Consider the following 453664-nt stretch of genomic DNA (forward strand, 5'->3'; position numbering starts at 1 on the left):
GTTACCGTTCTGGATCCCCACGTTTCCACCCGGGGCGAAATGGGCCATGTGATCCTGACCGTGCTCGGCATGGTTGCACAAATGGAGCGTCGTTTCATTAAGGAGCGTCAGCGTGAGGGCATCGAACGCGCCAGGGCGAACGGCACCTATAAGGGCGGCAAGCGCCGTATCAACCGTACTAAAGTGCTGAAGCTACACGAAGCCGGCGAACAGGTGTCAGCAATCGCTCGCCATGTTGGCTGTTCGCGAATGCAGGTCTACCGCATCATAAATGACAACAGCACCTAAGCTTACGCGAAGGATGCAGACGAAACAGCATTTTTTGGCCGGAAGCGGACAGGCGGCTTAGGGCCTTTCCGGTTCCGATCCAACGATCGCCTTTTCGGATCGCAAGTGGGAGGCCTAGAAGCTGCCGTAGTGAAAGAAACCGGTAGGCGCTATAAGTTAGGATAACGATTCGATCCTGTGCGTCGGTTTTCAGCGAAGCTTTCTGGTGTTTGATCTGAACACGCTAATTCCCCTCCGCCTCGCGTGGCACGCTTTATAAGCTTTCCTCAGTACTCATATGCTTCTTTTCACATCCGCTTGAACTACAAAATCTATCGGTCACCTCGACGGTGCCTTGTCATTATAAGCGCTACTTTCCTACTGCGCCATTTCCACAAGTCTACAATTGGTTCGATGAACGGCCGCGCCGTACATTTACGTCCCGTTGAGGCCGCACCTAAGGGCGGAGGGAGCCAAAGGCTTGCAAGTTTGGTGACGGATAAGCTTACGCATGCAGGCCGCTCGCAGGATCGCCTTAGCAGGCTTACCTTCATCCGTAAGAAAATGGTAGCCTGCGCCTCATGACCGAAACAGTTCGCAAACCTATCGAAGAAAGCCAAAGGCAGCGTTGGCGGCGCTTCTTTTTAGCTCTGTCGTGGTCGATTGGCCTCTCCGCCTGTGCCGCTCCTGGCGCGGTCCATCACATCGTCAAGTCGGATGCAGCACAACATCACGAGGTTACAACCGATCGAGGCGTCATACGAGGCACGTCTGCACCAGAGGGCAGCGCCTTTCTTGGCATTCCATTCTCGGCACCGCCCGTCGGGCCATTACGCTTCGCCCCGCCGCAACCTGCCGCTGCATGGGCGGGTGTGCGTGATGCGACCAAGCTTCGTGCATCCTGTCCGCAGTTGGTGCCCGCGCGAGAGAAGTCGGAAGATTGTCTTTATCTCAATGTCTACACTCCGGCCGACATCAAGGCAGGAGACAGGTTGCCAGTACTGGTCTGGCTTTACGGCGGCGGCCTCAGTTTCGGATCAAACGAGCAGTATGACGGGAGCCGTCTCGCCCAGCGGCGGAATGTCGTGGTGGTTGTGCCGAATTACCGTCTCGGTGCGCTGGGTTTCTTCGCACACCCCTTACTGCGCGGACCGGACGAAGGAAATTACGGGCTACTCGATCAGCGCGCGGCGCTGGAATGGGTGCAGCGCAATATCGAACCGTTCGGCGGTGATCCAAGCCGCGTCACCCTGTTTGGCGAATCCGCCGGCGCGACCAGCGCCTGCACGCATATGGTCTCGCCCGGAAGCCGCGGTTTGTTCCACCGCATCATCCTGCAATCCGATACTTGCATCTTTCCCGAACAATGGATTTCGCGCGCTGGCGCTGAAGCAGGCGGCATTGCGATGGCGCGCGATCTTGGCTGCAATGGAGCCGATGCGCTGACCTGTCTGCGCGATCTGCCGGTTGGCGAGCTTGTAAAGGCCAAAAGCCACCGCTGGGGCAATGTCGGACGCGACAGCTGGTCGCCCATGGTGGGTGGCGAGGTGTTGCCGGACAAGCCACGCACTCTTTTCGCGCGCGGCCAGGATGCGCCGGTACCGCTGCTGATGGGCAGCAATAGGGATGAGGGGCGATTGTTCGCCAACCTTCTCTCGTTGACGCTCGCCTGGACGAGCCGCAAAGGCTACGAACGTGAGGTGGGCCGGGCCATCCGGTCCGATATTCTGGACGAGGTGCTCGGCGAATACGCCGATGAGGCGGAGCGATCCTATTATCACGCCTACGCCGATATCATCACAGACTCTCGTTTCGCCTGCCCAATGCTGTCGATGCACCGGCTGCGAGCGGGACGCGCGGCGGATTACGTTTACGAGTTCGACGACCCGAACGCACGTAGTGCAGCGCCGCGCGTCCCGTTCACCCCGTCGCAGGGTTCATATCACGCAGCCGAGCTGCCTTATGTGTTCGGACACCGGTTCCTGTTCGCAAGCCCCGACGACTGGTCTGCCGAGCAGGCCGAATTGTCGGATCGTATTCAGCGCTACTGGACGGCTTTCGCCGCAAGCGGTCAACCTGATGTGGATGGCTTAGCGGACTGGCCCACCTTCGACAGCGAAAATCCGCTACGCCTGTCCCCGGAAGGCGAAAGCCTAATTATTGACTTCGCCGCCCGCCACCGGTGCGAATTCTGGAACAGTATGGGATACTGAGGGCCGTCTCAGAATTGCCGAGGGCCGCGGTATCTAACCATCCGTGCATTCGTTACGCTGAATCTTGGCCGATAGCAGAAGGTCGGCTTTTGGATGTCACCGGCGGGAAACTGCCATTCCGGTTCGGATTCTCCTGAGCCATTTCCCAACCATCGCCGCGGCTCTATGATAATGCCGACTACTTCCGCACCCATTGAAGACTGAGACGCCTCGTGGAAAGATGAAGCGCGTCCTTAGCAGTGAGCCGTAGAGAGACCTCTCGCCGGAATGGCCAGTGCGTCGCCTGACGACAAGTCAGTCGGTTCTGCGTTATATTCAAAGCCATGTCTGCCGATCCCGAACGCGTTCAGTTTCTTATCCGCCAAGCGGCGACTTTCGCCAGGGAGGCCGGCCCGGTTCATCGCGCGATCGATGCCGAAGTGCTGAAGGCCATCGGTTTGGCCGATGATCCGGTTCTTGCGCGTCGGATCCGGCACGGCAACCGCATGAATCTTGAGCAATGGTTGACGCAGACGATCCTGGAGCCCGATCGCATTCCACTATACGAGCCGACACCCGAGATTCTCCGTGCCATACGCGAGAATGCGCGCACGGGATGGGGCGAAGTTGCGCTCGAAGCCTTTCGCGCAGGTGCCGCCTTCGCCTGGTCGGAATGGATGACCATCGTTTTCGGCCTGACGGATGACAGCGAAGAGATCCGCGCTGTCCTGGAGTTCTCGCATCGATCGATGACGAGCTTTGTCGCCGACGCTGCAACGGCGATCAGGGCGGAGAACACGAGGGGCCTTGCGGAAACGGCGGAAGGCTCATCATCCGAGCGCCGTCGGCTCGTGCAACGCGTCCTATCCGGCGATCCGGTCGATCCGATGCTGGATGGTCGCAGACTCGGCTACCGATTTGATCGTACGCATCAGGCCATCATCCTCTGGTCTGTCGCGCCAAATATCGAACCGGCCCAACTGGACCTGGTGGTCGACGAGTTGGGACGATCGAATCCCGAAGCGGCAATCCTGGCAATCATCGAGGATCGTCATCGGCGCTGGATTTGGATGACCCAGCCGATCTCAACGGATCGGGCCGCAGCGATCTGCCCGGAAGATTGCCGTATGGTTCTAGGCGAGCCGCGGCGGGGGCTGGATGGATTCCGACGCACACATGAGGATGCGAAGATCGCACAACGCATGTTGGCCGGTGCGGCCGCGTCTCGAAGGGTCACGCGATACGCAGATGTGCGGATGATCGCGATGCTCTCCGCCGATGATGAGAAATCTCAAAGCTTCGTGACCGAAGTCTTGGGATCGTTCCGCTTTGCGCCCGAAAACCTGCAGGAAACGTTACGTGTTCATCTTCACGAGGGTGAGAACGCGAGCCGGACGGCCCAATTGCTTTCGATCCACCGAAACACGGTTATACGCCATCTCGCCGTGGCCGAGGACCAGTTGCCACGAAAGCTCTCAGAGGCGAGGATCGAGATTGCCGCTGCCCTTGAAATGCTGCTCTGGCTGCCCGACGCCGCAAAGAACGACAAGCGGTAGCGGGTTGAGAACTGGAGGTCGCCAGGCGCTGAACAGCTCGATCAGATCGTGACGCCACCACATACGAACAGGGTCTGTCCCGTCACGAAACTCGTTCGATCGTCGCAGAAGAAGCTGACGGCGTTGGCAACGTCTTCAGGCGTTCCCATGCGCCCAATTGGTATGCCCTCGATCATGTCGCGCGTTTGCGGAGCTTCCGGCCTGTTGTTTTCCCAGAAGGCCGTGGTCCCGATCGGACCGGGCGCGACGCAGTTCACAGTGATTCTCGCCGGCGCGAGTTCGAGCGCCCATCCTCTTGCCATTGCTTCCGCCGCACCCTTCGTCGCCGCATAGAGCGTTCGGGCCTTTTTGCCGAGGACGACGCGGCTGGTGTTGAAGACGATGCGGCCATTGCCGTACCGTTTCAATGCCGGCAGAGCGGCGCGCGCGGCGACAATTGATGATCGTAGATTGAGATGAAACAGGCGGTCGAAATCATCGAGGTCGACGTCCTCAAGAAGTGCCGGCTTGACAATACCGACATTGTTCACCAGCGCACCGAGACCGTGTCTATCGGCAATGCGAGACACCTCGTTTCGGGTGGCGGCGGTGTCGGAGAGATCGATCTTCGTCGCGTCGGAGCGTAGCGAAACGTCCTCAGGAACCTCCGTGTCGAGAACGAAAACGCGCCAGCCATCGGCTTGAAGGCGCGTCGCGATCGCCTGACCGATATTTCGCGCACCGCCCGTCACGATCGCGCAGCGGTTCGGCGACGTATCATCTACGGTTATCATCGACGGTGGTCCTTCGGATACCGCAGCGACGCGATCAACAGGAAGAGCCCCGTGCCGAGCGACAGCGCCGGTATCATGAACAGGGAGCCGTGGAGACCGATGGCGCGGAACGCTTCGGTCATTTCCGGCGCGTTCGCGGCCAACTGCGCACGTTCCGCCAGATGATCCGAAAGCATGCCAGAGGCGACGGATCCGTAAGCCGCACCGAAGATATAGAAAAGGAAGAAGAAGATGGCGACGCCGGTCGCCCGTAAAGACGGCGGCAGGACATCGTGGATCGTCGGGTTGGCCGTGGAATAGAAAGCATATTGAAGGAACCAGCCGATAGCGAAAAGTGCGACAAAGCTGATGACAGCGTCGGAAGGTTGCGACATCGCCGCGAAAGTCAGGCCTGCCGAGACGATCATGCAGCCGACGCCGAAGAGCAGCCGTCCACGTATGAAGGCCATATGCAAGCGGTCCGCGAGCCAGCCGCAGATTGGTAATCCGATAAGACCGGAAACGCCGATGATGACACCGACCGAGATGCCGGCCATGGTTAGCGACAGGCCGAAATAGCGCTGCAGGTTCGGCACCATGAATGTGGTGACCGCGTAGCTGGAGAAATTGAAGGTGATACCCGCAGCGCTCAGCCACCACATCGTCGGGACCGACAGAACGGCGCGGATCGGTTTGTCGGTGGTCTGAATCGCCAGCTCCGGCGTATCGGAGTAGCCGCGTGCCGGCTCACGCATCCTGAGCACCCAAACCGCGACAAGAATGCCTGGCACCATGGCGATGAAGAACGCGGCGCGCCAGGTTCCGAAGAAGGCCACGATGGCGCCGGTCGAGAAGAATGCAACGATGATTCCCGCAGGCAGACCCATCATGAAGAGACTGGTGGCCTTTGAACGACCTTCGGAGGGATAGCAGTCTGCGATCAGAGCGTTTGCCGCCGGCGCGAAGGCGGCCTCGCCGATGCCGACACCGATCCGGACGGCCATCAATGTCGCGAAGCTGCCCGCGAGGCCGGTCGCGCCGGTCATCAGTGACCAGATGGCAAGACCGATGGCAATAATCCATTTTCTCGAGAGGCGATCGGCAAGACGGCCGAGAGGCAATCCGGCAATAGCGTAGACGACGGTGAAGGCGGAGCCGACCAACCCGATCTGTGTATCGCTCAGACCGAATTCCAAGCGGATCGGCTCAGCGAGAACGGCGGGCAGCGCTCTGTCGAAGAAGTTGAGAAAATTCGCGGTGAACAGCAAAGCGAGGACGCCACCCGCTCCCTCCGCCACCCGGGTCGTTCGCGTCGATTGCATGCGCTCGATCGTGGTCATGACATCCTCCCAGTGCCTGCCCCATGCACCGCACTCCCGAAGCGGCCATGAGGTTACGTTTAGGCGCCCCCTTTGGCCGAAGCGGCTACCCGAAAACCTCGCGAAGTTTCTTCGTAACGATGGGAATGTAGCCAGAGGGCATCAGCCGGACGAGATAATCGAGGCGTTTTGCCTTCGAGGTCAGGATGATCCGCCTTCTGCCGCGCTCCATTCCGTCCAAAATTTCTGCTGCCGCCTTTTCCGGCGGCATCGTCAGAAGTTTTTCCTGATAGACCTTCAAACGCCGTCTCGCAGCAGCCTGTTTATCGGCCGGTAGTTGGTCGATCTCCGAAGCTTTCCGCGACGCGATATTGGTCGCAACACCGCCGGGGTGAACCACCGTCACTTCTACCGGGTGGCCATCATAAAGCATCTCCTGGCGGATCGCTTCGGTCAGGCCGCGCACGGCGAACTTTGACGTGACGTAGGGTGACATGTGCGGCTGAGCCATAAAGCCATTCAGGCTCGAAATCGTGACCAGATGGCCCTCGCCGCTGGCGATGAGATGGGGCAGGAAAACGCGGGTGCCGTTCACCACGCCATCCAGATTGACCGATATGACCCTGTCGAACTGCTCTGCCGGCATCTCGACGAAAGGGTCGTTGCGAGAGGCGATGCCCGCATTGTTGAAGAGTTGATTGACCCTTCCGAAAGCGGCGACTACGCGTTCCGAATAGGCCGAAAAGGCTGCACGGTCGGTGACATCGAGACGATCGGCAATAACGTCCGCGCCATTGTCACGAGCCATATTCGCCGTCGCTTCGACCGGCCCTTCCTCTATATCGCTGATCGCGAGCTTGGCGCCACGCTGGGCAAGGCCGAGAGATAACGCGCGACCAATGCCACTACCGGCACCGGTGACGACCGCAACGCGGTCGCGAAAGATATTGCTCATGGCTGCTCCGCCTTGCAGGATTTGACGTGGGATAGGATGAGTTCGGCCAATCTTGGTGCAACCGCTGGCGGGAGTTCATGGCCCATGCCCTCGATTGTAACGTGCCGCGCATTCGGGATCGCCGCAGCCGTGGCCCTGCCACCTGACGGGTGCACGAGAGAGTCGCGGTCGCCATGGATCACCAGCGTCGGCGCATCAATGGTCTTCAGTTCCCTCGTCCGGTCGCCGGAAGCGAAGATGGCCGCCAATTGCCGCGCCGTGCCGCGATATTGCGTCGGACCGCCCCGTTCCCAAGCATCGGAAATGAGTTTTCGTCTGGCCGCCGGCTCGGCCGGGAAACCCTTGCCGCCGATCAGATCCGACATGGTCACGCGGTGCTCGATGAAGGTGTCGCGGTCACGTGCCGCCTTCTTGGACATCTGCCAAGCCACGCGAAAGGAGGGCTGGCCGACGCGCCGTGCGCCGGTCGTCGAGAAGATCGATGTTAATGACAACACCCGTTCAGGCGCCTTTACCGCAGTGACCTGCGCGATCATGCCGCCGAGCGACATGCCGACGAAATGCGCCCTGTCGATCCCCATATGGTCCATCAGGGCCAGCATATCGTCGGACATATCGTCCAGCGTGTAAGCGTCTTTAGGCGCTTTTCGAAAGATCATTTCCCGCAGGTTCGGGCCGCGGCCGGTCACGTAGGACGAGCGACCTGAATCGCGATTGTCGAAGGTGATGACGCGATGGCCGCCGGCGATCAGCGCGGAGATCAATTCGCGCGGCCAGTGTATCAGCTGGAAACTTAGGCCGATGATAAGGACGATCGGCTCGCCGCTGCCTTCATCGCGATAGCAGATATCGATGCCGTTCGGTAGTTTCGCGAATTCATCCCTATCTGCATTCATTGCGCAGCATCCGAAAATGGTGCCGGCGACGGTTCGAGATGCAGTTCCGGCCCGATGACCGCGCCACGCTTCATCATCTTGGCGTCTTCGCGATAGTTAAACGTCATCTCCCAGGGATAGGTGTCGCCCTGCCGCGGCAGGATGTCGATCGAACGCTGCACGTAGCCTGCCTGGAAGTCGAGCAGCGGCCGCGTTTTCATTTGCCTGTCGGGACGTTCGGGATAACAGATACCCATGCCGCGCTCGTCCATCTCGGCGAGGAGACGGCAGAAATATTCGCAAAGAAGGCCGACTTTCAGCGTCCACGACGAATTCGTATAGCCGATCGAGAACGCGAAGTTTGGAATGTTGTCGAGCATCATTCCCTTGTAGATGAGATGGTCAGGCCAATGCACAGCCTTGCCGTCGACGGCATATTCCGCGCCGCCCATCAGTTTCAGGTTGAGGCCTGTTGCCGTGACGATGATGTCGGCATCGACATGGCTGCCGTCCTCCATCGCAATTCCAGACTCATCGAAACGGGCGATCTTGCCCGTCACGATCGAGCAGCTTCCATCTTCAAGCCGTTTGAAGAGGTCAGCACCCGGGACGAAGCAAAGTCGCTGATCCCAAGGATCGTAAGGCGGATTGAAGTGGGTATCGATCGGGTAGTCTTCCGGAAGATATTTGACATTTAACTTGCGCACGAAATTTCGCATCCAGTTCGGAAACCGCCGCGAAATGCGCCAGAAGACCGACTGGCGCATAATATTCTTTGTGCGAAGCGTGCGGTGGATCCGGTCGGCCGAAAGGAAAGGACGCAACCACCTCAGCCAAGGGTCTTGCGTGGGCAGCGGCAGGACGTAGGTGGGCGTGCGCTGCACCTGCGTGACATGCGCGGCCTTTTCCGAAAGCGCCGGCAGAAGCGTCACTGCTGTCGCGCCCGAACCGATCACAGCTATGCGCTTGTCGGTATAATCCAGATCGTCCGGCCAGGACTGCGGATGGATGATTGGTCCGTCGAAGCTACCTTCCTGGGCGAATTCTGGACGGTAACCCTGGTCGTAATCGTAATAGCCCGTCGCCGAAAATATCCAGCGCGCCCGCCAGGTCTCGCGTTCGCCCGTACCGGTCCGTTCCGTCGTGACCGTCCACAATGCTTCTTCGGACGACCAGTCGCAGGCGATGACCTTTCGCCCGAAGCGGATACGCTCGCGAACATCGTATTCGTCGGCGGTCTCCGCGATGTAGGACTTGATCTCTTCCGCTGGTGCTATCGACTTGTCGCTCTTCCACGGCTTGAATTCGTAGCTGAACGTGTAGAGATCCGAATCCGACCGGATGCCCGGATAGCGAAAAAGGTCCCACGTGCCGCCCAGATCGTCGCGCATCTCCAGGATCTGATAGGATTTGCCGGGAAGCTTCCGGTGCAGATACGCGGCACAACCAATGCCGGACAACCCGGCACCGAAAATGACGACGTCCGTGACCTCGTACTGCAAATCCGTCGTGCGCATCATTCGAACATCCTCCCAAGCGGAGTATGGCGAATGACGAACGCGATCGAAGATGCAGTTTGAACAATTTTTACTTTGTTATGCGACTTACTGCATCACCTCCCGGTCGGGAATTCGGTTCTTTCGTCCGTTTATAGAGCTCTCAACAACATCGCTGATCGACGATCAAGGGCTCATTCTGTCCAGTTGGACCAACAATTTCACTTTCTGGGTAACCTAGAGCAGCAAGAACTAGCAGATCGGAACCTCTCGTTCAGGCACCAGCGCTAGGCCATTCCTTCGAAGTGGCTGAACGATCGAAGGCTTAATCCACTTGTCACCCCGAAGCGGAATAACCGGATCGTCCGAACGTACCCTAATTCGCACTTGAAAAGCCAATGTCCGCTTTTAGGCGTTTGGGAATTACCATCTAACGACCGGGATGGGCGCATTGCCGACGAAATGTCGAGGCTACCTAGGCGTCTGCTGACCAGCATCGCTACTCAGAGGCCGTTGGGCATATATCCACCCCATTTCAGTCGTTCGCAGAGGGTTACGCAGGCCATCGAACGACCGCCTGCGTAAGATATGATCATTCACGGAATAGCGAGATTGAAGGCGCACTGCGGTCACTGATGGCAGGTCCAAGCCTCCGCAAGAGCTAATCCTATCAATGCGGCGGCCGGACGATGTCGTTCCGCAGGATTGTCCGCGAGCCAGGACATCGTGATGTCGAAGACTTGCGCCATGGTTGAGGTTGATGGACGGCAAATATTCGTCAGGTGCGGCGCAACCATTTCCAATGCATCCGCAACGCCCGTCACATACGCTAGGCAGGTGGGATCTTCGATTGTGCAGTGGGGGTGCAGATCGTTGCCATGAACGCTGGCAAGAACCGTTGCCGCGCCTGCACCCTCCACCGACACAAGCGTAGCCAAGGCGAATATGGTTGCTCGCAATGAGTATTTCTCCTGTATCCCCTAAAGGCGACCGATGTGCACGGAAGCTGAATGTTCATTAAGCTTTTAACGACGGCATTTTGGACCTTCAATCGTTAAAGGTAGGAATGGGCCGCACAGTGGACATTTGCAAGTTCACCTCACGCTCTCATGAGGTCTGCTTTCAGTTGCGTATATTCCTGATCGCTGATCGCGCCTTTGGCTTTTAGCTCAAGCAGGCGTTCGATCTGGTGTGCGAGGCCGGCCTGTGATGCGAATGCTGCCGCGTAAGTTCTAGCTGGAACTCTAGGCTGTGCCGAACGAGCATCGTGGAAAAGCGCTGATCCAACCACATGGGTGTCGTTGCCGAACAGGTTGAGGCCGGATTCGCCGCCATCTCGAAGCGGTCCTTCGCTTCGGTGGAAGCCATGCAGCGACCAGATTAGAGCAATCAGCCAGCCAAGAAGCGTAAAGCCAAACACGACCGTTATGATGAAGATCGCCCAGCGATTGGGGTGCCTGCGGATAAAGGCGATGACGATGGGCGTCACTACAATCATCAACAGGATCACCCCGCCAATCATCATGTCCAGCATGAAGGCGGCATCGTCGCTCAAGCGGGATTTCCCGTTCCGAGCGCTCTTGCCTTCATCGCCGCATATTCGTCTTCGCTGATCGCGCCGCGCTCTTTGAGGCTGGAAAGCCGCTCGAGCTCCGCAACGATATCCGCGCCTCCTCCCCCCTGAGGGTGTCCGTGCGCTGCGGCCGGCATGACGCTTCCCTCGCCATGTGGGTCCACGCCATAGCGGTTCGGCCCTTCCGTGCCGCGGATCAATGCGAAGATGAGCAGAATGAAGATGCCAATACCGGTGAGATAGAGAAGCATCCACCACGCCGAATGATCGGTATCGTGAAGCCGCCGGCTCAAGACGGCGAAGCCGGGAAGAATATGAGCAATAACGAAGAGGATGGTCAGTGGGCCGGGATCTTCGCCAACGGCATCGAACAGCAAAGCGTCCAGAAAGACGGCGACCGCTCCGAAGATGAAATAGAACAGCGCAAAGAGCCAATATTCCGTTCGCGACGCACGTCCGGAAAAGGTGGCGTATTTGCGAATGGCATTGAGGTAAGAACGCATCGGGGTTCTCCAGTTCATCGAGATAGGGAATGGGAAACTCTGGAAGGGCTATCGGCCAGGTCGCTTACCACCGGGCATTGACGTAGAGCTGGTCGTCGAGCGTGGTCTCGACGCTGTAGACGACTTCGCCGGATAGGTTCGAGAAACCGACCAGTCCGATGATTTCTTTGCCCTCGGGATTGTCAGATCCGACCAGATCCATGCTTCCGCTGTAGGTCGCTGCGCATTGCAGGATCGACTGATCGTCGTATCCACGATCACGAATGCCACTGAGCGAGAAGTCGAAGACGAGTTCTCCGCCGTAGATGGCGGGGAAGGCCGCGAAGCGCTGTACGCGCTGGTTCTGCGTGTTAAGCCAGTTCTCTTCCAGAATGTTCAGGACCAGCCGCTCGACGTCTGCGTCGTTGCATTGCGCGGCCCATGCTGCGCCTGAGCTCACCCCGAATGCCATGGCGGCGATCATAAGTCGTCGTTTCAATGGTTCTCCCCTCGCTTCCATGCGGCGTGTCGTTGTTCGATAGTAATACGGGACAGACAGTCCGTCGATACTGAAGCCGCAGAATGATGATCTGCGTGCATGGATGTACGCGCAACAATCGGCTGGAACATGCGGCGGCTACGGGTGGCAAAAGGTCTCAGCCAAGAGCGGCTGGCCCTCGAGGCCGGCATTGACCGGTCATATGTCGGCCGCATCGAGCGCGGTTCGGAGAATGTTACCGTGTCGACGCTCGAGGCGGTCGCCAAACTATTGGAAGTCGAGGTCGCAGACCTGTTCACCACTGTGACCGATGCCGGTAATGAGCAGCCAAGGCTTCCATCGGGCCGTAAGCCAAAGGTGAAGCGGGGCGCGTAGCGGGCCCGCTGGGGCATTTGTGCGCCGCTCGGTCGGCCAAGGGGGGGCGGCACGCCGTCGATGGCGCTGTATGGGCCTGCCAGGCGACGTTGGGCCGATCAGTATTCATCGGCCCGCATGATGGTCAGCACATGCATCGTGAAGGCTGGATCGGCCGGATCCTTCGAGCGATGACGAAGGTCGAGATCGTAGTAGTCGATCTTCCAGAAGTAGCGGGTGCCGTCATGGTCGAACGCGCCGAAATCGTGCTCTTCGAACGGATCATTCTCCGGGTGGAAATCGTCAAACCGCTGCACGGCACGAATGATCGCCACTTGATCGGCATCTGATAATTCCCGCACGCCGACCGTGGTCAGAACCGTGCCGCCGACAAACGTTTGTCTGAACTGATCGTTGAGGCGGCGGATCGCATCGGCCTGTTTCATCACCGCACGATCCGTTTCAGCGTCGTTCGCCATCACCATCTGGTCCATGGCCTCAGGCTGCCTTGCCGGTGATCGGCTGGTCGTGCTTCGGGTGGAGCAGTGCGATATGGCTACGCTTGCGAACCGCCCTGGGTTCGTCGGGATAGTCGCACCATTGCAGGGTCACGAGATCGTTTGGGTGAATGGTGGTGATGACCGCTTCCCACCAGCCGGCATCCTTGCCCTCCCATGCGAGGACCAATCCGCCGATGGAGAGCTTGTCCCAGGATTCGATCAGGACCGTTTCACCGTCGAACGGTTCGGGCGGCTCGTGGGGCTTCAGCAGCTCACGCTCGGCTTCCGGCAAATGGCCGGCCAATTGCTCGAACAGATCGGCCTTCACGAACGGCACGAACGCCTTGCCACTGGCAAAGACCTTGCCCTGCGGCAGCCGCCTGCTTAGCCCTTCGAGTTCTTCACCGGATACCGTAAGGGTCGCCATGCCCATCAGACCGGCAGCCTTCCTGGCTATCTCTTCCTCGCTGGCCCCGAACCATGAGGCATGCGGCTTGGCCTTGTCGTCTCGGCCGAGCACGATGATGCTGGCCAGCCCGTTCGGTTGATTGGCGGAGGTTGCGGCTGGTTTGGCGGATTTATTTGTCATGTCGGTCTCCCAAAGAAAAAGGGCCCGGATGGGGCCCTGTTCGGATCGTTTGAAGATGAGGTCGCACGTGGCGGTGGCGGTCTAACTGACGTCGATGTTGCGATGGTTCGATCATGCCTTTGCCTGCAAGGTTTGCCTGTCGTGCGCCCCGTTCATAGCAAAACACACGCAAAAACGCAATAAGACTCTGATTTCAATGGCTTTTATCGATATTCGACCGACGCAGAGGCCGTCGTTCGCAGAGATCGAAAACCGGGCAGGTTTCGTTGCCGCATCTCCGCGTATCATCGATCCTGTTGCCGTTGCAGATGTCGAAACCGGACTGAGCGCAGAACGACCAGATCGCCTTCTGCACATGGCGCGGGAAAAGCGTCTCTTCGCCGCTGAACGCGTCCGGGTCTCGTTCGCTTAGACGATCCGTCAGATGATCGATGGCGGTCGCGCATCCCCGCTCATCATAGCAACCGGCACCATAGGGATGTTCGAAGCCGAATTGCCGAAGAATGCCCGTGCGGATTAGGAAATTATGAACCAGCGTATCCACGACGATGAGCGACGCGCCGGCTCTGACCCGCATCGCATGTCTCTGATCGGCCAGAAGGACATCGGACAGTGCGAGCGACAGAACCTTATCGGAGACGCCGAACACATGGCTGAGCGGGCGAATCATCGCTTCTTTTGCCTGCTGTCGGTCCGAGAGGTCCGGGCAGGACACGCTGAGACGCTTGTCGATCCAGCCGAGAAGATCATCGTCGCAGACATCACGAACGAAGAGGAAGAAACTGGCGGCCCCCTGACAAAGACGGCCATTGCGAAGATCCATATTCGGAACCGCGCATCCGTCTAGGAGATGCGGATTGCGGCATATCCCTTCGGTCTTCCGGTATCCGCATCCCTCAAAATGCCAATGGCTGGTCAGAAGGTCGCAATCGGAGCCGGATCGAAGAGCCCATGCAATCTCCGCGGTACCCGGCACCGGCGTTTGCTCCAGCAAGGCCGAGACGTTTGCATCCGTCATGCCCTGATACTGAAACGCCGTCAGCAGGTAGCGAAAGAGCGGATCATTGTCGCCATCGGCATGCGCCCTGAGAACCGGCTGCAGCCGTCGACGAAGAGCGATCAACCAGTCGAAAGACTGTAGACCGACGATGCTCTCGACCAGCGTGATCGCGGAGTTGTTCAGCGTCTCTGCGTGTTCGGTCTGCATGGAAACCGAACGATAGCCGGACAGCGATAGCGCTGGTCAAGACCCGTCCCGGCGCTGCGAACGCCACTCCTCCCAAATGCCAATTACCCGCGAAGCGCGAAAACCACCGCGACCGGAACGGTCGGACCCCTCGGTAAAGGGGGGGTGGCAAACGCCGCGACAATCGATGGTTGGAACATCAATGGGAAAGCCCGGATGCAAAAATCACCGTCCAGAAGAAGTACCATGCAGAGGTTTTGAAGACCCCGGCATTTGGCTTCGCCATGTCAAATGAGAGTGTTTGGGATGGATTTAAACAATGGGTTTTGAACCTGAAACAATGAAAACAATGGATACCGATCACATGAAGAACGAACACAATTCACATCAACGACCTCAGCAACAGATTACCCGTTCCTATGGAGAATGGTTGGAATCATATGTCGCAGCTGGGTATGAACCCACTCTCCTGACCTTCATGTTCAGAGAAATTGCCGGTAGCAGAAGCAGGCAGATGCAAGAGATGGAGTCCATTATCACCAAGGTCTACGCTAGTTTCACAACACGTGTTCACCGGCACCCGCCTAAGGATTTAACCAAACGCGCTCTTTGGATCGGCTGCGCGGATTGGCCGGTCCCCAAATCCCTCAGCAAGAAGGACCATTTCCGTAACATTCTTTCAAATGACGGACTTCATTACCATGTCGTCTCGTTGACACCGATGCGGCGCCGCTTTCCTAAGGCGACTGTTGAAGAGCACCTCTTCGATAACCAGGGAGTATACGCACCGCCGAATGAACCGCTGCTTCAGCTTCATGCACGATCCATTGAAGAAGAGGACGTAGCGAAGGCTACGCGATATGCCATGAAATCGCTTGATCGAAACCGGGTGGAATCAGGATACACTCTCGTGCTCCCTCTATCATCGAGCGAGGTCTCCTACTGGAACGAGAAACTGACCATGAAGCCCGGAATGATGAACCGGAAGCAGGCGAGGATTGTTCGGCGCGAAGACCTCAAGGAACAGAGCCGATTGGGGCGGCCGGTAAGATCGAATTAAAGGCGTGAAAAGCCACCGCCGGACGTATTGTCCGGCGGTGGCCGAGTTCTCAAAAATGTCTGTGTCCTAAATCGGATAATCCGATTTTAGACTATCACCTTTTCATAGCTGTGCACCAACAGATGAGCCGTTCCTGCTTCGATATTTTCGAGCGTAACAGTCAATTTCAGGTCCGCGCCTATCTGCTCTGCCTTCAGATCCTCCGCCTCTCTGGCCAATTCCAATTTACATGGCCAGATTAAAGGATGAAACATCTTCTTAACCCTCTCTTCAGCCTCAGCCTGTCGTTTCGCCTCCTTCTTCTGCGCAGCGGCCTCGTCGGCCAACTTTCGGACGCCTCCATTATTCTTGATCCAGTCGGCGATACCTTCTGCCGAATTCCTAGCCTCCAATCGCAATTCGACGGCTCGCCAATAAAGACTCGCTTTATCGCCATGGATGCTATCCCTGAAGATCCATAGCAAAACGAAGCGGACTGCGTCGGGTTGATCGGCAATTTTTGGGCGCCCTCGCTCCATCCCAGCCCAGTAGTTGTCCTCCGTGAAATCACGCCACAACTTGGTATGTTGGGCTAAACGGAGACCTATCGCACAAGCCGCTTCGACTTCTCGGTAGATGCTTTCTCGGAATCCGTTTACAAGACCATCAACTTCAGTCCTGATATTTTCGATGTCACTCCGCACGTCGGAGTATCTCTCGCCAGAAGGAGCAGAGTTGATCCGCCTTTTGAGATGTTTGGGAACGATGATCTGCAGATTACCCATTGTAGTCCTCCTGGTAGGTCTCAATGACAATGTAACCCGCGCCGAGGCAGTAGCTGGCTCTATGCCGACCGCTTCGATGGCCAGACTGTGATCTAGTTTGATAGTCAGACATTCATACTCTCCTTTTTGTCTGCAGGAGAGAGATCGGCACCATACGGCGATATTCGAAGGTCTGTACACTTGCAGACAATGAATATCTGAAGTGAGAACAACGACCTATGATATTTAAGTAATTACTAAATAAAAGTTGCTGGCAGCTCTATTTCGGTCACTGGGATCGGTTCGATGCAATTTGGAAAGATAGGAAGATTTCGCTGAAGATGGGCACGCGGATGCAATCGCAGTTCCAGCTGTTCAGCAGTCCATCTGCTTTTGCTCAAGAAGTCCCGGATAGCTTGATGATCTTCGATGAGGTCGTCCACGAAATCGGCAAAGTCTACGTCCGTAGGATCTAAACGCCACTCTAACTTGGAGTGCCGCTGCTCGACGAAAAGGAAGGGCATTGTAACACCCCTCCGCCTCAGCATCTCGTTGAAAGATGACTTAGAGATCTTCCATCGACCAGATAGTGCGCCACTCGCCAGTGCTTTCCGTCCGAGGGTGAGGCTCGCAAATTTCCTATAATTATTGTCAATTTTCGAGGTCATAAGGTACCAACAGAGATCAACTAGATAATCGCGATGTGTGAAATTGTCACCGATCTCATAACGGTCGGCCTTACTCATGTAAGGCTGCGGCGCGATAGTAGGTTCTGGCTCTATGAATGAAGATGTCGTCAGCCTTAATCCGAAATCGAAGGCCTTCGCAGAAATCGATCTCGTGATAAGATCTAAGTCTTCCTTCGGTATGTCGCTTAGTCTTTTAACGTTAGACTTCTTTAGGTAATATTGTATTATTAAAGATGACGCCATAGGCATGTAAGCCTGTGGTGAAGTAGGTGCTGCCATCCATATCGACATCTCGAGAATAGTCATGACCGTCTGATAGTGATTGGACTGATCTCGATTCCATAAGCGATAAAGCCGCTTTGTCAGCCAATTCTGTTGAGCATCTGCAAGAACGAGCCTGCCAGCCTCGATCTGCTCCTGTTCGCGTCGCCAGCGATAGACTGAGTCATTGCTAAAACCTATCTGAGCGGCCGCCTCGGCTATGGTCATTCCAGAGGCGCGATAGCTTTCAATTCGTTCGAGTAGCTGATCGCGGTCTTCATACTTAGTTTTCGATGGTCGGCGACGCGGTTTCTTCGATTTTCTCATCATCGAATGTCCGTGCTCGCTTCAGAAATACCCAACACTTGAACGCCCATCCTGATCGCAAAACCGCATCTGGTGGCCCGACCATACCCGCGCCGCTTCACCGGTATCTCCGATTGCAATAGTCTTCGGCGACGTTTTCAGATCTAATAGACCAGACGAGCAGCAGCTTGCAAAGTGCTACAATCTAGTGATACAAACCACTCCAGTGGAGTTGCCTCAAGTTATTGAATCATAGTGTCTTTAAGCTGACAGTGCCCGATCCTCTCCTGGGCACCATTTCCATTTGTTTGCCGTAACGCAGCCGGCCACAGCCGGCCTTACTTCGGGTCTCACCTGCTGATGAAGCCCACCGACCGTCTCGGTCGCCGAAAGGGTTGCCTCCGAATCACAAATGATACAGGCCCAGCTTGTGGCCCTCGATCTCATGCACCCTTATCGGCGTGTCATAGATCGCCTCAAGCGTCTCTTCGCGCATCAGATCGTCCGCTGTGCCGTCGAGAACGATGCTTCCATCGCGCATGGCGATGATGCGGTCGGCATAAACGGCGGCGAAGTTGATGTCGTGGATGACGATGATGACGGACTTCTTCCATTCGTCGGCGGTTCGTCTGAGACGCTTCATCATCGCCCGTGCGTGCTTCATGTCGAGGCTGTTCAGCGGCTCGTCGAGCAGCACATATTTCGTATCCTGAGCCAGAACCATCGCCACGAAGGCCCGCTGACGCTGGCCGCCCGACAATTCATCGATGAAACGATCCTGCAGTGCGCCGAGACCGAGATAGTCGATGGCGGAGTGGATATGCCGCTTGTCCTCTTCGTTGAGCCGTCCCTGAGAATGCGGAAAGCGTCCGAAGGCGACCAGTTCGCCGACAGTCAGCCGCATGGCGACGTCGTTGTTCTGCCGAAGGATGGCGAGCCGTTTGGCGAGGTCCGCGCTCGGTGTCTTGCGAACGTCCATGCCATCGACCCGGACGCTTCCGGCGCTCATCGGCAAAAGGCGCGCAATGATCGAAAGCAAGGTCGATTTGCCGGCGCCATTCGGGCCGATGATCGCGGTAATGCCGTTTTCCGGCAGTTGCAGGCTGATATCCCGAAGGACGGTGAGTTCGTCGTAGGTTTTGGTGACCCGGTCGAGTTCGATCATCGTGAGACATTTCGGTAGAGGAGAATGATGAAGGCGAGGCCGCCCACGAATTCGATGATGATGCTGAGTGCCGTATCGAACCCGAACAGCCGCTCCAGAATGGTCTGGCCTCCGACCAGCGCGATGATGGCGACAAGGACCGCAGCGGGCAGCGTGTAACGATGCCGGTCCGTGTCGACGGCCTGATAGGCCAGATTGGCCACCAGCAGGCCGAAGAAGGTTACCGGCCCAACGAGGGCCGTCGAAATGGAGACCAGCACCGCGATCATGACGAAGACCCGCATGACGAGGCGCTGGTAATCGATGCCGAGATTGATCGCGACATCGCGCCCCAGGCCGAGCACGTCCAGTTTGGGCAGGAGGCCGATGCTGATGCCGGCGATGAGCACGACCATGGCGGCGGAAACGGCCAGAAGTTGATGGTCGATCGTGTTGAAGCTGGCAAACAGCATGTCCTGCAATGCCACGAATTCGTTGGGGTCCAGAATACGCTGCATCAGATGCGCCAGGCTGCGAAAGAAGATGCCGAAGACGAGCCCTGCCAGTACGACGAGATGCAGGCTGCGGCGCCCGCCAAGAAAGAGCCAGCGGAAAAGCAGAAGCGAAAGCCCGACCATCAGCGTCGCTTCGAGCATGAAGCGCAGCCGGGGATCGACGCCTGAGAGAAGGTGCGACCCCAAAAAGAAAATCATGGCAGTCTGGGTCGCCACATATAACGAATCGAACCCCATCACCGCCGGGGTCAGGATTCGGTTCTGCGTGATCGTCTGAAAGAGCACGGTAGCGATGGCGATTGCCGTGGCGACGATGACGAGCCCCGCCAGTTTCGTTCCGCGGAAGGGCAGGACGAAGTCCCAATGGCCCTTGGCGCCAAGCGTCATGAATAGAATCGCCGCAACGATCGCGATCGCCGCAAGGGATGCGACCACGAAATGAGGTCGTTGCCATGAACCCGGGTTATAGCTCTCGATGCTAGCCAAGGCGGGCTCGCTGGCTCAGAAGCAAATAAAGGAAGACACCGGAACCCAGCACACCGGCAACGGTGCCGACCGGGATCTCGTAGGGAAAACGGATCGTTCTTGCAGCGATGTCGCAGGCGAGCAGGAAGCCCGCGCCGGACAGCGCCACCCAGGGCAGGGCCTTGCGCAGATTGTCGCCGGCAAGAAGGCGGACGATATTGGCGACGATCAGTCCAAGAAAGGGCACCGCCCCCGCCGTAACCACGGATGTGGCCGTGACCAGTGCGACCACGATCAGACCGAGGGTGACAATGTGGTTATAATCGAGACCGAGATTGCGCGTGAAATCCTCGCCGAGTCCGGCGACCGTGAAGCGGTCGGCCGCGATGTAGCATAGGACGGCCAGCGCTCCCGCAATCCACAGGAGCTCATAGCGTCCCCGCAGGACGCTGGAGAAGTCGCCATTCATCCATAGCGCCAGTGATTGCAGGAGATCGTAGCGGTAGGCGAAGAACGTCGTGACGGCGTTGATGACGCCGCCGAACATCAGCCCGAGAAGAGGGACGATCAGACCGCCACTGGAGGGAATGCGGCTGACCAGCCGCAGGAAAAGGAAGCTGGCGGCAAGCGCAAAAAGCGCCGCCACAATCATCCGCGAAAAGATTGCCATATCCGGTGCGAGAAGAGCGGTGACAAGAAGGCCGAGGCTTGCCGCTTCCACGGTCCCGGTGGTGCCCGGCTCGACGAAGCGGTTGCGAAACAGCATCTGCATGATGAGCGCCACAACGCCGATCGAAACGCCGGACAGAAGGAGCGCCAGTGTGCGGGGGATGCGGCTGACGAGGAGCAGTTGGGTCGCTCTGGCGTCGCCATCGCCTCCAAAAAGCGCAGCAACGGACAGATCGGCGACACCGATGAAGAGGCTGATCGCGGCAAGTGTCAGCACGAGGGCAAATGCGAGTGCAAGCGGCCAGACAGGTCGTACCGTCTCTTTCATGGTTTCCGGCCGCCCGCTCGTTGTCTAGCGCTGCTTGGCGTTGAGGGCGGCTCCGACATTCTCGACAATCGTCTGCGCAGCCGAGATCCCGCTATTGGTCAAGTACCAGCGCACGGCATCGGCGTAGACGATGCGATCATTCTGCGCCGCCGACATGGCCGCGACCAGTTCATTGTCCATCAGTTTGCGCGCCGATTGGCCGGCCTGGCCGATGGCAGAATCCCGATCGATCACGAACAGCCAGTCAGGGTTGGTCTTCAGCAGAAACTCAAAGGAGATAGCTTCCCCATGGGTGGCTGCATCGAGATCCTCAACCACAGGGACGAAGCCAAGGTCACGGTAGAGCCAGCCGAAACGGGAGCCGGGCCCGTATGCCGAAAGCTTGCCGCCATTGGCCAGAATGACCAGCGCATTGCCGGCCTCGGCCGCCTTGCGCCTCACATCCGTCACGGAGCGCTCAAGTTCGTCGATCAGCTCGCCGGCCTTCTCTTCCTTGTCGAAGATCCGGCCGAGCAGGGCGGCATTGCGTTCCACCCCTTCCAGATACTCGTCGGCGCCGATGGTGAGGTCGATCGTCGGTGCCAGTTTTGAAAGGGCTTCGTACTGGGGTGCGGACCGGCTTGCGACCACGATCAGGTCGGGCTCGGCTGCATTGACCGCCTCGAAATCCGGCTCGAAAAGCGAGCCGATTTTCAGATAGGATGGCTCGCGATAATGCTTGAGATAATCCGGGACGAAGGCGGTCGGCACGCCCGTTACATCGACGCCGAGAGCGTCGAGCGTATCAAGAACGCCGAGATCGTAGACCAGAACCTTTTCCGGTTTTGCAGGAAGCGTCGTTTGTCCCTGCGCATGGTCGATCACGATTTCGTCGGCTCTGAGCGACGCCGGCAGGGCGAGAAAGCCGAGCATGCAGATAAGAGGCAAAACCAGCTTGCCGGCAAAAAACGCTTTCGATCCCATTGAATGCTCCAAAAAGGTTGGAAGAGGCGACTTCCCATTGGATCGCCGTCGATTGGCGATGGGCTAACAAATAGGATTGAAGTTATCAACTTATTCCTTCGCCTCTCCACGCAGAGGCTTCGCTCGCTGCGGTCACCTCTGAAGAAGGGGTGCAGCGTCGCGTTTTACGACCGGCGAACACCCTTTGGCGTCATGCCGAACTCGCGCTTGAAGGCCGTGGCGAAATTGGCGGCGCTGTTATAGCCGGCCGCATGCGCCGCCTCCGCCACGCTCACACCGTCCCGTTCCAGCATAATCCGCGCCTTTTGCAGGGCGCGGCTTCGCAGATATTCCCTAACCCCGGTTCCGTAGACGGAGTGGAAGAGCCGGCTGAGTGTGCTGACGCTCACGCCGTTTTCGTGGGCGATGTCGTCCAACGACAATTTTTTGTGGTCGTGGGCTTCGATATAGGCTTCGATGAGATCGAGACGCCGGCGGTCGTTTTGTCGGAGCTTTCCTTCGCGGGGTATGCCCTCATGGCGGTTGAAGGCGGCGAACGCTTCGGCGACCAGATCGAGAGCACGGCTCTCCAGATAGAGGTTCCGCAATAGACCTGGCGGGTAAGGCGGATGCAGCATCTGCTCCGCAATCGCGATCATGGTGCTGTCGGCCCGCCAACGGAAATGCGCAAGGTGCCGCTCGCTGAAGCGTCGCAGCGCTTCCTGTTCCTGACGCGAGCCGAACCGGCAGTCGTGCAGCCATTCCGGCGTCAGGGTGACATTGACCTTCCGCACGCGCTCGCTCTTGGATGCGCGGCGCGTGAAATGGTCTGGCCTGGCCCGTGAGACGATAACACCGTGAACAGGCTCGTCTGCTCGCCGGCCGAGATCCAGATCCACATCGCCAAGCGTGGCCTCCACCTGACCTTCCAGAAACAGATAGATCGTCAGTCCCGGCTGTTGCTCCACCATAGTCGTGAAATCGCGCGTCGCGACGGCGTCGGTGGCGTGCACCTTCAAGCCGGTTCGCAACTCGGCCATCGTGAAGGCGCCTTTCAGCGGCGATCGCTGCTGCTTGCGTGCCGTCTCCAGCAGCGCGAAACCCGTGCCGGAAATGCGGGATAGATCGGTGAGATCCTCCACCGAGATATCCGTTCCGCTTCTATCTGCTGATCGGTTCGACAAGCCTCATCCATTCAAAGCGACTGTTGCAGATTCTCCACAATGGCCAGAGCGCAGCATCGTCAAAGGAGTTTGACCGGCGCGCAAAGAAACCGCAGTGGCGCGTTCCCGCTCCCCCTTCTAATAACAGGACATAAGCAGTCAACTTAAAAGGCTGGCTGTCACATTCAGTTTGAGGGATCGTTATGGGGCAACGGAAATCAGTGATCGGATCGGGACGTCATACAGCTATTCTGTTGGCGACCACCGCAATTGGCGGGGTGCTCGCCACGGTCGCTCTGGCGCAGGATGACGCAACGCCGACAGTCTTGACGGAAATCGTGGTCGAAGGCGCCAGCTACGAGACCGAAGGGTCTGAGAGCTATACGACAGACCTTGTCAGCGTCGGGGAAAAAGACGTCCGCTCTGTCCGCGAAATCCCGCAATCGACGACGGTCCTGACGAGGGAGCGTCTGGAAGATGCCGGTTACACCTCTCTCGATACGGCGATGCGTGAAACGCCCGGGATCGTGGTGCTGAACAATGATGATGGCCGGTCCAGCATCTTCTCCCGCGGCTTCGAGTTCGACAATCTTTATTACAATGGTCTGCCCGCGCCCGTTTCCAGCATTTACGGAACCCAGCCCGACATGTCGATCATTGACCATGTCGAGATCCTCAGGGGGCCGGCGGGCCTCTTCGGCGGAACGGGCGAGCCTGCCGGCGCGATCAATATGCGTTTGAAGCAGGCGCAGGATCAGTTCGGAGCAAGTCTGAGCGGCGAATATGGCGCATGGGAGCATGCGCGCGGTGAGATGGACGTAACGGGGCCGCTCAATCGGTCAGGGACGATAAGAGGCCGCTTTGTTGGCACGCTGCAGAATGCCGATGGCTGGGTGGATGAGGTCGAAAACGATGTCGGCGTCGCTTACGGCACGTTGCAGGCCGATTTGACGCCCGACACAACGGCGACGCTTTCGATCAGCCATTTGGAGCGCGATATCACGCCCTTCAACGGATTGCCGACTTACGAGGACGGCTCGCTGATCGATCTGGATCGCTCCACCTTTACCGGCGCTTCCTGGAACGGATTCGACAATTCGGTCACCGACTACATCGCGGAGCTGGAGCATCGCTTCGACGATGGCGGTCACGCCAAGATCTCCGGTCGCTATCAGGCGACCGATGTCGACTTCCTCTATTCCTATGCGGCCGGCTATGCGGCTCCCAACGGCGATATCATTTCGAGGGGCGCAGATACCAATGACTCGGCTTGGCTGGCGCGCGATTATGAGGCCGACGCTCTGTCGCTCGACGCGCATGTCAGCAAGCCGTTCTATGTCGGTGGTCTGGAGCAGAACGTTCTTCTGGGCGTCGACTATCAGAATCAGGAGATGACGACCCTCCAGGGCCGCGGATCGATTGCGGTATCGCAAAATATCTACGACTGGACGACCGATATCAGCAGGCCGGATGTCGACTATACGAGCCAGGTTGAGACGGACCCGGAACAATTCGGTGTTTATGGCCAGTTGCGGGTGAAGCCGTTCGACCAGCTTACGCTGATCGGCGGTGGCCGTTTTACATGGTACGAGGCGACGTCCCGCGACCTGCTGACAGGCACCGAAACGGACAGCGTGAGCGAGAATGGCTATTTCGTGCCTTACGCGGGCGTCGTCTTCGATCTGACGGATTGGGTTTCGGCTTATGCGAGCTACACCTCGATCTTTCAGCCGCAGGCGGATACCGATGCCTCCGGGGCGGTTCTCGACCCGCGTGAAGGCGAGCAATACGAAGTGGGCTTCAAGGCCGAACTCTTCGACAGCGGCATGAATGCTTCGATCGCCTATTTCAATCTCAGCGATACCAACCGCGCCGTGGCGGACATCGACAATCCCGGTTTCAACATCGCGCAAGGCGAGGTGGAGGTGCAGGGGCTGGAGATCGAAGCGACAGGTTCGCCATTGATGGGCCTCGAGGTCGCCGCCGGATACACCTTCACGGACACCGAGTTCGCGCAGGTCTCGGGCGAGCGGTTTCAGATCTATACGCCGGAGCACATGTTCCACCTTTGGGCGACGTACGATTTCGACGAGCGCCACGGCTGGCTCGACGGATTTTCCATCGGCGGCGGCGTCAAGGCGTTCAGTTCCGTGACTGTCGAGCAGAGCGGATATTCCATCGATGCGCCTGGCTACACGGTCGTCGATCTGACGGCGGGCTATGAGTTCAACGAACACGTCGAGGCCACGCTGATCGTCAACAATCTGTTCGATGAGAAGTATTATTCGCGGGTCGGCAGCAACTCGGTCTTCAATTTCTATGGCGAACCGCTGAACGCGAAATTCAAGCTGACCGCGAGTTTCTGAGGGGAGAGGACATGCCGAGCACCACTGCCAATGTCAGCACGCCCAAGGCCTCGCGCTACATGCAACAGCTTTGCAAGCATTTCGCTCACAAGGTGCCTGTGACCTTTGATACCGAAACGGCCTCTGTAAACTTCCCTTTCGGCGACTGCCGCATGTGGGCGGACGAAACGTCGCTTCGTATCGAGTGCTCTTCGGCCGACAATCCCGCATTGCAGCGAACACGGGCTGTCGTTCAGGAGCATTTCGAGCGCTTCGCATGGCGCGAGGAGCCCGCCTTCAACTGGTCGCCGGCATGTTGAGCGTCTGGTGGGTGAAATGGCGTAAGGGATTGGGGGCGGGCGTCGCGGCGCTCGCCTTTCTCGCTTTGGGCCACGCATCGGCAGCACAGGATCAGGTCACCATCGCAGGCAGCACCACCCTCTCCATCGGCTCGACGGAGACAGGCCGCGCGATGCGGCTCTTTATCTGGACGCCCGAGGGAGCACCCCCGCAAGGCGGTTATCCGGTGCTCTATGCCTTCGACGGCGAAACGAGTTTCGGCATGCTGACCGATTTGGCTCGCGACTTGAATGCCGCTGGCCAGCGTGCGGGGTTCGATCCGGTCATGATCGTGGCGATGGCCTATCCCGAGAGTGATCGCTCGGTGGAGAGCCGGGTCTACGACATGACACCCGCGGCCGATCATTACGACATGCCGACCCGTCCGAACGGCAAGCCTTGGCCACCGCTTGGCGGGGGCGATGCATTCCTTGCCATGATCGAAAAGGAGATCAAGCCGGCAATCGAGAGCCGTTTCCCGGTGGACCCCGCACGACAGACCCTGTTCGGCCATTCCCTCGGCGGGTTGATGGTGCTGCATCGAATGGTGACGAAGCCGGAGGCCTTTGTCTGCTACTATGCCAGCAGCCCATCGCTCTGGTTCAACGGCAGAAGCATGATCCGCGATGTCGAACGATTTCTGGCGGAACGACCCTCCGAGGCGAAGCCTCTGACGCTGCAACTGTCCGTCGGGACGGCCGAGCAGACGTTGACCGATTGGGACCGTCTCGCCACGAACGACCCGAGCCGCCGAAAAGCCTGGCTCGAAGGCAATGCGATGCTGAGTAATGCGCGGGATCTCGCGGCAAGGATCGGCAACCGTACAACCGGGAGCATGCGTTTCGATTATCGCGAATGGGCGGGCCGTGATCATTTATCGGCGAGGGCGGCGGCAAGCGCCGCGGCGATCCGAATGGCAATTGAATGTGAGGCTGGGCCGGTGAAGCCGCCCCAACCCAAGGAGGACGCCGAATGAGCCGTCCTCCGATGCGCCTCGACACAGGCGCTGTAAAGCTGACCGGAAGAGCGACTTCCGGTCAGGCCCTTTTGGCTTACTGGCCGCCCCAGGCTTCGGGGTAGCTTTCCATCTCGTCGCAGCCGCACATCGCATAGTGCAGCGGCGGCATGGCAGGATTGACGTATTCGTCCAGATTGTCCTGCGTGATGGCCGGCTGCGGGAGGACCCATTCCGGACCCGGACCCGGACCCGGACCCGCTTCACCCTCGATCACGTGAGCCGCCGCGATTCGGCCATGGCCCGATGCGCCTCAGCTCCGTACTCGATTTCGCTTTGCGTCGGCCCTTCACCGGTAAAATGCGCCATCGGCGCGTGATAGGGACCGCCTACCGTTTCCGGCCCCAGCGCCTCTGCGCAATCCTGTATCCAGGAAAGATGCTCCAGCCCGCGCTACCTGATGGCGGGATCGCGGGACAGCGGGTTGCAGTCTTCGGAAGGGATAATCGAGGTTTGCGCTCGCCCGAGGCCAAACGCAGCCAGACGCTCGCCGAGCCACGCATAATGCTCCGGCTCGCCATGCATCACTGGCACCTCGACGTGATCGTAGCCGATCTCCGCGATGCGCTCGAGATGCGGAAGCGCCGCTTCGTCAATATGCCCGCCGATGCAAAGAAGGTTGATGCCGAGTTTCATGGCGTCACCCATTCGCCATTGGCATCGGACGATCGGACACAGGCCGCGACGAAGCGCATGCCGTCGAGCCCTTCCTGGATGCCGGGAAGTGCCGTGGCGGCTTGCCCGGATCTCAAAGCCTCGGCCACCTCGACATACAGATTGGCGAAGGCTTCCAGATAGCCTTCGGGATGGCCGCCCGGAATGCGCGAGACGGCATTGGCGGCCTCGCCCGCCCCCGCGCCGTTCCGCGTGATGCGCCGGGTCGCCTCGCCATGCGGCGTGAACCACAATTCGTTCGGCTTTTCCTGATGCCAGACGAGGCCGCCTTTGCTTCCGAATAGGCGGAGGGTCAGGCCGTTTTCCTGGCCCGGCGCGATCTGACTGCAGATCAGCGTGCCGCGAACGCCTTCCTCATAGCGAAGCATGATATGTGCGTTATCATCGAGGAGCCGGCCTTCGACGAAGCGGTGGACGTCCGCCGAGAGGCTTTCGACCTTCAGGCCACTGACGAAGCAGGCGAGATGGTGCGCATGTGTGCCGATATCGCCAAGCGCGCCGCCGGCGCCCGCGCGCTCAGGGTCGGTCCGCCATTCCGCCTGCTTGGACCCTTCCTTTTCGACCGGGTCGGTCAGCCAGTCCTGCAGGTATTCGACGTGAATCAGCCGCAAGGTGCCAAGGTCGCCCTTCGTGACCAGTTCGCGGGCCTGCCGGATCATCGGATAGCCGGAATAATTATGCGTCAGGATGAAGCGCGCCGTGCTCTGCCGCGCGATGTCGGCGAGGCTCTCGGCTTCCTCCCGCGTTGCGGTCATCGGCTTGTCGCAGATCACGTGAATGCCGCGTGACAGAAAGGCTTTTGCCGCAGTCGCGTGAAGATGGTTCGGCGTGACGATCGATACGGCTTCGATGCCATCGTCGCGCGCGGCCTCCGCCTCGGCCATATTTTCGAAACTGTCATAGCTGCGGGACGGATCGAGGCCGAGAGCTTCGGCGCTGCGCCGCGCCCGCTCGGGATCGGACGACAGGGCACCGGCAACAAGGACGAAGCGGCCGTCCAGCCGCGCCGCCATGCGGTGCACGTCGCCGATGAACGCCCCTTCGCCACCGCCCACCATGCCCAGCCTGATCCGTTCCATGATCAAATCCCCAGCATCTTGCGGTTGGTCGCCTCATCGGCCTCGCCGCCGGCGAAATCATCGAAAGCCTTTTCGGTGACGCGGATGATGTGATCGCGGACGAAAGCCGCGCCTTCACGCGCGCCGTTTTCGGGATGCTTCAGCGCGCACTCCCATTCCACCCCAGCCCATCCGTCAAAGCCATGCGTGGTCAGCTTTGAAAAGACTGCGCCGAAATCCACCTGGCCATCGCCCGGATTGAGGAAGCGCCCGGCCCGGTTCACCCAAGACTGATATCCGCCATAGACACCTTGCTTCGGCGACGGATTGAACTCGGCATCCTTGACATGGAACATGCCGATCCGCTCGGCATAGACGTCTATGTTTCCGAGATAATCGAGGCATTGGAGCACGTAGTGCGACGGGTCGTACAGCATCTTGGCGCGCTCATGGCCGCCGACACGCTCCAGAAACATCTCGAAAGTGATGCCGTCATGCAGGTCTTCGCCTGGATGGATCTCGTAGCAAAGATCGATCCCCCTTTCCGCCGCGTGATCCAGAATCGGGCGCCATCGCCGCGCCAGTTCGTCGAAGGCGGTCTCGACAAGGCCCGCCGGGCGCTGCGGCCAGGGATAGAGAAACGGCCAGGCCAAGGCGCCCGAAAAAGTGCTGAGCGCCGACAAACCCATATTGTGGGACGCATCGAGCGCCATGCGGAGCTGCGAGACGGCCCATGCCTGCCGGGCTTGCGGATCGCCACGGACGCCGCTTGCTGCAAAACCATCGAAGGCGATGTCATAAGCCGGGTGGACCGCGACGAGTTGTCCCTGGAGATGGGCGCAGAGTTCGGTGACGACGACGCCGTTCTCACCCGCAACCCCGGCAATCTCGTCGCAATAATCCTTGGAAGACGCCGCCTTTCCGAGGTCGAACAGACGCCCTTCCCACGACGGTAGTTGAACGCCCTCATAGCCACAATCGGCAGCCCAGCGCGTAATATTGTGCCAGTCGTTGAATGGTGCTTCGTCGCTCGCAAACTGGGCGAGAAAGAGCGCAGGGCCCTTGATCGTCTTCATATGTCCTCCACGGCGGCGCGGTCTCCTCCCAGCGCCTCGTAATCGATTACATTTTATTCTCCTCTTGAACGCAAGTGAAATGTAATCGATTACGAGGCCGTTGTTTCGTGGAGCATTGCATGAACAAGAGAGCGCGTATTGCCGATGTTGCGGCGCTGGCGGGTGTTTCGACGGCCACCGTCAGCCGTACGCTCTCGGCTCCCGAAAAAGTGGGCGAAAGCACCCGCAAGAAGGTACTGGATGCCGTAAAGGAAACCGGCTACCGGATCAATGGTGCTGCCCGCGACCTGCGACAGAAGCGTGCCCGCTCGATCCTTATTCTTGCGCCGAATCTCGCCAACACCTTTTTCAGCCGAATATTCGCCGCCATTCAGGATGAGGCGGCTGCTGCAGGGCTGACGGTTCAGATATCCGATAGCCGCATCGGGCGCGATAAGCTGGCGACGCTCGGTCATGACGGACGGGCGGACGGCATCATGCTGCTGGACGCCAGCCTGGATCCCGCCCTGGTCAATGGCTGGCGCCTGCCGGTCGCCCAACTGTGCGAATGGAACGATCTTTATCAGGCACCTGGTATCGTTATCGACAATCCGGCAGCGGTGCATCTCGCCGTCGCTCATTTGGCGGGTCTGAAACACACGCATCTTGGCCATGTCGAAGGGCCGCCGGACAATGTCCTCGCGATCTCCCGCCGCGAGGCCTTTCATGCCGCATCGGCAGAACGGTCCATCCGGACAAGCATATTGAAGGGTGATTTCACGATGCGGTCGGGCGCGGATGCGGCGCGTCGGTGGGCGGAACTTGAGGACCGGCCGAGTGGGGTCTTCTGCGCCTCCGACGAATGCGCCCTCGGCTTCATCTCCGAATGCATCCGCCTCGGTTTCGACGTGCCTTCGGATGTGAGTGTCGTGGGTTTCGACGATATCGAATTTGCAGACCGCTTCATTCCCGCGCTCACGACCATTCGTCAGCCTCGGGAGGCTATCGGCCGGGAGGGCGCCGAACTTCTCATCGGGATGTTGAGAAATGACAACCCTCAGCAGGGATCGCTCCGCAAGATCGATGCCGATCTGGTGGTTCGTGCTTCGAGCGGACCGGCGCCGACGGCCCGACCGGATTTTGTCTGAACAAGATTCCGGCTCGCCTCATGCTCACCAGGCCGTTGTGACGCCACCCAAAAGCAATCCGATAGCAACCCGGCAATCCATCGGCACGCGCTGTATGTGCCTCCGACAGAACGAACGACTGCTCCGAATATGTGACGGGCTGTTGACAACGAGATAAACGGGAATAATATCATCCATGTGATTTCTACCGTTTATGGGCTCGCAGGGAACTTTGGAGGCGGGCTGGCTAAAGCGATCGGAAGCGCAACGAGAGCGGTCTGGCGGCAATGCCGGGTCGTCATGGCGGCAATGCAATCGGCTTCGGCCGATCGTCGCCTGCATTGTTATCAGGCCGCGGGAGGCGCGGCTCACGGGAGGTACTCATGAAGAGACTGATTCGATCTTTTGCCATGGCCGCATGCGTGGCAGCTGCCGCCATCGGGCCGGCGCAGGCACAAAGCAGTGAAGACACGCCGGAACTGAAAAGCGAGTATCGCTTCGTGATGATTCCGATTCTTGCCCAGGCCTGGTTCGATATCGTTCACAATGCGGCCGCATCGTCTGCCGAAAAGCTCTCCAAGCAGCTCGGCACCAACATCACGATCGACTACCAGGCACCGGCTCAGGCCGATCTTGGCGAGCAGAATACTCTGCTCGAAAGAGCGATCGCCACCAACCCGGACGGCATCGCGATCGATGCGATCGACGTCAATGCCAGCATGCCGATCATCAAGGAAGCGCAGGACCGCGGCATTCCGATCGTCCTTTTCGTGTCGACCGCGCCGCAGGGCTCGCAGCTCACCTACATTTCCAACGATTTCTACGATCAGGGTCGCATTCTCGGCGAAGAACTGCTGAAGCGGATCGACAATAAGGGCAAGGTCGCCATCATGCATGGCGTGCCGACCAACTCCGCCCATGCGGACCGGTACAAGGCTCTGACGGATCTTTTCGAAAAGAACGCCGACATCGAAGTCGTCGACACTGCCTACGATATGGATGATGTCCAGAAGGCGCAGACGGAAGCGTCTCGTATTCTCGCCGCCAACCCCGATCTCGACGCGATCGCTGTCGTCGATGCGGCAGGCCCGGTCGGTGTTGGACTTGCGCTCCGTGAGGCCGACCGTGTCGGCGAAGTGGCCTATGTCGGAATCGATGATGTTCCGCAGTTGCAGCAGCTGATGCGTGAAGGCGTCCTCGATCTTTCGATCGCGACGCGGCCGCGCATGATCGGTGAATGGTCCACGATTACGCTGCTTCTGCAGAATCTTGGCATCGATACGCCAAGCTGGATCGATACGGGCATCGGCTACATGACGCCGGACATGGTCGCTGAAGGCAATATCGACGGCTTCTGAGCCGACGGTCCCAGCGACCGGGAGAGTGCTTGGGGCAGGCACTCTCCCGTTCACCTCAAGCAAAATCTATCCGCAGCCGTCGGACAGACGTTCCGAAAACCTTGCTCAAGGTCGACGGGAAAGGACCGAGTATGACGCTCCTTCGTGCCGAGAACATCACCAAGCGCTATCCCGGCGTAACCGCTCTGGACAACGTGACGATTGAGGTCGAACCCGGTCACATCCATTGCATTGTCGGTGAGAACGGCGCCGGAAAATCAACGCTCGTCAAAATCCTCACCGGACTGGAGCGTCCTGATCGCGGCAATCTCTATATCGAGGACGAGGACCGCACCGGTCAAATGTCGAAGGCCATCGCCTATGTTCCTCAGGAACTGAATCTCTTCGACAATATGACTGTTGCGGAAAATATATTCCTTCCCTTCGACAATACCGGTTCGGGCTCTTTGCTCTTCGATCGCAGGCGCTGCGAGAGGGAAGCCGCGCCCATCATGGAAAAGCTCAAGATGGAGTCGTCGCCCTCCGACCTGGCGTCCGAAATTTCCGTCGCGGAACGACAGCTTCTGCAGATCGCCCGCGCCCTTGTTGGGTCAGAGTTCCGGGTCCTCATCCTTGATGAGCCGACCGCCTCACTCACCAAGATGGAGATCGAGCGGCTATTCGCTGTTCTCGAAGACCTGAAGAGCCAAGGCCGTTCTGCGATCTTCATCACGCACCGTCTCGATGAGGTCATGCGCCTGCACGACATCGTGACTGTCCTGCGCAACGGTGAAGTGGTCGGCAATTCCAGCGGCGAAGACATTGACGAGGACTGGATCGTCAGGATGATGACCGGCAAGGGCATTGATCTCAACTTCCTCTACCGCCCACGCAAGCCGCTGGGCGACCGCCTGCTGGAGGTCGAGGGCCTCGCAGGCGACGGATTCAGCGACATCTCCTTTACCCTTCGAGAAGGTGAAATTCTCGGTTTTGCTGGATTGGTCGGGGCAGGGCGCTCCGAGATCATGCAGACGATCTTCGGCTATCGGAAGCATACGGCCGGTTCGGCCCGTTTCCTCGGTGAGGAATGGACGTTCGGCAATACCGGTAAGGCCATCGAGCGCGGGCTGATCTACCTCTCCGAGGAACGGAAGAGCCACGGCATCTTTCCCAATCTTTCGATCCGTCAGAACGTGGCTGCGGGTCTTCTGAAGACGATCTCTACGATGGGTGTGGTCAGTGACCGCCGCCAGCGTGAGGCCACGAGCCGCATCATTTCCGACTACAAGGTCAAGACGGCGTCCGACAAGACGGCCATCCGCAATCTCAGTGGCGGCAACCAGCAGAAGGTGCTGATCGGCCGGAGCCTGCTGGCCAATCCGCGCGTCCTCTTCATGGACGAGCCGACCCGTGGAATCGACGTCAATGCCAAGGAAGAGATCTACACGCTGATGCAGCGCATCGCCGAAGAGAACCGGATGGGTATCGTCCTGATCTCCTCGGAGCTGGAAGAGCTGCTGCGGTGCTGCAATCGCGTCATCACGATTTACGAAGGCCGGATGAATTCGGAAATTCCCGAAGACCAGCTGGATATGGAAACCATTCTCGGTGCGATCATCGGATCAGGCGGGTCGCGACCGGCCACGGATGCGGCCGCTTAGTAAGGAAGGACACTATGAGTACAAGTTCAACCGATGCTCGGCAGTCGCGCGGGTTCAGACTGAAACTGCCCGGTCAGCTTTCCGGGATCATTGGCGCGTTTCTGATTATGGTCGGCATTGCCGCGTTCGTTTCGCCGCAATTCCTGACCGAATACAACATGACCATCATGGCGCGCGAACTGGCCTTCATCGGCATCGTCGCGATTGCCCAGGGCCTCTTGCTGCTTCTCGGCGATATCGATGTTTCCATCGGCGCAATTGCCGGCCTTGCCGGCATCGTCTGCGCCAAGCTGCTGGTTGATTTCGAGTTCAACCCGGTACTGGCGATCGGCCTGTCGATCCTGGCTGCTGCCCTCGCCGGCGCAATCAATGGCATCATTATCACGACGTTCAACCTCAATTCGCTGGTTGTGACGATCGGTATGTTGAGCGTCTATTCCGGACTCAACCTCTTCATCACGCAGGGGCGGACGATCGTCGGCCTGCCTGAGGAAGTGACCTTTCTGGGCAGTAGCCGTTTTCTCGGCCTGCCGGCTCCTTTGTGGATCATGCTCGGCCTCTTCGTTCTGGTCGCACTGCTGACGACGGTGACGGTTTATGGCCGCAAGCTCTACGCGGTCGGCAATAGCCGTGAAGCCGCCCGCATTGTCGGCATCAGCGCGCAGAAGGTCCGCATCGTGGCGTACAGCCTGGCGGGTGCGCTTGCCGGCACCGCCGGCATCCTGATGGCGTTCCGCCTTCTTTCGGCCCAGGCGACACTCGGTCAGAACTGGCTTCTGCCATCGATCGCGGCGCCCGTGATTGGCGGCATCGCGACGACCGGCGGCATCGGCACCATCTGGGGAGCGCTCATCGGCGCGGCCATCATGGTGGTCATCGGCAACATCATCGTCCTTGGCGGTGTCGGCATCTACCTGCAACAGGTCGTTACCGGCCTCATCGTGGTCGTTGCAGTCGTCATCGACGCGGTCACACGGCGCTTCGGCGGCAAGTAGGTAATCCAAGTAGAAAACTGGGAGGAAATCCATGAGTGAACAAACGCAAATTTCGCAGATCGGTGTGGTCTGCCGCGATCTCGACAAGACGATGAAGGCCTATACCGACCTTCTCGGCTGGGGGCCCTGGAACGTGTACGACCATGTAGAGCCGAGCCTTCATCACACCCATCTGCATGGCGAGGAATCGAAATTTTCGATGCGCTGCGCGGAAACGATGGTTGGCGATATGTGCTTCGAGCTGATTCAGCCGCTGGAAGGCGACAATATCTACAGCGAATGGCTCGAAGAGCATGGCGAAGGCTTTCATCACATGGCCGTCATGAAGCACACGCCTGAAGAATCCGATGCCTTCAAGAAGCGCATGCAGGACGAGGGCGCCAAGATCATGATGGGCGGACGCATCGGCGAAACGATCGAGTTCTACTATCTCGACACCCAGCCCATGCTGAAGATCATCGTGGAATCCGGCACCGGGCATGCCATCGATCTGAAGCCTGTCCGCACCTATCCGTAAATGTTTTTGGCGGGCGGCCCGCGCCGCCTGCCACCCAATCGCTCCCACCTGTCCTAATCAGGCTCAGCGCGCGGACGCACATCCAGAATCGGGATTTTTCCCGCTGTAGAAACAACGATATGGGAGAGTCCCCAATATGGAATCTTTGAAAGTCGCGGCCATCGGCGACCAGTTCATTCGCGCGAGTGTATTCGAGGACGCGATCCGCGCCCAGATCGATCGGCCGATCGAGGTCGTCACCAAGGATCTGGAATGGCCCGATGTTCCGTTCTTTCAGGGTGACGGACCTGCCGGCAGCGAGATCAAAGAATATAGTGGAAGCCCCGATGACATCCGTTCCATCCTGAGTTCCGCTGATGCGCTGATCACCCATCTGGCTCCGGTGACGGAAGGCCTGCTCGACAGCTGTGAAAAGCTGCGTTTCATTGGCGTCTCGCGTGGCGGCCCGACCAATATCAACATGAAGGCTGCGAAGGCCCACAATGTCGTTGTCTGCAACGTTCCGGGCCGCAATGCCTCCGCTGTCGCGGAGTTTACGGTGGGCGCCATCCTGGCGAATATCCGGCGTATCACCGCCGGTCACGCCAGCCTGTCGCGCGGCATCTGGCGCGGCGATCTCTATCGTTATGAACTGACCGGCGATGAGCTGAGCGACCTCACTGTCGGTATTCTCGGATATAGCCATATCGGCCAGCGTGTGGTTCGGCTGCTCAAGCCGTTCGGCTGCCGCATCGTCATTTGCGATCCCTATGCGAGCCTCACGCTGACCGACGAGATGGATGGCGTGGAGCAGGTCGATCTCGACACGCTCATCGCGCAGTCGGACATTCTCAGCCTGCATGCGCGCGTGACAAAAGAAACGACAGGCATGCTTTCCGCCGAACGTATCGCGGCCATGAAGCAGGGTGCCGTTGTGATCAACACGGCGCGTGGCTCCTTGATCGATCAGGAGGCCTTGGTCGATGCGCTCAAGAGTGGCAAGCTCGGCGGTGCAGCACTCGATACGTTCGAGGTCGAACCGCCCAAGCAGGATGATGATCTGCTGAGCCTGCCCAATGTAACGCTGACACCGCATATCGCCGGGTCGTCCCGTCGGGTTGCTACATTTGCCGCAGAGATGATCGCCAAGGATTTCAGGCGCTATCTCGAGGGGCAACCCCTCGAGAACGCCTGCACCTGAGCGGCAGGTTTTCACCCTCAGACAAGAGGAGGCCGGACATGACGAAACGCTATGTCATCGCCATCGATGCCGGGACCGGTAGTGGGCGCGCGATCGTCTACGATATGGATGGAAACGTCGCCGGCATGGCCCAGGAAGAATGGGTCCATCCCACGGTCGACGGCGTGCCAGGCGGGCTAGATTTTGCCACGGGGCCGAACGGCGAACTGATCGATCGCGTCATCGGGGCGGCGCTTCAGAAGGCCGGCCTCAAAGGTGACGATATTGCCGCGGTGGCGGCGACGTCGATGCGTGAGGGCTTCGTCCTTTACGACAAATCGGGTCAGCCGATCTGGGCCTGTCCCAACGTCGATTCCAGAGCGTCGACGCAGGCGGATCTTCTGGCGGAAAGCGGTGATGCGGACCGCATTTACAGGACGGCCGGCGATTGGGTTTCGATCACGGCGCCGGCGCGTCTCCTTTGGATCAAGGAGAATCGGCCCGAAATCTACCGGCGGGCATCCAGGATGGGTATGCTGTCGGACTGGATCGCGACGCGCCTGAGCGGCGTTTATGCGACCGAGCCGACCGCTGGCTCCTCCAGTGCGCTTTTCGATCTGGCAAAGCGCGACTGGTCCGAAGAGCTGCTCTCAATCGTCGATTTCGACCCTTCCATGGTGCCTGCGGTATCCGAACCCGGCACGACTATCGGCTCCGTCACGCAAGAGGCCGCCAAGCGAACCGGCCTTGCGCAAGGCACACCGGTCGTCACCGGTGGCGGCGACACGCAGCTGGCTTTGCTCGGTCTTGGACAGCGGGGAGGGGATGCGACGCTTGTCGGCGGCAGCTTCTGGCAGATGACGATCCTGTCGGACCGGCCGCTGATCGATCCGGACTTTGCGCCGCGCACGCTTTGCCATGCCCGCCCGGATGAGTGGATGACCGAAGGGATCGGTTTTTTGAGCGGCTTCACCCTCCGCTGGCTGCGTGACGCATTCTTCGAGCCGCTGCGTAGCGCGTTTGGCGGGACAGCCAGTGCCTTCGACATCATGGAAGAATTTGCGGCAAGGCAGCCACCGGGCGCAAATGGCGTCATCGCCACCACGGCCAACCCCATGCAGTCGGACGCCTGGAAGCATCCGGCACTCGGCTTTGCCGGATTCGATATAAACCAGCCCGATATGGCGCTTGGCAGCGCCGTCCGGTCGGTGATGGAATCGGCGGCTTATCTCGCCAGTACTCATCTCGGCGTGCTCGAGAAGCTGTCCGGTAAAAGCTACGAAAAGCTGCATTTCACCGGAGGGTCGAGCCAGAGCCCGGTCTGGTCCCAGATCGTTGCGGACGTCACGGGGCGGCCCGTCGATATCCCGAGCGTGAAGGAGACCACGGCTCTCGGAGCGGCGATGCTGGCAGCCACGGGTGCAGGGCTCTTCGCTTCCCTTGATGAGGCGGTGGCCGCGATGTCCAGCCCGATCGAGCGCAGTCTCGAACCGAACAAGGAAAACCATGAATTCTACCGTGGTGAACAGGAGCGGTGGCGTGCCGTCTCGGCAGCGAGCTTCGATCTCGCCGAGAACGGCACATTGGCGCCGCTCTGGACCCCCGCGGGCGCAAGAAAGGACTGAAAGATGAAATCGTATTGGAATGACACGGAAGCCGAACGGATCGAAAGCGCGGCGGGCGATAATCCGGCCGACCGGGCGCTCGCGCTGCGCGTTTATACGTCGCAGCTTATCGGCCGTGAGGTCGACCTCGTTCTGCACGGCGGCGGCAACACCTCCGTCAAGGTGAAGCGTCCCGATGGCTCGGGCGTCGACCGCGACGTCATTCACGTCAAAGGGTCGGGATGGGACCTTGCGACCATCGAGGCGCCGGGCCTGCCGGGAATGCGGCTGGAGCCGCTTCTGGAGGCACGGAACATTCCCGACATGAAGGATGAGGAGATGGTCGCACTTCTGCGGACCAACATGCTGGACGATAGCGGACCGACCCCGTCCGTCGAAGCGCTCCTGCACGCTTTCCTTCCCTATGATTATGTCGATCATACGCATTCGGCGGCCGCTCTGGCCATCGCCAACCAGCCCAATGCCGCAGAGCTTTCACGGCAGATCTTCGGCGAGAAGCTGTGCGTGGTGCCCTACGTCATGCCGGGCTTCAAGCTATCCCATGCGGCCGACGAGATATTCCGCCGTGAGGGCAGGGACTGCGAAGGCATGTTCCTTGTCAATCATGGTCTTTTCAGCTTCAGCGATGACGCCCGCATCTCGTATGAACGGATCATCGATTTCACCTCGGCCTGTGAAGATTACCTCGCGGACAATGGAGCTGCGCTCACGCCTCCCGAAGAAAACACGAAGGTGGAGACTCAGCCGCGTGTCGTCGAAAACCTCGGTGCGGCGCTGTCGGAATGGGCTTTTTTCGGAGGCGGCGTGACGCTCGATCTTCGCGACAGCCCGGCCATTCGACGCTATCTCGCCATGGACAATCTGCAGGACGTGGCGACGCGCGGCACGGCGACACCGGATCACGTCATCCGCATCAAGCCTCGACCCGTTATCGGTGCATCTGATTTCTCCAGCGAGGACTGGAAGGGCAAAGTCGATGATTTCGCGCAGTGGTATGAAAGCTACTTCCAGCGCAATGTACCCAATGCCGACGAGCCGAAGACGATGCTCGATCCCCTGCCGCGCGTCGCGCTGATCCCTGGAACGGGAATTGTCGGCATCGGGCGAAATGCAAAGGAAGCCGGCATAGCGGCCGATCTTGCCGAACAGACCGCGCGGATTGTCTGGAGCGCCGAGCAGATCGGCCGGTTCACGCCACTCGACGAAGGCAAGCTGTTCCAGATGGAATACTGGTCACTAGAACAGGCGAAACTGCAGAAGGCGGCCTGAGCCGCCTTGCGCGGGGTCATCAGGCCGGCTCCGCCAGAAGGCGTTTGGCCAGCGACTGCGACGTGATGAAACCGTTGAGGCAGCCCGAGCGCAGCGCGCTTCGGGCTGCGCGCCATTTTTCCGTTCCAGAACAGATCACGATGGTTTCGCTCTCGCGCAGCACGGAGCGCTGCAAGCCCAGCATGCGGCTTGCGATTCCGTTCTCGACGAACCTGCCCTCTTCGTCGATCGGGTTCCCCACGAGGTCGGCAACGGCGCCCTGCCCGTTGAGCTCGGCCATTTCGGCCTCCGTCAGAAGGCCGAAAGAGCTGAAAAATGATCCCGGTCCTATATGGCCGATTCCGGCGAAGATGAAATCGGCCTCGGCCAGCTTTTCTCTGGATTTGCAGACGCTGCGCTGCCGCAGAAACAGCTCCCTGTCCTCTGGCGTGTCGACAATGAGCGGCGCGGTGAAGGCATATCCACCGCCACCGGTCTTTTCCATCAATATGTTGATCACCTCGAACGGGTTCGCCGCGCTCAGCGCCGCGAAATCGCCGGTCGTGGAAATGAACTCGACCTTGGGACGGCGTATCGAAGGCAATTGCCGAACGACCTCCGCCATCGTCCTGCCCGAGCCGATGCCGATGATCTTGGGTTCCGTATTCTCCAGCCGGCCATAAAGGTAGAACGCGCCGGCACTGGCAACCACCGGCATGGTCCCGGCCATGGAATGGGTAAGGCCGGTGTCGGGCGCCACGATACAGCTCGAAAGGCCGTAGCGTTTCATCAGCTTCGTTTCCAGTTCCACGCAATCGGAACTGACCTGATTGACGAAGATACGGACGATTCCCTGGTCCAGGGCGGCCTGAACGAGCCGGTGCACCTTCATCCGGCTCAGGCCACGACGCTTTGCAATCTCCGCTTGGGTCAGGCCGGCCACATAATGCATCCAGGCGACGTCGCGAACCTGATCCTGGGTTTCTGTTATTCTCGACATGAAATGTCTTTCGGCAGACAGACGTTCGATCCCTTTATCGGTCGGAAACGTCGAAGAGACCTTGTAAATGACAATAGTCTCATAGGGTTCGAATTCGGGCGATGCAATCGATCCGTGACGTTCCCGATCCGTCATGCCCACGAATGACCCCTGAATGGTCGTGGAACCATCACATTCTCGCCCGATCCGCAAAAGAAAAGCGCCTCATCGACGGTGCTGGAAAGCGCAGCGGTTGAAGACCTAGGGATGTGGGTCTCGTGTCGCGCAGACGGTGCCATAGCGTCCTCCCAGACGACGATGAGGGATTTGAAAAATGAAAAAGACGTTCTTTGCCGCCGCGGCTGCTGCCGCGCTTGCGTTCTCTGTCGCTGCGCCGGCTCAGGCAGCCTGCGGCAAGGCCTCCTGGTACGGGCCGGGTTTCCACGGCAAGAAGACCGCCTCGGGTGAAGCCTTCAATCAGAACGCCATGACCGCAGCGCACAAGACGCTGCCGCTCGGCTCCAAGGTTCGCGTAACCAATGAGCGCAACGGCCGTTCGATCGTCGTGCGCATCAACGACCGCGGCCCTTACGCTCATGGCCGGGTCCTCGATCTGTCCAAGGGCGCAGCCGCCAAGCTCGGCTTTATCCGCGCCGGCCATACGTCGGTTTGCTACAGCAAGGCCTGAGTTGGACACTCTCGAAGATACATGACGAAACGGCGGCCTTGAGCCGCCGTTTTCTTTTAGGAGGCGAGCCGCATGGAATGATGTGCGACGCCCTTCTTCTCGCTGGAAAGTGTTCTTCGGACGCGTGCCAGCGTCAGATTGTGATCGGCAGCCTTGCCGAAGTAATAGCCCTGCCCACCGCGACAGCCCATCGCCTTCAGTTTCGCGGCCTGCTGCTGCGTTTCGATACCTTCCGCCACGACATCGAGGTGAAGGCCATCGCATAGCGACAGGATTGCCTTGACGATATGTTCGCTGGGTCGGTCGTCGAGGAGCGCGGACACGAAGCTGCGATCGATCTTCAGCTTGTCGAAGGGAAACTCCCGCAACCGCCCGAGCGAGGATTGCCCCGTCCCGAAATCGTCGAGCGAAATCCGAATACCGACGTCGCGCAGCTGCGAGACGATCTCTTTGGCTGAAGCCGGGTCGGACATCATCCCGGTCTCGGTGATCTCGATCTCCAAACGGCGTGGATCGAAATGGGTGTCGGCAATCGTCGACAGCACCAGCATGGTGGTATGTGAATCGATCAGCTGCGTTGGTGAGAGATTGAAGGACAGAAACATCTCGCGCGGCCATTCCCGGGCCGCCAGACATGCTTTTTTCAGGAGCAACTGTGTCAGGGGGCCGATGATGCCGCGTTCCTCGGCAAGAGGAATGAAGACGCTTGGGGGTACCGAGCCAAGGTCCCGATCGGTCCAGCGGGCAAGGCACTCGAAGCCGATCAGCTTGCCGGAGCGCAACTCGACGATCGGCTGAAAATGGGGCTCGACCTGGCCCTCGGATACCGCGCTGCGCAGGGCCTGTTCCAGGCGGGTCAGACGGCGGATCGTCTCGTCCATCTCCTTGTTGTGAACGATAACCGAGCCACAGCCTTGCCGCTTGGCGGTGTAGAGCGCGCTCTCAGCCTTGGCGAAAAAGGCTTCCGGACTATCGTCCTGATTGTCGTAGACCGCCGCCCCGACGGAGCAGGATACCCGGATATTCCGTCTTCCTATATCGTAGGGGGCAGAAACCAGCTCCAGAAGAAGCTCCGCCTCCTCCCTGACGCTCTCCTCCGTGGAGATGGACGGGTGCAGAACAGCGAATTCATCGCCCCCGACACGGCAGACCAGAGCATTGTCATCCACCGCGCTATGCAGGCGCAAGGCAATCTGCGCCAGAACCGTATCGCCCGCCTCGCGACCGAAAAGGTCTGCGATCGGCTTGAAACCATCAATATTGAAGATCAGGACTGCAAAAGGCGAAAGCCTGCGTGGACCAGCCTCGATATAAAGGGACAGTTTCTTGAAGAAGCGCTGTCGGTTACCCAGACCGGTGAGGCTGTCGGTCGAGACGAGTTCTGCCGTTGTCGGGTTATCGAAGCGAGTGTGGGCGGGCATTTCGCAACTTTTCCTGATCGTGATTATCATCCTATCGCCCCTAGCTTGCCAAAGCGTTGACAAATCCCGCCAATTCCTGCCTCGAGGCGCCTCTTTCTCGAACGGCGGCAAAGCGTTATGTCCGTCATAGAGAGAAAAGCGGTTGCGGGAGTAAGTCATGGCACTGCGGGTCGCGATCCAGATGGATCATGTTTCCGGTCTTCACATTGCGGGCGATACAACTTTCGCGCTCGGCCTCGCCGCCCAGGAGCGGGGATACGAACTTTACCACTACGTTCCCGACGCGATGAGCCTGGACGAGGGACGGCTGATGGCCCGGGCCCAGCCGATGATCCTTCGCGATGAGGAGGGAAACCACTTCGATCTCGGCGAAGAAGAACGGATCGATCTGTCGACGATGGACGTCATCCTGCTTCGGCAGGATCCTCCCTTCGACATGAACTACATCACCACGACGCATTTGCTGGAGAGCATTCACCCGCAGACGCTCGTCGTGAACGACCCGGCATGGGTGCGCAATTCGCCCGAAAAGATCTTCGTCACCGAATTTCCCGATCTCATGCCCGAGACGCTGATTACGCGCGACAGACAGGCTGTGCTCGATTTCCGCAGGCGGCACGGCGACATCATCCTGAAACCGCTCTACGGAAACGGCGGAGCCGGCATTTTCCACCTGCGGCAGGACGATCGCAATCTCACATCGCTGATCGAGCTTTTCGAACAGATGAGCCGGGAGCCCTACATCGTTCAGCGCTACCTGCCGGCGGTTCGCCAGGGCGACAAGCGTATCATCCTGATAGAGGGCGAACCCGTCGGTGCCATCAACCGCATCCCCTCGGAGACGGATTCACGTTCGAACATGCATGTCGGTGGGCGTGCCGAAGCCGTCGGCATGACCGACCGCGACCAGGAGATCTGCGAACGCATCGGGCCCGCCCTGCGCGAGCGGGGTTTCACCCTCGTCGGGATCGACGTGATCGGTGACCGGCTGACCGAGATCAATGTGACGAGCCCGACCGGCATTCGTGAGGTCAAGCGTTTCGGCGGTCAGGACATTGGCGGCCTTTTCTGGGATGCGGTGGAGAAGCGGCTGGCTGGGTGAGGTGCCTCTGCTAACCGTCGAGCTCCACGGGCTCGCTTCGTTCCGACGGTGCAACTTCTTACAACCCGAAGACGGAACGGCCGCTAAAAAGTTCTTGAAACGTTCTTGATTTGTATGAGCGTGCGTGCTTTCCTCCGCGTCAATAGGGCGTAGAGGATTGGGCTATGGTCGCCACCGTTCATACCGTCTCGTTTCAAGGCATCGAGGCCGTCCCCGTTAGCGTTCAGGTCATGGTCGCGCCGGGAAAGATGAACACGCAGATCGTCGGACTGCCGGATAAGGCGGTGGCGGAAAGTCGTGAACGTGTCCAGGCCGCTCTCCACGCGTCCGGCCTGTCCATGCCGGTCAAGCGTGTGACGGTTAATCTGGCCCCGGCCGACCTTCCCAAGGAGGGGAGCCATTACGATCTCCCGATCGCGCTTGGACTGATGGCGGCAATGGGCGCCATCCCTGCCGATGCGCTCGATGGCTTTACAGTATTGGGCGAATTGTCCCTGGATGGCTCGATCGCGCCGGTCGCGGGGGCTCTGCCGGCAGCCATCGGCGCCAATGCACAGGGTCGGGGACTGATCTGTCCGGCGGCAAGCGGGGCGGAAGCGGCCTGGGCGGGAGAGGGCGTCGAGATTCTCGCCCCGCGCAGTCTGATCGCCATCGCCAATCATTTTCGGGGTACCCAGGTTCTCTCTCGTCCGACGCCGACACGCCGTCAGATGGCGGGCTCTTTACCTGATCTTGCGGATGTCCGCGGTCAGGAAACCGCCAAGCGCGCATTGGAAATCGCGGCGGCGGGCGGGCACAACCTGCTCATGGTCGGGCCGCCCGGCTCCGGCAAGTCCATGCTCGCGGCACGCCTTCCTTCCATTCTTCCATCGCTTTCTCCCCGGGAATTGCTGGAGGTATCCATGGTAGCCTCCATCGCCGGAGAACTGGCCGGCGGTCAGCTCAGCGAGCGGCGGCCTTTCCGTGCGCCGCATCATTCCGCCTCCATGGCCGCGATGGTGGGAGGTGGCACACGCGCGCGTCCGGGAGAAGTTTCGCTGGCGCATAATGGCGTGCTTTTTCTCGACGAGTTGCCGGAATTTCATCCGACCGTTCTCGATAGTCTGCGCCAGCCTCTGGAGAATGGCGAATGCGTGATCGCACGCGCCAATCACAGGGTCACCTATCCTGCGCGGATTCAGCTTGTCACGGCGATGAACCCGTGCCGCTGCGGCATGGCGGGTGAGCCGGGCCATCGCTGCGCCCGCGGTCCCCGATGCGTGAGCGATTATCAGGCGCGACTATCCGGCCCGTTTCTGGACAGGATCGACATGCGGATTGAGGTTCCGGCTGTTACCGCGGCCGATCTCATCGCGCCGGGCAGGGCGGAGCCATCCGCAGCCATCGCCGCACGCGTGGCCGAAGCGCGGGCCATTCAGGATGCACGCTTCTCCGCCATGGGACTGCGCTCTGCGACAACCAATGCCGTGTGCCCGTCATCCCTCATGGAAGAAGCTGCGCACTGCGATGGCGGCGCCATGTCGCTATTGCGGGAGGCAGCGGAAAAAATGGCTCTGTCCGCTCGCGGCTACCACCGCGTCCTGAAGATCGCCCGGACGCTGGCCGACCTCGACGGCGCCGACAGCGTCGGTCGCATTCACCTGGCGGAGGCGCTGTCCTATCGAATGGCCGGTGATCGACTGGCGCAAGCGGCCTGATCTGCGCGAAATGCGCGAAATGGCGCGCTGCTGAACTAGACCATGCTAGCGCCGAGCGAGCTATGACACCAAATGGCGCGTGTGGCGGCTAGCGCGCGCTTTCGACCGAGCCGACGACGACCTCATTGCCGCTACGCAGGCTGACCCAGCGCCCGGAATCGGTGCTCGATTGCCGCTTGAGAAAGCGATAGGGCGTCTGCGCCCATGACAGGACATCGTCGTTGAGATTATCGAGGATGAAATCGCCATGATCCGTGCGGAATGTCAGAACCGCATGGCCTTCTCCGTCCGGCTTCCTGACCACCGTGATGAGGAGATCGGAATAGGGCACGCCGGCAGCGGCGAGCGAGCGTTGCTTCTCGAGCACGTAATCTTCGCAGTCGCCCGCTCCCTGGGGGAACGTCCATAGCTCTTCGCGGCCGTAGAGGTCGGAATCGTTGATCGGCTCGATGGCGTTGTTGACCTGGCGATTGATCGTATCGACGCGCTGCCACATGGAGTTGGTCAGAACGAAGGGGCCGTTGTCACGGCCCCTTATGTCGCACTCGGCAGGATTGACGAGACAGAACTCGTAATGACCGATTGGCTGCGAGGTTGTCTGCCCGGTCCACATGTTGGAACTGGCGGCGGCTCCCATTCCGCCGGTCACGGTGATCGCAAGCGCTGCGGCCAGTCCGGCGAGAAGTCCTGTACCCTTACCCATTCGCATCGAAAGCGTCCCTGCGTCCCATCCTTAACAGAATGTTAAGAAACAGAAGGGGTCGCGGTCAATCCGCAGGCGGAGAATGACGTAAGTTTTGGTTAAGGTTAAACATGGCGACGAAAACCGCTAGCCGAGGGGCTGACAAGAAAATCCTTGCCAGCCTTGTACTTAGGCGGCTTTCGCCTGTCCCTTGCTGGCATGGGTATTCGCAAATTCCACAATGCGCGGCACAATGTTGGCGCGGAAGCGCGATCCGTTAAAGACACCGTAGTGACCCACATTGGGCTGGGTGTAGTGAACCTTCATCGAATCCGGCAGCGCCTTGCACCAGTCCAGCACGGCCCTGGTCTGGCCATGGCCGGTAATATCGTCCTTTTCGCCCTCGATCGTCAGGATCGCGGTTTGCGTGATGGCATTCGCATCGACTGTCCAATCGCGATACTTGAACTTGCCGAGCGGCAAATCGTGGCGAATGAACACGCTTTCGACGGTCTGGAGGTAGAATTCCGCCGTCATGTCCATCACGGCCAGATATTCATCATAGAAGTCGCGGTGTTTTTCGGCGCTATCGCCATCGTTCTGCACGAGGTGCAGGAAATAGTCCTTATGAGCGATCACATGGCGGTCGAGATTCATGCTCATGAAGCCGGAAAGCTGCATGAAACCCGGATAGACCTTTCGCCCGACACCCGGATGCGGCCATGGCACGGTCATGATCACATTGTCCCGGAACCAGGCGATACCTTTCTGCGCGGCCAGGTCATTGACTGCGGTTGGCGAGAGCCGCGTATCCATCGGCCCCCCCATCAGGATCATCGTCGCTGGCGCCGCCGGATCGTTGTCGGCGTTCATCTTGGCAACCGCCGCATAGACCGGCACCGACGGCTGGCAGACCGCAATGACATGAGTGTTCGGTCCAAGGTGCTGCAGCATTTCGACGACATAGTCGATGTAGCTATCGAGATCGAACGCTCCTTGCGACAAGGGAACGTCACGCGCGTCTACCCAGTCCGTAATGAAGACATCGCCATGCGGAAGCATCGCCTCAACCGTGCCGCGCAGCAGCGTGGCGTAGTGGCCGCTCATCGGCGCAACAAGCAGATAGCGCGCCCCCTCGCTCCTGCCCTTAGGTAAATCCCGGCGGAAATGAAGAAGGTTGCAAAAGGGATGGCGCCAGACGATTTCCTCGGAGACCGCGACGGTTTTTCCGTCGATCTCGGTTTCGCTCAGGCCAAAGGCGGGTTTTTCGTAGCGCCGCGTCATCCGCTCGAAAAGCTCTGCCGAGGCGGCAATCGAGCGCCCTATCGCGTTTCGGGAGAATGGGTTGAGCGGATTGGAAAACGTCATTCGCGTGGCGTCGGCCAAGGCTCTGGCGGGCTCCAGAGCTGCCCTCTGCCACTCATAGACGTGATATAGCATGCCCATCTCCCACTCCTCTTCTGAGGGGTTTTCAAAGAAAACGAACTTAACGGGCATTTGTTGCAATACAACAGTTTCAACGCACCGCAGTGTGTATGAGGCACAATATGGGGGGTGTGGCTTGCCCGAAACTCATCTTTCGCGTGACGAAACGGGGCATTAGGGTAGGAGGTGTATTTCCACAAGCGCGGAGTATGTCGCGCTGCATCGCAGCGAAAACTACCCAGACAGAGTTTCGTCGATCGCTTTCACAATCGTTGAAGCCGCTTTGCGTCGGTCATTGGCCTGAAGGATCGGGCGTCCCACCACGAGATGGCTTGCGCCGGCGCCGATGGCTTCGGCAGGGGTCATCACTCGCTTCTGGTCGCCCGCCTCCGCGCCTGGCGGCCTGATGCCGGGCGTCACGATGGCGAGATCCGGTCCCACGAGGTTCCGAACCAGCGCGGCTTCCTGTCCAGAGCAGACGAGCCCGCCCATTCCCGCCTCGCGCGCTTGTGAGGCTCGGCGGCCGACAAGCTGCTCCGATGTTTCGGAATAGCCGGCCGCGACCAGATCGTCGTCATCCATGGATGTCAGCACCGTGACCCCGAGAAGGGTCATGTCCGAACCTTTCGCGGCCCGCACAGCAGCCTCCATCGCCTTGGGATAGGCGTGGATGGTGAGCATGGAAACGCCAAGCGATGCGACCGACGCGACGCCCTTCTCGATCGTATTGTCGATATCGAGAAGCTTTAGATCCAGAAAGATCTTCTGGCCCTGGGCGATCAGGTCCTTCGCCAGTTCGAGGCCGCCCGTAAAGGCCAGCTGGTGGCCGATTTTATAGAAGCCCACGCCGCCCATGGTTTCTTCGGCGATGGCGCGCGCTTCATCGACGGTCGGTACGTCGAGGGCGAGAATGAGGCGCTCACGCGCCTTGTCATCTGTCGAAGCGGACATCACGGACGGTCCAGGGTCGGAGCGATGATGCGTCAGGCCGGGCGGCGATAGACGAAGAGGTTGGCCGGTGGCACGTTACGCAGAACGTAATCATAGTGCACCACCTCGAAATTGCCGCTGCCCTGCGGGACGGGCGATTTCGGCGCGTAGGTGATCTGGATGACCGGTCGGCCCGGCTTCACGCGATCGAGAAGATTTTCGACGAGACTGGCTCGCTGCGCGACTGGAATATAGATCAGCGGAACCGCGCAGATCACGGAATCGAACAGCATGTCCTTCTTGTCGCCCAGCGTCTTATCCAGGTTGAAGGCGTCGCCGTGGATGATGTTGACGTCCGGAAACTCGATCTTGAGATGATCGGCGAAATCCTTGGAGTATTCGATACTGTAGAGCTGATCGGCCGGAACACCGCGGTCGAGAATGGCTTTGGTGATGACGCCGGTGCCAGGTCCGAGTTCGAGCACTGGAAGGCCGCTGGACGTGTCGATGACGGAGGCCATGACACGGGCGGTGATGGACGAGGTCGGCAAGATCGCGCCGACGGCTTTCACATCGGCCAGCCAGCCCTTGAAAAAACGGATTTCCTCGTTGAAACGAGCCCGCTTCTGCGGTTTTCGTTCAGCTTGTGACATGTTCTGTGCGTCCCTTGATCGCTCGTCTCTGACGGCGGAATAGCGTCCTGTCTACCCCAGCGGTTCCATTCGTGAAAGTTGCCAGGGCCGCCTTTGTCAATGGTCGGCCTGCCTCACTCGCCGAATGACTCGAAGAAATCCTTCATACGATTGAAGAAACCGGTGCTCTGCGGAGAGTTCTCGGCCTCCGATATTTCGGCAAACTCTTCCAGAAGTTCACGCTGGCGCTTGTTGAGCTTCTGAGGCGTCTCCACCGCAACCTGAATGTAGAGGTCGCCCACTGCTGTTTCACGCAGGATGGGCATGCCCTTGCCCTTCAGCCGAAACTGCTTGCCGTTCTGCGTGCCTTCCGGAACTTTGACACGCGCCTGACTGCCGTCGAGCGTGCCGACGTCGAACTGGCCGCCGAGGGCCGCCGTCGCCATGGAGATCGGGACCCTGCAAAAGAGATCGGCCCCGTCGCGCTGAAAGAATTCGTGCGGTGCCAGAGAGACGAAAATATAAAGATCGCCGGGTGGTCCGCCGCGCACGCCCGCTTCGCCTTCGCTCGCCAGGCGGATACGGGTCCCATCCTCGATACCTGAGGGAATATTGACGGAAAGGGAGCGTTCTTCCTCGATCCGTCCGTCCCCGCCGCATTTCTTGCAGGGATCGCTGACGACCGTTCCACGGCCCTGACATTGCGGGCAGGTGCGTTGGATGGAGAAGAAGCCCTGCGCGGCCCGAACCTGACCCATGCCGTTACACATCGGGCAGGTGATTGGCTGGCTGCCCGGCGCGGCGCCACTTCCCTCGCACTCCTCGCAACTGCGTGAGGTGGGGACGTGAATCTGCGCGGTCTTGCCGGTGAACGCTTCTTCCAGCGTGATTTCCATATTGTAGCGCAGATCGGCGCCGCGTTCGCGACCGCCGCTCCGGCGGGCCCGGCCGCCCATCATGTCGCCGAATATGTCTTCGAAAATATCCGAGAAGCCGCCGCCGCCAAAGCCTCCGGCGCCGCGTCCGCCGCCCATGCCACCGTCGAAAGCGGCGTGCCCGAACCGGTCGTAGGCCGCGCGCTTCTGCGGGTCGCGCAAGACGTCGTAGGCTTCGTTGAGTTCCTTGAACTTCTGCTCTGCGGCCGCATCCCCGGGGTTTCGATCGGGGTGCCACTTCATGGCGGCTTTGCGGAACGCGCTTTTGAGCGACTTCTCGTCGGCGTCGCGGCTGACACCGAGGAGTTCGTAATAATCGGTCTTGGTGGCCATTCTCGGCGATGGATCCCTGAATTGGCAAAGACGGTTTCCGCCAATCGGCCGGGCGGAAGCTGCGCTGCCTATGTAATGGGGCTTGGGAAAGGATGAAAGGGGCGTTTTCCAATCGATTCGCCGGTCTTCGGCACGAACGGCTTCATGACAGGTGGTGGCACCGAATTTTTCCGTGCCTGCACGGTCATTGCGTGGGTGTTCGCAGATGGATTTCGTTCTTTCGCGCCGCTATAAGCACCACTATGAGACGCCGAACGCGAACCGCGCCGAGAACCCGGGCATTTCTGGCCGCATGCCTTGCGGCCGTCATGGTGCTTGCGCTTGGCATGGGATCGGTCGTTCGCGCTGCCAGCCTCGAGGCGGCTCTTTACGGACCAGACCGGCTGACAGCCGACTATAGGCTTCCGGATGGCAGTTGGCCCGTTCTGTGCGATGGCGACGCCGAGCACAGCCCCGACCACGGCAAGACGGTCGAGCACTGTTTTCTGTGTACCTTCGCCAAGATCGCCGGGCTTCCGCCGCTGCCGTCGGACGTCGCCGAACCGTGTTTCCGCCCGCTCGCAGAGCGCGCGATCACGGCGTCCGCGCCTGTTCTTCCACCCTCGCCGTCTCTCTTTCTTGCGCGCGCCCCGCCTTCGTTCGTCTAGCCGGTCTTCCGGCCATTCATTCTATTCATGACGAAACGCTCTTTGATGAGCGCAGGAAAGATTGACGATTATGCGAAAGAAAATTCTGGCCGCGACGGCGGCAATTGTACTGCTTCCCATGACCATCGCCGCGATTGCCGGCGATATGAAGCACGGCGAACACGCCGCCAATGGGCACCAGACGACAGCTTCGTTCACGGCGGGGAAACTCGAAATCACCGACGCGCGTCTGCGGGCGACGCCGCCCAACGCGAAGGTGGCTGCGGGCTATCTGACCGTCCGCAACGAAGGCGACGAGGCCGATCGTATCATTGGCGGATCCGCCCCCTTTGCCGAGAAAGTCGAGATTCACGAAATGACGGTCGAGGACGGCGTCATGAAAATGCGCCCGCTCGTCGACGGACTGCCGATCGCGCCGGGTGAAACGGTCGAACTGAAGCCGGGGAGCTATCACATCATGCTGATGGACCTGGAGGGCGCGCTGAAGGAGGGCGAAACCAGACCTCTGACGATCGAGTTCGAAAAGGCCGGTGCCGTGTCGCTCGAACTGCCGGTCGCGCCATTTCGCCCAAGCCACCAGATGGGGCATTCGGACAAGGAGGGATAAGCCATGCTGAAGACCATCCGCGTTCTAGCCTGGGCAGCGGTTGCACTGCTGGTCGTCGCGATTGTGGGCACACTTGCCTATCAATCCTTTTATGGCGGGTCGGACCGGTCCATGATCGCCGATACGAAGATGGGCGCGCCCTTCCGTCTGGTCGATCACAATGGCGATCCGATCACCGAGGAGGCAATCGAGGGCCAGCCCGCAGCGGTGTTCTTCGGTTTTACGCACTGTCCGGAAGTCTGCCCCACGACGCTCTACGAACTGGCGGGCTGGCTCGACCAGCTTGGCGAGGACGGAGAGAATATCCAGGCCTTCTTCATCTCCGTCGATCCGGAGCGCGACACGCCCGAAGCGATGAAGTCCTATGTCGAGAATTTCACCGATCGGATCACCGGCATCACCGGCGATCCGAAAGAGATTCATGAATTGGAGAAGGCGTGGAGGGTGTATGCCAAGAAGGTGCCGCTGGAAGATGGCGACTACACGATGGATCACACCGCCTCTGTGATGCTGGTCGACAGCGAGGGCCGCTTCAAAGGCACGATCGCCTATGGCGAATCGTCCGACACGGCCTTGGAAAAGCTGCGGCGGCTGGCGAAGGGATAAGCTGTTTTCACATCAAAAAGACGGAGCGCTCTCCTCGGGCGCGCCATCATCGGTGTGGATCGATAGCTTTTTTGGAGCACTGCGATTATCGACAGGAAACAAAAAGCCCCGGCTGTCTCCAGCCGGGGCTTTCGCTTACAAAGCTTTGTAAGGACGATCAGGCGCTCTTCTTCTCGTCGCCGTCTTCGTCGATTTCCTCATATTCGGCATCGACGACGTCTTCATCGGCGCTGCCTTCCGAAGCGGCGTCTGCCTGAGCGTCGGCCGAAGCGGCCTCCGACTGGCTGGCTTCATACATGGCCTGGCCAAGCTTCATGGAAGCTTCGGCAAGGGCCTGGGTCTTCGCCGTGATCGTCTCAGGATCGGCATCGTCATTGTCGAGTTCGGCCTGCAGATCGGACTTGGCAGCCTCGATGGCAGCCTTGTCGTCATCGGAGACCTTGTCGCCATAGTCCTTCAGGCTCTGCTCGGTCGAGTGGATCAGAGCTTCGGCCTGGTTGCGGGCTTCGACGGAGGCGCGACGCTTCTTGTCCGCTTCCGCGTTGGCTTCCGCGTCCTGAACCATCTTTTCGATGTCGGAATCGGAGAGACCGCCCGAGGCCTGGATCCGGATCTGCTGTTCCTTGCCGGTGCCCTTGTCCTTGGCCGAGACCTGCACGATGCCGTTGGCATCGATGTCGAAGGTGACTTCGATCTGCGGCACGCCGCGCGGTGCCGGCGGAATGCCGACGAGATCGAACTGTCCGAGGATCTTGTTGTCCGCGGCCATCTCACGTTCGCCCTGGAAGACGCGGATCGTCACCGCGTTCTGGCTGTCTTCGGCGGTCGAGAAAGTCTGGCTCTTCTTGGTCGGGATCGTGGTGTTGCGTTCGATCAGCCGGGTGAAGACGCCGCCCAGCGTTTCGATGCCGAGCGACAGGGGCGTCACGTCGAGCAGCAGCACATCCTTGACGTCGCCCTGCAGGACACCGCCCTGAATGGCCGCGCCCATGGCGACGACCTCGTCAGGGTTCACGCCCTTGTGCGATTCCTTGCCGAAGAACTGCTTCACGGTCTCCTGCACTTTCGGCATGCGGGTCATGCCGCCCACCAGAACGACTTCATCGATCTCGTTGGCGGAAAGGCCTGCATCCTTCAAAGCCGCCTTCATGGGGTCGACGGTACGCTTGACGAGGCCTTCGACCAGGCTCTCGAACTTGGCGCGCGTCAGCTTCATGGTCAGGTGCTTCGGACCCGACTGATCGGCGGTGATGAAGGGCAGGTTGATTTCGGTCTGCGAAGAGGAGGACAGCTCGATCTTGGCCTTCTCGGCAGCTTCCTTCAGGCGCTGCAGAGCAAGCTTGTCGTTGCGCAGGTCGATTCCCTGATCCTTCTTGAACTCGTCGGCGAGATATTCGACCAGCTTCATGTCGAAATCTTCACCGCCGAGGAAGGTGTCGCCATTGGTCGACTTCACCTCGAAGACGCCGTCGCCGATCTCGAGGATCGAGACGTCGAACGTGCCGCCGCCAAGATCGTAAACGGCGATCGTCTTGCCGTCATTCTTGTCGAGACCATAGGCGAGCGCAGCCGCCGTCGGCTCGTTGATGATGCGCAGAACCTCGAGGCCCGCGATCTTGCCGGCATCCTTGGTCGCCTGGCGCTGGGCGTCGTTGAAATAGGCCGGAACGGTGATGACGGCCTGTTCGACCTTTTCACCGAGATAGGATTCGGCCGTTTCCTTCATCTTCTGAAGGATCATCGCGGAAATCTGCGAAGGCGACTGTTCCTTATCGCCGCCCTTGACCCATGCATCGCCATTGCTGCCTTCGACGATGGCATAAGGGACGAGCTTCTTGTCCTTCTCGACCGTCGGGTCGGAATAGCGGCGGCCGATCAGGCGCTTCACCGCAAAGAGTGTGCCTTCCGGGTTCGTGACCGCCTGGCGCTTGGCCGGCTGGCCTACGAGGCGCTCGCCATCTTCCGTGAAAGCCACCATGGAAGGCGTGGTGCGTGCGCCTTCGGAATTCTCGATGACCTTGGCTTCCTTGCCGTCCATGACAGCGACACAGGAATTGGTGGTGCCGAGGTCGATACCAATAACTTTAGCCATGCTTCTCTCCGTTCAGCAGACTGCTGGGACCCGTTATGGCGTTCCGTCGCAGTCCCCATTGAGGTTGAAAATGCGGCGAAAACCGTTTGCACGAAGCGATTTGCGCCGTTCGCAGCGCATATAAGGAGAGGTTCGCGCGGTCGCAAGGCAAAGGCGCATGTGAAGATCGCGGAAATGCGAAGTTGGCGGAAAGCCGTCCTTCCGCCAGACGTCCGAGAAGAGAGACCTTCGGCTGTCAGACCTCCACCCAGCCGCCATCCTCGCCCGCGCGATAGATCGCATCGATCAGGCGTTGGTTCTTGACGGAGCTCTCCAGGCTGAAGAGGGATGAATGATCGCCGTCGATGGTCGCCTTGGCGAAGGCTTCGACCTGGAGCCGGTATTGATTGACCCCGGTAAAGCGGAACACCTCCATCGTCTTGTGGCCCGCGTCGTGAAGGCGCACTTCGTCACCCTCGTAGAGATTGGAGTTCCATGGCGCGTTCAGTTCGATGAATCCCTTGTCACCATGGAAAGCGATGGTCTGGCGGTGCGCCAACTGTGTGGACAGATAGAAGCGTAGTTCAAAATCGCCGAAATCGGCGAGGACCGACGCATAGCGATCGGTGCCGAAATCCGGGTCCCGTTCGATCGTCGCAAAGGCGCGCTTCGGCTCCTTGCCTGTTGCAAATCGGGTCGTGACGGTCGGATAGACCCCGATATCCGGCAGCGCGCCGCCGCCGAGATCGGGCACATTGCGCATATTGCCGGGATCGCGATTGAAATATGTAAAGGCGGCATCGACCTGCCGCAGCGTGCCGATGGCCCCGTCGGAAATCAGATCGCGCACCTTGTGCCACTGGGGATGATAGGTGACCATGAAGGCTTCGGAGACGATCATTCCGGTCTCATCGCGCGCGGCGATCAGGCTTTCGATCTCTCCGGCGTTCAGCGCGATCGGCTTCTCACAAAGAACGTGCTTGCCTGCGCGTGCGGCCTTCTCCGCCCATTCGACATGCATGGACGTCGGCAGCGGGATATAGACGCCGTCGATCGTCTCGCTCTCCAGCATCGCTTCGTATGAGCCGAACACGTGGCTGGCACCGAAGCGTTCCGCCAGTCGTCGGGCGTCTTCCTCTTTGCGACTGGCGATGGCCGACAAAGACCCGTTCGTCGATTGGCAGATCGCCGGAATGACGTGCTCACGCCCGATCTTGGCGGTGGAAAGAATACCCCAGCGAAACATGTCATCCTCCATCCTCCATCCTCCATCCTCCATCCTCGTGCTTCAGCGTGTTTTCCGCAGCCGGCACGGTCAGGCGGTAAATGGCCCAGCCGGTTTCGATGTCACATTCTGTTACGTAAGGTTGGCTTTACTATGCGATTAAGTGACTGGTGTGAAATGAGAAAATGAAAGGAGCATTTACCTGCTCTTATCGTTCGGCGGCTAGCGTCCCGCTGCGGTCTCAACCTTGAGGGGGTTACCATGACCAAGTCGCGGACGTCTCTGTCCCATGACGATGCAGGGGAGGTTGTCTGGACCGTTGACGGTTTTCTGGCGCGCGCCTGGCATAGTCTCGAAATGGCTCTGCAGCCGATTGCCCTGATGAAGAGCGGGACGGTCTACGGTTATGAAGCGCTCATGCGTGGCTATCAGGCGATGGGCCTCTCCTCCATCGCCGAGGTGCTCGACATGGCTCACGAACTGGGTGAGGCCGATACGCTCCACCTCCTCCTTCTGGAAAAGTCGCTCAAGAAGTTGACCTCGATCGAGGGCAGCAACGAGGTCAAGCTGTTCTTCAATCTGGATGGCCGCGCTCTCGAAGGGCAAAAGCATCTCGCCCGCCAGACTGGGCAGCTCTTGGAAAAATACGGCTTTCCGCCATCAGCGCTCTGCCTGGAATTTTCCGAAACCTATGATTACGCGAAGGCAAAGATGGTCGAGCAGATGGTCACCGATCATCGCAGCCAGGGTATCCGCTTTGCCATCGACGATTTCGGACGGGGCTGTTCGGAGCTGAAGGTCCTCTATGAATACCACCCCGAATTCATCAAGATCGATCGATTCTTCGTGACCGGCATGGTGGCAGACAGCCGCAAGCGGCTTTTCATCTCCACCCTCATCAATTTTGCCCATGTGCTTGGCAGTCGCATCGTCGTAGAGGGCGTTGAGACGCAGGAAGAGTATCGCCAGTGCTGGCGGCTGGGGGCCGATCTGGTTCAGGGATATTTCGTCTGCCCGCCGCGTCTCGATTTCGAGGATGGCGCTCTCCAACTCCCCCACCTGCGGCTTTCACTCCAAAGCGAAAACACGCGCCATTCCAGCACGTCCACCATTGTTCATGACCGCCTGGAAACGCTCAATACGGTCAGCGAGATGGCCTCGATGAGCGAAGTCTTCGAGGCGTTCCGTTTTTCACGCGAGCAGGCGATCTTTCCCGTTCTCGACGCCGCCGGCGAGCCCAAGGGGCTGGTGCGGGAATCGGATCTGAAGGAATTTACCTATTCACCTTATGGCCGGGACCTGCTGGTCAACAGTTCTTGCCGCCGCAGGCTTTCGGATTTCATTCGCGACTGTCCAATTGCCGAAATCCATACTTCGGCCGATGCGATCCTCGACATCTTCGCCTATTGCGATGGTGCCGACGGCATCATCATGACCGACAATGCGAAATATGCGGGCTTTCTGTCGGCCCGGTCGCTGCTCGAAATCATCAACGACAAGAGGCTGGAACGCGCGAGAGATCAGAATCCGCTCTCCAACCTGCCGGGCAACGTCACGGTGACCGAATATTGTGAGCGGCTGGCCCTGAAGGATGAGAAGCTGCGGCACTTTTGCTATTTCGACTTCGATCACTTCAAGCCGTTCAACGACAATTACTCCTTCCGCGAGGGTGATCGTGCCATCACCATCTTTGCCGATCTGTTGAAGCGGCAGTTTCACGATTCGCGCTATATGATCGGCCATGTGGGTGGCGATGATTTTTTCCTGGGCGCGGAAGATGTCTCTCCCGACGAACTGCTTCACCAGCTTCAGAGATTGCGGGAGCGCTTTGCGACAAGTGCGGCAAGCCTCTACCGCCCGGACGATCGGGAGCGGGGACACATTCTGGGGATGGATCGCTACGGGCACAGTCGGGAGTTCCCGCTGCTGCAGTGCTCCATCGCCATGCTGACGCTTACAGGCGGCGTAAAGGTCGAGAACATCGACCCCATCATGTTCGAGATCACGAGACTGAAACGCGAAGCGAAACGATCACCATCCGGCATCGCACAAAATGCGTGCCGGCTCGCTATCGAGGAGAGTGGATCAACCGTCTGCTGCCCCGTCTCGCTACGAACATTGCGAAGCGGCGAGAACTCGCAAGACGTTCCAGCCGTCCTGTCAGACCAGGAGGGTCCCGATCATCCAAAGGCCCATCACGACCATCACCAGGTCCTCTGTTAGCGAAATCAAGCCGAGCGGCACGCTGGAGCCGCCGCCAACGCAGGCGCATTTCAGTTCCCGTTTGTCGATATAGACGGCCTTGAAGACCGAAATCGATCCGACAATGCCGATAAAGAGGGCGACGAGCCCGACCGGCCAGATCAGGGGACTGCCCGAGCCGATCAGGGCAATCATGCCGATGCCCGCGAAAGCCTCGGCATAGGGGTAGATATAGGCATAAGGCACCCAGCGCCGGGCCAGAAGATCGTAGCCGAGAAACCCGTTGGTGAACCCTTCGACATCCTGCAATTTCTGGATCGCGAGCGCGCACATGGAAAAGGCGAGAAACCATTGGATGGCGCTTGCGAAAAGTCCCCAGCCTTCACCGGGCATATAGCCGGTGGAGAGATTGTAGATGAGAGCCAGCGCCATGAGCGCCGTCATGCTGAAGATGGCGATCACCGGCTCATAGGTCGTTTCGCCGCTTTCCGTGACGGCTTTTCCGAAAAAGCGGCGCAGATCGTCGTGACCACCGATGCGCTCGCCATCGATGAAGGTCTGCGGAGTCGTCGCGACGTCATGCGTCCTCTGGAATGTGTCGGTTTCCTCACGGGTCGTAAGGTGGTGATCCTCGACCGTGTAGCCGTTCGATTTCAGGAGATGACGCGATTTCAGTCCGAAAGGGCACAGATGGTTTTCCATCACCATCCGGTAGAGGACGGCTTTCTTCTCCGATGACGCTTCGTACGGATAGCGTTCGGTCTCGATCGTGCTCATGGTATGCCTTTTCCCGGAAATGTGCGGTCAAAGACTCATCTATTTCGGCAGCGCCATGCTTCAAGCGCTCCGAACGTTCGGCCGGGAAAGCCTACGCTTCGTTCGATCAGAAGTGGACCCTGACGCCGAAGACGTTGGCGTTGGTCGTATCGCCCATATCGCCAAGGGCGGGAAGGAAGAAGATGTTCTTGCCGCCCGACCGGTGCTGTGCCCTGTAGACGAAATCCACATTGGGGTGCGATTTCAGCGAAAGGGCGATTTCCGGCGCCATGAAGTACAGTAGCGTGGCATCGCCATCTTCCTCGATCTCCCGCTGGCGCTCCAACCCGTAGGAATTGGTGACCGCCGACAGGCCGAAGGTGAAGGCCGGCTTTACGAGAACCGGTCCGATGGGGATGCCGCTATGGCGGATGGTCGGCCCGGCCCAAACCTCGCCTGATGTCCCGTCGGGACCGAAATCGTCATTGTCGATGCGCACTGACGCCCCGACCTCGGCGCCGACGACGAAGCCGAGCGGCAGTTGATAGGGCGTATGAGCCAAGGCTGCGCCAATCTGGAACTGACCGCCATAATCGGCCACGAAGGGGAGCGAATCCGCTTGCCAGACATGACCTTCGATCGAGCGGCCCGCGAAGACCAGAATAGAGGTGTCCGAGATGGCTTGCGGCATCGCTCCGGTATCGAGACTTGGCTCCAGAATATCGGCGGCCTGAACGGAATCGATCGTCACGCTGCCGATCAGCATGGCCATTCCAAGAGCGATTCCGCGCATCATAGTCCTGTCCTTCGGCTTCTTTTGCGCCCATTAACCGACAACAATCTTAACGTTGCGTAGCGGTTATGGCTGTCACCCGCGTAACACACCACCCGTCTGTTTGGCGACATTTGTGACGACAGCCGACGAAAGCGCCTCGAAATCGTCCTCGGTGAGGGTTCTCTCGATGGGCTGAATCGTGACCGCGACCGCAACGGATTTCTTGTTCTCTCCAAGCGAAGGGCCTTCGAAAACATCGAAAACCACCACGTCAGAAATCAGGCCGCGATCCGCGGCCGCCGTCGCCTTGACGATTTCGCCAGCCGGAACGTCGCGGTCGACGATGAAGGCAAAGTCGCGTGACACGGCCTGGAACGGCGACAGTTCCAGCTTAGGCTTGGTTCGCGTGGGCTTCTTTTTCGGCGCAGGCAGCGCGTCGATATAGACTTCGAAGCCGCAGGTCGGTCCGCTCACATCGAGCTCTTCCAGAATGCGCGGGTGGAACTCGCCGAAACTGGCGAGAATGTTCTTCGGCCCGAGACGCAAGGTTCCCGAGCGACCGGGATGATACCAGTCCGCTGCGCCGGTCATCACCATCAGCTTTTCAACGGGCGCACCGACAGCTTCGAGCACGGCAAGGGCATCGGATTTGGCGTCGAAAACGCCGACGGAGTCCATCGCGCCGGACCAGTGGCGTCCCGATCCACCCATATGGGCGGTACCGCTGCGAACGCCGCCGGCGACACGGCGCTGTCCTTTCGGCGTATCGTCTTCATAGGTTCCGGATACTTCGAAAAGCGCCACATCGCCGTAGCCGCGCTTGGCATTGCGGCCTGCGGCCGCCAACAGGCCCGGCAGGAGGGAGGGGCGCATGTCGCTCATATCCGCCGCGATCGGATTGGCCAGTTTCAGGGAGTCGCTTCCGCCGCCGAAGAGCGCCGCGTGCTCGGCCGGAATGAACGACCATGACACCGCTTCCATCATTCCTCGCGCCGCGAGAGAACGCTTGGCGGCGCGGGTGCGGTTCTGGAGCGGCGTCAAGATCGCGCCGCTCACCGCATCGTGTGCGCGCATCGGCTGCGGCTCGATTTCATCCACGCCATGGATGCGCATGACCTCTTCGACCAGATCGGCCTTGCCCTCCACATCGGGACGCCAGGACGGAATGGAGACGACAATCGCGTCGCCCTCTCCATCTTCTGCCGCAAAACCGAGGCGTGAAAGGATCGAGCGGCTTTCATCGGCCTTGATCTCAATGCCGGTGAGTCGCTTCACTTCGGCCGGCGGGAAGGTGATCTTTCGGCTCTCGGGCTCGGCGTAACCTTCGACGACCTTTTCGGTCGGTGTGCCGCCGCAAATATCCAGCACCATCTGCGTTGCCAGATCGAGCCCTGGTACCATGAAGGCTGGGTCCACGCCGCGCTCGAAGCGGTAGCGAGCGTCTGTGATGATCCCGAGATCGCGACCAGTTCGGGCGATATTGGCGGGGTCCCAAAGCGCCGATTCGATGAGAACATCGGTGGTCGTTTCATCGCAGCCCGAGGCCTGGCCGCCCATGATGCCCGCAAGGCTTTCGACACCGTTCGCATCGGCAATGACACAGGTCTCCTCGTTGAGTTCATAGCTGCGTTCATCGAGCGCATCGATCGTTTCGCCGTCATTCGCCCGGCGGACGACGAGATCACCCTGCACCTTGGCCGCATCGAAGACGTGAAGCGGGCGGCCCCGATCGAAGGTGATATAGTTGGTGACGTCGACCAGCGCATTGATCGGACGAAGGCCAATGGCCGACAGGCGCCGTTGCATCCAGTCGGGAGAGGTGCCGTTTTTGACATTTCGGACGAGCCGTAGCGCGAAGCCAGGGCAAAGGTCCGGCGCTTCGATCGTCACCGAGGTCGGGCACGCACCGTCGCCGGCAATGACCGGGACATCGGGTGTTTTCAGGGTGCCGAGGCCGGCTGCCGCCAGGTCGCGGGCGATACCGTAGACGCCGGTGCAGTCCGGCCTGTTCGGCGTGAGATTGATCTCGATGACAGGATCGGCAAGCCCCGCCCATTCGGCATAGCTCCGGCCGACCGGAGCATCTTCCGGCAATTCGATGATGCCCTCGTGAGCGTCGGAAAGTTCCAGTTCCCGCTCGGAGCACATCATGCCGAAGCTTTCAACTCCACGGATATTGCCCTTGCCGATAGTGGTATCGAGGCCGGGAATGTAGCTGCCGGGCTGTGCGAGAACGCCGATCATGCCGGCCCGTGCATTGGGCGCACCGCAGACGACCTGCAGCGGCTCTCCCCCACCGGCGTCGACTTTCAGCACTTGGAGCTTGTTGGCGTCGGGGTGGCGCGATGCCTCCATAACACGGGCGATGGCGAATGGCTTCAGTGCCGATCTGTCATCGATATCCTCGACCTCGAGGCCGATCATGGTCAGCCGCTCGCAGATGGTCGGCAGGTCCGCATCCGTCTCAAGATGATCTTTCAGCCAGGACAGGGTGAATTTCATAGCGCGCTGTCGCTCCACTCATGCATTGCCAACCAAGCGTCGATGCGCCGGGCAGCGAAAATCCGATCGGTCGGCTGCATACGCTTTTTGTGGCTAAGGGAAAACCCGCCTGCTCGCGGTTGTCGCAATCTGTGCCGCTCGCCCCTTGCAAAAGGACGGCAGAAAGAAAGCTTATTGTAACAAAACAACCTGGCCCGCCGTTATCGGGGCGAGAATACAAGAAGGATCAATCATGCAGTCAGTCAGACAGGAACGGTCGGTGCGGGTCCTTATCAATGAGAGCGTGCTCGAAGGCCTTTCCGCCACCAGACAAAATACAGGCTACCAACCTGCAAAACCGGCACTTCACGCGCCAATTCGCTGCGGCGCATATATTGAATGGACTTAATCTTAAGTGTTCCGAATAGCAGAGGCAGACTTGTGTGCATTGCAGAAATCCTTGCCGTTCATCAGAGGATCATGTCACGCAAAAAATAAAAATTAGTTCGCAAGCTCAGGGAAGATGAAATATCTCATGATTGTAAAGAAATATTGTCGAATTGCCTCGTTTGTCTTCGTGGGCGTGCTGGCGACGATAGGCTCTGCTTTCGCCCAAAATAAGGCCCCCGCTGTTTCCGAGTGGGAAGCCGTGGAAGCGGCGGCAAAAGGGCAGACGGTTCAATGGAATGCGTGGGGCGGCGCAGAGAATATCAACGCTTACATTGACTGGGTCGGCGAGCGCATGGAGGAGCTTTACGGGGTTTCGGTCAATCATGTCCGCCTGTCCGACACGGCAGAGGCGGTTTCACGCGTGGTGGCCGAGAAAGCGGCGGGCCGAACCGAGGATGGCTCAGTCGACCTCATCTGGATCAATGGCGAAAACTTTGTCGCCATGAAGGAGCGAGGCTTGCTGGAGACGCCGGGCTGGGCGACCGACTTGCCCAACTGGCAATATGTCGATGTGGAGAACAAGCCGACGGTCGTGACCGATTTTACGGTGTCGACCGAAGGGCTCGAATCCCCGTGGGGCATGGCCAAGCTGACATTCTGGCACGATACCGCGCGCACCGATGAAGCAAGCCTTCCTCATTCGGCAAAGGAGATTGCCGCATGGCTGAAGGACAATCCAGGCCGGTTCACCTATCCCGCCCCGCCTGACTTTATCGGCTCAACCTTTCTGAAACAGCTTCTCGTTGAAACGGCTCCCGACGACATCGACCTTTCGCAGCCGGTCACGGATGAGAGTTTCGAGGCGGCGACGAAAACCATGTTCGCCATGCTGGATGAAATGCGCCCCAATCTCTGGCGCTCCGGACAACGCCATCCGGAAAATTACTCCGCAATGAAGTCGCTCCTGGCCGATGGTGAAGTCGATATTCTGTTCGCCTTCAACCCGGCCGAGGCATCCTCCGGGATCGCGGCAGGCGAATTGCCCGAGAGTGTACGGCCGCTCACCTTTCCGGCCGGGACGCTCGGCAATAGTCACTTCGTCGCAATCCCCTTCAATGCCGCCAATCGGGAGGGCGCGCTTTTGCTCGCCAATTTCCTGATCTCGCCCGAAGCTCAAATCCGCAAGGAAAACCCCGATATTTGGGGTGACCCGACAGTACTGGATGTCGCCAGACTTCCGGAAGAGGACAGAGCCTCGTTCGAGGCACTCCCGCTCGGACCAGCAACGCCGTCGCCTGCCGAAACAGGCCCGGTCATTGCCGAGCCGCATGCCACTTGGCAGGAGCGGCTTGAGGAGGAATGGGAAGAGCGCTATGTGGTCGGCGGCTGATCGAGCTTGACCGGGCGATTGCGGGTTCTTCGCTCTCTCTCTTGGCTTGCACTTAGGCTCGTGGCCCTGCCGGTTGTCGGCGGGGTCATCGGCACCGTGATGCCCGCCTTCGGCTTCATGCCGGTGCTCGGCGGCGAAACGGTCACCATCGATCCATTCCGACGCTTATTGGCAACGCCCGGCCTTGGCTGGAGCGCCGCACTGTCGCTGATCACGGGTCTTGCTTCCGCGACGATCGCGCTCGGCCTCGCGGCAGGTTTCACGGCAGCGGCTTCAGGCACGGCGGCCTTTGGCAGGATGCGCCGTCTGCTGGCGCCGCTACTTGCCGTTCCCCATGCTGCAGCGGCCTTTGCCTTTGCCTTTCTCGTAGCCCCGTCGGGCTTCATTTTGCGTCTGCTCTCGCCCTGGGCGACGGGAATAGAGCGCCCGCCCGACATCCTCGTGATCGGCGATGCGGCTGGCCTTTCGCTGATTGCGGGACTGGTTCTCAAGGAAACACCGTTTCTGATTCTGCTTATCCTGGCCGCCCTGCCACAATTACCGGTGGTGCAAAGTCGCCGCCTTGCCGCCTCGCTCGGCTATGGGCGCATGGCCGGATTCTTCTTTTTGCAATGGCAGCCGCTCTATCGTCAGGTCCGTCTCGGCGTTCTTGCCGTCATCGCTTTTTCCTCGTCGGTGATCGATGTCGCCCTTATTCTGGGTCCCAACCTTCCGGCACCCCTCGCCGTGCGGCTGGCGCAGTGGATGGCCGATCCCGATCTGTCGCTCCGCTTCGTCGCCAGCGCCGGCGCGCTCCTGCAACTTGGCGTCACGCTCGGCGCGATCCTTCTCTGGTTGGGTCTCGAAAGAGTGGCTGCGGCTCTTTTGTCTCTGCTTCGCGACCGCGGGATGCGGCTGAGGCGCGACGGTCTTTTCCGATTGCTGGCGGTCGCTCTTCCCTTGGGTGCCGCTTTTCTCCTGATCGGAGGCATCCTGGCGCTGTTTCTCTGGTCTTTGGCCGGGTTCTGGCCGTTCCCAGACGTGCTGCCCGGTGACTGGACCTTGAGGTCCTGGCGGCAGTCCTGGAAGGGGATCACCGACCCCGCCTTGACGACACTTTATGTCGCTTTTGCTTCGGCTGCACTGGGCCTGGCTCTGGCGGTCTTGCGCCTGGCGACAAGACCATCGCGCGCGCCAGCCGGCAAACTTGCAAGGGCGATTCTCTGGTTGCCGCTCCTTCTGCCGCAGGTCGGCTTTCTCTTCGGTTTGCAATTCCTTGCGATCCGGACCGGCACGGATGGAAGTTACTTCGCCCTGACCTTCGCTCATCTGATCTTCGTGCTGCCCTACGTTATGATCGCTATGCAGGATGCGTGGGCGGCCATGGACCCGCGATATGAACAGGTCGCGGTCGCCCTTGGGCGGTCTCCGCTGGCGGTCTTCATCCGGATAAGGATGCCCATGATGGCTAATGCTCTCCTTGGAGCCTTCGCTATCGGCTTCGCTGTGTCCGTTGGACAATATCTGTCGACGGTTCTGATCGGCGGTGGCCGTTTGCCGACGCTGACGACGGAAGCGGTGGCGCTCGCGGCGGGTGGCAATCGCCGTATCATATCGACCTATGCTCTCTTTCAGTCGGCGCCTCCGCTCATCCTGTTCGCCATTGCCGCCATGCTGCCCGCCTTGTTATGGCGAAATCGCCGGGCCATGGCGGGTTAGGAGATCAGGGTGCTGAAGATGAGGTCGGAGACCAGCGGGAAGGATGCTGACCTCGTGTTTCGCGCCGTTCGCATTGCTCTGGCTGGCAAGACACTGCTCAATCTCGACCGGTCGGTGCCTCCGGGAGAAATTCTGACCGTGATGGGCCCGTCGGGCACCGGCAAATCCAGCCTTCTGGCTTACATCGGTGGATTTCTCGATCCGGCCTTCGACGCAGAGGGCGAGGTTTGGCTGGGTGACAGGCGGCTGGATACGGTCCCGGCCGCAGAGCGGCGTTGCGGGCTGCTTTTTCAGGATGCGCTTCTCTTTCCGCATATGAATGTCGGACAGAATCTGGCTTTTGCCCTGCCGAATGCGATCAAGGGGCGTCAAGCGCGCCGCGAAAGGGTAGCGGAAGCTCTGGCCCAGATCGCCCTTCCTGGACTGGAGAGCCGCGACCCGGCGACGTTGTCGGGCGGGCAGAAGGCGCGGGTCGCGCTGGCGCGGACACTCCTTTCTCAGCCGGAAGCCATGCTGCTGGACGAGCCGTTCTCCAGCCTCGACGCCGATCTGAGAGCGGCGATGCGTGAACTGACATTCACGGCGATCCGGAACGCGCACATTCCAGCCATTCTCGTCACCCACGACCTGGCGGATGCGGAGGCGGCCGGCGGGCCGATCGTCGTGATCGGTGAAACCACATGAGAGTCACGCCCCGGCCGACGATGGCCGATTTGCCTGCCCTTCCTGCGCGGGAAGCGCTGCCCCCGCTGCTTGCAGCGCTGCAGGCGGAAAAGCGCGCCGTCCTCGTCGCGTCTCCGGGCGCCGGCAAGACCACGCTTGTGCCGCTTGCCCTTCTCGGTGCCGATTGGCGCGGCGAGGGTACCATCATCCTGCTGGAGCCCCGGCGACTCGCCGCGCGTGCCGCGGCGCGGCGCATGGCGGCAATTCTCGAAGAGGAGGTCGGGCAGACCGTCGGATACGCGATGCGCATGGACAATCGCACGAGCCCCGATACGAAGATTCTCGTCGTCACCGAAGGGGTCTTCGCCGCAATGGTTCTGGACGATCCGGAGCTTTCCGGTGTCGCCGCGGTGCTGTTCGACGAATTTCACGAGCGAAGTCTGGATGCCGATTTTGGCCTGGCGCTGGCGCTCGACGTGGCCGGCGCTCTACGCCCCAACCTTCGTCTGCTGGTCATGAGTGCTACGCTGGACGCGGCTCGCGTCGCCACCCTCCTCGGCGATGCGCCTGTCGTCGAGACCGAAGGCCGGACCTTTCCCGTTGATATCCGGCATCGTCCACGTAAGCCGGATGAGCGGATCGAGGCCGCGACCGTGTCGGCCATCCGCGCCGCCCTGAGGGACGAAGAGGGCTCCATTCTGGCCTTCCTGCCGGGGCAGGCCGAGATCCGGCGCGTCGAAACAGTTCTGCATGAAGCCATCCCCTCGTCCCTTGCCGAGCACGTCCTGATTTTGCCTCTCCATGGCGGTCTTGACGGCCGCGCGCAGGATACCGCGATCCGTCCCGCCGAAAGCGGGCAGCGCAAGATCGTGCTGGCAACGCCGATCGCTGAGACGTCTGTGACCATCGATGGCGTCCGCGTGGTCATTGATTCCGGGCTTGCCCGTGTGCCGAAATACGAGCCCGATACGGGCGTGACACGGCTGGAGACGGTGCGGACGTCGCGCGCCAGTATCGATCAGCGTGCGGGCCGGGCGGGCCGCACCGAACCGGGCATCGCAATCCGTCTCTGGTCCGAGCCGCAAACAGCCGCTCTGCCGGCCCACGGCGCTCCGGAGATCATCGAAGCCGACCTGTCGAACCTGCTGCTCGATAGCGCCGCTTTCGGTGTGACGGACCCGCGCACATTGCCTTTTCTCGATCCGCCGCCCGGACCGGCCTTGAGCGAAGCAAGGAAACTGCTTGTGATGCTTGGAGCGCTGGACGACCTCAGCGGCGGCCTCACGCCGACAGGCAAGGCCATGCGAGAACTGGCATTGCCTGTCCGGCTGGCTTTCATGCTCGTGAAGGCAGGGGAGGAGGGGAACGCAAAGATCGCAGCGCGGCTCGCCGTCCTTCTGACGGAAAGGGGGCTTGGCGGCATGGCGGCCGACATCGAGCGACGCCTCTCTGCATTCGATCGGGACGCATCGCCGCGCGCCAAAGCCGCGCGCAATCTTGCCGATCGGCTCTCCCGGCGCTTCGTCTCGAAAGAAAGAGCCAACGGTGAGGTCAGCGTCGGGGCGCTTCTTCTGCTCGCCTTCCCGGATCGTCTCGCGCGCCGGCGCGGCGGTCATGGCCGTTATCTCCTCGCCAATGGCCGCGGTGCCATGCTGGAGGAGACCGATCCACTTGCCGGCGAGGAGTGGCTGGTCGTGGCGGATATGACGGGGCAGGCGGCGCAAGCGCGCATCCTTGCCGCCGCGCCCCTTGACGAAGAGATGGTCCGCCGGACCATGGCGGAACAGATCGAAACCAGCACCACGGCCTCGTTCGACCCCGACAGCGGTCGGCTCCGCGGCAGGGAGCGGATTGCAATCGGCGCGATCACTCTCGCCGAAAAACCGATGCGCATTGCGCAAGGGCCCACGGCCGATGCGGCTCTCCTATCGGCAGTCCGGCAGGCGGGTTTGCATGTTCTTCCCTTTACGGAAAAGACCAAGGGGCTATTGGAGCGTCTCCGTTGGCTTCACCACAATGATGGCGATAGCTGGCCGGCCATGAATGACGAGACCCTGCTCGATACGCTTGAAGAATGGCTCGGCCCGTTTCTCGACGGCTCCGGGAGGCTCGACGGCCTGCGGCCGAAACTGGCCGATGCGCTGCGCAGCCGTCTGCCGTACGAACTGCACCGCAAGATAGACGAAAACGCGCCGACGCATTTCGGCGCTCCGACGGGAAACGCCATTCCCATCCGCTATGATGATGAACGAGGGCCGGTCGTTTCCATTCGCGTGCAGGAGCTTTTCGGGCTGCAATCGCACCCGACCATCGGCAATCGCGTGCCGCTGACGCTGGAATTGCTCTCGCCTGCCCACCGACCGATCCAGACGACAGCCGACCTGCCGGGCTTCTGGGCCGGTTCATGGGCGGATGTTCGCAGTGATATGAGAGGCCGCTACCCGAAGCATGTGTGGCCGGACGATCCCGCCAATGCTGAACCGACCGCGCGGGCCAAGCGGCGGACGTGACGCTATTGGCCGTCAAGCTCGTCCAACCCTAGTCCGGGCACATCGATCCCGGCCATTTCGGCCATCATCAGCCGGTTTGCCGCCAGTCTTGCGAAGCGTTGCAGAAGGGATTTGCGGGTTGCGCTTGCCAGCTTGTGGCAGGGCGCATCGCGCAGAACTTCTGCGCCATGGCCGTCGGAAAGGATGAAACCCGCGTCTTCGGGAAAGATATCGGCCGGCACGGCGGGATGAGTGGCAAAAAACAGCCGGTCGCAATGAGCTCTATAATCGGGCCATTTATGATCGGATCGCAGATCCTCCACGCTCGTCTTGATCTCGACGATCCAGAACTCCTGCTTTGCCGTCAGGATCAGAAGATCGGCCCGCCGCCCGCCGCGCAGCATGACCTCCGGCAAAGCGGCCGCGCCGAGATCGACGCAAAGCCGCTGCACACCGCGTCTGACGAGCATAGCGCGATCGGACTGGCGTCTGTCAGCCAGAGGATGGGCGAATCGAAGAGGAGAAACGACACTCATGGAAAGAACATGCCATGAACGTTCGAGAAGGAAAAGTTCCGGCCGCTCATCCTCCGTTTCAAAACACGTTGCATCGATGCAACGTTGTTGCGCGCAAGGAGTGGGCTCGGCAGCTCACCTACCGTTAACCTGTTGCTAACCATATGCGCGTCAGAGATAGGTTGTGACAGAAATGTGGCGTTCGGATCTGCGATCGCCTTGATTCCAAGAGGATGCCCATGCCGCGAATGCGCGTTCTGCTCGGCGCTGGTCTTGCGCTTGCCATGCTGGCGGGCTGCACCACCGGCACGATCCGTACCTACAGCATGTCCTACCACGCTGTGGAAGATGCCTCCTACACGGTGCCGCGCGTTCCGCCCGGGAAGGTCGCCCGGAAATATCACCGCGCTCTGGTCCGTTATGAAACCACGGAAAAGCCGGGCACCATCATTGTCGATACCGCCGCGAAATATCTCTACTTCGTGATGGAAGGCGGTAAGGCCATGCGCTACGGCATTGGCGTTGGCCGCGAAGGCTTTACCTGGAGCGGCGAGGCTCGGATCGGCGCGAAGCGGAAATGGCCGACCTGGACGCCACCTCCCGAAATGATCAAGCGCGATCCGCGCACCGCCAAATGGCGCAATGGCCAGCCGCCCGGTCTGAAGAACCCGCTCGGTGCGCGCGCGCTTTACCTTTATAACAAGCGCGGCGACACGGGGTACAGGCTGCACGGCTCGCCGGAATACTGGTCGATCGGCGGCAATGTGTCGTCCGGCTGTATCCGCATGATCAACCAGGATGTGATCGATCTCTACGAGCGCGCAGAGGTCGGGGCGAAGGTTATCGTCATGTAATCCCCAAGAGAGGGGAAGGCGCGCCTTTTCAGGCGGCGCCCGAAAGGCCGGGGTCGGGGGACACCCGGCCTTTTGCTTTTTCGGCGCGAGCATTGCGACATCGACGCATACAGGCCAGTAAGGTCTTAGGGAGGCACCGGAAGCATCATTTCGAGCCAATAGGGAATTCAGACATGCCGCCGCTTGCCACAGCCTATTTCTGGCTCATCATCGCTATCGGATTTGAAGTGTTCGCCACGACCATGCTCAAACAGTCGGAACAGTTCACCCGGCTATGGCCGACGATCATGATGGGGCTCGGCTATCTGGCGACCTTTTATTTCATGTCCTTGTCCTTCCGGCTTCTGCCGGTCGGAATCGCCTACGCCATATGGAGCGGTCTGGGGATCGTCCTGATCGCCCTGATCGGCTGGTTCCGTTTCGGCGAAAAGCTGGATGCGCCGGCGCTCCTCGGCGTCGCCCTCATTCTTGCCGGCGTGCTCGTTCTCAACCTTTTTTCGTCCAGCGTCCGGCACTAAAAAACCGGCCTTCCCTGCGAAAGGCCGGTTTCAGCGTTCGGGTGCCGAAATCGTTTCAGACGACGACCTGTTCGACCTGCTCCACTTCGGGGACGAAATGGCGGAGCAGGTTTTGAATGCCGTGCTTCAGCGTGGCGGTGGAGGAAGGGCAGCCCGCGCAGGCGCCCTTCATGTTGAGATAGACGACGCCGTCGCGAAAGCCGCGAAAGGTGATGTCGCCGCCATCCTGCGCAACGGCGGGCCGCACACGTGTATCGAGCAGTTCCTTGATCTGCTCGACGAGCGGTGCATCGGCCTTATCGAAGAACTCCTCGCCATCGACCGCTGAAGGAGCCTGACCGGCAGAAGCCGCCATAACCGGCTCGTTGGACATGAAGTGTTCCATGATCGCGCCGAGAATGGCCGGCTTGATGTGCTGCCAGGCCGTCGCTTCGTCCTTCGTAACGGTGACGAAGTCATAACCGAAGAAGACGCCTGTAACGCCGGGCACGTCGAACAGGCGAGCGGCCAGCGGCGAGCGGTCTGCCGCATCCTGCGCATCCTTGAACTCCTCGGTCCCATCGCCCACGACGACTTCGCCGGGAAGGAACTTGAGGGTGGCAGGATTGGGTGTGGTTTCGGTCTGGATAAACATGGTCGCGCTCTTTCTCCGGTCAGCCCGGATGGCTATCTTAGAATTATTCTAAATGTAGGCCCTGCGGTCTGAGCCTTCAAGCAAATTCGGTCGGCCCTTTCGGGGCCGATGCTAAGCAAGTGTTTCGATATCCTCGTCAGACAGGTTGCCTGGTACGACTGTCACCGGAATGGGAAAGGCTGCGCTGCGCCCCGCGATCGAGGCGACGAGGGGGCCAGGTCCTTCCGACGATGCGGATGTCGCCAGAACCAGAATCACGATCTCGGGGTCGTCACGGATCAGTTCGTGGATCTGCTCGGAATGCTTGCCTTCGCGGATCTCGATCTCGGGGGCGACGCCAAGGCGGCGGACAAGCGCTTCGCGAAAGCCCGCCAGTCGGCGTTCGCCTTCTTCCCACGCCTCTTCGCGCATCTTTTCTTCTACGCCGAGCCAATGCGAGAATTCACCCGGCTCCGGCTCGATCACGTAGAGAAGCTTCAAAGTCCCCGATGTCGCTTGCGCCCGATGGGCCGCATAGGTCACCGCCCGCTCGCATTCGGGTGTGTCGTCGATGATGGCGAGGAACTTTCGCTTGCGGCCGGCCTTCCGGCTGAGTCGCTCCGGTATCTCTTCCATTCGCGTCCCTTTCGCCCGACCGGCCGCAGGGCCGGAGGCTATATCCTAATCACGCCCCGCCCGATTGCGGCAAGCATTTTGCACCTCTACACGAACCCGACGATCTCCCGGACATCGGCCATCGTTTTTTCCGCCAACGCATTGGCCCGCTCGGCGCCATCGAGCAGGATCGCGTCGAGAGCGCCGGGGTCGGCCATCAGGCGCCGCATCTCGTCGCCGATGGGTGAGAGGACGGTGACGGACAGGTCGGCGAGAGCCGGCTTGAATTCCGAAAACTGCCTTCCGCCGAATTCGCTCAGGACATCGGCTTTCGTCCGGTCCGAGAGCGCCGCGAAGATTCCAACCAGATTGTCGGCTTCGGGTCGACCCTTCAGGCCCTCAACGTCTCCCGGCAGGGCGTCGGGGTCGGTCTTGGCCTTGCGGATCTTCTTGGCGATCGTATCGGCATCGTCGGTCATGTTGATGCGTGAATTGTCCGACGGATCGGATTTGCTCATCTTCTTGGTGCCGTCGCGCAGGCTCATCACGCGCGGAGCGGGACCGTCGATCAGCGGCTCGACCACCGGGAAATAGGCGTTCACCTTTTCCTCGCCCATGGTGAGCGGAACGGCGAGGCCGGCTTCCTCGATCCGGCTCGAAAAATCATTGTTGAACTTGATCGCGATATCGCGCGCCAGTTCCAGGTGCTGCTTCTGGTCATCGCCGACTGGAACATGGGTCGCACGGTAGACCAGAATGTCGGCGGCCATCAGCGAGGGATAGGCCAGGAGACCGAGCGAAGCGTTCTCGCGGTCTTTGCCGGCCTTGTCCTTGAACTGCGTCATACGGTTCATCCAACCGATGCGCGCAACGCAATTGAATATCCAGGCGAGTTCCGCGTGGCCGGGCACCCGGCTCTGGTTGAAAACGATATGCTCTTTCGGGTCGATGCCGGAGGCGATGAAGGCCGCCGCGATCGAGCGGGTTTGCTCTTTCAGATCGTCATGAACCAGCCGCGCCGTGATGGAGTGCATGTCGACCACACAGAACAGGCAGTCATTGTCTTCCTGCAACGCGACGAACTTGCGGATCGCGCCGAGATAATTGCCGAGCGTCAGGCTGCCGGTCGGTTGCACGCCGGAAAAGACGAGGGGCTTGAACGGGCTGTCTGTCATGATGGGAGCTTCGGTTGAGGGTGGGCATTGCGCCCGGAAAATCGCAACGGCTTATGGACGATGCAGGCGCGCCTGATCAAGTGCTATCGCCAAGGTCGGCCGCCATTTCCGTTACGCCAGCATGTCGGGCGGCGTCTCCTCGACGGGTCCCGCCCGGCGGCGGCGGAAGGCACGCCGCAATTCGTGACGATCGACGCCGCCGATCGCATAGGCGAGGCCGAAATAGAGGACACAGGCCAGAGCGACCAGCACGAGCAATGAGGCCAGATGGGCGAGGAAATCACCGACGCCGAACCAGCGCGCCGTCCAACCCGACGCGAACCAGAGAGCCGCGCCCATGATCGCTGCCGAAAGAAGCAGGCGGGGCAGGCGTCCCAGCAATTGACGGTCGGGTCGCCAGTGGCCACGGATCAACAGGACGGTGAGCAGACCGAGCGCATTGGTCCAGCCGGCTGCGATTTCCGCCGTTGCAATGCCGCGCTCTTCCAGTGAGGGGAACAGACTGAGCGCGAGTGTGATGTTCACTGCGACGGAAATCATCGAGAAAATCATCGGAATGCGGGTGTTCTCGCGCGCATAGAAGGCCGGCTGGAAACACTTGATGAGCACGAAAGCAGGCAGCCCCAGCCCGAAAATGGCGAGCACCGCCGAGACGATCGCCGTGGTGTCTTCGGTGAAAGCGCCACGCTCGTAGAGAACACGGACGATTTCAGGCGAAACAGTCAGGATCGCCGCGGAGGCCGGCAGCGTCAGCAGCAGAGCGAATTCGAGAGAGCGGCTTTGCAGATGCGCCGCTTCCTCATGGCGTTCGCCCCTGAGCGCTCGAGCCAGTTCCGGCAGAAGCACGACGCCGATGGCAATGCCGACAATGCCGAGCGGCAGTTGATAGATGCGGTCTGCATATTGCAGGACCGAGATCGCCCCATCCTTCTGCGAGGCGATGATCTGCCCGATGACCAGATTGATCTGCGTGATCCCGCCGGTGATAGCGGCGGGGCCCGCCAGGATCAGAAGTCGTTTGACGTTGGGCGTCAGCCGAGGCATCCGGAAGGAAACGAATATTCCTGCCTTTCGAGCCCCGATCGTGACGATGGCGAGCTGAAGGAGACCGGCTGCAAGAACGCCCCAGCTCATCCAGAGGGCGACGGCCTCGGCCTCTGTGCCGGCATAGAGTGCCGCGCCGAGAACGGCGATCAGAATGACGTTCAGGAAAACCGGGGCGATGGCGGCGGCGAAATAGTGCTGCAGCGAGTTGAGAATGCCGGCCATCATGGCCGCCAGGCTCATGCACATCAGATAGGGAAACATGATCATCGACAGGGTGACGGTAGCGTCGAACTTGTCGGGATCGTCGGCAAAACCGGGCGCAACCACGGTGGCGACGATGAGCGGCATTGCCAGCTCCATCAAAATCGTCAGCAACAGCAGTGCGGAGAACAGAACGCTGAACACTTCCGTGGAGAAGCGCTCTGCATCGCGCCGTCCCTCTCCCTCGTAATGACGGGCGAAGAGCGGCACGAAGGCGGCGTTGAACGCGCCCTCGGCGAACAGGCGCCGAAAGAGATTCGGGAAGCGAAAAGCGGCGAAGAAGACGTCGGCATAAGGCCCGGCACCGAGCGCCGCCGCCATCAAGGCTTCGCGGGCGAAGCCCAGGACACGGCTCATCATCGTCGCTCCGCCGACAGAGGCGAATTTACGAACCAGGCTCATCGGCCGTTTTCCTCTATGCAGCGGCCTGTTCGGCCGAGGCGGGGTTCAGGATTGCGCAGAGTCGGTCGGTGATCCGTTTCTGCCGTGTTGGAGATTCGATCTGCGCGCCTGTCAGGTCCGTCACGTAAAATGTATCGACCACACGCTCGCCGAATGTGGTGATGTGCGCCGAGGCGATGTCGAGATTAAGGTCGGAAAGGGCGTGCGTGAGATCCGACAGCAGTCCGGTCCGATCCAGGCCTTCGACGGCAACCACCGAAAATTCGTTCGACAGCGTGTTGTCGACCGAGACTTCGGGCGAGACGGAGAAGGCGCGGACCTTTCGCCGTCCTCGGCTGCGCTTCTTGAGTTGGGGAATGTGGGCCTCACCTTTCAGCACTTCGCCGATCGTTCGCCCGACAGAGTGTGCGCGCCGGATTTCATCGGCATCGGTGTCGAACTCACGGGCGATGCGGATCGTATCGAGCGCCCGCCCGTCGGTCGTGGTGAAAATCTGCGCATCCACGATATTGGCGCCGGAGGCGGCACAGGCCGCGGCGATGATGGAAAGAAGACGGGGATGATCGATTGCAAGGACAGTCATTTCCGTCATGCCCTCGAAAGCGAGCGTACGAACATCCACCGCATAGCGCTCGCCTGCCTCTGTCGTCTTGCGAATGAACGCCGCATGACGAAGCTGGGCATCATGGTCGACGGCGAGCAGATAGGCGGGATAGTGCAGTTGCGCATAGGCTTCACGTTCTGCTTCCGGCCATTCCGAGAGACCTTCGCTCAGCCTCTGGCGCGCCCCCTCGATCCGCCTCGCGCGGCTGGCGCCCGAGAAACCGCCGGTCAGCAGTAGCTCCGTTTCGGCGTAGAGCTGGCGCAGAAGCTGACCCTTCCAGGCGTTCCAGACGCCCGGGCCGACTCCGCTAATATCGCACACGGTCAGGATCAGCAGCAGCTTGAGCCGGTCGACGGACTGGACGACCTCGGCGAAATCCTCGATCGTCTTCCGGTCGTTCAGGTCGCGGCTCTGGGCGACCATGCTCATGGTCAGGTGTTCGCGGACCAGCCACCGCACGGTGGCGGTCTCCGACTTCGACAGGCCCATATAGGGTCCGAGCTTTTTGGCGATGCGCGCGCCGGCGATCGAGTGATCTTCCGGGCGGCCCTTTGCAATGTCATGCAGTAGGATGGCGACGTAGAGGATACGCCGCTGCGTATCCGACAGATCCTGGCAAAATTCCGTTGCGAGCGGGTGATCGCTGGCGAAATGACCTTTTTCGATTTCGGCCAGATGCCCGATGCAGCGCAACAAATGTTCGTCCACGGTAAAGTGGTGATACATGTTGAACTGCATCATCGCCACGACCTTGCGGAAATCCGGGATCAGGCGTCCGAGAAGACCCGTCTCGTTCATCCGGCGAAGCTGGATTTCGGGGTCCTTGCGGCTGGTCAGGATGTCCAGAAAGAGCTGGTTTCCCTCCTCGTTGCGACGCAGTTCGCGCGTCACGAGCTTCAACGAACGGGTCACGAGGCTCAACGCATCCGGGTGATATTCCAGCTCCTCGCGGTCGCCCAGCCAGAACAGGCGGACCATGTTCACATTGTCGCGTTCGAAGACCTCTGCGTCCGCAACGTTCAGCCGCCCATTTTCGATGACGAAATCCGGATAGCCCTTGACCGCCTTGCGGCGCCGGGTGAACGGACGGACCAGCCCCGCGGCGATGCCCGGTGCGGTCTTGGCCTGTTCCAACTCCAGCGCGGCACAGAAGATACGCGTCAGATCACCCACTTCCTTGGCGACGAGGAAGTAATGTTTCATGAAGCGTTCGACGGAAGAGAGACCCGGTTTGGCATGGTAGTCCAGCCGCTCTGCGATCTCGGGCTGGAAGTCGAAGCCCAGTCGGTCTTCCGCTCGTCCGGTCACGAAATGAAGGTGGCAGCGGACGGCCCAGAGAAAATCGTCGCATCTCTGGAAGAGATTGTATTCACGCTGCGTGAAGACGCCCTTGCCGACGAGATCGCGCGAGCTGTCGACCCGATAGACGAACTTTCCGATCCAGTAGAGCGTCTGAAGATCACGGAGGCTGCCCTTGCCCTCCTTGATGTTCGGCTCGACCTTGTAGCGTGAATTGTGATGCTTGCGATGGCGTTCGTCCCGCTCTGCCAGCTTGGCCGCAGTGAAATCGCGTCCCCCGGCCTTTTCCACGTCTTCGACGAAACGTGTTTCCAGCTCCTTGAACAGGGACTTTTCACCCCAGATGAAGCGGGCTTCCAGCATGGCGGTCGCGATGGTGACATCGCTTTTGGCGAGACGGATGCACTCGGCGATATTGCGCGTCGCGTGGCCGACCTTCAGGCCCAGATCCCATAGCATGTAAAGGATATATTCGACGATCTGCTCGATCCGGGCGGTCTGCCGGTGAGGCAGAAGAAACAGAAGATCGATATCTGAGCCGGGCGCGAGCGCGTCCCGCCCATAGCCGCCGGTCGCCACGATAGCCATCTTTTCGCCTTCGCTCAGATTGGCGCCGCGATAGACATGCGTGACGGCGAAATCGTGGATGATGCGGATGATCTCATCCATCTGGAAGGAAAGCCGGTGTGTGCAGGCATAGCCGCTCCGATCTTCCAGAAGCATGGCTTCGATCCGCTTCCGTCCGGCTGCGAGCTCCCTTTTGAGAGCCGCCAGAACCTCGGCGCGGATCGCCGGGTCCGAGCCTTCACCGCCGCGCTCCTTGGTCAATGCGGAGAGCGTGTCGCGCAGGGCCTCCGCATCGATCACCTCGTCGAGCTTAAGGGCGGGATGACGCATAAAGGCTCCGGTTCAGGAATCGAAAAAGGGTGGCGCTACCTAACCGGTTTCGCCACCCATTTCCAATCCATCTGCGCGTTTGGTCAGTTCGTCGCGTTATAGGCCGCGATGGCGGCCATATTGACGATGTCGGAATCCTTCGCTCCGAGAGAGACGACCTGAACACTCTTCTCCAAGCCGACCAGCAGCGGACCGATCACGGTGCAGCCGCCGAGTTCCTGCAGCATCTTCGTTGCGATCGAAGCGGAATGGAAGGCCGGCATGACCAAGACGTTGGCCGGACGTGACAGGCGGGTGAACGGATATTGCTCCATCAGATCGGCATTGAGTGCGACATCGGCGGCCATCTCGCCGTCAAATTCGAAATCGACGCCGCGCCGTTCCAGCACCTTTACGGCCTGTTGAACCTTGTCGCTGCGCTCGCCGGGCGGCTGGCCGAAGGTCGAATAGGCCAGCATAGCGACATGCGGCTCATAGCCGAAGCGTCGGGCGATACCCGCAGCCTCTTCGGCAATATCGGCGAGAGCCTCCGCATCCGGCATTTCATGAACGGCGGTATCGGCGATCAGAACCGTGCGACCCCGACATAGCGCAATGGAAACGCCAATCATGCGATGGCCCGGCATGGTATCGATGACGCGCCGGACATCATCGAGGACGGTGGAATAATTGCGTGTGACGCCGGAAACCATTCCGTCCGCATCGCCCAGCGCCACCATGGAGGCCGCAAAGTGATTGCGGTCATTGTTGATCATGCGCAGGACGTCGCGCTGCAAGTGACCCTTGCGCTGCAGGCGGGCGTAGAGATGCTCGGTATAGGCGGGGACACGTTCCGATTTGCGGGCATTGACGATCTCGATACCCGGTCGGTCCAGATTGATCCCGTTCTGCTTCGCCGTCTCCTCGATGCGGTCTTCGCGGCCGAGTAGGATGGCGGTGCCCAGCTTCTGGTTGGCATAGGAGATCGCCGCACGTATCACCTGTTCCTCCTCGCCCTCGGCGAAGACGACGCGCTTCGGCTGGCGGCGTACCCTGTCGTAGATGCGCTGCAGGGTCGAGGCGATCGGGTCGCGGCGTCCGGCCAGGTGCTGGGTGTACTTTTCCAGGTCGACGATCGGTTTACGGGCAACGCCGCTATCCATGGCAGCCTGGGCAACCGCCATGGGAATGGAAGAGATGAGGCGCGGATCGAAGGGCACCGGAATGATGTAGTTGCGGCCGAAGCGGGGTCGCGTGCCGCGATAGGCTGCGGCAACGTCGTCGGGCACGTCCTCGCGCGCCAGCTCAGCCAGCGCCTGAGCGGCGGCGATCTTCATGGCATCGTTGATCGTGCTGGCCCGCACATCCAATGCGCCGCGGAAGATGTAGGGAAAACCGAGAACATTATTGACCTGGTTCGGATAATCCGAGCGTCCGGTGGCCATGACCGCATCGCTGCGGATGCGAAGAACCTCTTCAGGCGTGATCTCCGGATCGGGGTTCGCCATCGCGAAGATGATCGGCTGTTCGGCCATCGACGCGATCATTTTTTCGGTAAAGGCCCCCTTCACCGAAAGGCCGAACACGGCGTCGGCGCCTTCCATCGCCTCTTCGAGCGTGCGCCGGTCGGTCTCGACGGCGTGGGCGCTTTTCCACTGGTTCATGCCGTGGTCGCGGCCCTTGTAGATTACGCCCTTGGTGTCGCACATGATGACGTTTTCGGGCGTGAAGCCCATCGCCTTGACCAGTTCGACGCAGGCGATGGCGGCGGCGCCGGCACCGTTCACGACGAGACGGGCATCCTCCATCTTGCGGCCGGTCAGATGAAGCGCGTTGATGAGGCCTGCCGCGGCGATGATGGCCGTGCCGTGCTGATCATCGTGAAAGACCGGAATATCCATCAATTCGCGCAAGCGCTGCTCGATGATGAAGCAATCGGGCGCCTTGATGTCTTCCAGATTGATGCCTCCGAAGGAGGGGCCGAGATGTCGCACGCAATTGATGAACTCGTCGACATCTTCGGTGTCGACCTCGAGATCGATGGAATCGACATCGGCGAAGCGCTTGAAGAGGACGGCCTTGCCTTCCATGACCGGCTTCGATGCGAGGGCGCCGAGATTGCCGAGTCCCAGAATGGCGGTGCCGTTCGTGATGACGGCGACCATATTGCCGCGCGAGGTATAGTCGAAGGCGCGGTCGGGCGTTTCGGCAATGGCTTTGACGGGAACAGCCACGCCGGGAGAGTAGGCTAGGGAGAGGTCACGCTGGGTGGCCATCGGCTTGATGGGCGCGATCTCGAGCTTGCCCGGTCGCGGCGAGGCGTGGAAATCCAGAGCCTCCTCTTCAGTGATCGATGGTCCGTCTTCTCCGCTCGGCTTTGCCATGTGTCCTCCCCAGCTCTTATTCGTTTGCGTCCGCCCGATCTCTGGACATGCAAATCCATGACCGGCATAGGTGTCCTCCACCGTCGGCTTTCGACCCAACGGCGGGAAAGAGTGTTACCCCCTTATGGCAGAACCGCAACCGACCATCCCCCTAAATGAGTTGATCTCCGCGGACAGCCGGGCCAGCGCTACTCCGATGATCGAACAGTTCATCGAGATCAAGGCCGCGAATGCGGATAGTCTGCTTTTCTATCGGATGGGAGACTTTTACGAACTGTTTTTTACAGATGCCGAAGTGGCGGCGAGAACGCTCGGCATCACCCTCACCAAGCGGGGCCAGCACCTTGGCCGGGATATTCCCATGGCGGGCGTGCCGGTTCATGCCGCGAACGACTATCTGCAAAAGCTGATTGCCGCGGGACATCGTGTGGCGGTCTGCGAACAGGTCGAAGATCCGGCAGAAGCAAAAAAGCGCGGCGGCAAGGCTCTGGTCAGACGCGATGTGACCCGCCTCGTTACGCCGGGCACGATCACGGAAGAGAATATTCTGGACCCAGGCGAGCCGAACTGGCTTCTGGCTGTCGGTCGGGTGAAGGGGGAAGAGAAACCGGCCCTTGCCTGGATCGATATCTCGACCGGCGCCTTCCGCACCGCCACGAGTGCAGGCGAGCGCCTGCTGTCCGACATTCTGCGGATCGACCCCCGCGAGGTTCTGGTGCCGCAGACCCTCTTCGAAGACCCGGACCTGCGGCCCACCTGGGATGCGCTGGGACGCCTTGCCAATCCGCAGCCGAATGCGCTTTTCGAAAGCGCTTCGGCAAGTGACAGGATTTGCCGGGTGCTGTCGGTTTCGACGCTGGATGGTTTCGGTCAGTTCTCACGGTCCGAGCTGAGCGCCATGGGCGGGGTCGTGGCGTGGGTGGAGAAGACGCAGCTCGGCGCGCGCGTGCCCCTGTCGCCGCCGCAACGCGAAGAGGGCGCTTCCACACTCTTTATCGACGCGGCGACCCGGACCAGCCTTGAACTGACTCGAACCAGTGGCGGCAGCCGGGAAGGCAGCCTCCTTAAGGTCATTGATCGAACGGTCACCGGCCCCGGCGCGCGCCTCTTGGCAGAACGTCTCGCAGCCCCCCTGACCGACCCGGAGCGCATCCTTCGGCGCCAACGCTCGGTAACGTTCCTGCGGCAGGAAAATGCCTTGCGGGACGGCCTCCGCTCCGCCCTTCGCGGCGTTCCCGACCTGATGCGCGCTCTTTCACGCCTGTCGCTCGGCCGGGGCGGCCCGCGTGATCTTGGCGCGATCCGAATGGCGCTGTCCTCCGGTCGCGAACTCGCCGATCGGTTGGCCGATGTCGAATTGCCTGAGGAGTTGCAATCCGCTCGCCAAGCCCTGCACGCCTTGCCGGAGGAAATCGGTGATCTTCTGGGGAAGGCGCTCGCGACCGATCTTCCGCTTCTGGCCCGTGACGGCGGTTTTGTCGGGGAAGCGTTCGATGAAGAGCTCGATGCACAGCGCGCCCTGGCGTCGGACAGCCGCCGTGTGATTGCGGTGATGCAGGCCGAGCTTGCCGAGGAAACGGCGATCAAGACGCTGAAGATCCGCCACAACAATATGCTCGGCTATTACATCGAAGTGCCGTCGAGCCACGGTCTGAAGCTGACGGAGGGCGAGGCGAAAGCACGTTTCATCCATCGGCAGACCATGTCGAATGCGATGCGCTTCACGACCACTGAGCTGGCCGATCTGGAAAGCCGCATCGCCGATGCAGGCGGCCGTGCCCTGGCAATTGAAACAGCGATCTTCGAGCGTCTTGTCGGTGCCGTCCTTGAAGAAACCGAGTGTTTGCGGATCGGTGCGGAAGCTCTGGCCATTCTCGATGTCTCCGCAGCATTGGCTGAACTTGCCGATATCGAGAACTGGTGCGCGCCGACGATCGACGGAAGCCTCGCCTTCGAGGTGGAATGCGGACGTCATCCCGTGGTCGAGGCCGCGCTCCGCGCACAGCAGGGCGACGCTTTCATCGCCAATGACTGCACGCTCTCACCGCCCCAGGGCGCGAAAGCGGGGGCGCTCTGGCTTCTGACCGGTCCGAATATGGGTGGTAAGAGCACCTTTCTTCGTCAGAACGCGCTCATCGCGATTCTCGCGCAGATGGGCGCTCATGTCCCGGCCACCAGAGCCACAATCGGCATTGTCGACCGACTTTTCTCCCGTGTCGGTGCGTCGGATGATCTGGCGCGTGGCCGTTCGACCTTCATGGTCGAGATGGTCGAGACGGCGGCGATCCTGAATCAGGCGGGTGAGCGGTCGCTCGTCATTCTCGACGAGATCGGCCGCGGCACATCGACCTTCGATGGGTTGTCGATCGCCTGGGCGACGGCCGAGCATCTGCACGAAACCAATCGCTGCCGCGCGATCTTCGCTACACACTTCCACGAGATGACGGCGCTGGCGGAGACCTTGCCCCGGCTCGCCAATGTTACCATGCGGGTGAAGGAGATGGAGGGCGAAGTCATCTTCCTTCATCAGGTGGGCAAGGGCGCCGCGGATCGCTCCTACGGTGTGCAGGTTGCCCGCCTCGCCGGTCTGCCGAAAAGCGTGCTGGCAAGGGCGAGGACGGTTCTGGAGCGGCTGGAAGCAGGCGGGGCCTCGACCCCCGGAGCCGGGACCCTGATTGACGATTTGCCGCTTTTCTCTGCGGCGATCCGGCAGGCGGAAAATGAACTGGCGTCAGACGCTGCGCCGGCCAGCGCTCATGAAGCGCTTCTTGCCATGCTGGATGGGATCAATCCAGACGATCTTTCGCCGCGCGAGGCGCTCGAGACGCTCTACCGGCTCAAGGATGTGCGCAGGGACTGAGCGGCTTCACGCCGCGAGGGCTTCGGCCGCCTGCTTTGCTTTCGGCGTGAAATGGGTGAGGTAGCGGCTGGCTATCCGCTCGACCGGCAGGATGGTCAGCACGTCGACCGTACCGAAATCCTTGTCAACCACCGCTTCATGTCCGAACATCGCGCCAAGCCGCAAATACCCTTTCACCAGAGGCGGCATCGCGCCGAGCGCGCTTTTCATGTCGACGGCTTCGGCCGGCATCATGTCGGTCGGCACGCCTCGTCCCGGCTGGGCCGGGCAAATGAAATCCCGTTCGGCAGCCGCATGATGAGCCAGGAAGGAAAGCGCTTCGGCATGGGCGGCGGGCGCGGTGCCGGGAAAGGAGGCACAGCCCACCATCGTATCGATCCGATGGCTCAGGCAGTAGGCCCATATGCCTTGCCATAGCAGGTCGATCGTCCGTTTCGTCCGGTAGGCGGGTAGCACGCAGGAGCGGCCGAGTTCCAGAAAACGTCGCTCCGGATGACGCGACAGAAGGCTCGGCAGATCGAATTCGTCCGCCGTATAGAACCTGCCAGCTCTCTCCGCGCTTTCCGGCGACAGGAGACGGTACGTCCCGACCAATTGAGAGGAGAGGGGGCCATCGACCGACTGGTCGAGTACAAGGAGATGATCGCAATAGGCGTCGAACCGGTCACGGTCGAGGCCGCCAGTAACCGGTGCGGAACCGGTCTTCATGCTCTCGAAGACTCTGAAGCGGAGATCCTGTGCGGCGGTGACCTCCGCCGGGCATGTGGCAAGGCTTACGACCAGCGTTCCGGCCGCGCCGAGAATGACGGGTTCTGTATGAAGCGGCTGAAGCGAGAGAGCTGGCGTGCCGAGGCGAGCCCGGAAGGGCAGTTTAGGGCGACGAACCCTTTGAAGAGAGAATTTGCCGAGTGGCACCAGAGATTTGTGCCGAAACCCGATCATGCTGCGAATTGTCGTGCCGCCAACAGCCATAACTGTCCTCCATCGCGCGCTGGGACGCTGCCTAATGGGCTTAGACGACAAGTCTGTGACAGTGAAGTCTCGAACGGCAGGCGACAAGCGGCCGGCGACCTAGCGAACGGCGCGCTCGACCAGCGAAACCAGATCAACGGGATTGATGGGCTTGTGGACTACGCCGTTTGCACCACGCTGCATGGCAAGCGCGACGGTTTCCTGCTGGGTATCGGCCGTCAAAATGTGGATCGGCATCGCCACGCCGCCCTGCGATTCCTCGAACTGGCGCATGAGATCGAGTGCCTCCATGCCGCCCATTTCCGGCATGTGAAGGTCGAGAAGAACGAGATCGTATTGCCCGCCGCCCTTGATGGCGCTCACCGCTTCGCCGCCCGTGCCGACCACATCGACGGCATGGCCGGCCTTCATCAGCGCGGAGCGGACGAGGAGCGCGTTGACAGGATTATCCTCCGCCACAAGCACACGGCAGCTATCTTCACCGACACTCACAGAGGGGGAGCGCCGACCTTCCGATGGCGAGGGGGACGGGGATTTTTGAGCCTCTTCCGTCGACCTGTGATCGCGTGCGTTCTGAGCGATACGCATAAGTGTCCGTCCGCGAACGGGCCGCGCCAAATAATGGCCGAAACCGGCGGTGCGCAAGGTGGATAGACGCCCGCGATCCTTGGCGTCGATGACGATGATGGCAGCGGTGCGATGGTCATCGAGCCAACGGCAGAGCGCGTCGTCTCTCTGTTCTTCGGTCTGCCAGGACGCAGCCATGACGAGAAGACCATTTGACTTCGCGAGTTGCTCGGCCGCCTCGTCGCGGGAAGTCGCACGAAAGATGTGCGCCCCTTCATCCTCCAGCATACGCTGGAGGATGTCTCCTTCAACCGTTCCGGTCAGCAAAACCACGGCCTCCCCCTCAAAAGACAGGGCGCCTGTTTCGGCAGGGGGCGTCTCAACCGGGATTTCGAGAGTGAAGATAGAACCGACGCCGATCTCGCTCTTGAGCGTGATCGTTCCTCCCATGGCGGAAACGATGCTTTTGGAGATGGCCAGACCGAGGCCGGCGCCGCCATGCCGTCGCGTTTCGGAATTGTCGGCCTGCTGGAACTCGCCGAAGATTTTGGCCTGGTCCTCGCGCTTGAGGCCCGGGCCGGTATCTGTGACCGCTATCGTCAGGAGGCCCGCCTTCTCGCGCGGTTCGATCGATACATCGATCGTCACGCCGCCTTCCTCGGTGAACTTCACGGCGTTTCCGACCAGGTTCAGAAGCACCTGGCGCAACTTTCCGTAATCGGCAGGCACGCTTTGCGGCACATTCCTCGCGGTCCGCGCATTGATGATGATACCCTTGTCGGCATGGCGGCTGGCGAGCAGTTCCGCGACACTTTCGGTCAGTTCGCGCAGATCGGTCGGTGATTTGTCGATGGTCAGCTTGCCGGCCTCGATCTTGGAAAAATCAATCAGATCCTCGATCAGGACCATCAGGGCATCGGCCGAGCCGTCGATCGCATTGACATAGGTCCGCTGCTCATCCGTCAGGGTTGTGTCGGCCAGCAGCTTGGACATGCCGGAGATACCGTTCATGGGGGTACGGATCTCGTGACTGACGGTCGCCAGAAAACGGCCCTTGGCGCGGTTGGCCGCATCGGCCTTTTCGCGCGCGTCGATCAGCGCCTGCTCGGCGCTCCGATGCGCCGTGATATCGCGTCCGATGGAGCGGTGGAGGTCCCGCTCTTCATCTTTCTGATCGGTGAAGGAAAACCAGCGATATTCGCCATTATGAAGAAAGGTCAGCTCTTTGCGGCTATCGCCATCCAGCACGCCCGCAAAACCGATCTCCCGCAATGTCAGGCCCTTCAGGGCATCACAGGTGGACAGGCCGAAGAGGCGGCAGAAATTGAGGTTGGCCCACAATATGGTGCCGTTACCGTCGCGCTGAATACACAGATCGCCTGCCGCTTCCGCCAGTTCGAGAAAAGCCTGTTGGCGCTCCTCGGCATCGCGAGCCCGTGCCAGCAGGAAGGCGCGATTGATCTTGAGGCGCTGAGCCAGGCCGGTATCGGTCATGCCGGCAAGAAAGAAGAGACATGCCGAGAAGCCGAAAACCACGGAAGCCATCCGCCCGACATCGCCAAAGGCGAAGGCTGCGCCGCCCGCGAACATTGCCAGAGCAAGGATGAGAAAACCGGCCCTACGGAGCCGCTCGGCAGTAGATGGGATCTCGACTGCCGGTTCGGGCTGGTCGAGATTCGCAGGCTGAAGAGAAGGAGGCATGAGGATATCGCGCTTTTCGACAGCGTGAATCGTCTCTGATCGGGAAGGTGAGTTTGCGGTCTCGGTCGTCATCGCCTGACGCTACCAAGAAGATTTTTCGGAAGGCTTCGCCCGATCGTTCAAATTTGAACGATCGGGCGTTTCCGTGTCTGAAAATGAATCCCGGTCTACTTCAGAACGTTGCGACAACGCGGCCCTGAATGCCGTTTTCGATGATCTTCCGCGCCATCGGAATGAGGTCGTCGAAACCGATTTCCGTGGTGAGGGACTCCAGCTTGCTCTTGTCGAGATCCGTAGCGAGACGGCTCCAGGCGCGTTCGCGCAATTGCCGCGGCGCCATGACGGAGTCGATGCCCTTCAGCGTGATGCCGCGCAGAATGAACGGCATGACAGTGGTCGGCAGATCGAAGCCCTGCGCCAGCCCGCAGCAGGTGACCGTTCCGCCATGCCTGGTCTGCGCCAGCACATTGGCCAGTGTATGGCTTCCGACCGCGTCGATGCCTGCGGCCCAGCGTTCCTTGCCGAGCGGCTTTCCCTTCTCGCTCAGTTCATTGCGGTCGATGATCGTGGAAGCGCCAAGCCCCTTCAAATATGCGCCTCGCTCTTCCGGGCTGCCGGTGACGGCGATGACTTCATAGCCAAGTTTGGCAAGGATGGAGACCGCGACCGATCCGACGCCGCCGGTGGCGCCGGTGACCACGACCGGGCCGTCCGCCGGCTTGCAGCCCGAATCTTCCAGCCCCAGCACCGATAGCATGGCTGTATAGCCGGCGGTGCCGATCGCCATGGCATCCTTGGTGGTCAGTCCGTCAGGCAGGGAGACGAGCCAGTCCCCCTTGATCCGGCTCTTTTCGGCATAGGCTCCAAGATGGGTTTCTCCAGTGCCCCAGCCGTTCAGGATGACCTTGTCGCCGGGTTTCCAGTCCGGATGGTCGCTTTTCTCGACGGTTCCGGCAAAGTCGATGCCGGGCACCATGGGAAAGCGGCGAACAACCGGACTTTTGCCGGTGATGGCGAGGCCGTCCTTGTAGTTGACGGTCGTCGCCTCAACCGAGACGGTAACGTCTCCCTCCATGAGGTCGCTCTCGGCAATCCGTGTGTCTTTTACCTCCTGATTGCCCTCGTCATCCTTCGTGATGAGAATCGCCCGGAAATCGTCGGCCATGCTTTCCCTCCTGATTAAATCGCTTGTCTGGCTATTTGCGGCAGCGCCCTCGGCGGTCAAATCGCGCTGGCCTATTGCTGGCGCGTGGCGCGCCAGATCATGAACTCTTGAAGCACCGCCAGCACGGCGCCGATCGTGATGAAGGCATCGGCCAGATTGAAGATCGCGAAAGACCAGATTTCGGTATGAAAGCGGAAATAATCAACGACATAGCCAAGGCTGACCCGGTCGATCAGATTACCTATGGCGCCGGCGATAATGAGCGTATAGCCGAGACGCGCTATCTGGTGATCCATCGGTGTGCGCCAAAGAAGCCACAGAACGAAGCCGCAAATTGCAAGCGAAAGTACCGTCAGGAGGCCGGGGCCCGCGTCCGAAAGCATGGAAAAGGCGACACCGGTGTTGTGGGTTCGAAACAGCGAGAAGACCGGCAGGAGATCGATCTCCTGATGATACTCCATATAGGCCTCGACCCAGATCTTCGCGGTCTGATCGACGACGACAAGAGCGAAGATCAGGAAGATCGCCCAGAGAAAGCTCTTCAAATGGTCCTCTCTCGTCGTCTGGGACGGTGAGGAATGATTGTGAGAGTTCATGCATTGTCCTTGAAGGAAAGGGCGTGGCGGCGCGCCTCGAACAGCATCAGGCCCGTGGCGACAGCCAGGTTGAGGCTGTCGGCCCGGCCGGTCTGGGGGATGCGCGCGAGGGCGTCGCAGCTTTCGGCCAATGTGTCTGGCAAGCCCTGGCTTTCATTGCCCATTAGAAGAAGGAGAGGGCCGGTCTGCGGCCACGCGATCGTTCGATAATCGACCGAGCCTTCCAGATGGGTGCCGACTAACTGGCCGGGCCACTCCCGACGGAAGGCAAGGAATTCGTCTTCGGTCATTCGCGCAATCGGGACGGCGAAAAGCGACCCCATCGTGGCGCGAACGGCCTCGATGGAGAAAGGATCGACACAGTCGCCGACGAGAATGATCCCTGACGCGCCAACGGCATCGGCGGTCCGCAGGATCGTGCCGAGATTGCCAGGGTCGCGCACTCTGTCGAGAACAACGAAAACGCTATCGGGCGCATGCTTCAGTTTTCTTGCATCCGCCCATCTTGTGCCGAAGACACCGACCACCATCTGCGGATTGTCGCGCCGGGTAATCGCACCCAGCACCTTTTCGGATACTTCCAGAACGTCGCCGCCCCTGGCGATCACCTTGGCCGCCAGATCGGCGAGACCGGAATGATCGCGCGCGTTTTTCGCATAGATCAGCGTTTTGACCTGCCAACCGAGGTCGAGCGCATCGATGACGAGTTTCTGGCCCTCGGCAAGGAAGCTCTTTTCGGCTTCGCGATTGCGCTTGCGGTCGAGGCCGCGAATGGCCTTGATCGTCGGGTTGGAGAGCGCCGTGATTTCCTTGACGCGCCCGGGGGCGCCAGTGTTGTTCATGCCGCTACCCAGCGTGAGAAGAGGGAGGTGGAGATGGCGCGTCCTGCGCCGACGGTTTCATCTTCGCGGATGATCAGTTCACCCGATTCCACCCGGCCACCCATGCCTGCCATTCGTTCGCGCATCAGGGCATGTATGGCGTAGAAGGAGGCGCGAATGGAATAGGCGGTCAGCACCATGGCGAGCGGCTTGTCGGAAAGGATGTCCCGGCACCCGGCAACCATGGAGGGAAGCCCCTCGAAGAGCTGCCAGACCTCGCCTTTCGGACCGCGCCCGAAGGCTGGCGGATCAAGCAGGATGATATCGTACTGATTGCCGCGGCGGCCTTCTCTTTCGACGAACTTCATGGCGTCCTCGACGATCCAGCGGATCGGCTTGTCCTCCAGACCGGCCATGAGCTGGTTTTCGCGCGCCCATCCTACAGCCTTCTTACTGGCGTCGACATGCGTCACTTCCGCGCCTGCCCGCGCGGCGACAAGTGAAGCGATGCCCGTATATCCGAACAGGTTGAGAACCCGGACCGGACGGCCTGCGCTTTCGATCGACTCCGCCATGTGTCGCCAGTGCGTCGCTTGCTCGGGAAAGACCCCGACATGACGAAACGATGTAAATCGGCCGAGAAAGTTGATGCCGTCATGCTTCATGGGCCAGGTTTCGCCGAGCGCGGCCTTCGGGAAACGCCAGCGGCCCATCCCTTCTTCGTCGGTGTCACCGGTAAAGATGGCGTCGGCGGCTTCCCATTCGCTTTGGGGCAGGGCAGGTCGCCAAAGGGCCTGGCCTTCCGGTCGGACGACCCGATAGGGGCCGTAGCGTTCCAGCTTCAATCCGTCTCCGGAATCGAGCAGCGCATAATCCGCATTGCCGGCCACTTCCAGAATGAGCGGCAGGGCTTCCTCCGGAAGGACGCCATCCGGGCGCGGAAGCCTTCGCGTGGCGCTTCCCGTATCCGCGCTCTTCTCGAGATTTGGTGTGGGTTTTTTCGCCTGTCGCGCTTTGGGCGGGGCGGCCTTTGCTGTCGTCCGAGGCGAACGCGTCTTGTCGCGCTTGCGGCGGTTTCCCGAACGGGAGGTCATGACATTGCTCCCATTCGTGTATGAAATGGACGATATAGACTGCGCTGACGAAAGGCATTCATCACGCGCTTTTGCCACAGGGACTATCGGGCTGCAACGCAGTTTGGCTGCCAAGAACACCCCGAGAAGGAAAACGGAACATCTGTTTTCCTGCATCTCTCCGAAGAGGTTTCGTCAGGGGCTTTCCCCGCCGGTTTTGCACAGAGTTTTCCACTTGCTGCCGGCCAGCGAAACGTCACATGCGCAGCGATAGCTGCATATTAAAAATCAATAAATTAAAAAAGAGGAATTTATTGACTCCACGCATTCTCGATATGCACAGGCCAACGCTTGGGGCAGATTGCGACGATGTCGAAGCGGATGGAGAGATATGGCGCGTCGGGTTGTTTGGCGAGCCACAGATCGGCTGCGTTGGCGATCCGGGTTTGAGATGTCCAGGTGACGGCATCCATCGCCTCGCGCAAGGTGGGGCGGGCCTTCACCTCGACAATGGCAACCACCTTACCGCGCCTGGCGATAATATCGATCTCACCAAGCGGCGTGCGGACATTGCGACCGACAATCCGGTAACCTTTCAGGCGGAGAAGCCATGCTGCCAGGGTTTCTCCGCGCGCGCCACGCTTCAAAAAGCGGCGCTTGGCGTGACGGCCATGGGGTTTGCCCGCCTCAGCCATCGCCGCTCTTCAATTCGACAAGTCTCTTGTAAAGATCGGATTTTGGCAGGCCAGTCTGTCTTGCGGCTTCGGCCGCCGCTTTGCCGGCGGGCATGTCGCCCGCGAGATCGCGTAGCAGCGCGTCCAGCACCTCGCCCTCCGGAGCAGCCTCGGCCAGTGGTGGCCCAACGCAAATCACGCATTCGCCCTTGGGCGCTCCGGTCTCCTCGTAGTGTTTGGAAAGGTCGGAGAGTGTGCCTCGGCGGTACTCTTCGAAGGTCTTGGTCAGTTCGCGACAGACAGATGCAGGCCGCTCCGCGCCAAACGTCTCCACCATGGCCGAGAGGCAATCCGGTAAACGGCGCGGCGATTCATAGAAGATCAGACTGCCCGGAATGCTTTTAAGCTCAGCCAGCCGGTCGGCCCGAGCCTTGGCTTTCGAGGGCAGAAACCCGGCGAAGAAAAAGGCATCGGTCGGCAGGCCGGAGGCTGTCAGGGCCGCGAGCGCAGCGGACGGGCCGGGAATCGGAACGACAGACACGCCCGCCTCGACGGCCTCATCGACGAGCCGGTAGCCGGGATCGGACAAAAGCGGCGTGCCGGCATCCGAGATCAGCGCGACGCTCTGTCCGTCAGCGATGGCGGCGATCAGCTTGGGCCCGGCACTCGCAGCATTGTGCTCGTGATAGGCGACCAATCTGCCCTGGATACCATAGCGCTGAAGCAGCACGCGGCTGGTCCGTGTGTCTTCACAGGCAATGATGTCCGCCGCAGCAAGCACTTCCAGCGCCCGGATCGTGATATCGGAAAGATTGCCGATCGGCGTTGCGACGAGATGCAGACCAGCAGGCAGCGGCGCGGACGAAAAGCTCTGCCCGCTTATCAGGTAGCGCCGCATAGACCCACCGCTACTATGCTGCTCGCCCACGCAGTTCTCCCATTGCCCTTCATCCGTCCATCCCGCCTATAGATATGATATCCGGCGATGGCGACCTCTCGCTGTTCGGACAATCGGGCGCAAACGAGCGCGATCAGCGTTCTGCCAGCGCCAGTCGAACACCGAGGCCAACAAAGACGGCTGCAAAGGAGCGGCGCAACCACGTCATGGCCTCTGCGCTCGAGAGCAGGCGTTGCCGGACCGTGGCGGCAAAGACGCCATAGCAAGCGAACACCACGAAGGTCATCATCATGAAAATGGTCGATAGCTCGATCATTTGCGGCAATGCGCCGGCCGTTTCGACTTCGACGAATTGCGGAAGGAAGGCGAAAAAGAAAATCGATAGCTTGGGATTGAGAACATTGATCAGAATGGCCGACAGGATGACCTGGCGATCGGACTTTGATTTGCCATCCGATTCGACCGTTAGTGGGCCGCCGGTCTTCAGCGTTTGCCAGGCCATGTAGAGCAGATACACGACACCCGCATATTTGATGACCTCAAAGGCCAGTGCGCTGGCATGAAGGAGTGCGGCAAGACCCGTTATGGCAGCTGCCATATGAGGCAGGATACCAAGCATACAGCCGAAAGCCGCAACGAGAGCGGCACGCGGTCCGCGTGACAGGCCCGCAGCCATCGTAAAAATGGCGCCCGTGCCGGGCGCGGCGACAACGATCAGCGCTGTAATGATGAATTCAGGAGTCATGGCAAACTCTTACCTGTCTGAAAGTTCTCGTTCTATCACATGAAATCGGATTTACGCCGCGAGATCTGCGACCACCGCGTCCAGTACCACCATCCCGGCCGGCGTCACGCGGATGCGGCTATTGCCGACAGGTTCGATGAAGCCGTCATTGACGAGGAGAGAGAGCCGGGCAGGTGAGAGCGGCCGGCCAGCAATATCCTCGTAGCGCGCCAGATCGAGCCCCTCGACGAGCCGAAGGCTCATCAGCAGCATCTCGTCCGCCTGCGCCTCACGGTCGAGCGTTTCCGTCTCGATGACGCCGTTTGCCTCACTGTCGACCAGTTCGAGCCAGCGTTCCGGGTGCCGCTCGCTGATGGTCACATGCCGCGCGCCATTGTCGAGTTTGAAGCGGCCATGAGCACCGGGACCGATGCCGACATATTCGCCATAGCGCCAATAGGTCAGGTTGTGCCGCGATTCCGCGCCGGGAACGGCGTGGTTGGAAACCTCATAGGCGGGAAGACCGCGCGCCGCCGTGATCTCCTGCGTCAACGCATAGAGATCGGCTGCAACGCCCTCCTCCGGCAATCGAAATTTCTTGGCCTCGTAGAGCCGTCGAAAGGCCGTGCCGTCTTCGATCGTCAATTGATAGAGGGACAGATGGTCGGCGGCCATGTCGATGGCCGCATTCAGTTCCGCCGCCCATCCTTCCGGTGCCTGACCGGGGCGCGCATAAATCAGGTCGAAGGAGAGCCGGGGAAAGGTCTGCCGCGCCAGATCAATCGCCGCCCGCGCTTCTGCGACATTGTGGAGGCGACCGAGAAAACGCAATTCGGTGTCGATCAGGCTCTGCACGCCGAGCGAAAGCCGGTTGACCCCCGCGGCCCGATAGCCGGCGAAGCGGCCCGCTTCGGCGCTTTGCGGATTGGCTTCCATCGTGATTTCAATACCGCCCGGCAGGCCGTAAATGCCGTCTGCCGCATCGAGCACCGAAGAAACCGTTTTCACCTCCATGAGGGACGGCGTCCCGCCACCGATGAAGACGGATGTCACTTCGCGCGGTCCCGTCAAAGCCCGCATCGCCTTCAACTGATGAACGAAGCCTTCGACAAAACGCTGTTGGTCCGGCTCGACATGGCGAACGTGGCTGTTGAAGTCGCAATAAGGGCATTTGGCCGCGCAGAAGGGCCAATGGAGGTAGAGGCCGAACCCGGCTGTGCCGTCATCGCCATTGATCGGCGAAGGCGCACGAAGCGGTATTTCGGCCAGCCCGCTTGCCATCGTCAGTCGGTTGTCAGTTTGGCTGCCAGAAACGCGCTGAGCGCGCGGGCGCGATGCGACAAGCCGAGATCGGCGCGACCGGCATCGCCCTGTCGGACATTGCCCTTCTTCTCGCTCTTGTCCATTTCGCCGAAGGTCCGTTCATGGCCGACGGGCTGAAAAACGGGATCGTAGCCGAAGCCGTTCTCGCCGCGAGGCGGCCAGACGAGGGTGCCCTCGACCCTTCCCGGGAAGAATTCCGTCCGTCCGTCGGGTGCGGCGAGGCACAGCATGCAGACAAATTGTGCGTCACGATCCACAGGCGAGGTCGCGCCCGCTTTCTGGAGCCGGTCCTCGACCTTATCCATCGCCATGGAGAAGTCGCGGCCCGATCCGTCTTCTTTTTCGGCCCAGTCGGCCGTGTAGACGCCGGGCGCACCATCAAGTGCTGATACACATAGCCCGCTATCGTCGGACAGCGCGATGTGCCCCGTTGCCTTGGCCGCGGCAAGCGCCTTGAGCGCGCTATTCTTCTCGAATGTGTCGCCCGTCTCTTCCGGCTCCGGCAAACCGAGTTCCGCCGCGCCTTTGACGGCAATGTCATAGGGCGCGAGCAGATCGGTCATCTCGGCCAGCTTGCCGGGATTATGGGTGGCGAGCACCAGCGTATCGCCGGGCGAGAGAACAATCGGATCGGCCATGGCTTTAGCGTTCCAGCGCTTCCTTTTGCAGCCGAACGAGTTCGGCGATCGAGTTGCGGGCAAGGGAAAAGAGCTCGCCGAACTGTTCCTCGGAAAATGGATCGCCCTCGGCTGTCCCCTGTATTTCCACGATACCCCCGGCGCCGGTCATGACGAAATTCGCGTCGGCCTGGGCCGAGGAGTCCTCATCATAATCCAGATCGGCCACGGCCACGCCGTTGTACAGCCCGCAGGAAATCGCCGCGACGTGCTCACGAGCCACGTCCGAAGCGCGCACCATGCCACGCTCCTGCATCCATAGCAGGCAATCCATCAGGGCGACGAAACCACCCGTGATGGATGCTGTTCGTGTGCCGCCATCGGCCTGGATGACATCACAATCGACGGTGATCTGGTTCTCGCCGAGCTTTTGCAGATTGCAGACGGCGCGAAGCGAACGGCCGATCAGACGCTGAATCTCGAGCGTCCGCCCGCCCTGCTTGCCCGCGCTGGCTTCGCGGCGCATCCGGTCGCCCGTGGCGCGGGGCAGCATCCCGTATTCCGCCGTCACCCAGCCCTTGCCGCTATTGCGCATCCATGGCGGAACGCGTTCTTCCAGGCTCGCGGTGCAGAGAACGTGGGTGTCGCCGAATTTGACCAGACACGAGCCTTCGGCGTGTTTGGAGACGTTCCGCTCGAAGGAAATGGCACGCATCTGGTCGGGTTGGCGGCGGGAAGGGCGCATGACGTGATCCTTTAATTGCTTGTTGCCGGCCTTCTAGCGGTGTGGGTGCCATGACGAAAGGGTGGAGGGGCGGCTTTTTCGGACGGCCTCCCTCGCTTATATTCCCCGCCATGGCGCCACGAAAACCTGTCTTGAACATCGCTGATGACGCTGCAACCGGGGGTCTCGACGCCCGGTCGCGTGAGATTTTCCGCCTGATCGTGGAATCCTATCTCGACACGGGCGAGCCGCTCGGCAGCAGGAATCTCGCTCGCATGCTCCCCAATGCGCTGTCCGCCGCGACGGTCCGCAATGTGATGAGCGACCTGGAATATCTTGGGCTGATCTATTCGCCTCACACATCGGCGGGCCGCATGCCGACCGAGGGCGGATTGCGCTTCTTCGTCGACGCGTTCATGGAACTTGGCGGCCTTGGCGATCAGGAACGTAAATCCATCGACCGCCAGGTTTCCGATGCCGGGCGCAATGCGACCATGGACACCATGCTGACGGAAGCCAGCCAGATGCTGTCGGGCCTATCGCACGGCGCCGGCCTCGTGGTGACGGGGAAGGTGGAGGTCGCCCTCAAGCATGTCGAGTTCGTCATGCTGGAGCCCGGAAAGGCGCTCGCCATTCTGGTCTCCGAAAGCGGCGACGTCGAAAACCGCATCGTCGATGTGCCGGCAGGAGTCACGCCCAGCCAGTTGACCGAGGCCGCCAATTTTCTGAACCATCACATCCGGGGACGGACCCTCGTCGAGGCCCGCGACGAGATGGGACTTCGCCTGGATGAAATGCGCCAGACGATCGATGATCTGTCGGCCGATCTGGTGCGGCGCGGGCTCGCAATCTGGGGCGAGGGGCAGGACAATACCACGAGACTGATCGTTCGGGGCCGCTCCAACCTTTTGAGCAATATTCAGGACGCGCAGGACCTTTCGGTCCTGCGTCATCTGTTCGACGATCTGGAGCGCAAAGAAAATCTCGTGCAGCTGCTCGATCTTGCCGAGGAGGGATCGGGCGTGCGGATTTTTATCGGTTCGGAAAACCGCCTGTTCTCGCTTTCCGGCTCATCGCTGGTGGTTGCGCCCTATCGTGATGGCGCCAATCGCGTCGTCGGTGCGCTAGGCGTTATCGGCCCGACCCGGCTGAATTACCGTCAGGTGGTGCCGGTCGTCGATTATACCGCGCAGGTCATCACGAAGATGTTGTCCAGGGGTTGATGTCCTTCATTCCCATCTGCGGGGGTTGATTTAAGAGGGCTCTGTCTCGATATCGGGCACAACCAATTGTGACGGTTCTGACCAAGCGCCAGAAAACGGAAATGAAGATCATGAACGCCGAAGACAACCATAGCGAAGCCGTGGACGAAAACGCAGCAAGCCAGACAGGCGAGCCGCGGGAATACTCCTCCGACCAGGCCGAGCAGGCCAATGCCGCTCTGATCGAACTGGGCAAGGAAGTCGAAGACCTCCGCGACAAGCTGCTCCGTTCGGCCGCCGAGGCGGAGAATGTTCGCCGTCGCTCGCAGCGCGAGGTGGCCGATGCGAAGTCCTTTTCCATCGCCAATTTCGCCCGCGACATGCTTGGCGTTGCCGATAATCTGACGCGCGCTCTCGAAGCCATTCCCGACGATGCGCGAAATAGTGGCGATCCGGGTTTTGCCGCCCTCATCGAAGGCGTGGAACTGACACAGAAGTCGATGCATGGCGCATTGCAGCGCCACGGCGTCCAGAAGCTGGAGCCGGAGGGCGAGCGGTTCGATCCGAATTTCCATCAGGCCATGTTCGAGGTTCCGAACGCGGATATTCCGAACAATACGGTGGTGCAGGTCGTACAGGCCGGATACCGAATCGGCGAACGCGTGCTGCGTCCCGCAATGGTCGGTGTTTCGAAGGGTGGTCCGAAGGCCGCTCCGGCCGCCACCGAGGCTCAGACAGAGCACGGCGATTCGGCGGAACCGGGTCCGCCTGACGAAATCGCCACGCGCGACGCCTGATCTTTAAGACAGTATTAACCACGAAAAGCGACCTCTCCGGCCGCTTTTTTATTGGCCGAGAGGCCGCTGAGCGCAATCCGTCGCTATGGTGAAGGAAGGTTTAACGGCGCAAACTATTTAAAAATATAAGCTTTTTTGTCTCAAAACCAAATTGTGGGCTCTTTCTGAGCTTCGGGCCGATAGTGCACTGCGCAATTCGCTGGAACGAGTGCATTAAGCGGCCCATTATATACGCAAGCCACGGCGGTTCGCGCCGTTAGCGAGTAAGCGTAAAGAGTAACGAGGTCCCCAAATGAAAACCCTTTTGGCAACTGCCGCCATCATTCTTCTGCCCGGCGCCGCAATGGCCGCCGATGCGATCGACTATTCCACTCCTACACCGGCCCCGACCTATGAAGTCGCTCCCGAGCGTTTCGGCTGGGATGGCGCCTATGCCGGTGTGCAGGCCGGATATGGTTTCGGCGAACTTGATCCGGGCGATGATCCCAGTGGCTTCCTGGGCGGTGCCCACGCGGGATACCTGTTCCAGTACGGCTCCTTCGTCGTCGGCCCGGAATTCGACATCGATGCCTCCGGTATCGACAGCGATGATATCGACGTCGATGCGATCGCTCGCGCCAAACTGAAGGCCGGTTTCGCCGTCGACCGCTTCCTGCTGAGCGGTACGGTCGGCTACGCCTATGCATGGGGCGAGACAGATCCCGATGGCGATGTCAGCGATGGCGGTCTGGAAGTCGGTGCCGGCCTTGATTTCGCGGCGACTGATAACGTCATTGTCGGTTCCGACTACATGTACCACAATTTCGATGATTTCGACGATACGGGTTCGGATGCGAGCCTGCACACCGTCCGGGCGCGTGTGTCTTACAAGTTCTAAGAGCGCGCACCGCATCAACCCGCAGTTCTGCTGGGGAGCGAAGGGGCCGGGCGGAAACGTCCGGCTCTTTTATTTTTGAACCAGACTGGCGGCATTTGCGACACGCCAAAGGCCCGCCATTCGCCGCCCATGCGCACGGGGCTTCTCCACGAGAAGCAGCGGCGCGAGCCGGAACGCTTCGACACGCAGGCTGGTGCTGTGTGTGGCCAGAAGTACTTCGAGGCCTCGACGCGCTTCCTTGGTCAGACCGTCGGGATCATCGGCGCGAAGCCGTTCGAGCAGGACGACCAGATCGTGGTCTGTGCCCAGAATATCGGTCAACCGGTCCAGAGCCGCGATGCGCGTATCCATCGCATCCGGCCAGATGTCGCGCAGAAGGCGCATATGATACCAGTGATATTTCAGACGCTTGCGCCAATCGTGGAGCAATTCGGCGTCTGAGGAGACGATCGCCTCCGAAAGGCCGTCTCGCGCTCGGCCATAGGACTTTGCCACACCCTTTCGAAGCGCCTTTTCGGGGGCGCAGTCCAGTTCGATCTCGTGGAAGCGCTCACGGATTTTCTCGATCGTATCCGCTGCCTCCTGCCTTCGCTCCTTCAGATCGGCATCGTCCAGTATCTCCTGCCGATGCGCATCGCCCCATGCCTCCAGCGGCTTGAAAAGCTGCCTGGCTTCATCATTGGCCGCGAAGACATCGCGAAGCCGCGCGATGGTCGTCGGCAGAACTTGTGCATCGCGGATCTCGGAGAAGGGGCGTGCGACATCGCGGCACGCCTTGTTCTCTATCTGATAAGTCTTTTCGAGGCCCGGGCGAACGAGCCGAAGCAATGCTCGCACCTTCTTCATGCGCTTGCGGAGATCGTGAACCGCCTCCTCCAGATCGTCGCCCTCGCGAATGGACTCGGCAGCCTTGCGAAGCTGTTTGTCGCCCTCTTTTCGGACGGCTTCGATTAGCGGGCGATCGATCTTGAGCTGATAGGGCATTCCCAGCCTCGAATGATGACGACGCAGGAACAGATAGGTTCGAATCCGCCTCTGTCTAAAGCTTGTTGGCCGAGCGGGCCAGTTCGGCCAGGTTCTGTGGCGGGCGAGGGCCCATCTGTTCGATAATGACGCCGGCGCAGAAATTGCCGAGCGCAGCGCTGTCGGGTAGCGAACGACCTGTGGCCAGACCGTGCAGGAAGCCCGCGGCATAAAGGTCGCCCGCGCCGGTCGTGTCCCGCCGTACGGCTGCCATGAAGGCCGGTATGTCGTACCGCTCGCCATCCTTGACCACGACCGAGCCCTCCGGCCCACGGGTCACCGTGGCGAGCACGCAATCGGCGGCCAATTGACCGAGCGCCTCATCGAAATTCTCGCTCTGATAGAGCGACAGCAATTCTGTCTCATTGGCGAAGACGATATCGACTGTGCCGTCGCGGAGCAGACCGAGAAATTCCTCGCGGTAACGGTCGACGCAGAATGGGTCCGACAGGCTCATCGCGACCTGCCGTCCATGCTTGTGCGCAAGATCTGCAGCCTTTCGGATGGCTGCTTTCGCATGGGGCGGATCCCACAGATAGCCCTCGAAATAGGTGAGGGCGCAATCGCTCACGGTCTCTTCGGCGATGTCGTCCTCAGTCAGTTCCGTGCAGGCTCCGAGATAGGTGTTCATGGAACGCTCGCCATCCGGCGTAACGAAGATCATGCACCGCGCCGTGGGGTCGCCGCCGAGGAGCGGCGGCGTATTGAAGGAGGCACCGAGCGCCCGGATATCATGGCCGAAGATCGTGCCCAGCTGGTCATCGGCGACCTTACCGATATAGGCGACGGTCCCGCCAAGGGCGGCGATCGCCGCGGCGGTGTTGCCGGCAGAGCCGCCGCTCATCGTTTCGGAGGGCCCCATCGCATTGTAAAGCTTGGCGGACCGCTCGGCATCCACCAGGTTCATGGCCCCCTTGATGATCTCGTGTTGGGCCAGAAACGCATCGTCGCAGGTGGCCAGCATATCGACCATCGCATTGCCGATGCACAGCACGTGATGGAAGGGTCCGTCGCTCATTCGTTTTTCCGTCATGCAAGGGGAGGTTGATCTCGCATAACCCCCCGGTCATGGAATTGCAAAGCCCTTCGCAGAATGCGGCCGCCCAAACGGGGCGCGGCTTGATCGAAGACAAGAGAGAGCCTACCTCACCAACCGTACCGCTTTCCGTCTGAGCCATTGCATCTGTCATGATCTTTTCCGCCGCATCTGCTGCCTTCATCCGCCTTTTCTCACCGGAATTTCGCGGCGTGTTCTTCAAATCGATCGGATTGACGTTACTGGCTCTGGTGCTCGTCTGGTTCGGGCTGCGCGAGCTTTTCGAATGGGCGGCGCTTCCTTGGGTGGACGCGCTGTGGGATGGCGAAACTCAATGGGAAGGCTGGCTTCAGGTGACAGCCTCCATTCTTGCGGCCATCGTCTTCGCCATCGTTCTCGGGCTGCTGATCGCGCCCGTCAGCGCCATTGTCGTCTCGCTCTTTCTCGATGACGCGGCGGAGGTGATCGAGAAGGAAGACTACCCATCGCTACAGGTGGGCCGTTCTGTTCCGCTGATCGCCGGCTTGTGGCTGAGCGCGAAGTTTCTCGGCGTCGTCATTCTTGGCAACCTTCTGGCGTTGATCCTGCTGCTGGTGCCCTTCGTCAATCTGTTCGCCTTTTTTGTCGTCAACGCCTACTTGCTGAGCCGTGAATTCTTCGAGTTCGCAGCTTTGCGCTATCGGACCGAGGCGGAGGCGAAAGCCTTTCGGAAGCGGCATGCGATGACGGTCTTCTTGGCCGGCGTGCCGATTGCGGCACTGCTTTCCGTGCCACTTCTCAATCTCTTGACGCCGCTCTTTGCGGCTGCGCTGATGGTTCACCTCCACATGAAGCTCAGCAAGCGGGACAGTCAGTTCGCGCTGGCGCCCGCCGACACGCCGCGCTCTATTCCGGCCTGATCGGCCAGTTCAGCCGATCTCCTGCTCCGGAAGTTCGACCAGCGGCGCCGGAATATCGGTTGTTTTCTCGTCGGCCTTGCAGAGGTCGGCAATGATGCAAGCGCTGCATTCGGGTTTGCGTGCCTTGCAGACATAACGGCCGTGCAGGATCAGCCAGTGATGGGCATGGCGAAGATAATGATCCGGTATGACTTTCAGCAGGTGCGCCTCTACGGCATCCGGGGTTTTGCCGGGCGCCAGCTTGAGCCTGTTCGCCAGCCGAAAGATATGCGTGTCGACAGCGATCGTGTCGTGGCCGAACGCCATGCTGAGGACCACATTGGCCGTCTTTCGGCCGACGCCGGGCAAGGTCACCAGTTCGTCGCGCGTCCGCGGCACTTCGCCATCGAAATCGTCGATCAGCTTCTGCGAAAGGGCGATGACGTTCTTCGCCTTGTTGCGCCAGAGGCCGATGGTCCGGATATATTCGCCGACGCCCTCTTCACCCAGAGCGATCATCTTTTCCGGCGTGTCGGCGACGGGAAAGAGTTTGGCCGTCGCCCTGTTCACGCCGACATCGGTCGCCTGCGCCGACAGCGCCACTGCTACGACGAGGGTGAAAGGATTGGTGTGCACCAGTTCGCCCTTGGGCTCCGGGCGTTGAACGGAAAAGCGGCGGAATATCTCTTCGGTTTCGGCCCGCGAATAGGCAGATTTCGGCGCGCGTTCTCTTTTTCCCGTTGCCGCCGCGCTCTTGCCCTTCGCCGTCTTTGTGCTCTTTTTTGCTGTCATGGAAGGCCTATAGCTTTCCTGCATCTCGGCTGGAAGCCGGCTTGCACAGGGTTGATCATGACGACAGGTGAAAACCAAATCGGGCCGGATCCCGCCGAGAGCCCCATTTTCGACGCGGTTCTGACGCCGCATCGCTCGCTCGGCAAGCCCGGCTTTGCCATCCTCATGGTCGCGGTGGGCGTCTTATGGCTTGGGACAGGGCTGATGTTCTGGTCGATGGGAGCCTGGCCGATCTTCGGTTTCTTCGGCCTCGATCTGGTCATTCTCTATATCGCGTTCCGGCTGAACTACCGCGCTGCTCGCGCCAGAGAGGAAATTACCGTCTGGCGCCATGATATCGAGGTTCGCCAATATGCACCCTCGGGCCGCATGGCGCGCCATCAGTTCAACCCGTTCTGGACACGGTTTTCCGTCAAGCGGAAGCCCGAAATCGGCATTATCGAAATGGCCCTGAAAGACAGGGCACGGCATCTGCCTGTGGGCGGATTTCTCAACCCCGATGACAGAAGCAGCTTTGCAAAAGCCTTTGGGGACGCGATCGCGACCGCCAGAGGTCGTTGATCACGCGATTCCGACGTGCAGGAGGCTGCGCTTCACACAACCGAACTAGTTCTTCTTGTCGTTCAGCCTCTCACGCAATTCCTTGCCGGCCTTGAAGAAGGGAACCCATTTTTCCTCCACTTCGACCGTCTCGCCGGTTCTCGGATTCCGGCCTGTCCGCGCGGGCCGGTTCTTGACCGAAAAAGCGCCGAACCCCCTCAATTCAACGCGATCGCCTTCGATAAGCGCCTGCGAAATCTCCTCCAGAATGACATTGACAATACGGTCCACGTCTCTCTGGAAGAGATGCGGATTACGATTGGCAATGGTCTGCACGAGTTCAGATTTAATCATGGCTCATGAAACTCCTCCCGGCTCGTCCGATCATGATGCTACTTACCGGCACTGGAAGGTTGCCAGAGTGCCATAACACCGTCAAGCATAAGCTCTCGCTTAAACCATTGAGCAACAAGGGGTAGTTGCATCACATCTTCCAGACTGACAGCCGCCGCGTTTGTCCGGCCGAGCGGAATACCGAATAGACTGTATTGTGTCTCGGGCTCCCAATCCACAACGGTCAGGCCCGACGCGACGCCCTTGCTCTCCAGCCAGGCAATCGCCGTATCCTCTCCGCCGAGCTCATCGACGAGCTTGTTGTCGAGGGCCTGACGTCCGGAGAAGACCGACCCGTCGGCCAGCTTTCGCGTCTCGGCGAGCGATAGCGGACGGCGTTCCGCCACAAGGGTCACGAACCAATCGTAAATGTCATCGACGAGCCGCTGGAGAACCGCGCGTTCCTCCGCCGTGGTTTCATTGAAAGGTGACGGCTCGGCCTTGAGCGGCGAACTTTTCACCGCGTCGAGTTCCACTCCGATCATGTCGAGGCCGCGCTGGACGTTCGGATACTGGACCAGAACACCGATCGATCCGACGATGGAGCTTTGCCGCGCAACGATGTGGTCCGCTGCCGACGCGATCATGTAACCGGCTGACGCTGCCAGCGTGCCGACCTGGGCCACGACGGGTTTTTCCGCGGCGATCTTGCGGACCGCATTGTGAATGGCTTCTCCTCCGACCGACGTGCCGCCGGGTGAATCGATCACAAGCAACACACCCTCGACGCTTTCGGTCTCGGCTATGCTATCGAGTCGGTCCAGAAGGTCGCTGTCCTCCGTGATAGTCCCTTCGATCTTCACCTTGGCGATCTGTGAGATGGGCGAAAGATTGGCCTGCGTCTCGCCGACGCGCCACACTACAGCTCCGATCGCCACGAGAGCGAAAAGAATGGCGGCGGTGCGCCAGCGGCCGAGTTTCCGCCTTTGCTGTCGGCGTGCGACAATCTCTTCAATATCGGCACCACTCATGATCGATCTCCGCTTGCGCTTCGGCGCACCGCACCGATGTCCGGAATCTGTACCATTTCGTAAGGATTCAAGAGGCCCTTATTCTTTCTTAGTGCTTGCCTTCGCGTTGGTGTCGGGGCAGGAAGCGTCGGATGAGCGATGTCGAGCACCAGTTTGGTTCGGGCCATGCGCATTCCGTGCGTGAACGTGTTCTTGAAGCACGGCGCCATGGCCGCCGGGTTCGATCCTTCGGATCCGCCCTTTTTTTCGCGGCCGGCGCCATCCTTGCCTTCGGTGTTCTTGCGACGGCACTGGCGACATTGGCGATTCCTACTCCGGAACTGGGCGATATGGACGTCGAGGATGGCCGGGTCGTCATGGGTGCGCCCAAACTAGAGGGGCGCAACAGCTCGGACCAGCCTTACCGGATCGAAGCCGAAAGCGCCCTGCAATCGCCGGACGATCTCAATCGCCTCGAATTGCGCGGCATAACCGGAGAGCTACCTCTCGGCTCCGACAGCCGCGTCGCGTTCAATTCCGATGCGGGTTTCTATGATGCGGAAAACCAGTTTCTCGATTTTCTGTCGCCGCTCGATCTGGAAACGTCGGCTGGCGATACCGCTCTCGTCCAGGACGGGCGTATCGACCTTCTGGCGGGTAGCTTCGTCAGTGACAAACCGGTAAGATTGAAGACCGAAACGACCACGCTGACGGCCGACAGCGTCCGCATCGACAGCCGCAGCCGCACCATCCTGTTCAAGGGATCGGTCCGGATGCAGCTTGTACCCGACGATGTACGACCCCAGGCGAATGCGAGCGAAACGCCGCCCTCGAAGGAAACAGCTAATGAATAGATCCTTCCCGTTCCGCGAACGATCCGGTGTCGCCGCGATCGGCCTTCTGCTCGTCGGCCTGTCTTCATCCTTCGCTCATGCCCAGCAGACTCAGGATACGAACTTTCGGATGGAGGGCGACAAGCCGATCCAGATCGAGAGCGATCAGCTCGAAGTTTTCGATCAGGAAAACACGGCGATCTTCACGGGCAACGTCGTGGTGGTTCAGGGCCCGACGCAGATGCGTTCCAATTTCATGAAGGTGTTTTACTCCGACAAGAAGGAACAGCCTTCGCAAGGCGAAGCCAAACCGGCGAGCACGACCGGCCAGAACTCGTCCGATATCGACAGGATCGAAGTTGGCGGCAAGGTCTATGTCAATTCCGGCACGCAGACCGCAACTGGCGATGAAGGCAGCTTCGACATGCGCGCCAATGTCCTGCGGTTGACGGGCAAGGAAGTTGTCTTGTCCGATGGCGGCAACGTGCTGACCGGCTGCGCCCTGACCGTGCAGACCGAAACGGGCAAGGCCCGTCTCGAAGCCTGCGGCGGCAACCGCGTGCGAATGGTCATCTCTCCGGACAGCGAGTGAGCGGACGGTCTCGCCCATGCGAATTCCAGGTTTGACGCGCCGTGATATGGCGGACGAATTCTATATACCGTCGGAAGACGATCAGAAACGGCTTGCCGATACGCTGATCGCGCGGACCGTCAGAAAGCGCTATGGCGGACGCGAGGTCGTCTCCGGTGCTTCGGTCGGTGTGCGAACCGGCGAGATTGTCGGCCTGCTCGGGCCGAACGGGGCGGGCAAGACCACCACCTTCTACATGGTAACGGGACTTGTACCGGTCGATGAGGGTTCGATCGAACTCGACGGCTACGATATCTCGACATTGCCGATGTACCGCCGCGCCCGGCTCGGTATCGGTTATTTGCCGCAGGAAGCCTCTATCTTTCGGGGGCTGACGGTCGAAGCCAACATTATGGGCGTTCTGGAACTTGTCGAGAAGGATCGGCAGACGCGGCAATCCCGTCTGGACGAACTCCTCGCGGAATTCGGCATCACCCATCTTCGCAAGAGTCAGGCGACGGCCCTATCGGGCGGCGAGCGGCGCAGGCTCGAGATCGCACGCGCCTTGGCGAGCCGGCCCCGCTTCATGCTTCTGGATGAGCCCTTCGCCGGTGTTGATCCGATCGCGGTGGCGGAGATCCAGAAGCTCGTTCGGCACCTGAAGGCGCGCGGTATCGGCGTCCTGATTACCGACCACAGCGTTCGTGAGATGCTTGGATTGATCGATCGCGCCTACATCATTCACGAAGGGACCGTGCTGACCCACGGCACGCCCCAGCAGATCGTTGAAAACCCCGATGTGCGGCGGCTCTATCTGGGTGAGAATTTTACCTTATAGCCGCATTGACGGCGTGATCGCTTGACAAGCAATCCTCGTGCCAGTTGAATTTGAGCGCCACTCGCTCCCGTAGAAGGCGAGGGTCGGCTGCCGGCAGGCCGCCATTAAGGGGTAGCGTTCATGAGCCTTTCCGCGCGTCTACAGCTTCGCCAGAGCCAGTCACTGGTGATGACGCCGCAATTGATGCAGTCGATCCGCCTGCTGCAATTCAGCCAGGCCGAGCTGGACCGGTTCATCGAGGAGGAGGTTGAGCGTAACCCTTTGATCGAAAAGGAAGAGGCCGGCGCGGATATATCTGCTTCGGCAGAGGATTTGTCCGATTCCGGCTATCGCTTCGACGGGGCTTCAGCTGAGGGGACGGATAGCGGCTCGATCGCCGAGGTGATGGATACGTCTCTTCATAACGTCTTTCCGGATGATCCCGGACGCCAGGCAACCTTGTCGCCTGATCTGACAGGCCAATGGAAAAGCGCAGCCGGGGGCGTTGGTGCAATATCGGGCAGCGATGCCCTTGATCTGGACAGTTTTGCCGCCGCGCCCGTCACGCTGGAGGCCCACATTGCGGAACAGATCGCATTTTCATTCCGGACAGGCGAGGACCGTCTGATCGCGGCAACTCTTGCGGATGAGTTGGATGAGTGCGGCTATCTTCGCGCCGACCTTGCCGAGACGGCGAACCGTCTCGGTGTGGAGATCGAGGATGTCGATGCCGTGCTGGCGGTCTGTCAGCGTTTCGAGCCGGTCGGTATCTTCGCCCGTTCTCTGGCAGAGTGCCTTTCGGCACAGCTTCGGGTGAAGGATCGGCTCGACCCCGCCATGGCAGCCCTTATTGCCAATCTCGACCGGCTTGCCCGACGCGACTTTGTCGCGCTGCGTTCCATCTGCGGCGTCGGCGAAGACGACCTGATCGAGATGCTGGCGGAAATTCGGCGCCTCGATCCAAGGCCCGGCCTTCAATATGGCCGCGCCTATCCCGATGAGATCGTGCCGGATGTGGTGATTACGCCGGCTGCGGATGGCTCCTGGCAGGTCGAACTCAATTCGGAAGCTTTGCCTCGTGTCCTGATCGACCAGTCTTATGTGGCGCGGGTCAGCAATTCGCCGGCCAGCAAGGAGGATAAGACCTTTGTCTCGGAATGCTTGGCGAATGCGCAATGGCTGACCCGTAGTCTCGACCAGCGGGCGAAGACCATTCTCAAGGTCGCAAGCGAGATCGTGCGCCGGCAGGATGCGTTTCTCGTCCATGGTGTCACGGAACTGCGTCCTCTCAATCTGAAGACGGTGGCCGATGCGATCGGCATGCATGAATCGACGGTCAGCCGCGTGACCAGTAATAAATATCTTCTGACCCCGCGCGGCACGTTCGAAATGCGGTATTTCTTCACAGCCGCGCTGGCTGCGGTGGAAGGCGGTGATAGCCACTCGGCGGAGGCGGTCCGCCACCGGATCCGCCAGATGGTCGAGGCCGAAACCGCGAAGTCGATTCTTTCGGATGACCAGATCGTTCGACATCTTCAGGGCGAGGGAATCGATATTGCGCGGCGCACTGTCGCCAAATATCGCGAAGCGATGAATATCCCGTCCTCCGTCCGTCGCCGCCGCGAAAAAAAGGCTCGGGCGCAGGCCGAAGCTTCTTAGAACCGTTCGGGCTTTGGAGCCGCAAACTTGACTTCCAATGCCCGGCCCAATATTCCGCGCGCCCATCAGTTCCACTTCGCGCAGCGCATCAGGCTTCGGTTCCGCTGTTCACTTGACCGACGTCAATGCCTTGCCCGCCCGCTCTGGGAGAGTATTTTCTCTTTCCCAGTATCTGTTTTTTACGAGGATACCTTATGACCCTGCGCATTTCCGGCAAACACATGGATATGGGCGATGCCTTCCGTACCCGGATCGAAGACCGTATCTCCGAAGCTCTCGAAAAATATTTCGATGGCGGTTTCTCCGGTCATGTCACGGTCGACAAGTCAGGCAGCGGCTTTGAATCCGATATCATGATCCATCTCGATACCGGTATGGTCCTGCAGGCCCGTTCGACCGGACAGGAGCCGCAAGCCTCCTTTGACACGGCGGCCGACAAGATCGAGAAGCGTCTTCGTCGCTACAAGCGCAAGCTCAAAAGCCACCGCGACAACAATCAGGATGGTGCCTTCGATGCGGCCTATCGCATCATGAGCGCGGTTCCCGAAGAGCAGGAAGAGGTGGCGGAGGACTATGCGCCCGCTATCGTAGCCGAATCCTCCATGTCGCTGCGGGTGATGAGTGTCGCGAACGCCGTCGTGGAACTGGACACCAAGGACAGCCCTGTCTTCGTTTTCCGCAACGCATCGAGCGACCATGTGAATGTGGTCTACCGGCGCGACGACGGTAATATCGGCTGGATCGATCCGGCTGGCGTCACCACCGCGAACTGACCGCTGAACCCAATCTTTGGATGGCCCGTCTTCGCCCTCGCGGCGTGAACGGTCCGGAAGGGGCAGGATGGAATTATCCGATCTGCTAAGTGCACGGGCGATTATGCCGGCGCTCAAGGCAAAATCGAAGAAGCAGCTTCTACAGGCGATGGCAGGCCGCGCAGCGGAACTGACCGGACTGTCGGAGCGTGATATCTTCGACACCGTGCTTCAGCGTGAGCGTCTGGGGTCGACCGGCGCCGGGAACGGCCTGGCCATTCCGCATGGCAAGCTGAGCGATCTTGGGCGGTTGCAGGGCGTCTTCGCAACTGTCGATCAACCGGTCGAATTCGATGCGATCGACGAGCAGCCCGTGGATATCGTTTTCATGCTGCTGGCGCCGGAGGATGCCGGCGCGGACCATCTGAAAGCACTGTCGCGTATCGCGCGCGTTCTTCGCCGCTCTAGCACGATGCAGCAAATCCGCGGCATGCATGATGCCGCCGCGATCTACGCGATACTGACAGAAAGTGCGCAGGAAGCGGCCTGACGGGCGCCCCGACTATGAAATCAAAGAAGGCTGCACCGTTTTTTCCGCGGTGCAGCCTTTTCATTTTATGCGGTCGGCTTGCTCTACTGAAGCGTCACCGCCCGGAGTTCCTTTTCCTCGGCGGCGGCCAGCGCCGTGGATTTCTCGTCGGTCAGCAATATCGGCATGCCATCTGCGGCAAAAAGCGCCCAGATGTCGATGCCCGATGGCATCTCTGCGATTCCCGGCCATGCGGCCATGAAATCGTCCGATGATATTTTGCGTATATAGCCGATGGCACCTTCGCCCATATGAGCGAACTGTTCGGTAGAAACCTGTGTGTCTAGCATAGCAGTCATGGTCAGCCTCCTGCTGAGAACAGACCTCCCCTTGCGGGTACAATCGTCCTCTTGAGCCGTTAATGAAAGGTAACGAATTTTACGATTCTGTTCCGTTTCGAGCCGGAAAGATTGGCAGAGCCTTACCCGGCCGTGCGGATATCGATCTTCCGAACGAGGCGCTGCGCTTCCGGGCGGTCCAGATCGATGGAGAGCAAGCCGTTTTTCAACTCAGCGCTGAGAACCCGCATACCGTCGGCCAGTACGAAGTTCTTCTGGAACTGGCGCGCCGCGATGCCGCGGTGAATGTAGTCGCGCTCGCAATCGTCCGATTGCTGCCCCCGTACGATCAACTGGTTCTCTTCCGTCGTCACATCCAGATGGGAATCCTCGAACCCCGCCACGGCGAGCGTGATTCGCAACCGAACTGCTTGTCCCTCATCGTCGTGGATGCGTTCGATATTGTAAGGCGGGTACCCGTCGGCCGATTTCGCAAGCCGCTCGACGGTTTTTTCCATCTGTTCGAAGCCCAGGAAGAGCGGGCTGGAAAACGGTGTCATCCGTGTCATCTCTTTGTCCTCATTCGAGCGACAGTTTCTGGAAGCCACCCATTTCGGCGTGGCATCCTCATTTCCATATGGGTTGGGCGGCAGGCCGTTACAAGTTTTTGAAAGGCGGTACGAAAAGCCGGAGAGCCGCCGTTTCAGCCGGCGTGCCGCGCCAGGCATTGGGCGTCGATCGGGCAATCCCGACAGTTAGGCGCGCGCGAGGTGCAGGTGCGTTTGCCGTGCTGAATGAGCCAGAAATGGCCCTCGTCCAACGCCCAGTCCGGGGCGCGTTCCATGAGATTTTCCGCTGTCTTGTCGGCTGTTCTGCCCTGCGCCAGACCTGTTCGGTGACAGACGCGATTGACGTGGGTGTCGACCGCGATCGTTGCCTCATCGAAGACGAAATGCATGACGATATCGGCGCACTTCCTGCCGATTCCGGGCAGACGCATGAGTTCTTTTCGCGTCCGGGGCACCGTCCCCTCGAATTCGTCCAGAAGCGTTTCGCAAAAGGCCCGGATGCGCTTTGTCTTCATATTGTAGAGACCGGCCGGGCGGATCGCTTCGCGGATATCCTCATCGTGGAGGCGCAGCATCGCAGCCGGTGTTTCCGCGATGTCGAACAGGGCCTCGGCAGCTTTGGCGGTGTTGGCATCGCGGCTTTGTGCCGAAAGCAGGCACGCTATGGCTGATTGAAAGGGTGTCCGCTGTCCCTTCGGTCCCTTGGCAGAATGGCTCTTGCCGGGAAGATGTCGGCTGAGAATGCGAAACACCGTCTCGACGTCATTCTTGTCGAGCAGCTTTCCGTGATCTTCGTTGAGCGTGATCCGATCGGCCATGCACATTATCTGGCGTTCGGCGCGAAACGGGAAAGGCGCCGGGATTTATCGATCCCGCGACGACAGTCCCGCTTCCCAGCCCAGAATGGCGCGCTTCCGTGTCAGGCCCCAATGATAGCCGGTCAGCTTGCCGCCGGCTCCGAGTGCGCGGTGGCATGGCACCACGAAGGAAATGGGATTTGCGCCTACCGCCGCGCCGACGGCGCGTGATGCCTTCGGAGCGCCGATCGAACGCGCAATCGTGCCATAGGTCGTTCCCTTGCCCGGCTTGAGCCGCAGAAGTTCCTCCCAAACGCGGATACGAAAATCCGAGCCGATCAGGATGACGCGAAGCGGGCGATCAGCCCGCCACTCGGCAGGGTCGAAGATGCGCTGGACATAGGAAACGGTCAGCTCATCTTGCCGGCGATAAACGGCGTTCGGCCAGCGGCGGCTCATATCCTGAAAGGTCGCAGCATCACCCGTCTCCTCCGCAAAGGCCAGCCCGCACAGCCCTCGCTCCGTAATCATGACGAGGGCGGCGCCGAAGGGGCTTTCGTGCCATCCATAGGTGATCTGGAGGCCTGCCCCTTTCGCCTTCCATTCGCCCGGGCTCATCGCCTCATGTGTCACGAACAGATCGTGCAGGCGGCCGGGCGAGGAGAGCCCAAGTTCGAGGCTGGCATCGAGAAGGTCCGCCCCTTCGCCGAGAAGACGGCGCGCATGATCGAGGGTGACGGCCTGAAGAAACGCCTTTGGCGTCAATCCCGCCCAGCGGCGGAAAAGGCGGATAAGACCGTCCGGGGATAGGCCGGCGAGTGCAGCAAGCTCATCGAGCCCGGGCTGCCTGGCATGGTGTTCGCTGATATGGCCGACGATCCGCTCTATGACGGCGAAATCACTCGCGCCTGAACATTCGCTCTCTTGCATGGGCCTGAAATCTGCGATCGGTATGTTCATCGTGCTCGGCTCGCTTTTTGCTGTAGCAGAGCTTTGCCCGCAAGACGTGACCACCGCCACCCGATTTTCGCAAAGAGGGGATAACCGGCTGGACCCGTTCGGACCGGACGCCTATCTTCCCGATGGACCAAAACCTTCTGTGACGGATTCCATTTATGATTTCCCGTATTCTGACAGCTGTCATTCTCGTCCCGCTGGCCATCATCCTGGTGGCTCTGGCGGTTGTGAACCGGCAGTCGGTGCCGCTGACGCTCGATATTTTCCAGACCGGCAACGAAAATCTGAGCATCGCGCTGCCGCTCTTCATCTGGCTTCTTGCCGCTCTCATCCTCGGAATGGTGATCGGCGGGGTCGCATCCTGGATTCGGCAGGGTCGCTACCGGCGTCTCGCCAAGAAGCGGAAGCACGAAGTGGAACGGCTGGAGAACGAGATCCCGCCCCGCCAGGAAAAACCTTACGGCACCCGAGACGACGGAACATGGCCATATGGCCGCGATGACGGCACGGATACGGGCGTCACGGGCACGCAGCTTGCCGGACTGCCATCACCCGACACGCATCGCGCGTAACCCGACAGACTTTTCTCGCCGCACATAGAAAAAGGCCCGCCAATATTGGCGGGCCTTCCGTCCTTTCTTCAGATGGTCTCTCGTCGCTTAGCGAACGACGTAGACAATCTGACGGCTGGACGGTTCGATCAGGACCGGCTGACCATTCACGTAGGCGTACTGGTAGTTATAGTCCGGAATTTCACGCAACTGGACTGTGTCCGGCACACCGGCGCCGACGACCACTTCGCCATCCAGATAGACCGGATCCGGCTGGTTTTCGCGAACATAGGTTACGACGCGATCATCGGGGCTAAGGGCTTCGCCCGTACCGCCGCCAACAGCTGCGCCGGCAACGCCGCCGATCGCTGCGCCGACCGGGCCGCCGATCAGCGCGCCTGCAACTGCGCCGCCGGTTGCGCCGGTAACCACACCGGTTGCCTCTGCGCCATCATAGGTCTCGACCGGAACGCCGAGGTCCTGGCGGCGCTCAACGACGACCACGCGCTCACCTTCATATTCGCTGGTCAGATACTGGGCATAGGACCAGCCGGTGGTTCCATCCATGGTCACCTGGCACCAATTGCCGGTTTCGGTGCAACCGCTGACTGTCACCTGACCGTCGGCCGGGATGGCGCCAATCACTTCGAAGTTCGGGCCTGGGCCGGAGCGCACGTTCAGTTCCGTCGTCGCACTGGCGGTGGTCTGGGCCATGGCGGCACCGGTGAGGGCAACAGCGCCGGCAGTGCCGAGCAGAATGGTTTTCAAATAGGTCATGCAGTAACTCCCATTAGTAGTTTCTTGTTTGTCCCTGTCGGTGCAACAACATCGCGCCTGACCATTCGTTCCGGCAACGCGAGAAGAACATGCTTTGACCGCAATCTTGCCGCGATTGGCGATGTCCGGAGATGGGATGTGGGCCGGCCTTGCGTTTGAACGCAGGACGGGCGGGACCGTCGAAACGATCCCGCCCGCTCGTTAGTATGTCAGGCGATTATGCTGCCTGAAAAATCTTGCAGATTATCCGTCGGACTTTTCTTCCGAAGCGTCGCTGCCTTCAGCGGCTGCGCGAGCTTCTTCCAGCCAGCTGTTCCACTCGTCCTGGTGGGCGTCGATCCACGACTGCGTATGACGCTCAATATCGGCCTCGCTGTCCTGTCCCTCCTGCATCAGAAGGTTTTGGGCGCTGATATCATTCGCCGGCAGCTTCATCACCTCGAAGAGCTTTGCGGCCGCAGGGTTTTCCTCGGCGAACTCACGATTGGCGATGATGTGCTGGTTGTTCGCCTGGAAGCCGTAGTTGGAGCCATCCGGAAGCGCGGTGTCGACGTCGCTGCGCTCACCCGGAAGCGAAGAGAACGGCACGTTGAGCCAGGTGACGTCCTTGCCCGGAACCATCACGCCCGAAACCCAGTAGGGGGTCCAAGTGTAGTAGAGGACGGATTCGCCCTGTTCGTAGCGGGTGATCGTGTCGGCGATGATCGCCGAATAGGAACCCTGATTATGGGTCACCGTATCGCGCAGTTCGAAAGCGTCGAGCTGATGTTCGATCACGCCTTCACAGCCCCAGCCGGGCGTGCAGCCGGCCAGATCGGCCTTTCCGTCACCGTCATTGTCGAACAGCTTGGCGACCTCCGGATCCTTGAGCTGCTCGATATTGGTGATGTTGTGCTCATCCGCCGTTTTTTTGTCGATCAGGTACCCCTGGATCGCGCCTTCGGAATAGACCCCCTCGCGGTAGAGTTTGTCTTCACCGCCGGCCTTTTCGAAAAAGTCGACATGAAGCGGGTTCCAGTGGTCGGCGAGGAAAGTGCCGTCACCATTGCCGATCGCAACGTGGGCGGCGGCGTATTCGAGTTCGCTGATGTCCTCCACATCATAACCCAATTCTTCCAGCGCCTTCATGACGAGCATGGTCTGGAACGTTTCTTCGGCGATGGATGATTTCAGCGGCGTGACCGTCACGCCTTCACCCGGCATGGAAGCATCCTGTGCGAAGGCTGCTCCGGAAACCGATGCCATCGAAATACCGGCAGCAGCTGCAAGAGCCATGATTGTCTTCGTTGAGGTTCTCGTTTTCATTGAGATCTCCCTGTTTTGATTGTGGTGCGCGAAAAGTATTTTCCGCACAGACAGCCGGCAATTCCGGCTGGATGGGGTCCGGCGCGAGAGGCGCCAGAGCCTTTTTCTAGGCGGTACTATCTGCCTGAGACGTGTTCTTTGAATCATCGTCTGCGGTCTTCGAGCGGCCCTTGATCAGCGACCGGACGAAGCCCGCCGGCCCGCTGTGATGCCATGCGACATTGCCCCGTTCGCGGCGCGATTTGCCGAGAGCCTGTGTCATGCGGTCGATCAGGATAGCGAGAATGACGATGCCGACGCCGCCGACCGTCGCGAGGCCCATATCGAGCCGTCCGATACCGCGCAGGACCATCTGGCCAAGGCCGCCCACCGCGATCATCGATGCGATGACGACCATGGAAAGAGCAAGCATCAGGGTCTGGTTGACCCCCGCCATGATCGTCGGCATGGCGATCGGCAGTTGCACCTTGAAGAGAAGCTGCCTCTTCGATGCGCCGAAGCTTCGCGCCGCTTCCACCAGATCTTCGGGTACCTGTCGGATGGCAAGGTTAGTCAACCGGATGAGCGGCGGCAGCGCGAAGATGATGGTCACCACGACGCCCGGCACGTTGCCGATGCCGAACAACATCACGATCGGCACCAGATAGACGAAGGCCGGCGTTGTCTGCATGGCATCGAGAACCGGGCGGATGCTGCTCGCTGCGCGGTCGTTACGCGCCAGCCAGATACCCGTCGGAAGGCCGATCACCACGCAGAAAAACACGGAGGTGAAGACGAGCGCGAGCGTCGTCATCGATTCTTCCCACGCACCGATCAGGCCGACGAAGATCATCGAGATGACGGCACCGATGCCAAGGGCACGGCCCGCGGCCTGCCAGGCAATCAGGCCGATCAGCAGCACCATGATGAGCGGCGGCACGCCGAGAAGCGCGGATTCGATAAAGCTCAGAACCGCGTCGACAGGCAGACGTATCGCCTGAAAGACGGGACGCAGATTGGCAACAATCCAGTCGAGAGCGGTCTCGACCCAGTCGGCGAGGGGAATGACTTCGCCTTCGAACGGATGAGTCCAGTCGAAGCCCGGTGCCTCGGCCGGCGGCGTGCTCAGCCAGTCCGGCACGTCGGTACTCTCGCCGGGTGTTGCGGCGTCGCTCCCACCCCATGGGTTCGAGGCGGACGTCGGTCCGCCGCCATCTGCTGCGTTGGGAGCGGATTCAGCGGGCTCGCTGGATGCCCATGGATTGTCCGCCTGGGCAATCTGATATGCTTTACTCATTGGCGGTTCCTTCCCGGCTCATGGCCTCGAGAAGTGTGTCCTTGCCGACGGTACCGATAAATGTGCCGTCGTTTTCGATGATGGGAACGGGCGCGGGCGCCTTGGCGACAGGCGTAATAATTTCCGTCAGTGTCGCGTGCCGCTTGATGGCGTTCATCTCGGGCAGGAGCGCGGCGCTGACGTTGCTGCCGCTGTTCAGGGCCTGCAGAGAGGCATGTGAGACCGTGCCGATATAGGCGCCGTTCCGATCCACGATATAGGCGAATCCATCGCGATCGAGCGCCGCAATGGCACTCTGGACATCCGTATCCTCCTTGAGGACCGGATAATTGCCCTGTGCAGCGATGTCGCCCACCGTGATGACGTTCTGGACGTTAACGCCCTTGAAGAACGAACTGACATAATCGTTCGCGGGACGGTGGAGAATGTCATCCGGTGTACCCACCTGCACCACGCGGCCGCCCTGCATGATAGCGATACGGTCGCCGATGCGCATGGCCTCGTCGAGGTCGTGGGAAATGAAGACGATGGTGCGGCGGTCCTCCGCCTGCAATTGCAGCAATTCGTCCTGCATTTCCGTTCGGATGAGTGGATCGAGCGCCGAAAACGCTTCATCCATCAACAGGATGGTCGGATCATTGGCGAGAGCCCGGGCAAGGCCGACACGCTGCTGCATACCGCCGGAAAGTTCGTTCGGATAACTCTTGCCGTGGGCTCCGAGGCCGACCTGTTCGAGAGCGGCTTGCGCCCGTTTTTCGCGCTGGTCGGTCGGAACGCCCGACAGGTCCAGCCCGAATGCGGCGTTCTGCAACACGGTCATGTGCGGCATCAGCGCGAAAGACTGGAACACCATGGAGATATGCTTGCGGCGGAACTCGTTGAGCTCCTTTTCGCTCATCGCTGCGATGTTCTGATCGCCAACGATGATTTCGCCCTCGGTGGGTTCGATGAGCCGGTTGAGCATGCGGACCAGGGTTGATTTCCCTGAGCCGGAAAGGCCCATGACCACGAAGATCTCGCCTTTACGGACCGCAAAGCTGGCATCGCATACACCGATCACCATGCCGGTATCGGCAAAGACCTCGTCCTTGTCCTTGCCACTCTTGTAAAGCGAGATTGCTTCTTTCGGGTCGTCGCCGAAAACCTTGTAAAGGTTTCTGATCGTAAGCGCGTCCTCGACGTCTGAAGATGACTCGCTTTGTGAAACCGGTCCCGTGTCGCTCACCTCTATTGAACCCTCCTTGATTTACCCCGGATACTGCTTGCGCCTGTGCATGGCGGAACGCGCCGCCGAACAGGATTTTTGAACGCAGAAGCGGGCAGGCTGATGTGCCCACCCAACATCGTCATGGGAATAAGCCTAGGAACTCTCTCGTTCGGATCAACCCGTCGGCCGATATTCGTCACCGAACGGAGGGGGAGGGCGGCCTTAGCGTCGGGTGACGTTCATGCGAATACCGTTCTCGGGCTGTAGTGTCAGTTTCTGGACCGGAAAGGGGTGAGGCGCCCCCTCGGCGAGGTCGAAACGATACCGTGACAATAGCACGCCCAGCGCAATGACAGCCTCCTGCATGGCGAAACTCGCTCCGATGCAGGTGCGCGGTCCGGCCCCGAACGGAAGATATTGGTATCGGTCGATTTTGTCCCGGTTTTCCGGCATGAAGCGCGATGGCCTGAACGCTTCGGGTTGATCCCAGTAGAGCTTATGGCGATGCAGCGTCCATGGCATCACGAGAATCGTCGTACCTGCCGCCATTTTCAGGTCGCGCCACTCATCTGCCTCAATCGACTCGCGGTTTATGGAGGGCGCCGGCGGATAGAGCCGCATGGCTTCCTCGAAGGCCGCACGGGTAACGGGCATGGCGTCGAGCCAGTCATAAGGGTCGGAGACTTCGGCGGTGATGCGGTCCGCCTCCTCCTCCACCCTGGCGCGCTCGGCCGGTGCCTGGGAAAGGCAATAGAGCGTCCAGGCAAGCGCTCTTGCCGTGGTCTCATGGCCCGCCCCGATAAAGGTGATGATATTATCCTCGACCTCTTTTTCGGAAAGCGCGCCGGGGCCCATCGCACGAAGCAAAAGCGTCAGAAAATCTTCCGGGCAATCCGCACCCTGCTCAAGCTTGGCCTGCCGCATATGCATGGTTTCGCGCACGATGGCCCGGAAATATCGGAGGGTCTTGCGGCCGCGTATGCGCGTCAGGCGCGGAATGAACTCCGGCGCTGCCAGAAGGTCGAGGGGATCGACCCGCCCCATTGTATGAAGGAGACGATCAACTCTTTCACCGAATTCCTCGGGCGCTCCCGCGATCTCGTTCGAGAAAAGCGTTTCCGCCAGAATCGCATAGGTGAGCTGGGTCATCTCATGGGCGAGATCTAGCGGTTCACCGGTATCGGCAAGACTTTCATAGGCCTCGACGTAGCTTTCTGTCACCGACTTCATCGGCTGGGCAAAGCCGCGAATGTGCCGAGGCGTAAACACCGGCGCCATCGCCTTGCGCCCGCGCTTCCAAATCTCATCTTCTGCCGTCAGCAGGCCGTCCCGCAAAATGGGCCGGAGAATGAGCTGACGCACCTTCGCCATGCGATAATTCTTGGCATTCTCGACCAGAATGTAGCGGATCAAAGCCGGATCGTTCGCCACGACCATCGGTGCTCCGATGCCGCTCGTGATGTGCACATATGGCTGATTGTAGGATGGCTCGCCCCAGAGCGCGATCGGGTTCCGGTAGACGGTCCGGAGCATTTCCAGAAAGCTTGGCGGCGAAGATCGAGGACGCGGCGCGGGTGGGACGAAAGCGGCGGGTTCGGCATCCATGGCTGTGTCCTGGCGCGGTTGGAGGCGATCTTATCCACATATTTAGGAGGTGGTGATGCTGACACAACCGAAGCGCTGTGCCCCGCACCCGTGCCAACTCGCTGCCGGTTTGGTTTTTAAGACGGAAATGCCTATATTCAAACGGATTTAGACGGGCGATTCGAGCGCGGAATTGAAGTGCTTCGAACAAGCCCTCCTCAAGGCGGAGTTTGTATGAGCGAAGCGTCGGCGGAACGGAACGACGGTGGCCAGTATGGCGCCGATTCCATCACTGTTCTTAAGGGCTTGGATGCGGTGCGCAAGCGCCCGGGCATGTATATCGGTGACACCGATGACGGTTCCGGTCTGCACCATATGGTCTATGAGGTGGTCGATAACGCGATCGATGAATCGCTTGCCGGCCATGCCGATCTCGTCACCGTTCAGCTCAATGCGGACGGCTCGTGCACCGTCATCGACAATGGCCGCGGGATTCCGACCGATATCCACAAGGAAGAGGGGGTCTCTGCCGCAGAAGTCATCATGACCCAGCTTCATGCCGGCGGAAAATTCGACCAGAACTCCTATAAGGTCTCCGGCGGCCTGCATGGCGTCGGCGTTTCGGTCGTGAACGCGCTGAGCAAATATCTCAAGCTGCGGATCAATCGTAATGGCAAGACCAATGAGATGAGCTTCACCCACGGGGTGGCTGATGCGCCGCTTGAGGTGACGGGCACTTACGAGGAGAGCCGCGAGCCTTACACCTATGAAGGTCGTTCGGGCTCGGCGATTACCTTCCTGCCGTCCGAGGAAACATTCACGAAAACAGAATTCGATTTCGGCACGCTGGAGCATCGCTTGCGCGAACTGGCGTTTCTGAATTCGGGCGTTCGTATCGTTCTGATCGATCAGCGCCATGCCGACGAAAAGAAAGTCGAGTTGTGGTACGAGGGCGGGCTTGTCGAATTTGTCCGCTATCTGGACCGGGCCAAGAAGCCGCTGGTCGACGATCCGATCCATATTGTCGGAGAGCGGGATGGGATCACCGTCGAGCTGTCGCTCTGGTGGAACGACAGTTACCACGAAAATGTCCTCTGCTTCACGAACAACATTCCGCAGCGCGATGGCGGGGCACATCTCGCCGGCTTTCGCGGCGCGCTGACCCGCCAGGTCACCGGCTATGCCGAGCGGTCCGGCATGATCAAGAAGGAAAAGGTCAGCCTGACCGGCGATGATTGCCGTGAGGGCATGACGGCTGTTCTCTCGGTAAAGGTGCCGGATCCGAAATTCTCGTCCCAGACGAAAGACAAGCTGGTTTCATCGGAAGTCCGCCCTGTCGTGGAGGGCCTCGTCAACGAAGCGCTCGGCACCTGGCTCGAAGAGCATCCGAACGAAGCCAAGGCGCTCATCGGCAAGGTGGTGGAAGCCGCCGCTGCGCGCGAGGCGGCTCGCAAGGCCCGTGAACTGACAAGGCGCAAGGGCGCCCTGGATATTACCTCGCTGCCCGGCAAACTCGCCGATTGTCAGGAGCGCGATCCCAGCAAATCCGAAATCTTCATCGTCGAGGGTGATTCCGCTGGCGGTTCGGCCAAATCCGGACGTTCACGAAAGAACCAGGCCATTCTGCCGCTCCGCGGCAAGGTTCTGAATGTCGAGCGCGCCCGGTTCGACCGCATGATCTCGTCCGACCAGATCGGCACGCTCATCACGGCGCTCGGCACCGGTATCGGCAAGGACGAATTCAACCCGGAAAAGCTGCGCTACCACAAGATCATCATCATGACCGATGCTGACGTTGACGGCGCCCATATCCGCACATTGCTGCTGACTTTCTTTTTCCGTCAGATGCCGGAACTGATCGAGCGCGGCCATCTCTTCATTGCACAGCCACCGCTTTACAAGGTGAGCCGCGGCAAGAGTGCTGTCTATCTCAAAGACGAGCCCGCTTTCGAGAACTATCTGATCGATAGCGGTCTCGAAGACGCGTCGCTCGTTCTGGCCGACGGGGAAACGCGCACGGCAGTTGATCTGCGCGCATTGATCGACGATGCTCTTGCCGTTCGCAGCCTGCTGAACGGCCTGCACAGCCGCTACGATCATGCCATCGTCGAGCAGGCGGTTATCGCCGGCGCGCTGGATCCGTCGATCCTCACCAACGGCGATGCCCAAGCCACGGCAGACCGTCTGGCCGAACGGCTGGATCTGATAGCCGACGAAACGGAACGCGGATGGGAGGGGCGTGTCGCCACCACCAACGATCCGAGCGCGATTTCTTCCGGCGGCTATATGTTCGAACGGACCGTACGCGGCGTCAAAGAGGTCGTCTATCTGGATGCGGCCTTGATCAATTCTGCCGATGCGCGGGCCCTACACCGGTATCATGAACGGATGGCAGCCATTTACGGCAGGCTGCCGCAGCTGCGCCGCAAGGACACCAGCCAAACCCTCTCCGGCCCGCAGGCGCTTCTGGACGCGATCTTCGCAGCCGGTCGTAAAGGTATTCAGATGCAGCGATACAAGGGCCTCGGCGAGATGAACTCCGACCAGCTCTGGGAAACGACATTGGACCCTTCCGCGCGTTCGCTCCTGCAGGTGAAGGTGAACGACGCCAACGACGCCGACAGTCTGTTCGCCCGCTTGATGGGTGACGATGTCGAGCCGCGCCGCGACTTCATTCAGGAAAACGCGCTTTCGGTGGCCAATCTGGACGTGTAACGCCAAGCCAGACCGGCCTTATCAGGTGAGGCTCTGGATCTAGAGCGCGGCGGCGGCAGCCTTGTCGTCGCCGCTCTGTTTTTTGCGCAGCCTGGATGGTGGGCAAACGCGGTTTCGACCGGACAATTTGGCGTTGTAGAGAGCGCTGTCAGCTCCCTCGATCAGTTCCTCAATCGCGTGCGAACTGGCTGGTCCCGCCATGACCCCAAAGCTAGCAGTCAGGTAAAGGCATTCCTCTTCGATATCGAGGCTCATGGTTTCGAGCGCATGGCGAACACGTTCGGCAAACTGCTTTGCGGTGGTGAGGTCGGCGGCCGTCAGCATAACAAGGAATTCTTCGCCGCCATAGCGAACGGCCATATCGCTCGTATCTCTCAAATTCTTTGATAATAAATCGGCGACCTTCTCCAGACACCGGTCCCCGATCGTATGCCCATGGCGATCGTTCAACGACTTGAAATGGTCGATATCCAGCATCACGATCGCGATGGAGATATTGTCTTGCGCAAGCCGTTCCCAATTGGCGTTGACCCATGAGTCCAAATGGCGGCGATTGGAAAGGCCGGTCAACGCGTCCCGATTGGCCGCTTCCTCCGACTGGTTTCGATGATGCTCGTCCTGAAGCCGGCGCAGGAAAGCGTGTCGCGTGTCGCGTTCCATACGCGCGTTCGCACTCAAGGTCAGATAGGCAACGGCGATGATCGTGCTGATTCCGACCAGTTTGACGGAGAAGGGCGCAGAGCCGACGATGAGCGTCGTTGAATAAAGCGCGGTGATGAGCGCCGATGCTCCGAGGGCAAACCGGCGATCCGGACGGATAACGACGTTCATGTAGATTACGATCGGGATCGCCAGATATTGATACTGCTCCTTGGCGACGCTCTCACTGGCCGAGTAGACCATCATGATCTGCGCGATCATGAGGATAGGGATGCTGACGGCGAGAAGTTGGGGCACCACCGGCCCGTGAACATTCTTGAGGGATAGACCCACGACCAAAATCCAGATCGAGACCATCCCTAGATGAAGCATCAGCGTCAGGCCGAAGCTGTCCGGCACGAGCAGATAGTCCGCAATCAGAAAGGCGTTGTAGATGAAGAGCGATGGAATGATGGTACTGCGCAGATATCCGACGTGATATTGCCGCACGTAGGAAAGGTACGCCGCCTCAAGAGCGGGCGAGAATTTCCCTGTCCAACTCTTCTGGCGAATGGCCGTCTCAAGATCAGCCTGCGTGATCGTCGACTGTTGCACCTTTGCTCCTTCGGGAACGAGTCCGCTCGCGACGCTGCACTCCATCGACTCATGCGCTATCGCGCACTATTTCCCGCCGGTGCTTACAATTTCGTTGTCTGATATCCTAAATTTTTGCGATCGCGGCAGAAATGCGTTCTGATCTCGCAGTCAAGTCGAGAAACTTTCGAAAGCCATAACGCACGCGTTCTTCGCGTTCGACGTGATCTGTCGTCGAACCGCGCCTCGAACCGGAACAGGTATATACTGTGAAACAGCCAGAACAGAATATGGACGACCTCGACGAAACCGCGCGTCCACCGGTGCCAAAATTCGACAGCGAACCCGCGCAACGGGCTGGCAGTCGCCACCTTCAGGCGATCCATGAGCATCACAGGCGCCAGTTAAGTGGCTTGAAGCGCATGTTTGCTGAGATGGAGCAGGGGGCAATCTCTCCGGAGGAAATGGCGGCAGCAACCCAGAATCTCTCCATGACCGGCAATCTGCGCAGGTTCGGAACGCTTTGCGGCCAAGAATGCCAGGCTCTCGTCTTCCATCATCAGATCGAGGACGGTGCGATGTATCCGCAGCTTCAGCGCAGTGACGAGCTCAATGCCGTTATCTCGCAATTGATGGCCGAACATCAGATCGTCCACGCCCAGATCGTTGCGCTGTGGGAGGCGACGACAGCATTTCTGGAAACACCTTCCGATACTGTCCGCCGGGAGAAGCTCGGTCAGGCCATCGAACGTCTTGAGAAGACTGTTCTGTCGCATTTCGGCTATGAGGAGGACGCGCTTCTCGATGCGATCGACCATTACGGCGTGATGATTTGAGGGACTGCTTCTGCTTGCTCCGGAAGGTTTTGCGCAGTTGCCCAACAGGCGCGCCATTACTCTTTACAAGCGACAGTGTTTTCGCCAAACCGGACGTCCAATAATATGGCACGACAACTGTCAGGACGTGCTTGTCCTCACAAAATTGATCGATCTGCGCCTATGGAATAGGCATGTTCGCGCCGAATGGAGACTATGTGACCACGATCCGCTATCACAAGGGTGACCTGCCCGATTTATCCAACTACCAGGTCGAAGCGGTGGCGATTGACACCGAGACCATGGGTCTGGAGCCGCATCGCGACCGGCTCTGCGTCGTGCAGCTCTCGCCGGGCGACGGCACGGCGGATATCGTTCAGATCGCCAAAGGGCAAACTTCCGCGCCCAATATCGAGCGCCTGCTCGCCGATCCCCAGATCACAAAGCTGTTTCATTTCGGCCGGTTCGATATCGCGTCGCTGTACAAGGCCTTCGGAACGCTGGCCGAGCCCGTCTGGTGCACGAAGATCGCCAGCCGCCTTATCCGCACCTACACCGACCGCCACGGACTGAAGAACCTTTGTGAGGAGTTGATCGACGTACAGCTCTCCAAGCAGCAACAGTCCAGCGATTGGGGAGCCGACCATCTGTCCGATGCACAGCTCGAATACGCCGCTTCGGACGTGCTCTATCTGCACCGGCTGCGTGAAAAGCTGCAGGAAAGGCTGGTCCGTGAGGACCGCGCGGAGATGGCCGATGCCTGTTTCGCCTTTCTGCCCATGCGTGCGAAACTGGACCTCGCCGGCTGGCCCGAGAGCGATATTTTCGCGCATAGCTGAAGCCGTTCGGCCTTCGATAAATACTAAACGGCCCGTTAATTCGCCGCATTTATCCTGCTTTCGATTCTTCGGGGAATTCCAGAACGAAGCGGGGCAGACCTTATATGGCGGGACGCAAGAAAAAGGTGCGCATTGAACCGCGGCTGGACGGGCCGACCGTCCCGAACAGCAGCCGCGAAAGAACTGTGCCCTCCAGCCAAAAGAGGTCCGCTCGCAAGAAAGCCGGCCCGAAGAATGGCGCCCGCCGAAAGAGTTCTTCTGGACGCAAGCAGCGCGGCTTCTTCGGCGGCCTTGTCTACTGGTCCGTCACGCTGTCGCTATGGATGGCCATCGGCCTTGGCGCGATCTTCGGATATTATGCGCTGAAGATGCCCCCAACGAGTGAATGGGCCATCCCGGACCGGCCGCCCAATGTGCGCATCGTCGATGTCGATGGCGACATGATCGCCAATCGCGGGATGACGGGCGGCGAAGCCGTCGGCCTGGAAGATATGAGCCCTTTCATTCCGCAGGCCGTCATCGCCATTGAGGACCGGCGTTTTTATCATCATTTCGGGGTCGATCCGCTCGGCATTGCGCGCGCGGTCTATACCAATCTGACGCAGGGCGGCCGGGCCCAGGGTGCCTCGACCCTGACCCAGCAGCTTGCTAAAAACCTCTTCCTGTCGCCGGAGCGTTCGATCGAGCGCAAGGTGCAGGAAGCGATGCTGGCGCTTTGGCTGGAGCGGAAATATTCCAAGGACGCCATCCTGCAGATGTATCTGAACCGGGTCTATTTCGGCTCGGGCGCCTATGGCGTCGAGGCAGCGTCCCGGCGTTATTTCAACAAGAGCGCACGGGAAGTGACGATTGACGAGGCGGCCCTCCTCGCCGGGCTTTTGAAAGCGCCGTCCGCCCTGTCGCCGGCCAAGGCCCCGGACAAGGCGAAAGCGCGGGCGGAAGTTGTTCTGGCGGCCATGAGGGATCAGGGTATGCTGACGGATAATCAGTTCGTCACCGCCATGAGTGCGCCCGTGACGCGTGCTGCCGCCCACTGGACCGGGTCCGAGCATTACGTCGCAGACCATGTGATGGACGAATTGCCCGGCCTGATTGGCGACGTTCGCGACGATCTCGTCGTCTACACCACCGTCGATCTCTCTTTGCAGAAGATGGCGGAAAAGGCCATTCGCGAACGGATTGCCGAGCATGGCGCGGAAAAGAACGTCAGCCAGGCCGCGCTGGTCTCGCTGGACGGGACAGGCGCGGTGCGCGCGCTGGTCGGCGGCCGCGATTACGCAAAAAGCCAGTTCGACCGGGCGACGGAAGCGCGCCGCCAGCCCGGCTCGACCTTCAAGCCCTTCGTCTATCTCACCGCCATCGAAAATGGCTGGCGGCCCGAATCCATCGTGACGGACGCTCCCGTCCAGTATGGCAAATGGGCGCCGGAAAACTATGGCGGCAAATATTATGGCGAGGTGACCCTGGCCGAGGCGCTGCGCCGTTCGCTGAATTCGGTCGCGGCGCAGCTCATCATGGCCGTCACACCGGATCGGGTCGTCGATACCGCCATGCGGATGGGCATTGAAAGTCCGCTCGAAATCAATGCGTCTCTCGCTCTCGGCACCTCTGAAGTCACGCCGATGGAACTGGCTTCGGCCTATGTGCCCTTCGCCAATGGCGGCTATCGCCCGATGCTTCACATGATCGATCGCGTTGAAGACCGCAATGGACGTGTTCTCTACCGCTTCGAAGGCAACGCCCCGCGTGTCCTGTCCGAAGAAGCGCTTGGCATGATGAACTACATGATGAACGGCACCATCGAAGCGGGCACGGGTCGCAATGCCGCGTTCGGCTGGCCCGCAGCCGGCAAGACCGGCACGACCAATAAAAGTCGCGATGCATGGTTCGTCGGCTATACGGCCAATCTCGTCACTGCCGTCTGGTTCGGCAATGATGATGGCGAGCCCATGAAAAACGTGACCGGCGGCTCGATGCCTGCCCGGGCGTGGAAAGAGTTCATGCAGACGGCGCATCAGGGCCTTGCCACGCGGCCGCTACCCGGCCATTTCGTTCCGTCCCTTTCGCCAGGCGTTCCTATGGCGCAGCACGGTGACGGGCCTGTCGGGTCGGTCAATGCCGGTAACAGGTTCGATGAAACCGAAGCCAAGATCCGCCACATCATATCCGGCGGACAGAGAGGCGACCCCCGTGAGGTGCGGCCCGAGGTGGGCGTCGGTGACCGGGTTATCGGACGGGTTCGCGATGGAGCCGACGGCTTCCTGGATCGCATCTTCGGCCGCTGAACCGGCCAGCCGCAACTCAATCATTCCAAGACAGCCCCGCCTTTGCGGTGGCAAAGCAGAACCGAGGTCGAAATGTTCGAGTGGGTAACCGGACTTCTGGAGCGGGGCGGCTATTTCGTCATTGCCCTTCTCATGTTTCTGGAGAACGTCTTCCCGCCGATTCCGTCCGAAGTGATCATGCCGCTGGCGGGCTTCAACGCCGCCCGCGGCGAACACAACATCATCGCGGTCATCGTGGCCGGCTCGCTCGGTTCGCTCGCGGGCGCGCTTCTCTGGTATTATATCGGCCTTTGGATCGGTACCGAGGGGCTGAAGCGCTTTTCGAAACGTCACGGCCGCCTGCTCACCCTGACGCCGCAGGAGATCGATCAGGCGGATAAATGGTTCGAGCGGTACGGCACATGGGCCGTGCTGTTCGGGCGGCTGATCCCGACGGTGCGCACCTTCATCTCCGTGCCTGCGGGCATCAGCGACATGACCCTGCGGCGCTTTCTTCTCTTCACGGCCATCGGTACGGTCATATGGACAGCCTTTCTGGCCCTGGCGGGCTGGTGGCTTCAGGACCGCTATGAGCAGGTTTCCGGCTGGATGGGGCCCGTCTCCAATGTCGTGGTCGGCATTATCGTTCTCGCCTATCTCTATCGGGTCGTAACGTTTCGGCGGAAAGTGCCGAAAGAAGAACGATAAAAGCGAAACGGGCCACCCAAGGGCGGCCCGTCCAGCATCAGAACTTGTATTATCTCAGCTCTGTAGAATTTTCTCGATCTCGTAGATCGGGTGATTGGCCAGTTCCTTGTCCACTTCACCGACGATCTTGTCGGACACTTCCTTGTGATACTCCTTGCGCATATCGCCGAGAATGCGCGGTGGCGCGGCGACGATCAGGCGATCAATCTTGCCGCTATGCGCCATCTTGTAGAGCTTATCCGCGAGGTCCCGGGCAAAGCGCTCCTGACCTAGGCGATGCCAGTCCGTGTCCTCGACTGCGCTTTTCTGCGCGCCGCCGGCCCCGGCATCGTTCAACCGGCCCCGCCGATTGGCGCTCTGCTCACGATTTGGCGGGTTTTCGTGATGCTCTTCGCGGAAGACGTCGAGGTTTGGGTAATCGTCATCGCCTTCATTGCGAAGGAAAAGCGCCTTCTCCCCATCGGCGATGAGTATGATATCGCCATGCTGCATCTTAAAATCAGCCATTGGTAAATCCCTTTTTCTTATATCTGAACAAGCGCAAACGCAGTCGATCAGCCATTATCGCCTTGATCGGCCTCATCGCTCTTGGTCACGCGCGTGGCGCCGGCAGGCTTTTCGAAGGATCGTTTTTCCTCGTCCTCCTTGGCGATCTTTTTGGCGGGCTGCCCGCCGCTCGTTCCCTGCTGATCGACATTGTTGGGGACGCCGAACGATTCCGACGTTTCAAGACGGGTCTGACGTTCCCCCTTCTTCTCAAGCATTTCGCGCGTTTCTCCTGCCATGGGAGTTTCCTTCCGTCTCCTTGTGTCGTCGTGAAGCAACGCGGACCAAGGCACCCGCGTTCCGCAATCCGCACAGCGGAATGGCTTTGCATTGATTGAGCGTTTGACGAAAAAGCCGTTGCGCCTTGCCTGCTGAAAGGCACCGCCATTTCTTCAGACTATGGCGCGCTCATCCCATCTTTAGTCCCAACATGGCGGAAACCGCATTCCGCCGAAATGCACGGAGCGAAAGCGTGGCTCTTAAGGTCCTGACAGCAAACCGTCTGACAGATGGCGAGGTCGTCTACTTCAACCAGGAAGATGGGTGGATCCATACCCTGTCCAATGCCTCGGTTGGCAGTGACGAGGAGACGGTCGCGGCTCTCAACGAAGCCGGCGCAGCCTCTGCGGCGCGCAATGAGGTTGTGGACGTCAATCTGATTGATGTCTTTCAGGAGGGCAGCGCGCTTCGCCCCGCCAGGCTTCGCGAGATCATTCGCGCAGCCGGCCCGACCACTCATCCCGAATTCGCCCGTTAGGACGAGATCTCATGTATCGTTATGATGAATTCGATGCCGCGTTTGTTGCGGCCCGTACCCGGGAATTTTCCGATCAGGTGCAGCGTCGCCTTTCGGGAGACCTGACCGAAGACCAGTTCAAGCCGCTGCGGCTGATGAATGGCGTCTACTTGCAACTGCACGCCTATATGCTGCGCGTCGCGGTTCCCTATGGAACGCTGAATGGTCGCCAGATGCACAAGCTGGCGCACATCGCGCGGACCTATGACCGCGGATACGGCCATTTCACCACGCGCCAGAACATCCAGTTCAACTGGCCGAAACTGTCGGATATTCCGACCATTCTGGAAGAGTTGGCCGAAGTCGAGATGCACGCCATCCAGACCTCCGGTAACTGCATCCGCAACGTGACGAGCGACCAGTTCGCCGGCGCGGCCGCCGACGAGGTTGCCGATCCGCGCCCCTATGCGGAGATCCTGCGTCAGTGGTCTTCTATCCATCCCGAATTCAGCTATCTGCCGCGCAAGTTCAAGATCGCCATTACCGGAGCCGAGGATGACCGCGCTGCCATTCAGTTTCACGATATCGGCCTGCAGGTGAAGAAGAATGAGGCGGGCGAGCTTGGCTTTGCCGTCTATGTCGGCGGTGGCCAGGGGCGGACGCCCGTCATCGCCAAGCTGATTGCCGAGTTCGTTCCGGAAGAGCATCTGCTTTCCTACGTTACGGCCATTTTGCGGGTCTACAATCTGTATGGCCGGCGCGACAACAAGTACAAGGCGCGCATCAAGATCCTCGTCAACGAGATGGGCTTGGAGACCTTCAAGGAAGAGGTCGAAGCGGAATGGACGCATCTGAAGGACGGCGAACTGACGCTTCCGGATGAGGACGTAGCCGCTATCACCGCCTATTTCGAGCCGCCGGCACTGACGGACCGGGCTGAGGGTGTCGTCACCGAAATCGCCGCGCGCAAGCGTCTGACCGGCTTCGAAGACTGGCGCCGCCAGAACATTTTCGCTCACCGGCATCCCGACTATGCGGTCGTGACGATCTCACTGAAAGGTATCGGCGAGATCCCGGGCGACGCGACGGCGGATCAGATGGACGCCATCGCCGAGCTTGCAGAGCAATATTCCTTTGACGAATTGCGTGTGACGCATGAGCAGAACCTCGTCCTGCCACATGTGGCGCGAGCGGATTTGCCTGCTGTTTTCGAGCGGCTTGTCGAGATCGGTCTGGCAACGGCAAATGCCGGTCTTGTCACCGACATCATTGCCTGCCCAGGCCTGGATTACTGCGCCCTTGCCAATGCGCGCTCGATCCCCGTGGCACAGGATATCTCGACCCGGCTCGCCGATCGCCAGCAGGAAATCGGAGAGCTGAAGATCAAGATCTCCGGCTGCATCAATGCCTGCGGCCACCACCATGTCGGCCATATCGGCATTCTGGGCGTCGAGAAGAAAGGTACCGAACTCTATCAGGTCACACTGGGCGGCTCAGCCGACCAGCATGCCGCGATCGGCGAAATTATCGGCCGCGGCTTCGCACCCGAGGAAATCGGCGGCGCCATCGAAACCATTGTCGATACTTATCTCGAGGGACGCCAAGGCGCCGAGGAAGCTTTCCTCGCTTATTTGCACCGCGTCGGCCCCGCACCATTCAAGGAGGCGCTCTATGGCCCTTCATCAAAAGCAGCCTGAGAATTTTTCATCGGTCGAGGAACAGGCCGCCTGGCTCGACGAGACCTACGGCCATCTGCCGGCGGCGGAGATCGTCCGTCTGTCGATCGAGCGCTTCTTTCCCGGCGCAATCGGTACCGTCTCGTCCTTCGGCGCCGATTCAGCCGCCCTCCTGAAGCTGATCGCTGATGTCGATCCGGCGACGCCCGTCATGTTTCTTGATACGGGGCAGCATTTCGGCGAGACCATGGCGTATCGCGACGATCTTTCAGCAGACCTCGGACTGACCAATCTGCAGATCGTCCATCCCAAGGCCGAGATGCTCAGCCGGCTTGACCCGGCGAACGATCTTTACAAGACCGATACCGACCAATGCTGTGATATCCGCAAGGTCGAGCCCATGGCTCGCGCCGTTGCACCGTTCGATGCGTGGTTCACCGGACGCAAGCGCTATCAAAGTGCACAGCGCGCCGAAATGCCGGTTTTCGAGGCCGTCGGGCCTCGCATCCGCATCAATCCGCTTGCGCGCTGGACGACGGAAGACCAGGCCAATTTCATGCGCCAGAACGATCTGCGGGAAAATCCGCTGATCGCCTTCGGCTATCTGTCCATTGGCTGCTTTCCCTGCACACAGCCCTCCACGGATGGCGATGAACGCTCCGGCCGCTGGGCTGGGCAGGCCAAGACGGAGTGCGGTATTCATCTGGAAGGACTCGTCGCGATGGACGGGCAGGGATAAGCCATGAACGAGCAGAAATCCGCAATCTGGAATGGCGAGACCTTCGTCGAGGATGAGTGGGTCGAGGCCGAGACCATAGAAGCTCTGGTGAAGTCACGCCCGGCCATCTTGCCGCTGACCGCCTGGCAGGCCCTCGATGACGAGCGTAAGCAGGCCCATGGTGCGCCGATCGGAGTCCGGATCGAACCGGGTGACGATATTTCGGCAATCCTGGACCATCTGACCACACTGCCCCTCATCGCCCTTTCCTTTCCGGCCTATACGGACGGACGGAGCTACTCCAAGGCCGTGCGGCTACGCCGTGCCGGCTATACCGGGACGATCCGGGCTGTCGGCGACGTGCTGTATGATCAGGTCGACCACATGATCCGCACCGGCTTTTCGGAACTGGCGATCAGCAACGAGCAGACCTTGAAGAAACTCCGGAACGGCGAAGAGCCTGGCATCGACCAGCGCTATCAGCCGTCCCTCGACAAGGAGAGGAAGACCAACCGTTTCGCCTGGCGGCGTCACGCCGCCTGAGGCTGGCTGGTCTCGTTTCCTAAAACGGCCTGACACCCCTAGCCTGGCCGGCCGCGGCTTGTCGCTCTTCGTTTGTGGGATATCTCCCGCGGCTGACGGAAGAGCAGGAGCAGCGGGAATGAGCAAGGCGGTCGACGACTATATCAATGATTTCATGGCGGGGTTGGAAAAGCGCAACCCAGCCGAGACCGAGTTCCACCAGGCCGTCCGCGAAGTCGCCTGTTCCGTCGCGCCCATCTATCTCGACCGCGAAGACTGGGTCAAAGATCAGCTTCTGGAACGTCTGACCGAGCCGGACCGTATCGTTTCGTTCCGCGTGCCTTGGGAGACCGATGACGGGATGATCCGGGCCAACCGGGCGTGGCGCGTCCAGTTCAATCACGCCGTCGGCCCCTACAAGGGGGGACTCCGCTTCTCCGACAGCGTAACCGAGAGCGTGCTTAAGTTTCTCGGCTTCGAACAGACCTTCAAGAACGCGCTGACAGGCCTGCCAATGGGCGGCGGCAAGGGAGGCTCAAACTTCAACCCCAAGGGCAAGAGCGAGCGCGAAGTGATGCGCTTCTGCCAGTCGTTGATGAACGAGCTTCACCGGCATATCGGCGAAGATATCGACGTGCCCGCCGGCGATATGGGCGTCGGGCCGCGAGAGATCAGTTTTCTGTTCGGCCAGTATATCAAGATCAACAATCGCTGGGCCGGCGTGATGACCGGCAAGGGGATCTGTTTCGGCGGCTCAGCGATGCGCACGGAAGCCACCGGATGGGGCGTCGTTTATTTTCTGCGCGCCATGCTCCATCGCATCGGTGAGGATATCGAGGGCCGGACGTTCTGCATTTCGGGCGCTGGGAATGTTGCCATTCACGCGGCGCAAAAGGTTCTCGACTGCAAGGGCACCGTCCTTTCCCTCTCCGATTCCGACGGCACACTCTACTTTCGGGACGGGATGAGCCGCGATGATCTGGATGCGATCGATACGTTGAAAAGCGAGGGCGGCAGCCTTGCCGATTACGATGGCAAAGGGACATTCCGAAAAGGCAAGACGCCATGGACGATCAAATGCGACGTCGCGCTGCCTTGCGCCACACAGAACGAAATGGGCGACGATGATGCCAAGGCTCTCATCGATAATGGTGTGATCGCCATCGTGGAAGGCGCCAATATGCCGCTCGCGGCCGACGCCGTCGAACGGGTTCGCAAGGCGAAGATCCTTTACGCGCCCGGCAAGGCCGCCAATGCCGGCGGGGTAGCCGTTTCGGGCCTGGAGCAGACGCAAAACGCGATGCGGGTCTCTTGGTCCGGCGACGAAGTGAACAAGCGCCTCGTGGAGATCATGGAAGATATCCATGGCCGCTGCCTTGAGCATGGCACGACGAGTGGCGGGCATGTCGACTATGTCGACGGCGCCAATATCGCGTCGTTTCTCAAAGTGGCGTCAGCCGTCAGAAGTTATGGCGTCTGGTGAGAAACGGGAAACGCCGCTGACCGGTCAGCGGCGTGCCTTCTTCACCGGAATATTGTCGATCAGTCTCACGCCGCCGATCGTTGCGGCGGCAAGGAGCCGTCCCTCGCGGTCGCGTTCATCCATCGGCTGCAGGTCATCGGCACCGACGATTGCGAGATAGTCGATCTTGTCGAAACCGGCTTCCAGAATGACCGCCTGCGTTCGGTTGAGGGTTCCGGCAAAATCCGCCCCCCCTTCAATGGCATCGACAGCATTTGTCATGGCCTTATAGAGACTCGCCGCTTTCTTCCGGTCCTCCGGCGAGAGAAGCTGGTTGCGCGATGATAGGGCCAGCCCGTCCTTCTCGCGAATAGTCGGCGCCGCAACGATCTCGACGGGGATGTCCAGATCGCTCACCATCCGTTGAATGACGGCGAGCTGCTGAAAATCCTTCTCCCCGAAAACAGCGATATTTGGGCGCGCCTGGTTGAAGAGTTTGCAGACGACGGTTGCGACCCCGGCAAAATGGCCGGGTCGATGCGCGCCCTCCAGCGGCAAGGCGGGACCCTCGACGATCACGCTTGTGGCAAAGCCCTCGGGATAGATCTCGTCGGGCGCCGGCGCATAAACCAAGTGAGCGCCAACCTCGCCCAGCAACTCCCGGTCGGTGTCCTCGCTACGAGGATAGTTCGCCAGGTCGGAGCGATTGTTGAATTGCTTCGGATTGACGAAGACACTCACCACCACCCGATCACATTTCTTCAGGGCGAGACTCACGAGGCTGGTATGGCCTGCGTGAAGCGCACCCATGGTGGGCACGAGGCCCACCCTGAACCCATCAGCTTTCCATGCCGCCACCTGGCGGCGCAGTTCATCGATCTGGCGGACCAGCGTGATGGTTTGGCTATCGGCCATTTTCAGTTCCTTGGTGTTTTCGCCTTCGGCGCTTCATCGCCGAAAAGATGTTCGGAGGCTGGAAAACGTCGCGCACGCACTTCCGATGCATAGGAAACGATTGCGTCTCGCCCGACCTCCGCCCAGTTGCCGTAGCGTTTGACGAATTTCGGCTTGAAGTCCTCGAAGAGACCGAGCATGTCATCGACGACAAGGACCTGACCGTCGCAATTGGCTGAGGCACCGATGCCGATGGTTGGAATATCGATCGCTTCCGTCACCTTTTCCGCGACCGAAGCGGTCACTTTTTCGATCACGACCGAGAAAGCGCCGGCTTCTGCGATGGCCCGTGCATCGGCGAGAACGTTTTCGGCGTCCTCTCCTCGACCTTGCACCTTGTAGCCGCCGACCGTGTTGATCGCCTGAGGAAGCAGGCCGATATGCGCCATGACAGGGATGCCCCGTTCGGTCAGGAAGCGGATCGTCTCCGCCTGCACACGGCCGCCTTCGAGTTTGACCGCGCTCGCCTGGCCCTCCGTCATCAGGCGCACAGCGCTTGCCAGCGCCTGTTCCGGTCCGGCCTCATATGTGCCGAACGGCAGATCAGCCACGAGGAGCGGGCGGGTCAAACCGCGCCGTACCGCCTGGGTGTGCATGATCATCATGTCGAGCGTCACGCCAAGCGTCGAGGGCAGGCCGTGCAGGACGACACCGACAGAATCGCCCACGAGCACCACATCACACTGATCATCCATCAGTTTGGCGATCGGCGTCGTATACGCTGTCAGACAGACAATTGGATCGCCGCCCTTCATCGCCTGAATCTGCGGTGGAGTAAGGTTCCTGATGATTCCCGTTGCGCTCATTGACGGTCGGCCTCCCTTTCTTCGCCACAGAAGATGCTGCGGCGCGGCACCGTTAACATTTTTACCGGCCCTCGCCATAGTCATCTTGTGTGTCGCGGGACCCCGGCAGAAGGTTTAACCCGATGGAAAAGTCCCGGCTCTAGGGTGCTCTGATATCCTGTTGGGAGGTGCCGCGCATGGACCTGATGGTCAGCGCTTCAGTGGAAGACGACCCCGATTACGAAGAGACGGCACGCATTGCGACGCTTGCGTTTGGCCGCGAAAATGCCCCTTTCGCTCCCAGCCGATTCGAATGGTTCTACAATTGTGCCTTTTCGGAGGGCGCGACGATCGTTCGCCTTACCGATGACAGGACCGGCCAAAAGGTTGGCCAGATCGCCTTGGTCAATCATGCGATTGCCACTCCGGACGGCGTGGTCACCACAAGCGAGATGGTCGATCTTTTCGTTCTTCCCGATTATCGCGGCTCAAAACGCCTCCGGACACTTTTCGATGAAGTAGAACGTCAGTTTCGCGACCAGGATATCCGCTTCTCCCTCGGCGTGCCCAACAAGAAGTCCCTTTCGGTCAATGACCGTTTTTTCCACTTGAAGCCCTATCGCAAGCTCGACATTCGCGGCGGCGTGCGCTCGCCTCTCGGCTCGCAAAAACCGCTTTTCAGCGAGGAAGTGACGGATGCCGGCGCAAGCCACGTTGCCGAACTGTTCGCGCCTTATGCGACGTGCCCGCACGACGCGGGCCTTATTTGGGACGGTCCGCGAATGGCGGCGCGCCTTGCCAATCCCGTCCAGCGATACGGGCTGCATGGGACGCCGGAGCTTGCCCTCGTTTCCTCCCCGCGGACCTTCAGGAACATGCCCATAACACTGCTCATCGGTTTCTTTTCCCGAGGCGGTGAGACCGTCAGCAAGAACAGTGTCTCGGCGCTCGTCGCAGCCGCGACGCGGCTATGGCGGCGGCCTGCTTTCCTCTATATCGGCGTGCATTCGGCAATTGAGGCGCTGCCGGGATGGCCCCTTGCCGATTGGATGCGCTTCTCACCGATGACCCTTCACCTTCGGGATTTTGCCCCGGACGGTCTTCCGCTCGATCTTGACCGTTTCCAACTCATCGATTTCGATTTCGGCTGATGAAACGTGTTGCCCGACATCTTGCCATCCGCTCTGCCCTCGAAGCGATCGCTGCGACCCATCCGCGCGCGCCCATTCGTCGCAAGGCGGGACACAGCCTGATTTTCACGATGCATCATGTATGTCCGGCCGAAATGAAGCCGTTCGACCCGAATGCGGGACTTTCGATCACCCCTGAATTCCTCGAGACAGTGATCGAAGAATGCCGCGCCTGCGGGTTCTCGCCGGTCAGGCTTCACGAACTGCCGCAACGGCTCGCCGCCCACCCCAAAGGCCGTTTCGTGGCCTTTACGCTCGACGATGGCTGCCGGGACAATCGCGACCATGCCGCGCCAGTCTTCCGGCGCCATAACGTGCCCTACACATTATTCGTCACGAAAGGATTTGCGCGGCGGAGCGCGACCATGTGGTGGGAGACGGCCGAAGCCGCTATCCGCGGCGCCGATCACTGGAACCTGGACGGCCAGCCGATGTGCTGCGAAACGATCGCGCAGAAGAACGAGGCCTATGCACGGACCGTGGCTTTTCACGCATTGGCCGGCAACGACAACGCTGCGGTAACCGCGATCGAACTCGCGGCGGAAGAGGTCGGGATCGACGGCCTTGCGATCGTTCGAACTCAAACCCTGAGCGAGCGTGAGTTGAAAGCGCTTATCACGAGCGACGACCTCGCCGATTTCGGTGTCCACACGCTGAACCATCCTGCGCTCGCCAAATTACCAGAAGACATTATGCGGCGCGAGATCACAGAGTCCGTTTCATGGATTGAAGAATTGAGCGGGCGGCGCCCCGCCGCGATCGCCTACCCCTATGGTCACGAATGGGCCTGCGGCGAGAGGGAAGCGAATGCCGCTAGGGAGGCGGGGCTCAGCATCGGCGTCACAACCCGACCGGGCAAATTGGCCCGGGTCTTGTCGCAATCCATGCTTCTGCCGCGCGTCTCGCTTAACGGCCTCTATCAGGAGCGACGCTTCGTCAGAGCCTTTCTCTCAGGACGGCTCCTGAAGGAAACCTGACCAGCCTTCCCTTGCACGCATCCGATCATCCATCCGGCGATGAACTGCCGCTCACGATCCTCTTCTGGCTAAGGCAGTGAGAATACGGGCCCAAGAACGCATGCCCTTGTGAAAGCTTGTCAGCCCGTATTTCTCGTTCGGCGAATGAATGCGGTCATCGGCAAGGCCGAAGCCGACCAAAAGGCTTTCCATGCCAAGTTCGTTCTGGAAAGTGCCCACAATGGGGATGGAACCACCCATGCCGATGATCGGCGCCTCGACGTTCCATTCTTCCGTCAACGCCTGCTTGGCGGTTGTCAGAAGCGACGACTGGTAAGGCAGTTGCACGGCCGGCGAGCCGCCATGCGGGTGGAATTCGACCGTGCAGTCGGCCGGCAGGTGGCTCTCTACGAAATGCCGGAAGTTTTCGCGGATCGCGTCGGGGTCCTGATCGTGGACGAGGCGAAACGAGACCTTGGCGGTGGCCTTGGCGGGGATGACGGTCTTGAAGCCTTCGCCCGTATAGCCGCCCGAAATGCCATTGATCTCGGCCGTCGGGCGCGCCCATGTCAGCTCCGCAATCGAGCGGCCGGCTTCACCGGACGGTTTCGAAAGGCCGATCGAGCCAAGAAAACCATCTGGCGTGAGGTCGAGTGCGTCCCAGCTTTTTTTGATGTCGTCAGGCGTTTCGTTCACGCCCTCATAGAAATTCTTGATGGTGACCCGTCCGGTCTCGTCATGCATCGCGCCGAGAATGGATGACAGGATCTGGAGAGGATTGGCCGCCGCGCCCCCGTAATAGCCGGAGTGCAAATCGCGATCGGCCGCGTGGATGGTGATTTCTTCGCCGACAAGGCCACGCAGCCCACCAGAAATGGCAGGCGTCTCCGCGTCCCACATATTGGTGTCGCAGACGAGTGCGAAATCGGCCTTCAGTTCCTCCTTGTTGGCTTCGATGAAGGGAAGGAGCGAAGGCGATCCGCTTTCTTCTTCGCCCTCGAACAGGATCGTCACGCGGCAGGGCAGCGTGCCTGTTTCCGCAATCAGGGCGCGGCAGGCCTCGACGAAGGTCATTAGCTGGCCCTTGTCGTCTGCGGCGCCGCGGCCGGTAATCACCTGGCGTCCATCACGTTCGACGATTTCCGATTGAAAGGGATCGCTGTTCCATTCGGAGATCGGGTCGACCGGTTGAACGTCGTAATGGCCGTAGAACAGAGCGTGCGGTGCATCCGGTCCTGCGCCGTCATGATGAGCGACGACCATGGGATGCCCCGGCGTTTCCCGAACGGATGCCTCGAAGCCGATCTCGGCCAGATCCTTCTTCAGCCACTCTGCGGCTTGGCGGCAGGCGCCGGCGTAGTCCGGATCGGTCGAGATTGAGGGGATGGCGATGAGAGCCTTGAGATGGTCGAGTGCGCCATCCAGACGGTCGTCGAGGCGTGAAAGCACGGAATCGAGAGAGGACATGAATCATCCATTGCGGTTATGTTTGCCGGCAACGGTAGGGCGCATGGCGCTCCTCGGCAAACACTCCCGATGCAATCGGACAAAGAAAAGCCGCCGTGGCGGAGGGGGAAGCCACGGCGGCATTCTACTGATCGGAAGCCAGCGAGAGGGGGACGCGGCTTTCCGTCGTCTCGTCCGGGAGGCGGGGGACGGGCCTCTTGTTCCGGACGGTGGCGCTTTTGGTGTCGCCGACCACTGACAATTGATATCTGGAAACGGGCAAAACAAGGGCAGAAGTATTACGCTTCTGTAATCTATTGCCGTTGTGCGAAGGATAGCCGAAATCCCTGCTGCCATCAACTGCGCAATAGACGAGTCGCCCGTGCCGCGCTAAGCGTTCCAACCATGAAAAAAGGCGATCATCTCTTCCTTGTCGACGGCTCGGCTTATATTTTCCGGGCTTATCACGCGCTCCCTCCTCTCACACGCAAATCGGACGGTTTGCCGGTCGGCGCGGTTTCCGGTTTCTGCAACATGCTCTGGAAGCTGCTGCGCAACGCCCGCGACACGGAAGTCGGCGTAACGCCTACCCATTTCGCCGTCATCTTCGATTATTCCTCAAAGACGTTCCGGAATGAACTCTACGGAGAGTATAAGGCCAATCGCTCGGCGCCGCCGGAAGATCTGGTACCGCAATTCGGCCTGATCCGCGAAGCGACCCGTGCTTTCGACGTAGCCTGCATCGAGCAGGAAGGGTTCGAGGCCGACGATATCATCGCAACCTATTGCCGACTGGCCTGCGAAGCGGGCGGCGATACGACGATCATCTCCTCCGACAAGGACCTGATGCAGCTCGTCGGTCCTACGGTCGGCATGTACGATCCGATGAAGGACAAGGAGATCGGCGTCGATGAGGTGATCGAGAAATTCGGCGTCCGGCCTGACAAGATGATCGAGCTTCAGGCGTTGACGGGCGATTCCATCGATAATGTTCCGGGTGTGCCGGGAATCGGGCCGAAAACCGCGGCGCAACTTCTCGAAGAGTTTGGCGATCTCGATACGCTGCTAGCCCAGGCCGAGACCATCAAACAGAAGAAGCGGCGCGAAAATCTGATTGAGCATGCCGATAATGCGCGTCTTTCGCGCGAACTGGTGCGCCTCCGTGACGATGTGGATCTGGAGCTTCCGCTCGATGCGTTGACCCTTTCGGATCTCAACGGACCGAAACTGATCGGCTTTCTGAAGACGATGCAGTTTACCACCCTGACCAAGCGTGTTGCCGATCAGACGGAAGCCGATGCATCCGCGATCGATGCGGCGGATGTGAAGGTGGAGTGGGAAAGCGCACACGGCCCGGATCTCGACCCTGGAGAGGGGCCATCGAAAGACGATGTGCTCGCCGCGCCTACGGAGGGTATGGCGCCGCAGGCGCTTGCCGAGAAGCGCGCTGCCGAAATCCGCGACATTGCCTTCGACCACAGTAAATATGAAACCGTCGGCACGCTGGAGCGATTGCGCGCATGGATCGCCGCCGCCCGCGATCAGGGCCATGTCGCCTTTGACACCGAGACCGACAGTCTCGACCCCATGCAGGCGAAGCTGTGCGGGTTTTCGCTGGCCGTCGAGCCGGGATATGCCTGCTATGTGCCCCTTTGCCACCGGGAGGGCGATGGCGACCTTCTGGGCAGTGACAGTCTCTGTGCAGGTCAGATTCCCGAGCGGGACGCGCTGAGCGCCCTGCGGGAATTGCTGGAGGATCCCGCATGCCTGAAGATCGGCCAGAACATCAAGTTCGATATGGTGGTCATGGCGCGATGCGATGTGGAAGGTGAGCCGATCGAAATTGTCAATTTCGACGACACCATGCTGATTTCCTATGTCATCGAAGCGGGGCGGACAGCCGGCAGCCAGGGCGGCCACGGCATGGATCCGCTGGCCGATCGCTGGCTTGGTCACAAGCCCATTCCGTACAAGGATGTTTGCGGAACCGGAAAGAACGCCGTCACGTTCGACCGCGTGACGATGGATAAAGCCACGGAATATGCCGCAGAGGATGCCGATATCACGCTGAGGCTATGGCTTGCCATGAAGCCACGACTGACGGCGGACGGTGTGGTCTCCGTCTATGAGAGGCTGGAGCGCCCGCTGGTGCCGGTCATCGGTAAGATGGAGCGGGCAGGCGTTTCGGTCGACCGGCAGATTCTCTCCCGACTGTCGGGCGAGTTCGGCCAGCAGGCCGCGGGTATCGAAGCCGAAATCTACGAGATGGCGGGCGAGAGCTTCAATATCGGCTCGCCAAAACAGCTTGGCGATATTCTGTTTGGCCGAATGGGGTTGCCCGGCGGCTCCAAGACGAAGACCGGCCAATGGTCGACCAGCGCGCGTGTCCTGGAAGATCTCGCGGCCGAGGGCCATCCCTTGCCTCGGCGCATTGTCGATTGGCGCCAGCTCACCAAGCTGAAGAGCACCTACACCGATGCGCTGCCCGGTTATATCCACCCCGAGACAAAGCGGGTTCACACCTCCTACCAGATGGCGGCAACCACCACAGGCCGCCTTTCATCGTCGGAACCCAACCTGCAGAACATTCCGATTCGCACGAGCGAAGGCCGGAAGATTCGCACCGCCTTCATCGCGGAGCCGGGCAACGTTCTGATTTCGGCCGATTACAGCCAGATCGAGCTGCGCATCCTCGCTCACATCGCCGACATACCGCAGCTTCGACAGGCTTTCGCCGAAGGGATCGATATTCACGCGATGACGGCAAGCGAGATGTTCGGTGTGCCCGTCGAGGGAATGCCCGGAGAGGTTCGCCGTCGAGCCAAGGCGATCAATTTCGGCATTATCTATGGCATCTCCGCTTTCGGGCTTGCCAATCAGCTTGGTATCGAGCGCAGCGAAGCCGGAGAATACATCAAGCGCTATTTCGAGCGCTTCCCCGGCATTCGCGATTATATGGACGCCACGAAGGCCTTTGCGCGCGAGCATGGTTATGTGGAGACCCTGTTCGGACGGCGCGCTTATTATCCCGACATCAAATCGTCGAATCATTCCGTCCGCTCCTTCAATGAACGGGCCGCAATCAATGCGCCAATTCAGGGCTCTGCGGCCGACATCATTCGAAGAGCGATGATCCGCATGGACGGCGTACTGGAAAAAGCGAAACTCAATGCCACCATGCTGCTGCAGGTTCATGACGAACTGATCTTCGAACTGCCCGAAAGTCAGGCCGAGGCCGCCATTCCCCTGATCCGTGACGTGATGGAAAACGCAGCCATGCCGGCGGTAGACATGGCTGTGCCGCTACAGGTGGACGCGCAGGCGGCCTCCAACTGGGACGAAGCGCATTGAGTTCGTTCGCCGATGGCCGCCGCATGCCCTGCGCCTTTCAGGCATGGTTATGTGTCGGCATCGTCGGCGCGACTCTCTTGTCGATCGCCGGTTGCCAATCGACCTCGGCGACCATGCGCCCTCCCGGTGCCGTGACCTCGGTGGACGGGCGCTTCTCTGATGATGGCGCTCCGATATGGGAACGGCCGCTCACCGAGGATGAACGCCTGATACGCCCCTTGGCCGTCGATAGCGGTGTCGAGAACTAGCTCCCGCCGACCGACTGTCATTTGTGCGTTACGCGTTCTTGCCATGATGACACTGCGCAGAAAACGAAACCCCGTTTCACTGCCGTGCCGCATCATGCCTGCCCCGTGCTGCGGCTCATCTTGAAGGCCGGATCGCTGCCCGATCCGGCCTTTTTCCACGACGAAATCCAACGCGCGAAATTTTCTTGCTCCCCGTTAGCAGTGCCGGGCAGACCCGCTAGGCTCGCGGGTCTGAAATCGGGCAATTCTGTGAAAATATTCGCTCCTGCGGGGAACCAGTTGGCTCTTGGCGATTTTCTCCCTCATAGCGAAAGAGGGAATACATCCATGAAAAATATTCTTTTCGTCACCGCACTTGTAGCGTTCATCGCACCGTCGCTCGCCGGCTGCGGCAACACGATCCGCGGTATGGGCCAGGATACGGCCAACACCGTCGATGCCACGCAGTCTGCGGTGGAAAATACGGCTGACGCAGCGGCCTATTGATTTAACGGCCGCCCATCTGGCGGTTGAAACGAAGGGCGATGGATTACTCCATCGCCCTCTTTTTATGCTGACAGGAAACCTGCCCCGACAATCAGACCGCTGGACTATCGATGGCAACCGTCTTCACATTCACGAATTCGCGGATGCCTTCCGCGGAAAGTTCGCGTCCATAGCCGGAATGCTTGACGCCGCCGAACGGAATGCGCGGGTCGGACGCCGTCATACGGTTGATGAACGTGCCGCCGGCGACCAGATCGCGGATGAATCGTTTCTGTTCGTCAGCATCCTTTGTGAAGGCCGCAGATGAAAGGCCGAAGCTCGTCGCATTGGCAATCTCGACGGCCTCATCGATATCCTTCGCTTTGAAGAACAGCGCGACCGGCCCGAAAAACTCCTCCTGATAGGCAGGAGCGTCTTTTGGAATATCGGAGAGGATCGTCGGCGCGTAGAACCAGCCATCGCGGTCTGGCACTTCGCCTCCGATGACGAGTTTGGCGCCGTCCTCGACGCTTTTCTTCACCTGTTCCGCCAATTCGTCACGAATATCCTCTGTCGCAAGCGGCCCGAGATCGATCGACTCTTCCATGGGATCGCCGATGGTGAGCGCCTCGAACTTCTGCTTGAAGCCGGCTAGGACCTGATCATAGACGTCCTCGTGGACGATGAAACGCTTGGCCGCGATGCAGCTTTGGCCGTTATTCTGGAGCCGCGCCTTCACGCCCGTCTCGATAGCCGCATCGATATCGGCGCTCGGCATCACGATGAAAGCGTCGGATCCACCGAGTTCGAGAACAGCCTTCTTGATATGCTTGGCAGCCTGGCTGGCCACCGCTGCGCCGGCCGGTTCCGACCCGGTCAGCGTGACTGCCTTGACACGTTCGTCATCGATCAGAGCTTCAATCTTGTCCGAACCGATCAGGAGGGTCTGGAAGCAGCCTTGCGGCAAACCGGCCTCTGAAAAGACCTCTTCGATCGCCATGGCGCACTGCGGCACATTGCTCGCATGTTTCAGAATGCCGACATTACCGGCCATCAGGTTTGGTGCGGCAAAACGGAAAAGCTGCCAGTACGGAAAATTCCACGGCATGACAGCCAGCACCAGACCAATCGGCTGGTAGGTCACGAATGTCTTCTCGGCCGCGCTTTCATGCGCTTCATCGGCGAGAAAGTCGGCTGCGTTGTCCGCGTAATAGCGGCAGACAGAGGCGCATTTGTTCACTTCGGCCTTCGCCTCTTCGAGACGCTTGCCCATTTCGAGTACGGCGAGGCGTCCCAGCTTGTCGGTTTGGGCCTCGAGGATATCGGCGACCCTGTTGAGGATCGAAGAGCGCTCCGCAAAAGAGGTCTCACGCCATTCGGCAAAAGCCCGATCCGCGTTTTCGAGAGCGCGTTGGACATGCTCATCATCGTGCGAAGCGAGTTCTTCGAATGTCTCGCCCGTGGCGGGATTCGTACTTTTAGGCATAAAAATCTCCTGATTGAAAAATCAAACGTGACAAAAGCCTGTTCAGGGGTAGGGCACAAAACTGCTGACCCGGCCCGATGCTAATTGTTGCGCAGCGCTTGGATCAGTTCATCCTTGGACATATCGGACCGCCCATCAATATCGAGCTCCTGGGCACGATCGTAGAGTTCGTCCTTCGTCCATTCTTCGTAGGGAGATGCGTTTCCGCCCTTTTTCGAAGGGTGCATATCGCTATTTTCCTGCGCATTGGCGATCGCCGCGGACTTCTGCTTCGAATAGCCCTTCCCGCGCAGCTCCTCATATGTCTCGTCATTTTTGACGGACGATCCGTGATCCTTTGTCATTTCAGTCCTCGTCCAGTTCCTCGTCGCGCTCGTCCGGCGACATGGTGGAGAGATTCTGGTCGTCCATTGCCGCGAAAAGGCTGGCGCCGCCATCCTCGTCTCCGTCGATCTCCGCGATCAGCCGTTCCACTTCCGTGAGCAGCCCGTCGAAGTCATGGCCGCGATCGGCGCTCTGGCGTGCATAGATCTCGTTTCGGATCTCTCGAAGACGACGAAGGCGCTCATCGCGAGGCTGGCTCGAGAACGCGATGCCCTCCAGATCGTCGACCGTGATCTCCTGGCTGATACCAGGTGAATCGCCGTCATCCCCGACACTCCGGTCATCCGGCACGATTCCGACTTCATATTGAAATTCAGGCATGGTGCATCCCTTCTCTGATTATTCTTCTGTTCTGCATCGACAACGCCCTGCTCTCGTTTTTCGTTGCAGGGAACCGAAGCGGAGCCGGCGGAATTGAGCCGGCATTGAACCAACGCGTGGAGAGAGTGATGGCGAAGGACTATCCGGCGAATACGAAAGTGGAGTGGGACTGGGGAAACGGCACCGCACAAGGCAAGGTGCAGGAGAAGTTCACCGAGGAAGTGACGCGCACCATCGACGGCACAGAGGTCAAGCGTGACGCTTCGGACGACAATCCGGCCTATCTGATCGAGCAGGATGATGGTCATCGCGTTCTGAAAAAGCACAGCGAACTTCGCAAGGCCAGCTAAGAGGTCAGTCGCCTGCGAATGAAGCTCTTTTCAACTGTTTATGCTGTATCGCAGCATGGTATAAATACCATCGTGCAATGCACAATAAAGTCCAGCATATCGTTCACATAAAAGGAAATTTTAATGCTGCATCGCAGCATATCTGCACTCTGTGCGACCGCCTTAGCTTGATGCGGCGATTGAGGACATGCCCAGTGCCCCCATGATCGTGCGGACAATATTTCCGGCGTTGAGGCCGGCCTCTTCATACATCGCGGAAGCGGAATCCTGGTCGATGAAACGATCGGGCAGTGTCAAAGAGCGGAATTTCAATCCGCCGTCGAGAAAGCCGCCTTCGAGAAGTCTCTGGGCGACGTGGCTGCCGAAGCCGCCGATCGCGCCTTCCTCGACCGTCACCAGAACTTCATGATCGCGCGCCAGTCGCGCCAGGAGATCTTCGTCGAGAGGTTTGGCAAACCGCGCATCGGCCACCGTGGCTGAAAGTCCTCTGGTTTCGAGGTCTTCGGCTGCTTTCAGCGCTTCCGCAAGGCGAGGGCCGAGCGATAGGATGGCCACGCGCCCACCTTCGCGAATGATACGCCCCTTGCCGATTGGCAGCACTTCGCCTTCCTCGGGCATTTCGACGCCAACACCTTCGCCTCGCGGAAAGCGGATGGCGGAAGGTCCGTCATTGATGGTCACGGCCGTGGCGACCATATGACGCAATTCGGCTTCATCAGCCGGAGCCATGATGGTGAAGCCGGGCAGATTGCCGAGATAGGCGAGGTCGAAAGAGCCGGCATGGGTTGCGCCGTCAGCCCCAACCAGGCCGGCCCTGTCGATCGCAAAGCGTACCGGCAGATTTTGCAGCGCGATGTCGTGAACGACCTGGTCATAGGCTCGCTGCAGAAAGGTTGAGTAGATAGCGCAAAAGGGCTTCATGCCGCTGGCCGCCAGAGCGCCGCAGAAGGTCACGGCGTGCTGTTCGGCAATGCCGACATCGAAAGTGCGGGAAGGAAAGCGTTTTCCGAAGACGTCGAGCCCGGTGCCGGACGGCATGGCGGCCGTGACCGCACAAATCCTCCGGTCCTTCTCGGCATGGTGGATGAGGCTGTCGGCAAAGACCTTCGTATAGGCAGGGGCGTTGCTCTTCGCCTTGAACTGCTTGCCAGAGGGCACGTCGAATTTCGAAACGCCATGGTACTTGTCGGCCGAGGCTTCGGCCGGAGCATAGCCTTTGCCCTTCTTGGTGATGGTATGAAGCAGCACCGGCCCGTGGGCGCGCGCCTTGACGGCACGCAGCACGGCGAGCAATGCATGGATATCGTGACCATCGATCGGACCGGCATAGGAAAAGCCGAGCTCTTCGAACAGCGTTCCACCGACCACCATTCCCTTGACGAGATGCTTGGCGCGTTCCGCGCCCTCCCGGAACGGTGGCGGCAGGAGGGAGACGGCGCCCTTCGCAAGAGAACGAAAGTCCTGCAGCGGCTTGCCCGCATATAGACGCGAGAGATAGCGGCTCATCGCGCCGACCGGCGGCGCAATGCTCATCTCGTTATCATTGAGGATGACGACCAATCGCTTGCCGAGATGTCCGGCATTGTTCAGTGCCTCATAGGCCATGCCGGCGCTCATCGCGCCATCACCGATCACGGCGATCGCATCGCCGGTTTCCATGCCGAAATCGCGTCCGGCCGCGAAACCGAGGGCGGCGGAAATCGATGTCGAGGAGTGGGCCGCGCCGAATGGGTCGTATTCGCTCTCGGAGCGTTTGGTGAAGCCGGAAAGTCCGCCGCCCTGCCGCAAGGTGCGGATGCGGTCTCGGCGTCCGGTCAGAATCTTGTGGGGGTAGGTCTGATGGCCGACATCCCAGACAAGCTTGTCGCGTGGCGTATCGAAGATGGCGTGAATGGCAACCGTCATCTCCACCACGCCCAGCGACGCGCCCAGATGGCCGCCTGTCTCCGAAACGGCCGAGATCGTTTCCTGTCGCAGTTCATGGGCCAGCCGTGACAGTTCGTCATCGGAAAGCGCCTTCAGGTCGGCCGGCGTATCGATGCGATCAAGAAGCGGCGTATGGGGGCGGTCAGACAAGACGGTCAGCTCTCTCATTGCTGGAAAATGGCGGCGATCTATCCGCCAAGCACCTAAGCAAGGTATCGGCGCAATGCAATGAGAATGCTTGCCCTCATCCTTCCTTCTCAATGCGCCAGGACGATATGCGGCCATTGAGTGCGGCGGGCATTCGATCGATCGATTTCCTGAAGGTCTGGCACCGGCCGGTCAGGCCGTAATTATCGCATACCGTGACGATGTAGCCATCGCCGATCCGCGCGGAAGCGATGCGATCGTTCCATTCGCGCCCGAGGGTTATCGCTTCGTCGGCGCGATCGTGGCAATCGGCTTCGCCGGCTTCTTCATATTCCGAATAGAAACAGACGCCGAGTTCAGACTTCGGGGCTCCGGCGGCTGTGTTGCCCGGATCGGATCCGGGAACCGCCGTTGGCGTGGAAGCGTCTCGCTTTCTCTTTTTGTCGTCAGGCGTGAAACTGATCCTGCTTGCCACATCGCGCACCCGCGAGCCGGACAGATCGCCATCCTGCAGGATCAGGAAGGCGCCAGCGATCCAGCCAGTGCCGGTGGCAGCCTCGACACGGCACCAGCGGCCCTGCGGGGTGCATTCGAGAAGCCGTCCGCTGGCATTTTCCGCCATTGAGCCGACGCGCTCATATTGAACGCCGGGCCCGGCGCGCATGTTCATGCCGGCCCGCGCCTGAACCGAAAGCTCGGCGGCATGAGAAACGGCAGCAAAATTCATCAGAAAGAATACGGCAGAGAAAAGGACGCGTCCGGCAGTAGCCATGGGCAGGCAATTCCAGTCTATTCGAATAGGTCCCTATAAGAAGGGCGGTAGCGGACAAATTCGACCGCAATTGGACAGGTCGAGCTATCACCCAGCGTCAATCTCTACAACCAGAAGGTCCGATCACAATTCCTCACAATTTTTGACTGTGAGGCTGTCACTGCGTCCAACCCCGATCTCGGACAAAAAAAAGCCCGGCGGATAACCGCCGGGCCTCAGAGCTTTGAAAGAGTGGGGGACGATTACTCGTCGCTACCCTTTTCCTTGAGCGCAGCGCCGAGAATGTCGCCGAGCGACGCACCGGAGTCGGACGAGCCGTACTGTGCGACCGCTTCCTTCTCCTCGGCGATTTCCAGCGCCTTGATGGAGACGGAGATGCGACGGTTCTTCTTGTCGAACTGCGTGACACGACCATCGACCTTCTGACCGACGGAGAAGCGCTCGGGGCGCTGTTCCGCACGGTCGCGGGAAAGGTCGGCGCGGCGGATGAAGCTGTCGACATCGTGATCGACCAGCTTCACTTCCAGGCCGCCATCGGTCACGGCGGTCACTTCGCAGGTCACGACAGCGCCCTTGCGCAGTTCGCCGGATGCGGCTGCATCGCCAAGGGCGTCGCGGCCAAGCTGCTTGATGCCGAGGCTGATACGCTCTTTCTCCACGTCGACGTCGAGAACCTGGGCCGACACTTCGTCGCCCTTCTCATATTCGTCGATGACCTGCTCGCCGGGGCGGTCCCAGCTGAGGTCGGAAAGGTGCACCATGCCGTCCACATCGCCTTCGAGGCCGATGAACAGACCGAACTCGGTCTTGTTCTTGACTTCGCCGGTGACGGTTGCGCCGACCGGGAAGCTCTGGGCGAATGCATCCCACGGATTTTCCAGGGTCTGCTTCAGGCCGAGCGAAATGCGGCGCTTGACCGGATCGACTTCGAGAATGACCACGTCGACTTCCTGCGTCGTCGACAGGATCTTGCCGGGATGGACGTTCTTCTTGGTCCAGCTCATCTCCGAAACGTGGATCAGGCCTTCGATGCCCGGCTCCAGTTCGACGAATGCACCGTAATCGGTGATGTTGGTGACCGTTCCGGTGACCTTCTTGCCGAGCGGATACTTGCCGCCGATGCCGTCCCACGGATCGGCTTCGAGCTGCTTCATGCCGAGGCTGATGCGGTGCGTTTCCTGGTTGATGCGGATGATCTGCACATTCACCGTCTGGCCGATCTGAACGATCTCGGACGGATGGTTCACGCGGCGCCATGCCATGTCGGTCACGTGCAGCAGGCCGTCGATGCCACCGAGGTCGACGAATGCGCCGTAATCGGTGATGTTCTTGACCACGCCTTCGACCGTCTGGCCTTCTTCGAGGTTCTGAACGATCTCGGAACGCTGCTCCGCACGGCTCTCTTCGAGAACAGTCCGGCGGGATACGACGATATTGCCGCGGCGCTTGTCCATCTTCAGAATTTCAAAAGGCTGCGGCGTGTGCATCAGCGGGCCGACATCGCGGATCGGACGAATGTCCACCTGCGAGCGCGGCAGGAAGGCGACAGCGCCATCCAGATCGACGGTGAACCCGCCCTTGACCTGGTTGAAAATCTGACCTTCGACCTTTTCGCCGGACTCGAATTTCTTCTCCAGGCGGATCCAGGCTTCTTCGCGGCGGGCCTTGTCGCGGCTGATGACCGCATCGCCAAGCGCGTTTTCGATGCGCTCGACATAGACTTCCACCGTATCGCCGACCTTGAGGGTCGGTTCGCCATTCTTCACGCCGAATTCGCGCAGCGGCACGCGGCCTTCGACCTTCAGGCCGACGTCGATGACGGCCATGTCTTTTTCGATGCCGGTTACGAGACCTTCGACCACATTGCCTTCAGCGGCGAAATCGCCCGAGGCTTCGGTCTGGTCCAGCATAGCCGCAAAATCGTCGCGCGACGGATTCATTTCACTCATTTGATTAGATATCTCCAGCGGGAAGCGTTGAGATTTGCGGTCTTGCCGCTTCGCTTGCCCGTTCTGCGCCGGTGGTTCGTGTTGGGTCGACCCGTCTGCGCACTCCAGGTTCTCATATCAGAACCATCGAAACCGTACTGCCGGGAGCATCTCTTGCGTGGCAGGCGGCGATCCGGCGCGGTGGATGCGGACGGGCGTCGTTTGCGTCAGGCGGAGCGTTTGCCGTTGATCAGCAATCGTGCCGCATTGAACGCGGCCTCTATACCCATTTCGCTCGTATCCAGCAAGTGTGCGTCTTCAGCCGGCCGGAGCGGCGAATCGGAGCGGCCCATGTCGCGCTCGTCGCGCCGCTTGATGTCGGCCAGAATATCGGCCTCGCGTGCCTCTCCGCCATTGCGCAGGATCTCGTGATAGCGACGCTCGGCCCGTATTTCCGCAGAGGCGGTCACGTAGAGTTTGACGTCCGCATCGGGAAGCACCACCGTGCCGATGTCGCGCCCGTCGAGAACCGCTCCATGGCCCTTATTGGCGAAGGTGCGTTGGCGCTCGACCAGTTCTCTGCGAACCGCCGGCATGACCGCGACCCTTGAAGCGGCTTCGCCCACGCCATGAGCTGAAAGAATGGTCCGGTCCATCGCCGAGAGGTCCAGCGTCCGTGCCGCGTCGAGGGCGGCGTCCTCATCGTCGAGAGACGCGTCCCGGTCGATCATGGCCTTGGCGACCGCCCGATAGGTCAGGCCCGTGTCCAGATGGCGAAGGCCGTAATGTGCGGCGAGCCGCCGCGACAGCGTGCCCTTGCCCGATGCTGCCGGCCCGTCGATAGCGATGGTCAGGGGTGATTTGTCCATCAGCGATCGTCGCCCTCTGGAGTCGTTCGGGAAATCGTCGCGCCCAATTCTCCCATCAGATCGAAGAATTGCGGGAAGCTCGTCGCAACCATTCGGGAATCGTCGATCGTGACCGGTTTCTCGGCAGCGAGGCCCATGGTCAGGAACGCCATGGCAATGCGGTGGTCGAGATGGGTTTCGACAGTCCCGCCACCGATGCCCTTTCCGCTGGGCGTGCCGCGTACGGTCAGGCAGGCTTCGCTTTCGGTGCAGTCGACGCCATTGGCCTCAAGCCCCCGCGCGACCGCATGGAGCCGGTCGCTTTCCTTGACGCGCAATTCCTCGATCCCATCCATGACGGTTTCGCCCTCGGCGAATGCGGCGGCCACGGCAAGCACCGGATATTCGTCGATCATGGAGGGCGCGCGTTCAGGCGGCACCGCCACACCTTTCAGCTCGGATGACCGCACGCGCAGATCGGCCACATCTTCGCCGCCGGCGTCACGCCAGTTCACGATATCGATCAGTCCACCCATTTCCTGAAGCGTCAGAACGATGCCCGTCCGCGTCGGGTTCATCAGCACGTTTTCGATAGTGATGTCCGCGCCCGGCACAATCAGGCCGGCGACGAGAGGAAAGGCGGCCGAAGATGGATCGCCTGGAACATCGATGGTGCGGCCCTTCAGGGTCGGTTGTCCTTCTATGCGGATGGTCCGTACGCCGTCCGCATCCTCCGCAACCTCGATTTTTGCCCCGAAACCCATCAGCATCTTTTCGGTATGATCGCGCGTCATGACCGGCTCGATGACGGTGGTCGTGCCGGCGATATTGAGGCCCGCAAGCAGAACCGCGCTTTTCACCTGCGCGGAGGCGACCGGGACGCGATAGGTGATCGGAACGGGCGTTGCAGGCCCGCGAAGGGTGACCGGCAGTCGATCTCCCTCTTCCGCTTCGACGGCAACGCCCATCTGCCGCAGCGGATCCAGCACCCGTTTCATTGGTCGGCGGGAAAGTGACGCATCACCGATGAAACGGCTGGTCATGTGGTACGATCCCACAAGGCCCATCGTCAGCCGGCAGCCCGTCCCCGCATTGCCGAAGTCGAGCGGGCTTTCGGGTTCGAGCAGCGCGCCATTGCCCGTGCCGAAGACACGCCAGCAGGCGTCTTCCCGCGTCACCTTTGCGCCCATCGCCGCCATGGCCCGTCCGGTCGCGAGCACGTCCTCGCCCTCCAGGAGGCCGGTGATGACCGTCTCTCCACTCGCCAGCCCGCCAAACATCAGCGAGCGGTGCGATATGGACTTGTCGCCCGGTACGCGAATCGCGCCGGAAAGGGAATCGGCCCTGTGCGCGGTCGCTGGAAGGGGAGCGGCTTGATGCATGATGTCGTGCCTCGGCAAGGGTGCTGTTTCATATTCAGGCGGCGTGCGCTTAGCATGATGGGGCGAGATGGTCATCCGTCCGATGACGCTTTCGGAGCGATGACCTTTGACAGTTTTCGCCACCGGGGTTATGGGCTGGCCAAAATCGTACAATCTGACGCGAAACCGGTAGCGGCATGGCTCGGCCGGAAGCGCGAGAGAGCAGGGAACTGGAAACCGTGGCTAAAACCGAACTCGGCACCAAGCGTACTTGCCCCGAAACCGGCAAGAAATTCTACGATCTGAACAAGGATCCGATCGTCTCACCCTATACGGGCAAGACCTATCCGCTTTCCTTCTTCGAAGAAACGGCAGCGGTGAAGAAGGCCGAGCCCGTTAAGGACAAGGTCGAGGAAGCGGAGACGGAGACCGAAGAGGAAGACGAATCCGAATTCGTCAGCCTTGAAGAAGCTGAGGACGACGAAGAGACTGGCACGGTCAAGTCGAAGGCGGCTGACTCCGATGTCGATATGGACACCGACGACATCGACCTTGAGGATGACGACGACGATCCGTTCCTCGGCGATGACGAAGATGATGACGACGACGACGATGTCTCCGACATCATCGCGGTCGGCGGTGACAACGAAGACGATAGCTGATTGTCAGGCAGGCTGGCGCAGAAAAATTTTGCCGGCCTGCATCTAGCCTCTTGATCGTTTCGGCAGGGCCGGATAGAAGCCCGCCATCCCAAACGGTGCTGTCCGCGTGCAGCACCGCCACGGAAGTCGAGCCGCTGGGCTCGCAAGGCGTGGGGCCATAGCTCAGTTGGGAGAGCGCTACAATGGCATTGTAGAGGTCAGGGGTTCGACTCCCCTTGGCTCCACCATCTTTCCTAAGAGAAAAACACAGACACCCGTCCCAGTCCTGCGCAAGCCGTCCAACGCCTGGCAGACGGCCAATCCTCACCGGTGACGGATGCCGTTATTGCCCTGCAGCGAAAAACGGCAGAACCGCAAAGGCGGCGATTGACAGGGCCTGACTGGGACCGGTCGTCAGAGATCGATCCGGCGTAGCCGCAGCGCATTCGTGATCACCGACACCGAGGAGAGCGACATGGCCGCCGCGGCAATCATGGGCGATAGCAGCAAACCGAAGACCGGGTAGAGAATGCCGGCGGCGATCGGCACGCCGAGCGCGTTGTAAAAGAACGCGAAGAAAAGGTTCTGCTTGATATTGCGAAGGGTCGCCTCGGCCAGCTTGCGCGCCCGCACAATACCCTGCAGATCGCCACCAAGAAGCGTGATGCCGGCGCTTTCCACGGCGACATCGGCGCCGGTTCCCATCGCGATCCCTACATTGGCCGCAGCGAGGGCCGGTGCATCATTGACCCCGTCACCCGCCATGGCGACGGAAGCGCCGGCTTGATGCAGTTCGTCGACCAGCGCCTTCTTGTCTGCCGGTAGAACGCCGGCCCGCACTTCGTCGATGCCGAGGCGGGCCGCGACGGCCTTCGCCGTGCGCTCATTGTCGCCCGTGGCCATGATGATGCGTAGTCCCTGGGAATGGAGGTCGCGAATGGCGTCTTCCGTACTGGCCTTTACCGGGTCGGCAACCGCGATGAGGCCTGCCAATTGCCGATCGACGGCGATATACATCACCGTCTTGCCCTGACCGCCGAGGTCGCCGGATACTTGCTCGGCGGCCGATGTTTCAACCGACAGATCGGCAAGAAGGGCGGCATTTCCGAGCGCGACATCGCTTCGTCCCACCATGCCGCGAACGCCCTTACCGGTAATCGCTTCGAAACCGGAAACTGTCGCGATCGTCAGGCCACGGGAGTGCGCGCCTTCGAGAATCGATTCCGCCAGAGGGTGTTCGGAGCCGCGTTCAAGCGCGGCCGCGAGAGAGAGCACTTCGTCTTCTGTCCGGTCGGCCAACGCGATCACATCCGTCAGTCGAGGCTTTCCCTCGGTCAATGTGCCGGTCTTGTCGATAACGAGCGTATCGACTTTCGCCATGCGCTCCAGCGCTTCGGCATCCTTGACGAGAACACCGGCCTGCGCACCGCGCCCGGCCGCGGTCGTGATGGAAATCGGCGTGGCGAGACCGAGCGCACAAGGGCAGGCAATGACCAGCACCGAGACGGCTGCGGCCATCGCATAAGCCAGGGCCGGCTCCGGACCGAAGATCAGCCAAAGGACAAAAGAAAGCAGCGCAATGCCCACCACCGTCGGCACGAACACCGCCGCCACCTTGTCGGCGAGTCCCTGAATGGGGGCCTTGGAAAGACGCGCGCTCGCAACCATCGAAACGATCTGCGACAGAACGGTCTCCGCCCCGACCTGCGTGGCGCGCACCGCAAGCGTTCCGTTCTTGTTGATCGTGCCGCCGGTCACGCGATCGCCAGTCGTTTTCTCCACCGGCACCGGTTCGCCTGTAATCATGCTTTCGTCGATGGAAGAGCGGCCTTCGATCACCTCGCCGTCGACGGGAATGCTTTCGCCCGGCCGAACGCGCACCAGATCGTCCTCGACGATATTGTCGAGCGGCGCGTCATATTCCGAGCCGTCGGGAAGGATGCGCCGCGCCCTCTTGGGGGCCAGATCCATCAGGGCGCGAATCGCGTCGCCGGTTCGCTCGCGTGCCCGCAATTCCAGCACCTGGCCAAGGAAGATGAGTGCGACGATCACGACGGCCGCCTCGTAATAGGTGCCGGCTTTGTCGCCCGACCGGTAGGCTTCCGGAAGGAGGCCGGGCAGGAATGTCGCGACCAGCGAATAGAGATAGGCGGCGCCGACACCGAGCATGATCAGCGTCCACATATTCGGCGCCCGGTTGCGTATGGAATCCACACCGCGCTTAAAGAAGGGCAGGGCGGCCCAGAGCACGACCGGCGTCGCAAGGGCGAATTCCAGATAGACGGCGATGCGCTCGCCGATCCAGTCACGCACCGGCAGGCCGACCATCTCGCCCATGGTCAGGATGAGCAGCGGAACGGCGGCCGCCGCGCTGATCCACATGCGTCTCGTGAAGTCCGTCAGTTCCGCGCTCGGCTCGTTGGACGGGACCATCGGCTCCAGTGCCATGCCGCAGATCGGGCAGGTGCCCGGTTCGTCGCGCACGATTTCCGGATCCATCGGGCAGGTGTATTGAACGCCGGGCTTACCGCGGCTTCGCACAATGTCTGCATTGCCGGAAAGGTAGAAATAGGGATCGTCGCGGAACTTGGTGCGACAGCCCTCCGAGCAGAAATAATAGGTCTCGCCCTCATAGGAATAGGTGCGGGCGTCCGGCTTGATGGTGACCGACATCCCGCAAACCGGATCGATCGCCTTGTCGGCGTTGCCGACAGCCGTCCCGTCGGCATTGCCATGATCGTGGTGGCGGTGCCCGCCGCAGCAATGGTGAGCGGCGTTGTCGGACGCTTTCGACTGTTCGGTCATGACCGTATTCCCGTTGTTGAACAGCGAATGTAGGTCTTCCAGTCACTGGAAGGTCAAGGGGGGCGACGCGTCGATCGATCGACTTGTTCACTGCGCAGCACCGCACCGGTAATAACCGCGATATCCTGCCTGCAGTCCGGCATCGAGCGTGAGGCGGAGCGTCGCTTCCTGAGGCGAACTGGCTGTCGCATCAAGAGTATCACCATCGTGTGCGTCGATGCGGATCGATGCGCCCTCGGTGAAGAAAGACAGCCCGGTTTCTTCATTGTCATTGCGCCCGTCCAGTAGCACCAGATCGCCGCTGATCTTGAGGAGGGCGCGGCTCTCGTTGCCGGAGTCGCCGAACGCCAGGACAGGCCTGCTTTCGGTCGTGTAGGAAAAACTGCAAACCGGCTCTTCTTTAAAGACCGTCTCCTTCTCATCCTGGTTCAGGAATTGCAGATCGAGCGTGGCGATTTCGGGAGTGGAAAGCGCTTCGTCCAGGCTGACGATCTGTGCTGCCTGCGATGCACCGGGTCCAGTGGCATCGCCGTTGGTCTCGATATCCTCGATCAGATAGCGCATCTCGGCAATTTCTTTGTCCTGCGCGTAAATGATCCCGTCTGCGAGCTTGCTTACGCGGGGATCGGATATATTGGCTCTGCCTGAGGTCATGATCGCGATGGAATGATGAGGGATCATTGCGCGCATATAGGATGTGTCACCGACTGTAATCTGGCTGCGTACCAGCCAGAGCGAGGCGCCGAAGACAATCACCGCGCCGACGAAAATGGCGGCATTCAGCGCCTTGCTGGAATACATCGAAAGCATGAACGCCAGCATGATGATGGCCATGGCCGCGCCCATGAGAATAGCCATGTAGACGCGCGTTTCGGACCAGAAGATATGCGTGACGAGAAATGTGTTCAGATACATGAGACCGAACATCACCACCGTCGAGGTGAGGATCATCGCCGCAAAGCGCCAGTAGGACATGATGGAGAACTCCCGAAATTATTTTCTGGAGAGGAAATGACCTTACAGCGCAGGAGGGTTCCCCACTATCTGAAGTCGCTTGACCCTCCAGTTGCTGGAAGGTTTATCCTGAATGAAGGAGCTATGTGATGAATATTGGTGATGTTTCGGCAGCCAGCGGACTGCCCGCGAAGACGATCCGTTATTATGAAGAGATCGGCCTCATCGACGCGGGTCGTGGTGCAAACGGCTATCGCGACTTCAGCGAGAGTGACGGCCATAAGCTCGCCTTTCTGGGACGTGCTCGATCCCTCGGTTTTTCCATTGAGGATTGCCGAACCCTTCTGTCACTTTACGAGGACAGGGAACGCGCGAGTGCCGATGTGAAGGCGGTCGCGACGGAGCATATCCGCCGGATCACGTCGAAGATCGAGGAACTGGAATCGCTACGGCAGACGCTGAGTGAACTGATCAGCCGGTGCAAAGGCAATGATCGCCCCGATTGCCCGATCATCGACGACCTGTCGGGAGCACGGAGTGCGTGCCATGAGTAGAAAATTCGTGATGGTGCTCGCCGCACTTTTCGTCGTTCTGGTGGGCGGGTGGTTCGTGTTTTTCGGGCAGGCCCCCTCCGACGGCGGCGAAGAACAGGCGTCACTTGTCATCCCAACCCTCTCCGGGGAGCAGCTTAAGGGCAAGGCGCTCTTCGACCGCAACTGCGCAAGCTGCCATGGCGAAAGTGGCGTTGGAACGGATCAGGGCCCGCCCTTCATTCATCCGATTTACGAGCCCGGCCATCATGGCGATCAGGCCTTTCTCCTGGCCGCGCAAAACGGTGTACGCGCCCACCATTGGCGTTTCGGCAATATGCCTCCCGTTGCCGGCGTCGGTCAGTCCGAAGTTCGGAAGATCGTCGCTTATGTGCGCGCCGTACAGCGAGCCAATGGTATTCGCTGATCCTTCGGATATTCGACTTTGACCGCTGATCGATCCGCCGGGCGGTCTTCCGGCCACTAAACAGCGAGAATCGGGGTGGAACGTCCGCCTTCGCGTTGCGCTTTGTGTCAAAACCGCTAAATCGGTGCGCAGAGCCAATGAATGAGGCCCGATGGCCGCTATCCAGTCCAGAGATCGATCATGACCCGCTATCCTTCCGCCCCTCCACTGGTGACTATTTTCGGCGGTTCCGGCTTCCTTGGCCGCCATGTCGTGCAGGCGCTTGCTCGCAGGGGCTTTCGCATGCGCGTCGCCTGTCGCAACCCCAATAGGGCGCAGCATCTGCAGCCGCTTGGAAATGTCGGGCAGATCCAGACGATCAAGGCGAATATTCGCGACGAAAATGCCATTGCACGCGCCTGCGAAGGCGCCGATCACGTGGTCAACCTTGTCGGTGTATTGGTCGAGACCGGCAAGCAGACGTTTGAAGCTCTTCAGAATGAAGGAGCCGCCGATCTGGCGCGCGCCGCCGCCAAGGCCGGCGCAGGGATGACCTTCGTTTCAGCGATTGGAGCCGACGAGGATAGCGCAAGCGAATATGCCCGTGCCAAGGCGAAGGGCGAGCAGGCGGTTCTGGATGCTGTCCCGGATGCGGTCATTCTCCGGCCTTCCATCATGTTCGGTCCCGAAGACGATTTCTTCAACCGGTTTGGCGATATGGCGCGGTTCACACCGGCCCTGCCGCTGATCGGTGGCGGCGATACGCGTTTCCAGCCCGTCTATGTGGCTGATGTCGCCGAAGTTGTGGCGCGCAGCGTCGCCGGCGAATTGCAGGGTGGAGCGATCTATGAGCTCGGCGGACCGGAGGTGTTCACCTTCAAGGAGCTGATGCAGATCGTGCTGGATCAGACAGATCGCAAGCGCGTCCTCATGCCTCTGCCGAAATCGATCGCCAGCATCATAGGCGGGGTCGGCGACTTCATTCCTTTCGGTCTTGCGCCGCTCACCTCCGATCAGGTGCGGCAGCTCAATAACGACAATGTGGTGTCGGACGAGGCAAGAAAGGATGGACGGACGCTCGAGGGCCTCGGCATCCAACCGCACACCGTTCGGGCGATCGTCCCCTCCTATATCTGGCGTTATCGGCCGGAGGGAGAGTTTACCCGCAGTCGCGGAGAGGGCTGACGGCGCTCAGCCGACCAGCAGCAATCCGGCGAGGCCTGCCGCACCGACGACGATGCGCCACCAGCCGAACAGCCCGTATCCGTAGCGGCTGACATAGGCCAGAAGCGCTTTCACCACGAGCGCCGCGACGATGAAGGCCGCGACGAAGCCAACCGCGATGACCGATGTATCGGCGCCCGACAGGACGTCGCGATTCTTGAAAAGATCGTAGACCACGGCGCCGGTCATGGTCGGCATGGCGAGGAAGAAGCTGAACTCCGCCGCGCTGCGTTTGTCCGCACCCAGCAGCAGCGACCCGACAATGGTCGAACCGGATCGAGAGGTTCCGGGGATCATGGCAAGGCACTGGAAAAATCCGATCGCGATGCAAAGCCACAGCGGATAATCCATGATGTCGTTGTAGCGTGGCGCTTTCACCAGCCGGTCGACGAAAAGCAACACGATACCGCCGACGATCAGCGCAACGCAGATCACCATTGGGGTTTCGAACAGAACCGTCTTGATGAAATCATGTGCCAGGACGCCGATGACCGCTGCCGGGAGAAAAGCCAGCAGGATGCCAATGACGAAATGGCGCGAGCGCGGGCTGCTCGGCAGCGTGACCGCCAGATTCCAGAGCCGCGCGAAATAGAGCATCACGATCGCCAGGATCGCGCCGAGCTGGATGACGATTTCGAAGACCTTGCCGGTCGATTCGAAGCCCATGAAATGTCCGGCGAGAAGAATATGGCCGGTCGACGAAACGGGAAGAAACTCGGTCAATCCCTCCAGAATGCCGAGGATCAACGCGTCGAATAGTGTCTGTTCACCCACGGCTGACCGGGTCCTTTATCCGTTGCTAATTCTTGTGTGCTTGATTGTTAGCCTCTATAGCCCGAAACCCTGATGGCCTCCGAATCGCACATGCGACATTTCTTTACCGGTGCGAGGAAACGAATGCCATGCGTAGCTTTGATGCGTGAGCGATGCTGACCCTTTTTCACTATCCCATGAATGCGGGCAGCCGCTTCATCCGCCTGCTCCTGACGGAATATTCCGTACCGTTTACCCTTATCGAGGAAACGCCCTGGGTGCGCCGGCGTGAGTTCCTTCAGCTCAATCCGGCCGGATCGGTGCCGGTCCTGCTTGCCGAATCGGACCAGCCGGTGGCGGGCACCATGACGATCTGCGAGTATATCGACGAGACGCGGGGCAGCATGTCCCGCGACAAGCGCCTGATGCCGTCCGACGTCTTCGGAAGGGCGGAGGCGCGCCGTCTGACGAGTTGGTATCTCGACAAGTGCGAAAACGAAGTCACGCGCCACATGGTCCGCGAACGGGTCACACGGCCTCTCATGCCGACGGAGAAGGGTGGCGGATCGCCGGATGCTGGCGCGTTGCGCGCGGCGCGAAGCAATATTACCCAACATCTGAAATACACCAATTATCTGGCTGGCACCCGTAACTGGCTATCCGGAGACAAGCTGACCATTGCCGACCTTGCCGCCGGCGCGACCCTTTCGATCCTCGACTATCTCGGCGAGCTGGACTGGTCAGGCCACGAGGCCGCCCGGGAATGGTATGCCAGGGTCAAGAGCCGGCCGTCCTTCCGTCCCCTCTTGCAGGAGCGGGTGCGCGGCTTGCCGCCCTCCGCCCATTATGCGGATCCCGACTTCTGACCAGTCCGCTCGCGCCGAGCGGCTCCGCGCCTTCCTGCACAAAGAGGCGCGGGCGCTCGGCTTCGACGGCGTGGCCATCACTAGGCCCGACGCGATACCGCAGGCCGCAGAGCGTCTGTCGCATTTCGTTGCAGAAGGGCGGCATGGGACAATGGGCTGGATAGCGGAAACGGCGGAGCGGCGAGGCAGCCCGACAGGGCTCTGGCCGGAGGTCCGCTCCGTCATCATGCTCGCTGTCAATTACGGTCCGGAAGAGAACCCCCTGCCGCTTCTGCAGCGAAAAGAGAAGGCGAACGTTTCTGTCTATGCGCGCCATCGCGATTATCACGATCTCATCAAGGGCCGCCTGAAGACACTGGCATCGAAATTGCTGGCGCGGGTGCGCCAGATGGATGCGGAAGACCGGAACGAAGTGAAGGTCTTTGTCGATACCGCCCCACTGATGGAAAAGCCGCTGGCGGAAGCCGCCGGCCTGGGCTGGCAGGGCAAGCATACCAATCTTGTCAGTCGCGAGCATGGCTCATGGCTCTTTCTTGGCTCGATCCTCACCACGCTCGACCTGCCGGCGGACCAAGCCGAAATCGACCATTGCGGCTCGTGCCGGGCCTGCCTCGACATCTGCCCGACTAATGCGTTTCCCGCCCCATATCAGCTCGATGCGCGGCGCTGCATTTCCTATCTGACCATCGAACATGACGGCCTGATCCCCTTGGAATTTCGCCCGGCGATGGGAAACAGGGTCTATGGATGCGATGATTGTCTGGCCATCTGCCCGTGGAACAAATTCGCCAGCGAAACGAAGGAAGCCAAGCTGGCTGCACGCCACGATCTGAAAGCGCCGCCGCTGGCTGATTTCCTTGAAATGGACGATGCCGCATTTCGCGCTTTCTTTTCCGGCTCGCCCGTCAAACGCATCGGACGCGACCGTTTCGTGCGGAACGTGCTGGTCGCCGCCGGCAATAGCGGCAAAACCGAACTGGTGCCGCTTGTCGAAGCGCTGCTTGATGATCCGGCGCCCCAGGTTCGCGGCATGGCGGTCTGGGCGCTCTCACGGCTGGACCATGCAACTCTTGCATGCCATCAGGGTGACGCCTCAACAGATGAGGATGGAGCGGTGCGGCATGAGTGGCGGCAGGCACTTTCCAACGGCTAGACTGGGATCGGAACGGCGTGAGACTTTTTCTGTTTGGTGCAGGTTACAGCGCGCGAGGCGTGGCGCAGGAACTGGCGGCCGAATCTGAATGGATTGGCGGTACGTCACGTTCGGCCGATCAGTTGAAGACACTTCCTGATTTCGGCATTGCTCCCTATCGATTTGCGGGTCGCGACGACGATGTAGCGACGATGCCCCTTTTCGATGTGACCCATCTTCTGGTTTCCATCGCGCCGGACCAGCAGGGTGACCCCGTTTTGGATGCAGCTGGCGATACCATCCGAAACAACATGCCCGCCCTGCGATGGATCGGATATTTCTCCACCATCGGCGTTTACGGGGATGCCGATGGGAAGTGGATCGATGAAAGCGCGCCGCGCCTGAGCGACAAGAGGCGCGGTCGAGAACGGATCGACGCGGAGGATGGCTGGATCGCGCTCGGAAACGCGCTTGATATTCCGGTCGCGGTGTTGCGTCTGGCCGGCATTTACGGGCCGGGTCGCAACCAGCTTCTCAAGCTGGCCGAGGGAAAGGCGCGCCGTATCATCAAGCCCGGTCAGGTCTTCAATCGCATTCATGTCGACGATATTGCCGGTGCGACTGCGCATCTGCTGCGGCAGAAAGCCAATGGGGCCTGGAACATCACCGATGACGAGCCGGCCCCTCCACAGGATGTCATCGAATATGCTGCCGGACTGATGGGCGTTCAGCCACCGCCCGCGGTTGACTTCGATACCGCGGACCTTTCTCCTATGGTCCGCAGCTTCTATGGCGACAATAAGCGGGTCAGCAATGCGAGACTGAAAGCCTCCGGCTACAGTTTGCGCTTTCCGGATTATCGCAGTGCGCTGGATCATTTGTGGCAGTCGGACCGTTGGCGCGGCCGGGGTCCGCTGGATGCGCCCCGCGCGATGAGCTGAGTTCGGTCAGTTCCGCATTCGCCAGGGCACGAAGATCCGACCATGGTGGCATCGGCAGGTCGGCAAGTTCGTCGAGCGTGAGATGCCGAAGTGATTCATGGGCCAGAATGTCGTGCCCCTCTTCGCCGTTGCCCAGTAAGTTTTTCTTGAACCACTCGCGCCATTTGCGAAATCCGAAATACATATCGCTCTCCCTTTCATGAAGGGAAAGGCCACATATTTTTACGATGGCCAATGGAATTTGTCTGACCCTTTATATAGAAAATCTATATGAAGAATCTCAATCGTGTGCACCTGAATGCTCTCCACGCGGCAGAAGTCATTGGTCGAACCGGGACATTGAAAGCGGCGGCGCAAGAGCTTGGCGTGACGCCCGGGGCGGTCAGCCAGCATCTCATCAAGCTGGAAAAGCAGTTGGGCCATCAGCTATTCGAGCGACAAGCGGCAGGTTTGCGTCCGACACCGTTTGGCGCAGCACTCCTGCCCGAACTGCATGAAGGGTTCAGTCAGCTCGAACATGCTCTGACCATGGCGCGTGGCCGGGGCGACGGCATTTTGACGCTCTCCGTCGCTCCGAACTTTGCCGCCAAATGGCTGGTACCGCGGCTTGCACGGTTCTCCCGGCTCCATCCCGGCGTAAGCGTGCGCGTCGAAGCGACGTCGACTCTCGTTGACCTCGACGCTTCGGATATCGATCTCGCTATACGGGTGGGTGACGGAGAGTATACGGATGTCAGGACCGAATTTTTGGCGCCTCAAGAGGTCTTTCCGGTCTGCGCGCCGTCGCTCGCCGAGGCGCTGAAGGTCCCTGCCGATCTGAAGACGGCGTGGATCCTCCGTGACGTCAACTCCGTTATTCCATGGCAATTCTGGCTCGATCAATTCGATATGCGCGAGGAAGAGTTGCCGCAGGGCTATGCGTTTACCGATGGTGCGCTTTGCCTAGAAGCTGCGATTGCGGGCCAGGGCGTGATGCTGGCCTGGCGGTTTCTTGCGGAGGATGCGATAGCGGCCGGCCAGCTCGTGGCCCCCTTCGAGGGGTGTACCGCTACGGGGCTCTCTTATTGGCTTCTGAGTTCGAAGCGGCGCAGACCGGGCCTGCCCGTAAGGGCGTTCAGCGAGTGGTTGAAGAACGAGATCGCTGGTTCATTTGCGCCGCCAAGCGCGTCCGCCGGATAAAGAAAGGGCCGGCTGATGGCCGGCCCTTTCCTTCATTCTTCAACGATGCCGTTCAGACGGCGGCTTTGTTGACGCCGCCCATTGCGATATCGGTCATGTGGCGATCGCCTTCATATGTCTCGTTGAGGCAATCCTGCAGCCGGTCGGCTTCGTCGTTCAGCTCGAGGCGGCGCGCGAAGGCGACGAGGCAGCCATAGCCGGCAATGGCGTAGTGAGCCATGCGCTGATACTGCGTGATGATCATCGCGTCGCGCGCATCGGCGTCGTCAATATCCTGCTCGATACCATGCGAGCGTGCTTCTTTGACGAGACCTTCCATGCCCTTGCAGAATTCGCCCTTCGGGTCGGCATCATGGGCCTTGATGATCGAACGAAGAACTTCCATGCCATTTTCGATGCCTTTGACACCGGCCGACAGGGCGTCCTGCAGTTCTGAATTGTCAGCCTTGTCTTTCAACTCGGCCGTGACCTTCGAGGACTGGTGGCAGGCGCTGAAAATATCCTGCAGCTGGTCAACATAAACGTCTTTAAGATTGGCAATAGCCATGAAAATAACCTTCCCTTCGTGCATTCAAAATTGTCGAATGATCAACACGCGAAGAGGCGGTCTCGTTCCATATCAACGCAGGAAAAAGGCCGACGCATCGCTGCGCCGGCCTTCGTGTTTTTCCTACAAATTGAAAGCCGTCAGGCCGAGGGCTGTTTGGTTTTGCGCAGATAGGGCAGAACCGTATCGAACGCACCGAACTTCGCCTTCGCATCATCGTCGGAAAGGGTCGCCGGAATGATGACGTCTTCACCGACATTCCAGTTGGCTGGCGTCGCAACGGTGTGCTTGGCTGCTGTCTGCAGCCCGTCAAGCGCGCGCAGCACTTCGGCGAAGTTACGGCCGACATTCATCGGATAGGTCATGGAAAGCTTCAGCTTTTTGTCCGGCCCGATAATGTAGACGGTGCGAACCGTGGCCGTGTCGTTCGGCGTGCGTCCATCCGGCAGATAAGCCTCGGCGGGCAGCATGTCGAAGGCCTTGGCGACCTTAAGATCGGCGTCGGCCACGATCGGGAAGCCGGCCTTGGTGCCCGCAACCTTCTCGATATCGCCCTTCCATTTCACATGGTCGTCCGCGCTGTCGACCGAGACGCCAAGCACCTTGGTGCCACGCTTTTCCCATTCATCGGAAAGCTGCGCGACAGCACCGAATTCGGTCGTGCAGACCGGCGTAAAATCCTTCGGGTGGCTGAAGATGACGGCCCAGCTATCGCCGATCCAGTCATGCAGCTTGAAGGTGCCCTGGTCGGTTTCGACTTCGAGATTTTCAATCGTGTCGTTGATACGGAGGCTCATAATAGCTCCTTTCAAAAGAATTTCTGTTGCAGCGAATGTAAGGTGTGCAGCCTGATAAATCAGGGAATGACTTGGCGATTATCGGCCACCTTTGGGGATGGCTTTGCGCGTTTCGACGAATTGCCGATCAAGCCGCCTTTTTTGTCCCGACCTGATAGTCCTTTACCGTTGCGAAGCTGATGGCAGGCCAGCGCTCGGCCTCATAGTTCAGCGAAAAGCCGTTCGGCGCCATATAGACGGGGTCGCCGTCCAGATCGCGGCTCATTTCTCCGCGATGGGCGTCCATGAAATCGCGTAGTTCCTGCTGCGTCGGGGCGGAAATCCACCGCGCCACGGCAAAGCGGGCCGGTTCGAACCCGACCGGCAGCGAGTACTCCTGGTTGAGGCGCTCGGCGAGGACGTCGATCTGCAGTGCACCCACGACGCCGACAATGGCTGGGGAGCCGTCTTCCGGTGTGAAGAGCTGAACGACACCCTCCTCGGCCATCTGCGCCAGCGCTTCCTTCAGCTTCTTGGCCTTCATCGCATCTTTCAGCGAGACGCGCCGCAGAATTTCCGGCGCAAAATTCGGAACGCCGCGGAAGACGATATCTTCGCCATCCGTCAGCGTATCGCCGATGCGCAGGGTGCCATGGTTCGGAATGCCGACGACATCGCCGGCATAGGCTTCCTCGGCCAGATGCCGCTGCGAAGCGAAGAAGAATTGCGGCGCTGATAGTGGCATGGCCTTGCCCGTACGAACCAGCTTGGCCTTCATGCCGCGTGACAGCGTGCCCGAACAGACCCGCACGAAGGCAATGCGGTCGCGATGGTTCGGGTCCATATTGGCTTGAATCTTAAAGACAAAGGCACTCATGCCCTTTTCGGTCGCCTCGACATGGCGGTTTTCCGCCTCCTGCGCACGAGGTGCGGGTGCGTAATCCATCAGAGCGTGGATCAGATCGCGCACCCCGTAATTCTTCAGGGCGGAGCCGAAGAAGACCGGCGTGAGGTGCCCTTCTCGGAAGGCCTGCATGTCGAAAGGACGGCAGGCTTCGGCCGCCAGTTCCACGCCTTCGACAAAGGCTTCCTGCTCGTTCTCCGGCAGCATGCCGGCGGCCGCATCGGCCTGCGGGCCGTTGACCCTTGTGCGCTCCTTCTCGGCATCGCCATGGCGCACGGCGCTCTCGGCCAGGTGATAGGTTCCGCAAAAGCTCTTGCCCTGACCGATCGGCCAGGTGACGGGCGCGGTATCAAGCGCCAGTTTCTCCTCAATTTCGTCGAGAATTTCGAAATTGTCGCGCGCTTCGCGGTCCATCTTGTTGACGAAGGTGATGATCGGGATATCCCGCAGCCGGCAGACTTCGAAGAGCTTCAGTGTACGCGGCTCGATACCCTTGGCGGCGTCGATCACCATGATGGCGGAGTCGACGGCTGTCAGCGTCCGATAGGTATCGTCGGCGAAGTCTTCATGGCCCGGCGTGTCGAGCAGATTGAAGACGTGGTCTTCATATTCGAATGTCATCACCGAGGTGACGACCGAAATGCCGCGTTCCTTTTCGATCTTCATCCAGTCCGAACGGCTGCTCTGACGGTTCTTCTTGGCCTTCACTTCGCCGGCGAGCTGGATTGCGCCGCCGAACAGCAGCAGCTTCTCGGTCAGCGTCGTCTTGCCGGCGTCGGGGTGCGAGATGATGGCGAAGGTGCGCCGCCGCGCGACCTTCTCTTGCAGTGTGTCGGCCATAAGAGTTGATCCGTTTGAGGTCTGACCGCCATGTGGCAAGCGTCCGGGCCGAAGTCAACGTAAGGCCGAGCTTTGGCAAAGTTGCAAATGTTAGGCTGTGCAGCCGCGGATGGGCATTATATTAGATGCATAAGAGCAAATACGTCTCATGGTCGATATGGAGTCTGGATGCACGAAGAAGACGAGAACGGTGGTCCCGTCTCCGATGAGAGGGTGACAACGGCCTTTCGACCGGAACATGACCCTTATGACAACACGATCGGTAAAGACCACCAGTCTCGGCGGGTGTTCCAGGCCCTTCAGGACGATGTCGGCGCCAATCGGCGTATTGCCGAACTTGGGATACGATCCGACCTGTTTTTCGAACAGGCCCTTGAGCAGACGCGGATGGCCGTGTGCGTAACGGACCCGCATCAGCCGGATAATCCCATCGTCTTCGTCAATAATGCGTTTGAAGCGATGACCGGTTACGCGCGCGAAGACATTGTCGGCAAGAATTGTCGGTTTCTCCAGTCTCCCCGAACCGACCCCAAAATGGTCGCCCGGCTGCGCAAGGCGATCGATGCCGAAGAGACATGCGTGGTGGAAATTCTCAATCGCCGGGCTGACGGGACCGAGTTCTACAATTCGCTGCATGTCGGCCCGATCTACGGTCAGGATGGCAGGCTGGCACTCTTTTACGGCTCACAATGGGATGTCACCGATCTCGTCGAAGAGCGGGAAAGGACGATGCGGCTAAAAATAATCGGCCGCGAGCTCAATCATCGGATCGGCAACATGTTTGCCGTGGTCGGCTCGATTTTGAGACTGTCCCGACCGAGGGAAGGGGAGGGCAAACAATCTTTCATCGACGCGGAAAACAGGATTCAAGCGCTTTCGAGAGCGCATCAGGCCTCGATCAATATGGGCGACAATCCCGGTGGGGCGACGGAAACGGTGGACCTGCACAAGCTCGTTGAAACCATCCTCCTGCCTTATCAGACCGAGCAGCAGCGTAACCGCGTCACCTTCGGCGGTCCGGAAATCTCCATTCTGGCCCATGCCGTATCGGCGGTCAGTCTCACTCTGCACGAACTGTCGACCAATGCAGCCAAGCACGGTGGCCTTCGTGATGGCGAAGGCACGATACGTGTCGTCTGGTCGGTTGATGATGGATTGCTTGATCTGCGATGGATGGAGCGTGGCGCAGGCGAAGCCAAGAGAAACCCGGAACACAAGGGAACCGGCGCCAAGCTGATAAACACCCTGGTGCAGTCGATCGATGCGACGGTTGAACGGGAGTGGGGAGAGGATGGGCTGATCGTCCGGCTGAAAATGCCACCAAGCGTCATGGCGTAACCTGGCCCTTTCCTGATTTCCATCACACCACACGAGCGCGTGTCGCGCACTCTCGAGGCGTCATGCCGCCTAAACCGGCGGTTAATCGGCCAAGTGTAGCACTATTGACAAAAATACCAACCGGTTGGTATGTATTTCAGATGATCGAGGCCAAACGCGGATATTTGAAGGGGAAGGAGGCGAGGATGCGCATACTGGATGCCGCGATCGCCTCGGTGCGGGAAAAGGGCTATGCCGCGACCCGCGTTGACGAGGTGGCCGCAGCCGCCGGCGTAACCAAGGGCGGCTTCTTCCATCACTTCGCCAGCAAGGAAGAGATGGCCGTAGCCGCCGCTGAACGATGGAGCGAGACGACTGGCAAATTGTTCCGGTCCGCGCCTTACCATCTGCCAGACGATCCGCTAGAGCGGGTGCTGGCCTATATCGATTTCCGCCGCGAAATCATGACCGGTAAGACCAACGAGTTCACCTGCTACGCCGGCACCCTGGCGCAGGAAGCACACCTGACAGCATCAAACCTTCGCGATGCTGCGCGCGCTTCCATCTTTGAACATGCTGAGACGCTGATCGACGATATCGCTGCCGCCAAAGCCAAGCATTGCCCTAATGCGAACTGGACAGCGGAAAGCCTCGCGCTTCACACCCAGGCCGTCTTGCAGGGCGCATTCATCGTCGCCAAAGCCGATGGCGGTCCAGAGCGTGCGCGCGAAAGTGTGGATCATCTGAAACGCTACATCGAATTGCTGTTCAACCAGACCAATTGAGAAAATTTATGACCGTTGTAAGCGGATTTGTGGCCGCCGTGCCCAAGGCGAATAAGGATAAGTTCATCGCTCATGCCAAGGCGGCAGCCGAGGTGTTCAAGGAGCATGGCGCCCTTGAAATCATGGAAAACTGGGAACTCGACGTGCCGGATGGTGAGTCGACCTCGTTTCCCCTCGCCGTCAAGAAGAATGAAGACGAGGATGTTGTCTTCTCGTGGATCGTCTGGCCAGACAAGAACGCTGCCGATCGCGCCATGGAGGCGTTGATGAGCGACCCGCGCATGGATTCCGAAACCAATCCCATGCCGTTTGACGGCAAGCGCATGATCTGGGGATTTTTCGACAATATCGTGAAGGTGTGATCCATTGGCACAGAGCGTTCTGTTTATCGAGCGGACGATTGATACGTCTCGCGACAAGCTATGGCGTTGCTGGACGGATGCCGCCCTCCTCAAGCAATGGTTCTGCCCGAAGCCTTGGACCGTGCCGGACGCTGAACTCGACATTCGACCGGGCGGCGTCTTCAGGACGGTGATGCAGGGGCCAAATGGCGAGCGTCACGACAATCCAGGTCAGGTCTTGGCGTTGAGACCACTGGAGCAGCTCATCACCTCAGACGCCTTCACGGGCGACTGGCAGCCGGGCGAAAAGCCATTCCTGATTTCTGTCGTGACCATGTTGGATGCCGGAAACGGCATGACGCACTATCGCTGGGAAGCCCGTCACTGGAGTGAGGAAGACCAGAAAAGTCATGAAGAGATGGGCTTCGAAGCAGGCTGGAACGCCTCGACCGATCAACTCGAGGCATTGGCGAAGAGGCTATAGCAGCATCATGCGTGATATCCACGAAACTGCAAAGAACGGCGCCAGCCTCACCATTCCCGTGGTGCGAAGCTTCGAACCGATGACCTATCTTGCGATCGCTGTCGAATGCGCGATGGCCGATCTGCCACAGGCGGCACCGTCTGCCTTCCCGCGCCTGCATCGATGGTGCGAAGATCATGGGGTAGAGCTGGGCGAAGGCCTGTTCCGCTATTTTCATTTTACGGCGGATGGAAGGACGCTTGTTCACGTCGCAAATCTTGTCGACAGGACAGTAGCGATTGATGACGACGCCGAAATTATCACCGGTGAGATGGCAGGCGGAGACTACGCCGTCGCAGTCCATACCGGGCCCTACGACCTCCTCTACGACAGCACGGTAATGATGGACGGTTGGTTGTCCGGTCGCAATCTTGCAAAAGATGAGCGGCGCTCAGCACAGCAGTTTGAACCGGCCTGCCAAGTCGAAATCTACCGCAACGGACCATGGAGCGAGCCAAACCCAGCGGCATGGGAGACTGAACTGCGTATGAAATTGGCATAGGGCTCTTCCCCCCGTTCGTGGCCGCTCTTTCATCCTTCCGGCCAGTCATCTAAAACTCTGACAGAAAAGGGGACGGCGCATGGATAGCAAAACGGCATTGCTGGTCATCGATATGCAGAACGATTTCTGCGAAGGCGGCGCACTGGCGGTCGAGGGCGGTACATCGATCGTGCCGTTGGTCAACAAGCTCATCGCCGGCTACGATCATGTCATCCTGACGCAGGACTGGCACCCGCAAGGCCATTCGTCCTTCGCCAGCCAATATGAAGACAAGGCCCCGTTCGAAACCATCGAGATGCCCTATGGCGAGCAGGTCCTGTGGCCTGACCATTGCCTGCAGGGAACGGACGGCGCCGCATTCCATCGCGAATTGGAGTGGACGACCGCACAGCTGGTGATCCGAAAAGGCTTTCGTCGCGAGATCGACAGCTATTCCGCTTTCCGTGAAAACGATCGTGAAACACCCACGGGACTGGCGGGCTATCTGCGTGAGCGAGGCATAGATGATCTCGTTCTCTGCGGGTTGGCCTTCGACTATTGCGTCGCCTGGTCCGCTCTCGACGCGCGACGTTTTGGGTTTTCAGCGCGTGTGGTGGAGGAAGCGACAGCCGCCATCGATCTCGATGGTTCGAAGGCGAAGATGCGCCTGGCAATGGAGGAAGCGGGCGTCCGCTTTGCTTGATCTGACATGACCGCACCGATTACCGACATCGCCAAGCGGGTCCACGACCATACCTGGAAGCTCGATCCGATCATCCGGTCGCTGCTGGATACCGATTTCTACAAACTTCTGATGCTGCAGATGATCTGGAAGAGGCACCGCGATCTTCCGGTGACCTTCTCCCTGATCAACCGAAAGCCGGAGATTCGTCTCGCCGACGAGATCGATGAATCGGCTCTGCGCGAGCAACTCGATCACGCGCGGACGGTGATGCTCTCGAAGAAGGAGCGGATATGGCTGGCGGGCAACACATTCTACGGCAAGAAACACATCTTCGAGCCGGAATTTCTCGAATGGTTCGCCAATTTCCGTTTGCCGGACTACGATCTGTCAGTGCGCGACGGCCAGTTCGAACTGTCCTTCAGCGGCTCCTGGTGTGAAGTCACCATGTGGGAAATCCCGGCGCTTGCCATCCTGATGGAACTGCGAAGCCGTGCCGCCATGGCGGGGATGGGGCGTTTTCACCTGGATGTTCTCTATGCCCGCGCCAAAGCGCGGATGTGGGAGAAGACCGAACGCCTGAACCGTCTGGAAAATTTGCGTATCTCGGACTTCGGCAGCCGTCGGCGTCATTCCTATCTTTGGCAGCGATGGTGCGTCGAAGCGCTTAAGGAAGGCATCGGCGAGAAGTTCACCGGAACGTCGAACGTCAAGCTGGCGATGGACACCGATCTGGAAGCGGTCGGCACCAATGCCCATGAATTGCCGATGGTCTACGCGGCGCTGGCGGACAGCGACGCAGAGCGGCTTAAGTCGCCCTATAAGGTTCTGGAAGACTGGAATACGCTCTATGGCGGCAATTTGCTGATCGTCTTGCCGGATGCCTTCGGCACGGAAAGCTTCCTGCAAAATGCGCCCGGCTGGGTGGCCGATTGGACCGGTTTCCGCCCCGACAGCGCCCCGCCCATCGAAGGCGGCGAGCGCATCATGCAATGGTGGCGACAGCACGGTGTGGACCTGAAAGATCGCATCCTGATTTTCTCCGACGGGCTTGATGTCGAGACGATCGAGGAGACCTATCGCCACTTCGAAGGGCGCGTGCGGATGGCTTTCGGCTGGGGCACCAATCTGACCAATGATTTCGTCGGCATGGCGCCGACCGAGAATGAGCGCCTTCGCGCGCTCAGCATCGTGATCAAGGTGACGGAGGCGGCGGGCCGCCCTGCGGTGAAGCTCTCCGACAATCCCAACAAGGCGACCGGCGACGAGCAGACGGTGCAGGACTATCTGCGATTGTTTGGCGGCGACAGCCGGGTGGAGCAGGCGGTGCTCGTATGAAGGATGTGCTTGGTCCTCAAATCGGGATACGTCGCCTGCCGCATGCCGAGGGGCTCGATCTGCCCTCATATGCCAGCGACGGCGCGGCAGGCATGGATATACGCGCGGCGGTTTCGGCCGAAGACCCCGTCCAGCTCGCGCCAATGGCACGAGCTGCCATACCCACCGGCATCATGATGCAGATCCCGGAAGGATTCGAAGTGCAGGTCCGCCCGCGCTCCGGCCTTGCCTTGAAGAGTGGCGTCACCTGCCTCAACACGCCCGGCACCATCGATTGGGATTATCGGGGCGAGGTGAAGGTCCTCCTCATCAATCTCGGAGCCGAAACCGTCTCGATTACGCGCGGGATGAGGATCGCCCAGCTGATCGTCGCCCCGGTGGTCCGCGCCCGGCTCGAAGAGCTATCGGAGCTTGGCGCCACGAAACGCGGCACCGGAGGCTTCGGCTCGACCGGAACGGCCTGATACCACAATCGGGCCCGACCTTATCCAGCTTGGAAAGAACGAAAAGTCTCCTCCGTGCGTTGTCCTACACGATCAAAAAGGGAAGGGACGCCCGATGAGATTGAATGCAAGACGGATCGGCATACTGACGACCGACGGCTTCGACGATGCTGCTCTGAATTTCCTGCGCGAGGAATTGCGATCACAAGGCGCTGAAGTTCGCCTCCTTTCCTTGCTCCCCGACTCTGTCCAAGGCTGGTCGAGGGAGGGCTGGAGTGATCGGCAAGCCGTCGATCTGGTTCTTGACGACGTGGCGCTGACCGATTTCGACGCGCTGGTCATTCCACCCGGATTGATTGCGGTCGATACGCTCAAGGCTACGCGATACGCTGTCAACTTTGTCAGCCGCTTCGCGGCCGGTCATCGTCTCGTGGTTGCGATTGGCCACGCGCCGCTTTTTCTGAACGAAGCGGGTCTTATACGCGGCCGAACCGTCACCGGTACACGCAGTATCCGTACCGAACTGCGCAATGCCGGCGCTCATGTCAGGGAAGATGGGCCAAGGCGAGATGGAATGTTGATCACGGCAGCCGACAATGGCGAACTCCTGCTCACAGTGAATGCGATTGCTGACGGCTTTATGACGGAGCGAAGTACACCGGAAGCGGCCTGAGGGCGCTTACCTCCGCTAGGCCGTGCCGATCAGCATTCCCGCTGCGAAGACCAGTGCACCTCCAAGGACGACCTGAAAAAGAGCGCGGCTCCACGGGGTTTCCATATAGCGCCGCTGGATCCAAGCGATCACGAAAAGCTCGACCACCACGATTGCGATGGCGGTCAGCGTCGCCGTCCAGAAATGCGGGATGAGATAAGGCAGGGCATGACCAAGCCCGCCGAGCGTTGTCATGATGCCGGTCGCAAAACCGCGCTTGATCGGTGAGCCGCGTCCGGAAATGACGCCGTCATCGCTGGCCACCTCCGTGAAACCCATGGAGATACCGGCACCAACGGATGCCGCGAGACCGACCAGAAAAGTTTGCCAGGTATCGTGTGTCGCGAAAGCAGCCGCGAAAATCGGCGCCAGGGTCGACACGGAACCATCCATCAAACCGGCAAGGCCGGGCTGTACGTAGGTGAGGATGAATCGCCGGCGCTCCGCGTCATCCTCCGTCAGGCGTTCCGAAGGGCCAAGATGTTCCTCGATCAGGCCTTCGGCGCGGTCCTGATGCTGGGCCTCCGCTGCAGCCAGATCGCCCAGCAGTTTACGAAGATCCGCATCGGTGGCGCGATGCGCGGCCTGCTCATAAAAGCGGCGGGCCTGATGCTCCATGGCGCCGGCCTGTTCCCGAACCTTTTCCAGACCGAGCGGACGCACAAGCCAATCCGGCTTGCGATGGTAGAAACCGGCCACATGCTCGCGGCGGATAAGGGGTACCGTGTCGCCGAACTTGGACTGGTAGAGTTCGATCAGGCGCCGCCGGTGGCCGTCCTCTTCCTCTGCCATTCCCTCGAAAATACGGGCTGTCGATGGATAGTCCTGCTGGAGTCCGTCGGCGTAATTTCGATAGATCCGTGCATCGTCTTCCTCTGATGAGATAGCGAGGGCGAGAATTTCCTGCTGTGAAAGACTATCGAAGCGGCGGCGCGATCCACCCCAAAAACGTTCGATCATGACGTTCTCCCCGGCACGAATGGTCTGCAACTGGTGGCATATAAGAGATTGGTCAAGGAAAAGCCCTTTCTTTACGTAACAGCAAGGCGATTGCGCCATCTTTCGGAACGATCAGTCCAAAGAAGGTTTGAATGACCCTGCTCGCCGAAATCAGAAAGCCGGACGGCCGCTTTGCCTCAGCCTGGCGCTTTGGAAAGCCGATCCTTCCGCGTGGCGAGTGGATCCTTCTCACCCTTGCCGTGGCCACGGCGCTCGCCGGACAGATCGTTGGTCTCTCTTCGGGGCGATCGACTGATTTCCATGTCGTCACCACGGTTGTCGAAGACCTCTCCTTGCTCGGCATCTTGACGTTGAGCGCCTTTCTGGCCGGCCTTCTGCTTGATGCCGCGAAGAAGAAGAGCAAAAGCCCGACCCGTCACGTTCTGGCCGCGCTGTCGGGCTTCTTTTATGATCCCGCCCGTTTCGGCCGTGCCCTTCGAACTGTCGCGATCTTCACCCTGTTTGCCATCGGCTTCGGTGAGCTCAAGGGACTCGCGGCGCTGGGCGGGTTTCAATGGGACGAGCCGCTCATGCATGCCGAGCGCTGGCTGCATTTCGGTTTCCTGCCGCATGAATGGCTATCGCCGTTCTACGATTGGCCCCGCGCCGTCCAACTCGTCAATTATATCTATAATCTCTGGTACTTCGTCATGATCGGGATGGTGCTGCTACTGGCGCTTCGGCATGGCTCACCATCGAAAAGGTTTCGCTATCTGTGTAGCTTCATGGCGACATGGCTGATCGGGGGCGTCGTGATGGCGTTGATCTTCTCGTCTGCCGGGCCGTGCTTCTATGGGCGGCTGGGCTTTGGCGCCGAATATGCGCCGCTCATGGCAGAGCTCGGTGCGATTGATAAGGTGCACGAACTCTATGCGCTTTCGACGCAAGACATGCTCTGGGAGAGCTTCGCCGCAGGAAAGAATGCTGCGGCCATCAGCGCTTTTCCGTCCCTGCATGTCGCGACGGCAACGCTGGTCGCACTTTTCGCATGGACGTCGGGCAAGATGCTCCGGATTGCGGGCCTTCTGTTTCTTGGCGCGATCATGCTCGGCTCCGTCCTTCTCGGCTGGCATTATGCGCTCGATGGTTATGCCGGCATTGCTCTCGCGCTTATCGCCTGGACGGTGACAGGCCGGCTCGCTCAGCTCGCCGGCGTACCGGCAACAGCATCTACGAGCTGCCTAAAGGCTTCAGATAGGTAACGTGACCCATTTTACGGCCTGGTCGCGCCTGTCGCTTGCCATAGTGATGCAGGACGGCATTGGGCTTCTGCGCCAGTTGCGGAAGATCGTCGATCTCATCGCCGATCAGATTCTCCATCACGCAATCGCTGTGTCGGCTCGTCGCACCCAATGGCAGGCCGCAAATGGCGCGGATATGCTGCTCGAATTGGCTCACGGCGCAGGCCGCTTCCGTCCAGTGTCCGGAATTGTGGACGCGCGGAGCGATTTCGTTGACCAGCAACTCCTGGTCCTTGGTGACGAAGAATTCGATGCCGAGCACGCCGACATAGTCGAGCGCATTCAAAATGCGCCTTGCTGCCTCGCGTGCTTGGGCGGACACGGTGTCGGAGATCTGCGACGGCACCGTCGATCGGCGCAGTATGCCATCGGAATGTTCGTTGCGAGCCGGATCGTAAAACGCCACGCTGCCATCCAGACTGCGGGCCGCAATGATCGATATCTCGCATGAAAAGTCGATGAAGCCTTCGAGGATCAACGGCACGGTCCCCATGGCCGAAAAGACGCCATCGACCTTGGCTTCGGTCTTGCCGTCAAACACACGTTGTCCCTTGCCGTCATAGCCCATGCGCCGCGTCTTGAGGACACCCCGCCCGCCGAAACGCGCCAGCGCGTCGGCGATCTCCTCGTCGCTGTCGGCAGGAACGAAAGGTGCTGTCGCGATGCCGTGCTCGTTGATGAAGCGCTTTTCAACCAGTCGATCCTGGCTGAAGGAGAGCGCCTTTGCCGGCGGATAGACGGGCACGTGGCGGGCCAGCTCCTCCATCGCACCGACCGGCACGTTTTCGAATTCATAAGTGACGACTGACGCCCGTTCCGCCAGCTTTGCCAAGGCGGCCGGATCGTCATAGGCGGCGTCGATCTGCTCGACGCAGACATCGCGGGTTGGGCACCCGCCCTTTTCCAGCACAACGCATTCATAGCCGAGACGCGCTGCGGCCATTGCGAGCATACGGCCAAGCTGGCCACCGCCGATAATCCCTATTGTCGAGTTTGGGGGCAGGGCGGGTCCGCTCATTCGCTATCGCTCGGATGTTCGGCCACACTCTTGGTCCGCGCCGTCCGCCAGGCATCCAGCCGGTCTCTGATGGCCGGCTCGCCGAGCGAAAGGATGGAGGCTGCCATCAGGCCCGCATTGGTCGCGCCCGCCTTGCCGATCGCCAATGTGCCGACGGGAACGCCCGCGGGCATCTGGACGATGGAAAGAAGGGAGTCTTTGCCGGACAAGGCTGCCGATTGCACCGGAACGCCGAGAACCGGCAGGCTGGTCCATGCAGCGACCATGCCGGGAAGGTGCGCCGCGCCGCCCGCCCCTGCGATAATGACGGCGAAACCCTTCTCGCGCGCGGACATCGCGAAATTCCGCATACGGTCGGGCGTCCGATGGGCGGAGACAATGCGGGCCTCGTAGGGGATCGATAGATCGTCGAGCAATTCGGCGGCGTATTTCATGGTGGGCCAGTCTGATTGACTGCCCATGATGATCGCGACTTTTGGCTGGGCCGATGGTGCGGTATCCGTTTGGCTCATAGAGGGGAAGTTCCGTCGTTGGTATTCGTCACGCTCGCTCAGGCAATGATGTCGGGAAGCGTGCCATCTGCGAGTTCGCTTATCTTGTCTTTCAAAACCAGCTTCTTCTTCTTCATCCGCTGGATGCGAAGGGCGTCGCAACCTGTCTTGACCATCGCCTCGATCGCGGCGTCGAAATCGGCATGTTCCTGTTTGAGACGTGCGAGTTGAAGGCGAAGCTCGGCCTTCTCCTGATCGGACATGGAGGCAATTCCCTGAAAAACAGGCTCTTTCTCTATCACATTCACAAACTGTTTGAAATGCTACCACGGAGCATTCGACAGGAACCGTTCCGTGTTGCAAACTGTTACATGAAGGTGTGGCGGCGTGCCCTTCCAAGGCATGATTGCCATGCGCTTCCTCAATAGAAACAATACGGAGGGAATGCCAATGTCTCTTGACTCCCATCTTGCCGAACTTCACCGCAAGCACGGGGATCTGGATCAGCAGATCGAAAGGCTGCAAGCCGCTCCGGCCACCGATAACCTCGAAATCGCCCGCCTCAAGCGACGGAAACTCGCTTTGAAAGACGAGATTACGCGTCTTTCGCCCCCGGTTCGTCACTAGTTCCGCGCATCTGTCCGTCTACGCGGCGGATTAGTCAGTTTGGAAGGGCAGGTCGGCGGCCTGCCCTTTTTGATGGGCAGATTCCGGCCTTTCCGAATGACCGCCGCGAACCAGATGGTGTGCAAAGTCCGAGCGGAGAACACCATGGCCCATTTGCCCCAAGAGATGACCGTCATAGAGATCGCCGAACCCGGCGGGCCCGAAGTGCTGAAACTGGGGCGGCGTTCGCTTCCTTCGCTGCGGGCCGGAGATGTTCTGATCCGGGTCGAGGCGGCGGGTATCAATCGGCCGGATGTCTTTCAGAGGAAGGGTCTTTATCCGGCTCCCGATGGCGCATCCGATCTGCCCGGGCTGGAGGTCGCCGGGCGGATCGCAAAGATCGGCGAGGGCGTCACGCAATGGAAAGAGGGTGACGCGGTTTGCGCGCTGACGCCCGGGGGCGGCTACGCACACTATGTCGCTGTCGCGGCCGGCCACTGCCTTCCGGTGCCGGAAGGGCTGTCGATGATCGAGGCGGCTGCGCTTCCCGAAACCGCCTTCACCGTGTGGCACAATGTCTTTCAGAGGGGCGGTCTCAGCGAAGGCGAGAGCCTCCTCGTTCATGGGGGCACGAGCGGTATTGGTACGATGGCGATACAATTGGCGAAGGCCCGCGGCGCAAGAGCTTTCGCGACCGCAGGGAGCGCCGAGAAATGCGAGGCTGCAGAGAAGCTGGGCGCCGAGCGATGCGTCAATTACCGGGAAGAAGACTTCGTCGAAGTGTTTCAGGACGCGACAGGCGGTAAGGGTATCGATGTTATCCTCGATATGGTCGGCGGCGATTATGCGCCACGCAACCACAAGCTCGCTGCCACAGGGGGTCGGATTGTGCAGATCGCCACGCTTGGCGGAGCGAAACAGGAGGTGGACCTATCGCTCCTGATGCGCAAGCGGCTCACGCATACCGGCTCCACTCTCAGGCCACGATCGGATGATTTCAAAGCGGCACTGGCTAGGGAACTGCACGAAGAGGCTTGGCCGCTGATCGAAGCCGGCAAGGTGCGTCCGCTCATCGACAGGACAGTGGCTCTGGAAGATGCGGCCGAGGCTCATCGATGGATGGAACAGGGCGATCATATCGGCAAGATCGTGATGACCGTGGAGCACGAAGCCAACTAGTCTTCGAACATGCGACGGCACGACCGAAGGATGCCGACCACGTGCAGGCGTGATGCGCTCAGACCGCCCTCTGGCCCAGTGCGTCATGGATAAGACCGCGCACGGCATCGCGGTCGTAGGGCTTGGAGATGCAGCAACGATCTCCAAGAGATTCGGGAATCTTCAAATTCTCGCCATAGCCGGTCGCAAATCCGAAGGGAATGCCGCGTTCTCTCAGAATTTCAGCCACGGGAAAGCTTGTCGCGGAGCCGAGATTGACGTCCAGAATGGCGAAATCGAGTTCGGACTGTTCGGCAATCGCTTTCGCATCGGAAAGGTTACTGGCAACATCGACGGTCAGCGCACCGTATTCCAGCAGAAGATCCTCAAGTTCCATGGCGAGGATGAGATTGTCCTCTGCGACCAGAAAGCGTTTCGGCTGGCCTGACTCGATCTGACGAGAAATATCCCGCTTTCGTTTCGCATCCGGCTCGGCCGGCCTTTCCGTGCTTTCGGGCGCCGGCTTGACGTGTTTCCGGGGCAGTTCGAACTTGGCATGAAGACCTGAGAGTTCGAAGTCGAGCGTCGCCCTTCCGTTGAGCTCGTAGGGGACGGAGCGCTCGACGATCGTCGAGCCGAAACCCCGACGCTGCGGCGCTTTCACGGCCGGGCCCCCGCGTTCCAGCCAGTCGATGGTAAAGATCCCATCCTCTTCCATGGTCGTGGTCACGTCCACATGACCGGCAGAGGCTGAAAGAGCGCCGTATTTCGCACTATTGGTGGTCAGTTCGTGGATGACCAGAGCCAGTGTCGCGAAGGCTTCCGGCTCAAGCAGGCAATCATCGCCGACGATGCGAATACGATCCTTGCTCTCGCCGAGATAGCTGGCGGCCTCGACCTCGATCATGCGGTGCAGGGACGCTGCGGACCAGTTCTGCTTGGTGATCTGGTCGTGCGCGCGTGCCAGAGACTGGATGCGCGTATCAAGAATGTTGATATAGTCGCTAACCGAAAGGTTCGTACCCCGGCTCTGGCTGACGATACCCTTCACCAGCGAAAGAATGTTTCGAACCCTGTGGTTCAGTTCGGCGATGAGCAGTTCCTGCCGCTCTTGCGCCTGCTTCCTCTCGCGCGCGACCTCGTCGGTAAAGCGAAGAACCACTTCGAGCATCACCATACGCAACTGCTCGGCGACCCGCAGATCGCTGCCCGACCACATCTCGCTTTGGCCGCGCTGTTCCTTCTGCCAGGCTTCGAAGCTCTTGCGGGGATTGAGCCGGACGCCATTGGGGCCGGCGACGACCGGTTTGTCGGGGTTTCCAGCCCATGTCACCGTCTTCACGACCTCGCGGCGGAAGAAAATAATGTAATCGCGCGGGCTGCGGCTGATCGGAATGGCCAACATTCCCGCCGCGCGGTCGGCAAAGGTTTCCGCACCGCCAAAAGCGCTGCCGATATGATGGGTCGAGAAAATCTGGTTGCCGGAATCCGTGTTCAGAAAGCGGACGATTTTCACCAGTTCGTCGTCGGACGGGGCAGAGCCATAAGTTTGCCGGTTCTTGTCGATGACGATCGCGAAACCATCGGCGGACAGCAGTTTCGAGATCTCCCTCAAAACAGGAGTCACGCCGTGAATAGGGTCGCTGCTCGGCGAAATGGATGCCGAAAACGTATTGGTCAGCCGGCGAACCTCTTCATCCGACCTGCGCTCTTCGTCGGAAAGGCGGGTCGAGAGCATCAGCGAGAACAGTTCGCCGAACATCTCGGCGACGCCGCGCTTGAGATGATCGACCACGATCGGCGTCTCGTGGTGGCAGGCGAACAGCCCCCAGAGTCGCCCGTTGATGACGATCGATATGCTCATCGACGCCGATACATCCATATTGCGAAGGTATTCCAGATGGATGGGCGAGACGCTGCGCAGGATCGAAGAGGACAGGTCGATCGGCTCGCCGCGAATGTTTCGCGCGGGCGTCACGGGTACACCGTCTTCGGCCGTGTTGGCGATCAGACGGATCGGGTGTTTCAGATAAAGCGCGCGTGCCTGTTTCGGAATATCGCTGGCGGGATAGCGCAGACCAAGAAACGGATGCAGCCGGCTCTGCCGTGCTTCTGCAATCACCTCACCGGAGCCATCCTGCAGAAACTGATAGACCATCACCCGGTCGAAGCCGATGATGAACTGCAGATAGCGCGCCGCATCCTGGCAGAGGCGTTGGACCGACTCATGCCGGGCCAGGCGTGGCAGGGCGTTGCGGACCAGAAGCAGCTCTTCATCCTGCGCATCGGATGATCGGGAGGGCTCCAGTTCCAGTACGGTCGTTCCGGTCTCGGGGATGACGTGAAGCGTCACGTCGAAACGCGCGCCTGTCTCCGCGATGGGCAGGTCGCGCAATCGTTCACGCGGGCTGTGAAGGGAAAGAGTCTGGATGCGGTTGCGGATCGTATCGATCGACTGTTGCGAGAAGAACCGGACGAGCGGCTCGCCGATCATGGCCTCCGCTTCCACATCGAGAAACGTTCCGACATTCTCGGAAACGTGGCTGACGATCCAGTCCGAGGAGACGGCGATGAGAAAGCCGAAACTCTGAACCTTGCCGAGCAGATGGATCGGTTCGCGGTCGCAATTGGTCAGGTCGACTGAGAACTGATCAACATCGAAATAATCGCTCATGGAAGGGTCTTGTTGCTTCTGCCGTGCGTTTGGGCCATGGCCGCACGCTGATAAACCTCGAATGTATGGCGCGCCGCATTGACGGCATCACCATGCGATATGCCCTCTTTATCGGCCTCGTCCAGCACGCTCACAAAACCGGCCCATAGACGCTCGCCTTGGCCATGGCCGAGGAATCGTGTCGGAAAACGCGGATCGCCTTGCGGCACACGCTCCATCAGGAGCCGCGCGCCCATGCGCGAGCCTTCCAGTACATAAGCCGCACCGAGACGCGCCGCAGGCGAGGAAAGGTCGGCGTCGATGTCGATCGCGGCAACGCTCTCCTGAAAAGGCAGTTCGGCGAGGTCCTCGGCGAGAGCCTGGCGCCTCTGCCGTGCCGACCAATCCGGCAGTTCGTGCGCAATGCCGGCCTCTTCCAGCGCCCGTTCATAGGCCGGCAGCACCGCTGCATGGGTCGCGAGAAACGCGGCATAGTCCTTCGCATCGTCGAGGCGAAAGGCGCTCATCTCGTCATCCAGCGCCTGATGGGCATGGCGTGTTTCATCGCGCAGGGCCATTCTGAGCCGCTGCGATCTGCCTTGGTCCTGCGCTGTGGAATTGTCGTCACGATACATGAATATATGTCATTGCTAAAGTGAAAGGCGAAGCGGTTGCACACTCGTCGGGAGTTCGCAACAATTAAGATTGAAGGATGGCGCCCGCTGGCGCAATCTTCCGTTTCCACTCCCTTATTTAGGCGTCGGTACCATCGAAAGAAGGTGCATCCCGCTCGTCCCGCTCTGGCGTGGTCGCGCCGGCGCCCTCAAAGAAAGAGGGAAGGGGATTTCAGCGTGTTTTGGCGCTTCCGTGCAGGCGAGAACGCCTCTATATGAGCGGCCATGACAGACACACCGCGCTCCCATATCCGCAATTTCTCCATCGTGGCCCATATCGACCACGGCAAGTCCACGCTCGCGGACCGGCTGATCCAATCGACGGGATCGCTGGAAGAGCGCGAGATGAAGGACCAGATCCTCGACGCGATGGATATCGAGCGCGAGCGCGGCATCACCATCAAGGCCAATACCGTCCGCCTCGAATATGATGCCAAGGACGGCCAGCACTATGTGCTGAACCTGATCGACACGCCCGGCCATGTCGACTTCGCCTATGAGGTCTCACGGTCTCTGGCTGCCTGCGAAGGCTCGCTCCTCGTGGTCGACGCGTCGCAGGGGGTCGAGGCGCAGACGCTGGCGAATGTCTATCAGGCGATCGACAATGACCACGAACTCGTCACCGTCCTCAACAAGATCGACCTGCCCGCCGCCGAGCCGGACCGCATCAAGGAGCAGATCGAGGAGGTGATCGGCATCGATGCTTCCGACGCCATACCCATCAGCGCGAAAAGCGGCATGGGCATTCCGGACGTGCTGGAAGCCATCGTGCAGCGCCTGCCCGCGCCGAAGGAAGGGGATGCGAATGCGCCGCTGAAAGCGATGCTCGTCGACAGTTGGTACGACGCCTATCTCGGCGTGATCGTGCTGGTCCGCATCATCGACGGCAAGCTTAAGAAGGGCCAGACCATTCGCATGATGGGCACGGGCGCGAAGTACCCCGTTGAGCGCGTCGGCGTCCTGACGCCCAAAATGGTGCTGATCGACGAACTCGGCCCCGGTGAGATCGGTGTCATCACGGCCTCCATCAAGGAAGTTGCGGATACCCGCGTCGGCGACACAATCACCGAGGACAAGAAGCCCTGCGCCAAGATGCTGCCGGGCTTCAAGCCGGCCCAGCCGGTCGTCTTCTGCGGCCTGTTTCCGGTCGATGCCGCCGATTTCGAGGACCTGCGCGCCGCAATGGGCAAGCTCCGCCTGAACGACGCCTCGTTCAGTTTCGAGATGGAAACATCGGCCGCACTCGGCTTCGGCTTCCGCTGCGGCTTCCTTGGCCTGCTCCACCTGGAAATCATTCAGGAGCGCCTCAGCCGCGAATTCGACCTCGAGCTGATCGCGACGGCGCCGTCCGTGGTCTACCAGATCACCATGACCGATGGCAGCGAGATCGAGCTGCACAACCCGGCCGACATGCCCGACGTGGTCAAGATCGAGCACATCAAGGAGCCGTGGATTCGCGCCTCCATCATGACGCCGGACGAGTATCTCGGCCCGATCCTGACGCTCTGCCAGGAGCGGCGCGGCATCCAGCAGGACCTCTCCTATGTCGGCAGCCGCGCAATGGTGGTCTACGACCTGCCGCTGAACGAGGTGGTGTTCGACTTCTACGACCGGCTGAAGAGCATCTCGAAGGGCTATGCCAGCTTCGACTACCAGATCAGCGATTATCGCGAGGGCGACCTCGTCAAGATGAGCGTTCTCGTCAATGAAGAGCCGGTCGACGCGCTCTCAATGCTGGTTCACCGCAGCCAAGCCGAACGGCGCGGGCGCGGCATGTGCGAGAAGCTGAAGGAACTGATCCCCCGCCACCTCTTCAAGATTCCGATCCAGGCGGCCATTGGCGGCAAGGTCATCGCCCGCGAAACGCTCAGCGCCATGAGGAAGGACGTGACCGCCAAATGCTATGGCGGCGACGCGACCCGCAAGCGCAAGCTTCTGGAGAAGCAGAAAGAGGGCAAGAAGAAGATGCGCCAGTTCGGCCGCGTCGAAATCCCTCAGGAAGCGTTTATTCAAGCACTGAAGATGGATAATTGAGGCGCACTAAGCCGATTTCATCTACCGGCATTGCAATTAATTGTAGCACGTCACAACATATGCGCCTGTTCGGTATTGTTTTGCTCGAGAGAATCGGCAACGCTTATCTCCATTTCGGAGATAGGCATGCCGACAATCGAGTCATCTCTAATTGAATTCGCGGAATACGACGCCGAATTAAGCGTCCTTGTTTTGTATCTAGTTGGCGGGCGAGTATACAAATATTTTGACGTGCCATCCGGCGTTTATTCGGACTTGTTGGCAGCCGACTCGGCTGGGTCGTTTTTTAATAGAAAAATAAAAAACGAATATAGGTTTGAGAATGCGGCTAGATAGCGTTTCATTTAAAAACTTCCGGTGCTTCAGAGACGAGAGAATCGATTTTAGCCGCATAACAACGATAGTTGGCGAAAATAACTGCGGTAAGTCAACTATATTAAAAGCTATAGATCTATTCTTTTCTGGGAAATCCATAAAGATAAGTGAGAATGATTTCTACATTGGTTGCAAGGCAGTCGATGAGATGAAAATCAGATTAGATTTCGCCGAGGTGGAGGGTAAGGCTGCAGAAGATCTGAGTCACTATGTCCGTAGCGGACGCGTGGCATTTGAAATTGCAGCCAAGAGGTCAGAAGACGGAGCGATCGATCAACGCTGTGTAGGGATACGTTACGGTCTTGAAGAGTTTAAGCCTTTCTTCGAGGCAAACAACGCGACGGATAAGCGGCGTGTATATGACGCGCTCAAGGAAAAGTACCAATTACCAAAGTGGACGAATGTCAATGAGGCGATCGCCTCGGTCAATGCCGCCGAAGCCGATCATGTTGATGAGCATGTTGCGATACCTAGTTCTGTTCCAGCTTACGGAGCTACCGGCCCGCTTCCAACTCTTCAGCGCTATTTTGACTGGATTTATGTGCCAGCTGTGAAAGATGTCTCTGACGAAGCAATTGAAAGCAGAAACTCAGCGTTTTCTAAGCTTGCGCTTTACGCCATTCGAAGCCGATCCTCTCTTGCCAGCGAAATTGAGGCAATTAGGGACACGGCACGAACTTCGCTAGCAACGGCATTAGAGAACTTAAGCGGCGACCTCGAGGGTCTCCAAAGAGATATCAATGAGGAATTTCGACAAATCAATTCAACCGATGTCAGTGTCGGTTTGGAGTGGCACGACGGCGGTCGGCTTGATCTAAAGGAGCCGATACTACAGAGCATATTCAAGGATGGGCGTGTATTCGGCACACCTGATCAATTTGGTCATGGGTTGCAGAGAACGTATCTCATGGCTCTGCTTTCGTTAGCCGGGCGGGTGGGTGAGCACGATGACGATTTCAAACTGCTAATAGGTGTTGAAGAGCCTGAGTTGTACCAACATCCTCCACAGGCTCGATACCTGTCGCGAGCTCTTGCAGATATCGCTGATGCCAACTCTCAGGTAATACTCAGCACCCATAGCAACTATTTCATCGGCGGTCGCAGTTATGATGGTGTCCGGGTCATAAGAAAGCGCGAAAATGCCTCCAGAGTTTATCAGTGGAGTGCCGACGAACAGGCTTCGTACTATGCGAAAAGGCGGGGTGGAGAGGCGATTGGTGAAAAGGCTATGCTATCAGGCCTAGACCGCACATTGCAGACAGAGATCGCAGAGATATTTTTTGCTCCTAAGATAATTTTGGTCGAGGGTATAGAAGACAGGGCAATCTTAGAGGCCTATCTAGAAAAGCGCGCAAAGTTCCGAGCTTATTTGAAAGCTGGGTGTCATATTGTTCCAGTCAGCGGCAAAACTAAGATGCCGCCAGTTATATCTCTTTGCCGAGGCTTTGGAATTGATGTTTTTTGTCTTTTTGATCTGGACAGAGATAAGAAGGAAAAAGATAGAAACAATAATCTTATCGTTCGCTTTGCCGAGGATGCTGATGAAGAGATTAGCTTAGAAGGTGAAGATCATCATAGGGGCTCTTATTTCTGGGCTTGGAGTGAAAATATCCAAGCAGCTATTCGAAGCGATGTAAAAGATTGGGACCGTTATGTGGAGGAAAAAGCGACAGCCTGGGGCTGGAGCAAATCAGGTATGTCAAAAGATCCCATGGTCCTGTCGGATGTGATCGCAGAATTCGAAGGCGAAATACCTTGCCTTTCGGATTTGATTGATGCCTTAGAGCGCTTCTGGAATGCATGATCTTTCGATGAAGTTAGCCTGCCCATAAGGCGCATGACCCATCACACCATCATCCTTGGCGCGGGTGCCGCCGGCCTCCACTGTGCCGCCTATGCGGTGGGGCAGGGGCGCTCGACACTTGTCATCGACCATGCGAAAGCGCCGGGCGACAAGATCCGCATTTCCGGCGGCGGGCGCTGCAACTTCACCAATACGCGCACCGCGCCGAAGCACTTCCTCTCCACCAACCCGCATTTCGCCAAGAGCGCGCTCGCCCGCTATACGCCGGCGGATTTCGTTGCGCTGGTCGAGCGGCACGGGATCGCCTGGCATGAGAAGACGCTCGGCCAGCTCTTCTGCGATGGCTCGGCGAAGCAGATCGTCGCCATGCTGCGGGACGAGATGGAGCGCGCCGGCGCGGACCTCTGGCTGAACACCACCATCGTCGAAGTGGAGAAGACGGAAGCCGGCTTCGCCGTAACGGTCGAGCGTGACGGAAAGCGACAGACGCTCTCCTGCGCCAATCTGGTCGTCGCGACGGGCGGCAAATCGATCCCGAAAATGGGCGCGACCGGTTTTGGCTACGATCTGGCGCGGCAGTTCGGCCTTCCGATCGTGGAGCCGCGCCCGGCGCTGGTGCCTTTCACGCTCACCGGCGCACTGCATGAGGAGGTGAAGGCGCTCGCCGGCGTCTCGGTGCAGGGCCGCGTGACCGCTGGTCAGGGCGGGCGCGGAACCACCTTCGACGAGGCGATCCTTTTCACCCATCGCGGCCTGTCCGGCCCGGCCGTTCTGCAGGCTTCGTCCTATTGGCGGGAGGGCGAGATGGTGCGCCTTTCGCTCGCGCCGCAGCGTGATCTGGCCGATGCGCTTCTGGAAAGGGCACAGGCGGGTGACGGCAAGAAGACGGTCGAGACCGTGCTGGCGACGATGCTACCCGAGCGGCTGGCGCATGACATCTGCGCCCGCGCCGGGGTTTCGGGCCGCCTGGCTGAGCAGGGCAGGAAGAGCCTTTCTAGGCTGAACGCCGCGGCCAATGACTGGCAGATCATCCCCGCCGGCACTGAAGGCTACCGCACCGCCGAGGTAACGCTCGGCGGCGTCGATACCGACGCGCTGTCCTCGCAGACGATGGAAGCGAAGGCCGTGCAGGGCCTCTATTTCATCGGCGAGGTGGTCGATGTGACGGGCTGGCTGGGCGGCTACAACTTCCAATGGGCCTGGGCCTCGGCCTTTGCTGCTGGAAGGGCTATAGCCACCACTGGATAGCGCTACCTTTTCCAAATTGGCGAAAGTGATTTTCACCTTTGCCTGAATTGACGGCTTGGGGGCGGCATGTTGAATGCATGGCCAAGAAAACCATGTGGCGAACCAAGAGTTCAACACGCCAAAAGGCCCGGAGGATCAACATGACCGAACGCATCGAGCGAAGCGGACTGCAATACGACAAGGCGCTGCACGATTTCATCGTCGAGAAGGCGCTTAAGAATTCGGGCGTCGATGAGGATGCCTTCTTTGAAGGTTTCGCGTCGATCATCGCCGATCTGACACCGAAAAATCACGATCTGCTGAAAATTCGCGACGAGATGCAGGAAAAGATCGACGGCTGGTACAAGGAAAATGGCGCGCCGACAGACTTGGAGGCCTACAAGGAGTTTCTCCGGGAGATCGACTATCTCAAGCCGGAAGGCGAGGCATTCTCCGTCGATACGCAGAATGTCGATCCCGAGATCGCGACCGTCGCCGGCCCGCAGCTGGTCGTGCCCGTCGACAATGCCCGCTATGCCCTGAATGCCGCCAATGCGCGCTGGGGATCTCTCTATGATGCGCTCTATGGCACCGACGCCATGGGCGACCGGCCGGAGGGCAGCGGCTATAATGCCGAGCGCGGTGCGCGGGTTATCGAGTGGGCCAAGGAGTTTCTGGACCGCACATTCCCGTTGGAAGACGCGCTCTGGGCGGATGCGACCGGCCTTGCCATCGAAAACGGAAAGCTGTCGGTTCGTACGCATGATGGAGACAAGACGCTGCGCTATGAGGAAGATCTGGCCGGCTTTTCTGAAGAGGGCGGCGAGCCGTCCACAATTGCTCTGGTCAATAATGGCCTGCATGCGCTGGTTCACATCGACCGCAACCATCAGATCGGCAAGGACGATCCGGCCGGCATTTCCGATGTCGAGTTGGAAAGTGCGCTGACCTCGATCATGGATTGCGAGGACTCGGTCGCCGCGGTCGATGCCGCCGACAAGACGCACGTCTATGAAAACTGGCTGGGCCTGATGGACGGCACCCTGAAAGAGAGCTTCCAGAAGGGTGGAGAGACCGTCACGCGCGAACTCAATGCCGACAAGACCTTCGCCGCGCCTGACGGTTCGAAACTTGTGCTCAAGGGTCGCGCGCTGATGCTCGTCCGCAATGTCGGCCACCTGATGACCAATCCCGCCATTCTGGATGCTGACGGCAATGAGGTCTTCGAGGGTCTGATGGATGCCGCTGTGACCGCGCTTGGCGCTCTGCAGGATGTCGGGCCGGATGGCCGCCGCGCTAATAGCCGTGAAGGCTCCATGTATGTGGTGAAGCCGAAGATGCATGGCCCGGACGAGGTCGCCTTCGCGGTCGAGCTTTTCACCCGCGTCGAAAAACTTCTCGGCATGAAGCCCAACACGATCAAGATGGGCATCATGGATGAAGAGCGCCGCACCACCGTCAATCTGAAGGAGTGCATCCGTGTTGCGAAGGACCGCGTGGTCTTCATCAATACCGGCTTCCTCGATCGGACCGGCGACGAGATGCACACCTCCATGGAAGCTGGTCCGATGATCCGGAAGGCCGACATGAAGGGCGCGCCCTGGATCAAGGCCTATGAAGACTGGAACGTCGATATCGGGCTGGAATGCGGCCTCAAGGGACACGCCCAGATCGGCAAGGGCATGTGGGCCATGCCCGATCTGATGGCGGATATGCTGGAGCAGAAGATCGGCCATCCAAAGGCGGGCGCCAACACGGCCTGGGTGCCGAGCCCGACCGCCGCGACGCTTCACGCCACCCACTACCATACGGTCGATGTGGAAGAGGTGCAGGAAGAATTGAAGAGCCGTGACCGCGCCAGCCTCGACGATATTCTTTCCGTGCCGGTCGCGTCGCGTCCGAACTGGACCGAAGAGGACAAGACGGCCGAGCTACGCAACAATGCGCAGGGCATTCTTGGCTATGTCGTTCGTTGGATCGATCAGGGTGTCGGCTGCTCCAAGGTGCCGGACATCAACGATGTCGGCCTGATGGAGGACCGCGCAACGCTCCGCATCTCGTCGCAGCATATCGCCAACTGGCTGCATCACGGTGTCGTCAGCAAGGAGCAGGTCATGGATGTGATGAAGGAGATGGCGGCGGTCGTGGACCGGCAGAACGAGGGCGATCCGAACTATCGCCCCATGGCTGGAAACTTTGACGATAGCGTTGCCTTCCAGGCGGCCTGCGATCTTGTCTTCAAGGGCACCGAGCAGCCCAATGGCTATACCGAGCCCGTTCTTCACGCGCGCCGTCGCGAGGCCAAGGAAAAGCATGCCGCCTGATCGCGGCTGATATTGAGACGAAGGCCGGCGAAGGAAACTTCGCCGGCCTTTTTCTTTTTGATGAAGGGGCTTTTTGATGAAGGGGCTTGAGCTTAGGCCGAGGGATCGTAAGGGAAATCGCTGCTGTCGCTCGTTTTCCAACGGGTGAAACGCATGATTTCAGGGGGCTGACCATCGCGCCCTCGCCAGCTGTCGACCGCCCAGACTGTTCCGTCGGAAGAGCGAACGAGAGCCGTCTTGTGCGGATAGCGTCCGTCGAGGAGGAAGCCGCGCTGACCGACGCGACGCAGGGGTTTATGATAGCGCAGAAAGCCTTGGCGCTTGAGCCAGAAGAGATAGGTTTGCGTATTGTCGGACTCGTCGAAACAGTCCATCTGCCCTCGAACATTGGCATGCTTCTGCGCCGAGAGAGGCGCGTCGGCAGCGAAGCCAAGATGGCGACGGGCCGATCTTTCCATCATGGCGATGGCGCGGCCAAGGGCTCGTCGCTCGGCCTTCGGAGAGGATGAGCCGGCTGCCATGACATCTTTGAGGCGCGCTCTTTCTCTCGCGCTCGGGGTGAAACTCTCTTTGAAGACGCAGCCGTAGCCGGAGCAGATCGGCACCGAAGAACTGCTCGACCGATCCGAGGATGGATGCGTGATGGAGCATCCGGCCAGAAGACCTAACAACAGAATTGAGAGCGCGCTGGACATAACGGCTTCATAGCCGCAATCGATGGCGTGAAAAACGCATGGTACTGCGAAGAGCGGAGGTCGGGGGTTCGGAAAATCCGCCGTGTTGCAATCCTGTCGCCATTCTGGGTGCTGGGAAAGACCGGCTGGCGCGGGCGGGGTAGGTGCTCGTTTGCCAATTCGTTGATGCCGGAGCGAGAAAACGGGAAAACCGCTCCGTCCACCATACCGCCATGCCCGTTTGACGCGCACCAGCCAGTCTCTCGGTTCGAAAACGCCCACCCCGCTGCCCCGTTCCGGTCCCATAAAGTTAATCGGGTTGATCAATGTTGATCGTACGTTTCCGAGAGCGTTAAGCGCGCGACTTGCCCGAGCCGTTGCGATCGCATAGCTGAAACGAATGGTTCTGCTTGCTCTCGATACGGCATCGCCGATCTGCGCCGTCGCTCTTATGGATGCGGACGGTGCGCTTCTTTCGAAAGAGGTCGAGACGCGCCAAAGCGGTCATGCCGAGCGCTTGTTGCCGATGGTGCAGTCGGTACTGCAGAAAGGCGGGCGCAAAAAAAATGCTATCACGAAGATCGTGGTCAGTGTCGGCCCGGGCTCCTTCACCGGCGTAAGAACAGCCATCGCCGCCGCGCGTGGTCTGGCCCTCGCCCTCTCCGTCCCGGCTGTGGGGGTGACGACGCTGGAGGCGATGGCGCTCGACGGCCGAAGGGTCAGCGGCGAAGGCACAGGACCGATTCTGGCCGCGATTGATGCCGGACGCGGTGAGGTCTACGCGGCCGCATATGATGCCGACGGCGAATGCATTCTCGGACCGGAAAAGATGCCATACGGCCATGATCTGGCCGGTGCGACCGTCTATCCGGTTGATGATCTCTTCGGTGTTGGTAACGGCATTTCCCACTTGGGACTGACGGTGGGCGCCATGCCGGATGCACGCACCGGAGCAATCGAGACTTTTGCGTCCATCGGTCTTTTGCGTCAGCCCGGCGCGCCGCCGGAGCCGCTTTACCTGAGGGCCGCCGATGCCAAGCCACCATCGTCAAAAGCGCGCATAGCGCGGCAAGCGTAAGGGAGTGCTCTCAAATGTTATGGCCATTTTTCACGCCCTTCCTGCCAGCGTTCGCCAAGCGCGAAAGACAGATCATTCCCGCCGCGCATGAAGATGTACCCGCCATGGCGCGCATACACGCCCAGTCTTTTGCCGAAGGCTGGAGCGAGGATGAAATCGAACGCATTATCGATAGGCCCAACACCACTTCGCTGGTTGCCATTCGTGACGGATTCGCAAACGGCCAGATCGAGGGATTCGTTATCGCACAGGCGGCGGCGGACGAGGCCGAAATCCTGTCGATTGCCGTCGATCAGTTTCGCCGTCGAGGCGGTGCAGGCTGGGCGCTGATGGATTGCGTCATGCGGCAGCTTCATTCGGATCGGATCAAAACGCTTTTTCTCGAGGTCGACGAGAAGAATCAGGGCGCGGTCGAACTCTATCGGCGACTTGGTTTTCGCAAGGTCGGCGAGCGGCCCGGCTATTACAGGGCACCCGATGGGTCACGATCGAGGGCTTTGACGATGCGGCGGGATATCTGACGGTTTCATGGTCGAATATGAAAGAGAGCCATCCATGCACGACCCTCAAGCAGCGCTGGCACCCGCGGCTCCGCTGGAGCGAGAGAGGGTTCGACGTTCGGTCTTCCGTGCAGCTTTCCTTGCGCCCCTTCTTCTTTTCGCGCTCCTGCCGATGGGACTTGTCCATCTCGTTCTGACACGTTCTCCCGTGGCTTCCCATCGTTATCTTATTCCGCGGTGGTGGTATCGTTTCGCCTTGCGGGTCGTCGGCATGAGGGTGATCCGCGAAGGACGCCTGACAAAAGATCGGCCACTTCTGACACTGTCCAATCATGTCTCCTGGACGGATATTCTCGTTCTCGGCGCGCATGTTCCCGGCTGCTTTGTCGCCAAGGCGGATATGGCGGACTGGCCGGGCGTCGGCTTTCTGACACGGTTCACGCGCAGCATCTTCGTCAAGCGGGACGATCGGCGTAATGTCGGAGAGCAGGCGCGGGAAATCGGCGACCGCTTGCGGCATGGCGAACCGGTCATCCTCTTTCCTGAAGGCACCACTGCCGCAGGCACCTCTCTCAAACCTTTCAAGTCATCGCTTCTCGGCGCCGTACGACTTGCCCGTCCCGCTGAAGATGGCGCGATGACGATCCAGCCCGTTGCGCTGGCCTATGTCCGCCGCGGCGGCAAGCCGATGGACGAGAGGGAACGCCGTGATTATGCGGCCTGGATCGATGATGAGGAATTTGCACCGCATTTGACCTCCGTTCTTTTCGGCAAGCCGCTGACGGTCCGCCTTATCTTCGGTGAGCCTTTCGACGTCGGCCCCGATGCCGATCGCAAGAGGCTCACCCGAACGGCCGAAGAGACGATCGGCACTCTTCTTCAGAAGGGGCTGGCGGAGGGATGAGCTTGAGGCGGCAAGGGGGACTCCCTTTTGCCGCAAAACAGCGTTATGGAGCCGGCCTAAAAGCGAAGCCTGAACGAGCGAGCATGACCGAACATCCGAACGATACCGCCATCCGCGAGATCGATGAAGCGGCCGCGCCCATTATCGCCCTCGATGCGGGGGAGCGTTCCACCCATCCGAAGCGCGTTTATGTGAAGACCTATGGCTGCCAGATGAATGTCTATGACAGCCAGCGCATGGGCGATGCTCTGGCGGCAGAGGGCTATCAGCCTGTCGATAGCGCCGAGGATGCCGATCTTGTCCTGCTGAACACATGTCACATTCGCGAGAAGGCCGCGGAGAAGGTCTATTCGGAGCTCGGCCGGCTACGCGACATGAAGCAGGAAAGGCGGGCAGACGGCCGTGAATTCCTGATCGGCGTGACCGGCTGTGTGGCCCAGGCGGAAGGATCAGAGATCGTCCGGCGGCAGAAGGCCGTGGATATGGTGATCGGTCCCCAGACCTATCACCGCCTCGGCGAGGCCGTCCGCCGCGCGCGTTCCGGCGAAACCGTGGTCGAGACCGACTTTCCTGCAGAAGACAAGTTCGATCATCTGCCGCTCGCCAAACCAAAGGTGACACGCAAGCGCGGGGTCACCGCCTTTCTGACCGTTCAGGAAGGGTGCGACAAGTTCTGCACCTTCTGCGTCGTCCCCTATACGCGCGGTGCAGAGGTGTCCCGCCCGCTAGCGCGGCTGGTCGAAGAGGCGCGCGGACTGACCGAGGCAGGCGTGCGCGAGATCACGCTGCTTGGCCAGAACGTCAATGCCTGGCATGGCGAAGACGAAACCGGTGCTTCGATCGGTCTTGGCGGTCTTGTGCGCACCCTGGCGCAACTGCCGGGTCTGGAGAGGCTGCGGTACACGACGTCCCACCCGCGCGACATGGATGATGCGCTGATCGAGGCCCATCGCGAACTGCCTGTTCTGATGCCCTATCTGCACCTGCCGGTTCAGTCAGGCTCCGACCGCATTCTGAAGGCGATGAACCGCAAGCACACGGCCGCTCAATACCGCGCCGTGATCGACCGCATCCGCGCCGCGCGCCCCGATATCGCTCTGTCAGGGGACTTCATTGTCGGGTTCCCCGGTGAAACGGAAGAGGATTTCGAGGCGACACTGCAACTCGTTCGTGACGTGACCTACGCCCAGGCGTTCAGCTTCAAATATTCGTCGCGTCCCGGCACGCCGGGCGCCGAGCTCGACGATCAGGTGCCAGAAGGGGTGAAGGATGAGCGTCTACAGCGTCTCCAGGCGCTTCTGACCGAACAGCAAATCGCCTTTGGCCGGTCGAAGATCGGCGAGACCATGGATATTCTTCTGGAGAAACCGGGCCGCAAACCGGGCCAGTTGATCGGCCGTTCTCCTTGGCTTCAATCCGTCGTCATTGACCAGCCGATCGGCGAAATTGGCGATCTCGTAACCGTTACCATCACCGAAGCTGGGCCTAACTCTCTTTTCGCCGTGCCTGCCTCTTCCCATATGGATAAAAAACAAGTCTCATGACAGCGCGGAACCGCAAGGGCGGTTTCGGCTTGTGAGTCGCAATTGCATCGCGCGGAAGCGAAGGAGCGCAGATTGAGTCACGTCTCACCGGTGAAGCCTGTACCGTCCGGCGCTTCGGACATGGCTCACCTAGTGCTTGCCTTTGACGATAATCGACTGGCCAGTGAACTTTTCGGTCAATTCGACCAGCATCTGGCGAGGATCGAACGAGCCCTGAATGTGGATCTGCGACCACGGGGCAACGAGGTGACGATCCGCGGCGGCTCCGATGCCGCGGAACAGGCGCGTCGCGCGCTAGATTTTCTCTACGACCTTTTGGAAAAGGGGGCCGAGATCGCCCCGTCGGACGTCGATGGCGCGATTCGCATGGCGGTCGCTGCCGACGATCAGCTCGATCTGCCGAATATTGGCGGCGGGCATGTCGCCGCCGCCCAGATATCGACGCGCAAGAAGACGATCTATGCGCGCTCGCCCAACCAGGATGCCTATATGCGGGCGCTCGACCGGGCCGAACTGGTATTCGGCATCGGGCCGGCGGGCACCGGCAAGACCTATCTGGCCGTGGCGCACGCTGCCATGCTTCTGGAGCGCGGAATCGTCGAGCGTATCATCCTGTCCCGGCCCGCCGTTGAGGCCGGAGAGCGACTGGGCTTTCTGCCCGGCGACATGAAGGAGAAGGTCGATCCCTATCTCCGCCCCCTCTATGACGCGCTCTACGATATGATGCCGGCTGACAAGGTCGAGCGTGCCTTGACTGCGGGCGTCATCGAAATCGCGCCACTGGCCTTCATGCGCGGCCGCACGCTCAGCCATGCCTGTGTCATTCTGGACGAGGCGCAGAACACCACATCGATGCAGATGAAGATGTTTCTGACACGCCTTGGCGAGGGTGGCCGCATGATCGTGACAGGTGACCCAAGTCAGATCGATCTGCCGCGCGGCGCGAAAAGCGGTCTTGTCGAAGCCCTTCATGTGCTCGGGGACGTTCCGGGGATCGTCAAGGTCCGCTTCCGCGATGTCGATGTGGTTCGCCATCCGCTCGTCGCTGAAATCGTGCGCGCCTATGAGCGCGAAGGTGAAAAGCAGACCATCGCCCGTTACACGGCCGATGATGACGGCTCGGACGGATCGAAAGCGAGCGGCGATGCCTGAGCGCGAACAGTTGAGCGGAGATGACGACCGGCCTCCCAGTCCGTCTGACGAAGGCGTCGAACTTCTTCTTTCCATCGACAGTGATGATTGGGGCTCGCAGGACGTGCTCGAAGCTCTGGCGCGCCGCGCCATCGAGGCGACGCTGCGCGAAACCGGACTTTCCTTTGGCGAGTACTGCGAACTGTCCGTCGTGCTGACGGATGACGATGCCGTCCATGCGCTGAATAGGGAGTGGCGTCAGAAGGACCGGCCCACCAACGTTCTCTCTTTTCCGGCCTTTGATCTGGCCCCTGGCGATCCGCTGCCACCCATGCTCGGTGATATCGTGGTGGCTCATGGCGTCGTCACGCGCGAAGCCAATGAAGCCACCAAGAGCTTCGACGATCATCTGACGCACCTGCTGGTTCATGGCTTTCTGCATCTGGCCGGTTGGGATCACGAAACCGAAGACGAGGCCGATGCAATGGAGTCGATCGAGACGGCCATCCTTGCCCGCCTGTCCATATCGGATCCATATGAAAGCAGAGTCGGCGCCGCGCATGCGACTGAGGCGATGAGAGACGGGAAATCTGGCGATGTCTGACGAGATCGACGACGACCGACAATCACGGCCAGAATCCGAAGCGCCCCAAGCTGAAGAGCACCAGGACCGCCCCGGCATTCTGTCTCGTATTTTCGGCGGGCGAAGACAGGGCAGCCTCAGGGCGGATCTCGCTGAAGCGCTGGAATCATCCGACGACGATACCGAGAGCTTTTCCGCCACCGAAAAGGCGATGCTCAACAACATCCTTCGTCTTCGCGAAGTGCGGGTCGAGGATGTGATGATCCCGCGCGGCGACATTGAGGGCGTCGAGATCAATACCACGCTGGGCGAACTGATGGTTCTTCTCGAGACCTCGGGCCGCTCGCGCATGCCGGTCTACGCCGATGCGCTGGATGATCCGCGCGGCATGGTGCATATTCGCGACGTTCTGGCGCATGTGACCCGCAAGTCTTGCGGTCGCGAAGGGCCTGCGCCCAAACACGCCGACGGGCATATCGACACGCTGGCCGAACTTGCGGACATGAACCTCACCCGCATCGATCTCAGCAAACCGCTTTCGGAACTTGGTCTGGTTCGGCCCGTGCTCTTTGTGCCGGCCTCCATGCTGGCGGGCGATCTCATGGCGCGGATGCAGGCGGCACGCATTCAGATGGCGCTCGTCATCGATGAATATGGCGGGACCGACGGGCTCGTCTCGCTCGAAGATATCGTCGAGGTCGTGTTCGGCGAAATCGAAGATGAGCACGACGATGACGAGGAGCCGCTGATCAGCAAGCGTGCCGAAGGGGTGTTCATTGTCGATGCCAAGGCCGAAATCGAAAACGTCGCCAGCGAAATCGGCGAGGATTTCGTCGCCGACGAAGAAGTTCTCGAAGACGTCGATACGGTCGGTGGCCTGTTGTTCAACGCGCTCGGCCGTGTGCCGGCGCGCGGCGAGGTCGTCCAAGCCGTACCGGGCTGGGAGTTCCATGTCATCGATGCGGATCCCCGGCGCATCAAGCGTGTCCGCATCATGCGTCTGAGGACCGATCGCCGGCGGCGGGCTACGCGATCCGGACCTGAAACGCCTGTCGTTCCTGAGCGCGGTAACGGCACCAGCTGACCGCTAAGCGCATCGCTCTCCCCGCTCGAAGCACTGTTCTGTCGATTCGGCAGGGGCGGCAGCCGATTTTATCGGCACGCCCAATCTGTTAACACCACTGCCAGGGCTAGCGATTCGGGTGGGGACAGCGCGCAAAATGCTCGAGGACTGGGCAGGACGCATCGTTCTACTTTCCGGCTGGCGTCGTAACGGCCTGTCATTGCTGGCGGGCGCGCTCGGCAGTTTCGCGCAGGCGCCTTATGATTTTCCTTTTGTTTGTTTCGTCAGTTTTCCCATCCTGGTCCTGCTTCTTGACGGGATAGCCGACGGGGGCGGGGCGTTTAGGGCCCGCATCATTCCTGCCTTCTGCGCCGGTTTTTGGTTCGGCTTCGGCTGGTTCGCCGCCACGCTCTGGTGGATTGGCGCGGCCTTTTTCGTCGAGGCTGAGCTGCACGCTTGGATGGTGCCGATCGGCGTCATCATCCTGCCTGCCATTCTGGCCTGTTTTTATGGGGTCGCCACCGCACTGGCACGATTCGTGTGGGCTGATGATCTGGGTCGGCTTTTCGCACTGGCCGCCGCGTTCGGGGCGCTGGAATGGCTGCGCACATTTCTGTTCACCGGGTTTCCGTGGGCGCCTGTCGCGGCCGCGGCGATGCCGGTGCCGCTCCTGATGCAGCCTCTGCCTTTCATCGGCATGACGGGGATGAACGCTCTGGCGACCCTGCTGTTCAGTCTGCCGGTCATGCTCGTCGCGGAGAGATGGCGGCGGACGGGCCTTGCTCTTCTCGTTCTACTCTTGGTGGCGCAGACCGGCTTCGGCGCTTGGCGAATGTGGCAGGCCGGTCAGGAAGATGCAGCATCGAACGGCGATGTCATCGCTATGCGCATTGTCCAGCCCGCGATCTTGCAGAATGAAAAATGGGACGACGAGACGCGGACGGCGATCTTCGATCGACACATCGCCCTCAGCAAACAAGAGCCTGAAAACGGCGAGCCGCCGCAGCTCATCGTATGGCCGGAAACGGCCGCGCCCTGGGTGCTGACGAGCCAGCCGCTTGCGCTCCTTGCGATCGCCCGCATTCTCGATCCGGGGCAGTTTCTTCTGACGGGCGCGGTTCGTGCCAAGGAGGAGGGCTCATCGGTCAGTTATACCAACGCCGTCCTGGCGATTGACGACACGGGAACCATCGTTGACGCTGCGGACAAGGTGCAGCTGGTCCCGCTGGGCGAATATCTGCCGCTCGCCGATCTGTTCGCGCGGTTCGGTCTGACGGAGCTGGCGGTCCTTCCGGGCGGCTTCAAGGCTGGCAGCCGGCACGAATTGATCGAGTTGCCCGGTCTTGCGCCCATCCTTCCGCTGATCTGCTACGAGACAATCTTTCCACAGGAAGCGGCGCACCTGGAAGAGAATGCCGGGTTTCTTCTCAACGTGACCAACGATGCGTGGTTTGGAGATACGCCGGGTCCGGCTCAGCACTTCCGGCTTTCGCAATATCGCGCCGTGCTTGCGGCCCGTCCTGTCGTGCGAGCTGCCAATAATGGTATTTCGGGCCTGATCGATCCTTACGGCCGGGTCAGGGACGGACTCGCACTGAATGCAACCGGCATCCTTGATATCGACGTTTCAAGAACAAATTCCTTGCAACCATGGGTGTATCGATCTACGGTAGGAATTGCACTTTTGGTTGCGTTTGGGCTATTGGCTTTTCTCCTCACCCTGCCATCGCGGCGCGGTTTGGATTGACCGATTGGTCTAGGCAATTTATCCAAACGGCAAGGGGGTTTCACGCGGCACAACCTTTAATGAAGGGGGTGCCGCAGGCGGGTACCCATGCCCTTTAAGGTACCCCGTGAGGAAGAAATGGCTGATATTAAAAAGAAGCCCAACCCGATCGATATACATGTCGGCAGTCGTATTCGGTTGAGGCGAAATATGATCGGGATGAGCCAGGAGAAACTCGGCGATAATCTCGGAATTACATTCCAGCAAATTCAGAAATACGAGAAGGGAACCAATCGCGTCGGTGCAAGCCGGCTTCAGGCGATTAGCGAGATCCTTCAGGTGCCCGTTTCGTTTTTTTTCGAAGGTGCGCCGGGACACGAGGGAAAAGCGGGCGGCGGTTTCAGCGAAGCCAGCAGTGCCAACTACGTGGTGGATTTCCTCAATTCGACCGAAGGCCTTCAGCTCAACCGCGCTTTCATCAAGATCGGCGACCCGAAGGTTCGCCGGCGCGTGATCGATCTCGTTCGAGCCTTGGGCGAGATGGAAGAGAGCTGAAAGCGGTCCGTCGTCGCTGATAGATATGAAGCATAGTGCGATTGGGGCGAACATGCTTGACCATGTTCGTCCCGATTGGCACAAGGCCGCGACTTTTCCGCAATTGAAAAGCGGTTCCGCGCGGTCCGCTACGAGACGATAGGCAGAACAAGCGTGTCACGACAGAATTATCTCTTTACCAGCGAATCGGTTTCCGAGGGTCACCCGGACAAGGTTTGCGACCGCATCTCCGACGAGATCGTGGATCTGATATATAAGGAAGCGCGCAAGACCGGTGTCGACCCGAGATCGGTTCGTGTCGCCTGCGAAACGCTGACGACCACCAATCGGGTCATCATCGCCGGCGAAGTGCGTCTGCCGCCGAGCCTGATGAAGAAGGACAAGAACGGCAACGACGTCATCAATCCGACTCGCTTCCGTTCAGCAGCGCGCCGTGCGATCCGCGATATCGGATACGAACAGGACGGTTTCCACTGGAAGACCTGCAAGATCGACGTGCTGCTCCACAGCCAGAGCGCCGATATCGCGCAGGGCGTGGACAGTGCCGCCGACCGGCAGGGCGAGGAAGGCGCCGGCGATCAGGGCATCATGTTCGGCTACGCCTGCAATGAAACGCCCGATCTGATGCCCGCGCCGATCTGGTATTCGCACCGGATCCTCCAGCTTCTTTCCGAAGCCCGCCATGCCGGTGAAGGCGATGCAACGAAACTTGGCCCAGACGCAAAGAGCCAGGTGACCGTGCGCTACGCGGACGGCAAGCCGAAGGAAGCGACGCAGATCGTCCTGTCCACCCAGCACATTGACGAAAGCTGGGACAACAAGAAGGTCCGGCAGGTCGTCGAGCCCTACATCCGGCAGGCGCTGGAAGAAGGCGGACTGGCGATTGCCGACGATTGCAACTGGTACATCAATCCGACGGGCAAGTTCGTCATTGGCGGTCCCGATGGCGATGCCGGCCTCACCGGCCGTAAGATCATCGTCGACACCTATGGCGGCATGGCGCCGCATGGCGGCGGCGCGTTCTCCGGCAAGGACACCACGAAGGTGGACCGTTCGGCAGCTTATGCCGCTCGCTATCTTGCCAAGAATGTGGTGGCCGCGGGTCTCGCCGAGCGCTGCACCATCCAGCTCTCTTACGCAATCGGTGTCGCGCAGCCGCTCTCGGTCTATGTCGATCTTCACGGCACCGGCAAGGTGACCGAGGAGTCGGTCGAAAAGGCTGTGCGAGAGGTGATGGACCTCTCGCCGTCCGGTATCCGCAAGCATCTCGATCTCAACAAGCCGATTTACGCTCAGACGGCAGCTTACGGCCATTTCGGCAGGAAGCCGGGCCGGGGCGGATCCTTCTCCTGGGAGAAGACCGATCTGAAGAAGGCATTGAAAGACGCGGTCAAGCTCGCCGGCAACTGAGCTGTAGTTCTGAACGGGCTTTGCCACGATGGAACAGGACGAGAAAAGGAAGAGCCGGGCGACCGAAGCGTTTTTCGGTCGCCGCAAGGGCAAGGCGTTGCGGCCGAAACAGGCCGCGCAGCTTGAACGGGTCCGCAATGAACGGGTGATCGACCTGGCCGAGCACCCGCCTGCCGATCTGCGCGATCTGTTCGATCAGCCGGTCGATGCCGTGCGTCTGGAAATCGGCTTCGGCGGCGGCGAGCATCTGCATCATGAAAGCGGCCGCTTTCCCAAGATGGGCTTCATCGGCGTTGAGCCTTTCGTCAACGGCTTCGCCAAGATGGCGACCGCTCTGGATGAAGACGACCGCCCAAACCTTCGCTTGTATGACGATGACGCCACCGAGCTGCTCAACTGGCTGCCGGACAATTGCCTGGTCGGAATCGATCTTCTCTACCCCGACCCTTGGCCGAAGAAGCGACACTGGAAGCGGCGTTTCGTCAATGACGCCAATCTGGACCGCTTCGCCCGCGTTCTTGCGCCGGGCGGCCTGTTTCGTTTCGCGTCCGACATCGACACCTATGTGACCTGGACGCTGCAGCATTGCCGTCGCCACCCGGCCTTCCAATGGAAAGCAGCCGGGCCACAAGACTGGCGCACCCCGTACGATGGGTGGCCCGGCACCCGGTATGAGGCGAAAGCGATCAGGGAAGGGCGGCCGCCTGCCTATCTGATCTTTCAGCGCGTCTGACCTGATCCTGAAACCGGATCAACATCCATGCATTAGCTCTTCAGCAGAACGAAGGGAGCAATGCATGACCCATCCGGTCACGATCAAATCCACCGCGCAGATAACGCATAATGTCGACCGGCTTACGGTCGAAAGGCCGGATGGCTACGAGTTCACGCCGGGCCATGCGACGGACGTTCATGTCGACAAACCGGGCTGGGAAGACGAGGACCGCCCCTTCACCTTTACGGGGCTGACGGACGCGCCCGATCTCGAATTCACCATCAAGATTTATCCGAGCCATGACGGTGTGACAGAGCAGATCGATCGCCTCGAAGCGGGCGATCGGCTGGTACTCGATGATCCCTGGGGGACGATCGACTACAAGGGAAAGGGCACGTTCATCGCTGCTGGTGCAGGCGTCACGCCCTTCATCGCCATTTTGCGCGACCTGAATGCGAAGGATCAGATCGGCGGCCACCGGTTGATCTTCACCAACAAGTCGGAGAAAGACATCATTCTGAAAGAAGAGTGGGATGCCATGGAGGGGCTGGAGACGCTCTATACGCTGACGGACCAGCCCGAGAGCCCGCATGCCATCGGCCGGATCGATCGTACGTTTCTTTCGCAGCATGTCGCCGACTTCGACCAGCACTTCTATATTTGCGGCCCCGAAGCCTTCGTCGGCGACATAAAGTCGGCCCTGCTCGATCTGGGTGCGAAGGAGGACAGGATCGTCTTCGAGGACGGCATGGATGGCTGATCGCCGGCTTTTCAGCGCGCCTTGCAAATCAACGACGGGGCGCGTATATGGGAGCCAACTTCTTCTTGGTCGGTAGACGGAGAGTGGGTCCACCCGGTCCCGCTCTTTTTTATTACCGGCATGATTCTTAGTGTAGCGGAGTGAGTTTTGTCCGAGATGGATGACCGCATCATTCATGAAACCGGTATCGAGGCGCGGGTTGCCGCGATTATCGAGCCGGTCATGCAGGCCATGGATTTTCGCTTGGTCCGCGTGCGGATTACCGGCCAGAACGGCAAGACATTACAGATTTTTGCGGAGCGGAACGACGGCACGATGACCGTCGAAGACTGCGAGGAGCTGTCGCGTGCTATTTCGCCGGCACTCGATGTCGACGATCCGATCGAGGGCGCCTACCATCTCGAGGTGTCGTCCCCGGGTATCGACAGGCCGCTGGTTGCCAAGAGCGATTTCCGCAATTGGGAAGGCCATCTTGCCAAGATTGAGACGAGCGTGATCCTGTCGGGTCGTCGCAAGTTCCGCGGCTTCATCGAAGCCGTGACCGGCGAGGGGTTCACCCTGCGGCGCGATACACTCGGCTATGGCGATGAGGCCGAAGTCGCGATCCCGTTCGATACGGTGTCGGACGCAAGGCTGGTACTGACCGATGATCTGATCCGCGACGCTCTCGCCAAGGAACGCGCCGCCCGCAAGGCCCAGAAAAAGGGCCTTGATAGCGACAATGATAACGAGGATTCCGCCGATACGGCGGAGGATTAAGATAGCGACCGCCCGGCGCACGATAATGATGCCGCCGGCGATGACATGAGGAGAGACGCCCATGGCCGTGAGTGCGAATAGGCTGGAACTGGTGCAGATCGCAGATGCGGTTGCGCGTGAAAAGAATATCGATCGCCGCATCGTGATCGAAGCGATGGCTGACGCCATCTCGAAGGCCGCGCGGGCTCGTTACGGCCAGGAAACCAATATCCGCACCGAGATCAATCCTCAGTCCGGCGAGATCAAGCTTCAGCGTTTGCTGGAGGTGGTCGAGGACGTGGAGGATTATCACACGCAGATCCAGTTGGGCGACGCCAAGGAACGTCAGCCGGATGCGCAAGTCGGCATGTTCATTGCCGAGCAGCTTCCTCCGATGGATTTCGGCCGCATCGCCGCCCAGTCCGCCAAGCAGGTTATCGTGCAGAAGGTGCGCGAAGCCGAGCGGGATCGCCAGTTCGAGGAATACAAGGACCGCGTCGGCGAGATCGTCAACGGTTCGGTCAAGCGTGTGGAATACGGCAATGTGATCGTCGATCTCGGCCGTGGCGAAGGCATCATTCGCCGCGACGAGGGCATTCCGCGCGAACTCTACAAATATGGCGACCGCATCCGTGCCTATGTCTACGATGTGCGCCGTGAGCAGCGCGGGCCCCAGGTCTTCCTGTCGCGCAGCCATCCTCAGTTCATGGCCAAGCTCTTCCAGATGGAAGTGCCGGAAATTTACGACGGCATCATCGAGATCCGCGCTGTGGCGCGTGATCCGGGCAGCCGCGCCAAGATTGCCGTCATCAGCCGCGACTCATCGATCGATCCGGTCGGCGCCTGCGTCGGTATGCGTGGTAGTCGTGTTCAGGCCGTCGTCGGCGAACTGTCAGGCGAGAAGATCGATATCATTCCGTGGTCCCCGGATGCGGCCTCGTTCATTGTCAACGCCTTGCAGCCCGCGGAGGTCGCCAAGGTCGTTCTCGACGAGGATGCCAATCGCATCGAGGTGGTTGTTCCGGATGATCAACAGAGCCTTGCGATCGGCCGCCGGGGCCAGAATGTGCGTCTTGCCAGTCAGTTGACCGGCTGGGCCATCGACATTCTGACCGAGGAAAAGGAGAGCGAGCGCCGGCAGGCCGAGTTCCAGGAGCGTTCCGAACTCTTCATGGAAGCGCTGGATGTTGACGAGATGGTCGGACAGGTTCTGGCGTCGGAAGGCTTCAGCAGTATCGAAGAGGTCGCCTATGTCGAATCGGAGGAAATTTCCGAGATCGACGGGTTCGACGCAGAGACGGCCGAAGAGATCCAGACCCGCGCACGTGAGCATCTCGAGCGCATCGAGGCCGAGATGGATGAGAAGCGCCGTGAACTCGGCGTCTCCGACGAACTGCGGGAGATTCCCGGCCTGACAACCGCCATGATGGTCGCAGTCGGCGAAAAGGATGGTGTGAAAACCATGGAGGATTTCGCCGGTTACGCTGCTGATGACCTTACCGGCTGGCGCGAGCGCAAGGACGGCGAAACCATCATTTACGAGGGTACGCTTTCGGGATTCGACGTCAGCTCCGAGGAAGCCGAGGCGATGATCCAGCATGCCCGTCAGGCCATGGGATGGGTTGACGAAGACGCCGAAGCCGAGGCCGCTGAGACGGCCGAAGTTGAAAACGAAGAAGCGAGCGTCTGACGCCATGCCTGGCGTCCTGGAGAAGCTGATTGGAAGCGATGGCGACCCGCACATGCATTGTGACGCGAGCGAAGGCAGAGCGTGGTGACGCTCTGCTGCGCTTCGTCGCGGGACCTGAGGGGACCATTGTTCCCGATCTGAAGGGTTCTTTGCCCGGCAGGGGTTGCTGGGTGCGCGCCGAACGCCGATATATAGAAGAAGCGGTAAAGCGCCGCGCCTTTTCCCGCGCTCTCAAAGCGGCAGTCGACGTGCCCGCCGATCTGGCTGACAAAGTCGACCGACTTCTCCATGATCGGGCCTTGGGAGCCCTGGGGCTGGCGCGAAAGGCGGGCCGGGCCGTGGCCGGCGCGTCGAAGACCGAGGCGAAAATCCGCTCCGGCGAAGCGTTTTGTGTTCTCCACGCGAAGGACGGCGCGACCGATGGTCTGCGCAAGATGGAACAGGCAGCCCGCGCGACCCTTCATCTGGGTGGGCCGCACGTGCCGATTTACCGACTTTTCGATGCCGAACAATTGGGTTTGGCATTGGGGGCGGGAAGTGTGATACATGCTGCCGTGCTTGGCCATCCGGCCGGGCAGGCGGCATTCGAGCGCATAGCCGCGCTGGCGCTCTATCGGGAAGGCCCGACGGAGCATGAAGGAACTGCGGACGAAGCCGCAACGAAGGAAACGGAATGAGCGAAGACAAGAACGACGACAAGACGACCCTTAAGGCTCGACCGAAGCTCGGTCTGCGCCCGTCCGGCAATCAGTCCGGCACGGTGCGGCAGAATTTCAGCCACGGTCGGAGCAAGGCTGTCGTCGTCGAGACAAAGAAGCGCAAATTTACGCGTCCTGACGAAAAGGCCAGGGATGACCAGGCGCCGGCAGAGGCCGCGCCGAAGGCCGAAGCCAAGACGCCGCCGCCCAAGCGTCCGGCAGTGGCTGCATCGCAGCAGTCGAAGCGCCCTGCCGGCAAGGGCAGTAGCGCTGGACGGCTCTCGAGCGCCGAAATGGAAGCGCGCGCCCGCGCTCTGGAAGAAGCGAAGGCCCGTGAGGTCGAAGAGCGTCAGGCCGCCGAAGAGGAAGCTCGTCGTCTGGCCGAAGAAGATGCGCGCCGCGAGGCCGAGCGTGTCGAGGCTGAACGCGTCGCTGCCGAAGAGGCCGCGCGTCTGCGCGCCGAAGCGGAAGCCAAGGCCGTGGTCGAGGAAAAGCGCGGCGGCAAGCGCACCGAAGATGTGGCCCGCAAGGAAAGCAAGCCAGATTTCGATGCCGAGGCCGAAGTTCGCCAGCCGGCAGGCCGTCAGGCGCCGACGCCCCGCAAGGAGCCGAAAGCCCGTGATGCGGAGCTTCTTCGCACCCCGGCCAAGCCGCGCAGCGACGATAATCGCCGCCGTTCCGGCAAGCTGACGCTCAACCGCGCTTTGAACGACGAGGAGGGTCGCGGCCGTTCGCTATCGTCCATGCGTCGTCGTCAGGAAAAGGCGCGCCGTGGTGGCCAGCAGTCCGGTCAGCGGGAAAAGGTCATGCGTGAGGTGACCCTGCCTGAGACCATCTCGGTGCAGGATCTTGCGCAGCGCATGGCAGAACGGGCCGTCGACGTCGTCAAGCTCATGATGCAGCAGGGACAGATGCTGAAGCCAGGCGACATCATCGATGCCGACACGGCCGAACTGATCGCGACCGAAATGGGTCACAGCGTCAAGCGCGTCTCCGAAAGCGATATCGAACTCGGCCTGCACGATGTCGAGGACAATGCCGAGGATATGCAGTCGCGCCCGGCCGTCGTGACCATCATGGGGCACGTCGATCACGGCAAGACGTCTCTTCTCGATGCGATCCGCGAAGCCAATGTGGTCTCCGGCGAGGCCGGCGGCATCACGCAGCACATCGGTGCCTATCAGGTCGAGAAGGACGGTCAGAAGATCACCTTCATCGATACGCCCGGTCACGCCGCCTTTACGGCGATGCGTGCTCGCGGCGCCGAGGTGACCGATATCGCCATTCTGGTGGTCGCCGCGGATGACAGCGTCATGCCGCAGACCATCGAATCCATCAATCACGCCAAGGCAGCCGGCGTGCCGATCATTGTCGCGATCAACAAGGTCGACAAACCCGCAGCCGACGCAAACAAGGTTCGTACGGAGCTCCTGCAGCACGAAGTCTTCGTGGAAAGCATGGGCGGCGAGGTTCTGGACGTCGAAGTCTCTGCGACGAAGAAGACCAATCTCGACGGCCTTCTCGAAGCGATCCTGCTTCAGTCCGAACTGCTCGATCTGAAGGCAAACCCGAACCGTCCCGCCGAAGGCTCGGTCGTGGAAGCCCAGCTCGACAAGGGGCGCGGCTCCGTTGCAACGGTTCTGGTCCAGGCCGGAACGCTGCGCACAGGTGACATCGTGGTGGCCGGTAATGAGTGGGGCAAGGTCCGCGCTCTGATCGACAGCACCGGGCAACAGCTCAAGGAAGCGGGACCGTCCATGCCGGTCGAGATCCTCGGCCTTTCCGGCACGCCGCAAGCGGGCGATCGTCTCGCGGTGGTCGAGAACGAAGCCCGGGCACGTGAAATCTCTGATTACCGCCAGCGTCTTGCCCGCGAGAAGCAGGTGGCACGCCAGGCCGGATCGCGCGGTTCGCTCGAACAGATGATGGCGCAGGCCCAGGCCAACCAGATCACGGAATTCCCGCTGCTCATCAAGGCAGACGTGCAGGGTTCGGCCGAGGCGATTATCGGCGCGCTGGAGAAGGTCGGTAATGACGAAGTGCAGGTGCGCGTCGTCCATGCCGGCGCCGGCGCGATTACCGAAAGCGATATCAGTCTGGCGGAAGCCTCCGATGCCGCGATCATCGCCTTCAACGTCCGTGCCAACAAACAGGCGCGCGACGCGGCCGAGCAGAACGGCATCGAAATCCGCTATTACAACATCATCTACGATCTGGTGGATGACGTGAAAGCGGCCATGAGCGGCTTGCTGTCGCCGGAGATGCGCGAGACCTTCATCGGTTATGCCGAAATCCTCGAGGTCTTCAACATCACCAAGGTCGGCAAGGTGGCAGGCTGCCGCGTAACGGAAGGCCGCGTTGCCCGCGGGTCCGGCGTCCGTCTGCTGCGCGACAATGTCGTCATTCATACCGGCAAGCTGAAGACGCTGAAGCGGTTCAAGGACGAGGTCTCGGAAGTCCAGTCGGGTCAGGAATGCGGCATGGCGTTCGAGAATTACGAGGACATCCGCGAAGGCGATGTCATCGAGTGCTTCACGGTCGAAGAGATCGCGCGTTCGCTCTGATCTCGATCGATTTGGCCGGGGGCGCGACCGATGAATGCAACCGTTCCGGCTTCGCCTTGGCGTCAGGACGGGAGAGAGAAAGCGCTGAGCTTCTCTTTCCGCCTGACTGCCAATGATCATATTGCTGTACGCTATTCCCGTAGGGAGCTCGTGGGTCGCGCACCCTATATCGTTTTCGCCGCCCTCATCGGCCTTTTTGTCGGCCTTCTTTTCAGCTTCGATCTGCTTTCAGGCGACGGGGAAAAGGAACTTCTCGGAGCCGCCATTCTCGTAGGGTCGGTCGCCGCCGGCGCTCTGACAGGTTGGCTCACCCACCGACCGGTCCGCGAGTTCATCAACGGGTTCTGGAATGGCTATCTCACCCAGCGGGAGATGATCGACGTGCCCGTCGAACTCGATCTGCGGTCCTGGGGTCTTCTCCATCGTGTCCGCGGACAGGAAAACAGGACGCCTTGGAGCGGCGTGCTTTCTTTGCAAGATGACGGGGAGCGTTTTTTGTTCTGGATAGCCCGTCACCACGCCTTTGTCCTGCCGAAGCGGGCCATCGAACCGCCGTTGAACGATGATGATGTCGCAACGCTGATCGAAGAATGGTCGGGGCGATCATTCAGCGCTCATCACGGCCCGCCTTCCAGCGCCACATGACTCTGACATCATGCCGGTCTCGGTGGTGATGAATAACGCACCAATGAAAAGGGCGGAGCCGCGAGGCTCCGCCCTTTCTTGTTCAAGCCATCGAAGATCGTCCTGCGATCAGGCGACGAACACCGCCTTCGCATTGACGAACTCTTTCATGCCGAAACCGCCATGCTCGCGGCCATAGCCGGAGTCCTTCACGCCACCGAACGGCATGTTGGGCAGAGCTACGCCGAAGCGGTTGATATGGACCATGCCGGTGTCGAAATAGGTCTTCGCCAGTTCGATCGCGCGCTCTTCATCTTTCGAGAAGATACCGCCGCCTAGGCCATAGCGGCTGTCATTGGCGATGCGCATGGCATCCTCATCATCCTTGGCGCGAATAACCGAGGCGACGGGTCCGAAAAGCTCGTCGTCATAGGCGGGCTGACCCGGCTCCACATCGACCAGAACGGTCGACGGGTAGAAGTAGCCCTTGCCCTCGGGGATAGCGCCGCCGCAGCGGATCGCCGCACCCTTGGCGACGCTCTCCTGAACCTGCTCATGCAATGTGTCGCGCAGATCGCCACGTGCCATCGGACCGAGCGGAGTCGATTCCTTGTTGGGATCGCCGGTCTCGAGCTTGCTCATCTTTTCGACGAAGCGGTCGACGAATTCGTCGTAAACCTTGTCCGTCACGACAAACCGTTTCGCATTCACGCAGGTCTGGCCATTATTGTAGATGCGGCCTGTTGCGCACGTCTCGACAGCCAGATCGAGATCGGCATCGTCCAGCACAAGATAGGCGTCGTTAGAGCCAAGCTCCAGAACCGTCTTTTTCAGAGCCTCTGCAGCCTGTTTTGCGACGATGCGGCCCGCTTTGTCGCTGCCGGTAAGCGTGACGCCGCGAACGCGACCATGCTGGATGATCTTGTCCGACTGATCATGATCGATGACGAGAACGGTGAAGAGGTCCTTCGGCAGGCCTGCACTCTCGAAGATTTCCTTGAGCAGGAGCCCGCTGCCGGTGCAGTTTTCCGCATGCTTGAGGAGCACGCCATTGCCCGCCATCAGATTGGCGATGGCGTAGCGGACGGCCTGGTAACAGGGGAAGTTCCAAGGCTGGATGCCATAGATGACCCCGATGGGCGAATAGGTCACGATACCCTTCTTGCCACCTTGAATGTCCCGCTCTTCATCGGCGAGTTCCGTCGGTCCGGTCTTCGCCGTGTATGCGCATATGCCGGCGCAAAGCTGCACCTCCTGCTTGCTGTCTTTCAGCAGTTTGCCGACCTCATCGGTCATCAGCTGAGCAAAATCGTCGGTCCGGCTCTTCAACTCCTCGCCGATCGCCGCAATGACTTTCGCGCGATCCTCAAGGCTTCTGTGCCGCCAGTCGAGAAAGGCCTTGTGGCAAGCCTCGACCGCGTCAAAGGCTTCCTGATCGCTCATCAGCGGATAGGTGTTCAGTTCCTCCTCGGTTGTAGGGTTGATCGTCGTGAGACTCTGGCTCATCGGGTACTCCTTTTGGTTGTGGGCCGAACGCCGACTCGGGCGGCGGCGTTCCTTCACATGGCAAAACGGATGTCGCGAAGCGTTGAACAGCCTGTTTCGAAATTGAAGGCTGGCGGGTTCACTGCCGCGACCCACCTACGCTCGAATTGCAGCGATGAGAGAATTTTTTCCGATATGAAAAAGCTTCCAGACGAGGCACTCAACCTCCTCTTCCTCGATGCCCGCACGGCCAATGGCTTTACTGACGAGGACGTGCCGGAAGAGACGATCCACCGTCTTTATGATCTGACCAAGATGGGGCCTACGGCCAGCAACAGTGCGCCAGCCCGCTTTCTCTTCATTCGTCGCGGTTCGGACGCGAAGAGTCGGCTCCTTCCCCATGTCAGCGAGAAGAACCGTGACAAGACCGAAAAAGCGCCTTGGACGGTGATTGTCGGCTATGACACCGATTTCCATACAAAGATGTCGGTTCTTTTTCCTGACCGCGCCAACAGCTTTGATACCCTCTCCGAAAACCCCGAAAAGTTTGACAAGCACGTGATGCTCAACTCATCCTTGCAGGGTGCATATATGATGATTGCCGCGCGCGGGCTCGGTCTCGATTGCGGTCCGATCGGCGGATTCAGGGCAGATGGTGTCGATGCGGAATTTTTCGAAGGCCACCCGGAGCGAGGCGCCTGGCGGTCGAGTTGGCTGTGCAACCTGGGATATATGACGCCGCCGGATTTTAAGCGGCTGCCGCGTTTGTCTTTCGAGCAGGGTGCCGCGATTGCGGACTGACGGGGCGAGGGCCAGCGAACCATTGTTGTGATGAGATTCCGTAAGTGACTGGCCAAAGCGGCTTGGCTTCGCTATAGCGCCGCCTCGTTTCTTGTCGGCCCGGTTCCATCCCGTGCCGTCGCCACCCATCAGGGAAGGCCGTCATGTCCCGTTTCGATAGTAAGAAGGGCCCCAGCCAGCGGCAGTTGCGCGTTGGTGAACAGGTGCGCCACGCCGTGGCCGAGCTTCTCCAGCGCGGCGAAATTGTCGATCCTGTGCTAGAAGGCACCGTCATCTCCGTGTCCGAGGTGGCAATGAGCCCGGACCTGAAGATCGCGACCGTCTATATCACCCCGATGGGCAGCGATAATGGCGACGAGATCGTCAAGGCCTTGGCGCGTCATCGCAGTTTCATCCGCGGCCGCGTCTCATCCTCGCTGAAGCACATGAAATACATGCCCGACTTTCGTTTTCGCACGGACACCAGCTTCGACAATTTCAGCCGTATCGAAAGCGTTTTGCGTAGCCCGGAAGTGGCTCGCGATCTCGACCGTTTCGACGAGGGCGGCGAGGAGAATGACGAATGAGCAATGAGAATCGGAATCGGCGAGGCGGCAAGCCGAGAGGCAAGGGACCGCGCCAGAAGAAGAGGGGCCGTCCGGTCAGTGGCTGGGTTATTCTCGACAAGCCTTTCGGCATGGGCTCCACCGAGGCGGTGGCCAAGATCAAGTGGCTCTTCAACGCCGAAAAGGCCGGCCATGCGGGCACGCTCGACCCGCTCGCTTCGGGGATGCTGCCGATCGCTCTCGGCGAAGCCACCAAGACGGTGCCCTTCGTCATGGATGGCATCAAGGTCTATCGTTTCACCGTGAGCTGGGGCGAGGAGCGTTCCACGGATGATCTGGAAGGTGAAGTGACGGATCGCTCCGACAAGCGTCCCACCCGCGAAGAGGTCGAGGCGATCCTGCCGGATTATCGGGGCGTGATCATGCAGGTGCCGCCGCAATTCTCGGCAATCAAGATTGACGGTGAACGCGCCTATAATGTTGCGCGTGGCGGCGATGAAGTTGAAATCCCCGCCAGAGAAGTCGAGATCGATCAGCTCGAAATCATCGACATGGACGAAGCGGCCGGCACCACCGTTCTGGAGGTCGAATGCGGCAAGGGCACTTATGTGCGCTCTCTGGCACGTGATATGGGCCGCCAGCTCGGATGTTTCGGCCATATCAGCGAACTGCGCCGCGTCGAGGTGGCTCCTTTCGTGGAGGACGACCTCGTCACGCTCGACGAGTTGGAGGCCGCGAGAGGTGAGGGCGACAAGGCCGTCGAGGCTGTTGTCGCCGAGGATGATGCAGCCCGCGAACGAGGCGAAGAACCTGCAGAGCGGCCGCGCGTGGACCGCTTCGCTGCGCTCGACAAGCTGCTGATCGAGACCGCGGCGGCGCTTGAAGATCTTCCTCATGTCGCGCTCAACGATGATGCGGCCAGTCGCGTGCGGCTTGGCAATTCCGTCATCATACGCGGGCGGGATGCTCCGACCGAGGCCGATGAGGCGTTCGTGACGAACCGGGGGCGGCTCGTTGCGCTTGGCGTGATTGCTGCCGGCCAATTTCAGCCAAAACGCGTCTTCACGCATAGCTGAGAAGGCTGCGGCCTTTCCTTCCGGCATTTTTGCGCTTTCTTTGGCCTATCGGAAAAGGTGGGGATCGGGCGATCATGGCGGAGTTGTCGGAAACGATCGATAAGAAGCCCCGGCGGGGCAGACGCAAGAAACGCAAGGACGTCATCCGGCGCGCGCCTGTCGGTGCGGCGCCCGGCACGCTCATTGCCGATCCTGATGCCCATCCGCCCGAATTGACACTCCGCACGCTCGGCGATGACGGACAGCACGAAGTCATCAGAAACGTCGATCTTTCTGACATCGTCGGGGCAAGGCGGGAATGGTCGAAGATCTGGCTCGATTGCACCGGTCTCGCTAACGTCGAGCTGGTGGATCGGATCGGTGAAGCATTCGGCTTCCACCCGCTGGCGCGCGAGGATGTGCTGAATGTCGGTCAGCGTCCGAAGGTCGAGTTCCACGAGGATCATGTTTTCGTCGTGCTGCCGATGCTCGACCGTCGCCACGAAGCGTCCCGCGAACAGGTCTCGATCTTTTTTAACCGCAACTACGTCGTTACCTTCCAGGAGCGACCCGGCGATGTGTTCGATCCGGTTCGAAAGCGCATCGATGCCGGCGGAAAGCGCCTTTTCGAAAGGGATGCGGACTATCTCGCCTACGCGCTGATCGACGCGATCGTGGATGCCTATTTCCCGCTCCTGGAAGACCGAAGTGAAGAAATCGACCTCATCGAGGACGAGGTGCTCGAATATGCCGAGCAGGACCAACTGACCCGCATGTACGAAATGCGGCGCGAGGTCAGGCAATTGCAGCGGACGCTCTGGCCTATGCGGGATGCGATTGCGGCTCTGGTTCGAACGGACAGCGACCATTTGTCGGATGACACGCAACGCTTCCTGACCGATACGCAGGATCACGCCATTCAGCTTCTCGAGATGAGCGAGACGAGCCGCGACACGCTGACCGGTCTCATCGAGCTGCACATGAGCCTGGCATCGGCGCGGACCAACGAAGTCGTGAACCTCTTGACGATCGTCTCGACCATCTTCATTCCGCTGGGCTTTCTGGCGGGCCTCTGGGGGATGAATTTCAATCCCGATGTCTCGCCCTGGAATATGCCTGAACTCAGCCTCTATTTCGGCTATCCGACCGCGCTCGGCCTGATGCTGGTCGTCGCCCTCGGGTTGATCTGGTACTTCCGGCGGAAGGGATGGCTCGGCCGCGACTGAGGGGATGAAGCCCGACGCCATCTTTCAGCCTCGCAGCGCCTTCCATTTCTGTCACAATTGGCCTATAGGCAACGCATTGGCCGGTGAGGTTTGAACCTCTCCGGCTATTTGTCATGGCCCTGACTGGACGACATCCCGGCCGGGGCGACCTGATCCTCCAGAGTTTGAAAGGATAACACGATGTCGATTACCGCCGAGCGCAAGGCTGAGCTCATCAAGGAATACGCAACCGCCGAAGGTGACACGGGTTCGCCGGAAGTCCAGGTCGCGATCCTGACCGAGCGCATCACCAACCTGACCGAGCATTTCAAGGGCCACAAGAAGGACAACCATTCCCGCCGTGGTCTGCTCAAGCTCGTCTCGACCCGCCGTAGCCTGCTGGATTACGTCAAGAAGAAGGATGAGGAGCGCTATCGCAAGCTCATCCAGAGCCTTGGTATCCGCCGCTAATCACGGCTCGTGAAACGGCCCCTCGCTTTCATTGCGGCGGGGCCGTTCCCATATTGGAAGAGGAGCGCGGCGTCAGCGCCGCGAACCGAAGACCATCCGAAGGCCTGTCACGGGGCAGGATTGCAGGATGCTTCCGCCGGTCCAACCGGCCATTGCAAAGAAGCCTCCCGTTGTCTTGCCCGTGGCCTGCCCGAACACCATGAACGGCCCGCATAGTGGCGTTTGACGCCCTGAATGCCAGCCGAAGCAAGATGAAAGAAGACTATATGTTTGAACACCACAAGGTCGAAATCGAGTGGGGCGGTCGTCCGCTTATTCTCGAAACGGGCAAGGTTGCACGCCAGGCCGATGGCGCGGTCGTCGCGACCTATGGCGAAAGCGTCGTGCTTGCCACGGTCGTCTCCGCAAAGGAGCCGAAGCCCGGCTTCGACTTTTTCCCGCTGACCGTCAACTATCAGGAAAAAGCATTTGCCGCGGGCAAGATTCCGGGTGGCTTCTTCAAGCGTGAAGGCCGTCCGTCGGAAAACGAGACCCTGACATCGCGCCTGATCGACCGCCCGATCCGCCCGCTTTTCGCAGACGGCTACAAGAACGACACGCAGGTCGTCCTGACCGTGTTGCAGCACGATCTTGAGAACAATCCCGATATTCTGGCGATGGTCGCCGCTTCGGCAGCGCTGACGCTTTCCGGCGTTCCCTTCATGGGCCCGATCGGCGGCGCGCGCGTCGGCTATATCGATGGCGAATATGTCCTGAACCCGCACATCGACGAGATGGAAGAGAGCGATCTCGACCTGATCGTTGCCGGCACGAACGACGCCGTCCTGATGGTGGAATCGGAAGCCGATCAGCTCGACGAAGAGACGATGCTTGGCGCCGTCATGTTCGGCCACAAGCAGTTCCAGCCGGTGATCGATGCGATCATCAAGCTGGCCGAAGTGGCTGCGAAAGAGCCGCGCGAGCACAAGGCTGCGGACAATTCCGCGCTTGAAAACGACATGCTGGCCTTCATCGAGAGTGATCTGCGCGCTGCGTACCGCATCACCGACAAGGGCGAGCGTTATGCCGCCGTCGACGCGGCCAAGGCAAAGGTCAAGGAAAAGTACCTTCCGGCCGAAGATAGCGACGAAGAAGGCGAATACACGCCGCAGCAGATCGCCGATGCGTTCAAGGCCCTTCAGGCTCGCGTCGTTCGCTGGAACATTCTTGACGATGGCAGCCGCATCGACGGCCGCGATCTTCAGACGGTCCGTCCGATCGTCTCGGAAGTCGGCGTTTTCCCGCGCACCCACGGCTCGGCTGTCTTTACCCGCGGTGAGACCCAGGCCGTCGTGGTCGCCACGCTCGGCACCGGCGAAGACGAACAGTTCGTCGATGCTTTGACCGGCACATACAAGGAGCGTTTCATGCTCCACTACAACTTCCCGCCCTACAGCGTCGGTGAGACCGGCCGCATGGGTTCGCCGGGCCGCCGTGAGATCGGGCATGGCAAGCTGGCATGGCGCGCCGTCCACCCGCTGCTGCCCGAACAGGAGCAGTTCCCCTATACGCTGCGCGTTGTTTCCGAGATCACTGAATCCAACGGTTCGTCCTCCATGGCGACCGTCTGCGGCACTTCGCTGGCGCTGATGGATGCGGGCGTCCCGCTCTCCGCGCCGGTGGCCGGTATCGCGATGGGCCTGATCAAGGAAGACGACCGCTATGCGGTTCTCTCCGACATTCTCGGTGACGAGGATCATCTCGGCGATATGGATTTCAAGGTCGCCGGTACGTCCGAGGGCATCACGTCCCTGCAGATGGACATCAAGATCGACGGCATCACCGAAGAGATCATGAAGGTCGCGCTCGGACAGGCCAAGGATGGCCGTATCCATATTCTCGGCGAAATGGCCAAGGCCATCTCCGAGGGCCGCGATCAGGTTGGTGAGTTCGCGCCGCGCATCGAAGTGATGAACATCCCGACCGACAAGATCCGTGACGTCATCGGTACGGGCGGCAAGGTGATCCGCGAGATCGTCGAGAAGACGGGCGCGAAGATCAACATCGAGGATGATGGCACCGTCAAGATCGCCTCCTCCAACGGCAAGGAAATCGAGGCCGCCAAGAAGTGGATTCACTCGATCACGGCTGAGCCGGAAGTCGGCGAGATCTATGAGGGCACGGTCGTCAAGACTGCCGATTTCGGTGCGTTCGTGAACTTCTTCGGCCCGCGTGACGGCCTCGTTCACATCAGCCAGCTCGCTGAAGAGCGGGTCGGTAAGACAACCGACGTCGTCAAGGAAGGCGACAAGGTCTACGTCAAGCTGATGGGCTTCGACGAGCGCGGCAAGGTCCGCCTGTCGATGAAGGTCGTCGACCAGGAGACCGGCCAGGAAAAGCCGAAGCAGGAAAAGAACCGGGAAAACGCCGACTGATCGGCTGATCTTCCGTCAGACAGAAAAGGGCGCCGCTGGCGCCCTTTTTTATTGCCGGTCTCTCACGTTCAGGCCTTCACACTTGTCAGTGCGCCATTCTGCTGCCCTGGAAGGCGGACGCGGTCTGGCGTCCTATTTCGGCGAGGAGGCCGTCTCCGCCGAGCGGTTCACCGTGGTCCAGTCGGTATAGACGCTTTCGAGGGAATTGCCGTCAGCCTGAAGGGATTCGAAGGCCACACGGTCCGGGTGGTTCCAGGAGATCAGTATTTCGACCGGGCGGTCGCTGACATCATAGACCACGGAGCGCATCAACAAGCATGCCTCGCTGACCGGCAGTTCCAGCAGGTCCGCCTCGGTCTCGGGTGCCGGAGCGACTGACACATGGAAGTCTGACTTTCCGAAGGTCATGCCATAGCGGTCACGGAGCAGCGCGTAGAGCGATGGTGCGTTGATCAGGTCGGCCGCGACGAGCCCCGGGACCATTTCAGACGGCAGATAGGATGTCTCGACGCAAAACGGCTTGGCGTCCGACAGGCGCAGCCGTTTGATCATAATGACAGGCTCGCCTTCCTCCAGATGCAGCCGGCGCGCGACATTGGCATCGGCCCGTGCCTGTTCGAAAAACAGAAGACGGGCTCCGGGCTGCTTGCCGCGCCGGCCCACCACTTCCGAAATGGCCGTTGAAAAACGCTTCGAGAGTGGGCGGACGACAGCAAGATCGGGAATGTAAGTGCCGGCCGTCCCGCGTCGCTCCAACTGGCCTTCATCGACCATGTGTTGGATCGCCTTGCGCACGGTCATCCGCGAGATATCGAACCGCTCAGCAAGAACCCGCTCGGAGGGAATTCGGTCGCCGGAGGACATACCGAGCTCGGATATGAGGCGGCGGAGCAGGTCTTCGGCTCGCTTTTCCACCGCGCCACGGATGCGGCCATTGGTATGGGACGGATCGGGCGCATGAGGCAGCATTGGTACAATTTTCCTTTTCGGCGTCCCGCTGAAATGGGCATCAAACGGCGTATTCCGCCGAATATCGTCTTATCTGGACTATACCAAGATGGATTGTGGCGCAATGAGAGATGCCTAGATGCGGCGCACGAAATCGGCTTTTCCCTGAAAAAATCGATAAGTTCTGCAAATTTTTCGCTTGCAGCTTCTCGATTGGTACGCTTAGCTATATACCAATAGAACCAGTTAATGGTCTATTTGGATGGGGCCCTCTGGCGTCATCAAAGGAGCAGGGAGACCGCAATGAACAAGCTACTCACCGCCACAGCCCTTTCCGCCATGCTGGCCTCGGGCGCCGCATTTGCACAGGACAAGACCGCCGTCACATTTCTGCACAAATATCCCGAGCCGGAAAGCATGGAGTTCTTCCAAGCGGCCGTCGCCGCCTATGAAGAGTCCCACCCGGACATCGACATTCAGATGGAAGCCGTTGCCGATGAGCCCTACAAGGACAAGATCCGCGTCCTCATGGCCTCTGACCAGGTGCCGGATATCTTCTTTTCATGGTCGGGAGAGTTCGGCCGCAAATTTGCCCGCGACGGCCGCACCTATGATCTGACGGACGCTCTGAAGGGCTCCGAATGGGAGGGCCGCTTTTCCGAGGCCGCTCTCGATCCGCTGCGCTTCGAAGGCAAGCAGTTTGGCGTTCCGAACAATGTGAACGCCAAATACATGGTCTACAATAAGGAGATCTTCGAAGAGAACGGCTTGAAGGAGCCGGAAACCTTCGCCGAGTTCGTCGATCTTCTCGATACGCTCAACGAAAACGGCGTCACACCGATCGCCTATGGCAACCAGGCACCCTGGGCTGCGACGCACTATATTGGCGACCTTTTCGCCAAATATGTACCGAGCGATGTCCGTACGGCCGACTATCAGCTTCTTTCCGACCCGGAAAATCTCTACACCCATCCGGGTTATGTGACCGCGCTGGAGCAATATCAGAAGCTCGGCGAATACTTTAATCGCGGCGTCAATGCGCTGCCTCATGCGGCTGCACGCGGATCATTCTTCGCCGGGCGCACGGCAATGATGTATGTCGAGCTGGTCGAGTTCTACATGGTGCCGGGATCGGCGCTCGAAGAAGCCGGCTGGGGGTTCTTCGCTCTTCCGCCGGTGGAAGGTGCCGAAGGTGACCAGAACCTGCTGACCGGCGCGCCGGAAGGCTTCCTGATCTCCGCCGATACCGACGTCGCCGATGAAGCGCTGGACTTCCTCAACTTCATCACCTCGCCCGAACAGGCGAAGGAATACGTCAAGACGACCGGTATGACATCGGCCGTGATCGGTTCGGTGACGGACGAGACCGCCAGTGAAGAAGTCGTGGCAGGTCTTGAGCGGCTCGAAGAAGCCGACGGCATGGCGCTGTGGCTCGATACCGACATGGATACGCAATCGGCCAATATCATCCTGGCTGCCGGTCAGGCGCTCCTTTCGGGCAATGCCGAGCCGGAAAAGGTGATGGCTGACGTTCGCGAAGCCGCTCTGCAGGTTCAGGAAACCCGCTGACCTCTACACTCTGACTCGGCCGGGAGGGAAACTGGTTTCTCCCGCCCTTCCGGCCGCAGTCTCCGAAGGCATTTCCGAAGGATCGTCACGCATGTCCCGCCGCCCCACCGCAACATTTCGCCAAAGCCTGACGGGCTGGCTCTGGGTCGCGCCCACGCTGCTGTTTCTGGTGCTGTTCGTGTACGGCCCCGCCCTTGCCAACATCCGCTACAGCCTGTTCTCCTTTTCGGCGATGTCGCAGAGCAAGACCTTTGTCGGTCTTGCCAATTACAGCCAACTCTTTGGCGATCCGCTTTTCATCACGGCACTGACCAACAACATCGCTTACGCCGTTATCTCGGTTATCTTTCAGGTCGCCTTCGCGCTGACCCTGGCCGCGGTGCTGGAAGCGAAGATATTCCCGAGTTTCGCGGCCAACAGCTTCCGTACAATGCTGTTTTTACCATCGATCCTGCCGGTCGTCGTAGTCGGTCTGATCTGGCAGCTTCTTCTGGCACCGACCATGGGGCTGATCGACCAGGCGCTCTGGGAGATGGGGCTGGGTGAATGGTCGCGTGCCTGGCTCGGCGATCCCGACACCGCAATTTTCACCGTCATCATGGTCTCTCAGTGGCAGTGGACCGGCTACATCATGGCGCTCTTCATGGTCGCCATCCGTGCCATCCCGCGCGATCTCTACGAAGCGATGGAACTCGAAGGCGCGTCCGGCGCGAGGATATTCTTCAACCTGACCGTTCCCGGTGCCCGGGAGACCATTCTCATCGTCACCATCATCACCATCCTGGGCTCGTTGAAGGTTTTCGACATTGTCTGGGTGATGACCGCCGGCGGCCCGAATCACTCTTCCGAAGTGCTGGGCACGTTGATGTATCGCGCCGCCTTCCGTGACGACACGATCGGCTACTCCTCCTCGATCGCAACGGTCATCTTCTTCATCGCGCTGACCATCGGCGTGGTCCAGATCAAATTGCAGAAGGACCATTGAGATGACCGAAACAACGATGTCGTCGGCCTCTTCTGGGCAGCATCTGCGTGGCATTGGCGCCGGAGCCATCGCAAACCGCATCCTGCTGTGGGGCGCCTTCCTCGCGCTCTCCGTGGTCTGCGTCTATCCGATGATCTGGCTGTTCCTGAACGCCTTCAAGTCGACCAATGAGCTCTTTCAGTCGTCTTGGGCGTTGCCGGAAACATGGCGCTACGGGAACTTCACCACAGCGTGGGGCTACGGAATCTCGCGCTATCTGTTCAATTCCGTCGTGGTCGCGGTGGCAACGGTGGCGATCGAACTGATGCTCGCCTCGATGGCCGCCTATGCCCTCGTCGTGATGGATTTCAAGGCGAAGATCGCGATCTACATGGCGATCCTCGGCGGCATGATCCTGCCGCCTGAAGTCAGCCTGTTCCCGCTGTTCAAGGTGATGGCGGTGACCGAGATCTACAACACCTATTTCGCGCTGATCCTTCCGAACGTTGCCTTCGGTCTTCCCTTCACGACCTTTCTGATCCGCGCCTACATGCTGGGCATTCCGCTCGACCTGCGCGAAGCCGCGCTAATGGATGGCGCCAGCGAAAGCCTCGTCTTCCGCTCCATCTACCTGCCGCTCAGCAAGCCTGTTCTGGCATCCGCAGGGCTGATCGCAGCAATGCGTGTCTGGAACGAATTCATCTTCGCGCTGACCTTCGTGGAGAGCGACAGTGTCAAGACCGTAACCATCGGCGTGATGAGTTTCGCCGTCGCCTTGCGCGCCGATTACGGGGTGATGATGGCCGGTCTGGCCCTGTCGATCATCCCGATCCTGGCAACCTTCCTGCTCCTCCAGAAACAGTTCATCGGCGGCCTGACCCAGGGCGCGGTGAAATAAGGAATCCTTCCATGAGCTATATGCAGATTTCGGACATTCGGAAGAATTTCGGCGCGTTCGAGGCGGTTCGCGGCATCGATATCGACATCGCCAAGCGCGAATTCGTCGTGCTGCTCGGCCCTTCGGGCTGCGGCAAATCCACTCTGCTTCGTATGATTGCGGGGCTCGAGGAGATCGATGGCGGAGCTCTCGTCATCGATGGCGAGCGGATGAACGAGGTGAAGGCCTCCAAGCGCGGCATCTCGATGGTTTTCCAGTCCTATGCGCTCTATCCGCACAAGAGCGTTCGACAGAACATGGAGTTCGGCCTGAAAGTGGCCGGGCTATCGAAAAAGGAACGCGAGGCGAAGATCGCCGAGGCGGCGGATATCCTTCAGTTGACCCCGCTCCTGGACCGTATGCCAAAGGAATTGTCGGGCGGTCAGCGTCAGCGCGTCGCCATCGGCCGCGCCATTGTGCGCGAACCGAAGGTCTTTCTTTTCGACGAGCCGCTTTCCAATCTGGATGCGGGCCTGCGCCTGCAGATGCGCGTGGAACTGGCGCGGTTGCACCGTCAATTGCAGGCCACGATGGTTTATGTGACCCACGATCAGGTGGAAGCGATGACGCTCGCCGACAAGATCGTCATCATGCGTGATGGTCTGATCGAACAGACGGGCGCGCCGCTCGAGATCTATCGCAAGCCCGCCAACGCTTTCGTCGCCGGTTTCATCGGCAGCCCGAAGATGAATCTCCTGAACGCCCGCGTCACCGATGTGGACGGCCCCACGGTGCGGGTCGAAGCGGCCGGCATGGAAACGGTGGTCGAGGTCGATGCGGCTCCCGCTATTGGTGAGGATGTCACACTGGGTATCCGACCGGAGCATCTTGAGCCGGTGCTGGAGCCATCCCCTGGCACAGAGCCGCTTCTGGACGTGGTCGCCTGCGAAAGGCTGGGCGGTGTCAGCTTCGCCCTGAGCCAGACAGCCGATGGCCAGCAGATCACCATCCAGCTCGACGGCAATCTGCCCATCGCGGCGGGCGATCAACTCTCATGTCGGGTCCAGCCTGGCCTTGCGCATCTGTTTTCGGCCGAGACTGGCCGTCGTCTCTGACAGCGTAAAAAAGGAAGTCAATTCATGTTCAATTTCGACCCTGAGCGTTTCGTACGCATCGAGACGGGAGCCTGTGATGCCGCCAAGGCATTGGGCGATCTGGTTCGCACACTTGTCGCGGAGGGCGCCGACGGTCTCTTCTTCATGGGCTCCGGAGGCGCGGGCATCCTGATGCAGCCAGCGGCCGATCTGATGATCCGCGAAAGTGCGATGCCCTGCTATAACGTGCTGTGCGCGGAAATCGTGCTGACCGGCCACAAGGCGCTGGGTGCGGGTTCCATCGTCATCATGCCTTCCCTATCGGGTACGACGAAGGAAAGCATCGAGGCGCTCGATTACGTAAAGGCCAAGGGCGCCACGGTAATCACCCTTGTCGGTCATGCCAATACCCCGCTTGCCCAGAGGGCCGATCATTGCTTCGTCAACTACGCGCAGGACGACACATCCTGCGAGATGTTCTACGCAATGTCGCTCGCTGCTGCGCTTGGTGCGATGAACGCGCGCGGCGAACGCGACGATTACGCCGCACTCATGGGCGAACTGGACGCGCTGCCCGCGCAGCTTCTGAAAATCAAGGAAGCATTCGAACCGCGTGCCGCCGCTCTCGCCAGAGAGATCCAGTCCGACACCTACCACATCATCACCGGTCACGGCCCCGTTTGGACCGAGGCCTATTACTACGGAATGTGCATCCTGGAAGAGATGCAGTGGATCCGCACCCGTCCGGTCCATGCGTCCGATTTCTTCCATGGCACGCTCGAACTGGTGGAGAAGGGTGTCAGCGTCATAGTTTTCCAGGGCGAAGATGAAACCCGTCCCCTGGCGGAGCGCGTCGTCAGTTTTACCAAAGGACATACCGATCGGCTGATCGTGCTCGACACCCGCGAAATGGAAACTGAAGGCCTGTCGGCGGAACTGCGGGCGCTGCTGGCGCCGGCCATGCTCGCCACGATGCTGGAGCGCCTTTCCGCTCATCTGGAGCATCTTCGAGACCATCCTCTGGAGACACGCCGCTACTACCGCCGCGTGGCCTATTGAGGCGCATCATGTCTTTTGATCACTTCGCGAAGGTTTCCGATACGCCGCTCTGGCGCGCCGAAATGGCCCTGCCGGCCATTCCGGCGGCTCATGTGGAGCCTCGGGAAGATGTTGTCGTGGTCGGGTCCGGCTATTCGGGCCTGAACACGGCGCTTCATCTGGCGAGAGGCGGCCGCAAGGTCGTCATTATCGACGCTGGAGACGTCGGCCATGGATGTTCTACCCGTAATGGCGGTCAGGTCTCGTCGCAGATACACCGAGAACTGGACGAGCTGGCAAAGGAATATGGCGAAGACGGCGCGATGCGGATTCTTGGTACGGGTCTGGAATCGCACCAGTATTTCCGCCAGTTCGTTCGCGAGGAAGCCATTGCCTGCGACTACGCTGTCTGTGGCCATTTCATCGGGGCTCATCGCAAAGACCGCCTTCGCGGCCTGAAGGCCTTCGGTGAATTGCAGCAGAAGATCGGTACGCAAGCCGAGATGGTGCCGCAGGAGCGCGTCGGTGAGTTCATCGACAGTTCTCACTATCATGGCGGCGTTCACCTGCCTGACTGGGCAAGCGTGCATCCCGGCAAGCTCGTTGCGGAACTGGTGAGACTGGTCCTTGCCGAAGGTGTCCGGATCGTTCCCGCGTGCCGGGCAACGGAGATCGAGGATCAGGGCGACCACATCACGCTCAACGCCAATGGCAAAGCCGTCCGCGCCGAGCATGTCGTGATGGGCACGGATGGCTATACGGACGGCGCGTCGAAATGGATGGAACGGCGAATTGTCTCGCTGGCCTCGGTCGTCATGGCGACCCGTCCGATGCCGAAATCCGAGGTGAGCGCGCTCTACCCCCGTGCGTCGATGGTCTACGATTCGCGCATGAACGTCTCATATCACCGCCCGACGCCTTCGGGCGACCGCGTGATGATGGGCACGGTCGTGCCGGTCGATCCCGATAATCTCGCCGCCTGCTATCCGCGGGCCCATTCGAACCTGCTGCGCATCTTCCCGCAGCTTGAAGATATCTCCATCGACCATGTCTGGTCCGGCTGGGTCGGGGCAACCTTCAGCCACCTGCCTCACGTCGGGCTGCACGGGCGGATCGGTTATGCGATCGGCTATAACGGCACGGGCGTAGCGATGTCTGCCTATCTTGGTCGTGCACTTGCCCGAAAGATGCTCGGCCAGCCCGGCGGCGAAACCGGGCTTGATCAGGTTCCTTTCAATTCGAAGCCCTTCTTCCACGGTCAGACCTGGTACCGCCGTCCGGTCCTCGCCTGGCACGATCTGGTGGACAGGCTTCCGTCTCGCGGGACCACGATCGGATGAGCCCGCGCTTCGACCTTATCGCGATAGGCGACAATTGCATCGACAGGCTTTCGGGCCTGACCGAGGCGATTCTCGTCGGCGGCAATGCCGTAAACGTTGCGATACAGGCTGCGCAGGCGGGTCTTCGCACAGCCTATGCCGGAGCGGTCGGCCCTGAGGGTGAGGCAGATGGCGATCGCGTGGCCGATGCGCTGGCAGCAAACGGTGTGAATACCGGCTGGCTTGAGCGCGTCTCCCTGCCGACATCCATTTCGAAATTGCACATCGCACCGGATGGCGACCGGACGATCCTGAGCGAGGATTTCGGCGCTTGCACCGGCTGGACGCCGTCGCCGGACATGATGAGCGCCATGACGGACGCACGCCACATCCATATAGGCTGGCTCAATGATGGGGGTGCCGCCCGGCGTCATCTTTCCAAGCTCGGAATGTCCCTGTCGCAGGATATCAGCGTCAATGCGCTCTCGGCGGACGATATCGGCGTGGAAGGGCTGAGCATCGCCTTCGCCTCCCTGCCGGAAGATCGTGCGGCTGAGGCGCAAAGCCGTGCACAAGGTCTCGTTGAGAGCGGCGCGGAAAGCGCCGTTATCACACTTGGCAGCCGCGGCAGTCTGGCGCTGATCGACGGCCAGATCTTTCGCGCCGAAGCGCCATCGACCAAGGCAATCGATACGACGGGAGCTGGCGACAGCTACATCGCAGGGTTCCTCGCTGCCCGTATGAACCAGTCACCCATTCCAGAAGCCATGGCGGCCGGTCATGACCGCGCCGCCCGCACCTGTACGCACCCCGGAGGTTTCGTCCAGTAAATAATTTTAAATTTCAATGGCTTGACCTGGGTCGCTTCTGATCCGGGAGGGCCCTCCTTTACCCAAAAGAACGGAGATGTTCCCATGAACGATAAAGCAAAAACCGGCGATCAGATCGCCTCGGCCATCGAAGCCGCCAAGGGGCGCGCCACTGTCAAAGACATCTACTTCGTCGCCTGCGGCGGCTCTTACGCTCTGATGCTGCCCAATCAGTACATCATGGATCGGGAATCGGGAGAGATCGCAGGCCACGCGCTCAATGCCGCGGAATTCAAGGCCCGCGCTCCGAAGCGGCTCGGCGAGACGTCGATCGTGATCCTTTGCTCCCATAGCGGCACCACGCCGGAAACGGTCGAGGCGGCCCGCTATGCGCGGGAAGCCGGAGCTCTGACCATCGCGCTGACGAATGACGCGGGAAGCCCGCTGGATGAGGCTTCCGAATATACGATCTATTACGAGCATGAGCCGAAGCAGATCAGCCCGGATCATTCGACGGCCGTCCTGACACGTCTGACGTTCGGTATTCTGGATGCCCGGGAAGGCAATGAGAATGCGGCAAAGGTTGAGGAGGCGCTCAAGGCCTTGCCGTCCATCGTCGACGCGGCCATCAAGAGCCATGACGAGCGGATCGCCACCTTTGCCGAAAGCCACAAGCGTGAAGAAGTGATCTACACGATGGGTGCCGGCACGAACTACGCCATCGCCTATTCCTACGCGATCTGCATCTTCCAGGAGATGCAGTGGATCCACTCTGCCGCTATCCATGCCGGCGAATATTTCCATGGACCGTTCGAGATCACCGATTACGACGTGCCGTTCATCATCCTCAAGGGACTCGGCGCATCGCGGCCGATGGACGAACGCGCCATCGCCTTCGCGACACAGTATTCCGATAAGGTAACGGTGCTTGATTCCGAGGAACTCGGCCTCGGAGCAATCGATTCCGACGTGGTGGAATATGTGGAGCACATGGCCTTCGGTACGCTCCTTCGCGTCTATTCGGACAAGTTGGCCTTCTCGCGCGGCCATCCGCTGACCGTTCGCCGCTATATGTGGCAGATGGAGTACTGAGCATGGCCGCGACGAGCGGACCAGGACTGATCGGGATCGGCGACAATGTCGTCGATCTCTACCGCGACCGGGGGATCTATTTCCCCGGTGGCAACTCGCTGAACGTCGCCGTCTTGGCACGGCGGTTCGGCCTTTCGCAGACGGAATATATCGGAATCATCGGCAACGACGCCGAGGGTGCACATGTGTGGAAAAGCCTTGTTGAAGAAGGCCTTTCGGACGCCTGGCTCCGCGTGGCGGAAGGGCCGAACGGCAAGGCGCAGGTCGACCACGATGAATCCGGCGAGCGTATCTTCGTGACATCCAATCTCGGCGGCATTCGCCGCAAGGTGATGTTGCGCCTGGACGACGATGATTTCGCGCTCATCGAACGGCTTGGCCATGTCCATTCCAGCTGCTTCAGCTACATCGAGGCGGAACTGCCGCGGATCGCCGCGGCAGCACGCCAGCTCTCCTATGATTTCTCGACCAACCGGGACAGTGAATATCTACGGGAGGTGTGCCCGCATCTCGATCTCGCATTCCTGTCCGGACAGGGTCTGGATGATGACGGAATCGCAGCTCTGATCGACGAGGTGCAAGACTGCGGGGTGGAAAGAGTCTGCGTCACGATGGGTGAGCGCGGTGCGCTTTGGGCAGAGGGCAGGACGCGGCTCCGTCAGCCGGTTTCGAAAGCCAAGGTCATCGATACGATGGGAGCGGGCGACGCTTTCATCGCCGGCTTTCTCAGCGCATCCATTCAAGGAGTCGAACCGGATCGTGCGCTCCAGCATGCCGCCGATTGCGCAGCCGAGAGTTGCGGCTGGGAAGGCGCCTGGGGGCATCCGGCCCTCGACAAGCCGGACTGACCGTCCGCGTAATGGTAAAGGGCGCCGTTTCGGCGCCCCTTCTTATTGGATATTTCGGCGGTCCTGAAGGCGGCGGATTTGCGCGGCCGCGTCCACACCGAGGGGAGCGGCGAGGGTGCGTTTCAGGTCGGCGCGGCTGATGCCGACCACGTCGCTCAGAATATCATCATCCACATTCAAAAGCGTTGAAATGGAGTCACGGCGGCGTTTCTGCCGTCGCTTTTCCATTGTCCACTTCACAGCACGTCCGTAGACAGTGGCGTGGCGGCCATGGTCGGTAAGTGAACGGAAAAGCATGATCATCTCCCTGTGCGGTTCCGATACGGAATATCGGAGCAAACAAAAGATCAATCAAACGCATTATAATGACGATAGGATCAATGGAATTGATGGATAGATATGAGCCAGTTCGATAGCGATCGTGATCTCTCGCGTCTCATCGCGCTGCCTTTTCAGCGCGATGAGGTGGAAAGTCCTGCGAGTGAGGGCGCTCTGGTGCTTGGTGGCCCGGGTTCGTTGACGCTGCCAGATGAGATCGGCCGGAGCTCGACCACGGTGGTCCAAGGTTTCCGTCCGGCTTTCAACGCCTGGGTGAGCCGGAACTTCACCACGATCCCCGAGATCAGTCGTCTTGATAAGGAAGACAGGTTCGGCATTGTCATCGTTTGCCTTTCCCGCCACCGGCGATGGAACGAGATCATGCTGGCCGATGCAGCAAAGCGGTGCGCCGAGGGCGGCGTGGTGATCGCCGCCGGCAGCAAGAGCGATGGCGCCGGTGCGATCCGCAAAATGCTGTCAGAAATGCTCGAGAGCGAACTGTCATCACTGCCGAAGCATCATGGCATGGTGATGTGGTTTCGTGTCGATGAGCAGGCGAGGGTGGCACTGAAGGCGATGGGCGAGCGCCCCCCAACTCGTGCATCTGAGAAATTCGTCACCGCGCCGGGCGGCTTCAGCGCGAACCGAATCGATGATGGTTCTTTGCTGCTGGTCGAACATCTTCCGCTGGACCTTTCGGGGTCGCTGGCCGATTTCTGTGCCGGCTGGGGCTATCTCGCCGTGGAGGCGGCAAAACGGTGCGAAGGTCTGAGTTCGCTGGATCTTTTCGAAGCCGACTGGTCGTCGCTTGAAGCGGCGCGGAGCAATCTTCGTTCCGCCGATCGCCCCGCGGAGTTTCACTGGCTCGACCTTGCAAATGAGCGGGTCGAGGGGCGCTTCGATGTAATCGTGATGAACCCGCCTTTTCATATTGGCCGCGCCGCGGAGCCGGCGATTGGTGCGACACTGATCGAACGGGCGTCTTCGGCGCTGAAGCCGTCCGGCCAGCTTTTTCTGGTCGCGAACAGGCAGCTTCCTTACGAAACCGTGCTTGATCGTTTCTTTGCCCGGAACAGTATTTTGGCGGAAACCAAGAGCTACAAGGTATTTCAAGCGAGCGCTCAGGCTTCCGCCCATCGCCGCTGATGGCCGAAACCTAGTGGTAGGTCGCGCCCACGGCTCGTGGCAGGAGACGAGCGCCGGCACTTTCGGAGTCGACGAATGTCGAGAGCGGCGCCGGCCGGGCATAGTGGAAGCCCTGCACGGAGTCGCAGCCTGCCGCACGAAGCAGCGTCGCCTGATCGGCGGTCTCCACGCCTTCGGCAAGCGTTTCGGCACCGAGTGCGCGAGAAAGGCCGACAATCGTTGATATGACGGCGCCGGTGGTATCGTCATCCTGGAGGCGGCAAACGAAGGAGCGGTCGATCTTCAGCTTGTGGAAGGTAAAGTCCATCAGGTAGCTGAGGTTGGAATACCCCGTGCCGAAATCATCAATCGCGATCTGAACACCCATCTCCGACAGGCTTGCCATGACCTTCCGGGCCTGGATCCGGTCCATCGTCATGGCCGTCTCGGTGATCTCGAGCTCCAGCCGGTTTGCCGGCAGCCCCGATTCCTCAAGAGCCTGACGCACCGTTTCGGTGAGGGCGCGGTCTCCGAACTGAACCGGCGACAGATTGATCGCGACATAGGTGTCGTCGGGCAGCATGCAAGCATCGTGGCAGCCCTGATGCAGCGCCCACTTGCCGATCTGAAGGATCATGCCGCTTTCTTCAGCAACCGGAATGAACTCGTTCGGCGGAATGAGGCCGCGCTCGGGATGCTGCCAGCGTATGAGAGCTTCGTAGCCGACGATGCGCTCGCCTTTCAGCGAGAGCTGCGGCTGATAATAGAGAACGAAGTCGCCGCGATCGATGGCATCGGTCAGTTCGCTTTCGACCCACTGACGGTAATCGGCAACGCGGCCCATCTCGTTTTCGAAGACGCTCCAGCCACCGATTCCATCGGCCCGCGCACGCTGCAATGCGAGGTTGGCCCGCCGCATCAACTGCAGCGGATCGCGGCCATCTTTCGGCATAGCGACAACGCCGGCGGAAAAGGTGACAGTCTGGTGGTGCGTCTTGAGCCGGTAGGGCTCCATCAGCCTCTCGACCAGAACATCCAGCATCGCTTCGAAGTCGGCAATGTCATCATCGATGATGATCGCGAATTCGCCAGCGCCCATCCGGCCGATCCGGGTGTTTTCGCCGAAAAATGCGCGCAGCCTCTCACCGGCGGCGCGGATCAGTTCGTCACCTTCCTCGAAGCCGATCTGATCGTTGATCTGCTTGAAACGGTCGATATCGACATCGATGAGGAACTGCGGTTTGCCGCTTTTCAGTACCTTGGTCAGCGCTTCGGCGATGTAGCCGATCATGGCGACGCGTGTGTGAAACCCCGTCAGCTTGTCGATGTGCGTTTCCTGGAAGACATAGTCCTCCGACTCGTCGACGCCGGCGAAGAAGGAAAGCGCGGCAAACATGGCGCAAAGGGCGCAGAGCGCAGCGACGGAAGCGACGTAGACATCCATCTGAACGACGGCTGTCGGGTCCGTCAGGAAGCGCGAAACGTAGATGGTGCCGCTGACAGCAGCGATGCCCAGCGAGCCGAGTGTGGCGAGCCGGACCGTCTTGCTGCGTTTCGGGTTTTCTATGTTTTTCATAGCTGCTTCCGTCATTTAGGCGCCAAGAATAGGCCCGGAGGGATTAAGGCAGCGTCAGAAAATCAGGTAAACAGTTGGTAAAAACGCTTGAAAAGAAATGTTATTCTCCTTCCGCAGCGTCCGTCTTCTTGAGGTCGTCAAGTCTCGGCATCGACGTAATATTGAAGCCGCTATCGACGTAATGGATTTCACCCGTCACGCCACCTGAAAGGTCGGAAAGCAGGTAAAGCGCGGAGCCGCCAAGTTCGTCCAGCGTCACGGTCCGGCGAAGCGGAGCATTTCGTGCCTGATGGCTGAACATGGCGCGGGCGTCGGAAATGCCGGCTCCCGCCAGGGTGCGGACCGGCCCGGCGGAGATCGCGTTGACGCGGATGGCATCCTGGCCGTAATCGGCTGCCAGATAGCGAACAGACGCCTCAAGCGCCGCCTTGGCCACTCCCATGACGTTATAGTTCGGCATGACCCGGACCGAGCCGGCATAGGTCAGCGTCAATATCGAACCGCCATCGGGCATGAGGGCGGCGGCGCGCTTCGTCACCTCGGTAAAGGAAAAGCAGGAGATGACCATCGTGCGGGAAAAGTTCTCGCGCGTCGTATCGGCGTAGAGGCCTTTCAGCTCACTCTTGTCGGAAAAGCCGATGGCATGAACCAGAAAGTCGAGCGTGCCCCACGTCTCTTTGATGGTTTCGAAGGCGGCGTCGACAGAGGCGATATCCTCGACATCGCAATCGAGCATGAGTTCGGCGCCGAGGTCTTGTGCAAGCGGTTTGACACGCTTGCCGAAGGCTTCACCCTGATAGGTCACCGCGAGTTCCGCGCCTTGGGCAGCAAGCGTGCGCGCAATGCCGTAGGCGATCGAATTTCTGTTCGCGATGCCCATGATCAGGCCGCGCTTACCCTTCATCATGCCTTCCATGACCGCCCCTCAGTCCTGATAGCGTTTGAAAACAAGCGTGGCGTTGGTGCCGCCAAACCCGAACGAGTTGGAGAGTGCGACATCGAACGCGCCGTCGCGTCGTTCCGTCAGGATCGGCAAGCCGGCAAATTCGGGATCGAGCGTCTCGATATGGGCGCTTTCGGCCATGAAGTCGTTCTTCATCATCAAAAGGCTGTAGATCGCTTCCTGAACGCCTGCGCCGCCAAGGCTGTGGCCGGTCAGGCTTTTGGTCGAGCCGATAGCCGGGACATCGTCGCCAAACACCTCACGGATAGCGCCGATCTCCTTCTGGTCGCCGACAGGCGTGGAGGTGCCGTGCGTGTTGATATAATCGACTTTGTCATCGACGCCGTCGAGCGCCATCTTCATGCAGCGTACGGCGCCTTCACCCGAGGGGGCGACCATGTCATGGCCGTCGGATGTCGCTCCATAGCCGATGATTTCGCCATAGATGGTCGCACCGCGAGCCTTCGCCCGCTCCAGTTCTTCGAGCACCAGCACGCCCGCGCCACCAGCGATGACGAAGCCGTCGCGGTTTTCATCGTAAGCACGGGAAGCTGTTGCTGGCGTGTCGTTGTATTGGCTGCTCATCGCGCCCATGGCGTCGAAGATGTTGGACGATGTCCAATGCAGGTCCTCGTGGCCGCCGGCAAAGACCATGTCCTGCTTGCCCCACTGGATCAGCTCATAGGCGTTTCCGATGCAATGGGCCGATGTGGAACAGGCTGAACTGATCGAATAATTGACGCCATGAATCTTGAACCAGGTGGCAAGCGTGGCCGATGCTGTGCTGCTCATGGCCTTCGGCACTGCGAACGGGCCGATCCGTTTGGGCGAGCCTTTGTCGCGGGTCGTATCGGCCGCATCGACCACGATTTCCGTGGAAGGGCCGCCGGAGCCCATGATGATACCGATTTTCGGGTCGGTTATGCCACCTTCTTCCAGGCCGGCATCGGCGACGGCCTGCTTCATCGCAACATGGTTCCACGCGCCGCCACGGTGCAGAAACCGCATGGCGCGCCGGTCGATCAGTTCGGCCGGATCCAGCGAGGGCATGCCCCAGACCTGGCTGCGAAAACCGTGCTCGGCGAAGGATTCCGAAAAGGTGATGCCGCTTTTGGCATCGCGTAGCGAGGCCGTGACCTCGTCAGCATCGTTTCCGATGGAGGAAACGATACCCATTCCCGTTACGACAACTCGTCTCATCGACGTTCTCCCAATTATGGCGGAGGAGATCACTATTCTTAGCGGGCGTTATGGCGCCGAAGTGGTCAGGCGCCGGCCTTTTCCTTTGAAAGCGCGACCTTCAGATCCGTTGCGGAGTAGATCTGTTCGCCGTCTGCTTTGAGCCATCCATCGGCTATGCCGAGGTTGAGGCGGCCTTTCATGACGCGTTTGAAATCGACGCCATATTCCACGAGCTTGGTTTTTGGCGTGACCATGCCCTTGAATTTCACCTCACCGGTCGAGATCGCCATGCCGTAGCCGGGAAGGCCAAGCCAGCCAAGGTAGAAACCGGTCAGCTGCCACATGGCATCCAGCCCAAGGCAGCCGGGCATGATCTCGTTTCCAATGAAGTGGCAGGGAAAGAACCAGAGGTCCGGCTTGACGTCCAGCTCGGCGCGGATGCAGCCCTTGCCATGCTCACCGCCATCTTCCGATACCTCGGTGATGCGGTCGAACATGAGCATGGGAGGGGCCGGCAGCTGCGCATTGCCCGGTCCGAAAAGCTCGCCTCGCGCGCAAGCCAGAAGGTCTTCGTAGTCGTAGCTGGATTTGCGTTCACTCATATTGGCCAATCGTCTCCCTTGAGCGTGGACGCGCAGAACTCCTCGCTGCGCGGTTTCGCTGTTTGGCCCGGACTACACGGATTGGCGCTTGGGCGAAAGTCCCTCGCGCTAGGGTTGACGGGGGAAATGTGCCCTCCGAGAGGCCGAAAAGGCCTCTTCGGGATGGTTCGAGGCCTAGTCTTCGATCTTTTCGCTCGGATAGACGCCCCAGATCTGCGCCTGGCGCATATAGCCCTCATAGCCATCATAATCGACGATGCACCATTCTCCGTCGCACGAGACGACTTCACCGAGAGCGCCTGCTTCGACTTGCGCGATGAGCGAGGAGTCCGGCGTCGGTTGCCGGCGCAGCGGCAGCATTTCGTTTTTCTGCCATGGCGCGGCCATCCCGGTCCGCTTGCCGGTCAGTAGAGAGACGTGAATCCAGCCCTCATCGCCGCTGGCGTCCCGCACTTTGCGCCAATTGTCGTATTCCTGGATGATTTCCATCGGCAGGCCGGCCTTGCGATAGTTCCATTCGATCCGGTAGTCGCGGCCAGGTCCCGCACGCATGTTGATGCGTGAGGACTTCAGCGACGCAAAACGGGGCAGGGGCAGGCCGGATGCGCCGGTTTCGATAGAGCCGGTAATGTCCTGCGCTCGGGCTTGGCCGGCGGGCAGAAGCAGCAGACTGATCCAGATGAGAACCGGGGCGAGGAGAGGTATGACCGTACGCATTTGACGACACATTCCCAAAAGTACTGAATACGATCGGACGCTGATTGGCGCTGTGCCATCAGGTCCGTACTTTGCTTCCTTCCGGACCACTGCTAAGGGAGGGCCGGATGAAGCTTCGAACGTTGATGATCCTGCGACGAATAGGGTTAAGGCGGACTTAGCGAAGAGTCGAAATTTGTAGCGAGGAAGGGCTCCCATGACCAAACCCCGTGTTGTCCTCACTCGGAAACTGCCCGTTCCGGTCGAACAGCGCATGGGGGAATTGTTCGATCTGGTTCCCAATCCCGAAGACACGGCCTTGCCGCAGGAAGCGCTACTCGAAGCCGTAAAGACGGCCGATGTGCTGGTGCCGACGATCACCGACCGGATCGATGCGGATTTGATCCACGCGGCAGGTGATCAGCTTCGCATGATCGCCAATTTCGGTGCGGGAACCGAACATATCGACGTCGAGGAAGCCAATCGCGCCGGTATCATCGTGACCAACACGCCGGGTGTTCTCACCGAAGATACGGCCGACATGACGATGGCGCTCATTGTCGCCGTGCCGCGCCGCCTCGTCGAGGGAAGCCAGGCGCTTCTCGAACGGGATGGCGAGTGGAATGGCTGGTCCCCGAACTGGATGCTCGGCCGGCGCATTTTCGGAAAGAAGCTCGGTATCGTCGGCATGGGCCGTATTGGCACAGCTGTGGCGCGTCGCGCCAAGGCTTTCGGCCTGTCGATCCATTATCACAATCGTACGCCTGTCGCCGATCAGACTCAGGCTGAGCTGAATGCGACCTACTGGGACGATCTCGACGACATGCTGGCGCGCATGGACATCATCACGATCCATACGCCGCTGACGTCGGAAACACGTCACATGATCGATGCGCGTCGTCTCGGCCTGCTGAAGCGCGAAGCCTATCTTGTGAATGTCTCTCGGGGCGGCATTGTCGATGAAGCGGCTCTGATCGACGCGGTGGATGATCGCCGGATTGCCGGCGCCGCGCTCGATGTCTTCAACAAGGTGCCGAGTGTCAATCCGCGCCTGCTGGAGCTTTGCCGCGAGCACCGCATCACCTTGCTGCCGCATATGGGGTCGGCCACGCTGGAAAGCCGGATCGAGATGGGCGAGCGGGTTCTCATCAATATTCGAGTGGTGTTCGACGGCCACCGGCCGCCAGACCGCGTGCTGCCGATCCGTCGATAGGGCGGCTCAACTCGCCAGCGCAGCAGACTTTCGCGAACGGCGATAGCGGATCGTCTCGAACCGTGCGGCAAGGCTGTCATACAGCAGTAGACGCCCGATCAGCGGTTCGCCGGCGCCGGTGATGAGTTTGATGACTTCCATCGCCTGAAGCGTGCCGATCACTCCGGTCAGCGCGCCGATCACGCCCGCTTCCGCGCAGGACGGCACCGTTCCCGGCGCTGGCGGTTCCGGGAAGAGATCACGATAGGTCGGGTTGAGCCGGCCCTCTGCGTCTTCGCGCCAGGGCTGAAGAACCGTCAGCGAGCCGTCGAAACGCCCGACCGCGCCTGTCACGAGCGTCACCTTCTTCGCTGCGCAAAGATCGGCCAGGAGATAGCGGGTGGTGAAATTGTCCGACCCATCGACGACGATATCGTAATTGGCGATCAACTCGTCCGCATTGTCCTCGGACAGACGCATTGCGTGGGTCTGCATCCGAACATGCGGATTGACGCCTTTGATCACATCGGCCGCGCTATCGACCTTTTTGCGATCGATATCATCCGTCGCATGAATGATCTGGCGCTGAAGATTGGAAAGCGACACGATGTCGTCGTCGATCACGCCAAGCGTGCCGACACCTGCTGCCGCGAGATAGAGAAGAACCGGGGCACCGAGGCCGCCGGCGCCGATAACGAGAACGCGCGCCGCCTTCAGTTTCTGCTGTCCGGGCCCGCCGATCTCCGGCAGGATGATGTGGCGTGCATAGCGCCGCAATTCATCGCTATCGAGTGCATCATTCGTCATTCATCGGCTCCGCCGGTTGCGGTGGATCGGTTGGCTCCACGCCTCTCTGCGACAGATGGAAAAACTGCGCGCGATCTGCAAGGTCGGCGAAGAGGTGACCGTCCGTTCCCGTCATCCATGCCTGGCCACCGAGCTCATCCAGAATATCGAACAGTGCCGCGCGGCGCCCGCCATCGAGATGGGCTGCCACTTCGTCGAGGAGCAGGATGGGCGCCATACCCGCCTGCTGCGCCGTCAGTCGGGCATGCGAGAGGATCAGGCCGATCAGCAGCGCTTTCTGCTCGCCGGTCGAGCAGAGTTTGGCTGGCATGTCCTTCGGCCTGTGCCGAACATCGAGGTCGGCGCGGTGCGGGCCGATGAGCGTACGGCCGGCGTGACGATCGCGATAACGGCCTTCCGCGAGAATCTGGCGGTAACGTTCGACGCTCTCGGGCAAATCCGACCCGAAGCCGGGCTGGACCGAAAGATCCGATTTCGGAAAGGCGGATGGTTCGGGCAGGAGATCGATCAGCGCCTGCAACCGCTCGATCAGGAGAGCGCGTGCTGCAACGATCGGCAGACCCGCCTCGGCCAGTTCCGCCTCGACGCTTTCGAACCAGAGATCGTCGCGGATGTCATCGGCAAACAGCCGGTTTCGTTGGCGCATGGCCTTTTCATAGGCCAAGGCTCGGCGACCGTGGGCAGGATCGACAACCAGAACCAGCCGGTCCAGAAAACGGCGGCGGTCCGAGGCGCTACCGGTGAAAAGCCCGTCCATTGCAGGCAGAAGCCAGATGATCCGCAGCCATTCGGCCATGGCATCCGCCGAGGCGGAGGAGCCATTGATGCGGACGCGGCGGCCTGTTTCCGTATTTGAGCCACTCGTGCCGGTGGCTCCTCCGGATATCATGCCCGTACCGATCTGGGCCTGGCCGTCCGGTCCGTCGATCGTGGCGTGAAGGGCAAAGCCCTCCGTCCCCTGCCGCGCCATCTCCGCATATGTCGCCCGACGCAAGCCGCGTCCCGGAGAGAGCAGGGAGACGGCCTCCAGAATATTGGTTTTGCCGGCGCCGTTTTCGCCGAAAAGAACGACGTGGCGCGGGTCGAGCGGAAGATTAAGGTCCGCATGGCTGCGGAAGTCGATGAGACGCAGCGCCGTTATCGAAACGCGCGGCGTGGCATCGTCAGCTTGCACATTCACGGCTTCGCCGGTCAGACGCGCATCGGCATGAGAACGTAGAGCGTCTGTGCATCGTCTTCGTCATTGATGAGGGTCGGTGAGCCGGCATCGGCTAGCATGAAGATCGCATCGTCACCCGTCAGCTGGGAGGTGACATCCAGAAGATATTTGGCATTGAACCCGATATCCATCGGATCAGCTTCGTAGCTGGCGGCCAGTTCTTCCGTAGCGCTACCGCTGTCAGGGTTGTTGACGGTCAGTACGATCTGGTCCTCCGAGACCGAAAGTTTGACCGCACGTCCGCGCTCCGAGGAAATCGTCGAGACACGGTCGACGGCCGCGGCAAAGCGGTCTCGCTCGAGAACAAGCCGCTTGTCGTTGCCGGTCGGGATGACGCGCTGATAATCCGGAAAGGTGCCATCGATCAGCTTGCTGGTCAGTACGACCTCGCCGGCCGTGAAACGGATCTTGGTGTCGGATAGCTCGACCTTCACCTTCGTCTCCTCGGGAAGATCCAGCAGCTTCTGCAATTCGGCTACGGTCTTGCGCGGCACGATGATGCCCGGCATCCCTTCCGATCCTGCTGGCGCCTGCATCTGCGTGCGCGCCAGGCGGTGTCCGTCCGTTGCAACTGCGCGCAGCATCAGATCGCCATCGCTGTCGATGGCATGCAGATAGATGCCGTTGAGATAATAGCGCGTCTCTTCGGTGGAGATGGCGAACTGCGTCTTGTCGATCAGCCGCTTCATGCCCTCCGCCGCGACTTCGAATTCGTGCGTGAACTGGCCGGCGGTGAGCGCCGGAAAATCGCCTTGCGGCAAACATTGCAGACGGAAGGAGGAACGGCCTGCCGCGACACTCATCGCACGGCCATCCTCATCCATGGTCAGGCCGACCTCGGCACCGTCCGGCAGCTTGCGCACGATATCGTAGAGGAGATGAGCGGGAACCGTGGTGCCGCCCGAAACATCGATGGCGGCAGGAACGGTCTCGGTGACTTCGAGATCAAGATCCGTCGCCTTCAGCTGCAGGCTTCCGCCTTCACCCGAGAGCAGCACGTTCGACAGGATGGGGATGGTGTTCCGCCGTTCGACCACGCGATGCACATGGCCGAGAGACTTCAGCAGATTGGAGCGCTCGAGTGTGACACGCATGGCGACGAATATTCCCCTGACAAGAACAGACACGGACAAAAAGCCGGCGCCCTTCAAGGCCGCCGGTTCATAGCGCAAAGGAGCATCTTTCGGGGGGCAAAGGCAAGCGAAACAACAGATTTGCTGTTCCGCTTGCCTGGGCCTGTGGGAAACGTGCCGGTCCGCCTAGAAAGTCTAGACCCGCCCCGCTCAGGCCTGCTCGTTGATGAGGCGCTTGAGAAGCTCGACTTCCTGATCGAGCTTCTTGTCCTTCTCCAGCAGCCCCTCGATCTTGCGAACCGCGTGAAGGACCGTTGTGTGGTCCTTTCCGCCGAAGCGGCGACCGATCTCCGGCAGGCTTCGAAGCGTCAGCACCTTGGAAAGGAACATGGCGATCTGCCGTGGCAGCACGACGGTCCGTGTCCGCCGATTGCTGAGAAGTTCCGTCTTGGAGACATTGTAGTGTTTGGCAACGACGCGCTGAATGTCTTCGATGCGGATGCGTTTCGGCTCGCCCTGCTTGTAGATATGAGCCAGGAACTCGTCGACCTTCTCGATCGTCATTTCCGGCTCGAGGCTCTGCCGGAACAGCAGCTGGTTGAAGGCGCCTTCCAGTTCGCGGCCCGAGCCGGTGACCGTGCGGGCGATATGCTGAAGAACCTCATCCGAAATCGACAGCGTCGGATCGTCCATCTGCGCGGTTTCGAGCTTGCCGCGCAGCATCTGCATGCGCATTTCATCGTCGGGACGGCCCATCTCCAGAATGACACCGCCATTGAGGCGCGAGCGGACCCGCTCCTCCAGCGATTCCAGCTCACCGGCCGGGCGGTCCGCCGCGACGACCACCTGCTTGGCGCTGTCAAGAAGCGTGTTGATCAGATGGCAGAATTCATTCTGGATCGTCTTGCCCTGAAGAAACTGCATGTCGTCGATAACGAGCAGGTCGATATCGCGCAGTTGCTCCTTGAAGGAGAGGGCATTGTTGTCCCGGATGGCAGTGGCGAAACGCCACATGAAATATTCCGCGGTCAGATAAACCACGCGTGCATTGGCGTTCTGGCGGATGGCCTCGTCGGCGATGGCTTGCAGCAAGTGGGTTTTGCCAAGTCCGACGGAGGCGTGAATGTAGAGCGGATTGAAACGCACCGATTTGCCGCCGGCTTCGGAAACGGCGCGGGCGGCGGCATGAGCGACCCGATTGCTCGGCCCTTCGACAAAGCTCTCGAAAGTGAAGCGGGGATCGAGCGGAGAGCCGAAAATGCCATGACGAATGTCGGGGAGCTTGCCGGCAGACGGAGCAGTCGCAGGCGCTTTGCTCTGCGCGGTGGATCGGCCGGTCTTCTTTTCGGCTGCGGGCTCTTTGCCGAACTCACCTGAGACAACCGTGGCGCGGGGCAGGCGGGTGGCGCTTCTGACGAGCACTTCCACCTTCAGCGTCTCGGAGCGCTCTTCTTTCCAGATTTCCAGCAGCGTATCGAGGTAGTGGCTGTTGATCCAGGAGCGCAGGAAGGTCGTCGGGACCGAATGCCGCACCACCGGACCGGCAACCTCCATGAGCATCATGCGCCCAAACCACGAGCTGAACACTTCCTGGCCGAGCGCCGAGCGAAGACGCTGACGAACGCGTTCGAACGATTCCAGTAGCGCCGCCGGGATATCGGTGTCGTCTCCGGCAACGGCGCCCTGATGTCCATGCGCGCTTTGTTTGGCACTCCGGTCCTGATCAACCTGCTTCACTGCTCCACCTCGCTTTTGCCCTGCGTGATCCTCGTGTCCCCCGACGATCCCCAAGGTCTCTTTGATTTTTTATTCGGGCCGGAGCAAAACTCCTTCCCGCCACGCACCATAAGGAAGCGTGGACCGTCAATTCGAGAACCGTCCTTCTGGAACGTTTCTTCATCTGTTGTCGTGGCCATCCACCCCAAGATGCTCAAGGGCTCTAATCGCTCGACAATGCTTCGCCCGTACCCTCAAACGAGTGTTTGAAGGCGCAATTCTTGCGAGGCGAGATATTTGTCGGGCTCGGAGATATTGTCCCCTCACCACGGCCTCACTCTACAGAGGCGGCCTCGACTTACAAGGTTCAAATAAGGGAGAGAAGCGCGCTGGCACAACCCATGGGTGTGGCGAAAACAGGGGCGGAGCGAAAAGTCGTGGAATCCTGTTACTTTCCTGTTGCAATCGTACTGGCGACTAGATCGCTAAAAAAAAATTTATCTTTTCTGTTGACTCGCAGGCCTTCATGAGTCCGCCGGGACGAGTCTTGAAAAGCTGTGGAAACTGCGTCGTAAATATATGTTTATAAAAAGAAAAAACAAGAAACGAGAACATAGTGGGGACGGCGCTCGCGCAGGGTAAGCCTGCGCGTGGCGCCAGGTTAGGCCGATTGCCGATACTTTAGGCGATCAACTCTCCTCGGGGTCTTCGCGGTCAGGCGAAAACTGCGCCGTGCACGAAAAAGGCCCGCCGGATAACCGGTGGGCCTTTTCACGTTATTTCAGCATTAGGTTGTATCGCGCGAGCGGTCCAACCAGGTCAGGCGTCGATCGTTTTGATCCGATGCGACAGGCGTGACACCTTCCGCGAGGCTGCGTTCTTATGAATGATCCCGCGATTGGCGGCACGCATGATCTGCGGCTGCGCAGCGCGAAGAGCTTCCTGCGCGGCATCCTTGTCGCCGGAAGCAATCGCCTCTTCGACCTTGCGGACGTAGGTGCGCATGCGGGTGCGGCGGGACTTGTTGATCGCAGTACGCGTGGCGATCTTGCGAGTGGCCTTCTTGGCCGATGGCGTATTGGCCATGAACAAAAATCCTTGCGTGTCTGGGCTCTCGACCCGTCAACGAGTGACGAAACAAAGCAGGCGGCCGTTTCGGGCCGCCAAGGTCGTCGCGCTTCTAGCTTCGTCAGCCCGTTCCGTCAAGGGAAAACACCGGAAAACTTGCATCTCGTGTCTCACTCATCGCTGGCAGGAGGGGCAGTAGAACGTCGACCGCCCGCTCTGGACGATCCGCCGGATGGTTCCCGTGCAGTCTGAACGCGGGCAGGCTTCGCCTTCCCGATCATAGACGCGGAAACGATGTTGGAAATAGCCGAGCGTTCCATCCGCACGGATATGATCGCGCAAAGTCGACCCGCCGGCCTCGATCGCTTCTTTCAGGACGGCTTTGATAGCTTCGGCGAGCCGCTCGGTCCGTTCGGTCGAACCGTTTGCCTTGCCGGCGATGGTTCCCGATTTTCGCTTTGGGGAGAGGCGGGCCCGCCAGAGTGCTTCGCAGACATAGATGTTACCAAGTCCAGCGATCAGCCTCTGGTCGAGGAGGGTGGATTTGAGCGGAGAAACTCTGCCGCGGAAGAGGCGTGCCAGTTCAGTCCCGTTCAACGCATTGCCCAGCGGCTCGATTCCAAGCCCGGCAAGCGCGGGGTGGCTTGCCAGTTCGCCGGTTGGCGATTGGAGAAGAAACCCGAAACGACGGGGGTCATTGTAGATGATCCGTCCGGTCGGCTCGCTGTCCCTGGCCATCTCGAAGACGAGGTGGTCATGCGCTCCCGGCTTGCCTCGGGGATAATAGGTCTGTTCCGGGCGTAGAGTCTGGCGACCGCTTTCGATGCGCCACGATCCGCTCATTCCGAGATGGCTGATCAGGGATATGCCGCTGTCGAGATGAAACAGAAGATATTTGGCACGTCGCCCGAGGCCGGTCACCCGATGACCCGCGCAGAGCATGTTCAGATCGTCGGGCAGTGCAAACCGCAGATCGGGGCGGCGTGCTTCGACCGAGAGGATCGTGGCGCCTTCGACAAAAGGCGCGAGACCGCGGCGAACGGTTTCCACTTCCGGCAGTTCTGGCATGGCCGCGATGTCCGCTTCTGATCCGGCTTAGAGATGAGCCTGCCAGATAGAAGGGGTTATGCCGCTCCGCAATAGTTCGCTTCTGCCGTCTAGGGCAGTGTGTCGCAATTCGTGCAGTCGATTTCGTCTTCGTAGCGGGGACGGAAATTGGCGGTTTCGCTGAGGGAGATGCCGTCGAGGTTGCCGGTATATTCCGTCGCACCCAATGACATGGATTTGTAGTTGAGATTGGTGATGGTCCGCACGAGGAAGGTGTCATCAATCAAAAGGTTCGCGGGCACGTCGGACAATTGGGTGCCCGCTGCCACGGGTTGACTGAGCGTGCCGCCCTTCGTCCTTGCGACGGACCAGGCGACAGATGCGACGACCGAGCCGCCGACCTTCTGCATCTCTATTCCGTAAACCGCGATTGTCGGGTTGGACCGATTGTAAGGCTGGATATTGGCCATCCCAATATCGATCAGCTCACCCAGTTCGGCGGCACTGAACGTGTCGCCCTGGGCCACGAGGTCGGCCACCACGCCCGCAGAGCGATTGACCTTTTTTGCCACATCGATACCCGCGGCCAATTCGACCGAACCGAGATAGGCAATCAGCAGAACCGGGGCGACAATCGCAAATTCGGTCGCCGCCACTCCCCGTTTATCAAATGAGAAGCGATGCAGAAGTGGTCGAAGGAGGGTGCGAAATCTGAAAATCATCGGAAAAACCCTTGGCAGCCGGACTGAGCGCTCTCCATCAATAGGGCTCGTTTCGCCAGGTCGACGTGTAGAAGAATTCCATCTGGACGTTCGGCGCGACCAGGCTGATGAGATCGATCATGGTGGGACGGGGATAGACCGCTTTTAACGTGTGTATCGTTGAAGCGCCGCCGGCGCTGATGCCCCAGCCGGTCGTATCAATGGAGCCGTCAGCTTTGAACGATATCTGTGAAGCGCTAGCGGCGGCGGAGAAACCTGTCTGGCTTTGCAGATAGATGGCAATCTCGTTCTCGCAATTGGAACCGCTGAGAAGCGAGAGGCTCTTGCAGATTTCCGACTTGACCCAACTGTCGGTCACGACGGTCTGTTGGCCCGTGCGGATCTGCCTGACAACCTTTTCGCTTCCATTGGCTAGCAACTGACCCGATGCGAAGCCAAGCGAGACTTCGATGATGGAGAAGACCAGAACGAGGAAAGGCAGGATGAGAAACGAGAACTCGATCGCGGTTGCGCCGGATCGGTTCCGCCAGAAGCGGGTCTCCGTGGGGGCTTGGCGCGGTCGTGGATGGATCTTGTTCGAACTCATGGTCGTCGGTCTCGCGGTATTGGTTCGCGAAAGCGTAAGCCAAGAGTCTTCATGAATGGTTGCTTTCGCGCCTGCTGCGGCCGCGCATTTCCGAACGAGCTTACGCTCTATCCGTCGCTGTCGTCATCTCCGCCGATCGTGTCGGCTTCGCAAACCGGCATGCATGTCATCATTTCCACATCGGACCGACGATAGAGCCGAACGGATCCCTTGCCTTGGCGGCTGACAATGATCGGCTGATCGACGATTGGTTCGCCGGCTGCATTGAAGACAACAAGATTGGTGCTTCCGTAGGTACGGCCGGTCAGGACCAGTGTTTTGGAATCCTTGACTGCAACATCGGCGATGGCCGGCTCACCGATGATGACCGTTTCCGCCGCTTCAACCAGTTTCACGATACGCGCATTGCCTTTGTCGATCGCAATCCCTTCGGCTGCCTGTCCAAGGGAGGAGAACAAGAACAGACCGACAGTAGAGAGTGTGAAAGCAATGGCGCGGCGCATCGGAAAATCCTGAGATGACATGTCAAAGGGACTGTGCGCGGTTTGAGTGAATTATTGGTAAAGGGTCACTCTTCCCTAGGAAACGCAAGTGTTTGGAGAGTGCGGCCACGCTGTTTCTTCCCATGGGGCAGATTTTTTTCCACGGTAGGGTTCGTTAACCACTTTTGATAACGAGCATGAAACGGGTGAAGCGTAGGTTCAGCTCATCCCGATCAACGGACAAAACAGTTGACGGTGCTGTGCAACCTGAACCAGGAGCTTTTTACAATGAACAAGGTTTTTGCTCGCTTCGTCAAAGACGAATCCGGTGCAACCGCTATCGAGTACGGTCTGATTGCCGCTCTCATCGCAGTCGCCATCATTGGCGCGGTTTCGGCCGTAGGCGGTAGCTTGACCGATCGGTTCAACGCGATCTCTTCTGCTATCGACAACCCTGAGTCCGCTGGTTGATAGCGGCGTAGCTTATAGATCACGGAAGGCGGGTTTCACGATCCGCCTCCGTTAATGATTCCGGACTATGATATCCGGAGGATGAAAAAGCAGGCGCAATCATGATCGATGCCGCAATATTGGTGATCTTTCCTTTGTGCATGATCTGGGCGGCCATCAGCGACACCCTGTCGATGACGATCGCCAATCGCGTATCTCTGCTTTTGATTGTCGGTTTTTTTGCCCTTGCCGTCATGGTTGGCATGCCGTTTGCCGATATCGCTCTTCATGCGGTGGTCTTTGCCAGCGTTCTTGCCGTGACGTTTGCGCTATTTGCCTTCGGCTCGATGGGCGGCGGCGATGCCAAGATGCTGGCCGCATCGGCGCTCTGGATCGGTTGGGGCGAACCACTTCTCTTCTATCTTCTGATCGCAGCGATTGCGGGAGGCGCGGTAACGCTCGCCGTCCTCGTTTTCCGGCGCAACGAGGCTGTGCGGTTCCTTGCCGGGCGGGTCCTCGGTCCGCAGATCGAAGCGCCGGCCTATCTCGAAGATCACAAAAGCGGCGTGCCTTACGGAATTGCCCTCGGCTTCGCCGGTCTGATGGTTTTTCCGGAGACGCCTTTGGCCCAGATCGCCATTACTAGCCTGGCCTTCGGTTGATGCTTTCGATTTGTTAAGCATATCCGATTGCGATTGGTTAACCCTACTCTAACGATTGCGGACGCAGATTCCATCCAAAGGGGCTGAGGCCCTTGGGAAGGAATCGGTATGAAGTCGTCGCAAATTATCGTTTTGGCTGTCGCGCTGGTCGCCGCTATCGGCGCCGGCATTCTTGCCAGGAACTTCATCGCCGCACCTGAACCCGCCCCTCAGCCACAAGTGACGCAGTCGCAGCCGAGCGAGCCTGCACCTCCGCCGGTCAAGGTGGAGGAGGTACTGGTTGTGACCGAGCCCATCGGCGTCGGCGAAGCACTCACCGTCGAGCAGATGCGCTGGCAGGAATGGCCGGCCGAAGTCGTCGACCCCAGCTACATCACCAAGGCGAACGAGCCGAACGCCATCGATAAGCTGAAGCAGACGACCGTGCGGGTGCCTCTGACGACGGGCGAGCCCGTCCGCAAGAACCGATTGGTGGGTTTCGGCAAAAACTATATGAGTTCGGTTCTTCCGAAGGGTATGCGCGCCCTGGCCGTGCGCATCTCCAGCGAGAGCACGGGCGGCGGTTTCGTCCTGCCGAACGACTATGTCGACCTGATGGGTGTCAGGAAGGCGGAAGACGGTACGATCACCACCAATATCATTCTGGAGAATGTTCGTGTTCTGGCGATCGATCAGTTCTTCAAGCAGGGGCCCGACGGGCCTCAGAACAGCATCGGCCAAACCGCTACTCTGGAGCTTTCGCCGGAAGAGGTGAAGCTCGTGACGGTCGCTCAGCAGACTTACGATCAGCTCTCGCTGGTCCTGCGCTCGGTCAAGGATGTTGGCGTACGTCCTCCCTTGCCGCCGCTGACACAGCGCGAGGACGGACAATCCTCATCGGTGCGTCTCATCAAGGGAGGCAAGTCGTCGAACTGATGCGTAAGCTCAAGTTTCAAGGAAAGACTGTCATGAAGCGCACCGTCTCCTGGACCCGGCGGCTGGCCGTAATCCTTTTGGCCGGTACGATGGGCCTAACGCCGGCGGTGACACCGTCCATGGCGCAAGGCGTCAATATTCTCAGCACATCCACCGATCAGGAGGTCAAGCTCGGTCTCGACAAATCCATCGTGGTGGATCTGCCGGAGGATGCGACCGACATTCTCGTGGCCAATCCCGAAGTCGCCGATGCCGTGACGCGGACATCGCGTCGGATCTATTTCTTCGGCAAGAAAGTGGGACGCACGAACATTTTCGTCTTCGGAAATGGCGGACGTCAGATCGCTTCCTTCGATCTTGTGATCGAGCGGGATGTGGCGGGCCTGGAAAGCTATCTCCGTCGTTTTCTGCCGGACGCCAATATCAATGCGGAGATCATCAACGACAACGTGGTGCTGACCGGAACCGTTCGGTCGCCTCTCGATGCCTCGAAGGCGGAGCAACTGGCGACGATCTACGTCACCGGAGGCGAGGCCACGGGCGGCGAAGTGATCGCCAGCGATGTCAACGGCCTGACCCAAGAGCGGACCTCCTCGATCGTCAATCTTCTCGAACTTGTCGGTCAGGATCAGGTCATGCTGCGCGTGACCGTCGCCGAGGTGACGCGCCGCGCCCTGAAGGATCTCGGCGTGAACCTCTCGGTCAACAGTGCGACCGCCCGCAGCGCCTTCAATCTGACCGGAACGTCTCAGTCGGGCAATCTCACGCTTGGCGGTTCCGGCACGATCGGCGGCTACGAACTCGATGCGACCTTGAATGCTCTTGAGCAGAACGGCGTCATGCGAACGGTAGCCGAGCCAACCCTGGTCGCCGTTTCCGGGCGTGCTGCGCAGTTCCAGGTCGGTGCCGAAGGTACGGTGACGGTCGCAGGCGAGGACAGTTCGTCCACCGAGTCGGTCGATTACGGCGTGACGCTCAACTTCACCCCAACCGTTCTGGCAGAGGGTCGCATCGCCCTTCAGATCGAGACCGAACTGAACGAACCCACCAATGAGTTGACCATCGAAGCGGGCCAGAACGCAACCGTCCAGCAGCGCAAGACGCGCAGTGCCTCAACGGAAGTGGAGATGTCCTCCGGCGGCACCATGATGATCGCCGGCCTTATCCGCGACCAGTTTGCGATCGACCAGAACAGGACGCCGGGCCTCGGCCGGATACCGATCTTCGGCACGCTTTTCCGCGAGCGGAACTATGAGCGCACCGAGACCGAACTGGTTGTCATCGTCCGGCCTTTTCTGGTCCGGCAGACAAGCCCCGATCAGATCCGGCGGCCCGATCACGGCTTCGAGCCGGCGGCCGACGGCGCGCAGAATTTTCTCGGCCGCGTGAATCGCCTCTACGGGGTGGCACGCAAGCAGAGCACATTGCCGGCCTGGCGCGGCAATATCGGCTACATTTACAAGTAAGGCGACTGCCATGAGCCTCTTCACGACACGGCACGATCGGACCCGCCCCCTCAGCATGCTGCTGCGCGGCGGTGTCGCTATCGCTCTGGCATCCAGCCTTGCGGGTTGCGCAAAGCTGCACAGGGATCAGATTGTCACCGGTGCGATCCACGATCGGGTCGAGATCAATCATCCGATAACGCTTGGGCCCAAGACGACGAAGCTCGAAATGCCGATCCTAGCGGGCGCCTCCTCGCTGACCTATGATCAGCGCAAGGTTGTCGAGGGCTTTGCAGAAGGATGGGATCCCCGCTCCGGTGGCGGCTATCAGATATTGATTCCGAAAGGCATGCCCAATTCCAGCGCGGCAGAAGCCGTCGCCGGTGACATGGTGCAGGCGCTGACGGATATCGGTGTGCCGTCTACGATGATGGCCGCCTACGATTACACACCGGCAATGCCCGGGCAGTCCAAGCTCATACTTCTGCGGACCGGCCTTGGGGCAATCCCTCCGGTCTGCGGCGACTATTCGGAAAACATGATCGATAACAGCGAAAACCGGCACTATCGCGATTTCGGCTGCTCGACTCAGGCCAACATTGCGGCGATGCTGGACAATCCCACCGATTTGCTTGGTCCGCGCCGCATGAGCCCGCCGGATATTCAGGCGCGTTCCAACGCCATCGAAACCTATCGTGATCGTTAAGACCGGCGGAAATCGCTTTCGGAGCCAGAAATGTCGCTAGAGCCACATTACGACCAGAATGATCCCGAGGCGTCTTCTTCGGAACGCGAGAGAGAGCGCCTGGAACAGGCGAGGCCGATACCGCGCATTACCATTCACGCCTGGTGCGACTCCGCCGGAGTTCAGCGGCCTATAGAGCGCGCGGCTGAAGATCGCCGGATGGCGCGGGCTCATGTCATGGTCCACGGCGGTGGCGTACAGGCCGCCATGGAACACTACGCTCAAAATACCACGCCGAACCTGCTTCTGGTCGAGACACGGGTCGAGCCGGAATACATCATGCAGCAGCTTTCCGGGCTGGCGGATGTTTGCGATCCATCCACGCGCGTCGTCGTGATCGGCCATTTCAACGATGTCGCGCTCTACCGCGAAATGATGCGCAACGGGATCTCCGAATACATGGTTGCGCCGGTCTCCCTGGCAGATCTGATTGCCACGATCGAGAGTATCTATTCTTCGGAAAACGAGGCGCCGATCGGCCGTACGATCGCTTTTGTGGGCGCGAAAGGCGGCGTTGGTGCCTCAACGCTTGCCCATAATATCGCCTGGTCCGTGACGACACTCTTCGACAATGACGTCGTCATCGCGGATATGGATCTCGCTTTCGGCACCGCGAACATCAATTTTGATCAGGATCCGGCGCAGGGCATAGCTGAAGCGGTTTTTACGCCTGAACGCGTCGACGAGACCTATCTCGACCGGCTGCTTGCCAAGTGTTCGGAACGATTGTCGCTTCTCGCCGCGCCGTCCACGATGGAGCGAGTCTACGATTTCGACGAGGCGGCCTTCGCGCCGATCGTCGAGGTCATGCAGGCAACGACGCCGACCGTCATCCTCGATGTACCCCATGGCTGGCATGGATGGACGCGCCGTACGCTGGCCGAGGCGGATGAAGTGGTCGTCGTGGCGACGCCCGAACTGACCAATCTGCGCAACACCAAAAATTTCGTCGATACGCTGAAACGGCTCCGGCCAAACGATCCGCCGCCGCATCTCATCCTCAATCAGGTGGGGATGCCGAAACGGCCGGAAATCGATCCGGAAGACTTTCTTGAGCCTCTGGGCATCTCGTCCTTTGTGACCATCCCGTTCGATCCGCAGCTTTTCGGCACGGCCGCTACCAACGGCCAGATGCTCGCTGAGATGAATCCGAGCCATGCGGTTGTCCAGAAGTTTGACGAATTGGCGCATGTGCTGACGGGGCGCCGCGAGGTGAAGTCGTCTCAGGCCGGCATGTTGAATTCGATTTTGAAGAAGTTGAAGGGCAAGTAAGTCCTTCCGTTCCGAGGTGGTAGCTGAATAATGTTTGGCAAGAAGGCAGGGGACACGGCAAGGCGGAATGCTCCCGATTTCCGGGTGCCTTCCGGTGACGCGCTCACGAAAGAGAAGCCGGCGGAACCCAAGCCGAAGGCCAGTCCCTCTGTGTCCAAGACCGCGCCGCCTGCGGCCCGGCCCGCACGCCGTCCTTCGCCGCGCAACGAATCCTACTACGACACCAAGAGCCAGGTCTTCTCGGCCCTGATCGACACGATCGATCTGTCGCAGCTTGCGCGTCTCGACGCGGATGCGGCTCGAGAAGAAATTCGCGATATCGTCAACGATATCATTGCGATCAAGAATTTCGCGATGAGCATCGCCGAGCAGGAAGACCTGCTTGAAGACATCTGCAACGATGTCCTTGGTTTTGGCCCGCTGGAGCCGCTTCTGGCGCGCGACGACATTGCCGATATCATGGTCAATGGCGCCAAGGACGTCTATATCGAGGTCTCCGGCCGGACCGAACGCACGGACGTCCAGTTTCGCGATAATCAGCAATTGCTCAATATCTGCCAGCGGATCGTCAGTCAGGTCGGCCGCCGCGTCGATGAAAGTTCGCCGATATGTGACGCCCGCCTCATGGACGGCAGCCGCGTCAACGTGATTGCGCCGCCACTGGCCATCGACGGGGCCGCGCTCACCATTCGTAAATTCAAGAAGGACAAGCTGACGCTCGAAGAGCTCGTGCGTTTCGGCTCGATCTCACCGGAAGGGGCAGAGGTTCTCAAGATCATCGGCCGCGTTCGCTGCAATACGATCATCTCCGGCGGTACCGGTTCGGGCAAGACGACGCTGCTCAACTGTCTGACCCGATACATCGATACCAATGAGCGCATCATCACCTGTGAGGACTCCGCGGAACTGCAGTTGCAGCAGCCTCACGTTGTCCGCCTCGAGACACGCCCGCCGAATCTTGAAGGCGAGGGCCAGGTGACGATGACCGATCTGGTCAAGAACTGTCTGCGTATGCGGCCCGAGCGGATCATCGTCGGTGAGGTCCGCGGGCCGGAGGTCTTCGACCTCCTTCAGGCAATGAACACCGGCCATGATGGCTCCATGGGTACCATCCACGCCAATACGCCGCGTGAATGTCTGAGCCGTATGGAATCGATGATTGCAATGGGCGGATGGTCGCTGCCGCAGAAGACTGTGCGCGAGATCATCGTCGGCTCGGTCGATGTGGTCGTTCAGGCCGCGCGAATGCGCGATGGCTCGCGCCGGATCACCCAGATCACCGAGGTGCTGGGTATGGAAGGCGACGTCATCATCACGCAGGACCTGATGAAGTACGAGATCAAGGGCGAGGACGCGCAGGGCCGCATCATCGGCGAACATGCCGGTTGCGGGATCGGCCGGCCCGGCTTCTGGGACCGGGCCCGTTACTATGGCGAGGAAAAGCGGCTCGCAGAAGCGCTGGAGCAGCTCGAAAAGAGCAGGAGCGACAGGTGATGTTCGGTCTTCCGCTCACGGTTCTGGCCCTGATCGCTCTTGTCGGCGTGGCGGCAGGCGGCGTCGCCTATGCTCTGCTTTTCAATCGTATCGAAGAGCAGAAGAAGGCGGATCGCCGGTTTGACCATGTCAGGCGGCAGGAGACCGATCAGAATGTCGTGCGGGCAAGTCGCGACCGCGTCAATGACGCCGTGCGCCGCCGCAAGTCGATTCAGGAAACGCTCAATCAGCTCGAAGAGAAGAACAAGGCAAAAGGCGTTGCCCCCGGCAAGAAACCGCCCATGAAGCTGATGATCAAACAGGCGGGTATCTCGACCTCGCTGACGACCATCCATGTCGTCTCCGTCGTAATCGGCGTGGTCTTAGCAGGCCTGCTCTATCTCTTCCAACTCGTCCCGCTTTTCGTGCTGCCGGGCGTGCTGCTGGCTGCGGGGCTGGGGCTGCCCCGCTGGTATGTGAGCTGGCAGCGTAATCGCCGTATCAATCAGTTTCTCGACCGCTTTGCCGATGCGCTCGAAGTCATCGCACGCGGTGTCCGTTCCGGCTTGCCGCTGCCGGACTGCATTCATTTGATCGCATCAGAGTCGCCGGAACCTGTACGGACCGAGTTCCGGCGCGTCATCGAGCGTATGAATGTCGGGCTTTCGCTCCCGGAGGCCATCGGCAAGATGCCCGAGACCATGCCGTGCCCCGAAGCCAATTTCTTCGGTATCGTCATTCAGATTCAGGCGCAGGCCGGCGGCAACCTCTCCGAGGCGATCGGTAACCTCGCCACGGTGCTGCGAGACCGCAAGAAGATGAAAGCGAAGGTGCAGGCGCTTTCAATGGAAGCCAAGGCTTCAGCCTACATTATCGGCTCGCTGCCGATCATCGTGGCTGGACTGATTTTCATGATCTCCCCCGGCTATATCATGCCGCTTTTCACCGATCCGACCGGCCATATCGCGCTGGCGATCGCAGCGGTGATGATGGCGATGGGCATCTTCGTCATGAAGAAAATGATGAATTTCGAGGTATAGGGCGATGCTGAGTTTTGAAGACGTTCTCGACCCGACATTCTTGTTCTCGCTTCTGACGGCGCTTGCCGTTTTCGCGACCGTCATCGCGCTTTTGCCCCAGATGGGGGCCGATCCGATGAAGAAACGCATGAAGACCATGGCGCTGGAGCGCGAGGAACTGCGTGCGCAGCAGCGCGCGCGCCTGGCGGCCGAATCCTCTGAACGCCGCCAGCGCGGCCTGCGCGAAACGCAGAATGCGAAGATGACCCGCATTGTCGATAAGCTCGATTTGAGGAAGGCGCTGGTCGACGATGCGACGATGAAGATGATCCGCGGCGCCGGCTATCGCGGTCAGGCGCCCGTGACCCGCTTTCTGTTCTTCCGCCTGATCCTTCCGTTCATCTTCCTTGCTTTCTCGGCTCTCTACATTTTCGGCATCGGCCTTTTGAAGGACCAGACGCTGATGGTGCGCATCGCTGCTGTACTCGGCGCGACCTATTTCGGCTTTTACCTTCCTGTCCTGTTCATGAAGAACAAGGCGCAGAAGAGAGCGGATTCCATTCGCAAGGCATGGCCCGATGCGCTTGATCTTCTGCTCATCTGCGTCGAATCGGGTATCTCCATCGAGGCGGCCTTTCGCCGTGTCGCCGAGGAAATCGGTGGCCAGTCGCTCGAACTGGCCGAGGAATTGATGCTGACGACGGCGGAACTGTCCTATCTCGAAGATCGGCGGTCTGCGTATGACAATCTCGCCGAGCGGACGCAGCTCGAGTCCGTCAAGAGTGTCTGTCAGGCGCTCATCCAGTCGGAGCGCTACGGTACGCCGATCGGTCAGGCATTGCGCGTGCTTGCCAAAGAGAGCCGCGATCAGCGTATGAACGAGGCGGAAAAGAAGGCTGCCGCGCTGCCGCCGAAGCTCACAGTGCCGATGATCCTTTTCTTCTTGCCGGTGCTCTTCATCGTGATTCTCACACCAGCGGGCATGCAGATCTCACGCAATATGTGATGGTTCACCGACAGCCAGCATAACGAAAAAAGCTCGCCCGGTTTGGCGGGCTTTTTTCGTTTCGAGAGGCAGTGCGTCGGCTCGATCAGTTGGTGGCGTTGGCGTCGTGGTTCGGGTCGGTATCTTCCGCTGCCAGTTCGCTCCAGCTGTTCTGCTGCTTCAGCATGGATTGGAGATAGGCGACATTGGCCTCTGCATCGGCGGGAGACAATTCGCGGCGCGCAATCGCATTTGCTTCGTCGAAGCGTCCCTGTAGGCCGACGACCAGAGCGTAGTTCTGGCGGACCCGGCTGTCGGCGCCAGGCAGGCTCGCGGCCTTCTGCAGATAATATTCGGCGGTACGCAGATCCCCGGAAAGCACGTGGCTCATACCGAGGTTGGAATGGATGGAGGCTTCGTTTGGAGCCAGCGTCAGAGCCTTCTTATAAAGACGCCGGGCCTCATCATGCTGACCGAGCTGGTCAACGATCGCGGCCTCCGCCGAGATCAGTTTCCAGTCGGGATATTCCGGCGTCTGCGAACGGCGGATCGCCTGCAGCGCCTGGTCGAACTGGCCGTTTGCCGCAAGAGCCTTGCCGTATGCGGCCTGCACTCCGCGATCGTTTGGATGCAGGATCACCGTCTTGCGCATCACGGCGAGGGATTGTTCGTTGCGCCCCTCCATCCGGAGAGCTTCGGCAAAGCGGAGGGCGGTCTCCCGGTCCTTCGGATTTCGGGCGTAGGACAGGCCGATAGCCTGCGCCGTATTGTCCAGCTGCGCCTGCGTCATGGAAGCCATGGATTTGCTGGCTTGTCGGGGGCCTGAGGCACAACCCGATGCGCCTGCGAGGACGGCGAACGCCGTGACGCAAATGAGAAACGTTCGAACGGAGTTTTGAACAATAGCCATAGGGGCACCTGCATGCGAAAGAGGTGGCGGCCGATGCCGCTCTTCTCTCCCAGAAGTATTCTGTTAACCCTAACGCCTCGTTAACTCCGATCCCGCTCCATCGCAGAAAGGTCTCCATTCATGCCCGTTGAACTTCTTGCCAGCCCGGACGACCGGTCACGCCCCATCCATTTCATCGGCGAGAACGGGCTGGAGGAGGCTGCTCTCGGCGATCGTGTGCGCAACTGGGCGAACGCCAATGGCTATGAAGCGAAAAACGGGAATGTGCTGCTTGTCCCCGCCGCCGATGGTGACATCGAAAGCGCGTTGATCGCTCTGGGCGAAGCGCAGGAGGACGCGCTGGCGGCCGGCAAGCTGGCCAAGGCGTTGCCGGAAGGCGCATGGCATGTGGCGTCCTGGCCAGCCCATCCCGATCTGGCAATATTGGGTATGGTGCTTGGCGGGTACGCCTTCACCGCCTATGGCAAGAAGCCGAGCCGCACCCTCCGGCTGGCCGTAGAGAATGGACCTGATCGCGCGGAGGTGGAACGTCTGGCGCAGGGCTGCGCGCTTGCGCGCGACCTGATCAACACGCCAACCAACGATATGGGGCCGAACGCGCTGGAGCAGGTCGTCCGCCAGCTCGGCGATAAATATGGCGCGTCGGTTCATGTCATCGACGGCGACGCGCTGCTCGACCGCAATTTCCCGATGATCCATGCCGTCGGACGAGCCAGTGCGGAAGCGCCGCGCCTGATCGATCTGACTTGGGGGCAGGAAGATGCGCCAAAGCTGACGCTGGTCGGCAAGGGCGTCTGCTTCGATACCGGCGGTCTCGATATCAAGCCGGCGGCATCCATGCTGCTGATGAAGAAGGATATGGGCGGCGCGGCGAACGTCATCGGTCTGGCATCGATGATTATGGCTGCCAGGCTGCCGGTGCGCCTGCGCGTCCTCATCCCGGCGGTCGAGAATTCCATCTCGGCCAACGCTTTCCGCCCTTCTGACATCTTGCCGAGCAGAAAGGGCATCACGGTCGAGATCGGCAATACCGATGCGGAGGGTCGCCTGGTGCTCGCCGATGCGCTGACTTTGGCGGACGAGGAAGCGCCGCAGATGCTGATCGACATGGCAACGCTGACCGGCGCGGCGCGTGTGGCGCTCGGTCCGGAACTGCCGCCGTTCTTCACCGATGACGAATTGCTGGCGGCGGAACTTTCCGATGCAGCACAGAAGACCGCCGATCCGCTCTGGAGACTTCCGCTCTATAAACCCTATGCGGAACGCCTTTCGAGCAAGGTGGCCGACACCAACAACGTAACCACGGACGGGTTTGCCGGTGCGATCACCGCCGCGCTGTTCCTGCAGAAATTTGTGGAGCAGGCCGAAAGCTGGTCGCATTTCGATATTTTCGGCTGGACGAAATTCGCCAAGCCCTGGGCACCGGTGGGCGGTGAAGCGATGGCCATCCGCGCGATCGACCGTGTGCTTCAGCGGCGCTTCGGAGGGAAGGCATGAGCCTCGATCCACGCCTCAACGCCTTCCGTGACGATCTGGCCGATCGCCGGCTGGAAGGGAAGGTGAAGGCGAAACGTTTCGTCGAGGGCGAGCCGGCGCGCTGCATAGCTCCGGTGGCGGATCTGCGGGCGGGCAGGGGAGACGACACGGCCATCGGCAGCCAACTCCTGCTGGGAGAGCCGGTTCTCGTTTTCGAGCGGTATGACGGCTGGACGTGGGTGCAGAGCGAACGCGATGGCTATGTCGGCTATGTTGAGGAGACCGCGCTTGGCGCTGTCGATCCTGCGCCGACGCATATCGTCTGCGCGGCGCGCACCTTCGCCTACGGACAGCCGGAACTGCGGACGAAGCCGGTTCGCACGCTCTCGCTCGGTTCGGAAGTGACGGTGACGGAAGAGATTGAAGAGCGGGGCAATCGCTATTTTCGTCTCTCGACGGGGGAGGCGATCTTCCATCGCCATCTCGCGCCGCTCGGCGCGCCGCTGGCCGAGGACTATGTCACGATTGCAGAAAGCCTGCTTGGCACGCCCTATTTGTGGGGTGGCGTAAGCGCCTTTGGGATCGACTGCTCCGGTCTCGTCCAGCTATCGCTGCGCCTTGCCGGCAAGAGCGTACCGCGCGACAGCGACATGCAGGCGCAGATCGGGATCGAGTTGCAGGAAGAGCGGCTATTGAAGCGCGGCGACCTGATCTTCTGGAAAGGCCATGTCGGCATCATGGCTGACGAGGAGACGCTTCTCCACGGCTCAGGCCATGCAATGGCGGTAGTGAAGGAGCCGCTGGCCGAGGCCGTGAAACGTATCGGCGACGTCTATGGCGGTGTGACGGCCCGGCGGAGGGTTTGAACTGACTGGCGACTGACCCTTTCCGGTGGAGTGGAAGAAGAGCGCTTTGACGCTTTCATACTCACATCTTGTCCCATTCGCTCCGCTCGGGGTGTCAGGCCAAACATTCGGCTATAGTCGCGGCTGAACTGCGAGGGGCTCTCATAGCCGACCCGGAGCGCTATCTGGGTCACATTGCCGTGCCGCGCGCGCAGCGCCCGCTGCGCTTCCAGCAGGCGCAGCTGTTTGAGAAGCTGCACCGGTGTCATGCCGGTTATTTCCTTGAAGCGCTGGTGAAAAACGGTGGTGCTCATCGCGGCCTGACGAGCCAGATCCTCAACCCGCATCGGCTCTCCGATATTGGCGCGAAGATGCGCCACAATGTCCGCGATACGTCCAGCCTGGCTATCGGCACGCGCCATACGCCGCAGCATGGCCCCTTGCGGGCTGGTCAGTAGCAAATAGTGCAGTTCACGCATATAGAGTGGCACGAGCGCCTCGCGATCCGAGGGCCGTTCAAGAAGCGAAACAAGTCGCGTCATGACGTTGAGCAGGGCATCGGAAACCGGAGCACTGGTCAGCGCGGAGACGGGTTGCTCCTCACCTTCGTCTGGTAGATCGCGTGCCAACTCCCGCAGCACCGGCATCTCGAGTTCGACAGCTATCGCGAGATAGGGCGTGTCCGGCGATGCTTTCGTGATCCAACTGGTGGCAGGCAGATCGAGCGAGACGACCAGCCCATGCCCTTCGGCAAAGATTGCTGGCACCCCGTGGAAATCGGCATGTTTTTCACCGCTCAGAACCAAGCAGAAAACAGGATCGTAGATCGTGTGCGCAATCTGGGTCGGTGTCTCCGAATAGAGAATGGAAAGGCGCGAGACGGGCAGACGCGCCGGCGTAAATCCCAAGCCTTCGCGCTCGGCGTAGGAACGGGTCTGACAGAAGAGGTCGGCTGAAAAGATCATGCTTCGCAGGAAGCCCGGTTTGGGTTGTGATGGCAATGTTCAATATTGCGCTCCCGTAGGAATAGGCAATTTTCCCGTTGAATGCGGCAGGTTTCTTCGCGGTGCGCCGATTAGGTCTTTTGGCATCGCAACAGAAACGGAGTGTCCCATGACAACCCCACTTTTTCTCATCACTGGCGGCAACCGTGGCCTCGGCGCGGCAATGGCGAAACATCTGGCCAAGGGCGGCGCGGACATTATCTTGACCTATCGCTCAGGGGCCGATCAGGCCGCGCAGAAAGTGGCCGAGATCGAGAGTCTTGGCCGCAAGGCTGCAGCGCTGCAGCTCGACGTGACAGACAGCAGCAGCTACGCGGCTTTTGCTGGCAAGGTCAAAGAAAAGGTTACCGAACTCGGCCATGACGCGCTGACGGGCCTCGTCAACAATGCCGGGCACGGAGAGTGGGCTTTGTATCGGGAAACCACTCCCGAACAGCTCGATGAGCTTTACACGGTGCATTTGCGCGCGCCCTTCTTATTGACGCAGGTGCTGCTCGACCAGATTGCCGATGGCGGCCGCTTGCTCTTCCTCTCCTCGGGGCTCAGCCGGTTCGCCATGCCGGGTTACGCCGCTTATGCCGCCATGAAGGGCGCGATTGATACGCTTGTCCGTTATGTCGCCAAGGAGCTTGGTCCTCGCGGCATTTCGGCAAATGCTTTCGCGCCGGGAGCGATCGAAACCGACTTCGGGGGCGGCGCAGTCCGTGACAACCCGGAGATCAATAAGATGGTAGCCGAGGCCACCGCAATGGGACGAGCCGGCCAGGCCGATGATATCGGCGCGGCCGTGGCAAGCCTGCTTCTGTCGGAGCGTAACTGGATCACCGGTACGCGGATCGAAGCCTCCGGCGGCCAGCAACTCTGAAAAAAAGAGGGGGCTCCGGCCCCCTCGTTTCGCAGATGATCGCGCGTATTCAGTCGAATATGTCGGCAATGACGGACTGTTCGGCGTCTTCCCATTTGCGAACCGTCTTGCTGACCTTCTCGATGTCCTTGTCATTGAGATGGTGGGCACCGTCCGCGTCGATGCGGCACATGCTGAAGGGCTCGCCAACGCTGGCAGAGGTGAGGTCGAGCGCCTGCAGCACCCGGAGGACCGCCGCGCAGCCGAAGTCCGATGACCGCTCGGCCAAATGGAAGTGCGACAGCAGGGAGCCGGCTTGCTGGGCCATCGGCGCGCCGCTGCCAATGGCATGGAAACCGATATCGGCATAGTGCCCGATCATCCCGGAGGGCGTAATCTCCACGATCCAGGGCTGGCCGTCCCGCCAACCGGCGGCCATCACATAGGCCGAGGGCGTGCCGCCGCCCTCCTCGCCCGGCACGTCGGGAATAAAGGTGTCGTAGTGGTGACGAAGGATCGGTAGCACCTGTTCCTGAAGGGCGCGTCCAATATCCGGTGCATCGAGAATCGCAGCGCTGTTCTCGTTGAAACAGCGCTCGACGTCGTACAGGACGGATCTCGCGCCGCTGCCGCCCCAGGCGGCCCGGTCGCCCAGCGGATGTATCTTCTCGGCGGGATAGGTCATGCCGCGCCCCTTGTCCGTGATCTGGGAGTCAGAGCCGAGCACGACCCCATCTTTGCAGACGGTTGCAAGAACGACGGTCATGGTGTGATCCTCTCGGGGTCGGTGTCTGTGGCATTCCGGTCGACGATCTGTCGGTCCTAACCGGGTGTTTCATGTTGCGCCGGTCGAGATAGGGCGATAGAGCGCATTCTCCATTCCGCTCCCACATGTTCTACCGAGTTGATTGGCGTGAAATCAGAACCGTGATAGCAGCGCGACCATGAAGCGGACGCTGAGGCGACAGAAACGTAAGTTGGTGCACTGGCTCCTGCTGGCGCCATTCATTCTGTCATCCATGGTGGCGCAGGGTATCATGCCCGCGAAGGCGCAGAATGGCTTCATCACGCTGATCATCTGTACTGGCGACAGTCTGGCCGAGATTGTGGTGGACCCGATCACCATGGAGCCAGTCGAAAGCGGCGATGACGGCGACGGCTCCGGCGCGAATTCGTGCGCCTGGGCATCCATGCACCATGAACCCGGGCCGTTGCTGCTTGTCTCTTTGAGCCAGCCATTGACGCTCTCTGGAGAACAGCTTTCTTCGACCTGTACGGCCATACTCGAATTTGCCCGCGCGACCGGGCTGCCGCCAGCCACCGGCCCACCCGCCACGATCTGACGTTTTCACTCTCGAAATCATCAGACTGGACCAATCAATATGACAGATACAACCGACGGGGCGTCCGCTCCGAAGGCCGCTGCGCAACGCGTTGCGGTCTCAGATCTCTATCGCGCCGTGTGGCGTTGGCATTTCTTTGCGGGACTTCTGATCCTGCCTTTCATCATCACTCTTGCCGTTAGCGGAGGCATTTATCTCTTTCGTGAAGAACTGGACAAAATCGTTCACGCGGACTTCATCCAAGTCAATCCCGTCGACGAGCAGAGGCTGGCACCCTCGGAAATCATCGACCGGGCTCTGAAAGCCCAGCCGGGGACGGTCGTCAAATACACCACCCCGAGCGCGGAGGATCTGTCGACAGAAGTGACGGTGCAGCCGGAAACCGGCGGCCGCATGGCTGTCTACGTCAACCAGTATACTGGAGACATCCTTGAGGTTCGGGCCGACCGAAGCACCTTCGCATGGACAGTGCGCTACCTGCATTCGTTCCGGTATTTCGGGTCCGGTCCGCGCAAGATCATCGAGATTGTCGGGGGCTGGGCGATCCTCATGGTCGCCACCGGGATCTATCTATGGTGGCCACGCGGTCAGAGAGGTGGCGTGATCTCGGTCCGGGGAACGCCTGGTCGGAGGGTTTTCTGGCGTGATGTCCACGCGGTAACGGGGCTGGTCACCGGCGCCTTCATCGTCTTTCTTGCCGTGACAGGCATGCCCTGGTCGTCGGTATGGGGCGCGCAAGTCAATGAATGGGCCAATGGCAGCAATTTCGGCTATCCGTCCGGCGTCCGTGTCGAGGTACCGATGTCGAAGGATCGACTCACCGACACAGCGAAAACGTCTTGGTCGTTGGAGCAGGCGCAAATCCCACGGACCGACGGGCCACCCGTTGCGGGCGCGCAATCGATCGGTCTGGATTCTGCGGTTCAGGAATTTCAGTCGATGGGTTTGGCGAATGGCTTTTCCGTCGCTCTACCCCAATCGCCAACCGGCGTCTTCTCCGGCTCCGTCTATCCGGACGATCTGAGCCGGCAACGGGTCGTCCATCTCGATCAATATTCTGGCCAGCTGCTGGTCGATATGAGCTATGAGGACTACGGACCGCTCGGCCGCTGGCTGGAGTTCGGCATCAATACCCATATGGGTCAGACATTCGGGCTGCTGAACCAGATCGTTCTGCTGATCGTGTGCGTGGGCATCATTCTTCTGGCGGTTTCGGCCGCCATCATGTGGTGGAAAAGGCGGCCTTCTGGTCGGTTTGGGGTGCCTCCGCTGCCTTCGGATAGGAAGGTCTTCGTCGGTCTCTTGGTGCTTTTGGGTATCGGCGGAATCATCTTTCCCCTTACAGGACTGACGTTGCTCGTCATGATTGCGCTCGACCTTGGCTGGCAATGGGCCAGACGGTCCCGGCGCGGCAGACAGCCTTCGTGACGTGAAAGTCATTGCGGCGCTGGCGTTCGCCGGCGCCGCTCAACAGTCGAGCTTTTCGCCGGCCTTTGCGAATGAGTAGCGCGTTTAGTCGCTGGCTTCTCTTCTGAAACGCGCCATGGCCAGCACCAGGAACGCGTTCTGGCATTCGCCGCTTTCCGCCAGAGCTATGGCCTCATCGGTCGGCAGGGCGAAGGGGAAGGTGGCTTCGTTTTCCTCCTCGGCGCCGGCACGGTCGCTCAGCGCCGACGCATCGACCTCGGCATGGAAGAAATGCGCCATCTCGTCGGTAATGCCGGGGGACGACATCACCTGAAACAACGGTTTGAGGCTCTTGGCGTCGAGGCCGGCCTCTTCTTTCAGTTCGCGTCGCGCCGCCTCTTCCGGCGTTTCGCCATTCTCGACACCACCGGCGACGAGTTCGACCAGATCGCCCTTGCCCGTCTGGAGGTGGGCGGCAAGCCGGTACTGACGGATCAGGACAATTTTGTCTGCCGACGGATCGTGCGCGATCACGCCGACCACATGACCCGCCATGAGCAGTTCGCGCGTTTCCTCGTCACTCTGCGAACCATCCGGATCGGTATGGCGGATGCGGAACTGTTCGACGCTCTCGAAGCCGTCATGAAGCGTGCTGCGCCCTGTGATGGTGGTCTCTGCGGGGCGATCGCCTTCGGCTTTGCTCCTCATTGACTGACGGCCTCCGCGCCGGTGGTCCGTATATCGAAGGCGGCGGCCAGAAGAGCCTTGGTGTAATCAGTCTTCGGGTTCTCGAAGATCTCCTCAGCCGGTCCGTACTCGACCACCTTGCCGTTGCGCATGACGACGACCTCGTTGGAAAGCGCGCGCACCACTTTCAGATCGTGGCTGATGAAGAGATAGGCGAGATTGTGCTTCTTCTGCAGATCGCGCAGCAGGTCGACCACCTGCGCCTGCACGCTCATGTCGAGAGCGCTGGTCGGCTCGTCGAGCATCACGAAGCGCGGCTCCAGAACCATGGCGCGGGCGATAGCGATGCGCTGGCGCTGGCCGCCGGAAAATTCATGCGGATAGCGGAAACGGGTGGCAGGATCGAGATCGACCTCCCGCAGCACCTCGACTACCTTCGCATCGCGCTCCTCACGGCTCATTTTGGGGAAGTGGATCTTCATCCCCTCTTCGATGATGTCGGAGACGCTCATGCGGGGTGAAAGAGAACCGTAGGGGTCCTGGAAGACGATCTGCATCTCGGAGCGCAGCGGTTTCATCTGCTTGAAGCCATAGTCGGAGATGCGGCGTCCCGTGAAATCGATCGTGCCATCGGAACTGATCATGCGAGACAGGGCGAGGCCGAGCGTCGTCTTGCCCGAGCCGGATTCGCCGACGATGCCGAGCGTCTGACCGGCCTTGACCTTAACATCGATGCCGTCGACCGCCTTCACATGGTCGACGGTCTTGCGGAAGAAGCCTTCCTTGATCGGGAACCAGACCTTGATGTCGTCGCCCTCCATCACCGTCTCCGCGGCGGGGTCGGCTTTCGGCGGCCGGCCCTTCGGCTCGGCCGCGAGAAGGTGTTTCGTATACTCGTGCTGCGGGTTTTCGAAAATCTCACGGGTCGGCCCTTCCTCGACGATTTGGCCGCCCGTCATCACACAGACGCGATCGGCGATCTTCCGCACGATGCCGAGATCATGGGTGATGAACAGCATGCTCATCGATTGCTCGGTCTTAAGTTCGTAGAGCAGTTCGAGAATCTGCGCCTGAACGGTCACGTCGAGGGCCGTGGTCGGCTCGTCTGCGATCAGCAGCTTCGGCTTGTTGGCGAGCGCCATGGCGATCATGACGCGCTGGCGCTGGCCACCGCTCATCTGATGCGGATAGGCGGCAAGACGTTTCTCAGGCTCGCGAATGCCGACCTGATGCAGAAGTTCGAGTGTTCGCGCCCTGGCCTGTTTGTCGCTCAGGCCCTGATGGAGCGTCAGGGTTTCGCCGATCTGCTGCTCGATCGTGTGAAGCGGATTGAGCGAGGTCATCGGCTCCTGAAAGATCATGGCGATGTCGTCGCCGCGGACCTGGCGAAGATGTTGCTCGCTTGCGCTCAGCAGATCCGTACCCTCGAAACGGATTTCGCCGGAAGGGTGGCTCGCCATCGGGTAAGGAAGGAGTTTCAGAACGGAATTGGCGGTCACGCTCTTGCCCGATCCGGATTCACCCACCAGCGCGAGCGTCTCGCCCTGGCCGATGTCGAAGCTGACGTGATCGACGGCGGTGCTGGCGACGCCCCCCTGGTGAAAGGCCACCGACAGATTGCGGATCGAAAGGAGAGGTTCGGTCATATGGCTCTCCTCACTTGAACGCTTTTCGCGGATCGAAGGCATCGCGCGTTGCCTCGCCGATAAAGATCAGCAGCGACAGCATGATCGAGATAACCGCGAAGCCCGACAGGCCAAGCCACGGCGAGCCTGGATATTGCTTACCCTGGCTCAGCATCTCACCAAGCGAGGGAGAGCCGGGCGGCAGGCCGAAGCCAAGAAAGTCGAGGCTGGTCAGCGTCGTGATCGACCCGTTCAGGATGAAGGGCAGGAAGGTCAGCGTCGCGACCATGGCGTTCGGCAGAAGATGGCGCCACATGATGGTGCGGTTGCCCACGCCGAGCGCGCGAGCGGCATTCACATATTCGAAATTGCGCGCGCGCAGGAATTCGGCCCGCACCACGCCGACGAAGGCGACCCATGAAAACAGTAGCATGATGCCGAGCAGAATCCAGAAACCGGGTGGCAGGACCGCGGCGATGATGAGCAGGAGGTAGAGAACCGGGATCGAGCTCCAGATTTCGATGAAACGCTGGAAGATGAGGTCGATCCAGCCGCCGTAATAGCCTTGCACGGCGCCTGCGGCGACACCGATGACGCCGGAGAAGAGCGTCAGAAGCAGGCCGAACAGGACGGAAATGCGGAAGCCGTAAATCGAACGCGCCAAGACGTCACGTCCCTGATTGTCCGTGCCGAGCCAGTTCCAGTTGCCGAGCCGGCATTGCGGGTCGTCGGCGCCATTCGGATAGAGCCCGCAGCGTGTCGCTTCATCATACATCCAGGAAGGCTTTGCCGGCGTGCCCTCGGGAATTTCGCGGTTCACCGTCTGATAGCTGTAACGGATCGGTGGCCAGACCATCCATCCATTGGCCTCGATCTCCTCTGCGATGAAGGGGTCGCGATAATCCGTGGTGGCGTAGAAACCGCCGAATTTCTCTTCCGGGTAATCGACAAGGACCGGAAAGAGGATTTCGCCCTGATAGGATGCGAGGATGGGCTTGTCATTGGCAATGAATTCGGCGCCCAGCGAAAGGATGAAGAGGACAAGAAAGATCCAGAGCGACCAGTAGCCTCGGCGGTTGGCCTTGAAGTTCTCCCAGCGGCGCTGATTGAGCGGCGAGAGAAAGGGACGTCGGACGGCGCGAACCTTCTCGACTTCTTCATAGACGATATCGGCATCGGTCATGCCACGTCCCTCCGCTCGAAATCGATGCGGGGATCGACCCACGTATAGGTCAGGTCGGAGATCAGGCTGACGAGCAGGCCGATGAGACTGAAGATGAAAAGGTTGGCGAAGACGACGGGATAGTCGCGATTGAGAATGCTCTCATAGCCAAGCAGGCCCAGCCCATCGAGCGAGAAGATCTGCTCGATCAGCAGAGAGCCGGTAAAGAAGGCGCTGATGAACGCCCCCGGGAAGCCGGCGATGATGATCAACATGGCATTACGGAAGATATGGCCATAGAGCACCTGGCGCTCCGTCAGCCCCTTGGCGCGGGCGGTCGTCACATATTGTTTGCGGATCTCGTCGAGAAAACTGTTCTTTGTCAGCAGCGTGGTGGTGGCGAAGGCGCTCAGCACCATGGCAGTCAGTGGCAGGGTCAGGTGCCAGAAATAGTCGACGATCTTCATCGGCCAGGACAATTGGTCCCAATTGTCAGAGGTGAGCCCGCGTAGCGGGAAAAGATCGAAGAATGAGCCGCCCGCGAACAGAACCACGAGCAACACGGCGAACAGAAAGCCCGGAATGGCGTAGCCGACAATGACGATCGCGCTCGTCCAGGTATCGAAGGGGCTGCCGTCCTTGACCGCCTTTCTGATCCCGAGCGGAATGGAAATCGCATAGGAAATGAGGGTGAGCCACAAGCCAAGTGAAACAGACACCGGCATCTTCTCGATGATGAGGTCGATGACCTTCACATCACGGAAATAGCTTTCGCCGAAATCGAACCGGGCATAATCCCACACCATCCCGAAGAAGCGTTCATACCAGGGTTTATCGAAGCCGAACTGGCGCTCAAGATCAGCGATGAATTCGGGGTCGAGACCTTGCGCGCCGCGATATTTGCCGCTGACTTCGCCGCCGCCGTCAAAGCTTTGGCCGCCTCCCATATCGCCACCGCCTCCCGAAAGGCGGTCCATGGCGCCGTCACCCTGGCCAGTAACGCGGGCGATGACCTGTTCTACCGGTCCGCCCGGCGCGAACTGCACCACGGCGAATGCCACGGCAATGATTCCGAAAAGCGTCGGGATCATCAGCAGCAGACGCCGCAGAATATAGGCTCCCATGCAAGGTCCTTTGGCTCGTTTTCCGGTCCGGTCTAGTTGCCGGACATATCCGTTCTGGCAAGACCCAGTTTCTCGGCCTTGTTCCTATCCCACCACCATAGCGATTCGATCGCAAATCCATAGGGCGGTTTCTCCCCATAGCCGAAGACATCCCAATGCGAAACGCGATGGCTTGGCGATGACCATTGCAGGACCCAGTCCTGTCGATGGCGCATGATACGGTCGAGGGCACGCAGGGCCGTCCGCAGATCGTCGCGATTTTCAGCACGCCCTGCGGCCGCAATCATCGCATCGACGGCCGGGCTTTTGGTGCCTGCCAGATTCTGCGTTCCGTTCGCGTCAGCCGCCTGACTGCCAAATATGAGAGACAGCGCATCGTCCGAGGGCGTTGCTCCGTGATTGAGGTTCTGCACCGTGCAGTCGAAATCATAGTCGCGGACGCGGCGTTCATAGAGGGTCGTTTCGATCAGCCGCACCGTGGCATCGATGCCGATCCGCCTCAAATTCTGGCTGTAGGGCTGGAAGATGCGGATGAAGCCCTGCTGATCGGTCAGAAGTTCGACACTCAGCCTCTTTCCGTTCTCGTCGGCGACCAGATTGTCGGCGCCTCGCTTCCAGCCGGCCTCGGCAAGAAGGCGTGCCGCTTCGCGCAGCTTCGATCGATCCTGCCCGGACCCGTCGGAAACCGATGGCAGGGGCGGCGACTCCAATAAGAGATCATGCAGTTCATTCAGAAAGGGCTCGAGGAGCGCGCGTTCGGCGCTGCTTGCATGGCCTTTCGCTTCAAATTCCGAGCCGTGAAAGAATGAGGTGGTCCGCTCATATTGGCCGAAGAAGAGCTGCCGGTTCATCCATTCGAAATCGAAGCAAAGATCGAGCGCTCGGCGAATCCGGGCATCGTCGAATTTCGCGCGCCGCCGATTGATCGCCATGCCCTGGAAGCCGCCGACCTCCTCGCGCGGCACTTCGCGTTTGACAACGCGGCCGTCGCGCAGGGCGGGGAAGTCATATTGCTGTGCCCAACGCTGCGATGAAAACTCTTCGCGGTAGAGCGTCTCTCCCTTCTTGAAACTCTCGAAGGCGGGCGCGTGATCGCGAAAGGTCTCAACCCGGATAACGTCGAAATGGTATAGTCCACGTCGGACCGGAAGGTCGGCGCCCCAATAGTCCGGGTCGCGGTCATATTCGATGAAAGTTCCGGCGCGCATGCGTCCGACCCGGTACGGCCCGCTGCCGAGCGGCGCGACAAGCTGTGAGCCGTCATAGGGATGATCGTCCCAGAAGGATCTGGCGATGATGGGCAGCGACGCCGCCGACAGGATTGCTCGCTCGCTATTTTCGTTCGCAAAGGTCAGGCTGACTTCGTGATCGCCGTGGGCCTTCACCGCCGAAAGATTGGTCAGCGGAGCGGAGAAGAAGGGATGCGTTTCCGTGCGCTGAAACCGCTCGTAACTGTCAACGATATCGGCGGCCGTCACCGGCGATCCGTCATGAAACCTCGCCTCTTGCCGCAGGCGGAAGCGATAGCGCCTGCCGCCATCCTCGATCATCACGCTTTCGGCGATGAGGCCATAGATCGAGTCCGGCTCGTCGAAGGCGCCAGCCATGGTGTTGATGGGCGCCGGCGTCATCAGGCCGTCATAGGTCAGTTCCAGTCTTGGCGCACCGATGCCGCGCAGGACGAACATGTTCAGCGTATCGAAGCCGGTTGTACTTTGATTGCCTGTCCAGTTGGGGGCCTGAAAGGAGATGCGCCCGCCCTTGGGTGCATCTGGATTGGCAAAATCGAAATGCTGGAAATCGGGTCCGTATTTCAGTTCGCCAAAAGCCGAAAGGCCATGCAGTGCCTTGTTTCGCGGTATATCTGCAAAAAGCGGCCCTGGCAAAAAGGGCGCGGTGGCCATGGCTGCCGCTCCCGTCAAAACGGCGCGACGGCTCGCGACAGGCATCGCTCCATCAGCCATCTTCGGGCTGCTCCTCAGGCGGCGCGGGCAGCTCTTTCAGGCCTGCGGCAATCGCCTTCGCCGTCTCTTCGTCCTGCCACCAAACGGTCGGGAAGCCGACAGAGAATTCGGGCAGAGGATCAGGCCCCTTAATCTGCTTCCAGACGACCAGTCTCTCGAACGGATAATAGATTTGCGGGATCACGTAATGGTGATGCAGAAGTGCCCGGTCGAGCGCCCGCGTAGCGGCGACCAGATGTTCGCGGGTTTCCGAAAAGATGATTTCGTCGATCAGTCCATCGATGGCCGGATCGGCAATGCCGGCATAGTTTCGCGAGCCGGGTATGTCCTTCGAGGCGCTACCCCAGTAATTTCGCTGTTCATTGCCCGGCGAGAGTGACTGACCCCAGGCCATGGTGATCATGTCGTAATCGAAATTGCGAACCCGCTCGAGATAGGCATTCGGCTCCATGAGGCGCAGTGAGACATCAACGCCAAGCCGCTTCAGCGATTGCTGAAGTGGAGTAATGATCCGCGCCGAACTCTCGGTCGCATAGAGGACCTCGAACTCGAAGGGCTCGCCGGTCTGAGCGTTGACCATTTTGCGGTTGCGCAGTTCGTAGCCGGCCTCCTTGAACAGATCGAGCGCGATACGCAGGTTCTTGCGCATGGCCCCGTTCGATCCGCCGATCGGGTTGGTAAAAACGTCCGTGAAGACCGCTTCGGGAAGTTCCTCCCGGTACTTTTCGAGAATCTCCAGTTCCATGCCTTGCGGCAGTCCGGTCGAGGCAAGTTCGGTGCCCGAAAAGAAGCTGTCGGGCCGAAGGTACATTCCGTAGAAGATCGTGCGGTTGAGGGTCTCAAAATCGAAACAATAGCTGATCGCCCGACGGACACGCGGATCCTGAAATTTCTTTCGGCGCAGATTGGGCACGAAAGCCTGCATGACGCCGGACGCCTTGTCAGGCACGATCTTCAGGTCGACATAGCCCTTTCGCCGCGCCGGAAAAAGGTTCTCGGTATAGGCCGTGTTCCAAGTGGTGGCGCTGTTTTCCTGCCGGAAGTCGAGCTTGCCAGCCTTGAGTGCCTGGATCATCGCCACCTGATCGCGGAAATATTCGTAGCGGATCTTCTGAAAATTGTTGGAGCCGACATTCACCGGCAGGTCTTTGCCCCAATAATCTTCCACACGTTCGTATGTAACGGACTGCCCCGCGCTGAAAGCGCCGACGCGGTAGGGGCCGCTGCCGAGCGGGCGCTCCAGCGTCGTCGCCGTGATATCGCGCTTCTTGCCGCTACTGTCTTCCCCCTCCCACCAGTGCTGCGGCAGGACCAGAATTTCACTGACGATGTGAGGCAGTTCGCGGTTGCCGCGTTCGTTGAAGAGGAAGCTGACCTCTCCCGGAGCGCTCTCGGTCGCTTCCACCACATTGGCGTAATAGAAGCGATATTGAGGGTTCAGTTCCTTGAGCTTGTTGAAGCTCCAGATGACGTCGCTGACCTTCACCGGTTCGCCATCGTGCCACTTTGCCTTGGGATTGAGTTTGAGTGAAACCCAGGAAAAATCGTCCGGATATTTGATGGCGGTGGCGAGAAGGCCATACATCGCAGACGTGTCGGCTTCATCCAGCGCGCGCATGAAAAGCGTCTCGTAGAGGAGCCCGAGACCAGCCGCGGCTTCACCTCTCGGGATGACCGCGTTGAAGCTGTCGAAGCTGCCGAGCGACCCTTGGCGCACCGTTCCACCGATCGGCGCGTCGGGGTTCACATAGTCGAAGCGCTCGAAATCTTCGGGATATTTCGCGTCGCCAAGGAGGGTCGTGGCGTGATGCCAGGGCAGGGCTTCGTGCGTTTCGCGGTCGGGCAGCGTCGGGTTTGCCACCGGCTCGGTATTCTCCTGCGCAAAGGCGCGTGTCCCGGAGAGGACAATCGAGCCAAGGCCTAGCCCGCCGGCTTTCAGAAAGGCGCGCCGATCGAAGGGCAGTGCGCTCTTGCCGAATGGCATGGGCCTCGGGTCGGATCGTCGCTCTGTCATATTCTATCTGCTCCTCGCCATGTCTGACCTGCGCCGCATGTTGGGTGTCGTTAAGGATGACGACAACCGTTAAGGGAGGGCGCACCGCCATAATGGCAATAAAAAAGCCGGCGCAAAGCCGGCTTTTTCATGATGCGAAGATGAAAATTCGGAAAGCTGGTTCCAATAGGGGAAGGGTGTGAGCCCTCCTCAGTTGCTCTCTTCCGGAAGGATTTCCTCCTCCGGCGAAGCCTCTCCATCCGTTGTGGTCGTTTCCGCTTCGGTGGCCGTATCTGATCCCTCGGCCTCCGGCTGCTCAGCATCCGTCCCGGCAGCATCGGTCTGGTCCGGATCAGCGGAATTTGCATCGGTATCAGCCGCTTCATCATCGGCCGAAAGCGCCTCACCTGTTCCTTCGACGGCGGTCGGCGCGGCACCCATATCGCCACTCTCCGAGGAAGGAGCGGCCTCTGTGGTGTCTTCGGCAGGGACGGCGCCGGCCGGGTCGCCCGTGCCTTCGGCAGGACCTGCCCCTTCGGCTTGCGGCTGCGCTTCATCTTCACCGGCAACACCCTCAGGCGGCGGCGCATCGGCTGTGTCGCCTTCCGCCGGAGCAGCTTCGGGCTCCGGTAGCGGCTGCGGATTGGCGGACTGTTCGTTCAGCCATGCCAGAAGGTTCGCGCGGTCGGAATCCTTCTTGAGGCCAGCGAAGCCCATTGCCGTGCCGGGAACTTCATCCTTCGGGCGCAGCAGGAAGGCGTTCATGTGCTCGAAATCCCAGTCGCCGACTTCACCGGCGTAGCTCTGCATCGCTTCGGAGTAGGAAAAACCTTCATGCGAAGCGATAGCGCGGCCAATAACGCCGTGAAGGTTCGGACCAACCTTGTTTGCACCGCCATCTTCGATGGTGTGGCAGGACGCGCATTTCTTGAAGACGGCTTCGCCGGCAGACGCATCGGCGCTTGCCATCAGTTCACCAATCGAAACGGCAGGCTCTTCCTCGGCGGCGGCACCGCCTCCGGCGCCCTCTTCGGCCGCTTCGATCGTATAACCGGCCTGCTCCGGCACCTCTTCATGGAAGATGGCATCGGAAATCAGACCGATCGAAAAGACGACGAACACCGCAGCAAGAAGGCCGCCGACAATCTTGTTCAGTTCAAAAGAGTCCATGAAACTCCAGGCTCCTAGAAGGTCGCTCCCGCAATGTCCGGCGCGGCGTTAGCCGCTTTCCCCTCCGGAACGAACTCCGAAAAGCCACTGCGAGCAAGCCATACGGCTTGTTCCGGACCGCCCCGGCCCGGTTCGCGGCGGAAACTATGTCTTTTGCCTGTCCCTTGCAACACATATAAGGACACCCCGGCGTCGACCTTTGTCGAAGGCTCCAACCCTTGTGGAAAGGTTGCGCGACATGACATCCATCGCACTGATCCCCGCTCGTCTCGCCGCGAGCCGTCTGCCGGGCAAGCCGCTTGCCGATATCGGCGGGCGCCCGATGGTTGTGAGGGTCGCCGAACGCGCCGCCGCCGCGGGCATCGGGCGCGTGATCGTTGCAACCGATAGTGGAAAGATCCGACAGGCGGTCGAGAGCGCCGGCTTTGAGGCCGTGATGACCTCTTCCGCCCATCAGTCCGGCTCCGATCGGATTTTTGAAGCGTTGCAGGCCGTCGATCCCGACGGGAAGATCGAAATCGTTGTCAATGTGCAGGGCGACCTGCCGACGATCGCGCCGGAGATCATCGGCGCTGCGATCGATCTGCTCGACGACCGGAATGTTGCAATCGGTACTCTCTGCGCCCCGATCGTCGAGGCGGCAGAGAAGGAAAATCCCAACGTTGTGAAGCTGGTCGGAAGCCCGTTGGCGGAGCGTCGTCTGCGGGCCCTCTATTTCACGCGCGCGACCGCGCCATGGGGTGAGGGGCCTCTCTACCACCACATCGGCCTTTATGCCTATCGACGCAATGCGCTGGCCCGCTTCGTCGGCCTGCCGCAATCGTCTCTGGAGAAGCGGGAGAAGCTGGAGCAATTGCGCGCTCTGGAGGACGGGATGCGTATCGATGCCGCGATCGTCGACGATGTACCGCTTGGCGTTGACACGGAGGCCGATCTGGCCGAAGCCCGCCGCCGCATCGCAGAAGCGAATTAGGAACGGGAAAAATGGATCAGAGACAGGGTCGCATCGCATTTCAGGGCGAAAACGGAGCCAACTCCGACAAGGCCTGCCGCGACATGTTTCCAGCCATGGAGCCCCTCCCTTGTCCGACTTTCGAGGAGGCGTTTCTGGCCGTCGAGACCGGAGCGGCCGACCTTGCCATGATCCCTATCGAGAACACGATTGCCGGCCGCGTTGCCGACATCCATCATCTTCTGCCGCGATCGCGCCTGCACATCGTCGGTGAGTGGTTTTTGCCGATCCGCTTCCAGTTGATGGGCCTGCCAGGAACGACCCATCAGGATATCAAGACCGTTCACAGTCACATCCATGCACTTGGTCAGTGCCGCAAGATCATCAGGCAGAATGGCTGGAAGCCGATCGTCGCTGGCGATACGGCCGGGGCCGCTCGCGAAGTGAGAGATAGCGGCGACAAGACGCGCGCCGCGCTGGCGCCGGAACTGGCGGCTGAACTCTACGGTCTGGATATTCTGGCGCGGGACGTCGAGGACACCGAAAACAACATCACGCGCTTCGTGGTGCTGTCGGCGGAGGCCGATCAGGCGGTGCGGCACGACGATGTTGGCATCATGACGACTTTCATCTTCCGCGTGCGCAATATTCCGGCGGCGCTTTACAAGGCGATGGGCGGGTTCGCCACCAATGGCGTCAACATGACCAAGCTGGAGAGCTATCAGCTCGAAGGCCAGTTTGTGGCGACCCAGTTCTACGCCGATATCGAGGGGCACCCGGATGATGCCAATGTCGCTCTGGCGCTCGAGGAGCTCGATTTCTTCTCGGATGAATTGAGCATTCTTGGCGTTTATGAAGCCCATTCGAGCCGCAAGCTTCTCATGGACGGAGCGGTCTTGCAGGAGGTTGCCCGTCAGACGATGTGATCCGCCGACGATTAATCAATCCGTCAGGCGGTCAGGCTGACCCAGTCGGTCATGAGGCGTTGCGCGATGGCCCCGCGCGGCGGCGCGGACGGTTCACCCGGCCGGGGCGTTTCACTGCTGGAGTTGGAACGCCGCGACAGGATATCGGCAACCTCGTCGCGGTCGAACCATCGACAATCAGCCAATTCGGTCTCGTCAAAAACGATGTCGGTGGAGAGCGCCTCGGCGAAAAAACCCATCATCAGGCTATGGGGCATCGGCCATGGCTGGCTTGCATGATAACGGACGGCGCCGATCTTGATGCCGGATTCTTCGAACACTTCGCGCCGAACGGTGTCTTCAGCGGTCTCGCCCTGTTCGACGAAACCAGCAAGGCACGAATACATCCCCTCCGGAAAATGAACGCCGCGACCGAGCAGCGCACGCTCGCCGTCCGTAACCAGCATGATCGCTACAGGGTCGATGCGAGGGAAGAACTGCTTCTCGCACTGCGTGCAGACGCGCTTGGTACCGCCGCCGTCCATTTTGGCGGGCGCTCCGCAAGTGCTGCAGAAATGATGATTCTTATGCCATGTGAGGAGAGAACGCGCTTGCCCTGCAGCGCCTTCATCTTCAGGAGACAGTACCCCTTCCGAATAGAGCGAGCGGACAGGGCGCGCCTGATAGGGTGAGGGCAGTTCGTCCATGCTCAGCGTGGTTTGCAGCGCAAGACAGGGCGTCTCGTTGATCCAGCCCAGGAGAATCGGGTCCGCTTCGGAGGCCTGCTGGAGCGCGCTCCATTCCTTCCGCCCCAGCCATGGCGAACGATCCGGCACGAAGACAAGCTGCTCTTCGCTATCGAAGAAAAGTGCTTTCGCCTGCGGATCTTCAAATGCGTCGCCGACGATCCGGGGCGTGCGATGTTCGGATCGCCTTTCGATCGGATTACGCGAAAAACCGGTTTGTCGGCTCGCTTCGACCTTTGGCCAGAAATGCCCGGGCAGCCGATTCAATTTTGGGCAAGCTGATTTTTGAGGCGTTCGCAGAAAGCGGCCCGTTCTTCGCCACGGTACGGTTCACGTACGCCATATCCCCAGATCGGGCCGGGCCAGTTGGGGTCGCCAGCATTCCTTGCGACGATGTGGTAATGCAACTGCGAGACGATATTGCCGAGCGTGCCGCGATTGATCTTGTCGCAATCGGTCACGGCGCACAGGGCTTCCGCTACCTCATTTGTCTCGAATGTCATCATGGTCTGATCGAGCGGCGTGAGTTCATGCAGTTCCTTCACGCCGTTGCGCTGCGGCACGAGCACAACCCAAGGCCATCGGCGATCGTCGATGAGACGCAACTCGCATAGTCCGAGCCAGCAGATGGGATGGCTGTCGGCCTCCAGCTTTCTGTCGATCTCGAAGCCGCTATGCCGGTTGAAGGTCAGCATGAATTCTCCTCTTTCCCGCGTCCATAAGAATGGGAACTATAAAAGGAACGCAAGTCCTCCCACGGCGAAGCGCCGTTTTTTGCGGCAAAAAGCGCCGTTCGAACTTGCAAACCGGTTTATGATTGATGATATGGACCGTGGGAGGCTGGTGGTGGACGCACCACTCGCCAACCGGGTCAGGTCCGAGAGGAAGCAGCCCTAACGAGGTTCCGGCGCGGGTCATCGTGCCAGTCTCCCACCCTTCCCGTTCCGTGATCGTCATCATGGCCGCCAGTCCGGCGCGTACGCCCTTGACGGCGACGAGTTCGGCCCATTTGATGGCCGGGCCTCAAGCACAAAGGGAATCGGCTTAAGCGATGAGCGACCTGCCGGAAATGAGCCAGGAAACCGGCAAGGACGATGGATATCGCGTTCTGGCACGGAAATACCGGCCGCGTGATTTTTCAGATCTGATCGGCCAGGAGCCGATGGTCCGCACGCTGACCAACGCCTTCAAGACCGGCCGGATCGCGCAGGCGTGGATGCTCACGGGCGTCCGAGGCGTCGGCAAGACGACGACAGCTCGCATTCTGGCGCGAGCCCTGAATTACGAGACCGACGAAATTGACCGGCCGTCCATCGATCTGCCGGAAATGGGCCGTCACTGCCAGGCGATCATGGAAGGCCGCCATGTCGATGTGATCGAGATGGATGCGGCCTCCCACACCGGCATCGACGATATTCGCGACATCATCGAGCAGGTTCGCTACGTACCCGTTTCGGCGCGCTACAAGGTCTTCATCATCGATGAGGTGCACATGCTCTCCACGGCGGCCTTCAACGGGCTGCTGAAGACGCTGGAAGAGCCGCCGCCTCATGTGAAATTCGTTTTCGCGACGACCGAAATCCGAAAGGTGCCGGTCACCATTCTCTCGCGTACGCAGCGCTTCGATCTGCGGCGCGTCGATGCCGGCACGCTCGTTCATCATCTGTCGAAGATCGCGGATATGGAGGAAGTCGAAGTCGAGCCGGAAGCGCTCGCCATGATCGCGCGCGCCGCCGAAGGCTCGGTCCGCGACAGCCTGTCGATCATGGATCAGGCGATTTCCCATGCCGCCGGCAAGGTGGAAGGTGAAACCGTCCGCGCCATGCTGGGCCTCGCCGACCGTGCTCGGGTGGTCGACCTTTTCGAGCATTTGATGGGAGGCGATCTTCCCGCCGCTCTGGGCGAGTTCCGCAGCCAGTACGATTCCGGCGCCGATCCGGCCGTCATCCTGACCGATCTTGCCGAGTTCACCCATCTCGTCACCCGTCTCCGCTTCGTTCCGGAGGCGGCGGACGATGCGTCACTGTCGGAAGAGGAACGCGAGCGCGGCACGGCCTTCGCCCAGCGCATGAGCGTGCGAGCCATGAGCCGCGCATGGCAGATGCTTCTGAAGGGGATCGCCGAAGTGCAAACGGCCTTCCGGCCCGTGGCAGCGGCGGAGATGGTCTTGATACGCATCGCTCATGCCGCCGATCTGCCCAATCTGGACGACGCCATCCGCATGGCGCAGGAGGGTGCCCAGGGGAGTGATGCGCCTGTCGGCGGTCCGGCCGGCGGCGGAAATGGGGGCGGCGCCCGGGCCATGGCTGGAGGTGGCGCGACCGCCAGCGGACAGCCAATGCCATCGGCTGCACAGTCCCGACCCGCTCCGACGATGCGTCTCGTCGCGAGCCAGCCGGAGGCGAAACCTTCAGGGCGCGCGCAGCCGCAATCCGATCACCAGGTCGAGGAGGAGACCCAGCGCTTCACCCCGCTGGAATCCGTCGCTGATCTGTTAAAGCTGGCCGAGCAGCGCCGCGATCCCGTCTTCCGGGGCAATATCAAGCGCTTTGTCCGGCCTGTTTCCTTCGGCCCCGGGCGTATTTCCGTCCAACTCGATCCCGGCGCGCCTGCGACGCTGGTTTTCGATATACAGAACAAGCTGCATGAATGGCTCGGCGAGCGGTGGACCATTTCCACGAGCCGCGAGGGCGGGGGGCAGACCGCTGCCGAGGAAGAGCAGGCCGCGCGCGAGGCGGCGCTCGGAGAAGCCGCTCTCGACCCGACCGTTGCGTCGATTCTTCAAACTTTTCCCGGTTCCAGGATCGTCGATGTGCGCATGCCGGAGAGTGAAGCCGAAGCGGATGTCGAAGAGATTGATGCCGACGCTGCGGCGCAGGCGGCAAAAGATGCCGGCTTTGATGACGAAGACGATTTTGAGACCTAGTCGGTTGGCGCGCACTGGCGGATCGCAGGCCGGCTCTCTATCTGCGAAGCCACGATTGCAATGATACGGAGCGCCGACCGATGAAGGATCTGATGGGCCTGATGAGCAAGGCCAAGGAAATGCAGGCCAAGATGGCCGAGCTTCAGGCCGAGATCGAAACCATGGAAATCGCCGGCATGGCAGGCGGCGGTCTCGTCGCCGTCACGCTGACGGGCAAGGGCGATCTGAAGTCTCTTTCCATCGACCCCTCGCTGATGAAGGAAGGCGAGGGCGAGATTCTCGAAGATCTGGTCGTCGCGGCGCACGCCGACGCGCGCGCCAAGCTGGAAACCGCGATGGCGGAAAAGACGCAGTCCATGACGTCGGGGCTGGGCCTGCCGCCCGGCATGAAGTCGCCTTTCGGTTGAGGCCAGCCGCAATATCGGGGATTGGTGCCGCTTTCCAGAGAGCGGCCCGGACGGTGTTGAAGGATCAAACCAGCACGCGCTGCATCAGAATGGCGGGAAAGGGAATACTCTCCCCCAGCATGACGGTGACCTCTTGAACCCGCTCGAAACCGTGTCGCTCATAGAACGCTTCGGCCGGCAGCGACGAAAAGCACTGGAGCCGGGTCATGCCGGAATCCAGCGCATCGCTCACACATCGTTCCAGAATGGCGCTTCCGACACCGGTGCGCATCTGGCCGGGCTCGGTCGCGAAATGGCGGACATGGCCTGTCGCACCCACCTTGTCGCCGGTACCGGGCGTGGCGTGGCTCCAGCCGCCGCAGCCCACGATCGTGCCGTCGTCGATCGCCTTGAAGTAGCGTCCGCTTTCGAGCAGCTTCGGATCGATCCGAAGCATGGCGGGCAGGGCGTTTTCCAGAATGTCGGCCTCGTACCAGCCGGGATAGACTTTTGCGTAGCAGCGACCGATCAGCGCTTCCAGCGCGTCCCGATCCTCGACCATGGCCTTCTCGATTACCACACCTGCTGACATGAGCCCCTCATTTCCTCCACGCTTCTTGGCGAATCATAGCGCTTCCGGCAGGACAGTGCCATGAGTGGAAGACGCATCGCGGGCCCGGAAATCGAAAAATTGATCCAGCTTCTGGCACGTGTGCCGGGGCTAGGACCCCGTTCGGCTCGCCGGGCGGCCCTTCAGATGATCAAGAAGAAAGATCAGCTGATGGGACCGCTGGCGGAAGCCATGGCGCTGGTTCACGAGCGCGTGACGACCTGTTCGACCTGCGGCAACGCCGATACCTCCGATCCTTGCGCGATCTGCTCCGACCCGCGCCGCCAGACGGGCACGGTGATCGTAGTCGAGGAGGTGGCCGATCTCTGGGCGCTGGAGCGCGCCGCCGCCATGCCGAATGTTCTCTATCACGTGCTCGGCGGCGTCCTGTCGCCGCTCGACGGGATCGGGCCCGACGATCTTTCCATCGCAGCCCTGGTTGACCGGGTGCATGCAGGCGGCATCAGCGAATTGATCCTTGCCGTCAACGCCACCGTGGAGGGGCAGACGACGGCCCATTACATCACCGACCGTCTTGCCGATTACGACGTTGCCGTCACCCGCCTCGCTCACGGGGTTCCGGTCGGAGGCGAGCTGGATTATCTGGACGATGGCACGCTTGCCGCCGCGCTGAAGAGCCGCACGAAGTTCTGACGTGTCACTGTGCTTTCTGTGGGTTAGGCTGGGACGAATCATCTCAGCAGGAGGCGTGATGGCTGATCATTGGAAACTGCCTTGGAAGGCCCATTGCCGCTGCGGCGCTGTTGAAATGACCGTTTCGGCCCCGCCGCTGATTACCATGGCCTGCCATTGCAAGGGCTGCCAGCGCATGAGCGGGAGCGCCTATTCGCTTTCCATGGCCATCCCTAATCCCGGCTTCTCCGCTGAAGGTCCGTCGTTGGACACAAGGGAAGCCGAGGACGGGGCCGGGTATACGCATCATTTCTGTCCGCAGTGCCACTCGTGGATATTCACCACCATGCCCGAGGGAATGGACTTCACCAATTTGCGAGCGACGATGCTCGATGACGCTTCCTGGTTCGCGCCTTTCGTCGAAACGCAGACGGCGGAAAAGCTGCCCTTTGCCGAGACCGGTGCGGCCCACTCATTCGAGCGGTTCCCGCAGATGGAGGATATGATGCCGCTCGTCGAAAGCTTTGCGTCGGAAGGCGCAAAGCCGCTCTGATGACTGGGCCGAACAGAAAGTCGGCCGCATTCTCGATCGCCGTTCTGATCTGCGCGGGCCTTTTTGCCGCTTCCGCCATGGCGCAGGATCGACAGGCGGTCGAGCGGCAATATCAAACCTGGCTGCAAAACGATATCTGGCCGGCGGCGAAGGCGGATGGCGTTTCGCGCGCAACCTTCGATAAGGCCTTTCGCGGGGTGTCATTAAATTGGGATCTGCCCGATCTCGTGCCGCCCGGCAGCAAGCCCCAGACACCGAAACGGCAGCGACAGGCCGAGTTCGGTTCGCCCGTAAAGTATTTCAATCGCGGTTCGGTCGACGGCGCGACGTCTGTCGGACGTCAGATGGCCAGGGTTCACGCGCGGAGCTTGGCGGCTGTCGAGCGCGCCACGGGCGTTCCGGCGCGGATCATTCTGGCGATCTGGGGTCGCGAAAGCGGCTATGGCCGCGTGGCGATTCCCCACAATGTCTTCGAGGTTCTTGGCACAAAGGGCTTCATGGCAACCCGCGCGGCCTATTTCCGCGATGAACTGGTCGCTGCCTTGAAGATCGCGGAGGCCGGACATGCACCCGAGGCCGCGATGAAGAGTTCTTGGGCGGGGGCGCTCGGTCAACCGCAATTCATGCCCTCGAATTTTTTGAAACATGCCGCCGATGGCGATGGCGACGGGCGTGCTGATATATGGCGCTCCGAAGCCGATACGATTGCATCGATCGGCAATTATTTGCGTCATTATGGCTGGGTGCCGGGCCGGGACTGGGGCTATGAAATCACCTTGCCCGCGAACGTGTCCTGCACGCTGGAAGGTCCGGATCGCGGCCGTCCGTTGGCCGATTGGGAGGCGATGGGCATTCGCCGTGTTTCCGGAAAGCCCTTCCCGGATGTCGAACGCAAGGGCGAGATGTACCTTATGCTGCCTGCAGGCCGCTACGGCCCGGCTTTTCTGGTGACGCCGAATTTTTACGTCATCAAGGATTACAATGAGAGCGACCTCTACGCGCTTTTTGTCGGTCATGTCGGTGACCGCATCCAATATGGCGTCGGTGATTTTTCCGCCGGTTGGGGTGATATTGGCGGCCTCTACCGTTCCGATATCGCGGTGATGCAGCGCGCCCTGGAGCGCGAGGGCAAGGACGTTGGCGGCGCTGACGGCCTGCCTGGCTTCAAGACACGCCGCGAGATCGGCGCCTGGCAGAAGCGCAGCGGACAAAGGGCGACCTGCTTCCCCACAAAGGCGATGGTGGGGCGGCTGAAATAGCCGCCCGCGTAAGCCTCATTCGGTCGGGTCTTCGCCGACCTTGACGACCATCTTGCCGCGATTGCCACCCGACAGAAGATCGCGGAAATAGGCCGGTGCATTCTCCAACCCGTCGCGAATATCTTCGCGATATTTCACTGTTCCATCCTTCAGCCATCCGCTCATGTCTTGAAGGAAGGCATCGTGATGCTCGATATCATCGTAATTGATGAAGCCACGAACCGTCAGCTTTTTGGAGAGGATGTTGCGCCAGATCTGCGGCGCCATGTCGGGCCCTTCCGGCGCGCTGGTCAGATTGTACCATGCGATCATGCCGCAGAGCGGCACACGGCCGAACTCTTTCATCAGCGGCAGAACTTTGAAGAGCACGTCACCACCGACATTTTCGAAATAGATATCGAAACCATCGCCTGCGGCGGATTCAAGCGATGATTTGAAGTCGCCCGTCTTGTAATCGACGCACGCGTCAAAGCCGAAGGTTTCTTCGACTTCCTGGCACTTCTCCGGTCCGCCCGCGATGCCGATGGCGGTTGCGCCTTTCGCCTTGGCAATCTGGCCGACGATCTGACCGACAGCGCCTGCGGCGGAAGAAACGCATACCCTGTCGCCACTCTTCACCTTGCCGTGAACGATAAGACCGACCCAGGCGGTAAAGCCCGGCATGCCCATGACGCCAAGATGAGTGGAGATCGGCGCCAGCGAGGGATCGATCTTCCGACAATCCTCGCCCCTAATGACGGCATGGTCGACCCACCCCGTCCGCGCCAGGACGATATCGCCCTTCGAGAGGCCGTCGGCTTTGCTGTCCGCGACCTCACAGATGCTTTCGGCCGTGATCGGCTGACCGATCTCGACCCCCGCCGCATAGCTTTTCGCCTGACTCATACGACCGCGCATATAGGGATCAAGGGAGAGATAAATGACACGCACCAAAACTTCGCCCTGCGCCGGTGCATCAAGGGTCTTCTCCCTGAGCGGCAGGTCCTCGTCCGTGGGCATTCCGTGCGGATGTTGCGCCAATACGATCTGGCGGGCGGTAATACTCATCGATCTTACCTTTGATTGTCTATTCTGAGGGCGCGACCTTCTTGGGATTTCCGGTCGCCATGTCCGTGCCGATATAGGGCTTCCTGGCCTCTTTCCACTTGGCGAAGCCACCTTCCAGATGAGCGATACGGCCACCGACCCCTGACATATATTTTTTCGCTACGCGTTCGGAACGCAGGCCCGAACCGCAATGAAGGACGATGGGCTTGCCTTCCCGGCTCGGCAGATCGGTGCCGTCGACAAAGGCCATGGGCGCATTCAGAGCTCCTTCGATATGCTCGAAGAGATATTCCTGAGGCGTACGGACATCGATGACGACGACCGACTTTCTGGAGAGCGCCTCGGCCAGATCGTCGACGGACCAGCGCTCGAATACGCCATTGTCCAGCTTTTCTTCCTGCATGCGGGTTCCTCCTCGGTGGTTGAGGTGATATTCGCCAATTAAGATATGTCACCCGCCGTTTTCAGACAGGGCGCGGAGGTCGAATTACTCCGCGGCCATCGCGGAATCGGCATCGTCCTTGGGAGAGAGTTCGACGGCCGCGATCGCGTCACCCCGGCGGGTAAGGCGTCCGATCGTGCGGGCTAGCGCGTCGATGTCCTTTTGGCTCTGGCCAAAATGCGATTGCAGTTTGCCGAGCAGCGTATCGACTGCGCCGATTTCATCCATGAGGGCAGCGACTTCGGCCTGAATGCGGTGAGCCTCGCGTGCCATGGCTTCGTCGCGGCGCATCGAGTGAACGATGCCGAGGGCGAGCATCAGAAGAGATGGCGAAACGAGCATAACCCGTCGACGCGCCGCGCGCTCGACGATCGGCCCAAAATGCTCGTGAAGGTCGGCGAAGACGCTCTCCGACGGCACGAACAGAAAGGCGAAATCCTGAGTTTCGCCGGGACGGAGATATTTGTCTGCCACGGCATCGACATGAACCGCCATATCGCGGCGGAAGCGCTTTCGGGCGGCATCGCGTGTCAGATCGTCATCCGCCTCTCCGAGCGCACGCCAGGCTTCAAGCGGAAATTTCGCGTCGATGGCAAGCGGCGGGGCGCCGCCGGGAAGGTGAACCAGCGCGTCCGGTCGGGTGCCGGATGACAGCCGTGTTTGCAGGTCGAAGCTGCCCACCGGCAGGGCGTCGCGCAGGATGGCTTCCATCCGTCTCTCGCCAAACAGTCCGCGTGTCTGCTTGTCGGCGAGGATGGCCTGCAAACCCATCATCTCTCCGGCCAGTTCGCCGATATTGCGTTGGGCGCTGTCGATCACTGCCAGCCGTTCGGCCAGTTCCGTGAGGTTGGTCTGCGTCGCCTTGTTCTGCTTCGTCAGGCTTTCGCCAAGCCGGCCAGAGAGCGATTCAAGCCGCCGGGCAAGGCGCGCATCCAGCGCTTCCTGCCGCTCGCCAATATGATCGGCCAGCGCGCCGAGACGCCCAGCCAGTTCGGCCTGTTGATGTTCCACGCGAGCAAGGTTGTGCCGTCCCGCCGTCATGCGGCCGATCACGACAGCGAAAATCAAAAGAGCGCTAGCCAGCATCCAGAGCGGAAGCGTCAATCCGCCGGGAAGAGCGATCGGCATTGTCAGAGAAGCGGTCTCCATGAAGCGACACTGTCAGATTTGTCGATAGACGACAAGAACATATCAGAAACGTCCTTGCGGAAGCCTTACCGTTTCAAGAGTTGACATCGCTGGCGTCCGGCTTAGAAACCGCCTCCATGTCAGGCACGCAACGTCCACTCGTCGTCATTCCAGATCCGATTCTCCGACAGGCCTCGAAACCGGTCGAGCGGATCGATGACGATGTGCGCAAACTCGCTGACGACATGCTGGCCACGATGTATGAAGCGCCGGGGATCGGACTGGCCGCCATCCAGATCGCCGAGCCGCTGCGCCTCATCACCATCGATCTGGCGAAAGACGATGACGAACCCGCGCCGCATATCTTCATCAATCCGACGATCGTCGCGCATGGCGACGAACCGAATGTTTATGAAGAGGGGTGCCTCTCGATCCCGGACTATTTCGCCCAAGTTCAACGTCCCGCAACCGTGACCGTCGAGTATCTGGACCTTGCCGGCGAGAAGCAGACGATCGAGGCGGACGGATTGATGGCGACCTGCCTCCAGCACGAAATCGACCATCTGGAAGGCGTTCTTTTCATCGATCACATATCGCGGCTGAAGCGCGAGATGGTGATCAAGAAATTCAAGAAACTCGCCAAGGAGCGGGGCGGTACCCGCCTGCTCTGATCGCAATCCCGCAGGGAGTGGGGACCCATGGCTCTCTCCGTCATCTTCATGGGTACGCCGGATTTCTCGGTTCCGACCCTTCGCGCTCTCCATGAGGCTGGACACGAAATTCGTGCGGTCTATACCCAGCCGCCCCGTCCGGCAGGCCGCCGTGGCCTGGAACTGACACCGTCTCCCGTTCATCGCGCGGCGGACGAGTTGGGACTTTGCGTTCGGCATCCCTCGGCATTGAAGAGTGCGGACGAACAGGAACAATTCGCCACGCTGGACGCCGATGTCGGCATTGTCGTGGCCTACGGGCTGCTTCTGCCGCAGCCGGTCCTGGATGCGCCCCGCCATGGCTGTTTCAACGCTCACGCGTCCGCCCTGCCGCGCTGGCGTGGTGCGGCGCCGATACAGCGGGCCATCATGGCCGGCGATCGCGAAACCGCGATGATGGTCATGAAGATGGAAGCCGGTCTTGATACCGGACCCGTCGCGATGGAAAAGCGGGTGCCCATCGAAAGCGACATGACGGCTGGCGAACTCCATGATCAATTGGCAGAGGCCGGCGCGTCGCTGATGGTCGACGCGATCGCGGCGCTGGAAGCTGGGGAGATCACCCTGACGCCCCAGCCGGAGGAGGGTGTGACCTATGCCGGCAAGATCGCCAAGGCCGAAACCCGGATCGACTGGAGCGCCGATGCGCAGGCAGTGCATGATCATGTGCGTGGGCTGTCGCCCTTTCCAGGGGTTTGGTGCGAGATGGATCTTGCTGGCCGTCGCGAGCGGGTCAAAATTCTGAAGACGCGGCTTGTCCGCTCCGATGCTCTCGACGGTACACCCGCCGGCACGCTTGTCGGCGAGCCGGCCGTCATTGCCTGCGGGCAGGGCGCGGTTGCTCTGGAGCGGCTGCAAAAGGCTGGCGGCAAGCCACTCGATGTCGACGATTTCCTGCGGGGCAACGCACTGGCGGTCGGTGATCGGCTGCCATGAGTGATGAGCAGCCAACGCAGCGTTATCGCGCAACCGTCGAATATGATGGCACGCCCTATAAGGGCTTTCAGCGCCAGGCGAACGGCCATTCGGTGCAGCAGGCGATCGAAGAGGCGATCTACTCCCTTTGCGGTGCAGATGTTCGGCTGACCGCGGCGGGCCGCACCGATACCGGCGTCCACGCTCTGGCGCAGGTCATCCACTTTGACATTCCGGCCGGCAAGACGCCCTTTCGGGTCATGGAGGCACTCAACGCTCTCCTCGTCCAAGCCAATGAGCGTGTCGCTTTTCTGGATTGCGAGACCGTCGGCAATGATTTTTCGGCGCGCTTCTCGGCAACCGGCCGCCGCTATCTTTATCGAATCATCAATCGCCGTGCGCCGCTAACGGTCGAGCGGGAGCGCGCTTGGTGGATCCGAAAGGGCCTTCTTGACGTCGACAGGATGAATGAAGGGGCGAAGCGTCTGCTTGGCACCCACGATTTCACAACCTTTCGCGCTGCCGACTGCCAGGCGAAATCGCCGATCCGTACGCTGGACGAGTTATGGGCCGAGCGGATCGATGAGCACGAAATTCATATCCACGCCGCCGCCCGGTCTTTTTTGCACAATCAGGTCCGCTCTCTGGCCGGGTCGCTAAAGCTGGTCGGCGACGGCAAATGGTCCGCTGACGATCTTAAGCAAGCGCTCGAGGCCATGGATCGAAAGGCATGCGGGCCGGTCGCCCCCGCGCACGGCCTCTATCTCTCCGCGGTTTCCTACAGGTCTGCCGAAGGTGCGTCTCAGCCAAATTGAAGGCCGAGGGCCTCGGCCATGCCGTAGCTGCTCAACATGCTGAGCAAGAGGCTGATGAATACAAAGGCCACCGCCTGTCCGCCGCCGATACCGAGCGCCGCGCGCAGTAACCGCCAATAGAGGGCGGAGATGATGCCGAGGATGACCAGAATTAGGATCGCATCGAATTCGGCGGCAGTCGGAAACAGAATTCGACCAACCCCGATCGGCACGGCGAGAAAGGCGAATATGGCGCCTGCCCAGTTGGTCGTCACGAGAAAGGCGTTGTAACGAGGCCCCAGCCCCACCGCCCACAGCAATGGTATGAAAACGACCAGAGGGACCATCCATTCCACAAGACCACTCAGCGCGATGCCCGTGATGAGCGATACCATCTGCTCGGCCGTCGCTTCCGCTCCAAGGATGACGCGAGCCGAGCCCACCCAGCCGATGGCCAGCGATGGAAGGGCGACCAGGATGGCGCGAAACGAGGCGCGGGCACCCTTGGGCGAGAGATCCAACTGGCCCAGCAAGCCCGATTCCATCGTCCGCATCATCTGCCAGACGGTTCGCAGGGCGTGGACGGAGGCTTCGTTCAAGAAGGGCTCTCCTTGGCAAACCATGCCGTCAGGAACCGCTCATATACCCGTGTCAGTCTCTCCAGGTCTGCCAGAGGAACCTGCTCGTCGATCTTGTGCATGGTCTGCCCGACCAGTCCGAATTCGACGACAGGACAGTAGTTTTTGACGAATCTCGCATCGGAGGTGCCACCGGATGTCGAAAGGTCCGGCGTACGTCCCGTCACCGATTCGACGGCGCGCATCAACGTGCCGATCAGATGATCGTCATGCGTGACGAAAACCTCGGAAACGCGCGGCACCCAGTCGGTCTGCCATTCGATCGCCTCTCGGCCCGGACGAAGGGAGGTATCTTTCGCCGCAGCGGCGAGCCGGCGTTCGATTTCCTCGACAAGCGTCTCAGCCGTCCAATGATCGTTGAACCGGATGTTGAAGACCGCTCTTGCTTCGGCAGGAACGACGTTGGTCGCCTGATTTCCGATCTCGACCGTCGTGACCTCGAGATTGGACGGTTGAAAGCGTTCGGAGCCCTGATCGAGCGGCGGGTCCATCAGTGCGTTCAGCATTGGCACCAGCGCCCGGATCGGGTTGTCCGCCAGATGGGGGTAGGCAACGTGACCCTGTGTGCCGCGAATGGTCAGCGTGCAGGTGTGGCTGCCGCGCCGTCCGACCTTGATCATGTCACCGATCATTTCCGGGTTGGTGGGCTCGCCAACAAGGCAGGCATCGAACTTTTCCCCGCGCTGATCGAGCGCGTCCAGAACACGTACCGTCCCGTCGAGGGCAGGGCCTTCCTCGTCGCCTGTAATCAGAAGGCTGACCTTGCCCTTCAAACGCCCGTGCTTTTCGACGCAGCGCGCATAGGCGGCCAGAAAGGCGGCAATGCCTCCCTTCATGTCGACCGCGCCACGACCGACCATGACGTCATCGCGAACCTTCGCGCCGAAAGGCGGCGACGACCAGGCGGCCTCGTCGCCAGCAGGAACCACATCGGTATGGCCGGCAAAAAGCAGGTGCGGTCCGCCTGACCCCGCGCTCGCGTAAAGATTGTCGATCTTCGGGCGCCCTTCCGTCTGAAATGGCAGCCGATCGACCGAAAAACCCTGGTCTGAGAGAAGCGATTGGAGAAGGTCCAGTGCGCCGCCTTCCTCGGGCGTGACGGACGGACATCGGATAAGCGCGGCGAGTATTGCGACGGGATCGGTCGTGGTGATGGTCATGGCCCTAGCTACGCCGCGCAATCGGAGGCTGCAAGAGCGCGATAACGGCGTTTGAGGTCGTTCCAAGCGGCAAAAAATATTTTTTGCTTTCGATGGAACTTTTCGGCGGTACGCCCCGCCGCCCCATTTTCGTCCGATTGCTGACCTAAATGCCTAACTCATCGCACTGATCCAACGCGAAGCGATCTCAGGGCCGACTATCGGGTCGGGATGCTTCGCTCTGATGAAGCCAGATATGATCTCCGGCTTAGCTTTTGCGCGGGCGAAAGCGCTCAGTGCTTGAGGATCTGATGTTTCGTGAGACGGCTGGCGCGATGGGGGCGCGACGCCGTATCGGGGGAGAAAAGGCGGACCGCATGATCGGCATGCGGCCCGCCTTTTCGCTTTTCAACGAGGACGGCGCTCCCGTCCGAATGCCGATCAGTCCCTTAGCAACTCGTTGACCGAGGTCTTGCTGCGGGTCCGTTCGTCGACCTTCTTGACGATCACTGCGCAGTAGAGATTGGGTCCGTAGTCCTGACCGGGAAGATTCCTGCCGGGCATCGAGCCGGAAACCACGACGGAGTAGGGCGGCACTTCGCCCATATGGATCTCGCCCGTTTCGCGATCGACGATCTTTGTGGACTTGCCGATATAGACGCCCATGCCGAGTACCGCGCCCTCTCGGACGATACAGCCTTCGACGACCTCGGACCGCGCTCCGATGAAGCAATTGTCTTCGATGATTGTCGGGCCGGCCTGAAGCGGCTCCAGTACGCCACCGATCCCGACCCCCCCTGACAGATGCACATTCTTGCCGATCTGCGCGCAGGAGCCGACCGTGGCCCAGGTGTCGACCATCGTGCCGTCATCCACATAAGCGCCGAGATTGACGAAAGACGGCATCAGCACCACGCCCTTGCCGATATGGGCGGAACGGCGGACGAAACAGCCGGGCACTGCACGGAAGCCGGCTTTCTCAAAATCCTGACCGCCCCACGCATCGAACTTGCTCGGAACCTTGTCCCACCAATTGGCACCGCCCGGGCTGCCCGGAATGAGCTCCATCGGGTTAAGTCGGAACGACAGCAGCACGGCCTTCTTCAGCCATTGATGGACGGTCCATTGGCCGTCCTCTTCGCGTGATGCAACGCGTGCCTCTCCCCGGTCGAGCAGGTGGAGCGCTTCGCCGACGGCATCGCGTATTTCCCCCTTGGTCTCAGTGGTGATGCCGTCGCGTTCATCGAACGCTTTTTCGATGATGCGTTCCAGCTCTGCGCGGTCACGGCTTGCCATGGACTATGTCTCCGCTTGACTATTGGGGTGCCGGCCTTGCACCAAGGCGAATGAAAACCGGCTCAGAAAAATCGGGCGGACCCTATGCGATAGGTCTTTGCGTGGTCAATCCGCGCAACAGGTTCAGTTTGGGTATGAAATGCAGAAAGGCCTTCTGAATGGATGACAAGACCGGGGCTCCGGATGGAAATGCAAAAAGGGTGTTGAGCAGTCGCAAGCCGCAGGGCTGGACGCCTCTGCCCCATTCCAGTGAGGATTTGCCGCGTGCGCGCAGCGTTCCGTCGACCCCGCAGACGGAAGCGCCGGCCTACCGTCTTGCCTGGGCGGACGAGGATTTCATGACGCAGCGCGATCTGCGCGCCGTCCGTCTGCAACTGGAATTGCTGAAACCGGAAATGCTCCTGACCGAATATGGCATTGCCTCGACGGTCATCATGTTTGGTGGAGCCCGCATACCTGAACCCGGAGGCGAGGCCTGGGCCGCGAAGAACGAGACCCAGCAGAAGAACCTCACGGAGCTGTCGGCGATCTACGAGGAAGCGCGCAAATTCGCGCAGATCTGTTCGGAACATGCACGCCTGTCCGATTTTCAGGAATTCGTGGTGGTGACCGGCGGTGGTCCTGGCGTCATGGAAGCCGGCAACCGCGGCGCTCATGATGTGGGCGCACCATCCATCGGCCTTAATATCGTCCTGCCGCATGAGCAGGCGCCGAACCAGTATGTAACGCCCGATCTCTGCTTCAACTTCCATTATTTTGCGGTTCGCAAGATGCATTTCATCATGCGGGCCAAGGCCGTAACCGTCTTCCCCGGCGGCTTTGGCACAATGGACGAGCTTTTCGAGACGCTCACCCTCATTCAGACCGGACGGATGGAGCGCGTGCCGGTTCTGCTGTTCGGCAAATCGTTCTGGGAAGGGGCGATCAACACCGAATTTCTTGCGGCGCAGGGCACGATTTCGCCGGATGATCCCGATCTCATGACCTATGTGGATACGGCCGAAGAGGCGTGGGCTGAAATCGCACGATTCTACAGCCTTAACGAAGAGTAAGCCTATCGGTACGACAATGGGTATGGAACCAGCTTCCCCGTGGCCCCGTTGCCTCGGAAAGCAAGACCAGACCCAAAGGGTGCCACATGTCCATTACATCGAGCGATGACGAAATGATGCGCGAGAACCAGCGCAAGGATCGCGATAATGACGCGTCCGACGTCCACAAGCTGAAAAAGCCGCTCAACGAGGATGGTCGTCTCCAGCAGGATGAGGCCGATCAGCAGGCGCAGCAACAGCAGCGTTCTTCTCTCGCCGAATATGCCGAGAACGACCCGCGCCGCCGCGCCTGAAAGCAAATGGACTAAAGCGCGCCGACCAGACGCGTGAGGAAATCGCTGAGATCGGCTGTCACGAAGTCGATCTCGCTTTCCCGTTCCGTTTCCCAGGACTGCTTGAAACGGGGCTGCTCGGTTGGTTCGACGAGGACCGTCACCATGCCAAGCGATTTCGGCACGGTCAGATTTCGTGCCATATCTTCGAACATCGCAGCCTTTTGCGCGTGAACACCGTGCGCTGCCAAAAAGGCCTGATAGGTCGCTTCGCTCGGTTTCGGCGTCATCTTGGCCGCGACAATGTCAAAGATATCATCGAAATGATCCAGGATACCGAGCGCCCGTGCGGTGCGCTCGGCGTGAGGCTTGTCGCCATTGGTAAAGATGAAGCGGCGGCCCGGCAGTGCTTTGATGGCTTCGCCGAGTGCGCGATCCGGTTTTAGCGGCGAATAATCGATATCGTGGACAAAGGCGAGGAAGCTGTCCGGGTCGATATCATGGCGTTCGATCAGCCCGCGCAATGTGGTGCCGTGTTCGCGATAAAGCGCTTTCTGTATCCGAAACGCCTCTTCTCGCTCAACCTCGAGATAATCGGCGATCCATTGCGTCATCCGGACGTCGATCTGACTGAACAGATCGGCCGACGCGGGATAAAGCGTATTATCAAGATCGAAGACCCATTCGGTGACATGGGAAAAAGCGGGCGCGAGTGATTGCATTGTCGCTATATGCGTCGGATCGCCTCCCAGGGCCAGCCCCTTGCACGCGTGAAGACGAGGAGCCATAGGAGGCGATGCCGATCTGGGTCCTCATCACCATTACCGCAGCGTTTTCGCAGAACATCCGCTCTTCGCTCCAGAAGTATCTGAAGGGGCGGATGGGCACGACGGGTGCGACCTTCGTGCGGTTCGGTTTCGGTCTACCGGTCGCCGCCATTCTCTACGCACTTCTGCGGTACTACGGCCATTACGGTCCGGCTTTCTCGCAGCCTTTCCTCTTCTGGGTTTTCGTGGCGGCGATCAGCCAGATCGTCGCGCAGGCTCTGCTGGTCCACCTCTTCTCCTATCGTAACTTTGCGGTCGGGACGGCCTATAGCCGGACGGAGCCTGCCCAGGCCGCCCTGTTCGGGATTCTCTTTCTAGGCGAATCGCTTGGGTTCGGCGGGGCCGTCGCGGTTATCCTGACCGTATTCGGGGTCATGCTGATCTCGCTTGCCCGCTCATCATTCAGTATCGGAGGGCTCGTCACCGGTCTTCTGACACGAACAGCGGGCATCGGCCTTGCATCCGGCCTTTTCTTTGGCATTGCCGCAGTGGCTTATCGCGCCGCCTCGACCAGCCTTCATGCCAGTCTGCCAGCCCCGGATTATCTGATCCAGGCGTCTTTCACATTGCTTTGTGCGATCACCATCCAGACGATCGTCATGATGGTATGGATGGCGCTTCGTGAGCGGGACGAATTTCTGGCTGTTGCGCGCGCCTGGAAGCCAGCGGCACTGGTCGGCCTTGTCGGCGCGCTGACAAGTTTTGGCTGGTTTGCCGCCATGACGCTTCAGCAGGCGGCCCTGGTCAAGGCGCTCGGGCAGGTGGAAATGCTCTTCGTCTTCGGCTCGACCGTCCTCATCTTTCGCGAAAAGATAGCGAAGCGCGAGATTCTCGGATGCCTCTTCATTGTGGCCGGCATCCTTGTTCTGCTGTTATCGCGCTGATCGTCCGTGCACGCTCAGGGCATGATCAGCGTGCCGGCGCCGTGCGACGTGAAGAGCTCCAGAAGCACCGCGTGAGCTGCCTTGCCATTGACGATCACGACGCCCTGCACACCTTGCTCGATTGCCTGGATGCAGGTTTCCACCTTCGGGATCATGCCTCCCGTTACAACGCCTTCGGCGATCAGCTGGCGGCATTCGGAAACCGTCAATTGCGGAATGAGCTTGCCGTCCTTGTCGAGGACGCCTGATACGTCGGTCAGGAAAAGAAGGCGTGAGGCCTCCAGCGCGCCGGCAATCGCGCCCGCGAACGTATCGGCATTGATGTTGTAGGTGTGGCCGTCGCGGCCCGGTGCCACCGGGGCGATAACCGGGATCATTTCGGAATGGGCCAAAAGGTCGAGCAACGTCCGGTCGATCTCCACCGGCTCGCCAACGAAGCCGAGATCGAGAACCCGCTCTATATTGCTGTCGGGGTCGCGGACGGTCTTGGCGGCTTTTTCGGCGAAGACCATGTTGCCGTCCTTGCCGCAAAGCCCGATGGCCCACTCGCCCTCCGCATTGATCATGCGGACGATCTCCTTGTTGATCGAGCCGGCGAGAACCATTTCGACGATCTCGACGGTGCGTTTGTCGGTGACGCGCAAGCCGCCTTCGAAGCGGCTCTCGATTCCCATTGTCTCGAGCATCCGTCCGATTTGCGGGCCGCCGCCGTGAACGACGACGGGATTGATGCCGCTCTGCTTCAGAAGCGCGACATCGCGCGCGAAAGCCTGCCCGAGTTCTTCGTTGCCCATGGCGTGGCCGCCATACTTCACCACCACGGTCTTGTTCTCGTAGCGCTGCATATAGGGAAGCGCCTGCGCGAGAAGGTGGGCCTGCTCTTCGGCATTCTTGAGATCGGTGACGCTCATGAAAACATTATCCGGCAAGGAAAATTCGTAGGGTGGAATGGGCGACTTGATTGGGGTCAAACAAGCCAGAAATGCTCTAGCGAGCAGGCGGGCGTGGCGCAACCGGGGTAGCAAAAACCTCGACAGCGGTCTCGATATCATCTTGAATTGGCTTAACTGTGCATGATGTCCATAGCGGCAAGTGAACCGGAGCGGAAAGGACAGTGGTGGCGACAGAGCTGACATCCGAAGAGGTGGCGAAGCTGATCGTCCGGGTTTCGCTGAAAGACCGGCAAGCCTTTGATCGGCTTTATACAGCTATCTCGCCGAAACTTTTTGCCATTTGCATTCGTATTCTGAAAGACCGCGCTGAGGCGGAAGAGGCATTGCAGGAAGTTTTCGTCCGGATCTGGACGCGGGCTGATCGTTTTGCCGTTTCCTCTCAAAACGCGGTCGGATGGCTTTGCACCGTGGCTCGCAACCATGCGATCGACCGCATCCGTTCCCGCCGTGCCCCGACGAAGGATATCGACGCCGCGTTCGATATCGCCAGTGACGATCCGGATCCGGAGCGTCTGGCTCTACTTTCGTCCGAGGGTGACAGGATCGATGAATGTATGGAAGAGCTGGAGGCCGGGCGCGCGCAGGCTGTGCGCAGCGCCTATGTCGACGGGGCAAGCTACGCTGAGCTGGCGGATCGTTTCGAAGTTCCGCTGAATACGATGAGAACCTGGCTGCGACGCAGCCTGATGAAGCTGAGGCATTGCCTGGAAGCATGAGCCAGGAACGGAACCAGGACTGGAACGACGCCTTTGGCGATCCGCGCGCTGCGGAGTATGTGCTTGGCACTTTGCCGGCCGACGAGCGCGCTGCATTTGCCGAGGCGGTCGAGAACGACCGCACCCTGGCCGACAAGGTGGATGTGTGGGCGGCACGGCTTGCGCCATTGAATCACGTCTATGGCGAGATCAAGCCGCCGACCTCGATCAAGACAGCGCTGGATAGACGCCTCTTCTCTTCGTCTGCGGTCCAGAGTCGCCGGAGCGAGCAGCCGGCGCGCCGCTGGTGGCCTTTCATTGGCGGTCTGGCCAGCGGACTTGCCGCCGCCGTTGTCATTCTTCTGGCCCTGCCGGTGTTCGACAGTTCGCTCGTGCCGCCATCGGGTGACCAGCCGGTCCAGACCGAAGCAGATGGCAGAATGGTCGCCTCTCTCTCGCCGACTGAAAGCGAAGCCGGCTTCGTTGCGCTTTGGGAGAACCAGTCCCGTACGCTGAATCTGACGCGGGTCTCCGGCGGTTTGCCGAGCGAGGGCGTCTACGAGATCTGGGTCATTCACGATGGCAGCGATCCGGTCTCGCTCGGTGTCTTGCCGGAAGATGAAGTGGCTCACATGGTCATGCCGAAAGCCCATGCCGATATGATGACACGTGATGCAACGCTCGCGGTCAGCATGGAACCCGAGGGTGGATCGCCGACCGGATTGCCGACAGGCCCGGTCGTTGCGGCCGGTCATGTCCACGGAATCTGATCCGTCGTCTGAAAAAACGAAAAAAACTGAAACTCTTTTCCGCTGCGCTTCGTCCTTGCTGTTGAACGACCCGATCGGTGAGCGAACGGGATCGTATCTGGTCCCCCCGGACCCTCAACAGGGAGGAAAATACATTATGAAATTTCTCAAATACGCCGTGGTCGGTACCGCAGTCGCTTTTGCTGCCCCGTCTTTCGCGCAGGATAACCCCACCGTCGGTGGTGCGGAGATGATGGCTGACAAGCCGATCACCGAAAACGCGTCGAACGCACCGAACCTGACCACTCTCGTTGCTGCCGTGAAACAGGCCGGCCTGGCCGAGACCCTGGCAGGTGAAGGCCCTTTCACCGTGTTCGCACCGACCAATGAAGCCTTCGAAGCTCTGCCGGACGGTACCGTTGAAACCGTGATGATGGATGAGAACAAGGATCAGCTCGCCGATATTCTCAAGTGCCACGTGGTCAGCGCCAACGCGATGTCCGACGCAATCGGGCAGATGATTGCCGATGATAATGGCGATCATCCTGTCCCGACACTTGGCTCCTGCACGCTGAGCGCCAAGATGGACGGCGACAACATCACCATTACCGATGAGAATGGCACGGTCGCGACCGTGGTGACGGCTGACGTCAAGCAGTCGAACGGTGTCGTTCACGTTATCGACGCTGTCCTGCTGCCGAAGCAGTAAGCGTACCTCCGACATCACGGCCGTAGGGGCATGCGGCCGTGATGGGCCATCTTTGGATGGCCGGAGCGGTCTGTCGGCAGGCGCCTTTCGAGGCGACGCGGCAGGCCGCTTTCTTTTTTGGGCGAAGACTTTTGAAACAATAGGGTGAGCGACTTCGTATCCCGATAGAACAGGCTGAAATTCACAGCACCTCACTCGTGCCAAACGGAAAGGAAACCCGATGAATAGACGTTTCTTACTGGCCGGCGGAACCGCACTCGTGGCTGGGGCGGCATTTGGCCTTGGCGCTCGCGCCGAGGAGGGACAATTCCCGGTGACGAAGACCGAGGAAGAATGGCGGGCTCAACTGACGGACATGCAGTTCGCCGTGTTGCGTGAGGAAAATACCGAGCGCGCCTTCACCAGCCCGCTCCTGAAGATTAAGGAAAAAGGGACTTATCACTGCGCCGGCTGTGACCAGCCCGTCTTTGAATCGGAAACGAAGTTCGATAGCGGCACGGGCTGGCCGAGCTTCACCAGCGAGATCAAGGGCAATGTCGGCTTCAAGTCCGACTGGAGTATGATTTTCCCGCGGACGGAAGAGCATTGCTCGCGCTGCGGCGGCCATCTCGGTCACGTCTTCGACGACGGACCGCAGCCGACCGGCAAGCGTCACTGCATCAACGGTGTCGCGATGATCTTCCGGCCAGCCGATGGCGGCGCACCCGTCACAGGATGAGACTAGCGGCGGATCGCGGTGAGAATGGCGGCCCGTACCTCATCGAGACCGCTGCCCTTCTCCGATGAGGTCATGAGAACTTCGGGATAGGCTGCCGGACGCTTGGAGATCGCTTCGAGCGTCTGTTGCCGCAGCTTCTGCGCGGCAGGGGGCTTTATCTTATCGGCCTTCGTCAGGATGATTTGATAGGAGACCGCGGCCTTGTCGAGAAGATCGAGCACCTCGGTGTCATTCTTTTTAAGTCCATGGCGCGCATCGATCAGAACGTAGACGCGCTTGAGCGTCACGCGTCCGCGCAGATAATCGAAGACCAGTCCCGTCCAGCGATCGACCACTTCTTTCGGAGCTTGCGCGAAGCCGTATCCGGGCATGTCGACCACAGCCATTTCGGGCAGATCGCTCATCTCTCCGCTATGGCCGCCCGGCACGAAATAATTGAGCTCCTGCGTTCGCCCCGGTGTGTTGGAAGTCCGCGCCAGGCCCTTCTGGGCCAGGAGCGCATTGATCAGCGATGACTTTCCCACATTGGACCGGCCGGCAAAGGCAATCTCCGCCGGCCCTTCCGGTGGCAGGAATTCCATCGAGGGCACACCCTTGATGAACTGCCAGGGCCGTAGGAAGAGCTGTCTGGCCTCCGCGACCAGTGAGGGATCCAGCCCGTCATCCTCGGCGGCAGAAATTTGCCCACGGTCATTCATGCCTTGTCCTCCGCGCAGGCTTCCAGCGCTGCAAGATCGTTGCCACGTATCGCATCAAGCGATGCTGTAATGCGCTCGGCGGACCAGTTCCACCATGCGATGTCGAGAAGCCGCGCCACGGTCGCCTCGTCGAACCGCGTGCGGATCACCCTGGCCGGGTTTCCGCCGACGACCGCAAAGGGCGGTACATCGCCGACCACCGTGCTGTTGGCCGCGACGATAGCGCCATCGCCGATCCGAACGCCTGGCATGACGAGACTGTCCATGCCGATCCAGACATCATTGCCAACCACCGTATCGCCCCGGCTTTGGCTGATCCACCTTTGCGGGTCGAAACCTCTCTCCCAGCCATTCTGAAAAATGTTGAACGGATAGGGTGAGAAGCCGCCCATCGCATGGTTCGCCCCGTTCATGATGAAGCGTGTACCTGCGGCAATGGCGACGAAACGTCCGATCACCAGTCTGTCGCCGTAGAAATCGAAATGATGCAGCACGTTACGCTCTTCGAAGCGCTCCGCCCCATCTGGGTCGTCATAATAGCTGTAGTCGCCGACCTCGATATTGGGCCGGGTAATGAAGTTTTTCAGAAAAATGGCCTGGGGAAAGCCGGGCAGCGGATAGAGAGTCTCGGGAGAGGGGCCGTGCATGTTGTGAACCTCGTCAGTGCCTTTCAGAAAGGGCGCAGAAAGCGCGATCCTCCTCTGCGGAGTGCAGATTGCTGGATCGCACGGGGCTCACTTGTCCATGGCGACGGCTCCCTCGAACCCGGCAGGTCTATTCCGCCGGGTTTTCGCTCTTATTTCGGCGGAACAATCCTTTGAGATTATCCCACAATTCGATCTTGACGCCCTGGCGCTTCATGATCGCGCCCTGCTGAAGGATCGACAAGGTGTTGTTCCAGGCCCAGTAGATCACCAGACCAGCCGGGAAACCGGCCATCATGAAAGTGAAGACAATCGGCATCCACTTGAAGATCATGGCCTGTGTCGGATCGGGCGGCGCCGGGTTCATCTGCATTTGGAGGAACATCGTCACGCCCATGATCAGCGGCCATATGCCGATCATCAGGAAAAGCGGGACGTCATAGGGCAGAATGCCGAACAGGTTGAAGATGGATGTCGGGTCGGGCGCCGAAAGGTCCTGAATCCATCCGAAGAATGGCGCGTGGCGCATCTCGATGGTGACGTACAGGACCTTGTAGAGCGAGAAGAAAACCGGGATCTGCAACAGCATTGGCAGGCAGCCGGCGGCCGGATTGACCTTCTCGGTCTTATACAGCTCCATCATGGCCTGCTGCTGCTTCATCTTGTCGTCGGCGTATTTCTCGCGCAGCTCCGTCATCTTCGGCTGAAGCTTCTTCATCCGCGCCATGGAGGCGTAGCTCATATTGGCCAGCGGGAAGAAGATCAGCTTGACGATGACCGTGGCGCCGAGGATGGCGAGCCCGAAATTGCCGAGCAGATTGAAAAGGCTGTCGATCAGCCAGAACATCGGCCGCGTGATGAAGTAGAACCAGCCCCAGTCGATCAGAAGGTCAAACTGGCGGATATTCAGCTGCTCTTCATACTGGTCGATCTGCTGCGACACTTTCGCGCCGGCGAAGACCCGGTTCAGGACTTCCGTCTGTCCGCCTGCCGGCACGGCCACGGCTTCCGAAAGATAATCGGCCTGATAGGAGGGGCGGCCATTGGAGAAATAGGCGTATCGCGGCTTGAACGTACTGTCGGCGCTCTCGGGAACGAGCGCCACAGCCCAGTATTTGTCGGTGATGCCGAGCCAGCCATCGGACGAGGCGCCGGGACTGACCGTACCGTCCTCTTCCAGATCGTCATAGTCGATCTCGGCCAGACCGTCTTCGCCGGTCACACCGATGAGCCCCTCGTGCAGGACGTAGACTGACCGGCCCTGCGGCTTGCTGAACCGCGTGGTGCGTCCGTAGGGCTGCAGGTTGACCGTCTCGCCGGATGCATTGCTGATCTCGTCGGTGACGGTGAACATGTATCGGTCATCGACCGCGATGGTGCGGCGGAACGTCAGGCCGGCATCATTTGAATAGGAGAGGGTGACCGGGGTGGAGGGCGTCAGGGTTTCGCCTTCGGCAAGCTCCCACTCGGTCGTGCCGGAGGGTAGGTCGCCAGCGCCGCTGCCAACAAAGCCAAGTTCGGCGAACCAGCCCTTTTCGAGCGATGCCGGATTAAGCAGTTCGACGGCCGGCGAATCCTTGTCGACGGTCACCCGGTAATTCTTCAGGCGCAGATCGTCGAGACGTGCGCCGGTGAGATTGATGGAGCCTGCGAGGGCCGGCGTGTCGATCGGAACGCGGTTGCCGCCCGAGACGGCCTGCGCGCGCGTCACCGGCGTCGCTGCGCCGGGTGTTTCGCTGCTCCCGGGCGCCGTGGCGGAGCCTGAGGCCGCCGGAACATTACCGGCCGTGCCGCCGCTTTGCGCTGCAGGCGTCGCAGCCTGTTCGCTCTGCTCGGCTTCGACCCGGGCCCGTTCGGCCTCGATTTTCGGGCCCATGTAGAAAAACTGCCAGCCGGCCAGAATGAGCACGGACAGGACAATGGTGATCAGGAGGTTACGTTGATTTTCCATGTCGGCCCGTTCGACTGATGCGCCGCTTCATCTCGCGCGCCAGGGTCTGAAAATCCACGGTCAGGCTGTCTGGCCTGCCCACGAAAACATAATCATGGCCAGGGGCCATTGCATCAGCCGCATGAACGCGAAGCGCCTCTTTGAGGCGGCGGCGGATGCGATTACGGGTGACGGCGTTACCGGACCGGCGTGTCACGGTGAAACCGGCGCGCGGCGGCAGATCGTCCTGCCTGTCCAGCATCTCGAGCAAGAAATAGGGACCGCGCCCTTTCACCCCTTGGCGTGCGGCGAGAAACTCCCGCCGCCGCTTCATTGTTTCGGGCGGTGTCTGGCCGGTGCGGCCTTGCATGATCACCTGCCCGTATCGTCCGGTTAAGCGGAAAGCCGCTTGCGGCCGCGTGAGCGGCGACGGGCGATGACGGCACGGCCAGCTTTGGTAGCCATGCGGGCGCGGAAGCCGTGGCGGCGCTTCCGGACCAGTTTGGAAGGCTGATATGTACGTTTCATTTGTTTCACTGCCGCGGTGTGCGGCCCTTCTTGGGTATTGTGTACCGGTTGGTTTGCAGGGAGCGGATGGGCGCACAATAAAAGCACCCGGAACAGCCGCCCCGAACGTGGGCGCTGCTATAGGCAAGCCATGGCGCGCTGTCAATGGACCGACTGACGCCAGGCGCTGCGCGAGAGGCGATGCGTCTGCGGTCCGGCCTGTAACGAACCGGCTCCGTCCCTAGATAAGGGAGTATCAGAAACGGCGGAAAGTGGGAATGGCTGAAGCAGAGATGGATGAGGGCGCCTCGGAACGCCCCAGCGGCGCCGCTCACTGGCTTCGGCGCTTTGCCCCGGTTGCGCTGATCCTGCTAGCGCTCGGCGCCGCCTATCTGCTCGGCCTCCATCGCTATCTGACGCTGTCGGCGCTCTCGGACTACCGGGAGACACTGAAGGGTTTCGTCACCGACTGGCCCGTCTTGTCGTCGGTCGGCTATGCCTTCATCTACGCGCTCGCCGTCGCGATTTCCTTTCCCGCCGCATCAGTTCTGTCGGTCTTCGGCGGCTTTCTCTTTGGTTGGCTCGTCGGTGGGATCGTCATTGCGTTAGGCGCCACATGCGGCGCCACGGTCCTGTTTCTCGCGGCGCGGGGCGCGTTGGCAGGCACGTTGCGCGAGAGGCTTGGCGGCACCGCCGACCGCTTTGCGAAGGGTTTTGAAAACGATGCCTTTGGCTATCTGCTCGCCCTGCGGCTGGCCCCTGTCTTTCCGTTTTTTCTTATCAATATTGCCCCTGCCTTCTTCAATGTACCGCTACGAACCTACGTTCTCGCGACGGCTCTCGGCATCCTGCCGGGCTGCTTTGCCTATGCCTGGCTCGGTGAAGGGCTTGATGCCACGCTGGTCAGTGCCGCGGAGGCCGGTCGAGAACTCAGTGTCGGCGATCTCGTGACAACGGAGATCGTGATCGCCTTCGCCGCACTCTCGGCGGTCGCGCTGCTTGGTACCATCGTTGCCCGTTATCGCCGGCTCAAAACGCAGCCGAAAGACTGACCTTTACGAAGACGGAATCTATCCTTCATGACGGAATACACCCTTATCGAGACCGATATCTGTGTCATAGGAGCCGGTTCCGGCGGACTCAGTGTCGCCGCCGCCGCTGCTGCTTTCGGCGTGCCGACCGTTCTGATCGAGCGGGGTGAGATGGGCGGAGATTGCCTGAATGTCGGCTGCGTGCCGAGCAAGGCTTTGATCGCCGCGGCTCGCACGGCGCACGAAATGCGCCACGGGGCTGCGCGTTTCGGTATCGCCAATGTCGAGCCGCAGATCGACTTTCCCGCAGTCATGGCTCACGTGAAGGGGGTCATCGCCTCGATCGCCCCGCATGACGGCGTGCCGCGCTATACCGCGATGGGCGTCAAGGTCATCAAGGCGGATGCCCGTTTCGCGGATGCGGATACGGTCGAAGCGGGCACCCACCGCATAAAGGCCCGACGCTTCGTCATCGCGACCGGCTCGCGCCCCGCCGTGCCTCCGATCGATGGATTGGAAGGCGTCCCCTATCTCACCAACGAAACCTTGTTCGATCTGACCGAATTGCCGGACCATCTTCTCGTCCTGGGCGGTGGACCGATCGGGATCGAGATGGCGCAGGCCTTTCGCCGCCTCGGCTCGAGGGTCAGCGTTCTGGAAGCAAGCCAAGCCATGGGCGCCGCCGACCGCGAAATGGCTGAACTGGCGCTCGCATCCCTGCGTGCGGACGGGGTCGATATTTTCGAGGGTGCTGCGGTTTCATCGGTTTCCGGGGCCGGTGGCAATATCACCGTGACGATCGGTGAGGGCGAGGACGCCCGCCGCATCACCGGATCTCACCTGTTGGTCGCGACAGGCCGAAAGCTCAATACGGACACGCTTGCTCTCGATGCTGCCAACATTGCCCACGACAAGAAAGGAATCGAAATCGATAGCGGCCTGCGCAGCACAACGAACAAGCGGGTTTATGCGGTCGGCGATGTTTCCGGCGGCCCGGCCTTCACCCACACGGCCGGTTATCAGGCAGGGCTTGTGATGCGCCCGCTTCTCTTCCGCATCCCGGCGAAGATGGATGCATCCATTCAACCCGCCGTGACCTATTGCGATCCGCCGCTTGCACAGATCGGTTTGACGGAGAAACAGGCTCGCGAAAAGCACGGTAAGATTGATATTCGACGCTTTGCGCTTGCCGAGAACGATCGCGCCCGCGCCGAGCGGAAGACGGAAGGCCATGTCAAAATGGTGATTGCCGGCGGCAAGATCGTCGGCGTCCATATCTTCGGTGATGCGGCAGACGAGATGATCGGGCTGTGGTGCCTTGCCGTGCAGAAGGGAATGAAGCCCTCGGACGTTACCGGCTATGTGCCGCCCTATCCGACGCGCGGAGAGATCGGCAAAAGGGCCGCCACCGATTATTATTCCGCAATGGCCCGTCGACCTGCGGTGCGCCGGATTATCGCCTTTTTGCGCCGTTTCGGTTAGGCTCTCTTCTGTCGCCGGCCTGAAAGGTGGAGGCAGGCATGGAAGAGCCGTATGAATTGAGGCACGCAAACGAGCCTTCGGATGTCCGGCCCAAACCGGCGCCGCAGGTGTATGAACAAGAGCACCCGGCAGACCCGCCGGCTGCGGCGGGCGATGAAGTGGTCCAGTCCGCTGGGGTGGCATCGCCTGCTGTTGCATCCGTGCCGTTGAGCCGGGGCCTCTCCGGAAAGCTCCTTCTCTTCACGGCAGTTTTCGTCCTTCTGGCTGAAATTCTGATCTTTCCTCCCTCGGCCGCCCATTTCCGCGCAAACTGGCTGGGCGACAAGCTGGGCTCTGCTGCCGCAGCGGGCAGGGTCCTTATCGAAACGGCTGACGGCCCCGTCGATGGCAGTTCACGGGATAGGATTCTCAACGACACCGGTGTGCGGTTTATCGCCGTTCATGACAATGAGATGAGCAGGGTGGTCGCCGGCCCGGATGACGCTCTCAGCGTCGATGCGTCGATCGCCATGAGCGAGGCCCGCCGGCCCATCGCCTCGATCCCGGCGACCTTCCGCACCCTTTTTTCCGACGGAGAGCGGATCCTCCGGGTCTACGGCGAGGTGGCCGACAGTCCCGGAAAGATCTACGAAATCGTGCTGGCCGAGGCGCCTCTCCATAGTGGTCTCGTCGCCTATTCCCGGAATGTGGCGCTCCTCTCGCTGCTCGTCTCGGCGATTACGGCCAGCCTTGTCTTCTTCGTCATCATGCGCCTTTTTATCGCGCCGATCCGACGGATGACGCGGTCCATGCTCATCTACAGCCAAGATCCCAGCGACCGGTCCCGCATTTTGAAACCAAGCGGGCGCGGCGACGAGATCGGCGTGGCCGAAGATCAACTCGCTGCAATGCAATTTCAGCTGACCGATGCGCTCGATCAGCAGCGCCGCCTCGCCGATCTTGGTCTGGCCGTTTCCAAGATCAATCACGATATGCGCAACATTCTCAGCGTGGCGCAGATCCTGACCGAGAGGCTGGAGCGTTCGTCAGATCCGATGGTGCAGCGTTTCGGCCCGCGTCTCGTGCAGACGATGGATCGGGCCATCGCCTATGCAAACAATGTCCTGGAATATGGAAAATCCCGCGAGCGCCCGCCGGACCGTCGCCGTCTGAAGCTCGGCACGCTGATCGAGGAAGTCCGTCAGCTTGCCGAGATCGAAGCCGAGGCGGTCGAGTTCAGGAACGAGGTCGAGCCCGACTTCGAAGTGGATGCCGACGCCGAACAACTCTTCCGTGTCATCAACAATCTGTGCCGAAACGCCATCGAGGCGATGGTGAATGAATCCGATCGGCCCGGTCTGATCCGCCGTCTCACCGTTTCCGCCCGGCGTCAGGGTGCTGTTGCCTTCATTCGCATCTCCGACACCGGCCCGGGCCTGCCGCAAAAGGCTCTTGAGAACCTTTTCACCGCCTTCCGTGGCTCGGCCCGCAGCGGCGGGACGGGGCTAGGGCTGGCGATCGCGCACGAACTGGTTCGCGCCCATGGGGGGCAGCTCGAACTGATGGAAAGCCGTGGCGGCCACACCTGCTTTTGCATCGAACTGCCGGACGCGCCGATCAGGTTTCGGGCCCGCAAGGACACCCTGATCTGAGTCGTCGTTTTTCCCGGGCGACTAGGCGGGTTCCTGATCGGTCTGCAGGGCGTCCAGCTTTGCTTCCCTTTGCAGCAGGAACCAGGACGCACCGACGATCAACGCCGAACCGATCCACATCGAGCCGGGCGGCATGAAGCCGAAGACTGCCAGGCCAAGCCCGACATTCAGCGGCAGTTTCACGTGGTCGAATGGCTGCAGATAAGCGGCGTCGGAAAGACTGTATGCTTTCGCCAGTGCATATTGTGCCAGCGCCGTCAGAAGACCCGCCCCGAACAGCAGTAGTCCGCCGGTTTCGAGATCGACCGCAAGACCGACGTCCAGAGCAATCAGCGCATTGAAGGGCGTCAGAAGAAGCAGGAGATAGACGGTGAGCGTTTCCGCGCTTTCGGTTCGGGTCATGCGTTTTGTGAAAAGCGATGACGCGGCCCACAGCGCCGCCGCGCAAACCGGATAGAGCGCATAGGCGCTGAAATCCTCGGACAACGGTGCAAGAATGATCATGCCCCCTCCAAAGCCGAGGGTCAGCGCGGCCCAGCGCTCGATCGTGGTCTCTTCCTTGAGGAGAAAATGCGCGCCAAGCGTGACGAAGAAGGGCGACAGCATGATGAGCGCGATCGCCTGCCAGATCGGAACATGGGCGAGCCCCATGGTCCACAGTTGCACGCCGCCCACCGCCGTGGCGACACGCAGCACATGCATGACGGCATGGCCTGTCCGAAGAGCGGCCCGACCCCGCGCGACGATCCACGGGATCATGAAGCAGAAGGCGATAAGATATTGCCAGAAGGTCAGGCGCGCCGGCGGTATGCCCTGCACCATCGCGCCATACTGCAAAAGCGTGTTCGTCAGCGCGAAGAACGCTCCCGCGATGATGATGAGAGCCGGCCCGGTAATGGCCGAATCGATGTTCGAAAAATAGCGAGTCATGGCGTGGTCCTTTATCGACGCTCATAACTCAAGGCCGACAGGACAACGGCGCGCAGGCCGCTTGACCTGGCACCACATCCCGTTCTCTTCCATCCGGACTATGACCGTCGGCTCTGGAGTCTCACCAGATCTGCTGACCTCCCGCCAAAAGGCTGGAGCGCTCGCGGGCTCGCAGCCAGGCTGCTTACCGCCGGTGGGGAATTTCACCCCGCCCTGAGAACGATGCGACCGAAATGGCCGCGCCAGCGCTTTTACTCGTTCGGCCGTGTGCAAGACAAGCAAAAAGCGCTTTGACCAAGTAGGATGGAAACTGGGGCCAAGAAATGCGGTTCGGAACATGGCGCGCCCGCTGGACGACAACCTCCGTACGCAAATGATCGGAGGGTACATGGCTCGAACGAAGGAGGAATGGCGCGCTCGGGAAGATTCGAACTCCCGACCCCCAGATTCGTAGTCAAAGGCCGTTCGATATCACAGGGTAACGCAGGCGAACGGACTGGATTGAGAGGAAGCAAGTAAGGCAAAGCATTGTGCGCTTTTGTTATCCCCTGATATTGACAGGCCGTAACGAACCATAACATGGTGATGACGTTACCCAGCCGATACCCGGCTGGGATTGGCGGATCATCTCATGGCGAAAGCACTGACAGCGGCAGCGGTCGAGAAATACCGGCCCGAAGAGGCGCGGCGCGAAATTCCCGATGGCGGACTGACCGGCCTCTATCTCGTCATTCAGCCGAGCGGGCGGAAATCATGGGCGGTGCGATACCGTCACGGCGGCCGGCCGCGCAAGGCGACCATCGGCAACTATCCCGCGTTCGATCTCAAGGCGGCGCGCGATGCTGGCGCGGCGATGCTGCGTGCGGCGTCGGAAGGGCGCGATCCTGCATCCGAGAAAGCCGAGGCGAAGACGCTTGCTGGCGTCGAGGCGGAAGACACAATCGAAAAGCAGGTTGAGATATTCCTTGACCGCCACGTCTCGCGAAACCGCAGTTCGCACGAAGTCGAGCGGCTACTGCGCAAGGAAGTGATGCGCCCATGGAAGGCGAAGCGACTGCCTGAGATTACGCGCGGCGATGTGGTTCGCCTTCTGGATGACATTGTCGACCGGCCCGCGCCCTATACCGCGAACCGCGTTCTCGCGAACCTGAACAAGTTCGGCAACTGGTGTGTGTCGCGCGGGCTGATCGATGCGAATTTCTGCGCTGGCGTGGCCAAACCTTCATCCGAGACGAAGCGCGACCGCGTGTTGAATGACAGAGAACTTGCGCTTGTCTGGCGCGCGGCCGGCGCAATGGGTTTCCCGTTTGGGCCGCTCTATCAGTTGCTTGTTCTGACAGGTCAGCGCCGCGAAGAGGTTGCCGGGATGCGATGGGGCGAAATCGATCTCGATAATGGCACCTGGACCATACCACGCGAGCGGGCAAAGAACGACACGGCGCATCTCGTGCATCTGTCTCCGCCTGCACTCGATATTCTCAAATCGGTTCCGCGCATAAAGGTGGATGGCCGATCCTCCGAATATGTCTTCACCACAACCGGCAAGAGCACTGTCAGCGGCTTCTCTCGGGCAAAGGCGAAGCTTGATGAAAAGATCGCGGACATTGTGGAAGAAGATGAAGCCGATCCCGTCGCGGCATGGCGTGTCCATGATCTTCGGCGCACGGCTGCATCCGGCATGGCCGGCCTCGGCATCGGTGTTGCGGTGGTCGAAAAGGTTCTCAATCACACGTCAGGCACGTTCGGCGGCATCGTTAGCGTCTATCAGCGCCATGAGTTTCTGGAGGAGCGCCGCCGCGCCTTGGAAGCATGGGCCGCGCATGTGGTGGGCCTAATGGAGGCAAAACCCTCAAACGTTCTCGAAATGAAGATCGGCGCAAAAGGCAACTGAATATGCGGAGCATACCAATTCCACTACAGCCGTTGCCCTTCAGCCAATTGGATAGAGCTTGCGTTTTGGCGCACATGTTTTTCCCAAACGATGAAGATCAGCGCGCAGCGTTCGCGCGGTCAGCGAATAGGGAGGCGGCTTTGGACATGCTTCGCCATGGCGAAGACGCTGCCGCGGCGCTTTCGGTCCAAGGGGGATCAGAAAAGAGAAAGCGATTAGGGTTTCTAATAGACGCGCCCGAACTGTCCACAATGGTAACCGAGAAGCAATGGATTAAAGGCGGACAGGTTGGAATTATGCTCTGCTACATCAATGCGGCAGCGCACGAATCGCCCTCGGATGCGACCGTGAATTTTGCGACACGTGTCGCCATGAAAGTTTCAGAACGGTGTGGATGGCCGGCGAGCGGATCGACTGTTCGGAATGCTTGGGTAGCACTAAAAGACGTTGCTCATCTTTGGGCAGCAGATGCTGTATTCGCGATGAAGGGTGTCGATTGGCTCGATAGCGAAGAGAGTGACTTCTGGGGTTTTCTTATTTTGGCAGAGGGCTATCGCAAATTTGGGGTTTCGCAGGGAGTGCGGGGGGCGATCTCGAACGAGACTCTTCTTTCCGACGATATGTCTTGGACGGTGGCCGACAATCTAGAGATGCCGGACTTTGACCCGACAGGTATGACGGAGATAAGTGAAGAGCTGATCCAAATCGCCAGAGATAAGGGCATTTTCGTACGGTAGGTAGGATAAAGCCGCTTTAACCTAGGATAGGCGCGCATCCGCCTAGGTTAAGTCCCGCCCGACCTAATTGAGACGCGGTAGAAAGCTGCCGATGTTCGCTTCTGTGAAAACAGGAGCATACATTATGCAACTTGAAGCTAAAAACGCCGCCGATGATCGGCTGCTTCCTGCGATAGATGTCCGTCGCCGCTATGGCGTCAGTCACATGACCGTCTACCGCTGGCAGAAGAGCGATAAGCTCGATTTCCCTGACCCGATCGTCATCGCCGGTCGCAAATACTGGTACGTCAACGATCTCATTCGATGGGAACAATCCCCGGCAGCTCGGGGGATGGCTCAATGAATGCGATCATCCCCGACAAGAGTCCGCTACCTATACAAAGAGCCGTCGCGGATGGTCCCCGCAACGGCTCAGATGGGAAAGCAAACGGCTCCGCTTTCGAACCTCAAACTTATAGTCAACGCGCGTCTCTGACAATCCCTTGTCCTTATCGGCAGGGCCGTACCGCGCGCCTGATGCGTGTCGGCAACCGGCTCTTTGCCGTTGGCAGTTTCGCGGGGGGTGGCACGCTGTGAGAAACGAACCCAACATTTTCCGCGTGAACTGGCAGGGCATCACTGCCAATGGCGACGACGTGAACCTACACGCCTCGGCTGATCAGGTTCGCCTCGGTCACATGATCAACGCGCCGATCCTGGCGGAGTATCCCGACGGCACCCTTAAGACGGGAAACCTTGTACGGATCACTCCTGCCGGACTGGAATGGCTGAGGCGAAACGCACCTGTCGAGCTTCGCCGGCCGGAAGGGGGTGAGCAATGAACGCGAGCCCGCAACCGAAATGCCGGCAGCTCACCGTTGAGCGCCTTCGCCAAGTCCTTCGATATGACCCTGATACAGGGATCTTCACTTGGCTGGGCCATGGCGGCTATCGGGGCAAGCCGGCCGGCACCGCCAAGTCCGATGGCTACAAGCAAATTTTTATCGACTTCGTGCCCCACCGGGCGGCGCGGTTGGCGTGGCTCTACATGACCGGCAACCATCCGCCCTCCGGCAAGATCGTAGACCACAGAGACGGCAATCGTTCAAACGACCGATGGAAAAATCTGCGACTGGCCACCCATGCGGATAATGCCCGCAACCGACGGCCAAAAAACCGCAACCTGCCTTGCTGCGGTGTCTATCGGAACGGTTCGCGATGGACCGCTGAAATAGAGGCGGACGGCCAACGGCACAAGCTTGGCTCCTTCCGATGCGTCGAAGACGCGGTGACTGCACGCTGTAAGGCAGAGCATCATTTCTTCGGGGATTTTGCCAGCCAAGTCGCCAAATATGGAGGCGGCGATGGGACGCGATAAGCGAAACGAACGTCGCTTTGGTCACTGGACACAGATGATCCGCCACACGATGGAGGAGCCTGCTTGGCGGGCTCTCTCCACCTCGGCGCAAAGCCTTTATGTGTGGCTGAAATTCGAATGGCGCGGCACCGACTTCAATAACAACGGTCAAATCCGTCTGAGCGTTCGTCAGGCCGCAGAGCGCCTTGGCGTCGGTCGGGATGCGGCGGCAAATGCCTTCCGCGATCTTCAGGCCAAGGGCTTCATCGTTCAAACCGAATTGGCCTGCTTGGGTATCGGCGGCGCTGCGAAGTCGCCGGCCTATGAAATCACGGAACTGAAGCTGCCTCACGCGGATCGCGAACGAAAGCTCTTTCAGAACTGGCAGCCGGGTAAGGATTTCCCCGTGCAGTATGCCACGGCAAACAATCCGCGCGGTGCGAACGGACGGCAGCAAAGCGGAAAAGTCGTCAGGCTTCGACAGAAAAAAATCCCATCACGAAAATCATGACGGTGCTGTCACGAAAACCATGACGAAAACGCACGAGCTGTCACGAAAACCATGACGAGCCGTCACGAAAACCATGACGAAATTGCAGGTTTTGAGCCAATGACCGTCACGAAAATCATGACATCCTTATCTACCAGGCACATGGTCATCCCAAAGCCGTGGAGAATGGTAGAGGAACGCGCAAGCGACAGCGAGCGGGAACGGAGTTTCGTCACACATCAACACCGTTACGAAATAGGCGGGTGCCATGTCGAGGAGAAAACCGAAAGCCGGCCGGCCTGCGAATGGCGACAGAGCCATGACAGCGGCGGAGAGACAGCGTGCCTATCGCCAGCGAAAAAGAGCGGGGCAGGAGAAGCGATCCGAAGAGGCTCAGTTTCGAGACGAGCTAATGGCCTTCATCAAGCGCCAGATACGCAATCCGAAGATCGAATCTATCGAACTCTGCCATGCCCTCACAGGCAGCGCATGGGCAGTGAAGAAACTCATAGAAGACGGCAATGGTCAATTTCTCGACCAATACCTCTCAGCCGATCCCAATGGGGCATGGCCGCTCTGGTTGGATCAGCAAGACGAGCCGGACTGACCATCTCGACGCAATTCGTTCCGTTGGTCACTGCCGACGCCATTCGTCATCAGTCACGGTCCGACGCAAAACGTCGCACCAGACGGCAGGAGGTTTGCGTCACAGCGGCGCGAACGAAATCCGTACGCACAAATCGGCTCATAGGAGAACGGATTCATGAGGAAGCCTGAAACGCTCCGCCCTGCACAAGCCGGGGCCTATGCCGGAGTGTCCCCCGATACCGCTCTTAGATGGGCACGCCGCCATGGCATCGTTCTGCAACCGGGCGGACCGAAGGGTAGCGTCTATATTCTGGCTGAGCCCTTTCGTGAGCTTTGTGCGGCACCTGCGGCAAATGCCTTACATGCTTTAGACACTTCTTCGGAATGACGGCCGGCGCGCTTATCCTGCGATCAGTTACAGGAGACCGCGAAATGAACGCAAACGATAATGTCGCGATGGCGGGCACCATCAGTGTCCGACTGCCATGGGATGTCTTCTCCAAAATCGACACCATGGCAAAAGAAGAGGATCGCTCGCGCTCCAACATCGCCCGCCGCCTTCTTCTCAAGGCCGTCAACGGTGAAGAGCCGGACGTTCCGGTATCTCCGGCTCTTCACCCATAAGAATGGCAGGTCTATGGAATGGCGAAGATGAAAAAACCTGAAGACCGAGCCGACGACGCCGAAGCCGGCCGCGACAGTAGCGGTCGGTTTGCTTCCGGCTGGACAGGCCGGCCGAAAGGTTCGCGGAACAAGGCCACGCTTGCGGCTGAAACGCTTCTGGAGGGAGAGGCGGAAGAGCTGACCCGCAAGGCAATCGAACTGGCGAAGAATGGGGACACGACAGCGCTTCGCCTTTGTCTGGAGCGTGTCGTGCCCGTCCGAAAAGGCGTCGTCATCGCATTCGACATGCCGCCGCTCAATGGCCTTGGCACCATCTCGGAAGTTGCCTCTTCCATCATCTCGACGGTGGCTGAGGGAACGCTTTCACCGGAAGAAGGGCAGGCTCTCATAGGCATGATCGAAAGCTATCGCCGCACGCTGGAGGCGTCGGACCTCGAACAACGGATCAAGGCACTGGAGGAGGCGGCAAATGGCCAAGGCTGATATTCACAATCGCGTTGAACGGCTTGAGGCCGGGCAGAATCGGGGCACCATCGCGGCGGTCATCAAGCACTATCGAGACGACGCCTGGCGCTTGCCTCATGAAACCGAGCGGGCTGCGGTCGATCGCTACATCCGCCATGTTCTGAACGATCCGGGTGGCATCGAATCCCTAACGGTCGCGCGCCGCGTCACCACGCCGACAATGATGACCGATTTCGAGCGGCAGAAAATTATCCAGCGCGCTCATGATCGACTGAACCGAGGCGATCCGATTCCTGACGACTGCTTTTTGAGCCGCCTTGTTGCCTATCGCGAACAGGGTCGATCCATGGGGGCCATCGAATGACCGCGACAGTTTCGGGAACGGTCCCCCTCGCTCGCGTCTGGCGCGAAAACAAGGATGTGAGCCTGCCCTATGCGCGGGTGTGCTCCATGGCACGGGCTGGCGAAATCCCCGGCGCATTCGAGCGTCCAGATGTGCGCGGCCTCGTTATCGACGCCGGCCGGCTTTTGGAAACGACGGAGGCCATGCGGAATGTCTAGCCCGGAATGGCTCATCATCGCGGCGCGTATTCTTGGCGGAAGTCAGGCCATGTCCGACCGCGACAGTATCGACGGCATCACGGAAGAAAGCCGGAAGAACGCTTTCGAACACTTCCGGGAGACTTTGCCAGACGATCAGGCCGAAGCTGCGATCGGCGGCTATCGGCTCTGCGATCCAACCAGTTTCTTATAACGAGGGAAAACCATGGCTGAGAAGAAATTCGGCAAACTCCATCTGCGAACGCAGGACATGCTCGCCAAGGACGCGCTGCTACTGAACGCACGGCTGATGCGACACGCCGCGCCTGTCCTGACCAATTTCCGGGCTATCGTCGCGGGATATGGCGAGGGCGCGAATGAGGTTGACAAGGCGGCGTCGGACGCGGCTGCGATGAAGGCCATCGGCGCGATCCTCGACAGCTTGCAGCCGGCCGATATGGTCGAACTGATGGCGGACATTCTTGGTCTGGCTGAAGTGAAGGCGGAGAATGGCAAATTCGAGCAGGTCGATATGGACACGGACTTTTCGACGGAGAAAGGGCAGATCATCCCCGCGATCCTCTGGATATTGCAGGAGCAGCTTGGGGATTTTTTCGGTGGAGCCTTGGCGACCGCTGGGAACCGGGTCAAGGCGATAAACCCCTGATGAGTGCGGATATGGTGCAGGCCATCGCGCCCCGGCTCGATCATACCCTATGGCGTCCGGTCCTTGCGGCCGATCCGCTCTGCACCGTCCACGATCTATTCACCTGGGTCACACTCGATCATCTGATGCAGATGCACGAAGCGCTGGACCTTCGCGGTGCGCTGGCGGAAGCCGCCGAAAGCCGGGCGCAACTCAATAATGGCGGTCGCGGAGGGTTTGCCTGATGGCCTACATTGACGAAATCGTCGCTCTTTTGGGTTTTGAGTATCGGGACGATGGTAGCGCCAGGCGTTTCGAAGATGGCATGAAGCGCATGGAGAAGCGGGCCGAAAAGGTCGGGCGATCCATTGGAAAGTTCGTCGCGGTCGCGGGTGCGGCGGCGACGACCGGGATGGCGGCTTTTGGCAAAAGTATTATCGCCACGGGCGCGCAATTCGAGGCGTTCGGCGTCCAACTCTCGGCTTTGGAAGGCAGCAAGGAGAAGGGTCAAGCGGCGCTCGACTGGATTACGGATTTCGCCGTCCAGACGCCACTCGAGCTGGCTGATGCCGTGCGCGCCTATGCACAGCTTCGCACCTACGGGCTGGACCCAACCGCCGGATCGATGCAGGCGCTCACCGACGCCATGGCCGCGACGGGCGGAGGCTCTGAAAAACTGATGGGCCTCGCAACTGGACTGGGGCAGGCTTGGACGAAAGGGAGGTTGCAGGGCGAAGAAATCATGCAGCTCATGGAGCGGGGAATCCCGGTCTGGGATATGCTCGCCGAGGCGACGGGAAAGAACGTCGAACAGCTTCAGGAAATGTCCAGCAAGGGCCGGCTGGGGCGCGAGGAAATCAAGCTCCTCATCAATGAGATTGCCGTGAAATACAAAGGCGCGAGCGCGGAATATAGCCGCACTTTCGACGGCATGATGTCCAACATTCTTGATAGCTGGACGAAGTTCAAAAAGCAGATTTCGGACAGCGGTGCCTTCGAATCCGTCAAGCTGATTATGCAGGACGTGCTCGACTGGTTTAAAGCCGCCGACAGCAACGGAACCATCGACTATTGGGCGCAGACCATATCTGACGCCTTCGTGTCAGTGACCAAGGCGCTGCAATGGTCGGTCGGGCAGATCAAAATGCACGTCAATACGATCAAGGGCTTCTTCAGGGATGATGCCTGGCAGCAAATCAGCGACAATCTGAAACCGATCTTGACGGCCTTCGGACTGCTTATGGCACGCCTTTTTCCGATCACGGCTCTGTTCATCGCACTCGGCCTGGCGGTTGACGACTGGCTCACATACATGGCCGGCGGCGAAAGCGTCATCGGTGATATGGTCGCCGCCATTTCCGCGTTTCTCGGAGCAGAACCTGAAAAGGTTGCGGAGATCCTTGGCGAGATCGCGAAGGCTGCGGGATGGCTCGCAGCGGCTGCGCTGGGGGTAGGTCTGTTCGGCGGTGCGATCCGCTCGCTTGCTGGCGCACTCGTCCTCCTCAAGGGCGTGTCGGGCGTCGTCGGCCTCCTGAGGCGGCTGGGTGGCGTCGGTTCCGCGATGGCAGCCGGATCGGCCGGCGTGAATGCAACAGCTTCGAGCAGCTCTAACAAGGGCAGGGTCGGTATAGGTCGGCAGGCTATTGGCGCACTAGGAGCCTACCAACTCGGATCGAATATGCCAACTTCAATGGAAGAGATGGAGGCCAGCGGCAAACATTTCCGCGACATGGCGGAGAATTCTATTTTTGGCGACATAAACCGATGGCTCATGAGCTTGCGCGATCAACTGTTCGCAAAACCGCAGATGCGATCCCCGCGCGCTGTCGCAGGGCCGCCAAGAGCCGGCGTCAGCGCCGGGCAAATGGGAGATGCGACAAGTCTGTACGACCGAATAGGGCGCTCCGTCGAAGGCTCGGCAACATTGAAGGTCGAGGAGTATCTGAACCCGGCGAAACAGGCCGAAATCGCAGCGCAGAAGCTTGAGCGCGACATCACCGCCAATGCCGATGTGAACACGTCATCATTCACCGCCAAACTTCGCCAAATGGAGTTGCAGGCCAACGAAACGGTAGCGCGGATCAACCAATCCATGGGCAGGATCGGAGCCGGCCGCTCATCAGGCCCGATGGCTCCGCGCCCGACTGTGGAAGCGTCAGCGGGTCAGCCATGAGGCTTGGCGCATCGATAAAGGTTCAGCGGAGCAACGCCGACGGCGCTAGGCGCTTTTTCCAGGCTATCGCCGCCTTGCGTGGCGAGCCGGCCGGCGTGAAGGTCGGCTTTCCTGCTGGCAAGGCGAGTGGCGAAATTATCGAGCGCGCCGTCTACAATGAGTTTGGCACACGCCACATTCCTGAACGTCCCTTTCTGCGGAACGCCATGCGCGCCAACCGGACAAAATATGTCGATGGCATGAAATCCGAGGTGCGCCAGATCATTGCCGATGCCATCAAAGGACGCACAAGGGCGCGGCCGATTGAAAGTGCGCTTAACCGGCTTGGCATCGTCGCTGTTGGCGATATTCAGGACGAAATAACGGCACTGTCCTCTCCCCCGAACGCTGCAAGTACGATCCGACAGAAAGGTTCGTCAAATCCCCTCATTGATACCGGCGCTATGCGTGCCGCTGTGACGCATCAGATTGTGCGCGGCGGATTAGGCGGGATTCTCAGGTCTCTGCGCGGCTCCACGAGCTTGCGCTTATGAGCATTTTGCGCCCGATCCTTACCCCATCGTTACCCAAACGGCGGTGGCAGCGTCAGATGGCAGAGGGAAGGCCTTTCATGCGAAGGGTTGTGCGATATTTGACACCCTGATGATGTATCTGGAACCACATGATTTGCGTGGAGCTTCGGCATTGAAAACAGAGTTGCTACATCGGATTGAGGCGCTTGAAGCCTGCGAAGGCAGATGAACGAAACCAGCCTGTCGGCGATCGAGATCATTGGATACGCGAATTTGTTGCATTGTCTGGCAAAGACGAAGGCGAAAGCGATGCCGATGCTGCTGAGCGACATGCGCGAAGCATGGGCTTCTCCGACATGTCCGCCTTTCTTCGGTGGCCTACAGCTACTTTCCCGTCTGCGGATCGGTTCTCGCTACTCCTCTGATAGGCCAACGCTGCTAATAGACGAGCGATTCAATCAAAGCGAAGTACGCAAATCCAAACAGGATCGCGCCAAAAGCGACACTGCCTATCTGCCGGCCGTGCATTCCCAGGGCACCTCCGACCACGCCAAGGATCAACAGATTCGCAGCAAAGGTTGCGAAATGCCCAGCCTCTGGCAGAAGCTTTCCGACCAATTCCCCAGCGGCGATGCCCGCCAATGTCGCGAGCGCCCCTTTCCACACCGCCGCGCCCCCTAGACGGGCACCAATCGCACCGCCGACAGCGCACACGATAAAGATCAGGACAAAATGTGTTGGTGGTGTCACTGCCGGCTCCTCTGGCTAACACTGATGCTGATCTATACGATTTCCGGGCAATGCGTTTGAAAAATAATCAAAGAAATCAAAATTGCGACGTGGATTCAGACGCCGCGTCCTTTCTCAGATGCAAGCGACAATGAAAACGCATTCTCTGCCAGAGCCGACCTCACTGCGGCTGAATGAGCAAAGCGCCTGTCAGCAAGGGTGCTGACGGGCGCGGGAATGTGGTGTGGTCGCTTAGCTAGCTTTGCGCGATTTGCGGAACCGTTGATTTGCCGGCTGCCTTACCATCCCAACTTTGGGCTTATCCGCTGAGGGCAAGGAGCATCCTCGATTAAGCCTAAAAGGGTGCCTTTGGCGGCCAGTTAAATTTGCGCACTTTTTTGAGCGCCTTCTTATGTGCTTTCGGCGTTCGGATCGATCCGTGGTAGCCTCCTCCAGGTAAGCCAGTGTCATGGCGAACCGCTAACGCCTGAAGGGGCGGAAGGCCATTCTGATGACAGTAATCTTGGATTACTCCCAGATACCATCCCGCCGGTCTCCAGTGGACACCAATTCGGGCTGATATATCCTTATAAGTGAAGGGCTTATCCCAACGGTCAGATGAAGCTCTCCTAACCAGAAATGGCCACGCCAATCTGGCTCGTCGCTCGTGCAATTTAACATTTACAGCCATTCCGATCCTCCCATTATGATGAACGAAGATAGCACAAGCGTTCTGTCAGTCGACTCGATCAATAGGCACCTAGTGGGTCGGCAACCTTGCCAAAATTTCTGTGCGAAGACTTGAATCGTGAAATGCTCCAAGGATCGATCTAACCATCGACTCTAGGACAGATTTCCCTTTACTCTCCAAAAGAGGGAGGGGCCGATGGCTGTACAAAAGCGCTTTTATCTCATAATCGGCGCGGTTCTATTTTTCGCTCTCACTCGCGAGGACGACAACCCTGTAGAGCAGAAGATTGTCCAGCCTGCGAAAACGGAGCCGGAATTTCAGCCTCGATCATCGCCGCCCCGGCCGGCGCCTCCGCGCGCGACGGACACAAAACCAACCCGAAACGAGAGCCTGCTTCATGCTCTGCTGAGCGATGACAAGGATGATAAAGGTCGGCAGCCGACCGCACCGTCGATCATCGGGAAGGCAGCGACAACCATTCTCTACGCTACCACGCGACTGAATGTGCGCAACGGCCCGTCAACCAGCAATCAAGTGGTGGGTCTGTTGCAGGACGGGACGAGGATTACAGTTGGTCCGTCAGATGGGAAATGGCGGCAGATCGCGACGGGCTTTTATGAAGGCGCTTGGGTGCACGGTGACTACCTAGCGGATGAATTGGTGCGCCAACCAGCGCAAATACCCGCCAGGTTGGTCCAGACGCAGCCGCAGCGGACGGGGCCAATCCGTTCGCCGATGACAGGCCGTTGCGATTGTCCCTACGATCGAGCGCGGAACGGCAGTAGGTGCGGCGGCCGAAGTGCTTATTCACGACCTGGCGGGAGAAGCCCGCGCTGCTATTTCAGCGACCAATAGTCGTCAATCACGCATCCAGTTAGCTCCAGACTTCACGGACACCACAGGTTCCCGAAATTGGGCCAGACCTGCGCGAGACCTTCGTCGATTAGAGTCTGACCTACATCCCGGCCATCTTTAAGCCCGATCCATGCAAGGCTGCGACCTTTGCCACCGACTCGTCCAAGCCAGAGGACGGTGTACCCTTCGCTCATCAGCGCACGGAGCCGATCGCGGGAGAGAATTGCTAGCCGATATTCTTCGCCGCAGCTTGGGTCGAAGAGCTCAGGCGCATCAACGCCACCATCACGCCGTGTAAGTCTCCACTTGACACCATTCTCCCAGCCGCCGTCGCCGTCATATACGCAGGTCAGCTTTCGTTCGGCTCGATGGCCGCCTTTGCAGACCGGTAGCGGATCGGCAATCGCGTTGCAGGCATAGAGCGCGCCAGCGATGAAGACGAAAGCTGCGACTATCCAAAGCGCCTCGCGCCATCGGGGCGGCGATCCTCCGTAATCTGGCGATTTTTCATAGCCGGTCATCAACTACCTCGATCATTCTTGCGCTGGCAGATTTGTAGTTCGCCCGATACATGAAATCAGGCTCTTTGCGCATCGCTCGTGCATTGCGTTCGACGGCGATCTTTGCGAGCGCCTTATCGGTCTCGATCCCGCGCGGGTTGGTTTCCGCGTCATAGGCCGCCCAATTCCATCGATCATCGAAGTGCTTGACGACAACGCCAACGGTCGCGCCGTCGTGGACCCGAATGCAGGTTCCGAAGTGCGCTGCGTTTTGTTCATGCGGCCACGTCAGCCGCCAACAGAATAGGCCACGGCGAAGAATCATCCGCAAAGCATAGTCTGGTCCGGATCGCCGGGGATAGGCGGCGGATCACTTTTCGCTCTTGGCAAGACGGACGCCCGGTCCTCCGCCATTCTCGGCGATGAACTGCACGCCTCCTTTCTCTAGCGCATGTTCGACGGCTTCGACCGTCTCGAATCCGCTTCGCCTCGGGCCGATCTTTTCCATCCGCTTGATTGTCGGCAGCGATAAGCCGGACGCCTCCGCAAGCTCTGTCTGAGACCACCCCAATAGCGCCCTTGCCGCGCGCATCTGCGCTTCATCCATATTCTCGATCCGTTAAACTTTTCGGATATTTTTTCATCCAAAAGGGTTTACAAAAAGATTAGTGCATAATACATTATGGATAACGAAACAGACAAAAGCAATAACGGATCGCAAACATGTTCAACCGCCGCAACATCATGTTCCGTGCCTGGGAACTGCGGAACACGGTCCACAATGGTCGTCGTTGGCTCTATTGCAACGGCGTGAGCCGTGAACTGACCAATGGCGAAATCTTCTCTACTTGCCTTCGTCAGGCATGGGCCGAGGTGCGCCGCGCCGCTCAAATCGCCTCTATTCCTGCCGCCGATCGTCAGGCCGAAATCGTCTCGCTGAAAAACGAGATTGCGGCGCTGTCCCTCAAGAGCTTCCGCTATGACATCGGTCAGACCGAACGCGCATGCCGTGCCCGGATCGCCGAACTTGAAGCGGTGGCCGCGTAATGAAAACGGAACCGACCGCCAAGGCGATGGCCGACCTTCTGGACGAAGCGCAGCGCATGGCTGATCGGCTCTATGACGCCGATCCGGCCTTCGCTGGCGCCTACGACAACGGCCGCTTTGAACCCCTCGAATGCTTGGGCTTCTCGACTGCTCAACTGCGCACCATGCAGCGCGCATGAAGCTGTAAAGCTATCAATCAACGGAGGAACTATCGATGAAAAGCAACATGACTGACGCCTTCCAGACTACCCGCCGCGCCTTCCTTACGGGCGTTGCCTCTCTCGCTGCATTGCTCGGTTCTGACCCTACGAAGGCGGAAGCCGACGAAAGCGGAGACGACGACGAGCCGATGACGCCTGACGAAGAAATCAATTTCGCCATGAACTATCTGGTCGCCACCCTTCGCCGACACTATCCCGAAGCGGAATGGCAGATCACAAAGGACCGCAGTGTCTCCGTTCTGAAAAGCCGAGACGAACGCTTTATGGAGCGGATCACGGTCGGCGCGACAAAACGCAACATTCGCGATCCGCGAAAAGAGCGCCTTGAGGAAATGGTTGCCGATCTCGGCTTGCAGGATTTGACAGGCGGACAACCGAAATTTGGTGTCGGCTATAAGTGAACGCGAGCAATATTCGTGATCCGCGCCAAGCCCTCGTCAGTGATGCAGCATTGGCGGGGGGCTTTCTGACTTAGAAACCTATCATGATGAGATCGAGTCTATCGCAAAGGTTGGTCAATGCCGCTCGTGCCGTTAGGTCGCATAGACCTTATATTTCCGTTCGCACGCCGGAAAAATGTCAACAAATGTAAACATCGGCGGTCGCAACTCGGCGGAGAACTACTATCCTCTGATATGAAATCAGCGGCCTGTACCTTACTCTGATCAATCAGAACCGTTTTTTGCCGGATATGCCTTTTCTACTGACCGGCAAGCTGGACTTTCTGGGTAACGGCTGGGTAGCGACCCGTTTGAATTCTCGCCCCTATCATTCGTCGACTTAACAAACTTGAGATACCCGCGCCTGGTCAGCATCACGATATCCTCGCGGGCTTTCGAGGAAATCGGCATAATTTAGTGACGACGTCGGAGCCAACTCGAACAAAATCCTTCCCGGTTGACGTTGAAATTTCGGCGCGATGCTTTCGACCAGAACCCAGGAGGTGTCCTCACGACTCAAGCATCTCAGTTAAGGATGGTGCTTTCAAACGTGCCCGCTTTGCCACTGCTGGACGCACATACTTTTTTTCAAACTCCTCGATTGGAATGGGTTTGCTGAACAAATAGCCTTGGGCATCCTGGCAATTGTACTCTTTGAGAAATTCCAGCTGAGCTTCGGTCTCAACACCTTCGGCGATAGTGTTAAGGCCAAAGCTGCGGCCCAGATAGAGCACAGCTTTAACCACGGCGGCATCCTCTGGGACTGTGGTAACGTCTCTGATAAAGGAGCGGTCGATCTTGAGGCGCGTCACGGGATAACGCTTCAGGAGGCTGAGTGACGCGAAGCCAGTGCCGTAGTCGTCGAAGGCAAGCCCTACGCCCAGATTCCGAAGACTTTGCAGAAGTTCGAGTGTGGGCGCATCGTTTTGCAGCAGAATATTCTCGACAATTTCAAGTTCAATCGCCTCAGCTGGAAGATTGTTATCTTTCATCGCCTCGCGCACTTCGGTCAGCAACTGCCCTGAGCGAAATTGGGCCTCGAACAGATTGATGCCTATGACAAAATCTGGAATGGCTTTCCGCCACGCTGCCGCCTGACGACAGGCCGTGCGCAATATCCAATCTCCAACTGAAGCCGCAGACGGTTCTCTGCTCAGCACCTCTATAAAGGAGGCCGGTGTTAGCAAGCCGCGTTCCGGATGATTCCACCGGATCAATGCTTCCGCGCCAGTAAGACGTCTATCGCTGATCGAAACTTGAGGCTGATAGAAGAGTTCGAACTCGCCACCTTCGAACGCTCGACGTAGCTCCTGCTCGAACTCTCTGCGAGCAACTGCCGTTTCGCGAAATTGCGGTTCAAAGAGCTGATGCCGGCCCTTTCCGCCGGCTTTCGCCCGGTAAAGCGCGAGGTCGGCGGCGCTGAGCAAATCTTCCGCGCGATGGCCATGCTGGGGTCCGTGGGCCACTCCGACGGTGACGCCGACATTACAACGGTGACCCGCGAACTCGTAAGGCTCTGATAACGCTGAAACCAGTTTGCCTGCAATCACATTGGCCTGACGCGAATCATTTCCGTTGAGCAGGACAACGAATTCGTCACCGCCAAGACGCGCGACCATGTTCGCCTGATGACAAATTGAAGTAAGCCGCTTGGCGACGTCTTTCAGAACCGAGTCTCCTGCGGAGTGCCCGAGCGTGTCATTCACCTCCTTGAATCGATCAAGATCGAGAAGAAGAACTGTGCATGGCTTTTCCGCAGCCATAGTTTCGTCGAGACGTGCTCGCCATGCGGCGCGATTGGGTAAATCCGTCAGGGCATCGAGGGAGGCGAGACGAGATAAACGCTCTTCGTTCTGACGCCGTTCGGATATATCGCGAACAATCGCGCCGACGCTGGTGGTGTTGCCCTCTTCCCAAGTGGACAATGAGAACTCCGCAGGAAATTCGCTGCCGTCCTTGCGCAATCCGGATAGTTCTAGGGTTTGATCGGCAAGCTCCATTCGCTCGCCTTTCTGCAGATGGCTACGCTCCGATTCATAGATCGCCCGCCAGCTGGCGGGCACGATGATTTCAACCCCTCGGTCGAGCGCTTCGTCAGGCGGATAGCCGAAAAGCCTTTCGGCTGATTGATTCCAGAACGTGATGCTCCCTTTCGAGTTGGAGCAGATGATCGCATCGGGAGAGGTGGCTGCGATGTTCTCGAAGCGTGCCTGACTGACCGATCTGACATAGTCGAGCCGCCGGATTTCCATGCGATCCATGACAAGTGCTGCTAGGTCGGTCAGGTTCTTACGGTCTTCGGCAGTGAAGCGATTCCTTGGTTTTGTGTCGATCAGGCAGACTGTGCCGAGCTTCTCTCCCGAGGGTGCCGATAACGGCTTGCCCGCATAAAACCGGATAAACGGAGGTCCAAGCACCAGTGGGTTAGACGCAAATCTATCGTCCTTCAACGCATCGGGAACAAAGAGGATATCGTCGCGCATAATCGCATGTGCGCAAAACGAGACCTCTCGGCTCGTCTCGCACACATCGAGGCCCACATGTGTCTTGAAGAACTGTCGATCACCCTCCAGCAAAGATACGAGAACAATCGGCACATCGAACAATTGCGATGCCAGTCTCGCGAGACGATCAAAATCCTCTTCGGGCGGCGTGTCCATCAGATGATATTCCGCCAACACCTTTAGGCGCTTCTCCTCATTTGCCGGTATCGGATAGGGCTTTTGAAAATGCTTCGCCATGATCCATCCTAGGAAGGTCTGATCCTCAAATCCTAGAATACGGAGGTTAATTGCTTGCGAATCACAATTTGTGGAGGGTGGCAGCTGATCAATCGCGGTTCGTCAGGACACTGGCCGTCCAGAGGGTGGCTACCATGGCTCAATCCGGACGCCGAAGGCACATAAAAGAGCGCGGAAAAAGGTTCACGAATCCCGCAGGCCGCGAACTGCGCCTTTTTAGGATCGGTCAGCAGGCTTCTACGCCCTTATCCTAGGAGATGGTGTTAACTCTCCAATCGAAAAGTTAGCCGGCTTGCACAACGGTGCCGCGTAAGCCGGCTCTACCTGTTGCAAGCCGAGGGATTGCGCAGCAGATCATGGAGTAAACGGACACGATGCCAGAGACAGGAAGTACACGTCTGATCTGGTGAGGCGGGTGGGCAAGTGCCTTCGCCAAAGCAAAGCACCCGTCAGCAAGTGTGCCGACGAGCGCGGCGTTTCTGTTAATCCAGACCTCCTCTCTGGATGAACAGAAATGCCGCCCTAGGTCCCGTTGACAAAGTGGATTCCGAAATCAGTGGAAGCATGATTCAAGACTGCTTTTTAGGAGGCGGTTTTGGCACACGGCGACCTGACGGTTATCAAATGGCGGATCATCAAAGGGCTTTTGCCGTCGGAGCGCGGTAGAAAGTCCCGGCCCGCGCATGATAATCGACGGTATCTGAACGGCGTGATACGTGTTCTGCGGGTCGGCTGCCCCGGGCGCGACATGCATGAGCGCTACGGAAAGTGAAATTTTCCGCGTAACTCATTTGGAGGCTAAAATCTTGACTGTTGCTTTGGTGGGAACGTCGTCCTTTGATCGGTTCTTCAATCCAGCCCATGACGCGTTGCAACGGCGTGGCCATGGTGTGGCACGGTTCGTCACGCGCGAGGAACTGCTTGCCGCCGTTGATGCACTGCAGTCTTTGGAAATCCTTGGCGCGACCTCAAGCTTTGCAGCCGACCAGGAGCTGTTTGCCAGGATGCCGCGTCTGCGCGCACTGGTTTCTCCGTTCACAGGGGTCGAAGGGTTCGATGTTTCGGCCGCGACGGAAAACGACATCCTCGTGGCGAATGGCCAGATTGCGGAAAACACCGTCAGCATGGCCGAGGCCGCAGTTCTCTTCACCCTGGCTTCGCTCTATGACCTTCATGGCACGGAGCGCTACCTTCGTGAAAACCTGCCGCGTCCCTCGCAGGTCCGTGCGCGCATGCTCATGGGAAAGACAGTTGGCCTGATAGGCTTTGGCAAAATTGGACAGGCTATCGCGGAACGGCTGTCTGTATGGGGCGTGAGGCTCGTCGTTTCGGTGCGCACGCCGCGATCGATGCCCGCCTACGTCACCTCCCAGAGCCTTGATGAAGTGCTCGCGACAAGCGATGTCGTTATCATGGCGGCTTCACTCACTCCTGAATCACGGGGAATGCTGGATCTTGACGCGTTGCGCCGAATGAAACCGGACGTGGTGTTTGTCAACATCACGCGGGGCGGCATCATCCCCGACGATACACTCGCCACGCTCGCCGCAGAGCGACCGGCCATGCGCCTTGCCCTCGATGTGTTCGACCCGGAGCCGTTGAAAGAGGATAGTCCGCTGCGCGACCTTCCGAACGCCATCCTCACCCCACACATGGTGGGACATACGGTCGAGTCGCAGATGCGCCTGCGGGAGGCATTTTGCGAGAACCTTCTCGCGGTGGCAGAGTGGCGGGTGCCTGAATACGTCGTCAATCCGTCTGTGATCGAAACGTGGCTGGGAAAACAGGACAGCCCACAGCTCTAATTGCGTCCGAGCTTGTATCACTCATCAGTGCATCGTCATCCATTTGCGGGCGGCGCGTAGTGCAGCGGCGAGTTCGGCCTTGCTTATCGTCTGGGCAAGGTCACCGCGCAGTGCTGCAACCCGGTCGGAGCCCTTGTTGGCGGCGATGTTCAGCCACTTGTGGGCGGCGATGAAATCAACGGCGCAGCCGCGACCGGTCGCATACATGAGCCCCATTTCGAAGAAGACGTCGGCGTGATTGTCGCCGCCCATTCCAAGGGATCAGACCGGTCATCCCGCCGAAGACAAACCGGAAAGCCCCGCCCGTCTGCGACTTCAGAACCTACAAGGATCGAAACCGCATCGAGCGGATGTTCAATCGGATTAAGCAGTTCCATCGTGTTGCTACTCGATACGACAAGACTCGAAAATCTTTCGACATAAGACCGCAGACGAGCGCCCAACTTTGGCGGGCATCGATATCACTTCAATCCGGGCAATCTGGTTCGTCAGGTGCGGCGCTTCGTCAAGGCTCGCGCAATCGCGAGACAAGAACACGAAAGATTTTCTGCGCCCCGCTTCACAGCGACTGTAAGCGGCTTCTGAAGTCAAAATGGCCCCGTTTAAAATGAAACCGGCATAGGAGACGGGTCGTTAATCTTATTCGTCCTACTCTCTCTGCAGGAGGGTCCGCCATGAATGCTATTGTGACAATGGTTGAAGGCGCGTCGGTCATCATTTTGGCAGTGCTTTGCTGTGCCGCTTTCGGTGATAGATATCGGGAGTCGGTCGTCCGCAGCGGAATTATTTACGGCATCGTTTTTGCCGTGACAGGCTTCATCATCATGATGACGCCCATTGAATTGATCGAAGGCGTCCGCACGGACCCCCGCAACGCAGTCGCATCGCTATCGGCGGCGATCGGCGGGCCGATCAGCGCAGTGATTACGGCCGGAGTTCTCATTACAGTGAGATATTCATTCGGTGGAATCGGTGCCCTGCCAGGTAGCGCGGGGATTGCGGCTGGAGCTCTTGCTTCAACCCTTTTGTGGGCATGGTGGCGGTATCGTATTCGCAAGCCTTTCTCATATAGCTACATCTCTTGGCATGCGGTCATCGCTCTGACGATTCCCACATTCACGATCTACGCTCTCAGCGCGGCACCACCGGACGTCTTCAGAAAGTCCGCTTCCTTGTTTGCACCCACCAATTTTCTGGCTGTCTTGCTGATTGGAGGACTGATCGTTCGCGAGCAGACCCGGCGCCGCGAGATCGCCGAGAAGGAAGAGATCAAGGCTCGTCTCGGCGGCGTTGCGAATAACGCACCCATCATGCTTTTCCAGCTGATAGTCGACGAGAACGATGCTCTCGTTTTTCCCTATGTGTCGGAAGGTTGCCGATCGATACTCGAAGTTCCTCCCGCGTCGCTGATGAACGATCCCGTCATTCTCCAGCAGATTTTGCAGCGATCGAGCTATGAACAGCTCAGATCTGTTCTCAAGAAATCCGCTCAAGATTTTAAGCGCTGGTCTTTTGATACCGAATTTCAGCAGTCCGATGGGCAGACCATCTGGGTGCGAATGATCGCAAAACCGCGTATGAACAAGGAGAACAGGCTGATCTGGGATGGCAGCTTGTCCGATATCAGCGCACAGCATCGCTCGGAAATCATCAAGAAGGAATTCGTCGCCACCGTCAGTCACGAACTGAGAACGCCTCTGACGTCGATCAACGGAGCGCTGCAGTTGGCACTTGGCGGTGCGGCCGGAGAGGTCCCGGCGCCTCTACACAGACTATTGTGGATCGCGGGAGGCAATGCTGAGCGGCTGAAACGTCTTGTCGACGATATTCTCGACATGGAAAAGATTGAGTCCGGCAATATGACCTTCGATATGAAGACGCAGGAAATCGCTCCGTTGATCCAGTCGGCGATCGAAGCCAACGAGGCCTATCTTGCCGAAAGCGAAGTGAAAATGGTGTTCGAAAATGACACCCCGGGCGCGACAGCTATCATCGACGCCGACCGCTTTGCTCAGGTGATGGCCAACCTCCTATCGAACGCAATCAAGTTCTCCCCTGCTAAAGGGAAGATCACATTGCGGCTTGACCCCGCCGGCGAAAACTGGCGCGTCAGCGTCGCCGACGAGGGTCCGGGTATCCCGCCACAATATCGCAGCCGGATTTTCGATAAATTTGAACAAGTGGATACGTCCGATGCTCGGGCCAAGGGCGGTACCGGTCTGGGTCTTAGCATTTCGAAAGCTCTGATCGAACGCATGAACGGTACGATCGGCTTCGATACAGTCGAAGGCGCCGGCACGAAATTCTACTTCGAACTTCCTCAATCGCTGCCGATCGAGGCTGATATGCCGATAACGCACGAAGAGGCAACAGCTTCGCGACATGTCGCTTGAGATCAAAAGGCCGGGATAGAGGCACTTTGGCCGATGAAAAAGGACGGCGCCCGGCAAAGATAGGTTGCTGAATTCGCGAGACGTCGCTTCATAACGCTCCGGAGCGATCGCGTCCCATAGATCAACGATCGCCGCACCCGCTGCCTTCATATTATTGAAGCGAGTGACCGCGTTGCCGGGGGCTTGGTGAACGTCCCCACTACGGGCGCATACGCTCAGACAAAGTTTGCGCTCAGCCTCGCCGAATTCTTCCTCAAAGGTGGACCCCCCTGAGATAACCGAATGAGCATGAATTGAGATAGGCGGCAACCTTGTCCTTGACGGATTTGCCTTTGCTTTAGAGAAGAAAGAGCGCGCCGCTCTTTGGAACGTTCCGGCTGTTGACGTTACCCCATCCGTTACCCGGTACGAACGGATAGATTTTTGGAAACGCTGCAAAGCCTTTGGGTGGATGGCGCGCTCGGGAAGATTCGAACTCCCGACCCCCAGATTCGTAGTCTGGTGCTCTATCCAGCTGAGCTACGAGCGCGCATGCCATAAAGGCATCGGGCAGCGGGCGTCGCCAGCGCTGCCGTGAGCGGCTACCTAAAGGGGCTTGCGCCGCTTTGCAAGCGCCAAGGTGAAGAAATTTGGCGCAACGCAAAACGGGACGGATCGAAACCGATCCGTCCCGTCTTTATGGCGTCATTGAAACGCTGCCGTGGCAGTCATTCCATGTCGACGTCTGCGGCCTTCGTCGTGACCTCATCGGTCCAGGCGCCTTCCGGCTCCTTGGTAATGACCGGATCGGAGCCGCCCGACAGCAGCGTTTCGACTGTCTGCTGCGCGGCAGCGACATCGAGCGAGCCGTCCGACCCCTCGGTCAGCTTGCAGATCTCGCTGACCATGCGCGTCTGGTGCTCTTCGGTCTGTGCGCCCGTAGCATCATTCTCAAGAACGATCTCGGCGGCCTCCTGCTGATTGTCGCAGGTATACTCCCAGCCCTTCATCGATGCCGCGACGAAGCGGGCATATTTATCGACCATCTCAGGGTCTGCGAGATCCTCTTCAAGGACATAGAGCCCGTCTTCCAGCGTGGCGACGCCCTGGTCGGTATAGTTGAAGACGACGAGATCGTCCTCGCTATAGCCGGCGTCGATAACCTGCCAGTACTCATTATAGGTCATGGTGGAGATGCAGTCGGCCTGCTTCTGGATCAGCGGGTCGACATTGAAGCCCTGCTTGAGGACTTCGACGCCCTCATCGCCGCCTTCCGTCGGGATACCGAGTTTGCTCATCCAGGCAAGGAATGGATATTCATTACCGAAAAACCAGACGCCCAGCGTTCGCCCCTTGAAGTCATCCGGGCTTTCGATGCCGGTTTCCTTCAGGCATGTGAGCATCATGCCGGAGCGGGCAAAGGGCTGCGCGATATTGACCAGCGGAACGCCTTTTTCCCGGCTGGCAAGCGCGGAGGGCATCCAGTCGACGATCACATCGGCGCCGCCACCGGCAATGACCTGGGGAGGCGCGATGTCCGGACCGCCCGGCTTGATCTCGACGTCCAGATTGACGTCTTCGTAGAAGCCCTTGTCCTTGGCCACATAGTAGCCGGCGAACTGGCCCTGGGTGACCCATTTGAGCTGGAGCGTCAGCGTGTCCATGTCCTGCGCGAGAGCGGACGAGGCCCCCGCAATCATCGCTGCGGCGCTGATCGCTCCAAGAAGTGCCTGTTTCATATGCAAATTCTCCCTGTGCTTGTTTTCTGGACTTTAACGTGGTCCGATGGGCAGCGCCAGTAGCGAATGGTTTTTCAGCCGCTCCTGTTGGACGGGTGCCAGAATGTGATCGAACGCTCGGCCAGCGCCAGCAATCCATAGGAGAGCGAGCCGGCGAGCGCGGCGACGAAGATCTCGGCCCAGACCATGTCTACATTCATTCGGCCGACCTCGGTTGAAATCCGAAAACCCATACCGACGATCGGCGTGCCGAAGAATTCGGCCACGATCGCGCCGATTAGCGCCAGCGTGGAATTGATCTTCAGCGCATTGAAGATGAAGGGCATGGCGGCGGGCAGGCGCAGCGAGAAAAGCGTTTGCCAGTAAGAGGCGGCGTAGGTGGCCATCAGGTCGCGCTCCATGCGGCCTGCGGCTGTCAGCCCCGCCAGCGTATTTACCAGCATGGGGAAGAAGGTCATGACGACCACCACGGCCGCCTTGGATGGCCAGTCGAAACCGAACCACATGACCATGATCGGCGCGATCCCGATGATCGGCAGCGCGGAAACCAGATTGCCGACAGGGAGTAACCCGGCCCGCAAAAAGGGAGAGCGGTCGACGAGAATGGCGACGACGAAGCCGGAGCCGCAGCCGATCGCATAGCCGGCAATCACCGCCTTGAGATAGGTCTGCTGGAAATCGGCCCAGAGCGTCGGCACCGATGTGGTGATCTGGTCCCAGATCATGCTGGGCGGCGGCAGGATCACGGTCGGCACGCCGAATCCGCGTGTCAGGCCTTCCCAGAGCGCCAGAAGGCCGATGCCGAACAGGATCGGGATTAAAAGGTCGATGGAGCGTTTCGCGCCGCCCTTCGCCTCGATGCGCGACAGGCCGAGATTGGCCGCGAAGGTCAGGACCCAGGTGATAAGGCCGGTCCAGAGGAGGGCTGTCTGGCTCATGAGCGCACCCCCATGCAGGCCGTGACGGCCCGCGATGCGATATCGATCAGGATGACCAGAATGGCGGCGAGGATTGCCGCCGTCATCAGGGCGCTCCAGATCTGCACCGTCTGGCCGTAATAGGAGCCGGCGAGAAGGCGCGCGCCAAGTCCGGCAATAGCGCCGGTCGGCAGTTCGCCGATAATCGCGCCGACAAGGCTCGTCGCGACGCCGACCTTCATGGAGGTGAAGAGAAACGGCATGGCGGCAGGCAGACGCAGCTTTAGAAGCGTCTGCAACCGGCTGGCATTATAGGTGCGCATCAGGTCCAGATGCATCGCGTCCGGCGAGCGGAGGCCCTTCACCATACCGACCGCGACGGGAAAGAACGACAGATACATCGAGATGAAGGCCTTCGGGAAAAGCCCGGTGATGCCCTGGCTGGCGAAGATGACGATGATCATCGGCGCGATGGCGAGGATCGGGATGGTCTGCGAGGTGATGATCCACGGCATCAGGCTGCGGTCGAGCACGCGCGAATGGACGATGCCGATGGCGAGCACGATTCCGAGCGCCGTGCCGAGCACGAAGCCGAGCAAGGTGGAGGATAGCGTGATGCCGGAATGGTAGAGGAGGCTGCGCTTGGAGGTTGGCGCGATCTCGACGATCGTCTTCCACATCTCAGCCGCGACCTGATGCGGCGCGGGCAGCACCGGTCGCCGTTGGCTCATCGTCTGCGCGACCATTTTCGAAAAGGAGAGGTCGGTGCCGCCGCGCGCCGCGGCATCGTAGGCGAAGGCCGAATTGAGCCAGACCGCGCCGAGATACCAGAGGACGAGAATGCCCAGCACCACCGCGATGACGGGCAGGGCGCGCACGCGCAGAAGAGTGACGAATGCTCCGAGCCTCATATGCGCGCCTCACTCATCATAGGCGTGGCCGGCTCTGAGCCCGTCGCGGACGCGTTGGGCAATGGCGAGGAACTCCGGCGTCTCGCGAATGTCGAGGGGGCGCTCCTCGCCGAGGTTGCAATCGATGACTTCATGGATGCGACCGGGCCGCGGGCTCATCACCACGATGCGGGTGGAGAGGAAGACGGCCTCCGGAATGGAGTGCGTCACGAAGACCACGGTCTTTTTCGTGCGCGCCCAGAGCTTCAGAAGCTGCTCGTTGAGGTGATCGCGGACGATCTCGTCCAGCGCGCCGAAGGGCTCGTCCATCAGCAGCATGTCCGGCTGGACGGCCAGGGCGCGCGCAATGGAGGCGCGCTGCTGCATGCCGCCGGACAATTGCCAGGGAAACTTTTTGCCGAACCCCTTCAGGTCGACCAGTTCGAGGTTTTCTGCGATGCGCCGTTCGCGCTCGGCCTTGTCGATGCCCATCACTTCAAGCGGTAGGGCGATATTCTTGGCGATAGTCCGCCATGGAAAGAGCGCCGAGTGCTGGAAAACGTAGCCATAAGCGCGATTTTCTCGCGCTTCCTTGGGTGTCATGCCCTCGACCGAGATCGTGCCGCCCGTCGGCTGTTCAAGATCCGCAATCACGCGGAGGAGGGTGGTCTTGCCGCAGCCTGAGGGGCCGATCAGCGAAACGAACTCGCCCTTTCTTATTGTCAGGTCGATATTCGACAGGGCATGAACCGGCGCGTCGGACGTCTGAAAGACAAGATCGAGGTCGTGTGTCTCAATCACGGCTTCGGAGGTGTGGGCCGGGGCAGTCGCAATATTCATTCCAGGCCCCACAGTTTTGGCTCGGCGAATTCGACCGAATTGCCGGCAGGGTCGCGCACATAGACGGAACGCGCGCCGTTCGGCCAGCGAAAGTCGGATTCGATTGCAATACCGCCTATCTCGAGGTGTTCCACCCAGCGATCGAGCGTCTCGCCATTCGCAGAGAAGCAGATATGTCCCGGACCCTTCGCCCCATGCGGCGGCACCGGCAGGCCGCCCGGTTTCTCCGGCTGCCGCGTGGCGTCGGCGATGAAGCAAAGAACGATCGTCGTGCCGCACCGGAAGAAGACATGTCGGCCCTCTGCCGCAGTCATCTCCTTCAGGCCGAGTAACTCCCCGTAAAAGCGCCGCGCAGCCTCGATATCGTCGATATAGACCGCCGCTTCGAGAACGCCGTTGAGAGCGGGTGTTTCATTCATGCGATATCAGCCTCCTTATCCAAAGAAGACGATCAGTCGTCGAAGATTTTGCAACTGTCATGGCCGCATCCCCTCTCCGCCTCGCTGCACTCGGCACCTCTCCCCACCGGGGAGAGGGTGGGCAGGCGCATGGAAATCGCTTGGTGGCAAACGTTTGTCGAGTGCGGCAAGGATCGTATTCAAGACTACAGTGCGTTGTCTTAGCACTTCCTCATTCCAGAATCGCAGGACAGAGTAACCATTCCTATTGAGCCAGTCCGTGCGAACTGCATCGCGGGTGCTTTCGGCATGCTGGCTGCCATCGACTTCCACGATCAACCGCTCCTTTCGGCAAACGAAATCGGCAATGTATCGTCCGAGTGGAACCTGCCGGCTGAAGCGATAGCCATTCAATCGCTCTTTGCGAAGTTCGGTCCAGAGCCAAGCTTCCGCATCGGTCGGCTTCTTGCGCATTGTCCGGGCGCGTTTCAATGCGCCGGTTGGCTTGACTCGCGACGGGTGCGGTTTGCTCCACCCTCGCCCCTTTGGGGAGAGGTGCCGCGCGGAGCGTGGCGGAGAGGGGGAATTGTTCTCGACCAACGCCCTCACACCCCGCTCGCCGGAATGCCGCTGCGCTCGACCTTGCGCGGGGCGACGAGATCCTTCCATGTCGAGAGCGCCTTGTTGACCGCCTGATACGGCTCACGCTTGACGAACTGGCCGTGCCCTTCCTCGGTCTTCACCGCGCCATCGTCGATGACGACTTTGCCGCGGGTGAGCACGTAGCGCGGCAAGCCTTTGACCTTCTTGCCTTCGAAAACGTTGTAGTCGATCGACGATTGCTGGCCGTCGGCCGAAATCGTCTTTTCCTTCTCCGGATCGAAGACGACGATATCGGCATCCGCGCCGACAAGAATCGCGCCCTTTCGCGGATAGATGTTCAGAATCTTGGCGATATTGGTCGAGGTGACGGCGACGAACTCATTCGGCGTCAGACGGCCTGTGCCGACACCATAGGTCCAGAGCATCGGTAGCCGATCTTCCAGACCGCCCGTGCCGTTCGGAATCTTGGTGAAATCGCCGACGCCGGTGCGCTTCTGCTCGGTGGTGAAGGCGCAGTGATCCGTCGCGACGACCGAGAGCGAGCCGGATTGCAGCCCCGCCCAGAGCGAATCCTGATGCATCTTGTTGCGGAAGGGGGGCGACATGACGCGCCGCGCCGAATGGTCCCAGTCCTCGTTGAAATATTCGCCCTCATCCAGCGTCAGATGCTGGATCAGCGGCTCGCCATAGACGCGCATGCCCTTCTGCCGGGCGCGGCGGATCGCTTCGTGCGACTGTTCGCAGGAGGTGTGAACGACATAGAGCGGCACGCCCGCCATGTCGGCGATCATGATGGCGCGGTTGGTCGCTTCGCCCTCGACCTCGGGCGGGCGCGAATAGGCATGGCCTTCGGGCCCGTCATTGCCCTCGGCCAGCAGCTTCTGCTGCAGCGTCGCGACCACGTCGCCATTCTCGGCATGGACAAGCGGCAGCGCACCGAGCGAAGCGCAGCGCGTGAAGGATGCGAACATCTCGTCATCATTCACCATCAGCGCGCCCTTATAGGCCATGAAGTGCTTGAAAGTGTTGATGCCGTGGTCCTTCACCACGGTTTCCATCTCGTCCCACACCTGCTTGTCCCACCAGGTGATGGCCATGTGGAAGGAATAGTCGCAATTGGCGCGGGTGGACTTGTTGTCCCAGCGCTTCAGCGCGTCGAGCAGCGACTGGCCCGGATCGGGCAGGCAGAAATCAACCACCATGGTGGTGCCGCCGGCAAGGCCGGCGCGCGTGCCGCTCTCGAAATCGTCGCTCGAATAGGTGCCCATGAACGGCATTTCGAGATGGACGTGTGGGTCAATGCCGCCCGGCATGACATAGCAGCCGCTCGCATCCAGTTCGGTCGCGCCATCGGCGGAGAGGTTCTGCCCGATCTCGGCAATTTTGCCGTTCTCGATCCGGACATCGGCCTTGTAGGTCAGATCGGCCGTGACGACCGTGCCGTTGCGAATAAGTGTGGTGGTCATAGCTTTTCCAATCGTCCATCGTCGTGCTCAATGGCGAGCCCGGAATTAAGTATTGCGGTACGCTCTCCAGTTTTGGTTCCGATCGCCGCAACCCTTACTCCACCTCCAGAAGTCTTTTTTAGCCATGCCGCAGCGTCTTCGACTCTGGCAAACTTGACTGCGTTCGCATCAAGGTTTTTACGGCCGCCTGGTGGGAAGCATTTATAGGCAGGAAATCTATCGCTCTTGCCCTGCGATGGCTTGGCTTCTCGTCCCGTGGGCAAATGAAATATTCTCACCCCACCACCTCGGCCGTCTCCACAACCGCATGCAGCAGCACGTCCGCGCCGGCTTGCGCCCATTCCTTCGAAATCTCCTCGGCCTCATTGTGCGAAAGGCCGTCAACGCAGGGGCACATCACCATGGCGGTGGGGTAGAGCTTGTTGATCCAGCAGGCGTCATGGCCCGCGCCGGAGATGATGTCGCGGTGTGAATAGCCGAGCGCCTCGGCCCCGTTGCGTATGGCGATGACGCAGCCTTCGTCGAAGGTGACGGGGTCGAAGTGACCGGCGACCTCGATCTCGATGCCGAGGCCCAGATCGTCCGCAATGCCCGGTGCTTCGGCTTCTAGCCGGGCTTTCATCCCGTCGAGCTTTTCCTGCTCCGGGGAGCGGAAATCGATGGTGAAGACCGCCTTGCCGGGGATAACGTTGCGGCTATTGGGATAAACATTGGCCTGACCGATCGCGCCCACCGCCCCCGGCTGATTATCCATCGCAATCTTGTGGACAAGCTCGGTGATCCGCGCCATGCCAAGCCCGGCATTGACGCGCATGTCCATCGGCGTCGAGCCGGTATGCGCGTCCTTGCCGGTCAGTGTCACCTGTAGCCACCAGAGGCCTTGCCCGTGAGTGACGACGCCGATCTGCTTGCCTTCGGCCTCCAGGATCGGGCCCTGCTCGATATGCAGCTCGAAGAAGGCGTGCATCTTGCGCTCGCCGACCGTCTCATCGCCCTTCCAGCCGATGCGCTCCAATTCGTCGCCGAAACGTTTGCCGTCCGCATCCTCGCGGTCATAGGCCCAGTCGCGCTCATGTTCGCCGGCAAAGACGCCCGAGGCCAGCATCGCCGGCGCGAAGCGCGTGCCTTCCTCATTCGTCCAGTTGGTGACAACGATCGGGTGTTTCGTCTTGATGTTGAGATCGTTCAGCGTCCGCACAACTTCCAGCGCGCCGAGCACGCCGAGGACGCCGTCATAGCGCCCGCCGGTTGGCTGCGTATCGAGGTGGCTGCCGACATAGACGGGCAGGGCATCGGGATCGGTGCCTTCGCGCCGGGCGAACATATTGCCCATCTCGTCGATGCCCATTGAAAGCCCGGCTGCATCGCACCAGTCCTGGAAAAGCTCGCGGCCTTTTGCATCCTCGTCGGTCAAGGTCTGGCGATTGCTGCCGCCGGCAACGCCGGGGCCGATCTTTGCCATTTCATGGATCGAGTCCCAGAGCCGGTCCGCATCGATCCGCATGTTGGACTGCTGGCTCATGGCGCTTTTCCCCCTGACTTCTGACTGTGACACCAAACTTGACTGTTTGGTCAAAATCGGAGGCTATGGAATGAGGCAGACCCGGTCAAGCGTTTCCTGCATCATACATAGGCAGTAGTTTGCATTGCACAATTTGCGCGCAAACTTGAGGGAGGACTGTAAGTTTTGACGCAAGGAAAACGCTCAGCGCCGGAGGGAGAAAGTCAGACTCGTATCCAGAGCCAGAACCGGCAGGTGATCCTCCGCGCTGCGCGCGAGGTCTTCGCCCTTCACGGGCTTCGCGGTGCAAGGCTGGATGAGATCGCTGCGCGGGCGAAAATGAGCAAGCCGAACCTTCTCTATTATTTCGGACGCAAGCAGGACATGTATGTCGCCGTACTGGAAGAGGTTCTGAGAGACTGGCTGATGCCGCTCGATGCGCTGAACCCGGATGGCGAACCGGTGGAAGAGCTAGGTCGCTATATCACGGCAAAAATGGCGCTCTCCGCCGAGCAGCCGGACGCCTCCCGCCTGTTCGCCGGCGAAATTCTGGCGGGCGCGCCTCACATTCGCGGGTTTCTCGAGCGGGACCTGCGGCAATTGGTGGAGCGCAAGGCGGGAACAATTCGTCGATGGGTGGAGGAGGGGCGGTTGGCACCGGTCGATCCCTATCATCTGATCTTCACCATATGGGCCACCACGCAGCACTATGCGGATTTCGACGTGCAAATCCGCGCTGTGCTGGGCCGTCAGGTCAGCGACCCGGCTTTTCACGAACGGGCCGCGCAGGCCGTCCTCGATGTTATCCTGAAGGGCGTCGCACCGCGTTGAGCGGCCTGCCAGGTCAGTTCACGCGTTTCAGCCCTCGCATCATCCCGTCGTTCCGCCGCCGGTCGCGGCACTATTCGGGGAATGGATCAATTCGCAATATGCAATTTAACGCAATCGAAAGTGGCATGGCCCATCATCGGCAACCGGGCAATTTGCAGGGGCAAGGACGCAGTGAATAGTCTGCATGGTGCACCGCCGAAGATAACGGTGGGCGATCAGCGTTATCGTCTGGATCGGTGGCTGCGTCTGCCTCAATCGGTCGTGCCGCAATTCGAGAAGGAATATGGCGCCGAGCGCGTGGCCCATCTGCGCAAGACGGTTCTGCTCGGGCTGCTGCTCTATAATTGCTATAATCTGGTCGACCACATTCTGCTGCCGGATATCGGCTGGATCGCGCCGGCCTTGCGGTCGCTTGTTCTGACATCCGCGGGGTTTCTGATTTTTTTGACGGCTGGGCACGTCGACGCGGTCTGGCGGGAACGCTCGGTCCTTTTCGGCTGTATCGTCGGCGTCGTCATCATCGTCGCATTATTCAGCGTGAGTACCGCGCCCGATTCCATTCACACGATAGGGGAGGTGGGGCTGGCGGTCATTTTCGCCAATATGGTGGCGGTTCTGCGCTTTCCGCACGCTGTGGTTTACACCGCGATCGCTTTTCTCTCCTCCTGTGCAGCATTCTTCATTAGGCAGGATATTCCCTCCGGTCTATCTCTCGCCCTTTTGCTCCAGGTGTTTACGGCCTGCGCCTATTCTCTTTACGGGAATTACCTTTCCGAGCGGCGTCGCGCGCTCGACTACCTCATGACTCTCTCCGCGAAACAGCGGGCGGAGCGCGCCGAGACGGAGGGGCTCAAGCTGCGCGATCTCGCCAGGAGGGACGCGCTGACAGGATTGCCCAATCGTCGCGCGCTCGACGACACGTTCCGTGATTGGTTTCAAGGTCCAGACCCCGTCACGATCATGATGGTCGATCTGGATCATTTCAAAGAGTTCAATGACCGCTTCGGTCATCAGGCCGGCGATGAGTGCCTCAGGCAGATCGGCCAGGTCCTGCAGGCCGCGACCTCAGATGAGGGAATGTTTGCTGCCCGCTATGGCGGAGAAGAGTTCGCCGTCGTCATTCGCAATGTCGAGCGCAACGCCGCGCAACGCTTCGCGCACGCCCTCGTCTGCGCGGTGGAATCCATGGCAATCGAGCATCCTTGCGGTCCAGGCGGTGTCGTGACGGTCAGCGTTGGGCTCGCATTCCGCGACAAAAACGACAGCGTCGCTGAAGTGCTCGCTGCTGCGGACCGGGCGCTCTATTGGGCGAAATACCGTGGGCGGAACCGCTTCGAGATCACCTCCGAGCCCGTCGTTTTCGAAGAAGCCGTTGTGCAAGGCCGTGCCATTCGCGATGCCCTGACCGGTTAGGCAGGATCCTACGGCGCTTCCTTCGCGACGCCCGACCTTGCTCCTATCAAAACCGGTCCTCGGCAGCCGTCGCCTGCTCCAGTTTAAAGCTGCGAATGCATTTCTTGACACTCAAGGAATACTTTATCTTTTCGGGGAAATATTCAATCTTCGGTGGCACGGATTTCTCTTTATCTACCGAATGGCCGAAAAATATTCGTTGACGGGCGGCAATATACCTTTTCCGCTTGATCGGGATCAAATCCTCTTTCGGGCGCTCAATTAGTTTAAGGCTGGCGGGCTTATCGTGTCCGTCCGATGCAGGCTCGATGCCTGCTGCACAGCTTGAAGAGCATCAAAATGAAGTCCTTCACTAAAGCTATTCTCACAACCTCAGCCTTGCTGCTGGTCTATGGGAGCGCCGCGAGGGCAGACGCGTTGCGCGATACCGCGATGGATTATTTCCAGCCGGTGCCGGCAACCACTCCGGCGCAAGTCGACAACCCTGTCACTCCGGAAAAGGTTGAACTGGGCAAGGCCCTGTTTTTCGATCCGCGTGTCTCTGCCTCCGGGGTTTTTTCATGTAACTCCTGCCACAACCTGGCGACGGGCGGCGACGATAACCTTGAAACCTCCATCGGCCACGGTTGGCAGAAGGGCCCCCGAAACTCCCCGACCGCCCTCAATGCTGTCTTCAATGGAGCGCAGTTCTGGGATGGCCGGGCCGAAGACCTGAAAGCACAGGCCAAGGGTCCGGTTCAGGCTGGTGTCGAAATGGCCAATACGCCGGAAAACGTCACGGCGATGCTGAAATCGATGCCGCAATATGTCGAATGGTTCGACGCATCCTTCCCGGATAGCGATGACACCATCACGTTCGACAATTTTGCCAAGGCGATTGAGGCTTTCGAAGCTACCTTGATCACGCCGGCGCCTTTCGATGCGTTTCTGAACGGCGATGATGCCGCTCTGAACGAGGAGGAGCGGGCTGGTCTGGAACTCTTCATGGATAAGGGGTGTGCCTCGTGCCACGCCGGCGTCAATGTCGGCGGTCAGGACTACTATCCGTTCGGCCTTATCGAGAAGCCCGGTGCGGATATCCTACCGGCTGGCGACAAGGGCCGGTTCGCAGTGACCGAGACGGTCGATGACGAATACGTCTTCCGTGCCGCTCCGCTTCGCAATGTCGCACTGACCGCGCCCTATTTCCATTCCGGCAAGGTGTGGGATCTCAAGACAGCGGTCGAAATCATGGCCGAGTCTCAGCTGGGTGAGGAAATCACCGACGAGGAAGCCACCAAGATTGTGGCATTCCTGAATTCGCTGACGGGCGAGATGCCGGAAGTCGTCTATCCGGTCCTGCCCGCCGAGACGGCAGAGACGCCACGGCCCTCAGGCGATGTCCTTGTCGAGGACGGCAACCAGCAGAAGCTGGAAGATTAAGCCTGCTATCTCGCGGACTGAAGAGAGCCGCGGGATCAAAAGAAAGCGCCGGCCCGTCAGGGCCGGCGCGTTTGTCTGGTCGGTTACTCCGCCGCATTCGGCGTAAATTGCACCGCTTCCCCGCTCGTCTTGGCGGACGGGTTGTTAGGGTGGGTCGTCCAGTTGGCGTAGCCGTCATTGGCTGGTTTGCCGGTGCGCGGATCGATGCCTGATATCTGCTCCATCGAAATGCAGTTCTCCACCGGGCAGACATTGACGCACAGATTGCAACCGACACACTCCTCGTCGATCACCTCGAAATGGCGGACGCCATCGACCATGTGAGTGATCGCCTGATGCGAGGTGTCTTCACAGGCGATGTGGCAGCGGCCGCATTTGATGCAGAGGTCCTGGTCGATCTTGGCTTTGGTAACGTATTTGAGGTTGAGATACTGCCAGTCCGTGACGTTCGGGACGGCGCGGCCGCGGAAGTCTTCGATCGAGGCGTAACCCTTCTCGTCCATATAGTTGGAAAGGCCCGCTATCATCTCTTGCACGATATGGAAGCCATAGGTCATGGCGGCCGTACAGACCTGAACCGTTCCGCATCCAAGAGCGATGAACTCCGCCGCATCGCGCCATGTGGTGATGCCACCTATGCCCGAGATCGGCAAACCCTGCGTTTCGGGGTTGCGGGCGATTTCCGAGACCATCGACAGCGCGATGGGCTTCACCGCAGGCCCGCAATAGCCGCCATGGCTGCCCTTGCCATCGATGGTGGGCTGCGGCGCGAAATCGTCCAGATCGATCGCGGTGATCGAATTGATCGTATTGATGAGGCTGACGGCGTCCGCGCCGCCGCGTTTGGCGGCTTCGGCCGGTTTGCGGATGTCGGTAATGTTCGGCGTCAGCTTCACGATGACTGGCAGGTCGGTGTTTTCCTTGCACCAGCGCGCGACCATCTCAATATATTCGGGCACCTGTCCAACGGCCGAGCCCATGCCGCGCTCGCTCATTCCGTGAGGGCAGCCGAAATTGAGCTCGATGCCATCGCAGCCAGTCTCCTCAACGCGCTTCAGGATCGCCTTCCACGCCGCTTCTTCGCATGGCACCATGAGAGACGCGATAATCACCCGATCCGGCCATTTCTTCTTCGTCTCGGTCATCTCCCGCAGATTCACCTCCAGATCCCGGTCGGTGATGAGCTCGATATTGTTGAGGCCGAGAAGCCGGCGGTCGCCGCCGTGAATGGCGCCGTAGCGCGGGCCGTTTACATTGACGACTGGCGGGCCGGCCTCGCCAAGCGTCTTCCAGACAACACCGCCCCATCCCGCTTCGAAAGCGCGCTCGACATTATATTGCTTGTCTGTCGGCGGAGCGGAGGCGAGCCAGAACGGATTGGGCGACTGGATGCCGAGAAAATTGGTAGAGATGTCAGCCATGATATTGTCTCTCCTTCACGCGCCGAGGGCTGCGTTGATGCTTTCGGCGGCGATCTTGCCATCCTCTACTGCAACGACCGTCAGGTCTTCGCCCCCAGCCACGCAATCGCCGCCGGCCCAGACCTTGGCCATGGAGGTCCTGCGTTCGCCGTCGACTGCGATGCGGCCGCTCTCAAGTGTCAACGCGGCACCTTCGGCGGCCACGCCATCGGGCATGAAGCTCTGGCCGATGGCCTTGAAGATCTGGTCTGCTTCCATCGTGACCTCTTCACCCGTCGCGACGAGCTTGCCGTTACCGTCGGACGCCGTCTTCTCGAAAGTAATACCGGTGACGTGGCCCTCTTCGGCCAGAATGCGCTTCGGCTGCAGATTATAGCGAAGCTGGACGCCTCGTGTGGCCGCGATCTCCTGCTCATATTCGGAGGCGCTCATGGCATCCTTGCCGCGCCGATATGCAATGGTCACGTCCTCGGCACCAAGATTTTTGGCCTGAACCGCGGCATCGACCGCCGTCATGCCGCCGCCGATGACAACGACCTTTTCTCCGACCGGCACCTGCGTCATATCGGTCGTCTGGCGCAGGTCGGCGATCCAGCCCACCGCGTCGGACGATCCTTCGCTGGTTGCGCCTTCGGCTGTCAGCGCGTTGACGCCCGCAAGGCCCATGCCGAGAAAAACGGCATCGTAGTCCGCGGCCAGATCTTTCAGGTGGATGTCGCGGCCCAGCGCCTTGCCGGCGTCGATCGTGATGCCGCCGATGCCGAGTAGCCATTCCACCTCGGCCTGGGCGATATTGTTCGTCGCCTTGTAGGCTGCGATGCCGTATTCGTTGAGGCCGCCTGGCTTTTGCCTGGCCTCGAACACGGTGACAGTGTGGCCGTGGGTGGCCAGCCGGTGCGCACAGGAGAGGCCCGCAGGCCCCGCACCGACCACCGCGATCCGTTTGCCGGTCTCAGCCGCGCGGCTGAACGGATGTTCAGTCGTCGTTTCCATCAGATGGTCGGTGGCATATCGCTGAAGCATTCCGATCCGGACCGGCTTCTCTTCGGCGACCTCGCGCACACAGACCTCTTCGCAAAGCGTCTCTGTCGGGCAGACCCGTGCGCACATCGCGCCGAAAATATTGGCGCTGAAGATCGTCTTCGCCGCGCCCTTCGGATTGTCGGCCGCGATTTCGCGAATGAAAAGCGGAATGTCGATGCTTGTCGGGCAGGCCGTCATGCACGGCGCATCGTAGCAGAAATAGCAGCGATCGGCTTCGACGGCCGCTTCGTGCGCGGTCAGTGGCGCATGGAGATCGCGAAAGTTCTCGCGCAATCGCTCGGGCGGCAGGCGTCCGCCCGAAATGGTGTTGCCACGACGCTCGACGCTCATGAAGACCCCCTTATCTTGATCGCTTCCATCGGGGGTAGCTTCGCATTTTTTACCAGAAGGTCAAATTCTTTCTGCGTATATTTTGTTCATGCCTATTTTGTGAGCACAACACTCAGGTCTTAACTCATTATGGCGGCATGAAAAAAGGCGGCCGAAGCCGCCTCTGGTATTTGCGCTCATCTTGCGCGATTTCAGCCGAAAACCCGGCCGAGCGCGCCATCGACCGCCTCTGTGATCGCATCGATATCGCTTTCAGTGGCAATCAGAGCCGGACTGAAAAGGAGGGCGCAGTTCATTCCGTTTTCCAAGGATCGGTTTTGCGCGCCGATAATGACACCCTGTTCCATGCAGTCAGCGGCGACTGCTTTCACCTTGGCTTCAGGTACCGGGTCTTTCGTCTGCCGGTCGGCGACAAGTTCCGCCCCGCAGAAAAGGCCCTTGCCACGCACATCGCCGACGACTTCATGCTTTTCCATGAGGGACTGAAGATTGCCGAGCAGCCTTTCTCCCATCTTGGTCGTGTTGCTGAGCAGGCCCTCCTCTTCGACGATCCGCATGTTTTCGAGCGCGGCGGCGGGGCCGGACGTGCAGCCGCCAAAGGTGGAGATGTCGCGAAAGAAGCTCATGGGATCGTCCGGATCGTCCTTGAACTGATCGAAGATCGCCTCTGTCGTGACGGTACAGGAAATCGCGGCGTAGCCGGAGGCGACGCCCTTGGCCATCGTCACGAAATCCGGCTTCACGCCGTAATGCTGGTAGCCGAACCATTCTCCGGTTCGGCCGACACCGCAGACGACCTCGTCGATATGGAGAAGGATGTCGTACTTTTCGCAAATCTGCTGGACGCGTTCCCAATAGCCGGCAGGGGGGACGATGACCCCGCCGCCCGCCGTTATGGGCTCCAGACAGAGGCCGCCCACCGTATCGGGGCCTTCACGCAGAATGACCTCTTCAATCGCATCGGCAGCGCGCTCGCCGTAGTTCTCGATCTCACCCCATTGGCTGCGATATTCCATGCAGTGCGGTACTTCGACAAAGCCGGGAAGGAACGGGCCATATTGCGCATTGCGCTGGGCCTGTCCCCCGGCCGAAAGCGCGCCGAATGTTGTGCCGTGGTAATCACGCTCGCGGTAGAGGATCTTCCATTTCCTGCCGCCATGCTTCCGGTGCGCGATCTGGCGGATCATCTTGAAGGCCTTTTCATTGGCCTCGGAGCCCGAGTTCGAATAGTAGACCCGGCTCATGCCTGGCATCTTCTCGATCAGCTTTTCGGCGAACAGCGCGCCGGGCACCGAACCGGCTGCGCCGGCATAATAGTTGAGCTTCAGCAACTGGTCACGGATCACGTCGGCCATGCTTTCGCGGCCATAGCCAATGTTGACGGTCCATACCCCGCCGGACACGGCGTCAAGATGCTCCTTGCCGGTGGCATCCCAGATCTTCATGCCCTTTCCCTCGACCATCACTTTGGGGTCGGAGGTCTCATAAGGCTTGTGCTGGGTCAGATGGTGCCAGACATGGACGCGGTCGGCTTCGACCACATTGCTGATATCATTGGCTGCGAAGGGATGGTTCATGACGGTTCTTTCCTGCCGCGCGATTCAACCACCACGCTAGTGCCGGCAAGAAGACGATGCAACGCCATTGCATGGGTCCGCTCAACCGCCGGGCGCAGCAATTAGGGTGCCGCCGCGATGTGCTGAGCGCATGGCAGTATCCAGCCGAAGATGTTGCAGAGAGCCGTTTGTCGCGCTAAACCGGTTCAAATCCCATAATCGATCTCAATTTCGGAGCACGCCTCGTGGCAAAGTCGATGCTCGCAACACTTGTTGCGCGACCCTCCTTCCTCAAACGCGCGCCGCAGATGGCAGAGCTCAATCCCTTCCTGCTTGGCCGCGAAACGCTGGCCGGCCTGACCGTTGCGCTCGCTCTGGTGCCGGAGGCGGTGGCGTTTGCGTTCGTCGCCGGCGTTGCGCCGCTCGTCGGCCTCTATGCCGCGTTCATCGTCGGCTTGGTCACGGCGCTGTTCGGCGGTCGCCCCGGCATGATTTCCGGCGCGACGGGCGCGCTGGCCGTCGTCATGGTCTCGCTCGTCAGTGAGCACGGGGTGGAATATCTCTTCGCCACCGTCGTTCTGATGGGCATTCTGCAGATTCTTGCCGGCGTCTTTCGTCTCGGCAAGTTCATCCGTCTGGTGCCGACGCCCGTCATGCTCGGTTTCGTGAATGGGCTGGCGATCGTCATCGGACTTGCGCAGCTCGGCCAGTTCCGCACGGCCGAGGCCAATGGCGGCCATGCCTGGATGCAGGGTGGCGAGTTGGCCATCATGTTGGGTCTCGTCGCCCTGACGATGGCGCTCATCTGGTTCGTTCCGAAGCTCAAGGTGCCGGTCCCCGCGCCGCTGGCCGGCATCGCAGTGGTCGCGCTCCTCGTCATCGGTCTCGGACTGGATACGCCGCGGGTCGGGGACCTGGCCTCAATCGAGGGTGGCTTGCCTGCCTTTCACCTTCCGCTTGTTCCTCTGAACTGGGAAACCTTCACGATCATCGCGCCTTACGCAGTGATCTTGGCCGCGATCGGCCTTATCGAGTCGCTTTTGACGCTCAATCTGGTGGGCGAGATCGTCGATGAGAGAGGCGGCGCTTCGCAGGAGTGTCTGGCTCAGGGCGCGGCCAACACCATCACCGGCTTCTTCGGCGGAATGGGCGGTTGCGCCATGATCGGCCAGTCGATGATCAATGTGCGATCGGGCGGACGCACACGGCTCTCGGGCCTGTCGGCCGCACTTTTTCTTCTGAGCTTCATCCTGTTTGCCGCGCCTCTTATCGAGATGATTCCACTGGCTGCGCTCGTCGGAGTGATGTTCATGGTGGTTATCGGCACTTTCGCTTGGCGGTCGATCCTCATCATGCGCAAGATCCCGTTGGCGGACAGCTTCGTGATCGTTCTGGTCACGGCCGTCACAGTCGCCACCGACCTTGCTGCCGCAGTTGTTGTGGGCGTGATCGTTTCCGCGCTCGTCTATGCCTGGAATAATGCCAGGCGGATCCATGCACGGACGCGCGTAGAGGGCGGCCGGAAGATCTATGCCGTCGACGGGCCGCTCTTCTTCGGCTCGACCGATGGTTTCATCGAACTGTTCGACCCGAATGAAGATCCCGAGGAAATCATCATCGATTTCGCGGATTCGCGCGTGGTGGATCAGTCGGCATTGCAGGCGATCGAGGATATTGCAGGCAAGTACGAGCAACGCGGCAAACGGGTCAGCCTGCGCCACTTGTCGCATGACTGTCATCGGCTGCTCAATCGGGCAGGACAGCTTGTCGTGGAAGAGGATGACGATCCGGATTACGGACTCGCCGTGGATTATGGGGTGCGCACCGGTTCACTGTCCGGCGCGCACTGATCCCTTTTCAGTCGAGCGGCTCGAGATCCTTGAGAAATCGGGCCGCATTCTGGACGTAGGTCTCGGCGCTCATGCGCAGCGCCGAGATCGCGCCTTCATCAAGCTGGCGAATGACTTTGCCGGGCGCGCCGACGACAAGGCTCCCATCGGGTATTTCCTTGCCTTCGGTGATGAGCGCGCCTGCGCCGATGAGACAGTTCTTGCCGATCCTGGCGCGATTGAGAACGATCGCGCCCATTCCGATCAGCGAATTTTCTCCGATGGTGCAGCCATGAATGATCGCCTTGTGGCCGATGGTGCAGCCTTCGCCGATTGTCACGGGGGCACCGGGGTCGGTATGGATCATGGTGAGATCCTGAATATTCGTCCGTGCACCGATGGTGATCGGCTCATTGTCGCCGCGTAGCACCGCATTGAACCATATGCCGCTTTGCGCGCCGAGAATGACCTTGCCCATCACCCGCGCGCCTGGCGCCACGAAAACGCTCTCGTCGGCGAGTTCCGGGCGGTGCTCGCCAAGGCGATAGAGGCTCATTCGGAATAGCCTTTCTTTTCCATCAAATGCTTGATGCCGGCTTCGGCGCACTGACGGTCCTGCGCGGGTGTTCCCGAAGAAATGCCGATGCCCCCGACCACGGCGCCATCCACTTTGACCGGCAGACCGCCGCCAAAGACCATCAGGCGGCCGCCGATAGCCGAGAAAATTCCGTAAGCCGGTGCGCCCGGCTGGCTGGCCTCGCCATATTCATGCGTCGCCTTCTGCGCGCCCGAGGCCGTGAAGCTCTTGTCGACAGCGATCGTGATGGAGGTGACCTTGCCGCCATCCATGCGTTTGAAGGCGAGCAGGTTACCGCTCTCATCGGTGATGGCGATGCACATCGGCACGCCGATCGCATCGGCCTCCGCGGCGGCGCCTTCGATCAGCAACTGCGCGTCGCCAGAGTCCAGTCTTTGAATGGTTCGCATATTTCCCTCCTTCTTTGTCAGGCCGCCGAGTGCGCCTGTCTGACCGCATTGATCTGCGATAATGGTATCTCTTCCGCCGGACGGAACGTATCCGCGCTGGCCGCTTGCCAGTGGCGCTCATAGATCGTCTCACCCGGATCATCGATCAGCACGTTCTCCTTCAGGAAAACGAAGGCCGAATCGTAGGTATCGGCCTCCAATGCTTCGGGCCTCAAGGAGACATGGTGGGGCATCAGGTCGCGCGGGTGCTCCAGTCCGGCGGCAGCCGTTATCTCAGAAAGCGCGTGCAACGTCTCACGATGAAACGATGCTGCGCGCTTGCCTTGGATTTCAGGAACGAGGCCCCGCTGCCGCCACTTGTTCTGGGTGGTGATGCCAGTCGGACACGTATCGGTGTCGCAGCGCTGCGCCTGAATGCATCCGATCGAGAACATGAAAGCCCGGGCGGCGTTGCACCAGTCGGCGCCGATTGCCATGTGCTCGGCCATCGACCAGCCGGAATAGATCTTGCCGCTGGCTGCCAGGCGGACCTTGTCACGAAGCCCGGCCCCGACCAGGGCGTTGCGCATATGAATCAGCCCGTCGCGGAGCGGCATGCCGACATGGTTGGACAGTTCCAGCGGCGCGGCGCCGGTGCCTCCTTCCGCCCCATCGACCACGATGAAATCCAGGTAGATACCGCTTTTGCGCATCGCCTTCATGATAGCGAAAATCTCGTGAAGCTGGCCGACGCAAAGCTTGATGCCGACCGGCTTGCCTCCCGACAATTCCCGCATCTTCGCAGCGAATTCCATCATCTCCATCGGAGTGGAGAAGGCGCTGTGGCCGCGTGGTGACAGGCAGTCCTGGCCGACATCCACCTGACGGACGCTCGCAATTTCTTCTGTGACCTTTGCGCCCGGCAGCATCCCGCCATGGCCCGGCTTGGCGCCTTGCGACAGCTTGATCTCGGTCATCCGGATCTGGTCGGCTTGAGCAGTATCGGAGAACTTGCCGGCATCGAAGTGCCCGCTTCTGTCGCGTGCACCGAAATATCCGGAGCCGATTTCCCAGACAAGGTCGCCGCCATGCTTGCGGTGATAGGGCGATACACCCCCTTCGCCGGTATCGTGATAGAAATCACCTTCCGCCGCACCCCAGTTCAGCGCTTCGACAGCGCGAGCGGAGAGTGAGCCAAAACTCATGGCGGAGATATTGAGAATAGAAGCGCTGTAAGGTTTCGAGCATTGCTCGCCGCCTATCTCCACGCGCGGATGATGTTCGGGCGTACCGGCCGGCACGATGGAGTGATCGAGCCAGGCATAGCCCGCTTTTCCGACTTCCAGTTCCGTTCCAAACGGCATGGTGCCGCCGCGACCTTTGGCGCGGGCATAGACCAGATTGCGGGCCTGCACGGAATACGGCGTATCCTCCAGATCACCCTCGACGATATAGGCACGCAGATAGGGCCGAAGATCATAGGCAAGCCAACGAATGCGCGCCGCAATCGGATAATTGCGCGTCATCGTATGCCGCTCCTGAAAGACGTCGTAGATGCCGATCAGCACACCAATCGCACAGGGAATGAAAGCGAAGAGCCACCAGGGCGAGTGATCGAGGGACAGCCATCCGAACCCAACGCAACCGATGATCGCAGCCACAAGAACGATATATCTCTTGATCAGATCGGCGATATCCGCTCGTTTCATCGGGTCCGTTCATCCTTTCAGTCTTGTGGTCCGCTGCACATAGAGCGGCCGGGCCCGGTGCCCATCTGCGGCTCCATGCACGCACGATGGTCAGGCGAGGGGGAAACCTTCGCCCTCTGTTTCTTCCCGATCGCCGTTGACACGCACGACCAGCTTTTCGTCCGACCGCTCCACCTCGATATGATACTCGTGCCCATTCTGATGCAGCTTGGCGGAATAGCCCTCCCAATGGCTTGGAATGGACGGTCTTACGATCATCCGGTCGCCCTGCCGGCGAATGCCGAGAATGGCCTCCACCGAACAGCGGTAGAGCCAGCCAGCCGATCCGGTATACCAGGTCCAGCCGCCGCGACCCTTGCGGTCTTCCTCCCCGTAGATGTCGGCGGCAACCACGTAGGGCTCGACCCGGTAGCGCTGCATATCTTCTTCGGTCAGCGCGTGATTGATCGGCAGCAGGTAGGAATAGGCCTTCCAGGCATCGTCTGCGCGGCCCATCTCTGCCAGCGCGTAGGCCGTCCAGATTGCGCCATGGGTATACTGGCCGCCATTCTCCCGGACGCCCGGCGGATATCCCTTAATATAGCCGGGGTTGTGATCGGTATGCTGAAAGGGAGGAGTGAACAGCTTGATGATCTTAACCTCATCATCGGTGAGGATTTCGAGCACCTTGTTGAGCGCCTGATGGCTCCGCTTTTCTTCACCTTCGCCGGACAAGACGCTCCAGCTCTGCGCAATCGTATCGATCCGGCATTCGTCGGACTGGTGACTGCCGAGGGGCGTACCGTCGTCGAAGGTGCCACGCCGATACCATTCGCCGTCCCAGCCGGTCTCCTGAAGCGCCGCCCGCAATTCGTCGCGGCGTTCGGTCCAGCGTGCGACGCGATCTTCGTCGCGGCGTGCTTCTGCGATCGATATCATCGCCGAGAGGCCGCCGGCCATGAACCAGCCGAGCCAGACTGAGGTCCCGCGTCCTTCCTCGCCCACACGGTTCATCCCGTCGTTCCAGTCCCCGCCCAGTATCAGCGGCAGACCGTTCTCGCCGCGCCGCTCGCAGCCAAGATCAAGCGCCCGTGCGCAATGTTCATAAAGGCTGGCTTCCTCTTCCAGAACCTCGGGCGTGTAGAAGGCGTCGTGTTCGCCAGGTTCCAATTGCCGCCCGTCGATGAAAGGCAGCTTGGTGTCGAGAAAGCCGGTATCGCCCGTTACCCGCACATAGTGCGCGGTCAGATAGCCGAGCCAGACCACATCATCCGAGATCATCGTCCGCACCCCTGCGCCGGTGCGCGGCAACCACCAGTGCTGAACGTCTCCTTCGGGGAACTGCCGGCCCGCCGCATTCAGGATTTGAGCCCGTGCGTAGGAGGGATCCTGAAGCAGAAGGGCCGAGGTATCCTGTAACTGATCGCGGAAACCGTAGGCTCCCGATGCCTGATAGAAGGCCGATCGCGCACGGATACGGCAGGCAAGTGCTTGATAGGGCAGCCAGTGATTGACCATCAGGTTCATGGCCTGGTCGGGGGTCTCGACCTGCAATGTGCCGAGGAAGGAATCCCACTCCTGCCGCGCAGCATCGATCTGCGTGTCGAAGCCTTCCTGTCGCAGCGTATCCGCCAGTGCAACCGCTTCGCTGACCGAGCCGCTGTCGCCAAGAATGACAAGGATTTCGACCGATCCTTCTGCCGGCAGATCGATATCGGAGGACAAGGCTGCGCAGGGATCGCCCGCAATGGCCGTCGTGTCATCCAGCTTGGCGCCTTCGGCCACGATCTGCGGGAAGGAAACCGACTGGGTGCCGATGAAGTTGCGACGCGAAGCCGTGTGGGACGAAACGTCCGTCGACAGAGCCAGAAAGGCGTAGCGGCCAGAAAAATCGATCGAATAGGGGTTCGTCGCCGTGATGACGCCGGAGGCATCGTCGAAATGGGAAGCAATGAAGGGAGCGTTCTTGCCCGCATTGTTGCCGAGCACCCATTCCGCGAAAGCATAGAGTCGCAATTTTCGGGGGCGGTCGAATTCGTTGCGGATGCGGAGACGGGTCAGCTTGGCATTGTGGCCTGCAGCCATCGCCATGGTTGCTTTGAGCCGCAAACCGCCGCCGGCAGCCCGGAACGTAGAGTAACCCATGCCGTGCCGCGCTTCGTAAGGTTCCGAAGCGGCCCCTGCGAGCGCAGCAAAGGGCGTGAGCGTGATCCCGCTGTCCAGGTCGCGGACATAAAGCGCTTCGCCCGGACGGTTCTGAACCGGGTCGTTGGTCCATGGGGTTAACTGGTAGTCGCGCGAATTGATGCTCCAGGTGAAGGCGGCGCCGCCAGCGGAGACATGGAAGCCGAAATCCTTGCCCGAAATAACGTTGATCCAGGGCTGGGGTGTCCGGTCGGTGCCGCTCAGCCGGACCACATATTCACCGCTCCGGGGATCGAAACCGCCCATACCGTTCCAGAAGAGGAGATCCTCCCCGCTCGTGCTGATCGTGGCGGGAACCGGCTTGATGATCCTGGCCGACACCTCCTCATCTTTCGCGAAGGGACGGGGGGCTTCCTTGGTTTCCAGCTCCGTTCCGAGGCGGGCCAATTGTTCGGAAAGGCGGCCGTTTCGTGTGTGAAGCGTGATGCGTGATGCCGCCAGCAGCGCATCATAAGTGGTCTCGTCCATCAGATCGCGGCGCACATTGAAAATATGGGCGCGCACGGCGTCGGAGAGGCCGCGATGCCGTGCGTTCTCGCAGAGAATATCGACGGCCTGCTGCATGTCCTGTGCGTAGGATGTGACACGCTCGTTGAGAATTACCAGATCGAAGAGAAGACCGCGTCCGCGCAGATATTCTTGCATGGCGAGCGCTTCTCTAACGATCTTCAGATCGTTCTCGTCATCCGTCCGAAGCACGAAGATCGGATGATCGCCCGATACACCGAGCGGCCACAACGCGCTCTGGCTGGCCAATCCCTCGCGCACCGCTTCCTCGCCGATCCGCATATCCATATCGGGATAGATGAGATAGCGGGCGATCCGCTGGAACGTCTCGGCGTCCTGGCTGGTCACATCGATGTGGCGAAGCTGCACCTGGCTTCGGGTCCAAGCCAACTGGCTTTCGTGATTGAAGGTCTCGGTATGGCGATAGTGGGCAAGCCTCTCGATCAGCGTGTCGCGATCAGCGGCGGCGAGTGTCCAGAAGGTAATGGTGGCCTTCTTCCCGGCCGGTATCCGGACCACCCGCCGTAACGACATGATGGGATCGAGCGTGAAGCCGGCACTGCCGCTCAGTTCCGCGCCGGGATCGAAGGCGGCGGCCGACGCCAGGCTCCGGCCCCGTCCGATAAAGGCGCGCCGGTCCGTCTCGAACTGGGTGGAACGCCGCTGCGCGGCATTTTCCGTGACGAGATGGGCGACGTGAATATCAGGCTCGCCATGAGTGCGTTTGTTGCGGGTGGCCAGGATGGCATCGCCGGCGCGATCGATCTCGGTGCGGACGAACATTTTCGAAAAGGCGGGGTGGGCCATGTCGGCCTGGTCGTTCGAGAGAACCAGCTCTGCAAAGGATGTGACTTCGATCAGCCTGTCGACGGTTCCGCTGTTAGACAGCGTCAGCCGTCGGCCCTCGCCGTCCCCCTCGGTCGTGACCAGCACATCCATATGGGAATGGATGGTGCCCACATGCTTGCGAAACTCCGCCTGTGAATCTGTGAAGACGGTGCTGGCGCGCTCATTGGCCAGGTGTCGCGGCTGGCTGGTGGCGCTCCACCACTGCCCAGAGGCAACGTCCCGCAGGAAGACATACTGGCCCCAGCTGTCTTCGACCGGATCGGGCCGCCAGCGCGTGATCGCCAGCCCGTTCCACTTGGAATAGCCGGCGCCGGTCGCCGTAACCATAACGCTGTAATGCCCGTTGGACATGAGATGCGTACGGCGATCGGTCGTTGCCGGGTCGTCGTAGATTTGCATGGCCGGAGCGGCGAGGGCGCCCCCATCGTTTTTCTGGCGAAGGACTTCCTCGGGGCGAGACACCGGGGCCACCGTGTTGGGCGCACGCTCCTGGAGAAGGAGCTCCGCCGCCTCGATAACGGGGTCGGAGTGAAAGAGTTCGCGCAAGCGTCCGGCCGTGACCACATTTGCCGCCGCGCAGATGCTCATCCCCTGGTGGTGAGCGAAATAGGCTTTGATGACGGCGCACTTTTCGCCTTTTGGCAGGCGCGAAGGGGTGAAATCGACGGATTCGTAGAACCCATAGGCCCCGCGGGCACCGATCTGCCGCAGCCTCTCCATATTGCGGACGGCTTCGTTCGGGTCCACCTGGCAAGCCAGCATCGTCGCGTAAGGTGCAATAACCGCATTGCGGGAAAGATCACGTTTCAGTCCGAGGGACGGCACGCCGAAATTGGAGTACTGATAGGTCAGCATGTGGTCGCGCGCATTATAGGCCGATTCCGAAATGCCCCACGGCACGCCGAGTTCGCGTGCATAGTTGCGCTGAACGCGCACGACCATCCGGTTCGTCTGATAGAGAAGGCCGCCCTGCCTTTCATGCATGACGAGCGGTGGCATCAGATATTCGAACATCGAACCCGACCAGGAGGCTAGGGTCGCCCGGCCGGAAACGGGCACCACCGGCCGGCCGAGGCGGAACCAGTGCTCATTGGGCAGGTCGCCTTTCGCGATCGCGAAGAGGCTTGTCAGCCGCGCTTCGGAGGCCAGAAGGTCGTAACAGGATTCATCGAGCTCGCCTTCTTCCACGCGATAGCCGATGGCGAGCAGCCGCCGCTGCTTGTTCATCAGGAAGCCGAATTCCATATCGAATGCCAGGCCACGCGCCGTCTCCGATACGTCGACAAGTCGCCGGCGCAACCGGTCCATGGCTTCGCGGCTTGTGCTCGGATCGTTGAAGTGCGCTTCGCAGGTCCGTACCAGCGCGGTGCCCCATCGCATCAGCCGGCGACTTTCATGGCTGCCGACCTCCAGATCGATGTCCAGCGCCAGCCGTTCGATCTCCTGCGCGACCGTCATCAGGCCGGTGGCCTTGACGGAGGTGACTGCGGCACCCCGGTCAAGCGCCAGGACAAAACTGTGAAGCCGCTCGCGAATACGAGCGCGGAGCGGGCGGATCGTTCGACGGTCGTCCGGAATGTCCTGCAGGACCTCCTCGATGATCGTGGCCGTGTCGCGAATGCCTTCCACATCGCCGTGCAGGAAGGCCGCCGGGGCGGCAGCGGCTTCTCGGAGAGCTGAGGAAACGACGATCAGATGCCCGGCCAGATTGCCGCTATCGACCGCGGAAATGTAGCGCGGCGGAAGCGGCTGGAGCGTCTTCGTATCGTACCAGTTGTAGAGATGGCCGCGGTGTTTTTCCATTCGCCGGATCGTGACGAGCGTGGATTCGATCCGGTTCAGCATCTCCTCGAAACCGATCCAGCCAAGATCACGCGCCGAGACGGTGGAAATCAGGTAGAGGCCGATATTGGTCGGTGAAGTGCGAGGCGCTACCAGCGGCTCGGGGTCTTCCTGGAAGTTGTCGGGCGGCAGGTGATTGTGTTCGTCCGTGACGAAGGTCTCGAAATAGCGCCATGTCCGCCGTGCGATGCGACGCAGGGCCCTGCGGTCATCTTCGGACACGAAAAGGCGGTCTTCGGTCTCCGCCGAGCGGGAGACCTGCCATGCGATCAGTGGCGCGAAGAACCATGCGCCCGCGATCGGCAGCGCGACCCAGACGCTGTTGTGACCGTAGAAAATCGCCAGCATCAGGCCAATCGCGGCAATCGCCGAGGAAGGCCACATCAACTCGATATAGGATGCAATCGTGCCACCTGAGCTTTTGTGAATTTGCGCGGCGGTCTTCCATTCCAGCAATTGACGGCGGGAAACAAAAAGCCGGTAGAGCGTGCGGCCGACCGCATCGGCGGCATACCATGCCGTATGCGCCATGAAGGCGACGCGAAGACTCGTCTGCGCCAGCAGCGACAGAAGCTCCCAGCCATAGGTCCGCAAATGCGACCGAAGGGTCACTCCGACGGGGGGCGCGATGAAGCCGGCGAACATGGTCGTGAGCGGCGCGATGATAAGCATCCCGATCAGAACCACCTGCCAGACGAAAGCCGGCAAGGTATCGAATTTCACCCAGCCCGCGATCGAAGCCAACACCCATGCGATCGGCAGCAGCGAGCGTCGCAGATTGTCGAGCATCTTGAAGCGGTTCAGCGCTGTGACGTCGCTTTCCTGTCCAAAGATGAACGGCAGCAACTGCCAGTCGCCGCGTATCCAGCGGTGCTGACGGCTGACCTCGACGGAATATTTGGTCGGAAAATCTTCGACGAATTCCACATCGGTCACAAGGGCCGACCGCACCAGCGCGCCTTCGAGAAGGTCGTGGGAAAGCACGGTATTGTCTTCGATCCGCTCGGCCATGGCTTGCCGGAAGGCATCGACATGGATCAGCCCCTTGCCGGTAAAGCTGCCTTCGCGAAACACGTCCTGATAGGTGTCGGAGACCGCGAAGACGTAAGGGTCCAGCCCGCGATTGGTCGAGAAGATCCGCTGGAAGGCCGAGGCCTCTTCGCCGGTGGTCAGTGACGGCGTGATACGTGGCTGGAGAATGCCGTAACCGCCTGTCACGCGGTTCGTCTTGGGGTCGTTGATGGGCGCGTTGAGCGGATGGGCCATCTTGCCCACGAGCTTGGTCACCGTGTCACGAGGAAGGCGCGTATCGGAATCCAGCGTCAGGACGAAGGCAATTTCATCGGGCAGGGGATGGGTCGGTTTCAGATAGCTGGTGTGGGTCTCACCTCGGATCAGGTCGAACAGTTCTTCCAGCTTGCCCCGCTTTCGCTCCCACCCCATCCAGACATCGTCGGTCTCATTGTAGGTTCGGGCGCGGTGGAGGAGGAAGAAGCGCCGCCCGGTATGAGCATAGGTTTCCGACAATTCATCGATGGCCCGCTGCGCATATTCCAGCATGTCCTGATCGCCGGTCTTCTCTTCGGAATCGGCGTCGGGCCAGTCCGAAAGAAGCGCGAAATAGGTCTCGCCTTTCGGATTGCTGAGGTAATGCACTTCAAGATTGCGGACGAGTTCGTCGATCGTATCGCGATCATTGATCATGCAGGGTACGACAACCAGCGTCCGGGCCTCTTTGGGAATGCCCTGCGGATATTCGTAGCCCGGCATGTGATAGGGTCGCACCATATAGGACGACAGCATGTTGAAAATGCCCATCGCCGCCTCCGAGGCCGGAAGCGCCAGAAGGAGCATGAGTATGGCAGTCGTGCTGGCCCCTTCGATGGGATCGATGGTCAGAGCGGCGAGCGCCAGGATGGCCACCGTCAGAAGTGCAACCGGCAAGACGATGCCGAACCAGCTAAGACGGGCGAACAGAAGCCGCATCCGCTCAGTCGGGCGGCGGCAGTAGTTCACCCGGTCTCGCAGCGCCTCCACACCGTTGCCGACCAAATAATATCCGATATTGCCGACGATCAGCGGATCGGGAAGATCGGCACCTTCCCGCGCCATTTCGATTACCGTGTCGGTGACCTCCATTTCCGACGCCTTGGAGCGTCGCGCCAGAGTCTCGATCCGCTCGCGGTAGCGATTGCGCGAGCGGGGGTCGAGAAGGCCGAAGTCGGTTGTTGCCCGCAAGCGGCGATCGACCGCCGAAAGGCTTTCAAACCAGGTGGTCCAGTCCATATCGTCGATAGCGCGCAACGAGCGGATTATATTGCCCACGACGACGTTGGACGAAGAAACGCGATTCTGCTGCGCGATCAGAACCTCTTCGGCGTCGGACCCTTCCTCTTCGAGAGCCTCTTCGAGCCAGCTCAGGATCATCTGTGCGCGTTCCGATCCGTCCCGCAGGCGATAGAGAAGCTGGGCGGAGAAGGAGTGCTCCGCGATGGTCGACTGGCTTCGCCGGAACAGCTTCTTGGCCTCGTCATCGGTTTCCGCCGCCAAGATGTCATCGGCAAGCTGGTTGGCGGACTGGCGCAATTCGCGCCCATGCTGAACCCGCTCTGATACCCGGCGGAGATTTTCCAGAAGCACGAAACGCAGAACGGCCGGAATCGCCCAGATCTCACCGATCTTGAGCGTCTCGACGCTCTGAAACCCTTCCGTGATGGCGGTGAGTGTGCGGCCGGAGAACACGCTGTTGGTATGCGCGACATAGGTCCAGGTCAGCGCAAGCACGCGTGGGACGTCCTGGCCGGCCCCCATCACTTTCGTATCTGGAAGCTGCCGGTAGAACTTGATCGGCAGGTCGCGTCGCACCTGGCGAACATTCTCTTCCACCAAATGGTGGTTATCGAGAAGCCATTCGGCGGCCGGCGAGATGGTGTAACCATCGCGCGCTGCAACCGCGGTCGCCTCATAGCAGGTTTCGATGACCCTCTCGTTTTCCCGTTCGCGGTGCCGGAAATCGAAAGGCCGGAAGGCCTGAAGAGAGGTTTCGGTCCCGCTCGCAAGGCGTTCGCCCGCTGCCCTCAACTCGTCATCCGAAAGAAAACGATCCCGGATGGCCGGGGTGATCGTATCGCTTTCGAGTTGATTGCCCGCCGTCGTATCGAGGGTTTCGAAATCAGCGGCAGGAGACTGGTCGTTCATGTGTTTTCCGATGGCGAAAGATGGGGCCAAGAACCAGAAATAGGCCACGAGTGCGGCTCGTTAAGTGCAACTGCCCGAATATGCCGCATGCAAGAAGGCCTGTCTCCCGCTTTGGAAGACAGGCCTTCTATTCTTTAGTCACTCCGCTCGGCGCTATAGCAGCTTGTCGAGTGTGACTGGCAGGTCGTAAACGCGCTTGCCGGTCGCGTTGTAGATGGCGTTGACGATCGCACCGCCCGCGCCGCACAGCGCCAGTTCGCCAATTCCCTTGGTCCCGATCGGATTCGATTTCGGATCCGGGTTTTCCAGGAAAATGACCTCGCATTCCGGCACATCGCGATTCACGGCCACGTGATACTCGGCAAGATCCCGGTTCACATAGCCGCCCGTTCGCGGGTCCATCCAGAGCTCTTCGCGAATGGCTCCGCCAATCCCCCAGACGAGGCCGCCCAGACACTGGCTGCGAGCCGTCTTTCGATTGAGGATCCGGCCTGCCGAGAAAACCGACACAAAACGGCGGACTTCGATTTCGCAGCTGTCCATATCCACCGCGACTTCGCAGAAATGAGCGCCATAGGAGTTCTGAACGTAGTTTTCGTGCTCGTCTCCGGGCTCGATGCTGCCCTCGGCTGAAAAGCCTTCTCCGCCGGCAAGCACTTCGGAGAGCATTACGGTGCGGTCGTTTGCCTGCATCGTGCTGTCTTCGAACGTGATGTCGTCGGGGTCGATATTGAAGCCGCCTGCCTTCGCCAGCTTCTCCCGCATGGCGATACAGGCATTCCAAAGCGCGGATCCCGACGTGCCGGCGCCGAAGGAACCCCCGGACCCCGATGTGGTCGGATTGTCGGAATCCGCCAGATCGACGGTGATGTCGTCTGGATGCAGTCCCAAGGCTTCGGCCGCAATCTGGGTGAGGATCGTGTAAGTGCCGGTGCCGATATCGGTCATGTCCATTTTGACGGTCAGCTTGCCCGCCGGCGACAGTTCGATCTCGCAGGACCCTTCCATCATCAGGTTGCCGCGAATGGCGCTGGCCAGACCGTAGCCGATCAGCTTGCGCCCTTCAGTGCGTGAGCGGGGCTTTTCCGGTCTATCGGACCAGCTGAACTCTTCGGCCCCACGTTTGAGGCATTCCACCAGATCGCGCGTGGCAAACGGTTTCCCGCTGGCCGGGTCTTCCGTCGGCTCGTTCTTCAGGCGGAAGTCGAGCGGGTCCATGCCGAGCTTTTCGGCCAGTTCATCGATTGCCGCTTCGAAGGTGATACCGCCCAGTGCTTCGCCGGGCGCCCGCATGGAGTCGTTGATTGTTTCGTTCGTATCGCGGGTATTTCCGGTCCAGTGGAGGGCGTCGCAGCGATAGGCATTCGCCGCCGAAGCCATTGGGCCTTCAGTAAACGGATAATTGAGCGCTTGTGTCGACCAGGTCTCGAAATTGATGGCCTTCAGGATGCCGTCGCTGCTCGCACCAAGCCGGATGCGGTGATCGATATGCGCGCGATGCGGTCCGTCATGGAACAGATTGCGTCGCGTCTGGATCACCTTTACCGGACGCTCCAGCTTCATGGCGGCGGCGGCGGCGAGGATCGTGTCGTAATGCTGGCCGAGTTTGGAGCCGAACCCGCCGCCGACATAGGGCGATTTGAGGTGAACCTTGTCCTCAGGCAGGTCGAAGGTGTTGGAAAGGCATTTGACGCCCCAGTCGATGACCTGCGTCGAATTGTGCACCGTCAGCCTGTCGCCGTCCCACTGCGCGATCGCGCCATGCGGCTCCATAGCCGCCTGGATCATGTGCGGAGTGGTATATTCGAGGTCCAGCTTCACGTCGCTTTCCGACCATGCCTTGTCGAAATCGCCGCGCCGGTTCGTTGCCTCCAGGCCCCCATCGATGCCGTCTGCCAGTTCGCTGTCGTCACGATCAACGCCAAGTATCGCGGGTTTCTCGTCATAGGTCACCTTGACGAGGCTTGCGGCATGCCGCGCGACTTCGAGCGTCGTGGCGACGACGAGCGCAACTGGCTGGCCGTAATGACGGATAATGCCGTCCACCAGCGTGCCATGGCTTTGCTGGAAGCGGTTGTCAGCTTCCTTACCCCACGGATTCATCTTGGGGGCGTTCTCATGCGTCAGAACGGCGATGACGCCCTCCTCGGCTTCGGCTACCGATGTATCGATGGATGAAATGGATCCGTTGGCAATCGTCGATTCCACGATAAAGCCGATCGCCGCATCAATGTCGTGTTCTGCTGCATAGGTCGCTTGGCCTGAGACCTTGAGCGGGCCGTCGACCCGATCGAGCGGCTGGCCGATCCATTTTCCCTTGATGATATCGTTCATGCCGCTGTCTCCTGGTCGGCCGCTTCTCGAAGTGCGGCCATGATCGTTCGTTTGGCGAGTTCCACCTTGAAGGCTTGGCTGCCCTCTGCCTTGGCGTCGGCCAGTTCAGCCTCCGCGGCAGCCTTGAAGTTTTCCTCGGTCGGTTCCTTGCCGGACAGAAGGGTTTCGGCCTTTTCGGCGCGCCATGGTTTGTGCGCGACGCCGCCGAGGGCCAGGCGGATCGTGTCGATCCTGCCGCCGTTCAGCTTCAGGACGAGTGCGGTGGAAACGAGTGCGAAAGCATAGGATGAGCGGTCGCGAACCTTCCGGTAGAGATGTGTGCCGCCAAGCGGCGCCGGAAGCGCCACCGTCTCGATCAACTCACCTTCTTCGAGAACCGTATCGTATTGCGGTGTGTTGCCGGGAAGGCGATGTAGGTCTGTCGCCGCAATCGAGCGCGTTTCTCCGGAAGCCTTGCGCGTTTCCACTTTCGCGTCGAGTGCGGCCATGGCGACCGCCATGTCCGATGGATGTGTTGCGATACAATGCTCCGATGCACCGAGAATGGCGTGGATCCGGCTTGGGCCCTCTAGCGCTGCACAGCCCGATCCGGGGTCACGCTTGCTGCAGGGACGGGTGGTATCCATGAAGTAGTAGCAGCGTGTCCGCTGAAGAAAATTTCCGCCCGTCGTCGCGCGATTGCGCAACTGGGCTGTCGCGCCGGACAGAAGGGCTTCGGAGAGAACGCGGTAATCTTTTCGAATTCGCTCATGATTGGCGAGGGCGGTATTCGTGACCTCGGCGCCAACGCGAAGGCCGCCACCACCCATCTCGGAAAACCCATTCATGGGAAGGCGATGGACATCGACCAGCGTGTCGGGCCTTTCGACCTCGAGCTTCATCAGATCGATGAGATTGGTGCCGCCGCCGAGAAACTTGGCGTTGTCGGCACCGATGGCCTGTAGTGCGGCCTCGGCGCTTTCAGGCCGAATGAATTCAAAGGGTTTCATTCTGCGGCCTCCTTCTGTCCGTCCGAGCTACCAGTTTCGATGACCGCATCGACGATGTTGTTGTAAGCACCGCAACGACAGATATTACCGCTCATCCGCTCCTGAACCTCGATCCGGCTCAGATGGACATCATCCTTGCCCGTCACGATGGACGCATCACCGCGTTCCACCTCCTTCAGCGTCGCGACGGCCGAGCAGATCTGCCCCGGCGTGCAATAGCCGCACTGGAACGCATCGTGAGAGACGAAAGCGCGCTGCATCGCGCCAAGATTGTCTTCCGTCCCAAGACCCTCGATGGTGGTGACGTCTTGCCCTTCACAGCCGGCAAAGAGCACCAGACATGAATTGACGCGTTCGCCATCCAGCAGGACCGTACAGGCGCCGCACTGGCCGTGATCACAGCCCTTTTTCGATCCGGTGAGTTTCAGATGTTCGCGCAGAGCGTCGAGTAGTGTGGTTCTTGGATCCACGTCCAGCTCGACGGTTTGGCCGTTAATGGTCAGTGACGTCACTGCAATTCCCTTCGGCATACTAAATTTGGAATGTCTCTAAGAAAGAGCGCAGCACGAGGTCAGTTCCAGTGGTTCTGAAAAATGCCTGGTTCACCCGACGGAAAAGACGCTGACTGCAATCAAATCGATTGAGTTGGCGAAGTTTCGCCTTTCGCACCGAAAAAGGGTAAAAGACCAAGCAATTGCGCGGTTTTCGCGTGACAGAACGGTGCCAAATTGAGTAGGTACGCGACCAATTTCGGGACCCCAAGGAGGAGATCAGTCGATGAATGTCACCCCACGCGTGAAAGAAATTCTATCTTGGTATGAAGGTGAAAATCCCGGGGTGAAGTCCAATCTCGCCCGGCTCCTCATGCACGGCAAGCTTGGTGGAACGGGCAAGCTGGTCATTCTGCCGGTCGATCAGGGTTACGAGCACGGACCGGCTCGCTCCTTCTCGGCCAATCCGGCTGCTTACGATCCGCATTATCTCTACCAGCTTGCCATCGATGCCGGTCTGTCGGCCTATGCCGCACCCCTCGGCAGCCTGGAACAGGGCGCCGACACATTCGCCGGCGAAGTGCCGCTGATCCTCAAGGTCAATTCAGCCAATTCGCTGTCGGACAGCGTGCCGGATCAGGCCGTTCTCGGATCGGTCGATGATGCGCTGCGTCTCGGCTGCGTTGGTATCGGTTTCACCATCTATCCGGGTTCCGACAACTGCTTCGCGATGCAGGAAGAACTGGCCGAGATGACTCGAGAAGCAAAGGCCAAGGGGCTGATGACGGTGGTCTGGTCCTATCCGCGCGGGGGCAAGGTTTCCAAGAAGGGCGAAACGGCGCTCGACATTGTGGCCTATGCGGCGCACATGGCCGCGCTAATGGGCGCAACGATCATCAAGGTCAAGCCGCCGGAAAAGGGCGTCGACCTGAAGGATGCCGAAAAGGCCTACAAGGATGTGCCGCAGGATAGCCTTTCCGAGCGTATCGCGCATGTCATGCAGGCCGCGTTCAACAATAAGCGCGTGGTCGTTTTCTCCGGTGGCGGGGCGAAGGATGCGGATGCGCTCGTCGACGAAATCAGCCAGATCAACGCCGGCGGCGGCTTCGGCTCCATTGTCGGCCGCAATTCGTTCCAGCGGGAGAAGAGCGAGGCGATCGCGCTACTCAACCGGATCACCGACGTCTACAAGGGCTGAGCGCTTCGCCGCACTCTCACATCATGACAGAAGGCCGCCTCCGGGCGGCCTTTTATTATTCGTCCATGCCGTTGGGCGTTGGAATCACGGTATCGTCGCCCGTCGCTGCTTCCGGGGTCGTCGCCGGCGCTTCTCCATCGCGTCCTTCCGGAACGGGCATCTCGTCCTGGTCGACCGTGGGAGCACTCGGCGCGTCGGAACTGCCGTCATCGTCCTCATCGGGCGGGAACGCATCGCCATCCTCACTGATCGCCCCGGTCCGTGCATCGATCCGCACGCGTTTATCCATCCCGTTCGTGACATGGTAGACGGCGTTCCATCCGCCACTTTCCTCGTCCCAGCTTAAATCGCGCAGATAGAGGTAACCGGGAACTTTCTCCAGCGCCGCGGCAATGTCGCTGATCGGCATGGCATCGGAGGGCGGTGCCGCATGAAGAGGCATGGCGAGCGTCACCGCGCCGGCAAGGGAAAGTGTGGCTGGCAGGAGAAGCCTTTTCACGGGAAAACCTCTTTGTTGTTATCGAAATTCCTCAGGGAGGTAACGCTCGCGGCGGTGCCCGGTTGCTTTGGCTCATTTCAGCCCCCGCTGAGGGACCTTAGCCAGACGGCTGCGGCCAGCCCGAGTGCGGTGGCGATTCCTGCCAGAAGATGATCCTCGCGAAAGGCCTTCGGAAAGATCTCCGTCGCAAGCGACGCGATCACCGCGCCGCCCGCAAAGCTGCGAATGAGGGCGAGGGGACCTTCGCCGACATCGCTTAGAAGGAAATTGCCGGCGATCGCGGCACCGGAGAGGATGGCCGCCGTAGCGGCCCAAAGCAGTATCGTACCGGTCTTTCCCATACTGTCGGCCATGCGCTTGGCCCCGCCTGCGGCTTCCGGCAGGTTTGAAAGAAAGATCGAGCCGGCGAGGGCCGCGACTTCCAGAGGCCCTGCGCCGATCAGCGAAACGCCAAGCGCCAGATTCTCCGGAATGCCGTCGAGTGTGATGGCGACGAGAAGGCCAGCCCCTGCGCCACTCTTCCAGACGTGGTCCACAAGGTAATCGAGGACCGTAAAAACCGCTGCTCCGGTCATCATCATGCCGAGGGCAGGCCAGACACCGGCTTGCTTTGTGGCGGGGTCGACCAGTTCCAAAAGGGCTGAAACCATGAGGGCACCGCCGGCTGCGGCGAGAATGAAGCCCTCCACACCCCGGCCGATCCGCCCGTAAACGCCCCATACCGCCCCTGCGATGAGCGCGACGGAAACAACGACGATCGTCAGGATGGTCAGCAGCATGAGCGCCTCTCTTGTCAACTGTCTCGCTACCTAGTCGCCTCGCCTTGGCAGGGAAGTTCTTTCGTCGTCCCGTTTATACGCTGAGGCCTGCGCAGGCTTTCCCACGGGTCGTGGGACGCGCCTTGTCGCCTCCTTGCAAGCGCCTACCCTACAGAGTTGAAACGGAGATCAAGCCCTGTATGGCTTTGCCAAAGCAAAACGAACCAGAACTGGCGGTTGAGGAAAAACTCCGCTGCCTGATCTACACCCTCCTGTCCGACCTGTTCCTGCAGCCGCCGGACCGGCAGATGCTTGAACGGCTTCAGCGCCTGTCGCATGACGACAGCGCAATGGGACGGGCGACGGGGCTGCTTGCAGCTCGCGCGAAAGATGTGACGCCCCGGCAGGTCCATAATGAATATCAGCGTCTTTTCGGCGAAGGCGGAACGCTGGAGCCGCGCGCCTCTGCCTATCTTCGCGGCAGGACAGGACCGTCCGGAGCCAACTGCCTTTCGGGCCTGATGGAACGCCTCGGCATCGAACGCCGTGCGGAGACGGGCCGCCCTGCGGATCATGCTGGAACATTGTTCGAGATGATGGCCGGTCTGATCGACGGACGCTTCGGCTGTGACCGCCTCTCCATTGACGAGCAGCGGCGGGTGTTCGAGGATCACATTGAGATCTGGATGCCGTTCTTCCTGCGTGATGTCAGGGTCGAAGACGATGCCGTTTTTTACCCCGCAGCGGCCGATCTCGCCGCGACGTTTCTGGAGATCGAAGAGGCCGGCTTCAGAATGGTGTAGAGACAGGCTCTGTCATGCTTGACGCTTGCGTCGGCGAGGCCGAAATTCTAAATCCGCAACTGACCGCCTCAAGCCCGGAAAAGCCGATATGAGCCTTCCTGATCCTCGTCTTCCGGACTGCTTCAAGGGCCGGGCGGTCCCCCGCGAAACGACGCCCTTTCTGGAAGCCTGCCGGCTGTCCCGATGTCAGAAGACCGAGCCCGGCGATCTGTTCTACAGCCGCCGTCACGGCATGGCTTCCTGTGCTCTTGTTCTGGAGGCGGATTGCACCGTCGCGGAAGCTGCGCAGAGCGTCCTTTACGGCCAGCTTGCTGCGGCCGAGACGCTGCGCGCGCTTCATGCGCCGTCGAACCTCTCCCTCATCTGGCCATTCGGCACTTGCCTGAACGGGCGCGAAGTCGCGCGTACGGCGCTTGGCGGCATCACCGGGCAGGAAGAGCCTGACGAGACGGCCGACTGGCTGGTTCTCGGGGTACATATTCGAATTTCGGGAAAGTTCATTGAGCGTCTTTCTGCCGAGCAGCGCATGGAGTTGACCGCGCTGCAGACGGAGGGAATGGAGACCGACCGCACGGTTCTACTGGAGAGGTTGGCCAAGGAACTCGATCGGTTGGGCAGCGAGTGGTTGGATGGTGGCTTTGCCGCGATCCGTGACGCCTGGGCAAAATATGCGAGAACCGGCGAACGGCCGGTGACCCGGTTGGATATGGACGGCAACGCCATTATCGAAGCCGGCGAAGGATGCCAGATCGTGCGACTGACAGAGATGATCGCGCGGCAGCAGCCGCTTCATCTGGCCGCGTGAACGCCGCGAGCAGGATGCTTCGCAAAAAACAATCATGAGGAATGACATGGCTATCAGCGAACCGACCGCCGAGACCGTCCGCGAGCGGTTGAGGAGCATTGCAGCGCCGGGCGGCGAGACGGACATCGTTTCGGCCGGCATGGTCTCGGACATTTTCATTGCCAAGGGCAAGGTCTTCTTCTCCTTGACGGTGCCTGCGGAAGTTGCGGATCGGCTCGAACCGCTCCGCAAGGCCGCGGAAGATTCAGTGCGGACGATACCGGGTGTCGAAAAGGCGACGGTGGCGCTGACGGCGGAACGGAAAGGCGGCCAGGCGGCCGCACCGCAAAGGACTGCGGCAGGCGCCGCACCCGCAAGCAAGCCCGCCCCCGCCGGCCGCCAGACGATTGCGGTTCCCGGGATCAAAGCCATTGTCGCGATTGCGTCCGGTAAGGGCGGGGTTGGCAAGAGCACGACAGCCGTCAATCTGGCGCTCGCTCTGCAGCAGAACGGCTTGGCCGTCGGAATTCTCGATGCGGATGTCTATGGCCCCTCCATTCCTCGCCTTCTCGGTCTGTCGGGCAAGCCGGAAATGGCGGATGACAAGCTGATCCGCCCCATGGAGAATTATGGCCTGAAAGCCATGAGCATGGGGTTCATGGTCGAGGAAGACACACCCATGGTCTGGCGCGGGCCGATGGTCACACAGGCGCTGACGCAGATGCTCCGGGGCGTCGCGTGGGGCGAACTCGACATGCTGATCGTCGACATGCCGCCCGGCACGGGCGACGTGCAGCTTTCGCTCGCGCAACAGGTCCCGATGGCAGGGGCGGTTATCGTTTCAACGCCGCAGGACCTTGCGCTGCTCGATGCCCGCAAGGGCCTCAACATGTTTCGGAAAGTCGAGGTGCCTGTCCTCGGCATCGTCGAGAATATGAGCGTTTTCGTCTGTCCCGATTGTGGATCGGCGCATTCGATCTTCGGTCATGGCGGGGCTCGCGACGAAGCCGAAAAACTGGGCGTCCCCTTCCTGGGTGAGGTTCCGCTTCAAATGGCAATCCGGGAGACCTCGGATGCCGGAACACCCGTTCTCGTCAGCGATCCTGATGGCAAGGAGTCCAGTTTTTACCGCCAGATCGCCACGCGGCTTTCAGAAGAGGTGCAGCGTCAGGACGAGACCGCCGGCGAAGGACCATCAATAGTTTTCGAGTAGCGGTTGCGGAAAGAAGGGCCGGTATTGCCACCGGCCCTCGATGTTCGATCGCTGATCTCAGCTAAGGTCCGGTTCCGGCGGTTCGTAACCGTCTGAAATTTTTGCACTCATGCAGGAAAAGAATTCGCCGGCGAGTTTCTTGCTGGTGGATTTGATGAGGCGGCTGCCCATCATGGCCATTTTGCCGCCGACATCGGCCTTGGCCTTGTAGATCAGAAGAGTTCCGTCGCCGTCTTCCTTCAGCTCCACATCCGCGCCGCCCTTGGCGAAGCCGGCAATGCCGCCGTCGCCCTTGCCCTCGATCGTATAGGAGTGAGGGGCGTTGATGTTCTTCAGCTCGACCTGACCGCCAAACGTTGATTTGACTGGTCCGATCTTGAGCGTGACCTTCGCCTCCATCTCGGTCGCGCTCTTCTTTTCAAGCTCTTCGCAGCCCGGAATGCATTCGCGCAGGACCTCGGGATCGTTCAATGCAGCCCAGACGGTTCGTACCGGTGCATCGATCTTCTCCTCCCCCTCCATTTCCACTGCCATCGACGTTTCTCCTCTCCAAGGTCGACAAGAAGCTTCTCTCATAGAGCAGTCCGCGGCTTCTCGTCTACTCAACCTTCAGCTGTGACGTCTTGCAGGACGACCAAAGGGCGGTATCTGCACCCTCACACAATTTTGGAGCATAAGGCCGCATGAGGCACGATCCCGCCGCGAATACGACGACACAGCTCGATGAAGGTACCGAGAACGAGACAGCGGCCGCCCTGACCGAGTACGAGATGGAGAAGGCGGAGTGGCGCGGGCCGTTGCGGGCGGCCGTCATTTACGAGATCGTCCGGCGTGCCGGCGATCACGAATTGGAGCGGCCGACGAAGAGCCTGATCTTCTCTTCCATCGCTGCCGGTATCGTCATTACGCTCTCGGTGCTCACCGAAGCCTATCTGATGCAGGCCCTGCCCGACACGAAATGGGCGCATCTGATCGCCGCCATGGGATACACGACCGGGTTCATCTTCGTCATTTTGGCGCGTCAGCAGCTCTTTACGGAGAGCACGATCAGCGCCGTTCTGCCTGTTATGGCCAAGCCCTCGTGGAACAACCTATTTGCGGTCGCGCGGCTCTGGTCGATCGTTTTCATGGGCAATCTGATCGGCACGGCGATTTTCGCGATCTGGTTTACCACTTTTCCGCCGGCCACTGCCGAAACGCTCGACGCCATCCGCGAGATCTCGGAACGGGCGATGCAGTACGGTTTCATCGAAACCGCCTTGCGCGGGGTATGCGCGGGTTTCCTTATCGCGGGCGTCGCTTGGCTGATGCCCAGTTCTCGCGGCTTCGAACTGCATGTGATCTTTCTCATCACCTACATCATTGCGCTCGGCAAATTCGCCCACGTGATCGCCGGCTCGGCCGAGGCATGGTATCTCGCCTTCGGTGGATTCAGCAGCTTTCCGGAAGTTATTTTCGGCTTCATCGTTCCGGCCCTTATCGGCAATGTGATAGGGGGAACGGTACTGTTCGCCTTTCTGGCTTTCGGACAGGTGGTTGCGGAACTGGACGAGGCGCCCGACGAGTATGTCAATCATGGGCCACATGATGAAGACCGGGATGCCGATTGTCCCAGCACAAAAGAGCGCGCCGCTGCCACGGCAGGCTATGAAACGCGAAAGTAATCGCCCGACCACGCCGGCAATATGGAGTCGTTTATGAAAGACCTGGACGCCTGGCGCGCCGTCATGGCCGCGCTGGAAGATTATCATCAGGCGCGTCCCGAAATGGACATGCGTCAGGCCTTCGCCATCGACGATGATCGCTTCGAGACCTTTTCGATCGATCTGGACGACCTTCTGTTCGACTATAGCAAGTGCGCCGTTGATGAAGCGACGATGGAGCAGTTGGTCCGCCTGGCGGATGCGATGGGCGTAGGCGAGCTTCGCGATTCCATGTTCGCCGGGGACCCAATCAACCTGACGGAAAAGCGGGCGGTTCTACACACGGCTTTGCGTGCACCGAAGAATGCTGAATTCACGGTCGGCGGCACGAATGTGATGGGGGAGGTGCACGACGTCCTCGATCGGATGAGCCGCTTCTCGCAGAAGGTGCGCTCGGGCGAGCACAAGGGCGCGACCGGCGAGGCGATTACGGATATCGTCAACATTGGAATCGGTGGCTCCGATCTTGGCCCCGCGATGGTGACGGCGGCTCTCGCTCCGTATCATGACGGACCGCGCACGCATTTCGTGTCGAATGTCGATGGCGCCGATATCGCCGATACATTGGCGCGGCTCGATCCGAAATCGACGCTCTTCATCGTCGCGTCGAAAACCTTCACAACCATCGAGACGATGACCAATGCCCGAACCGCCCGGGATTGGCTCACCGGAGCGCTTGGCGAAGAGGCCACGTCGAGCCACTTTGCGGCCGTTTCGACTGCGCTGGAGAAGGTCGCCGATTTCGGTATCGCGGAAGAGAACATCTTCGGCTTCTGGGACTGGGTTGGTGGGCGTTACTCGGTCTGGTCGGCGATCGGCCTGCCGGTCATGCTCGCTGTCGGACCACAGAATTTCCGGGCATTTCTCGATGGCGCCCACGCCATGGACGAACATTTTCGTCAGGCCGACCCGCGCCGGAATATGCCGATGATCTTCGGCCTGATCGGCTGGTGGCACCGGGTAATCTGCGGCTACACCTCACGCGCCGTGATCCCCTACGAGCAAAGGCTCGCCAGACTGCCGGCCTATCTCCAGCAGCTCGACATGGAGAGCAACGGCAAGGGGGTCCAGCGCAACGGACGTCCCGCCCTCACCGAAACCGGACCGGTGGTCTGGGGCGAGCCGGGCACCAATGGTCAGCACGCCTTTTTCCAGCTGTTGCATCAGGGCACCGATATCATTCCGGTCGAGTTCGTTCTTTCCGCCCGCGGCCACGAGCCGGAGCTGAGACGGCACCACGAACTGCTTCTGGCGAACGGTCTTGCACAGGCCGAAGCGCTGATGCGGGGTCGAACATTCGATGAAGCGCTGGAGCAGGCCTATGAGGCGGGGCTGACGGAAGAGCAGGCGTCGCATCTTGCCCCGCATCGGGTCTTCCCGGGCGACCGGCCGTCGATCACCTTGCTTCACGATCAACTGACCCCGTTCGCTCTCGGTCGTCTGATCGCTCTTTACGAGCACCGCGTCTTCGTCGAGGGAGCCCTGTTCGGGATCAACTCCTTCGACCAATGGGGCGTCGAACTCGGCAAGGAGCTGGCGACTGCGCTTCTCTCTGTTCTGCGGACGGGCGAGGGCATCGAGGAAAGGGACGGTTCGACCGCTGCTCTGCTCAAAAGAGTGCGGTCGGCAGCCAACGCGGACTGAACCAGACATTCGACCGAAAAAGATCAGGGAAGCCGCATTCGCATCGGCTCCCTGGTCGATGGCGTTCGCGATCAATCGGGACGCAGATCCTTGCGAAGGATCTTGCCGACGGGCGATTTCGGCAACTCCTTGCAGAATTCGACCTTTCTCGGACGCTTGTATCCGGTCAGGTTCTCGCGGCAATATTGCAGGATTTCGTGCTCATCGAGGGATGATCCCTCTTTGGCAACGATGAAGAGCTTAGGCACTTCGCCGCTTCGTTCGTCTGGCACTCCGATGGCGGCGGCCTCCAGCACATCCGGATGGCCGGCTGCGACCTCTTCGATTTCGTTTGGATAGACGTTGAAGCCGGAGACGAGGATCATGTCCTTCTTGCGGTCGACGATCTTGAAGTACCCGCGCTCATCCATGAAAGCCATGTCGCCGGTCCGGAAATAGCCGTCTTCCGTCATGACATTGGCGGTGTCGTCGGGGCGGTTCCAATAGCCGGCCATCACCTGCGGCCCTGAAATCGCGATTTCGCCGACCTCTCCCTGACGGACTTCGTGACCATCATCATCCAGGAGTTTCACATCCGTCGACGGCAGGGGAATGCCGATCGTGCCGGAGAAGCTCTCCGAATCCAGAGGGTTGGATGTGGCAACGGGCGATGTTTCGGAAAGGCCGTAGCCTTCGTGGATGGTCACCCCCGTCAGCTTCTCCCAGCGTTCCGCCACCGGCTTCTGAACGGCCATGCCGCCGCCAAGCGTCAGTTTCAAATGGGAGAAATCGAGCTTCTTGAAACCTTCATTGTTCATGAGGGCGACGAAGAGTGTGTTGAGCCCGACAATGACTTCGAAAGGCTGGCCTTTCAGAGCCTTGGCAAAAGCCGGGATGTCCCGCGGATTTGGAATGAGAAGGTTATGCTGCCCTTCCTCAATGCCGTTCAGCATGTTCACCGTAAGCGCGTAGATATGATAGAGCGGCAGAGGACAGACCATCAGCGTGCCCGGCTTGCGCCCCCCTGGGAAAGCCGCGCCGACCCAAAGCCGGTTCTGCTCCATATTCGCCAGAATATTGCGATGGAGAAGGGTGGCTCCTTTCGAGACCCCGGTCGTGCCGCCGGTGTATTGAAGGAAGGCGATATCCTCCAGGCCGATGTCAGGCGGGGTGAAGGTCTTGTCGCTACCACTCTTCACGGCGTCATTGAATCGGACGTGCCCTTCGAGCGTATAGTCGGGGACCATCTTCTTGACGCGTCGCACAGCGAAATTGACCACATACCCCTTGAGGCCGAGCAGGTCGCCCATGGTGGCGAGAATGACCGTCTTGAGGGCGGTTCGCTCGCGTATCTTTTCCAGGGACGAGGCGAAGTTCTCCAGAATGATGATTGCCTCGGCGCCGCTATCATTCAACTGGTGCTCGAGCTCGCGGGGCGTATAGAGCGGGTTGACCCCCACCACCACGTAACCGGCCTGCAAGATCGCCGTGACCGCGATTGGATATTGCAGGACGTTCGGCATCATGACGGCGACACGGGCGCCTTTCTCCAGGCCGATCGACTGCAGATAGGCGGCGAGGGCCTTGGACTGGCGTGCAATCTCCGCAAACGAGATGGTCGTACCAAGGCAGGTAAAGGCGGGACGATCGCCCCATTTCTCACAGGATTCGAAGAGCAGATCGCCTAGAGACGTCGAGGAAGGCGGAGCGATCTCCGCTGGGACCGATTTCGGATAGTGCGCAAGCCAGGGTTTCTCTGTCATCGGTTCCTCCAATCGTACCGTTATATCGATAACGCCTTTTCTTTATTCTCTAGCATCTAACGTAAACGTCAATCGAAGCGACCTCTATTACGTTTCCCCATCCTCGCGTATGTCCGTTCCGTCAGGAGCGGGCGTCGACGTTTGTCCATAGCTTTCGGCATCGGCAAGATAAGTCTTCTCCTCGTCCGTACTCTGTCGCCCGAGAACGTCATTGCGATGGGGAAAGCGGCCGAACCGCTTGATGATGTCGCGATGCTCCTCTGCAAAACGCTTCGCCTCCTCCAGGCCGAGCGCCGTGAAATATTCGACGGAAATATCCTGAACGGCAAGCGTTTCCGAGTGCATCATCGGCATATAGAGAAACTGCTTGCCGTGCTCGTTTAATCCTCGGTCGAACCCTTGCGCCACGGCATGGCGGGAGAGATCCAGCGCCAGCGGATCCGTCGCAAAAGCACGGGCAGTCCCGCGAAACATGTTTCGCGGGAACTGGTCCAGAACGATGATGGCGGCAAGCGCTGCATCGGGCACCGCGCGCGAGACCGGCGGCACCGCCTGCGCCAGGCTCTCATGAAGGGGCAGAAAGCGTTTCCTGATCGCCTCGTCCACGGACGGCTTTACGGAAAACCAGTCCTCCGGCCCGAGCTCGTCGAACCAGAATGTCGTGACCTCAGCAACCCACTCCGACTCCATCAGCTCCTCCTCCGCCTTTGCAAGACATCCTTGCGCCTTCGCAAATAGTGCGAAGATGGCGGAGGGCCCACCCCGGTCTGTGATTTGACGTGAGAGGTGGTGCCGCGGGCTTTAGACGTAGCGATTGACGATGTTTTCGGCCCACTCCTGCCGGCCGCTTCTCGGCTCGGGATTGATATCCTCCGCATCGACCCGCGCAGCTATGTCTTCAAGCGTCCGTTCGCCCGAAAGCATGGCTTTGGGCTCGTCATGCTCCCAGCCCGAATAGCGCCTCGACACGAACTCTGTCAGAAGACCTTCCTCGAGCATGGTCGCGGCAGCTTTCAGGCCGCGGGCGCAGATATCCATTCCGCCAACATGGGAGAAGAGGAGGTCGTGCGGGTCCAGAGACTGTCGGCGCAGCTTCGCATCGAAATTCGTGCCGCCGGATTCAAAGCCGCCGGCCTTGAGAATTTCGTAATAGGCCCGCGTCACTTCCGGAACGTCATTGGGGAACTGGTCCGTATCCCAACCGGACTGGTAATCGTTGCGGTTCATGTCGACGGAACCGAAAATCCCCAGCGCGGCTGCTGTCGCGATCTCGTGTTCGAAACTGTGGCCTGCGAGAATGGCATGGCCCTGCTCGATATTGACCTTGACCTCGTTTTCCAAACCGTGGCGCTTGAGAAAGCCATACACGGTCGCGACATCGTGGTCATATTGATGCTTGGTCGGCTCCTGCGGCTTTGGCTCGATCAGGATCGCGCCCGGAAAGCCGATCTTGTGCTTGTATTCGACGACCATGTTGAGGAAGCGTCCGAGCTGCTGGTCCTCACGCTTGAGATCGGTGTTGAGAAGCGTCTCATAGCCTTCACGGCCGCCCCAGAGCACATAGTTCGCGCCCCCCAGCTTGTGCGTCGCATCCATGCAGGTTTTGACCGTGGCAGCGGCGAAGGCGAAGACATCGGGGTCGGGGTTTGTCGCAGCACCGGACATATACCGGCGGTGGGAAAACAGGTTGGCGGTTCCCCAAAGGAGTTTCAGCCCGGTTTTGTCCTGCTTAGCCTGGAGAAAATCGACGATGGTCTGGAGGTTCTTCGTATTCTCGGCAAAGCTCTCGCCTTCCGGCCGGATGTCGGCGTCATGGAAGGTATAGAACGGTGCGCCCAGCGCAGTGAACATCTCGAACGCGACGTCCGCCTTCAGCTTGGCGGCTTCCATGGGATCTGAGCATCGATCGGCGAACCAGGGTCGGTCGAAGGTCTGTCCGCCAAAGGGATCGCCGCCCGGCCACACAAAGCTGTGCCACCAGCACACGGCAAAGCGCAGATGATCTTCCATCCGCTTGCCCATGACGATTTCATCCGGATTGTAATGGCGAAATGCCAAGGTTTCCGGACCGGCCTCCGGGTCGAAAGGGATTTTGGAAATGTCGCCGAAAAAGCCGGTGCTCATGAAATATCCTCAGTTTGTCGTTTCGTCTCGAACGGCGCCTGGCCCCGGCGTCGCGCCGGGAGGACACTTGCCGAGAATGATCATGCCCAGCACCTCGTCATCGGTGACGTCTTCGGTAGGTGCCGAACCGACAATCTGACCGTTTTTCATCACGATCACCCGATCGGCGAGGTCAAACACGTCATGAATGTCGTGGCTGATCAGGAAGATACCGATGCCATCCGCCTTGAGTTGTTTGATTAGTTCGCCGACCTGAGCCGTCTCCTGCGGTCCGAGTGCAGCGGTCGGTTCGTCCATGATCAGGATGCGGGCGTTGAAGAGGATCGCGCGGGCGATGGCGACGGACTGCCGCTGACCGCCGGAAAGGCTTTTGACGGGATCCTTGAAACGCTGGAAGTTCGGGTTGAGCCGGCCCATCACCTTGCGGGCTTCGGCCTCCATGGCCGCATCGTCCAGCGTGCCCCAACGCGTCAGAATTTCGCGCCCGAGAAACAGGTTGGCGGCCGCGTCCACATTATCGGCCAGCGCCAGTGTCTGATAGATCGTCTCGATCCCGTATTTCTTGGCATCGCGTGGATTTTCGATGGTGGCGGTATCGCCACGCACGAAGATCTCGCCGCTGTCACGCGTATAGGCGCCTGACAGGATCTTGATGAGCGTGGATTTGCCCGCGCCGTTATGGCCAAGAAGGGCGACCACCTCGCCTGGGTAGAGGTCGATCGAAGCATGATCGACGGCCTTGATGCCGCCAAAGGCGATCGAGATGTCCTTCATCTCGATCAGTGGGGTGGCACCCGGCTCACCCCGCCGTGCGGTCAGCGGCTCTGCGGGCACGTGCTCCGGCAGGGCGGTCTTGGTCTCTGTCGCGGTCATGGCGAAGTTCCTTATTTGGCCCGGCGGCGATAGATCGTGTCGATGAAGACGGCGAGAACGAGCACGCTGCCGACGACGACCTGCTGGACGGCGCTATCGAAACCGATAAGCACCATGCCGGTTTGCAGGCTCTGCATCAGAAGGGCGCCGATGATCGCGCCGTAGATCGTGCCGATGCCGCCGGCGAGCGAGGTGCCGCCGATCACGGCCGACGCGATGACGTAGAGTTCATCCAGCGTGCCGAGCGAGTTGGTGGCCGAGTTGAGGCGGGCGGAAGAGATGAGACCGCCAATCGCGGCGAGGACACCCATCAGCGCGAAGATCTTCACCGTCATCAGGCGGACATTGATGCCGGCCAGCTCCGCGGCCTCCGGGTTGCCGCCGATGGCGAAGACGTATCGGCCGAAGCGCGTCCGTGTCGTCAGGAACGTCATGAAAATGCCGACCGCGATCAAAATGAGAACCGGTATCGCAAACCCATGGCTGATGAATATCCCGCCATCCGGCACTTCGATGCCCTGTTCTGCTGCATATTGGCGAACGATGCCGCGCGGCCATCCATAAGCGTTGACGATCAGGACGAAGCCGACGACGAGCAGGCAGCCGACCGCGGCGACGAAGAATTCGGCCCAGACCGGTCGTGTCGGGAACTTGAAGCGCTGGCGCTGGTGCCGCCCATGATAGACGGCCCAGATGATGCCGATGCACGCGATGATGCCGATGACCCAGCTCCAGAACGCGCCGATCGAGCCATAGGGACCACCGCCGAGCAGATTGAAGGTCGGATCAAGCGGGCTGATGGTCTCGCCGCGCGCCATGAGATAGGCCACGCCGCGCCAGACGAGCAGGCCGCCCAGTGTCACGATAAAGCTCGGGATCTGCCCATAAGCGATCAGGAAGCCGTGAAATGCGCCGACAAGCGCACCGGCCAGAATGCCGGCAACGATAGCAAGAACCCAGGTGCCGCCCCAGCCGAGACCGAAGATTTCCGGCAGCCACCGCGCTTGCGCCAGGCCCATCACCATCGCGCAGAGGCCGAGCATGGAGCCGACGGAAAGGTCGATATGACGGGTGACGATGACTAGAACCATGCCCGTGGCCATCACGCCGATCGAGGCGGTCTGAACGGTGAGGTTCCACAAATTGCGTGACGTCAGAAACGCGCCGAAACCATTGGCGAACTCGCCGTAGAAATGGAAGCCGAGCCAGATGAGAAGCAGGGCGCCGACCATGCCGAGAAGGCGCTGGTCGATCTCCGTGGATCGCAGGAAGCTGCTGATCGGCCCCGATTTGTCCCGTGCGATGGGACCGGATGAGGGCTGCGCGCCTCCGGATGTCTTCTCTTCTGTTATGGCGGTCTCTTTGGGGCCGGGCGCTGCGTTATCGCTTGGCCGGCCTTCTTCATAGGTGCTGTCGGTCATGGAAGGCGCCTTTCGGCTGACGGCTGGTGGTGCCGCAGCGCAAATCAGGAAACGGCTCTAGGCGAGGAAACGTCGCTCCGCCGTGCTATGAGCCGCCGCCGTCCAAACCGACGGCGGCGTGCTCACTTTTGGAAAAGCCCGTCAGGGCAGCTCAACACTTAGCCCTGGCAGGCCGGGACGTCGTCCTGAGCGCCTTCACAGGCCTGTTCCTTGGAGATGTGGCCGGCATCGATCGCCTTGCCGAGCGTCTCCTTGGTGATCGGCGTCGGCTCCAGGAAGATGGCGTTCATCTCAACGCCCTTTTCGCCGCCGCTCCACTTCTCAGCGCCCTCGACGTCGGCCATTTCCGTGCCGGAGGCCAGTTCGGAAGCGATTTCCGCAGCGCGCTTGCCAAGGTCACGGCTGTTCTTCCAGACTGAAACGGTCTGCGTGCCGCGTGCGACGCGATTGAGGGCCGCAAGGTCGCCATCCTGTCCACCGACAGGCGTCGAGCCGTCCATGCCCTGCGCAGAAAGAGCTGCGATCACGCCGCCGGCCATGCCGTCATTTTCAGCGAGAACAGCGTCGATCTCGTTGTTCTGCGAGGTCAGGCACTGCTCCATGTTCTTCTGGGCATTGTCTGGCTTCCAGCTATCGGTGAAGCTTTCGCAGGCCACGTTGATCTTGCCGCCATCGACATCGTCGCCGATCACTTCCATCATGCCTTCGAGAAGGAAGGCAGCGTTCGGGTCGCCCTTGTCGCCCTTGATGATCGCGAAGTTACCCTCGGGCTGAGCTTTGGTTACCTCTTCCGCGATGATGCGGCCAACGCCCTTATTGTCGAAGGTCAGATAGAAGGCTCGCTCATCTTCGATGAGGCGGTCATAACCGATCACCGGAACGCCTTCGTTGGAGGCCTGGTCAATAGCAGGGCCGATCGCATCCTTGTCCATTGCCAGAATGATCAGCGCATCGACGCCCTGCGCCAGAAGCGCTTCAACGTCGGTGATCTGCTTGGAAGCAGAGGCCTGCGCATCTGCCGACACATAGCTGTCGCCCGCTGCCTGGATGGCTTCCTTCATTGCCGATTCATCGATTTTCCAGCGCTCCTCCTGGAAGTTCGACCATGAAACGCCGATCTTGTTGCCTTCGGCCAAAGCAGGGGCAGCAAAGGCCATGCCAAACGCAGCGCCAGCCACCAGCGCCGTTGTCAATTTTTTCATCTGTTCCTCCCAATGCGCCGAAGCGCAGGTCACATTCACCGGCCGAGCCGGCTTCCGATGAGCCTTTATTTCAAGTCTCGAAAAAAAACGTGACGTATCGTTCGTCTTGTGTCAAGAAGGAAATGGGAGTGAGTTAAGTTGTTGCAGTGCAACGACTTTGTTGCAGTAGCGAAGCGGGAGGTCCCGATGGCCCGGCGTACGATGGCGACGCGCCCGGACGATATGCGCCGTATGAACCGGATACGTCTGCTGGCCACTTTGCGTGCATGCGGCGGCACGAGCCGTCATGCCTTGAGCCATGAGACGGGCCTCTCCGCCGCGACCGTTTCGACGATCACCGCCGAGTTGATCGAGGAGGGCCTTATCGGCATTGGCGAGAGCACGACCGGCGCCACGTCGCGCGGCCGCCCTCGTGTGACGCTCAAGCCGGCGGCGGATGTCGGCATTCTGGCCTGCGTCGCGTTTCGCTATAACCAGGCCATTGTCAGCCTCGTCGATTATGCTGGCGAGCAAGTTGCTCATCTGCGAAGCGATCTCGATACGCGGTCTCTCGACAAGGACGGCCTTTACAGCGCCCTAGAAGCGCTGATCCGTCGAGCGATGGCAGAAGGCCCCGTTGATGCGCCGCCACTTCGCCGCATTACACTCGGTATGCAGGGGATCGTCGATCTGGAAGGACGCACCCTTCTATGGTCGCCAGCTTTGACCTTTCACGAGGCGCCATTGGCCGATGCGTTGGAGGAGCGCTTCGATGTTCCGGCACGCCTTTACAATGACTGCGACCTGATGGCCGAAGCGCTGCGCAAGCAGCCTTTTCGGAAAGGGTTGAAGGACTTCGCCGCCATATTGGTGGCCAGCGGTGTTGGAATGGGGCTTCACCTGCGCGGCCAACTGGTCAACGGTTTGAAGTCGTCGGGCACGGAATTCGGCCATATCCCTGTTCACCCGGGCGGAGCCCTGTGTCGGTGCGGTCATCGGGGATGCGTAGAGGCCTACGCGGGAGGCTACGCCATGGCGCGCCGGGCCGCCGGCCTTCACGGAAGCGATTCACCCGTCGATATCGGGGCGGTTTCCGACCTCTCTACTCTGGTCAGCAAGGCGGATGCAGGTGATATCCATGCTCGCGCGGCGATCGATGAGGCGGGAGAAGCGCTCGGCCTTGGTCTTGCGTCGCTGTTCACGCTGGTCGATCCATTCCCGATTGTCCTGGTCGGTCAGCACGATGAGCTATTCGAACGGATGACGACACCGCTTCGCCGGACATTGGCGGCAACACGCGCCGGTCAGGCCATTGCCGAAAGCCTGCCGATCTCCTTTTCTCCCGACCCCGTGCCACTGACCCTGGCCGGCGCAGCGCTCAGCGGACTGACCGCACTCGACGAAATGCTCGCGAACAATCTGCATCTCGTGAGGGAGCCCGGAGGAGGCAAAGCGGCATGAAGCCGATTATTCTATCTCTTTTCTGCACCGCCCTGCTGGGTTTCGCACCCATTTCGCAGGCGGAGGACCTGTTCGACGAGAGGGCACGACAGGATCCGCTGGTCGATGGCAGCTTTTCCGGGGCGCTTTCCGGCACGCAGCTTGAAACCTTTCGCCAGGCGGGAGAGACCCTTTTCACGGCGCGCTTTACAAGTGCGGACGGCGCGGGCCGGCCGATGGCGACCCAAGCTATCATCCCGACCAAACGCAAGCGCTCCGTCCCGTCGCAATTCCAGCGTTTGGCCGGCATGGATTCCAACAGTTGCGCCTCCTGCCACCGTGACCCGAATCCCGGCGGCGCTGGAGACTTTTCGGTCAATGTCTTCGTATCCGAGGGTTTCAACCAGGCGGATTTCGACACGACGGATCCGCAATTCTCCAATGAGCGCAATACGAATCACCTTTTCGGCGCGGGGCTGGTCGAACTACTCGCTCGTGAAATGACCGCTGACCTTCAGGCCATTCGTGAGGAGGCGCTGATCGAAGCGCGCCGAAGCGGTGAATCCGTCACGAAGCCGCTTTCGACGAAAGGTGTCGACTTCGGCACGATCATGGCCGCACCGGATGGAATGATCGATCTCTCCGGGCTGGATGGTGTCGATACCGACCTGGTCATCCGTCCCTTTGGCCATAAGGGCGTCATGACGTCGCTTCGCCAGTTCAGCGTGAATGCCGCCAACCACCACCATGGTATGCAGGCGGTCGAGCGCTTTGGTTCGCGATGGACAGGCGAGGCCGATTTCGATGGCGATGGTTTGGGCAATGAAATCGGGGAGGCCGAAATCGCGGCTTTGGTGGCCTGGCAGGCGGGTCTTCCCGCGCCGGCCCGGCGCGACGATCTGGACGCGGCTGATGCGGCGCGGGTCGCCAACGGGGAACGGCTGTTTTCGGATCTTGGCTGCGCCTCCTGTCACAGGCCTGCTCTGCCGCTTGAAGACCTGACATTCATCGACCCCGGCCCGGTCGACGCGGCCGGCACTATGCGGCCCGGCGAGGGGGTGGATCGCCGATACGACCTTTCCACTGCAGCACGAAATCTCTTACGCGATGAAAAGGGGCGCGTGATGGTGCCTCTCTATGGCGACTTGAAACGCCACCGGATCGTGGATCAACAGGTCGACGGGTTCGGCAATGAGCTGCTGGCTCAGCGCTTCGTGGAGCGCGATGTTTTTCAGACGACCGAATTGTGGGGTGTCGGCTCGACGGCGCCCTACGGTCATCGCGGCGACATGACGACGCTGACGGAAGCGATAGAGGCCCATGGTGGCGATGCGCGAAAGCCGCGCGATGCCTTCATCGAATTGGGCGAGAAGGAGCGATCGGACATTGTTGGATTTCTCAGGACCTTGGTGATCCGATGAAGTGGCGCATCGTTCTTCTTGTTGCTTTATCGGCTGCAACGCCCGGCTTCGCGGCGGAGGGCGCACCGACTGCCTTGCCGATGGATGTGCCCGCCCTTCGGGAACAGGCGAAGGAAGCGGGTATCGAACACGTTTATGAAGGCCCGTGGGAATATTTCGTCGGCGGCGGGGTCGCCGCTTTCGATTGTAATGGCGACCGGTTTCCCGACCTTGCTTTCGCTGGCGGGACCAACGATGCCGCGCTTTATGTCAACCATTCGCGACCGGGCGAAGAGTTGCGCTTCGCACAGGCGGAAGAAGCGCTTCCGAAGGAGGCTCGTGACAAGGTCACCGGGCTCTATCCGCTCGACATCGATGGTGACGGTAACAAGGATCTCATCGTCCTGCGGGTCGGTGAAAACGTGATCCTGAAAGGGGATGGCGCCTGCCATTTCGAAAAGACCAACCGTAATTTCTCCTTTGATGGCGGGCGGGCATGGACAACCGCCTTTGCCGCGACCTTCGAGCAGGACGGCCGCTTTCCCACCCTCGCTTTCGGCAATTATGTGGACCGCAGCGCGCCAGGTTCCCCTTTCGGTACCTGCCATGACAATGTCCTGATCCGCCCGCGTGAAGCGGCTGACGGAACGCCCGATTATTCGGACCCGCAAACCATGACGCCCGGCTATTGCGCGCTTTCCATGCTGTTCACCGATTGGAACGGTTCGGGCGTTCCTGCCCTCCGCATCACCAATGACCGGCAATATTATCGCGGCGGACAGGAAGAGCTCTGGCGCGTCGATCCCGGTCGGCCTGCGCGACCTTACCGGTCCACCGATGGGTGGCAGGCGGTCACGATATGGGGAATGGGTATTGCGGAAACGGACCTTGATGCCGACGGCAAACCCGAATACGCCCTCACATCCATGGGCGATACCAAACTGCAGACGCTGGACGAAGAGGCCGAAGAGGACCGGCCCGTCTATCGTGACATAGCCGTCGAGAAGGGTACGACCGCTCATCGGCCCTATACGGGCGATGACATCAAGCCCTCGACAGGCTGGCATGCGGAATTTGCCGACATGAACAATGACGGCCGGACCGATCTTTTCATCGCCAAGGGCAATGTGCAGCAAATGCCGGATTTCGCGCGCTTCGACCCGGATAATCTTCTGCTTGGAACGTTCGATGGCCGCTTTGTCGAGGCGGGAGAGCCGGCTGGCCTTGCGCGCGCCACACGGGGGCGCGGAGGCGCGGTGGTGGATCTCAACATGGACGGCATGCTTGATCTTGTGGTCGTTAATCGGCAGGCGCCGGTGGCTCTGTTCCGTAATGGAGGCGCAATGCGCGACGATGGACGTTCACCGTCTCCGATGGGAAGCTGGATTGCCGTCGAGCTTCATCAGGACGGACCGAATCCCGATGCCATCGGGGCCGTTATCTCTGTCCGGTTGGGCAACGAGACCGTGACGCGTCGCATTTCCGTCGGTGGTGGGCATGCGTCGGGTCATCTGGGCTTCGTGCATGTCGGAACCGGCACGGCGGAACGGGCCGAGATTCGCGTAAAGTGGCCTGATGGCGACTGGAGCGCGCCCTATCGCGTTTTTGCCGGCAATTTCATCCGCATCGACCGGCAGACCGATCACGCGCGCTACTGGTACCCAATCCGCATTGATGAGAAACAGAAAACAGGTGACCAATCGGCCAGCCTTGCAGCGGAAAAGCATCCATGACCGATAGCCAGATGCGTCGTGCACGACCGCCTGCCGGTGGCAAACGGGTCGTGTCCGACATGCCCGAAGCGCACATACTGCCCTTTCCCGTCATCGTCGGAGATATCGGCGGCACCAATGCGCGGTTCGCGATCGTTCCGTCGCCCGATTCGGAGCATGTTCGCCTACCGACACAACGAACGGCCGCCCATCCGTCGGTCGAGGCGGCGCTGCTTGCCGCTCTCGGTGAATGGTCTGGCCCTCCGCCGGCCTCGGCACTTTTCGCGCTGGCCGGGCCTGTTCTCGGTGACCGCATCCCGCTGACCAATTGTCCGTGGGTGATCGACGCGCAGGCGGTGATGAAGGCGCTCGACCTCTCCGCATTCATGGCCGTCAACGATTTCGAGGGCCAGGCTCTCGCGGCGGCCGCGTTGCCGGAAGAGGACTGGATCGTCCTCCGGGAGGGACAGGCCGTTTCCAACTCGCCGCGCATCATCCTTGGGCCGGGCACCGGCCTCGGGGTTGGCGGACTGATCGAACTGCCGGGACTCTGGGTCCCGGTGCCGGGCGAGGGTGGTCACGTGGATATGGGGCCTAGAACCGCCGATGATCTGGCGCTTTGGCCTCATCTCCACGCTCAGGTCGGACATCGCATATCGGGTGAGGCCATCCTGTGCGGGCGGGGCCTGCTCAATCTCTATCGTGCGGTTTCCGCCCGGCGTCGAACCGATCCACGCCATGATCGGTCCGAGGATATCACCCGCGCTGCTCTGGCCGGTGAAGATTCGATCGCAGAAGAAACCATTCGCCATTTTGTGACGTATCTTGGCCGTCTCGCCGGCGATCTGGCGCTTGTCTACGGTGCGCGCGGCGGCGCTTATATAACCGGCGGCATTGCGCCGGTCATTCTGCCCTTCCTGCGCGACAAATCCTTTATCGACGCGTTTGACGACAAGGCGCCGCACTCCGCCTGGCTCTCCACTATCCCGATTCATATCGTCGCCCATGAATCGCCGGCGCTTGCGGGGCTTGCCGCTTATGCGGCAGAGCCCGATCTCTATGCGGTCTCGCAGGCGGGACGCTTCTGGAGCAGATAAAGCGCCGTCAGACCTCCGAACGGCTTTCCTGCGCTTCGCTCGCCGGTTCGATGGATCGACCACGCCACTGGTTCCAGCGGTGGGACAATTCTCCGACGATGCCGCGCCGGAAGAGCAGGACGCACGCCACGAAGACGGCGCCCTGAACGATCGTGGTGAGCGATCCGATCTGTGCCAGTTCGTTCTGCAATGTGATGATAATCGTGGCGCCGAGAATGGGGCCGAGCATCGTGCCAATGCCCCCCAGAACCGCCATCAATACGACCTCGCCGCTCATCTGCCACTGAACATCGGTGAGTGACGCGAGCTGAAACACCATCACCTTGGTCGATCCGGCGAGCCCGGACAATGCGGCGGAGAGGACGAAGGCCATCAGTTTGTAGCGGTCGGCGTCGTAACCGAGTGAAATGGCGCGATCCTCGTTTTCACGGATCGATTTGAGCACCTGACCGAACGGCGAGTGGACGGTCCGATAGACGATGAAGATGCCGAAGCAGAAGATCGCCAGAACCAGATAATAGACGCTCATATTGCTCGTCATGTCGATGATGCCGAACAACGACCGCCGCGGGACGCCCTGCAACCCGTCCTCACCGCCGGTAAAAGGCGCTTGAAGACAGACGAAATAGACCATCTGGGCCAGTGCGAGGGTAATCATCGCGAAATAGATGCCTTGCCGCCGGATGGCGATCAGCCCGATCAGAAGGCCGAGCAGCGCGCCCGTTGCAGTACCCGCAAGGATACCCAGCTCCGCGGTAAGCCCGAGCGATTGCAGACAATAGCCGGTGACATAGGCGGAAAAGCCGAAGAAGGCGGCGTGGCCGAAGGAAAGAAGGCCCGCAAAGCCCAACAGCAGATTGAAGGCAGCGGCAAAGAGCGCGAAGCACAGCACCTTTGCCACCATGACGGGATAGAAAAAGTGCGGCGCGGCCAGAAGGGCGATAATACCGATAACGGCCCAGAGGCGTAGGTCGGCCAGAAGAGGCGTTTTGTTTTCGCTCTCCTCGTCAGCGAGGTGGGATAGTTCGCCGGACGAATGCAGATTGCTCCCGCTCATGTTCAAGCCGCCTTTCCGAAGAGGCCCGCCGGCCGGACGACCAGGACGACCGCCATGACCACGAAAATCACGATATTGGACGCTTCCGGCCAGAAAACGCGCGTCAGCCCCTCGCAAAGACCCAGAAGAAAGCCGGATATGACCGCCCCCTTGATTGAGCCGAGGCCGCCGATCACGACAATGGCGAACACCACAATGATGATGTTGGACCCCATGAGCGGGTTCACCGAGTAGATCGGTGCGGCCAGAACGCCCGCAAATGCTGCCAACGCCACTCCGAAACCGTAGGTTACGGTGACGAGGAGGGGAACATTCACCCCGAAGGCGCGGACGAGATCAGCATTCTCCACCGCAGCGCGCATCGTCGCGCCAAGCCTCGTCTTTTCGATCAGAAGCCATGTCGCGATGCAGACGATAAGCGACGCCACGATGACCCAGGCGCGATAGACGGGCAGGAACATGAAGCCGAGATTGAAAACGCCCTGCAAGGAATCGGGAATGGCGTACCGTTCGCCGGAGACGCCATAGAAATGACGGAACGCGCCTTCCAGCAAGAGCGCCAGGCCGAAGGTGAGCAACAGGCCGTAAAGATGGTCGAGATCGGCGAGCGGTCGAAGCAGCAGCCGTTCAATCACCATTCCGAACAAGCCCACAATGACGGGCGCGAGGAGGAGGGAGGGCCAGTAGCCGATCCCCATAATGTCGAGGAGAAGAAAGGCCACGAACGCGCCGACCATGTAGAGCGCGCCATGGGCGAAATTGACGATGTTGAGAAGGCCGAAGATCAGGGCAAGGCCGAGGCTGAGGACGGCGTAGAACGCACCATTGATGAGGCCAATCAAAAGCTGGCCCATAAAGACCGGAAGCGGAATGTCCAGCAGCGCCATTCTCAACCCTCATGCATGAAGAAGACAGGGGGCGGCTGGGGCAATCATATCGTCGCCCCAGCCAGACTGTTCGATCAGTTGTTCTTGATCGCTTCGCAGGTGCCGTCTTCCAGCGAGCGAAAGGCGTCATCGCCGGGGATCGTGCTGACGATGTTGTAATAGTCCCACTTGCCCTCGCTTTCCTCAGGCTTCTTGACCTGCGCCAGGAACATGTCGTGGACCATCAGCCCGTCTTCGCGGACCCTGCCATTGCGGGCGAAGGCGTCCTCGATCGGCATTTCCTTCAGCTTGGCGACGACCGTCTTGGCGTCGTCGGTGCCGGTCTCCTTGACGGCCTTCAGATAGTTGAGGACCGAAGAATACATGCCGGCATGGACCATCGACGGCTTGCCGCCATGCTTCTCCTCGAACTTGGCGCTCCATTCGCGCGCCTTCTCGTCCTGATCCCAGTAAAAGCCCGTGGTCAGCGTCAGGCCTTGGGCGGCATCGAGGCCGAGCGCGTCGACATCGGTAATGAAAAGAAGCAGTGAAGCGAGCGCCTGACCGCCCTGAACAATGCCGAATTCCTGCGCCTGCTTGACCGAGTTCTGCGTGTCGGTACCGGCATTGGCAAGACCGATGACCTTGGCGCCCGAACCTTGCGCCTGCAAAAGGAAGGACGAGAAGTCCTGCGTCGGGAACGGCGCGCGGACATTGCCGATAACGGTGCCGCCATTGGCCTTCACCGCGTCCATCGCATTCTCTTCCAGCTTGTGGCCGAAAGCATAGTCGGCAGTGATGAAGTACCAGCTGTCATTGCCTTCCTTGACCATGGCGACAGCGGTGCCGTTGGCCAGCGCGTCGGTGTCGTAGGTCCAGTGAATGCCGGTCTCAGGCGCGCAGTTCTCGTTGGTCAGTGCCGCGCTGGCGCCGCCATTGTTGATATAGGCAATGCCCTTTTCGCTGGTGACTTCCTGCAGGGCGATTCCGACGCCCGAATTGGCGCCCCCAACAACCAGGTCGACCTTGTCCTGATCGGCCCACTGACGCGCGATATTGGAGCCGATATCGGCCTTGTTCTGGTGGTCGGCGGTCAGCAATTCGATCTTTTTGCCGTCGATCTCACCGCCCATCTCGTCGATTGCCATCTGCGCGGCAACCACGGATCCTTCTCCATCGATGGCCGAGTATGGGCCGGACATGTCGAGGTTCATGCCGATCTTGATCGTGTCGTCGCTAATGCCGCCATCCTGGGCGAGGGCCGGCGTCACAAGCGCGGTCGCGGCTCCGGCCAGAAGCATGGTTTTCATCAGTTTCATATCTTTCCTCCCAAGTGTCGGCTCCCGGTTCATATGCCGAGATAGCCGGTTATCGTTTCCCTGTTGGCTTCCACCTCGTCGCGTTCGAAACTGTCGATGACACGACCATGTTCGACCACATAGTGGCGGTCGCCGACCGCCTCGGCGAAACGGAAGTTTTGTTCGACCAGCAAAATCGTGAAGCCTTCCTCCCTCAGCTTTGCGATGATCTGGCCGATCTGCTCGACGATTACAGGGGCAAGGCCCTCCGTCGGTTCGTCGAGAAGAAGAAGGCGCGCTCCGGTTCTCAGAATACGCGCAATGGCGAGCATCTGCTGCTCGCCGCCCGAGAGCTTGGTCCCCTGGCTCGCTCCACGTGTCTGAAGAATGGGGAAGAGTTCGTAGACCCGTTCAACGCTCATCCCGCCTTCGGCGACGATGGGCGGCAGCAGGAGATTCTCTTTCACGGTAAGCGACGAGAAGATCCCCCGCTCTTCGGGGCAGAAGGCGATTCCCGCCCGCGCGATCTGGTTGGCCGACAGGCCGATCGTTTCAATGGAGCCGAAGCGGACCGAACCGTTCCGCTTCTTCACCAGCCCCATAATCGAGCGCATGGTGGTCGTTTTGCCGGCGCCATTGCGGCCGAGAAGGGTGACGATCTCGCCCTTGCCGACGGTAAAGTCCATGCCGTGCAGGATGTGGCTCTCGCCGTACCAGGCGCCCAGACCGTCGACGGTCAGCAACGGCTCAGTCATCATGATGGGCCGCTCCCATATAGGCCGAGATCACGTCCTTGTTGCGGCTGACCTGTTCATAGGGACCTTCGGCCAGTACGGCGCCGCGCTGAAGCACCGTGATCGTGTCGGAAAGATCGGCGACGACATTGAGATTGTGCTCCACCATCAACACCGTGCGCCCTTCGGCGACGCGGCGGATGATGTCGGCCACGCGATTGACGTCGCCTGTGCCCATGCCGGCCATCGGCTCGTCGAGCAGCAGGACTTTCGGCTGCAGCGCGAGCGTGGTCGCCAGTTCCAGCAGGCGCTTGCGGCCATAAGGCAGTTCGGCGGCCAGATTATTCTCGGCATCCTCCAGGCCGACATTGGCCAGAATGGACCGGGCCTCGTCGTTCAGCACGTTCAATCCCGTTTCCGATTTCCAGAAGTGGTAGGAATTATGCATCTTCCGCTGCAGCGCGACCCGGATATTCTCCAGGAGGGTCAGGTGCGGAAAGACCGACGATATCTGAAAGCTGCGAACCGCACCCATACGCGCGATTTGCGATGGTTTCTTTCGGGTGATGTCTTCACCATCCAGCAGGATGTTGCCGCTCGTCGGCTGCAGAAACTTGGTGATCAGGTTGAACATGGTGCTCTTGCCGGCACCGTTAGGTCCGATGAGCGCATGGATCGTTCCCTGTTTCACCTGCAAGGAAACATCGTCGACGGCCGTGAAGCCGGTGAATGATTTAGTGAGATTGCGGGTCTCAATGACATAGCCTGTCACTGGCGCTCGTCTCCTCCCGATCCTTCCGGATTGCAGCAAGGCCTCCCAACCTTGCCGTCGCCGCCGCCTTGCACGGCCCCCCGTGTTTCGGCAACGAACAATCCTATGGGAGCGTGATTGTTTCCATAACACAAGAGGCCAAACGCAAAAAAACGCTCGGCGTCGTTACCGAGGCGCGCAATAAGCCGCAGGTTCTGCCGGTCTTGTGAGGATAATTCTATTGCCGGTCGGCGGGGTCGTCCTCGAGGACACGCCACGCCGCGCCATCCAGATCGTCAAACTGGCCGTTCCGCAAAGACCAGACGAAGGCGAGAAGGCCAGCGAAGCCGAGAAAGAGCGCGATCGGAAGAAGCATGAGAAGAATATTCATGCGGTGAGCCCCTCTTCGTGCCCTGGCGTCATGGCCACACTCTCGGAGCGTCGTTCGGAGTTTGCGCGCGGATTTCCGCGCGAAAGGCGAAGCGCATTGCTGACGACAAGTATCGACGAGCCGCTCATCAACAGAGCGGCGATCAACGGCGTGACCACACCGCTCACGGCAAGCGGGACCGCGCAGATATTGTATCCGATCGCGAGAGTGAGGTTCTGGCGGACAAGCCGCCGCCCCTCGCGCGCAATGCTATAGGCTTGGGAAACGGCTTCCAGCCCCGGACGCGTAAATACGAAATCGGCCGATAGACGCCCGACATCGCAGGCGGAGCCCGGTGCAAAGGAAACGTGGGCGCCCGCCAGGCTCGGAGCGTCGTTGAGTCCGTCGCCGACCATCAGCACCTTCGTGCCCTTCTCTTTCAACTCGTCGAGCCGGGCGAGCTTGCCCGCGGGGCGGCATTGCGCCGTCCATTTGGAAAGACCGAGCCGACGCGCAACCGCCGCCACGGTGACAGGCCCGTCCCCCGACAAAATTTCTGTCTCGAAACCTGACTCGCGCAGCCGATCAACGGTTGCAGCGGCCTGCGGCCTCAAGCTCTCCTCAAGTTCGATCCGGCGTATTGGTTCGTTCTGGAACGCGAAGGACAGACCGTCGCCGCGGTTTGCATCTTCGGTCGACGCCGCTGCAATCTCCTGAACCCAGTCGGCGCGGCCGAGGCGAGCCCGGCGCTCGCCGAAGCGCGCTTCGATACCCGCGGCGGCTTCTTCGTGGATGTCCTCCGCCACCGGGGCTGTGCGTCCCACCAGAAAGGCGGCCACGGCCTGTGCGGCAGGGTGGGAGGAGTACCGGGCCAGTGTCGACGCGGCATCCATTTCGCGTGCGGTTTTCAGATCGCTCGAAACGACCTTCGGCTGCCCTGTCGTCAGCGTGCCGGTCTTGTCGAAGACGACGTGGTCGGCTTCGGCCAGCCGCTCCAGAGCATCGCCGTTGCGCATCAGAATGCCGGATTCGAAAAGGCGCGCCGCCGCGATAACATGGACGACAGGCACTGCCAGGCCAAGGGCGCAGGGGCAGGTTACGATCAACACCGCGACTGCCGCATCGAGGGACGTCCATATATCGAATGACCAGACCATCCAGCCGACGAAGGTGAGGGCCGCTAGCGCGTGGACGATAGGCGCATAGAGGCCGGCAAGCCGGTCGGTCAGGGTCGCCGTATCGCCGCGGCCGCGCTCGGCGGCCTCCATCATCGTCGCGATTTCTGAGAGGAAGCTCTCATTAGCCGTCTTTTCCACGCGAAGGTCGAGCGGCGCGGAGAGTGCCAGAACACCGGCTTCGAGGCGGGTACCGGGGCCGGCCGAAACCGGTTCCGATTCGCCCGTGACCAGCGACCGGTCGATCGTACCTTGCCCGCTCAGCACCGTCGCATCGACCGCCAGCCGTTCACCTGTGGTGAGCCGCACCATGTCGCCGGGGCGCAATTCGTCGGCGGGAACCCATTCCATCTGTCCGTCGGGCTGGACAAGCCGCGCGCCTTTCGGCGCCATTCGCGTCAGAGATATCACGGCGCTTCTGGCCCGCTCGCGCATCCGCTGGTCGAGATAGCGGCCGATGAGAAGGAAGAAGGTCAGCATCACGGCCGCGTCGAAATAGATGTGGCCTTCACCCACCACCGTTCGCGCAATGCTCATTCCGAGTGAGAGGATGAGGGCAAGCGCAATCGGCACGTCCATATTCACGCGCCCGGCGCGAACGGCCGACAAGGCCGAAGCGAAGAAGGGGCGTCCGGCAAAGGCAACGGCCGGAACTGCGATGAGGAGCGAGACGAGATGGAAAAGAGTACCGGTGGTTGCCTGAGCGCCGCTCCAGACAGAAACGCTGAGCAACATGATATTGGCGGTCGCAAAACCTGCGACTGCGAGAGCGACTAGAAGCTTTCGGGCCTCCTGGCGGTCGCGTTCGGCATCCAGATCGCCCAGATCGACCGGAAAGGCGTCGTAGCCGAGCCGCTTGACCTTGTCCTCAATGACATCGAGCGTATCGAACGCCGCGCGGTCCAGGACCACGATAAGACGGCGAAGCGTCAAGTTCGCTCGGACCGAACGCACGCCGGCCAACCCCGCCAGCCCCTTTTCCAACGTGGAGATGCAGGCACCGCAGTGCATTTCCGGTACAGACAGAACCAGACGGCCCGCCCCGTCCGATTCTTGCCGCACGGCGTGCAGCCATTCCTCCAGCCGTTGCGCGCGCGCGGCGTCAGAGAGCAGGTCGTTCGATCCGCTCTGGCCACTCAGTGCGGGCGCGCAGCAGCTCATCCATCGCTCCTGGAGGCCTTCGGCGGAACCGTGAAGCGGTACGAGCCTTCCCAAGGCTCAACGCCGCGCGGTTCGACGGTCAGCTTTGCAACCCAGGCACCGGCATGAAGATCGACCGGCAGACCATATCCACCCTCTGGCAGGGACGGGAGAACCACAGTCTGATCGTCCTTGTCGAACATCACGCCTTTCAGCTCTGCGGTGACCTTGGCGCGTTCCACCGGGCGGCCTTCGCCATCCTTCAGTTCGACCGCCAGGAAATCGTCCTTCATGCTGACATGGGCGTCCCAGTCCCGGGCGATCTGGGCCGCCCTCTCGGCGCGATCCTTCTCGAAGTTCTGGCTGGCGACGTAGGAGTTCTTGACCACCAGCCCCGTCCAGCTTTGGGACGCGAAAAAGGCGAGTGTCAGGTTCACCGATATGACGACGCCGAAGAACAGGACCATGATGATCAGCATGTGACGCCCAGTGAAAGGGCCGCCACGGAAAAGGGACTGGCTCATATCAGTTCTCCGGTACTTCGAAACGAGCGCTGTAGGAGTCGTGCTCTTCGTCGATCTGGTCGTCAACGCTAAAGGTGAACTCTGTCGTATCTTCGGCCAGATTCTCCCGCGGAACGGTCACATAAACCTTAAGCTGACGCAACTGGTCCGGATTGACGGGAACGGCGATGCTGCGGGCTTCCTCGTCGGCGATCTCGTTGACCTCCATCGTCGCGCCCGGCAGGCCTTCAAGGCCAAGCCTGATGGTGCGCGGTTCCGGTTTCATGTTGAGGATCTTGATGGTGTAGCCATTTCGGATCGACCCGTCGGAAAGACGTGTGAAGACCGGATTGCGGTCGTGCAGAACGTTCACTTCAAGCCGATCACGCAGGCCGAGAGCGAACAGCAGGGCAAGGCCGATGGCGAGCCACAGGCCGGTATAGATAAAGGTGCGCGGACGCAGCAGATGCCGCCAGTTGAAGTGGCGGTATTGCGGCTTCACATGACCGTCTTCGTCATGCACCCGGGCAGGGTCGATACGATGCGATTCCGGATTGGTCGCCATGGCCATGTTGGCATTGTAGTCGGCAAGGGTCGCATAGGAGATGAGGCCACGATCACGGCCGACCTTGTCCATCACGTCGTCGCAGGCATCGATGCAGAGCGCACAGGTGATACAGGCCATCTGCTGGCCGTCGCGAATGTCGATACCCATGGGGCAGACCACCACGCAGGCATTACAGTCGACGCAGTCGCCGGTCTGCACGCCGGCTGCCGCCTGCCGCTTCTTGCCACGGCCTCTGGGCTCGCCGCGCCAGTCATTATAGGTGACGGTGAGGCTTTCCTCGTCCAGCATGGCCGCCTGAATGCGCGGCCAGGGACACATATAGATGCAGATCTGCTCGCGCATGATGCCGCCAAACGTGTAGGTCGTCGCCGTCAGAATGGCGACGGTCATGTAGGCGATCGTCGGCGCTTCACCGTAGAAGAACTGCATGGCGAGCGTTGGCGCATCGGCAAAATAGAAAATCCACGCGCCGCCCGTCGCGACCGCGATCAAGAGCCAGATGGCGTGTTTTGAAACGCGCTTGGTGATCTTGTCGAAGCTCCAGGGAGCATTCTCCAGCCTGATGCGCGCGTTCCTGTCCCCTTCGATTGCACGTTCGATCACGAGAAACAGGTCGGTCCAGACGGTCTGCGGGCATGTGTATCCGCACCATGCGCGTCCTGCTATCGAGGTGACAAGGAAGAGGCCGATCCCCGCCATTACCAGCATACCGGCCACGAAGAAGAATTCCTGCGGCCAGATCTCCACCATGAAGAAGTAGAACCGCCGATTGGCCATATCGATCAGGACGGCCTGGTCCGGTGCATATGGCCCGCGATCCCACCGCAGCCACGGTGTCAGGTAATAGATACCGAGCGTAACCGCCATGATGATCCATTTGAGACGTCGGAAACGGCCATTGGCCCGCTTCGGAAAAATTTTCTTCCGACCCTCGTAGAGCGGCTTGTCGCTCGGAGCGGAATTGACCGCTTCGACGTCGTGCCGTTCGACGTTGCTGCGTGGGCGTATCCAGTTCGGAAGACTCATGATTACTCCTTGCCACATGCATGGCCACTATTGGAGCCGTCATGCGCCGGCGAGTCGATATATGCATTGATCGATATCAATGTTAGGACGGGGCGTCAGGAAAATATGCGGCCGGCAAACATTTGCCAGCATTCCATTTTTCCTGCGCTTTCAGCTTGCTCTTCGACACGCGCAAATTATGGTGAGAATGTGACGGTCTCCCGAGGGGCGGGGGGAAGGGCGGCTAGGACCTCCCGCAGTCACGGGCGGATGAGGCGCCGCTCGCTTCTTCACTTTCTCGAAGGGATCGCAACATGTCGGCGATAATCGACTTTTTGAATAACATCTTCTGGGGATATATCCTCATTTACGGCCTGCTCGGGGTGGGGCTGTATTTCACTTTGCGACTGGGCTTTATCCAGTTTCGCCATTTCCCGGAATTTTTCCGCGTCATCACCGCGACGGGCCAGTCCGACAGTTCGGGCATCACGCCTCTCCAAGCCCTGACGGTCAGCCTTGCCAGCCGCGTTGGAACTGGCAATCTCGCGGGCGTTGCCGTCGCACTTTCCCTTGGCGGCCCCGGTGCGATCTTTTGGATGTGGATGGTCGCTCTGGTCGGAATGGCCACCGCTTACGCCGAATCGACGCTTGCCCAGCTCTACAAGGTTCGCAATGACGATGGCGATTATCGCGGTGGTCCGGCGTTCTACATCTCCCGAGGCCTGAAACAGGGATGGGCGGGCGCCATCTTTTCCGTCGCGCTGATCCTCTCCTTCGGCCTCATTTTCCAGGCCGTGCAGGCCAATTCCATCGCCGATGCAATGGAGGCCGGTCTCGGCATTCCGAAACTCTGGGTCGGGATCGCCGTCGCCGTGCTGGCGGGCATCGTCATCTTTGGCGGTATCCGCTCCATCGCGCGCGTCGCCGAGATTGTCGTGCCGTTCATGGCTGTCGCCTATCTTCTGGTGGCCCTCTTCGTCATTATCATGAACATTGCCGAAGTCCCGTCCGTCTTCATGCTGATCATCAGCAATGCCTTTGGGCTTGAAGAAGCCGCTGGCGGCGTAACAGGCGGGCTGGCGGCCGCCATGCTGAACGGCGTCAAGCGCGGCCTCTTCTCCAACGAGGCAGGCATGGGCTCTGCACCCAACATCGCGGCGGTTGCAACGCCGGTCCCGCATCACCCCTCTTCACAGGGGCTGGTTCAGGGGCTCGGCGTTTTCATCGATACCCTGCTGATCTGCACGGCTACCGCCTTCATGATCCTGCTGTCGGGCGTCTACGAACCCGGCGGCACGACGGGAACGGAGCTGACCCAGATGGCGCTTGCCGACCATATCGGCGTGGCAGGGACCTATTTCGTGGCGATCGCGATCTTCTTCTTCGCCTTCACCTCGATTATCGGTAACTACTCTTATGCCGAGAACGCCTTGACCTTCCTCGGCCTCGCCAATCGCGGCGGGCTGTTCATCATGCGCCTGGCTGCCGTCGGCATGGTGATCTGGGGCTCGGTTCAGGCCGTCTCCACGGTCTTCAACTTCGCGGACGCTTCCATGGGCTTGATGGCGACCATCAACCTGATCGCCATTCTGGCCTTGTCCGGCACCGTCGTGAAGTTGACCAAGGACTACTTCGCACAGCGGTCCAGAGGCATCGAGCCGCTCTTCGACAATGACGATTATCCGGAGTTGCAGGGCAAGATCGACGGTCGCATCTGGACACGTCACGGCCGAAGCGAGGTTTTGGCGAGCGAACGACCGGAGGCTGGCGAGTAACACGCCGGCCAAAAGGCCTATAACTGGCGAAAGAAGGGGCGCCTTGGGCGCCCCTTTTTGTTTGTCAGACAGACGCCTCTTTCAGAGAGCCGGCCTGCCGTTCTTACACTTCCTCGTTTTACCGGAAAGATCGAGGAGGGGCCGCGGTCCGGACCCCGGACCGGCGCCTGCGCTCGAGCCCGCCGGCATGAAGGCATTCGACCCATGTCGTGGTGGTCCCAAGGCAGGTCCAGGTATGTTCTGCGTGTAGCCGCGAGAGCGCGGCGTGCCACCGCTCTGCCTTGGCGTCCATGGAGCTCAGGTTCTCACCGCTCTGCCTCGGCAGCACTGAAAGAAACGCGGAGAGGATGGAAGCACAGCAAAAGTGAGATGGGATGACCCGCGTAAAGATGCCGCCTTGAAAGCGGCTCCAGTGCACGAAAAAGGGGCGCCTTTCGGCGCCCCTTTCTGGGTTTTCGGTCAGGCTACCTCTTTTGAAGAGCGCCTACCTCGCGATTGCGTTCTTATTCGCCGCCGCCGAGCGAGTGGACATAGACAGCAAGCTGCTTGACCGTCACATCGCCCAGACGGTTGCCCCAGGCGGGCATGACGCCCTGCTTCGGTGCGCGAATCTGAGCCATGATCTCTTCCTGGCTGCCGCCGTAGAGCCAGATGGAGTCGTTGAGTGCCGGAGCGCCCAGATCATCCATGCCTTCACCCTGCTCGCCATGGCAGACGGCGCAGTTGTCGGTGAAGATCGTTTCGCCCCGTTCGGCTCCTTCTTCGTCGGATTCCTGCCCGCTGAGTTTGCGCACATACCAGGCGACGTCACGGATATCCTCGTTCTCGAGAATGCCGTCGCCGAAGGCGGGCATGTCCGAGATGCGGGTGTCGTCATCCTGCTCGTAGCGAATGCCGTGCTGCAGCGTGGTGTGGATGGCGTCCAGAGTACCACCCCAGAGCCAGACGTCGTCGTTCAGGTTGGGATAACCTTCGCCGCCTTCGGCACCGGAGCCGTGACACTGCACGCAGTTCACCTTGAATGCGGCCCGACCGGCCGAAATCGCAAACGGACGCAGCTGCTCGTCACCGGCGATCTCTTCGACGGAGCGATCGGCGATGGCTGCAAGGCGATCGGCATTGGCGTCATTCTGCGCTTCCATGGCAACGGAGAGTTGCTCGCGCGACGACCAGCCGAGGACACCCTCGGTTGCGGAATTGACCAGCGGCCATGCCGGATAAAGGATCGTGTAGATGATCGCGAAGACGATCGTCCCATAGAAGGTCCAAAGCCACCAGCGCGGCATTGGCGTGTTCAGTTCCTTGATCCCGTCCCATTCGTGACCGGTGGTTTCGGTGCCGCTGACTTCGTCGATCTCGCGGCCATGATGATCCCTGTTCTCGGTACTCATCGTTCAGTCCTCTCTGAAGGGTATCTGCGCCGCGTCCTGCGCCTTCGACCGGGCACCCGGCAAAAGCACCATAATGACGGCAGTCAGAAAGAAGGCCAGCATGGCGAGCAGGCCCCAGCTATCGGCGAAGTGCCGCAACTCGTTATAGGAGAAGTCCATCAGCCGGCCTCCCCGTTTTCGATTGCGGCCGCCTGCTGCGGGGTCTCCGTGGAGAAGTCGACGAGCGTGCCGAGCATCTGGAGGTAGGCGATAAGGGCGTCCATCTCCGTCAGACGTGTCGGATCGCCATCGAAATCGCCGGTCACGGCCTTGGGGTACCGTTCGGTCAGACCCGACCAGTCGGCATCCGGATCGGCCTGCGCCTTCAGGTCGGCCATGGCGTTCTCGACCATCGCGTCGTCATAGGGAACGCCCACGCGACGATTGGCGACGAGGTGCGCCGCCGGATCCTCAACGACCAGATCCTCGTTACCAAGGAACGAGTAGGAGGGCATGATGCTCTCCGGCACCACATTGCGCGGTTCGTTCAGGTGTTCGACATGCCACGCATTGGAGTAGCGACCGCCCACACGAGCCAGATCCGGGCCGGTACGCTTGGAGCCCCACTGGAAGGGGTGGTCGTACATGCTCTCGGCAGCCAGGCTGTAGTGGCCGTAACGCTCAACCTCGTCACGGAATGGCCGGATCATCTGGCTGTGGCAGACGTAGCAGCCTTCGCGGATGTAGATGTTCCGTCCGGCCAGTTCGAGCGGCGAGTAGGGGCGCACGCCCTCCACTTCCTCGATCGTGTTTTCCAGCCAGAAAAGCGGAGCAATCTCCACGATACCGCCAATGGTCACCACGACCAGCGACAGACCGAGCAGAAGCGAGACGTTTCGTTCGATCTTGCCGTGATTGGCAAGCAGGCCCCGTGCAACAGGGTCGGCCTTCGCTTCCGGCAGCGCTCCGTCGAGCGCCACCTTTTCTTTCTTCGGATGTTTATCGGTCATTTTTCAGATCCTCATCATTCCGCAGCGGTTGTAGCGCCGTCGATGGCACTACGGCCCATCGGCACTTCGTCGCGGAGCCGACCACGAATGGTCTGGTAGAGATTGAAGGCCATGATCAGCGCACCGCTGAGGAACAGCAGGCCGGCGAATGCACGGGCGACATAGTATGGATGAAGTGCCTGAACCGATTCCACGAAGGAGTAGGCCAGGAAGCCGTCAGGCCCCACTTCACGCCACATCAGGCCCTGCATGATACCGGAGACCCACATCACGGCTGCGTAGATGACGATACCGATCGTGGCGAGCCAGAAATGCCAGTTCACGAGGCGGACCGAGTAAAGCCGCGTACGGCCCCACAGCTTCGGCGTCAGGTAGTAGAGAGCACCGAAGGTGACCAGGCCGTTCCAGCCGAGCGCACCGGAGTGGACGTGACCGATGGTCCAGTCGGTGTAGTGCGACAGACCGTTGACGCTCTTGATGGAGAGCATCGGACCTTCGAAGGTCGACATGCCGTAGAACGCCACGCTCATGGCCATCATACGGAGGATCGGATCGGTCCGCAGCTTGTCCCATGCACCCGACAGGGTCATCAGGCCGTTGATCATGCCACCCCAACTCGGCATCCACAGCATCACCGAGAACACCATGCCCAGCGTCTGCGCCCAGTCGGGCAGCGCGGTATAGTGGAGGTGGTGAGGACCTGCCCAGATGTAGAGGAAGATCAGGCTCCAGAAGTGGATGATCGACAGGCGGTAGGAGTAGACGGGACGATTGGCCTGCTTCGGAATGAAGTAATACATCATGCCGAGGAAGCCGGCCGTCAGGAAGAAGCCCACGGCGTTATGGCCGTACCACCACTGCGTCAGTGCGTCTTGAACACCCGAGAAGGCACTGTAGCTCTTGGCACCGAGGAAGCTCACCGGCATCGTCAGGCCGTTGACGACATGAAGCATCGCGACGGTGACAATGAAGGAGAGGTAGAACCAGTTGGCCACGTAGATGTGCGGTTCTTTACGCTTCACCAGCGTACCGACGAAGACGACCAGATAGGCGACCCAGACGATGGTTAGCCACAGATCGACGTACCATTCCGGTTCTGCATATTCCTTGCCCTGCGTGATGCCGAGCAGATAGCCGGTCGCGGCCATGACGATGAAGAGCTGGTAGCCCCAGAACACGAACCAGGGGAGGGCGCCGCCGAAAAGCGAAGCCCGGGTGGTCCGCTGCACCACGTAGAAGCTCGTTGTCAGCAGCGCGGAGCCGCCGAATGCGAAGATCACGGCGGAGGTGTGGAGAGGGCGCATCCGACCGAAATTGAACCAGGGTTCAATATTCAGATCCGGAAAGGCCAGCTGGAGCGCCACGACGACACCGACCAGAAAGCCGATCACTCCCCAGAACGACGTAGCAATCACGCCGTAACGGACGATCGCGTCATTATAGACGGCGTCTGCACCCGTCTTGAGCGGGATCGCCTTCTCCTTGGAAAAGTCGATACGCCGCAACAAAAACCAGGATGCAATGGCAAGAACACCAAAAAGCACCCAGGCGTGTGTTCGCATTCCCTCATCGGCTGCTAGGCCGGCCAAGGCAAGCGCAAGCACTGCCGCCACGCCTACCAGAAAGGCTTCCACCTGATTGCGCATTATGCGCACTCCTTCTTTATGCTTATCCCCACACAGGATTGGCTTTTAACCCACCCTGTCAGAATGGACGGGTATGCCTCTTCTGTCTCAAGGGCCTTGATCTGAATCAAGGAGAAATGGCGGCTATTCATGAAAACTGGCTTAAACATCCAGACGAGGGAGTTGGGCCGTGAGAAAGCCGATTGAGGGGGAGGTGTCGTTTGCCGTTGTGGCCCCGTCTGTCTTGTCGACACCGGATACGTCCAATCTGAATGTTGTCGCCGACAGCATGATGCAGCAGATCCGAATGCTCGAACTGCTTTGCGATAATCTCGAAGCGGTGGCTGACGAACTGGCAGGAGAACCCGATCGCCAGGTCTGTCTCCATATTGCTCGCGCGCTGCCGGCGGCGATTGCCGAGGCGCACCGTTTCGAAGAAAGACATGTCTTTCCGCTTTGGCGTCAGATATCGCAGGAGAGTGATGCCACTCTGTCGCGTCTCTGGTTAGAGCACGTGGCGGATGAATCCTATGCCGACGAACTGGCAGAGGCACTGCGCGACCACATCGCCGGGCGCGGCAGGCTCGACGCCGAAGCCCTTGGCTACATGCTGCGCGGCTTCTTCGAGGGGATGCGCCGTCATCTCGCTTTTGACCGGGAACATGTCGTGCCCATGCTACGGCGCGCTACAAGAGCTGTATGATGAAAAGAGATATCGACAAACTGCTCGCCATTCATGGCGCCACAACGCCACGCTATACGAGCTATCCGACCGCGCCCCATTTCGGTGCCGACGTCGGACCGTCACTGGTTCCGGAGCTGATTTCCGCCTGCGGCCATCACAACCAGACATCCGTCTATCTGCATATTCCGTATTGTGACCGGCTTTGCTGGTTTTGCGGCTGTCACACGAAGCAGACGAAGCGGTACGAACCGGTGCAGGCCTATGTCGAAACGCTCGTTCAGGAGATCGAGGCGTTTGGCGAGCGGGCGGGCTTTCGGCCTGTCATGTCAGCCCTGCATCTTGGGGGAGGCTCGCCCAGCCTGCTCAAGAGCGAGGATATGGCCCGCATCGGCGAGGTTGTTCGCCGCGTCTTCGATGTGCGTGACGATGCCGAAATTGCTTTGGAGATCGACCCGTCCGATGTGACCGACGATACGCTGGACGGTCTGGTGGCGCTTGGCCTGACGCGTGCATCCATCGGCGTGCAGGACTTCGATCCGGATGTGCAGACTGCGATCAACAGGCCGCAGACATATGAAACCACGGCGGCGGTCGCCGATGCCGTTCGTAAACGGACGGGCTGCACACTCAATATCGATGCGCTCTACGGCCTGCCCCGTCAGACCTCGGAGCGCTTGGAACGTACCATCGAGCAGGTGATTTCACTGTCGCCAGATCGTGTCGCGCTCTTCGGTTATGCGCATGTTCCATGGGCGAAAACACACCAGCGGATGATCGCCGATTCCGATCTGCCCGGCCGCCATGAGCGCCTGTCGCAGGCTGCCATGGCAGCCGATCAGCTTCGCGCCGCCGGATATGAGACGATCGGCTTCGATCATTTCGCCAAGCCGGAGGACAGCCTGGCCGTCGCTGCTCGAACCGGACAGCTTCAGCGAAACTTCCAGGGCTACACCGCCGATGCGGCTCCCGTTCTCATCGGCTTCGGTGCTTCCGCCATTTCGCAATATCCGGGCGGCTACATCCAGAACATCGTCCCGACGAACAATTACCGCACGGCCGTTGCCAATGGCGAGCCGACCGCCGCGCGGGGATACGCCCTGACGGAAGATGACAGGATGCGGGCTTTCGCGATCGCCCGGCTTCTCTGCGATTTCCGCCTCGATTTCACGGCATTGGCGGAGCAATTCGGCTCATCGGTCTGGCCGGTGGCCGAGCGGGTCAAGCAGTGCGTTGCCGATGACGGCTTCGCGCTCGCTTCAATAGAAGGATGGGTCCTGACCATACCGGATGATGCCCGCTCTTTCGCGCGGATCGTCGCATCCTGGCTGGATGCTTACAGGACCGAGGGCGAAACTGCGCGTTATTCGCAAGCGGTCTGACCGACTAGAACGAATCCGATGCCGAGGCGCGTCGAAGCGCAGCAATAGAGGGCACGATCACAATTCGCGTGCCCTCAAGCTCGATAATGCCCGATTTTCGCAGCTTGGTGATCTGGCGGCTGACCGTTTCGATTGTCAGCCCCAGAAAATCGGCGATATCCGCTCGCTTCAGGGGCAGTTCGAAGCGCATTGGGGCCGTGTCGAGCGAACGTTCCGGGTCGATATGGGTGGCAATGAGATAGAGGAAGCTGGCGACCTTTTCGGTCGCCGTCTTGCGCCCCAGCGTGAGGATCCATTCGCGCGCCTCGTCCAGTTCCTTCAGCGCCTGCTCGTGGAGCTTGTGCTCCAGTTCCGGTGCTTCGTTCACCAGTTCTTCAAGGGTGCTTTTCGGGAAAGCGCAAACCCGGACCTCAGTGGCCGCTTCGGCGGAAATGTCGCTCGAAGCCCTGAAGGGCCGGCCGAGAAAATCGGGCGCGAACTGCAGTCCCACAATCTGCTGGCGTCCATCGGCCATCAGCCGGGTCAGCTTCACCACGCCGGAGAGAATATTCGAATAATGGCTGATCTCGCCACCGGCCGGCACCATCTCCTCGTCAGGAGAGTAGATGTGTTTATTCGTTGTTTGGGAGAGCTTGGTCAGTTGCGCGGGGGTCAGCGTTCCACAGACGCCGTGATGGCGCGCTTCGCAGGCGACACAGACCTGCGGGATGTTCGAATTGTGGATATCGACTCGTTTGTTGCTCATCGAATGCCCCTATCGCACCCTTGCCTTTAGCGGCTGGCTTGCTTCGTTACGACCAGCGCGGCAGATATAGCCACCATGCAGCCTGCTTCGTCGACCACGAAAAATGTCGCAAATGGGCAATGCGTTGATATAAAAGGAAAATAATCTTCCGTAGATTGCCCCATGGTTCAACTCCTAACATCAGGGACGGTAATCTTGGAAGGTCTCAATCACGATTCATTCTGCAGTGCGGAAAGCGAAACCATGCAAACGGTATATGTGAACGGCGATTACCTGCCAAAAGACGAGGCCAAGATTTCTGTCTTTGATCGGGCGTTTCTCTTCGCGGATGCCGTCTACGAGGTGACATCGGTGATCGGCGGCAAGCTTGTCGATTTTGCCGGCCATATGGCCCGCCTTCATCGCTCTCTTGGAGAGCTCGACATTGAACCGCCCGTGTCCGACGACGAAATGCTCGATATTCATCGCCGGCTCGTGGCCGAGAACGCGATCGAGGAAGGTATGATCTACCTGCAGGTCACGCGCGGCACGGCCGACCGGGACTTTCTCTTCCCCGAAAAGGACGTGCGGCCCAATCTCGTGCTTTTCGCGCAGGCGAAATCGTTGATCGACAATCCGTTTGTCGAGCGTGGCCAGAAGATCGTCTCGATGGAGGACCTTCGCTGGCGCCGTTGCGATATCAAGACCACACAGCTTCTCTATGCCTCTTGGGCGAAAAGTCTCGCTCACGCCGACGGCGCGGACGATGCATGGCTCGTCCGGGACGGCTTCATAACCGAAGGCACATCCAACAATGCCTATATCGTCAAGGAGGACGGGACGATCGTCACCCGTCAGCTCTCGGAGGACGTGCTCTCCGGTATTACCCGGAGCGCGGTTCTGGAATGCGCCCGGCAATTGCAGATGAAAGTGGAGGAGCGCCCCTTCACGGTCGAAGAGGCGAAGGCCGCCGCCGAGGCGTTTTCAACCTCGGCAAGCAGTTTCGTGAATCCCGTCGTCGAAATTGACGGGTCGACCATAGGCAACGGAGCTCCGGGGCCGGTGGCACGCCGGTTGCGCGAGATATATCTGGAAAAAAGCCGCGCAGCGGCGATTTAGAAGGCCGCGCCGGGTGGACCCTCGGCACAATCGCGCCAGTCTTTGTGTCATCCCAATCACTGGATGAGGCAAACGGATGAGTCTTGAATCGATGGCCGATGCTCACATGGCAGGCCCCGTCATGGTGCGCGACCCGGACTGGTGGCGTGGGGCGGTGATCTATCAGATCTATCCGCGCTCATTTCAGGACAGCAATGGAGATGGCATCGGCGATCTGGCCGGAATCACGCAGAGATTGCCCTATGTGGCCTCACTCGGCGTCGATGCAATCTGGATTTCGCCCTTCTTTCCGTCGCCCATGGACGATTTCGGCTATGACATCGCTCACTATACGGATGTCGATCCCATGTTCGGCACCTTGTCGGATTTCGACCGTCTCGTGCAACGGGCCCATGAACTCGGCCTGAAGGTGATTATCGATCAGGTGATTTCGCATTCGTCGGATCGGCACCCTTGGTTCATGGAGAGCCGCTCGGGCCGCGATGGCGCCAAGGCCGACTGGTATGTCTGGGCCGACCCGAAGGAGGATGGCAGCCCGCCCAACAACTGGCTTTCCATTTTTGGCGGCACGGCCTGGGAGTGGGATGCGACCCGCTGCCAGTATTACCTCCATAATTTTCTGACCAGCCAGCCCGACCTGAACTTCCATAATCCGGAAGTGCAGGAGGCGCTTCTCGGCACCGTCCGCTTCTGGCTCGAGAGGGGAGTGGACGGCGTCCGCCTCGACACCATCAATTTCTACTTTCACTCCGCCGGCCTGGAGAACAATCCGGCTCTGCCGCCGGAGGACCGCAACGAAATCACGGCGCCCGGCGTCAATCCGTACAACTATCAGAACCATATCTACGACAAGAGCCGGCCTGAAAATCTGGAGTTTCTGGCCCGCTTCCGCGCCCTGCTGGAAGAATTCGACGACCGTGCGGCCCTTGGTGAGGTCAGCGACGCGCTGCGCGGGCTCGAGATCGTCGGACAATACACATCCGGCACGAATGGAATCCATATGTGCTATTCGTTCGAATTCCTGGCGCCGGGTCCCCTGACGCCGCGTGGTGTTCGCGGGACCGTCGAAGAGGTTCTTGCAGCGGCGCCCGACGGCTGGTCGTGCTGGGCCTTCTCCAACCACGACGTGGCACGCCACGCCTCGCGCTATTGCGACGCGGTCTTCGAGGACCGAGCAGCTTTTCTACGGGTGCTCGCCACGATCCTGCTGACCTTGCGCGGCTCGATCAGCCTTTATCAGGGCGAGGAACTCGGCTTCGACGAGGCGGAAGTGCCCTATGAGGACCTGCAGGATCCCTATGGGATCCGTTTCTGGCCGGCCTTCAAGGGCAGGGACGGCTCGCGGACGCCGATGATATGGTCCCACCATGCTCCGCATGGCGGCTTTTCCTCGTCGAAACCCTGGTTGCCGGTGGCCAACAGTCATCTCGATCTGGCGGTGACACTTCAGGAAGAGGACAGCAATTCTCTTCTTCATTTCTACCGGACCCTGATGGCGTTCCGGCGGACCCATCCGTCCTTGGCGAAAGGCTCGATCACGTTTCACCAGGCCGATGATCAGGTGTTGAGCTACGAGCGTGCGATCGACGAGGAGACGATCCTTGTCGCGGTCAATATGAGCGGGACCGAAGCGACCATGGATCGTCCCGACGGCAATTGGCGACCTCTGTCGCTCAAACCGGACGAAGAGCCGCTGGAGACCGATGGCGAGACCCTGCCACCTTACGGCATCTATATCGCCGAGCGAATCTGACCCGGTCGCGGCCGGTTCGTCTTTTCAGACCATGATCTCTCGGGGGAGGTGGTGCCGCCTGCGTGACTCGAACACGCGACCCCATCATTACGAATGATGTGCTCTACCAACTGAGCTAAGGCGGCTCTCCTGCACGGCGCTTCGCGCGCCTTCGGATGTGCGGCGTGATAGCCGCATGTCTTTTGAGTTTCAAGCGCCAAATTGCATTTGCCCAGACTCGGCAACACAGCATGACAATGCCGGGCCGTATACAACCAAAAGAGGTATTTATAAAGAATACAACTTAAATACGATTTATTAAGCCGGTCACTTTACCCTTTCCTCCAAGTGCAATGCGCGAAGGGGACTAGCTGGTGCGATGGACAAGCCGGTATCGGCCAAAGAAATCTGAACGACAGGTGATCGAGCCGTCGTGCAACGGCGCGTTGGCTCTTGAGCCAAGAATCCTGCTCGACGCTGCTGCCGTCGAAACCGCGGAAGCGGTACAGCAATCGGTGTCGGCGGATACGGTCGCCAGCCAGAGCGACGATCAGGCGCTTCTTGCATCGCTGAACGCGTCGGTTCTTACCGCGTCGCCGAGTCAGCCGGAGCTGACCGCCGACGCAGATGGTAGCAGCACGGATCAAAATGGCGCGTATCTCACCCGCTATACGGAAAATGGCGAGCCGGTCTCGGTTGTCGACAGCGATGTCGCGATTACCGGCGACGAGAAGATCGCGCACATAATCGTGACGCTGGCCAATGCCTTTCCCACGGATGTGCTGGAGGTTTCGATACCTGACGAATTGGGCGTCGGCGCCTACCAGACGACCACCGGGGGGACGATCTCCCTCTTCCTGTCGGGCGATGCCTCGGCGGATCAATGGGAAGAGGCGCTTCAGCACATCCGCTTCAGAGCGGGCACGGAAAATCCGGATGCAACACCGCGCATCGTCACCATCGACATGCAGGATGAGAGCGGCGCCTATGCCGAGACGGTCACCACGATCATTGATGTCATCCCCGTCGAGGATAAACCGGTGGTCGACCTTGATCCTCTCGACCGGACGCGGATCGGCATCGATCATTTTACCACCTATGTCGAGAACGGCGACAGCGTCTCTATCGGGCATGATGCGGACGGCGTTAGCGTGGTGGATGTCGATGATGAGACCATTGCCAGTCTCCGCGTCACCATAGCCAATGCCGCCGAGGGGGATGCCCTCATCTACCCGAGTGGCCTGCCGGCCGCGCTGACACTCGATCCCGTTTCGACCGATACCACGATCGTGCTGACCGGTCTTGCCTCCAGATCGGTCTATCAGGATGCCATCGAGGCCATCCGGTTTCTCAATTCGAGCGAGAACCCGGACACGACACTTCGTGAAATACGGGTCCAGGTCAATGATGGACAGGCCGACTCTCCGGTCGCCAAGACCTATGTGGCGGTCGAAGCACGCAATGACCCGCCCGTTCTGGTCGGTCGGGCCGAAGATCAAACGGCGGTCGATGCGCAGGCAATGGGAACGATCACCGTTACACCTGTCTTCTTCGATGCCGATGGAGAAGCGTTGACTTATTCGCTGGGGCCCGGCGCGCCATCCTGGCTCGGCATAGATCCATCGACGGGAACAGTGGCCAATATCGCGCCGCTCCCGGTGGATGCCAGCCAGCACACCAACCATGCCGGCAACCCGGCCGGAACCTATTCCGTCACGGTCATTGCGACCGATGGCGCAGGTGAGAGTGCAGCCGACACGTTCGACATCGTCGTGAGCAACCCAGAGCCCACGGCCGAGAATGATCGCTTCACCATCGACGAGGATGTTCCTGAACTGCTGGGTAATGTCATGGCTGATAATGGTGAGGGGAGGGATTTGGACCCTGATGGCGATCCTATTGCGGTCATCGCCGTTGGCGGCGAAGAAGACAATGTCGGAGCGCCCCTCGCCGGTAGCAATGGAGGCCTCTTCGTGATCCGGTCGGACGGAGGTTTCACCTTCTCGGAGAATGGGGACTTTCAGTCTCTCGCCGAAGGCGAAAGCGTTACGAGCTGGGTCAGCTACCGTATAAGGGACGCGGATGGTGCGAGTAGCGCGGCTCTCGTCGAGGTGACCGTCACCGGCCGGAATGATGGGCCGACTTCAACGGCTGATATCGTCGACAGGGTCGGATGGGATGGCGAAACCGTTCCGCCGATCGATCTGTCATCATTCTTCACCGATATCGACCATAATGACAGTCTGACATTTTCAGCCGCCGGGTTGCCGGAGGGTCTTTCGTTCGATCCATCAAGCGGTGTCCTATCAGGCGTTCTGGCGGCGGATGCCTCTCAGAAGGGCAATGCGGGTCTGTCGACCGATGGGCTCTATAGCGTGGAGATCACGGCACACGATGCAGCTGGCGCCGCAGTCAGTCAGACCTTTCTCTATCGTGTAGGCAATCCCGATCCGGTCGCGACCGATGATATGATGACGGTCACCGATCAGGGGCAAGGTTCGATCAACCTGATCCACGATGATACGGGCAGGGGGGGCGATACCGATCCGGATGGGGATGCGCCTCTTACAGTGATCGCCATCGACGGCGATCATGGACGGGTCGGGCAAAGTTTTGCCGGCTCCAATGGTGGTGTTTTCACGGTTCAGTCCGACGGAACGCTGACTTTCGATACCAATGGCGAGTTCATCGCCTTGCCGAAGGGCCGGAGCGCGACCACTGCACTGACCTATACGTTGAGCGACGGGCAGGGCGGTGAAAGCACGGCGACGGTCACGATTGTCGTGATCGGTGAAAACCAGCCGCCGCAGCCAATTGATCCTGACGGCAAAACGCCCTCCGATCCGGCGGCCTATATTCCCGTACAGTCATCGCTCGACGGCGAGACCATCACGCCTCTCGATCTCACGCCATTTGCGACTGATCCGGATCGCGGAGATACGCTGACCTTCACGATCGACGAGACCGCTCTTCCAAGCGGACTGCATTTCGACGGAACGATAATCACGGGAACGCTGAGCGCCGACGCAAGCCAGCTCGGCACGGATCCGGGAAGCCCAGGTATCTACAAGATCCCTCTTACGGTCACAGACAGCCACGGCGCGTCATTTTCGACATGGATTACCTATGACGTGCGCAACGTCCCCCCGATCGCGCTCGACAACGCGTCCTCAGGCGATTTCGGCGATATTCAGACGGGCAACGTCATTCGCGATGCGGATGGTCCCGATCATGATGGCGCGCCGGATAATGATCCAGTCTTTGTGACCCGCCTGTTGCCTGTCGATCCGAAAACCGGCGCGGTTCTGAACAATCCTGCGTCCGGTCAACCCTTTCAAGCGGTGGATTTGCCTGCCCGGGGAGCGGCCTTTCTGAGCCTCCCCTACGGACAGTTGCAGATGACATCCGATGGGGCCTGGTCCTTCGCGCCCGGCGACCTGGCGGCGGCCATTCCCTCCGGAGAGGCGGTTATCATCGCCTTTCAGTATCAGTTGTCCGACGGCCAGGGCGGCTTCGATGAAGCGGTTCTGCGTCTCGTAATAGAAGGCGAAAAGGAGGATGGAATCGCGAAGCCGCCTGAGGACCCGGACGAGCCAGAGGACGAGGCCGAAAGGCTGCTCGGCCTGTCTGGCATCAGAACACTTGGCATTCTCGACGTTGTCGATGGCAATCGCGTGTTCAGCGAGGCGCTGCTGCAGCGTCAGGCGGAACTGGTAGCCGAGGGCGATGCCCTTTATCGGGGCGCCCAGATTGAGCTTGCTACCAGTGATGGAGACGGAAAAATCACCGTCCGCTCGGTGGTCTGGAAGGACCGCGTCTATGTGGAACTACTTGGCCCGGTCGATACGTGGAGCGTCAGCGATGCCTCCGGCGGCGACGCGCCCGAATGGATTCGCCAGTCCGACGCCAATTTCATCGAAATAGCGGCTGGCCGGCCGAATGGCGTAAACGAGGTCGTTATCGGCGCTACCCTGCGTGACGGCCGGATGCTCAATCTGCCGCTGAAGATCGATCAGACATCCGGCGTCATGACGGCGGGACGTTTATCCGAGACGCCCCTGATCGACCGGCCCGTCGGAGATCAGCTGGATCATATGAGGGAAAGCGGCGCGATCGAGGAAAGCCGGCTTCTGAAAGCACTGTCGGACTGACCATCAAACCCTTTCTGGGCAGCATTTAGTGCGTCCAGTTATGCAATCTGGAGTTGTGTATCATGCGTATTTCCCGCTATAGCCCATTGAACCGCGCGAAGGGCGGACTTTCGGCTGCTGCCCTCACAATTGCGCTGGCCGGCTGTTCTGTCACAACCGAGCCGCTATCCTTCCTGCAGATCGAACAGGCTGCCAACCAAAGTCTCGCGGCGCTCGACCTCGAGCAGGAACCTGTGACGGGGCCAATCGGCCTCTACGAGGCAATGGCGCGTGCGCTCAAATACAATCTCGACCATCGGGTCGAGATGATGCGCATTGCATTGGCCCAGAAGGAACTGGCTTCCGCCACCACGGATATGTTGCCAAAGCTTTTGGCAAGTGCGGGTTACGATACGCGCAGCAATGAGGGAGCGTCGTACTCGCGATCGATCTTTAGCGATACGCTTGCCGCCGAACCAACGACAAGCACCGAAAAATCCAACATCTCGGCCGATCTGAAATTCAGCTACAATATCCTCGACTTCGGTCTTTCCTACATTCGCGCAAAGCAAGCGGCTGACAAGGCGTTGATTGCGGAAGAGTTGCGCCGGCGAGTGATGGTGCGGATCATCGAGGAAGTCCGTACCGCCTATTGGAAGACACTCTCAGCCGATCAGCTGCTGGACGGGTTTAGCAAGCTGGAAAAGAGGGTCGAGCAGACGCTGTCCGATAATCGTCGCCTTCGAGAGAGTGGCCAGACATCGCCACTCGCCACACTGACCTATGAACGAGAACTCGTCGATATACGACGGGAGATCGGCGTACTGGAGCGCCAGCTCAAGACAGCCAAATACGAGCTGGCCGGCCTGATGGGAATGAAGCCGGGAACCGCTTTCAGCATCAGGCAGCCTGCTCGCACCATCGTCGACCTCGATACGCAACTCGTGGCGATGGATGAACTTGTGCGTATTGCAATGACCAACAGGTCCGAATTCCGCGAGATTCTCTATCGTGAACGGATCAACGAGGCTGAAGGGGATGCCGTTCTGCTTGAGGCGCTTCCGACAGCGTCGCTGACAGCCGGGTTCGCCTATGACAGCAACGATCTGCTCTATAATTCCAACTGGGCGTTGCTCAGCACGAGGATCGGCTGGAATGCCATGAAGGTCTTTCACTATCCGGCGCGCCGCAAGGCCGTCGAAGCGGACGAGGCGCTTCTTGAGGCGCAGGAGAAGGCCCTGACCATGGCGATCGTGACCCAGGTCTATGTTGCCCGTGCGCGCTACGCCCATTTGCGGCGGGAAACGATGGATACGGCGGAATTTCTGGATATTCAGCAGCGCATCCTTCGCCAGACACAGGCAGGCATCGCCGCTTCCACGGAATCGCAGCAAACGCTGATCCGTGAGGAGATGAACACTCTGGTCGCTTCCAGCCGGTTCGATACAGCATATGCCGATCTGCAGACCGCTTTCGCCAATGTCTATGCGGCTCTTGGCCTCGATCCGTGGCGCGAAGCCGTCTCTCTGGATGCCAGCGTCGATGAAATAGCGGCTGCTCTCCGTCTTGCCTGGCGCGAAAGAGGCGATCTGGACGGCTAAACCCCTTGGATGAAGGCCGTTTCGGGCGGCCTCGGGCTTGTCTATCTTGTCTCCACCAGCGAATATTACAAAGACGCTTATGGTTGGAGGACGGTTTGGACGCGATAGGCAAGGCGATACGATCGGCCCTCGCTAAGGGCAACGCGGCTGACGCAGCCCATCGTGAGCGGGTCTATCAATCCGCACAGCACGCCCTTGAGAGCGCAATGGACAAGGAGGGCGTCAGCGATCCGGCCGCGCGCGAATTGCGTCGCCAACGATTGCTCAATTCCATCAGTGAGATCGAAAAGGATTACCTGCCTGCGGCCAACCCCGCGCATGAAACGGCAGGGGCTGAGCCCTTTCCCCATGCCGAGCGGGTGATCGACCGAGAAGCCTCCAGAGAACGCGTCGCGACCCGTCCGCGCACCGCGTCCCTGAAAGGCGACAAACAGGAGCCCCGGCTGGATCATGCATCGCAGCCGCATGACCCCGAAGGCGCGGGCCGGCGCGAGCCTTCCTTCGAAGAGCCTGCCGAACTGGCCGAACCGGCCGGGCCCGATGCCGACTTCTACCCGGATAGAATGAGCCCGGAGCCTGACAGCCGGGCCGCATCGCGTGACGAACCCGACCGACGCTTTCGCCGCCGGAGCAAACGCGGACGCGAAAAGGACGGCCGACCGAAACGGCGCCCCTATGCCTGGATGATGCTCATCCTCACCCTTCTCGTCTTCGCATTGCTGGGCGTCGGCTTCTGGGCGCTCTCCAATGCCGACTACGAATTCGTGCTGGAGCGGTTTCTTCAGGAAACGGATCCGGGCGAGGATTACACGCCGGAAGCGCGTCTGGGCGCGGGCACCGATGATCGCACGCAATTTACCCTCTACGATCCTGCTGCCGATGGTGAGCCAGCGATTGAAGGCGATCTTTCCGCCGAGATCGAGAACACCGGCCAGCTTCGGCTTCTTCATGTGGAAGGCGGCGGTGAGGCGGCGGCCATCGTCATCGAAATTCCGCAGCAGCAATTGTCGGAGCTTTCAGGCCAGCCTTACACTGTCGCCATGCGCGCCCGCTCGGAAGCCGAAGGCGGAGCGACGCTTCTGGTGTCGTGCGATTTCGCAAGTCTCGGCGATTGCGGCAGCCGGCGTTATGAGGCGGAAGCGACGGCAGGCGATCTTCTCTTCGCGGGCACGATGGAGGGCGGCGCGCCCGGTGCCGATGGAGCGATACGCATCGCCTTGCCCAATGAGAGCAGCGAGGTTGATATCTTTAGCGTGACAATCCTGCTCGGCGATGACTAACCGTGATCTCGGACCGGCCTGACGCGCGACGCCTTGCCGCGGTTCTCGTCAAGTAGCTGTTTCAGATTGTCCAATGTGTCGGCTTCGGCGCTCGGCTTGTCCCAGCGCAGCCGCGACACGCGAGGGAAACGCATGGCGACGCCGCTCTTGTGGCGGCTCGATGATTGCAGCCCCTCAAAGGCGATTTCGAGAACCAGACCGCTTTCCGGCGTCGCCTTGACGGATCGTACAGGACCGAACCGGTCGACCGTATGGTCGCGCACATATTTGTCGATCAGCTTCAACTCCGCATCGGTGAAGCCGAAATAGGCCTTTCCGACCGGTACAAGAATCTGCCTGTCCTCTTCATCCAGCGTCCAGACGCCGAAGGTGTAGTCCGAGTAGAAGCTGGACCGCTTTCCATGGCCGCGCTGGGCGTACATTAACACGGCATCGATGGTGAAGGGATCGCGCTTCCATTTGAACCATTCGCCCTTGGGACGGCCCGGGACATAGGCGCTTTCGTGCCGCTTTATCATCACGCCTTCGATGATTGGGTGCGGCGGGTCGCAGCGTAGATCGTTCAGTTCGCACCAATCGGCAAAGGCGATATGTTCGGAGAGGTCGAACCGCGCCGGGTCGAGTGTCGCGATGAAATTCTTGAGCCTTTTGCGGCGTGCCGAAAAGGGTAGGGCGCGCAAATCGTCTTCTCCCTCCGAGAGAAGATCATAGGCCCGCACGAAGACGGGATGACTCTTCATCAGCTTGGCCGAAACAGTCTTCCGGTTGAGCCGTTGCTGAAGATCGGAGAACGTTCCGACAGCGCCGTCTTCCGGATGACCGACCAGCAGTTCGCCATCGATTGACCCTTCGAAGTTCATGGCTTCGAGAAGATCGGGAAAACTATGGCCGATATCGTCGCCCGTCCGCGAATAGACGCGCCGCCTTTCGCCCTCCGCAACGAGCTGAACGCGAATACCGTCCCATTTCCACTCGGCGGCATAGGTTTCCGGCACGATGCGGTCGTAGTCCGCCTCTTCCAGCGCGGTGGCCAGCATGACCGGGCGAAATAGCGCCAGCGCACCATGTTCCGGCTTCTCGGCCTTGTCTTCAAGCCAGGCGAACATGTCCTCGTAAGGCAATTTTAGTCCGTGCCAGAGCTCTTCGATCTCGGTGACATCCTTGCCGCCGAACTCCGCGAGCGCTTGCTTGGCGAGCCGTGCTGAAACGCCGATGCGCATTCCTCCCGTAAAGAGCTTGATCGCGGCATAGCGACCGGACGAATCCAAGCGGTCGAGGAGATCGGTCAGAACAGCGGGTCCGTCCGAACGGGACGTTTCCAAAAAGGTCTCAACCACTTCGCCGAGGGACGGATCGCGATTGGCGCGAACCGGCTCTTCCGGCTCCGGCCAGACAAGGCTGACCGTCTCGGCCAGATCGCCGACATAGTCATAGGAATAACCGAACAGGATCTCGTCCATCCGTTCGGTGATCAGCGCGCGCAGAATACCGGGTTTGATACCCGCAATATCGAGATCGCGGGTGATCGCCGCCAGAGCATAGCCACGATCCGGGTCCGGCGTACGGCCGAAATAATCGACAAGCAGCCTGATCTTGCCGTTCCGTGAGGGCGTGAGGACAAGGCGGTCGAGAAGTTCGGCAAAGGCTCTCATCGCCACCCATGCCCGTGCAGACGCCTTCGAGGGAAGAAGGCGCAGGAAAGAACTGGAGTGTGGGGCGTACTCAGCATGTCACCCCTAGCGGTCCGGTACTTCGACGAGCTGGAAGAATGTTTCATCCTCTTCTGCGTGACTTCGTTCCGCGCCGGTCACGAGAAGAAGCGACCTGTCACTTATCACGGCCCGCCCGGCTATATTGCCGTATCCCTCGTCGAACATGTTGACGGGATTGTCCGCATCGTAGGCCTGCTCGAAATGGCTCGGAAGAAATGAGCGTCCGGCGTAGGCCACGCCCCCGTCCTCCATCGGGATCAGGCGAATGTTGAAGCGGTCGCCCGTTACATTGCGGATGATGGTCTCGCCGCTTTTGCCATATTCAATGGCGCAGCGGTCACTGGCGACCCTCTGCTTGGCCGTGGAGCCGGCGCCATACCACCAGACGGTACAGCGCCGCTGACCGAGAACCAGAAAGTTCGAGAAGGACGGCTGTTCGTTTCCTGCCAACCGGCCCATGAGGGCGCGCTCCAGATTGCCTGGCTGGAAGCCTTGTGTGACGAGCTCGGCGAGCGTCCGACGCACGGCAAAGGGTGTGTCGTTAATGACCTCTCGGTCAGTCTCCGCAAGTTCATCGATCGACCCCGGAGCGATCTGCTGCGCGACGGAAGGCGATATAGACAGGAGGAGAATGAAGAGCGCCAGAAGCCGCGCCGGATAACGCGTTTTCCTGCTCGTTGCCCTCTGTCGGCATCGTTGCGGATCAGTTGCCGCTATAGTCATTCGCTTTCGTCCTCATAGCCCACGAGATGGAGCGGTCGGGCCTTGACGCCCTGTAATTCGCACCAGCGAACGAGAGCTTCCTCGCGGCCATGCGTGACCCAGACCTCCGAGCAGCCGGTTTCCTGGATGGTTTCGCAGAGTTCGTCCCAATCGGAATGATCCGAGAGGATCAGCGGAAGCTCGACGCCGCGCTGGCGGGCCCGCTGGCGTATGCGCATCCAACCCGAAGCGAAACATGCAACCGGATCGGGAAAGCGCCGCGCCCAACGGTCAGCAAAGGCGGAGGGCGGCCCGACGATGACAGCGCCCGCGAACTGATCTTTCTGCTTTCTGTCGATCGTGGCAGGCCGCAACTCCCCCAGATCGACGCCTTGGCTAACGTAATAATCGCAAAGCTTCTGCATCGCTCCGTGAATATAGATCGGCGCGTCATGGCCTGCATCACGCAACATGCGGATGACCCGCTGCGCCTTGCCCAGCGCATACGCTCCGACGACATGGGCGCGGTCTGGAAACTGGCGGACACTCTCGATCAGCTTGTCGATCTCTTCGGCCGTATCAGGATGCCGGAAAACGGGCAGGGCGAAAGTAGCCTCGGTGATGAAGACGTCGCACGGGACCACCTCGAAAGGCAGGCAGGTGGGATCGTGTCGGCGTTTGTAGTCCCCGGATGCGACGATGCGCGTGCCGTCTCTCTCCACCACGATCTGGCACGAGCCGAGCACATGGCCGGCCGGCCGGAACGTGACTTTCACGCCGTTCAGGTCGAGGGTCTGGCCAAGCTCTGCAATCTGTCGTTCATGGCAGAAATCCTCGCCATACCGGATCGCCATGATATCTAGCGTCTGTCCGCTGGCCAGAACCTTGGTGTGGCCGGGCCGCGCATGGTCGGCATGGCCATGGGTGATCAATGCACGCTCCACCGGACGCACCGGATCGATAAAGAAATCGCCGGGCGGGCAGTACAGTCCTTCGGGACGAGTGTGCAGAAGATCGGACGTGCGCATGCTTGCAATATGGGAATACGAAACATTTCAACAATCGGCTGGCGCAATGCTGCACTGCATCATAAGCTGGATGCGAGCGACGGAGCGGCCGAATGAAGACACGATTGGGCGACTGGAATGCCACCGCCACCCACCACACCCCGGCAGAAGATGCCCAAGGCATCTTCACTGGAACGGTGCTTGCTGCGGTCGGGGTTTCGATTCTTGCCCATCTGGGATTTCTAACGGGATCGACCGCAGGCCTCGCCCTGATCATCGCCTATGCGCTGGACTGGAATGTCGGCCCGGTCTTTTTTCTCCTCAATCTCCCCTTCTATCTCCTGGCGGTCCTTCGCCTGGGCTGGGCCTTCACGATCAAGACCTTTATCGGCGTCGGCCTTCTTTCCCTCCTGACATGGTTGCAGCCGCGGCTGTTCCAGTTCGGCGAAATCGAACCGCTCACCGGCGCCATTGTCGCCGGTTTGATGATCGGTTTCGGTTTGCTCGCAATGTTTCGCCATCGCTCCAGTCTAGGCGGTGCGGGCATTCTGGCGCTCTATCTGCAGGATCGCTTTGGCTGGCGCGCAGGGCTGACGCAACTGGTCATCGATCTTCTGGTCCTGGCGCTGGCCTTCACGGTCGTTTCTCCAAGGGCGGTTTTCTATTCGATCGTGGGAGCGGTGGTGCTGAACCTCTTTCTGGCGATCAACCATCGCAACGATCGCTACGTCGCGCGGTAATCCGGTCTCTGCCATTCAATAGCCGACGACGAGGCGGCTCCGCGACCCAAGTGTCGTGCGTGCCATCAGGGCGATCGTCGTACAGCAGGCTACGGTCACGCCCGTTACCCAGATCAGGTCGATCCATGGCATCCCTGTCGGCTGCGTGAGACCGAACTTGTGCAGGTAGATGATCGCGACCGGATGCAGCATGAAGGTCGCAAAGCTTGTCTCCGCCACCCAATGGGCTGGCCTCCACCCATGATCGGGCAGCCGTTCCATCACGCCCAAAATAGCCAGCGTCATGAGCACCTTGCTGATCAGCATCAGATCCGGACCGGCGAAGGTGAACAGCGCCTTGTGGGCGTTGCCGGACTGGCCGGCCAAGGTCTGAACACCGGTCGCGGTCAGTGCGAGGACGATGAACAGCGTTTCGCGGCCTCGGACGAGTGCGAGAAAATGGGGGCGATAGCGGGACGCCACCATGCCAAGAAGGTAAATCGGCGTGAAATAGATGACCGCATGAACCGGGTTGTCATTGTCGAGCGGGCGGTGGGCAAACAGGGCCACCAGCATAAGGACGCCGACAATGGTGAATTGGACCCGCCCTGAGACATTGGCGAAGCGGGCATGGAGGGGCGCCATCAGGAAGAGGAGAAGGATGAACGGCACGAACCACTGCGCCACCAGAAAGGTGCCGTACACATAGAGGCCCAATGCGTCGGTGAAGGGATGAAAGCCCACGGGCCAGAGTGCGCCAGCCAAGGCTTCTTCAGCGAAATGCGCGTTTCGGGAAACGAAGTACGGGATGACCGCCGCGGCAAGCAGCGTATAGGGCACAAGCACATTCTGCACCTTGCTTCGCAGGAAGCGACCATAGTCGAACCGGCGCAGGAAGACGTGGTGGAACATGTAGCCGGAGATGAAAACGAATGGCGTCGTCCAGCCCGTCACGAAATTCGCCAGAAAGGCGTTCTGTGGTGCGGCGGGGTCGAGCCCAACTTCCTGATAAGTGTGGCCGGCCACCACAAAAAGGATCGCCAAGGCCCGGAAATCAGCGATGGAGCGAAGATACATGCGGAAGACCTTTCGTCGACTTCGACCCGCTCCAACTCTATCGGTTTTCTGATCCTTCTCATGGGCGCGTGCGTATCCTGCCGCGTTCCGTCGCATAGCTTCGCCACTCGAAAGGATAGGTCATCATCCGGCGGCCCTTCGCAATCGGAGAGAGCTCTGCATGCGGTCGCCATTGCGCAAAACACGCCCGGCGCTTTCCGCCGCAGCATCTCATGCCTATTTTCGGGGCGTGGATCAGACATCGCCATCCATAAGCGCCGCCCGAAGCGCATCCTATCTACCTGAACCGTTCCTGCGCTGGTTTGCAGGGCGGGGGTGGTCGCCCCGCGCGCATCAGCTGGATCTGCTGACCAAAGCGCAGTCGGGGAAATCGAGCCTCCTGATCGCGCCGACCGGAGCAGGCAAAACGCTGGCCGGCTTCCTGCCCTCCCTGGTCGACCTGCATGAGCGCGGCAAGCCGGAGCCGGGTTCGGCGGAGACACTGAAGGGCATTCACACGCTTTACATTTCGCCGCTCAAGGCACTGGCGACGGACATTGAGCGCAACCTCAAGACGCCTGTCGAAGGAATCGGCCTTTCCGTCGATATTCAGACGCGCACGGGCGACACGCCGGCCTCGAAGCGAACGCGTCAGAAGAGCCAGCCGCCCGATATTCTGCTCACCACGCCCGAGCAGCTTGCGCTCATGCTGAGCCATGCCGACAGCGAGCGTTTTTTCGGCGATCTGCGCTACGTGGTGCTGGACGAACTGCACTCGCTTGTGACCAGCAAGCGCGGGCATCTGCTTGCGCTCGGGCTTGCGAGGCTGAGGCGGATCAACCCCGGTCTGCAGTCCATCGGCCTGTCGGCGACCGTCGCCTGGCCCGACGATCTGCGCCAATGGCTTGTCGGACAGGATGGCAGCGATCCGGCACCGATGAGCGAAATCATCGATGTGGAGGGCGGCGCAAAGCCGAACATCCATATCCTGCAATCGGACGATCGCGTCCCCTGGGCCGGGCATTCGGCGAAATACGCCATTCCGGAGGTGATGGAGGCTATAAAGCGCCACCGGACGACGATCCTTTTCGTCAATACGCGCAGTCAGGCGGAATCGCTGTTTTCGGAACTCTGGAAGCATAATGACGACAGCCTGCCGATCGCTCTCCATCACGGCAGTCTCGATGTCGGTCAGCGCCGGCGGGTCGAAGCGGCCATGCAGGCCGGAAGCCTCAAGGCTATCGTCGCCACCTCCACGCTCGATCTCGGCCTCGACTGGGGCGATGTCGATCTTGTCGTTCATATCGGGGCGCCGAAAGGTGCGAGCCGGCTGGCGCAGCGCATCGGGCGCTCGAACCACCGCATGGATGAGCCGTCCGAGGCGATACTGGTGCCGGCCAATCGTTTCGAGGTGATGGAGTGCGAAGCGGCGCTCGAAGCCAATTATCTGGGCCATCAGGATACGCCTCCGCTGACCGACGGCGCGCTCGACGTCCTTTGTCAGCACATTCTCGGCATGGCCTGCGCCGAGCCATTCGACGCGGCTGCCCTCTATGAAGAGATCGTCTCCGCCGCCCCGTACGAAACGCTTGCCTGGGAAACGTTCGAGCAGGCCGTCGATTTCGTCGCGACCGGAGGCTATGCGCTGCGCGCCTATGATCGCTATGCCAAGATCCGGCGGACGGAGGAGGGTCTGTGGCGTGTCGCCAATCCGCGCACCGCGCAACAATACCGCATGAATATCGGAACCATCGTCGAGGCTCCCCTGCTGACGATCCGTCTCGTCCGAGCAAGGAAGCGCGGGCCGATGCGCGGCGGTCTGGTGCTTGGCAAGATCGAGGAGGCTTTTCTGGAGAGCCTCACCAGTGGCGACACCTTTATCTTCGCCGGACGAACGGTCCGCTTCGAAGGGATTATCGAGCAGGAGTGCCTTGTTACCGATGCGGAGGGCGAAGATGCTCGCATCCCGGCCTATGGCGGCAGCAAATTCCCCCTGACCACCTACCTTGCCGAAGTGGTGCGCGCGATGCTCGCCGATCCGCAGCGCTGGTCGGCATTGCCCGATCAGGTGGCGGACTGGCTGCGGCTGCAGGAAGAGAAAAGCGTCATCCCACCGCCGGACCGCTTGCTGATCGAAACCTTTCCGCGCGGCAACCGCCATTATCTCGTTGCCTATGCCTTTGAGGGAAGGCTTGCCCATCAAACGCTCGGCATGCTGCTGACACGCCGGATGGAGCGCGCCGGCGCAAGGCCGCTTGGTTTCGTGGCGACGGATTACACGCTCTGCATCTGGGCGCATGGCGACCTGACGGCCATGATTGCCGACGGCTCCCTCGATCTGGATGCCCTGTTTGATCAGGACATGCTGGGCGATGATCTGGAAGCATGGCTCGATGAGAGCTTCATGCTGAAACGCACCTTCCGGAACTGCGCCCTGATCGCCGGGCTGATCGAAAAGCGCCATCCCGGCCAAGAGAAGAGCGGCCGGCAGGTCACCGTTTCCACCGACCTGATCTACGATGTTCTGCGGACACATGAGCCGGATCACATCGTGCTGAAAGCGACACGGCAGGATGCGGCGTCGGGCCTTCTCGATGTTCGGCGCGTATCAGAAATGCTCTCCCGCATTGCGGGTCGAATCATGCATAAGCCTCTGGAGCATATTTCGCCGCTGGCCGTGCCCATCATGATGGAAATCGGTCGCGAGCGGGTGGTCGGCGGTACGGACATCCTTCTTTCCGAACTCGCCGAAGAGCTTGAGATGGAGGCATTCGGCATTGGGCAGGCCCCTGAGGAAAGAAGACCTTGAGATGACGGGCGTCGCGCCACACCGGCTCGCCGGCCATCTCGTCCTGCTCGATCCCTCAGGTGTGATGATGCTGCCGGAGGCCGATACGCTCGTGGTTGCCGATCTGCATCTGGAAAAAGGGTCCAGCTTCGCCCGCCGTGGCATGATGCTGCCGCCCTACGATACCGGCGAGACGCTGTGCCGGCTGAAGCTCGTCATCGACTACTGGCGGCCGGCGCGTGTCGTGGCGCTTGGCGACAGCTTTCACGACGATGGCGGGGCGGCGCGCATGAACGAGGTGGACCGAACTGCCTTGCATGGCATCATGGAAGGCCGAGACTGGATCTGGATCGCCGGCAATCACGATCCGGCACCTCCTGAGGGCCTGCCGGGGCGGACCATGGCAACGCTGGAAGCAGGCAATCTTCGGTTCCGCCACGAACCGCAGGCGGGGTCGGCGGACGGCGAGGTGGCCGGCCATCTGCATCCCGGCGCAAGGATCGTGCAGAGAGGCCGAGCGGTGCGTGCACCGTGTTTTGCATCAGATGGAAACCGCATGATCCTGCCGGCCTTCGGCGCTTATGCCGGCTGCCTCAATGTACGGCACAGGGCCTATGCCGGCCTGTTTGACTGGGCAGAGCTTCGCGCGTTCATGCTGGGCGAGAGCCGTGTCTATTGTGTACGCGGCCACCACCTTGTCGGCGACTGAGGTCGAACGGCGGGAATTTCGCATTCCCGCCGTGATGGTTCAGAAGCGGACGGAAAGCTGCGCCTTGCCGCCATATCCGACATAGTCGCCCGTGCCGATGCCCGACAGCTGGCCTTCCAGCGTGAAGGCGGCGCTGTCGGTGAACTCCACTGTCGCGCCCGCGTCGAAGCTCGCGGAGAACTGATCGCCGAAGTCCGGAAGTCCGCTTGCCGCCGCGACATCCTGATCGGAGAAGTCGTAGCCGCCCTCCGCGCCGACAAACGCGACGAGCGGACGGGACCCGAACATATCGAGGCTGCGATAGAGGCGCGTGCCGAAAGCGACCCGCCCGGAATGCACGGAGTTGTCATCGACGTCGACACCGTCACTGTCGGTGTATCCGTCCTGCTCTTCGACAGCATAAATCGCCGATAGCCGCGGCACGATATTGAAGCCGCCATAGGCGATGCTGTACTTCGCGTCGGCGGCGACGAACCCGCCATCGCCGTCGAACTCACCTGTGGTGCCGCCGGTCTGCAGATCATATTCGGTGTGGGTGTAACCGCCCGTCAGCGAGAGGGTCAGCGCGTCCGTCGCGGCGAAGCCGGCATAGCCGCCGACCGTGTAGGCGTCGGCATCGAAGCCGCCGCCAATGCCGCGCGTCACCGTGTCGAAGTCGGATGCGCCGTAACCGGCGAAAAGGCCGAGCACGATACGGTCGCTCAAGGTATAATCGATGCCGAGCGAGCCGCCATAGAGGCCGCCGTCGAAACTGTCGCCATCGCCATCATAGCCGGTGACGTCGCCGGAGATCCATGCATGGAAGCGCGGCGGCATGTAGCCCGGTGTGACAATATCGGCGTTGAAAACGCTTTCGCGGCTATGGCCGAACGGGCCATCTTCTTTCGTGGCTTCCGGCCCGAAAGCAAGAGGCGCGCTGGTCGGCGCCGAGCCGGCAAAGCCGAAGCGCTCACCGATCACACCGCTCGTCGCGTTGAGAAAGCTGCGCCCGCCTTGCACGACGAGAAGCGAAGAGTAGGCGTTCTGCTGGTCGGTTACGCCGAGGCTCTCATCGCTCGGCCCGGAGAGGCCGAGGAGGTAATAGATCGTACCGTTCCAAGTTCTCAGGTTGATGATGGTGCCGCCAAAGGGGCTGTCGACGGTCCCCGATGTGCCCTGTCCCCCGGTAATTTCAAGGTTAGCGTTCTGCGCAACGATGTCGCTATATGACCCGCCATTTTTGTAATGAATGTCGTCATCTGTCGTGACCAGAAAACCGTAGGTGCCGCCGGCTAATGCAAAGTCGACCAGATCGACCGAGGTAGGATTGTCTTCACCCGCAGGCGTTACATTGTAGGTACCACGGTCGACCCAGCCCGTTGCGCTGCCTGTATTGCCCTTTGCCGTTCCCAACCGCGTAAACACCCGCACTCTTGGGCTGAGGCTGGTGTTGATGTCCAACGCCGTTATCGTAATTTGATTCGTCAGAACGTTGATATCAAAGAAATTGCCTGAAAGTTCGTTATTCGAATCAAACGTCGTCGTCAGCGACTCGGCTGATGCCGATGGTGCCGCGATCGCCAAGACGGCCACGCCCGCCGCGAGAGTGCCAATCAGACGCTGCGTGGTACCCACGAATTGATACTTCACTTGAAAATCCCCTTTTCCCCGACTTGGAGAAAGAACCGATTTTCCAGTTCGTTGCAATGCCGTGAAAAGCGCATTGGGCCGGCGACTGCCACTTTGGCGGCATCCGTTGCAGATTTACGAGTCGAGCGGTCTATCAGACGATAAAGGCGACGGCGGCGACGAGAAGCGTCGGCACGACGAGCAGGGTGATCCTCTTGCGCATGGGCATGAACCATTCTGGCAGGCTATGCTTTTGTGCATGGCGGCGGTCCCAGAAATAATGCCAGATGAATGTGACGGCGAGCATAACGAGGGCCGGTGCGCTGGGAAGCGTCAGGCACATCCAGGCGATGAGCGAAGGCACGACCGAGGTCAGAAGCTCGCGGCCGGTGCCTTCATCGTTCCTTGCCGTGGCAATGCCCCAGCGGATACCGCCTAGAAACGAGAGAATGACCGCGCCGTAGCCGATCAGCAGAATCAGGCTGCCAGATCGCGAGAGCGGGGCGATTTCGGGAACGAGAAAGAAAAGCGTCAGACCGCCGAAGGGCAGATAGCCGCCGAAGGTGAGCAGATTCGCCGTCGCGGCATTTTGTCGGTCGAATCTCATCTCTTTCCTCGCGCTCTCCCCATGCCTGCAGCCTCCTAGCACAACTTAGTCGCGTTTGAAGATCATTCGTCCCAGCCAGCCCGTCAGCACCGCAAGGATGACGGCGGCCAGACCGTAGAGAAAGGAGTTGTTGCGTGCCGTACGGCTGACCGTCTGTTCCCAGTCGCTCTTGGCGATGCGCAGCGGAAGTGACGCCTGGTCGATCATGCGTCCGTTGGCGAAAAGATAGGCTTCAACGACATGCAGGCCCACAGGAATGGCCGCTGGAAGGTTGAGCCGGGCTCGAAAGAGCGGACCTGAAAGGAACTGGATGGAGTCTTCGTTCTCTGTATAGAAGCCGTTCTCCAAGCGCTGGCGCCGCAAGGCCGCGACGAATTCGGTCAGGTCCGAACGCCGCTCGGCCGTGCCGGAAGCGATAGCATCGATTCCAATGCCAAGATCGGCCAGCGTCTGGTTCTCCATCACATCCGAGATCTGCCCGGATGTGGCAATCGAGTAGGAAAGCGGGATGTTATCCAGCTCTTCCGACTGGGTGTTCACCCAGATGCCGAAAACCCTGCTTTTCTTGCGTACCACAGCGGTCTGGCGAGGGCCCTCGAGCGTGACGGCGATGGCATAGGCAGTGTCGGCCCCTTCCGACAGGCCGGAGGGATCGGTCACCGAGCCGAAGACCGTCAGGGCCGCACCCGTGAAATCGGTCGTGATATAGATCGTATCGGTGGAGAGGCCGATCTCGATCTGTGGTTGCGGTCCTATGGCGTCTGGCACCTTCGGCTGGGCGAAGGCGGCAAGCGGAAAGAGGAAAGCGCCGAAGAGGACGCCAGCACGACAGGCCATCATACACCTCCCGTCACGACGGAGAACAGATCGTCCGGCGTGACGACCAGGTCGAAACCGAGGCGCAGGCAGACGAGAAGCACGAGCAGTGCTAGCAAGGCTCGAAGCTGCTCGCCTCTCAGCTTCTGGCCGACGAATGCGCCGTATTGCGCGCCGGCCACTCCGCCCGCCATGAGCGCGACAGCCAGAATGATATCCACCGTCTGGTTGGTCATGGCGTGGCTGACCGTGGTGAAGGCGGATGTAAAGACGATCTGAAAGAGCGACGTGCCGATGACCACATTGGTCGGGACTTTCAGCAAGTAGATCATGGCAGGGACCATGATGAAGCCGCCGCCGACGCCCATGATGGCCGACAGAAAGCCAACGAAAATGCCCAGGCCGATGACAGGTATGACCGAAACGAAGATGCGGCTCTGCCGGAAGCGCATCTTCAGCGGCAGGCCGTGCGCCCAGTTATGTTCGCCTGCGCGCCGCATCGGCACCGGACGGCCGCCACGCGACCGCCTAAGGGCGCGAACGCTTTCGGTCAGCATCAAGGCGCCGATGATGCCGAGAAAGACCACGTAGAGAAGAGACACCACCAGATCGAGCTGGCCCTGTTCTCTTAGAATTCGAAAGACCTGGGTGCCGGCAAATGCGCCGAGAACGCCGCCACCGAGCAGGAAAAGACCCAGTTTGACGTCCACCGTCCCCCGTTTCAGATGCGCGAGCATCCCGGAGAAGGAGGAGGCGATGACCTGATTGGCGCCGGTGGCAACGGCTACACTTGGCGGGATATTGTAGAAGATCAGAAGGGGGGTGATCAGAAACCCTCCTCCCACGCCGAAAAGCCCGGACAGGAAGCCGACAGCCCCGCCCATAAGGATGAGGACGAAGAGGTTGACTGATATCTCAGCAATGGGAAGGTATATACTCACGCCACCCAGGCCCAATCGTCAGATGCCGCATCTCGGATCGATGACGGCCTAGATGCGCTTGCAGCACCTTTAAGTCAAACGTGCCGGTAAGTCTTGCAGGGCCAAGTGAAGCGTTCAGCCCTCGCGTGGCTGGACCTCTTCGCCGTCTTCCTTGACAAAATGGTCGATGACGCCGGGCGGCAGAAGGTCGAGAACCATTTCGCTGGGCCGGCAAAGTCGTACGCCGCGCGATGAGCAGACGATCGGGCGATTGACGAGAATGGGATCGTCGACCATCGCGTCGAGAAGAGTGTCGTCACCCACCGTTTCTTCGGTCAGGCCACGGGCCTCTGCATTCGTTCCCTTGACGCGCAGCGCTTCATGCGGCCGCAGTCCGGCCGCGGCAAAAAGGCCTTGGAGCTGAGGCTTGGTCCATCCCGTCTCGAGATAGTTGATCACGATCGGATCAAAGCCGGCTTCCTGCACCATGGCAACGACGTTCCGCGACGTGCCGCAGGCCGCGTTGTGATATATGACGACCTGCATTGCATTGGCTCCGGAATTCGGATGGTTTGGGGACGCGCTTTGTGCTTTTCGCCCGGCTACGTGCCGCTAATTGGCGGCCTTGGCGTCAGCGTCAACCGTGGGCGCCGCATTGGCCTTCAGCAAGGCCTTGATGAGCGCCTCATCGACCCGGCCGGTCGCTTCCATGTCATGGTCGCGCTGGAAGGAGGCGATTGCGGCTTCGGTCTTCTTTCCCATCACGCCGTCGGGCGCTCCGAGTTCGTATCCCTGATTGATCAGGATGCCCTGAATGTTCTGGATCGCCTTCTTCATGTCGACGCTGGCGGTGGAGTCATCCTTTTCACCGTTCAGCCAGGCCGGATCGGTCATGTGATCATTGACCGCCGGATCGAGCGCTTTGGGCTTCCAGAGCTCCACGATTCCTTGCGCCCGCTCCAGTTGCTCCGGCCGCAAGGCTTTGGCGACCTCGTCCCGCTTTTCGGCTGCGTCGGTGTCACCACTTTTGGCGGCCAGCGCAAACCATTTGTAGCTCTGAACGAGATCCTGCGGGGTGCCGATGCCTCTTGCATTCAGAATACCCAGATTGAACTGGCTGTCGCGAATGCCGTATTCCGCCGCATCCATGAACCAGCGGAGGGCCTGCTCATTATCGGGCGCGCCGACGGCGCCCTGAGCGTAAAGCACACCGAGATTATGCATGGCTCTCGCATTGCCGCCCTCGGCAGCTTTCCGATACCAATCGACGGCACGTGCCGCATCGCGCTCCACGCCCATCGCCTTCTCATAGGAAAGGGCGATGCGGTATTGTGCGGGCACGTAGCCGGCGTCGGCGCTCGCACCGAACCAGCCTGCCGCAGTTTCCATATCGGCGTCGACGCCGCGGCCTTCTGCATAGCGGGTGCCGACCTCGTACCACGCGGCCGGGTCGCCTTCGGACACCGCCATTTGCAGAGCCTCGGTCCCGAACGCGATCGAACGCTCGCCGCTGCTTGCCTGTGCCGCAGCATCCTCAGAAGGCTGCGCGGCTTCCTCGCTTACGGGCTGCTCCACCGTTTCCGCGGTGGGCTCCGGGCTGTCCTGCGGCGCGGCCTCATCATCTGCAATCGCCGGTTCGGCGGGCGATATGGAGGCGGTGCTCGTGTCCGCATCGGTTTCAGGCGCGGCAACAGTCTCGGATGGTTCGATCGTACCCTCGATCAGGGCTTCTTCCGCTTCGGCCGTCGCGTCGTCTTCGACCGCGATCTGGCTCGCCGGAACTGCCGCAGGCGTTTGTGCGAGCTGCGGTTTGGTATCGAAGAAGGTGGCGTAGATCTGCCATCCACCGAAGGCCAGAAGGAGGCACAGCGCCAGAAGCATCAAGGGTGTCTTCAGGCTTTTCGAGCTGCTGCCCTTGGCTGCGGACCGAGACTGACCGCCGGGGCCGGCACTTGTATCAGCCGCGGCAGCCTGCGCTGCGCGACGCGCGGCTGCAACGAAATCGGCCTTTGCATTGCGGGCATGGTCGATCATGCCCTCTTCGGCGTGATCGGTGTCCTTCTGCGAGCGAACCTGACCAATGACCGCATCCAGATCCGGCGCGCCGGAGCCCGGCTCCATGGGCTCATCCGGCAAGTCCACCTCCGCATCGGGAAGCGTGTCTTCCATAGAGGGGGACGGCTCGTCGCTTTCGATGAACTCGCGCAGGAAGGCCTCGTCCTCGGCCATCGGTGCGACCGAAACATCGTCCGGCGCCATCGCGGCAATGGTCGCGAGCGCGGTGTCGGCGCTGGACGGCACTCCCATCGGCTCGGCATCAGCACTGCGATCTGCTGAAGCCTCGGATGCTGCGGAAAGCGGTGCGTCGTCTTCATCGTCGTGGTCGAGGCCAAGACGCATATCCTCAATGACCGCCAGTCGATCCACGATCTTGAGCATCGTCTCATGAATCGCCTCGAATGTGCGTGCATTCCGGTCTTCGGTCAGTCTTGAAAGCTCTTCCAGCGTGCGAAGATCCGCACCGAGACTGTTCATCGCCTCCCCGGACACCGGGCCGTCGTCCCTCATGGTGCGGAGCGTGTTCTCGACAGCTTGTCTCGCCGCTTCCATCACCTCGTCCTGATTGCGCTGCAAGCCGCGCTCGATTTCCGTCAGACGCGGGCTAAGCTCTGCAATCGCGCCCTCGGACTTGTCCGAGCTGAGATAGGCCGACAGCTCTGCAATCTGGTGCTCCAGATTGCTGATCGCTTCGGCATGGGCGACCGTTCCGCCGCTCTCGACCTGTTCGCTCAGATCCGACAAGCGGGTGTGCAGGGATTCGAAGTTCTCGCGACCGGTGGTGCTGACGTCGCTGATCGATTCATGCATCCGGTCGGATAGGGCGTTGAACCGCTGGTCGAGCCTGTCGAGCAGCGATTGCCGCTCGGTTTCATTGTGCTCGGCCTCGTCGTTCATACGCTCGGTAATGCGGGAAAGCCGTTCTTCGATCTCGCCAAGTGCCCGCTCGGTGGCTTCGTTGACGAGGCTCGGGGCCATTTCGCGATTGGCATTCTCGAATTTTGTATCCAATTCACGGAAAAGCGCTTCGGAATGTTCCCTGGCTTCCCGCTGACTGCGTTCCAGCGAAGTAGCGACCGTTTCCATTCGGGTCTCGATCGCCGAGAGGATCGGCGAAAGGTCGATCGGCGGGGGCGCTTTTTCCAAATGCTGGGTCAATGTGCCAAGCTGGTGGGCGATGCGTTCAATGGCGTTGTCGGCGGCCTCCGAACGGCCGGTCAGAGCCTCGACACGTTCCGTCAGTCCTTCCATCCGGCGGGCCAGTTCGGTCGTCTCGCGCAGATTGTTCGAAGGCTGGACCTGTTTTGCCAGAGATGTCAGGCGTGCTTCGATCCGCTCCAATGGGCTCGTGTCGATCTCGGCAGGACGTGACTGCGCCGCAACGACGGCTCTGGAGAGTTCGTCCAGCCGCGCATCGATCGTGTCGATTGCGTCCTGAGAAAGACCGTTTGCGGCCTTCTTGTGAACGGTATCGATGAGAGCGCGCATATCATCCTGCAACGCGCCGATGACGTGAGACTGCGGAAGGCTCGAAACGCTTTCCCCGATGGCTTCCATGCGGCTCTGAAGATTATCGAGCGCCTTGGCGCTGGCGCCGCGCGCATCGGCCTGCTGGCTCATCTGCCGCTCGAAGTGCGCCCAGCGCTTGTCGATATTCTCCCATCGATCGGACGCTTCACGGACGGTCTTTTCGCGGGCCAACTGATCGAGCCCCTGCTTCATTTCGTCCATTTCGCGGCGAAGCGTGTCCACACCCTGCGATTCGCCGAGTGCCGAAAGGTCGGAAACCGCCTTGCTCAGGCGGCTCAACTCGCCGGAAACATCCTTGACTCGTCCCGCATCGGCATCGTCGAGCAGCGTATCGAGTCTGTCGGTCAGGGCACGAAATTCCTGGTCGATGGCCTTGCGAAGCTCAGCGCGCAGCTGTTCGCGCAGTTCGTCGAGTTCTGTTGCCGTGGTGCTCTTTTTGCGGGATGTCTGCGGCTGCGCCTGCCGTTGGGGCTGCGGATTCGCCTGATGCATGCCGAGCCTGTCTTCGATCGCAGCGAGTTTGTCGCTGAGATTGCCGAGCGCAGAAGGTTCGCGCCGTGTGCGGCCGGCGTTCACCAGATCGAAGGAATGTCGTTTCGTCTGCATTGGCGCTCCAGCTCCTTGCGGCTTAGGGGCCAATTTGACGCTGATCGTCGGTATTCGAAACGATCCCCGTCTCGCCATTGCGTCTCATGACCCCACGCGGGGCAACCATCTGACGGGTATGGTAAACAGCAGGTTAAGGACGGTTAATTTCCGGCTGCACCGCCGCGGGGCAGGGGTCGTCAACAGTGAGCGAATGCTCAATCAATGAATTGTTGACGGACAATAGCTGTGAACTCCCTTGAAAATATCTTAGAGTATTCTTATAATAACGATTACATTATTGAAGCTGAGCGCTCCGGCGCTCGGCTTCTTTTTTCATTTTTGCTCCTGTTGAGACGAGGTCGGCGGTGTCGCTTTCAGGCGACTTCGTTCTGTCATTTTTGGGAATGATAGGATGAGAGCGCGATTAACGAACAAGAAGAAGAAGGTCGCAACCGAAGAATGGACATGAAATCAAACGCGGCACTATCCGTGAACGAGCAGGGCGGCACCCAGGAAGGCGAGCGATCTGCGCAGTATATGCGCATTGGCGAAGTCGCCAAGGAACTGGACGTGACGCTTCGTGCGCTTCGGTTCTACGAGGACAAGGGGCTGGTTTTTCCGAAGCGTGTCGGCACCACACGGCTTTATGATCGGCGTGCGGTGACGCGCTTGAAGCTCATTCTGCTCGGCCGGCGGGTTGGCTTCTCTCTGCGCGAAGTCAAGCAGATGATGGATCTCTACGAGCCCGACGGTTCGAACTACCGGCAGATGAAAGTCGTGCTGGAAAAAGGCGGCCGCCAGCTCAGCCGACTGGAGAAGCAACGCGAGGAACTGGACGGCGCTATAGGCGAACTTCAGCAGGCCCTGAACGCGGTTCGGACCTCGCTCGAAAAGAGCGACGTAAATTAGTTGCCTCGCAACGAGCTGAGCTAAGCCCGCTTCCGGCTTCGGAGGCGGGCTTTTTTTCGTTTGGCCGTGCCCCATTTTTTCAGACTACGAAAATCGCCGCCGAAAATTTTGACGTTTACGGAAACGTCAAAATTTGATAAGTGGCCCGACTATCGGGGCATTCTGCGGAAAGCTGCGGAATTGCCTGCATTTGTTTCGGAGGAAATCTCGATGCCGGTTTACCAGGCGCCAGTGAAAGATACGCTTTTCGTTCTGAATGACGTTCTGAAATTTCAGCAATACAATAATTTGCCCGGTTTCGCGGATGCTGACGCCGAAATGGTCGAGGCGATCATCGGTGAAGCCGGTCGCATGGCCGAAGAGATCATTCTTCCGACCAATCAGATTGGCGATCAGGAAGGTTGCGTGCGTCACGACGACTCCTCCGTGACCACGCCGGATGCATTCAAGGACGCTTTCAACGCTTATCGCGAAGCTGGCTGGATGGGACTGTCGATCCCCGAAGAGTTTGGCGGCCAGAATCTCCCCTACACGCTCCATACCGCGATCAGCGAATATTTCTCGTCGGCCAATATGGCTTTGATGATGTATCCTGGCCTGACTCAGGGTGCGATAGCGGCCCTGCTCGCCCACGGCAGCGACGAGCAGAAGCACAAATACGTTCCGAAAATGACGTCCGGTGAGTGGACAGGGACGATGAACCTGACCGAGCCGCATTGCGGGACCGATCTCGGCCTGCTGCGCACCAAGGCGGTGCCGCAGGATGACGGCAGCTACAAGATCAGCGGCCAGAAGATATTCATCTCAGCCGGCGAGCACGATCTTGCAGACAATATCATCCATCTGGTCATTGCCCGCATCGAGGGTGCGCCGGAAGGCACAAAGGGAATTTCGCTTTTCGTCGTACCGAAATATTTCGTAGGCGAGGATGGCAGCGTCGGTGAACGCAATGGCGTCGCCTGCGGTTCGCTCGAAGAGAAGATGGGCATTCACGGCAATTCGACCTGCGTCATGAATTATGACGAGGCAACGGGCTGGCTCGTGGGTGAGGCGAACAAGGGCCTGAAGGCCATGTTCACCATGATGAACGAGGCGCGCCTCGGCGTGGCGCTGCAAGGCTTGTCGATTTCCGAGGTCGCTTACCAGAACGCGGCCGATTATGCCCGTGAACGCCTGCAGGGCCGTGCACTCACCGGTGCCGAAGAGCCGGATCAGAAGGCCGACCCGATCATCGTGCATCCCGATATCCGCAGAACGCTGCTGACGATCCGTACCTTCAATGAAGGGGCCCGTGCCCTCATGCTCTGGAGCGCGCTGAAGGCGGACATGCATCACCGCTCGGGCGATGCACCGCAGGCCGAAAGCGCCCATGATCTGCTCTCGCTCATGACGCCGGTTCTGAAAGGCGTTCTGACCGACAAGGGCTACGAAAATGCCACCAATGCGCAGCAGGTCTATGGCGGTCACGGCTATATCGAGGAATGGGGCATGAGCCAGTTCGTGCGCGATGCCCGTATCGCCATGATCTATGAAGGCGCAAACGGCATTCAGGCGCTCGATCTGGTCGGTCGCAAGCTCGGCATGAAGAATGGCAAGCCAATCATGGCCTTCTTCGAGGAAGTCGGTGAATTCTGCGAGAGCAACCGCGAGAATGACGACCTCTCCTTCTTCACCAAGCATATCAAGAAGGGGCTGAACGATATGCAGGCCTCGGCCATGTGGCTGATGCAGAACGGCATGAAGAACCCGAATGATGCCGGTGCGGCCTCGACTGATTTCATGCATCTCTTCGGTCTTGTCGGGATCGGCTACATGTGGGGCCTCATGGCCAAGGCTGCGAAGGAAAAACTGGATAATGGCGAAGGCGACAAGGCCTTCTACGAAGCCAAGATGCAGTTCGCGCGTTACTACATGGAGCGCCTGATGCCGGAGACGGCAACACGCCTCGCACGCATTCAATCCGGCTCGGAGACGATGATGGCCGTCCCCGCAGAGGCGTTTTAACCGGAGATCGCCATTAGGGGAGATCGATGATGGCCGAATTCAGCCTGCACTGCTTCTACGAAAGCGGAAATGCGTACAAACCAGCTCTGATGCTGGCGTTGAACGAGGCGGACTGGGAGCCGATCAAGGTCGATTTCTTCAACGGCGAGACCCGGGGGTCTGACTGGCGGACCGAGAACAACGTGATGGGTGAGGTTCCGGTCCTGACCCATCACCGCCAGGATGGCGATCTTACTCTTACTCAGTCCGGCGCGATCCTGACCTATCTCGCTCGTCATTTCGGCTCATATGGTCCGTCGAACGAAGAGCAGGAACTGGAAGTCATGCGCTGGCTTCTGTTCGATAGCCAGAAGGTCTCCGGTTATGCCGGTCCGCTGCGCTTTCTCCGCCATCTCAAAAGGACGGGCGAGACCGAGGTGACGGCATTTCTGCATGGCCGGCTTGCGGGTGCGCTCGCTGTTCTCGATGCACGTCTTGAGGGCCGGAAATGGCTTGCTGCGGACGGGGCGACGATCGCCGATCTTGCCTGCTGCGGCTACCTGTACTGGCCGGATGAAATCGGCATCGATCTTGCCGATTATCCTAATATTTCGCCGTGGCTGGAGCAGATCGCCGCGCTACCGGGCTACCAGTCGGCAGCGGCGCTTATGCCAAGGGCTTTCGGGGGTTAGCGCTCATCGCGCCAGAAATTGGTGGCATCGCGCCACCATCAAGGAAACCGGTGTCGGAACGTTTCAACGACGCCGCGAAAAAGACAGGGAGAGAAGAAATGGCTGATGCCTTCATTTATGACGCCGTGCGCACACCGCGCGGCCGCGGCAAGAAGGACGGCTCGCTGCATGAAGTACCGTCCGTTCGCCTTGCCAGCCATGTGCTGGAAGAGGTGCGCGACCGCAACGGTCTTGATACGTCCAAAGTTGACGACATCATTTTCGGCTGCGTGGATCCCGTCGGTGAAGCTGGCGGCGTCATTCCGCGTGCCGCGGCCTTCGAGGCCGGATATGATTTCGGCGCGCCGGGCGTACAGATTTCGCGCTTCTGTGCATCGGGTCTCGACGCCGTCAATCTCGGGGCCGGCAAGATCGCGGCCGGTTCGGACGATATCGTCGTCGCCGGTGGTGTCGAGAGCATGAGCCGTGTCGGAATGGGCATGAGCGGCGGCGCGTGGATTTTCGATCCGTCCGTCGGCCTGCCGGCCTACTTCATGCCGCAGGGCGTCTCCGCCGATCTGATTGCGACCAAATACGGTTTCTCGCGTGACGACGTGGACGCCTATGCGGTCGAAAGCCAGAAGCGTGCGGAAGCCGCCTGGAAGGACGGCCGCTTCGACAAGTCGATCGTGCCGGTAAAGGACGTCAATGGCCTGACCATCCTCGACAAGGATGAACATATGCGGCCCAGCACCGACATGCAGTCGCTCGCTTCGCTCAATCCGTCTTTCGTGATGCCGGGTGAAATGGGCGGCTTCGACGCCGTCGGCATTCAGGCGCATCCCGAAATCGAGGCGGTGAACCATGTCCACCACGCAGGCAATTCGTCGGGTATCGTGGATGGCGCGGCAGCCGTGCTTCTCGGTTCTCAGGATGCCGGCAAGGCGATGGGCATGAAGCCTCGCGCTCGCATTCGCGCCTTCACCAATGTCGGCTCCGATCCGGCTCTGATGCTGACCGGTCCCGTCGATGTGACGGAAAAGCTGCTGAAGCGTGCCGGAATGGAATTGTCCGATATCGATCTGTTCGAACTGAATGAAGCGTTCGCCGCGGTCGTGCTGCGCTACATGCAGGCTTTCGACATCGACCACGACAAGATGAACGTCAATGGCGGCGCTATCGCCATGGGCCATCCGCTCGGCGCGACCGGCGCGATGATCCTCGGCACGCTGCTGGACGAGATGGAGCGCCGCGACGTCAATGTCGGCCTTTGCACGCTCTGCATCGGTGCCGGCATGGGCACCGCGACCATCATCGAGCGCGTTTGAGAAGAGACGGAGGAGATAGAGAAATGACTGACTACAAGAACTTCACCGTCGAGACGGACAATGACGGCATCACCCTCGTCACATGGGACATGCCGGACAAGTCGATGAACGTCTTCACCGAAGAGGTGATGGACGAGATCGAGGCGATCTGTGATGCAACCAGCAGCGATGATGCCGTGAAAGGTGTTGTATTCACCTCCGGTAAGGATGGCTCTTTTTCCGGTGGCGCTGACCTTTCCATGCTGAACGGACGCATGGAGCGCATACGCGAGTTGAAGGAGAACCCTTCCGAAGAGGGCATGAAAGAACTCTTCGATGGCGCCGGTCGGATGAGCTGGCTCTGGCGCAAGATCGAGACGAACGGCAAGCCCTGGGTGGCCGCCATCAACGGCACCTGCATGGGCGGCGCAACCGAGCTTTCGCTCGCATCGCACTATCGGATTGCCGCTGACAGCGAAAAGGTGAAGATCGCCCTGCCGGAAGTGAAGGTCGGGATCTTCCCTGGCGCAGGCGGCACACAGCGTGTTCCGCGCCTGATCGACACGCAGGAAGCGCTGAAGTTCATGACCACCGGCTCGCCGATGGACGCGAAAAAGGCCGAGAAGACAGGTCTCATCCACGAGGTTGTGCCGGCTGACCAGTTGATCGAGGCCGCGAAGGCCAAGCTGAAGGCCGGCGAAGTCGATCCGGAGGCGCCTTGGGACAAGAAGAAGTTCAGGGCCCCCGGCCAACCTGTCTATTCTGCGTCGGGCAGCCAGCTCTGGCCGCCGGCGATCGCGATCCTGCGCAAGCAGACCTACGGCAACTACCCTGCTGCCGAAGCGATCTTGAAATGCGTCTTCGAAGGCCTGCAGGTGCCGATCGATACCGGCCTGACCATCGAGCAGCGCTATTTCACCGAGATCCTGCGCACGACCGAGGCGGCCATGATGGTTCGCTCGCTTTTCATCAGCCTGCAGGAGCTGAACAAGGGCGCGCGCCGTCCTGACGGCATCGACAAGGCGAAGTTCAAGAAGGTCGGTGTCCTTGGCGGCGGCGGCTTCATGGGTGCGGGCATCGGATATGTCACTGCAAAGGCAGGGATTGACGTCGTTCTTCTCGACCGCGATGCCGAAAGCGCGCAGAAGGGTCGCAAACATGCCGAGAGCCTGATGGATGGCCGCATCAAGAAGAAGCGCGCCACTGAAGAGGACAAGCAGGAGCTTCTCTCGCGCATCACGACGACCGCCGATTACGATGATCTGAAGGATTGCGACCTGATCGTCGAGGCCGTGTTCGAGGATAGCGGCGTCAAGAAGACGGCGACAGAGAGCGCTGAGGCGGTCATTTCATCCGACACGATCTTCGCCTCGAACACGTCGACCATCCCGATCTCGTCGCTGGCGGAGAATTCGAAGACGCCGGATCAGTTCATCGGCATCCACTTCTTCTCGCCGGTCGACAAGATGATGCTGGTGGAAATCATTCTTGGCGAAAAGACGGGCGAGAAGGCGCTGGCGACCGCCATCGACTACGTCCGTGCCATCGGCAAGACGCCGATCGTGGTCAACGATACGCGCGGCTTCTACGTCAATCGCTGCGTGCTGCGCTATATCTCGGAAGCCTACAACATGCTTGTCGAGGGCGTGCCGCCGGCAATGATCGAGAATGCAGCCAAGATGGCAGGTATGCCGCTCGGACCGCTCGCACTCAATGACGAGACGGCCATCGATCTGTCGCAAAAGATCATGAAGCAGACGGCACGCGATCTCGGCGACGACGCCGTCGATCAGCGCCATATGAAGATGGTCGATGAACTGGTTGAGAAGGGGCGCCTCGGCAAGAAGGCTGGAAAGGGCTTTTACGAGTACCCCGAAAAGCCGGCCAAGAAGCACCTTTGGCCTGGCCTGAAGGAGATGTTCGACCAGAAGGACGTCGATTCACTTGACGTCGAGACGCTTGAAGAGCGTTTCCTGTTCACCATCGCCATCGAGGCCGCGCGCGTCATGGAAGAGGGTATCGTGGAAGACCCGCGTGAAGCGGATGTCGGCTCGATCCTGGCTTTCGGCTTCGCCCCCTATACAGGCGGCGCCCTTTCCTACGTCGATGGTTTCGGTGTCAAAGCATTCGTCGAACGCGCAGACGAACTGAAGGCGGACTATGGCGATCAGTTCGCGGTTCCGGAATTGCTTCGCGATATGGCTTCGAAAGACCAGACCTTCTACGAGCGCTTCCCGACCGGGCAGAAATCCGCTGCCTGAGTAGAAATCCCTTAGAGCGAACCGGGGCTGCCGAGTGATCGGCGGCCCTTTTTTCTTGTCGCTTGAAGTGGGAGGAATTTCAGAAAAGGGAGGGAACTCGCTAGGAGAGGTGACGTTCGAATTAACATATGTTTTTCATCAAACGTCACCGAACCGCGAGGTCAGTGCCCTTGAGTGCAACAGTCGATTATTATTTCTCCTCGATTTCTCCCTTTACCTATCTCGGACACGAAACACTCTGCACGGTTATTGATCGCCAGAACGCGAATTTGCGCTTTCGTCCCGTGGATCTCGGTGCGATCAATTCGGCCCCCGACGACAGGGCGATGCAACCTACAGAGTTGAAGAGGCGATACTGCCTCGTGGACTTGAGGCGCGTCGCAGAAATGCGCGACGTGCCGATCAATCTCAAGCCCGCACATTTTCCGAGCGACCCCGATCTGGCCGATCACATCGTGATCGCGCTGACCATGCTGGATATCGATCCGCGCGATTTCATGCTGCGTGCCTTCCAAGCCCTGTGGACCGACGACAAGGATATTGCTGACGAGGCGCAGATGAAGGCGATTCTTGCAGACCTGAAATTGCCTGCCGAAGAAATATTGAAATTGGCGAAAACCGGCGAAGCGACGCGCAAACGGGTGGACTATTCCCGAAAGGCTTCAAGTCTCGGGATCGAAGGCGTGCCGACTTATGTTCTCAATGGAGAACTCTTCTTCGGTCAGGACCGGATCGAATATCTCGAGAGCGCGCTTATGAGTGGGCGCGCGCCCTATACTTTCGAAAGATGAACTATCCTTAAGAGCAGCGACATATTGCATAAACCCTATAGACAGTTGACGGGATGCAACCTACACAACGCTTAGGTTGTAATGTGATAAGGTGTATCGGCGTGAAATCGCACGCGAATGTCTGGAAAGCTCTTGATCGGCTTGCCGCTGAAGCAGGCTTGAGCCCCTCGGCGCTGGCACGGCGTTCGGGCCTTGATCCCACGACTTTCAACCCCAGCAAGCGGGTCAGCAAGGACGGACGCAACCGCTGGCCGTCAACGGAATCCATCTTCAAGGTTCTGCATGCCACAGACCGGAGTATTTCTGATTTTGCCGACTATGTGGGCGAGGCCGACGGTCCCGTCTATGGCGGAATGTCGGATCAGTCGCAGAAGGGCATCGAAATTCCGATGCTTGGCTTCGCCGAGGCGGGGGGCGGCGGCTGGTTTGATGATGCCGGTTATCCGGCGGGCGAGGGGCTGGAGACGATTTCCTTTCCGGCACAACCAGGAGACGATTTCTGGGCCCTGCAGGTGCATGGCGATAGTATGGAGCCGATCTATCGCAGCGGCGATCGTCTGATCATTTCACCTAGTGCACCTCTGCGGCTCGGCGATCGGGTCGTGGCTCGAACGAGGCAGGGCGAGGTGATGGCCAAGGTGCTCGCACGTTACGGCGATGACGGGATTGACCTTTACTCGTTCAACTCGGATCATCCGCCACGCAGCTTCGTAACGGGTGAAGTCGAATGGGTCGCTCGGATCGTCTGGGCCAGTCAGTAAGCAGGCCGGTATTCTCACAGATGGTGGTGGAGAAACCCCGTTCCTCTGTCGTGTCTCTTTGCCTGTTCAGCTTATTGGCGACACTCGCTGTCGAGCCGCTTAACGCCGAAGAATCATTGGTCGGCGCCGAACGGGTAACTCAGGAAAAGCGTTCGGAAAGGCCAGTGATACGCCGGATCGCGCCCGGACGCATAACCCCGGAACTCGATGTCTCCACATATGAGCGGGGCGCGCCTAGAGAGCCCCTTTCTTCTCTCGCCGGGCCGAACGTCCCCTCCATAACGATCGATCGCGAAAGCACTTTCGATATGGCGGAGGATGACTGGTCCTGGAAACGCCTCTTCCGTCCCACGGTGACAGCTGCGAATCGGTTGGAAGCGCAGGGCTACACGCTTTCTCTCAGCGAGATCGTGGCGCCGGAGATCGGTGAAAGGTGCACCGATGGCGTAAGCCGATGCGGAGTGATCGCCAGAGCCTCTCTTCGGCGATGGCTGCGGGGCCGTGCCATTACGTGTCTGGTTCCGCCCACAGAGGATAGTCTTGTCGAAAGCGCGGCCGACACTGGCATCCTGCGGACGCGCTGCCTGCTGGGCGGTGAGGACATCGCGACTTGGCTCGTCGCCAGCGGCTGGGCATTGCCTGTCAGCGCCGATACCGAAGATGGCGATGAGGCCGACCTTGATCGCGCAGACGATCTGGTCGCGCTGAACGAAGAGGCGCGCCGGGACAGTCTGGGATTATACGGTCTTGGCGGATGGTCGCCCGGCGAGATCTGCGGGACCGAGGACACGCAACCCTGCGCGCCCGAGATCGTGCGAGACCCGGCTCAAAATCTCTCTGCTCCCAAATGGACTTATCCCGTCATCACCATCCTTCCGACGGCGGAATGGCCTGTTATCGACAGCGAAGGTCGGGTAGAGACGGGCAGTCAGCCGGTAACAATGGGCACCACGTCTTCCCAAGGCGCGGGTGAAAACCCATATCCGTTCTGACACGGCGACCGATCGCCCCAGTTCATCAAATTCGGAGCCCTGTATGGCCAAGCCTGTGAGTATGACCGTTTCCCACGATCTTTCGAAAGAAGAGGCCCTGACACGTATCAAGGGCGGCTTCGACCGGTATGCAGGCGACATCGGCATGGGCATTGCCCTCAATAGCCGCTGGGAAGCCGATACCTGCCACTTCGATGCCAAGGCCCTGGGGCAGAACGTCACCGGCGAAATCGAAGTCCGCGAAGACGATGTGAGAATCGAAGTGCGGTTGCCGATGCTGCTGGCCGGCATGGCCGACAAGATTCTCGGCAAGCTCCAGAAAGATACCAGCCTGCTGCTGGAGAAGAAGTAGCGAACCCGTCAGACAGGCGTATTCGCGCCTGTCAGCTCGCCCGCCAGCGCCTGATCGATCAGGTCTGCGGTCCGCTCGGTACCGTAAAGCGCAACGAAAGAGCCGAAACGCGGCCCCCGTTCCTGGCCGAGCAGCACTTCGTAGAGCATCTGGAAGAAAACCACCGAGACGCCCGGGCCACCGCTCGGGCTCTTTTTGCTGTGATCCTGATAGCGCTCGATACCACGCGCGACATCAAGCGCTGCGTCCTGAAGCGTGGCGCCGTCGGCATCGACAGGCTGGCGTCGCAGGCTTTGGCCCAACTCCTCGAGCGCGGAACGCTCGACCTCGTCCGGCGCACGAAAGCGCTTGTTGGGCTTTACGAAGTCCTCGTAGTAACGGAGCGCAAATCCGACCAGGCGATCGAGATCAGGGTGCGTTGCTGCGCTGGTTCCCGGCGCATAGGACGAGATGAACCCCCACATGACATCGCGGTTCTCCGCATTCGATGCGGATACGAGGTTGAGCAGCATCGAGAACGGAACCGGCATCTGCACAGCGGGGACCTTGCCGGCATGGATGTGGTACACCGGATTGGAAAGACGTTGCTTGGCGTCCTGCCGCTCATAGGCGGCGAGGAATTGATAGTATTCGTCCACCGCACGCGGGATAACATCGAAATAGAGTCGCTTCGCCGTCTTGGGCTTCTGAAACATGTAGAGCGCCAGACTTTCGGTCGGCGCATAGGTCAGCCACTCGTCGATCGAGATTCCGTTGCCCTTGGACTTCGATATCTTCTCGCCCTTGTCGTCGAGGAAGAGTTCGTAGACGAAGTGCTCCGGCGCCCGGCCGCCGAGGATACGGCAAATCTTGTCGTAGATGACCGAATTTGTCTGGTGATCCTTGCCGAACATCTCGAAATCGATGCCGAGCGCGGCCCACCGCATACCGAAATCCGGCTTCCACTGGAGCTTCACCTGTCCGCCGGTGATGGGTAATGTCGTCTCTTCGCCTTCTTCATCGTCGAAGGTGATCGTTCCGGCATCCGGGTCCACGTTCTTCATCGGGACATAGAGCACGCGGCCGGTCTTGGGGCTGATGGGCAGGAAAGGACTATAGGTGGCCTGCCTCTCTTCGCCCAGCGTCGGCAGCATCACGTCCATGATCTTGCGATACTTCCGGGCAGCCTCCAGCAAGACCGCGTCGAAAGCGCCGGACTTGTAGTATTCAGTCGCGGACGCGAATTCATATTCGAACTGGAACGTATCGAGGAAGCTGCGGAGCTTGGCATTGTTGTGAGCGCCGAAGCTCCCATGCTCGTTGCAGAACGGGTCCGGCACAGCGGTCAGAGGCTTTTGCAAATGAGGATCGAGCGCGGACGGGCTGGGGACATTGTCCGGTATCTTTCGCATCCCGTCCATATCGTCGGAAAAGCAGATGAGCCGAGTGGCCACCTTGTCGCCCGTCATCACGCGAAAGGCGTGTCGGACCATCGAGGTGCGCGCCACTTCGCCGAAGGTACCGATATGAGGCAGGCCGGACGGGCCGTAGCCTGTCTCGAAAAGTACACCGTCCTCGGGATAGGCGCTGTTCTCGTAGCGCTTCATGATCTTCCGCGCTTCTTCGAAGGGCCAGGCCTTGCTGGCTTCCGCCTCGGCGCGAAAGGTCTCGGACAGTTCCTCGTCGGTCAGGGGCGGCAAGCTCATCACGGTCTCTTGGTCGGGCCGGCTTTCGGCGTTCGAATTCGTTGTGAAAGCCGGACTGGTAGGATGGCCCGCCGTTGTCGTCAACGTCTTGCTGTTCGAGAGGCGTTTAGTAGATGCCAAGCGGAAAATAGCGGAAGAAGATCTGTTCGAACCGTTGATCGTTGGAAATTGTGCGCAGGGCCGCATTGAGCGCATCCGCCAGCGCTCTGTCACGTTCCGACACCGCGATCATCCATCCATCGCCGAACAGGTCGGGTGCCAGATAGGGGCCCGAGGCAAAAGCGCAGCAGCCGTCGGCGCCGGGTCCGGCCAGCCAGACCGAATAGCGCGCCGCATCGCCAAAGACTGCATCGATCTTGTTCGACTTGAGATCCTCGAGCATCCAGTCTTCGCGTGTGTAGACGGCCGGGTCGACATCGGGCATGTCGCGTCGCAGAAGCGTCTCATGGGTGGAGCCGGCCAGGACGCCCACGCGCCGTCCTTCGAAGGAGGCCGGCTGTGTCGCGCCAAGTTCGTTTCGGGATGTGAGAAAGCGGGCCGCTGGCAGAAGATACGGCCGGGTGAAGATCAGGGAACGCCTGTTTTCTGCCGTGGCCGGCAAGCCCGCTATAATTGCGTCGCCATTGCCCTCCTGAAGCGTCGAAATGAGCTCCTCGAACGGCAGCGCCTGAATCTGGCACCGCTCGGCAATGTTGAGTTCCTCGCAAATCGCGCGAACCAGATCGACGTGAAGGCCGGCCAGCTTTCCGAACTTGTCCAGAAATGAAAATGGCGGATCGTCCAGAACGGTCAGAAAACGCAGGCGCTGAACGGAAGATGCATCGACCCTGTCGACACGCTCGGTCTCGTCCCAAAGGCGCGGTTGCGTCGGTGGTGCCTGCTGGGCTTGCAGGTCTCCGGTGACAGCCAAAACGAGGCAGGCCGGTATCACCCAGAAGAGCAGGAAGAGACTACGTACGCGTTTCAACGGATCACCATCAGTATTGGCGCGTCTGCATAACAGATTGGTTTGAGTGCAGCCAGCGAGCAGGCTGCCCAATTTTGTCCTTGTTTTGAATCTTACTTTACGTAACTCGCGAGGGAGCGAAGTAGGGCGCCTGGCATGGACCGGCGCGAAGGGGGCAGTTCAATGACAATAACAGCAAGCCGGCGAAGGCTGGCTGGCGACGTGTATTTGCCGGTTTCCGACTTCGGCCGTGTGACGGAGAAAATCGCGCCTGTCGCGGTGCCGGGCGCAGCCTCTCCCCGTGCCACGCTTCTGCTCCACCCTGCCGCCCGGCGACCTTTCGAGAAATGCGACCATCGGGACAAGCTCATCATTCGGGTGCTTATCCGTATGAGTTGGGAGCCTGCCGATTTACGGGATGTGATCCATCTGGCACGGCGCGAGCACGTTACTCTGGAAGAGGCCGTGCTCTCCTCTTCCGGACTTGAACGTCAGCGCTGGTCCGCGACGCTTGCGGAAGAAAGCGGCCTGCCGCTCGTGGCGGGGATCGACCCGGCAAGGCTCGTCCTCCCATCGGATGATATCAATTCGCTCCTCGCCGTCTCTTGGAGCGAGATAGCCGTCGGATATCGTCTGCCTGACGGTCGCTATGTGCGGCTTGTGCCCGATAGTGTCGCTTGTGCCTTTCGGCTGCCCGGCGAGGGAGAGGACGATGTCTGCATGGTCGCGGGTCCTTCGCTCCGCAAGGCATTGATCGAGCGTTTGGCAGAGCGGATGGACCGACGCGCCCGACTGGGCCTGTTCTCCAGAACGCCGGAATACTCGGCCCGCCAATTGACCAATGCATGGCAATCCTTCCTGCTTGGCGCCTTCGCCGTCTTTGCCGCGCTAGGACTGCTCTTTTGGCCTCTCCTGGTCTTGATGACGGTTCATGTCCTGTCTTCTTCCTTCTTTCTCAGTTGCATGGTCCTGCGGATCATGGCGATTCCGTATGCGGGAACTCGAGAGGTCAGGGTCAACCGTATGGCCGAGGGGGCGGACGTCCCTGTCTATACCGTGCTCGTCGCGCTCTATCGCGAAGCCGATATGATCGGCCAGCTACTGACAGCGCTCGGTCGCTTGCATTGGCCGCGAGGTCGGCTTGAAATCCGGCTCGTCTGCGAAGCGGATGACCGAGAAACGATCGAAGCCATTCACGCCCTTCGCCCGCCTGCCCATGTCGAAGTAATCGAAGTGCCGTCGGGCTTCCCGCGCACCAAGCCCCGAGCTCTTAATTTCGCTCTCCAGACCTGCCGTGGCGAGTATGTCTGCCTCTACGACGCCGAGGACCGGCCTCATCCCGACCAGTTGATCGAAGCATGGCAGGCATTCCGACAAAGTGCGCCTGATGTGGCCTGCCTACAGGCGCCGCTGATCGTCACGAATGGTGGCGATCATTGGCTCGCCAGGCAGTTTGCTTTCGAATACGCAGCGCTCTTCAGGGGCGTGCTGCGTTTTCTGGCAGCCACACGGACCGTGCTTCCGCTTGGCGGGACTTCCAATCATTTTCGACGTTCCGTTCTCGACGAGGTCGGTGGTTGGGATCCGCACAATGTGACCGAAGATGCTGATCTCGGCATGCGAATGGCCAGACACGGATACCGGAGCGGCGTCATCAATGCGCCGACGCTTGAGGACGCCCCGGACCGGTTTCGCGATTGGCTGCCTCAGCGAACGCGCTGGATAAAGGGCTGGATGGTTTGCTGGCTCGTCCACAACAGAAACCCGCTTCGCCTTTGGCGTGAGCTTGGTCCTCGTTCATTTCTTGTATCGCAGATATTCCTTTCGGGGATTCCCGGCGCCGCGCTTCTGCTACCGATCATGCTGGCGAGCTTCTTCATCATGTCGGTCGGCATGGTCGCCGGCTCGGACTGGCTGAACTCCTTTCAGATCGCTCTTTTCGGCGTGGATTTCATGAATTTCGCGCTCTGCATGGGGGCTTTCCTCATCTTGGGCGCGCGAGCGGCCAGTTGGCGGGAACGGGGGGCGGTCATGGCGGTCTTGCCATCGCTTTGCGTCTACTGGCTGATACAGTCCTGGGCCGCCTGGCGCGGGCTTTTCCAACTGACCGGCCGTACGCCCCACAAATGGGAGAAGACAAGCCATAAACCGGCCGTAGAGCGTCTCAAGGGTAAAGTGACTAGCGTTTCGCCGCCAGAAAGGTTGCCGCATCCTTGACGATACGGCTGTCCGGCTCGCCGATGATCTCGGGGTCGCGACCTTCGTAATCCGCTGTCAGCAGCACTTGCCGTATGGCTTCAATCCGAGCGCGCCTCTTGTCGTTCGAACGGATCACCGTCCATGGCGCATGCGCCGTGTGCGTCGCTTCGAACATGCGGTTGCGGTAGTCGGTATATCGGTCCCAAAGACTGATGCCCTTGAGGTCGATAGACGAGAATTTCCAGTATTTGAGAGGATCATGAACACGGTCGTGAAACCGTTCGAGCTGCATCTCGCGTCCGATATTGAGCCAGAACTTGAAGAACCGGATACCGTCGTCCACCAGGAGTTTCTCGAAGGGGTTCACCGCGTTCAGAAACGCTTCGTATTCGGCTTCTGTACAAAAGCCCATGACCGGTTCGACAACGGCACGATTATACCATGAACGGTCAAACAGCACGATCTCTCCCGATGTCGGCAGGTGCTGGATATAGCGCTGGAAATACCACTGGCCCTGTTCGGTCTCCGTCGGTTTGGAGAGGGCGACAACGCGGGCCTGGCGAGGATTGAGATGGCCTCGAAACCGGCTGATTGTGCCGCCCTTGCCGGCTGCATCGCGCCCCTCGAAAAGAACAACGAGGCGCTCGCCCGTCTTCTGCATATGGGCATGCAGTTTGACCAATTCGCCCTGCAGCGCTTCGAGCGTGTCCTCGTAGTCCTTGCGCTTGAGTTTGTCGTCATAGGGGTAATCGCCCGACGAGAAAGCATTCTCCTCGATCCATTTCGGAAGCTTCGGTTCGGCAATATCGAAATGGCGGGTCTTGCCATGCAGATCGAGGTCCAGCGGCTGAAGCTGCATTTCTGCCAGATGCTCGGCGACCTGCTTTGTTTCGCTCATTCGTCAAACCCCGATATTGCCGTACGTCAAAGCTGATCATGGATGGCTCAGGCCAACAAGCGCGGAATGCGCAGCCACGCAACAAAAAAGCGCCCGCCATGGAGACGGGCGCTCGAAGTTCATGTGCGTTGCAAATCAGCGGTTGCGCCGTCGCTCCGTATTCTGCTGATAAGCAAGCTGGGCATGGCCCTGACAATAGGGTGTACCCTCGCCGCTATCATTTCCGCAAAAATGAAAATCCTCGGTGAGAGGGTCGCCCACGGGCCATTTGCAGGTTCGTTCCGTCAGCTCCAGCAGCGAAAGGCGGCGGCTCATCGGCACGACGACTTCTTCTGCCGGCTGGAAAACGGGTTCCGCAACCTCGTCGATCGCGTAGTCGGCTTTCAGAGCGGTGGCGCCGGCAGAGCTCGTCCGGGGCATGGACTGGCTGGCAACGACGCTTGAAACGCTCGGCCGCTGAGATGCGGTTGCTGTGCCGGTCCGCGCCGACGGCTGTCGGGGTGCGGAGGGCTTCTTCGGGCGTGCCGGCTTCTGGCTGGCGCGTCCGCGGCTGGAAAGCTTCAGCCGGTGGACCTTGCCGATAACCGCATTGCGGCTGACGCCCCCAAGCTGGTTTGCAATCTGGCTCGCGCTAAGGCCGTCGGCCCAGAGTTTCTTGAGCAGTTCGACCCGCTCATCCGTCCAACTCATTGGTTGTTCTCCTCGTTTGCCGCATCGCTTCGCGAATCCATCAGCCCTGCAAGCAAAAGCTTCGCTCGCAGTTGGAAAAACCGACCGTATTGGGTTCGCCGCCAGAGACTTTTTATCTCTATTGGGAGCAAGCTACGCTGCCCCCCGACTCGCTGTCCAGCACCCGCTGGCCTCGTTGATTCGCTTTTGTCTGTTTTCCCCAAATTTGGGACAGAAATGAGTCGGGCGTTGATTAAATACCTTTTTTGGAAGGATTGCCGCGAACCGTTCCGCAAAGCCGTGCGTCATCTCTGCCGCACCAGGGAAACATTGACTTTCGCGTTAGGGAACGTGATAAACCTGAAAAGCCGCCTCGGCATGCGAGGCGGCTTTTCCTTTTTGGCGTTCCGGTTTGCATGCTGCACCGGCAAGGGCCCTCTGGTCCGGGAGATGAGACAATGGGCGGTTCGGCGCTCTTCGACACCTTTGCGCGCGCGTCGCTGTCTTTCGACCGCGGCGAAGGCGCATGGGTCTGGACGACTGACGGCGAGAAATATCTCGATTTCGCCTCCGGCGTCGCGGTCAACGCGCTTGGTCATGCCAATCCGCGTCTTCGAGAAGCGCTTGCTGCGCAGGCCGACAAGCTCTGGCATGTCTCCAATCTCTACGAAATTCCGGTTCAGCGTGAGCTCGCCGAGCTGCTTTGCGCCAATTCGTTCGCCGACCGGGTATTCTTCTGCAATTCTGGCGCGGAAGCGATCGAGGCCGCGATCAAGACGGCGCGGCGCTATCATTATGGGCGGGGCGAGACGGAGCGCGTGGATATCGTGACCGTCGAGGGTGCGTTCCACGGTCGGACGCTTGCGACCATCGCCGCTGGCGGCCAGGAAAAATACCTCGAAGGCTTTGGTCCGAAAGCGCCGGGTTTCGTGCAGATTCCGTTCGAGGATCGCGAGGCGCTGAAGGAGGTCATGGTGGCGCCGACCACGGCCGCGGTCCTCATTGAGCCACTCCAGGGAGAAGGCGGTGTCCGGCCTTTCAGTACAGCGTGGCTGAAGGAAGTTCGGAGCCTGTGCGACGATCACGGCGTCCTTCTCATCTTCGACGAAGTGCAGACGGGGATCGGGCGCACCGGGCGCCTGTTCGCTCATGAATGGGCTGATGTCACGCCGGATATTCTGGCTGTGGCGAAGGGGCTCGGCGGCGGCTTTCCCGTCGGCGCGTGTCTGGCGACCGATGAGGCCGCTGCAGCGATGACTGCGGGGTCGCATGGATCGACATTCGGCGGCAATCCGCTTGCCATGGCGGTCGGAAAGGCCGTTGTCGAAACCGTTCTCGAAGATGGATTTCTCGACGAGGTCAAACGCAAGGCGCTCCTGCTCAAGCAAGGTCTTGCAGCCGTCGTCGACAGCTATCCCGACTTGTTTGAAACGGTGCGCGGCGCTGGTCTTCTTATCGGCTTGAAGTGCCGTCTCCCCGCCAGCATGATCCTTTCCGCAGTCCGCGATGAGCACCTTCTTCTGGTGCCTGCGGGCGATAATGTATTGCGCTTTCTTCCGCCGCTGAATGTCGAGGACGATGACATTCGCGCGGCGCTGGAAGCGCTCGACCGGGCAGCGCGCGAACTGACGCTGAGCGCTACCCAAACCGATGGACAATCGATGTGACCCGCCATTTTCTCGATCTTGCTGAAACATCTCCCGAAACGCTGAGGACCATTCTCGACGACGCTCGCCTTATGAAGGAAAAGCGTCAGGCCGGCGAATGCGTCAAGCCGCTCGCCGGCAAGACGCTGGCCATGATCTTCGAGAAGCCCTCGACCCGTACCCGCGTCTCGTTCGAGGTCGGTATGCGCCATCTGGGCGGCGAGACCGTTGTGCTGACGGGCACTGAAATGCAGCTCGGCCGCTCGGAAACGATCGCCGATACCGCGCGCGTTCTCTCCCGTTACGTCGACATCATCATGGTGCGGACGCTCGAGCATCAGCGTCTTCTTGAACTGGCTGGTGCCGCAACCGTTCCGGTTATCAACGGTCTTACCGATGATACCCATCCATGCCAGATCATGGCCGATATACTGACCTTCGAAGAGCACCGGGGACCGGTGGAGGGCAAGAAGTTTGCTTGGACCGGCGACGGCAACAACGTCACCCATTCGCTGATCGAAGGCGCCGCGCAGTTCGGCTATGCGCTCTCGATCGCGACCCCCGAAGGGTCCGAGCCGGATATGAAGTTCGTCGACTGGGCGCGTCAGCAGGGGGCGGATGTTCAATTGACGACCGACCCGGCCGTAGCGGCCAGCGGAGCCGACTGTCTCATCACCGATACATGGGTTTCGATGAATCAGGAACATCGTGCGCGTGGCCATAACGTCTTCCAGAGCTATCAGGTGAATGAGAAGCTGATGGCGCATGCCAAGGACGATGCCCTTTTCATGCATTGCCTCCCGGCTCACCGCGGAGAAGAGGTGACCGACGAGATTCTGGACGGCCCACAAAGCGTGGTTTTCGACGAAGCGGAAAACCGGATGCATGCCCAGAAGGCCATTCTCAACTGGTGTCTCGGTGGGGCCGGCTGACATGAGCGAAGCGAACCAGCCAGCCCTTGGCGAATATGGACATGCGGGCGACGACCATGTCGTGCCGTTTCAGGTCGAGAGTCTCGATGCGCGTGGGCGCGTCGTGCAGATGGGGCCTGAACTCGATGCCATACTGAGTCGCCACGGCTATCCCGAGCCAGTCAGCCGTCTATTGGCAGAGGTCGTCGTTCTGGTGGCTCTGCTCGGAACATCGTTGAAATTCAATGGCAAGTTCATCGTGCAGACGCAGACCGACGGGCCGGTCGACATGCTGGTGGCCGATCTCAATGTTCCCGGCTCCCTTCGCGCTTATGCCAAATTCGACGAAGAGCGGCTGAAGGTTGCGACAGAGGCCGGTGAAACCAAGCCGGAACAGTTGCTCGGCAATGGCATCCTCGCCCTGACGATCGATCAGGGCGCGCAAATGCAGCGCTATCAGGGCGTGGTGCCTCTGGACGGCTCGTCGCTTGAAGAGGTCGCCCGTACTTATTTTCGTCAGTCCGAACAGATCCCGACCGATCTGCGACTCGCGGCAGGCCAGCAGGTGTTGCCGGGTGGCGAAACGGTGTGGCGTGCCGGTGGGCTTCTCGCGCAGTTCCTTCCAGATGCACCCGAGCGGATGAGAATGGGCGATCTGCCCGGCGGTGATGGCGACGAAACCGATGCCGATGCGCTGGTCGATGACGCCTGGCACGAAACGCGGCTTCTGGTCGCCACGGTAGAGGATCTGGAACTGGTCGATCCGACCGTTGGCTCCGAGCGTCTGCTCAACAGGCTGTTCCACGAGCATGGCGTACGCGTCTATGAAGGTGTTGCGCTCAAGGACGATTGCTCCTGCTCGCGCGAAAAGATCGAGACCGTTCTGGAAAACCTCTCTGATGAGGAACGGGCCGCTTCCATCGAGGATGGCCAGATCAAGGTGCGGTGCGAGTTCTGCTCCACCGAATATGCGTTCGACCCCGCCGAGTTTTCGAACGACGCCTGATTTAACCGTGCTCGCGAGACGTGCGCGGGAGCGTCACCATATCCCAGGCCCAGTTGAAGACGAACGCGTAGGCGAGGTAGAAAAGCGCCATCGCCACGTCGATTATCAACGCCTCCATGATGCCGATGTCGAGATACCATGCGACGAAGGGCAGCGTGACCAGCAGCAATCCCAGTTCAAAAAGGATGGCATGCAGCACGCGCTGCCAGACCGATTTGCGGATCGAGCCGTACCAGCGCGCCATCAACTGGTCGAACAGCAGGTTGTAAAGATAGTTCCAGCCGGTCGCGACGAGCGAAAGGCTGATCACCACCACAGCCGTATCGCCGGCCTCTATGCCGAAGCCGAAGGCGCTGAGCGGAACCACCATCGCAAGGCCGATCAGCTCGAACAGAACGGCATGCATGATGCGGGCGCGAGCCGAACGGGCCTCCATTTGCATTGCTACCGTCTTCAGTTGAGAGTGCGCTGGTTTTCCGGTAGGTCGAGCGAAAAGGCCGGAATGGCAATATCGAACCGCTCGCCGCTATCGGACTGCATCGTGTAATGGCCTTGCATCATGCCGGACGGTACGGTCAACGGGCAGCCGGACGTATAGGTATAGCTTTCGCCCGGCAGAAGACGCGGTTCTTCCCCGACGACACCGGCTCCCTCCACCTCTTGCACGCGGCCGGCACCGTCGGTGATCTTCCAGTAGCGCCATCGCAGTTGTACCGGCCGATCGGAACCGTTTTCGATGCTGACGCGATAGGCCCAGACGAAGTGATTACGGTCCGGCTCCGAATGGTCCGGCAGGAAAAATGGCTCCACTTCCACCACGATATCGTCTGTAACGGCGCGGTACATGCTGTCGATCTCCTTGTCAGAGGCCATATTGGGTCGGGCAGAACGATGGTCAAACGAGGGACGGCATGATCGACGGATGGGGAAGGCGAAAGCTCGCGCCGCTGATCGATGGAATGGCGGATCGGGCTCTGGCCGTCGGTCTGTCGGCGAATGCGATGACGCTTATCGCTTTCGGCGTCGGTCTTCTTGCCGCCATTTGCGTCGCAGCAGGCTATACGCTTCTGGCCGTGCCTCTTCTTCTGCTGTCGCGTCTTGGCGACGGGCTGGACGGCGCGATTGCGCAGCGAACGAAAGCGACTGACTTTGGAGGATTTCTGGATATCGTTCTGGACTTCGCCTTCTATGGGGCGATCCCACTGGCGTTCGTCCTCCTCGATCCGGCCCGCAATGGCATCGCAGGATCGATCCTGCTGCTGGCCTTCTACGTCAACGGAGCCAGCTTTCTCGCCTATGCCGTGATGGCCGAGAAGCGAGGTGCGAAGAGTACGGCGCGCGGCGAAAAGTCACTGTTCTTTACCACCGGACTGGCAGAAGCCGGCGAGACGCTTTTCGTTTTTGTTCTCGCCTGCCTCTTCCCGTCCTGGTTTCCGCTAATTGCCATCCTCTTCGCCGGCGTGACGGCCTATACGACCCTGAGCCGGATCATGCTGGCACACAGAGACCTCTAGCGGCCGACGCCGTTCAGAGCCTGGTCCAGATCGGCGACCAGATCGTCGGCATGTTCCAGACCGATCGAAAGGCGCACCGTGCCCGGTCCAATGCCCTGTTCCAGACGGGCGTCCTCACTCAGATTCTTGTGCGTCGTCGTGGCCGGGTGAGTGATGAGGCTTTTGGCATCGCCGAGATTGTTGGAGACGCGAATGATCTCCAGGGCGTTTTCCATAGCAAAAGCCGCGTCCTTACCGCCTTTCAGGTCGAAGCAGATCATCGTCGAACCGCCCTTCATCTGCGCTTTCGCCAGCGGGGCCTGAGGATGGTCGTCCCGACCAGGATAGATGACCTGCGCCACACTGTCGTGATTGGAAAGCCAGTCGGCGACCTGTCCGGCATTCGCGGTCTGCTTTTCAACCCGAAGGGACAGGGTCTCGAGACCCTTGAGGAGCGTCCAGGCGTTGAACGGGCTCATCGAGGGGCCGGTGTGACGGAAATAATCGTGCAGGTTCTCGTCGATCCATTCCTTGGATGACAGGACGATACCGCCGAGGCAACGGCCCTGGCCGTCGATATGTTTCGTCGCAGAATAGCAGACCACGTCGATGCCAAGCTCGATCGGCTTTTGCAGGACGGGCGTCGCGAACACATTGTCGATCACGGTCGTGATGCCGCGCGCTTTGGCGATCTTCGAGACGGCGGCGATATCGATCAGTGCCAGTGTCGGGTTGGTCGGACTTTCGAAGAAGAAGACCTTTGTATTGGCCTTGCAGGAGGCCTCCCACTCATCGGTGTTGGTGCCATCGATCAACGTGGTTTCGATGCCGTATTTCGGGGCAAGAGTTTCCACCACCCAACGGCAGGAGCCGAAAAGCTGCCTGGCCGCGACGATATGGTCGCCGGCCTGAAGCTGACAGAGAAGCGCCGCCGACACGGCCGCCATGCCCGATGCCATTGCCCGCGCATCTTCCGCGCCTTCCAGCAGGCACATGCGCTTTTCGAACATGTCGACGGTGGGGTTGGCGTAGCGCGAATAGATGAAGCCGGGCTCTTCGCCCTTGAAGCGCGCTTCTGCCGCTTCCGCGCTGGGATAGACAAAGCCCTGTGTCAGGAAAAGCGCTTCCGAGGTCTCGCCATAAGCGCTGCGATTGATGCCGCCCTGCACCAGCTGGGTTTCGGGGTGGAGCTTCGAAAGATCGGCCATTTCTTCTCACCAAAACAAAAAACCGGCCGCGATAAGTCGCGCCCGGTCCGGATCGCGGCCCCTTTAGCGACTTGTTTAACGTGGCTGCAAGCCGGCCGGCCAAATCACCACGATGGAGGGTGCCTTACGCCCCGATCGTCCGGGACGCAAGGCTTAATCGATCAGTTGATCGTGATGCGTGTGCCCTCGGGGGCCTTCACGTCGCCGATTTCACGAATATAGACCATCACATCGTTGGCCATCAGCTTGCCGCTTATCGAGTCGACCAGCACCTTGCCTTCGCTCATCACGGAATAGCCGTCGCCGCCACCGGCCATGTAGTCATTCGTGGCGACCTTGTAGTTGGCGCTTTCGTCGAGATCTTTGCCGTCGACTTTCACATCGGAAATGCGCGCCCCCGCTTCGGCGCTGGAGTCCACGCTGAAGGTGAGGCCCGAAACCTGCGGAAAGCGGCCGGCGCCTTCCTCGATCTGGCCAACCCCGTTCTCCAGTGCCTCCTTCACCTGCGCTCCGGTCATTTCCAGAAGCACAGTACGGTTGCCGAAGGGCAGTTCGGAGAGGACGTCGCGACGGGTGAGGGTAGAGCCGGCCGGGTAGGTTTTGTCCCCACGAATGCCGCCTCCATTGGTAATGGCGATATCCGCGCCGGTTGCCTTCTTCATCGCGTCGGCGATCAGGCTGCCCATGATCGTTTCCTGGCTGCGGACGGATGCGCGGCGGCTGTCGAGTTCCACGGAGGTGGTCCCGACATCGACGTCGAGTTCCTTGTCGAGCGTGGCTTCATATTCCGCAACCTTTGCGGCGACGTCCGCATCCGGCTCGACATCCATCGTGTCGGTAAAGCGAAAGCTCGGTGTCCAGTCGACCTCGCGCGTCCCTTCTTCTTCGGTCACATCGAAGGTGACATCGACAGTGCCGATCCACATGGCATCATGACCGGATTCCAGCCCGGCGGAGCGGCCATTATAGTAGCTCCAGACCACGTGATTGTGTCCGGAGAGAACCAGGTCGACTGTTCCTTCCCGCACCATCTGCTCATTGAGCGGCAGGGCATTATGGCTGATCGCGACCACGAAATCCGCGCCCTGCGAACGCAGCGTCTCGGCCTGCTTTTCCGCCGCTGCCACGGGATCGGTGAAGGTGATCTCGTCGCCGGGGCTGGAAAGCTCTCCAGTGGTCAGTTCGGCCAGTCCGATGAAGCCGACCTTCACCGGGCCGAACTCCTTCATCATCGTCGGTTCGAAATCCTCGAACGGTGTTCCGTCGGCATTTTCGATATTGGCTGCCAGAAAGGGAAAGTCGGCCTTCGATAGCTGCGACATGGCGTTTTCGGAACCGAAATCATATTCATGATTGCCCGGCGCCGCGACATCGAAACCGGCCATGTTGGCCAGTTCGATGATGTGCTCGCCCTTGTCGAAGCCCGACAGCAGCGAGGGCGATAGCATATCGCCGGCATGGACGACGACCGTATTGGGGTTGTCTCCGCGCTCCTTCTTGAAAACGCTGGCCATCTTGGCGAAGCCGCCGCGGCCATCATCATCGGGTGCCATCTTGTCGCTGTCATTGACAAGGACGAAGGTGACTTCGGTGGTTTCGGCAAGGGCGATGCCGCCTGGCAGAAGGGTGGCGACGGCCATGCCGAGAACCGCACGGCGAGTAAGGGACATAAGAGACATAGAGGGCTCCACACCATTGGGGGACATTATGCGGGCACAGGGCAGCACATCCCTTCCTCTTGGACAAGCTCTATTGAGGCTTGTATCGGTCCGTCGTGACGGGCATGTGAAGCAGATGCAGGGAGAAGCGACCTATGCCGGACCGTAAGACGGGCATCTTGCCAGACCGCGACATTTTCACGCTGATGGAAAATGGCGCGCTTCAACTGTCTGAAGACATGGCGGAGCGGCAGTTGCAGCCCGCCAGCCTGGACCTGCGCCTCGGCAAGGTGGCCTATCGCGTTCGCGCGTCCTTCCTGCCGGGCCCGGAAGCCACGGTGGAAGATAAGCTGGAGCGCCTGGTTCTTCACGAGATCGATCTGACGAAGGGCGCGGTGCTGGAAACCGGCTGTGTCTATGTCGTTCCGCTTCTGGAGAAGCTGGCCCTGCCGGATGATATCTCCGCTTCGGCCAATCCGAAAAGTTCGACCGGTCGCCTCGACATCTTCACGCGTGTCATGGTCAATCGCGGCCCCGAATTCGACAAGATACCGGCCGGCTATCGGGGACCGCTTTGGATGGAGGTCTCGCCGCGGACTTTCCCGATCGTGGTACGCACGGGATCGCGACTGTCGCAGATCCGGTTTCGCATCGGCCAGGCCATATTGTCCGAGAGCGAACTGCAGGAACTGCACGACGCGGAAACGCTCGTCGCTGCCGAAAAGCCGAACATCTCGGGCGGCGGTATCGCCTTGTCGGTCGATCTGCGAGGCACCGGCGAGGGGCCGATCGGCTATCGGGCAAAGCATCACACCGGCCTCGTCGACGTCGATCGGCCGGGCGGTTACGACCGGATCGACTATTGGGAGCCGCTACCGCGAACGGGGCAGGGCGAACTGGTTCTCGATCCCGACGAATTCTATATTCTCGTGAGCCGCGAGGCGGTTCACGTGCCACCGCGCCATGCCGCTGAAATGACGCCCTTCGATCCGCTCGTCGGTGAGTTCCGCGTGCATTATGCGGGCTTCTTCGATCCCGGCTTCGGTCATACGGATGCGGGAGGGCAGGGCGCGCGCGCCGTGCTCGAAGTGCGCAGTCATGAAGTCCCCTTCATCCTCGAACATGGGCAGATCGTCGGTCGGTTGATCTATGAACACATGAAGAGCTTGCCCGATGCGCTTTATGGACAAGACCTTGCCAGCAATTATCAGGGCCAGGGCCTGAAGCTCAGCAAGCATTTCCGCTCGTAAGACTGCTTGACAGACGGCGCGCGCCGGTCGATCAATCGGCGCTGCGTCGCGGGTGTAGCTCAATGGTAGAGCAGTAGCTTCCCAAGCTAACGACGAGGGTTCGATTCCCTTCACCCGCTCCAGATTCCTTCCGAACCTGACTTGCGACTTGAATGCGCCCCCTTTGCTGCGTATCTGCGGAGCCGTAGAATCGCGATGACGAAACAGACGGAGTACGTGGAGATGGCCGGGTCGGTGCAGAGATTTCTGGGTGATTCGCCGCTGCGGGTCGCGCTCAAGCTCATCATCATCTCGTTCATCGTCGGCGTGTTCATGAGCTATTTCGACATCACCCCGCTCGAGGTGATCGACCGTTTCATAGGCATGATTGAATGGGCGTGGCAGAACGGCTACGAGGCGCTTTCCGGCTTCGCGTCTTATTTCGTGATCGGCGCGATCGTGGTGGTACCGATCTTCCTGATCAGTCGGCTTGTCACCTACCGGCGCGGCTAGACCAATTCTTCGGCCACACCGAAGACGATGGCGTGACGCCGCCCGAGACTTTCCATATTGCGGCTGTAGCCGCCGCCCAGAACGCAGGCGACGGGAATGCCTCGCTCACGAAGGAACGTCAGCGCCATGCGATCGCGGCGGGCCAGCCCTTCGTCCGTGAGCGACAAGCGACCCAGACGGTCCTCCTCATGCGGATCGACACCGGCCAGATAAAAGGCAAGATCCGGCTGGGGAAAGAAATGGATGGCGCGCTTTAGTCCATCGTCGAGGTGTTCCAGATAGGCTTCATCCTCCGTGCCGTCCGGCAGGTCGATATCGAGATCGCTTTTCGCCTTTATCAAAGGATAGTTCTTTGCTCCGTGTATGGAGAGGGTGAAGACGTTCGGCTCATCAGCGAAGATCATGGCGGTGCCATCGCCCTGATGAACATCGACATCGACGATCAGAATGCGCCGCGCTTCGCCACCGGCTCGCAGAACTTCCGCGGCGACCGCTACATCGTTGAAGACGCAGAAGCCCGCGCCGTGTTCACGCCGGGCGTGATGGCTGCCGCCGGCCGTGTTGCAGGCGAGCCCTTCCTCCAGAGCCAGCCTGCCTGTCAGAACTGTTCCGGCGCAGGCCAGGGCAGAGCGGCGCGCGACCCTTTCATTGACCTCAAAGCCGATCATGCGCTCGATCTCCCGTGGGACGCTCTGATTGACGACGCGGTCGACATAGCCCCGCTGGTGAGCGAGGCCGAGCCAGGCCGCGGGGGCAGGCCCGGGCCTGTGAAGTGAAGCACGTTCCACGATGCCGCGTTCCGTCAGCGCCTTCATCAGCAGCGTATATTTGCCCATCGGAAACCGGTGCACCGGCGAAAACCGCGCGTCGTAATCCGGATGGTGAACGATGGGGAGCCGCGTCATCGGGGTGGAGGGTAGGGGAACGAAACGCCCAGGCAATGACAATCAAATTGATCGCCAAAGCTTGCGCTAACCCGAGCAGGATTGTCTCCCGCACATCATTCGGCTTTTGCAATCGCTGATCCCCCCTGTAGAGGGATAAGGAAGAAGCGAGAACGCAAGGCCGAAACAATTGACGCATCCGACAGACAACGCCGGGATGCCCACTCGTCTGACCCACGGGGCGGTCTTCGCTATCGCTCTGCCGACAACGCTGGCCTTCATGACGACGCCACTGATCGGCATCGTCGATACGGCGGTTGTCGGGCGGCTGGGGCAGGCGGCCCCGCTCGGCGGTCTGGCTGCCGGTGCGATCGTTTTCGATCTCGTCTTCGGATCGTTCAACTTTCTCCGATCCGGAACGACAGGCCTTGTTGCGCAGGCGAGCGGCAGAAACGATGCTCTGGAAGAACAGGCGATCCTCGTTCGGGCGCTTTTGATTGGCCTTGCTTTCGGTCTTGTCATCGCGATTGCAGGCCCTCTGATCGGTTGGGCGGGCCGGGCCTTCATGAGCGCCGAGCCGGCCGTATCCGTTGCGATGACCGACTATATTCTGATCCGTGCGCTGTCCGCGCCGTTCGCGCTCGGCAATTATTCGCTGCTCGGCACGCTGCTGGGGCGTGGCCAGTCCGGCGCGGCGCTCGGCCTCCAGATTATCGTCAATGGGAGCAATATCGTGCTTTCGATCCTGCTGGGCCTCGTCTTCGGATGGGGGCTGGAAGGTGTGGCGCTCGGAACCGTATTCGGTGAAATGATCGGCTTTGCCGCCGGCCTGGCGCTGATGGCTCGGATCTACCGGACGAATGGCCGCCCTTCGCTGGCGCGGATCATGGACCGCCCTGCATTCGGTCGGCTTCTGGCTCTCAATCGCGACATCATGATCCGGACCTTTGCCCTTTTGAGCGTCTTCGCGCTCTTTACCCGCGCGGGTGCCGGCATCGGAACCGTTCAGTTGGCGGCCAATGCCATTTTGCTCAACTTCTTCATGTTCGGCAGCTACCTGCTGGACGGGTTTGCGACGGCGGCCGAGCGTTTCGTAGGCCATGCCATCGGCGCCCGCCATCGTGAACCATTTCTGCGCGCCATAAAGCTCACCGCGCTCTGGGGCTTTGTCTTCGCCTTCGGCGTGGCGGCTGTGTTCTATCTTGCCGGAGATGAAATCATCGCCCTGATGACGACCGCGCCGGATGTGCGCCGCGTGGCGGGCATATGGCTTCCGCTTGCTGCACTGACCCCGATCTCGGGCGTCCTCGCCTTTCAAATGGATGGGGCCTTCATTGGCGCCACCTGGGGCGCGGCCATGCGAAACATGATGCTCGTCGCTCTCGCGCTTTTTCTCGGTGCGCTTTTTCTGATCGTTCCATCGTTCGGCAATGGCGCGCTCTGGGCTGCCCTTCACATATTTCTGCTGGCGCGGGGACTTCTCCTCCTGGCCATTCTGCCGATGATGATGAACCGGGAGTTCAGCCCACCAAAGGACGCTCGGCCCATTCCGTGACGCTTTGATCTCTAATGGACCGGACCGTCTCACCCTGGGCTTTCAGCTTGGCATCCATCTGGCGCAGCAACCGGATCGGAAAGCGCGGACCCTCATAGACCATGACGGAATAGAGCTGCACCAGATCGGCTCCGGCCCGGATCTTCTCCAGAGCGCTGTCGGCGCTATGCACGCCACCGACACCGATCAGCGGCATGGCCGCGCCAACGCGCTGGCGCATCTTTGCAAGGACGGTGGTGGAAAGGTCGAAAAGCGGCTTGCCGGACAACCCGCCTGCTTGTGCGCCGGCCTCGCGATTCAGCAGTGGCGCACGGGAAAGCGTGGTATTGGAAACAATCAGCCCATCGAGTCCGTATTGTTCGGCGGCCGCTGCGATATGGTCGAGGTCGGCTTCCTGCAGGTCGGGGGCTATCTTCAGGAAGACGGGAATGGAGCGGCCTGCGTCTTCGGCGGCCGCATCCCGCGCCGCCATGACGCGCGCCAGCAGGTCCGAAAGGTTTTCGGCGCTTTGCAGATCTCGCAGTCCGGGCGTGTTTGGCGAGGAAATATTCACCGTGAAATAAGAGGCATAAAGGGCAAAGGTGGTGATGCCTAGGGCATAATCCGCTGCCCGGTCCTCACTGTCCTTGTTGGCGCCGATATTGACGCCGACCAGTCCACCCCGGTGACGCCGCTTCATCAAACGAAGCAGCGCCGCCTCATGGCCCTCATTATTGAAACCGAGGCGGTTGATAACGCCCCTCTCGTTCGGCAAACGAAAGATACGGGGCTGCGGATTGCCCGATTGCGGTCGGGGGGTGACGGTGCCGACCTCGACGAAACCGAAGCCAAGCGCAAGCAGAGGATCGGGCACTTCGGCGTTCTTGTCGTAACCTGCTGCCATGCCGAGTGGATTGGGAAATGTAAGACCGGCAACGGTCGCCTTGAGTCTGGGAGACTGGTGCGGCGCGCCCGGACCGAGCATACGGCCCGCACCCGCCTTGAGCGCCGTGATGGAAAGGCCATGCGCCTTCTCCGCCTCAATGGACATCAGAGGCATCGTCGTCAGGCTGGTCGCTTTCATGTGCAGCGCTCCGGAAGATGATGCTGTCCGTCGGGCCCCATAGACAGCGCTTCCACCCATGCAACCTTGTCACATCGCAGCGCGGCGTGGAGGTGAGGGAAGAGTGCGCCGCCGCGCGACACTTCCCAGCGCAGGTCTCCGCCCAGATCATCGGCCTTGATCGCGACAAGCAGAAGGTCTTGCTGACCCGCAAAATGTTTCGCCAGCGTTTCGGGGAGCTGCTCCGCCGTTGAAAAATGGATGAAACCATCCGCGAGATCGACCGGGGCGCCCGTCCACTGGTCTCTGCTCTTGGCCTCTTGCCACATTGGCGCCGGCACGGCCTTGTAGATCATTCTTGCCATGGGCATGGCGTAGCGAAAATTGGCTGCCGTGCCTAGCTGAACGCGCGGGGCGGCCGGCAATGTAAACCGGTTTTTCTGAAATAACGGGAGGAGCGAGCCAATGATAAGCACGCGCAAATTGACGGTCGGGGGTCTGATGATGATGCTCGGTGGAAGCGCCCTCCATGCGCAGGAGAGCATCGATCGCTACGTCATGGACCGGACGGAGGACGGATGGGTTCGCATGGACGGTCAGACCGGTGAAATAACGGTCTGCCGCCAGGCCGGCCGCAACCTTTCCTGCGAGAGGAACGGCCCCGCGAACAACCCGGTGGCGGGTGAGGCCGACCGCATGGCTCGCCTCGAAGAGCGCGTTGAAGCACTGGAACGGCAGCTCGAGCTCGGAAAAGAGGGCGCGGAGAAAGAGAGCCTGCCCTCCGAAGAGGAGTTTGATCAGGCCCTCGGCTATATGCGCCGCTTCTTCGAAGCCTTCCGCGATATGGTTCGCGAGTTTCAGGCCGAAGATGAGACCAACGGCACGCTTTAAGCAGGCTGAGTGACGTTGGTAAGAAGCCTCGGTTCATCCGCCAGCGCCGTCGTGGACTCCGTCTCCATCATCAGGGCGGCAGCATGCCGCGCGTCCTGGCGGGGTGAAACAAGCAAACTGACGGCGATGGTCACGATCATGCCGGCAAGGCCGGCGACCACGCCATAGGCCCCGCCTTCTGGCGAGCCGAATGGAAGGATCGTCGCGCCCGACAGAAAAAGCGCGATCTGGGCGAGCAGTGCGACGATGACGCCGGTCAATGTTCCGATGCCGCTGACGCGACTCCAGAGGAGAGCGGGGATTAGCCCGGCGATCGCGATGGCGACGAACAGAGGCAGGGCGGCATCTCTCAGCGCGATCCATGATCGGCCTTGCTGGGGATCGATAAGCATGAAGGCTGTAAGGGCGATCGTCGCACCGATCATGGCAAAGCGCAGCCAAGCCAGATGCCGCCCCTGGACAAGGGGTTCTTCGGCGACAAGACAAAGGATGAGATCGTCGATCAGGCAGATGGAAAGGGAGAGCAGGAGGAGGCCCCCGGCGATGACAAGCGCCGCGAGACCAGCGATATCGACGAGAATGGGCGGAAGGTCGCTGCGCGTCAGCGTCGCGGCTTCTACGTCTCCATCAGTCATGCCGGGCACGCCGACCATGTAGATGATCGCGGCGACCACTACCGCCAGCAAAATGAGCCAGCCTGCCGTGCGATAACTGGAACGAGGCGTGGAGAGACTGCCGACGATCGGCAAGAGTGCGGGGGTCAGCAGGGCGGCGCAAAAGCCGATGAGCAGCGGTTCGATGAGGGAGCGATCCCACTGAAGCGGAAACAGAGACAGACCTGCCGCGGCACTGCCGACCAGAAACCGGTCGACCGCGAGGGCGGTGATGACGGCCGCCACGCCGAATGCCAGCACCACTCGTGCCAGGCGGAGGAGGGCGACCGTTCCGCCGGCCCACGCCGGCAGGAAAACGAGTAGCGCAGCGGCGACAATGCCTGTGCTGCGGCCAAAGCCCAGCTCGGCCGAGAAATGTTCGGCCAGAATGCCCAGCACGCGAAAGAGCAGGCCACTGAGAACAGCCGACGCCACCAAGCCGAAGATCAGGCGGAGAGGCAGAGATTCCCAGTCAGAAAAGCGCTGCTGGATTAGCCGGCCCGGGCTTGTCGCTCCCAGCCGCCTCATGCGCGGGCCAAGAACAAAGAGCTGCAGAAGAAAAGCCGAAAGGCCGCCGAGAAGGATGACTCCGGACGCCGCGGCATGGCGATCGGCCAGCGCCCAGGCTAGCCCTATGGCGAGCAATGCAAGGCCGGGCACCGCGCTGACACCACGCACCCGACGCCCTGCCCGTTGCCAGCGTCCGTCTTCCACGATCAGGGAGAAGAGGCCGAATATGAGGACGGTGCCGAGCACAAGTACCGTCATAAGAAACCGCAAAATGCCAACC

Annotated in this window: 423 protein-coding genes, 4 tRNA genes, 1 other RNA gene, 2 pseudogenes and 2 riboswitches (1 of these 432 cut by a window edge); of the genes and pseudogenes, 222 read left to right on the top strand and 208 right to left on the bottom strand. The window is 60.1% G+C overall.

Going from position 1 to position 453664, the window contains the following annotated elements; translation table 11 throughout:
- The 3 genes from D8780_RS00005 to D8780_RS00015 form a co-directional block, all read left to right on the top strand.
- A partial coding sequence (locus tag D8780_RS00005) for a helix-turn-helix domain-containing protein (protein ID WP_147440250.1) occupies positions 1–288 on the top strand: 288 nt, incomplete at its 5' end.
- 560 nt (positions 289–848) lie between these two features.
- Complete coding sequence (locus tag D8780_RS00010; RefSeq protein WP_121643796.1) at positions 849–2480, top strand: carboxylesterase/lipase family protein; 1632 nt, start codon at positions 849–851, stop codon at positions 2478–2480.
- A 323-nt stretch (positions 2481–2803) separates the two neighbouring features.
- Positions 2804–4015 carry a helix-turn-helix domain-containing protein gene (locus tag D8780_RS00015; protein WP_121643797.1) on the top strand — a complete coding sequence of 404 codons (1212 nt, stop codon included), beginning with the start codon at positions 2804–2806 and terminating at the stop codon, positions 4013–4015.
- Between the two features lie 41 nt (positions 4016–4056).
- On the opposite strand, the gene D8780_RS00020 is transcribed toward D8780_RS00015, so the two are convergent.
- From D8780_RS00020 to D8780_RS00060, 9 genes are all read right to left on the bottom strand, one after another.
- Positions 4057–4788, bottom strand: coding sequence for an SDR family NAD(P)-dependent oxidoreductase (locus D8780_RS00020; protein ID WP_121643798.1), 732 nt, complete (start codon positions 4786–4788; stop codon positions 4057–4059).
- Complete coding sequence (locus D8780_RS00025) at positions 4785–6107, bottom strand: spinster family MFS transporter (protein ID WP_199699529.1); 1323 nt, start codon at positions 6105–6107, stop codon at positions 4785–4787. The genes D8780_RS00020 and D8780_RS00025 overlap by 4 nt, the downstream gene beginning before the upstream one ends.
- 85 nt (positions 6108–6192) lie before the next feature.
- A complete protein-coding gene (locus tag D8780_RS00030) occupies positions 6193–7041 on the bottom strand; it encodes an SDR family NAD(P)-dependent oxidoreductase (RefSeq protein WP_121643799.1) in 849 nt (282 codons plus the stop codon).
- Positions 7038–7937 carry an alpha/beta fold hydrolase gene (locus D8780_RS00035; protein WP_121643800.1) on the bottom strand — a complete coding sequence of 300 codons (900 nt, stop codon included), beginning with the start codon at positions 7935–7937 and terminating at the stop codon, positions 7038–7040. The genes D8780_RS00030 and D8780_RS00035 overlap by 4 nt, the downstream gene beginning before the upstream one ends.
- On the bottom strand, positions 7934–9436 hold the full coding sequence (locus D8780_RS00040) for a flavin-containing monooxygenase (protein ID WP_199699530.1): 1503 nt from the start codon (positions 9434–9436) through the stop codon (positions 7934–7936). Before D8780_RS00040 ends, D8780_RS00035 begins: the two co-directional genes overlap by 4 nt.
- Positions 9437–10041: 605 nt before the next feature.
- On the bottom strand, positions 10042–10371 hold the full coding sequence (locus D8780_RS00045; protein WP_121643801.1) for a Rap1a/Tai family immunity protein: 330 nt from the start codon (positions 10369–10371) through the stop codon (positions 10042–10044).
- A 140-nt stretch (positions 10372–10511) separates the two neighbouring features.
- A complete protein-coding gene (locus D8780_RS00050) occupies positions 10512–10946 on the bottom strand; it encodes a superinfection immunity protein (protein ID WP_199699531.1) in 435 nt (144 codons plus the stop codon).
- A gap of 17 nt (positions 10947–10963) precedes the next feature.
- On the bottom strand, positions 10964–11488 hold the full coding sequence (locus D8780_RS00055) for a DUF805 domain-containing protein (RefSeq protein WP_199699532.1): 525 nt from the start codon (positions 11486–11488) through the stop codon (positions 10964–10966).
- 64 nt (positions 11489–11552) lie between these two features.
- Positions 11553–11966 (bottom strand): hypothetical protein, encoded by a 414-nt coding sequence (locus D8780_RS00060; RefSeq protein ID WP_147440251.1) that lies wholly within the window; start codon positions 11964–11966, stop codon positions 11553–11555.
- 99 nt (positions 11967–12065) lie between these two features.
- Here D8780_RS00060 and D8780_RS00065 point away from each other — a divergent pair, with 99 nt between their 5' ends.
- Positions 12066–12341: a helix-turn-helix domain-containing protein gene (locus D8780_RS00065; RefSeq protein WP_121643803.1), complete on the top strand. Its 276-nt coding sequence runs from the start codon at positions 12066–12068 to the stop codon at positions 12339–12341.
- A 98-nt stretch (positions 12342–12439) separates the two neighbouring features.
- On the opposite strand, the gene D8780_RS00070 is transcribed toward D8780_RS00065, so the two are convergent.
- The 3 genes from D8780_RS00070 to D8780_RS00080 form a co-directional block, all read right to left on the bottom strand.
- Positions 12440–12799: a DUF3768 domain-containing protein gene (locus D8780_RS00070; RefSeq protein WP_245412201.1), complete on the bottom strand. Its 360-nt coding sequence runs from the start codon at positions 12797–12799 to the stop codon at positions 12440–12442.
- 19 nt (positions 12800–12818) lie between these two features.
- A complete protein-coding gene (locus D8780_RS00075; RefSeq protein ID WP_121643804.1) occupies positions 12819–13409 on the bottom strand; it encodes a tudor domain-containing protein in 591 nt (196 codons plus the stop codon).
- Between the two features lie 193 nt (positions 13410–13602).
- A complete protein-coding gene (locus D8780_RS00080; RefSeq protein ID WP_121643805.1) occupies positions 13603–14616 on the bottom strand; it encodes a hypothetical protein in 1014 nt (337 codons plus the stop codon).
- Between the two features lie 298 nt (positions 14617–14914).
- Between D8780_RS00080 and D8780_RS00085 the strand changes: the two genes are divergently transcribed.
- Positions 14915–15655 carry a hypothetical protein gene (locus D8780_RS00085; RefSeq protein WP_147440252.1) on the top strand — a complete coding sequence of 247 codons (741 nt, stop codon included), beginning with the start codon at positions 14915–14917 and terminating at the stop codon, positions 15653–15655.
- Positions 15656–15741: 86 nt separating this feature from the next.
- On the opposite strand, the gene D8780_RS00090 is transcribed toward D8780_RS00085, so the two are convergent.
- The 7 genes from D8780_RS00090 to D8780_RS00120 form a co-directional block, all read right to left on the bottom strand.
- A complete protein-coding gene (locus D8780_RS00090) occupies positions 15742–16419 on the bottom strand; it encodes a hypothetical protein (RefSeq protein WP_121643807.1) in 678 nt (225 codons plus the stop codon).
- Between the two features lie 236 nt (positions 16420–16655).
- Positions 16656–17678, bottom strand: coding sequence for a helix-turn-helix domain-containing protein (locus D8780_RS00095; protein ID WP_147440253.1), 1023 nt, complete (start codon positions 17676–17678; stop codon positions 16656–16658).
- A gap of 382 nt (positions 17679–18060) precedes the next feature.
- Positions 18061–18819 (bottom strand): iron ABC transporter ATP-binding protein, encoded by a 759-nt coding sequence (locus D8780_RS00100; RefSeq protein ID WP_121643809.1) that lies wholly within the window; start codon positions 18817–18819, stop codon positions 18061–18063.
- Complete coding sequence (locus tag D8780_RS00105; RefSeq protein ID WP_425373637.1) at positions 18816–19790, bottom strand: iron chelate uptake ABC transporter family permease subunit; 975 nt, start codon at positions 19788–19790, stop codon at positions 18816–18818. The genes D8780_RS00100 and D8780_RS00105 overlap by 4 nt, the downstream gene beginning before the upstream one ends.
- 1 nt (position 19791) lies before the next feature.
- The gene (locus D8780_RS00110) at positions 19792–20775 is read right to left on the bottom strand and encodes an ABC transporter permease (RefSeq protein ID WP_121643810.1); all 984 of its coding nucleotides are present in this window, start codon (positions 20773–20775) and stop codon (positions 19792–19794) included.
- A 24-nt stretch (positions 20776–20799) separates the two neighbouring features.
- Complete coding sequence (locus D8780_RS00115; RefSeq protein WP_121643811.1) at positions 20800–21738, bottom strand: siderophore ABC transporter substrate-binding protein; 939 nt, start codon at positions 21736–21738, stop codon at positions 20800–20802.
- A 164-nt stretch (positions 21739–21902) separates the two neighbouring features.
- Positions 21903–22901, bottom strand: coding sequence for a helix-turn-helix transcriptional regulator (locus D8780_RS00120; protein ID WP_121643812.1), 999 nt, complete (start codon positions 22899–22901; stop codon positions 21903–21905).
- 233 nt (positions 22902–23134) lie between these two features.
- Here D8780_RS00120 and D8780_RS00125 point away from each other — a divergent pair, with 233 nt between their 5' ends.
- Genes D8780_RS00125 through D8780_RS00135 form a run of 3 tightly spaced genes read left to right on the top strand, consistent with a single transcriptional unit; the run spans position 23135 to position 26540 of the window.
- A complete protein-coding gene (locus tag D8780_RS00125) occupies positions 23135–25246 on the top strand; it encodes a TonB-dependent siderophore receptor (RefSeq protein WP_199699533.1) in 2112 nt (703 codons plus the stop codon).
- A gap of 11 nt (positions 25247–25257) precedes the next feature.
- A complete protein-coding gene (locus D8780_RS00130) occupies positions 25258–25545 on the top strand; it encodes a DUF2218 domain-containing protein (RefSeq protein WP_121643814.1) in 288 nt (95 codons plus the stop codon).
- The gene (locus tag D8780_RS00135) at positions 25503–26540 is read left to right on the top strand and encodes an alpha/beta hydrolase (RefSeq protein ID WP_121643815.1); all 1038 of its coding nucleotides are present in this window, start codon (positions 25503–25505) and stop codon (positions 26538–26540) included. The genes D8780_RS00130 and D8780_RS00135 overlap by 43 nt, the downstream gene beginning before the upstream one ends.
- Before the next feature lie 76 nt (positions 26541–26616).
- On the opposite strand, the gene D8780_RS00140 is transcribed toward D8780_RS00135, so the two are convergent.
- The 4 genes from D8780_RS00140 to D8780_RS00155 all read right to left on the bottom strand — a co-directional run bounded on the left by D8780_RS00140 (position 26617) and on the right by D8780_RS00155 (position 29388).
- Positions 26617–26796, bottom strand: a complete 180-nt coding sequence (locus tag D8780_RS00140; RefSeq protein ID WP_199699534.1) for a hypothetical protein — start codon at positions 26794–26796, stop codon at positions 26617–26619.
- Positions 26797–26972: 176 nt separating this feature from the next.
- The gene (locus tag D8780_RS15795) at positions 26973–27215 is read right to left on the bottom strand and encodes a hypothetical protein (RefSeq protein WP_199699535.1); all 243 of its coding nucleotides are present in this window, start codon (positions 27213–27215) and stop codon (positions 26973–26975) included.
- Positions 27212–28333 carry a Gfo/Idh/MocA family protein gene (locus tag D8780_RS00150; protein ID WP_245412202.1) on the bottom strand — a complete coding sequence of 374 codons (1122 nt, stop codon included), beginning with the start codon at positions 28331–28333 and terminating at the stop codon, positions 27212–27214. Before D8780_RS00150 ends, D8780_RS15795 begins: the two co-directional genes overlap by 4 nt.
- A 2-nt stretch (positions 28334–28335) precedes the next feature.
- Entirely contained in the window at positions 28336–29388 is a 1053-nt protein-coding gene (locus tag D8780_RS00155) for a sugar phosphate isomerase/epimerase family protein (RefSeq protein WP_121643816.1), read from the bottom strand.
- A 119-nt stretch (positions 29389–29507) separates the two neighbouring features.
- On the opposite strand from D8780_RS00155, the gene D8780_RS00160 reads away from it, so the two are divergent.
- The 8 genes from D8780_RS00160 (at position 29508) to D8780_RS00195 (ending at position 39057) form a co-directional block, all read left to right on the top strand.
- Entirely contained in the window at positions 29508–30515 is a 1008-nt protein-coding gene (locus D8780_RS00160) for a LacI family DNA-binding transcriptional regulator (protein ID WP_121643817.1), read from the top strand.
- Between the two features lie 362 nt (positions 30516–30877).
- Positions 30878–31852 carry a substrate-binding domain-containing protein gene (locus tag D8780_RS00165; RefSeq protein ID WP_158598397.1) on the top strand — a complete coding sequence of 325 codons (975 nt, stop codon included), beginning with the start codon at positions 30878–30880 and terminating at the stop codon, positions 31850–31852.
- A 131-nt stretch (positions 31853–31983) separates the two neighbouring features.
- Positions 31984–33492 (top strand): sugar ABC transporter ATP-binding protein, encoded by a 1509-nt coding sequence (locus tag D8780_RS00170; protein ID WP_121643819.1) that lies wholly within the window; start codon positions 31984–31986, stop codon positions 33490–33492.
- A gap of 14 nt (positions 33493–33506) precedes the next feature.
- Positions 33507–34487, top strand: coding sequence for an ABC transporter permease (locus tag D8780_RS00175; protein WP_121643820.1), 981 nt, complete (start codon positions 33507–33509; stop codon positions 34485–34487).
- Positions 34488–34518: 31 nt separating this feature from the next.
- On the top strand, positions 34519–35004 hold the full coding sequence (locus tag D8780_RS00180) for a VOC family protein (RefSeq protein WP_121643821.1): 486 nt from the start codon (positions 34519–34521) through the stop codon (positions 35002–35004).
- A gap of 136 nt (positions 35005–35140) precedes the next feature.
- Complete coding sequence (locus tag D8780_RS00185) at positions 35141–36184, top strand: 2-hydroxyacid dehydrogenase (protein ID WP_121643822.1); 1044 nt, start codon at positions 35141–35143, stop codon at positions 36182–36184.
- 38 nt (positions 36185–36222) lie between these two features.
- Positions 36223–37788, top strand: a complete 1566-nt coding sequence (locus D8780_RS00190; protein WP_121643823.1) for an FGGY family carbohydrate kinase — start codon at positions 36223–36225, stop codon at positions 37786–37788.
- 3 nt (positions 37789–37791) lie between these two features.
- Positions 37792–39057: a class II aldolase/adducin family protein gene (locus D8780_RS00195; RefSeq protein ID WP_121643824.1), complete on the top strand. Its 1266-nt coding sequence runs from the start codon at positions 37792–37794 to the stop codon at positions 39055–39057.
- A 19-nt stretch (positions 39058–39076) separates the two neighbouring features.
- Here the strand turns inward: D8780_RS00195 and D8780_RS00200 are convergent, their stop codons facing one another.
- Complete coding sequence (locus tag D8780_RS00200) at positions 39077–40171, bottom strand: sugar-binding transcriptional regulator (RefSeq protein WP_147440255.1); 1095 nt, start codon at positions 40169–40171, stop codon at positions 39077–39079.
- Between the two features lie 178 nt (positions 40172–40349).
- Here D8780_RS00200 and D8780_RS00205 point away from each other — a divergent pair, with 178 nt between their 5' ends.
- Positions 40350–40703, top strand: a complete 354-nt coding sequence (locus D8780_RS00205; protein ID WP_121643826.1) for a septal ring lytic transglycosylase RlpA family protein — start codon at positions 40350–40352, stop codon at positions 40701–40703.
- A gap of 56 nt (positions 40704–40759) precedes the next feature.
- Here the strand turns inward: D8780_RS00205 and D8780_RS00210 are convergent, their stop codons facing one another.
- Positions 40760–42124, bottom strand: coding sequence for a putative bifunctional diguanylate cyclase/phosphodiesterase (locus D8780_RS00210; protein ID WP_121643827.1), 1365 nt, complete (start codon positions 42122–42124; stop codon positions 40760–40762).
- Between the two features lie 157 nt (positions 42125–42281).
- Here D8780_RS00210 and gshB point away from each other — a divergent pair, with 157 nt between their 5' ends.
- Positions 42282–43226, top strand: a complete 945-nt coding sequence (gene gshB, locus D8780_RS00215; protein WP_121643828.1) for a glutathione synthase — start codon at positions 42282–42284, stop codon at positions 43224–43226.
- 164 nt (positions 43227–43390) lie between these two features.
- Positions 43391–44923, top strand: a complete 1533-nt coding sequence (locus tag D8780_RS00220; RefSeq protein ID WP_121643829.1) for a YifB family Mg chelatase-like AAA ATPase — start codon at positions 43391–43393, stop codon at positions 44921–44923.
- An 88-nt stretch (positions 44924–45011) separates the two neighbouring features.
- Here the strand turns inward: D8780_RS00220 and D8780_RS00225 are convergent, their stop codons facing one another.
- From D8780_RS00225 to dnaJ, 5 genes are all read right to left on the bottom strand, one after another.
- A complete protein-coding gene (locus tag D8780_RS00225; protein ID WP_121643830.1) occupies positions 45012–45626 on the bottom strand; it encodes a transglutaminase-like cysteine peptidase in 615 nt (204 codons plus the stop codon).
- Positions 45627–45794: 168 nt separating this feature from the next.
- Positions 45795–47045 (bottom strand): polyhydroxyalkanoate depolymerase, encoded by a 1251-nt coding sequence (locus D8780_RS00230; protein ID WP_121646256.1) that lies wholly within the window; start codon positions 47043–47045, stop codon positions 45795–45797.
- Positions 47046–47264: 219 nt separating this feature from the next.
- Positions 47265–47981: an orotidine-5'-phosphate decarboxylase gene (gene pyrF / locus D8780_RS00235; protein ID WP_121643831.1), complete on the bottom strand. Its 717-nt coding sequence runs from the start codon at positions 47979–47981 to the stop codon at positions 47265–47267.
- Between the two features lie 32 nt (positions 47982–48013).
- Positions 48014–48613: a phospholipid N-methyltransferase PmtA gene (gene pmtA / locus D8780_RS00240; RefSeq protein WP_121643832.1), complete on the bottom strand. Its 600-nt coding sequence runs from the start codon at positions 48611–48613 to the stop codon at positions 48014–48016.
- Between the two features lie 113 nt (positions 48614–48726).
- Entirely contained in the window at positions 48727–49860 is a 1134-nt protein-coding gene (gene dnaJ, locus D8780_RS00245) for a molecular chaperone DnaJ (protein WP_121643833.1), read from the bottom strand.
- A 242-nt stretch (positions 49861–50102) separates the two neighbouring features.
- Between dnaJ and D8780_RS00250 the strand changes: the two genes are divergently transcribed.
- The 3 genes from D8780_RS00250 to D8780_RS00260 all read left to right on the top strand — a co-directional run bounded on the left by D8780_RS00250 (position 50103) and on the right by D8780_RS00260 (position 51720).
- Positions 50103–50507, top strand: coding sequence for a hypothetical protein (locus D8780_RS00250; protein WP_121643834.1), 405 nt, complete (start codon positions 50103–50105; stop codon positions 50505–50507).
- A 70-nt stretch (positions 50508–50577) separates the two neighbouring features.
- Positions 50578–51114 carry a copper chaperone PCu(A)C gene (locus D8780_RS00255; protein WP_245412203.1) on the top strand — a complete coding sequence of 179 codons (537 nt, stop codon included), beginning with the start codon at positions 50578–50580 and terminating at the stop codon, positions 51112–51114.
- A gap of 3 nt (positions 51115–51117) precedes the next feature.
- On the top strand, positions 51118–51720 hold the full coding sequence (locus D8780_RS00260; RefSeq protein WP_121643835.1) for an SCO family protein: 603 nt from the start codon (positions 51118–51120) through the stop codon (positions 51718–51720).
- Between the two features lie 157 nt (positions 51721–51877).
- On the opposite strand, the gene dnaK is transcribed toward D8780_RS00260, so the two are convergent.
- Complete coding sequence (dnaK, locus tag D8780_RS00265) at positions 51878–53812, bottom strand: molecular chaperone DnaK (protein WP_121643836.1); 1935 nt, start codon at positions 53810–53812, stop codon at positions 51878–51880.
- A 235-nt stretch (positions 53813–54047) separates the two neighbouring features.
- Entirely contained in the window at positions 54048–55037 is a 990-nt protein-coding gene (locus tag D8780_RS00270) for a Gfo/Idh/MocA family protein (RefSeq protein WP_121646258.1), read from the bottom strand.
- A 240-nt stretch (positions 55038–55277) separates the two neighbouring features.
- On the opposite strand from D8780_RS00270, the gene D8780_RS00275 reads away from it, so the two are divergent.
- Complete coding sequence (locus tag D8780_RS00275; protein WP_121643837.1) at positions 55278–57239, top strand: GGDEF domain-containing protein; 1962 nt, start codon at positions 55278–55280, stop codon at positions 57237–57239.
- Here D8780_RS00275 and D8780_RS00280 read toward each other — a convergent pair.
- The 3 genes from D8780_RS00280 to pheT form a co-directional block, all read right to left on the bottom strand.
- Positions 57177–57995 carry a MauE/DoxX family redox-associated membrane protein gene (locus D8780_RS00280; RefSeq protein ID WP_121643838.1) on the bottom strand — a complete coding sequence of 273 codons (819 nt, stop codon included), beginning with the start codon at positions 57993–57995 and terminating at the stop codon, positions 57177–57179. The two genes, D8780_RS00275 and D8780_RS00280, sit on opposite strands and share 63 nt — an antisense overlap.
- Before the next feature lie 106 nt (positions 57996–58101).
- Entirely contained in the window at positions 58102–58770 is a 669-nt protein-coding gene (locus D8780_RS00285) for a hypothetical protein (protein ID WP_121643839.1), read from the bottom strand.
- Positions 58771–58842: 72 nt separating this feature from the next.
- Positions 58843–61251 (bottom strand): phenylalanine--tRNA ligase subunit beta, encoded by a 2409-nt coding sequence (gene pheT / locus D8780_RS00290; protein WP_121643840.1) that lies wholly within the window; start codon positions 61249–61251, stop codon positions 58843–58845.
- A gap of 514 nt (positions 61252–61765) precedes the next feature.
- On the opposite strand from pheT, the gene D8780_RS00295 reads away from it, so the two are divergent.
- From D8780_RS00295 to hrpB, 4 genes are read left to right on the top strand one after another with little or no spacing between them, the layout of a single operon-like run.
- Positions 61766–63010, top strand: a complete 1245-nt coding sequence (locus tag D8780_RS00295) for an ABC transporter substrate-binding protein (protein WP_121646259.1) — start codon at positions 61766–61768, stop codon at positions 63008–63010.
- 60 nt (positions 63011–63070) lie between these two features.
- The gene (locus D8780_RS00300) at positions 63071–64708 is read left to right on the top strand and encodes an ABC transporter permease (RefSeq protein WP_342633414.1); all 1638 of its coding nucleotides are present in this window, start codon (positions 63071–63073) and stop codon (positions 64706–64708) included.
- A gap of 18 nt (positions 64709–64726) precedes the next feature.
- Positions 64727–65392 carry an ATP-binding cassette domain-containing protein gene (locus D8780_RS00305; RefSeq protein WP_121646261.1) on the top strand — a complete coding sequence of 222 codons (666 nt, stop codon included), beginning with the start codon at positions 64727–64729 and terminating at the stop codon, positions 65390–65392.
- Between the two features lie 20 nt (positions 65393–65412).
- Entirely contained in the window at positions 65413–67881 is a 2469-nt protein-coding gene (gene hrpB, locus D8780_RS00310; protein WP_121643841.1) for an ATP-dependent helicase HrpB, read from the top strand.
- A 2-nt stretch (positions 67882–67883) separates the two neighbouring features.
- Here the strand turns inward: hrpB and D8780_RS00315 are convergent, their stop codons facing one another.
- Positions 67884–68396, bottom strand: coding sequence for an MmcB family DNA repair protein (locus D8780_RS00315; protein WP_121643842.1), 513 nt, complete (start codon positions 68394–68396; stop codon positions 67884–67886).
- 218 nt (positions 68397–68614) lie between these two features.
- Between D8780_RS00315 and D8780_RS00320 the strand changes: the two genes are divergently transcribed.
- The gene (locus D8780_RS00320; RefSeq protein ID WP_121643843.1) at positions 68615–69229 is read left to right on the top strand and encodes a L,D-transpeptidase; all 615 of its coding nucleotides are present in this window, start codon (positions 68615–68617) and stop codon (positions 69227–69229) included.
- A 173-nt stretch (positions 69230–69402) separates the two neighbouring features.
- The gene (locus D8780_RS00325; protein ID WP_121643844.1) at positions 69403–69747 is read left to right on the top strand and encodes a DMT family transporter; all 345 of its coding nucleotides are present in this window, start codon (positions 69403–69405) and stop codon (positions 69745–69747) included.
- 55 nt (positions 69748–69802) lie between these two features.
- Here the strand turns inward: D8780_RS00325 and D8780_RS00330 are convergent, their stop codons facing one another.
- The 6 genes from D8780_RS00330 to D8780_RS00355 form a co-directional block, all read right to left on the bottom strand.
- The gene (locus D8780_RS00330) at positions 69803–70381 is read right to left on the bottom strand and encodes a NifU family protein (RefSeq protein WP_121643845.1); all 579 of its coding nucleotides are present in this window, start codon (positions 70379–70381) and stop codon (positions 69803–69805) included.
- Positions 70382–70492: 111 nt separating this feature from the next.
- Complete coding sequence (locus tag D8780_RS00335; protein WP_121643846.1) at positions 70493–70996, bottom strand: universal stress protein; 504 nt, start codon at positions 70994–70996, stop codon at positions 70493–70495.
- Between the two features lie 86 nt (positions 70997–71082).
- Complete coding sequence (gene trpS, locus D8780_RS00340; protein ID WP_121643847.1) at positions 71083–72150, bottom strand: tryptophan--tRNA ligase; 1068 nt, start codon at positions 72148–72150, stop codon at positions 71083–71085.
- A 111-nt stretch (positions 72151–72261) separates the two neighbouring features.
- Entirely contained in the window at positions 72262–73860 is a 1599-nt protein-coding gene (murJ, locus tag D8780_RS00345) for a murein biosynthesis integral membrane protein MurJ (RefSeq protein WP_121643848.1), read from the bottom strand.
- A 13-nt stretch (positions 73861–73873) separates the two neighbouring features.
- Positions 73874–76660: a [protein-PII] uridylyltransferase gene (locus D8780_RS00350; RefSeq protein ID WP_121643849.1), complete on the bottom strand. Its 2787-nt coding sequence runs from the start codon at positions 76658–76660 to the stop codon at positions 73874–73876.
- An 83-nt stretch (positions 76661–76743) separates the two neighbouring features.
- On the bottom strand, positions 76744–79023 hold the full coding sequence (locus tag D8780_RS00355; protein ID WP_121643850.1) for an NADP-dependent malic enzyme: 2280 nt from the start codon (positions 79021–79023) through the stop codon (positions 76744–76746).
- Between the two features lie 124 nt (positions 79024–79147).
- On the opposite strand from D8780_RS00355, the gene mutS reads away from it, so the two are divergent.
- Positions 79148–81883 carry a DNA mismatch repair protein MutS gene (gene mutS / locus D8780_RS00360; protein ID WP_425373615.1) on the top strand — a complete coding sequence of 912 codons (2736 nt, stop codon included), beginning with the start codon at positions 79148–79150 and terminating at the stop codon, positions 81881–81883.
- Positions 81884–81889: 6 nt separating this feature from the next.
- On the opposite strand, the gene olsB is transcribed toward mutS, so the two are convergent.
- From olsB to rph, 12 genes are all read right to left on the bottom strand, one after another.
- Positions 81890–82855, bottom strand: coding sequence for a l-ornithine N(alpha)-acyltransferase (gene olsB, locus D8780_RS00365; RefSeq protein ID WP_245412204.1), 966 nt, complete (start codon positions 82853–82855; stop codon positions 81890–81892).
- 99 nt (positions 82856–82954) lie between these two features.
- Positions 82955–85123, bottom strand: a complete 2169-nt coding sequence (locus D8780_RS00370; RefSeq protein WP_158598398.1) for a hybrid sensor histidine kinase/response regulator — start codon at positions 85121–85123, stop codon at positions 82955–82957.
- A gap of 172 nt (positions 85124–85295) precedes the next feature.
- Complete coding sequence (gene acuI, locus D8780_RS00375; protein ID WP_121643852.1) at positions 85296–86288, bottom strand: acrylyl-CoA reductase (NADPH); 993 nt, start codon at positions 86286–86288, stop codon at positions 85296–85298.
- 71 nt (positions 86289–86359) lie between these two features.
- The gene (gene lspA / locus D8780_RS00380; protein WP_121643853.1) at positions 86360–86884 is read right to left on the bottom strand and encodes a signal peptidase II; all 525 of its coding nucleotides are present in this window, start codon (positions 86882–86884) and stop codon (positions 86360–86362) included.
- A complete protein-coding gene (locus tag D8780_RS00385; RefSeq protein ID WP_121643854.1) occupies positions 86881–87726 on the bottom strand; it encodes a TrmH family RNA methyltransferase in 846 nt (281 codons plus the stop codon). Before D8780_RS00385 ends, lspA begins: the two co-directional genes overlap by 4 nt.
- Positions 87723–88799: an RsmD family RNA methyltransferase gene (locus tag D8780_RS00390; protein WP_121643855.1), complete on the bottom strand. Its 1077-nt coding sequence runs from the start codon at positions 88797–88799 to the stop codon at positions 87723–87725. The genes D8780_RS00385 and D8780_RS00390 overlap by 4 nt, the downstream gene beginning before the upstream one ends.
- A 290-nt stretch (positions 88800–89089) precedes the next feature.
- Positions 89090–89473 (bottom strand): YraN family protein, encoded by a 384-nt coding sequence (locus tag D8780_RS00395; protein WP_121643856.1) that lies wholly within the window; start codon positions 89471–89473, stop codon positions 89090–89092.
- Positions 89466–90350, bottom strand: coding sequence for a 16S rRNA (cytidine(1402)-2'-O)-methyltransferase (rsmI, locus tag D8780_RS00400; RefSeq protein ID WP_121643857.1), 885 nt, complete (start codon positions 90348–90350; stop codon positions 89466–89468). Before rsmI ends, D8780_RS00395 begins: the two co-directional genes overlap by 8 nt.
- Positions 90351–90483: 133 nt before the next feature.
- On the bottom strand, positions 90484–91095 hold the full coding sequence (locus D8780_RS00405; RefSeq protein ID WP_121643858.1) for a LysE family translocator: 612 nt from the start codon (positions 91093–91095) through the stop codon (positions 90484–90486).
- Positions 91096–91146: 51 nt separating this feature from the next.
- Positions 91147–92355 (bottom strand): radical SAM family heme chaperone HemW, encoded by a 1209-nt coding sequence (gene hemW, locus D8780_RS00410; RefSeq protein ID WP_121643859.1) that lies wholly within the window; start codon positions 92353–92355, stop codon positions 91147–91149.
- A 2-nt stretch (positions 92356–92357) separates the two neighbouring features.
- Entirely contained in the window at positions 92358–93035 is a 678-nt protein-coding gene (gene rdgB / locus D8780_RS00415; protein WP_121643860.1) for an RdgB/HAM1 family non-canonical purine NTP pyrophosphatase, read from the bottom strand.
- A 4-nt stretch (positions 93036–93039) separates the two neighbouring features.
- Positions 93040–93759 carry a ribonuclease PH gene (rph, locus tag D8780_RS00420; protein WP_121643861.1) on the bottom strand — a complete coding sequence of 240 codons (720 nt, stop codon included), beginning with the start codon at positions 93757–93759 and terminating at the stop codon, positions 93040–93042.
- Positions 93760–93869: 110 nt separating this feature from the next.
- Between rph and hrcA the strand changes: the two genes are divergently transcribed.
- From hrcA to D8780_RS00435, 3 genes are all read left to right on the top strand, one after another.
- Positions 93870–94961, top strand: coding sequence for a heat-inducible transcriptional repressor HrcA (gene hrcA / locus D8780_RS00425; RefSeq protein WP_121643862.1), 1092 nt, complete (start codon positions 93870–93872; stop codon positions 94959–94961).
- A 77-nt stretch (positions 94962–95038) separates the two neighbouring features.
- Positions 95039–95737, top strand: coding sequence for a nucleotide exchange factor GrpE (gene grpE / locus D8780_RS00430; protein ID WP_281004576.1), 699 nt, complete (start codon positions 95039–95041; stop codon positions 95735–95737).
- 292 nt (positions 95738–96029) lie between these two features.
- A complete protein-coding gene (locus tag D8780_RS00435; RefSeq protein WP_121643863.1) occupies positions 96030–96614 on the top strand; it encodes an outer membrane protein in 585 nt (194 codons plus the stop codon).
- A gap of 69 nt (positions 96615–96683) precedes the next feature.
- On the opposite strand, the gene D8780_RS00440 is transcribed toward D8780_RS00435, so the two are convergent.
- Complete coding sequence (locus tag D8780_RS00440) at positions 96684–97598, bottom strand: CHAD domain-containing protein (RefSeq protein ID WP_121643864.1); 915 nt, start codon at positions 97596–97598, stop codon at positions 96684–96686.
- A gap of 55 nt (positions 97599–97653) precedes the next feature.
- Positions 97654–98655: an adenosine kinase gene (locus tag D8780_RS00445; RefSeq protein WP_121643865.1), complete on the bottom strand. Its 1002-nt coding sequence runs from the start codon at positions 98653–98655 to the stop codon at positions 97654–97656.
- Positions 98656–98825: 170 nt separating this feature from the next.
- On the opposite strand from D8780_RS00445, the gene D8780_RS00450 reads away from it, so the two are divergent.
- Entirely contained in the window at positions 98826–99572 is a 747-nt protein-coding gene (locus D8780_RS00450; protein WP_121643866.1) for a sulfate transporter family protein, read from the top strand.
- Between the two features lie 9 nt (positions 99573–99581).
- Here D8780_RS00450 and nth read toward each other — a convergent pair whose 3' ends face one another.
- Entirely contained in the window at positions 99582–100343 is a 762-nt protein-coding gene (gene nth / locus D8780_RS00455) for an endonuclease III (protein WP_121643867.1), read from the bottom strand.
- Between the two features lie 57 nt (positions 100344–100400).
- Between nth and D8780_RS00460 the strand changes: the two genes are divergently transcribed.
- Positions 100401–100904, top strand: a complete 504-nt coding sequence (locus D8780_RS00460; RefSeq protein ID WP_121646265.1) for a DUF2244 domain-containing protein — start codon at positions 100401–100403, stop codon at positions 100902–100904.
- Between the two features lie 45 nt (positions 100905–100949).
- Here D8780_RS00460 and D8780_RS00465 read toward each other — a convergent pair whose 3' ends face one another.
- Together D8780_RS00465 and sppA are read right to left on the bottom strand one after the other, a co-directional pair.
- Positions 100950–101237 (bottom strand): integration host factor subunit beta, encoded by a 288-nt coding sequence (locus tag D8780_RS00465; RefSeq protein ID WP_121643868.1) that lies wholly within the window; start codon positions 101235–101237, stop codon positions 100950–100952.
- 38 nt (positions 101238–101275) lie between these two features.
- Entirely contained in the window at positions 101276–102247 is a 972-nt protein-coding gene (sppA, locus tag D8780_RS00470) for a signal peptide peptidase SppA (RefSeq protein ID WP_121643869.1), read from the bottom strand.
- A gap of 131 nt (positions 102248–102378) precedes the next feature.
- On the opposite strand from sppA, the gene D8780_RS00475 reads away from it, so the two are divergent.
- The 6 genes from D8780_RS00475 to ptsN all read left to right on the top strand — a co-directional run bounded on the left by D8780_RS00475 (position 102379) and on the right by ptsN (position 107408).
- Positions 102379–103080, top strand: a complete 702-nt coding sequence (locus D8780_RS00475; RefSeq protein WP_121643870.1) for a hypothetical protein — start codon at positions 102379–102381, stop codon at positions 103078–103080.
- A complete protein-coding gene (locus D8780_RS00480; protein WP_121643871.1) occupies positions 103073–103651 on the top strand; it encodes an LptA/OstA family protein in 579 nt (192 codons plus the stop codon). Before D8780_RS00475 ends, D8780_RS00480 begins: the two co-directional genes overlap by 8 nt.
- A gap of 46 nt (positions 103652–103697) precedes the next feature.
- The gene (lptB, locus tag D8780_RS00485) at positions 103698–104468 is read left to right on the top strand and encodes an LPS export ABC transporter ATP-binding protein (RefSeq protein ID WP_245412359.1); all 771 of its coding nucleotides are present in this window, start codon (positions 103698–103700) and stop codon (positions 104466–104468) included.
- Between the two features lie 120 nt (positions 104469–104588).
- Positions 104589–106106 carry an RNA polymerase factor sigma-54 gene (gene rpoN, locus D8780_RS00490; RefSeq protein WP_121643873.1) on the top strand — a complete coding sequence of 506 codons (1518 nt, stop codon included), beginning with the start codon at positions 104589–104591 and terminating at the stop codon, positions 106104–106106.
- A 194-nt stretch (positions 106107–106300) separates the two neighbouring features.
- Positions 106301–106879, top strand: a complete 579-nt coding sequence (hpf, locus tag D8780_RS00495; RefSeq protein WP_121643874.1) for a ribosome hibernation-promoting factor, HPF/YfiA family — start codon at positions 106301–106303, stop codon at positions 106877–106879.
- A 67-nt stretch (positions 106880–106946) separates the two neighbouring features.
- Complete coding sequence (ptsN, locus tag D8780_RS00500; RefSeq protein WP_121643875.1) at positions 106947–107408, top strand: PTS IIA-like nitrogen regulatory protein PtsN; 462 nt, start codon at positions 106947–106949, stop codon at positions 107406–107408.
- A gap of 83 nt (positions 107409–107491) precedes the next feature.
- Here ptsN and D8780_RS00505 read toward each other — a convergent pair whose 3' ends face one another.
- The 4 genes from D8780_RS00505 to D8780_RS00520 form a co-directional block, all read right to left on the bottom strand.
- The gene (locus D8780_RS00505; protein ID WP_121643876.1) at positions 107492–107746 is read right to left on the bottom strand and encodes a BQ00720 family protein; all 255 of its coding nucleotides are present in this window, start codon (positions 107744–107746) and stop codon (positions 107492–107494) included.
- A gap of 122 nt (positions 107747–107868) precedes the next feature.
- On the bottom strand, positions 107869–108294 hold the full coding sequence (locus tag D8780_RS00510; protein ID WP_121643877.1) for an Hsp20 family protein: 426 nt from the start codon (positions 108292–108294) through the stop codon (positions 107869–107871).
- A 134-nt stretch (positions 108295–108428) separates the two neighbouring features.
- The gene (locus D8780_RS00515; RefSeq protein ID WP_121646266.1) at positions 108429–109112 is read right to left on the bottom strand and encodes an endonuclease III domain-containing protein; all 684 of its coding nucleotides are present in this window, start codon (positions 109110–109112) and stop codon (positions 108429–108431) included.
- Positions 109113–109157: 45 nt separating this feature from the next.
- Positions 109158–110021, bottom strand: coding sequence for a methylated-DNA--[protein]-cysteine S-methyltransferase (locus D8780_RS00520; RefSeq protein ID WP_121646267.1), 864 nt, complete (start codon positions 110019–110021; stop codon positions 109158–109160).
- Between the two features lie 185 nt (positions 110022–110206).
- On the opposite strand from D8780_RS00520, the gene D8780_RS00525 reads away from it, so the two are divergent.
- The gene (locus D8780_RS00525) at positions 110207–110620 is read left to right on the top strand and encodes a LapA family protein (protein WP_121643878.1); all 414 of its coding nucleotides are present in this window, start codon (positions 110207–110209) and stop codon (positions 110618–110620) included.
- An 87-nt stretch (positions 110621–110707) separates the two neighbouring features.
- On the opposite strand, the gene D8780_RS00530 is transcribed toward D8780_RS00525, so the two are convergent.
- The 5 genes from D8780_RS00530 to D8780_RS00550 form a co-directional block, all read right to left on the bottom strand.
- A complete protein-coding gene (locus D8780_RS00530) occupies positions 110708–111376 on the bottom strand; it encodes a DUF1236 domain-containing protein (protein ID WP_121643879.1) in 669 nt (222 codons plus the stop codon).
- 243 nt (positions 111377–111619) lie between these two features.
- Positions 111620–112681 carry a glycine betaine/L-proline ABC transporter substrate-binding protein ProX gene (gene proX, locus D8780_RS00535; protein WP_121643880.1) on the bottom strand — a complete coding sequence of 354 codons (1062 nt, stop codon included), beginning with the start codon at positions 112679–112681 and terminating at the stop codon, positions 111620–111622.
- A 106-nt stretch (positions 112682–112787) separates the two neighbouring features.
- Positions 112788–113957, bottom strand: coding sequence for a glycine betaine/L-proline ABC transporter permease ProW (gene proW, locus D8780_RS00540; protein ID WP_121643881.1), 1170 nt, complete (start codon positions 113955–113957; stop codon positions 112788–112790).
- Complete coding sequence (gene proV, locus D8780_RS00545) at positions 113950–115182, bottom strand: glycine betaine/L-proline ABC transporter ATP-binding protein ProV (RefSeq protein WP_121643882.1); 1233 nt, start codon at positions 115180–115182, stop codon at positions 113950–113952. Before proV ends, proW begins: the two co-directional genes overlap by 8 nt.
- A gap of 204 nt (positions 115183–115386) precedes the next feature.
- A complete protein-coding gene (locus D8780_RS00550; RefSeq protein WP_121643883.1) occupies positions 115387–116769 on the bottom strand; it encodes a cytochrome P450 in 1383 nt (460 codons plus the stop codon).
- A gap of 213 nt (positions 116770–116982) precedes the next feature.
- Here D8780_RS00550 and gyrB point away from each other — a divergent pair, with 213 nt between their 5' ends.
- Complete coding sequence (gyrB, locus tag D8780_RS00555) at positions 116983–119463, top strand: DNA topoisomerase (ATP-hydrolyzing) subunit B (RefSeq protein ID WP_121643884.1); 2481 nt, start codon at positions 116983–116985, stop codon at positions 119461–119463.
- A gap of 39 nt (positions 119464–119502) precedes the next feature.
- Here the strand turns inward: gyrB and D8780_RS00560 are convergent, their stop codons facing one another.
- Positions 119503–120717, bottom strand: a complete 1215-nt coding sequence (locus tag D8780_RS00560) for a GGDEF domain-containing protein (protein WP_158598399.1) — start codon at positions 120715–120717, stop codon at positions 119503–119505.
- A gap of 269 nt (positions 120718–120986) precedes the next feature.
- Between D8780_RS00560 and D8780_RS00565 the strand changes: the two genes are divergently transcribed.
- The 4 genes from D8780_RS00565 (at position 120987) to D8780_RS00580 (ending at position 125322) form a co-directional block, all read left to right on the top strand.
- Positions 120987–121532, top strand: a complete 546-nt coding sequence (locus D8780_RS00565) for a hemerythrin domain-containing protein (RefSeq protein ID WP_121643886.1) — start codon at positions 120987–120989, stop codon at positions 121530–121532.
- Between the two features lie 173 nt (positions 121533–121705).
- The gene (locus D8780_RS00570) at positions 121706–122350 is read left to right on the top strand and encodes a ribonuclease D (protein ID WP_121643887.1); all 645 of its coding nucleotides are present in this window, start codon (positions 121706–121708) and stop codon (positions 122348–122350) included.
- Positions 122351–122454: 104 nt separating this feature from the next.
- Positions 122455–124635 (top strand): transglycosylase domain-containing protein, encoded by a 2181-nt coding sequence (locus D8780_RS00575; protein WP_121643888.1) that lies wholly within the window; start codon positions 122455–122457, stop codon positions 124633–124635.
- Positions 124636–124707: 72 nt separating this feature from the next.
- The gene (locus D8780_RS00580) at positions 124708–125322 is read left to right on the top strand and encodes a DedA family protein (protein ID WP_121643889.1); all 615 of its coding nucleotides are present in this window, start codon (positions 124708–124710) and stop codon (positions 125320–125322) included.
- 54 nt (positions 125323–125376) lie between these two features.
- On the opposite strand, the gene D8780_RS00585 is transcribed toward D8780_RS00580, so the two are convergent.
- Positions 125377–125829, bottom strand: a complete 453-nt coding sequence (locus D8780_RS00585; protein ID WP_121643890.1) for a host attachment family protein — start codon at positions 125827–125829, stop codon at positions 125377–125379.
- Positions 125830–125876: 47 nt separating this feature from the next.
- On the bottom strand, positions 125877–126107 hold the full coding sequence (locus D8780_RS00590) for a hypothetical protein (protein ID WP_121643891.1): 231 nt from the start codon (positions 126105–126107) through the stop codon (positions 125877–125879).
- 233 nt (positions 126108–126340) lie between these two features.
- On the opposite strand from D8780_RS00590, the gene D8780_RS00595 reads away from it, so the two are divergent.
- From D8780_RS00595 to gdhA, 5 genes are all read left to right on the top strand, one after another.
- The gene (locus D8780_RS00595; protein ID WP_245412207.1) at positions 126341–126625 is read left to right on the top strand and encodes a DUF2849 domain-containing protein; all 285 of its coding nucleotides are present in this window, start codon (positions 126341–126343) and stop codon (positions 126623–126625) included.
- An 11-nt stretch (positions 126626–126636) separates the two neighbouring features.
- Positions 126637–128301 (top strand): nitrite/sulfite reductase, encoded by a 1665-nt coding sequence (locus D8780_RS00600; RefSeq protein WP_121643893.1) that lies wholly within the window; start codon positions 126637–126639, stop codon positions 128299–128301.
- Positions 128276–129019 (top strand): phosphoadenylyl-sulfate reductase, encoded by a 744-nt coding sequence (locus D8780_RS00605; RefSeq protein ID WP_121643894.1) that lies wholly within the window; start codon positions 128276–128278, stop codon positions 129017–129019. The genes D8780_RS00600 and D8780_RS00605 overlap by 26 nt, the downstream gene beginning before the upstream one ends.
- 3 nt (positions 129020–129022) lie before the next feature.
- On the top strand, positions 129023–129541 hold the full coding sequence (locus D8780_RS00610) for a DUF934 domain-containing protein (RefSeq protein WP_121643895.1): 519 nt from the start codon (positions 129023–129025) through the stop codon (positions 129539–129541).
- 118 nt (positions 129542–129659) lie between these two features.
- Positions 129660–131003, top strand: coding sequence for an NADP-specific glutamate dehydrogenase (gene gdhA / locus D8780_RS00615; protein WP_121643896.1), 1344 nt, complete (start codon positions 129660–129662; stop codon positions 131001–131003).
- Between the two features lie 24 nt (positions 131004–131027).
- Here gdhA and panC read toward each other — a convergent pair whose 3' ends face one another.
- Positions 131028–131897: a pantoate--beta-alanine ligase gene (panC, locus tag D8780_RS00620; protein WP_121643897.1), complete on the bottom strand. Its 870-nt coding sequence runs from the start codon at positions 131895–131897 to the stop codon at positions 131028–131030.
- Positions 131898–131899: 2 nt separating this feature from the next.
- Positions 131900–132742: a 3-methyl-2-oxobutanoate hydroxymethyltransferase gene (panB, locus tag D8780_RS00625; RefSeq protein ID WP_121643898.1), complete on the bottom strand. Its 843-nt coding sequence runs from the start codon at positions 132740–132742 to the stop codon at positions 131900–131902.
- Positions 132743–132918: 176 nt separating this feature from the next.
- Between panB and D8780_RS00630 the strand changes: the two genes are divergently transcribed.
- Positions 132919–133872: a GNAT family N-acetyltransferase gene (locus tag D8780_RS00630; protein ID WP_121643899.1), complete on the top strand. Its 954-nt coding sequence runs from the start codon at positions 132919–132921 to the stop codon at positions 133870–133872.
- The gene (locus tag D8780_RS00635; protein ID WP_121643900.1) at positions 133872–134888 is read left to right on the top strand and encodes a polysaccharide deacetylase family protein; all 1017 of its coding nucleotides are present in this window, start codon (positions 133872–133874) and stop codon (positions 134886–134888) included. Before D8780_RS00630 ends, D8780_RS00635 begins: the two co-directional genes overlap by 1 nt.
- 51 nt (positions 134889–134939) lie before the next feature.
- Here the strand turns inward: D8780_RS00635 and D8780_RS00640 are convergent, their stop codons facing one another.
- Positions 134940–136334: a dipeptidase gene (locus D8780_RS00640; protein ID WP_121643901.1), complete on the bottom strand. Its 1395-nt coding sequence runs from the start codon at positions 136332–136334 to the stop codon at positions 134940–134942.
- 384 nt (positions 136335–136718) lie between these two features.
- On the opposite strand from D8780_RS00640, the gene polA reads away from it, so the two are divergent.
- The 3 genes from polA to D8780_RS00655 all read left to right on the top strand — a co-directional run bounded on the left by polA (position 136719) and on the right by D8780_RS00655 (position 140398).
- Positions 136719–139664: a DNA polymerase I gene (gene polA / locus D8780_RS00645; RefSeq protein ID WP_121643902.1), complete on the top strand. Its 2946-nt coding sequence runs from the start codon at positions 136719–136721 to the stop codon at positions 139662–139664.
- A complete protein-coding gene (locus D8780_RS00650; protein ID WP_121643903.1) occupies positions 139661–139912 on the top strand; it encodes a hypothetical protein in 252 nt (83 codons plus the stop codon). The genes polA and D8780_RS00650 overlap by 4 nt, the downstream gene beginning before the upstream one ends.
- Before the next feature lie 327 nt (positions 139913–140239).
- A complete protein-coding gene (locus D8780_RS00655) occupies positions 140240–140398 on the top strand; it encodes an entericidin domain-containing protein (RefSeq protein WP_121643904.1) in 159 nt (52 codons plus the stop codon).
- Between the two features lie 91 nt (positions 140399–140489).
- Here the strand turns inward: D8780_RS00655 and D8780_RS00660 are convergent, their stop codons facing one another.
- The 3 genes from D8780_RS00660 to D8780_RS00670 all read right to left on the bottom strand — a co-directional run bounded on the left by D8780_RS00660 (position 140490) and on the right by D8780_RS00670 (position 142568).
- On the bottom strand, positions 140490–141863 hold the full coding sequence (locus D8780_RS00660; RefSeq protein WP_121643905.1) for an NAD-dependent succinate-semialdehyde dehydrogenase: 1374 nt from the start codon (positions 141861–141863) through the stop codon (positions 140490–140492).
- An 80-nt stretch (positions 141864–141943) separates the two neighbouring features.
- The gene (locus D8780_RS00665; protein ID WP_121643906.1) at positions 141944–142207 is read right to left on the bottom strand and encodes a DUF7218 family protein; all 264 of its coding nucleotides are present in this window, start codon (positions 142205–142207) and stop codon (positions 141944–141946) included.
- Between the two features lies 1 nt (position 142208).
- Complete coding sequence (locus tag D8780_RS00670; protein ID WP_121643907.1) at positions 142209–142568, bottom strand: hypothetical protein; 360 nt, start codon at positions 142566–142568, stop codon at positions 142209–142211.
- A 128-nt stretch (positions 142569–142696) separates the two neighbouring features.
- Between D8780_RS00670 and D8780_RS00675 the strand changes: the two genes are divergently transcribed.
- The gene (locus D8780_RS00675; protein WP_121643908.1) at positions 142697–142918 is read left to right on the top strand and encodes a hypervirulence associated TUDOR domain-containing protein; all 222 of its coding nucleotides are present in this window, start codon (positions 142697–142699) and stop codon (positions 142916–142918) included.
- Between the two features lie 162 nt (positions 142919–143080).
- On the opposite strand, the gene dxs is transcribed toward D8780_RS00675, so the two are convergent.
- The 5 genes from dxs to aroA all read right to left on the bottom strand — a co-directional run bounded on the left by dxs (position 143081) and on the right by aroA (position 149924).
- The gene (dxs, locus tag D8780_RS00680) at positions 143081–145012 is read right to left on the bottom strand and encodes a 1-deoxy-D-xylulose-5-phosphate synthase (RefSeq protein ID WP_199699537.1); all 1932 of its coding nucleotides are present in this window, start codon (positions 145010–145012) and stop codon (positions 143081–143083) included.
- A 76-nt stretch (positions 145013–145088) separates the two neighbouring features.
- Positions 145089–145763, bottom strand: coding sequence for an SH3 domain-containing protein (locus D8780_RS00685; protein ID WP_121643909.1), 675 nt, complete (start codon positions 145761–145763; stop codon positions 145089–145091).
- A 242-nt stretch (positions 145764–146005) separates the two neighbouring features.
- Positions 146006–147820 (bottom strand): 30S ribosomal protein S1, encoded by a 1815-nt coding sequence (gene rpsA / locus D8780_RS00690; protein WP_281004577.1) that lies wholly within the window; start codon positions 147818–147820, stop codon positions 146006–146008.
- Positions 147821–147918: 98 nt separating this feature from the next.
- Entirely contained in the window at positions 147919–148560 is a 642-nt protein-coding gene (gene cmk, locus D8780_RS00695; protein WP_121643911.1) for a (d)CMP kinase, read from the bottom strand.
- The gene (gene aroA / locus D8780_RS00700; protein ID WP_121646269.1) at positions 148560–149924 is read right to left on the bottom strand and encodes a 3-phosphoshikimate 1-carboxyvinyltransferase; all 1365 of its coding nucleotides are present in this window, start codon (positions 149922–149924) and stop codon (positions 148560–148562) included. Before aroA ends, cmk begins: the two co-directional genes overlap by 1 nt.
- Positions 149925–150139: 215 nt before the next feature.
- On the opposite strand from aroA, the gene D8780_RS00705 reads away from it, so the two are divergent.
- Both D8780_RS00705 and D8780_RS00710 read left to right on the top strand, forming a co-directional pair.
- Complete coding sequence (locus D8780_RS00705) at positions 150140–150562, top strand: TIGR02300 family protein (protein ID WP_121646270.1); 423 nt, start codon at positions 150140–150142, stop codon at positions 150560–150562.
- A gap of 151 nt (positions 150563–150713) precedes the next feature.
- Positions 150714–150789: transfer RNA gene (locus D8780_RS00710), tRNA-Ala, on the top strand.
- Between the two features lie 166 nt (positions 150790–150955).
- Here D8780_RS00710 and D8780_RS00715 read toward each other — a convergent pair.
- Positions 150956–153346, bottom strand: a complete 2391-nt coding sequence (locus D8780_RS00715) for a heavy metal translocating P-type ATPase (protein WP_121643912.1) — start codon at positions 153344–153346, stop codon at positions 150956–150958.
- Positions 153347–153433: 87 nt separating this feature from the next.
- Entirely contained in the window at positions 153434–154321 is an 888-nt protein-coding gene (locus tag D8780_RS00720; protein ID WP_121643913.1) for a DUF305 domain-containing protein, read from the bottom strand.
- Between the two features lie 128 nt (positions 154322–154449).
- Between D8780_RS00720 and cueR the strand changes: the two genes are divergently transcribed.
- The 3 genes from cueR to D8780_RS00735 all read left to right on the top strand — a co-directional run bounded on the left by cueR (position 154450) and on the right by D8780_RS00735 (position 156421).
- Positions 154450–154854, top strand: coding sequence for a Cu(I)-responsive transcriptional regulator (gene cueR / locus D8780_RS00725; RefSeq protein WP_121643914.1), 405 nt, complete (start codon positions 154450–154452; stop codon positions 154852–154854).
- Positions 154847–155257, top strand: coding sequence for a c-type cytochrome (locus D8780_RS00730; RefSeq protein WP_121643915.1), 411 nt, complete (start codon positions 154847–154849; stop codon positions 155255–155257). The genes cueR and D8780_RS00730 overlap by 8 nt, the downstream gene beginning before the upstream one ends.
- Before the next feature lie 180 nt (positions 155258–155437).
- Positions 155438–156421, top strand: a complete 984-nt coding sequence (locus D8780_RS00735; RefSeq protein WP_121646271.1) for a complex I NDUFA9 subunit family protein — start codon at positions 155438–155440, stop codon at positions 156419–156421.
- Positions 156422–156427: 6 nt separating this feature from the next.
- Here the strand turns inward: D8780_RS00735 and D8780_RS00740 are convergent, their stop codons facing one another.
- Complete coding sequence (locus D8780_RS00740; RefSeq protein WP_121643916.1) at positions 156428–157234, bottom strand: undecaprenyl-diphosphate phosphatase; 807 nt, start codon at positions 157232–157234, stop codon at positions 156428–156430.
- Between the two features lie 152 nt (positions 157235–157386).
- On the opposite strand from D8780_RS00740, the gene D8780_RS00745 reads away from it, so the two are divergent.
- From D8780_RS00745 to D8780_RS00760, 4 genes are all read left to right on the top strand, one after another.
- The gene (locus D8780_RS00745; protein ID WP_121643917.1) at positions 157387–158079 is read left to right on the top strand and encodes a glutathione S-transferase family protein; all 693 of its coding nucleotides are present in this window, start codon (positions 157387–157389) and stop codon (positions 158077–158079) included.
- The gene (queG, locus tag D8780_RS00750) at positions 158060–159232 is read left to right on the top strand and encodes a tRNA epoxyqueuosine(34) reductase QueG (RefSeq protein WP_121643918.1); all 1173 of its coding nucleotides are present in this window, start codon (positions 158060–158062) and stop codon (positions 159230–159232) included. The genes D8780_RS00745 and queG overlap by 20 nt, the downstream gene beginning before the upstream one ends.
- 17 nt (positions 159233–159249) lie before the next feature.
- The gene (locus tag D8780_RS00755; protein WP_121643919.1) at positions 159250–160152 is read left to right on the top strand and encodes an SDR family oxidoreductase; all 903 of its coding nucleotides are present in this window, start codon (positions 159250–159252) and stop codon (positions 160150–160152) included.
- Positions 160153–160422: 270 nt separating this feature from the next.
- A complete protein-coding gene (locus D8780_RS00760) occupies positions 160423–161331 on the top strand; it encodes a LysR substrate-binding domain-containing protein (protein WP_121643920.1) in 909 nt (302 codons plus the stop codon).
- Between the two features lie 52 nt (positions 161332–161383).
- On the opposite strand, the gene D8780_RS00765 is transcribed toward D8780_RS00760, so the two are convergent.
- The 3 genes from D8780_RS00765 to D8780_RS00775 all read right to left on the bottom strand — a co-directional run bounded on the left by D8780_RS00765 (position 161384) and on the right by D8780_RS00775 (position 164398).
- Positions 161384–161878: a DUF892 family protein gene (locus D8780_RS00765; RefSeq protein WP_121643921.1), complete on the bottom strand. Its 495-nt coding sequence runs from the start codon at positions 161876–161878 to the stop codon at positions 161384–161386.
- A gap of 140 nt (positions 161879–162018) precedes the next feature.
- Positions 162019–162675 carry a peroxiredoxin gene (locus D8780_RS00770; RefSeq protein WP_121643922.1) on the bottom strand — a complete coding sequence of 219 codons (657 nt, stop codon included), beginning with the start codon at positions 162673–162675 and terminating at the stop codon, positions 162019–162021.
- A gap of 127 nt (positions 162676–162802) precedes the next feature.
- Complete coding sequence (locus D8780_RS00775) at positions 162803–164398, bottom strand: peptide chain release factor 3 (protein WP_121643923.1); 1596 nt, start codon at positions 164396–164398, stop codon at positions 162803–162805.
- A gap of 168 nt (positions 164399–164566) precedes the next feature.
- On the opposite strand from D8780_RS00775, the gene D8780_RS00780 reads away from it, so the two are divergent.
- From D8780_RS00780 to D8780_RS00820, 9 genes are all read left to right on the top strand, one after another.
- Positions 164567–165736, top strand: coding sequence for a PAS domain-containing protein (locus D8780_RS00780; protein WP_158598400.1), 1170 nt, complete (start codon positions 164567–164569; stop codon positions 165734–165736).
- A 185-nt stretch (positions 165737–165921) separates the two neighbouring features.
- Positions 165922–166500, top strand: coding sequence for a TetR/AcrR family transcriptional regulator (locus tag D8780_RS00785; protein WP_121646272.1), 579 nt, complete (start codon positions 165922–165924; stop codon positions 166498–166500).
- An 8-nt stretch (positions 166501–166508) separates the two neighbouring features.
- Positions 166509–166862 (top strand): DUF1428 domain-containing protein, encoded by a 354-nt coding sequence (locus tag D8780_RS00790; RefSeq protein WP_121643925.1) that lies wholly within the window; start codon positions 166509–166511, stop codon positions 166860–166862.
- A 4-nt stretch (positions 166863–166866) separates the two neighbouring features.
- The gene (locus tag D8780_RS00795) at positions 166867–167325 is read left to right on the top strand and encodes an SRPBCC family protein (protein WP_121643926.1); all 459 of its coding nucleotides are present in this window, start codon (positions 166867–166869) and stop codon (positions 167323–167325) included.
- A gap of 7 nt (positions 167326–167332) precedes the next feature.
- Positions 167333–167866 carry a GyrI-like domain-containing protein gene (locus D8780_RS00800; RefSeq protein WP_158598401.1) on the top strand — a complete coding sequence of 178 codons (534 nt, stop codon included), beginning with the start codon at positions 167333–167335 and terminating at the stop codon, positions 167864–167866.
- A gap of 79 nt (positions 167867–167945) precedes the next feature.
- Positions 167946–168548: a bifunctional nicotinamidase/pyrazinamidase gene (gene pncA / locus D8780_RS00805; protein WP_121643928.1), complete on the top strand. Its 603-nt coding sequence runs from the start codon at positions 167946–167948 to the stop codon at positions 168546–168548.
- A gap of 6 nt (positions 168549–168554) precedes the next feature.
- On the top strand, positions 168555–169865 hold the full coding sequence (gene pncB, locus D8780_RS00810) for a nicotinate phosphoribosyltransferase (protein WP_121643929.1): 1311 nt from the start codon (positions 168555–168557) through the stop codon (positions 169863–169865).
- Positions 169862–170329, top strand: coding sequence for a dUTP diphosphatase (dut, locus tag D8780_RS00815; protein ID WP_121643930.1), 468 nt, complete (start codon positions 169862–169864; stop codon positions 170327–170329). Before pncB ends, dut begins: the two co-directional genes overlap by 4 nt.
- Before the next feature lie 94 nt (positions 170330–170423).
- The gene (locus D8780_RS00820; RefSeq protein WP_121643931.1) at positions 170424–170981 is read left to right on the top strand and encodes a DJ-1/PfpI family protein; all 558 of its coding nucleotides are present in this window, start codon (positions 170424–170426) and stop codon (positions 170979–170981) included.
- A 15-nt stretch (positions 170982–170996) separates the two neighbouring features.
- Here D8780_RS00820 and mbfA read toward each other — a convergent pair whose 3' ends face one another.
- Positions 170997–171980 (bottom strand): iron exporter MbfA, encoded by a 984-nt coding sequence (gene mbfA, locus D8780_RS00825; RefSeq protein ID WP_121643932.1) that lies wholly within the window; start codon positions 171978–171980, stop codon positions 170997–170999.
- A 131-nt stretch (positions 171981–172111) separates the two neighbouring features.
- On the opposite strand from mbfA, the gene D8780_RS00830 reads away from it, so the two are divergent.
- Entirely contained in the window at positions 172112–173221 is a 1110-nt protein-coding gene (locus D8780_RS00830) for a phosphatase PAP2 family protein (RefSeq protein ID WP_121643933.1), read from the top strand.
- Here the strand turns inward: D8780_RS00830 and D8780_RS00835 are convergent.
- Genes D8780_RS00835 through D8780_RS15860 form a run of 3 tightly spaced genes read right to left on the bottom strand, consistent with a single transcriptional unit; the run spans position 173190 to position 175032 of the window.
- Positions 173190–174278, bottom strand: coding sequence for a 5-(carboxyamino)imidazole ribonucleotide synthase (locus D8780_RS00835; RefSeq protein WP_121643934.1), 1089 nt, complete (start codon positions 174276–174278; stop codon positions 173190–173192). The two genes, D8780_RS00830 and D8780_RS00835, sit on opposite strands and share 32 nt — an antisense overlap.
- Complete coding sequence (purE, locus tag D8780_RS15855) at positions 174275–174790, bottom strand: 5-(carboxyamino)imidazole ribonucleotide mutase (protein WP_245412208.1); 516 nt, start codon at positions 174788–174790, stop codon at positions 174275–174277. Before purE ends, D8780_RS00835 begins: the two co-directional genes overlap by 4 nt.
- A 38-nt stretch (positions 174791–174828) precedes the next feature.
- Positions 174829–175032, bottom strand: a complete 204-nt coding sequence (locus D8780_RS15860; protein ID WP_245412209.1) for a YdcH family protein — start codon at positions 175030–175032, stop codon at positions 174829–174831.
- 187 nt (positions 175033–175219) lie between these two features.
- Between D8780_RS15860 and D8780_RS00845 the strand changes: the two genes are divergently transcribed.
- On the top strand, positions 175220–175396 hold the full coding sequence (locus D8780_RS00845; protein ID WP_121643936.1) for a YdcH family protein: 177 nt from the start codon (positions 175220–175222) through the stop codon (positions 175394–175396).
- Between the two features lie 144 nt (positions 175397–175540).
- Positions 175541–176554: an NAD(P)H-quinone oxidoreductase gene (locus D8780_RS00850; protein WP_121643937.1), complete on the top strand. Its 1014-nt coding sequence runs from the start codon at positions 175541–175543 to the stop codon at positions 176552–176554.
- A gap of 58 nt (positions 176555–176612) precedes the next feature.
- Here D8780_RS00850 and D8780_RS00855 read toward each other — a convergent pair whose 3' ends face one another.
- Both D8780_RS00855 and D8780_RS00860 read right to left on the bottom strand, forming a co-directional pair.
- Positions 176613–179207: an HWE histidine kinase domain-containing protein gene (locus tag D8780_RS00855; protein WP_121643938.1), complete on the bottom strand. Its 2595-nt coding sequence runs from the start codon at positions 179205–179207 to the stop codon at positions 176613–176615.
- A complete protein-coding gene (locus tag D8780_RS00860; protein WP_158598402.1) occupies positions 179204–179764 on the bottom strand; it encodes a biliverdin-producing heme oxygenase in 561 nt (186 codons plus the stop codon). The genes D8780_RS00855 and D8780_RS00860 overlap by 4 nt, the downstream gene beginning before the upstream one ends.
- Before the next feature lie 321 nt (positions 179765–180085).
- Between D8780_RS00860 and lepA the strand changes: the two genes are divergently transcribed.
- From lepA to D8780_RS00885, 5 genes are all read left to right on the top strand, one after another.
- Positions 180086–181894 carry a translation elongation factor 4 gene (gene lepA, locus D8780_RS00865; RefSeq protein WP_121643940.1) on the top strand — a complete coding sequence of 603 codons (1809 nt, stop codon included), beginning with the start codon at positions 180086–180088 and terminating at the stop codon, positions 181892–181894.
- A gap of 126 nt (positions 181895–182020) precedes the next feature.
- On the top strand, positions 182021–182230 hold the full coding sequence (locus tag D8780_RS16035; RefSeq protein ID WP_121643941.1) for a KTSC domain-containing protein: 210 nt from the start codon (positions 182021–182023) through the stop codon (positions 182228–182230).
- Positions 182217–184073 carry an ATP-dependent nuclease gene (locus D8780_RS00875; RefSeq protein WP_121643942.1) on the top strand — a complete coding sequence of 619 codons (1857 nt, stop codon included), beginning with the start codon at positions 182217–182219 and terminating at the stop codon, positions 184071–184073. Before D8780_RS16035 ends, D8780_RS00875 begins: the two co-directional genes overlap by 14 nt.
- A gap of 33 nt (positions 184074–184106) precedes the next feature.
- Positions 184107–185321 (top strand): BaiN/RdsA family NAD(P)/FAD-dependent oxidoreductase, encoded by a 1215-nt coding sequence (locus tag D8780_RS00880; protein ID WP_121643943.1) that lies wholly within the window; start codon positions 184107–184109, stop codon positions 185319–185321.
- Positions 185322–185461: 140 nt separating this feature from the next.
- On the top strand, positions 185462–187624 hold the full coding sequence (locus D8780_RS00885; protein ID WP_121643944.1) for a malate synthase G: 2163 nt from the start codon (positions 185462–185464) through the stop codon (positions 187622–187624).
- 92 nt (positions 187625–187716) lie between these two features.
- On the opposite strand, the gene D8780_RS00890 is transcribed toward D8780_RS00885, so the two are convergent.
- A complete protein-coding gene (locus tag D8780_RS00890) occupies positions 187717–188145 on the bottom strand; it encodes a hypothetical protein (RefSeq protein ID WP_147440256.1) in 429 nt (142 codons plus the stop codon).
- 553 nt (positions 188146–188698) lie between these two features.
- Here D8780_RS00890 and tsaB point away from each other — a divergent pair.
- The 17 genes from tsaB (at position 188699) to D8780_RS00975 (ending at position 206602) form a co-directional block, all read left to right on the top strand.
- A complete protein-coding gene (gene tsaB / locus D8780_RS00895; protein WP_121643946.1) occupies positions 188699–189376 on the top strand; it encodes a tRNA (adenosine(37)-N6)-threonylcarbamoyltransferase complex dimerization subunit type 1 TsaB in 678 nt (225 codons plus the stop codon).
- 14 nt (positions 189377–189390) lie between these two features.
- Positions 189391–189897 (top strand): GNAT family N-acetyltransferase, encoded by a 507-nt coding sequence (locus D8780_RS00900; protein ID WP_245412210.1) that lies wholly within the window; start codon positions 189391–189393, stop codon positions 189895–189897.
- A 34-nt stretch (positions 189898–189931) separates the two neighbouring features.
- Positions 189932–190780 carry a lysophospholipid acyltransferase family protein gene (locus D8780_RS00905; RefSeq protein ID WP_158598403.1) on the top strand — a complete coding sequence of 283 codons (849 nt, stop codon included), beginning with the start codon at positions 189932–189934 and terminating at the stop codon, positions 190778–190780.
- 83 nt (positions 190781–190863) lie between these two features.
- Positions 190864–192324 carry a tRNA (N6-isopentenyl adenosine(37)-C2)-methylthiotransferase MiaB gene (miaB, locus tag D8780_RS00910; RefSeq protein ID WP_121643948.1) on the top strand — a complete coding sequence of 487 codons (1461 nt, stop codon included), beginning with the start codon at positions 190864–190866 and terminating at the stop codon, positions 192322–192324.
- 120 nt (positions 192325–192444) lie between these two features.
- Positions 192445–193476 (top strand): PhoH family protein, encoded by a 1032-nt coding sequence (locus tag D8780_RS00915; protein ID WP_121643949.1) that lies wholly within the window; start codon positions 192445–192447, stop codon positions 193474–193476.
- Positions 193469–194059 carry an rRNA maturation RNase YbeY gene (ybeY, locus tag D8780_RS00920; RefSeq protein WP_121643950.1) on the top strand — a complete coding sequence of 197 codons (591 nt, stop codon included), beginning with the start codon at positions 193469–193471 and terminating at the stop codon, positions 194057–194059. Before D8780_RS00915 ends, ybeY begins: the two co-directional genes overlap by 8 nt.
- A complete protein-coding gene (locus tag D8780_RS00925) occupies positions 194052–195122 on the top strand; it encodes a hemolysin family protein (protein WP_121643951.1) in 1071 nt (356 codons plus the stop codon). Before ybeY ends, D8780_RS00925 begins: the two co-directional genes overlap by 8 nt.
- Before the next feature lie 136 nt (positions 195123–195258).
- Positions 195259–196848, top strand: a complete 1590-nt coding sequence (gene lnt / locus D8780_RS00930) for an apolipoprotein N-acyltransferase (RefSeq protein WP_121643952.1) — start codon at positions 195259–195261, stop codon at positions 196846–196848.
- Between the two features lie 117 nt (positions 196849–196965).
- Entirely contained in the window at positions 196966–197382 is a 417-nt protein-coding gene (locus D8780_RS00935) for a helix-turn-helix domain-containing protein (protein ID WP_121643953.1), read from the top strand.
- Positions 197383–197535: 153 nt separating this feature from the next.
- Entirely contained in the window at positions 197536–198792 is a 1257-nt protein-coding gene (metK, locus tag D8780_RS00940) for a methionine adenosyltransferase (RefSeq protein ID WP_121646274.1), read from the top strand.
- Positions 198793–198820: 28 nt separating this feature from the next.
- Entirely contained in the window at positions 198821–199525 is a 705-nt protein-coding gene (trmB, locus tag D8780_RS00945) for a tRNA (guanine(46)-N(7))-methyltransferase TrmB (RefSeq protein WP_121643954.1), read from the top strand.
- 64 nt (positions 199526–199589) lie between these two features.
- Positions 199590–200267 (top strand): ferredoxin reductase domain-containing protein, encoded by a 678-nt coding sequence (locus D8780_RS00950; RefSeq protein WP_121643955.1) that lies wholly within the window; start codon positions 199590–199592, stop codon positions 200265–200267.
- Between the two features lie 156 nt (positions 200268–200423).
- A complete protein-coding gene (gene rimP, locus D8780_RS00955; protein WP_121643956.1) occupies positions 200424–201026 on the top strand; it encodes a ribosome maturation factor RimP in 603 nt (200 codons plus the stop codon).
- Positions 201027–201087: 61 nt separating this feature from the next.
- Positions 201088–202695, top strand: coding sequence for a transcription termination factor NusA (gene nusA, locus D8780_RS00960; RefSeq protein ID WP_121643957.1), 1608 nt, complete (start codon positions 201088–201090; stop codon positions 202693–202695).
- 38 nt (positions 202696–202733) lie between these two features.
- On the top strand, positions 202734–203372 hold the full coding sequence (locus D8780_RS00965; RefSeq protein ID WP_121646275.1) for an RNA-binding protein: 639 nt from the start codon (positions 202734–202736) through the stop codon (positions 203370–203372).
- Positions 203369–205957, top strand: coding sequence for a translation initiation factor IF-2 (gene infB, locus D8780_RS00970; RefSeq protein WP_121643958.1), 2589 nt, complete (start codon positions 203369–203371; stop codon positions 205955–205957). Before D8780_RS00965 ends, infB begins: the two co-directional genes overlap by 4 nt.
- A 30-nt stretch (positions 205958–205987) precedes the next feature.
- Positions 205988–206602 carry a YcxB family protein gene (locus D8780_RS00975; protein ID WP_121643959.1) on the top strand — a complete coding sequence of 205 codons (615 nt, stop codon included), beginning with the start codon at positions 205988–205990 and terminating at the stop codon, positions 206600–206602.
- A gap of 108 nt (positions 206603–206710) precedes the next feature.
- Here D8780_RS00975 and D8780_RS00980 read toward each other — a convergent pair whose 3' ends face one another.
- Positions 206711–208087, bottom strand: coding sequence for an NAD-dependent succinate-semialdehyde dehydrogenase (locus tag D8780_RS00980; RefSeq protein ID WP_121643960.1), 1377 nt, complete (start codon positions 208085–208087; stop codon positions 206711–206713).
- Between the two features lie 174 nt (positions 208088–208261).
- On the opposite strand from D8780_RS00980, the gene D8780_RS00985 reads away from it, so the two are divergent.
- The 6 genes from D8780_RS00985 to pnp all read left to right on the top strand — a co-directional run bounded on the left by D8780_RS00985 (position 208262) and on the right by pnp (position 214557).
- Positions 208262–208867: a malonic semialdehyde reductase gene (locus D8780_RS00985; protein WP_121646276.1), complete on the top strand. Its 606-nt coding sequence runs from the start codon at positions 208262–208264 to the stop codon at positions 208865–208867.
- A 143-nt stretch (positions 208868–209010) separates the two neighbouring features.
- Entirely contained in the window at positions 209011–209433 is a 423-nt protein-coding gene (rbfA, locus tag D8780_RS00990; protein ID WP_121643961.1) for a 30S ribosome-binding factor RbfA, read from the top strand.
- The gene (truB, locus tag D8780_RS00995; RefSeq protein ID WP_121643962.1) at positions 209430–210488 is read left to right on the top strand and encodes a tRNA pseudouridine(55) synthase TruB; all 1059 of its coding nucleotides are present in this window, start codon (positions 209430–209432) and stop codon (positions 210486–210488) included. Before rbfA ends, truB begins: the two co-directional genes overlap by 4 nt.
- A gap of 74 nt (positions 210489–210562) precedes the next feature.
- The gene (gene corA, locus D8780_RS01000) at positions 210563–211693 is read left to right on the top strand and encodes a magnesium/cobalt transporter CorA (protein ID WP_121643963.1); all 1131 of its coding nucleotides are present in this window, start codon (positions 210563–210565) and stop codon (positions 211691–211693) included.
- Positions 211694–211873: 180 nt separating this feature from the next.
- Positions 211874–212143: a 30S ribosomal protein S15 gene (gene rpsO, locus D8780_RS01005; RefSeq protein ID WP_094075801.1), complete on the top strand. Its 270-nt coding sequence runs from the start codon at positions 211874–211876 to the stop codon at positions 212141–212143.
- 266 nt (positions 212144–212409) lie between these two features.
- Positions 212410–214557: a polyribonucleotide nucleotidyltransferase gene (pnp, locus tag D8780_RS01010; RefSeq protein WP_121646277.1), complete on the top strand. Its 2148-nt coding sequence runs from the start codon at positions 212410–212412 to the stop codon at positions 214555–214557.
- A 132-nt stretch (positions 214558–214689) separates the two neighbouring features.
- Here pnp and D8780_RS01015 read toward each other — a convergent pair whose 3' ends face one another.
- On the bottom strand, positions 214690–215526 hold the full coding sequence (locus tag D8780_RS01015; protein ID WP_121643964.1) for a GntR family transcriptional regulator: 837 nt from the start codon (positions 215524–215526) through the stop codon (positions 214690–214692).
- Positions 215527–215808: 282 nt separating this feature from the next.
- Here D8780_RS01015 and D8780_RS01020 point away from each other — a divergent pair, with 282 nt between their 5' ends.
- The 9 genes from D8780_RS01020 (at position 215809) to D8780_RS01060 (ending at position 225115) form a co-directional block, all read left to right on the top strand.
- A complete protein-coding gene (locus tag D8780_RS01020) occupies positions 215809–217074 on the top strand; it encodes an ABC transporter substrate-binding protein (RefSeq protein ID WP_158598404.1) in 1266 nt (421 codons plus the stop codon).
- A gap of 91 nt (positions 217075–217165) precedes the next feature.
- The gene (locus D8780_RS01025) at positions 217166–218059 is read left to right on the top strand and encodes a carbohydrate ABC transporter permease (RefSeq protein ID WP_121643966.1); all 894 of its coding nucleotides are present in this window, start codon (positions 217166–217168) and stop codon (positions 218057–218059) included.
- 1 nt (position 218060) lies between these two features.
- Positions 218061–218936, top strand: coding sequence for a carbohydrate ABC transporter permease (locus D8780_RS01030; RefSeq protein WP_121643967.1), 876 nt, complete (start codon positions 218061–218063; stop codon positions 218934–218936).
- 11 nt (positions 218937–218947) lie between these two features.
- Positions 218948–220030 (top strand): ABC transporter ATP-binding protein, encoded by a 1083-nt coding sequence (locus D8780_RS01035; protein WP_121643968.1) that lies wholly within the window; start codon positions 218948–218950, stop codon positions 220028–220030.
- 24 nt (positions 220031–220054) lie between these two features.
- Positions 220055–221068: an SIS domain-containing protein gene (locus D8780_RS01040; RefSeq protein ID WP_121643969.1), complete on the top strand. Its 1014-nt coding sequence runs from the start codon at positions 220055–220057 to the stop codon at positions 221066–221068.
- Positions 221069–221076: 8 nt separating this feature from the next.
- Positions 221077–222387 (top strand): NAD(P)/FAD-dependent oxidoreductase, encoded by a 1311-nt coding sequence (locus D8780_RS01045; protein ID WP_121643970.1) that lies wholly within the window; start codon positions 221077–221079, stop codon positions 222385–222387.
- Positions 222384–223196, top strand: coding sequence for a PfkB family carbohydrate kinase (locus D8780_RS01050; RefSeq protein ID WP_121643971.1), 813 nt, complete (start codon positions 222384–222386; stop codon positions 223194–223196). The genes D8780_RS01045 and D8780_RS01050 overlap by 4 nt, the downstream gene beginning before the upstream one ends.
- An 84-nt stretch (positions 223197–223280) precedes the next feature.
- A complete protein-coding gene (locus tag D8780_RS01055; RefSeq protein WP_121643972.1) occupies positions 223281–224267 on the top strand; it encodes an SIS domain-containing protein in 987 nt (328 codons plus the stop codon).
- A 2-nt stretch (positions 224268–224269) separates the two neighbouring features.
- Positions 224270–225115, top strand: a complete 846-nt coding sequence (locus D8780_RS01060) for a PfkB family carbohydrate kinase (protein WP_121643973.1) — start codon at positions 224270–224272, stop codon at positions 225113–225115.
- Between the two features lie 42 nt (positions 225116–225157).
- Here the strand turns inward: D8780_RS01060 and D8780_RS01065 are convergent, their stop codons facing one another.
- Positions 225158–225412 (bottom strand): hypothetical protein, encoded by a 255-nt coding sequence (locus D8780_RS01065; RefSeq protein ID WP_121643974.1) that lies wholly within the window; start codon positions 225410–225412, stop codon positions 225158–225160.
- A gap of 102 nt (positions 225413–225514) precedes the next feature.
- On the opposite strand from D8780_RS01065, the gene D8780_RS01070 reads away from it, so the two are divergent.
- Positions 225515–226579, top strand: coding sequence for a class I SAM-dependent methyltransferase (locus tag D8780_RS01070; protein WP_121643975.1), 1065 nt, complete (start codon positions 225515–225517; stop codon positions 226577–226579).
- A 10-nt stretch (positions 226580–226589) separates the two neighbouring features.
- On the opposite strand, the gene D8780_RS01075 is transcribed toward D8780_RS01070, so the two are convergent.
- From D8780_RS01075 to D8780_RS01095, 5 genes are all read right to left on the bottom strand, one after another.
- On the bottom strand, positions 226590–228134 hold the full coding sequence (locus D8780_RS01075; RefSeq protein WP_121643976.1) for a putative bifunctional diguanylate cyclase/phosphodiesterase: 1545 nt from the start codon (positions 228132–228134) through the stop codon (positions 226590–226592).
- 100 nt (positions 228135–228234) lie between these two features.
- Positions 228235–229050: an enoyl-ACP reductase FabI gene (gene fabI / locus D8780_RS01080; RefSeq protein ID WP_121643977.1), complete on the bottom strand. Its 816-nt coding sequence runs from the start codon at positions 229048–229050 to the stop codon at positions 228235–228237.
- 9 nt (positions 229051–229059) lie between these two features.
- The gene (gene fabB, locus D8780_RS01085) at positions 229060–230277 is read right to left on the bottom strand and encodes a beta-ketoacyl-ACP synthase I (protein WP_121643978.1); all 1218 of its coding nucleotides are present in this window, start codon (positions 230275–230277) and stop codon (positions 229060–229062) included.
- Between the two features lie 65 nt (positions 230278–230342).
- Positions 230343–230861: a 3-hydroxyacyl-[acyl-carrier-protein] dehydratase FabA gene (fabA, locus tag D8780_RS01090; RefSeq protein WP_121643979.1), complete on the bottom strand. Its 519-nt coding sequence runs from the start codon at positions 230859–230861 to the stop codon at positions 230343–230345.
- Positions 230862–231035: 174 nt separating this feature from the next.
- Positions 231036–231578, bottom strand: a complete 543-nt coding sequence (locus D8780_RS01095; RefSeq protein ID WP_158598405.1) for an SH3 domain-containing protein — start codon at positions 231576–231578, stop codon at positions 231036–231038.
- Between the two features lie 196 nt (positions 231579–231774).
- Between D8780_RS01095 and D8780_RS01100 the strand changes: the two genes are divergently transcribed.
- Positions 231775–232770: a 2-hydroxyacid dehydrogenase gene (locus D8780_RS01100; protein ID WP_121643981.1), complete on the top strand. Its 996-nt coding sequence runs from the start codon at positions 231775–231777 to the stop codon at positions 232768–232770.
- 6 nt (positions 232771–232776) lie between these two features.
- Here the strand turns inward: D8780_RS01100 and D8780_RS01105 are convergent, their stop codons facing one another.
- The 9 genes from D8780_RS01105 to D8780_RS01150 form a co-directional block, all read right to left on the bottom strand.
- Positions 232777–233556, bottom strand: a complete 780-nt coding sequence (locus D8780_RS01105; RefSeq protein WP_121643982.1) for a molybdopterin-synthase adenylyltransferase MoeB — start codon at positions 233554–233556, stop codon at positions 232777–232779.
- Positions 233546–234736, bottom strand: coding sequence for a DNA replication/repair protein RecF (recF, locus tag D8780_RS01110; RefSeq protein ID WP_245412211.1), 1191 nt, complete (start codon positions 234734–234736; stop codon positions 233546–233548). Before recF ends, D8780_RS01105 begins: the two co-directional genes overlap by 11 nt.
- 11 nt (positions 234737–234747) lie before the next feature.
- On the bottom strand, positions 234748–235869 hold the full coding sequence (gene dnaN / locus D8780_RS01115) for a DNA polymerase III subunit beta (RefSeq protein WP_121646279.1): 1122 nt from the start codon (positions 235867–235869) through the stop codon (positions 234748–234750).
- Positions 235870–236058: 189 nt separating this feature from the next.
- Positions 236059–237585, bottom strand: a complete 1527-nt coding sequence (gene dnaA / locus D8780_RS01120; protein WP_121643983.1) for a chromosomal replication initiator protein DnaA — start codon at positions 237583–237585, stop codon at positions 236059–236061.
- Positions 237586–238383: 798 nt separating this feature from the next.
- The gene (gene rpsT, locus D8780_RS01130) at positions 238384–238650 is read right to left on the bottom strand and encodes a 30S ribosomal protein S20 (RefSeq protein ID WP_121643985.1); all 267 of its coding nucleotides are present in this window, start codon (positions 238648–238650) and stop codon (positions 238384–238386) included.
- Positions 238651–238806: 156 nt separating this feature from the next.
- On the bottom strand, positions 238807–239700 hold the full coding sequence (gene mutM / locus D8780_RS01135; protein ID WP_121643986.1) for a bifunctional DNA-formamidopyrimidine glycosylase/DNA-(apurinic or apyrimidinic site) lyase: 894 nt from the start codon (positions 239698–239700) through the stop codon (positions 238807–238809).
- An 89-nt stretch (positions 239701–239789) separates the two neighbouring features.
- Positions 239790–240335, bottom strand: coding sequence for a TadE/TadG family type IV pilus assembly protein (locus D8780_RS01140; protein WP_158598406.1), 546 nt, complete (start codon positions 240333–240335; stop codon positions 239790–239792).
- Between the two features lie 103 nt (positions 240336–240438).
- On the bottom strand, positions 240439–240987 hold the full coding sequence (locus D8780_RS01145; RefSeq protein WP_121643988.1) for a TadE/TadG family type IV pilus assembly protein: 549 nt from the start codon (positions 240985–240987) through the stop codon (positions 240439–240441).
- 107 nt (positions 240988–241094) lie between these two features.
- Entirely contained in the window at positions 241095–241490 is a 396-nt protein-coding gene (locus D8780_RS01150) for a pilus assembly protein N-terminal domain-containing protein (RefSeq protein ID WP_158598407.1), read from the bottom strand.
- 267 nt (positions 241491–241757) lie between these two features.
- Here D8780_RS01150 and D8780_RS01155 point away from each other — a divergent pair, with 267 nt between their 5' ends.
- The 9 genes from D8780_RS01155 to D8780_RS01195 all read left to right on the top strand — a co-directional run bounded on the left by D8780_RS01155 (position 241758) and on the right by D8780_RS01195 (position 250456).
- Entirely contained in the window at positions 241758–241940 is a 183-nt protein-coding gene (locus tag D8780_RS01155; RefSeq protein ID WP_121646280.1) for a Flp family type IVb pilin, read from the top strand.
- A gap of 101 nt (positions 241941–242041) precedes the next feature.
- Entirely contained in the window at positions 242042–242581 is a 540-nt protein-coding gene (locus D8780_RS01160) for an A24 family peptidase (protein ID WP_121643990.1), read from the top strand.
- A gap of 108 nt (positions 242582–242689) precedes the next feature.
- Positions 242690–243496 carry a Flp pilus assembly protein CpaB gene (gene cpaB, locus D8780_RS01165; protein WP_121643991.1) on the top strand — a complete coding sequence of 269 codons (807 nt, stop codon included), beginning with the start codon at positions 242690–242692 and terminating at the stop codon, positions 243494–243496.
- 32 nt (positions 243497–243528) lie between these two features.
- Positions 243529–244962 (top strand): type II and III secretion system protein family protein, encoded by a 1434-nt coding sequence (locus D8780_RS01170; RefSeq protein WP_158598408.1) that lies wholly within the window; start codon positions 243529–243531, stop codon positions 244960–244962.
- Positions 244963–244972: 10 nt separating this feature from the next.
- The gene (locus D8780_RS01175; RefSeq protein ID WP_121643993.1) at positions 244973–245647 is read left to right on the top strand and encodes a CpaD family pilus assembly protein; all 675 of its coding nucleotides are present in this window, start codon (positions 244973–244975) and stop codon (positions 245645–245647) included.
- A 30-nt stretch (positions 245648–245677) separates the two neighbouring features.
- Positions 245678–246958 carry a CpaE/TadZ family protein gene (locus tag D8780_RS01180; RefSeq protein WP_121643994.1) on the top strand — a complete coding sequence of 427 codons (1281 nt, stop codon included), beginning with the start codon at positions 245678–245680 and terminating at the stop codon, positions 246956–246958.
- A 30-nt stretch (positions 246959–246988) separates the two neighbouring features.
- The gene (locus D8780_RS01185) at positions 246989–248452 is read left to right on the top strand and encodes a TadA family conjugal transfer-associated ATPase (RefSeq protein ID WP_121643995.1); all 1464 of its coding nucleotides are present in this window, start codon (positions 246989–246991) and stop codon (positions 248450–248452) included.
- Positions 248452–249471 carry a type II secretion system F family protein gene (locus D8780_RS01190; RefSeq protein ID WP_121643996.1) on the top strand — a complete coding sequence of 340 codons (1020 nt, stop codon included), beginning with the start codon at positions 248452–248454 and terminating at the stop codon, positions 249469–249471. Before D8780_RS01185 ends, D8780_RS01190 begins: the two co-directional genes overlap by 1 nt.
- A gap of 4 nt (positions 249472–249475) precedes the next feature.
- Positions 249476–250456, top strand: a complete 981-nt coding sequence (locus D8780_RS01195) for a type II secretion system F family protein (RefSeq protein ID WP_121643997.1) — start codon at positions 249476–249478, stop codon at positions 250454–250456.
- Between the two features lie 85 nt (positions 250457–250541).
- Here the strand turns inward: D8780_RS01195 and D8780_RS01200 are convergent, their stop codons facing one another.
- Positions 250542–251345: a tetratricopeptide repeat protein gene (locus D8780_RS01200; protein ID WP_121643998.1), complete on the bottom strand. Its 804-nt coding sequence runs from the start codon at positions 251343–251345 to the stop codon at positions 250542–250544.
- A 120-nt stretch (positions 251346–251465) separates the two neighbouring features.
- On the opposite strand from D8780_RS01200, the gene D8780_RS01205 reads away from it, so the two are divergent.
- Both D8780_RS01205 and D8780_RS01210 read left to right on the top strand, forming a co-directional pair.
- A complete protein-coding gene (locus tag D8780_RS01205) occupies positions 251466–252842 on the top strand; it encodes a leucyl aminopeptidase family protein (RefSeq protein ID WP_121643999.1) in 1377 nt (458 codons plus the stop codon).
- Complete coding sequence (locus D8780_RS01210) at positions 252839–253687, top strand: C40 family peptidase (RefSeq protein ID WP_121644000.1); 849 nt, start codon at positions 252839–252841, stop codon at positions 253685–253687. Before D8780_RS01205 ends, D8780_RS01210 begins: the two co-directional genes overlap by 4 nt.
- On the opposite strand, the gene D8780_RS01215 is transcribed toward D8780_RS01210, so the two are convergent.
- Positions 253654–254631, bottom strand: a complete 978-nt coding sequence (locus D8780_RS01215; RefSeq protein ID WP_121644001.1) for an AraC family transcriptional regulator — start codon at positions 254629–254631, stop codon at positions 253654–253656. The genes D8780_RS01210 and D8780_RS01215 overlap by 34 nt on opposite strands.
- Before the next feature lie 148 nt (positions 254632–254779).
- On the opposite strand from D8780_RS01215, the gene D8780_RS01220 reads away from it, so the two are divergent.
- Positions 254780–255535, top strand: a complete 756-nt coding sequence (locus tag D8780_RS01220) for an SDR family NAD(P)-dependent oxidoreductase (protein ID WP_121644002.1) — start codon at positions 254780–254782, stop codon at positions 255533–255535.
- Positions 255536–255584: 49 nt separating this feature from the next.
- On the opposite strand, the gene D8780_RS01225 is transcribed toward D8780_RS01220, so the two are convergent.
- Positions 255585–256280: an Ntn hydrolase family protein gene (locus D8780_RS01225; RefSeq protein WP_121644003.1), complete on the bottom strand. Its 696-nt coding sequence runs from the start codon at positions 256278–256280 to the stop codon at positions 255585–255587.
- Between the two features lie 178 nt (positions 256281–256458).
- On the opposite strand from D8780_RS01225, the gene D8780_RS01230 reads away from it, so the two are divergent.
- A complete protein-coding gene (locus D8780_RS01230; protein WP_121644004.1) occupies positions 256459–256857 on the top strand; it encodes a hypothetical protein in 399 nt (132 codons plus the stop codon).
- 39 nt (positions 256858–256896) lie between these two features.
- On the top strand, positions 256897–258285 hold the full coding sequence (locus D8780_RS01235) for a PepSY-associated TM helix domain-containing protein (RefSeq protein ID WP_121644005.1): 1389 nt from the start codon (positions 256897–256899) through the stop codon (positions 258283–258285).
- Positions 258286–258369: 84 nt separating this feature from the next.
- On the opposite strand, the gene D8780_RS01240 is transcribed toward D8780_RS01235, so the two are convergent.
- The 7 genes from D8780_RS01240 to D8780_RS01270 form a co-directional block, all read right to left on the bottom strand.
- On the bottom strand, positions 258370–258972 hold the full coding sequence (locus D8780_RS01240) for an NUDIX domain-containing protein (protein ID WP_121644006.1): 603 nt from the start codon (positions 258970–258972) through the stop codon (positions 258370–258372).
- Positions 258969–260597, bottom strand: a complete 1629-nt coding sequence (locus D8780_RS01245) for an ABC transporter ATP-binding protein (RefSeq protein ID WP_121644007.1) — start codon at positions 260595–260597, stop codon at positions 258969–258971. Before D8780_RS01245 ends, D8780_RS01240 begins: the two co-directional genes overlap by 4 nt.
- Positions 260598–260607: 10 nt before the next feature.
- On the bottom strand, positions 260608–261759 hold the full coding sequence (locus D8780_RS01250) for an ABC transporter permease (RefSeq protein WP_121644008.1): 1152 nt from the start codon (positions 261757–261759) through the stop codon (positions 260608–260610).
- Positions 261756–262862: a microcin C ABC transporter permease YejB gene (locus tag D8780_RS01255; protein ID WP_121644009.1), complete on the bottom strand. Its 1107-nt coding sequence runs from the start codon at positions 262860–262862 to the stop codon at positions 261756–261758. Before D8780_RS01255 ends, D8780_RS01250 begins: the two co-directional genes overlap by 4 nt.
- Before the next feature lie 32 nt (positions 262863–262894).
- On the bottom strand, positions 262895–264826 hold the full coding sequence (locus D8780_RS01260) for an extracellular solute-binding protein (RefSeq protein WP_121644010.1): 1932 nt from the start codon (positions 264824–264826) through the stop codon (positions 262895–262897).
- Complete coding sequence (locus D8780_RS01265) at positions 264819–266840, bottom strand: extracellular solute-binding protein (protein WP_245412212.1); 2022 nt, start codon at positions 266838–266840, stop codon at positions 264819–264821. Before D8780_RS01265 ends, D8780_RS01260 begins: the two co-directional genes overlap by 8 nt.
- Before the next feature lie 189 nt (positions 266841–267029).
- The gene (locus D8780_RS01270; protein WP_121644012.1) at positions 267030–267989 is read right to left on the bottom strand and encodes a c-type cytochrome; all 960 of its coding nucleotides are present in this window, start codon (positions 267987–267989) and stop codon (positions 267030–267032) included.
- A 238-nt stretch (positions 267990–268227) separates the two neighbouring features.
- Here D8780_RS01270 and D8780_RS01275 point away from each other — a divergent pair, with 238 nt between their 5' ends.
- Both D8780_RS01275 and D8780_RS01280 read left to right on the top strand, forming a co-directional pair.
- The gene (locus D8780_RS01275) at positions 268228–268962 is read left to right on the top strand and encodes a 3-deoxy-manno-octulosonate cytidylyltransferase (protein ID WP_121644013.1); all 735 of its coding nucleotides are present in this window, start codon (positions 268228–268230) and stop codon (positions 268960–268962) included.
- Positions 268963–268973: 11 nt separating this feature from the next.
- Positions 268974–269867, top strand: coding sequence for a prephenate dehydratase (locus D8780_RS01280; RefSeq protein ID WP_121644014.1), 894 nt, complete (start codon positions 268974–268976; stop codon positions 269865–269867).
- A 23-nt stretch (positions 269868–269890) separates the two neighbouring features.
- Here D8780_RS01280 and nudC read toward each other — a convergent pair whose 3' ends face one another.
- Together nudC and D8780_RS01290 are read right to left on the bottom strand one after the other, a co-directional pair.
- Positions 269891–270859 carry an NAD(+) diphosphatase gene (nudC, locus tag D8780_RS01285; protein ID WP_121644015.1) on the bottom strand — a complete coding sequence of 323 codons (969 nt, stop codon included), beginning with the start codon at positions 270857–270859 and terminating at the stop codon, positions 269891–269893.
- Entirely contained in the window at positions 270856–271287 is a 432-nt protein-coding gene (locus tag D8780_RS01290) for an HIT domain-containing protein (protein ID WP_121644016.1), read from the bottom strand. The genes nudC and D8780_RS01290 overlap by 4 nt, the downstream gene beginning before the upstream one ends.
- Positions 271288–271427: 140 nt before the next feature.
- Between D8780_RS01290 and ffs the strand changes: the two genes are divergently transcribed.
- The 3 genes from ffs to D8780_RS01305 all read left to right on the top strand — a co-directional run bounded on the left by ffs (position 271428) and on the right by D8780_RS01305 (position 273925).
- Positions 271428–271526, top strand: an RNA gene (gene ffs, locus D8780_RS01295) — signal recognition particle sRNA small type.
- Between the two features lie 117 nt (positions 271527–271643).
- The gene (locus D8780_RS01300) at positions 271644–273518 is read left to right on the top strand and encodes a DNA polymerase III subunit gamma/tau (protein WP_121644017.1); all 1875 of its coding nucleotides are present in this window, start codon (positions 271644–271646) and stop codon (positions 273516–273518) included.
- 80 nt (positions 273519–273598) lie between these two features.
- The gene (locus D8780_RS01305; protein ID WP_121644018.1) at positions 273599–273925 is read left to right on the top strand and encodes a YbaB/EbfC family nucleoid-associated protein; all 327 of its coding nucleotides are present in this window, start codon (positions 273599–273601) and stop codon (positions 273923–273925) included.
- Positions 273926–273989: 64 nt separating this feature from the next.
- On the opposite strand, the gene D8780_RS01310 is transcribed toward D8780_RS01305, so the two are convergent.
- Positions 273990–274496, bottom strand: coding sequence for a GNAT family N-acetyltransferase (locus tag D8780_RS01310; protein WP_121644019.1), 507 nt, complete (start codon positions 274494–274496; stop codon positions 273990–273992).
- Between the two features lie 60 nt (positions 274497–274556).
- On the opposite strand from D8780_RS01310, the gene recR reads away from it, so the two are divergent.
- The 3 genes from recR to D8780_RS01325 are packed head-to-tail and all read left to right on the top strand — an operon-like array spanning position 274557 to position 276959.
- Entirely contained in the window at positions 274557–275168 is a 612-nt protein-coding gene (gene recR / locus D8780_RS01315; protein WP_121644020.1) for a recombination mediator RecR, read from the top strand.
- 58 nt (positions 275169–275226) lie between these two features.
- Complete coding sequence (locus tag D8780_RS01320; RefSeq protein ID WP_121644021.1) at positions 275227–275700, top strand: GFA family protein; 474 nt, start codon at positions 275227–275229, stop codon at positions 275698–275700.
- On the top strand, positions 275700–276959 hold the full coding sequence (locus D8780_RS01325; RefSeq protein ID WP_121644022.1) for a lytic murein transglycosylase: 1260 nt from the start codon (positions 275700–275702) through the stop codon (positions 276957–276959). The genes D8780_RS01320 and D8780_RS01325 overlap by 1 nt, the downstream gene beginning before the upstream one ends.
- A 15-nt stretch (positions 276960–276974) precedes the next feature.
- Here the strand turns inward: D8780_RS01325 and D8780_RS01330 are convergent, their stop codons facing one another.
- The 3 genes from D8780_RS01330 to D8780_RS01340 form a co-directional block, all read right to left on the bottom strand.
- Positions 276975–278006, bottom strand: a complete 1032-nt coding sequence (locus tag D8780_RS01330) for an NADP-dependent oxidoreductase (protein WP_121644023.1) — start codon at positions 278004–278006, stop codon at positions 276975–276977.
- A 19-nt stretch (positions 278007–278025) separates the two neighbouring features.
- A complete protein-coding gene (locus D8780_RS01335; protein ID WP_121644024.1) occupies positions 278026–278409 on the bottom strand; it encodes a rhodanese-like domain-containing protein in 384 nt (127 codons plus the stop codon).
- Positions 278410–278493: 84 nt separating this feature from the next.
- Positions 278494–279597, bottom strand: coding sequence for a DNA recombination protein RmuC (locus D8780_RS01340; protein WP_121644025.1), 1104 nt, complete (start codon positions 279595–279597; stop codon positions 278494–278496).
- Positions 279598–279713: 116 nt separating this feature from the next.
- On the opposite strand from D8780_RS01340, the gene def reads away from it, so the two are divergent.
- From def to truA, 3 genes are read left to right on the top strand one after another with little or no spacing between them, the layout of a single operon-like run.
- Positions 279714–280247, top strand: a complete 534-nt coding sequence (gene def, locus D8780_RS01345; protein ID WP_121644026.1) for a peptide deformylase — start codon at positions 279714–279716, stop codon at positions 280245–280247.
- A gap of 27 nt (positions 280248–280274) precedes the next feature.
- Positions 280275–281222: a methionyl-tRNA formyltransferase gene (fmt, locus tag D8780_RS01350; RefSeq protein WP_121644027.1), complete on the top strand. Its 948-nt coding sequence runs from the start codon at positions 280275–280277 to the stop codon at positions 281220–281222.
- The gene (gene truA / locus D8780_RS01355; protein ID WP_121644028.1) at positions 281219–282016 is read left to right on the top strand and encodes a tRNA pseudouridine(38-40) synthase TruA; all 798 of its coding nucleotides are present in this window, start codon (positions 281219–281221) and stop codon (positions 282014–282016) included. The genes fmt and truA overlap by 4 nt, the downstream gene beginning before the upstream one ends.
- Here truA and D8780_RS01360 read toward each other — a convergent pair.
- The 3 genes from D8780_RS01360 to dapD form a co-directional block, all read right to left on the bottom strand.
- On the bottom strand, positions 282004–282594 hold the full coding sequence (locus tag D8780_RS01360) for a hypothetical protein (protein ID WP_121644029.1): 591 nt from the start codon (positions 282592–282594) through the stop codon (positions 282004–282006). The genes truA and D8780_RS01360 overlap by 13 nt on opposite strands.
- Positions 282591–283787: a succinyl-diaminopimelate desuccinylase gene (dapE, locus tag D8780_RS01365; protein WP_121646281.1), complete on the bottom strand. Its 1197-nt coding sequence runs from the start codon at positions 283785–283787 to the stop codon at positions 282591–282593. Before dapE ends, D8780_RS01360 begins: the two co-directional genes overlap by 4 nt.
- Positions 283788–284213: 426 nt before the next feature.
- The gene (dapD, locus tag D8780_RS01370) at positions 284214–285068 is read right to left on the bottom strand and encodes a 2,3,4,5-tetrahydropyridine-2,6-dicarboxylate N-succinyltransferase (RefSeq protein WP_121644030.1); all 855 of its coding nucleotides are present in this window, start codon (positions 285066–285068) and stop codon (positions 284214–284216) included.
- A gap of 158 nt (positions 285069–285226) precedes the next feature.
- Here dapD and D8780_RS01375 point away from each other — a divergent pair, with 158 nt between their 5' ends.
- Positions 285227–286120, top strand: a complete 894-nt coding sequence (locus D8780_RS01375) for an LOG family protein (protein WP_121644031.1) — start codon at positions 285227–285229, stop codon at positions 286118–286120.
- An 86-nt stretch (positions 286121–286206) separates the two neighbouring features.
- A complete protein-coding gene (locus tag D8780_RS01380; RefSeq protein WP_121644032.1) occupies positions 286207–286413 on the top strand; it encodes a hypothetical protein in 207 nt (68 codons plus the stop codon).
- An 11-nt stretch (positions 286414–286424) separates the two neighbouring features.
- Here the strand turns inward: D8780_RS01380 and D8780_RS01385 are convergent, their stop codons facing one another.
- Positions 286425–287114, bottom strand: a complete 690-nt coding sequence (locus D8780_RS01385; protein ID WP_199699539.1) for a pyrimidine 5'-nucleotidase — start codon at positions 287112–287114, stop codon at positions 286425–286427.
- A gap of 74 nt (positions 287115–287188) precedes the next feature.
- Here D8780_RS01385 and D8780_RS01390 point away from each other — a divergent pair, with 74 nt between their 5' ends.
- Entirely contained in the window at positions 287189–288103 is a 915-nt protein-coding gene (locus D8780_RS01390; RefSeq protein ID WP_121644034.1) for a DMT family transporter, read from the top strand.
- A gap of 14 nt (positions 288104–288117) precedes the next feature.
- Here the strand turns inward: D8780_RS01390 and argB are convergent, their stop codons facing one another.
- The gene (gene argB, locus D8780_RS01395; RefSeq protein ID WP_121644035.1) at positions 288118–289014 is read right to left on the bottom strand and encodes an acetylglutamate kinase; all 897 of its coding nucleotides are present in this window, start codon (positions 289012–289014) and stop codon (positions 288118–288120) included.
- 218 nt (positions 289015–289232) lie between these two features.
- Between argB and D8780_RS01400 the strand changes: the two genes are divergently transcribed.
- From D8780_RS01400 to msrB, 4 genes are all read left to right on the top strand, one after another.
- On the top strand, positions 289233–289772 hold the full coding sequence (locus D8780_RS01400) for a sigma-70 family RNA polymerase sigma factor (protein WP_121646282.1): 540 nt from the start codon (positions 289233–289235) through the stop codon (positions 289770–289772).
- Positions 289769–290521 carry an anti-sigma factor gene (locus D8780_RS01405; RefSeq protein WP_121644036.1) on the top strand — a complete coding sequence of 251 codons (753 nt, stop codon included), beginning with the start codon at positions 289769–289771 and terminating at the stop codon, positions 290519–290521. Before D8780_RS01400 ends, D8780_RS01405 begins: the two co-directional genes overlap by 4 nt.
- Before the next feature lie 136 nt (positions 290522–290657).
- Entirely contained in the window at positions 290658–291209 is a 552-nt protein-coding gene (locus D8780_RS01410; RefSeq protein ID WP_121644037.1) for a fasciclin domain-containing protein, read from the top strand.
- A 220-nt stretch (positions 291210–291429) separates the two neighbouring features.
- Positions 291430–291927 carry a peptide-methionine (R)-S-oxide reductase MsrB gene (gene msrB / locus D8780_RS01415; RefSeq protein ID WP_121644038.1) on the top strand — a complete coding sequence of 166 codons (498 nt, stop codon included), beginning with the start codon at positions 291430–291432 and terminating at the stop codon, positions 291925–291927.
- A gap of 2 nt (positions 291928–291929) precedes the next feature.
- Here the strand turns inward: msrB and yihA are convergent, their stop codons facing one another.
- The 5 genes from yihA to rpmH form a co-directional block, all read right to left on the bottom strand.
- A complete protein-coding gene (yihA, locus tag D8780_RS01420) occupies positions 291930–292625 on the bottom strand; it encodes a ribosome biogenesis GTP-binding protein YihA/YsxC (protein ID WP_121644039.1) in 696 nt (231 codons plus the stop codon).
- Entirely contained in the window at positions 292622–293272 is a 651-nt protein-coding gene (locus D8780_RS01425) for a CatB-related O-acetyltransferase (RefSeq protein WP_121644040.1), read from the bottom strand. Before D8780_RS01425 ends, yihA begins: the two co-directional genes overlap by 4 nt.
- A 127-nt stretch (positions 293273–293399) precedes the next feature.
- Positions 293400–295220: a membrane protein insertase YidC gene (gene yidC, locus D8780_RS01430; protein ID WP_121644041.1), complete on the bottom strand. Its 1821-nt coding sequence runs from the start codon at positions 295218–295220 to the stop codon at positions 293400–293402.
- Positions 295204–295569 (bottom strand): ribonuclease P protein component, encoded by a 366-nt coding sequence (gene rnpA / locus D8780_RS01435; protein WP_121644042.1) that lies wholly within the window; start codon positions 295567–295569, stop codon positions 295204–295206. Before rnpA ends, yidC begins: the two co-directional genes overlap by 17 nt.
- A gap of 23 nt (positions 295570–295592) precedes the next feature.
- Positions 295593–295727 (bottom strand): 50S ribosomal protein L34, encoded by a 135-nt coding sequence (gene rpmH, locus D8780_RS01440; RefSeq protein ID WP_121644043.1) that lies wholly within the window; start codon positions 295725–295727, stop codon positions 295593–295595.
- A 257-nt stretch (positions 295728–295984) separates the two neighbouring features.
- On the opposite strand from rpmH, the gene D8780_RS01445 reads away from it, so the two are divergent.
- From D8780_RS01445 to D8780_RS01455, 3 genes are read left to right on the top strand one after another with little or no spacing between them, the layout of a single operon-like run.
- Positions 295985–296758 (top strand): TVP38/TMEM64 family protein, encoded by a 774-nt coding sequence (locus D8780_RS01445; protein WP_245412213.1) that lies wholly within the window; start codon positions 295985–295987, stop codon positions 296756–296758.
- Between the two features lie 27 nt (positions 296759–296785).
- Positions 296786–298219, top strand: a complete 1434-nt coding sequence (locus D8780_RS01450) for a dihydrolipoyl dehydrogenase family protein (protein ID WP_121644044.1) — start codon at positions 296786–296788, stop codon at positions 298217–298219.
- 38 nt (positions 298220–298257) lie between these two features.
- Positions 298258–299850 carry a sensor histidine kinase gene (locus tag D8780_RS01455; RefSeq protein WP_121644045.1) on the top strand — a complete coding sequence of 531 codons (1593 nt, stop codon included), beginning with the start codon at positions 298258–298260 and terminating at the stop codon, positions 299848–299850.
- A 21-nt stretch (positions 299851–299871) separates the two neighbouring features.
- Here D8780_RS01455 and D8780_RS01460 read toward each other — a convergent pair whose 3' ends face one another.
- The gene (locus D8780_RS01460) at positions 299872–300780 is read right to left on the bottom strand and encodes a DMT family transporter (RefSeq protein WP_121644046.1); all 909 of its coding nucleotides are present in this window, start codon (positions 300778–300780) and stop codon (positions 299872–299874) included.
- Positions 300781–300857: 77 nt separating this feature from the next.
- Positions 300858–301005: riboswitch (FMN riboswitch) on the bottom strand.
- A 406-nt stretch (positions 301006–301411) separates the two neighbouring features.
- Between D8780_RS01460 and D8780_RS01465 the strand changes: the two genes are divergently transcribed.
- The 18 genes from D8780_RS01465 to D8780_RS16040 all read left to right on the top strand — a co-directional run bounded on the left by D8780_RS01465 (position 301412) and on the right by D8780_RS16040 (position 313057).
- Positions 301412–302671, top strand: coding sequence for a tyrosine-type recombinase/integrase (locus D8780_RS01465; RefSeq protein WP_121644047.1), 1260 nt, complete (start codon positions 301412–301414; stop codon positions 302669–302671).
- Positions 302672–302811: 140 nt separating this feature from the next.
- Entirely contained in the window at positions 302812–303408 is a 597-nt protein-coding gene (locus tag D8780_RS01470; protein WP_147440258.1) for a hypothetical protein, read from the top strand.
- 91 nt (positions 303409–303499) lie between these two features.
- Positions 303500–303751 carry a helix-turn-helix transcriptional regulator gene (locus D8780_RS01475; protein WP_245412214.1) on the top strand — a complete coding sequence of 84 codons (252 nt, stop codon included), beginning with the start codon at positions 303500–303502 and terminating at the stop codon, positions 303749–303751.
- Between the two features lie 229 nt (positions 303752–303980).
- On the top strand, positions 303981–304229 hold the full coding sequence (locus D8780_RS01480) for a hypothetical protein (protein ID WP_147440259.1): 249 nt from the start codon (positions 303981–303983) through the stop codon (positions 304227–304229).
- Positions 304226–304765 (top strand): HNH endonuclease signature motif containing protein, encoded by a 540-nt coding sequence (locus tag D8780_RS01485; protein ID WP_121644050.1) that lies wholly within the window; start codon positions 304226–304228, stop codon positions 304763–304765. Before D8780_RS01480 ends, D8780_RS01485 begins: the two co-directional genes overlap by 4 nt.
- Positions 304752–305255 (top strand): hypothetical protein, encoded by a 504-nt coding sequence (locus D8780_RS01490; protein WP_199699540.1) that lies wholly within the window; start codon positions 304752–304754, stop codon positions 305253–305255. The genes D8780_RS01485 and D8780_RS01490 overlap by 14 nt, the downstream gene beginning before the upstream one ends.
- A gap of 247 nt (positions 305256–305502) precedes the next feature.
- On the top strand, positions 305503–305841 hold the full coding sequence (locus tag D8780_RS15660; RefSeq protein ID WP_147440260.1) for a hypothetical protein: 339 nt from the start codon (positions 305503–305505) through the stop codon (positions 305839–305841).
- Positions 305842–306254: 413 nt separating this feature from the next.
- Complete coding sequence (locus D8780_RS01500; protein WP_158598409.1) at positions 306255–306446, top strand: ribbon-helix-helix domain-containing protein; 192 nt, start codon at positions 306255–306257, stop codon at positions 306444–306446.
- A gap of 27 nt (positions 306447–306473) precedes the next feature.
- A complete protein-coding gene (locus tag D8780_RS01505) occupies positions 306474–306929 on the top strand; it encodes a hypothetical protein (protein WP_121646285.1) in 456 nt (151 codons plus the stop codon).
- On the top strand, positions 306916–307275 hold the full coding sequence (locus D8780_RS01510; RefSeq protein WP_121644053.1) for a hypothetical protein: 360 nt from the start codon (positions 306916–306918) through the stop codon (positions 307273–307275). Before D8780_RS01505 ends, D8780_RS01510 begins: the two co-directional genes overlap by 14 nt.
- Positions 307272–307472 carry a hypothetical protein gene (locus D8780_RS01515; protein ID WP_121644054.1) on the top strand — a complete coding sequence of 67 codons (201 nt, stop codon included), beginning with the start codon at positions 307272–307274 and terminating at the stop codon, positions 307470–307472. The genes D8780_RS01510 and D8780_RS01515 overlap by 4 nt, the downstream gene beginning before the upstream one ends.
- The gene (locus D8780_RS01520) at positions 307465–307665 is read left to right on the top strand and encodes a hypothetical protein (RefSeq protein ID WP_121644055.1); all 201 of its coding nucleotides are present in this window, start codon (positions 307465–307467) and stop codon (positions 307663–307665) included. The genes D8780_RS01515 and D8780_RS01520 overlap by 8 nt, the downstream gene beginning before the upstream one ends.
- A gap of 12 nt (positions 307666–307677) precedes the next feature.
- The gene (locus D8780_RS01525) at positions 307678–308118 is read left to right on the top strand and encodes a phage tail assembly chaperone (RefSeq protein ID WP_121644056.1); all 441 of its coding nucleotides are present in this window, start codon (positions 307678–307680) and stop codon (positions 308116–308118) included.
- On the top strand, positions 308118–308342 hold the full coding sequence (locus D8780_RS01530) for a hypothetical protein (protein ID WP_245412215.1): 225 nt from the start codon (positions 308118–308120) through the stop codon (positions 308340–308342). Before D8780_RS01525 ends, D8780_RS01530 begins: the two co-directional genes overlap by 1 nt.
- Positions 308342–310270, top strand: coding sequence for a tape measure protein (locus D8780_RS01535; protein WP_121644057.1), 1929 nt, complete (start codon positions 308342–308344; stop codon positions 310268–310270). The genes D8780_RS01530 and D8780_RS01535 overlap by 1 nt, the downstream gene beginning before the upstream one ends.
- The gene (locus D8780_RS01540) at positions 310267–310803 is read left to right on the top strand and encodes an HK97-gp10 family putative phage morphogenesis protein (RefSeq protein WP_245412216.1); all 537 of its coding nucleotides are present in this window, start codon (positions 310267–310269) and stop codon (positions 310801–310803) included. The genes D8780_RS01535 and D8780_RS01540 overlap by 4 nt, the downstream gene beginning before the upstream one ends.
- A gap of 204 nt (positions 310804–311007) precedes the next feature.
- A complete protein-coding gene (locus tag D8780_RS01545; protein ID WP_121644058.1) occupies positions 311008–311463 on the top strand; it encodes a hypothetical protein in 456 nt (151 codons plus the stop codon).
- Positions 311464–312397: 934 nt separating this feature from the next.
- The gene (locus tag D8780_RS16040; protein ID WP_121644059.1) at positions 312398–313057 is read left to right on the top strand and encodes an SH3 domain-containing protein; all 660 of its coding nucleotides are present in this window, start codon (positions 312398–312400) and stop codon (positions 313055–313057) included.
- 32 nt (positions 313058–313089) lie between these two features.
- Here the strand turns inward: D8780_RS16040 and D8780_RS01555 are convergent, their stop codons facing one another.
- Positions 313090–313578 carry a thermonuclease family protein gene (locus tag D8780_RS01555; protein ID WP_121644060.1) on the bottom strand — a complete coding sequence of 163 codons (489 nt, stop codon included), beginning with the start codon at positions 313576–313578 and terminating at the stop codon, positions 313090–313092.
- 349 nt (positions 313579–313927) lie between these two features.
- Positions 313928–314164, bottom strand: a complete 237-nt coding sequence (locus D8780_RS01565) for a helix-turn-helix domain-containing protein (RefSeq protein ID WP_121644062.1) — start codon at positions 314162–314164, stop codon at positions 313928–313930.
- A 116-nt stretch (positions 314165–314280) separates the two neighbouring features.
- Here D8780_RS01565 and D8780_RS01570 point away from each other — a divergent pair, with 116 nt between their 5' ends.
- Genes D8780_RS01570 through D8780_RS01580 form a run of 3 tightly spaced genes read left to right on the top strand, consistent with a single transcriptional unit; the run spans position 314281 to position 315226 of the window.
- The gene (locus D8780_RS01570; protein ID WP_121644063.1) at positions 314281–314604 is read left to right on the top strand and encodes a hypothetical protein; all 324 of its coding nucleotides are present in this window, start codon (positions 314281–314283) and stop codon (positions 314602–314604) included.
- Complete coding sequence (locus D8780_RS01575) at positions 314604–314783, top strand: hypothetical protein (protein WP_121644064.1); 180 nt, start codon at positions 314604–314606, stop codon at positions 314781–314783. The genes D8780_RS01570 and D8780_RS01575 overlap by 1 nt, the downstream gene beginning before the upstream one ends.
- A gap of 35 nt (positions 314784–314818) precedes the next feature.
- Positions 314819–315226: a hypothetical protein gene (locus D8780_RS01580; protein WP_121644065.1), complete on the top strand. Its 408-nt coding sequence runs from the start codon at positions 314819–314821 to the stop codon at positions 315224–315226.
- Positions 315227–315774: 548 nt separating this feature from the next.
- On the opposite strand, the gene D8780_RS01585 is transcribed toward D8780_RS01580, so the two are convergent.
- Positions 315775–318006 carry a putative bifunctional diguanylate cyclase/phosphodiesterase gene (locus tag D8780_RS01585; RefSeq protein WP_121644066.1) on the bottom strand — a complete coding sequence of 744 codons (2232 nt, stop codon included), beginning with the start codon at positions 318004–318006 and terminating at the stop codon, positions 315775–315777.
- A 595-nt stretch (positions 318007–318601) separates the two neighbouring features.
- On the opposite strand from D8780_RS01585, the pseudogene D8780_RS01590 reads away from it, so the two are divergent.
- A pseudogene (locus D8780_RS01590) lies at positions 318602–318775 on the top strand (transposase); the annotation flags it as partial.
- Positions 318759–319811, top strand: a complete 1053-nt coding sequence (locus D8780_RS01595; protein WP_121644067.1) for an NAD(P)-dependent oxidoreductase — start codon at positions 318759–318761, stop codon at positions 319809–319811. The pseudogene D8780_RS01590 and the gene D8780_RS01595, both read left to right, overlap by 17 nt.
- Before the next feature lie 24 nt (positions 319812–319835).
- Here D8780_RS01595 and D8780_RS01600 read toward each other — a convergent pair whose 3' ends face one another.
- Positions 319836–320063, bottom strand: a complete 228-nt coding sequence (locus D8780_RS01600) for an SEL1-like repeat protein (protein ID WP_121644068.1) — start codon at positions 320061–320063, stop codon at positions 319836–319838.
- 2 nt (positions 320064–320065) lie between these two features.
- On the opposite strand from D8780_RS01600, the pseudogene D8780_RS01605 reads away from it, so the two are divergent.
- Together D8780_RS01605 and D8780_RS01610 are read left to right on the top strand one after the other, a co-directional pair.
- Positions 320066–320227, top strand: a pseudogene (locus D8780_RS01605) (IS5 family transposase); the annotation flags it as partial.
- A gap of 258 nt (positions 320228–320485) precedes the next feature.
- Complete coding sequence (locus tag D8780_RS01610) at positions 320486–322204, top strand: ATP-binding protein (RefSeq protein WP_121644069.1); 1719 nt, start codon at positions 320486–320488, stop codon at positions 322202–322204.
- A 452-nt stretch (positions 322205–322656) separates the two neighbouring features.
- On the opposite strand, the gene D8780_RS01615 is transcribed toward D8780_RS01610, so the two are convergent.
- From D8780_RS01615 to D8780_RS01655, 9 genes are all read right to left on the bottom strand, one after another.
- A tRNA-Arg gene (locus D8780_RS01615) sits at positions 322657–322733 on the bottom strand.
- 178 nt (positions 322734–322911) lie between these two features.
- Entirely contained in the window at positions 322912–323883 is a 972-nt protein-coding gene (locus D8780_RS01620) for an ABC transporter substrate-binding protein (protein WP_245412364.1), read from the bottom strand.
- 113 nt (positions 323884–323996) lie between these two features.
- Complete coding sequence (locus D8780_RS01625) at positions 323997–324860, bottom strand: ABC transporter permease (RefSeq protein ID WP_121644071.1); 864 nt, start codon at positions 324858–324860, stop codon at positions 323997–323999.
- Positions 324857–325750: an ABC transporter permease gene (locus D8780_RS01630; protein ID WP_121644072.1), complete on the bottom strand. Its 894-nt coding sequence runs from the start codon at positions 325748–325750 to the stop codon at positions 324857–324859. Before D8780_RS01630 ends, D8780_RS01625 begins: the two co-directional genes overlap by 4 nt.
- Before the next feature lie 9 nt (positions 325751–325759).
- Positions 325760–326569 carry an ABC transporter ATP-binding protein gene (locus tag D8780_RS01635; protein WP_121644073.1) on the bottom strand — a complete coding sequence of 270 codons (810 nt, stop codon included), beginning with the start codon at positions 326567–326569 and terminating at the stop codon, positions 325760–325762.
- Positions 326566–326988: a VOC family protein gene (locus D8780_RS01640; protein WP_121644074.1), complete on the bottom strand. Its 423-nt coding sequence runs from the start codon at positions 326986–326988 to the stop codon at positions 326566–326568. Before D8780_RS01640 ends, D8780_RS01635 begins: the two co-directional genes overlap by 4 nt.
- A 57-nt stretch (positions 326989–327045) precedes the next feature.
- The gene (locus D8780_RS01645; RefSeq protein ID WP_121644075.1) at positions 327046–327636 is read right to left on the bottom strand and encodes an endonuclease domain-containing protein; all 591 of its coding nucleotides are present in this window, start codon (positions 327634–327636) and stop codon (positions 327046–327048) included.
- Positions 327573–329036 carry a dihydropyrimidinase gene (hydA, locus tag D8780_RS01650; protein WP_121644076.1) on the bottom strand — a complete coding sequence of 488 codons (1464 nt, stop codon included), beginning with the start codon at positions 329034–329036 and terminating at the stop codon, positions 327573–327575. The genes D8780_RS01645 and hydA overlap by 64 nt, the downstream gene beginning before the upstream one ends.
- A 274-nt stretch (positions 329037–329310) precedes the next feature.
- Positions 329311–330558: a Zn-dependent hydrolase gene (locus tag D8780_RS01655; RefSeq protein ID WP_121644077.1), complete on the bottom strand. Its 1248-nt coding sequence runs from the start codon at positions 330556–330558 to the stop codon at positions 329311–329313.
- Positions 330559–330723: 165 nt separating this feature from the next.
- Here D8780_RS01655 and D8780_RS01660 point away from each other — a divergent pair, with 165 nt between their 5' ends.
- The 3 genes from D8780_RS01660 to D8780_RS01675 all read left to right on the top strand — a co-directional run bounded on the left by D8780_RS01660 (position 330724) and on the right by D8780_RS01675 (position 334203).
- A complete protein-coding gene (locus tag D8780_RS01660) occupies positions 330724–331368 on the top strand; it encodes a TetR family transcriptional regulator C-terminal domain-containing protein (protein WP_121644078.1) in 645 nt (214 codons plus the stop codon).
- A 171-nt stretch (positions 331369–331539) separates the two neighbouring features.
- Positions 331540–332781, top strand: coding sequence for a GGDEF domain-containing protein (locus D8780_RS01665; RefSeq protein ID WP_158598410.1), 1242 nt, complete (start codon positions 331540–331542; stop codon positions 332779–332781).
- A 339-nt stretch (positions 332782–333120) separates the two neighbouring features.
- Complete coding sequence (locus tag D8780_RS01675; protein WP_121644081.1) at positions 333121–334203, top strand: cytochrome-c peroxidase; 1083 nt, start codon at positions 333121–333123, stop codon at positions 334201–334203.
- Between the two features lie 83 nt (positions 334204–334286).
- Here the strand turns inward: D8780_RS01675 and preA are convergent, their stop codons facing one another.
- From preA to D8780_RS01690, 3 genes are all read right to left on the bottom strand, one after another.
- Positions 334287–335624 (bottom strand): NAD-dependent dihydropyrimidine dehydrogenase subunit PreA, encoded by a 1338-nt coding sequence (gene preA / locus D8780_RS01680; RefSeq protein WP_121644082.1) that lies wholly within the window; start codon positions 335622–335624, stop codon positions 334287–334289.
- A 15-nt stretch (positions 335625–335639) separates the two neighbouring features.
- Complete coding sequence (locus D8780_RS01685; RefSeq protein ID WP_121644083.1) at positions 335640–336998, bottom strand: NAD(P)-dependent oxidoreductase; 1359 nt, start codon at positions 336996–336998, stop codon at positions 335640–335642.
- Between the two features lie 191 nt (positions 336999–337189).
- Complete coding sequence (locus D8780_RS01690; RefSeq protein ID WP_121644084.1) at positions 337190–338575, bottom strand: aminotransferase family protein; 1386 nt, start codon at positions 338573–338575, stop codon at positions 337190–337192.
- A gap of 287 nt (positions 338576–338862) precedes the next feature.
- On the opposite strand from D8780_RS01690, the gene D8780_RS01695 reads away from it, so the two are divergent.
- Positions 338863–340404: a SulP family inorganic anion transporter gene (locus D8780_RS01695; RefSeq protein ID WP_245412365.1), complete on the top strand. Its 1542-nt coding sequence runs from the start codon at positions 338863–338865 to the stop codon at positions 340402–340404.
- A 7-nt stretch (positions 340405–340411) separates the two neighbouring features.
- Here the strand turns inward: D8780_RS01695 and D8780_RS01700 are convergent, their stop codons facing one another.
- The 7 genes from D8780_RS01700 to D8780_RS01730 form a co-directional block, all read right to left on the bottom strand.
- Complete coding sequence (locus D8780_RS01700; RefSeq protein ID WP_121644086.1) at positions 340412–340939, bottom strand: gamma carbonic anhydrase family protein; 528 nt, start codon at positions 340937–340939, stop codon at positions 340412–340414.
- The gene (locus tag D8780_RS01705; RefSeq protein WP_121644087.1) at positions 340936–341370 is read right to left on the bottom strand and encodes a GlcG/HbpS family heme-binding protein; all 435 of its coding nucleotides are present in this window, start codon (positions 341368–341370) and stop codon (positions 340936–340938) included. The genes D8780_RS01700 and D8780_RS01705 overlap by 4 nt, the downstream gene beginning before the upstream one ends.
- A gap of 17 nt (positions 341371–341387) precedes the next feature.
- Positions 341388–343058, bottom strand: coding sequence for an FMN-binding glutamate synthase family protein (locus D8780_RS01710; protein ID WP_121644088.1), 1671 nt, complete (start codon positions 343056–343058; stop codon positions 341388–341390).
- A gap of 90 nt (positions 343059–343148) precedes the next feature.
- Positions 343149–351638 carry a glycoside hydrolase family 94 protein gene (locus D8780_RS01715; RefSeq protein ID WP_121644089.1) on the bottom strand — a complete coding sequence of 2830 codons (8490 nt, stop codon included), beginning with the start codon at positions 351636–351638 and terminating at the stop codon, positions 343149–343151.
- A 153-nt stretch (positions 351639–351791) separates the two neighbouring features.
- Positions 351792–353972 carry a xanthine dehydrogenase family protein molybdopterin-binding subunit gene (locus tag D8780_RS01720; protein WP_121644090.1) on the bottom strand — a complete coding sequence of 727 codons (2181 nt, stop codon included), beginning with the start codon at positions 353970–353972 and terminating at the stop codon, positions 351792–351794.
- Positions 353969–354961: an FAD binding domain-containing protein gene (locus D8780_RS01725; protein WP_121644091.1), complete on the bottom strand. Its 993-nt coding sequence runs from the start codon at positions 354959–354961 to the stop codon at positions 353969–353971. Before D8780_RS01725 ends, D8780_RS01720 begins: the two co-directional genes overlap by 4 nt.
- Positions 354958–355473: a 2Fe-2S iron-sulfur cluster-binding protein gene (locus D8780_RS01730; RefSeq protein WP_245412218.1), complete on the bottom strand. Its 516-nt coding sequence runs from the start codon at positions 355471–355473 to the stop codon at positions 354958–354960. The genes D8780_RS01725 and D8780_RS01730 overlap by 4 nt, the downstream gene beginning before the upstream one ends.
- Before the next feature lie 265 nt (positions 355474–355738).
- Between D8780_RS01730 and D8780_RS01735 the strand changes: the two genes are divergently transcribed.
- Complete coding sequence (locus D8780_RS01735; protein ID WP_121644093.1) at positions 355739–356650, top strand: class I fructose-bisphosphate aldolase; 912 nt, start codon at positions 355739–355741, stop codon at positions 356648–356650.
- A 55-nt stretch (positions 356651–356705) separates the two neighbouring features.
- Here the strand turns inward: D8780_RS01735 and D8780_RS01740 are convergent, their stop codons facing one another.
- Together D8780_RS01740 and D8780_RS01745 are read right to left on the bottom strand one after the other, a co-directional pair.
- Positions 356706–357149 carry a PepSY domain-containing protein gene (locus D8780_RS01740; RefSeq protein ID WP_121644094.1) on the bottom strand — a complete coding sequence of 148 codons (444 nt, stop codon included), beginning with the start codon at positions 357147–357149 and terminating at the stop codon, positions 356706–356708.
- A 77-nt stretch (positions 357150–357226) separates the two neighbouring features.
- Positions 357227–357928, bottom strand: a complete 702-nt coding sequence (locus D8780_RS01745; protein ID WP_121644095.1) for a ZIP family metal transporter — start codon at positions 357926–357928, stop codon at positions 357227–357229.
- 179 nt (positions 357929–358107) lie between these two features.
- Here D8780_RS01745 and D8780_RS01750 point away from each other — a divergent pair, with 179 nt between their 5' ends.
- The 3 genes from D8780_RS01750 (at position 358108) to apbC (ending at position 360707) form a co-directional block, all read left to right on the top strand.
- On the top strand, positions 358108–358710 hold the full coding sequence (locus tag D8780_RS01750; RefSeq protein WP_121644096.1) for a TorD/DmsD family molecular chaperone: 603 nt from the start codon (positions 358108–358110) through the stop codon (positions 358708–358710).
- An 88-nt stretch (positions 358711–358798) separates the two neighbouring features.
- Positions 358799–359515 carry a biotin/lipoate--protein ligase family protein gene (locus D8780_RS01755; protein WP_121644097.1) on the top strand — a complete coding sequence of 239 codons (717 nt, stop codon included), beginning with the start codon at positions 358799–358801 and terminating at the stop codon, positions 359513–359515.
- A gap of 52 nt (positions 359516–359567) precedes the next feature.
- The gene (apbC, locus tag D8780_RS01760) at positions 359568–360707 is read left to right on the top strand and encodes an iron-sulfur cluster carrier protein ApbC (RefSeq protein ID WP_121646288.1); all 1140 of its coding nucleotides are present in this window, start codon (positions 359568–359570) and stop codon (positions 360705–360707) included.
- A gap of 57 nt (positions 360708–360764) precedes the next feature.
- Here apbC and D8780_RS01765 read toward each other — a convergent pair whose 3' ends face one another.
- Positions 360765–361241, bottom strand: coding sequence for an SRPBCC family protein (locus D8780_RS01765; protein WP_121644098.1), 477 nt, complete (start codon positions 361239–361241; stop codon positions 360765–360767).
- A 149-nt stretch (positions 361242–361390) separates the two neighbouring features.
- Here D8780_RS01765 and D8780_RS01770 point away from each other — a divergent pair, with 149 nt between their 5' ends.
- Together D8780_RS01770 and pgi are read left to right on the top strand one after the other, a co-directional pair.
- Positions 361391–362371: a formate/nitrite transporter family protein gene (locus D8780_RS01770; RefSeq protein ID WP_199699542.1), complete on the top strand. Its 981-nt coding sequence runs from the start codon at positions 361391–361393 to the stop codon at positions 362369–362371.
- 33 nt (positions 362372–362404) lie between these two features.
- Positions 362405–364054 carry a glucose-6-phosphate isomerase gene (pgi, locus tag D8780_RS01775; protein ID WP_121646290.1) on the top strand — a complete coding sequence of 550 codons (1650 nt, stop codon included), beginning with the start codon at positions 362405–362407 and terminating at the stop codon, positions 364052–364054.
- 71 nt (positions 364055–364125) lie between these two features.
- Here the strand turns inward: pgi and D8780_RS01780 are convergent, their stop codons facing one another.
- The 6 genes from D8780_RS01780 to D8780_RS01805 all read right to left on the bottom strand — a co-directional run bounded on the left by D8780_RS01780 (position 364126) and on the right by D8780_RS01805 (position 371416).
- On the bottom strand, positions 364126–365796 hold the full coding sequence (locus D8780_RS01780) for a long-chain-fatty-acid--CoA ligase (RefSeq protein WP_121644099.1): 1671 nt from the start codon (positions 365794–365796) through the stop codon (positions 364126–364128).
- Between the two features lie 87 nt (positions 365797–365883).
- Positions 365884–366486 (bottom strand): DUF924 family protein, encoded by a 603-nt coding sequence (locus tag D8780_RS01785; protein ID WP_121644100.1) that lies wholly within the window; start codon positions 366484–366486, stop codon positions 365884–365886.
- Positions 366487–366597: 111 nt separating this feature from the next.
- Positions 366598–367920, bottom strand: coding sequence for a xylose isomerase (gene xylA / locus D8780_RS01790; RefSeq protein ID WP_121644101.1), 1323 nt, complete (start codon positions 367918–367920; stop codon positions 366598–366600).
- A gap of 9 nt (positions 367921–367929) precedes the next feature.
- Complete coding sequence (locus tag D8780_RS01795) at positions 367930–368694, bottom strand: ATP-binding cassette domain-containing protein (protein WP_245412367.1); 765 nt, start codon at positions 368692–368694, stop codon at positions 367930–367932.
- 110 nt (positions 368695–368804) lie between these two features.
- Complete coding sequence (locus D8780_RS01800; protein ID WP_121644103.1) at positions 368805–370214, bottom strand: sugar ABC transporter permease; 1410 nt, start codon at positions 370212–370214, stop codon at positions 368805–368807.
- Between the two features lie 158 nt (positions 370215–370372).
- The gene (locus D8780_RS01805; RefSeq protein ID WP_121644104.1) at positions 370373–371416 is read right to left on the bottom strand and encodes a substrate-binding domain-containing protein; all 1044 of its coding nucleotides are present in this window, start codon (positions 371414–371416) and stop codon (positions 370373–370375) included.
- A 186-nt stretch (positions 371417–371602) separates the two neighbouring features.
- Between D8780_RS01805 and D8780_RS01810 the strand changes: the two genes are divergently transcribed.
- From D8780_RS01810 to glk, 4 genes are read left to right on the top strand one after another with little or no spacing between them, the layout of a single operon-like run.
- Complete coding sequence (locus D8780_RS01810) at positions 371603–372856, top strand: ROK family transcriptional regulator (RefSeq protein WP_121644105.1); 1254 nt, start codon at positions 371603–371605, stop codon at positions 372854–372856.
- Positions 372853–374256 carry a di-heme oxidoredictase family protein gene (locus D8780_RS01815; RefSeq protein ID WP_121644106.1) on the top strand — a complete coding sequence of 468 codons (1404 nt, stop codon included), beginning with the start codon at positions 372853–372855 and terminating at the stop codon, positions 374254–374256. Before D8780_RS01810 ends, D8780_RS01815 begins: the two co-directional genes overlap by 4 nt.
- Complete coding sequence (locus D8780_RS01820; RefSeq protein WP_121644107.1) at positions 374253–375968, top strand: CRTAC1 family protein; 1716 nt, start codon at positions 374253–374255, stop codon at positions 375966–375968. The genes D8780_RS01815 and D8780_RS01820 overlap by 4 nt, the downstream gene beginning before the upstream one ends.
- Positions 375965–377044 (top strand): glucokinase, encoded by a 1080-nt coding sequence (gene glk, locus D8780_RS01825; protein ID WP_245412219.1) that lies wholly within the window; start codon positions 375965–375967, stop codon positions 377042–377044. The genes D8780_RS01820 and glk overlap by 4 nt, the downstream gene beginning before the upstream one ends.
- A 7-nt stretch (positions 377045–377051) precedes the next feature.
- Here glk and D8780_RS01830 read toward each other — a convergent pair whose 3' ends face one another.
- The 9 genes from D8780_RS01830 to ccoG form a co-directional block, all read right to left on the bottom strand.
- On the bottom strand, positions 377052–378101 hold the full coding sequence (locus D8780_RS01830; RefSeq protein ID WP_121644108.1) for a branched-chain amino acid ABC transporter permease: 1050 nt from the start codon (positions 378099–378101) through the stop codon (positions 377052–377054).
- Positions 378102–378103: 2 nt separating this feature from the next.
- A complete protein-coding gene (locus D8780_RS01835; protein WP_121644109.1) occupies positions 378104–378988 on the bottom strand; it encodes a branched-chain amino acid ABC transporter permease in 885 nt (294 codons plus the stop codon).
- Positions 378989–379062: 74 nt separating this feature from the next.
- Positions 379063–380277 carry an ABC transporter substrate-binding protein gene (locus tag D8780_RS01840; protein WP_425373639.1) on the bottom strand — a complete coding sequence of 405 codons (1215 nt, stop codon included), beginning with the start codon at positions 380275–380277 and terminating at the stop codon, positions 379063–379065.
- A 38-nt stretch (positions 380278–380315) separates the two neighbouring features.
- Positions 380316–381020: an ABC transporter ATP-binding protein gene (locus D8780_RS01845; RefSeq protein WP_121646292.1), complete on the bottom strand. Its 705-nt coding sequence runs from the start codon at positions 381018–381020 to the stop codon at positions 380316–380318.
- Positions 381013–381771, bottom strand: a complete 759-nt coding sequence (locus D8780_RS01850; RefSeq protein ID WP_121644111.1) for an ABC transporter ATP-binding protein — start codon at positions 381769–381771, stop codon at positions 381013–381015. Before D8780_RS01850 ends, D8780_RS01845 begins: the two co-directional genes overlap by 8 nt.
- A 217-nt stretch (positions 381772–381988) precedes the next feature.
- On the bottom strand, positions 381989–382141 hold the full coding sequence (gene ccoS, locus D8780_RS01855; protein ID WP_121644112.1) for a cbb3-type cytochrome oxidase assembly protein CcoS: 153 nt from the start codon (positions 382139–382141) through the stop codon (positions 381989–381991).
- The gene (locus D8780_RS01860) at positions 382138–384456 is read right to left on the bottom strand and encodes a heavy metal translocating P-type ATPase (RefSeq protein ID WP_121644113.1); all 2319 of its coding nucleotides are present in this window, start codon (positions 384454–384456) and stop codon (positions 382138–382140) included. Before D8780_RS01860 ends, ccoS begins: the two co-directional genes overlap by 4 nt.
- The gene (locus D8780_RS01865) at positions 384453–384959 is read right to left on the bottom strand and encodes a FixH family protein (RefSeq protein WP_121644114.1); all 507 of its coding nucleotides are present in this window, start codon (positions 384957–384959) and stop codon (positions 384453–384455) included. Before D8780_RS01865 ends, D8780_RS01860 begins: the two co-directional genes overlap by 4 nt.
- 1 nt (position 384960) lies before the next feature.
- Complete coding sequence (ccoG, locus tag D8780_RS01870) at positions 384961–386532, bottom strand: cytochrome c oxidase accessory protein CcoG (RefSeq protein ID WP_121644115.1); 1572 nt, start codon at positions 386530–386532, stop codon at positions 384961–384963.
- A gap of 293 nt (positions 386533–386825) precedes the next feature.
- Here ccoG and D8780_RS01875 point away from each other — a divergent pair, with 293 nt between their 5' ends.
- On the top strand, positions 386826–388286 hold the full coding sequence (locus D8780_RS01875) for an alanine/glycine:cation symporter family protein (protein ID WP_121644116.1): 1461 nt from the start codon (positions 386826–386828) through the stop codon (positions 388284–388286).
- A gap of 503 nt (positions 388287–388789) precedes the next feature.
- Here the strand turns inward: D8780_RS01875 and ccoP are convergent.
- The 4 genes from ccoP to ccoN are packed head-to-tail and all read right to left on the bottom strand — an operon-like array spanning position 388790 to position 392312.
- Positions 388790–389677: a cytochrome-c oxidase, cbb3-type subunit III gene (gene ccoP, locus D8780_RS01880; RefSeq protein WP_121644117.1), complete on the bottom strand. Its 888-nt coding sequence runs from the start codon at positions 389675–389677 to the stop codon at positions 388790–388792.
- A gap of 3 nt (positions 389678–389680) precedes the next feature.
- Positions 389681–389836 (bottom strand): cbb3-type cytochrome oxidase subunit 3, encoded by a 156-nt coding sequence (locus D8780_RS01885; RefSeq protein WP_121644118.1) that lies wholly within the window; start codon positions 389834–389836, stop codon positions 389681–389683.
- On the bottom strand, positions 389836–390666 hold the full coding sequence (gene ccoO / locus D8780_RS01890; RefSeq protein WP_121644119.1) for a cytochrome-c oxidase, cbb3-type subunit II: 831 nt from the start codon (positions 390664–390666) through the stop codon (positions 389836–389838). Before ccoO ends, D8780_RS01885 begins: the two co-directional genes overlap by 1 nt.
- 14 nt (positions 390667–390680) lie before the next feature.
- The gene (ccoN, locus tag D8780_RS01895; protein ID WP_121644120.1) at positions 390681–392312 is read right to left on the bottom strand and encodes a cytochrome-c oxidase, cbb3-type subunit I; all 1632 of its coding nucleotides are present in this window, start codon (positions 392310–392312) and stop codon (positions 390681–390683) included.
- Positions 392313–392481: 169 nt separating this feature from the next.
- On the opposite strand from ccoN, the gene D8780_RS01900 reads away from it, so the two are divergent.
- Both D8780_RS01900 and hemN read left to right on the top strand, forming a co-directional pair.
- Positions 392482–392994, top strand: a complete 513-nt coding sequence (locus D8780_RS01900) for a hemerythrin domain-containing protein (protein WP_147440261.1) — start codon at positions 392482–392484, stop codon at positions 392992–392994.
- Positions 392991–394355, top strand: a complete 1365-nt coding sequence (hemN, locus tag D8780_RS01905) for an oxygen-independent coproporphyrinogen III oxidase (RefSeq protein ID WP_245412220.1) — start codon at positions 392991–392993, stop codon at positions 394353–394355. Before D8780_RS01900 ends, hemN begins: the two co-directional genes overlap by 4 nt.
- Before the next feature lie 4 nt (positions 394356–394359).
- Here hemN and D8780_RS01910 read toward each other — a convergent pair whose 3' ends face one another.
- Positions 394360–395100 (bottom strand): Crp/Fnr family transcriptional regulator, encoded by a 741-nt coding sequence (locus tag D8780_RS01910; protein WP_121644122.1) that lies wholly within the window; start codon positions 395098–395100, stop codon positions 394360–394362.
- 243 nt (positions 395101–395343) lie between these two features.
- Between D8780_RS01910 and D8780_RS01915 the strand changes: the two genes are divergently transcribed.
- Positions 395344–396198, top strand: a complete 855-nt coding sequence (locus tag D8780_RS01915; protein WP_121646294.1) for a D-amino-acid transaminase — start codon at positions 395344–395346, stop codon at positions 396196–396198.
- 76 nt (positions 396199–396274) lie between these two features.
- Positions 396275–397951: an alpha-glucosidase family protein gene (locus D8780_RS01920; protein ID WP_245412221.1), complete on the top strand. Its 1677-nt coding sequence runs from the start codon at positions 396275–396277 to the stop codon at positions 397949–397951.
- 49 nt (positions 397952–398000) lie between these two features.
- Here the strand turns inward: D8780_RS01920 and D8780_RS01925 are convergent.
- Positions 398001–398076: transfer RNA gene (locus D8780_RS01925), tRNA-Thr, on the bottom strand.
- Positions 398077–398349: 273 nt separating this feature from the next.
- Here D8780_RS01925 and D8780_RS01930 point away from each other — a divergent pair.
- The 3 genes from D8780_RS01930 (at position 398350) to D8780_RS01940 (ending at position 404941) form a co-directional block, all read left to right on the top strand.
- Positions 398350–402081 carry a putative Ig domain-containing protein gene (locus D8780_RS01930; protein ID WP_121644123.1) on the top strand — a complete coding sequence of 1244 codons (3732 nt, stop codon included), beginning with the start codon at positions 398350–398352 and terminating at the stop codon, positions 402079–402081.
- A gap of 62 nt (positions 402082–402143) precedes the next feature.
- Positions 402144–403661, top strand: coding sequence for a TolC family protein (locus tag D8780_RS01935; RefSeq protein ID WP_121644124.1), 1518 nt, complete (start codon positions 402144–402146; stop codon positions 403659–403661).
- A gap of 95 nt (positions 403662–403756) precedes the next feature.
- Positions 403757–404941 (top strand): hypothetical protein, encoded by a 1185-nt coding sequence (locus tag D8780_RS01940; protein WP_147440262.1) that lies wholly within the window; start codon positions 403757–403759, stop codon positions 404939–404941.
- Here the strand turns inward: D8780_RS01940 and D8780_RS01945 are convergent.
- From D8780_RS01945 to D8780_RS01955, 3 genes are all read right to left on the bottom strand, one after another.
- On the bottom strand, positions 404938–406593 hold the full coding sequence (locus tag D8780_RS01945) for a cisplatin damage response ATP-dependent DNA ligase (protein WP_121644126.1): 1656 nt from the start codon (positions 406591–406593) through the stop codon (positions 404938–404940). The genes D8780_RS01940 and D8780_RS01945 overlap by 4 nt on opposite strands.
- 84 nt (positions 406594–406677) lie before the next feature.
- Positions 406678–407376, bottom strand: coding sequence for a hypothetical protein (locus D8780_RS01950; protein WP_121644127.1), 699 nt, complete (start codon positions 407374–407376; stop codon positions 406678–406680).
- On the bottom strand, positions 407373–408383 hold the full coding sequence (locus tag D8780_RS01955) for a ligase-associated DNA damage response exonuclease (RefSeq protein ID WP_121644128.1): 1011 nt from the start codon (positions 408381–408383) through the stop codon (positions 407373–407375). Before D8780_RS01955 ends, D8780_RS01950 begins: the two co-directional genes overlap by 4 nt.
- Before the next feature lie 92 nt (positions 408384–408475).
- Here D8780_RS01955 and D8780_RS01960 point away from each other — a divergent pair, with 92 nt between their 5' ends.
- Positions 408476–409102, top strand: a complete 627-nt coding sequence (locus tag D8780_RS01960) for a YitT family protein (protein ID WP_121644129.1) — start codon at positions 408476–408478, stop codon at positions 409100–409102.
- A 15-nt stretch (positions 409103–409117) separates the two neighbouring features.
- Here D8780_RS01960 and D8780_RS01965 read toward each other — a convergent pair whose 3' ends face one another.
- Entirely contained in the window at positions 409118–410158 is a 1041-nt protein-coding gene (locus tag D8780_RS01965) for an acyltransferase family protein (RefSeq protein ID WP_158598411.1), read from the bottom strand.
- A 160-nt stretch (positions 410159–410318) separates the two neighbouring features.
- Between D8780_RS01965 and D8780_RS01970 the strand changes: the two genes are divergently transcribed.
- Positions 410319–412946 (top strand): ligase-associated DNA damage response DEXH box helicase, encoded by a 2628-nt coding sequence (locus tag D8780_RS01970; RefSeq protein ID WP_121644131.1) that lies wholly within the window; start codon positions 410319–410321, stop codon positions 412944–412946.
- Position 412947: 1 nt separating this feature from the next.
- Positions 412948–413634 carry a ligase-associated DNA damage response endonuclease PdeM gene (gene pdeM / locus D8780_RS01975; protein ID WP_121644132.1) on the top strand — a complete coding sequence of 229 codons (687 nt, stop codon included), beginning with the start codon at positions 412948–412950 and terminating at the stop codon, positions 413632–413634.
- Between the two features lie 39 nt (positions 413635–413673).
- Here the strand turns inward: pdeM and D8780_RS01980 are convergent, their stop codons facing one another.
- The 6 genes from D8780_RS01980 to D8780_RS02005 form a co-directional block, all read right to left on the bottom strand.
- Positions 413674–415248, bottom strand: a complete 1575-nt coding sequence (locus D8780_RS01980; RefSeq protein WP_210209453.1) for an autotransporter outer membrane beta-barrel domain-containing protein — start codon at positions 415246–415248, stop codon at positions 413674–413676.
- Positions 415249–415396: 148 nt separating this feature from the next.
- The gene (locus D8780_RS01985) at positions 415397–415849 is read right to left on the bottom strand and encodes a DUF3429 domain-containing protein (protein ID WP_121644134.1); all 453 of its coding nucleotides are present in this window, start codon (positions 415847–415849) and stop codon (positions 415397–415399) included.
- Between the two features lie 45 nt (positions 415850–415894).
- Positions 415895–416689 carry a TIGR02186 family protein gene (locus D8780_RS01990; RefSeq protein ID WP_121644135.1) on the bottom strand — a complete coding sequence of 265 codons (795 nt, stop codon included), beginning with the start codon at positions 416687–416689 and terminating at the stop codon, positions 415895–415897.
- On the bottom strand, positions 416686–417606 hold the full coding sequence (locus tag D8780_RS01995) for a sulfite exporter TauE/SafE family protein (protein WP_121646296.1): 921 nt from the start codon (positions 417604–417606) through the stop codon (positions 416686–416688). The genes D8780_RS01990 and D8780_RS01995 overlap by 4 nt, the downstream gene beginning before the upstream one ends.
- Before the next feature lie 114 nt (positions 417607–417720).
- Positions 417721–418131: an arsenate reductase (glutaredoxin) gene (gene arsC, locus D8780_RS02000; RefSeq protein ID WP_121644136.1), complete on the bottom strand. Its 411-nt coding sequence runs from the start codon at positions 418129–418131 to the stop codon at positions 417721–417723.
- Between the two features lie 66 nt (positions 418132–418197).
- Positions 418198–421779: a peptidoglycan-binding protein gene (locus D8780_RS02005; RefSeq protein WP_121644137.1), complete on the bottom strand. Its 3582-nt coding sequence runs from the start codon at positions 421777–421779 to the stop codon at positions 418198–418200.
- 447 nt (positions 421780–422226) lie between these two features.
- On the opposite strand from D8780_RS02005, the gene D8780_RS02010 reads away from it, so the two are divergent.
- From D8780_RS02010 to D8780_RS02050, 9 genes are all read left to right on the top strand, one after another.
- Positions 422227–422670 carry a MerR family transcriptional regulator gene (locus tag D8780_RS02010; RefSeq protein ID WP_121646297.1) on the top strand — a complete coding sequence of 148 codons (444 nt, stop codon included), beginning with the start codon at positions 422227–422229 and terminating at the stop codon, positions 422668–422670.
- A gap of 210 nt (positions 422671–422880) precedes the next feature.
- Positions 422881–424674, top strand: coding sequence for an acyl-CoA dehydrogenase C-terminal domain-containing protein (locus tag D8780_RS02015; protein WP_121646298.1), 1794 nt, complete (start codon positions 422881–422883; stop codon positions 424672–424674).
- A gap of 26 nt (positions 424675–424700) precedes the next feature.
- Positions 424701–425345 (top strand): glutathione S-transferase family protein, encoded by a 645-nt coding sequence (locus tag D8780_RS02020; protein WP_342633417.1) that lies wholly within the window; start codon positions 424701–424703, stop codon positions 425343–425345.
- A gap of 98 nt (positions 425346–425443) precedes the next feature.
- Positions 425444–426652 carry an acetyl-CoA C-acetyltransferase gene (locus D8780_RS02025; RefSeq protein ID WP_121644139.1) on the top strand — a complete coding sequence of 403 codons (1209 nt, stop codon included), beginning with the start codon at positions 425444–425446 and terminating at the stop codon, positions 426650–426652.
- Between the two features lie 23 nt (positions 426653–426675).
- Positions 426676–428892, top strand: coding sequence for a 3-hydroxyacyl-CoA dehydrogenase NAD-binding domain-containing protein (locus D8780_RS02030; protein WP_121644140.1), 2217 nt, complete (start codon positions 426676–426678; stop codon positions 428890–428892).
- Positions 428893–429062: 170 nt separating this feature from the next.
- Positions 429063–429683 (top strand): 2-hydroxychromene-2-carboxylate isomerase, encoded by a 621-nt coding sequence (locus tag D8780_RS02035; RefSeq protein WP_158598412.1) that lies wholly within the window; start codon positions 429063–429065, stop codon positions 429681–429683.
- 101 nt (positions 429684–429784) lie between these two features.
- Positions 429785–430444 (top strand): S24 family peptidase, encoded by a 660-nt coding sequence (locus D8780_RS02040; RefSeq protein ID WP_121644142.1) that lies wholly within the window; start codon positions 429785–429787, stop codon positions 430442–430444.
- Between the two features lie 164 nt (positions 430445–430608).
- Positions 430609–431436 (top strand): thermonuclease family protein, encoded by an 828-nt coding sequence (locus D8780_RS02045; protein ID WP_210209454.1) that lies wholly within the window; start codon positions 430609–430611, stop codon positions 431434–431436.
- A 43-nt stretch (positions 431437–431479) separates the two neighbouring features.
- The gene (locus D8780_RS02050; RefSeq protein WP_121644144.1) at positions 431480–431788 is read left to right on the top strand and encodes a polyhydroxyalkanoic acid system family protein; all 309 of its coding nucleotides are present in this window, start codon (positions 431480–431482) and stop codon (positions 431786–431788) included.
- Between the two features lie 8 nt (positions 431789–431796).
- On the opposite strand, the gene D8780_RS02055 is transcribed toward D8780_RS02050, so the two are convergent.
- Both D8780_RS02055 and D8780_RS02060 read right to left on the bottom strand, forming a co-directional pair.
- Positions 431797–433473, bottom strand: coding sequence for a lysine--tRNA ligase (locus tag D8780_RS02055; RefSeq protein ID WP_121646299.1), 1677 nt, complete (start codon positions 433471–433473; stop codon positions 431797–431799).
- 106 nt (positions 433474–433579) lie between these two features.
- A complete protein-coding gene (locus D8780_RS02060) occupies positions 433580–434440 on the bottom strand; it encodes a transporter substrate-binding domain-containing protein (RefSeq protein ID WP_245412222.1) in 861 nt (286 codons plus the stop codon).
- Positions 434441–434602: 162 nt separating this feature from the next.
- On the opposite strand from D8780_RS02060, the gene D8780_RS02065 reads away from it, so the two are divergent.
- Positions 434603–436636 carry a glycosyltransferase family 2 protein gene (locus D8780_RS02065; protein ID WP_158598413.1) on the top strand — a complete coding sequence of 678 codons (2034 nt, stop codon included), beginning with the start codon at positions 434603–434605 and terminating at the stop codon, positions 436634–436636.
- Here D8780_RS02065 and ppk2 read toward each other — a convergent pair.
- Both ppk2 and D8780_RS02075 read right to left on the bottom strand, forming a co-directional pair.
- Positions 436599–437516 carry a polyphosphate kinase 2 gene (gene ppk2 / locus D8780_RS02070; RefSeq protein WP_121644146.1) on the bottom strand — a complete coding sequence of 306 codons (918 nt, stop codon included), beginning with the start codon at positions 437514–437516 and terminating at the stop codon, positions 436599–436601. The genes D8780_RS02065 and ppk2 overlap by 38 nt on opposite strands.
- A 135-nt stretch (positions 437517–437651) precedes the next feature.
- The gene (locus tag D8780_RS02075) at positions 437652–438206 is read right to left on the bottom strand and encodes a GcrA family cell cycle regulator (RefSeq protein WP_121644147.1); all 555 of its coding nucleotides are present in this window, start codon (positions 438204–438206) and stop codon (positions 437652–437654) included.
- Between the two features lie 437 nt (positions 438207–438643).
- Between D8780_RS02075 and D8780_RS02080 the strand changes: the two genes are divergently transcribed.
- Genes D8780_RS02080 through D8780_RS02090 form a run of 3 tightly spaced genes read left to right on the top strand, consistent with a single transcriptional unit; the run spans position 438644 to position 441748 of the window.
- Positions 438644–439852: an aspartate aminotransferase family protein gene (locus tag D8780_RS02080; protein WP_121644148.1), complete on the top strand. Its 1209-nt coding sequence runs from the start codon at positions 438644–438646 to the stop codon at positions 439850–439852.
- Positions 439849–440763 (top strand): ornithine carbamoyltransferase, encoded by a 915-nt coding sequence (gene argF / locus D8780_RS02085; protein WP_425373616.1) that lies wholly within the window; start codon positions 439849–439851, stop codon positions 440761–440763. Before D8780_RS02080 ends, argF begins: the two co-directional genes overlap by 4 nt.
- Position 440764: 1 nt before the next feature.
- Entirely contained in the window at positions 440765–441748 is a 984-nt protein-coding gene (locus tag D8780_RS02090) for an Hsp33 family molecular chaperone (protein WP_121646301.1), read from the top strand.
- A gap of 1 nt (position 441749) precedes the next feature.
- Here the strand turns inward: D8780_RS02090 and D8780_RS02095 are convergent, their stop codons facing one another.
- Positions 441750–442190 (bottom strand): PACE efflux transporter, encoded by a 441-nt coding sequence (locus tag D8780_RS02095; protein WP_245412223.1) that lies wholly within the window; start codon positions 442188–442190, stop codon positions 441750–441752.
- Positions 442191–442201: 11 nt separating this feature from the next.
- Complete coding sequence (apaG, locus tag D8780_RS02100; protein WP_121644150.1) at positions 442202–442594, bottom strand: Co2+/Mg2+ efflux protein ApaG; 393 nt, start codon at positions 442592–442594, stop codon at positions 442202–442204.
- Between the two features lie 65 nt (positions 442595–442659).
- Between apaG and D8780_RS02105 the strand changes: the two genes are divergently transcribed.
- Complete coding sequence (locus D8780_RS02105; protein WP_121644151.1) at positions 442660–443262, top strand: CDP-alcohol phosphatidyltransferase family protein; 603 nt, start codon at positions 442660–442662, stop codon at positions 443260–443262.
- On the opposite strand, the gene D8780_RS02110 is transcribed toward D8780_RS02105, so the two are convergent.
- Both D8780_RS02110 and D8780_RS02115 read right to left on the bottom strand, forming a co-directional pair.
- Positions 443259–444449, bottom strand: a complete 1191-nt coding sequence (locus D8780_RS02110) for an O-succinylhomoserine sulfhydrylase (RefSeq protein WP_121644152.1) — start codon at positions 444447–444449, stop codon at positions 443259–443261. The genes D8780_RS02105 and D8780_RS02110 overlap by 4 nt on opposite strands.
- 42 nt (positions 444450–444491) lie before the next feature.
- A riboswitch (SAM riboswitch) is annotated at positions 444492–444570 on the bottom strand.
- 40 nt (positions 444571–444610) lie between these two features.
- Positions 444611–446128: a bifunctional metallophosphatase/5'-nucleotidase gene (locus D8780_RS02115; protein ID WP_158598414.1), complete on the bottom strand. Its 1518-nt coding sequence runs from the start codon at positions 446126–446128 to the stop codon at positions 444611–444613.
- A gap of 134 nt (positions 446129–446262) precedes the next feature.
- Here D8780_RS02115 and D8780_RS02120 point away from each other — a divergent pair, with 134 nt between their 5' ends.
- The 3 genes from D8780_RS02120 (at position 446263) to D8780_RS02130 (ending at position 447849) form a co-directional block, all read left to right on the top strand.
- A complete protein-coding gene (locus tag D8780_RS02120; protein ID WP_121644154.1) occupies positions 446263–447357 on the top strand; it encodes a 2'-deoxycytidine 5'-triphosphate deaminase in 1095 nt (364 codons plus the stop codon).
- 48 nt (positions 447358–447405) lie between these two features.
- Positions 447406–447479 (top strand) — tRNA-Gly (locus D8780_RS02125).
- A 73-nt stretch (positions 447480–447552) separates the two neighbouring features.
- A complete protein-coding gene (locus tag D8780_RS02130; protein WP_245412224.1) occupies positions 447553–447849 on the top strand; it encodes a DUF6460 domain-containing protein in 297 nt (98 codons plus the stop codon).
- Here the strand turns inward: D8780_RS02130 and D8780_RS02135 are convergent.
- A complete protein-coding gene (locus D8780_RS02135) occupies positions 447846–448754 on the bottom strand; it encodes a histone deacetylase family protein (RefSeq protein ID WP_121644155.1) in 909 nt (302 codons plus the stop codon). The two genes, D8780_RS02130 and D8780_RS02135, sit on opposite strands and share 4 nt — an antisense overlap.
- Positions 448755–448950: 196 nt before the next feature.
- Here D8780_RS02135 and D8780_RS02140 point away from each other — a divergent pair, with 196 nt between their 5' ends.
- The gene (locus D8780_RS02140) at positions 448951–450288 is read left to right on the top strand and encodes an MATE family efflux transporter (RefSeq protein WP_121646304.1); all 1338 of its coding nucleotides are present in this window, start codon (positions 448951–448953) and stop codon (positions 450286–450288) included.
- Here the strand turns inward: D8780_RS02140 and D8780_RS02145 are convergent.
- Positions 450254–451351 carry a quinone-dependent dihydroorotate dehydrogenase gene (locus tag D8780_RS02145; RefSeq protein WP_121644156.1) on the bottom strand — a complete coding sequence of 366 codons (1098 nt, stop codon included), beginning with the start codon at positions 451349–451351 and terminating at the stop codon, positions 450254–450256. The two genes, D8780_RS02140 and D8780_RS02145, sit on opposite strands and share 35 nt — an antisense overlap.
- Entirely contained in the window at positions 451348–451755 is a 408-nt protein-coding gene (locus D8780_RS02150; RefSeq protein WP_425373617.1) for a DUF952 domain-containing protein, read from the bottom strand. The genes D8780_RS02145 and D8780_RS02150 overlap by 4 nt, the downstream gene beginning before the upstream one ends.
- Positions 451756–451795: 40 nt before the next feature.
- On the opposite strand from D8780_RS02150, the gene D8780_RS02155 reads away from it, so the two are divergent.
- The gene (locus D8780_RS02155; protein ID WP_121644157.1) at positions 451796–452221 is read left to right on the top strand and encodes a hypothetical protein; all 426 of its coding nucleotides are present in this window, start codon (positions 451796–451798) and stop codon (positions 452219–452221) included.
- Here D8780_RS02155 and D8780_RS02160 read toward each other — a convergent pair.
- Positions 452218–453664, bottom strand: the 3' portion of a protein-coding gene (locus tag D8780_RS02160; RefSeq protein ID WP_121644158.1) for a hypothetical protein. It continues 110 nt past the right edge of the window; 1447 of the gene's 1557 nt are visible here — the last part of the coding sequence; the start codon falls outside the window, past its right edge; the stop codon is at positions 452218–452220. The genes D8780_RS02155 and D8780_RS02160 overlap by 4 nt on opposite strands.

This window comes from Notoacmeibacter ruber, from assembly GCF_003668555.1.
GTDB classification, from domain to species: domain Bacteria; phylum Pseudomonadota; class Alphaproteobacteria; order Rhizobiales; family Rhizobiaceae; genus Notoacmeibacter; species Notoacmeibacter ruber.

What these genes read in the sequence shown, in the direction of transcription:
- D8780_RS00010 (WP_121643796.1), top strand. Translation starts at nt 849, where the DNA reads ATGACCGAAACAGTTCGCAAACCTATCGAAGAAAGCCAAAGGCAGCGT.
- D8780_RS00015 (WP_121643797.1), top strand. Translation starts at nt 2,804, where the DNA reads ATGTCTGCCGATCCCGAACGCGTTCAGTTTCTTATCCGCCAAGCGGCG.
- D8780_RS00020 (WP_121643798.1), bottom strand. Translation starts at nt 4,788, where the DNA reads ATGATAACCGTAGATGATACGTCGCCGAACCGCTGCGCGATCGTGACG.
- D8780_RS00025 (WP_199699529.1), bottom strand. Translation starts at nt 6,107, where the DNA reads ATGACCACGATCGAGCGCATGCAATCGACGCGAACGACCCGGGTGGCG.
- D8780_RS00030 (WP_121643799.1), bottom strand. Translation starts at nt 7,041, where the DNA reads ATGAGCAATATCTTTCGCGACCGCGTTGCGGTCGTCACCGGTGCCGGT.
- D8780_RS00035 (WP_121643800.1), bottom strand. Translation starts at nt 7,937, where the DNA reads ATGAATGCAGATAGGGATGAATTCGCGAAACTACCGAACGGCATCGAT.
- D8780_RS00040 (WP_199699530.1), bottom strand. Translation starts at nt 9,436, where the DNA reads ATGATGCGCACGACGGATTTGCAGTACGAGGTCACGGACGTCGTCATT.
- D8780_RS00050 (WP_199699531.1), bottom strand. Translation starts at nt 10,946, where the DNA reads ATGCTGGACATGATGATTGGCGGGGTGATCCTGTTGATGATTGTAGTG.
- D8780_RS00055 (WP_199699532.1), bottom strand. Translation starts at nt 11,488, where the DNA reads ATGCGTTCTTACCTCAATGCCATTCGCAAATACGCCACCTTTTCCGGA.
- D8780_RS00065 (WP_121643803.1), top strand. Translation starts at nt 12,066, where the DNA reads ATGGATGTACGCGCAACAATCGGCTGGAACATGCGGCGGCTACGGGTG.
- D8780_RS00070 (WP_245412201.1), bottom strand. Translation starts at nt 12,799, where the DNA reads ATGGCGAACGACGCTGAAACGGATCGTGCGGTGATGAAACAGGCCGAT.
- D8780_RS00075 (WP_121643804.1), bottom strand. Translation starts at nt 13,409, where the DNA reads ATGACAAATAAATCCGCCAAACCAGCCGCAACCTCCGCCAATCAACCG.
- D8780_RS00080 (WP_121643805.1), bottom strand. Translation starts at nt 14,616, where the DNA reads ATGCAGACCGAACACGCAGAGACGCTGAACAACTCCGCGATCACGCTG.
- D8780_RS00085 (WP_147440252.1), top strand. Translation starts at nt 14,915, where the DNA reads ATGGGTTTTGAACCTGAAACAATGAAAACAATGGATACCGATCACATG.
- D8780_RS00090 (WP_121643807.1), bottom strand. Translation starts at nt 16,419, where the DNA reads ATGGGTAATCTGCAGATCATCGTTCCCAAACATCTCAAAAGGCGGATC.
- D8780_RS00095 (WP_147440253.1), bottom strand. Translation starts at nt 17,678, where the DNA reads ATGATGAGAAAATCGAAGAAACCGCGTCGCCGACCATCGAAAACTAAG.
- D8780_RS00100 (WP_121643809.1), bottom strand. Translation starts at nt 18,819, where the DNA reads ATGATCGAACTCGACCGGGTCACCAAAACCTACGACGAACTCACCGTC.
- D8780_RS00110 (WP_121643810.1), bottom strand. Translation starts at nt 20,775, where the DNA reads ATGAAAGAGACGGTACGACCTGTCTGGCCGCTTGCACTCGCATTTGCC.
- D8780_RS00115 (WP_121643811.1), bottom strand. Translation starts at nt 21,738, where the DNA reads ATGGGATCGAAAGCGTTTTTTGCCGGCAAGCTGGTTTTGCCTCTTATC.
- D8780_RS00130 (WP_121643814.1), top strand. Translation starts at nt 25,258, where the DNA reads ATGCCGAGCACCACTGCCAATGTCAGCACGCCCAAGGCCTCGCGCTAC.
- D8780_RS00135 (WP_121643815.1), top strand. Translation starts at nt 25,503, where the DNA reads ATGGCGCGAGGAGCCCGCCTTCAACTGGTCGCCGGCATGTTGAGCGTC.
- D8780_RS15795 (WP_199699535.1), bottom strand. Translation starts at nt 27,215, where the DNA reads ATGAAACTCGGCATCAACCTTCTTTGCATCGGCGGGCATATTGACGAA.
- D8780_RS00150 (WP_245412202.1), bottom strand. Translation starts at nt 28,333, where the DNA reads ATGGAACGGATCAGGCTGGGCATGGTGGGCGGTGGCGAAGGGGCGTTC.
- D8780_RS00155 (WP_121643816.1), bottom strand. Translation starts at nt 29,388, where the DNA reads ATGAAGACGATCAAGGGCCCTGCGCTCTTTCTCGCCCAGTTTGCGAGC.
- D8780_RS00160 (WP_121643817.1), top strand. Translation starts at nt 29,508, where the DNA reads ATGAACAAGAGAGCGCGTATTGCCGATGTTGCGGCGCTGGCGGGTGTT.
- D8780_RS00165 (WP_158598397.1), top strand. Translation starts at nt 30,878, where the DNA reads ATGAAGAGACTGATTCGATCTTTTGCCATGGCCGCATGCGTGGCAGCT.
- D8780_RS00170 (WP_121643819.1), top strand. Translation starts at nt 31,984, where the DNA reads ATGACGCTCCTTCGTGCCGAGAACATCACCAAGCGCTATCCCGGCGTA.
- D8780_RS00175 (WP_121643820.1), top strand. Translation starts at nt 33,507, where the DNA reads ATGAGTACAAGTTCAACCGATGCTCGGCAGTCGCGCGGGTTCAGACTG.
- D8780_RS00180 (WP_121643821.1), top strand. Translation starts at nt 34,519, where the DNA reads ATGAGTGAACAAACGCAAATTTCGCAGATCGGTGTGGTCTGCCGCGAT.
- D8780_RS00185 (WP_121643822.1), top strand. Translation starts at nt 35,141, where the DNA reads ATGGAATCTTTGAAAGTCGCGGCCATCGGCGACCAGTTCATTCGCGCG.
- D8780_RS00190 (WP_121643823.1), top strand. Translation starts at nt 36,223, where the DNA reads ATGACGAAACGCTATGTCATCGCCATCGATGCCGGGACCGGTAGTGGG.
- D8780_RS00195 (WP_121643824.1), top strand. Translation starts at nt 37,792, where the DNA reads ATGAAATCGTATTGGAATGACACGGAAGCCGAACGGATCGAAAGCGCG.
- D8780_RS00200 (WP_147440255.1), bottom strand. Translation starts at nt 40,171, where the DNA reads ATGACGGATCGGGAACGTCACGGATCGATTGCATCGCCCGAATTCGAA.
- D8780_RS00205 (WP_121643826.1), top strand. Translation starts at nt 40,350, where the DNA reads ATGAAAAAGACGTTCTTTGCCGCCGCGGCTGCTGCCGCGCTTGCGTTC.
- D8780_RS00210 (WP_121643827.1), bottom strand. Translation starts at nt 42,124, where the DNA reads ATGCCCGCCCACACTCGCTTCGATAACCCGACAACGGCAGAACTCGTC.
- gshB (WP_121643828.1), top strand. Translation starts at nt 42,282, where the DNA reads ATGGCACTGCGGGTCGCGATCCAGATGGATCATGTTTCCGGTCTTCAC.
- D8780_RS00220 (WP_121643829.1), top strand. Translation starts at nt 43,391, where the DNA reads ATGGTCGCCACCGTTCATACCGTCTCGTTTCAAGGCATCGAGGCCGTC.
- D8780_RS00225 (WP_121643830.1), bottom strand. Translation starts at nt 45,626, where the DNA reads ATGGGTAAGGGTACAGGACTTCTCGCCGGACTGGCCGCAGCGCTTGCG.
- D8780_RS00230 (WP_121646256.1), bottom strand. Translation starts at nt 47,045, where the DNA reads ATGCTATATCACGTCTATGAGTGGCAGAGGGCAGCTCTGGAGCCCGCC.
- pyrF (WP_121643831.1), bottom strand. Translation starts at nt 47,981, where the DNA reads ATGTCCGCTTCGACAGATGACAAGGCGCGTGAGCGCCTCATTCTCGCC.
- pmtA (WP_121643832.1), bottom strand. Translation starts at nt 48,613, where the DNA reads ATGTCACAAGCTGAACGAAAACCGCAGAAGCGGGCTCGTTTCAACGAG.
- dnaJ (WP_121643833.1), bottom strand. Translation starts at nt 49,860, where the DNA reads ATGGCCACCAAGACCGATTATTACGAACTCCTCGGTGTCAGCCGCGAC.
- D8780_RS00250 (WP_121643834.1), top strand. Translation starts at nt 50,103, where the DNA reads ATGAGACGCCGAACGCGAACCGCGCCGAGAACCCGGGCATTTCTGGCC.
- D8780_RS00255 (WP_245412203.1), top strand. Translation starts at nt 50,578, where the DNA reads ATGCGAAAGAAAATTCTGGCCGCGACGGCGGCAATTGTACTGCTTCCC.
- D8780_RS00260 (WP_121643835.1), top strand. Translation starts at nt 51,118, where the DNA reads ATGCTGAAGACCATCCGCGTTCTAGCCTGGGCAGCGGTTGCACTGCTG.
- dnaK (WP_121643836.1), bottom strand. Translation starts at nt 53,812, where the DNA reads ATGGCTAAAGTTATTGGTATCGACCTCGGCACCACCAATTCCTGTGTC.
- D8780_RS00270 (WP_121646258.1), bottom strand. Translation starts at nt 55,037, where the DNA reads ATGTTTCGCTGGGGTATTCTTTCCACCGCCAAGATCGGGCGTGAGCAC.
- D8780_RS00275 (WP_121643837.1), top strand. Translation starts at nt 55,278, where the DNA reads ATGACCAAGTCGCGGACGTCTCTGTCCCATGACGATGCAGGGGAGGTT.
- D8780_RS00280 (WP_121643838.1), bottom strand. Translation starts at nt 57,995, where the DNA reads ATGAGCACGATCGAGACCGAACGCTATCCGTACGAAGCGTCATCGGAG.
- D8780_RS00285 (WP_121643839.1), bottom strand. Translation starts at nt 58,770, where the DNA reads ATGATGCGCGGAATCGCTCTTGGAATGGCCATGCTGATCGGCAGCGTG.
- pheT (WP_121643840.1), bottom strand. Translation starts at nt 61,251, where the DNA reads ATGAAATTCACCCTGTCCTGGCTGAAAGATCATCTTGAGACGGATGCG.
- D8780_RS00295 (WP_121646259.1), top strand. Translation starts at nt 61,766, where the DNA reads ATGATTGTAAAGAAATATTGTCGAATTGCCTCGTTTGTCTTCGTGGGC.
- D8780_RS00305 (WP_121646261.1), top strand. Translation starts at nt 64,727, where the DNA reads ATGAGGTCGGAGACCAGCGGGAAGGATGCTGACCTCGTGTTTCGCGCC.
- hrpB (WP_121643841.1), top strand. Translation starts at nt 65,413, where the DNA reads ATGGCCGATTTGCCTGCCCTTCCTGCGCGGGAAGCGCTGCCCCCGCTG.
- D8780_RS00315 (WP_121643842.1), bottom strand. Translation starts at nt 68,396, where the DNA reads ATGAGTGTCGTTTCTCCTCTTCGATTCGCCCATCCTCTGGCTGACAGA.
- D8780_RS00320 (WP_121643843.1), top strand. Translation starts at nt 68,615, where the DNA reads ATGCCGCGAATGCGCGTTCTGCTCGGCGCTGGTCTTGCGCTTGCCATG.
- D8780_RS00325 (WP_121643844.1), top strand. Translation starts at nt 69,403, where the DNA reads ATGCCGCCGCTTGCCACAGCCTATTTCTGGCTCATCATCGCTATCGGA.
- D8780_RS00330 (WP_121643845.1), bottom strand. Translation starts at nt 70,381, where the DNA reads ATGTTTATCCAGACCGAAACCACACCCAATCCTGCCACCCTCAAGTTC.
- D8780_RS00335 (WP_121643846.1), bottom strand. Translation starts at nt 70,996, where the DNA reads ATGGAAGAGATACCGGAGCGACTCAGCCGGAAGGCCGGCCGCAAGCGA.
- trpS (WP_121643847.1), bottom strand. Translation starts at nt 72,150, where the DNA reads ATGACAGACAGCCCGTTCAAGCCCCTCGTCTTTTCCGGCGTGCAACCG.
- murJ (WP_121643848.1), bottom strand. Translation starts at nt 73,860, where the DNA reads ATGAGCCTGGTTCGTAAATTCGCCTCTGTCGGCGGAGCGACGATGATG.
- D8780_RS00350 (WP_121643849.1), bottom strand. Translation starts at nt 76,660, where the DNA reads ATGCGTCATCCCGCCCTTAAGCTCGACGAGGTGATCGATGCGGAGGCC.
- D8780_RS00355 (WP_121643850.1), bottom strand. Translation starts at nt 79,023, where the DNA reads ATGGCAAAGCCGAGCGGAGAAGACGGACCATCGATCACTGAAGAGGAG.
- mutS (WP_425373615.1), top strand. Translation starts at nt 79,148, where the DNA reads ATGGCAGAACCGCAACCGACCATCCCCCTAAATGAGTTGATCTCCGCG.
- olsB (WP_245412204.1), bottom strand. Translation starts at nt 82,855, where the DNA reads ATGGCTGTTGGCGGCACGACAATTCGCAGCATGATCGGGTTTCGGCAC.
- D8780_RS00370 (WP_158598398.1), bottom strand. Translation starts at nt 85,123, where the DNA reads ATGCCTCCTTCTCTTCAGCCTGCGAATCTCGACCAGCCCGAACCGGCA.
- acuI (WP_121643852.1), bottom strand. Translation starts at nt 86,288, where the DNA reads ATGGCCGACGATTTCCGGGCGATTCTCATCACGAAGGATGACGAGGGC.
- lspA (WP_121643853.1), bottom strand. Translation starts at nt 86,884, where the DNA reads ATGAACTCTCACAATCATTCCTCACCGTCCCAGACGACGAGAGAGGAC.
- D8780_RS00385 (WP_121643854.1), bottom strand. Translation starts at nt 87,726, where the DNA reads ATGAACAACACTGGCGCCCCCGGGCGCGTCAAGGAAATCACGGCGCTC.
- D8780_RS00390 (WP_121643855.1), bottom strand. Translation starts at nt 88,799, where the DNA reads ATGACCTCCCGTTCGGGAAACCGCCGCAAGCGCGACAAGACGCGTTCG.
- D8780_RS00395 (WP_121643856.1), bottom strand. Translation starts at nt 89,473, where the DNA reads ATGGCTGAGGCGGGCAAACCCCATGGCCGTCACGCCAAGCGCCGCTTT.
- rsmI (WP_121643857.1), bottom strand. Translation starts at nt 90,350, where the DNA reads ATGCGGCGCTACCTGATAAGCGGGCAGAGCTTTTCGTCCGCGCCGCTG.
- D8780_RS00405 (WP_121643858.1), bottom strand. Translation starts at nt 91,095, where the DNA reads ATGACTCCTGAATTCATCATTACAGCGCTGATCGTTGTCGCCGCGCCC.
- hemW (WP_121643859.1), bottom strand. Translation starts at nt 92,355, where the DNA reads ATGGCAAGCGGGCTGGCCGAAATACCGCTTCGTGCGCCTTCGCCGATC.
- rdgB (WP_121643860.1), bottom strand. Translation starts at nt 93,035, where the DNA reads ATGGCCGATCCGATTGTTCTCTCGCCCGGCGATACGCTGGTGCTCGCC.
- rph (WP_121643861.1), bottom strand. Translation starts at nt 93,759, where the DNA reads ATGCGCCCTTCCCGCCGCCAACCCGACCAGATGCGTGCCATTTCCTTC.
- hrcA (WP_121643862.1), top strand. Translation starts at nt 93,870, where the DNA reads ATGGCGCCACGAAAACCTGTCTTGAACATCGCTGATGACGCTGCAACC.
- D8780_RS00435 (WP_121643863.1), top strand. Translation starts at nt 96,030, where the DNA reads ATGAAAACCCTTTTGGCAACTGCCGCCATCATTCTTCTGCCCGGCGCC.
- D8780_RS00440 (WP_121643864.1), bottom strand. Translation starts at nt 97,598, where the DNA reads ATGCCCTATCAGCTCAAGATCGATCGCCCGCTAATCGAAGCCGTCCGA.
- D8780_RS00445 (WP_121643865.1), bottom strand. Translation starts at nt 98,655, where the DNA reads ATGAGCGACGGACCCTTCCATCACGTGCTGTGCATCGGCAATGCGATG.
- D8780_RS00450 (WP_121643866.1), top strand. Translation starts at nt 98,826, where the DNA reads ATGATCTTTTCCGCCGCATCTGCTGCCTTCATCCGCCTTTTCTCACCG.
- nth (WP_121643867.1), bottom strand. Translation starts at nt 100,343, where the DNA reads ATGACAGCAAAAAAGAGCACAAAGACGGCGAAGGGCAAGAGCGCGGCG.
- D8780_RS00460 (WP_121646265.1), top strand. Translation starts at nt 100,401, where the DNA reads ATGACGACAGGTGAAAACCAAATCGGGCCGGATCCCGCCGAGAGCCCC.
- D8780_RS00465 (WP_121643868.1), bottom strand. Translation starts at nt 101,237, where the DNA reads ATGATTAAATCTGAACTCGTGCAGACCATTGCCAATCGTAATCCGCAT.
- sppA (WP_121643869.1), bottom strand. Translation starts at nt 102,247, where the DNA reads ATGAGTGGTGCCGATATTGAAGAGATTGTCGCACGCCGACAGCAAAGG.
- D8780_RS00475 (WP_121643870.1), top strand. Translation starts at nt 102,379, where the DNA reads ATGAGCGATGTCGAGCACCAGTTTGGTTCGGGCCATGCGCATTCCGTG.
- D8780_RS00480 (WP_121643871.1), top strand. Translation starts at nt 103,073, where the DNA reads ATGAATAGATCCTTCCCGTTCCGCGAACGATCCGGTGTCGCCGCGATC.
- lptB (WP_245412359.1), top strand. Translation starts at nt 103,698, where the DNA reads ATGGCGGACGAATTCTATATACCGTCGGAAGACGATCAGAAACGGCTT.
- rpoN (WP_121643873.1), top strand. Translation starts at nt 104,589, where the DNA reads ATGAGCCTTTCCGCGCGTCTACAGCTTCGCCAGAGCCAGTCACTGGTG.
- hpf (WP_121643874.1), top strand. Translation starts at nt 106,301, where the DNA reads ATGACCCTGCGCATTTCCGGCAAACACATGGATATGGGCGATGCCTTC.
- ptsN (WP_121643875.1), top strand. Translation starts at nt 106,947, where the DNA reads ATGGAATTATCCGATCTGCTAAGTGCACGGGCGATTATGCCGGCGCTC.
- D8780_RS00505 (WP_121643876.1), bottom strand. Translation starts at nt 107,746, where the DNA reads ATGACTGCTATGCTAGACACACAGGTTTCTACCGAACAGTTCGCTCAT.
- D8780_RS00510 (WP_121643877.1), bottom strand. Translation starts at nt 108,294, where the DNA reads ATGACACGGATGACACCGTTTTCCAGCCCGCTCTTCCTGGGCTTCGAA.
- D8780_RS00515 (WP_121646266.1), bottom strand. Translation starts at nt 109,112, where the DNA reads ATGGCCGATCGGATCACGCTCAACGAAGATCACGGAAAGCTGCTCGAC.
- D8780_RS00520 (WP_121646267.1), bottom strand. Translation starts at nt 110,021, where the DNA reads ATGCAAGAGAGCGAATGTTCAGGCGCGAGTGATTTCGCCGTCATAGAG.
- D8780_RS00525 (WP_121643878.1), top strand. Translation starts at nt 110,207, where the DNA reads ATGATTTCCCGTATTCTGACAGCTGTCATTCTCGTCCCGCTGGCCATC.
- D8780_RS00530 (WP_121643879.1), bottom strand. Translation starts at nt 111,376, where the DNA reads ATGACCTATTTGAAAACCATTCTGCTCGGCACTGCCGGCGCTGTTGCC.
- proX (WP_121643880.1), bottom strand. Translation starts at nt 112,681, where the DNA reads ATGAAAACGAGAACCTCAACGAAGACAATCATGGCTCTTGCAGCTGCT.
- proW (WP_121643881.1), bottom strand. Translation starts at nt 113,957, where the DNA reads ATGAGTAAAGCATATCAGATTGCCCAGGCGGACAATCCATGGGCATCC.
- D8780_RS00550 (WP_121643883.1), bottom strand. Translation starts at nt 116,769, where the DNA reads ATGGATGCCGAACCCGCCGCTTTCGTCCCACCCGCGCCGCGTCCTCGA.
- gyrB (WP_121643884.1), top strand. Translation starts at nt 116,983, where the DNA reads ATGAGCGAAGCGTCGGCGGAACGGAACGACGGTGGCCAGTATGGCGCC.
- D8780_RS00565 (WP_121643886.1), top strand. Translation starts at nt 120,987, where the DNA reads ATGGACGACCTCGACGAAACCGCGCGTCCACCGGTGCCAAAATTCGAC.
- D8780_RS00570 (WP_121643887.1), top strand. Translation starts at nt 121,706, where the DNA reads ATGTTCGCGCCGAATGGAGACTATGTGACCACGATCCGCTATCACAAG.
- D8780_RS00575 (WP_121643888.1), top strand. Translation starts at nt 122,455, where the DNA reads ATGGCGGGACGCAAGAAAAAGGTGCGCATTGAACCGCGGCTGGACGGG.
- D8780_RS00580 (WP_121643889.1), top strand. Translation starts at nt 124,708, where the DNA reads ATGTTCGAGTGGGTAACCGGACTTCTGGAGCGGGGCGGCTATTTCGTC.
- D8780_RS00585 (WP_121643890.1), bottom strand. Translation starts at nt 125,829, where the DNA reads ATGGCTGATTTTAAGATGCAGCATGGCGATATCATACTCATCGCCGAT.
- D8780_RS00590 (WP_121643891.1), bottom strand. Translation starts at nt 126,107, where the DNA reads ATGGCAGGAGAAACGCGCGAAATGCTTGAGAAGAAGGGGGAACGTCAG.
- D8780_RS00600 (WP_121643893.1), top strand. Translation starts at nt 126,637, where the DNA reads ATGTATCGTTATGATGAATTCGATGCCGCGTTTGTTGCGGCCCGTACC.
- D8780_RS00605 (WP_121643894.1), top strand. Translation starts at nt 128,276, where the DNA reads ATGGCCCTTCATCAAAAGCAGCCTGAGAATTTTTCATCGGTCGAGGAA.
- D8780_RS00610 (WP_121643895.1), top strand. Translation starts at nt 129,023, where the DNA reads ATGAACGAGCAGAAATCCGCAATCTGGAATGGCGAGACCTTCGTCGAG.
- gdhA (WP_121643896.1), top strand. Translation starts at nt 129,660, where the DNA reads ATGAGCAAGGCGGTCGACGACTATATCAATGATTTCATGGCGGGGTTG.
- panC (WP_121643897.1), bottom strand. Translation starts at nt 131,897, where the DNA reads ATGGCCGATAGCCAAACCATCACGCTGGTCCGCCAGATCGATGAACTG.
- panB (WP_121643898.1), bottom strand. Translation starts at nt 132,742, where the DNA reads ATGAGCGCAACGGGAATCATCAGGAACCTTACTCCACCGCAGATTCAG.
- D8780_RS00630 (WP_121643899.1), top strand. Translation starts at nt 132,919, where the DNA reads ATGGACCTGATGGTCAGCGCTTCAGTGGAAGACGACCCCGATTACGAA.
- D8780_RS00635 (WP_121643900.1), top strand. Translation starts at nt 133,872, where the DNA reads ATGAAACGTGTTGCCCGACATCTTGCCATCCGCTCTGCCCTCGAAGCG.
- D8780_RS00640 (WP_121643901.1), bottom strand. Translation starts at nt 136,334, where the DNA reads ATGTCCTCTCTCGATTCCGTGCTTTCACGCCTCGACGACCGTCTGGAT.
- polA (WP_121643902.1), top strand. Translation starts at nt 136,719, where the DNA reads ATGAAAAAAGGCGATCATCTCTTCCTTGTCGACGGCTCGGCTTATATT.
- D8780_RS00655 (WP_121643904.1), top strand. Translation starts at nt 140,240, where the DNA reads ATGAAAAATATTCTTTTCGTCACCGCACTTGTAGCGTTCATCGCACCG.
- D8780_RS00660 (WP_121643905.1), bottom strand. Translation starts at nt 141,863, where the DNA reads ATGCCTAAAAGTACGAATCCCGCCACGGGCGAGACATTCGAAGAACTC.
- D8780_RS00665 (WP_121643906.1), bottom strand. Translation starts at nt 142,207, where the DNA reads ATGACAAAGGATCACGGATCGTCCGTCAAAAATGACGAGACATATGAG.
- D8780_RS00670 (WP_121643907.1), bottom strand. Translation starts at nt 142,568, where the DNA reads ATGCCTGAATTTCAATATGAAGTCGGAATCGTGCCGGATGACCGGAGT.
- D8780_RS00675 (WP_121643908.1), top strand. Translation starts at nt 142,697, where the DNA reads ATGGCGAAGGACTATCCGGCGAATACGAAAGTGGAGTGGGACTGGGGA.
- dxs (WP_199699537.1), bottom strand. Translation starts at nt 145,012, where the DNA reads ATGAGAGAGCTGACCGTCTTGTCTGACCGCCCCCATACGCCGCTTCTT.
- D8780_RS00685 (WP_121643909.1), bottom strand. Translation starts at nt 145,763, where the DNA reads ATGGCTACTGCCGGACGCGTCCTTTTCTCTGCCGTATTCTTTCTGATG.
- cmk (WP_121643911.1), bottom strand. Translation starts at nt 148,560, where the DNA reads ATGGACAAATCACCCCTGACCATCGCTATCGACGGGCCGGCAGCATCG.
- D8780_RS00715 (WP_121643912.1), bottom strand. Translation starts at nt 153,346, where the DNA reads ATGACCGAACAGTCGAAAGCGTCCGACAACGCCGCTCACCATTGCTGC.
- D8780_RS00720 (WP_121643913.1), bottom strand. Translation starts at nt 154,321, where the DNA reads ATGTCCTACTGGCGCTTTGCGGCGATGATCCTCACCTCGACGGTGGTG.
- cueR (WP_121643914.1), top strand. Translation starts at nt 154,450, where the DNA reads ATGAATATTGGTGATGTTTCGGCAGCCAGCGGACTGCCCGCGAAGACG.
- D8780_RS00730 (WP_121643915.1), top strand. Translation starts at nt 154,847, where the DNA reads ATGAGTAGAAAATTCGTGATGGTGCTCGCCGCACTTTTCGTCGTTCTG.
- D8780_RS00735 (WP_121646271.1), top strand. Translation starts at nt 155,438, where the DNA reads ATGACCCGCTATCCTTCCGCCCCTCCACTGGTGACTATTTTCGGCGGT.
- D8780_RS00745 (WP_121643917.1), top strand. Translation starts at nt 157,387, where the DNA reads ATGCTGACCCTTTTTCACTATCCCATGAATGCGGGCAGCCGCTTCATC.
- queG (WP_121643918.1), top strand. Translation starts at nt 158,060, where the DNA reads ATGCGGATCCCGACTTCTGACCAGTCCGCTCGCGCCGAGCGGCTCCGC.
- D8780_RS00760 (WP_121643920.1), top strand. Translation starts at nt 160,423, where the DNA reads ATGAAGAATCTCAATCGTGTGCACCTGAATGCTCTCCACGCGGCAGAA.
- D8780_RS00765 (WP_121643921.1), bottom strand. Translation starts at nt 161,878, where the DNA reads ATGGCTATTGCCAATCTTAAAGACGTTTATGTTGACCAGCTGCAGGAT.
- D8780_RS00770 (WP_121643922.1), bottom strand. Translation starts at nt 162,675, where the DNA reads ATGAGCCTCCGTATCAACGACACGATTGAAAATCTCGAAGTCGAAACC.
- D8780_RS00775 (WP_121643923.1), bottom strand. Translation starts at nt 164,398, where the DNA reads ATGGCCGACACACTGCAAGAGAAGGTCGCGCGGCGGCGCACCTTCGCC.
- D8780_RS00780 (WP_158598400.1), top strand. Translation starts at nt 164,567, where the DNA reads ATGCACGAAGAAGACGAGAACGGTGGTCCCGTCTCCGATGAGAGGGTG.
- D8780_RS00785 (WP_121646272.1), top strand. Translation starts at nt 165,922, where the DNA reads ATGCGCATACTGGATGCCGCGATCGCCTCGGTGCGGGAAAAGGGCTAT.
- D8780_RS00790 (WP_121643925.1), top strand. Translation starts at nt 166,509, where the DNA reads ATGACCGTTGTAAGCGGATTTGTGGCCGCCGTGCCCAAGGCGAATAAG.
- D8780_RS00800 (WP_158598401.1), top strand. Translation starts at nt 167,333, where the DNA reads ATGCGTGATATCCACGAAACTGCAAAGAACGGCGCCAGCCTCACCATT.
- pncA (WP_121643928.1), top strand. Translation starts at nt 167,946, where the DNA reads ATGGATAGCAAAACGGCATTGCTGGTCATCGATATGCAGAACGATTTC.
- pncB (WP_121643929.1), top strand. Translation starts at nt 168,555, where the DNA reads ATGACCGCACCGATTACCGACATCGCCAAGCGGGTCCACGACCATACC.
- dut (WP_121643930.1), top strand. Translation starts at nt 169,862, where the DNA reads ATGAAGGATGTGCTTGGTCCTCAAATCGGGATACGTCGCCTGCCGCAT.
- D8780_RS00820 (WP_121643931.1), top strand. Translation starts at nt 170,424, where the DNA reads ATGAGATTGAATGCAAGACGGATCGGCATACTGACGACCGACGGCTTC.
- mbfA (WP_121643932.1), bottom strand. Translation starts at nt 171,980, where the DNA reads ATGATCGAACGTTTTTGGGGTGGATCGCGCCGCCGCTTCGATAGTCTT.
- D8780_RS00830 (WP_121643933.1), top strand. Translation starts at nt 172,112, where the DNA reads ATGACCCTGCTCGCCGAAATCAGAAAGCCGGACGGCCGCTTTGCCTCA.
- D8780_RS00835 (WP_121643934.1), bottom strand. Translation starts at nt 174,278, where the DNA reads ATGAGCGGACCCGCCCTGCCCCCAAACTCGACAATAGGGATTATCGGC.
- purE (WP_245412208.1), bottom strand. Translation starts at nt 174,790, where the DNA reads ATGAGCCAAACGGATACCGCACCATCGGCCCAGCCAAAAGTCGCGATC.
- D8780_RS15860 (WP_245412209.1), bottom strand. Translation starts at nt 175,032, where the DNA reads ATGTCCGATCAGGAGAAGGCCGAGCTTCGCCTTCAACTCGCACGTCTC.
- D8780_RS00845 (WP_121643936.1), top strand. Translation starts at nt 175,220, where the DNA reads ATGTCTCTTGACTCCCATCTTGCCGAACTTCACCGCAAGCACGGGGAT.
- D8780_RS00850 (WP_121643937.1), top strand. Translation starts at nt 175,541, where the DNA reads ATGGCCCATTTGCCCCAAGAGATGACCGTCATAGAGATCGCCGAACCC.
- D8780_RS00855 (WP_121643938.1), bottom strand. Translation starts at nt 179,207, where the DNA reads ATGAGCGATTATTTCGATGTTGATCAGTTCTCAGTCGACCTGACCAAT.
- D8780_RS00860 (WP_158598402.1), bottom strand. Translation starts at nt 179,764, where the DNA reads ATGGCCCTGCGCGATGAAACACGCCATGCCCATCAGGCGCTGGATGAC.
- lepA (WP_121643940.1), top strand. Translation starts at nt 180,086, where the DNA reads ATGACAGACACACCGCGCTCCCATATCCGCAATTTCTCCATCGTGGCC.
- D8780_RS16035 (WP_121643941.1), top strand. Translation starts at nt 182,021, where the DNA reads ATGCCGACAATCGAGTCATCTCTAATTGAATTCGCGGAATACGACGCC.
- D8780_RS00875 (WP_121643942.1), top strand. Translation starts at nt 182,217, where the DNA reads ATGCGGCTAGATAGCGTTTCATTTAAAAACTTCCGGTGCTTCAGAGAC.
- D8780_RS00880 (WP_121643943.1), top strand. Translation starts at nt 184,107, where the DNA reads ATGACCCATCACACCATCATCCTTGGCGCGGGTGCCGCCGGCCTCCAC.
- D8780_RS00885 (WP_121643944.1), top strand. Translation starts at nt 185,462, where the DNA reads ATGACCGAACGCATCGAGCGAAGCGGACTGCAATACGACAAGGCGCTG.
- D8780_RS00890 (WP_147440256.1), bottom strand. Translation starts at nt 188,145, where the DNA reads ATGGCAGCCGGCTCATCCTCTCCGAAGGCCGAGCGACGAGCCCTTGGC.
- tsaB (WP_121643946.1), top strand. Translation starts at nt 188,699, where the DNA reads ATGGTTCTGCTTGCTCTCGATACGGCATCGCCGATCTGCGCCGTCGCT.
- D8780_RS00900 (WP_245412210.1), top strand. Translation starts at nt 189,391, where the DNA reads ATGTTATGGCCATTTTTCACGCCCTTCCTGCCAGCGTTCGCCAAGCGC.
- D8780_RS00905 (WP_158598403.1), top strand. Translation starts at nt 189,932, where the DNA reads ATGCACGACCCTCAAGCAGCGCTGGCACCCGCGGCTCCGCTGGAGCGA.
- miaB (WP_121643948.1), top strand. Translation starts at nt 190,864, where the DNA reads ATGACCGAACATCCGAACGATACCGCCATCCGCGAGATCGATGAAGCG.
- D8780_RS00915 (WP_121643949.1), top strand. Translation starts at nt 192,445, where the DNA reads ATGGCTCACCTAGTGCTTGCCTTTGACGATAATCGACTGGCCAGTGAA.
- ybeY (WP_121643950.1), top strand. Translation starts at nt 193,469, where the DNA reads ATGCCTGAGCGCGAACAGTTGAGCGGAGATGACGACCGGCCTCCCAGT.
- D8780_RS00925 (WP_121643951.1), top strand. Translation starts at nt 194,052, where the DNA reads ATGTCTGACGAGATCGACGACGACCGACAATCACGGCCAGAATCCGAA.
- lnt (WP_121643952.1), top strand. Translation starts at nt 195,259, where the DNA reads ATGCTCGAGGACTGGGCAGGACGCATCGTTCTACTTTCCGGCTGGCGT.
- D8780_RS00935 (WP_121643953.1), top strand. Translation starts at nt 196,966, where the DNA reads ATGGCTGATATTAAAAAGAAGCCCAACCCGATCGATATACATGTCGGC.
- trmB (WP_121643954.1), top strand. Translation starts at nt 198,821, where the DNA reads ATGGAACAGGACGAGAAAAGGAAGAGCCGGGCGACCGAAGCGTTTTTC.
- D8780_RS00950 (WP_121643955.1), top strand. Translation starts at nt 199,590, where the DNA reads ATGACCCATCCGGTCACGATCAAATCCACCGCGCAGATAACGCATAAT.
- rimP (WP_121643956.1), top strand. Translation starts at nt 200,424, where the DNA reads ATGGATGACCGCATCATTCATGAAACCGGTATCGAGGCGCGGGTTGCC.
- nusA (WP_121643957.1), top strand. Translation starts at nt 201,088, where the DNA reads ATGGCCGTGAGTGCGAATAGGCTGGAACTGGTGCAGATCGCAGATGCG.
- D8780_RS00965 (WP_121646275.1), top strand. Translation starts at nt 202,734, where the DNA reads ATGGCGACCCGCACATGCATTGTGACGCGAGCGAAGGCAGAGCGTGGT.
- infB (WP_121643958.1), top strand. Translation starts at nt 203,369, where the DNA reads ATGAGCGAAGACAAGAACGACGACAAGACGACCCTTAAGGCTCGACCG.
- D8780_RS00975 (WP_121643959.1), top strand. Translation starts at nt 205,988, where the DNA reads ATGAATGCAACCGTTCCGGCTTCGCCTTGGCGTCAGGACGGGAGAGAG.
- D8780_RS00980 (WP_121643960.1), bottom strand. Translation starts at nt 208,087, where the DNA reads ATGAGCCAGAGTCTCACGACGATCAACCCTACAACCGAGGAGGAACTG.
- D8780_RS00985 (WP_121646276.1), top strand. Translation starts at nt 208,262, where the DNA reads ATGAAAAAGCTTCCAGACGAGGCACTCAACCTCCTCTTCCTCGATGCC.
- rbfA (WP_121643961.1), top strand. Translation starts at nt 209,011, where the DNA reads ATGTCCCGTTTCGATAGTAAGAAGGGCCCCAGCCAGCGGCAGTTGCGC.
- truB (WP_121643962.1), top strand. Translation starts at nt 209,430, where the DNA reads ATGAGCAATGAGAATCGGAATCGGCGAGGCGGCAAGCCGAGAGGCAAG.
- corA (WP_121643963.1), top strand. Translation starts at nt 210,563, where the DNA reads ATGGCGGAGTTGTCGGAAACGATCGATAAGAAGCCCCGGCGGGGCAGA.
- rpsO (WP_094075801.1), top strand. Translation starts at nt 211,874, where the DNA reads ATGTCGATTACCGCCGAGCGCAAGGCTGAGCTCATCAAGGAATACGCA.
- pnp (WP_121646277.1), top strand. Translation starts at nt 212,410, where the DNA reads ATGTTTGAACACCACAAGGTCGAAATCGAGTGGGGCGGTCGTCCGCTT.
- D8780_RS01015 (WP_121643964.1), bottom strand. Translation starts at nt 215,526, where the DNA reads ATGCTGCCTCATGCGCCCGATCCGTCCCATACCAATGGCCGCATCCGT.
- D8780_RS01020 (WP_158598404.1), top strand. Translation starts at nt 215,809, where the DNA reads ATGAACAAGCTACTCACCGCCACAGCCCTTTCCGCCATGCTGGCCTCG.
- D8780_RS01025 (WP_121643966.1), top strand. Translation starts at nt 217,166, where the DNA reads ATGTCCCGCCGCCCCACCGCAACATTTCGCCAAAGCCTGACGGGCTGG.
- D8780_RS01030 (WP_121643967.1), top strand. Translation starts at nt 218,061, where the DNA reads ATGACCGAAACAACGATGTCGTCGGCCTCTTCTGGGCAGCATCTGCGT.
- D8780_RS01035 (WP_121643968.1), top strand. Translation starts at nt 218,948, where the DNA reads ATGAGCTATATGCAGATTTCGGACATTCGGAAGAATTTCGGCGCGTTC.
- D8780_RS01040 (WP_121643969.1), top strand. Translation starts at nt 220,055, where the DNA reads ATGTTCAATTTCGACCCTGAGCGTTTCGTACGCATCGAGACGGGAGCC.
- D8780_RS01045 (WP_121643970.1), top strand. Translation starts at nt 221,077, where the DNA reads ATGTCTTTTGATCACTTCGCGAAGGTTTCCGATACGCCGCTCTGGCGC.
- D8780_RS01050 (WP_121643971.1), top strand. Translation starts at nt 222,384, where the DNA reads ATGAGCCCGCGCTTCGACCTTATCGCGATAGGCGACAATTGCATCGAC.
- D8780_RS01055 (WP_121643972.1), top strand. Translation starts at nt 223,281, where the DNA reads ATGAACGATAAAGCAAAAACCGGCGATCAGATCGCCTCGGCCATCGAA.
- D8780_RS01060 (WP_121643973.1), top strand. Translation starts at nt 224,270, where the DNA reads ATGGCCGCGACGAGCGGACCAGGACTGATCGGGATCGGCGACAATGTC.
- D8780_RS01065 (WP_121643974.1), bottom strand. Translation starts at nt 225,412, where the DNA reads ATGCTTTTCCGTTCACTTACCGACCATGGCCGCCACGCCACTGTCTAC.
- D8780_RS01070 (WP_121643975.1), top strand. Translation starts at nt 225,515, where the DNA reads ATGAGCCAGTTCGATAGCGATCGTGATCTCTCGCGTCTCATCGCGCTG.
- D8780_RS01075 (WP_121643976.1), bottom strand. Translation starts at nt 228,134, where the DNA reads ATGAAAAACATAGAAAACCCGAAACGCAGCAAGACGGTCCGGCTCGCC.
- fabI (WP_121643977.1), bottom strand. Translation starts at nt 229,050, where the DNA reads ATGGAAGGCATGATGAAGGGTAAGCGCGGCCTGATCATGGGCATCGCG.
- fabB (WP_121643978.1), bottom strand. Translation starts at nt 230,277, where the DNA reads ATGAGACGAGTTGTCGTAACGGGAATGGGTATCGTTTCCTCCATCGGA.
- fabA (WP_121643979.1), bottom strand. Translation starts at nt 230,861, where the DNA reads ATGAGTGAACGCAAATCCAGCTACGACTACGAAGACCTTCTGGCTTGC.
- D8780_RS01095 (WP_158598405.1), bottom strand. Translation starts at nt 231,578, where the DNA reads ATGCGTACGGTCATACCTCTCCTCGCCCCGGTTCTCATCTGGATCAGT.
- D8780_RS01100 (WP_121643981.1), top strand. Translation starts at nt 231,775, where the DNA reads ATGACCAAACCCCGTGTTGTCCTCACTCGGAAACTGCCCGTTCCGGTC.
- D8780_RS01105 (WP_121643982.1), bottom strand. Translation starts at nt 233,556, where the DNA reads ATGACGAATGATGCACTCGATAGCGATGAATTGCGGCGCTATGCACGC.
- dnaN (WP_121646279.1), bottom strand. Translation starts at nt 235,869, where the DNA reads ATGCGTGTCACACTCGAGCGCTCCAATCTGCTGAAGTCTCTCGGCCAT.
- rpsT (WP_121643985.1), bottom strand. Translation starts at nt 238,650, where the DNA reads ATGGCCAATACGCCATCGGCCAAGAAGGCCACTCGCAAGATCGCCACG.
- mutM (WP_121643986.1), bottom strand. Translation starts at nt 239,700, where the DNA reads ATGCCAGAACTGCCGGAAGTGGAAACCGTTCGCCGCGGTCTCGCGCCT.
- D8780_RS01145 (WP_121643988.1), bottom strand. Translation starts at nt 240,987, where the DNA reads ATGAGTTCGAACAAGATCCATCCACGACCGCGCCAAGCCCCCACGGAG.
- D8780_RS01150 (WP_158598407.1), bottom strand. Translation starts at nt 241,490, where the DNA reads ATGCGCCGCGCCATTGCTTTCACACTCTCTACTGTCGGTCTGTTCTTG.
- D8780_RS01155 (WP_121646280.1), top strand. Translation starts at nt 241,758, where the DNA reads ATGAACAAGGTTTTTGCTCGCTTCGTCAAAGACGAATCCGGTGCAACC.
- D8780_RS01160 (WP_121643990.1), top strand. Translation starts at nt 242,042, where the DNA reads ATGATCGATGCCGCAATATTGGTGATCTTTCCTTTGTGCATGATCTGG.
- cpaB (WP_121643991.1), top strand. Translation starts at nt 242,690, where the DNA reads ATGAAGTCGTCGCAAATTATCGTTTTGGCTGTCGCGCTGGTCGCCGCT.
- D8780_RS01170 (WP_158598408.1), top strand. Translation starts at nt 243,529, where the DNA reads ATGAAGCGCACCGTCTCCTGGACCCGGCGGCTGGCCGTAATCCTTTTG.
- D8780_RS01175 (WP_121643993.1), top strand. Translation starts at nt 244,973, where the DNA reads ATGAGCCTCTTCACGACACGGCACGATCGGACCCGCCCCCTCAGCATG.
- D8780_RS01180 (WP_121643994.1), top strand. Translation starts at nt 245,678, where the DNA reads ATGTCGCTAGAGCCACATTACGACCAGAATGATCCCGAGGCGTCTTCT.
- D8780_RS01185 (WP_121643995.1), top strand. Translation starts at nt 246,989, where the DNA reads ATGTTTGGCAAGAAGGCAGGGGACACGGCAAGGCGGAATGCTCCCGAT.
- D8780_RS01190 (WP_121643996.1), top strand. Translation starts at nt 248,452, where the DNA reads ATGTTCGGTCTTCCGCTCACGGTTCTGGCCCTGATCGCTCTTGTCGGC.
- D8780_RS01195 (WP_121643997.1), top strand. Translation starts at nt 249,476, where the DNA reads ATGCTGAGTTTTGAAGACGTTCTCGACCCGACATTCTTGTTCTCGCTT.
- D8780_RS01200 (WP_121643998.1), bottom strand. Translation starts at nt 251,345, where the DNA reads ATGGCTATTGTTCAAAACTCCGTTCGAACGTTTCTCATTTGCGTCACG.
- D8780_RS01205 (WP_121643999.1), top strand. Translation starts at nt 251,466, where the DNA reads ATGCCCGTTGAACTTCTTGCCAGCCCGGACGACCGGTCACGCCCCATC.
- D8780_RS01210 (WP_121644000.1), top strand. Translation starts at nt 252,839, where the DNA reads ATGAGCCTCGATCCACGCCTCAACGCCTTCCGTGACGATCTGGCCGAT.
- D8780_RS01215 (WP_121644001.1), bottom strand. Translation starts at nt 254,631, where the DNA reads ATGATCTTTTCAGCCGACCTCTTCTGTCAGACCCGTTCCTACGCCGAG.
- D8780_RS01220 (WP_121644002.1), top strand. Translation starts at nt 254,780, where the DNA reads ATGACAACCCCACTTTTTCTCATCACTGGCGGCAACCGTGGCCTCGGC.
- D8780_RS01225 (WP_121644003.1), bottom strand. Translation starts at nt 256,280, where the DNA reads ATGACCGTCGTTCTTGCAACCGTCTGCAAAGATGGGGTCGTGCTCGGC.
- D8780_RS01230 (WP_121644004.1), top strand. Translation starts at nt 256,459, where the DNA reads ATGAAGCGGACGCTGAGGCGACAGAAACGTAAGTTGGTGCACTGGCTC.
- D8780_RS01235 (WP_121644005.1), top strand. Translation starts at nt 256,897, where the DNA reads ATGACAGATACAACCGACGGGGCGTCCGCTCCGAAGGCCGCTGCGCAA.
- D8780_RS01240 (WP_121644006.1), bottom strand. Translation starts at nt 258,972, where the DNA reads ATGAGGAGCAAAGCCGAAGGCGATCGCCCCGCAGAGACCACCATCACA.
- D8780_RS01245 (WP_121644007.1), bottom strand. Translation starts at nt 260,597, where the DNA reads ATGACCGAACCTCTCCTTTCGATCCGCAATCTGTCGGTGGCCTTTCAC.
- D8780_RS01250 (WP_121644008.1), bottom strand. Translation starts at nt 261,759, where the DNA reads ATGACCGATGCCGATATCGTCTATGAAGAAGTCGAGAAGGTTCGCGCC.
- D8780_RS01255 (WP_121644009.1), bottom strand. Translation starts at nt 262,862, where the DNA reads ATGGGAGCCTATATTCTGCGGCGTCTGCTGCTGATGATCCCGACGCTT.
- D8780_RS01260 (WP_121644010.1), bottom strand. Translation starts at nt 264,826, where the DNA reads ATGGCTGATGGAGCGATGCCTGTCGCGAGCCGTCGCGCCGTTTTGACG.
- D8780_RS01265 (WP_245412212.1), bottom strand. Translation starts at nt 266,840, where the DNA reads ATGACAGAGCGACGATCCGACCCGAGGCCCATGCCATTCGGCAAGAGC.
- D8780_RS01270 (WP_121644012.1), bottom strand. Translation starts at nt 267,989, where the DNA reads ATGGACTCTTTTGAACTGAACAAGATTGTCGGCGGCCTTCTTGCTGCG.
- D8780_RS01275 (WP_121644013.1), top strand. Translation starts at nt 268,228, where the DNA reads ATGACATCCATCGCACTGATCCCCGCTCGTCTCGCCGCGAGCCGTCTG.
- D8780_RS01280 (WP_121644014.1), top strand. Translation starts at nt 268,974, where the DNA reads ATGGATCAGAGACAGGGTCGCATCGCATTTCAGGGCGAAAACGGAGCC.
- D8780_RS01290 (WP_121644016.1), bottom strand. Translation starts at nt 271,287, where the DNA reads ATGCTGACCTTCAACCGGCATAGCGGCTTCGAGATCGACAGAAAGCTG.
- D8780_RS01300 (WP_121644017.1), top strand. Translation starts at nt 271,644, where the DNA reads ATGAGCGACCTGCCGGAAATGAGCCAGGAAACCGGCAAGGACGATGGA.
- D8780_RS01305 (WP_121644018.1), top strand. Translation starts at nt 273,599, where the DNA reads ATGAAGGATCTGATGGGCCTGATGAGCAAGGCCAAGGAAATGCAGGCC.
- D8780_RS01310 (WP_121644019.1), bottom strand. Translation starts at nt 274,496, where the DNA reads ATGTCAGCAGGTGTGGTAATCGAGAAGGCCATGGTCGAGGATCGGGAC.
- recR (WP_121644020.1), top strand. Translation starts at nt 274,557, where the DNA reads ATGAGTGGAAGACGCATCGCGGGCCCGGAAATCGAAAAATTGATCCAG.
- D8780_RS01320 (WP_121644021.1), top strand. Translation starts at nt 275,227, where the DNA reads ATGGCTGATCATTGGAAACTGCCTTGGAAGGCCCATTGCCGCTGCGGC.
- D8780_RS01325 (WP_121644022.1), top strand. Translation starts at nt 275,700, where the DNA reads ATGACTGGGCCGAACAGAAAGTCGGCCGCATTCTCGATCGCCGTTCTG.
- D8780_RS01330 (WP_121644023.1), bottom strand. Translation starts at nt 278,006, where the DNA reads ATGAGTATTACCGCCCGCCAGATCGTATTGGCGCAACATCCGCACGGA.
- D8780_RS01335 (WP_121644024.1), bottom strand. Translation starts at nt 278,409, where the DNA reads ATGCAGGAAGAAAAGCTGGACAATGGCGTATTCGAGCGCTGGTCCGTC.
- D8780_RS01340 (WP_121644025.1), bottom strand. Translation starts at nt 279,597, where the DNA reads ATGGAGACCGCTTCTCTGACAATGCCGATCGCTCTTCCCGGCGGATTG.
- def (WP_121644026.1), top strand. Translation starts at nt 279,714, where the DNA reads ATGTCAGGCACGCAACGTCCACTCGTCGTCATTCCAGATCCGATTCTC.
- fmt (WP_121644027.1), top strand. Translation starts at nt 280,275, where the DNA reads ATGGCTCTCTCCGTCATCTTCATGGGTACGCCGGATTTCTCGGTTCCG.
- truA (WP_121644028.1), top strand. Translation starts at nt 281,219, where the DNA reads ATGAGTGATGAGCAGCCAACGCAGCGTTATCGCGCAACCGTCGAATAT.
- dapD (WP_121644030.1), bottom strand. Translation starts at nt 285,068, where the DNA reads ATGGCAAGCCGTGACCGCGCAGAGCTGGAACGCATCATCGAAAAAGCG.
- D8780_RS01375 (WP_121644031.1), top strand. Translation starts at nt 285,227, where the DNA reads ATGGATGACAAGACCGGGGCTCCGGATGGAAATGCAAAAAGGGTGTTG.
- D8780_RS01380 (WP_121644032.1), top strand. Translation starts at nt 286,207, where the DNA reads ATGTCCATTACATCGAGCGATGACGAAATGATGCGCGAGAACCAGCGC.
- D8780_RS01385 (WP_199699539.1), bottom strand. Translation starts at nt 287,114, where the DNA reads ATGCAATCACTCGCGCCCGCTTTTTCCCATGTCACCGAATGGGTCTTC.
- D8780_RS01390 (WP_121644034.1), top strand. Translation starts at nt 287,189, where the DNA reads ATGCCGATCTGGGTCCTCATCACCATTACCGCAGCGTTTTCGCAGAAC.
- argB (WP_121644035.1), bottom strand. Translation starts at nt 289,014, where the DNA reads ATGAGCGTCACCGATCTCAAGAATGCCGAAGAGCAGGCCCACCTTCTC.
- D8780_RS01405 (WP_121644036.1), top strand. Translation starts at nt 289,769, where the DNA reads ATGAGCCAGGAACGGAACCAGGACTGGAACGACGCCTTTGGCGATCCG.
- D8780_RS01410 (WP_121644037.1), top strand. Translation starts at nt 290,658, where the DNA reads ATGAAATTTCTCAAATACGCCGTGGTCGGTACCGCAGTCGCTTTTGCT.
- msrB (WP_121644038.1), top strand. Translation starts at nt 291,430, where the DNA reads ATGAATAGACGTTTCTTACTGGCCGGCGGAACCGCACTCGTGGCTGGG.
- yihA (WP_121644039.1), bottom strand. Translation starts at nt 292,625, where the DNA reads ATGAATGACCGTGGGCAAATTTCTGCCGCCGAGGATGACGGGCTGGAT.
- D8780_RS01425 (WP_121644040.1), bottom strand. Translation starts at nt 293,272, where the DNA reads ATGCACGGCCCCTCTCCCGAGACTCTCTATCCGCTGCCCGGCTTTCCC.
- yidC (WP_121644041.1), bottom strand. Translation starts at nt 295,220, where the DNA reads ATGGAAAATCAACGTAACCTCCTGATCACCATTGTCCTGTCCGTGCTC.
- rnpA (WP_121644042.1), bottom strand. Translation starts at nt 295,569, where the DNA reads ATGCAAGGCCGCACCGGCCAGACACCGCCCGAAACAATGAAGCGGCGG.
- rpmH (WP_121644043.1), bottom strand. Translation starts at nt 295,727, where the DNA reads ATGAAACGTACATATCAGCCTTCCAAACTGGTCCGGAAGCGCCGCCAC.
- D8780_RS01445 (WP_245412213.1), top strand. Translation starts at nt 295,985, where the DNA reads ATGGCTGAAGCAGAGATGGATGAGGGCGCCTCGGAACGCCCCAGCGGC.
- D8780_RS01450 (WP_121644044.1), top strand. Translation starts at nt 296,786, where the DNA reads ATGACGGAATACACCCTTATCGAGACCGATATCTGTGTCATAGGAGCC.
- D8780_RS01455 (WP_121644045.1), top strand. Translation starts at nt 298,258, where the DNA reads ATGGAAGAGCCGTATGAATTGAGGCACGCAAACGAGCCTTCGGATGTC.
- D8780_RS01460 (WP_121644046.1), bottom strand. Translation starts at nt 300,780, where the DNA reads ATGACTCGCTATTTTTCGAACATCGATTCGGCCATTACCGGGCCGGCT.
- D8780_RS01465 (WP_121644047.1), top strand. Translation starts at nt 301,412, where the DNA reads ATGGCGAAAGCACTGACAGCGGCAGCGGTCGAGAAATACCGGCCCGAA.
- D8780_RS01475 (WP_245412214.1), top strand. Translation starts at nt 303,500, where the DNA reads ATGTTCGCTTCTGTGAAAACAGGAGCATACATTATGCAACTTGAAGCT.
- D8780_RS01485 (WP_121644050.1), top strand. Translation starts at nt 304,226, where the DNA reads ATGAACGCGAGCCCGCAACCGAAATGCCGGCAGCTCACCGTTGAGCGC.
- D8780_RS01490 (WP_199699540.1), top strand. Translation starts at nt 304,752, where the DNA reads ATGGGACGCGATAAGCGAAACGAACGTCGCTTTGGTCACTGGACACAG.
- D8780_RS15660 (WP_147440260.1), top strand. Translation starts at nt 305,503, where the DNA reads ATGTCGAGGAGAAAACCGAAAGCCGGCCGGCCTGCGAATGGCGACAGA.
- D8780_RS01500 (WP_158598409.1), top strand. Translation starts at nt 306,255, where the DNA reads ATGAACGCAAACGATAATGTCGCGATGGCGGGCACCATCAGTGTCCGA.
- D8780_RS01505 (WP_121646285.1), top strand. Translation starts at nt 306,474, where the DNA reads ATGAAAAAACCTGAAGACCGAGCCGACGACGCCGAAGCCGGCCGCGAC.
- D8780_RS01510 (WP_121644053.1), top strand. Translation starts at nt 306,916, where the DNA reads ATGGCCAAGGCTGATATTCACAATCGCGTTGAACGGCTTGAGGCCGGG.
- D8780_RS01515 (WP_121644054.1), top strand. Translation starts at nt 307,272, where the DNA reads ATGACCGCGACAGTTTCGGGAACGGTCCCCCTCGCTCGCGTCTGGCGC.
- D8780_RS01520 (WP_121644055.1), top strand. Translation starts at nt 307,465, where the DNA reads ATGTCTAGCCCGGAATGGCTCATCATCGCGGCGCGTATTCTTGGCGGA.
- D8780_RS01525 (WP_121644056.1), top strand. Translation starts at nt 307,678, where the DNA reads ATGGCTGAGAAGAAATTCGGCAAACTCCATCTGCGAACGCAGGACATG.
- D8780_RS01530 (WP_245412215.1), top strand. Translation starts at nt 308,118, where the DNA reads ATGAGTGCGGATATGGTGCAGGCCATCGCGCCCCGGCTCGATCATACC.
- D8780_RS01535 (WP_121644057.1), top strand. Translation starts at nt 308,342, where the DNA reads ATGGCCTACATTGACGAAATCGTCGCTCTTTTGGGTTTTGAGTATCGG.
- D8780_RS01540 (WP_245412216.1), top strand. Translation starts at nt 310,267, where the DNA reads ATGAGGCTTGGCGCATCGATAAAGGTTCAGCGGAGCAACGCCGACGGC.
- D8780_RS01545 (WP_121644058.1), top strand. Translation starts at nt 311,008, where the DNA reads ATGAACGAAACCAGCCTGTCGGCGATCGAGATCATTGGATACGCGAAT.
- D8780_RS16040 (WP_121644059.1), top strand. Translation starts at nt 312,398, where the DNA reads ATGGCTGTACAAAAGCGCTTTTATCTCATAATCGGCGCGGTTCTATTT.
- D8780_RS01555 (WP_121644060.1), bottom strand. Translation starts at nt 313,578, where the DNA reads ATGACCGGCTATGAAAAATCGCCAGATTACGGAGGATCGCCGCCCCGA.
- D8780_RS01565 (WP_121644062.1), bottom strand. Translation starts at nt 314,164, where the DNA reads ATGGATGAAGCGCAGATGCGCGCGGCAAGGGCGCTATTGGGGTGGTCT.
- D8780_RS01570 (WP_121644063.1), top strand. Translation starts at nt 314,281, where the DNA reads ATGTTCAACCGCCGCAACATCATGTTCCGTGCCTGGGAACTGCGGAAC.
- D8780_RS01575 (WP_121644064.1), top strand. Translation starts at nt 314,604, where the DNA reads ATGAAAACGGAACCGACCGCCAAGGCGATGGCCGACCTTCTGGACGAA.
- D8780_RS01580 (WP_121644065.1), top strand. Translation starts at nt 314,819, where the DNA reads ATGAAAAGCAACATGACTGACGCCTTCCAGACTACCCGCCGCGCCTTC.
- D8780_RS01585 (WP_121644066.1), bottom strand. Translation starts at nt 318,006, where the DNA reads ATGGCGAAGCATTTTCAAAAGCCCTATCCGATACCGGCAAATGAGGAG.
- D8780_RS01595 (WP_121644067.1), top strand. Translation starts at nt 318,759, where the DNA reads ATGAGCGCTACGGAAAGTGAAATTTTCCGCGTAACTCATTTGGAGGCT.
- D8780_RS01600 (WP_121644068.1), bottom strand. Translation starts at nt 320,063, where the DNA reads ATGGGCGGCGACAATCACGCCGACGTCTTCTTCGAAATGGGGCTCATG.
- D8780_RS01610 (WP_121644069.1), top strand. Translation starts at nt 320,486, where the DNA reads ATGAATGCTATTGTGACAATGGTTGAAGGCGCGTCGGTCATCATTTTG.
- D8780_RS01620 (WP_245412364.1), bottom strand. Translation starts at nt 323,883, where the DNA reads ATGATTGCGGGGGCCTCGTCCGCTCTCGCGCAGGACATGGACACGCTG.
- D8780_RS01625 (WP_121644071.1), bottom strand. Translation starts at nt 324,860, where the DNA reads ATGAGCCAGACAGCCCTCCTCTGGACCGGCCTTATCACCTGGGTCCTG.
- D8780_RS01630 (WP_121644072.1), bottom strand. Translation starts at nt 325,750, where the DNA reads ATGAGGCTCGGAGCATTCGTCACTCTTCTGCGCGTGCGCGCCCTGCCC.
- D8780_RS01635 (WP_121644073.1), bottom strand. Translation starts at nt 326,569, where the DNA reads ATGAATATTGCGACTGCCCCGGCCCACACCTCCGAAGCCGTGATTGAG.
- D8780_RS01640 (WP_121644074.1), bottom strand. Translation starts at nt 326,988, where the DNA reads ATGAATGAAACACCCGCTCTCAACGGCGTTCTCGAAGCGGCGGTCTAT.
- D8780_RS01645 (WP_121644075.1), bottom strand. Translation starts at nt 327,636, where the DNA reads ATGGAAGGATCTCGTCGCCCCGCGCAAGGTCGAGCGCAGCGGCATTCC.
- hydA (WP_121644076.1), bottom strand. Translation starts at nt 329,036, where the DNA reads ATGACCACCACACTTATTCGCAACGGCACGGTCGTCACGGCCGATCTG.
- D8780_RS01655 (WP_121644077.1), bottom strand. Translation starts at nt 330,558, where the DNA reads ATGAGCCAGCAGTCCAACATGCGGATCGATGCGGACCGGCTCTGGGAC.
- D8780_RS01675 (WP_121644081.1), top strand. Translation starts at nt 333,121, where the DNA reads ATGAAGTCCTTCACTAAAGCTATTCTCACAACCTCAGCCTTGCTGCTG.
- preA (WP_121644082.1), bottom strand. Translation starts at nt 335,624, where the DNA reads ATGGCTGACATCTCTACCAATTTTCTCGGCATCCAGTCGCCCAATCCG.
- D8780_RS01685 (WP_121644083.1), bottom strand. Translation starts at nt 336,998, where the DNA reads ATGAGCGTCGAGCGTCGTGGCAACACCATTTCGGGCGGACGCCTGCCG.
- D8780_RS01690 (WP_121644084.1), bottom strand. Translation starts at nt 338,575, where the DNA reads ATGAACCATCCCTTCGCAGCCAATGATATCAGCAATGTGGTCGAAGCC.
- D8780_RS01695 (WP_245412365.1), top strand. Translation starts at nt 338,863, where the DNA reads ATGGCAGAGCTCAATCCCTTCCTGCTTGGCCGCGAAACGCTGGCCGGC.
- D8780_RS01700 (WP_121644086.1), bottom strand. Translation starts at nt 340,939, where the DNA reads ATGAGCCTCTATCGCCTTGGCGAGCACCGCCCGGAACTCGCCGACGAG.
- D8780_RS01705 (WP_121644087.1), bottom strand. Translation starts at nt 341,370, where the DNA reads ATGCGAACCATTCAAAGACTGGACTCTGGCGACGCGCAGTTGCTGATC.
- D8780_RS01710 (WP_121644088.1), bottom strand. Translation starts at nt 343,058, where the DNA reads ATGAAACGAGCGGATATCGCCGATCTGATCAAGAGATATATCGTTCTT.
- D8780_RS01715 (WP_121644089.1), bottom strand. Translation starts at nt 351,638, where the DNA reads ATGAACGACCAGTCTCCTGCCGCTGATTTCGAAACCCTCGATACGACG.
- D8780_RS01720 (WP_121644090.1), bottom strand. Translation starts at nt 353,972, where the DNA reads ATGAACGATATCATCAAGGGAAAATGGATCGGCCAGCCGCTCGATCGG.
- D8780_RS01725 (WP_121644091.1), bottom strand. Translation starts at nt 354,961, where the DNA reads ATGAAACCCTTTGAATTCATTCGGCCTGAAAGCGCCGAGGCCGCACTA.
- D8780_RS01735 (WP_121644093.1), top strand. Translation starts at nt 355,739, where the DNA reads ATGAATGTCACCCCACGCGTGAAAGAAATTCTATCTTGGTATGAAGGT.
- D8780_RS01745 (WP_121644095.1), bottom strand. Translation starts at nt 357,928, where the DNA reads ATGCTGCTGACCATCCTGACGATCGTCGTTGTTTCCGTCGCGCTCATC.
- D8780_RS01750 (WP_121644096.1), top strand. Translation starts at nt 358,108, where the DNA reads ATGGCTTTGCCAAAGCAAAACGAACCAGAACTGGCGGTTGAGGAAAAA.
- D8780_RS01755 (WP_121644097.1), top strand. Translation starts at nt 358,799, where the DNA reads ATGAGCCTTCCTGATCCTCGTCTTCCGGACTGCTTCAAGGGCCGGGCG.
- D8780_RS01765 (WP_121644098.1), bottom strand. Translation starts at nt 361,241, where the DNA reads ATGGCAGTGGAAATGGAGGGGGAGGAGAAGATCGATGCACCGGTACGA.
- D8780_RS01770 (WP_199699542.1), top strand. Translation starts at nt 361,391, where the DNA reads ATGAGGCACGATCCCGCCGCGAATACGACGACACAGCTCGATGAAGGT.
- pgi (WP_121646290.1), top strand. Translation starts at nt 362,405, where the DNA reads ATGAAAGACCTGGACGCCTGGCGCGCCGTCATGGCCGCGCTGGAAGAT.
- D8780_RS01780 (WP_121644099.1), bottom strand. Translation starts at nt 365,796, where the DNA reads ATGACAGAGAAACCCTGGCTTGCGCACTATCCGAAATCGGTCCCAGCG.
- D8780_RS01785 (WP_121644100.1), bottom strand. Translation starts at nt 366,486, where the DNA reads ATGGAGTCGGAGTGGGTTGCTGAGGTCACGACATTCTGGTTCGACGAG.
- xylA (WP_121644101.1), bottom strand. Translation starts at nt 367,920, where the DNA reads ATGAGCACCGGCTTTTTCGGCGACATTTCCAAAATCCCTTTCGACCCG.
- D8780_RS01795 (WP_245412367.1), bottom strand. Translation starts at nt 368,694, where the DNA reads ATGAAGGACATCTCGATCGCCTTTGGCGGCATCAAGGCCGTCGATCAT.
- D8780_RS01800 (WP_121644103.1), bottom strand. Translation starts at nt 370,214, where the DNA reads ATGACCGACAGCACCTATGAAGAAGGCCGGCCAAGCGATAACGCAGCG.
- D8780_RS01805 (WP_121644104.1), bottom strand. Translation starts at nt 371,416, where the DNA reads ATGAAAAAATTGACAACGGCGCTGGTGGCTGGCGCTGCGTTTGGCATG.
- D8780_RS01810 (WP_121644105.1), top strand. Translation starts at nt 371,603, where the DNA reads ATGGCCCGGCGTACGATGGCGACGCGCCCGGACGATATGCGCCGTATG.
- D8780_RS01815 (WP_121644106.1), top strand. Translation starts at nt 372,853, where the DNA reads ATGAAGCCGATTATTCTATCTCTTTTCTGCACCGCCCTGCTGGGTTTC.
- D8780_RS01820 (WP_121644107.1), top strand. Translation starts at nt 374,253, where the DNA reads ATGAAGTGGCGCATCGTTCTTCTTGTTGCTTTATCGGCTGCAACGCCC.
- glk (WP_245412219.1), top strand. Translation starts at nt 375,965, where the DNA reads ATGACCGATAGCCAGATGCGTCGTGCACGACCGCCTGCCGGTGGCAAA.
- D8780_RS01830 (WP_121644108.1), bottom strand. Translation starts at nt 378,101, where the DNA reads ATGAGCGGGAGCAATCTGCATTCGTCCGGCGAACTATCCCACCTCGCT.
- D8780_RS01835 (WP_121644109.1), bottom strand. Translation starts at nt 378,988, where the DNA reads ATGGCGCTGCTGGACATTCCGCTTCCGGTCTTTATGGGCCAGCTTTTG.
- D8780_RS01840 (WP_425373639.1), bottom strand. Translation starts at nt 380,277, where the DNA reads ATGAAAACCATGCTTCTGGCCGGAGCCGCGACCGCGCTTGTGACGCCG.
- D8780_RS01845 (WP_121646292.1), bottom strand. Translation starts at nt 381,020, where the DNA reads ATGACTGAGCCGTTGCTGACCGTCGACGGTCTGGGCGCCTGGTACGGC.
- ccoS (WP_121644112.1), bottom strand. Translation starts at nt 382,141, where the DNA reads ATGAATATTCTTCTCATGCTTCTTCCGATCGCGCTCTTTCTCGGCTTC.
- D8780_RS01860 (WP_121644113.1), bottom strand. Translation starts at nt 384,456, where the DNA reads ATGAGCTGCTGCGCGCCCGCACTGAGTGGCCAGAGCGGATCGAACGAC.
- D8780_RS01865 (WP_121644114.1), bottom strand. Translation starts at nt 384,959, where the DNA reads ATGAGCCAGTCCCTTTTCCGTGGCGGCCCTTTCACTGGGCGTCACATG.
- ccoG (WP_121644115.1), bottom strand. Translation starts at nt 386,532, where the DNA reads ATGAGTCTTCCGAACTGGATACGCCCACGCAGCAACGTCGAACGGCAC.
- D8780_RS01875 (WP_121644116.1), top strand. Translation starts at nt 386,826, where the DNA reads ATGTCGGCGATAATCGACTTTTTGAATAACATCTTCTGGGGATATATC.
- ccoP (WP_121644117.1), bottom strand. Translation starts at nt 389,677, where the DNA reads ATGAGTACCGAGAACAGGGATCATCATGGCCGCGAGATCGACGAAGTC.
- D8780_RS01885 (WP_121644118.1), bottom strand. Translation starts at nt 389,836, where the DNA reads ATGGACTTCTCCTATAACGAGTTGCGGCACTTCGCCGATAGCTGGGGC.
- ccoO (WP_121644119.1), bottom strand. Translation starts at nt 390,666, where the DNA reads ATGACCGATAAACATCCGAAGAAAGAAAAGGTGGCGCTCGACGGAGCG.
- ccoN (WP_121644120.1), bottom strand. Translation starts at nt 392,312, where the DNA reads ATGCGCAATCAGGTGGAAGCCTTTCTGGTAGGCGTGGCGGCAGTGCTT.
- hemN (WP_245412220.1), top strand. Translation starts at nt 392,991, where the DNA reads ATGATGAAAAGAGATATCGACAAACTGCTCGCCATTCATGGCGCCACA.
- D8780_RS01910 (WP_121644122.1), bottom strand. Translation starts at nt 395,100, where the DNA reads ATGAGCAACAAACGAGTCGATATCCACAATTCGAACATCCCGCAGGTC.
- D8780_RS01915 (WP_121646294.1), top strand. Translation starts at nt 395,344, where the DNA reads ATGCAAACGGTATATGTGAACGGCGATTACCTGCCAAAAGACGAGGCC.
- D8780_RS01920 (WP_245412221.1), top strand. Translation starts at nt 396,275, where the DNA reads ATGAGTCTTGAATCGATGGCCGATGCTCACATGGCAGGCCCCGTCATG.
- D8780_RS01935 (WP_121644124.1), top strand. Translation starts at nt 402,144, where the DNA reads ATGCGTATTTCCCGCTATAGCCCATTGAACCGCGCGAAGGGCGGACTT.
- D8780_RS01945 (WP_121644126.1), bottom strand. Translation starts at nt 406,593, where the DNA reads ATGAGAGCCTTTGCCGAACTTCTCGACCGCCTTGTCCTCACGCCCTCA.
- D8780_RS01950 (WP_121644127.1), bottom strand. Translation starts at nt 407,376, where the DNA reads ATGACTATAGCGGCAACTGATCCGCAACGATGCCGACAGAGGGCAACG.
- D8780_RS01955 (WP_121644128.1), bottom strand. Translation starts at nt 408,383, where the DNA reads ATGCGCACGTCCGATCTTCTGCACACTCGTCCCGAAGGACTGTACTGC.
- D8780_RS01960 (WP_121644129.1), top strand. Translation starts at nt 408,476, where the DNA reads ATGAAGACACGATTGGGCGACTGGAATGCCACCGCCACCCACCACACC.
- D8780_RS01965 (WP_158598411.1), bottom strand. Translation starts at nt 410,158, where the DNA reads ATGTATCTTCGCTCCATCGCTGATTTCCGGGCCTTGGCGATCCTTTTT.
- D8780_RS01970 (WP_121644131.1), top strand. Translation starts at nt 410,319, where the DNA reads ATGCGGTCGCCATTGCGCAAAACACGCCCGGCGCTTTCCGCCGCAGCA.
- pdeM (WP_121644132.1), top strand. Translation starts at nt 412,948, where the DNA reads ATGACGGGCGTCGCGCCACACCGGCTCGCCGGCCATCTCGTCCTGCTC.
- D8780_RS01985 (WP_121644134.1), bottom strand. Translation starts at nt 415,849, where the DNA reads ATGAGATTCGACCGACAAAATGCCGCGACGGCGAATCTGCTCACCTTC.
- D8780_RS01990 (WP_121644135.1), bottom strand. Translation starts at nt 416,689, where the DNA reads ATGATGGCCTGTCGTGCTGGCGTCCTCTTCGGCGCTTTCCTCTTTCCG.
- arsC (WP_121644136.1), bottom strand. Translation starts at nt 418,131, where the DNA reads ATGCAGGTCGTCATATATCACAACGCGGCCTGCGGCACGTCGCGGAAC.
- D8780_RS02005 (WP_121644137.1), bottom strand. Translation starts at nt 421,779, where the DNA reads ATGCAGACGAAACGACATTCCTTCGATCTGGTGAACGCCGGCCGCACA.
- D8780_RS02010 (WP_121646297.1), top strand. Translation starts at nt 422,227, where the DNA reads ATGAAATCAAACGCGGCACTATCCGTGAACGAGCAGGGCGGCACCCAG.
- D8780_RS02015 (WP_121646298.1), top strand. Translation starts at nt 422,881, where the DNA reads ATGCCGGTTTACCAGGCGCCAGTGAAAGATACGCTTTTCGTTCTGAAT.
- D8780_RS02020 (WP_342633417.1), top strand. Translation starts at nt 424,701, where the DNA reads ATGATGGCCGAATTCAGCCTGCACTGCTTCTACGAAAGCGGAAATGCG.
- D8780_RS02025 (WP_121644139.1), top strand. Translation starts at nt 425,444, where the DNA reads ATGGCTGATGCCTTCATTTATGACGCCGTGCGCACACCGCGCGGCCGC.
- D8780_RS02030 (WP_121644140.1), top strand. Translation starts at nt 426,676, where the DNA reads ATGACTGACTACAAGAACTTCACCGTCGAGACGGACAATGACGGCATC.
- D8780_RS02050 (WP_121644144.1), top strand. Translation starts at nt 431,480, where the DNA reads ATGGCCAAGCCTGTGAGTATGACCGTTTCCCACGATCTTTCGAAAGAA.
- D8780_RS02055 (WP_121646299.1), bottom strand. Translation starts at nt 433,473, where the DNA reads ATGAGCTTGCCGCCCCTGACCGACGAGGAACTGTCCGAGACCTTTCGC.
- D8780_RS02065 (WP_158598413.1), top strand. Translation starts at nt 434,603, where the DNA reads ATGACAATAACAGCAAGCCGGCGAAGGCTGGCTGGCGACGTGTATTTG.
- ppk2 (WP_121644146.1), bottom strand. Translation starts at nt 437,516, where the DNA reads ATGAGCGAAACAAAGCAGGTCGCCGAGCATCTGGCAGAAATGCAGCTT.
- D8780_RS02075 (WP_121644147.1), bottom strand. Translation starts at nt 438,206, where the DNA reads ATGAGTTGGACGGATGAGCGGGTCGAACTGCTCAAGAAACTCTGGGCC.
- D8780_RS02080 (WP_121644148.1), top strand. Translation starts at nt 438,644, where the DNA reads ATGGGCGGTTCGGCGCTCTTCGACACCTTTGCGCGCGCGTCGCTGTCT.
- D8780_RS02090 (WP_121646301.1), top strand. Translation starts at nt 440,765, where the DNA reads ATGAGCGAAGCGAACCAGCCAGCCCTTGGCGAATATGGACATGCGGGC.
- D8780_RS02095 (WP_245412223.1), bottom strand. Translation starts at nt 442,190, where the DNA reads ATGCAAATGGAGGCCCGTTCGGCTCGCGCCCGCATCATGCATGCCGTT.
- apaG (WP_121644150.1), bottom strand. Translation starts at nt 442,594, where the DNA reads ATGTACCGCGCCGTTACAGACGATATCGTGGTGGAAGTGGAGCCATTT.
- D8780_RS02105 (WP_121644151.1), top strand. Translation starts at nt 442,660, where the DNA reads ATGATCGACGGATGGGGAAGGCGAAAGCTCGCGCCGCTGATCGATGGA.
- D8780_RS02110 (WP_121644152.1), bottom strand. Translation starts at nt 444,449, where the DNA reads ATGGCCGATCTTTCGAAGCTCCACCCCGAAACCCAGCTGGTGCAGGGC.
- D8780_RS02115 (WP_158598414.1), bottom strand. Translation starts at nt 446,128, where the DNA reads ATGTCTCTTATGTCCCTTACTCGCCGTGCGGTTCTCGGCATGGCCGTC.
- D8780_RS02120 (WP_121644154.1), top strand. Translation starts at nt 446,263, where the DNA reads ATGCCGGACCGTAAGACGGGCATCTTGCCAGACCGCGACATTTTCACG.
- D8780_RS02130 (WP_245412224.1), top strand. Translation starts at nt 447,553, where the DNA reads ATGACGAAACAGACGGAGTACGTGGAGATGGCCGGGTCGGTGCAGAGA.
- D8780_RS02135 (WP_121644155.1), bottom strand. Translation starts at nt 448,754, where the DNA reads ATGACGCGGCTCCCCATCGTTCACCATCCGGATTACGACGCGCGGTTT.
- D8780_RS02140 (WP_121646304.1), top strand. Translation starts at nt 448,951, where the DNA reads ATGCCCACTCGTCTGACCCACGGGGCGGTCTTCGCTATCGCTCTGCCG.
- D8780_RS02145 (WP_121644156.1), bottom strand. Translation starts at nt 451,351, where the DNA reads ATGAAAGCGACCAGCCTGACGACGATGCCTCTGATGTCCATTGAGGCG.
- D8780_RS02155 (WP_121644157.1), top strand. Translation starts at nt 451,796, where the DNA reads ATGATAAGCACGCGCAAATTGACGGTCGGGGGTCTGATGATGATGCTC.